373 protein-coding genes, 1 tRNA gene, 1 other RNA gene, 3 pseudogenes, 1 riboswitch and 1 other annotated feature (1 of these 380 only partly in view) are annotated in these 461,373 nt (G+C 63.2%); of the genes and pseudogenes, 194 read left to right on the plus strand and 184 right to left on the minus strand.

Features of this window, described 5'->3' with window-relative positions:
• Positions 1-818: threonine ammonia-lyase, biosynthetic (gene ilvA / locus B0G83_RS09645; RefSeq protein WP_105507224.1), on the minus strand; the 818-nt coding region annotated here is incomplete at its 3' end.
• Positions 819-1,322: 504 nt separating this feature from the next.
• Between ilvA and B0G83_RS09655 the strand changes: the two genes are divergently transcribed.
• The 19 genes from B0G83_RS09655 to B0G83_RS09745 all read left to right on the plus strand — a co-directional run bounded on the left by B0G83_RS09655 (position 1,323) and on the right by B0G83_RS09745 (position 25,669).
• A complete protein-coding gene (locus B0G83_RS09655) occupies positions 1,323-5,417 on the plus strand; it encodes an FAD/FMN-binding oxidoreductase (protein WP_105507225.1) in 4,095 nt (1,364 codons plus the stop codon).
• A gap of 34 nt (positions 5,418-5,451) precedes the next feature.
• On the plus strand, positions 5,452-5,880 hold the full coding sequence (locus tag B0G83_RS09660; RefSeq protein ID WP_105507226.1) for an HIT family protein: 429 nt from the start codon (positions 5,452-5,454) through the stop codon (positions 5,878-5,880).
• A 91-nt stretch (positions 5,881-5,971) separates the two neighbouring features.
• Positions 5,972-6,385 carry a gamma-butyrobetaine hydroxylase-like domain-containing protein gene (locus B0G83_RS09665; protein WP_105507227.1) on the plus strand — a complete coding sequence of 138 codons (414 nt, stop codon included), beginning with the start codon at positions 5,972-5,974 and terminating at the stop codon, positions 6,383-6,385.
• A 67-nt stretch (positions 6,386-6,452) separates the two neighbouring features.
• Positions 6,453-7,184, plus strand: coding sequence for a bifunctional demethylmenaquinone methyltransferase/2-methoxy-6-polyprenyl-1,4-benzoquinol methylase UbiE (ubiE, locus tag B0G83_RS09670; protein ID WP_035553465.1), 732 nt, complete (start codon positions 6,453-6,455; stop codon positions 7,182-7,184).
• A 38-nt stretch (positions 7,185-7,222) separates the two neighbouring features.
• Positions 7,223-8,218 (plus strand): Tim44 domain-containing protein, encoded by a 996-nt coding sequence (locus B0G83_RS09675; protein ID WP_105507228.1) that lies wholly within the window; start codon positions 7,223-7,225, stop codon positions 8,216-8,218.
• 153 nt (positions 8,219-8,371) lie between these two features.
• Positions 8,372-9,016, plus strand: coding sequence for an SCP2 domain-containing protein (locus B0G83_RS09680; protein WP_105507229.1), 645 nt, complete (start codon positions 8,372-8,374; stop codon positions 9,014-9,016).
• Between the two features lie 15 nt (positions 9,017-9,031).
• Complete coding sequence (gene ubiB / locus B0G83_RS09685) at positions 9,032-10,609, plus strand: ubiquinone biosynthesis regulatory protein kinase UbiB (RefSeq protein ID WP_105507230.1); 1,578 nt, start codon at positions 9,032-9,034, stop codon at positions 10,607-10,609.
• 26 nt (positions 10,610-10,635) lie between these two features.
• Positions 10,636-11,259, plus strand: a complete 624-nt coding sequence (locus B0G83_RS09690) for a methyltransferase domain-containing protein (RefSeq protein WP_105507231.1) — start codon at positions 10,636-10,638, stop codon at positions 11,257-11,259.
• A 182-nt stretch (positions 11,260-11,441) separates the two neighbouring features.
• On the plus strand, positions 11,442-11,831 hold the full coding sequence (locus tag B0G83_RS09695; protein ID WP_105507232.1) for an FmdB family zinc ribbon protein: 390 nt from the start codon (positions 11,442-11,444) through the stop codon (positions 11,829-11,831).
• A 74-nt stretch (positions 11,832-11,905) separates the two neighbouring features.
• Entirely contained in the window at positions 11,906-12,559 is a 654-nt protein-coding gene (locus B0G83_RS09700; RefSeq protein WP_105507233.1) for a DUF502 domain-containing protein, read from the plus strand.
• Between the two features lie 63 nt (positions 12,560-12,622).
• A complete protein-coding gene (gene aspS, locus B0G83_RS09705; protein ID WP_105507234.1) occupies positions 12,623-14,422 on the plus strand; it encodes an aspartate--tRNA ligase in 1,800 nt (599 codons plus the stop codon).
• A 216-nt stretch (positions 14,423-14,638) separates the two neighbouring features.
• Positions 14,639-15,151: a dihydroneopterin triphosphate diphosphatase gene (gene nudB, locus B0G83_RS09710; RefSeq protein ID WP_105507235.1), complete on the plus strand. Its 513-nt coding sequence runs from the start codon at positions 14,639-14,641 to the stop codon at positions 15,149-15,151.
• Positions 15,148-16,407, plus strand: coding sequence for a cardiolipin synthase ClsB (gene clsB, locus B0G83_RS09715; RefSeq protein ID WP_105507236.1), 1,260 nt, complete (start codon positions 15,148-15,150; stop codon positions 16,405-16,407). The genes nudB and clsB overlap by 4 nt, the downstream gene beginning before the upstream one ends.
• 271 nt (positions 16,408-16,678) lie before the next feature.
• Positions 16,679-18,229, plus strand: coding sequence for a tetratricopeptide repeat protein (locus tag B0G83_RS09720; protein WP_258167851.1), 1,551 nt, complete (start codon positions 16,679-16,681; stop codon positions 18,227-18,229).
• Positions 18,230-18,504: 275 nt separating this feature from the next.
• Complete coding sequence (locus B0G83_RS09725) at positions 18,505-19,104, plus strand: TetR/AcrR family transcriptional regulator (RefSeq protein ID WP_035553448.1); 600 nt, start codon at positions 18,505-18,507, stop codon at positions 19,102-19,104.
• Between the two features lie 95 nt (positions 19,105-19,199).
• The gene (locus B0G83_RS09730) at positions 19,200-20,987 is read left to right on the plus strand and encodes an acyl-CoA dehydrogenase C-terminal domain-containing protein (protein WP_105507238.1); all 1,788 of its coding nucleotides are present in this window, start codon (positions 19,200-19,202) and stop codon (positions 20,985-20,987) included.
• A 117-nt stretch (positions 20,988-21,104) separates the two neighbouring features.
• The gene (locus B0G83_RS09735) at positions 21,105-23,540 is read left to right on the plus strand and encodes a 3-hydroxyacyl-CoA dehydrogenase/enoyl-CoA hydratase family protein (protein ID WP_105507239.1); all 2,436 of its coding nucleotides are present in this window, start codon (positions 21,105-21,107) and stop codon (positions 23,538-23,540) included.
• A gap of 22 nt (positions 23,541-23,562) precedes the next feature.
• Positions 23,563-24,762, plus strand: a complete 1,200-nt coding sequence (locus B0G83_RS09740) for an acetyl-CoA C-acyltransferase (protein ID WP_105507240.1) — start codon at positions 23,563-23,565, stop codon at positions 24,760-24,762.
• Positions 24,763-24,898: 136 nt separating this feature from the next.
• On the plus strand, positions 24,899-25,669 hold the full coding sequence (locus tag B0G83_RS09745) for an enoyl-CoA hydratase (protein WP_105507673.1): 771 nt from the start codon (positions 24,899-24,901) through the stop codon (positions 25,667-25,669).
• Between the two features lie 263 nt (positions 25,670-25,932).
• Here B0G83_RS09745 and B0G83_RS09750 read toward each other — a convergent pair whose 3' ends face one another.
• Positions 25,933-26,220: a hypothetical protein gene (locus tag B0G83_RS09750; RefSeq protein ID WP_105507241.1), complete on the minus strand. Its 288-nt coding sequence runs from the start codon at positions 26,218-26,220 to the stop codon at positions 25,933-25,935.
• Positions 26,221-26,356: 136 nt separating this feature from the next.
• The gene (gene fdhD / locus B0G83_RS09755; protein WP_105507242.1) at positions 26,357-27,196 is read right to left on the minus strand and encodes a formate dehydrogenase accessory sulfurtransferase FdhD; all 840 of its coding nucleotides are present in this window, start codon (positions 27,194-27,196) and stop codon (positions 26,357-26,359) included.
• Positions 27,197-27,312: 116 nt separating this feature from the next.
• On the opposite strand from fdhD, the gene B0G83_RS09760 reads away from it, so the two are divergent.
• Positions 27,313-27,789: a nitrate reductase associated protein gene (locus B0G83_RS09760; protein ID WP_105507243.1), complete on the plus strand. Its 477-nt coding sequence runs from the start codon at positions 27,313-27,315 to the stop codon at positions 27,787-27,789.
• Positions 27,790-27,971: 182 nt separating this feature from the next.
• A complete protein-coding gene (locus tag B0G83_RS09765) occupies positions 27,972-31,082 on the plus strand; it encodes an EAL domain-containing protein (protein WP_105507244.1) in 3,111 nt (1,036 codons plus the stop codon).
• A 63-nt stretch (positions 31,083-31,145) separates the two neighbouring features.
• Here the strand turns inward: B0G83_RS09765 and B0G83_RS09770 are convergent, their stop codons facing one another.
• Complete coding sequence (locus B0G83_RS09770) at positions 31,146-31,760, minus strand: glutathione S-transferase (protein WP_105507245.1); 615 nt, start codon at positions 31,758-31,760, stop codon at positions 31,146-31,148.
• A gap of 159 nt (positions 31,761-31,919) precedes the next feature.
• Between B0G83_RS09770 and B0G83_RS09775 the strand changes: the two genes are divergently transcribed.
• Both B0G83_RS09775 and B0G83_RS09780 read left to right on the plus strand, forming a co-directional pair.
• Positions 31,920-32,831: a LysR substrate-binding domain-containing protein gene (locus tag B0G83_RS09775; protein WP_105507246.1), complete on the plus strand. Its 912-nt coding sequence runs from the start codon at positions 31,920-31,922 to the stop codon at positions 32,829-32,831.
• 215 nt (positions 32,832-33,046) lie between these two features.
• Positions 33,047-33,376 carry a DUF4148 domain-containing protein gene (locus B0G83_RS09780; protein ID WP_105507247.1) on the plus strand — a complete coding sequence of 110 codons (330 nt, stop codon included), beginning with the start codon at positions 33,047-33,049 and terminating at the stop codon, positions 33,374-33,376.
• Positions 33,377-33,468: 92 nt separating this feature from the next.
• Here B0G83_RS09780 and B0G83_RS09785 read toward each other — a convergent pair whose 3' ends face one another.
• On the minus strand, positions 33,469-33,864 hold the full coding sequence (locus B0G83_RS09785) for an acyl-CoA thioesterase (RefSeq protein WP_105507248.1): 396 nt from the start codon (positions 33,862-33,864) through the stop codon (positions 33,469-33,471).
• A gap of 307 nt (positions 33,865-34,171) precedes the next feature.
• Between B0G83_RS09785 and B0G83_RS09790 the strand changes: the two genes are divergently transcribed.
• Positions 34,172-36,055, plus strand: a complete 1,884-nt coding sequence (locus tag B0G83_RS09790) for an ABC transporter ATP-binding protein/permease (protein ID WP_105507249.1) — start codon at positions 34,172-34,174, stop codon at positions 36,053-36,055.
• A 152-nt stretch (positions 36,056-36,207) separates the two neighbouring features.
• Here B0G83_RS09790 and murU read toward each other — a convergent pair whose 3' ends face one another.
• Positions 36,208-36,936 (minus strand): N-acetylmuramate alpha-1-phosphate uridylyltransferase MurU, encoded by a 729-nt coding sequence (gene murU, locus B0G83_RS09795; protein WP_105507250.1) that lies wholly within the window; start codon positions 36,934-36,936, stop codon positions 36,208-36,210.
• A 3-nt stretch (positions 36,937-36,939) separates the two neighbouring features.
• Positions 36,940-38,052, minus strand: a complete 1,113-nt coding sequence (locus B0G83_RS09800) for an aminoglycoside phosphotransferase family protein (RefSeq protein ID WP_105507251.1) — start codon at positions 38,050-38,052, stop codon at positions 36,940-36,942.
• 220 nt (positions 38,053-38,272) lie between these two features.
• Here B0G83_RS09800 and B0G83_RS09805 point away from each other — a divergent pair, with 220 nt between their 5' ends.
• The 4 genes from B0G83_RS09805 (at position 38,273) to rsmA (ending at position 44,095) form a co-directional block, all read left to right on the plus strand.
• Positions 38,273-40,639 carry an LPS-assembly protein LptD gene (locus B0G83_RS09805; RefSeq protein ID WP_105507252.1) on the plus strand — a complete coding sequence of 789 codons (2,367 nt, stop codon included), beginning with the start codon at positions 38,273-38,275 and terminating at the stop codon, positions 40,637-40,639.
• A gap of 73 nt (positions 40,640-40,712) precedes the next feature.
• Positions 40,713-42,077, plus strand: coding sequence for a peptidylprolyl isomerase (locus B0G83_RS09810; RefSeq protein WP_374954905.1), 1,365 nt, complete (start codon positions 40,713-40,715; stop codon positions 42,075-42,077).
• 5 nt (positions 42,078-42,082) lie between these two features.
• Positions 42,083-43,093, plus strand: a complete 1,011-nt coding sequence (gene pdxA / locus B0G83_RS09815) for a 4-hydroxythreonine-4-phosphate dehydrogenase PdxA (protein ID WP_105507254.1) — start codon at positions 42,083-42,085, stop codon at positions 43,091-43,093.
• Positions 43,094-43,225: 132 nt separating this feature from the next.
• Entirely contained in the window at positions 43,226-44,095 is an 870-nt protein-coding gene (gene rsmA, locus B0G83_RS09820; protein WP_105507255.1) for a 16S rRNA (adenine(1518)-N(6)/adenine(1519)-N(6))-dimethyltransferase RsmA, read from the plus strand.
• A gap of 20 nt (positions 44,096-44,115) precedes the next feature.
• Here rsmA and B0G83_RS09825 read toward each other — a convergent pair whose 3' ends face one another.
• Positions 44,116-45,054, minus strand: a complete 939-nt coding sequence (locus B0G83_RS09825) for a DMT family transporter (protein ID WP_105507256.1) — start codon at positions 45,052-45,054, stop codon at positions 44,116-44,118.
• 438 nt (positions 45,055-45,492) lie between these two features.
• Between B0G83_RS09825 and B0G83_RS09830 the strand changes: the two genes are divergently transcribed.
• A complete protein-coding gene (locus B0G83_RS09830) occupies positions 45,493-46,614 on the plus strand; it encodes a porin (RefSeq protein ID WP_105507257.1) in 1,122 nt (373 codons plus the stop codon).
• Between the two features lie 52 nt (positions 46,615-46,666).
• Here B0G83_RS09830 and B0G83_RS09835 read toward each other — a convergent pair whose 3' ends face one another.
• Positions 46,667-49,657, minus strand: coding sequence for an autotransporter outer membrane beta-barrel domain-containing protein (locus B0G83_RS09835; protein WP_105507258.1), 2,991 nt, complete (start codon positions 49,655-49,657; stop codon positions 46,667-46,669).
• Between the two features lie 255 nt (positions 49,658-49,912).
• Here B0G83_RS09835 and gloA point away from each other — a divergent pair, with 255 nt between their 5' ends.
• A complete protein-coding gene (gene gloA, locus B0G83_RS09840; RefSeq protein WP_105507259.1) occupies positions 49,913-50,299 on the plus strand; it encodes a lactoylglutathione lyase in 387 nt (128 codons plus the stop codon).
• A gap of 26 nt (positions 50,300-50,325) precedes the next feature.
• Entirely contained in the window at positions 50,326-50,724 is a 399-nt protein-coding gene (locus tag B0G83_RS09845) for a hypothetical protein (protein WP_105507260.1), read from the plus strand.
• Positions 50,725-50,810: 86 nt separating this feature from the next.
• On the opposite strand, the gene B0G83_RS09850 is transcribed toward B0G83_RS09845, so the two are convergent.
• The 8 genes from B0G83_RS09850 to B0G83_RS09890 all read right to left on the minus strand — a co-directional run bounded on the left by B0G83_RS09850 (position 50,811) and on the right by B0G83_RS09890 (position 60,430).
• Positions 50,811-51,713 (minus strand): M48 family metallopeptidase, encoded by a 903-nt coding sequence (locus tag B0G83_RS09850; RefSeq protein WP_105507261.1) that lies wholly within the window; start codon positions 51,711-51,713, stop codon positions 50,811-50,813.
• Positions 51,714-51,757: 44 nt separating this feature from the next.
• A complete protein-coding gene (locus B0G83_RS09855; protein ID WP_105507262.1) occupies positions 51,758-52,516 on the minus strand; it encodes a 1-acyl-sn-glycerol-3-phosphate acyltransferase in 759 nt (252 codons plus the stop codon).
• 40 nt (positions 52,517-52,556) lie between these two features.
• Complete coding sequence (gene gmhB, locus B0G83_RS09860) at positions 52,557-53,111, minus strand: D-glycero-beta-D-manno-heptose 1,7-bisphosphate 7-phosphatase (protein ID WP_105507263.1); 555 nt, start codon at positions 53,109-53,111, stop codon at positions 52,557-52,559.
• Between the two features lie 10 nt (positions 53,112-53,121).
• Positions 53,122-55,230, minus strand: coding sequence for a glycine--tRNA ligase subunit beta (glyS, locus tag B0G83_RS09865; protein WP_105507264.1), 2,109 nt, complete (start codon positions 55,228-55,230; stop codon positions 53,122-53,124).
• 15 nt (positions 55,231-55,245) lie between these two features.
• Entirely contained in the window at positions 55,246-56,253 is a 1,008-nt protein-coding gene (gene glyQ / locus B0G83_RS09870) for a glycine--tRNA ligase subunit alpha (protein ID WP_105507265.1), read from the minus strand.
• A 682-nt stretch (positions 56,254-56,935) separates the two neighbouring features.
• Positions 56,936-58,546 (minus strand): FMN-binding glutamate synthase family protein, encoded by a 1,611-nt coding sequence (locus B0G83_RS09880; protein WP_105507267.1) that lies wholly within the window; start codon positions 58,544-58,546, stop codon positions 56,936-56,938.
• 131 nt (positions 58,547-58,677) lie between these two features.
• The gene (gene mnmA / locus B0G83_RS09885) at positions 58,678-59,823 is read right to left on the minus strand and encodes a tRNA 2-thiouridine(34) synthase MnmA (RefSeq protein WP_105507268.1); all 1,146 of its coding nucleotides are present in this window, start codon (positions 59,821-59,823) and stop codon (positions 58,678-58,680) included.
• A 124-nt stretch (positions 59,824-59,947) separates the two neighbouring features.
• A complete protein-coding gene (locus B0G83_RS09890) occupies positions 59,948-60,430 on the minus strand; it encodes an NUDIX hydrolase (RefSeq protein WP_105507269.1) in 483 nt (160 codons plus the stop codon).
• Between the two features lie 282 nt (positions 60,431-60,712).
• Between B0G83_RS09890 and B0G83_RS09895 the strand changes: the two genes are divergently transcribed.
• Genes B0G83_RS09895 through B0G83_RS09905 form a run of 3 tightly spaced genes read left to right on the plus strand, consistent with a single transcriptional unit; the run spans position 60,713 to position 63,667 of the window.
• A complete protein-coding gene (locus B0G83_RS09895; protein WP_105507270.1) occupies positions 60,713-61,855 on the plus strand; it encodes a Re/Si-specific NAD(P)(+) transhydrogenase subunit alpha in 1,143 nt (380 codons plus the stop codon).
• Positions 61,856-61,880: 25 nt separating this feature from the next.
• Entirely contained in the window at positions 61,881-62,213 is a 333-nt protein-coding gene (locus tag B0G83_RS09900) for an NAD(P) transhydrogenase subunit alpha (RefSeq protein WP_105507271.1), read from the plus strand.
• Positions 62,213-63,667 (plus strand): NAD(P)(+) transhydrogenase (Re/Si-specific) subunit beta, encoded by a 1,455-nt coding sequence (locus tag B0G83_RS09905; protein ID WP_105507272.1) that lies wholly within the window; start codon positions 62,213-62,215, stop codon positions 63,665-63,667. Before B0G83_RS09900 ends, B0G83_RS09905 begins: the two co-directional genes overlap by 1 nt.
• Positions 63,668-63,729: 62 nt before the next feature.
• Here the strand turns inward: B0G83_RS09905 and B0G83_RS09910 are convergent, their stop codons facing one another.
• The 4 genes from B0G83_RS09910 to B0G83_RS09925 form a co-directional block, all read right to left on the minus strand.
• Positions 63,730-64,470 (minus strand): YafY family protein, encoded by a 741-nt coding sequence (locus B0G83_RS09910; RefSeq protein ID WP_105507273.1) that lies wholly within the window; start codon positions 64,468-64,470, stop codon positions 63,730-63,732.
• 69 nt (positions 64,471-64,539) lie between these two features.
• Positions 64,540-64,923: a VOC family protein gene (locus B0G83_RS09915; protein ID WP_105507274.1), complete on the minus strand. Its 384-nt coding sequence runs from the start codon at positions 64,921-64,923 to the stop codon at positions 64,540-64,542.
• Between the two features lie 216 nt (positions 64,924-65,139).
• A complete protein-coding gene (locus B0G83_RS09920) occupies positions 65,140-66,435 on the minus strand; it encodes a class I SAM-dependent RNA methyltransferase (protein ID WP_105507275.1) in 1,296 nt (431 codons plus the stop codon).
• 197 nt (positions 66,436-66,632) lie between these two features.
• Positions 66,633-68,783: a site-specific recombinase gene (locus B0G83_RS09925; protein ID WP_105507276.1), complete on the minus strand. Its 2,151-nt coding sequence runs from the start codon at positions 68,781-68,783 to the stop codon at positions 66,633-66,635.
• Positions 68,784-69,823: 1,040 nt separating this feature from the next.
• Here B0G83_RS09925 and B0G83_RS09930 point away from each other — a divergent pair.
• On the plus strand, positions 69,824-70,171 hold the full coding sequence (locus tag B0G83_RS09930) for an AlpA family transcriptional regulator (RefSeq protein ID WP_105507277.1): 348 nt from the start codon (positions 69,824-69,826) through the stop codon (positions 70,169-70,171).
• 254 nt (positions 70,172-70,425) lie between these two features.
• Here B0G83_RS09930 and B0G83_RS09935 read toward each other — a convergent pair whose 3' ends face one another.
• From B0G83_RS09935 to B0G83_RS09950, 4 genes are read right to left on the minus strand one after another with little or no spacing between them, the layout of a single operon-like run.
• Positions 70,426-71,190 carry a membrane integrity-associated transporter subunit PqiC gene (locus B0G83_RS09935; RefSeq protein WP_105507278.1) on the minus strand — a complete coding sequence of 255 codons (765 nt, stop codon included), beginning with the start codon at positions 71,188-71,190 and terminating at the stop codon, positions 70,426-70,428.
• Positions 71,187-72,848, minus strand: coding sequence for an intermembrane transport protein PqiB (locus tag B0G83_RS09940; protein ID WP_105507279.1), 1,662 nt, complete (start codon positions 72,846-72,848; stop codon positions 71,187-71,189). Before B0G83_RS09940 ends, B0G83_RS09935 begins: the two co-directional genes overlap by 4 nt.
• A complete protein-coding gene (locus B0G83_RS09945; protein WP_105507280.1) occupies positions 72,841-73,491 on the minus strand; it encodes a paraquat-inducible protein A in 651 nt (216 codons plus the stop codon). The genes B0G83_RS09940 and B0G83_RS09945 overlap by 8 nt, the downstream gene beginning before the upstream one ends.
• Before the next feature lie 7 nt (positions 73,492-73,498).
• The gene (locus B0G83_RS09950) at positions 73,499-74,290 is read right to left on the minus strand and encodes a paraquat-inducible protein A (protein WP_105507281.1); all 792 of its coding nucleotides are present in this window, start codon (positions 74,288-74,290) and stop codon (positions 73,499-73,501) included.
• A 439-nt stretch (positions 74,291-74,729) separates the two neighbouring features.
• On the opposite strand from B0G83_RS09950, the gene B0G83_RS09955 reads away from it, so the two are divergent.
• The 4 genes from B0G83_RS09955 to B0G83_RS09970 all read left to right on the plus strand — a co-directional run bounded on the left by B0G83_RS09955 (position 74,730) and on the right by B0G83_RS09970 (position 78,047).
• Complete coding sequence (locus B0G83_RS09955; RefSeq protein WP_105507282.1) at positions 74,730-75,290, plus strand: cytochrome b; 561 nt, start codon at positions 74,730-74,732, stop codon at positions 75,288-75,290.
• 8 nt (positions 75,291-75,298) lie between these two features.
• A complete protein-coding gene (locus B0G83_RS09960) occupies positions 75,299-75,862 on the plus strand; it encodes a YceI family protein (protein WP_105507283.1) in 564 nt (187 codons plus the stop codon).
• Positions 75,863-75,922: 60 nt separating this feature from the next.
• On the plus strand, positions 75,923-76,489 hold the full coding sequence (locus B0G83_RS09965; protein WP_105507674.1) for a YceI family protein: 567 nt from the start codon (positions 75,923-75,925) through the stop codon (positions 76,487-76,489).
• A 280-nt stretch (positions 76,490-76,769) separates the two neighbouring features.
• Positions 76,770-78,047 carry an MFS transporter gene (locus B0G83_RS09970; RefSeq protein ID WP_105507675.1) on the plus strand — a complete coding sequence of 426 codons (1,278 nt, stop codon included), beginning with the start codon at positions 76,770-76,772 and terminating at the stop codon, positions 78,045-78,047.
• Positions 78,048-78,151: 104 nt separating this feature from the next.
• On the opposite strand, the gene secF is transcribed toward B0G83_RS09970, so the two are convergent.
• The 5 genes from secF to queA form a co-directional block, all read right to left on the minus strand.
• Positions 78,152-79,102 (minus strand): protein translocase subunit SecF, encoded by a 951-nt coding sequence (secF, locus tag B0G83_RS09975; protein WP_105507284.1) that lies wholly within the window; start codon positions 79,100-79,102, stop codon positions 78,152-78,154.
• 18 nt (positions 79,103-79,120) lie between these two features.
• Positions 79,121-81,172, minus strand: coding sequence for a protein translocase subunit SecD (gene secD, locus B0G83_RS09980; RefSeq protein WP_105507285.1), 2,052 nt, complete (start codon positions 81,170-81,172; stop codon positions 79,121-79,123).
• 115 nt (positions 81,173-81,287) lie between these two features.
• On the minus strand, positions 81,288-81,617 hold the full coding sequence (yajC, locus tag B0G83_RS09985; protein ID WP_035562406.1) for a preprotein translocase subunit YajC: 330 nt from the start codon (positions 81,615-81,617) through the stop codon (positions 81,288-81,290).
• A gap of 199 nt (positions 81,618-81,816) precedes the next feature.
• Positions 81,817-83,007 carry a tRNA guanosine(34) transglycosylase Tgt gene (tgt, locus tag B0G83_RS09990; RefSeq protein ID WP_105507286.1) on the minus strand — a complete coding sequence of 397 codons (1,191 nt, stop codon included), beginning with the start codon at positions 83,005-83,007 and terminating at the stop codon, positions 81,817-81,819.
• Between the two features lie 114 nt (positions 83,008-83,121).
• On the minus strand, positions 83,122-84,192 hold the full coding sequence (gene queA / locus B0G83_RS09995; protein WP_105507287.1) for a tRNA preQ1(34) S-adenosylmethionine ribosyltransferase-isomerase QueA: 1,071 nt from the start codon (positions 84,190-84,192) through the stop codon (positions 83,122-83,124).
• Positions 84,193-84,341: 149 nt separating this feature from the next.
• Between queA and recG the strand changes: the two genes are divergently transcribed.
• The gene (recG, locus tag B0G83_RS10000; RefSeq protein ID WP_105507288.1) at positions 84,342-86,783 is read left to right on the plus strand and encodes an ATP-dependent DNA helicase RecG; all 2,442 of its coding nucleotides are present in this window, start codon (positions 84,342-84,344) and stop codon (positions 86,781-86,783) included.
• 91 nt (positions 86,784-86,874) lie between these two features.
• Here recG and ggt read toward each other — a convergent pair whose 3' ends face one another.
• A complete protein-coding gene (ggt, locus tag B0G83_RS10005; RefSeq protein ID WP_181156823.1) occupies positions 86,875-88,626 on the minus strand; it encodes a gamma-glutamyltransferase in 1,752 nt (583 codons plus the stop codon).
• A 168-nt stretch (positions 88,627-88,794) separates the two neighbouring features.
• Between ggt and B0G83_RS10010 the strand changes: the two genes are divergently transcribed.
• The 5 genes from B0G83_RS10010 to ubiA all read left to right on the plus strand — a co-directional run bounded on the left by B0G83_RS10010 (position 88,795) and on the right by ubiA (position 93,511).
• Entirely contained in the window at positions 88,795-89,754 is a 960-nt protein-coding gene (locus B0G83_RS10010; protein ID WP_105507290.1) for a LysR substrate-binding domain-containing protein, read from the plus strand.
• Between the two features lie 360 nt (positions 89,755-90,114).
• A complete protein-coding gene (locus B0G83_RS10015; RefSeq protein WP_105507291.1) occupies positions 90,115-91,569 on the plus strand; it encodes a catalase in 1,455 nt (484 codons plus the stop codon).
• An 85-nt stretch (positions 91,570-91,654) separates the two neighbouring features.
• Complete coding sequence (locus B0G83_RS38555; protein WP_181156800.1) at positions 91,655-91,831, plus strand: hypothetical protein; 177 nt, start codon at positions 91,655-91,657, stop codon at positions 91,829-91,831.
• Between the two features lie 162 nt (positions 91,832-91,993).
• Positions 91,994-92,482 (plus strand): Dps family protein, encoded by a 489-nt coding sequence (locus B0G83_RS10020; protein WP_035553319.1) that lies wholly within the window; start codon positions 91,994-91,996, stop codon positions 92,480-92,482.
• A 165-nt stretch (positions 92,483-92,647) separates the two neighbouring features.
• On the plus strand, positions 92,648-93,511 hold the full coding sequence (gene ubiA / locus B0G83_RS10025) for a 4-hydroxybenzoate octaprenyltransferase (protein ID WP_105507292.1): 864 nt from the start codon (positions 92,648-92,650) through the stop codon (positions 93,509-93,511).
• A gap of 177 nt (positions 93,512-93,688) precedes the next feature.
• Here the strand turns inward: ubiA and proC are convergent, their stop codons facing one another.
• From proC to B0G83_RS10055, 6 genes are all read right to left on the minus strand, one after another.
• Positions 93,689-94,504 carry a pyrroline-5-carboxylate reductase gene (gene proC / locus B0G83_RS10030; protein WP_105507293.1) on the minus strand — a complete coding sequence of 272 codons (816 nt, stop codon included), beginning with the start codon at positions 94,502-94,504 and terminating at the stop codon, positions 93,689-93,691.
• 57 nt (positions 94,505-94,561) lie between these two features.
• Positions 94,562-95,260 (minus strand): YggS family pyridoxal phosphate-dependent enzyme, encoded by a 699-nt coding sequence (locus B0G83_RS10035; protein WP_105507294.1) that lies wholly within the window; start codon positions 95,258-95,260, stop codon positions 94,562-94,564.
• 36 nt (positions 95,261-95,296) lie between these two features.
• The gene (gene glcF, locus B0G83_RS10040; RefSeq protein ID WP_105507295.1) at positions 95,297-96,523 is read right to left on the minus strand and encodes a glycolate oxidase subunit GlcF; all 1,227 of its coding nucleotides are present in this window, start codon (positions 96,521-96,523) and stop codon (positions 95,297-95,299) included.
• 8 nt (positions 96,524-96,531) lie between these two features.
• On the minus strand, positions 96,532-97,620 hold the full coding sequence (glcE, locus tag B0G83_RS10045; protein WP_105507296.1) for a glycolate oxidase subunit GlcE: 1,089 nt from the start codon (positions 97,618-97,620) through the stop codon (positions 96,532-96,534).
• A gap of 173 nt (positions 97,621-97,793) precedes the next feature.
• Entirely contained in the window at positions 97,794-99,287 is a 1,494-nt protein-coding gene (locus B0G83_RS10050) for an FAD-linked oxidase C-terminal domain-containing protein (RefSeq protein WP_105507297.1), read from the minus strand.
• Positions 99,288-99,335: 48 nt separating this feature from the next.
• Complete coding sequence (locus tag B0G83_RS10055; protein ID WP_105507298.1) at positions 99,336-100,751, minus strand: FAD-linked oxidase C-terminal domain-containing protein; 1,416 nt, start codon at positions 100,749-100,751, stop codon at positions 99,336-99,338.
• A 230-nt stretch (positions 100,752-100,981) separates the two neighbouring features.
• Here B0G83_RS10055 and B0G83_RS10060 point away from each other — a divergent pair, with 230 nt between their 5' ends.
• On the plus strand, positions 100,982-101,536 hold the full coding sequence (locus B0G83_RS10060; RefSeq protein WP_105507299.1) for a cob(I)yrinic acid a,c-diamide adenosyltransferase: 555 nt from the start codon (positions 100,982-100,984) through the stop codon (positions 101,534-101,536).
• A 93-nt stretch (positions 101,537-101,629) separates the two neighbouring features.
• On the opposite strand, the gene B0G83_RS10065 is transcribed toward B0G83_RS10060, so the two are convergent.
• The 6 genes from B0G83_RS10065 to B0G83_RS10090 all read right to left on the minus strand — a co-directional run bounded on the left by B0G83_RS10065 (position 101,630) and on the right by B0G83_RS10090 (position 110,636).
• Positions 101,630-101,962: a helix-turn-helix domain-containing protein gene (locus B0G83_RS10065; protein WP_105507300.1), complete on the minus strand. Its 333-nt coding sequence runs from the start codon at positions 101,960-101,962 to the stop codon at positions 101,630-101,632.
• Positions 101,963-101,965: 3 nt separating this feature from the next.
• A complete protein-coding gene (locus B0G83_RS10070) occupies positions 101,966-102,304 on the minus strand; it encodes a type II toxin-antitoxin system RelE/ParE family toxin (RefSeq protein ID WP_105507301.1) in 339 nt (112 codons plus the stop codon).
• Positions 102,305-102,490: 186 nt separating this feature from the next.
• Positions 102,491-103,564 carry a 3-deoxy-7-phosphoheptulonate synthase AroG gene (gene aroG / locus B0G83_RS10075; RefSeq protein ID WP_035553288.1) on the minus strand — a complete coding sequence of 358 codons (1,074 nt, stop codon included), beginning with the start codon at positions 103,562-103,564 and terminating at the stop codon, positions 102,491-102,493.
• 322 nt (positions 103,565-103,886) lie between these two features.
• Positions 103,887-105,353 (minus strand): metalloprotease TldD, encoded by a 1,467-nt coding sequence (gene tldD / locus B0G83_RS10080; RefSeq protein ID WP_105507302.1) that lies wholly within the window; start codon positions 105,351-105,353, stop codon positions 103,887-103,889.
• 113 nt (positions 105,354-105,466) lie between these two features.
• Entirely contained in the window at positions 105,467-106,318 is an 852-nt protein-coding gene (locus tag B0G83_RS10085; protein WP_105507303.1) for a carbon-nitrogen hydrolase family protein, read from the minus strand.
• A 127-nt stretch (positions 106,319-106,445) separates the two neighbouring features.
• Complete coding sequence (locus tag B0G83_RS10090; RefSeq protein WP_105507304.1) at positions 106,446-110,636, minus strand: YhdP family protein; 4,191 nt, start codon at positions 110,634-110,636, stop codon at positions 106,446-106,448.
• Between the two features lie 185 nt (positions 110,637-110,821).
• On the opposite strand from B0G83_RS10090, the gene glnE reads away from it, so the two are divergent.
• Positions 110,822-113,629 (plus strand): bifunctional [glutamate--ammonia ligase]-adenylyl-L-tyrosine phosphorylase/[glutamate--ammonia-ligase] adenylyltransferase, encoded by a 2,808-nt coding sequence (gene glnE / locus B0G83_RS10095; RefSeq protein ID WP_105507305.1) that lies wholly within the window; start codon positions 110,822-110,824, stop codon positions 113,627-113,629.
• Between the two features lie 164 nt (positions 113,630-113,793).
• Here glnE and recN read toward each other — a convergent pair whose 3' ends face one another.
• The gene (gene recN / locus B0G83_RS10100) at positions 113,794-115,464 is read right to left on the minus strand and encodes a DNA repair protein RecN (protein WP_105507306.1); all 1,671 of its coding nucleotides are present in this window, start codon (positions 115,462-115,464) and stop codon (positions 113,794-113,796) included.
• Between the two features lie 72 nt (positions 115,465-115,536).
• Complete coding sequence (locus tag B0G83_RS10105) at positions 115,537-116,439, minus strand: NAD kinase (RefSeq protein ID WP_105507307.1); 903 nt, start codon at positions 116,437-116,439, stop codon at positions 115,537-115,539.
• 306 nt (positions 116,440-116,745) lie between these two features.
• Between B0G83_RS10105 and hrcA the strand changes: the two genes are divergently transcribed.
• The 7 genes from hrcA (at position 116,746) to pabB (ending at position 126,306) form a co-directional block, all read left to right on the plus strand.
• Positions 116,746-117,765, plus strand: coding sequence for a heat-inducible transcriptional repressor HrcA (gene hrcA, locus B0G83_RS10110; RefSeq protein ID WP_035553271.1), 1,020 nt, complete (start codon positions 116,746-116,748; stop codon positions 117,763-117,765).
• 182 nt (positions 117,766-117,947) lie between these two features.
• Positions 117,948-119,018, plus strand: a complete 1,071-nt coding sequence (hemH, locus tag B0G83_RS10115) for a ferrochelatase (protein WP_105507308.1) — start codon at positions 117,948-117,950, stop codon at positions 119,016-119,018.
• A 7-nt stretch (positions 119,019-119,025) separates the two neighbouring features.
• Positions 119,026-119,433 carry an RNA-binding S4 domain-containing protein gene (locus B0G83_RS10120; RefSeq protein ID WP_105507309.1) on the plus strand — a complete coding sequence of 136 codons (408 nt, stop codon included), beginning with the start codon at positions 119,026-119,028 and terminating at the stop codon, positions 119,431-119,433.
• Positions 119,434-119,943: 510 nt separating this feature from the next.
• Complete coding sequence (gene grpE, locus B0G83_RS10125) at positions 119,944-120,528, plus strand: nucleotide exchange factor GrpE (protein ID WP_105507676.1); 585 nt, start codon at positions 119,944-119,946, stop codon at positions 120,526-120,528.
• A gap of 491 nt (positions 120,529-121,019) precedes the next feature.
• On the plus strand, positions 121,020-122,972 hold the full coding sequence (gene dnaK / locus B0G83_RS10130; protein WP_105507310.1) for a molecular chaperone DnaK: 1,953 nt from the start codon (positions 121,020-121,022) through the stop codon (positions 122,970-122,972).
• A gap of 270 nt (positions 122,973-123,242) precedes the next feature.
• Positions 123,243-124,385 carry a molecular chaperone DnaJ gene (dnaJ, locus tag B0G83_RS10135; RefSeq protein WP_105507311.1) on the plus strand — a complete coding sequence of 381 codons (1,143 nt, stop codon included), beginning with the start codon at positions 123,243-123,245 and terminating at the stop codon, positions 124,383-124,385.
• Positions 124,386-124,410: 25 nt separating this feature from the next.
• Positions 124,411-126,306 carry an aminodeoxychorismate synthase component I gene (gene pabB, locus B0G83_RS10140; RefSeq protein ID WP_105507312.1) on the plus strand — a complete coding sequence of 632 codons (1,896 nt, stop codon included), beginning with the start codon at positions 124,411-124,413 and terminating at the stop codon, positions 126,304-126,306.
• Between the two features lie 163 nt (positions 126,307-126,469).
• Here the strand turns inward: pabB and panB are convergent, their stop codons facing one another.
• From panB to B0G83_RS10175, 7 genes are all read right to left on the minus strand, one after another.
• A complete protein-coding gene (panB, locus tag B0G83_RS10145; protein WP_105507313.1) occupies positions 126,470-127,285 on the minus strand; it encodes a 3-methyl-2-oxobutanoate hydroxymethyltransferase in 816 nt (271 codons plus the stop codon).
• Between the two features lie 35 nt (positions 127,286-127,320).
• Entirely contained in the window at positions 127,321-128,001 is a 681-nt protein-coding gene (locus B0G83_RS10150; protein WP_105507314.1) for a deoxynucleoside kinase, read from the minus strand.
• Positions 127,998-128,546 (minus strand): 2-amino-4-hydroxy-6-hydroxymethyldihydropteridine diphosphokinase, encoded by a 549-nt coding sequence (folK, locus tag B0G83_RS10155; protein WP_105507315.1) that lies wholly within the window; start codon positions 128,544-128,546, stop codon positions 127,998-128,000. The genes B0G83_RS10150 and folK overlap by 4 nt, the downstream gene beginning before the upstream one ends.
• 48 nt (positions 128,547-128,594) lie before the next feature.
• A complete protein-coding gene (gene pcnB, locus B0G83_RS10160) occupies positions 128,595-130,202 on the minus strand; it encodes a polynucleotide adenylyltransferase PcnB (protein ID WP_105507316.1) in 1,608 nt (535 codons plus the stop codon).
• Positions 130,199-130,885, minus strand: coding sequence for an HAD family phosphatase (locus B0G83_RS10165; RefSeq protein ID WP_105507317.1), 687 nt, complete (start codon positions 130,883-130,885; stop codon positions 130,199-130,201). Before B0G83_RS10165 ends, pcnB begins: the two co-directional genes overlap by 4 nt.
• Positions 130,878-131,657: a DnaA regulatory inactivator Hda gene (gene hda / locus B0G83_RS10170; protein ID WP_105507318.1), complete on the minus strand. Its 780-nt coding sequence runs from the start codon at positions 131,655-131,657 to the stop codon at positions 130,878-130,880. Before hda ends, B0G83_RS10165 begins: the two co-directional genes overlap by 8 nt.
• Positions 131,658-131,780: 123 nt before the next feature.
• Positions 131,781-132,857, minus strand: coding sequence for an AI-2E family transporter (locus tag B0G83_RS10175; RefSeq protein ID WP_105507319.1), 1,077 nt, complete (start codon positions 132,855-132,857; stop codon positions 131,781-131,783).
• 100 nt (positions 132,858-132,957) lie between these two features.
• Here B0G83_RS10175 and purM point away from each other — a divergent pair, with 100 nt between their 5' ends.
• Positions 132,958-134,025 (plus strand): phosphoribosylformylglycinamidine cyclo-ligase, encoded by a 1,068-nt coding sequence (purM, locus tag B0G83_RS10180; protein ID WP_105507320.1) that lies wholly within the window; start codon positions 132,958-132,960, stop codon positions 134,023-134,025.
• Positions 134,026-134,095: 70 nt separating this feature from the next.
• On the opposite strand, the gene miaA is transcribed toward purM, so the two are convergent.
• Both miaA and mutL read right to left on the minus strand, forming a co-directional pair.
• Positions 134,096-135,043: a tRNA (adenosine(37)-N6)-dimethylallyltransferase MiaA gene (gene miaA, locus B0G83_RS10185; protein WP_105507321.1), complete on the minus strand. Its 948-nt coding sequence runs from the start codon at positions 135,041-135,043 to the stop codon at positions 134,096-134,098.
• Between the two features lie 43 nt (positions 135,044-135,086).
• Positions 135,087-137,180, minus strand: a complete 2,094-nt coding sequence (gene mutL, locus B0G83_RS10190; RefSeq protein ID WP_105507322.1) for a DNA mismatch repair endonuclease MutL — start codon at positions 137,178-137,180, stop codon at positions 135,087-135,089.
• 234 nt (positions 137,181-137,414) lie between these two features.
• Here mutL and B0G83_RS10195 point away from each other — a divergent pair, with 234 nt between their 5' ends.
• Positions 137,415-138,086 carry a VTT domain-containing protein gene (locus B0G83_RS10195; RefSeq protein ID WP_105507323.1) on the plus strand — a complete coding sequence of 224 codons (672 nt, stop codon included), beginning with the start codon at positions 137,415-137,417 and terminating at the stop codon, positions 138,084-138,086.
• A gap of 175 nt (positions 138,087-138,261) precedes the next feature.
• On the opposite strand, the gene B0G83_RS10200 is transcribed toward B0G83_RS10195, so the two are convergent.
• From B0G83_RS10200 to B0G83_RS10215, 4 genes are all read right to left on the minus strand, one after another.
• Positions 138,262-139,074 carry a mechanosensitive ion channel family protein gene (locus B0G83_RS10200; protein WP_105507324.1) on the minus strand — a complete coding sequence of 271 codons (813 nt, stop codon included), beginning with the start codon at positions 139,072-139,074 and terminating at the stop codon, positions 138,262-138,264.
• A gap of 255 nt (positions 139,075-139,329) precedes the next feature.
• Positions 139,330-139,737 carry a hypothetical protein gene (locus B0G83_RS10205; RefSeq protein WP_374954906.1) on the minus strand — a complete coding sequence of 136 codons (408 nt, stop codon included), beginning with the start codon at positions 139,735-139,737 and terminating at the stop codon, positions 139,330-139,332.
• Positions 139,738-140,012: 275 nt separating this feature from the next.
• A complete protein-coding gene (locus tag B0G83_RS10210) occupies positions 140,013-140,681 on the minus strand; it encodes a TonB-dependent receptor (protein WP_105507325.1) in 669 nt (222 codons plus the stop codon).
• Between the two features lie 408 nt (positions 140,682-141,089).
• Positions 141,090-141,323, minus strand: coding sequence for a type II toxin-antitoxin system MqsA family antitoxin (locus B0G83_RS10215; protein ID WP_105507326.1), 234 nt, complete (start codon positions 141,321-141,323; stop codon positions 141,090-141,092).
• A gap of 594 nt (positions 141,324-141,917) precedes the next feature.
• On the opposite strand from B0G83_RS10215, the gene B0G83_RS10220 reads away from it, so the two are divergent.
• From B0G83_RS10220 to B0G83_RS10250, 7 genes and pseudogenes are all read left to right on the plus strand, one after another.
• Positions 141,918-144,014 (plus strand): filamentous hemagglutinin N-terminal domain-containing protein, encoded by a 2,097-nt coding sequence (locus B0G83_RS10220; RefSeq protein WP_258167856.1) that lies wholly within the window; start codon positions 141,918-141,920, stop codon positions 144,012-144,014.
• Positions 144,015-144,022: 8 nt separating this feature from the next.
• A complete protein-coding gene (locus tag B0G83_RS10225; protein ID WP_258167857.1) occupies positions 144,023-145,876 on the plus strand; it encodes a ShlB/FhaC/HecB family hemolysin secretion/activation protein in 1,854 nt (617 codons plus the stop codon).
• 10 nt (positions 145,877-145,886) lie between these two features.
• Complete coding sequence (locus B0G83_RS10230; protein WP_105507329.1) at positions 145,887-146,807, plus strand: peptidyl-prolyl cis-trans isomerase; 921 nt, start codon at positions 145,887-145,889, stop codon at positions 146,805-146,807.
• Between the two features lie 153 nt (positions 146,808-146,960).
• Positions 146,961-162,305, plus strand: a complete 15,345-nt coding sequence (locus B0G83_RS10235) for a filamentous hemagglutinin N-terminal domain-containing protein (RefSeq protein ID WP_105507330.1) — start codon at positions 146,961-146,963, stop codon at positions 162,303-162,305.
• Between the two features lie 18 nt (positions 162,306-162,323).
• The gene (locus B0G83_RS10240; protein ID WP_105507331.1) at positions 162,324-162,755 is read left to right on the plus strand and encodes a hypothetical protein; all 432 of its coding nucleotides are present in this window, start codon (positions 162,324-162,326) and stop codon (positions 162,753-162,755) included.
• Positions 162,756-163,175: 420 nt separating this feature from the next.
• A complete protein-coding gene (locus B0G83_RS10245) occupies positions 163,176-163,565 on the plus strand; it encodes a hypothetical protein (protein WP_105507332.1) in 390 nt (129 codons plus the stop codon).
• Between the two features lie 53 nt (positions 163,566-163,618).
• Positions 163,619-164,208 (plus strand): annotated as a pseudogene (locus B0G83_RS10250) (IS3 family transposase); the annotation flags it as partial.
• Positions 163,895-164,011 (plus strand) — a sequence feature (AL1L pseudoknot). Its footprint overlaps the pseudogene before it by 117 nt.
• A 310-nt stretch (positions 164,209-164,518) precedes the next feature.
• Here the strand turns inward: B0G83_RS10250 and B0G83_RS10255 are convergent.
• From B0G83_RS10255 to ydfG, 9 genes are all read right to left on the minus strand, one after another.
• Positions 164,519-164,594 (minus strand) — tRNA-Lys (locus tag B0G83_RS10255).
• 182 nt (positions 164,595-164,776) lie between these two features.
• The gene (gene ybgF, locus B0G83_RS10260; RefSeq protein ID WP_105507333.1) at positions 164,777-165,526 is read right to left on the minus strand and encodes a tol-pal system protein YbgF; all 750 of its coding nucleotides are present in this window, start codon (positions 165,524-165,526) and stop codon (positions 164,777-164,779) included.
• 19 nt (positions 165,527-165,545) lie between these two features.
• Positions 165,546-166,055: a peptidoglycan-associated lipoprotein Pal gene (gene pal, locus B0G83_RS10265; RefSeq protein WP_035552920.1), complete on the minus strand. Its 510-nt coding sequence runs from the start codon at positions 166,053-166,055 to the stop codon at positions 165,546-165,548.
• Positions 166,056-166,087: 32 nt separating this feature from the next.
• Entirely contained in the window at positions 166,088-167,380 is a 1,293-nt protein-coding gene (gene tolB, locus B0G83_RS10270) for a Tol-Pal system beta propeller repeat protein TolB (RefSeq protein WP_105507334.1), read from the minus strand.
• A gap of 140 nt (positions 167,381-167,520) precedes the next feature.
• On the minus strand, positions 167,521-168,540 hold the full coding sequence (gene tolA / locus B0G83_RS10275; protein ID WP_105507335.1) for a cell envelope integrity protein TolA: 1,020 nt from the start codon (positions 168,538-168,540) through the stop codon (positions 167,521-167,523).
• Positions 168,537-168,983, minus strand: coding sequence for a protein TolR (gene tolR, locus B0G83_RS10280; protein ID WP_105507336.1), 447 nt, complete (start codon positions 168,981-168,983; stop codon positions 168,537-168,539). Before tolR ends, tolA begins: the two co-directional genes overlap by 4 nt.
• Before the next feature lie 10 nt (positions 168,984-168,993).
• On the minus strand, positions 168,994-169,671 hold the full coding sequence (gene tolQ / locus B0G83_RS10285) for a protein TolQ (protein ID WP_007179119.1): 678 nt from the start codon (positions 169,669-169,671) through the stop codon (positions 168,994-168,996).
• Between the two features lie 155 nt (positions 169,672-169,826).
• On the minus strand, positions 169,827-170,306 hold the full coding sequence (gene ybgC, locus B0G83_RS10290) for a tol-pal system-associated acyl-CoA thioesterase (protein WP_105507678.1): 480 nt from the start codon (positions 170,304-170,306) through the stop codon (positions 169,827-169,829).
• A 58-nt stretch (positions 170,307-170,364) separates the two neighbouring features.
• Positions 170,365-171,111: a bifunctional NADP-dependent 3-hydroxy acid dehydrogenase/3-hydroxypropionate dehydrogenase YdfG gene (ydfG, locus tag B0G83_RS10295; protein ID WP_105507337.1), complete on the minus strand. Its 747-nt coding sequence runs from the start codon at positions 171,109-171,111 to the stop codon at positions 170,365-170,367.
• 238 nt (positions 171,112-171,349) lie between these two features.
• Positions 171,350-171,458, plus strand: a riboswitch (ZMP/ZTP riboswitch).
• Positions 171,459-171,624: 166 nt separating this feature from the next.
• On the opposite strand from ydfG, the gene glyA reads away from it, so the two are divergent.
• From glyA to B0G83_RS10330, 7 genes are all read left to right on the plus strand, one after another.
• Positions 171,625-172,872: a serine hydroxymethyltransferase gene (gene glyA, locus B0G83_RS10300; RefSeq protein ID WP_105507338.1), complete on the plus strand. Its 1,248-nt coding sequence runs from the start codon at positions 171,625-171,627 to the stop codon at positions 172,870-172,872.
• A gap of 6 nt (positions 172,873-172,878) precedes the next feature.
• The gene (nrdR, locus tag B0G83_RS10305) at positions 172,879-173,361 is read left to right on the plus strand and encodes a transcriptional regulator NrdR (RefSeq protein WP_105507339.1); all 483 of its coding nucleotides are present in this window, start codon (positions 172,879-172,881) and stop codon (positions 173,359-173,361) included.
• Positions 173,362-173,564: 203 nt separating this feature from the next.
• On the plus strand, positions 173,565-174,125 hold the full coding sequence (locus B0G83_RS10310) for a GspH/FimT family pseudopilin (RefSeq protein WP_181156802.1): 561 nt from the start codon (positions 173,565-173,567) through the stop codon (positions 174,123-174,125).
• Positions 174,122-174,568 carry a hypothetical protein gene (locus tag B0G83_RS10315; RefSeq protein ID WP_105507341.1) on the plus strand — a complete coding sequence of 149 codons (447 nt, stop codon included), beginning with the start codon at positions 174,122-174,124 and terminating at the stop codon, positions 174,566-174,568. Before B0G83_RS10310 ends, B0G83_RS10315 begins: the two co-directional genes overlap by 4 nt.
• Positions 174,565-175,377: a PilW family protein gene (locus B0G83_RS10320; RefSeq protein ID WP_105507342.1), complete on the plus strand. Its 813-nt coding sequence runs from the start codon at positions 174,565-174,567 to the stop codon at positions 175,375-175,377. Before B0G83_RS10315 ends, B0G83_RS10320 begins: the two co-directional genes overlap by 4 nt.
• 17 nt (positions 175,378-175,394) lie before the next feature.
• Positions 175,395-175,919: a pilus assembly protein gene (locus B0G83_RS10325; protein WP_258167871.1), complete on the plus strand. Its 525-nt coding sequence runs from the start codon at positions 175,395-175,397 to the stop codon at positions 175,917-175,919.
• A gap of 10 nt (positions 175,920-175,929) precedes the next feature.
• Positions 175,930-176,370 (plus strand): type IV pilin protein, encoded by a 441-nt coding sequence (locus tag B0G83_RS10330; RefSeq protein ID WP_105507343.1) that lies wholly within the window; start codon positions 175,930-175,932, stop codon positions 176,368-176,370.
• 92 nt (positions 176,371-176,462) lie between these two features.
• Here B0G83_RS10330 and B0G83_RS10335 read toward each other — a convergent pair whose 3' ends face one another.
• From B0G83_RS10335 to B0G83_RS10345, 3 genes are all read right to left on the minus strand, one after another.
• Positions 176,463-176,942, minus strand: coding sequence for a DUF3318 domain-containing protein (locus B0G83_RS10335; RefSeq protein WP_105507344.1), 480 nt, complete (start codon positions 176,940-176,942; stop codon positions 176,463-176,465).
• A 114-nt stretch (positions 176,943-177,056) separates the two neighbouring features.
• Positions 177,057-177,443, minus strand: coding sequence for a phage holin family protein (locus tag B0G83_RS10340; RefSeq protein WP_105507345.1), 387 nt, complete (start codon positions 177,441-177,443; stop codon positions 177,057-177,059).
• Positions 177,444-177,581: 138 nt separating this feature from the next.
• On the minus strand, positions 177,582-177,884 hold the full coding sequence (locus tag B0G83_RS10345) for a YqjD family protein (RefSeq protein WP_028198798.1): 303 nt from the start codon (positions 177,882-177,884) through the stop codon (positions 177,582-177,584).
• A 339-nt stretch (positions 177,885-178,223) separates the two neighbouring features.
• On the opposite strand from B0G83_RS10345, the gene B0G83_RS10350 reads away from it, so the two are divergent.
• The gene (locus B0G83_RS10350; protein ID WP_105507346.1) at positions 178,224-178,862 is read left to right on the plus strand and encodes a peroxiredoxin; all 639 of its coding nucleotides are present in this window, start codon (positions 178,224-178,226) and stop codon (positions 178,860-178,862) included.
• Between the two features lie 97 nt (positions 178,863-178,959).
• Here the strand turns inward: B0G83_RS10350 and B0G83_RS10355 are convergent, their stop codons facing one another.
• The gene (locus tag B0G83_RS10355) at positions 178,960-180,150 is read right to left on the minus strand and encodes an acyl-CoA dehydrogenase (protein ID WP_105507347.1); all 1,191 of its coding nucleotides are present in this window, start codon (positions 180,148-180,150) and stop codon (positions 178,960-178,962) included.
• Positions 180,151-180,267: 117 nt separating this feature from the next.
• Between B0G83_RS10355 and B0G83_RS10360 the strand changes: the two genes are divergently transcribed.
• The gene (locus tag B0G83_RS10360) at positions 180,268-181,053 is read left to right on the plus strand and encodes an IclR family transcriptional regulator (RefSeq protein ID WP_105507348.1); all 786 of its coding nucleotides are present in this window, start codon (positions 180,268-180,270) and stop codon (positions 181,051-181,053) included.
• Positions 181,054-181,070: 17 nt separating this feature from the next.
• On the opposite strand, the gene B0G83_RS10365 is transcribed toward B0G83_RS10360, so the two are convergent.
• Complete coding sequence (locus tag B0G83_RS10365) at positions 181,071-181,904, minus strand: EAL domain-containing protein (protein ID WP_105507349.1); 834 nt, start codon at positions 181,902-181,904, stop codon at positions 181,071-181,073.
• Between the two features lie 313 nt (positions 181,905-182,217).
• Here B0G83_RS10365 and B0G83_RS10370 point away from each other — a divergent pair, with 313 nt between their 5' ends.
• Genes B0G83_RS10370 through fahA form a run of 3 tightly spaced genes read left to right on the plus strand, consistent with a single transcriptional unit; the run spans position 182,218 to position 186,270 of the window.
• Positions 182,218-183,582 (plus strand): MFS transporter, encoded by a 1,365-nt coding sequence (locus B0G83_RS10370; RefSeq protein ID WP_105507350.1) that lies wholly within the window; start codon positions 182,218-182,220, stop codon positions 183,580-183,582.
• A 34-nt stretch (positions 183,583-183,616) separates the two neighbouring features.
• Positions 183,617-184,963 (plus strand): homogentisate 1,2-dioxygenase, encoded by a 1,347-nt coding sequence (gene hmgA, locus B0G83_RS10375; protein WP_105507351.1) that lies wholly within the window; start codon positions 183,617-183,619, stop codon positions 184,961-184,963.
• Positions 184,960-186,270, plus strand: coding sequence for a fumarylacetoacetase (gene fahA, locus B0G83_RS10380; RefSeq protein ID WP_181156805.1), 1,311 nt, complete (start codon positions 184,960-184,962; stop codon positions 186,268-186,270). Before hmgA ends, fahA begins: the two co-directional genes overlap by 4 nt.
• A 123-nt stretch (positions 186,271-186,393) precedes the next feature.
• Here fahA and B0G83_RS10385 read toward each other — a convergent pair whose 3' ends face one another.
• Positions 186,394-187,560, minus strand: coding sequence for an MFS transporter (locus B0G83_RS10385; protein ID WP_105507353.1), 1,167 nt, complete (start codon positions 187,558-187,560; stop codon positions 186,394-186,396).
• Between the two features lie 168 nt (positions 187,561-187,728).
• Positions 187,729-188,895 (minus strand): MFS transporter, encoded by a 1,167-nt coding sequence (locus B0G83_RS10390; RefSeq protein ID WP_105507354.1) that lies wholly within the window; start codon positions 188,893-188,895, stop codon positions 187,729-187,731.
• 373 nt (positions 188,896-189,268) lie between these two features.
• Here B0G83_RS10390 and B0G83_RS10400 point away from each other — a divergent pair, with 373 nt between their 5' ends.
• A complete protein-coding gene (locus tag B0G83_RS10400) occupies positions 189,269-189,910 on the plus strand; it encodes a hypothetical protein (RefSeq protein WP_105507355.1) in 642 nt (213 codons plus the stop codon).
• Here B0G83_RS10400 and B0G83_RS10405 read toward each other — a convergent pair.
• Complete coding sequence (locus tag B0G83_RS10405; protein ID WP_105507680.1) at positions 189,907-190,905, minus strand: 2-hydroxyacid dehydrogenase; 999 nt, start codon at positions 190,903-190,905, stop codon at positions 189,907-189,909. The genes B0G83_RS10400 and B0G83_RS10405 overlap by 4 nt on opposite strands.
• A 536-nt stretch (positions 190,906-191,441) precedes the next feature.
• On the opposite strand from B0G83_RS10405, the gene aspT (B0G83_RS10410) reads away from it, so the two are divergent.
• The 4 genes from aspT (B0G83_RS10410) to B0G83_RS10425 all read left to right on the plus strand — a co-directional run bounded on the left by aspT (B0G83_RS10410) (position 191,442) and on the right by B0G83_RS10425 (position 198,121).
• Complete coding sequence (gene aspT / locus B0G83_RS10410) at positions 191,442-193,124, plus strand: aspartate-alanine antiporter (RefSeq protein ID WP_105507356.1); 1,683 nt, start codon at positions 191,442-191,444, stop codon at positions 193,122-193,124.
• Between the two features lie 123 nt (positions 193,125-193,247).
• A complete protein-coding gene (gene aspT, locus B0G83_RS10415; RefSeq protein ID WP_105507681.1) occupies positions 193,248-194,933 on the plus strand; it encodes an aspartate-alanine antiporter in 1,686 nt (561 codons plus the stop codon).
• A gap of 98 nt (positions 194,934-195,031) precedes the next feature.
• Positions 195,032-196,696 carry a bifunctional aspartate transaminase/aspartate 4-decarboxylase gene (locus B0G83_RS10420; protein WP_105507357.1) on the plus strand — a complete coding sequence of 555 codons (1,665 nt, stop codon included), beginning with the start codon at positions 195,032-195,034 and terminating at the stop codon, positions 196,694-196,696.
• Positions 196,697-196,882: 186 nt separating this feature from the next.
• Complete coding sequence (locus B0G83_RS10425) at positions 196,883-198,121, plus strand: alanine--glyoxylate aminotransferase family protein (protein WP_105507358.1); 1,239 nt, start codon at positions 196,883-196,885, stop codon at positions 198,119-198,121.
• 75 nt (positions 198,122-198,196) lie between these two features.
• On the opposite strand, the gene B0G83_RS10430 is transcribed toward B0G83_RS10425, so the two are convergent.
• Entirely contained in the window at positions 198,197-199,408 is a 1,212-nt protein-coding gene (locus tag B0G83_RS10430; protein WP_105507359.1) for an MFS transporter, read from the minus strand.
• A 389-nt stretch (positions 199,409-199,797) separates the two neighbouring features.
• Here B0G83_RS10430 and xdhA point away from each other — a divergent pair, with 389 nt between their 5' ends.
• Genes xdhA through xdhC form a run of 3 tightly spaced genes read left to right on the plus strand, consistent with a single transcriptional unit; the run spans position 199,798 to position 204,369 of the window.
• Entirely contained in the window at positions 199,798-201,327 is a 1,530-nt protein-coding gene (gene xdhA / locus B0G83_RS10435; RefSeq protein ID WP_105507360.1) for a xanthine dehydrogenase small subunit, read from the plus strand.
• Between the two features lie 57 nt (positions 201,328-201,384).
• Positions 201,385-203,751 (plus strand): xanthine dehydrogenase molybdopterin binding subunit, encoded by a 2,367-nt coding sequence (gene xdhB / locus B0G83_RS10440; RefSeq protein ID WP_105507361.1) that lies wholly within the window; start codon positions 201,385-201,387, stop codon positions 203,749-203,751.
• A gap of 51 nt (positions 203,752-203,802) precedes the next feature.
• Entirely contained in the window at positions 203,803-204,369 is a 567-nt protein-coding gene (gene xdhC / locus B0G83_RS10445; RefSeq protein WP_105507362.1) for a xanthine dehydrogenase accessory protein XdhC, read from the plus strand.
• A 66-nt stretch (positions 204,370-204,435) separates the two neighbouring features.
• Here the strand turns inward: xdhC and B0G83_RS10450 are convergent, their stop codons facing one another.
• The 3 genes from B0G83_RS10450 to B0G83_RS10460 all read right to left on the minus strand — a co-directional run bounded on the left by B0G83_RS10450 (position 204,436) and on the right by B0G83_RS10460 (position 207,963).
• A complete protein-coding gene (locus B0G83_RS10450) occupies positions 204,436-205,416 on the minus strand; it encodes a LysR substrate-binding domain-containing protein (RefSeq protein ID WP_105507363.1) in 981 nt (326 codons plus the stop codon).
• Positions 205,417-205,674: 258 nt separating this feature from the next.
• Positions 205,675-206,343, minus strand: coding sequence for a 2-hydroxychromene-2-carboxylate isomerase (locus B0G83_RS10455; RefSeq protein ID WP_105507364.1), 669 nt, complete (start codon positions 206,341-206,343; stop codon positions 205,675-205,677).
• A 96-nt stretch (positions 206,344-206,439) separates the two neighbouring features.
• A complete protein-coding gene (locus B0G83_RS10460) occupies positions 206,440-207,963 on the minus strand; it encodes a TAXI family TRAP transporter solute-binding subunit (protein WP_105507682.1) in 1,524 nt (507 codons plus the stop codon).
• 547 nt (positions 207,964-208,510) lie between these two features.
• On the opposite strand from B0G83_RS10460, the gene B0G83_RS10465 reads away from it, so the two are divergent.
• Both B0G83_RS10465 and B0G83_RS10470 read left to right on the plus strand, forming a co-directional pair.
• The gene (locus B0G83_RS10465; RefSeq protein WP_105507365.1) at positions 208,511-208,858 is read left to right on the plus strand and encodes a BON domain-containing protein; all 348 of its coding nucleotides are present in this window, start codon (positions 208,511-208,513) and stop codon (positions 208,856-208,858) included.
• 227 nt (positions 208,859-209,085) lie between these two features.
• Positions 209,086-209,334, plus strand: a complete 249-nt coding sequence (locus B0G83_RS10470) for a hypothetical protein (RefSeq protein WP_105507683.1) — start codon at positions 209,086-209,088, stop codon at positions 209,332-209,334.
• A gap of 35 nt (positions 209,335-209,369) precedes the next feature.
• On the opposite strand, the gene B0G83_RS10475 is transcribed toward B0G83_RS10470, so the two are convergent.
• Positions 209,370-210,158 carry a sulfite exporter TauE/SafE family protein gene (locus B0G83_RS10475; protein ID WP_035552832.1) on the minus strand — a complete coding sequence of 263 codons (789 nt, stop codon included), beginning with the start codon at positions 210,156-210,158 and terminating at the stop codon, positions 209,370-209,372.
• Positions 210,159-210,468: 310 nt separating this feature from the next.
• Positions 210,469-211,110 (minus strand): LysE family translocator, encoded by a 642-nt coding sequence (locus B0G83_RS10480; RefSeq protein ID WP_105507366.1) that lies wholly within the window; start codon positions 211,108-211,110, stop codon positions 210,469-210,471.
• A 297-nt stretch (positions 211,111-211,407) separates the two neighbouring features.
• Here B0G83_RS10480 and B0G83_RS10485 point away from each other — a divergent pair, with 297 nt between their 5' ends.
• The 4 genes from B0G83_RS10485 to B0G83_RS10500 all read left to right on the plus strand — a co-directional run bounded on the left by B0G83_RS10485 (position 211,408) and on the right by B0G83_RS10500 (position 216,508).
• On the plus strand, positions 211,408-212,301 hold the full coding sequence (locus tag B0G83_RS10485; protein WP_105507367.1) for a LysR substrate-binding domain-containing protein: 894 nt from the start codon (positions 211,408-211,410) through the stop codon (positions 212,299-212,301).
• A gap of 319 nt (positions 212,302-212,620) precedes the next feature.
• Complete coding sequence (locus B0G83_RS10490) at positions 212,621-213,691, plus strand: hydroxymethylglutaryl-CoA lyase (RefSeq protein WP_105507368.1); 1,071 nt, start codon at positions 212,621-212,623, stop codon at positions 213,689-213,691.
• Positions 213,688-214,935 carry a CaiB/BaiF CoA-transferase family protein gene (locus B0G83_RS10495; RefSeq protein WP_105507369.1) on the plus strand — a complete coding sequence of 416 codons (1,248 nt, stop codon included), beginning with the start codon at positions 213,688-213,690 and terminating at the stop codon, positions 214,933-214,935. The genes B0G83_RS10490 and B0G83_RS10495 overlap by 4 nt, the downstream gene beginning before the upstream one ends.
• 88 nt (positions 214,936-215,023) lie before the next feature.
• Positions 215,024-216,508, plus strand: coding sequence for an MFS transporter (locus tag B0G83_RS10500; protein WP_105507370.1), 1,485 nt, complete (start codon positions 215,024-215,026; stop codon positions 216,506-216,508).
• A gap of 85 nt (positions 216,509-216,593) precedes the next feature.
• Here B0G83_RS10500 and B0G83_RS38560 read toward each other — a convergent pair whose 3' ends face one another.
• The gene (locus B0G83_RS38560) at positions 216,594-216,734 is read right to left on the minus strand and encodes a hypothetical protein (protein ID WP_181156808.1); all 141 of its coding nucleotides are present in this window, start codon (positions 216,732-216,734) and stop codon (positions 216,594-216,596) included.
• A 1,384-nt stretch (positions 216,735-218,118) separates the two neighbouring features.
• On the opposite strand from B0G83_RS38560, the gene B0G83_RS10510 reads away from it, so the two are divergent.
• Positions 218,119-218,571, plus strand: a complete 453-nt coding sequence (locus tag B0G83_RS10510; RefSeq protein WP_105507371.1) for a hypothetical protein — start codon at positions 218,119-218,121, stop codon at positions 218,569-218,571.
• Between the two features lie 1,045 nt (positions 218,572-219,616).
• Here B0G83_RS10510 and B0G83_RS10520 read toward each other — a convergent pair.
• Entirely contained in the window at positions 219,617-220,606 is a 990-nt protein-coding gene (locus B0G83_RS10520; RefSeq protein ID WP_105507684.1) for a helix-turn-helix domain-containing protein, read from the minus strand.
• A gap of 261 nt (positions 220,607-220,867) precedes the next feature.
• On the opposite strand from B0G83_RS10520, the gene B0G83_RS10525 reads away from it, so the two are divergent.
• The gene (locus B0G83_RS10525) at positions 220,868-221,644 is read left to right on the plus strand and encodes an SDR family NAD(P)-dependent oxidoreductase (protein WP_105507372.1); all 777 of its coding nucleotides are present in this window, start codon (positions 220,868-220,870) and stop codon (positions 221,642-221,644) included.
• Positions 221,645-221,712: 68 nt separating this feature from the next.
• A complete protein-coding gene (locus tag B0G83_RS10530; protein WP_105507373.1) occupies positions 221,713-223,251 on the plus strand; it encodes an amino acid permease in 1,539 nt (512 codons plus the stop codon).
• 52 nt (positions 223,252-223,303) lie between these two features.
• Here the strand turns inward: B0G83_RS10530 and B0G83_RS10535 are convergent, their stop codons facing one another.
• Positions 223,304-225,253: a hypothetical protein gene (locus B0G83_RS10535; protein ID WP_105507685.1), complete on the minus strand. Its 1,950-nt coding sequence runs from the start codon at positions 225,251-225,253 to the stop codon at positions 223,304-223,306.
• An 853-nt stretch (positions 225,254-226,106) separates the two neighbouring features.
• Here B0G83_RS10535 and B0G83_RS10540 point away from each other — a divergent pair.
• The gene (locus B0G83_RS10540) at positions 226,107-227,192 is read left to right on the plus strand and encodes a glycosyltransferase family 4 protein (protein ID WP_105507374.1); all 1,086 of its coding nucleotides are present in this window, start codon (positions 226,107-226,109) and stop codon (positions 227,190-227,192) included.
• A gap of 59 nt (positions 227,193-227,251) precedes the next feature.
• Here B0G83_RS10540 and B0G83_RS10545 read toward each other — a convergent pair whose 3' ends face one another.
• The 4 genes from B0G83_RS10545 to B0G83_RS10555 form a co-directional block, all read right to left on the minus strand.
• On the minus strand, positions 227,252-229,633 hold the full coding sequence (locus B0G83_RS10545) for a PIG-L family deacetylase (protein ID WP_105507375.1): 2,382 nt from the start codon (positions 229,631-229,633) through the stop codon (positions 227,252-227,254).
• A gap of 156 nt (positions 229,634-229,789) precedes the next feature.
• Positions 229,790-230,242, minus strand: coding sequence for a GDP-mannose mannosyl hydrolase (locus B0G83_RS10550; protein WP_105507376.1), 453 nt, complete (start codon positions 230,240-230,242; stop codon positions 229,790-229,792).
• An 82-nt stretch (positions 230,243-230,324) separates the two neighbouring features.
• A complete protein-coding gene (locus B0G83_RS38565) occupies positions 230,325-230,471 on the minus strand; it encodes a hypothetical protein (RefSeq protein ID WP_181156810.1) in 147 nt (48 codons plus the stop codon).
• A gap of 119 nt (positions 230,472-230,590) precedes the next feature.
• Complete coding sequence (locus B0G83_RS10555; RefSeq protein WP_374954907.1) at positions 230,591-232,912, minus strand: hypothetical protein; 2,322 nt, start codon at positions 232,910-232,912, stop codon at positions 230,591-230,593.
• A gap of 789 nt (positions 232,913-233,701) precedes the next feature.
• On the opposite strand from B0G83_RS10555, the gene B0G83_RS10560 reads away from it, so the two are divergent.
• The 9 genes from B0G83_RS10560 to B0G83_RS10600 all read left to right on the plus strand — a co-directional run bounded on the left by B0G83_RS10560 (position 233,702) and on the right by B0G83_RS10600 (position 246,219).
• A complete protein-coding gene (locus B0G83_RS10560; RefSeq protein WP_105507377.1) occupies positions 233,702-234,715 on the plus strand; it encodes a helix-turn-helix domain-containing protein in 1,014 nt (337 codons plus the stop codon).
• 88 nt (positions 234,716-234,803) lie between these two features.
• Complete coding sequence (locus B0G83_RS10565) at positions 234,804-236,408, plus strand: sugar phosphate nucleotidyltransferase (protein ID WP_105507378.1); 1,605 nt, start codon at positions 234,804-234,806, stop codon at positions 236,406-236,408.
• A 132-nt stretch (positions 236,409-236,540) separates the two neighbouring features.
• Positions 236,541-237,926 carry an undecaprenyl-phosphate glucose phosphotransferase gene (locus B0G83_RS10570; RefSeq protein WP_105507379.1) on the plus strand — a complete coding sequence of 462 codons (1,386 nt, stop codon included), beginning with the start codon at positions 236,541-236,543 and terminating at the stop codon, positions 237,924-237,926.
• 71 nt (positions 237,927-237,997) lie between these two features.
• On the plus strand, positions 237,998-239,137 hold the full coding sequence (locus B0G83_RS10575; protein ID WP_181156812.1) for a polysaccharide biosynthesis/export family protein: 1,140 nt from the start codon (positions 237,998-238,000) through the stop codon (positions 239,135-239,137).
• 49 nt (positions 239,138-239,186) lie between these two features.
• Positions 239,187-241,421, plus strand: coding sequence for a polysaccharide biosynthesis tyrosine autokinase (locus B0G83_RS10580; RefSeq protein WP_105507687.1), 2,235 nt, complete (start codon positions 239,187-239,189; stop codon positions 241,419-241,421).
• Between the two features lie 81 nt (positions 241,422-241,502).
• Complete coding sequence (gmd, locus tag B0G83_RS10585; RefSeq protein WP_105507381.1) at positions 241,503-242,621, plus strand: GDP-mannose 4,6-dehydratase; 1,119 nt, start codon at positions 241,503-241,505, stop codon at positions 242,619-242,621.
• A gap of 5 nt (positions 242,622-242,626) precedes the next feature.
• A complete protein-coding gene (locus B0G83_RS10590; protein WP_105507382.1) occupies positions 242,627-243,583 on the plus strand; it encodes a GDP-L-fucose synthase in 957 nt (318 codons plus the stop codon).
• A 94-nt stretch (positions 243,584-243,677) separates the two neighbouring features.
• A complete protein-coding gene (locus B0G83_RS10595) occupies positions 243,678-244,820 on the plus strand; it encodes a glycosyltransferase family 4 protein (RefSeq protein ID WP_105507383.1) in 1,143 nt (380 codons plus the stop codon).
• A gap of 55 nt (positions 244,821-244,875) precedes the next feature.
• On the plus strand, positions 244,876-246,219 hold the full coding sequence (locus B0G83_RS10600) for a glycosyltransferase WbuB (protein ID WP_105507384.1): 1,344 nt from the start codon (positions 244,876-244,878) through the stop codon (positions 246,217-246,219).
• Between the two features lie 32 nt (positions 246,220-246,251).
• On the opposite strand, the gene B0G83_RS10605 is transcribed toward B0G83_RS10600, so the two are convergent.
• A complete protein-coding gene (locus B0G83_RS10605; RefSeq protein ID WP_105507385.1) occupies positions 246,252-246,758 on the minus strand; it encodes a hypothetical protein in 507 nt (168 codons plus the stop codon).
• A gap of 185 nt (positions 246,759-246,943) precedes the next feature.
• On the opposite strand from B0G83_RS10605, the gene B0G83_RS10610 reads away from it, so the two are divergent.
• On the plus strand, positions 246,944-247,564 hold the full coding sequence (locus tag B0G83_RS10610; protein WP_105507386.1) for a DapH/DapD/GlmU-related protein: 621 nt from the start codon (positions 246,944-246,946) through the stop codon (positions 247,562-247,564).
• Between the two features lie 231 nt (positions 247,565-247,795).
• A complete protein-coding gene (locus B0G83_RS10615; protein ID WP_105507387.1) occupies positions 247,796-249,535 on the plus strand; it encodes an FAD-dependent oxidoreductase in 1,740 nt (579 codons plus the stop codon).
• Positions 249,536-249,631: 96 nt separating this feature from the next.
• Here B0G83_RS10615 and B0G83_RS10620 read toward each other — a convergent pair whose 3' ends face one another.
• Together B0G83_RS10620 and B0G83_RS10625 are read right to left on the minus strand one after the other, a co-directional pair.
• A complete protein-coding gene (locus B0G83_RS10620; RefSeq protein ID WP_105507388.1) occupies positions 249,632-250,852 on the minus strand; it encodes a glycosyltransferase in 1,221 nt (406 codons plus the stop codon).
• A complete protein-coding gene (locus tag B0G83_RS10625) occupies positions 250,849-252,378 on the minus strand; it encodes a hypothetical protein (protein WP_258167859.1) in 1,530 nt (509 codons plus the stop codon). The genes B0G83_RS10620 and B0G83_RS10625 overlap by 4 nt, the downstream gene beginning before the upstream one ends.
• A 349-nt stretch (positions 252,379-252,727) precedes the next feature.
• Here B0G83_RS10625 and B0G83_RS10630 point away from each other — a divergent pair, with 349 nt between their 5' ends.
• Positions 252,728-253,873 carry an acyltransferase gene (locus B0G83_RS10630; RefSeq protein WP_105507389.1) on the plus strand — a complete coding sequence of 382 codons (1,146 nt, stop codon included), beginning with the start codon at positions 252,728-252,730 and terminating at the stop codon, positions 253,871-253,873.
• A 134-nt stretch (positions 253,874-254,007) separates the two neighbouring features.
• Here the strand turns inward: B0G83_RS10630 and B0G83_RS10635 are convergent, their stop codons facing one another.
• Positions 254,008-255,198: a glycosyltransferase gene (locus B0G83_RS10635; RefSeq protein WP_105507390.1), complete on the minus strand. Its 1,191-nt coding sequence runs from the start codon at positions 255,196-255,198 to the stop codon at positions 254,008-254,010.
• 341 nt (positions 255,199-255,539) lie between these two features.
• On the opposite strand from B0G83_RS10635, the gene B0G83_RS10640 reads away from it, so the two are divergent.
• Positions 255,540-256,793, plus strand: coding sequence for an oligosaccharide flippase family protein (locus B0G83_RS10640; RefSeq protein WP_105507391.1), 1,254 nt, complete (start codon positions 255,540-255,542; stop codon positions 256,791-256,793).
• The gene (locus B0G83_RS10645; protein ID WP_105507392.1) at positions 256,793-257,866 is read left to right on the plus strand and encodes a glycosyltransferase; all 1,074 of its coding nucleotides are present in this window, start codon (positions 256,793-256,795) and stop codon (positions 257,864-257,866) included. Before B0G83_RS10640 ends, B0G83_RS10645 begins: the two co-directional genes overlap by 1 nt.
• A gap of 73 nt (positions 257,867-257,939) precedes the next feature.
• Here the strand turns inward: B0G83_RS10645 and B0G83_RS10650 are convergent, their stop codons facing one another.
• The 4 genes from B0G83_RS10650 to B0G83_RS10665 all read right to left on the minus strand — a co-directional run bounded on the left by B0G83_RS10650 (position 257,940) and on the right by B0G83_RS10665 (position 262,697).
• On the minus strand, positions 257,940-259,334 hold the full coding sequence (locus tag B0G83_RS10650; RefSeq protein WP_146120199.1) for a hypothetical protein: 1,395 nt from the start codon (positions 259,332-259,334) through the stop codon (positions 257,940-257,942).
• 80 nt (positions 259,335-259,414) lie between these two features.
• On the minus strand, positions 259,415-260,035 hold the full coding sequence (locus tag B0G83_RS39085) for a hypothetical protein (protein ID WP_105507394.1): 621 nt from the start codon (positions 260,033-260,035) through the stop codon (positions 259,415-259,417).
• Between the two features lie 262 nt (positions 260,036-260,297).
• Positions 260,298-261,257 carry a transporter gene (locus tag B0G83_RS10660; RefSeq protein ID WP_105507395.1) on the minus strand — a complete coding sequence of 320 codons (960 nt, stop codon included), beginning with the start codon at positions 261,255-261,257 and terminating at the stop codon, positions 260,298-260,300.
• Positions 261,258-261,284: 27 nt separating this feature from the next.
• Positions 261,285-262,697: a DUF1254 domain-containing protein gene (locus tag B0G83_RS10665; RefSeq protein ID WP_105507396.1), complete on the minus strand. Its 1,413-nt coding sequence runs from the start codon at positions 262,695-262,697 to the stop codon at positions 261,285-261,287.
• 432 nt (positions 262,698-263,129) lie between these two features.
• On the opposite strand from B0G83_RS10665, the gene B0G83_RS10670 reads away from it, so the two are divergent.
• From B0G83_RS10670 to B0G83_RS10680, 3 genes are all read left to right on the plus strand, one after another.
• Complete coding sequence (locus tag B0G83_RS10670; RefSeq protein WP_105507397.1) at positions 263,130-264,251, plus strand: polyamine ABC transporter substrate-binding protein; 1,122 nt, start codon at positions 263,130-263,132, stop codon at positions 264,249-264,251.
• A 232-nt stretch (positions 264,252-264,483) separates the two neighbouring features.
• Complete coding sequence (locus tag B0G83_RS10675) at positions 264,484-266,034, plus strand: DUF3138 family protein (RefSeq protein WP_105507398.1); 1,551 nt, start codon at positions 264,484-264,486, stop codon at positions 266,032-266,034.
• 87 nt (positions 266,035-266,121) lie between these two features.
• A complete protein-coding gene (locus B0G83_RS10680; RefSeq protein WP_105507399.1) occupies positions 266,122-267,639 on the plus strand; it encodes an agmatine/peptidylarginine deiminase in 1,518 nt (505 codons plus the stop codon).
• A 32-nt stretch (positions 267,640-267,671) separates the two neighbouring features.
• On the opposite strand, the gene B0G83_RS10685 is transcribed toward B0G83_RS10680, so the two are convergent.
• Positions 267,672-268,580 carry a LysR family transcriptional regulator gene (locus B0G83_RS10685; RefSeq protein WP_105507400.1) on the minus strand — a complete coding sequence of 303 codons (909 nt, stop codon included), beginning with the start codon at positions 268,578-268,580 and terminating at the stop codon, positions 267,672-267,674.
• A 102-nt stretch (positions 268,581-268,682) separates the two neighbouring features.
• Between B0G83_RS10685 and B0G83_RS10690 the strand changes: the two genes are divergently transcribed.
• The 5 genes from B0G83_RS10690 to B0G83_RS10710 all read left to right on the plus strand — a co-directional run bounded on the left by B0G83_RS10690 (position 268,683) and on the right by B0G83_RS10710 (position 274,697).
• On the plus strand, positions 268,683-269,723 hold the full coding sequence (locus tag B0G83_RS10690) for an agmatine/peptidylarginine deiminase (RefSeq protein WP_105507401.1): 1,041 nt from the start codon (positions 268,683-268,685) through the stop codon (positions 269,721-269,723).
• Between the two features lie 30 nt (positions 269,724-269,753).
• A complete protein-coding gene (gene aguB, locus B0G83_RS10695) occupies positions 269,754-270,668 on the plus strand; it encodes an N-carbamoylputrescine amidase (RefSeq protein WP_105507402.1) in 915 nt (304 codons plus the stop codon).
• A gap of 7 nt (positions 270,669-270,675) precedes the next feature.
• Positions 270,676-271,791 (plus strand): polyamine ABC transporter substrate-binding protein, encoded by a 1,116-nt coding sequence (locus B0G83_RS10700; RefSeq protein WP_374954908.1) that lies wholly within the window; start codon positions 270,676-270,678, stop codon positions 271,789-271,791.
• A 48-nt stretch (positions 271,792-271,839) separates the two neighbouring features.
• Positions 271,840-272,949 (plus strand): agmatine/peptidylarginine deiminase, encoded by a 1,110-nt coding sequence (locus tag B0G83_RS10705; protein WP_105507404.1) that lies wholly within the window; start codon positions 271,840-271,842, stop codon positions 272,947-272,949.
• Between the two features lie 212 nt (positions 272,950-273,161).
• On the plus strand, positions 273,162-274,697 hold the full coding sequence (locus B0G83_RS10710) for an agmatine/peptidylarginine deiminase (RefSeq protein WP_105507405.1): 1,536 nt from the start codon (positions 273,162-273,164) through the stop codon (positions 274,695-274,697).
• Positions 274,698-274,751: 54 nt separating this feature from the next.
• Here the strand turns inward: B0G83_RS10710 and B0G83_RS10715 are convergent, their stop codons facing one another.
• The gene (locus B0G83_RS10715; protein WP_105507406.1) at positions 274,752-275,120 is read right to left on the minus strand and encodes a gamma-glutamylcyclotransferase family protein; all 369 of its coding nucleotides are present in this window, start codon (positions 275,118-275,120) and stop codon (positions 274,752-274,754) included.
• A 123-nt stretch (positions 275,121-275,243) separates the two neighbouring features.
• Here B0G83_RS10715 and B0G83_RS10720 point away from each other — a divergent pair, with 123 nt between their 5' ends.
• Positions 275,244-275,903 (plus strand): M24 family metallopeptidase, encoded by a 660-nt coding sequence (locus B0G83_RS10720; RefSeq protein ID WP_105507407.1) that lies wholly within the window; start codon positions 275,244-275,246, stop codon positions 275,901-275,903.
• A gap of 58 nt (positions 275,904-275,961) precedes the next feature.
• Here the strand turns inward: B0G83_RS10720 and B0G83_RS10725 are convergent, their stop codons facing one another.
• Together B0G83_RS10725 and B0G83_RS10730 are read right to left on the minus strand one after the other, a co-directional pair.
• Positions 275,962-277,452 carry a HAMP domain-containing sensor histidine kinase gene (locus B0G83_RS10725; RefSeq protein WP_105507408.1) on the minus strand — a complete coding sequence of 497 codons (1,491 nt, stop codon included), beginning with the start codon at positions 277,450-277,452 and terminating at the stop codon, positions 275,962-275,964.
• Positions 277,449-278,195, minus strand: coding sequence for a response regulator transcription factor (locus B0G83_RS10730; protein WP_105507409.1), 747 nt, complete (start codon positions 278,193-278,195; stop codon positions 277,449-277,451). The genes B0G83_RS10725 and B0G83_RS10730 overlap by 4 nt, the downstream gene beginning before the upstream one ends.
• 251 nt (positions 278,196-278,446) lie before the next feature.
• Between B0G83_RS10730 and B0G83_RS10735 the strand changes: the two genes are divergently transcribed.
• Together B0G83_RS10735 and msrA are read left to right on the plus strand one after the other, a co-directional pair.
• On the plus strand, positions 278,447-280,342 hold the full coding sequence (locus B0G83_RS10735) for a cytochrome c biogenesis protein DipZ (protein ID WP_105507410.1): 1,896 nt from the start codon (positions 278,447-278,449) through the stop codon (positions 280,340-280,342).
• Between the two features lie 119 nt (positions 280,343-280,461).
• On the plus strand, positions 280,462-281,136 hold the full coding sequence (gene msrA / locus B0G83_RS10740) for a peptide-methionine (S)-S-oxide reductase MsrA (protein WP_258167872.1): 675 nt from the start codon (positions 280,462-280,464) through the stop codon (positions 281,134-281,136).
• 82 nt (positions 281,137-281,218) lie between these two features.
• Here the strand turns inward: msrA and metE are convergent, their stop codons facing one another.
• Entirely contained in the window at positions 281,219-283,510 is a 2,292-nt protein-coding gene (gene metE / locus B0G83_RS10745; protein WP_105507412.1) for a 5-methyltetrahydropteroyltriglutamate--homocysteine S-methyltransferase, read from the minus strand.
• A gap of 132 nt (positions 283,511-283,642) precedes the next feature.
• On the opposite strand from metE, the pseudogene B0G83_RS10750 reads away from it, so the two are divergent.
• Positions 283,643-283,918 (plus strand): annotated as a pseudogene (locus tag B0G83_RS10750) (hypothetical protein); the annotation flags it as partial.
• A gap of 175 nt (positions 283,919-284,093) precedes the next feature.
• The gene (locus B0G83_RS10755) at positions 284,094-285,392 is read left to right on the plus strand and encodes an HD domain-containing protein (protein WP_105507413.1); all 1,299 of its coding nucleotides are present in this window, start codon (positions 284,094-284,096) and stop codon (positions 285,390-285,392) included.
• Between the two features lie 12 nt (positions 285,393-285,404).
• On the opposite strand, the gene B0G83_RS10760 is transcribed toward B0G83_RS10755, so the two are convergent.
• The 3 genes from B0G83_RS10760 to B0G83_RS10770 all read right to left on the minus strand — a co-directional run bounded on the left by B0G83_RS10760 (position 285,405) and on the right by B0G83_RS10770 (position 287,363).
• Complete coding sequence (locus tag B0G83_RS10760) at positions 285,405-285,746, minus strand: DUF1634 domain-containing protein (RefSeq protein WP_105507414.1); 342 nt, start codon at positions 285,744-285,746, stop codon at positions 285,405-285,407.
• Positions 285,743-286,546 (minus strand): sulfite exporter TauE/SafE family protein, encoded by an 804-nt coding sequence (locus B0G83_RS10765; RefSeq protein WP_105507688.1) that lies wholly within the window; start codon positions 286,544-286,546, stop codon positions 285,743-285,745. Before B0G83_RS10765 ends, B0G83_RS10760 begins: the two co-directional genes overlap by 4 nt.
• 64 nt (positions 286,547-286,610) lie before the next feature.
• The gene (locus tag B0G83_RS10770; RefSeq protein WP_105507415.1) at positions 286,611-287,363 is read right to left on the minus strand and encodes a GntR family transcriptional regulator; all 753 of its coding nucleotides are present in this window, start codon (positions 287,361-287,363) and stop codon (positions 286,611-286,613) included.
• Between the two features lie 410 nt (positions 287,364-287,773).
• Between B0G83_RS10770 and groES the strand changes: the two genes are divergently transcribed.
• Together groES and groL are read left to right on the plus strand one after the other, a co-directional pair.
• Entirely contained in the window at positions 287,774-288,064 is a 291-nt protein-coding gene (gene groES / locus B0G83_RS10775; protein ID WP_007178996.1) for a co-chaperone GroES, read from the plus strand.
• 61 nt (positions 288,065-288,125) lie between these two features.
• Complete coding sequence (gene groL, locus B0G83_RS10780) at positions 288,126-289,766, plus strand: chaperonin GroEL (RefSeq protein ID WP_105507416.1); 1,641 nt, start codon at positions 288,126-288,128, stop codon at positions 289,764-289,766.
• Positions 289,767-290,021: 255 nt separating this feature from the next.
• Here groL and B0G83_RS10785 read toward each other — a convergent pair whose 3' ends face one another.
• Positions 290,022-290,882, minus strand: coding sequence for a hydroxymethylpyrimidine/phosphomethylpyrimidine kinase (locus tag B0G83_RS10785; protein ID WP_105507417.1), 861 nt, complete (start codon positions 290,880-290,882; stop codon positions 290,022-290,024).
• A gap of 291 nt (positions 290,883-291,173) precedes the next feature.
• Between B0G83_RS10785 and B0G83_RS10790 the strand changes: the two genes are divergently transcribed.
• From B0G83_RS10790 to B0G83_RS10825, 8 genes are all read left to right on the plus strand, one after another.
• Positions 291,174-291,344 (plus strand): rubredoxin, encoded by a 171-nt coding sequence (locus B0G83_RS10790; protein WP_013338354.1) that lies wholly within the window; start codon positions 291,174-291,176, stop codon positions 291,342-291,344.
• Between the two features lie 154 nt (positions 291,345-291,498).
• A complete protein-coding gene (locus B0G83_RS10795; RefSeq protein ID WP_105507418.1) occupies positions 291,499-292,920 on the plus strand; it encodes a hypothetical protein in 1,422 nt (473 codons plus the stop codon).
• A gap of 213 nt (positions 292,921-293,133) precedes the next feature.
• Positions 293,134-293,712, plus strand: coding sequence for a YqgE/AlgH family protein (locus B0G83_RS10800; RefSeq protein ID WP_105507419.1), 579 nt, complete (start codon positions 293,134-293,136; stop codon positions 293,710-293,712).
• Positions 293,709-294,149: a Holliday junction resolvase RuvX gene (gene ruvX, locus B0G83_RS10805; protein WP_105507420.1), complete on the plus strand. Its 441-nt coding sequence runs from the start codon at positions 293,709-293,711 to the stop codon at positions 294,147-294,149. Before B0G83_RS10800 ends, ruvX begins: the two co-directional genes overlap by 4 nt.
• On the plus strand, positions 294,136-294,678 hold the full coding sequence (pyrR, locus tag B0G83_RS10810; RefSeq protein WP_105507421.1) for a bifunctional pyr operon transcriptional regulator/uracil phosphoribosyltransferase PyrR: 543 nt from the start codon (positions 294,136-294,138) through the stop codon (positions 294,676-294,678). The genes ruvX and pyrR overlap by 14 nt, the downstream gene beginning before the upstream one ends.
• Positions 294,679-294,817: 139 nt before the next feature.
• Positions 294,818-295,843: an aspartate carbamoyltransferase catalytic subunit gene (locus B0G83_RS10815; RefSeq protein WP_105507422.1), complete on the plus strand. Its 1,026-nt coding sequence runs from the start codon at positions 294,818-294,820 to the stop codon at positions 295,841-295,843.
• A gap of 12 nt (positions 295,844-295,855) precedes the next feature.
• Positions 295,856-297,136, plus strand: coding sequence for a dihydroorotase (locus B0G83_RS10820; RefSeq protein ID WP_105507423.1), 1,281 nt, complete (start codon positions 295,856-295,858; stop codon positions 297,134-297,136).
• A 37-nt stretch (positions 297,137-297,173) separates the two neighbouring features.
• A complete protein-coding gene (locus B0G83_RS10825) occupies positions 297,174-297,950 on the plus strand; it encodes a 1-acyl-sn-glycerol-3-phosphate acyltransferase (RefSeq protein WP_105507424.1) in 777 nt (258 codons plus the stop codon).
• Here the strand turns inward: B0G83_RS10825 and B0G83_RS10830 are convergent.
• Positions 297,947-298,825 carry a symmetrical bis(5'-nucleosyl)-tetraphosphatase gene (locus B0G83_RS10830; protein ID WP_105507425.1) on the minus strand — a complete coding sequence of 293 codons (879 nt, stop codon included), beginning with the start codon at positions 298,823-298,825 and terminating at the stop codon, positions 297,947-297,949. The two genes, B0G83_RS10825 and B0G83_RS10830, sit on opposite strands and share 4 nt — an antisense overlap.
• Positions 298,826-299,050: 225 nt before the next feature.
• On the opposite strand from B0G83_RS10830, the gene B0G83_RS10835 reads away from it, so the two are divergent.
• From B0G83_RS10835 to B0G83_RS10860, 6 genes are all read left to right on the plus strand, one after another.
• Positions 299,051-299,968 carry a GDP-mannose 4,6-dehydratase gene (locus B0G83_RS10835; RefSeq protein WP_105507426.1) on the plus strand — a complete coding sequence of 306 codons (918 nt, stop codon included), beginning with the start codon at positions 299,051-299,053 and terminating at the stop codon, positions 299,966-299,968.
• Between the two features lie 203 nt (positions 299,969-300,171).
• On the plus strand, positions 300,172-301,233 hold the full coding sequence (gene rfbB, locus B0G83_RS10840; RefSeq protein WP_105507427.1) for a dTDP-glucose 4,6-dehydratase: 1,062 nt from the start codon (positions 300,172-300,174) through the stop codon (positions 301,231-301,233).
• 9 nt (positions 301,234-301,242) lie between these two features.
• Entirely contained in the window at positions 301,243-302,124 is an 882-nt protein-coding gene (gene rfbA / locus B0G83_RS10845) for a glucose-1-phosphate thymidylyltransferase RfbA (protein WP_105507428.1), read from the plus strand.
• Positions 302,121-302,672 (plus strand): dTDP-4-dehydrorhamnose 3,5-epimerase, encoded by a 552-nt coding sequence (rfbC, locus tag B0G83_RS10850; RefSeq protein ID WP_105507429.1) that lies wholly within the window; start codon positions 302,121-302,123, stop codon positions 302,670-302,672. Before rfbA ends, rfbC begins: the two co-directional genes overlap by 4 nt.
• Before the next feature lie 10 nt (positions 302,673-302,682).
• Positions 302,683-303,579 carry a dTDP-4-dehydrorhamnose reductase gene (gene rfbD, locus B0G83_RS10855; protein WP_105507430.1) on the plus strand — a complete coding sequence of 299 codons (897 nt, stop codon included), beginning with the start codon at positions 302,683-302,685 and terminating at the stop codon, positions 303,577-303,579.
• 108 nt (positions 303,580-303,687) lie between these two features.
• A complete protein-coding gene (locus B0G83_RS10860; RefSeq protein ID WP_105507431.1) occupies positions 303,688-304,269 on the plus strand; it encodes an NUDIX domain-containing protein in 582 nt (193 codons plus the stop codon).
• A gap of 41 nt (positions 304,270-304,310) precedes the next feature.
• Here the strand turns inward: B0G83_RS10860 and B0G83_RS10865 are convergent, their stop codons facing one another.
• The 19 genes from B0G83_RS10865 to rfbF all read right to left on the minus strand — a co-directional run bounded on the left by B0G83_RS10865 (position 304,311) and on the right by rfbF (position 326,365).
• Complete coding sequence (locus B0G83_RS10865) at positions 304,311-305,120, minus strand: ankyrin repeat domain-containing protein (protein WP_105507432.1); 810 nt, start codon at positions 305,118-305,120, stop codon at positions 304,311-304,313.
• Positions 305,117-306,358 (minus strand): acyltransferase, encoded by a 1,242-nt coding sequence (locus tag B0G83_RS10870; RefSeq protein ID WP_105507433.1) that lies wholly within the window; start codon positions 306,356-306,358, stop codon positions 305,117-305,119. Before B0G83_RS10870 ends, B0G83_RS10865 begins: the two co-directional genes overlap by 4 nt.
• Positions 306,359-306,451: 93 nt before the next feature.
• Positions 306,452-307,492, minus strand: a complete 1,041-nt coding sequence (locus tag B0G83_RS10875) for a glycosyltransferase family 2 protein (protein ID WP_105507434.1) — start codon at positions 307,490-307,492, stop codon at positions 306,452-306,454.
• The gene (locus tag B0G83_RS10880) at positions 307,489-308,805 is read right to left on the minus strand and encodes a hypothetical protein (protein WP_146120200.1); all 1,317 of its coding nucleotides are present in this window, start codon (positions 308,803-308,805) and stop codon (positions 307,489-307,491) included. Before B0G83_RS10880 ends, B0G83_RS10875 begins: the two co-directional genes overlap by 4 nt.
• Before the next feature lie 63 nt (positions 308,806-308,868).
• Positions 308,869-309,939: a nucleotidyltransferase family protein gene (locus tag B0G83_RS10885; RefSeq protein ID WP_105507436.1), complete on the minus strand. Its 1,071-nt coding sequence runs from the start codon at positions 309,937-309,939 to the stop codon at positions 308,869-308,871.
• A 252-nt stretch (positions 309,940-310,191) separates the two neighbouring features.
• Positions 310,192-312,240 carry a hypothetical protein gene (locus B0G83_RS10890; RefSeq protein WP_105507437.1) on the minus strand — a complete coding sequence of 683 codons (2,049 nt, stop codon included), beginning with the start codon at positions 312,238-312,240 and terminating at the stop codon, positions 310,192-310,194.
• An 86-nt stretch (positions 312,241-312,326) separates the two neighbouring features.
• Positions 312,327-313,331 carry an N-acetylneuraminate synthase gene (gene neuB / locus B0G83_RS10895; RefSeq protein WP_105507438.1) on the minus strand — a complete coding sequence of 335 codons (1,005 nt, stop codon included), beginning with the start codon at positions 313,329-313,331 and terminating at the stop codon, positions 312,327-312,329.
• Positions 313,332-313,415: 84 nt separating this feature from the next.
• Positions 313,416-315,191, minus strand: coding sequence for a thiamine pyrophosphate-binding protein (locus B0G83_RS10900; protein WP_105507439.1), 1,776 nt, complete (start codon positions 315,189-315,191; stop codon positions 313,416-313,418).
• A gap of 45 nt (positions 315,192-315,236) precedes the next feature.
• A complete protein-coding gene (locus tag B0G83_RS10905) occupies positions 315,237-315,851 on the minus strand; it encodes an acetyltransferase (protein ID WP_105507440.1) in 615 nt (204 codons plus the stop codon).
• 25 nt (positions 315,852-315,876) lie between these two features.
• Complete coding sequence (gene neuC / locus B0G83_RS10910) at positions 315,877-317,049, minus strand: UDP-N-acetylglucosamine 2-epimerase (protein WP_105507441.1); 1,173 nt, start codon at positions 317,047-317,049, stop codon at positions 315,877-315,879.
• Positions 317,046-318,191: an aminotransferase class I/II-fold pyridoxal phosphate-dependent enzyme gene (locus B0G83_RS10915; RefSeq protein ID WP_105507442.1), complete on the minus strand. Its 1,146-nt coding sequence runs from the start codon at positions 318,189-318,191 to the stop codon at positions 317,046-317,048. Before B0G83_RS10915 ends, neuC begins: the two co-directional genes overlap by 4 nt.
• Positions 318,188-319,177 (minus strand): NAD(P)-dependent oxidoreductase, encoded by a 990-nt coding sequence (locus tag B0G83_RS10920; protein ID WP_219849014.1) that lies wholly within the window; start codon positions 319,175-319,177, stop codon positions 318,188-318,190. The genes B0G83_RS10915 and B0G83_RS10920 overlap by 4 nt, the downstream gene beginning before the upstream one ends.
• 108 nt (positions 319,178-319,285) lie before the next feature.
• A complete protein-coding gene (locus B0G83_RS10925; RefSeq protein WP_105507689.1) occupies positions 319,286-320,674 on the minus strand; it encodes a nucleotide sugar dehydrogenase in 1,389 nt (462 codons plus the stop codon).
• 38 nt (positions 320,675-320,712) lie between these two features.
• Entirely contained in the window at positions 320,713-321,786 is a 1,074-nt protein-coding gene (locus B0G83_RS10930; protein WP_105507444.1) for an NAD(P)-dependent oxidoreductase, read from the minus strand.
• A 7-nt stretch (positions 321,787-321,793) separates the two neighbouring features.
• Positions 321,794-322,735: a glycosyltransferase family 2 protein gene (locus tag B0G83_RS10935; RefSeq protein WP_105507445.1), complete on the minus strand. Its 942-nt coding sequence runs from the start codon at positions 322,733-322,735 to the stop codon at positions 321,794-321,796.
• Positions 322,732-323,163: a GtrA family protein gene (locus B0G83_RS10940; protein WP_105507446.1), complete on the minus strand. Its 432-nt coding sequence runs from the start codon at positions 323,161-323,163 to the stop codon at positions 322,732-322,734. The genes B0G83_RS10935 and B0G83_RS10940 overlap by 4 nt, the downstream gene beginning before the upstream one ends.
• Positions 323,164-323,214: 51 nt before the next feature.
• Positions 323,215-324,534, minus strand: coding sequence for a lipopolysaccharide biosynthesis protein RfbH (gene rfbH, locus B0G83_RS10945; protein WP_105507447.1), 1,320 nt, complete (start codon positions 324,532-324,534; stop codon positions 323,215-323,217).
• Entirely contained in the window at positions 324,531-325,598 is a 1,068-nt protein-coding gene (rfbG, locus tag B0G83_RS10950) for a CDP-glucose 4,6-dehydratase (protein WP_105507690.1), read from the minus strand. The genes rfbH and rfbG overlap by 4 nt, the downstream gene beginning before the upstream one ends.
• Complete coding sequence (rfbF, locus tag B0G83_RS10955) at positions 325,595-326,365, minus strand: glucose-1-phosphate cytidylyltransferase (protein WP_105507448.1); 771 nt, start codon at positions 326,363-326,365, stop codon at positions 325,595-325,597. The genes rfbG and rfbF overlap by 4 nt, the downstream gene beginning before the upstream one ends.
• Positions 326,366-327,142: 777 nt before the next feature.
• Here rfbF and B0G83_RS10960 point away from each other — a divergent pair.
• The 4 genes from B0G83_RS10960 to B0G83_RS10975 are packed head-to-tail and all read left to right on the plus strand — an operon-like array spanning position 327,143 to position 331,891.
• A complete protein-coding gene (locus B0G83_RS10960) occupies positions 327,143-327,988 on the plus strand; it encodes a glycosyltransferase family 2 protein (RefSeq protein WP_105507449.1) in 846 nt (281 codons plus the stop codon).
• Complete coding sequence (locus B0G83_RS10965) at positions 327,985-328,941, plus strand: SDR family oxidoreductase (protein WP_105507691.1); 957 nt, start codon at positions 327,985-327,987, stop codon at positions 328,939-328,941. Before B0G83_RS10960 ends, B0G83_RS10965 begins: the two co-directional genes overlap by 4 nt.
• 9 nt (positions 328,942-328,950) lie before the next feature.
• A complete protein-coding gene (locus B0G83_RS10970) occupies positions 328,951-329,988 on the plus strand; it encodes a glycosyltransferase family 4 protein (protein ID WP_105507450.1) in 1,038 nt (345 codons plus the stop codon).
• Positions 329,978-331,891, plus strand: coding sequence for a nucleoside-diphosphate sugar epimerase/dehydratase (locus B0G83_RS10975; RefSeq protein ID WP_105507692.1), 1,914 nt, complete (start codon positions 329,978-329,980; stop codon positions 331,889-331,891). The genes B0G83_RS10970 and B0G83_RS10975 overlap by 11 nt, the downstream gene beginning before the upstream one ends.
• Before the next feature lie 21 nt (positions 331,892-331,912).
• Here the strand turns inward: B0G83_RS10975 and B0G83_RS10980 are convergent, their stop codons facing one another.
• From B0G83_RS10980 to B0G83_RS10990, 3 genes are all read right to left on the minus strand, one after another.
• Positions 331,913-333,160, minus strand: coding sequence for an O-antigen ligase (locus tag B0G83_RS10980; protein WP_258167862.1), 1,248 nt, complete (start codon positions 333,158-333,160; stop codon positions 331,913-331,915).
• A gap of 166 nt (positions 333,161-333,326) precedes the next feature.
• On the minus strand, positions 333,327-333,617 hold the full coding sequence (locus B0G83_RS10985) for a hypothetical protein (RefSeq protein WP_105507452.1): 291 nt from the start codon (positions 333,615-333,617) through the stop codon (positions 333,327-333,329).
• Positions 333,618-333,705: 88 nt separating this feature from the next.
• The gene (locus B0G83_RS10990; protein WP_105507453.1) at positions 333,706-334,806 is read right to left on the minus strand and encodes a glycosyltransferase; all 1,101 of its coding nucleotides are present in this window, start codon (positions 334,804-334,806) and stop codon (positions 333,706-333,708) included.
• A 293-nt stretch (positions 334,807-335,099) separates the two neighbouring features.
• Between B0G83_RS10990 and B0G83_RS10995 the strand changes: the two genes are divergently transcribed.
• A complete protein-coding gene (locus tag B0G83_RS10995) occupies positions 335,100-336,659 on the plus strand; it encodes a methyl-accepting chemotaxis protein (RefSeq protein WP_105507454.1) in 1,560 nt (519 codons plus the stop codon).
• 1 nt (position 336,660) lies between these two features.
• On the opposite strand, the gene galE is transcribed toward B0G83_RS10995, so the two are convergent.
• From galE to B0G83_RS11015, 4 genes are read right to left on the minus strand one after another with little or no spacing between them, the layout of a single operon-like run.
• Positions 336,661-337,683, minus strand: coding sequence for a UDP-glucose 4-epimerase GalE (galE, locus tag B0G83_RS11000; RefSeq protein WP_105507455.1), 1,023 nt, complete (start codon positions 337,681-337,683; stop codon positions 336,661-336,663).
• Between the two features lie 12 nt (positions 337,684-337,695).
• Positions 337,696-338,844, minus strand: coding sequence for a glycosyltransferase family 4 protein (locus B0G83_RS11005; protein ID WP_105507456.1), 1,149 nt, complete (start codon positions 338,842-338,844; stop codon positions 337,696-337,698).
• A 36-nt stretch (positions 338,845-338,880) separates the two neighbouring features.
• Positions 338,881-339,711 (minus strand): glycosyltransferase, encoded by an 831-nt coding sequence (locus B0G83_RS11010; RefSeq protein WP_105507457.1) that lies wholly within the window; start codon positions 339,709-339,711, stop codon positions 338,881-338,883.
• Positions 339,708-340,970 carry an oligosaccharide flippase family protein gene (locus B0G83_RS11015; protein ID WP_105507458.1) on the minus strand — a complete coding sequence of 421 codons (1,263 nt, stop codon included), beginning with the start codon at positions 340,968-340,970 and terminating at the stop codon, positions 339,708-339,710. The genes B0G83_RS11010 and B0G83_RS11015 overlap by 4 nt, the downstream gene beginning before the upstream one ends.
• 302 nt (positions 340,971-341,272) lie before the next feature.
• Here B0G83_RS11015 and B0G83_RS11020 point away from each other — a divergent pair, with 302 nt between their 5' ends.
• The 4 genes from B0G83_RS11020 (at position 341,273) to waaA (ending at position 346,223) form a co-directional block, all read left to right on the plus strand.
• Entirely contained in the window at positions 341,273-342,667 is a 1,395-nt protein-coding gene (locus B0G83_RS11020) for a phosphomannomutase/phosphoglucomutase (RefSeq protein ID WP_105507459.1), read from the plus strand.
• Positions 342,668-342,888: 221 nt separating this feature from the next.
• A complete protein-coding gene (gene waaC, locus B0G83_RS11025; protein WP_105507460.1) occupies positions 342,889-343,890 on the plus strand; it encodes a lipopolysaccharide heptosyltransferase I in 1,002 nt (333 codons plus the stop codon).
• 49 nt (positions 343,891-343,939) lie between these two features.
• Positions 343,940-344,824: a Kdo hydroxylase family protein gene (locus B0G83_RS11030; RefSeq protein WP_105507461.1), complete on the plus strand. Its 885-nt coding sequence runs from the start codon at positions 343,940-343,942 to the stop codon at positions 344,822-344,824.
• 85 nt (positions 344,825-344,909) lie between these two features.
• On the plus strand, positions 344,910-346,223 hold the full coding sequence (gene waaA / locus B0G83_RS11035) for a lipid IV(A) 3-deoxy-D-manno-octulosonic acid transferase (RefSeq protein ID WP_105507462.1): 1,314 nt from the start codon (positions 344,910-344,912) through the stop codon (positions 346,221-346,223).
• Positions 346,224-346,255: 32 nt separating this feature from the next.
• Here the strand turns inward: waaA and ureG are convergent, their stop codons facing one another.
• The 14 genes and pseudogenes from ureG to B0G83_RS11105 form a co-directional block, all read right to left on the minus strand.
• Positions 346,256-346,900 carry an urease accessory protein UreG gene (gene ureG / locus B0G83_RS11040; RefSeq protein WP_105507463.1) on the minus strand — a complete coding sequence of 215 codons (645 nt, stop codon included), beginning with the start codon at positions 346,898-346,900 and terminating at the stop codon, positions 346,256-346,258.
• 11 nt (positions 346,901-346,911) lie between these two features.
• On the minus strand, positions 346,912-347,592 hold the full coding sequence (locus B0G83_RS11045) for an urease accessory protein UreF (protein WP_105507464.1): 681 nt from the start codon (positions 347,590-347,592) through the stop codon (positions 346,912-346,914).
• Complete coding sequence (gene ureE / locus B0G83_RS11050) at positions 347,579-348,184, minus strand: urease accessory protein UreE (protein WP_105507465.1); 606 nt, start codon at positions 348,182-348,184, stop codon at positions 347,579-347,581. Before ureE ends, B0G83_RS11045 begins: the two co-directional genes overlap by 14 nt.
• Before the next feature lie 3 nt (positions 348,185-348,187).
• Positions 348,188-349,894: an urease subunit alpha gene (ureC, locus tag B0G83_RS11055; protein WP_105507466.1), complete on the minus strand. Its 1,707-nt coding sequence runs from the start codon at positions 349,892-349,894 to the stop codon at positions 348,188-348,190.
• A gap of 55 nt (positions 349,895-349,949) precedes the next feature.
• Complete coding sequence (locus B0G83_RS11060) at positions 349,950-350,255, minus strand: urease subunit beta (protein ID WP_105507467.1); 306 nt, start codon at positions 350,253-350,255, stop codon at positions 349,950-349,952.
• A 16-nt stretch (positions 350,256-350,271) separates the two neighbouring features.
• Positions 350,272-350,574: an urease subunit gamma gene (locus B0G83_RS11065; RefSeq protein WP_105507468.1), complete on the minus strand. Its 303-nt coding sequence runs from the start codon at positions 350,572-350,574 to the stop codon at positions 350,272-350,274.
• Positions 350,575-350,747: 173 nt separating this feature from the next.
• Positions 350,748-351,551, minus strand: coding sequence for a transporter substrate-binding domain-containing protein (locus tag B0G83_RS11070; protein ID WP_105507469.1), 804 nt, complete (start codon positions 351,549-351,551; stop codon positions 350,748-350,750).
• A 482-nt stretch (positions 351,552-352,033) separates the two neighbouring features.
• Positions 352,034-352,915 (minus strand): urease accessory protein UreD, encoded by an 882-nt coding sequence (locus B0G83_RS11075; RefSeq protein WP_105507470.1) that lies wholly within the window; start codon positions 352,913-352,915, stop codon positions 352,034-352,036.
• 147 nt (positions 352,916-353,062) lie between these two features.
• On the minus strand, positions 353,063-353,755 hold the full coding sequence (gene urtE / locus B0G83_RS11080) for an urea ABC transporter ATP-binding subunit UrtE (protein ID WP_105507471.1): 693 nt from the start codon (positions 353,753-353,755) through the stop codon (positions 353,063-353,065).
• A 31-nt stretch (positions 353,756-353,786) separates the two neighbouring features.
• Positions 353,787-354,650, minus strand: coding sequence for an urea ABC transporter ATP-binding protein UrtD (urtD, locus tag B0G83_RS11085; protein WP_105507472.1), 864 nt, complete (start codon positions 354,648-354,650; stop codon positions 353,787-353,789).
• Positions 354,647-355,831 carry an urea ABC transporter permease subunit UrtC gene (gene urtC / locus B0G83_RS11090; protein ID WP_105507693.1) on the minus strand — a complete coding sequence of 395 codons (1,185 nt, stop codon included), beginning with the start codon at positions 355,829-355,831 and terminating at the stop codon, positions 354,647-354,649. Before urtC ends, urtD begins: the two co-directional genes overlap by 4 nt.
• Entirely contained in the window at positions 355,831-357,444 is a 1,614-nt protein-coding gene (urtB, locus tag B0G83_RS11095) for an urea ABC transporter permease subunit UrtB (protein ID WP_105507473.1), read from the minus strand. Before urtB ends, urtC begins: the two co-directional genes overlap by 1 nt.
• Before the next feature lie 82 nt (positions 357,445-357,526).
• Positions 357,527-358,825, minus strand: a complete 1,299-nt coding sequence (gene urtA, locus B0G83_RS11100) for an urea ABC transporter substrate-binding protein (RefSeq protein WP_105507694.1) — start codon at positions 358,823-358,825, stop codon at positions 357,527-357,529.
• A 407-nt stretch (positions 358,826-359,232) separates the two neighbouring features.
• Positions 359,233-360,327 (minus strand): annotated as a pseudogene (locus tag B0G83_RS11105) (DUF3443 domain-containing protein); the annotation flags it as partial.
• Between the two features lie 26 nt (positions 360,328-360,353).
• Here B0G83_RS11105 and B0G83_RS39090 point away from each other — a divergent pair.
• Positions 360,354-360,647 carry a hypothetical protein gene (locus B0G83_RS39090; protein ID WP_258167874.1) on the plus strand — a complete coding sequence of 98 codons (294 nt, stop codon included), beginning with the start codon at positions 360,354-360,356 and terminating at the stop codon, positions 360,645-360,647.
• 225 nt (positions 360,648-360,872) lie between these two features.
• Here B0G83_RS39090 and B0G83_RS11110 read toward each other — a convergent pair whose 3' ends face one another.
• The 4 genes from B0G83_RS11110 to B0G83_RS11125 all read right to left on the minus strand — a co-directional run bounded on the left by B0G83_RS11110 (position 360,873) and on the right by B0G83_RS11125 (position 364,064).
• Positions 360,873-361,322 carry a DUF2844 domain-containing protein gene (locus B0G83_RS11110; RefSeq protein WP_105507695.1) on the minus strand — a complete coding sequence of 150 codons (450 nt, stop codon included), beginning with the start codon at positions 361,320-361,322 and terminating at the stop codon, positions 360,873-360,875.
• 111 nt (positions 361,323-361,433) lie between these two features.
• Positions 361,434-362,972 carry a TolC family outer membrane protein gene (locus tag B0G83_RS11115; RefSeq protein ID WP_105507475.1) on the minus strand — a complete coding sequence of 513 codons (1,539 nt, stop codon included), beginning with the start codon at positions 362,970-362,972 and terminating at the stop codon, positions 361,434-361,436.
• Between the two features lie 13 nt (positions 362,973-362,985).
• Positions 362,986-363,309 (minus strand): rhodanese-like domain-containing protein, encoded by a 324-nt coding sequence (locus B0G83_RS11120; protein WP_105507476.1) that lies wholly within the window; start codon positions 363,307-363,309, stop codon positions 362,986-362,988.
• A gap of 101 nt (positions 363,310-363,410) precedes the next feature.
• Complete coding sequence (locus B0G83_RS11125; protein WP_105507477.1) at positions 363,411-364,064, minus strand: protein-L-isoaspartate O-methyltransferase; 654 nt, start codon at positions 364,062-364,064, stop codon at positions 363,411-363,413.
• A 317-nt stretch (positions 364,065-364,381) separates the two neighbouring features.
• Between B0G83_RS11125 and B0G83_RS11130 the strand changes: the two genes are divergently transcribed.
• The 6 genes from B0G83_RS11130 (at position 364,382) to B0G83_RS11155 (ending at position 371,350) form a co-directional block, all read left to right on the plus strand.
• Complete coding sequence (locus B0G83_RS11130) at positions 364,382-365,461, plus strand: LacI family DNA-binding transcriptional regulator (RefSeq protein WP_105507478.1); 1,080 nt, start codon at positions 364,382-364,384, stop codon at positions 365,459-365,461.
• Positions 365,462-365,463: 2 nt separating this feature from the next.
• Positions 365,464-366,951, plus strand: coding sequence for a sugar ABC transporter ATP-binding protein (locus B0G83_RS11135; protein WP_105507479.1), 1,488 nt, complete (start codon positions 365,464-365,466; stop codon positions 366,949-366,951).
• A complete protein-coding gene (locus B0G83_RS11140) occupies positions 366,932-367,945 on the plus strand; it encodes an ABC transporter permease (protein ID WP_105507480.1) in 1,014 nt (337 codons plus the stop codon). The genes B0G83_RS11135 and B0G83_RS11140 overlap by 20 nt, the downstream gene beginning before the upstream one ends.
• A gap of 80 nt (positions 367,946-368,025) precedes the next feature.
• Positions 368,026-368,988, plus strand: coding sequence for a substrate-binding domain-containing protein (locus B0G83_RS11145; RefSeq protein WP_105507481.1), 963 nt, complete (start codon positions 368,026-368,028; stop codon positions 368,986-368,988).
• A gap of 146 nt (positions 368,989-369,134) precedes the next feature.
• Entirely contained in the window at positions 369,135-370,184 is a 1,050-nt protein-coding gene (locus B0G83_RS11150) for a sugar phosphate isomerase/epimerase (protein WP_105507482.1), read from the plus strand.
• 14 nt (positions 370,185-370,198) lie between these two features.
• Positions 370,199-371,350: a Gfo/Idh/MocA family protein gene (locus B0G83_RS11155; protein ID WP_105507483.1), complete on the plus strand. Its 1,152-nt coding sequence runs from the start codon at positions 370,199-370,201 to the stop codon at positions 371,348-371,350.
• A 52-nt stretch (positions 371,351-371,402) separates the two neighbouring features.
• Here B0G83_RS11155 and B0G83_RS11160 read toward each other — a convergent pair whose 3' ends face one another.
• From B0G83_RS11160 to B0G83_RS11180, 5 genes are all read right to left on the minus strand, one after another.
• A complete protein-coding gene (locus B0G83_RS11160; protein WP_105507484.1) occupies positions 371,403-371,663 on the minus strand; it encodes a hypothetical protein in 261 nt (86 codons plus the stop codon).
• 85 nt (positions 371,664-371,748) lie between these two features.
• Entirely contained in the window at positions 371,749-374,943 is a 3,195-nt protein-coding gene (locus B0G83_RS11165) for an efflux RND transporter permease subunit (protein WP_105507485.1), read from the minus strand.
• A 15-nt stretch (positions 374,944-374,958) separates the two neighbouring features.
• Positions 374,959-376,146 carry an efflux RND transporter periplasmic adaptor subunit gene (locus tag B0G83_RS11170; protein WP_105507696.1) on the minus strand — a complete coding sequence of 396 codons (1,188 nt, stop codon included), beginning with the start codon at positions 376,144-376,146 and terminating at the stop codon, positions 374,959-374,961.
• A 281-nt stretch (positions 376,147-376,427) separates the two neighbouring features.
• Positions 376,428-377,597 (minus strand): ABC transporter substrate-binding protein, encoded by a 1,170-nt coding sequence (locus B0G83_RS11175; protein ID WP_105507486.1) that lies wholly within the window; start codon positions 377,595-377,597, stop codon positions 376,428-376,430.
• A 46-nt stretch (positions 377,598-377,643) separates the two neighbouring features.
• Positions 377,644-378,585 carry a CysB family HTH-type transcriptional regulator gene (locus B0G83_RS11180; protein WP_091796464.1) on the minus strand — a complete coding sequence of 314 codons (942 nt, stop codon included), beginning with the start codon at positions 378,583-378,585 and terminating at the stop codon, positions 377,644-377,646.
• A gap of 220 nt (positions 378,586-378,805) precedes the next feature.
• Between B0G83_RS11180 and B0G83_RS11185 the strand changes: the two genes are divergently transcribed.
• The 6 genes from B0G83_RS11185 (at position 378,806) to cobA (ending at position 385,054) form a co-directional block, all read left to right on the plus strand.
• A complete protein-coding gene (locus B0G83_RS11185) occupies positions 378,806-380,485 on the plus strand; it encodes a nitrite/sulfite reductase (protein ID WP_105507487.1) in 1,680 nt (559 codons plus the stop codon).
• A gap of 22 nt (positions 380,486-380,507) precedes the next feature.
• Positions 380,508-381,065, plus strand: coding sequence for a DUF934 domain-containing protein (locus tag B0G83_RS11190; RefSeq protein WP_105507488.1), 558 nt, complete (start codon positions 380,508-380,510; stop codon positions 381,063-381,065).
• Positions 381,062-381,808: a phosphoadenylyl-sulfate reductase gene (locus B0G83_RS11195; RefSeq protein ID WP_105507489.1), complete on the plus strand. Its 747-nt coding sequence runs from the start codon at positions 381,062-381,064 to the stop codon at positions 381,806-381,808. Before B0G83_RS11190 ends, B0G83_RS11195 begins: the two co-directional genes overlap by 4 nt.
• A gap of 113 nt (positions 381,809-381,921) precedes the next feature.
• Positions 381,922-382,884: a sulfate adenylyltransferase subunit CysD gene (gene cysD / locus B0G83_RS11200; protein WP_105507490.1), complete on the plus strand. Its 963-nt coding sequence runs from the start codon at positions 381,922-381,924 to the stop codon at positions 382,882-382,884.
• 21 nt (positions 382,885-382,905) lie between these two features.
• The gene (locus B0G83_RS11205; RefSeq protein WP_105507491.1) at positions 382,906-384,222 is read left to right on the plus strand and encodes a sulfate adenylyltransferase subunit 1; all 1,317 of its coding nucleotides are present in this window, start codon (positions 382,906-382,908) and stop codon (positions 384,220-384,222) included.
• A gap of 76 nt (positions 384,223-384,298) precedes the next feature.
• Positions 384,299-385,054 (plus strand): uroporphyrinogen-III C-methyltransferase, encoded by a 756-nt coding sequence (gene cobA, locus B0G83_RS11210; protein WP_105507697.1) that lies wholly within the window; start codon positions 384,299-384,301, stop codon positions 385,052-385,054.
• Positions 385,055-385,810: 756 nt separating this feature from the next.
• On the opposite strand, the gene B0G83_RS11215 is transcribed toward cobA, so the two are convergent.
• The 4 genes from B0G83_RS11215 to lptF form a co-directional block, all read right to left on the minus strand.
• A complete protein-coding gene (locus B0G83_RS11215) occupies positions 385,811-386,263 on the minus strand; it encodes a hypothetical protein (protein ID WP_105507492.1) in 453 nt (150 codons plus the stop codon).
• A 1,279-nt stretch (positions 386,264-387,542) separates the two neighbouring features.
• Positions 387,543-387,923: a sirohydrochlorin chelatase gene (locus tag B0G83_RS11220; RefSeq protein WP_105507493.1), complete on the minus strand. Its 381-nt coding sequence runs from the start codon at positions 387,921-387,923 to the stop codon at positions 387,543-387,545.
• A gap of 11 nt (positions 387,924-387,934) precedes the next feature.
• Positions 387,935-389,083 carry an LPS export ABC transporter permease LptG gene (gene lptG, locus B0G83_RS11225; RefSeq protein ID WP_105507494.1) on the minus strand — a complete coding sequence of 383 codons (1,149 nt, stop codon included), beginning with the start codon at positions 389,081-389,083 and terminating at the stop codon, positions 387,935-387,937.
• A gap of 3 nt (positions 389,084-389,086) precedes the next feature.
• Positions 389,087-390,184 carry an LPS export ABC transporter permease LptF gene (lptF, locus tag B0G83_RS11230; RefSeq protein WP_105507495.1) on the minus strand — a complete coding sequence of 366 codons (1,098 nt, stop codon included), beginning with the start codon at positions 390,182-390,184 and terminating at the stop codon, positions 389,087-389,089.
• A gap of 137 nt (positions 390,185-390,321) precedes the next feature.
• Here lptF and B0G83_RS11235 point away from each other — a divergent pair, with 137 nt between their 5' ends.
• From B0G83_RS11235 to B0G83_RS11245, 3 genes are all read left to right on the plus strand, one after another.
• Positions 390,322-391,833, plus strand: a complete 1,512-nt coding sequence (locus B0G83_RS11235; RefSeq protein WP_035552530.1) for a leucyl aminopeptidase — start codon at positions 390,322-390,324, stop codon at positions 391,831-391,833.
• 106 nt (positions 391,834-391,939) lie between these two features.
• On the plus strand, positions 391,940-392,356 hold the full coding sequence (locus tag B0G83_RS11240) for a DNA polymerase III subunit chi (RefSeq protein ID WP_105507496.1): 417 nt from the start codon (positions 391,940-391,942) through the stop codon (positions 392,354-392,356).
• Positions 392,357-392,448: 92 nt separating this feature from the next.
• A complete protein-coding gene (locus tag B0G83_RS11245) occupies positions 392,449-393,282 on the plus strand; it encodes a DUF2486 family protein (protein ID WP_105507497.1) in 834 nt (277 codons plus the stop codon).
• A gap of 99 nt (positions 393,283-393,381) precedes the next feature.
• On the opposite strand, the gene B0G83_RS11250 is transcribed toward B0G83_RS11245, so the two are convergent.
• On the minus strand, positions 393,382-393,723 hold the full coding sequence (locus B0G83_RS11250; RefSeq protein WP_105507498.1) for a c-type cytochrome: 342 nt from the start codon (positions 393,721-393,723) through the stop codon (positions 393,382-393,384).
• Between the two features lie 223 nt (positions 393,724-393,946).
• Positions 393,947-395,620 (minus strand): dihydroxy-acid dehydratase, encoded by a 1,674-nt coding sequence (ilvD, locus tag B0G83_RS11255; protein ID WP_105507499.1) that lies wholly within the window; start codon positions 395,618-395,620, stop codon positions 393,947-393,949.
• Positions 395,621-395,805: 185 nt separating this feature from the next.
• Between ilvD and B0G83_RS11260 the strand changes: the two genes are divergently transcribed.
• Together B0G83_RS11260 and lgt are read left to right on the plus strand one after the other, a co-directional pair.
• Positions 395,806-396,792, plus strand: coding sequence for a LysR family transcriptional regulator (locus B0G83_RS11260; protein ID WP_105507500.1), 987 nt, complete (start codon positions 395,806-395,808; stop codon positions 396,790-396,792).
• Between the two features lie 142 nt (positions 396,793-396,934).
• Positions 396,935-397,849, plus strand: a complete 915-nt coding sequence (gene lgt / locus B0G83_RS11265; protein ID WP_105507501.1) for a prolipoprotein diacylglyceryl transferase — start codon at positions 396,935-396,937, stop codon at positions 397,847-397,849.
• A gap of 127 nt (positions 397,850-397,976) precedes the next feature.
• Here lgt and B0G83_RS11270 read toward each other — a convergent pair whose 3' ends face one another.
• The 5 genes from B0G83_RS11270 to B0G83_RS11290 form a co-directional block, all read right to left on the minus strand.
• On the minus strand, positions 397,977-398,711 hold the full coding sequence (locus B0G83_RS11270) for an SIMPL domain-containing protein (RefSeq protein WP_105507502.1): 735 nt from the start codon (positions 398,709-398,711) through the stop codon (positions 397,977-397,979).
• Between the two features lie 156 nt (positions 398,712-398,867).
• The gene (locus B0G83_RS11275) at positions 398,868-399,329 is read right to left on the minus strand and encodes an EVE domain-containing protein (protein WP_105507503.1); all 462 of its coding nucleotides are present in this window, start codon (positions 399,327-399,329) and stop codon (positions 398,868-398,870) included.
• Between the two features lie 93 nt (positions 399,330-399,422).
• Positions 399,423-399,604: non-coding RNA, 6S RNA (ssrS, locus tag B0G83_RS11280), on the minus strand.
• A gap of 129 nt (positions 399,605-399,733) precedes the next feature.
• The gene (locus tag B0G83_RS11285) at positions 399,734-400,048 is read right to left on the minus strand and encodes a cell division protein ZapA (protein ID WP_035552510.1); all 315 of its coding nucleotides are present in this window, start codon (positions 400,046-400,048) and stop codon (positions 399,734-399,736) included.
• Positions 400,045-400,401: an ATPase gene (locus B0G83_RS11290; protein WP_105507504.1), complete on the minus strand. Its 357-nt coding sequence runs from the start codon at positions 400,399-400,401 to the stop codon at positions 400,045-400,047. The genes B0G83_RS11285 and B0G83_RS11290 overlap by 4 nt, the downstream gene beginning before the upstream one ends.
• 542 nt (positions 400,402-400,943) lie before the next feature.
• Between B0G83_RS11290 and B0G83_RS11295 the strand changes: the two genes are divergently transcribed.
• The 5 genes from B0G83_RS11295 (at position 400,944) to cobC (ending at position 405,370) form a co-directional block, all read left to right on the plus strand.
• Positions 400,944-402,008 (plus strand): iron ABC transporter permease, encoded by a 1,065-nt coding sequence (locus tag B0G83_RS11295; RefSeq protein WP_105507505.1) that lies wholly within the window; start codon positions 400,944-400,946, stop codon positions 402,006-402,008.
• Complete coding sequence (locus B0G83_RS11300; protein WP_105507506.1) at positions 402,005-402,844, plus strand: ABC transporter ATP-binding protein; 840 nt, start codon at positions 402,005-402,007, stop codon at positions 402,842-402,844. Before B0G83_RS11295 ends, B0G83_RS11300 begins: the two co-directional genes overlap by 4 nt.
• A 42-nt stretch (positions 402,845-402,886) precedes the next feature.
• Positions 402,887-403,948 (plus strand): nicotinate-nucleotide--dimethylbenzimidazole phosphoribosyltransferase, encoded by a 1,062-nt coding sequence (gene cobT, locus B0G83_RS11305; RefSeq protein WP_105507507.1) that lies wholly within the window; start codon positions 402,887-402,889, stop codon positions 403,946-403,948.
• Between the two features lie 61 nt (positions 403,949-404,009).
• Positions 404,010-404,795 carry an adenosylcobinamide-GDP ribazoletransferase gene (locus tag B0G83_RS11310; RefSeq protein ID WP_105507698.1) on the plus strand — a complete coding sequence of 262 codons (786 nt, stop codon included), beginning with the start codon at positions 404,010-404,012 and terminating at the stop codon, positions 404,793-404,795.
• The gene (gene cobC / locus B0G83_RS11315; RefSeq protein ID WP_105507508.1) at positions 404,780-405,370 is read left to right on the plus strand and encodes an alpha-ribazole phosphatase; all 591 of its coding nucleotides are present in this window, start codon (positions 404,780-404,782) and stop codon (positions 405,368-405,370) included. The genes B0G83_RS11310 and cobC overlap by 16 nt, the downstream gene beginning before the upstream one ends.
• A 111-nt stretch (positions 405,371-405,481) precedes the next feature.
• Here the strand turns inward: cobC and B0G83_RS11320 are convergent, their stop codons facing one another.
• From B0G83_RS11320 to cobU, 4 genes are read right to left on the minus strand one after another with little or no spacing between them, the layout of a single operon-like run.
• Complete coding sequence (locus tag B0G83_RS11320; protein ID WP_105507509.1) at positions 405,482-406,393, minus strand: cobalamin-binding protein; 912 nt, start codon at positions 406,391-406,393, stop codon at positions 405,482-405,484.
• 51 nt (positions 406,394-406,444) lie between these two features.
• The gene (cobD, locus tag B0G83_RS11325; RefSeq protein WP_105507510.1) at positions 406,445-407,488 is read right to left on the minus strand and encodes a threonine-phosphate decarboxylase CobD; all 1,044 of its coding nucleotides are present in this window, start codon (positions 407,486-407,488) and stop codon (positions 406,445-406,447) included.
• The gene (gene cbiB / locus B0G83_RS11330; RefSeq protein WP_105507511.1) at positions 407,481-408,416 is read right to left on the minus strand and encodes an adenosylcobinamide-phosphate synthase CbiB; all 936 of its coding nucleotides are present in this window, start codon (positions 408,414-408,416) and stop codon (positions 407,481-407,483) included. The genes cobD and cbiB overlap by 8 nt, the downstream gene beginning before the upstream one ends.
• Positions 408,416-408,970 carry a bifunctional adenosylcobinamide kinase/adenosylcobinamide-phosphate guanylyltransferase gene (gene cobU, locus B0G83_RS11335; protein ID WP_105507512.1) on the minus strand — a complete coding sequence of 185 codons (555 nt, stop codon included), beginning with the start codon at positions 408,968-408,970 and terminating at the stop codon, positions 408,416-408,418. Before cobU ends, cbiB begins: the two co-directional genes overlap by 1 nt.
• A 137-nt stretch (positions 408,971-409,107) precedes the next feature.
• On the opposite strand from cobU, the gene B0G83_RS11340 reads away from it, so the two are divergent.
• The 3 genes from B0G83_RS11340 (at position 409,108) to B0G83_RS11350 (ending at position 412,979) form a co-directional block, all read left to right on the plus strand.
• Positions 409,108-410,568: a cobyric acid synthase gene (locus B0G83_RS11340; RefSeq protein ID WP_105507513.1), complete on the plus strand. Its 1,461-nt coding sequence runs from the start codon at positions 409,108-409,110 to the stop codon at positions 410,566-410,568.
• Between the two features lie 141 nt (positions 410,569-410,709).
• Entirely contained in the window at positions 410,710-411,126 is a 417-nt protein-coding gene (locus tag B0G83_RS11345; RefSeq protein ID WP_105507514.1) for a DoxX family protein, read from the plus strand.
• Positions 411,127-411,467: 341 nt separating this feature from the next.
• Positions 411,468-412,979 (plus strand): Fic family protein, encoded by a 1,512-nt coding sequence (locus B0G83_RS11350; RefSeq protein ID WP_105507515.1) that lies wholly within the window; start codon positions 411,468-411,470, stop codon positions 412,977-412,979.
• A 77-nt stretch (positions 412,980-413,056) separates the two neighbouring features.
• Here the strand turns inward: B0G83_RS11350 and B0G83_RS11355 are convergent, their stop codons facing one another.
• Positions 413,057-413,476: a PaaI family thioesterase gene (locus B0G83_RS11355; RefSeq protein WP_105507516.1), complete on the minus strand. Its 420-nt coding sequence runs from the start codon at positions 413,474-413,476 to the stop codon at positions 413,057-413,059.
• A 246-nt stretch (positions 413,477-413,722) separates the two neighbouring features.
• On the opposite strand from B0G83_RS11355, the gene B0G83_RS11360 reads away from it, so the two are divergent.
• Positions 413,723-414,361, plus strand: a complete 639-nt coding sequence (locus B0G83_RS11360; RefSeq protein ID WP_105507517.1) for a ParA family protein — start codon at positions 413,723-413,725, stop codon at positions 414,359-414,361.
• A gap of 91 nt (positions 414,362-414,452) precedes the next feature.
• Here B0G83_RS11360 and panD read toward each other — a convergent pair whose 3' ends face one another.
• From panD to B0G83_RS11380, 4 genes are all read right to left on the minus strand, one after another.
• The gene (panD, locus tag B0G83_RS11365; RefSeq protein ID WP_012432059.1) at positions 414,453-414,839 is read right to left on the minus strand and encodes an aspartate 1-decarboxylase; all 387 of its coding nucleotides are present in this window, start codon (positions 414,837-414,839) and stop codon (positions 414,453-414,455) included.
• Positions 414,840-414,893: 54 nt separating this feature from the next.
• Complete coding sequence (panC, locus tag B0G83_RS11370; protein ID WP_105507518.1) at positions 414,894-415,727, minus strand: pantoate--beta-alanine ligase; 834 nt, start codon at positions 415,725-415,727, stop codon at positions 414,894-414,896.
• A gap of 167 nt (positions 415,728-415,894) precedes the next feature.
• On the minus strand, positions 415,895-416,770 hold the full coding sequence (locus B0G83_RS11375) for a ScpA family protein (RefSeq protein WP_105507699.1): 876 nt from the start codon (positions 416,768-416,770) through the stop codon (positions 415,895-415,897).
• Positions 416,771-416,780: 10 nt separating this feature from the next.
• Entirely contained in the window at positions 416,781-416,966 is a 186-nt protein-coding gene (locus B0G83_RS11380) for a DUF3460 family protein (RefSeq protein WP_007175923.1), read from the minus strand.
• A 433-nt stretch (positions 416,967-417,399) separates the two neighbouring features.
• On the opposite strand from B0G83_RS11380, the gene B0G83_RS11390 reads away from it, so the two are divergent.
• Positions 417,400-419,235 (plus strand): autotransporter assembly complex family protein, encoded by a 1,836-nt coding sequence (locus B0G83_RS11390; protein WP_105507520.1) that lies wholly within the window; start codon positions 417,400-417,402, stop codon positions 419,233-419,235.
• A 28-nt stretch (positions 419,236-419,263) separates the two neighbouring features.
• Positions 419,264-423,655, plus strand: coding sequence for a translocation/assembly module TamB domain-containing protein (locus B0G83_RS11395; protein ID WP_105507521.1), 4,392 nt, complete (start codon positions 419,264-419,266; stop codon positions 423,653-423,655).
• A 165-nt stretch (positions 423,656-423,820) separates the two neighbouring features.
• Here B0G83_RS11395 and metG read toward each other — a convergent pair whose 3' ends face one another.
• Both metG and B0G83_RS11405 read right to left on the minus strand, forming a co-directional pair.
• Positions 423,821-425,956 carry a methionine--tRNA ligase gene (gene metG / locus B0G83_RS11400; RefSeq protein WP_105507522.1) on the minus strand — a complete coding sequence of 712 codons (2,136 nt, stop codon included), beginning with the start codon at positions 425,954-425,956 and terminating at the stop codon, positions 423,821-423,823.
• Positions 425,957-426,325: 369 nt separating this feature from the next.
• Positions 426,326-426,979 (minus strand): OmpA family protein, encoded by a 654-nt coding sequence (locus B0G83_RS11405; protein WP_105507523.1) that lies wholly within the window; start codon positions 426,977-426,979, stop codon positions 426,326-426,328.
• A gap of 345 nt (positions 426,980-427,324) precedes the next feature.
• Here B0G83_RS11405 and apbC point away from each other — a divergent pair, with 345 nt between their 5' ends.
• The 5 genes from apbC (at position 427,325) to B0G83_RS11430 (ending at position 433,127) form a co-directional block, all read left to right on the plus strand.
• Positions 427,325-428,413, plus strand: a complete 1,089-nt coding sequence (gene apbC, locus B0G83_RS11410) for an iron-sulfur cluster carrier protein ApbC (protein WP_105507524.1) — start codon at positions 427,325-427,327, stop codon at positions 428,411-428,413.
• 131 nt (positions 428,414-428,544) lie between these two features.
• On the plus strand, positions 428,545-429,078 hold the full coding sequence (locus B0G83_RS11415) for a superoxide dismutase family protein (protein ID WP_105507525.1): 534 nt from the start codon (positions 428,545-428,547) through the stop codon (positions 429,076-429,078).
• A 333-nt stretch (positions 429,079-429,411) separates the two neighbouring features.
• Positions 429,412-429,981 (plus strand): dCTP deaminase, encoded by a 570-nt coding sequence (gene dcd / locus B0G83_RS11420; protein WP_012432068.1) that lies wholly within the window; start codon positions 429,412-429,414, stop codon positions 429,979-429,981.
• An 87-nt stretch (positions 429,982-430,068) separates the two neighbouring features.
• Positions 430,069-432,354, plus strand: coding sequence for an arginine/lysine/ornithine decarboxylase (locus tag B0G83_RS11425; RefSeq protein WP_105507526.1), 2,286 nt, complete (start codon positions 430,069-430,071; stop codon positions 432,352-432,354).
• Between the two features lie 2 nt (positions 432,355-432,356).
• The gene (locus tag B0G83_RS11430) at positions 432,357-433,127 is read left to right on the plus strand and encodes a lysozyme inhibitor LprI family protein (RefSeq protein ID WP_105507527.1); all 771 of its coding nucleotides are present in this window, start codon (positions 432,357-432,359) and stop codon (positions 433,125-433,127) included.
• A gap of 43 nt (positions 433,128-433,170) precedes the next feature.
• Here the strand turns inward: B0G83_RS11430 and B0G83_RS11435 are convergent, their stop codons facing one another.
• Positions 433,171-434,097: a bestrophin family protein gene (locus B0G83_RS11435; protein WP_105507528.1), complete on the minus strand. Its 927-nt coding sequence runs from the start codon at positions 434,095-434,097 to the stop codon at positions 433,171-433,173.
• Between the two features lie 767 nt (positions 434,098-434,864).
• Between B0G83_RS11435 and B0G83_RS11440 the strand changes: the two genes are divergently transcribed.
• Genes B0G83_RS11440 through B0G83_RS11470 form a run of 7 tightly spaced genes read left to right on the plus strand, consistent with a single transcriptional unit; the run spans position 434,865 to position 444,278 of the window.
• On the plus strand, positions 434,865-436,817 hold the full coding sequence (locus B0G83_RS11440; RefSeq protein WP_219849015.1) for a carbamoyltransferase C-terminal domain-containing protein: 1,953 nt from the start codon (positions 434,865-434,867) through the stop codon (positions 436,815-436,817).
• Positions 436,818-436,864: 47 nt separating this feature from the next.
• On the plus strand, positions 436,865-437,068 hold the full coding sequence (locus tag B0G83_RS11445; protein WP_146120201.1) for a hypothetical protein: 204 nt from the start codon (positions 436,865-436,867) through the stop codon (positions 437,066-437,068).
• A gap of 15 nt (positions 437,069-437,083) precedes the next feature.
• Positions 437,084-437,956 carry a phytanoyl-CoA dioxygenase family protein gene (locus B0G83_RS11450; RefSeq protein WP_105507531.1) on the plus strand — a complete coding sequence of 291 codons (873 nt, stop codon included), beginning with the start codon at positions 437,084-437,086 and terminating at the stop codon, positions 437,954-437,956.
• A gap of 23 nt (positions 437,957-437,979) precedes the next feature.
• Positions 437,980-439,233: an ATP-grasp domain-containing protein gene (locus B0G83_RS11455; RefSeq protein WP_105507532.1), complete on the plus strand. Its 1,254-nt coding sequence runs from the start codon at positions 437,980-437,982 to the stop codon at positions 439,231-439,233.
• The gene (gene gcvPB, locus B0G83_RS11460) at positions 439,233-441,974 is read left to right on the plus strand and encodes an aminomethyl-transferring glycine dehydrogenase subunit GcvPB (protein WP_105507533.1); all 2,742 of its coding nucleotides are present in this window, start codon (positions 439,233-439,235) and stop codon (positions 441,972-441,974) included. The genes B0G83_RS11455 and gcvPB overlap by 1 nt, the downstream gene beginning before the upstream one ends.
• Before the next feature lie 48 nt (positions 441,975-442,022).
• On the plus strand, positions 442,023-443,306 hold the full coding sequence (gene glnT, locus B0G83_RS11465) for a type III glutamate--ammonia ligase (protein WP_105507534.1): 1,284 nt from the start codon (positions 442,023-442,025) through the stop codon (positions 443,304-443,306).
• Positions 443,307-443,336: 30 nt separating this feature from the next.
• Positions 443,337-444,278, plus strand: coding sequence for a hypothetical protein (locus B0G83_RS11470; RefSeq protein WP_105507535.1), 942 nt, complete (start codon positions 443,337-443,339; stop codon positions 444,276-444,278).
• Between the two features lie 159 nt (positions 444,279-444,437).
• Here the strand turns inward: B0G83_RS11470 and B0G83_RS11475 are convergent, their stop codons facing one another.
• The 3 genes from B0G83_RS11475 to zwf are packed head-to-tail and all read right to left on the minus strand — an operon-like array spanning position 444,438 to position 448,557.
• Positions 444,438-446,354: a bifunctional transcriptional regulator/glucokinase gene (locus B0G83_RS11475; protein ID WP_105507536.1), complete on the minus strand. Its 1,917-nt coding sequence runs from the start codon at positions 446,352-446,354 to the stop codon at positions 444,438-444,440.
• A complete protein-coding gene (gene pgl / locus B0G83_RS11480; protein WP_105507537.1) occupies positions 446,332-447,039 on the minus strand; it encodes a 6-phosphogluconolactonase in 708 nt (235 codons plus the stop codon). Before pgl ends, B0G83_RS11475 begins: the two co-directional genes overlap by 23 nt.
• Before the next feature lie 54 nt (positions 447,040-447,093).
• Positions 447,094-448,557: a glucose-6-phosphate dehydrogenase gene (gene zwf / locus B0G83_RS11485; protein WP_105507538.1), complete on the minus strand. Its 1,464-nt coding sequence runs from the start codon at positions 448,555-448,557 to the stop codon at positions 447,094-447,096.
• Positions 448,558-449,099: 542 nt separating this feature from the next.
• Between zwf and B0G83_RS11490 the strand changes: the two genes are divergently transcribed.
• From B0G83_RS11490 to B0G83_RS11505, 4 genes are all read left to right on the plus strand, one after another.
• Positions 449,100-450,347 (plus strand): ABC transporter substrate-binding protein, encoded by a 1,248-nt coding sequence (locus B0G83_RS11490; protein ID WP_105507539.1) that lies wholly within the window; start codon positions 449,100-449,102, stop codon positions 450,345-450,347.
• 194 nt (positions 450,348-450,541) lie between these two features.
• Positions 450,542-451,480 carry a carbohydrate ABC transporter permease gene (locus B0G83_RS11495; RefSeq protein ID WP_105507540.1) on the plus strand — a complete coding sequence of 313 codons (939 nt, stop codon included), beginning with the start codon at positions 450,542-450,544 and terminating at the stop codon, positions 451,478-451,480.
• A complete protein-coding gene (locus tag B0G83_RS11500) occupies positions 451,470-452,327 on the plus strand; it encodes a carbohydrate ABC transporter permease (RefSeq protein ID WP_105507541.1) in 858 nt (285 codons plus the stop codon). The genes B0G83_RS11495 and B0G83_RS11500 overlap by 11 nt, the downstream gene beginning before the upstream one ends.
• Before the next feature lie 105 nt (positions 452,328-452,432).
• On the plus strand, positions 452,433-453,548 hold the full coding sequence (locus B0G83_RS11505; protein ID WP_105507542.1) for an ABC transporter ATP-binding protein: 1,116 nt from the start codon (positions 452,433-452,435) through the stop codon (positions 453,546-453,548).
• A 119-nt stretch (positions 453,549-453,667) separates the two neighbouring features.
• Here B0G83_RS11505 and B0G83_RS11510 read toward each other — a convergent pair whose 3' ends face one another.
• Entirely contained in the window at positions 453,668-454,585 is a 918-nt protein-coding gene (locus B0G83_RS11510) for a LysR family transcriptional regulator (protein ID WP_105507543.1), read from the minus strand.
• A 172-nt stretch (positions 454,586-454,757) separates the two neighbouring features.
• A complete protein-coding gene (locus B0G83_RS11515; protein ID WP_105507700.1) occupies positions 454,758-455,417 on the minus strand; it encodes a glutathione S-transferase family protein in 660 nt (219 codons plus the stop codon).
• A 331-nt stretch (positions 455,418-455,748) separates the two neighbouring features.
• Between B0G83_RS11515 and B0G83_RS11520 the strand changes: the two genes are divergently transcribed.
• From B0G83_RS11520 to fliD, 4 genes are all read left to right on the plus strand, one after another.
• Positions 455,749-455,982, plus strand: coding sequence for a hypothetical protein (locus tag B0G83_RS11520; RefSeq protein WP_105507544.1), 234 nt, complete (start codon positions 455,749-455,751; stop codon positions 455,980-455,982).
• A gap of 85 nt (positions 455,983-456,067) precedes the next feature.
• Positions 456,068-457,573 (plus strand): flagellar hook protein FlgE, encoded by a 1,506-nt coding sequence (locus B0G83_RS11525; RefSeq protein WP_105507545.1) that lies wholly within the window; start codon positions 456,068-456,070, stop codon positions 457,571-457,573.
• 346 nt (positions 457,574-457,919) lie between these two features.
• A complete protein-coding gene (locus B0G83_RS11530; protein ID WP_105507546.1) occupies positions 457,920-459,068 on the plus strand; it encodes a flagellin in 1,149 nt (382 codons plus the stop codon).
• A 353-nt stretch (positions 459,069-459,421) separates the two neighbouring features.
• Positions 459,422-460,933 (plus strand): flagellar filament capping protein FliD, encoded by a 1,512-nt coding sequence (fliD, locus tag B0G83_RS11535; RefSeq protein ID WP_105507547.1) that lies wholly within the window; start codon positions 459,422-459,424, stop codon positions 460,931-460,933.
• Positions 460,934-461,059: 126 nt separating this feature from the next.
• On the opposite strand, the gene B0G83_RS11540 is transcribed toward fliD, so the two are convergent.
• On the minus strand, positions 461,060-461,373 hold the 3' portion of the coding sequence (locus B0G83_RS11540) for a trimeric intracellular cation channel family protein (RefSeq protein WP_105507701.1). Its footprint extends 307 nt past the window's final position; only the last 314 of its 621 coding nucleotides appear in the window; its start codon lies beyond the right edge, outside the window — the gene reads right to left on this strand; its stop codon occupies positions 461,060-461,062.

The following is a 461,373-nucleotide window of genomic DNA, read 5'->3' on the forward strand; positions in this document are numbered from 1 at the left end:
TGGAACACGTCCTTGATGGCGGCGCAGAGCGCGTCGGTGTTCACGAGCAGTACGTCGTCGAGATATTCGCTGCACAGGCGGAAGGTTTCTTCGCCAACCAGCTTCACCGCCGTGCCGTCCGAGAACAGACCCACTTCGCTCAGCGTGACGCGCTCACCCGCTTTCAGCGAGACGGCCATGGCGCACGAATCGTCGGTCTGCACGCCGATCACCTTGATCTCCGGGCGCACCGATTTCACATACGCAGCGACACCCGCCGCGAGTCCACCACCGCCGATCGGCACGAAGATCGCGTGGATCGGTCCCTGGTGCTGGCTGAGAATTTCCATCGCGACGGTGCCTTGTCCCGCGATCACATACGGATCGTCGAACGGATGCACGAAGGTCAAACCGCGCTCTTCCTGCAGCTTCACCGCGTGACCATAGGCGTCGCTGTACGACTCGCCGAACTGCACCACTTCGACGGTCGGGCCGCCATGCGCGCGCACGGCATCGACTTTAAGTTGCGGCGTGGTCACCGGCACCACGATGATCGCCTTCACCCCCATGCGCGCCGCCGACAACGCCACGCCCTGCGCATGATTGCCCGCCGACGCGGTAATCACCCCACGCTCCAGCGCCTCGGCCGGAATGTGCGCCATCTTGTTGTACGCGCCGCGCACCTTGAACGAGAACACCGGCTGGTTGTCCTCGCGCTTCAGATAGACCGGATTGCGAAGCCGCGCCGACAGACTCGGCGCGTGTTCGAGTTCGGTCTCGCGAGCCACGTCATAAACGCGCGCGGTCAAAGTTTTCTTCAGATAGTCGTGGGAAGCCATGCGGGTGGCGCGGTGCGCTTTGCGGGACGGGAAAGGGTCAATGATAGCGCCAACGGTGCCGGCTCTGGCCTCCTGCCGATGCGCCGCGAGCCTGTTTCCCGGACCCATCCGACCGTCCGGTCGGCAAATCTGTCGAATCCATGTCTACACCCAACTCGCGACGAAAACGTGCCAAGGCCCGCCACCAACCCGATTTCAGCCGTCAACGCGTGGCGGGATCATGCGGTAGAATTCCATTTTGGAATAAGGATCGGAAGATGCACTGGCAGCCTCGGATCGCCCACTTGATGCCCGTCCCGCGTGAGTCTTGCCCCGCGGCGGAGCGTCTCGTCCGCCACGCACGATCGTGTAGCTAGAACCGAGCGCCGCGAAGCGATCGATGTGGGTCAGGCCGTCGGTTGTGCTTCGCTCCCCAAGAAGATTTCCAGCATTGCGCCCCACGCGCACCGTCAGCCGACGCCTCTTCAGCGAGCGCGCCGGGCTGACCTACCGAGTCGTCCGACTATGAACGCACCTCAAGTTTTCGATCCGCACGGGGCCGCCGCTGCGGTGGCCGCCGATCCCGAAGCGCGTCTGCGCGAAATTCCTTATAACTACACGTCGTTTTCCGACCGTGAAATCGTTATTCGCCTGCTAGGCGACGACGCCTGGGCGGTGCTCGCCGAATTGCGCGCGGAACGCCGCACCGGCCGCTCGGCACGGATGCTGTACGAAGTGCTCGGCGATATCTGGGTCGTGCGCCGCAATCCGTATCTGCAAGACGACATGCTCGACAATCCGAAGCGTCGCGCGCAGTTGATCGAAGCGTTGCATCACCGCCTGACCGAGATCGACAAGCGCCGTCGCGCGGATCTGACCGCGCATGGCGACGAAGCCGGCGTGGACCGCGCCGCGCGCGTCGACACGCTGGTGCAGGCCGCACGCCGCGCGGTGGACGATTTCAAGAGCGAATTCCAGAAGACCTACGACCTGCGTCGCCGCGCGACCAGGGTGCTCGGCAAGGTCACGGAAAAAGACAACATCAAGTTCGACGGTTTGTCCCGCGTCTCGCATGTGACCGACGCGACCGACTGGCGCGTCGAATACCCGTTCGTCGTGTTGACGCCGGATACCGAAGCCGAGATCGCCGGCATGATCAAGGCGTGTTTCGAACTCGGTCTGACCGTGATTCCGCGCGGAGGCGGCACGGGCTACACCGGCGGCGCAGTGCCGCTCACGCCGTTTTCGGCTGTCATCAACACCGAAAAGCTCGAACAGCTCGGCGCGGTGGAAATGACCGAACTGCCGGGCGTCGACCGTAAAGTCGCGACGATTTTCTCCGGCGCGGGCGTGGTCACGCGTCGCGTGACCGAGGCGGCCGAGCAGGCCGGCTTCGTGTTCGCGGTCGACCCGACGTCGCTGGACGCGTCGTGCGTCGGTGGCAACGTGGCGATGAACGCGGGCGGCAAGAAGGCGGTGTTGTGGGGCACGGCGCTCGACAATCTGGCCTGGTGGCGCATGGTCGACCCGGAAGGCAACTGGCTCGAAATCACGCGTCTTGACCACAACATGGGCAAGATTCACGACATCGAAGTCGCGCGTTTCCGGCTCGACTGGTTCGACGGCAACCACGCGCCGGGCGAGAAACTGCTGCGCACCGAGGCGCTCGACATCAAGGGCCGCGTGTTCCGTAAAGAAGGCCTCGGCAAGGACGTCACGGATAAATTCCTCGCCGGGTTGCCCGGCGTGCAGAAAGAAGGCTGCGACGGGCTGATCACGTCCGCGCGCTGGGTGCTGCACAAGATGCCCGCGCACACGCGCACCGTCTGCCTCGAATTCTTCGGCCAGGCGCGGGAGGCAATTCCGAGCATCGTCGAAATCAAGGACTACCTGTTCGAAACGTCGAAGCAGGGCGGCGCGATTCTCGCCGGTCTGGAACACCTCGACGAACGCTATCTGCGCGCGGTCGGCTACGCGACCAAGAGCAAGCGCAACGCGTTTCCGAAGATGGTGCTGATCGGCGACATCGTCGGCGACGATCCGGATGCGGTGGCGCAGGCCACGTCGGAAGTGGTGCGCATGGCCAACGGCAAGAGCGGTGAAGGCTTCGTCGCGGTCGCCGCCGAGGCGCGCAAGCGCTTCTGGCTCGATCGCAGCCGCACGGCCGCGATCGCCAAGCACACCAACGCGTTCAAGATCAACGAAGACGTGGTGATTCCGCTGAACCGGATGGGCGAGTACACCGACGGTATCGAGCGGATCAACATCGAACTGTCGATCAAGAACAAGCTGCAACTGGTCGACGCGCTCGAAGCGTTCTTCAAGGCCGGCAAGCTGCCGCTCGGCAAGAGCGACGACGCGAACGAAATTCCGAGCGCCGAGTTGCTCGAAGATCGCGTCCAGCAGGCGCTCGATCTGATGAAGCGCGTGCGCACCCGCTGGGAATTCCTGCGCGACAAGCTCGATCTGTCGCTGCGCGAGGCGCAGCACTATCTGGTCGGCCTCGGCTACGAAGCGCTGGCGGAGAAGTTCGCGGACCGCGCCGACGCGCAGCCGGACGCCACCGTGTTCCACATCACGCAGGACCGTACGATCCGGGTGTCGTGGAAACAGGAGATCCGCGCCGAATTGCGGCAGATCTTCAACGGCGGCGAATTCAAGCCGATCCTCGAAGAAGCCCAGGCGATCCACAAGAAGGTGCTGCGTGGCCGCGTGTTCGTCGCGCTGCACATGCACGCGGGCGACGGCAACGTCCACACCAACCTGCCGGTCAATTCCGACAACTACGAGATGCTGCAGGACGCCCACAAGGCGGTGGCGCGCATCATGAAGCTGGCGCGTTCGCTCGACGGCGTGATTTCCGGCGAACACGGCATCGGCATTACCAAGCTCGAATTCCTGACCGACGAAGAAATCGGCGAATTCCGCGCGTATAAACAACGCGTTGATCCGCATGGCCGCTTCAACGCGGGCAAGCTGCTCGAAGGCGCCGATCTGCGTAACGCCTACACGCCGAGCTTCGGCCTGATGGGCTACGAGTCGTTGATCATGCAACAGTCCGACATCGGCGCGATTTCCGAGTCGATCAAGGACTGCCTGCGTTGCGGCAAGTGCAAGCCGGTGTGCGCGACCCACGTGCCGCGCGCGAACCTGCTGTACAGCCCGCGCAACAAGATTCTCGCGACCTCCTTGCTGGTCGAGGCGTTCCTGTACGAAGAGCAGACCCGCCGCGGCGTGTCGATCAAGCACTGGGACGAATTCAACGACGTCGCCGATCACTGCACCGTCTGTCACAAATGCGTGACGCCGTGCCCGGTGAAGATCGACTTCGGCGACGTGACCATGAACATGCGCAACCTGCTGCGCAAGATGGGCAAGAAGAAGTTCAATCCGGGCAACGCGGCCGGCATGTTCTTCCTCAACGCGACCAATCCGCAGACCATCAACCTCGCGCGTACGGCGATGATGGGTGTCGGCTACAAGGCGCAGCGCCTCGGCAACGAAGTGCTGAAGAAGTTCACGAAGAAGCAGACGGCACACCCGCCGGCAACCGTCGGCAAGCCGCCGGTCACGCAGCAGGTGATCCACTTCATGAACAAGAAGATGCCCGGCAACCTGCCGAAGAAAACCGCGCGCGCGTTGCTGGATATCGAGGACAACAAGATCGTCCCGATCATCCGCAATCCGAAGACGACCACGGCCGATACGGAAGCGGTGTTCTACTTCCCGGGCTGCGGTTCCGAGCGGCTGTTCTCTCAGGTGGGTCTCGCCACGCAAGCCATGTTGTGGGAGGCGGGCGTGCAAACCGTGCTGCCGCCGGGCTACCTGTGCTGCGGCTACCCGCAACGCGGCTCGGGCCAGTTCGACAAGGCCGAGCAGATCGTCACGGATAACCGCGTGTTGTTCCACCGCGTGGCCAACACGCTGAACTACCTCGACATCAAGACGGTGGTGGTGTCGTGCGGCACCTGCTACGACCAGCTCGCGGGCTACGAATTCGAGAAGATTTTCCCGGGCTGCCGGATCATCGACATTCACGAGTTCCTGCTGGAGAAGGGCATCAAGCTCGAGGGTGTGAACGGCGTGCGCTACATGTATCACGACCCGTGCCACTCGCCGATCAAGACGATCGACCCGGTCAAGCTGGTCAATCAGCTGATGGGCTCGGAGAAGGACGGCTACAAGATCGAGAAGAACGATCGCTGCTGCGGCGAATCCGGCACGCTCGCGGTAACGCGTCCCGACATCTCCACGCAGGTCCGCTTCCGCAAGGAAGAGGAGATGCGCAAGGGCGCGGCCAAGCTGCGCGGTATTCCGCTGGTGGCGGAAGCCGGCGCGAACGCGATCAACCCGGCCAATGCGTCGGCCGGCTCGGCGGGTGCACCGGACGGCTCCGTGCTGAAGGCCGGCGACGGCCCGCAGCCGAACGGCGCCACCGACGTGAAGATCCTGACGAGCTGCCCGTCCTGCCTGCAAGGCCTGTCGCGCTATAACGCGGACGCGGGCACCGAGGCGGACTATATCGTCGTCGAAATGGCGCGCCACGTGCTCGGTGAAGACTGGATGGCCGACTACGTGCAACGGGCGAACAATGGCGGAATCGAGCGCGTGCTGGTTTAATGGCACGACTGACGATTCTTGCCTGAGGACGACGATGGACTGCGTTTTTTGCCGCGAAGACGGTGGCGATGTGCTGTGGCAGGACGACACCCTGCGTGTCGTCCTCGCCGACGAACATGATTACCCGGGCTTCTGCCGGGTGATCTGGAACAATCATGTGGCCGAATTTTCGGACCTCGCCGAGGGCGACCGCGATCGCGTGATGAAGGCCGTGTACGCGGTCGAACGCGCGACACGGCGCGTCATGCAGCCGGTCAAGGTGAATCTCGCGAGCCTCGGCAACCAGGTGCCGCACGTGCACTGGCATGTGATTCCACGGTTTTCGAACGACGCGCATTTTCCGCTGCCCATCTGGGCGCCGCGCCAGCGAACGGTGTCCGAGGCGATGCTGTCGTCGCGCCGCGCGCAGGCCACGTTGCTGCGCGAAGCGGTGCGTCAGGAAATCGAACAGGCATTGGGTTGAGCGCCGCGCTCAACCTGCCGCGTCGCGCCATGGCCCCTCCTTCGAGGGCGCGAAACTGGGGCGGCGCGGCGTTTTCTTATGAGGCTCGATCATGAGCGGACTGACTCCCGATACCCCTGTGCCGACCGGCGTGGTCGTGCATTCCAAATCGCGTGTGCTCGAATTGCAGTACGCAAACGGCGAAGCGTACCGGCTGCCGTTCGAGTTGCTGCGTGTGTATTCGCCGTCGGCGGAAGTGCAGGGCCACGGGCCCGGCCAGGAAACCCTGCAGACCGGCAAGCGCGACGTGACGATCACCATGATCGAAGGCGTCGGCAACTATGCGCTGCAGCCGACTTTCTCCGACGGGCACGGTAGCGGCATCTATTCGTGGGACCAGTTGTACGACATGGCGGTGCGTCAGGATGAACTCTGGGCCGCCTATCTCGCCAAACTACAGGCAGCCGGCGTCGACCGGGATACGCCGATGATTCCATCCGGCGCTGCGCACGGGCACTGTCACTGATACGATTCGCCCTGATCGCCGCACTGATGCGGCGCAACATTTCAGAATACGCGAAAGGACAAGCGCGATGAGCAAAACCCACTTCGGCTTTCAATCGGTCGACGAACAGGACAAAGCGCAGAAGGTGGCGGGCGTGTTCCACTCGGTTGCCGCCAACTACGACTTGATGAACGACCTGATGTCGGGCGGGATGCACCGGGCGTGGAAGCTGTTCACGGTCGCTCAGGCCAACGTGCGGCCGGGTTACAAGGTGCTCGACATCGCGGGCGGCACGGGCGATCTGTCGAAGGCCTTCGCGAAGCGGGCCGGGGAAACCGGCGAGGTCTGGCACACCGACATCAACGAATCCATGCTGCGTGTGGGCCGCGATCGTCTGCTGGACAAAGGGGTGATTACCCCGGCGCTGCTCTGCGACGCCGAGAAAATTCCCTTTCCGGACAACTACTTCGACGTGGTGACGGTGGCGTTCGGCTTGCGCAACATGACGCACAAGGATATCGCGCTGGCCGAAATGCGGCGCGTGCTGAAACCGTCGGGGCGCCTGCTGGTGCTGGAATTCTCGAAGGTGTGGGATCCGCTCAAAAAAGTCTACGACGTCTATTCTTTTAAGGTGTTGCCGTGGTTGGGCGAACGCTTTGCGAAGGACGCCGAGAGCTATCAATACCTGGCGGAATCGATCCGGATGCATCCGGATCAGGAAACTTTAAAAACAATGATGGAACAAGCGGGCCTGGACGGCGTCAAATATTACAATTTGTCAGCTGGCGTGGTAGCTTTACATGTGGGGACCAAATACTAGGGTTCCTAACCCATCGATTTTTAAAGGAAAGTACGAAAATGTCCGATTCAGGTGTGTTATCTCCCCGTAAGGTTAAGCGGTCGCTGGTGAGAAGAATCGGACTGATCGCGATGGTCGGTCTGATCATGGCCGGCTCCCTCGCTTCGCTCGATGCGGAAGCTCGCCGCATGGGCGGTGGCCGTAGTATTGGCCGTCAGTCGAACACGGTTCAGCAGCAGTCCGCTCCCTCGTCGCCCTCCCAAAGCAATTCGGCCATGCAGCAGCGCGCGCAACCGGCTCCGGCGCCTTCGCCGGCCGCGGCCGCCGCGCCTAACCGCTCGCGCTGGCTTGGGCCGATCGCCGGTCTGGCCGCCGGTCTGGGTATCGCCGCGTTGTTGTCGCACTTTGGTCTGGGCGGCGCGTTTGCCGGCGCCATGGCCAACGTGATCGTGATCGCGCTGCTGGCCATGGTCGGTATCTGGCTGGTTCGTCGCTTCATGAATCGCAAGCGTGACACGGGGCAACCGGCGTACGCGGGCGCTTCGCCGTCGCTGAACGTGGGCAACACCGGCTACGCGCCGCAGGAACCTCGCTACAGCGCGCCGCCCACCGGCTCGTATCTCGAGCCGCAAGGCAACCCGCTGAATACGCCGACCATCAACCCGGCGCCGGCCGTGCCGGCCGGATTCGATTCGGACGCGTTCCTGCGTAACGCCAAGGTCTACTTCGTGCGACTGCAAGCCGCATGGGACGTGGGTAATACGGAAGACATCCGCGAATTCACCACGCCGGAAATGTTCGCCGAAGTGAAGGTGGATCTGTCCTCGCGCGGTTCGGAGGCCAACCAGACGGACATCGTCCAGTTGAACGCCGAGATGCTGGGCGTCGAAGAGCGCGCCAACGAGTACTTCGCGAGCGTGCGCTTCTCCGGCCTGATCCGCGAGGCGCCGGGCGCGGCGGCCGAACCGTTCGTCGAAGTGTGGAATCTGTCGAAGGCGAACCGTGCGGGCGAAGGCTGGCTGCTGGCCGGTATCCAGCAGGTCGCGCAGCACTGACATCCTCGCGCGACAGCGTCGGGGCAACGTGGTTGGTCCTGACTTTGCACAAAGCGTTGGCCGTTCGGCATAGCAGGCCGCGAAGCGAACGGACGTTACAATAGGAACCCGCGCGGGCACATCGCCCGCGCGGGTTTTTTCTTGCCACTTTCAATGACCCTCGCCGCCAAGCCCTTCGCTGCTGCTGTCAATCATCTGCTCGCCCGCGAATCGTGGGCTCGTGAGCGCCTCGCCCCTTACGCGGGCAAGACCGCCAGGCTGGCGTGCCCGCCGGTCGTGTTGACGCTGCTCGTGCAGCCCGACGGCTATCTGGCCGCGGTCGGCGAAACCGAGGCGCAGCAGTTCGACGTGACGATCTCGGTGCCGTCCGACGCGTTGCCGGCGTTCGTGCAAGGCGGCCAGGCCGCCGTGATGAAGCACGTGAAGATTGAAGGCGACGCCGAGTTCGCCACGGTGATCGCCAAACTCGCCGAGCATCTGCGCTGGGAACCGGAAGAGGATCTGGCGAAATTCATCGGCGACGGGCCGGCCTGGCGGGTGGCGTCGGTCGTGCGCACGGTCGGTGAACACGTGCAGCGCACCGGGCGTAACCTGCTCGATACCGCCGCTGAATATCTGCTCGACGAGAATCCGCAACTGGTGCGCCGCACCGCGCTCGACGATTTCAACGTCGAACTGGCGCGCGCGCGCGACGCGTTGGCGCGAGTCGAAAAACGCGTCGAGCGTCTTGAACAGAAGGTCGAAGCCCGCGGCGCCGATGCGCCGGGCGGCGCCGCCATGTCGCGCGGCACGCGCTAGTCAACGGGCACAACCATGCGTTTTCTGCGTTTTCTCAAGATTTTTTTCACGGTTATCCGCTTCGGTCTCGATGAGATGATGCTCGGCCGCATCAACGACCGGCGCGTGCGGTTGCTGCTGCGTATCGCCATGATCGGCCGCAAGTTCGACGCGCCGCCGGGTGTGCGCTTGCGGCTGGCGCTGGAAAGTCTCGGGCCGATCTTCGTGAAGTTCGGCCAGGTGTTGTCCACGCGCCGCGACCTGTTGCCGGTGGATATCGCCAATGAGTTGGCGAAGTTGCAGGATCAGGTGCCGCCGTTCGATTCGGCAGTGGCGATCGGTTTGGTCGAGAGCGCGCTCGGTGCGCCGGTCGACGTGTTGTTCGACGATTTCGAGCGGGTGCCGGTGGCGAGCGCCTCGATCGCGCAGGTGCACTTCGCGAAGGTGAAGGCCGGGCAGCACGCGGGCAAAGCCGTCGCGGTGAAGGTGCTGCGGCCGAACATGCTGCCGGTGATCGATTCCGACCTCGCGCTGCTGCGCGATATCGCCGTCTGGGCCGAACGCCTGTGGGCCGACGGCAAGCGTCTGAAGCCGCGCGAGGTGGTCGCCGAATTCGACAAATACCTGCACGACGAACTTGACCTGATGCGCGAGGCGGCCAACGGCAGCCAGTTGCGTCGCAACTTCGCCGGGCTCGATCTGTTGCTGGTGCCGGAAATGTACTGGGAGTTTTGCACGCCCACGGTGCTGGTCATGGAACGCATGGTCGGCGTGCCGATCAGCCAGGTCGAGACGCTGCGCGCGGCGGGCGTGGACATTCCGAAGCTCGCGCGCGAAGGCGTCGAGATTTTCTTCACCCAGGTGTTCCGCGACGGTTTTTTTCACGCCGACATGCATCCGGGCAACATTCAGGTGAGCCTCGATCCGGCGCACTTCGGCCGCTACATCGCGCTCGACTTCGGCATCATCGGCGCGCTGTCGGACTTCGATAAGAACTATCTGGCGCAGAACTTCCTGGCGTTCTTCAAGCGCGACTACCACCGCGTCGCCACGCTGCATCTGGAGTCGGGCTGGGTGCCGCCCACCACGCGCGTCGAGGAACTCGAAAGCGCGATTCGCGCGGTCTGCGAGCCGTATTTCGATCGCGCGCTGAAAGATATTTCGCTCGGTCAGGTGCTGATGCGTTTGTTTTCCACGTCGCGTCGCTTCAACGTCGAGATCCAGCCGCAACTGGTCCTGTTGCAAAAAACCATGCTCAACGTGGAAGGGCTCGGCCGCTCGCTCGATCCTGAACTGGATCTGTGGAAGACCGCGAAGCCATACCTCGAACGCTGGATGAACGAACAGATCGGCCTGCGCGGCTGGTACGAGCGGCTCAAGATCGAAGCGCCGCAGTGGAGCAAGACGTTGCCGCAGTTGCCGCGCCTGATTCACCACGTGCTGGCCGAGCGGCACGACAACAAGCACGGTGCGAACGACGACATGATTCGCCAGATTCTGCTCGAACAGAAGCGCACCAACCGTTTGCTGCAGGGCCTGCTGTTGTTCGGCGTGGCGGTCGGGGTGGGCGCGGTGCTGGCGCGAGCGTTTCTGGCGCTCGCATACGGCGGTTGATTCAGACCTGATCCACGAGGCATTCAATGAGCGATCCGACCCAACCTGCCGTGCCCGACTTCGCGACCCGCGATCCCAACTCGCCGCGGTTCTGGGACGAACGCTTCGAGCGCGGTTTCATGCCATGGGATCAGGCGGGCGTGCCGTCGACGTTTCAGGCTTTCGCCGCTCGCCACCCAGGCGCGGCGGTGCTGATTCCGGGTTGCGGCAGCGCGTACGAGGCGCTCTGGCTGGCCGAGCGCGGCAACCCGGTTCGCGCGATCGATTTCTCGCCGGCCGCCGTTGCGGCGGCGCATGCGCAATTGGGCGCACGGCATGCGCATCTGGTGGAGCAGGCGGACTTCTTCACCTATGAGCCGCCCTTCGCGCCCGAGTGGATTTACGAGCGGGCTTTTCTCTGTGCGTTGCCGCTTGCGCTTCGCGCCGATTACGCACGGCGCATGGCCGAACTCTTGCCCAGCGGCGCGCTGCTCGCCGGATTCTATTTCATCGGCGCGACGCCGAAAGGGCCGCCGTTCGGTATCGAACGCGCTGAGCTCGACGCCCTGCTCACGCCGTACTTCGAGCTGATCGAAGACGAAGCGGTGAATGACTCGATTCCGGTGTTCGCCGGACGTGAGCGCTGGCTGACCTGGCGTCGTCGCGGCTGAACGCGGCGCGTCCGTGTTCGGCACGGAACATCGGCCGCCCTTGATTCGACCCTCGCCGCCCCCATTTATGCGTCCGGCGGCTGCGTCGGGCGCCCATCCCCGAAAACCGGGGGAGGGACATCGTTTGCGGCTATAATTCAAGGCTTTGCAAGCGTTTACTAGATTTCAGTAGGGAAAAGATCATGCCGATCTACGCGTATCGTTGCGAGTCATGCGGCTTCGGGAAGGACGTGCTTCAGAAGATGAGCGATCCCCAGTTGACGCAGTGTCCCGAATGCGGGAAAGACACGTTTCGCAAGCAGGTGACTGCAGCCGGTTTCCAGTTGAAGGGTTCGGGCTGGTACGTCACCGATTTCCGCGGCGGCAATAGCGGCGCGGCTGCGCCTGCTAAGCCCGACGCGAATGGCGCGGCCAATGGCGGCGCCGGCGAGAATGCCGCGGCGGCCAGTAATGGCGGCGCAAAATCCGACACGGCTCCGGCCGCCGGGTCATCGAACGCAGCCGCAACGCCGGCCGCGCCTGCTGCCGCACCGGCAGCGGCGCCGAGTTCGAGCGGTTCCGGCAGCGCCTAGTCGGACTGCCGCCCTGACGGGCGGCGCACACGCCGCGTGCCGGTTCTGACCCGCGCGGCTTTCTGGCGGTACACATGACGACGAAAAAAACGACGCTCAAATCGGTGTTCCTGACTGGCCTGCTGGTGCTGGTGCCTCTGGCTATCACACTGTGGGTGCTCGGCCTGATCATCGGTACGATGGACCAGACACTGTTGCTGCTGCCGAGCTCCTGGCAGCCGGAGCGGGTGTTCGGTTTCCGGTTGCCAGGGCTCGGCGCGGTGCTCACGCTCGCGTTTATCTTTGTCGTCGGGCTGTTGACGCAGAACTTCATCGGGCAGAAGCTCGTGAAGTGGTGGGAAGTCGTGGTCGCGCACATTCCAGTGGTCGGCCCGATCTACACCAGCGTCAAGCAGGTGTCGGATACCTTGCTGTCGAGCAGCGGTAATGCGTTTCGCAAGGCGCTGCTGATCGAGTATCCGCGCCGCGGCTCCTATACGATTGCGTTTCTGACCGGGATTCCGGGCGGCGACGTGGTCAACCACCTGAAAGAAGATCACGTCAGCGTGTATGTGCCGACTACGCCGAACCCTACGTCCGGCTTCTTCCTGATGGTGCCCAAGAGCGAAGTGATCGAACTCGACATGACGGTCGACGCGGCGCTCAAGTACATCGTCTCGATGGGCGTCGTGGCGCCGTCCGCGCCGCCGGCGCCGGTGCGCCGCACGACAGTCGAGCCTCCGCTGTAATGCCGGTGCGGGGCATTCATTGCCGCGCGCCGTTCAACCAATGCATAACGAAAGACAAACATCATGTCGATGAGATCTGAATACTGCGGTCTGGTGACCGAAGAACTGCTGGGCCAATCCGTCTCGCTGTGCGGCTGGGTAAGCCGCCGCCGCGACCATGGCGGCGTCATCTTCATCGACCTGCGCGATCGCGAAGGCCTCGTTCAGGTCGTTTGCGACCCGGACCGCGCGGAGATGTTCAAGACCGCCGAAGGCGTGCGCAACGAGTTCTGCGTGCAAATCAAGGGCGTGGTGCGTAACCGTCCGGAAGGCACCACGAACGCCGCGCTGAAGAGCGGCAAGATCGAAGTGCTGTGCCACGAGCTGATCGTGCTGAACGCGTCGATCACGCCGCCGTTCCAGCTCGACGACGACAACCTGTCGGAAACCACGCGCCTCACGCATCGCGTGCTCGATCTGCGCCGTCCGCAGATGCAGCACAACCTGCGTCTGCGTTACCGCGTCGCGATCGAAGCGCGTAAATATCTGGATGGCCAGGGTTTCATCGACATCGAAACGCCGATGCTCACCAAGAGCACGCCGGAAGGCGCGCGCGATTACCTCGTGCCGTCGCGTACGAACCCCGGTCAGTTCTTCGCGCTGCCGCAATCGCCGCAACTGTTCAAGCAACTGCTGATGGTGGCGAACTTCGATCGCTACTACCAGATCGTCAAGTGCTTCCGCGACGAAGACCTGCGCGCCGACCGTCAGCCGGAATTCACGCAGATCGACTGCGAAACCTCGTTCCTGTCGGAACAGGAAATCCGCGATCTGTTCGAAGCGATGATCCGTCACATCTTCCAGGAAACGATCGGCGTCTCGCTGGACGAGAAATTCCCGGTCATGCTCTATTCGGAAGCCATGCGCCGTTTCGGTTCGGACAAGCCCGACCTGCGCGTCAAGCTCGAATTCACCGACCTGACCGACGCCATGAAAGACGTCGACTTCAAGGTGTTCAGCACGCCGGCCAACACGAAAGACGGTCGCGTTGCCGCGATTCGCGTGCCGAAGGGCGGCGAGCTCTCGCGTGGCGATATCGACAGCTACACGGAATTCGTGCGTATCTACGGCGCTAAGGGACTGGCCTGGATCAAGGTCAACGAAGTCGCCAAGGGCCGTGACGGTCTGCAAAGCCCGATCGTCAAGAACCTGCACGACGAAGCGATCAAGGCGATCATCGAGCGCACCGGCGCGCAAGACGGCGACATTATTTTCTTCGCGGCGGATCGCGCGAAGGTGGTGAACGACAGCCTGGGCGCGCTGCGTCTGAAGATCGGCCACTCGGAATTCGGCAAGGCCAACGGTCTGGTCGAGTCCGGCTGGAAGCCGCTGTGGGTGATCGACTTCCCAATGTTCGAGTACGACGAGGAAGACAACCGCTACGTCGCCGCGCATCACCCGTTCACGAGCCCGAAGGACGAGCACCTCGAGTATCTGGAAACGGATCCGGCGCGCTGCCTCGCGAAAGCCTACGACATGGTGTTGAACGGCTGGGAAATCGGCGGCGGTTCGGTGCGTATCCACCGTGAGGAGGTGCAGAGCAAGGTGTTCCGCGCGCTGAAGATCAACGCGGAAGAAGCGCAAGCCAAGTTCGGCTTCCTGCTCGACGCGCTGCAATACGGCGCGCCGCCGCACGGCGGTATTGCTTTCGGTCTGGACCGCATCGTCACGATGATGGCCGGCGCCGATTCGATCCGCGACGTGATCGCGTTCCCGAAGACGCAACGCGCGCAGTGTCTGCTGACGCAGGCGCCGAGCGAAGTGGACGAGCGCCAGTTGCGCGAGTTGCACATTCGTGTGCGTACGCCGGAACCGAAGGTGTAAATGGGCAGGTTCAAGCGCACCTCGCGCTGTCCGGATGCGGCAGCGTGCGGCGCGCGAAGCGGCGGGTGACCAACAGCCGCAATCAACACCGCGAAACGAAAAAGGCGCAGAGGCAACTCCCAGCGCCTTTTTCGTTTTTTGCGTTACAGTCGCAGCAACAGCTTTCGACCGTCATCCGACATGTACCGCGCAGACCCTGCGCCCAGTTTCCACACCATGCCGAAACCGCCGAAGATTCCGCAATCCGTACTCGTCGTCATCCATACGCCCGCGCTCGAGGTGCTGCTGATCGAGCGCGCCGACCATGCCGGCTTCTGGCAATCGGTGACCGGTTCCAAAGATCAGCTCGATGAAGCGTGCGTCGATACCGCCGTGCGTGAAGTCGCCGAGGAAACCGGCATCGTGATCGGCGGTCGGCTCGTGGCGCAAAGCGCGTTGTTCGACTGGCAATATTCGATCGAATACGAGATCTACCCGGAGTTTCGCCATCGCTATGCCGAAGGCGTGATCCACAACACCGAACACTGGTTCAGCGTGCAGGTGCCCGAGCAACTCAACGTGAGGCTGGCGCCACGCGAGCACACCGCGTTTATGTGGCTGCCCTATGAAGAGGCGGCGTCGCGCTGCTTTTCGTCGTCGAATGCAGATGCGATTCTGCAATTGCCGAAGCGGCTCGCCGGGCGTCACGCGACCGGTGCGGTGGCGGACGACAGCGAGCGTGGCCAGTGAGCGTCGGCGGCGCGCGCCGTTTTGCCCGACTGCGGCAATCGCTGCTCGGCCGCCGCTACTGGCAGCGCTATCGCTTCACTAGCGGCAACGACGTCAAACTGCTGCGCTCCGGCGATGAATTCTTCAGCGCGTTGGTTGCGCGTGTCGATGCCGCGCAACACGACGTTGTGCTGGAAACCTACATCTTCTGCCATGACGACGCCGGCAAGGCGATCAGCGAAGCGTTGCTGCGCGCCGCTTCGCGCGGCGTGAAGGTGCGCGTGATTACCGACGGCATCGGTACCGCGCGCCTGCCGATGTTCACCGAGTGGCCGATGGCCGGCATTGACCATCGTATTTACAACCCGCATCTGTTCGGCCGCTTCGGTTTTTCGCGCACGCACCGCAAGTTGGCGGTGATCGACGATCAGTTCGCTTATTGCGGCGGCATCAATATCGTCGACGACTACGAGAACGACGGCGAGCGACTGCCTTACCGGCGCTGGGATTTCGCTGTCGAATTGCACGGACCGGTCGTCGCGGACGTGCGTCAGGCATTCGAGGTGCAATGGCGGCGGATCCGGCTCGGACACCGGCCGATCGAGTCGCTGGAGCCGGATCTTGGGCCGAAGACGAGCGCGTCGCTCGGCAGTTTGCGGCGGCGCCGTCGACGTCGCAACGAAGCCTTGTGGGCGGGCGGACAACCGTGTGTGGCGTTCGTCGCGCGCGACAACCTGATCAACCGTCGCGCCATCGAGAAAGCGTATCTGACCGCGATCGGCCAGGCGCGCAGCGAAGTCCTGCTGGCCAACCCGTATTTCATGCCGGGCCGCAAGCTGCGTCGTGCGCTGGTGTTGGCGGCGCGGCGCGGGGTCGACGTGAAGCTGATTGTCGGCCGCAAGGAATTCAAGGCGCTCGATTACGCGGTGCCGTTTCTGTATCGCGCGTTGCTGAAGGCCGGTGTGCAGATCGCCGAGTATGAAAAGACGCTGCTGCACGGCAAGGTCGCGGTGGTGGATTCGAACTGGGCGACTGTTGGTTCGTCAAACCTCGACGCCTTGAGCCTGATGCTCAACAACGAAGCCAACGTCGTGCTGGTGAACGATCCCGCGATCGACGCGTTGCGCGAGGCGATTCTCGCCGCGTTCAAGGACTCGCGACGGATCGACGAAGCGCATTACGACGCGCGGCCGGCCGGCGAGCGGGTGCTCAACTGGCTCGCCTATACGACGTATCGCGCAGTGATGAAGGTGTTGACGGTGGGCGGGTACGACTGAACCGGAGCCTGTGTCTTTGCGACGCACGCACATTTCAGACCGATCCTAAAGACTCGTCGCGAAGCGGCAAACACAATCTGCGCTCGATCAATCGGGCGGCCAGATGCATGGCGCAGGTCGCCGATCTATCGACCTTCTTCACGCCCAGCAGCCGGTTCGACTGCGCGCTCACGGCAAGCGGACCGGCCGCGTCACGGAGACGCTATTGCCCACCTCGCCAGCCGTATCCTCTACCTCATCCGACAATCTCTCACGCCTTCACGATCACGCCGTGACGGCGTATCAAGCGGGCCGTCTCGACGAAGTCCACGCGCTTTCCAATCGCATCCTCGAACACAACGCCGGGCACGTCGGCGCGCTGCATCTGCAAGGCCTGCTCGCGCTTGCCTCGGGTCACGCAGAAACCGCTCGCAGCTGGCTCGAACGCGCGATCCAGATTCATCCCGCACCGATCTTCTACAACACGCTCTACGCGATCCAGCTCAAACTGGGCGACTTCGCGGGGGCGATCGACAGTCTGCGCCAGGGGCTTGCGATCGACCCGGACTTCGCGGCCTTGCACTACAACCTCGCGTTGACGCTGCAGCATCACGATTGTCTCGACGAAGCGGCCGTCAGCTATCGCCGCACGCTCGAACTCGACCCGGACAACTCGGCCGCGCATAACAATCTCGGGCGTATCTTAGGCGACCTCGGCGCATTGGACGAAGCGGAGCGGCACTACCGCCGCGCCCTCGAGGTGACCCCAGCGAATCTCATCGCACGGAACAATCTGGCGATGGTTTTGCTGGCCACCGGCCGTTACGAAGCGGCGTGGCCGTATTTCGAAGACCGCTGGATCAGCTTCAGGCGTGCCGATGGAACCCCGGCACGCGAGCCTGTACAAGTGCCGCTGCCGCGCTGGACCGGCGCGGACCTGCGCCATGGCATCGGGAGGCGGGCCGGGCGCGTGCCCTATGAACGCCTGCTTGTCCTGGACGAACAGGGCTATGGCGACAGCCTGCAGTTCGTCCGCTACCTACCATTGTTGCTTCGGTGTTTTCCCTTGGTAGGCTACGTCTGCCCGCCCGCATTGCGCCGCCTTTACGAGCAGTCTTTGTGCTCCCGCTGGCCAGGAATCAGGCTGCTCGACGCCGTGCCGGCCGAGCTGAACGACTGGGATTGCTACTGTCCGCTGATGTCACTGCCGATGGCGTTTCATACGCAAGTAGAAACGATCCCGGCCGAGCTACCTTACCTGCACGCCGATCCCAAACAGGCCGCCATCTGGCGCGCGCGGCTGGCGGCGCTGCCAACCAGGTATCTACCGCGTGTGGGCGTGGTGTGGGCGGGCGGCCATTCGGGTATCGCCGTAGACCGCTTGCGCAGCCTCACCTTCGCGCAGATCGCGCCGCTGCTGGCGCCGGCGCACATCCACTGGATCAGTCTGCAAAAGACAGACGACCCATCCAAACGCGCCAACTCTACCGGCACCGCTTGCGCGGACCCAAACACGAACTCAACCCCGCTAACCGACTGGACCGCCGACCTCGCGGACTTCGCCGACACCGCCGCCTTGATCGCCAACCTCGACCTCGTGATTTCAGTCGATACTTCAGTGGCCCATCTCGCCGCGGCCATGGACAAACCCGTCTGGCTGCTCAATCGCTTTGCGGGTTGCTGGCGCTGGCTTCAGGGCCGCGACGACAGTCCCTGGTATCCCGGCTTGCGCCTCTTCACGCAGCCGCGTCGAGGCGACTGGGACGACGTTCTGACGCGGGTCGCCCGTGCCCTCCAGCAGCGCTTCCCCCACGCCGGCACCCCCCTACAAAGCCCACGCTGACTCGAATCCTTCTCGATTCCGGCCGACTTGCTGCATCATGTCGGCCGGCTGCGGCAATCGGGGAACGTGAGCACCTTCACTGGCAACCTCTGTCTCAAGGCAGAGGCCTGGCAAAGGCCTCTAAAAAATCTGATTCCTCTGATTGACGGATGCCGCAGAATTGGAACCTGGTTAGAAACCGGTTTCTAATAAAGTCCTTGTTTAGCGGGCGGCCGCCCACAATAATAGTACGGCCGTTCGATTTTATTTCGGTCACATTAGAACGGTAAAAAGCTATGCGAAAAGGCGAACAAACGCGAGCCGCGATTCTCGAAGCAGCACTCGATCTGGCAAGCCGCGACGGACTGGAAGGTCTGACGATCGGGCTGCTGGCCGAGCGCATGCAGATGAGCAAAAGCGGTGTGTTCGCGCATTTCGGGTCGCGCGAGGATTTGCAGGTCGAAGTCGTGCGCGAATATCACCGTCGTTTCGAAGACGAGGTGTTCTTCCCGAGCTTGCGCGAGCCTCGTGGCTTGCCGCGCTTGCGCGCGATGATTTCTCGCTGGATCGAGAAGCGCATTCAGGAAGTCACGACCGGGTGCATCTACATCAGCGGCGCCGTCGAATACGACGACCGCGCGGATAACCCGGTGCGTGAGCAACTGGTGTCGAGCGTGACGATCTGGCGTGCGGCACTCACGCGCGCCATTTCGCAGTCGATGGAAGAAGGGCATCTGCGTGCCGACACCGATCCGCAACTGATGCTGTTCGAACTGTATAGCTTCACGCTCGGTCTGCATCACGACGCACGCTTCCTGCACCTGCCGGACGCCGTGCGCCTCACGTGGGCCGCGCTGGAAAAATTGATTGTTTCGTATCAAAGCGAAAGCCGTTAGCAGAGCCGCCGAACCTCAAAAGATTCGCGGCGCAGAAAGTTCCGATCCACGGACTCAGCTAATAGCCTGGCTTCTTGTCAAACTTGGAGAGAGTCATGGGACAGTACGCCGCGCCGCTGCGCGACATGCAATTCGTGTTGCACGAACTGCTTAACGTCGAAGCCGAAATCAAGCAGATGCCGAAGCACGCGGATCTCGACGCCGACACCATCAACGCGGTGCTGGAAGAGGCCGGCAAGTTCTGCGCCGAAGTGCTGTTCCCGCTCAACCACAGCGGCGACCAGGAAGGCTGCACGTACGTCGGCGACGGTGTCGTGACCACGCCGAAGGGCTTCAAGGAAGCATACAAGCAATACGTCGAAGCCGGCTGGCCCGCACTGGGCTGCGATCCGGAATACGGCGGTCAGGGGCTGCCGGCTTTCGTCAACAACGCGTTGTACGAAATGCTGAACTCGGCAAACCAGGCATGGACCATGTACCCGGGCCTGTCGCACGGCGCGTACGAATGTCTGCACGCGCACGGCACGCCTGAACTGCAAAAAGCTTATCTGCCGAAGCTGGTCGCGGGCGTCTGGACCGGCACGATGTGTCTGACCGAACCGCATTGCGGCACCGACCTCGGCATTCTGCGCACCAAGGCCGAACCGAACAGCGACGGCTCGTACGCGATCAGCGGCACCAAGATTTTCATCTCCAGCGGCGAACACGATCTCGCGGAGAACATCGTTCACCTGGTGCTCGCGCGTCTGCCGGGCGCACCGAACGGCACCAAGGGCATTTCGCTGTTCATCGTGCCGAAATTCGTGCCGAACGCAGCCGGTGAGCCGGGCGAGCGCAACGGCGTGAAGTGCGGTTCCATCGAGCACAAGATGGGCATTCACGGCAACGCCACCTGCGTGATCAATCTCGACAACGCGCAGGGCTGGCTGGTCGGCGAGCCGAACAAGGGCTTGAACGCCATGTTCGTGATGATGAACGCCGCGCGTCTCGGCGTCGGCATGCAGAGTCTGGGCCTGACCGAAATCGGTTACCAGAACTCGCTGACGTATGCGAAAGAGCGTCTGCAGATGCGTTCGCTGACGGGCCCGAAGGCGCCGGAAAAAGCTGCCGATCCTATCATCGTGCATCCGGACGTGCGCCGCATGTTGCTCACGCAGAAGGCCTACGCCGAAGCCGCGCGCGCATTCTCGTACTGGTCTGCGCTGCATATCGACAAGGAACTGTCGCACGCCGACGAAGCCGCGCGTAAGGACGCTGCCGACCTCGTCGCGCTGCTCACGCCGATTCTGAAAGCGTTCCTGTCGGACAATGCGTTTGAAAGCACCAACCACGCCATGCAGATCTACGGCGGCCACGGCTTCATCGCCGAGTGGGGCATGGAGCAGTACGTGCGCGACGCGCGGATCAACATGATCTACGAAGGCACCAACGCGATTCAGGCGCTCGACCTGCTCGGCCGCAAGATTCTCGGCGACATGGGCGCGAAGATGAAGAAGTTCGGCAAGCTGGTGTCGGATTTCGTCGAAGCCGAAGGCATCAAGCCGGAAATGCAGGAGTTCATCAACCCGCTCGCCGACATCGGCGACAAGGTGCAGAAGCTCACGATGGAAATCGGCATGAAGGCCATGCAGAACCCGGACGAAGTCGGTGCCGCCGCCGTGCCGTATCTGCGCACCGTCGGTCACCTGGTGTTCTCGTACTTCTGGGCCCGCATGGCGCGTATCGCGCTGGACAAGGAAGCCTCCGGCGATCCGTTCTACAAGGCCAAGCTCGCCACCGCGCGTTTCTACTTCGCGAAGCTGCTGCCGGAAACGGCCATGACCATCCGTCAGGCGCGCGCCGGTTCGAAGTCGATGATGGACGTCGACGAAGCGCTGTTCTAAAGCCACATCACGACAGGCGCCGCGCGTCACGCGAGCGGCGCCTGTGTCAGCCACACATCACATCGTGACGCGTCGATCGACGCGTCGCGACATCGCATAACTCCCCGGAGGAACGACGTGAGCAATCTGATCATTCGCAAGGTAGCCGTGCTTGGCGCCGGCGTGATGGGCGCGCAGATCGCCGCGCACCTGATCAACGCCAAGGTGCCCGTGCTGCTGTTCGACCTGCCCGCCAAGGAAGGCCCGAAGAACGCGATCGCACTGAAGGCGATCGAGAATCTGAAGAAGCTGTCGCCGGCGCCGTTCGGCGTGAAGGACGACGCGCAATACATCCAGCCCGCCAATTACGACGACGACATCGAGAAGCTCGCCGAATGCGATCTCGTGATCGAAGCCATCGCCGAGCGGATGGACTGGAAGCACGACCTGTACAAGAAGGTCGCGCCGCATCTCGCACCGAACGCGATTTTCGCGACCAACACGTCGGGTCTGTCGATCACGTCGTTGTCGGAAGGTTTCCCGGATGAACTGAAGGCGCGCTTCTGCGGCGTGCATTTCTTCAATCCGCCGCGTTACATGCATCTGGTCGAACTGATCCCGACCGCGACGACGCGTCCGGAAATTCTCGATCAGCTCGAATCCTTCCTGACGAGCGTGGTCGGCAAGGGCGTCGTGCGCGCCAAAGACACGCCGAACTTCATCGCCAACCGCGTCGGGATTTTCTCGATCCTCGCGGTCGTGACGGAAGCCGCGAAATTCGGCCTGCGTTTCGACGAAGTGGACGATCTGACCGGCGCGCGTCTGGGCCGTGCGAAGTCCGCGACGTTCCGCACCGCCGACGTGGTCGGTCTGGACACGATGGCGCACGTCATCAAGACGATGCAGGACACGCTGAAGGACGACCCGTTCTTCCCGGTCTACGAAACGCCGGCCGTGCTGGCCGAACTGGTCAAGAAGGGCGCGCTTGGTCAGAAGACCGGCGGCGGCTTCTACAAGAAAGAAGGTAAGGCGATCAAGGTGCTCGACCCGAAGACGGGTGAGTACGTGGACGGCGGCGCGAAGGCGGACGAACTGGTCGGCCGTATTCTGAAGCGCCCGGCGGCCGAGCGTCTGAAGCTGCTGCGTGAATCGGAACATCCGCAGGCGCAGTTCCTGTGGGCGATTTTCCGCGACGTGTATCACTACATCGGCGTGCATCTGGAATCGATCGCCGACAACGCGCGCGACGTCGATCTGGCGATCCGCTGGGGCTTCGGCTGGAACGAAGGTCCGTTCGAAGGCTGGCAGACGGCTGGCTGGAAGCAGGTCGCGGAGTGGGTGCAGGAGGACATCGCGGCAGGCAAGGCGTTGTCGAACGTGCCGCTGCCGTCGTGGGTGCTCGAAGGTCCGGTCGCTGACAAGGGCGGCGTGCATACCAACGAAGGTTCGTGGTCGCCGGCGTCGAAGACGTTCGTGCCGCGCTCGTCGCTGGGCGTGTACGACAAGCAGGTGTTTCGTGCACCGCTGGTCGGCGAGACCTCGGCCGATCCGAAAACCTACGGCAAGACGCTGTTCGAAACCGATGCCGTGCGTGCTTGGGTCGACGATCGCGCGGGTGAGAACGACGTGTTGATCGTGTCGTTCAAGAGCAAGATGAACACGATCGGACCGTCGGTGATCGACGGTCTGACGCAGGCTATCGAACTCGCCGAAAAGGATTACAAGGGTCTGGTGGTGTGGCAGCCCACGTCGCTGAAGCTCGGCACGCCGGGCGGTCCGTTCTCCGCCGGCGCCAACCTCGAAGAAGCGATGCCCGTGTTCATGATGGGCGGCGCGAAGGGGATCGAGCCGTTCGTCAAGAAATTCCAGCAGGGCATGCTGCGCGTGAAGTACGCGAGCGTGCCGGTCATCTCGGCCGTGTCGGGCATTGCGCTCGGCGGTGGTTGCGAGCTGGCGCTGCACAGCGCGAAGCGGGTGGCGCATATCGAGAGCTACTTCGGTCTGGTGGAAGTCGGTGTCGGCCTCGTGCCGGCCGGCGGCGGCCTGAAGGAAGCGGCCCTGCGCGCGGCGGAAGCGGCGACGCAAGCCGGCGCGACCAACGACCTGCTGAAGTTCGTGCAGAAGTCGTTCGAAAACGCGGCGACGGCGAAGGTCTCGGCCTCCGCGCTCGACGCCCGCGCCATGGGTTACCTGAAGCCGTCGGACACGATCGTCTTCAATGTGTTCGAGCTGCTCGATATCGCGAAGAAGGAAGCGCGCGCGCTGTCCGCGGCGGGTTACCGTCCGCCGCTGCGGGTCACGCAGGTGCCGGTGGCGGGCCGCTCGGCGATCGCGACCATCAAGGCGTCGCTCGTCAATATGCGCGACGGCCGCTTTATCAGCGAGCACGATTACCTGATCGCAAGCCGCATCGCTGAAGCGGTGTGCGGCGGCGATGTCGAAGCCGGTAGCCTCGTCGACGAAGAATGGCTGCTGCAACTCGAGCGTCGTGCGTTTGTCGACCTGCTCGGCACGCAGAAGACGCAGGAACGGATCATGGGCATGCTGCAAACCGGCAAGCCGGTTCGTAACTAAGCGACGAGCTAAGGAGCTAAATATGTCAAAGCAATTGCAAGACGCATACATCGTCGCCGCGAGCCGCACGCCGATCGGCAAGGCGCCGCGCGGGATGTTCAAGAACACGCGCCCGGACGAACTGCTGGTGCACGCCATCCGGTCGGCCGTGGCGCAAGTGCCCGGCCTCGACACCAAGGTGATCGAAGACGCCATCATCGGCTGCGCGATTCCGGAAGCGGAACAAGGCCTCAACGTCGCGCGAATGGGCGCACTGCTGGCCGGCCTGCCGAACACGGTCGGCGGCGTCACGGTGAACCGCTTCTGCGCGTCGGGCCTGACCGCGCTGGCCATGGCGGCGGACCGCATCCGCGTGGGCGAATCCGACGCGATGATTGCGGGCGGCTGTGAATCGATGAGCATGGTGCCGATGATGGGCAACAAGCCGTCCATGTCGCCGCACATCTTCGATCGCAGCGAAGACTTCGGTATTGCGTACGGCATGGGCCTGACGGCCGAGAAGGTTGCCGAACGCTGGAAGATCAGCCGCGAAGCACAAGACGCGTTCTCGGTCGAATCGCATCGCCGCGCCATCGCCGCGCAGCAGTCCGGTGAGTTCAACGACGAAATCGCCGCGTACACGATCACCGAGCGTTTCCCCGATCTCGCCACCGGCGAAGTGAAGGTCAAGACGCGTGAAGTGTCGCTCGACGAAGGTCCGCGCGCGGAAACCACGCTGGAAGGCTTGGCCAAGCTGCGCACGGTGTTCGCGAACAAGGGTTCGGTCACGGCGGGCAACAGCTCGCAGACGTCGGACGGCGCGGGCGCATTGATCGTCGTGTCGGAAAAGATGCTGAAGGAATTCAACCTGACGCCGCTCGCGCGTTTCGTCAGCTTCGCCGTGCGCGGCGTGCCGCCGGAAATCATGGGTATCGGTCCGAAGGAAGCGATTCCGGCCGCGCTGAAGGCCGCCGGCCTGAAGATCGACGACATCGACTGGATCGAACTGAACGAAGCGTTCGCCGCGCAATCGCTGGCGGTGATTCAGGACCTCGGGCTGGATCCGTCGAAGATCAACCCGCTCGGCGGCGCGATCGCTCTCGGCCACCCGCTGGGCGCGACGGGCGCGATTCGTGCGTCGACGGTGGTGCATGGTCTGCGCCGCCGCAACTACAAATACGGCATGGTGACGATGTGCGTCGGCACCGGCATGGGCGCCGCGGGCATCATCGAGCGTCTGTAAACCGGATAACGCCGGCGACCCCGGTGTTTGCACAGGTCCCCATGGGCACCCCTTAAGGACCGCGGAACGGTTCGCAGGCCAGCTGGCTTGCGAACCGTTTCCACATTCTCAGCAGGATCACGAGGAGAAGATGGAGATGACAATGGATATTCTGGTCGAGCGCGCCGACGGCGTGCTGACGATTGCCTTCAACCGGCCCGACAAGAAAAACGCGATCACGGCCGCGATGTATCAGACCATGGCCGACGCGCTCGTTGCAGCGCAAGGCGATACCTCGGTGCGCGCGATTCTGATTCGCGGCAGCGCGAATATTTTCAGCGCCGGCAACGATCTCGAAGACTTTATGAAGACGCCGCCGATGGGCGAAGACGCGCCGGTGTTCCAGTTCCTGCGCGCGATCAGCTCGGCGGAGAAGCCGGTGGTGGCGTCGGTGGCGGGACCGGCGGTGGGCATCGGCACGACGCTGCTGCTGCATTGCGATCTGGTTTATGCCGCCGATTCGGCTAGCTTTTCGCTGCCGTTCGCGCAACTGGGGCTGTGCCCGGAAGCGGCGTCGAGTTTGCTGCTGCAGCGCGTGGGCGGTTATCAGGCGGCGGCGGAAAAGCTGCTGCTCGGCGAAGCGTTCGACGTGACCGAAGCGCAGCGTATGGGCTTCGTGAATCGCGTGTTGCCGGCGAGTGAAGTGGATGCGTTTGCCGCTGCGCAAGCCGCGAAGCTGGCGGCGTTGCCGGCGTCGTCACTGCGCGTGACGAAGAGTTTGATGAAGCGCGCGAGCCAGCAGGAATTGCAGACGCAAATGTCGGAAGAAGCCGTGCATTTCGGCAAGATGCTGCTCGCGCCGGAAGCGCGCGAAGCGTTCAAGGCATTCTTCGAGAAGCGCAAGCCGGATTTCCGGGCTTTTCCGTAAGCGTTGGTGCAACGCGGGGAAAGCGAAGGGCTCGAAAGCCCGATCGGCCGACCCGCGTTACTCCGCGATCGAAAAACGCGCCGGGCGCTTTTGCGGCGCCGCCGGCCGTTTCACGCGCGCCGTGGCGCCGCGAATGAAAAGAATCGCGCAAAAGGCGACCATCGCCCAGATGCAGAGAATTACGGTCAAAGCACTCATTTCAGTTCTCGGAGTGGCGACATTGCCGCGCTACGGCGATCAATTCCGGCTAGCCTTGCGGCTGCTCAATGTGTCGTGGGTTGGTCCGCGCCGTCGAGCAGAAGCTGGTCGATCAGGCTGGTAGAGATGGCGAGCTGCCTTTCGAGCGATGCCCGCGCCGCTTCCGCCGCCGCTGCGTCGCCGCGCGCCACGGCTTGATGGGTCAGCGTGGCAAGCTGCAATACTTTCCCGGAGGAGCGGTGCAGGCCGTCCATCATGTCGGCATCGACACCCGGCGGGAGCATCTCCTCGGACGTAAACAGGTCGGGCAGATCAAGATCGAACGGACGGTTTTTGGCGTGACGGGATGACATTGTCGGGCGGCTCTCGCGATTGGCACGATGCTAGTGTGAGCCGATTGGCGCGCGGCTAATTCGCCGAAAAGAGGCCAGATTTGAAGGCAATCCGGTGGCGTGGGGCGCCGATGCATGCCGACGCTCAACCTGGCACTCAATCCGGCGCCGGCTGCAACGTGTCGTAGTCGACGTAGCTCGTCTCGCGGCAGAAGCTCACCAGCCGCACGCCCGCCTTGCGCGCAATCGCAATGGCCAGCGACGACGGCGCCGAGATCGTCGCGACCATCGGCACGCCGACGCGCGCCGCCTTGCGCACCAGCTCGTAACTGGCGCGGCTCGACAGAAACACAAACCCCTCTTTCGTCTCCACGCGATCCAGCACGAGCTGGCCGATCAGCTTGTCGAGCGCGTTATGGCGGCCGACGTCCTCGAATGCGTAGCGGATCGCGCCTGCCGCATCGCACCACGCGGCGGCATGCAGGCCGCCGGTCAATCGCGTCAGCGCCTGGTGTTCGGGCAAGCCGTGGGCGGCGCGGGCAATCGCGTCCGGTGCGAGCCGCTGCAGAAAGCCGGTATCGGGCACCCGTTCCGGGTTCAGATCCAGCAGATCGATGCTCTCGATCCCGCAGACGCCGCAACCGGTGCGCCCGGCGAGCGCGCGGCGCTTTTCCTTCAACGCGACGAACGCCTGCTGTATCACTTGCAATTGCACTTCTGCATGCGGCAATTCGCCGTCATCGTGCAGCTCGACTTCGATGTCGTGAATATCGCTGCCGCGCTCGACGATGCCTTCCGAGATCGCGAAACCGACCGCAAACGCTTCCAGATCGCGCGGCGTACACATCATCACCGCGTGCGAAATGCCGTTGAAGACGAGCGCGACCGGCCATTCCTGACCGACGTGATCGGTGACGGTTTCGACCGCCGCGCCGCGATGCCGGTGTACCTGACGCTCCACCGCGCCCGGCTGTCCGGCTGTTTCCAGTTCGTTCAAGCTCACTTACTCCCATACCTTGCCGCGTGCCGCCAGGTGCCGTCACTGCGCGAATAAGGTTCTAAAATACCTCAAGCCGGGCTTGCATGTTGCCCGCTATCCACGAGGACACTGTCATGGGACTCAACGAAGCACCGCTTCTGTTCAACTTCGAGGTCGAGTCTTCGGAGAATTTCACGTTCATCCCGATGTCGGTTCGCTTCAATCTCGACCGTTTCGGCTTGCGCATCACGCTCGCGCAATGGCAGATGCTGCCGCTCGAAGACCGCAAGTTGCTGGCGCGATTTCCGGTCGAGGACGACACGGAAATCGAACCGAATTTCGACCACGCGCTGTTCGAAATGCTGCGCACCCACTCCAACGTCGAGCCGGAGTGGTTTACGCCCGAGGAAGCGCCGCTCTGGCGTCGCACCGATAGCGTGCCGGAAGGCGTCACGCACCAGGCCGAACTCGCTGGTCTGACCGCGCCGAGCGTGGCGCGCTGGGCCGAGCTCGATCCGTTCAAGCGCTACGTGCTCGCCAAGTTGTCGCGCAAACCGGAGGCCAACCACGACTTCATGCCGGCCATGAAGGAATTTGGAGGCGGCGCCTAGCCGGGACGTCTGGCCCAAAACGCCTGGCCGAACTTGCCTATTTTTTCACCCACACCCTCAACCCGCTCCGAACGCTGCCGTTATCCATGGGTTGGCACGTAAAAAAACTCGCATCGATGCGGTCTGTTGCACCGAAAGCGACCACGCGCTCCGCCCTCGGAACGATCTGACGTTCGGAATCCATGACTTCTTTTTTATCGAAGCGGCTGCTGATCAATCTGGCAGTCGTTGCTGCCGCGGTCGGCGCGAACGCGTTCGTCGCTTATTCGCAGATTTGCGGTCAGCGCGACGCCGACGCGCGCATGCTGCGTTCGACCAGCGTGCGCGAGAACCTCGACGCCTACCAGACGGCGCTCGACGGTGGTCTCGCCACGCTCGGCCGCTTCGAGGCGACGGGGGAATCGGCGCCGGTCGGCGCGGCCAGCACGACGCGGGCGACGCTCGCCGCCCTTGAGCGCGACCTGCGCAGCGAGCTGGCCGGCGAACCGGCCATGCTCGACAAGCTGGCCAGACTGAGTGTCGACAGCCACGCGCTGCAACACGACATCGACGATGCGCTGTTGAAAAGCGCCAGCGCCGAGCCGAACTCGTCGCGGGCGTGGGCCGCGTCGACCTATACGCATCTGGGACTGGGACTCGATCGGGTGGAAGCCGGTCTCGCGGCTTTGCGCGGCGAGGAAAGCCGCGCGCTGCAGGCTTCGCTCTCGGCATCGACCAGCGAAACCCAGCGCGCCATGTTTCTGCTGATCGTCACCATGCTGGCCGGCAGCGCGCTGCTGATCTTCACCTTCGGCGCCCGCGAAAGCAGCGCCCGCGAAAAACTCCGCACCGTGCGCGCGCTCGGCCGCAACGACGAACGCTTTCGTGGCCTGTTCGACGATCATCCGGTGCCGATGTACATCTTCGATCGCGAAACGATGCGGTTTCTCGCCGTCAATGCGGCCGCGATCCAGCAATATGGCTACTCCGAGACCGAATTTCTCGGCATGACGATTCGCGCGATCCGGCCGAACGCGGAGATCGCGCGGCTCGAATCGCATCTGCAGCGCAGCGAAATGGCGCCGCGCGGCCGCACGATGGCGGGTATCTGGCATCACCGGCGCAAAGACGGCTCGACGATCAGCGCCGACATCTCGTATCACGCGCTGAACTTCATGGGTCGCTCCGCGTTTTTCGTGCTGGCGGACGACGTCACCGACCAGATCAACGCCGAAGCCGAAGCGCAGCGCTCGAACCAGATGCTCGAAGCGGTGATCGACAACATTCCGCAGCGCGTGTTCTGGAAGGATCTGGAGTCGCGCTATCTCGGCTGCAATATGGCGTTCGCGCGCGACGCGGGGCTCGCCTATCCCGAGCAGGTGGTCGGCAAGACCGACACCGACCTGCCGTGGCGCGCCTTCGCCGACCTGCTCAACGATCACGACAAGGAAGTGGTGAGCACCGGCGTGCCGAAAATGAGTTTCGAAGTCGATCTGGTGATCGACGGCGTGCATCGCACCACCGTCACGAGCAAGCTGCCATTTACCGATGGCGACGGCCGCGTGATCGGCGTGCTCGGTTCGTACACCGACATCACCGAACGCAAGCGCGCCGATCTGGCGCTGCGCCTGCAAAGCCGTGCGCTCGACGCGAGTGTCAACGCGATTCTGATCACCGCGCCGTCGCCGACGGGCAATCTGATCGAATACGTCAACCCGGCGTTCATGCGGATCACCGGCTACGATCCCGCCGAAGTGATCGGCCACGATTGCCGCGTGCTGCAGCGCGACGATCGCGACCAGGAAGGTGTCGCGCTGATTCGTCAGGCGCTCGGCGCGAACCGCGAAGTCAGCGCGGTGGTGCGCAACTATCGCAAGGACGGGGCGCTGTTCTGGAATCAGCTGTTCATCGCGCCGGTGCCGAATACGGACGGCGTCATCACGCATCACATCGGCGTGATCAACGACGTGACCGATCTGATGCGCTATCAGGAACAACTCGAATACCAGGCCAACTACGACAGCCTGACGCGTCTGCCGAACCGCAACCTGCTGCGCGACCGTCTGCAACATGCACTGATCGTCGCGCAGCGGCAGCACAAGGGCGTGGCGGTCGTGTTCATCGATCTGGACGGCTTCAAGAACGTCAACGACAGTCTCGGCCACAGCGTCGGCGACCGCTTGCTGAGCGTGGTCGCGGAGCGGCTCGCGCGCTGCACCCGCACCAGCGACACGGTAGCGCGCCACGGCGGCGACGAGTTCGTGATCGTGATGACAGACACGGTCGACGAACAATCGCTGATTGCATGGATGGAGCGCGTGCGCGCGTCGATCTCCGAGCCGGTGTGGCTAGACGGCACCGAGCTTTACGTGGGCTGCAGCATGGGCGCGAGCCTGTTCCCGCAAGACGGGGAAGACGCTGAAACGCTGATGAAAAAGGCCGATCTCGCGATGTATCGCGCAAAGGACATGGGCCGCAACACGTTCCAGTTTTATCAGCCGGAAATGAACGCAAGCGCCGGCGCGCGTCTGAATCTGGAGCGGCGCTTGCGGCGCGCGCTGCGCGACAACGAATTCCTGCTGCACTACCAGCCGCAGGTGGACATTAGCAGCGGGCAGATCGTCGGTACCGAGGCGCTGGTGCGCTGGCGCGACCCGGAGGTGGGGCTGGTGCCGCCGTCGTCGTTCATTCCGCTCGCGGAGGAAAGCGGGCTGATCGGACCGCTGTCCGAGTGGGTGTTACGCGAGGCGTGTCGCCAGAACAAGGCGTGGCAGGATGAAGGCTTACCCGCGACGCGGGTGTCGGTCAATCTGTCGGCGCGGGTATTCCAGCAGCGCGATATCGCGAAGCTCGTCATGCAGGTGCTGGCCGAAACGGGTCTGGAGCCGCAATATCTGGAACTCGAACTGACCGAAAGCACGATCATGCGCAACGCCGAAGAAGCGGTGTCGATGCTCAACGAACTGCACGCGCTGGGCATTGGGCTTGCGATCGACGATTTCGGCACAGGCTATTCGAGCCTCAGCTACCTGAAGCGTTTCCCGGTGGACCGATTGAAGATCGACCGCTCGTTCGTCTCCGACATCGGCGTGTCGGCCGATGACGAGACGATCACGTCGGCCATCATCGCGCTCGCGCATTCGCTGAAGTTGCAGGTGATCGCCGAGGGCGTGGAGACGTCGGCGCAACTCGACTTCCTGCGAGAGCGTGCGTGCGATGAAATGCAGGGCTTTTACTTCGCGAAGCCGATGGGCACGGAAGCGATTGCCAAACTGCTGCAAGGTGGGGCGACGCGGGAACTGGCGACGGTTTGAGGAGCGGGCGATAGGTCACGTGCCTGAACCGGCTGCGGACTCACGCAGCCGGCTCGCTTCAGGTCACACCGGCGGCGTGCTCACGAACACCGGCAACGTCTCCGCCAATGTGGAAAACGCCTTCAGGTGCGGATACGCGGCTTCGTTGACGATCTCTGGCAGCATCATCTGCGTGAAGCGCCACGCGACCGCCACCGTGATATCCGCCGCGTCGAAGCGATCGGTTTCAGTGGGCGGCGGCGTGGTGGCGAGATCCTGTTCGAGCGCGGCATAAGCGGCGAGCAACTGCGAGCGCACACGCTCGATCCACGGCTCGTGCTGCTTCTCAAGCGGCCGCAGATTGCGTTCGTAGACGATCTGCACGGTCTTTTCGCTGGCGGCCAGCGCAAGGCCGCTGAGGTGGGCCGCGCGCAACGCGTCGTCCGGACGCGACGGGAACAACCGCTGCTGCGGCCCGGCGAGGGTCGCGGCGTACTGAAGAATCGCCGTCGAGTCCATCACCACCAGTCCGTTATCGGCGATCAGCGTCGGCGCTTTGACGACCGGGTTGATCTTCGCGAACTGGTCGTAGGTGCTGAACACCGAAATCGACTCGTGCTCGAACTCGAGCTTCAGCAATTTGAGGCAGATGGCGACGCGGCGCACGTAAGGCGAGTCAAGCATACCGATCAGTTTCATCTCATTCCCGTTAGAAGTTCTTTCATAGGTGCCCGAGGCGGCCGCGTTGGGCAGGTTTCAATACCGGTGCGGTTATTGGCGCGTCAAACCGATAGATTAAGCATCCCTGCTCGCCAAAAAAAGCGACATTAATCGACGGTTTACGTCAGAATTTCTTACATGAAACCGATCCCGCCCTTAACCGCGTTGCGTTGCTTCGAGGCTGTCGCCCGTTTGGGCGGCGTCACCCAGGCCGCGCGCGAATTGCATGTCACGCATTCGGCGGTGAGCCAGCAGATCAAGGTGCTCGAAGACAGCATGGACCTCGCCTTGTTCATGCGCGAGGCGCGCGGGCTGCGGCTGACCGAAGTGGGGCGTCTCTATGCCCTCGAAATCCGCACCGCGCTGCGCGACATCACGCACGCCACGCGCCGCGCGCAGGCGCGTCCGCAGGAAAGCGAGCTGGTGATCGCGACGTTGCCGTCGTTCGCGCAGCATTGGCTCGTGCCGCGTCTCGCGAGTTTCCGCGAGGCGCATCCGTACTATCGGGTCCGTTTGCTGACGAGTCTGCACGTCGAGGATTTGCGCCAGGGCGCGTGCGACGTCGGCATTCGAATGGGCCAGGGGCATTGGCCCGATGTCGCGCAACAGAAGCTGTTCGACGACGAGATCGTCGCCGTCGCGGCGCCGCATTTCGCGCTTGGGCCGAACGGGCGCTTGCCGGTCACGGCCGAGGACGTGATGGCCTGTCCGCTGATCTCCAGCCCCGACACGCCCTGGACCGACTGGTGCCGCGCGGCCCAGGTCGCGGAGCCCGCGGACGAAGCCGTGGTGCTGTCGGCGAACGATTCGAACATCGTGATCGGCGCCGTGCTGATGGGGCAGGGCGTCGCGCTCGAACGGCGCAGCCTGGTGGGGCATGCGCTGGCGCGCGGCGAACTCGTGCAGATTACCGGCATTCGTGCGCCCTATCGTTATCCCTACTGGCTCGTGTGGCAGCAGCGCGAAATGCTCAATGCCCGGCAGGCCCATTTCGCGCAATGGATCGAAGGACAGGTCGACGTTTATCTGCGCGGCAACGCTTCCGCCTGAATGCCGATTCGCGTGCGTTAACCCCGTCCTGGTGCGCGGAAACCGTTTTGCGGACGGGTTTCGGTCGGCTATATTCGGAATTCCCAACTTAAGCTGCGCCGGGAACCATGAAGCATCGATTCACGTGGCGTTGCGCCCATTCGTTGTTGCTGCTCGTACCAGGTCATGGGCGTCGCGCCGCCGTACAGATTGCCAACTCGACTGGAGAGAGAACAATGACGTCTTCACCTGCAAAGAAACTGGCTGTGTTGCTGGCATCGGTGGTAGTGAGTGTGGCGTGCGTCGCACCGGCGTTCGCGCAAAGCGGCGGCGGTGGCGCGGCGGGCGACGATTCGGATGCGGCCAAGCCCGTGGCCGCGTCGAAAGCGACCACCACGAAGGCTCAGCGCAAGGCGGCGCGCAAGCAGGCGCGAGCCAAGAAAAACGCCGAGTTGAAGAATCTGGAAGCGAACGGCTATAACCCGTCGCGTAATGATCCGAACTATCCGACCGACCTTCAGAACGCGCAGAAAAAGGCGGCTGCCGCAGCGGCGGCGAGCCAGTAAGCCGACTCACGGCGCGTAATGCAAACGAGGCGCCTAGGCGCCTCGTTTTCGTTCTGGCCCGCCATTCAGCGGCGAGCTTCAGCCGAGTCCGTTTATTCCACCACCGGCAACGCGCGCGGACGGCGGTCGCTATCGGTCGCGACGTAGGTCAGGAGCGCCTCGGTCACTTTCACGACTTCTTCGGTCAGGCTCATACGCTGCGCGTAAACCTCGACCGACACCGTCACCGACGTATTGCCCGTCTTGACGATATCCGCGTAAAAGCTCAACAGATCGCCGACGAAGACCGGCTGCTTGAACACGAACGAATTGACCGCGATGGTCGCCACTCTGCCGTTGGCGCGGCGGCTCGCCGGAATCGAGCCAGCAATGTCCACTTGCGCCATGATCCAGCCGCCGAACACGTCGCCGTGGACGTTCGCGTCCGACGGTTGCGGCACGACGCGCAGCGCGCAGGACTTTTGCGGGAGTTGAAGGAGATCGGTCATTGGGACACTCTTGAGAAACGGATTGGCCAGGTCGACTGGACCGGCGGGCGATGGTGTTCACAGGCAACCGCGCAAGCGCCTCGCTCAGGGACGACCTGGTTGCGCGGCCGGCGGATGACAGGCGGCCGGTCTGCCCATGGAAAGCGGCGCCAGCCGGCTTCTGCGACAATATAAAGATCAGGAATTGTACGGGAAAGCGCCCAGCCGGGTTGCGCGACAAAAAGCGGTGTGCCGATCGATCGGTACAACGTGGTCGGCGCGCCGCTGCGAACTCCGGCCTTTCCATCCTCTCCCCAAGCCGACCTCCATGCGCCGCACGCCCTCGTCCGAACCCTCGCCGATCTCTACCCAGCCGCGCAACGACTGGCAAACGATTCTGTCGCTACTGCCCTATCTCGCCACCTACAAATGGCGCGTCGCCTTCGCGCTGAGCTGCCTGATCGGTGCGAAAGTCGCCAACCTCGGCGTGCCGATCGTGATGAAGCGGATCGTCGACAGCCTCGCGTCGGTGCAGCATCTCACCGCGCTCGGTCGTGCGCATGACTCGCCGGCTATCGTGCTGCTCGGCGGCGTCGGTTTGCTGGTGGTCGCCTATGCGGTGGTGCGGCTGTCCACGTCGCTATTTACCGAGCTGCGCGAGATTCTGTTCGCGAAGGTGACCGAGAGCGCGGTGCGCCAGCTGGCGTTGAAAGTGTTCCGCCATCTGCACGCCTTGTCGTTGCGCTTCCATCTGGAACGGCAGACCGGCGGCATGTCGCGCGATATCGAACGCGGCACGCGCGGCATCACGCAACTGATCTCGTACTCGCTCTACAGCATTCTGCCGACGCTGGTCGAGGTCGGCCTCGTGCTCGGTTTTTTTGTCGTCAAATACGAATGGTATTACGCGGTAGTCACGTTCATCGCGCTAGCGACGTACATCGTTTTCACGGTGAAGGTCACCGAGTGGCGCACGCATTTTCGCCGCACGATGAACGAACTCGATTCGAAGGCGAATTCGCGCGCGATCGATTCGCTGCTCAACTACGAGACCGTGAAGTACTTCGGCAACGAAGCGTGGGAAGCGAGCCGTTACGACGAAAACCTCAAGCGCTATCGCACGGCCGCGATTAAATCGCAGCGCTCGCTGTCGGCGCTGAATTTCGGTCAGCAGGCGATTATCGGCACGGGGCTCGTGTTTATTCTGTGGCGCGCCACGCAAGGCGTGATGGCGGGGCGGCTCACGCTCGGCGATCTGGTGCTGATCAACACGTTCATGCTGCAGCTTTATATTCCGCTGAATTTTCTCGGCGTGGTGTATCGGGAATTGAAGCAGAGTCTCACCGACATGGATCGCATGTTCACCCTGCTTGGCGCCGCGCAGGAAGTGCCCGATCTCGCCGGTGCGCCCGCGTTGCAGGTGAGCGGCGCGCAGGTGCGCTTCGAGCATGTGAACTTTGCGTACGAACCGGCGCGGCAGATTCTGCACGACGTCAGCTTCACGATTCCGGCGGGCACCACGACCGCGGTGGTGGGGCATAGCGGCTCGGGCAAATCGACTCTCGCGCGGCTGATGTTCCGCTTCTACGATCTGGACCGCGCGACGGGCGGCGCGATTACCATCGACGGTCAGGATATTCGCGACGTCACGCAGGATTCGCTGCGCGCGTCGATTGGGATCGTGCCGCAGGATACGGTGCTGTTCAACGATTCGATCTACTACAACATCGCTTATGGGCGGCCTTCAGCCACGCGCGAAGAAGTGATCGCGGCGGCGCGCGCGGCGCATATTCACGACTTCATCGAAGGACTGCCGAAGGGCTATGAAACGCCGGTCGGCGAGCGCGGCCTGAAGCTCTCCGGCGGCGAAAAGCAGCGCGTGGCGATTGCGCGGACCATTCTCAAGAATCCGCCGATCCTGCTGTTCGACGAAGCGACCTCCGCGCTCGATTCGCGCTCCGAACGCGCGATCCAGCATGAGCTCGATCAGATTGCCCGCGAGCGCACCACGCTTATCATCGCGCACCGGCTGTCGACGGTGGTGCACGCGCAGCAGATCATCGTGATGGACAAAGGACGGATCGTGGAACGTGGCACGCACGCGGAATTGCTGCATGCGAACGGGCTGTTCGCGCAGATGTGGGCGTTGCAGCAGCAGCGCGTGGCGCAAGCGCCGGAGGCGGTCGATGCGGTGGGCGCGGGCGAGAGTTGAGCGGCGCGGAGGGCGGCCGGGCGTTAAGTTGCGCGGAGGGCGATCGAAAGTTAAGCCGCGCTGAGCGTGGCCGAGCGTTTAGCGGCGCTGGGCGCGGCCAAGAGTTTAGAGGCGCTGGGCGCGACCAAGAGTGGGGCGGCGCCGAAGCGCGCCTAGCGCGCGTTTTTCAGCCGCAGGTCCAGCGCGCCAAGCTGCGCCGCCGTGCCGACGTTCTCCCACAGGCCCTCGTACAACTCGCCGCTCGCGCGCCCGCGCGAGATCGTGTCGTGGTAGTACGGCGTCAGCGCGCGCCGTGTGCCGCGTGGCAGATCGCGGAACATCCGCGTGTCGTAGAGAGCGATGCTGCCGAACGTCAGACGTGGCTGCGCGTCGAGCGACACTCTCCCGTCGACCAGACCGAAGTCGCCGCCCGGATGAAAGACTGGATTCGGCACCATCACCAGATGCATGCCCGGCTCGGGCAACGCGTTGAGTCGCCCGGCGTGGGCATTCAGCGCGGCGTAGTCAAAGTCGGCGTACACGTCGCCGGCGACACCGACGAACACTTCGCCGCCGTCGCCATTGCTGCCGCCGTCTTCCAGTAACGGCAGCGCCTGCGCGATCCCGCCGGCCGTTTCCAGCGCTTCATGCTCGGCCGAGTAGCGCAGCTCTACCTGCCAGCGTGAGCCGTTACCCAACACGGCCTCGAACTGCTCGCCGAGCCACGCGTGGTTAATCACGATGGTGCGAAAGCCGGCCTGCGCGAGCCGCTCGATCTGCCACACGATCAGCGGTTTGCCGCCCACTTCGAGCAACGGTTTCGGACAGGTATCGGTCAACGGACGCATGCGCTCGCCGCGGCCCGCGGCGAAAATCATCGCTTTGTTCACGGATGTCGTCATCGTTCAGAAGGTGTAGCCGACTTCATCCGCGCGGCCTTCGAGCTCGTCGAGCAGCTTCGCGAACGGACGCAGCGGCGCGTAACGTTCCGCGACCTTTCGCGCGTAGCCAATGAAGCGCGGCAGATCTTTCATGTAATGCGCTTTTTTATCGCGGTAGTTGATCCGGCAGAACAGCCCGAGCACCTTGATATGGCGTTGCAGGCCCATCCATTCGAGCTGACGGTAAAACTCGCCGAAGTCGGGATCGACCGGCAGGCCGGCTTTTTTCGCGCGTTCCCAGTAGTACACGAAGCAATCCAGTTCGAACTCTTCGTCCCAGCCCAGGAATGCGTCGCGCAGCAGCGATGCGACGTCGTAGGTGATCGGACCATACACCGCGTCCTGGAAGTCGAGCACGCCGGGGTTCGCCGTGGGGTTTTCCGCGCCGTTCGACCCAGTGGTGCCTGCGGCGGCCGTGGCGACCATCAGATTGCGCGGCATGAAATCGCGCAGCATGAACACCTGCGGTTGCGCGCGGGCGCTCGCGATCAGCAGCGCGAAGGTACGGTCGAGCAGACCGCGCGTCTTGTCGTCGATCTCGCGGCCCAGATGGCGGCCGATGAACCACTCCGGCATCAATTCCATCTCGCGGCGCAGGAACGCTTCGTCGAACGGCGCCAGCACGTCCTCGCACGAGGTCAGTTGCCAGCGGATCAGGGCGTCGAGCGCGTCGCGCATCAGCGTGCGCGGACGGCGCGCGTCGTGCGCCTGCTGCGCGTCGGCCAGCGCGCCGAGGTAGGAATCGGTGCCCAGATCGGTCACGAGCATGAAGCCGGCGTCGAAGTCCACCTCCAGCACACGCGGCACGTTGACGTTGGCGGCCTCGAGCAACTGGGCCACCTGCACAAATTCGCGGCACTTTTCAGGGGGCGGCGCGTCGACGGCGATCAGTGTGCCGGTGCTTTCGTCTTCCGCCGCCTTACCGGCGAGCCGGAAATAGCGGCGAAAACTGGCGTCGGACGAAGCCGGTGCGAGCGTGTCGAGCTCGAGCGAATAGCCCGCTGCATGGCGGTTCAGCCAGGCTTTGAGCAGGTCGAGACGGGGATCTTGGAGGTCTTGGGAGGAGGTCAGCGTCATGAAAACCGGCGGCAAATTCTGAGGGGCAACGTCTTGCCATATAATACCCCACGACTTTTTTGACGCGACTCACGCCAGCTTTCGCGCGTTCCGCTTCACCGCCCGCCTCACCGTTCGAAAGATTGTCATTTGATGTGCAGCCGACTGTCACGGTCGGGGTGCGCAGGCGGTGGATCGTGACTGTAAAAGCTGGCGGATGAGCCGATTCGCCAAACGATACATGCCGCCTAGACAGCTTTCCCAAACGACTCCCTCTTGTGCCGTAGTGCCGCGCAAAAGGCGGCTCGTCGCGGCGTTGATCGCCGTTCCGGGCCTGATGCCCGCGCTTGCGCACGCCCAGCTGGTGGGGGAAGCCGCGCAGCCGCAACCGATCGACGCGCCCTGGGGCATGCAGCTCGCCCCGCAACTGGAAGAACATCCACTGCTGCAGGGGCAGAAGGCGGCCACCTTCGTGCTCGGCGACACGACCACCGGCACCACCGACCAGGACATGGCGGCCAAGGGATCGGCCGAGATACGCCACAACACGATGGTGATCAAGGCCGACGCCCTGCATTACGATCAGGACACGGACATGGCCGACGCGTACGGCCAGGTCCACGTCAACAACAACGGCAACAACTTCGTCGGACCCGAAGCGCACATGCGGCTGGATTCGAGCGAAGGTTTCATGACCGCGCCGAAGTACCACTTCAATGTGACGGGCGGCTCGGGCAGCGCGCAACGGGTCGATCTGCTCGACAGCGAGCGTTCGGTCTTCACGAAGGGCACCTACACGGCCTGCCAGTGCGCGGACGACCCGGCCTGGTACATCAAAGGCAGCGAGTTCGATTTCGACACCGGCGCGGACGAAGGTGTCGCGCATAACGGCGTGCTGTTCTTCCAGGGCGTGCCGGTGTTCGCCTCGCCGTGGCTGTCGTTCCCGCTCTCGGGCGAGCGCCGCAGCGGGGTTCTGCCGCCCACGTTCTCGCTGAGTTCGTCGAACGGCTTCGAACTGTCGGTACCGTATTACTTCAACATCGCACCGAACCGCGACCTGACCATCACGCCGCGTCTGATCTCCAAACGCGGTGTGCAGTTGCAGTCGTCGTTCCGCTATCTGTCGCCCACGTATTCCGGCTCGATCACCGGCGAGTTCCTGCCGGACGACCGGCTGACCAAGACCAACCGCTACGCGCTGTACATCCAGCACAACCAGAACTTCGGCAACGGGTTCGGCGGCTACATCTACTACAACAAGGTTTCGGACAACACGTATCCGGAAGACCTGTCGTCGTCGGTCAGTCAGTTCATGAACGGCACCCAGCTCCTGTTCCAACAGGAAGCCGGGTTGACGTACAACAACGGCCCGTGGTCGGTGCTCGCGCGCGAACAGCACTGGCAGACGCTGACGCCGTCCATCGCGCCATATGGCCGCGAGCCGCAGTTGAACGTGAAGTACGCGAAGTACAACATCGGCGGGTTCGATTACGGCGCGGAAGCCGATTACTCGAATTTCCGCATCACCACCGCGGACACGACGCAGGGTCAGCGGGTGATGTTCAACCCGTACCTGTCGTATTCGGTGGTCGGGCCGGGCTACTTCGTCACGCCGAAGGTGCAGTTGCATCTTGCGTCGTACGACCTGAACAACATCAGCAGCACCACGCCGGCCGGCTCACCGAAGAATTTCACCGAATCGATTCCGACCTTCACGTTCGATACCGGCCTGATTTTCGATCGCTCGGTGCGGATCTTCGGCGAGGATTACATCCAGACGCTGGAGCCGCGGCTGTACTACGTGTACACGCCGTATCGCAACCAGCAGTTCGCGCCGCTGTTCGACACCGCCGAATCCGATTTCGGGCTGGCGGAAATCTTCTCGCCGAACACCTTCGTCGGTAACGACCGGATCGCCGACGCGAACCGTCTGACCGCGGCCATCACCACGCGCTTCATCAACCCGGCCACGGGCGACGAACGCGCGCGCTTCGTGATCGCGCAGCAGTATTACTTCCAGGACCAGCGCGTCACGCTGCTGCCGACCCAGACCAGCACGCAGGCCACGCATTCGGACCTGATCGTGGGGGCGTCGCTCAAGCTCGGCGCCGGTTTCGCTTCGGAAACGGCGTTCCAATATAATGCCGACAACAACCAGCTGGTGAAGACGAGCGTCGGCTTCGGGTTCAGCCCGGCCAGCGGCAAGGTGATCAACGTCGCGTACCGTTACACCCGCGCGAACACCACGCTGGAGAACACGCCGATCAACCAGGTGCTGGTGTCGGGGCAATGGCCGCTGACGCACCACGTGTACGGGGTGGCGCGGTTCAACTATGACCTGGGTGGAAAGCGGATCGTCGACGGTCTGGTGGGCCTGCAATACGACGCCGACTGCTGGACGCTCGGCGCCGGCATCCAGCGCTACGCGAACGGTGTGAACACCTCGAATCAGAATCAGACGAGCACGCGGTTCCTCGCGCAGTTGACGTTCAAGGGCTTGTCGAGCGTCGATAATGGGCTGATGGCCGCGTTCCGCAACGGCGTGCAGGGCTATACGCCGTTGCCGCCGCCGCCGCCGCCGGAAGCGCGTTTCACCAATTACGAATGACGCGGTTCGGTCGCGATCGTTTTATAGAATGCGAAAAGACGGGCCAGGCGCGCCCGACATCATTGGAGTATCTGTGGCAATCATGAAAAAGCTTCGCTTGGCAACGCTTGCGGCCGGTCTCGCCGCCGCGGCGTCTTTCCTGTCGATTGCGCCGGCTCAGGCGCAGGCGCTGGCCAGCGGCAGTAGCGGCCAGACGGTCGATACCATTGCCGCGGTGGTCAACAACGGTGTCATCACGCGGCGCGAGCTGGACGACCGCATGGGCCTCATCACGCGTCGGCTGAACCAGCAGAACGCGCCGGTCCCGCCGCTGGACCAGTTGCGCCAGCAGGTGCTGAATCAGATGGTGCTGGAACGCATCCAGTTGCAAAAGGCGAAGGAAGACGGCATCAACATCGACGACGCCGCCGTGCAGAAAACGCTCGAACGCCTCGCGCAGTCCAACAACATGTCGCTCGAGATGTATCGCGCGCGGATCGAGGCGCAAGGTGTGCCCTGGACCACGTTCACGAACGACGCGCGCACCGAACTGACGCTCTCGCGTCTGCGCGAGAAGGAAGTGGACAGCAAGGTCGTGGTGTCGGACGCCGAGGTCGCGAACTACATCGCCAGTCAGCGTGGCCCGAACGCCGGCCTGCAGAGCGATCTGCATATGCAGCACATTTTCCTGAAGGCGCCGCTGAACGCGTCGGAAACCGATATCGAAGCGGCGCAGAAGAAGGCCCAGGCATTGCTGGCCGAAGCCAAGGGTGGCGCGAACTTCGAAAAACTCGCGAAGGCTAATTCGCAAGCACCAGACGCGTCCAAAGGTGGCGATACCGGTTACGTGCAGCCTTCGAAGCTGCCGCCTGAGTTCGTCAAGGCCGCTTCCACGTTGCGCCCGGGCGAAATCAATCCGGACGTGATCCGCACCAACGACGGATTCGAAGTGGTGCGTCTGGTCGATCGCCGTGCCGGTCAGGGGTCGAGCTCGGATGCGCCGAAGCTGGTGCAGACGCATGTGCGCCACATTCTGCTGCGCGTCGGCGACGGTATGTCGGAGCCGCAAGCGCGTCAGAAGCTGCTCGAAATCAAGAACCAGATTGCCGCGGGCGGTGACTTCGCAAAGTTTGCGCACACCTACTCGCAAGACGGTTCGTCGTCGCAGGGTGGCGACCTCGGCTGGATCAGCCCGGGCGAGACGGTGCCGGAATTCGAGCGTGCCATGAACAACCTGCAGGACGGTCAGATCAGCGACCCGGTGCGCAGCGAATACGGCTATCACCTGATCCAGGTGCTGGGCCGCCGCGACGCCGAAGGGTCGGTCTCGCAGCAAATGGATCTGGCGCGCCAGGCCATCGGTCAGCGCAAGGCGGAGCAGGCTTACGCCGACTGGCTGCGTGAACTGCGCGACACCGCGTATGTGGAAGTGAAGCCCACGCTGTCGAGCGTGCAGTAATCGTCATGACAAACGCCGCTCCGTCCGCCGGCTTGCCGCTGCAGATCGCGATCACGACCGGCGAACCGGCCGGCGTCGGCCCGGAACTGACCGCGCAGGCCTTGGCCGGTGCGGCGACGCACTGGCCCGGCGCGCAGTTCACCGTGCTGGGCGACGCTGCGTTGCTCGCCGAACGCGCGCGCGCCGTGGGCGTGGACTGGAACGCGCTGCTGGCTGACGGCAAACGCGTGCGAATGCAGCACCGGCCGCTCGGCGCGCCGGTGCAGGCCGGCAAGCTGAACGCGGCCAACGGCCGCTACGTGCTCGACCTGCTCGACGGTGCGATCGACGGCGCGGTAGCCGGCGCCTTCGACGCGATCGTCACCGCGCCGCTGCAAAAAAGCACCATCAACGACGCCGGTGTGCCGTTCACCGGCCACACCGAATATCTGGCCGAGCGCACTCACACGCCGCGCGTGGTGATGATGCTGGCCGGCTCCGGCAAGCGTCCGCTGCGCGTCGCGCTCGCAACCACGCATCTGCCGCTCAAGGATGTCTCCGCAGCGTTGTCCGTCGAGGGTATCGTCGAGACGCTGCGCATTATCGATCACGATCTGCGGCATCACTTCGGCTTGCCGGCGCCGCGTATTCTGGTGACGGGGCTGAACCCGCATGCGGGCGAAAACGGCTACCTGGGTCGCGAGGAAATCGAGGTCATCACGCCGGCACTGAAGCTCGCGAACGAGCAGGGCATCGACGCACCCGGTCCGTATCCGGCCGACACGCTGTTTCAGCCGCGTTATCTGGAGCAGGCCGACTGCGTGCTGGCCATGTTCCACGATCAGGGTCTGCCGGTGCTGAAGTACGCTACATTCGGCGAAGGCATCAACATCACGCTCGGCTTGCCGATTATCCGCACTTCGGTCGATCACGGCACCGCGCTCGATCTGGCCGGCACCGGTCGCGCCGACGCGGGCAGCCTGATCGCCGCGATCGACACGGCGGTATCGATGGCGCAGCACCGCCGCGCGGGCTGATTCGGCTTCGTTGCGCGGCGGGCCGCGCAACGCTTGCACGACTCGCCGCGTGCCTGCGGTGTTGTCTGAGGCTGGCGCGCTTGGCGCCAGTTCCTTTTCTTCAAGCAGTTCTCTTTCTTTAGCGTTTCTTCGATGTCCACCAGCAGACAGCAACAGGGCCGGCACCAAGGTCATATCGCGCGCAAGCGTTTCGGTCAGAACTTTCTGGTCGACATGGGCGTGATCGATTCGATCGTCGACGTCATCCGGCCGCAACGCGGCGAGCGCATGGTCGAAATCGGACCGGGTCTCGGCGCGCTCACCGAGCCGCTGATCGAGCGTCTGGCGACGCCAGAAGCGCCGTTGCACGCTGTCGAACTGGACCGCGATCTGATCGGCCGTCTGAAGACGAAATTCGGCGATCTGCTCGAACTGCATGCGGGCGACGCGCTCGCGTTCGACTTTGGTTCGCTGGCCGCGCCCGGCGAAAAAGCCTCGCTGCGGATTGTCGGCAATCTGCCGTACAACATTTCCAGTCCACTACTGTTTCATCTGGCGTCGTTCGCGCATTGCGTGATCGACCAGCACTTCATGCTGCAGAACGAGGTGGTTGAGCGGATGGTGGCCGAGCCCGGCACCAAGGCATTCAGCCGTCTCTCAGTGATGCTGCAGTATCGCTATGTGATCGACAAGCAGCTCGACGTGCCGCCCGAATCGTTCAATCCGCCGCCTAAGGTCGATTCGGCGATCGTGCGGATGATTCCGTACGAGCAGAGGGAACTGACGCCGGTCGACGAGCGCGTGCTCGGCGAAGTGGTGACGGCGGCGTTTTCGCAGCGCCGCAAGATGCTGCGCAATACGCTGGCCGCGTTTCGCGATTCGGTCGATTTCGACGCGCTCGGCTTCGACCTGCAACGCCGTGCCGAAGACGTCTCGGTCGCCGAATACGTGCGCGTGGCGCAGATCGTCGCGGCGAAGCCTTCGGGGCGCGCCGCGCCGAGCGACGCCGACGACGCTTCCTGACGCAGCCCAGCCCGTCGCTTCTACTTCGCTACCCGCCGCGCGGCGGGCGCATTGACTAGCGCGATACCCACCAGCACTAGCGCCGCGGCCATCAGAAAGCGCAGGCTGAACGACTCGCCGAGCAGCAGCACACCGAAACTTACGCCGAACAGCGGCGTGAGAAACGAAAACACCGACAGGCGCGACGCGATATAGCGCGTCAACAGCCAGAACCACACCAGATAGCTGACAAACGCGACGACCACGGCCTGATAGGCGAGGCTCATCAGCGCGAGCGGCGTGACGGTGTCGACGTGCGCCTGGCCGAGCCCGACCGCGAGCACGAGTAGCACCACCGCGGACACCGCCAGTTGATAGAACAGCGTCTTGCTGGCGCTCGACTGAGCCAGACGCGTGGCGCGCACCACCACCGTGGTCGCGGCCCACGCAATGCCGGCCAGCACGCCGAGCGCGTCGCCGGCCATGCCCTTCAGCATTGAGCCTTGCGTGGCGTGGCCGTGCAGGAAGCCGTCCGCGAACGCCAGCGCCATGCCGGCGAACGCCACGACGATACCGAACCACTGAATCCGCCGCATCCGCTCGCCTTCGACGAACCAGTGCAGGCCGAGCGCGGTGAAGCACGGCGCGGTGTACAGAAACACCGCCATACGCGACGCGCTGGTCAACGTCAGGCCCAGAAAAATACACACGAATTCAGCGGCGAACAGCACGCCGGCGAGCAGGCCGGCGCTCAGCGTGCCGTCGTCGCGAAACAGCGGCGTGCCGCGCGAGCGCGCCCAGCCCCACACCAGCAAGGACGCGACCAGCGAGCGCAAGCCCGCCTGGAAAACTGGCGGCACTGCTGAATTGGTGCTTTTGATGGCGACCTGCTGCAGTCCCCAGATCGCGCACAAGCCGATCATGAGCACGATCGCGAAGCTGTCGGGGGCGCGGCGCGCGGGCAAGGCGGTAGTGCTCATGGGCGTGATTGGGTTGGTGAGTACGAAAGGGGGAGAAGGCTGGTCAGTATCGGATGCCGGCGGGCATTGCGATAGTCGGCCGAATGGCTAGCCGAACGGATAAGCCGCGAACACCTGGCGGCGGAGAATTCATCACGAAGCCGGGCCGAATTCAGCTCATACGATAGCAAACCCGCCGCTCGCGTCCGCCGATGACCCCACCGCCTACGCGTGCTTCTCACATCCCGCAAGCATTTTGCCGTCTTAACAACACTCCGCCTCACTCACGTCAGACTAATTTTTTACCGTCGACGTTTCGCGCTAAGGTTCGACCACAAGCGTTTCGTCAGGATTTTCGTACGGGCCGCATCGACTGAATTGCAGCGCGCCGGTCGAGTCGCGCCGGCCAAAGCAGAGGAGTCTTATCCGCGCAAAGCGGAATCTGTACGAGGAGACGGTATGAAAAACGTCAGCAGGTGGACGGCGGCCCTGGTGCCCGCCGCCATCGCGTCATTCGGCTGTCAGATCGCGCACGCGCAATCTAGCGTGACGCTGTACGGCGTGGTCGACGAAAGCGTGCGCTATCTGACGCATGCGAACCAGGCCGGAGATGCATCGCTCGGATTGGGTAACGGCGGCATGACGCAGAGCCGCTGGGGTTTGAAGGGCGTCGAGGATCTCGGCGGCGGCTGGTCGACGTTTTTCAAGCTCGAAAACCGTATCTATATCAACAGCGGTCAGAGCGATCCCACCCTGCCGTTTTTCAACGAAGCCCAGATCGGCGTGCGCTCGGAATCGTACGGGCAGGTGATTATTGGGCGGCAGTACAACGTGATGATCGAGGGGATTACTGTCGGCGGTTACGGCAGCAATTCCTGGATCCCCTACGATTTCAGCTTTCAGCCCGAAGTGACGATGACAGGCGGCATCTGGACCAGCAATCAGGTGCAGTATCAGGCGAGATACAACGGCTTCACGTTCGCGGCAGGCTACGCATTCGGCGGCAATGCGGGCAATTCGTACGGCAGCCAGTTCGGCGCGGCGGCCGCTTACGGGCCGGCGGGCGGCCCGTTCAGCGTGGGCGCCGCGTATGAAGAGTCGAAGGATTCGGTCAATGGCGCGGCCGCGAAAGATTGGACGTTCGGTGGTTCGTACACGTGGAATCTCACGCGTTTCTCGGCGGGTTATATCGTCAATCGGAACGACGCGGGCTTTTCCAATTTCGCCAATGGGCCGTTCACCGCGCCCGAGCTGACGGCGCTCAAGTACACGGACTTTTCGCGGCGTCGCATGATCATGGGCGGTATCACGCAGCAGGTCGGCAACGCGTGGCACTTCGCCGCGAATATCTGGCGCACGCTGCAGGACGGCAAGACGCACGCGCAAGACGGTTCGGCCTGGCAATATCAACTGGTCGCGGACTACAACCTGTCGAAGCGCACCGACGTTTATCTGGAAGGCGATTACGCAATCTATCGCGGCGATCTGATCGGCGCGCAACTGCAGGGCGTCAACAGTATTGGGCTCGCGCAGAAGGGCACGCAGGTCGGGTTGATGGCGGGAATCCGGCATCAGTTTTGAAATCGTCTGTGCGCATCGGCGTGATTCGAACCCGTTCACGGTTCACCCGCAATCACCAACGCCAACGCACGCCAAGATCGCCCTCGACGCTGCTGCGATGCTCGCCATTCACATTCGTCGTGTAACTCGCGGCCGCGAACACGCTGCCGCGCGCGCTCGGATGCGCGACGATACCCATGCCGAATTGCGCCGCCGTGGCCGCGACATTCGACGGAATCACCGTGCTGCCCGCGTAAGTCACGCTGTCGGTGCCACTGAAATAGCGCCACAAATTCGCCCGCAAATACGGTTGCCACTGCACGCCCGCACCTTCGAACGCGCCTTGCAGACGCAAGCCGAGTCGTCCCACGAAGCCGTTGGCCGAGTGGAACGAGACGCTTGAAATGCCATCGTTGAGATCGTCGATCGAGGCGTGCTGCCAGATCAATTGCATCTGCGGTTCGAGGCTCAGGTTGGCGCGCAGCGGAATCGGCAGGCCGGCCTCGAGCGACGTCGTCACCGCGTGACCCCGCGTGCTCGCGCCGAGGCCTTGATTCGACATCGGGTCCAGCGTCAGCGCGCTGCCCATGGCGACGGCATCGGTGTACCAGCCGCCCGGACCAATGTGTGTCCAGTACGCGCCGACGCTGTACGCGTTGATCGCGAGATGTCCGGCCGACAGATCGGGAAAGCCGAGCGCGAAGCCGTTCACATCGCCTTGCGCGCGAGCGAAGCCGAGGAAAAAACCATAGTGGTTGCGATGTCCGCTCGCGCTGCGATCGGCGTAGAGATCGTGGCCGACCTGCACGCCGCTGATCGTGCCGCTGAAGTCGGGGTTGGCGCCGCCGCTGCTGGTTTGCGATGTGTGTTCGCCCCAGACGCGTGCCCACGCGGCGGGTAGCGGGCCGCTTTCGTCGAGCAACGACTGTTCGCCCTGGCGGTCGTGGAAGGTGCCGATCTGCGCGATGCCGAGTTCGCGCGTGAGCACGGGGACTTCGGCGTAGACGGGGACTTCCATCCGATAGAGCGGCGTGGGGGTGGCGCCCGCGGGCGGCGCTGCGGGTAAGGCGGGCGTGCCGGGCGCCGCGATTGGGCTGGCGGCGGATTCGGGCGGCGGCGTGGGGGTTGGAGTCGGAGTTGGCGTTGGAGCAGGCGCCGGCGCCGGCGTTGGCACCGCCGCCAGACTCGAACGCAAATACCAGTTATCCCCCGTCCCCGCACTCACGCCGCCTTTGAACAGATAGTACGTATAAGCGCCGGCCATTAGCGGTTTCGGCAACGTGAACGCACTGGCCGTCGTCGTTGCGCCGTTGGTGGCCTGCACCACGAGAATCCCATCCGTCAGCGTGGCGCCGCCGTTGCCGCCCACATTGGTCACGCCCAGCGTCGTACTGCCCGAGCCAACCCCCTGCGCGATCACCAGCTTGCCGCTCGGCGACCCGTCGGCGCCGAGCACGCTTTGCAGCAGCAATCGCCCGTTGAGCCCGACGTAGTTGCCGTCGATCACCAGCGTGGCTTGCGTATTCGCGCCGCCGTTGGTCAGATCGAACGTGCCGGCGTTGTTCACGGTGACGAGTTGTCCCGCGACCGCCGGCGCAATCGTCGCCGCGCTTGCCAGACCGCCCGCGAACACGGTGCTGGTCGCGTCGACATTGAGCGTGCCGGTTAGCGTGCCGCTATCGCCGAGCGTGAGTCCCTGACTGTCGAGCGTCAGCTGACTGCCGTTCACCGCATTGACCGTCTCCCAGTTAATAAAGCGGCTCACGCCGCTCGCCGACGTGTGATCGAACGTTAGCAAATCGTTGCCGGTGCCGCCGTCGAAGCTCGGCACGCCGCTCAGATTCGCGTCAGTGAGGTTGGTGAGCGTGGCGGTGTCGTCGCCTGCGCTGAAGCGTACGAAGCCCGTGACGGTGCCGCCACGCCAGTTGAACGTGTCGTTACCGCTGTCGGTCCAGATCGCGCGCCCGTTTCCGCCCGCGATGGTGCCGGTGTTGTTGATGACGATATTGAACGTGCCGATGGAACTGATCGCCTGACTCGTCGCCGCGACGATCGATCCGCTGTTGTCGATCGTCGCGCCGGCATTGGCGAACGCGATCGCGTTGATCGCGCCGGAGATCGTGCCGGCATTGTTGAACGTGCCGCCGCCATTGGCGACGATCGCGTTGGCCTGCTGGCTGACGATGCTAGCGCCGGCCGCGTTGTTCAGCGTGACGTTGCCGGAAAAGATCGCGCCGACGCCGCCCACGCCATGCGCAGTCACCGAGCCGGTATTCGTGACGACGCCCGGCGCCGTATCCGACGACACGATGCCGTGCGCGTCCGTGCCGGAGACGTCGATCGTGCCGTGGTTGACGATCACGTTGTTGCCGGGGCCGCCGACCGCGTTGCCGTTCGTCCGTATGCCGTACGATCCCGCGCCGGTCGTCGTGATCGTGCCGTTGTTGACGAGCGTGTCGTTGTTGGTCAACGCGGCCATGCCGGGTGAACTGGCGCCAGTGGTGGAGAGCGTGCCGTCGTTGGTCAAGGTGCCGCCGCCGGGGCTCTGGAAATCGTGCATCGCCGCCGATGCGTCGCCGCTCGTGCGGATCACGCCGGTGGTGTCGTTGAGCATCGTGACCGCGGCGGCGTCGTTGTACATGCCCTCGGACTCGACGCCGCTGGTCGTGATGTTGCCGCGATTGACCAGCACGTTCCGACCCGAGCCGCCGCTCGCGCCGTGCGCGGAAATCGCGTCGAAGGTGTCGCCGGCGCCGGTCAACGTGCCGAGATTCGTCACCGTGCTGCCGTCGCGCACGAGAATGACGTTGTTGCCGTTGACGTCGAGTTCAGCGCCGGCTTGCACGTTGACCGTGACATTGGCGCTGTTCGCTGCGGCCGTGATACTCGTGGTGGAGGGATTCGGGACGCTGCCGGTGCAGGTGACGGTTTGTCCGCTGACCGGATTGACGTTGTCGCAAGCCGCTAACACGGGCTCGCAAGGCAGCAGGATGGCGAGCCCGATGGTGGACGACAGCGCTTCGAGCAGACGAGCCGGCGCGTGCCGGTGGCCCGGACGACACATAGGAAGTCCTCCTGTCGAACAGGCCTGATTCTTTCCTGCGGGTCCGCCTGTTCCTGTGCCGTCCCCTCGATTTTTGCTGCCGGACGGTTCAGGAAGAATGGATTGTCAGATGAAAATAGTCAACCCGCGTATGACACGGCATAAGCCGGCCGTACGACCGCGGGCGCGCCCGTCACGCCTGCTCCGCACGCTGCAGCGCAGCGTGATTCCGGGTACATTGACGGTCTCGTTTTATCACCCCACAGGGAGTGCACCATGCGCCTGCTTCACACCATGCTTCGGGTCGGCGACCTGGATCGTTCGATCGCCTTCTACACCGAGATGCTCGGCATGAAACTGCTGCGCCGCGACGACTATCCGGACGGCAAATTCACGCTGGCCTTCGTCGGCTACACGGACGAACGCGAGGGCACGGTCCTCGAACTCACGCACAACTGGGACACGCCGTCGTACGACCTCGGCAGCGGCTTCGGGCATCTCGCTGTCGAAGTCGACGACGCCTACGCCGCGTGCGACAAGATCAAGGCCCAAGGCGGCACGGTAGTGCGCGAAGCCGGCCCGATGAAACACGGCACCACGGTGATCGCGTTCGTCACGGATCCGGACGGCTACAAGATCGAGTTCATCCAGAAGAAGAAATAACGCCGACGGCAGGGCGAGATTCCATAATGAATAACAGCAATCCCTACTTTAAAGAACTCGACGAGATCCACGTGGAAATCGCGGCGCTGTTCGACGGCTCGGCGGACGAAGGCGCGCTGCAACGAATCATGGCGCGCTTCACGCCGCAATTCACGCTGGTCATGACGAACGGCAACGCGCTCGATTATGCCGGCACGCAAGAAGTATTCGCGAAGCTGCGCGGTGCGCGTCCGGGCTCGCAAATCATGATCCGCGACATGGAGATCGTCGCCGATCATGCGGCGGGCGCGGTCGTGAAATATCGCGAGTATCAGCGCGACGGTGTGGGCAACGCGAACGTACGGCGCTCCACGGCGGTGATGGAACTCGACGCGCACGGCAAGGTGAGGTGGCGTCATCTGCAGGAAACGTTCTGCACGGAGTGAGCCGACGTTAGTCCCGGCAGCACAAAAGAAAAACGGCGCTTCAGGATGAAGCGCCGTTTTCGTCTCAGGCGGTCTAAGCGATATCGCTAAAGCGTCGGCAACAATTCCGGCGGATGCGACTTCAACGTCTGCCGCGCCTCGCGGAATTCCGGAAAAATCGATTCCACCGTTTGCCAGAAACGCGGGCTGTGATTCATCTCACGCAGATGCGCGAGCTCGTGCGCGACCACATAGTCGATGATGGACAGCGGAAAGTGAATCAGCCGCCAGTTCAGGCGAATTTTGCCGTCGCTCGAACAACTTCCCCAGCGCGTCGCCGCCGAAGACAGCGCATACGTGCGATAGCTGACGCCCAGCTTCTCCGAATAGATCGCGAGACGTTCGCCGAACAGACGCTTCGCTTCGCCCTGCAGCCAGCCTTGCACGCGGTCCTTGATCTGCTGCGGATCGGCTTGCAACGGTAACGGCACCTGCAACGCCGCATCGCTCGCGCTGAACTGAAGCGTGCCTTGCGGCGAGCCGAGTATCACGCGCACCGGCTGGCCGAGATACGGTACTTCGGCGCCATCTTTCCAATCGACCTTCGGCAACGCGCGTTGTTCGACACGCGTTTGCCATTCGATCAGCTTCGCGAAAATCCAGCGCTGCTTTTCGGTGATCGCGGTTTCGATATCGGCGAGTGTGACCCAACGCGGTGCGGTGATCGTCAAACCCGTGCTGTCGATCGCAAAGCCGATCGAGCGGCGCGCGGAACGCTTGAGCGCGTAATGCAGCGTGCGTGAACCGACGACGAGGCTGCGCAACTTACTGCCATCTGGCGCGAGCAGTCCAGCGGATTGCAGTGTGCCCGACGCACTCCCGGCAGAACCGGAAGAAGGCGCGGAGGGTGACGGGGACGACGACGTCGACCCCGGCTCGGCGAAGAGCGGGAGATCGAGTTGCCGGTTATCGAGCGCCGCAGCGGGCTGCGACGTAGGAGACTTCTGCATCGGTTTCGGCTTCGCGCTAATACGCCTTCGAGGGCGTGGGCGCGTCAGATTGGTGCGGCGGCGGAACGGGTTTCCGTCGCGCTGTACGCGGTAGGATCGATGCGACGCATTTCAGTTTCGATCCACTGTTCGACGCGCGCGTTCACTTCTTCGGGCGTGAGCCCCGTCGTGTCGATCGGCTTGCCGATCGACACTGTGACTATACCCGCATATTTAAGAAACGAGTTGCGAGGCCACAGGCGTCCGGCGTTATGCGCGATCGGAACGACCGGTGCGCCGGTGGCGACCGCGAAGCGCGCGCCGCCGGTTTTGTATTTGCCCTGCGTGCCGGTGCGCGTGCGCGTACCTTCCGGAAACATGATGACCCACGCGCCCTCGGCCATGCGCGTCTTGCCTTGCTTGATGACGGATTCGAACGCGTACTTGCCCTCCTTGCGATCGATATGAACCATCTTCAGCAAACCGAGCGCCCAGCCGAAGAACGGCACATACAGCAGTTCGCGCTTGAACACGTAGCACAGCGGACGCGGCATCAGCGCCGGAAACGCCACCGTTTCCCATGCCGATTGATGCTTCGACAGCAGCACGGCGGGACCGTTGGGCAGGTTCTCGAAGCCTTCGATGGTGTAGCGAATGCCGTTGAGCCAGCGCACCACGTGCAGGGTACTCTTGCACCACCCTGCGGCCATCCAGTAGCGCTTGTCGGCGCGCATGAACGGAAACGCGATGAAGCACGCGCACGCGTACGGCACCGTGTACAGAACGAGGTAGATCAGCAGCAGCAGAGAACGAATGAAGCGCATCGGCGTGGTCAGTGAGGGTTGGGGACGCGCGTGGCGCGCGTCACTCGTGAGCGTCGGCGAGGAAGTCGAGTGCGAAGGCGCGCAGGTCGTCATGCACGCGCGTACCTTCAGGCAGGCCGCCGGCCGCGAGCGTTTTGCGACCCTTGCCGGTCAGCACCAGATGAGTCGGATGACCGAGCGCCGCGCCCGCTTGCAGATCGCGCATCGCATCGCCCACCACGGGCGTGTGCGGCGGATCGACCTCGAAGCGCTCGGCGATCATCTTCAGCATGCCGGGTTTCGGCTTGCGACACTCGCAGTGATCTTCCGCCGTGTGCGGGCAGAAGAACACCGCTTCAATGCGCCCGCCGACTGCCGCCGCCAGGCGATGCATCTTCAGATGCATTGCATTGAGCGCGTTCATGTCGAACAGACCGCGGCCAATGCCCGACTGATTGGTGGCGACCGCCACGCGATAGCCGGCCTGGTTCAGCCGCGCGATCGCTTCGAGCGAACCGGGCAGCGGCACCCATTCGTCCGGCGACTTGATGAACGCGTCGGAGTCGACGTTGATCACGCCGTCGCGGTCGAGGATCACCACTTTTTTGGTCGGCATGGCGCGGGGCTCAGGCAGCGAGTCGGGAAATATCGGCGACGCAATTCATCTGCTGATGCAGTGCGCCGAGCAAAGCCAGACGATTGGCGCGCAACGCCGGATCTTCGGCGTTGACCATCACGTCGTTGAAGAATGTGTCGACCGGTTCGCGCAATGCGGCGAGCGCGGTCAGCGCGCCCGTGTAGTCTCGCGCGGCGAGTTGCGACTGCACGCGCGGCGCAACCTGTTCGAGCTGTGCATGCAAGGCCTTTTCCGCCGCTTCGACGAGCAGTGTGACCTGCACGCCGCCGGTAGGGGCTACGCCTTCCGACTTCTTCAGGATGTTCGAGATACGCTTGTTGGCCGCCGCGAGCGACGCCGCTTCAGGCAGCAACGCGAATTCGCGCACCGCATCCAGACGCGCGACGATGTCGTCGAGACGCGTGGGATTCAGCGCCAGCACCGCGTCGATTTCGCCCGGCGCGTAGCCGCGTTCGCGCAGCAGACCGCGCAAACGGTCCATGCCGAACTCGTAAATGGCTTGCGTCGAATCGGCGACGTTCGGCACCGCGGCGAATTGCGCGTAAGCGGCGCGCAGCAATTCGACGAAGTCGACCGGCAGTTGCTTCTCGACCAGAATGCGCAGCACGCCGAGTGCGTGACGGCGCAACGCGAACGGGTCTTTTTCGCCCGTGGGTTGCAGGCCGATGCCCCAGATGCCGACCAGCGTTTCGAGCTTGTCGGCCAGCGCGACGACGGTGCCGGTCGCGGTGGTGGGCAGCGCGTCGCCGGAGAAACGCGGCTGATAGTGTTCCGAGCACGCGAGCGCGACTTCTTCCGGCTCGCCGTCGTGGCGCGCGTAGTACGTGCCCATCGTGCCTTGCAACTCGGGGAATTCGCCGACCATGTCGGTGATCAGGTCGGCCTTGGCCAGACGCGCGGCGCGCTGCGCGAGCGCGACGTCGGCGCCGGTCAGCGCGGCGATTGCACCGGCCAGTCCTTCCACACGTTCGACGCGTTGCAGCGCCGAGCCCAGTTTGTTGTGATACACGACGTTCGCGAGCAGCGGCACGCGGTCCGCGAGCGGTTTCTTCTTGTCCTGCTCGAAGAAGAACTTCGCGTCGGCGAGGCGCGGGCGCACCACGCGCTCATTGCCTTCGACGATATCGCCCGGTGTAGCCGTTTCGATGTTCGACACGATCAGGAAGCGCGAACGCAGCTTGCCGTTCGTATGGGTCAGCGCGAAATACTTCTGGTTGGTCTGCATGGTGAGGATCAGACATTCCTGCGGCACTTGCAGGAATTCGTCCTCGAAGCGGCAGGCGTACACCACCGGCCATTCGACCAGCGACGTCACTTCGTCCAGCAGCGAATCCGGCATCACCACCTGGTCGCCGTCGGCTTGCGCGAGCAGATGCGTGCGGATGGTCGCTTTGCGGTCGGCGAAGTTCGCGACCACATGGGCTTTGTGCAGCAGCGTGTCCGCGTACGAGTCGGCGTGCTGGATCTGCACGAAGCCTTCGGACAGGAAACGATGGCCGAGCGTGGTGTCGTCGGCGTCGATGCCGAGCGCGCTGACCGGCACGATCTGATCGCCGTGCAGAACTGTCAGACGTTGCGCCGGGCGCACGAACTGGATGTTCGTGCCGTCCGGACGTTGATACGTCATGACCTTGGGAATAGGCAGCTTCGACGTGGCGAGCGCTTCGTCCAGCGCGGCTTGCAGGCCGTCGGCGAGCGTTGCGCCCGGCGCGGCGTAGCGCAGGAAGAACGCTTCGGCCTTGCCGTCTTGCGCGCGTTCGAGATCGTTCACCGAGAAATCGGGGAAGCCGAGCGCCGCGAGTTTCTTCGCGAGCGGTGCCGTGGGTTGACCGTCTTTGTCCAGAGCGACGGACACCGGCAGCACTTTTTCGCGCACCTGTTTTTCCGGCGCGACGGCGCGCACGTTTTTGATCGTGACGGCGAGGCGACGCGGCGTCGCATAGCGTTCGAACGACAGTTCGCCTTCGATCAGGTCGCGCGCCGCGAGGCGCTGCGCGATGCCTTCTGCGAACGCGTCGCCGAGACGTGCGAGCGCTTTCGGCGGCAGTTCTTCGGTCAGCAGTTCGACGAGCAGGGTAGCTTGGTGAGGTTGAGTCATGTCTGGGTGTTCTCGTCAGTCCGGATCGATCTTGCGTTCGACTTTCAGCGGCGGCGCCCAGGCGGGCATCGCGGCGTCTTGCTCGTCGGTCGTGAGGCCGGGCACGCCGTGCACCGGATTGCCGAGCATCGGGAAGCCGAGCTTTTCGCGCGAATCGTAGTAAGCCTGTGCAACCAGCTTCGACAGCGTACGGATACGGCCAATATAGGCCGCGCGTTCCGTGACCGAAATCGCGCCGCGCGCGTCCAGCAGGTTGAACGTGTGGCCGGCCTTCAGCACCAGCTCATAAGCAGGCAGCGCGATCTGCGCTTCCATCATGCGCTTGGCTTCCGCTTCGTAGCTGTTGAAGATCGAGAACAGCAGCTCGACGTTCGCGTGCTCGAAGTTGTAGGCGGACTGTTCGACTTCGTTCTGGTGGTAGACGTCGCCGTACGTGAGGCGGCGGATTTCCGGGCCGTTCGGGCCTTGTTCTTCCCACTCGGTCCAGACCAGGTCGTAGATGTTCTCGACTTTCTGCAGATACATGGCGAGACGTTCGAGACCGTAGGTGATTTCGCCGAGCACCGGCTTGCAATCCAGACCGCCTACTTGCTGGAAGTAGGTGAACTGGGTCACTTCCATGCCGTTCAGCCACACTTCCCAGCCGAGGCCCCACGCGCCGAGGGTGGGATTTTCCCAGTCGTCTTCGACGAAGCGCACGTCGTTCTGCTTCAGGTCGAAGCCGAGTGCTTCGAGCGAGCCGAGGTACAGATCGAGGATGTTTTCCGGCGCCGGCTTGAGCACCACCTGGTACTGGTAGTAATGCTGCAGACGGTTCGGGTTCTGGCCGTAGCGGCCGTCTTTCGGGCGACGCGACGGCTGCACGTAGGCGGCCCGCCACGGTTCCGGGCCGATGGCGCGCAGGAACGTATGAACGTGGGACGTGCCCGCGCCGACTTCCATGTCGATCGGCTGGAGCAACGCGCAACCCTGCTTGTCCCAGTAGGACTGCAGCGTCAGGATGATTTGCTGAAACGTGAGCATGAAGTGCCTTTCGGGCATGAGGCCGCGCCGCAAACGCCGAAGCGCGCGAGGTGGCCGTGGAGCGAAGTGCTAAACCATCGATTTTAACGGAAAGGGAGGGGGGTGTCCGTTTTGGCGGTTGTCGGCCTGTCTTGTGATTGGCCGGGGAGCCGATTCGCCTTGTGAGACTGAACCAGATGGTGGAACTTATACGTTGACCAATTTTGACATCTGAGACATGGACGCAGGCCAAAGTGGGCGAGCTGCGTGGAGTAGCGCTAATCCATGTTTTCAGGGCGAAGGAGAAAAACCAGATCTGCCTTCAGTGTTTTGAACCGTTCAGCTGGAATTTCATGGAGTTTAATAATTGACTTGGCAGTCTCAGTTTCTGGGCTACGCATCGGCGCTGTCCGATGGGCCGGCGGCGTACATTCTGTGGACTATCGGAACGTTGACCCTGTTGACGTGGCTCGCCGGCTTGAAAACTCACGTGCGAGGGAATCGGTGGTACCGGGTTTTGCAAGCCGTCGCACTATTGGCCCTGCCGCTCCTGCTGCTTGTTGGCATGGCAGCTTCCATGATGCCGTCGGCTTAGTCGGGTGGACGGAATTCGCTGCTCAGACGGAAGCCGTTTTCAAAATGACGAAGGGCCGCTCTTCTGCGGCCCTTCGTCATTAATCAGCTATCAGCGCTTGCGACTCAATTAGGTCGCCGCCAACTCCACCTTCGGCGAAAACGAATCGCTCTGCGCCAGCGGCCAGTACTTCTCGAACAGCGAATAACGGTAATTGCCGTTCACTAGATCGTTCGGTTCCAGATACTTCAGCAGATCCGACATTAACCGCACCTCATGCGACGACACCCGCCGCACGATGTGATGCGCGCGCAGTTCCGCCGGATGCTTCAAGCCCGCGGCCTGAATGATTTCCTTCAACGCGTGCAGCGTGTTGTGATGGAAGTTGAACACGCGATCGGCCTTGTCCGGCACGACCAGCGCGCGCTGACGCACGGGGTCCTGCGTCGCGACGCCGGTCGGGCACCGGCCCGTGTGGCAGGTCTGCGCCTGAATGCAGCCCACCGCGAACATGAAGCCGCGCGCCGCGTTCACCCAATCCGCGCCGATCGCCAGCGTGCGGGTGATGTCGAACGCGGTGATCATCTTGCCGCTCGCGCCGATGCGAATGCGCTGCCGCAAGCCGATCCCGACCAGCGTGTTATGCACCAGCAGCAAGCCTTCCTGCAACGGCACGCCAACGTGATCGGTGAACTCCAGCGGCGCCGCGCCGGTGCCGCCCTCGGCGCCGTCCACGACGATGAAGTCCGGCAGAATCCCCGTCTCCAGCATCGCCTTCGCAATGCCGAAGAATTCCCACGGATGCCCGATGCACAACTTGAACCCAGTTGGCTTGCCGCCCGACAGCGTGCGCAGACGGTCGACGAATTCGAGCAGCCCGCGCGGCGTCGAAAACTCGGAATGCGTGGCCGGTGAGATGCAGTCGCGGCCCATCGGCACGCCGCGCGTCTCGGCGATTTCCGGCGTGATCTTGGCGGCCGGCAGCACGCCGCCGTGACCCGGCTTCGCGCCTTGCGACAGCTTCACTTCGATCATCTTCACTTGCGGCTCGGCGGCCTGCTTTGCGAATTTTTCCGCGCTGAAGGTGCCGTCGTCGTTACGGCAGCCGAAGTAGCCCGACGCGATTTCCCAGATGATGTCGCCGCCGTGCTCGCGGTGATACTTCGACATGGAGCCTTCGCCGGTGTCGTGCGCGAAGTTGCCTTTCTTCGCGCCGAGGTTCAGCGCCATGATCGCATTCGCCGACAGCGAGCCGAAGCTCATGGCCGAGACGTTGAAGATCGACATCGAATACGGTTTCGCACGGTCCGGTCCGACCACGACGCGGAAGTCGTGATTCTCGAGCGTGGTGGGCGCGAGCGAGTGGCTGATCCATTCGTGCGCGACCGCTTTGACGTCGAGTTCGGTGCCGTACGGGCGGCTGTCCACGTCGTTCTTCGCGCGCTGATAGACGATGCTGCGTTGGGCCCGCGAGAACGGTTTCTCGTCGGTATCGTCTTCGACGAAATACTGGCGGATTTCCGGGCGGATGAATTCGAACAGGAAGCGGAAATGCCCCCACAGCGGATAGTTGCGCAGAATCGCGTGGCGCTGCTGGTTCAGGTCGAACAGGCCGAGCGCGACGAGCGCGAGCGGCACGACCAGCCAGAACCACGAAATGTATTGCGTCGCGCCGAGCGCCGCGCAGACGGCGAGCAGCACGACTGCGCACCACATGGCCAGATAACGTCGAGAAAACATGGGGACTCCAGTGCAGTGGGGATCGTCACGGCGGGATCGCCGACGCTGTCGGCGCAAGCGGAACCGCCGCGAAAGGGAACGAACGACTGCTTGTTATGGTGAAGCTAGCTGCGACTGCCTGAGCGCATCGCTCAGCGGGCGCTCAGCAGCGCCGCTTTCTGCGGCTGACGCGCGATGGGCTGCCCGGTCACCGCGTGTTCAATGATGCCGCCGCCGAGGCAAACGTCGCCATCGTAAAGCACCGCGGATTGCCCCGGTGTGACAGCCCATTGCGCCTCGGCGAAATTCAGCTCGAACAGGCCTGGTCCGACGTTCGCGTTACCGAACGTGCAGGCCGCGTCCGCTTGCCGGTAACGGGTTTTCGCGCCGCACGCGAAGCCGTCCGCCGGCGGTTCGCCCGCGACCCAGCTCGTGTTGCCCGCGCTCAGCGTATGGCTCAGCAGCCACGCATGATCGTGCCCCTGCGCGACATACAGCGTGTTCGACGGAATATCCTTGCCGGCCACGAACCACGGTTCGCCGCTGCCCTCCTTGCTGCCGCCCAAGCCAATGCCCTTGCGTTGCCCGAACGTGTAGAACGCGAGGCCGATGTGTTCGCCGACCACTTTGCCGTCGGTTGTTTTCATCGGGCCGGGTTGCGTGGGCAGGTAGCGGTTCAGAAAGTCGCGGAACGGCCGTTCGCCGATGAAGCAGATGCCGGTCGAGTCTTTCTTCTTCGCATTCGGCAGCGCGATCTGTTCGGCGATTTCGCGGACCCGGGTCTTCGGCATCTCGCCCAACGGAAACAGCGTCTTCGACAATTGCGCCTGATTCAGCCGATGCAGAAAGTACGACTGGTCTTTCGTATGGTCGAACGCTTTCAGCAGTTCGAAGCGGCCGTCGTTCTCGCGCACGCGGGCGTAGTGGCCGGTCGCGATGGTTTCCGCGCCGAGCGACATGGCGTGGTCGAGGAAGGCCTTGAACTTGATTTCGGCATTGCACAGCACGTCGGGGTTCGGCGTGCGGCCGGCCGAGTATTCGCGCAGGAATTCGGCGAACACGCGGTCTTTGTATTCGGAGGCGAAGTTGACCGCTTCGACGTCGATGCCGATCACGTCCGCCACCGACACCACGTCGATCCAGTCCTGACGCGTCGAGCAGTATTCGCTGTCGTCGTCGTCTTCCCAGTTTTTCATGAACAGGCCGACCACGTCGTAGCCCTGTTCCTTCAGCAGCCACGCGGTAACCGACGAATCGACGCCGCCCGACATGCCTACTACGACTTTCTGCTTGCTCATAAGATGCTCACTGGGTACCGCGGGACTTCGTTGGATTGTGGGTTGGCCGCTCGTGACGGCGCTGACCGCTTACCGGGATTGCTTGCCGCCGCGCTTTTGTCAGCGCTTGAGCCTGCCACCTTTGCTATGCCTGCTTACGCCCGACCGAATGCGTGTGCACGAAATCGAGCGGAAAACGCCGGCCCGCGAGGTAATCGTCGACGCACTGCATGACCAGCGGCGTGCGATGCCGCTCGGGACAGGCGCGCAATTCGTCCGCGCTCATCCACAGCGTGCGGACAATGTCGGTGTCGAGCGCGCGCGCCGGGTCCGGTTCGCCGCTCGTGCCGCAGTAGGTGAAGCGCAGATAGGTCACGCCTTCGCTACCGGGCCGCTCGAAATGCGTCATGTACATGCCGACCAGCGCCTCGGGTGCGAATGGGTGGGCGGTTTCTTCGAGCGTTTCGCGGAGCACCGCCTCCAGCAGCGTTTCACCCGCCTCCAGATGGCCGGCGGGCTGGTTCAGGCGCAGGCCGTCGACGGTATGTTCCTCGACCAGCAGGAAACGCCCGTCACGCTCGACAATCGCCGCAACGGTGACGTGCGGCAGCCAGGATTCCGGTTTCATGGGTGCGCATTTTACCGTTTATGGGCTTGGGCTGCCGGGAAGCGGGTCGGGCGGCAACCGGCATTCTGTCGGGCGGCAATGGGTCGCGTCTGGCTGACGGCGAGCCCGGCCCACGCGTCACGGCACGATGCAGCCCGCATCCGCCTGGGCCCCCGCATTGTCCCCGATTTCGACGCGGCTTCGGTTTCGGTTAAAGTGGGGCGTTAGCCGTTGCACTTGCAAGCCGGCGTGCCTCGTCGGCCGAACTGTCGTCAGTCAACAGGAAGTCGAGGAGGAACAACGATGCACATCGGAGTGCCAGCCGAGACGCGCGCGCACGAAACCCGCGTCGCCGCGACGCCCGAAACGGTCAAGAAGTATGTGACCCAGGGCCACCGGGTCACGATCCAGAGCGGCGCCGGCACCGGCGCGAGCTTTCCTGACGAAGCCTTTACGGCGGCCGGCGCGGAAATCGTCGACGCCGCCACGGCATTCGGCGCCGACCTCGTTCTCAAAGTCCAGTCCCCAACCGAGGCCGAACTGCCGCTGCTCAAGCGCGGCGCGACGCTGGTCGGCATGCTCGATCCATTTAATGCCGAAAACGCCGCCAGCCTGGCTGGGGCCGGCGTGACCGCGTTCGCTCTGGAAGCCGCGCCGCGCACCACGCGCGCGCAGAGTCTCGACGTGCTGTCGTCGCAGGCGAACATCGCCGGGTACAAGGCAGTGTTGCTGGCGGCGACACTCTATCCCCGCTTCATGCCGATGCTGATGACGGCGGCCGGCACCGTGAAAGCGGCGCGCGTGCTGATTCTCGGCGCGGGCGTGGCGGGTTTGCAGGCGATCGCGACCGCCAAGCGCCTGGGCGCGGTGATCGAAGCGTCGGACGTGCGGCCGGCGGTGAAAGAGCAGATCGAATCGCTCGGCGCCAAGTTTCTCGACGTGCCCTATGAAACCGACGAGGAGCGCGAAGCCGCGCAAGGCGTCGGCGGTTACGCGCGGCCGATGCCGGCGTCGTGGCTCTCACGTCAATCGGCGCTCGTGCATGAACGCGCGAAGCAGGCCGACGTGGTGATCTCCACCGCGCTGATTCCAGGCCGCGCCGCGCCAACGCTGATCTCGGTGGAAACCGTGCAGGCGATGAAACCCGGCTCCGTGCTGGTGGACCTTGCCGCTGGACGCGGCGCGGAATACGAAGGCCAGCGCGGCGGCAACTGCCCGTTGACCGTGACGGATCAGGTGGTCGTCAAACATGGCGTGCAGATCGTCGGCTATACGAATCTGGCGTCGATGGTGCCCGCCGACGCGTCATCGCTCTACGCGCGCAACCTGCTCGACTTCCTGAAGCTGATCGTCACGAAGGAAGGCACGTTGAATATCGATCTCGCGGACGACATCGTCGCGGCCACGCTGCTGGCCCGCGACGGCGAAGTCACGCGCAAGACCTGACGCAAACTACCTAAGGAGAACGGCGATGGAAGTCATCAACCACACCGTCATCAACCTGATCATCTTCGTGCTGGCGATTTACGTCGGCTACCACGTCGTCTGGAACGTCACGCCCGCGCTGCATACGCCGCTGATGGCCGTGACCAACGCGATCTCGGCGATCGTAATCGTCGGCGCGATGCTCGCCGCGGGGCTCACGTTAGGCACGCCGGGCAAATTCTTCGGCACGCTCGCCGTCGCGCTCGCGGCGGTCAACGTGTTCGGCGGCTTTCTCGTCACGAGGCGAATGCTGGAGATGTTCCGCAAGAAAGAGCCGAAGAAGCTCGCTGCAGCCAAGACGGCCAAGGAGAACGCGTAATGAGCCTGAATGTCGTCACGCTGCTTTATCTGGTTGCGTCCGTTTGTTTCATTCAGGCGCTCAAGGGGCTGTCGAATCCGAAGACGGCGCGCATCGGCAATACCTTCGGCATGGTCGGGATGGCGATCGCGATCGTCACGACCCTCGCGCTGATCGTCAAGCAGGCGAATGCGCTTGGCTCGAATCTGGGGTTGGGGCTCGGTTTGCTGCTGGTTGCGCTGGTGATCGGCGGTGCGATCGGCGCGTTCGTCGCGGCGCGCGTCGAGATGACCAAGATGCCGGAACTGGTCGCGGCCATGCACTCGCTGATCGGTCTCGCGGCCGTGTGCATTGCGTATGCGGTGGTGTCGGAGCCGTCGGCGTTCGGTCTCGTCGATCCGGACAATATGACGCCGGGTTTCCTGCCTTATGGCAATCGGGTCGAACTGTTTATCGGCACGTTCGTCGGCGCGATTACGTTCTCCGGGTCGGTGATCGCGTTCGGCAAGCTGTCGGGCAAGTACAAGTTCCGCTTGTTCCAGGGCGCGCCGGTGGTGTATGGCGGACAGCATCTGATCAACCTGATGCTCGCACTCGCGATGCTCGGCTTCGGCATCATCTTCTTCCTCACGCAGTCGTGGTTGCCGTTCATCATCATGACGGTGATCGCGTTCGTGCTCGGCGTGCTGATCATCATTCCGATCGGCGGCGCGGATATGCCGGTGGTCGTGTCGATGCTGAACTCGTATTCGGGCTGGGCGGCGGCGGGCATTGGCTTCTCGCTGAACAATCCGATGCTGATTATCGCGGGCTCGCTGGTGGGATCGTCGGGTGCGATTCTGTCGTACATCATGTGTCGCGCGATGAACCGGTCGTTCTTCAATGTGATTCTCGGCGGCTTCGGCAATGAAGCCGGCGCGGCGGCGGCGGGTGGATCGGCGGAACAGCGTCCGGTGAAATCCGGCTCGGCCGACGATGCCTCGTTCATGCTCGGCAATGCGGAAACGGTGGTGATCGTGCCGGGTTATGGGCTGGCGGTGGCGCGTGCGCAGCATGCGTTGAAGGAGCTGACCGACAAGCTGGTCGAGAAAGGCATCGATGTGAAGTACGCGATTCACCCGGTGGCCGGACGGATGCCGGGGCACATGAACGTGCTGCTCGCCGAAGCCGAAGTGCCCTACGACATGGTGTTCGAAATGGACGACATCAACGGCGAGTTCGGGCAGGTCGACGTGGTGCTGGTGCTCGGCGCGAACGACGTGGTGAATCCGGCGGCGAAGACCGATCCGAAGTCGGTGATTGCGGGCATGCCGATTATCGAGGCGTATAAGGCGCGCACGGTCATCGTGAATAAACGGTCGATGGCGGCGGGATATGCCGGGCTCGACAACGATCTGTTCTACATGGACAAGACGATGATGGTGTTCGGGGATGCGAAGAAGGTGATCGAGGATATGGTGAAGGCGGTGGAATAACTCGGCGTGATGAATTCGCGGCCTGCCAGGCAGGGGGCTGCGAATTTGGTTTTTGTCGATCTCTACCGCGGCTTCGCATTCACATGCCGCATCAAATCCGCAAGCCGTTTGCCTTCCTGATCCGGATACGGTTCGAGCATCTGAAGGTTCTGCATCTTCTCCAGACTGAAATTGCGAAAATCGCTGCGCAATTCGCACCATGCGCCCAGCGTCCAGCGCGCACCCCAATACGCGAGCGCGAGCGGCCACACGCGTCGCTCGCTCGCCGCGCCGCTCGCATCGGTATAGGCAAAGCCCACCACATGCCGCGTGTCGATCGCGCGATGCAGCGCGTCGAGCTGCGTCGAGAAATCCCCTTTGATGTGAAATGACGGCGCGAACACCGCGAGCCGCTCAAGCGCCGCTCGTTTGTCGGCTGGCATGGCGGAAGCGATCTTCGCCAGCGCGCCCCGCGCGCCGCTTGCGAAGCCTGAACCGCCCCATGATTCGAGCATCCGCGCGCCGGCGGCGAGCGCGGCGAGTTCGTCGGCTGTGAAGGTCAGCGGCGGCAGACTCGCCGCGCGACTCAGACGGTAGCCAATGCCCGCTTCGCCTTCGATCGGCACGCCCGACAATTGCAGATCGCGTACGTCGCGATAAACCGTACGTAGCGAAATGTTGAGCCAATCGGCGAGTTGTTGCGCGGTGGTCAGGCGCCGTCCGCGCAGCAGTTCGGCGATCTGGAACAGGCGGTCGGCGCGGCGCGTCATCGTGGGCGATGGGTAGAAGAGGACGGGAACGGTCCCGCGATGATAGCGCCGCATGCCGTACCCCGGTCAGCGTTTTGGCCGCGCCCGTCCGCACGCAGGCGGACAGAGGCGCTGCGTTGTGCGTTAACCGTTGGTCCGCGAATGCAGACCGAGGCGGTTGCCTTCCGTATCGGTGAAGAATGCGATATAGCCGATATCTTGCGGCAGCTTGATCACCGGACCGTCGGTCCTGCCACCGGCCTGCTCGACACGCGCGAGCACCGTGTCGACGGTCGGTTCAGCAGTCAGGTAGACGAGCACGCCGTCGTCGGTTGGCTTCATCGCCGGGTTGTGGACGATTGCGCCGCCCGTGGCCGGTTCTTCGTAACCGAAGATGGCGATCGGACGACCGCCGACTTCCTGCACGTTCAGTTTGACGTCGAAGGTGGTTTCGTAAAAACGGACAGCGCGATCGAAATCGACGGACGGGATTTCGAACCAGGCAACAACCTTGGATGCGTTGGACATGTCACTCTCCTGTGGATGGCGGGTAAGCCGTGCAAAGCGCCGGATGGCGTGAGAAGGAGTGTGCTGGGGTGCTGCTGACAGCGTGGTGTCAGTAGGGTGTGGCAGTAGGGTTTGCCAACCGCGTCCGCATAATGCCGGCGAAAAAAAACCGCGGAGCCGGGTCCGCGGTTTTTTTGCCCTCCATTCGCTTAACAGCGAGCGGTTGAAGTCGTTACCTCACTCCGCCGGTGTGTCGCTCTGCTGCGGCCGTTGCCGCACGCTGCCCGCAATCAGGTCGAAGCGGAACAAGCGGCATTCGAGTGCGCCGTTGAAGAGCGGCGTCTTGGTCGATTCCCGCAAACGCAACTGACCCGGCAACTTGCGATCCGAGGTCAGGATGAACGCATGCCAGCCGGTGAAGCGCTGCTTGAGCGCGTCGCCAAGCGATTGGAAAAACTCGCTGTCCGGCGCTTCTTCCTGAGCGCGATGGAAACCGTCGTCTTCACGGGTTTCGCGATTGGCACGGCCTTCACGGATTTCGCCGCGCGCATTGCGGCCACGCACTTCGATCCGTTCGCCATACGGCGGATTGGCGACCAGAATGCCCGCGTCCGACGACGGCGCCGTCATGCCGCGCGCGTCGACCTGTTTGAGCGGAATGTTCGGCAGACCGGCGCGCTGGAAGTTGGCGCGCGCCTTGTCGAGCATGTCGCCGGAAATATCGCTGCCGAAGATCTGCAGATCGGCGCGCGAGCTGCGCCCGGCGTGCTTCGCGTCGAGCGCGGCGGCCTTCAGCGGTTGCCAGGTCTTGGCTTCGAACTGCTTGAGCTTCTCGAAACCGAAGCGGCGTTCCGCGCCCGGCGCAATATTCAGCGCGACTTGCGCGGCTTCCGCGAGGAACGTGCCGCTGCCGCACATCGGGTCGTACAAAGGCGTACCGGCGTTCCAGCCGGTCAGACGCAGGATGCCCGCCGCCAGGTTCTCACGCAGCGGTGCCGCGCCCTTGTCGAGGCGCCAGCCGCGCTTGAAGAGCGGGTCGCCGGAAGTGTCGAGGTAGAGGGTGCAGTCGGTGGCGGTGAGGAACGCAAACACGCGCACGTCGGGCGTGGCGGTGTCGATGCTCGGCCGGTCGCCGCTGACTTCGCGCAGACGGTCGCAGATCGCGTCCTTGACGCGCAGCGTGGTGAATTCCAGGCTGCGCAGCGGCGATTTGATCGCGGTGACGTCCACGCGCAGCGTTTCTTTGGCCGAGAACCACTGTTCCCAACGTTGCTCGAGCGCGAGCGCGTAAATATCCTGCTCGCTGCGATACGGACGATGCGCGATCTTCAGCAGCACGCGGCTCGCGAGTCGCGAATGCAGGTTGGCGGCCATGCCGGCGGCCCAGCCTCCGCGGAAATGCACGCCGCCCGGCACCTGAGCGCCGGCCACGAACTGCGCGCCGTTGATGTGCTTAGCGGCGATCTCGGCGAGTTCGGCCGCGAGCGAAGCTTCAAGGCCGCGTGGGCAAGGGAGGAAGAAATCGAAGGACATTGAGGTTGCCGGAAGGCGTTAGATAAGGCGCTATTGTACGCGGTCGGGGTGGGCGGCCCCGCGCGATTGCTTGACGGACCGGGCTGAGACGGCCCACCGAGCCGCCGCCGTCCGTACGCGCTCGGGTGAGTCGCCATGGTGCGGCGGCGCGGCGGCTCGACCTGAGACGGCCCACCGAGCCGCCGCCATCCGTGGACTTACCGGCTTTCGGGGGTCGTTTTCGTGGGCCAGAACAGTTCCAGCGGATGCTGAAACACCCGCTGCCAGATCGCGCCGCGCAGCGAGCGCACCGCGTTGCGCCGCAGGTCGCGCGAACGCACGGCCATGTAGAACGCGAGCGCGAAGCTCACCGCCACGTTGAGGATCGCCATGCTGCCGACCCCCGCGACGGCCCACCAGAGTTCCGGCAGCTTCAACGCGTCCTTGCCAAGCACGCCGAGCGCGACGCCGATCGAGCCGGCGCTGAGTGTCACGTGACGCACTTCGAAGGTGAAGGCGAACGCGGTGAGGATCGCCGGCACGAGCCCGAGCATCAGACCCAGCGTGATATTGCCGACCACCCCCGCCACATTGGAGCGGCAAGCTTGCGCGAGACGCGCCGCGCCTGCCGCGCCGAGCGTCAGGCGCAGGCGCCGGTTATACGCGAGCGCATCGCCGACGCGATGCAGGACGAACCAGTTGTCCGCCCATCCGGCGATCAAACTGGACGACCACAGCAGCACGCCGGTCAACGCGGCGTAGAAGGGCGTGGGTCCGATCAGCGAGAACGAATGCAGCGTGGCGTGCGCCTTCTCCGGCGAGATGATGTTGGCGTTGAAGAGCGCATGCCAGAGCAACTGCACGCCGAAGCAGACCGGGAACACCAGCAGCACGTTGCCGAGGACGGCGGCGGCCTGCGTGCGCATCAGCGCCATCACCGAACTCACGAAGCTGTCGACGCCGGCTGGCGTGCCGGTGCCGTCGAGTTCGCGGGCGAGGGTCGGCGCGGTCATGGCCGGTTGTTTGGTGGCGAGCGAGAAGTGCAGGAAGTGCATCAGCAGGAAGCTGGCGGCGTAGTTGATGCCGGCCAGCAGGCCTTCGAGCATGGCTTGCAGATGCACACCGGTGATGGCGAATTTCACGCAGACCGTGACGACGGTGACGAGTCCGCCGCCGGCGGCCATGCGCAGCATCTTCAAATACTCGGCGCGGTCGCGGGCGATGTAGTGTTCGCCGGTGTCGGCGCTGTATTCGACCACTTTGCGCGCGAGCAGCGAGAAATTGCTGCGCACCAGATGCGCGACGCTCTGGCTCGCGTGATTCGCGTTGACGAGTTCGGCGGTGAGGCGTGCGGCGGCGTGCGGGTCGTCTTGCGCCATCCATGCGTCGAGCAGATGCTCGGCGCGCACGATGCGCATGCGCATCCGCTCGACCTGGAACACGATGTCGACGCTGACGCCGTTGCGGTAGAGATGGGCGAAGACTTTGTCGGTGGCGCCGCGGCATTCGTCGAGCAGCAGGCGCAGGTAGTTGACTTCGTGCAGCAGCTTGTCTTGCGGTTCGCCCGCGGCGACGGCTTGATGCGCGGCTTCGACGGCGAGCATCGCGCGGGTGAGGCGGTAGAACGGTTGCTTTTCCATCGCGATGCGGACGTCGCTGGCTTCGCGGGTGTCGTCGGCGTCGACTTCGCCGATGCGGCTGCGGACGATTTGCGATAGACCCGTCGAGCTGATCTGGCAGGTCAGGTTGTGCAGGGCGGCTAGCAGGTCGAGGGAGAACGGGGTGGTGTCGCGGTGGTCCTGTTCGTCGGGTTCGTCGTCGAAAAGCGCGCGGATGCGGATGAGCAGATCGGTGGGGAGGGCCGCGATCCATTCGGCGTCGTGGTCGGAGCTGAACATCAGCGTGACGATCGCGGTTAGGTCGCGGCGGTTCGGGGCGGGTGGGATCAGGGAGGCTTCGAGGCGCTCGAAAAGGGCGCCGAAGAAGCCTGAGTGAACGGGCATGCCTGCGTCGCAGAGGAGGGAGAGGCCGTCGCTTTCGCGGAGTAGGGCACGCAGGGTGCCTGAGACGTTGGCCTTCCAGGCGGGGTTGCGATCCAGCACGTGGAGCAAGTAGCGGATTCTTGTGTGGGCTGGGTTGGAGCGGGGTGGTGCTGCTATGGCTGCTGTTGCCGATTCCGTGGTCGAGTCGTTGGTGTTCTGCTGCACTTCGCGGCCGCGACGGATCCAGTGGGCAAGCTCGATCAACCATTCGCTACGGTCGGCATAGGGGGCGGATTGGTTCGCTATCGCGAGAAGCGCGTCTAGCTGGTGGCCGCCGTCGCGGGAGGCTCGCCATTTTTTTATCAGGCGGGTTAGGGTGGTGAGCATGCTGTTTTTTTTGTCCTGCTGGGTGGTGCCTGCGGGGTGGTGTGCTGCCGCGGCTGTTCGTTGTTCGCGGTTCGCTTGTTCGCTTGTTCGTTGGTACGTGGGAGGATATTGCATGTTCGACGGGCCAGGGTTGGCGTTTTGCAGAATTTTGCGCTTTGAGTTGCACTACGCTCAAGGCGGGTTCGCTTGCGGCGTTGGCCTTTTATTGTGATCACGGTGGTCGGTTAGCGTTGCCCCTGTGCGGGGCGGCACCTACTTTTCTTTGCATGCCGCAAAGAAAAGTAGGCAAAAGAAAGCGGCTCACACCGCTAGCTCATAAGCGGGTCCCCCGCGCAGTCGCGGTAGTGGTGCATCTGGAATCCGTGCTCTCGCACATCCCGCGCTCGTGACACAGCAGTCATTCCGCCCGCCTCGCGCTACGCGCTCGCCGGAACGGTCCGCGCAAAAATCGGCACGCCGTTCTTCTCGCAGCCTTGTGCGCCGTGGCAAGCCTCAATTGCGCGTATCGCTGGTTCGCGTCAGGGCGTGTGCCGTGCTGTTCAACCCACGTCGCGGGCCCGCCGTGAGTGACGAAAATCTGATCAGCATCACTGATTGCTCGGAACTCTGACAGGCGCGTTGGGAAATTTCGGAAATGAGGGCGGCGCGCACTTTTTGGCCCGCGCAGGGGATCACTCGTCAAGCAGTACGTCCTAGACTCGCTTTGTCGTGCACGTCGCGACAAACGGGTTTGGCCGCCTGTTAGCGTTTCCCTCGCACGTTTGCTCGTGTGCAGGTCTACGGCTGACATCGCACTCCGACACCGGAGAGGAATGCCGGCGAGAGGGGGCGAGGCGCGATGGCTCGCGTCATTCCCGTCGGGTTTCGTGGCTCAAGTGTCGAGCAGTCGAGACCCGCCGAAATCCTAAGTACTGGCTGCGCCTTTGCCGCACAAACAGAACTGCCCGATTGTTTGTCTTGATCTGGTCAATGGCGATTGGACGGTGCTTGTCCGCCCGATGTGAGGCGTATTGAGTGGCTAGTTTGGACGGCGACCGTGCGTGACGACGAGAGATCTGACGGATGAGTGGAACTGCCTTTCAGGAAAGCAGAAGATGAGCGAAAAAACAGTGTTAGCTGAGCAGCCGAGGATGTTCGAAGATACGCCTCTGACGATTGCGGAGTTCTGCGAGCGCTACAGGATCAGCAAAGACATTTATTACCGTTTGCGCGCGAAGGGCGAGACACCGCGTGAAACGCGGCTGAGTCCGAGGCGGGCGGTGATCCTCATGGCGTCTTTGCGGGAGTGGGAGCGTCGCAAGCTCGAGGAAGGTCGACAACATAAGTCGGAGTGCCCGCCAGATAAGCGAACAACCGCCGCGGCGCGCGCAGCGCCGCCGGAAGAATGACTGCTGTGCCACGAGCGCGAAATGTGCGAGAGCACGGATTCCAGATGCACCACTACCGGAACTGCGCGGGAGCCCCACTTATGAGCTAGCGGTGTGAGCCGCTTTCTTTTGCTTACTTTTCTTTGCGGCAGGCAAAGAAAAGTGAGTGCCGCCCCGCACAGGGGCAGCCCTGACAGACCACCGTGAAATCAAGGAAAGGCCAACGCCATAAGCGCACAACCAAAAAGCGCCAAGCAGGTAAAAGGCCTTAACTATCACCCCCCAGCAGCAACAGTCCCCGGCCCAGAAGGACAACCCGGCACGACAACAGCCGCCGCAGCGCTCTTCCCAGCCCCCGCCCCCCGACTCTGCGAAGCAGCAGAAACAGACCCGGACCCAGAAGCCGCAGCCATACTCCTCACAGCCGCCGCCACCTGCAACGAAACCTGCATCAAAGCCTTCCGATGCCCATCGACGAGCGAGTCATAGCCTCCGCTAACAGGCTCACTAATAACACTCCGACAGGTCATAACAGCACTACTCCGCACGGCCCGCACACTCCAGACCGCGTCGATCAACGCATGCGATCCGGGCCACGACTCGAACCGCTGCACATTCAAGCTAACCCGATAAACCGCAGCCGAATCCGATCTGGCAGTCCCATACACATCGATAGTATTGAGCTGCTGCGTAAGGCTGGTGGACAAAGCCCGCCGAATCTCATCGCCCGGCAGCGAAGCCCACCGCTCATCCTCAAGCACTTTGACCTGAGTCGGCCCCGTCTGCACGACCATCTGATTCTTGGCGACCTGCGGCGGCACATCAACCGGCGCGACCTCGATCAACCAGGCCGGCGCAGCCGATGAAGTCCGCGCGTCAACCGCCGCCACGTCCCCTGCCGAGCCATCCACCCCCAGCGTATAAAACCGGCTGGACGGCGACGAACACGCCGTCATCACCGTCACGCCGGCCAAAGCGCCGACAAAAACCGCACCGCGCACAAGCCCGCGCGTCGAGCGGGGGAGTCGGGCAAACATCATGGTTTATCTCCTGTTTTACCGCGCAACAGCGACTCGGGATGACGCTCCAGATAATCCGACAGCGCATTCAGCGACTGCAACGTCCGCGTCAATTCCTGCAACGCCTGATGCACATCCGACTGCAACGGTGAATCCTGCTGCAACGTCGCCTCGGCCGTCCCGAAAGTCTGCTTCGCCGCCGCCAACGTATCGCGTGCCTGCGGCACCACTTCCGTATCGAGTCGAGTGAACAACTGATCGGCGTTCTTCAGCGCGCTATTCAGGTTGTTGCCGATCTGATCGAACGGCACCTTGTCGAGCTTCTTCGCGATATCGGCCACCTGCAGTTGCAACTCGTCGAGGGTGTTCGGAATCGTCGGCAGTTCGAGCGGATCGCTTGCCACGTCGACGGTTGCCGGCGCCGCCTTCGGGAAGATATCCAGCGCCACGTACAACTGGCTCGTAATCAGATTGCCGGTACGCAACTGGCCGCGCAAACCGTGCTTGACCAACTGTTGCAGCAGCGTCTGACCGGCGAGCGTGCCCGGCGTCGGCGCCGTCTCGCGGAAGCGTTTGCCAAGCCGATCCGGGTACAGATTCATGGTCACCGGCATCGTGAAGCTACGCGTCTTCGGATCGTAGTCGATGTTGATGTTGGTCACCTGTCCCAGCACGATGCCGCGGAAATCGACCGGCGCGCCGACCGACAGCCCACGCAGCGACTGGTTGAAGTTCATCACCACCCGCAACGGCACGCCGTCCGGTTCACGCATCGCATCCGCTTCGTCGGAACCGAGGCGGAACGTCATGTTGTTCGGCGCCTGCGCACCCACGCCTTGGCCCGGCGGCGACTGGAACGACAAACCGCCGACGATCACCGTGGCCAGCGACTGCGTATTCAGCTTGAAGCCGCTGGAATCGAGCCGCAGATCGACGCCGCTCGCATGCCACCAGCGCGAGTTGGTGCCGACGTACTGGTCGAACGGCGCGGACACGAACACCTGCATCGTCACGCCGGTGCCGTCCTTGTCGAGCGAGAAGCCGACCACCTGGCCGACCTGCACGCGTCGATAGAAAATCGGCGAGCCGATGTCGATCGAGCCGAGCGAGTCGCCGTGCAGGATGAACTGGTGACCTTTTTGGTCGCCGGTAATCGGCGGCGGCGTTTCAAGACCGACGAAGTTCTTCTCGGTATCCGGCGAATGACCCGCATCCGCGCCGATATACGCGCCGGAAAGCAGCGTGGTCAGCCCCGACACGCCGCTCGCGCCGACCCGCGGCCGCACCACCCAGAAGCGCGAATCCTTGGCCGCGAAGTCTTCGCCTTCCTTCGTCAACTGCACCTGCACCAGCACGTGCGACAAATCCTTCGACAGCGTGATGGTCTTCACCGAGCCGACGTCGACGTCCTTGTACTTGACCTTGGTCTTGCCGGGCTCGAGGCCTTCGGCGCTGATGAAGCTGAGCGTGATGGTCGGGCCTTTCTCGGTCACCGACTTGATCACGAGCGCGATGCCGATCAGCGCGGCAATCAGCGGGATCACCCAGACGAGCGAAGGCAGCCAGCGGCTGCGCGGCTCGATGTCGGGGTCCGGGAGTTGGGGCGGCAGCTTCGGTCCGTTCGAATCGTTGCGCGGCGCATCATCGGAAGCGGGCGTCGGTCCTTGCGGGCTATTCATGATCGGGGTCCTGAGGTTTTTTAGTACGGCTTTCCACGTTGTCCCAGATGAGCCGTGGATCGAATTGCATCGACGCCATCATGGTCAGAATCACCACCGAACCGAAAGCGATCGCGCCGGGTCCGGCCGTGATGACGGCAAGCGATTTGAAGCGCACCAGCGCCACGGTCAGCGTGACGACGAATACGTCGAGCATCGACCAGCGGCCGATCCGCTCGACCATCCGGTAGAGCACGGTGCGCTGCTCGGGCCGCCAGCGCGAACGGCGCTGCGCGGTGATGGTGAGCAGCGCGAGCACGCTCAGCTTGAGCATGGGCACCATGATGCTGGCGATAAACACGATCACCGCCAGCGGCCAGTCGCCCGAGGTCCAAAAGTACACGACGCCGCTCATGATGGTGTCGTCCTCGGAACCGAGCAGCGACGCAGTGTGCATGACCGGCAGCAGGTTCGCGGGAATATACAGCAGCGCGGCGGCGATCAACAGCGCCCAGGTGCGCATCAGGCTGTCCGGGTTGCGCGAATGCAGGCGCGCGCCGCAGCGTCCGCAGTGTTGCGGCGTGACGGAACGGATGCGCGGCTCGACCCGGCCGCAGGCATGGCAACTCACGAGGCCCGCGCGTTTCGCGGAAATGTATTTCATTGCGCGCTCATCCTTGACGCGGCTCAGGCGGCACGCCTGGCGGCAATCCGGTGCGTGCCGTGGGGTGGTCGGCGGGGTGGTCCGACGGGTGATCGGCATTCCGAATCTCGGGCGGCGCGGGCGGCCCGGCGAGCGCATTGAGCTGGGCCGCGGCGCTATCGGCGGAAGTGCGCGGCAGCGGCCGTTGGCTGCGGTCGCCGAGTTCGTCGGCGAGGTCCCACAGAATGCGCGGATCGAACGTGACGACCACCGCGAACATCAGCGTCAGCACGCCGAACGCGAATAGCGCGGCTTCGGGAATCACGCGCGCGAGGCTCACCATCTTTACGATCGTGATCAGCACGCCGAGCATGAACACTTCGATCATGCCCCACGGACGCACGAACTGGATCGCGCGCAGCACCCGGTTGAAGCCGGCGGGCACATAGCCGGCGCGCAGCGGGATCAGCACGTAGAGCAGCGCCAGCAACTCGGTCAGCGGAAACAGAATGGTCGAGCAGAACACCATGACCGCGACGATCTGCATGTCTTCGCCCCACAGCGCCATGAGGGCGCCGAACAGCGTGGTCTGCGAGGTGATGCCGTTGGTTTCCAGCTCGACGATCGGAAAGCCCTGCGCGATCAGGAAGGTGATCAGCGCGGCCAGCGTCATGGCGCTGATTTTGTCGAGCTTGCGGGAGATGCCGCGATACAGCGTCGCGCCGCAGCGCGGACAGCGCGCGGATGTGCGCCCCACAAGCCGTGGCTTGCGGAACAGCGTATCGCATTCATGGCACGCGATCAGATTGTCTTGTTCCATACGGCAGAGGGCTAACGGTGAAGGGGAGCGGGACTATGCCGGTTTTTTATGGCGAGGCTGACAAAATGGGTGCAGCAATAGTACCAAACGCGCTCCCGCGTCGCATCGGCGGTTGCGTCGGAGGGCGCCGGACGGCCTTTCCAGCGGAGCCGACAGCGGATTTATTCAGGCGGTTTCATATTGAATTCGTATCCTTCTGACACTCTCCGTCCCTTATTGTTCAATATGGGGTGCATCTGCACCGGAAGTCCGGTGCCTTCGCCTGTTCATCGGCCTTTCATTACCGGCAGCCAGCTTTTTGCGCTTGGGGTAGCATGCGGCCTTGGCGTACGCCGCAGCCGGTGGGTTCGGGCGGTGCGCGCCGATGCCGTTCGCAGCGGCGCCGGGAACAACCGGGCGGGTTGCGCCGTTTACCTCTCTTAGCTTGCGTCGACCTGTCATGGCACTCAATCCTTCATTCGCTGGCCGGGAGTCGTACACGCGGACTGCCATCGCCTTTCACTGGCTGATCGCGCTGCTGATCGTGTGCGGCTTCGCCCTCGGCTGGGTCATGACGGACATCCCCGGCTTCACGCCTACCAAGCTGCGTTACTTCTCGTGGCATAAGTGGATCGGCGTGACGGTGTTCGCGCTCGCCGTGCTGCGCATCCTGTGGCGCGCCACCCACGCCGCCCCGCCGATGCCGCGCCGCATGCCGACCTGGCAGCGCGGCGCCGCGCATCTCGTGCATCTGCTGCTGTACGTGCTGATGGTCGCGATTCCCGCGTCCGGCTATCTGTACAGCTCGGCCGCCAATGTGCCGGTGGTCTACCTCGGGCTGATTCCGCTGCCGCGTCTGATCGCGCCAGACCCGCATCTGAAGGAATTGCTGAAGACGATCCACATCACGCTGAATTACACCTTGCTCGTGCTGGTCGCGCTGCATGTCGTGGCTGCGCTCAAGCATCAATGGCTGGACCGCGACGGTCTGTTGTCGCGCATGCTCCCTTTCCTCAAATAAGGATAAACATGAAGGTCTCGTTTTATCGCTACATGCTCGCCGCCTTCGCCGCGGCTTCGCTGACCGCGGCCGGCAGCGCGCTCGCCCAGGTCGACGTCGCGAAGAGCACGGTGACGGCCACCTCGAAACAGATGAACGTGCCGGTGGAAGGCAAGTTCGGAAAATTCACCGCGCAGGTTAAGTTCGATCCGGCCAAACCGGCCGACGGCAGCGCGCAGTTCACCATCGACGTGGGCAGCTACGATCTCGGCGACGAGAGCTACAACGACCAGGTGCGCGGCAAGGACTGGTTCGACGCGAAGACCTATCCGAGCGCCACGTTCGTCTCCAGCGCGATCGCGCCGGCTGGCGGCAACCAGTTCAAGGTGACCGGCAAGCTGACCATCAAGGGTAAATCGCAGACGGTCGTGGTGCCGGTCACGGTGACGCAGCAGGGCGGCCAGCAGGTCTTCGACGGCTTGCTGCCCATCAAGCGCTCGCAGTTCGACATCGGCACGGGCGAGTGGAAGGATACGTCGGTGGTGGCCGATGACGTTGTCATCAAGTTTCATATCGTTGCGGCACGCAAGTGAGCTTCGCTTCGTGAAGTTCACGGTCTAACAAGAACCTAGGAGCATGAATTGAAAACCTCTCTGTTGATCGCCGTCGGCGCGCTGGCTTCTGCTTTCTCGATCGGTGCTTTCGCGGCCGATACCTATCAGCTCGACCCGACGCACACGTATCCGAGCTTCGAGGCCGATCACTTCGGCGGTTTGTCGGTGTGGCGCGGCAAGTTCACCAAGAGCTCGGGCACGGTCACGCTCGACCGCGCGGCGAAAACCGGCACGGTGGACGTCACGGTCGACCCCGCCTCGGTCGAGACCGGCAACGCGAAGCTCGACGAGCATCTGAAAACGGATGCGTTCTTCGACGTCGCGAAGTACCCGTCGGTGACGTATAAAGGCACGGACATCAAGTTCGACGGCGACAAGCCGGTTCAGGTGATCGGTAGCCTGACGATGCACGGCGTCACCAAGCCGTTGAATCTGACGATCGATTCGTTCAAGTGCATGCAGCATCCGGTGCTCAAGCGCGAGGTGTGCGGCGTGGAAGCGAGCGCGCATTTCAACCGCGCCGATTACGGCATGGATTTCGGCACGAAGTACGGCTTCAATATGGATACGAAGCTGCATATCCAGTCCGAAGGCATCAAGCAGTAACCCACGCGCCCCCCGCGCCGGCGCCTACCTGCACCGCTGCGGCGCAACAAAAAAACCGCTTCGTTCGCTTCGGCGACGCAGCGGTTTTTTATTGCCCGCGACGAACGCTGCAAGCCTTATGCGACGGGCATCGGGAAATTGCCGCTCGCCTCGGTTTATTTTTTCGGGTACATAGAGCGCTGGCACCGATTTGGTTGTGCGCGCATCCAGTCGGGCAAGTTCGGGCAAGTTCGAAAAACAGGCCTACATTAATAATATTTCGCGCGAACTGGAGATCTGCATGAACGCAACGACAGCAGCAAGCCTCTCGGGGAGCCGGCAGAATTCGTGGCGCGCGGTGGTCGCCGCCTCGATCGGCAACGCATTGGAATGGTTCGACCTGGTGGTGTACGGTTTTTTCGCGGTGATTATCGCGAAGCTGTTTTTTCCGGCTGGTAACGACACGGTTTCGCTGCTGCTCACGCTCGGCACGTTCGGCGTGTCGTTCTTCATGCGGCCGCTCGGCGCGATCGTGATCGGCGCTTATGCCGACCGCGCGGGACGCAAGGCAGCGCTGACGCTGTCGATTCTGTTGATGATGGGCGGCACGCTCATCATCGCGATTCTGCCCACCTACCAGAGCATCGGCCTGGCCGCGCCGGTAATCCTGGTGCTGGCGCGTCTGATGCAGGGTTTCTCGGCGGGCGGCGAGTTCGGCAGCGCGACGGCTTTTCTCGCGGAACACGTGCCGGGGCGGCGCGGGTTCTTCGCGAGCTGGCAGGTGGCGAGCCAAGGGCTCACCACGTTGCTGGCCGCCGGCTTCGGCGTGCTGCTGACCGGCAAGCTGTCGCCGGACCAGATGGCGTCGTGGGGATGGCGGGTGCCGTTCTTCTTCGGTTTGCTGATCGGGCCGGTGGCCTGGTATATCCGCACCAAGCTGGATGAAACGCCGGAGTTTCTTGCGGCTGAAACGACCACGACGCCGCTGCGCGACACCTTTGCGAGTCAGAAGCTGCGGCTCCTGATTGCGATCGGCGTGGTGGTGCTCGGCACGGTGTCGACGTATCTGGTGCTGTTCATGCCGACGTTCGGCGTGAAGCAGCTGGGTCTTTCGCCGTCGGTTGCGTTCTCGGCGATCGCATTAACCGGTCTCATTCAGATGGTGTTTTCGCCGATGATCGGGCATCTGTCGGACCGGCATGGGCGCACCACGATCATGCTGACGTCGGCGTTGCTGCTGCTCATTCTCATCAATCCGGCGTTCGTGTATCTGGTCGCGCATCCGACGTTCGGCACGCTGATCGCGATGCAGATCGTGTTCGGCTTTCTGATGACGGGTTACTTTGCCGCGCTGCCGGGTCTGCTGTCGGAAATGTTTCCGGTGCAGACACGCACCACCGGTATGTCGCTGGCTTATAACGTCGCGGTGACGATCTTCGGCGGCTTTGGGCCGTTCATCATCGCGTGGTTGATCAGCGTCACGGGGTCGAAGACGGCGCCTAGCTTCTACATGATTTTTGCCGCGGCGATCAGCCTCGTGGCATTGATGGCGGCGCGTCGCAAGCTGGGTTTCCGCTAGAACCACGTAGTCGCGATCAGCAGCCTCGGCGCGGTAAACGCAAAAGGCCGGTTCGTAAGAACCGGCCTTTTGCTTTGCGCTTAGGCTTTATGACGACAACCCGATCAAACTTGCGCACCCGCGTTCGGGTCGTTCGGATCGGTGCGTTCCTTCTTGTCCTTCACCAGGTCCTCGCGCTTCACGCCGAACCACATGGCGAGCGCCGCGGCGACGAACACCGACGAGTAGATACCGAACAGAATACCGACCGTCAGCGCGAGGGCGAAGTAGTGCAGCGTGGGGCCGCCGAACAGGAACATCGACAGCACCATCATCTGCGTACAGCCGTGGGTGATGATGGTTCGCGACATCGTGCTGGTGATCGCGTGGTTGATCACCTCGATTACCGTCATCTTGCGTTCGCGGCGGAAAGTCTCGCGAATCCGGTCGAAAATAACCACCGATTCGTTCACCGAGTAGCCGAGCACGGCCAGCACGGCCGCCAGCACCGACAGCGAGAACTCCCACTGGAAGAACGCGAAGAAGCCGAGAATGATGATGACGTCGTGCAAGTTCGCGATCACGCCGGCAATGGCGTACTTCCATTCGAAGCGGAACGATAGGTAGATCACGATGCCGACCACCACGCACGCGAGCGCGAGCAGACCGTCGGTGGCGAGTTCCTTGCCGACCTGCGGACCGACGAATTCGACGCGTTGCAACTGCACTTCAGGCGTGTCGGTTTTCAGCGCGCCCATCACCTGATCGCTCTGTTGCGCGGACGTGAATCCCTGCTTGAGCGGCAGACGGATCAGCACGTCGCGCGAGGTGCCGAAGTTCTGCACCTGAGCGTCGGCATAACCGAGCTTGGCGAGACTGGCGCGCACGGGTTCCAGGGGTGCCGCGCCCGGATACTGCACTTCGACGACCGTACCGCCGGTGAACTCCACCGACAGATGCAGCCCGCGATGCAGCAGGAAAAATACAGCGGCAACGAACGTCAACAGCGAGATCGCGTTGAAAATCAACGCACGCTGCATGAACGGAACGTCTTTGCGAAAACGGAAAAATTCCATGGTCTAGTTCTCCGGGACTCAGCGGGATGAACCCGGTTTCTGCGGCGTGTTCGACGCGTCCGCATTGCGGCGGCGCACCGTCGGCTTGCCGGCCGCGCGTGCCTGGGCCGCGGCCGCTTTGCCCTTCGGCTTGGCGGTTACTGCAGCGACGGCTTGCGCGGTGTCGGTGTCGGCGTCTTCGTTACCGAGGTAAGCGGCGGCGCCTGCGGGCGCCGTCTCCGGGCGCCACACCTGACCGATGGCCAGCGACTTCAGCTTCTTCTTGCCGCCGTACCACAGGTTCACGAGACCGCGAGAGAAGAACACGGCCGAGAACATCGACGTCAGGATGCCGATACAGTGAACCATCGCGAAGCCGCGCACCGGGCCGGAGCCGAAGGCGAGCAGTGCGAGGCCGGCGATCAGCGTGGTGACGTTCGAGTCGAGAATCGTCGCCCAGGCGTGCGCGTAGCCGTTCTGGATGGCCAGTTGCGGCGGCGCGCCGTGGCGCAGTTCTTCACGCACGCGTTCGTTGATCAGCACGTTCGAGTCGATCGCCATACCGAGCGCAAGCGCGATAGCGGCGATACCCGGCAACGTGAGTGTGGCCTGCAGCATGGACAGCACCGCGATCAGCAGCAGCAGGTTGACCGACAGGCCGATCACCGAGATCACGCCGAACAGCATGTAGTACGCGATCATGAAGACGGCGATTGCCGCGAAGCCCCACACGACCGAGTGGAAACCCTTCTTGATGTTGTCCGCGCCGAGGCTCGGACCAATGGTGCGTTCCTCGATGATGTCCATCGGCGCGGCCAGCGAACCGGCGCGCAGCAGCAGCGCGAGGTCGGCGGCGCCTTGCGGCGTGGCCTGGCCGGTGATCTGGAAGCGGTCGCCCAGTTCCGACTGGATGGTCGCCACCGTCAGCACTTCGCCCTTGCCCTTTTCGAACAGCACCATGGCCATTGGCTTGCCGATGTTGTCGCGCGACACGCTACGCACCGCACGGCCACCCGCCGAATCCAGACGGATGTTGACGGACGGACGCTGATGCTCGTCGAAGCCCGCCGACGCGTCGATAATCCGGTCGCCGGTGAAGATGATCTGCTTGCGCAGCAGCACTGGCGTCTGGTTGCCTTGCGTGAACAACTCGTCGCCCGGCGGCACCGGATCGCCCGGTTGCGGGTGCGTGTTGACCGGGTCGGCCAGACGCGCTTCGAGTGTCGCCGTACGGCCGATGATGTCCTTCGCCTTCGCCGTGTCCTGCACGCCGGGCAGTTCGACCACGATGCGGTCGGAGCCTTGCTGCTGGATCACCGGCTCGGCCACGCCGAGTTCGTTCACGCGGTTATGCAGCGTGGTGATGTTCTGCTTGAGCGCGGCGTCCTGCACCGTTTTCTGCACGGCCGGCGTGAACGTGCCGACCAGTTGCACGCTACCGTCGGTGCCGGTTTGCGAGGCCCACTGGAGTTCGCCGATACCGCGGCTCAGTTGCTTGAGCGCGGCGTCCGCCGTGGCCTGGTCGGCGAAATTGATCACCACCGTCTGGTTCACGCGATTCACACCGCCGTCGCGGATGTTGTTGTCGCGCAGCAGCGTGCGTGCGTCGGAAGCGTCGGAGTCGAGCTTCTTGTTCAGCGCGCCGGCCATGTCGACTTGCAGCAGGAAGTGCACCCCGCCGCGCAGATCGAGACCGAGGTACATCGGCAGTGCGTGCAGCGCGGTCAGCCAGTGCGGCGACGCGCTCTGCAGATTCAGCGCGACGACGAATTGCGGGTCGGTCGGGTCGGCATTCAGCGACTTTTGCAGCAGGTCCTTCACGCGCAGTTGCGTGTCGGTGTCCGGCAGACGCACGCGAATGTTCGCGTTGGTCGACGAGTTGTCGAACGTGACGTCGTCGGGCTTGATCTGATTCGCGGCGAGCGCGGCTTCGACAGCCGACAGCGTGGTCGAGTCGAGCTTGACCGTTGCCTTGCCGCTCGACACCTGCACCGCCGGCGCTTCGCCGAACAGGTTGGGCAGCGTGTACACGAGGCCGATGACCAGAGCCACCAGCATCACGGCGTATTTCCAGAGGGGGTAACGATTCATGAGTGGTCCAACGGGAAGGTTGGCTTGGAAGCGATGCGTCCGGCGATGAGCGCGGGCGATTCAGCAGTGTGCATGAATCGCCGGCGAGGCCGCGCCGGACGCGAGAGAGCAGGCCTTACAGCGACTTGATCGTGCCCTTCGGGAGAATCGTCGTGACCGACGCTTTTTGCACGGTGATTTCCGTGCCTTCCGAGATTTCGACGCCGACGTAAGCTTCACCCACCTTGGTCACCTTGCCCACGATGCCGCCGTTCGTCACCACTTCGTCACCCTTGGCCATGGCCGAGAGCATGTTGCGGTGTTCTTTCTGGCGCTTCATTTGCGGGCGAATCATGATGAAGTACAGCACGCCGAACATCAGGATCAGCGGCAGGAAGCTCATCAGGTTCGATTCAATGCCACCTGTTGCTGTGCCTTGGGCGAAGGCATTGGAAATGAACGACACGTTGGTCTCTCCGTTATAAATCAAAACGATCAAAAAAATCAGCCGGATATTCTACCATCCGCCTGACGTGGGTCGGCGCGGCGAATCGGCTTTGCGATCAACCGTTTAAAGCCTTTTTCTAGCGTCGACGAAAGTTGATTGTAAGGTTTTCCGTGCCGCGCCGACGGATTCTTCGGGAGAATCCGCGGCCGGTTCGATCTCACGGAACCTGCTCGACGCCGCGCGCACGGTTCTCGTGGAAGCGTTTGCGGAAGGGTTCGAACATTTTCGCGTCGATCGAATCGCGGATTTCCTGCATCAGTTCGAGGTAGTAGTGCAGGTTGTGGATCGTGTTCAACTGCGCACCGAGGATTTCCCCTACACGATGCAGATGGTGCAGGTAGCCGCGCGTGAAATTGCGGCAGGTGTAGCAGCCGCATTGCTCGTCGAGCGGGCGCAGCGAGTTCTTGTGCACGGCGTTGCGGATCTTGACGTCGCCGAAACGGGTGAACAGCCAGCCGTTGCGCGCGTTGCGGGTCGGCATCACGCAGTCGAACATGTCGACGCCGGCGGCGACGCCCGCCACCAGGTCTTCCGGCGTGCCGACGCCCATCAGGTAGTGCGGCTTGTCGGCCGGCAGCTTCGGGCCGATGTGGTTCAGCACGCGCATCATGTCTTCTTTCGGTTCGCCGACCGACAGGCCGCCAATCGCGAGACCGTGGAAGTCCTTCTCCGCGAGACCCGCCAGCGATTCGTCGCGCAGATCCTCGAACATGCCGCCCTGGACGATGCCGAACAGCGCGTTGGGATTGCCGAGGCGCTTGAATTCGTCGATCGAGCGCTGGGCCCAGCGCATCGACATGCGCATCGAGTCGGCGGCTTCCTGGTGCGAGGTGGGCACGTTGTTAGTGGCGTACGGCGTGCATTCGTCGAACTGCATGACGATGTCCGAGTTCAGCACCTTCTGGATCTGCATCGACACTTCCGGCGACAGGAAGAGCTTGTCGCCGTTGATCGGCGACGCAAACGTGACGCCATCTTCGGTGATCTTGCGCAGATCGCCGAGCGAAAACACCTGAAAACCGCCGGAGTCGGTCAGGATCGGCTTGTTCCAGCCCATGAAGCCGTGCAGGCCGCCGTGCGCTTCGATCGTTTCGAGGCCGGGGCGCAGCCACAGGTGAAACGTATTGCCGAGAATGATCTGCGCATGCATTTCCTCGAGCTCGCGCGGCTGGACCGCTTTCACCGTGCCGTAGGTGCCGACCGGCATGAAGATTGGCGTTTCGACCACGCCGTGATTCAGCGTGACGCGGCCACGGCGAGCCTGGCCGTCGGTGCCGAGTAGTTCGAATTTGAGGCCGTTGTCCGGGCGCTCGAAGGTCGCGTCGTGCGACTGATGACCGTTGGTCATTGTTTGACTCCTGTTGCTACCGGAAAACAGTCCGGCGCAAATGGTGGAATGCCGCCGGAAAAATCGCGGCGGCGTGGGGAACTGCAAAAACTTTTGAAGCGACTTAAGACAGCGTTAGCTCGTCTCGGCGGTCGGGTCGCGACGCGTCAGCAGCATCGCGTCGCCATAACTGAAGAAGCGGTAACGCTGCGCGATCGCGTGCCGATAGGCCGCGCGAATCGTCTCCACGCCCGCGAACGCCGACACCAGCATCAACAACGTCGACTTCGGCAAATGGAAATTGGTCACCAGCCGGTCGACCACGCGGAATTGATAACCCGGCGTGATGAAGATGTCGGTTTCCGTGCTGGCCGCGCCGAGCGGGCGGCCGGCGACATCGGCATCGCGCGCGGCGGCTTCGAGTGCGCGCATCGAGGTCGTGCCCACCGCGATCACGCGGTTGCCACGCGCACGCGTTGCCGCGATCTTGTCGGCGAGCGATTGCGGCAGGTGATACCACTCGCTGTGCATCTTGTGTTCGGCGAGATTCTCGACCCGCACCGGCTGGAACGTACCGGCGCCGACGTGCAGCGTCAGCGTGGCGCGTTCCACGCCGCGGGCGTCGAGGCGGGCGAGCAATGCGTCGTCGAAATGCAGGCCGGCGGTGGGCGCCGCGACCGCGCCGGGGTTCTGCGCGAACACCGTTTGATAGCGGGTTTCGTCGGTCGTGTCGGGGTCGTGCTCGATGTACGGCGGCAGCGGCAGGCGGCCGAATTGCTCGATCAGCGTCAGGCAGTCGTCCGGGAAATGCAGTGTGTAGAACGGCTCGACGCGCTCGCCGAGGGTCACGTCGAAGGCGTCGGCGAGACGGATCGTGGTGCCCGGTTGCGGGCTCTTGCTCGCGCGAATCTGCGCGAGCGCCGTGCGCTCGCCGGTGAGGCGTTCCACCAGCACTTCGACCTTGCCGCCACTGGCCTTCTGGCCGAGGAAACGCGCCTTCAGCACTTTGGTATCGTTGAAGACCAGCAGGTCGCCCGGCGCGATGCATTCGGGCAATTCGGCGAAGCGGCGATCGACCAGACGCGCGTGATCGGCGTCAGCGGAGTTGGCCACTTCGAGCAGACGGCTCGCGCTGCGTTCGGGCAGCGCGACTTGTGCGATCAACTCGGGCGGCAGATCGAAATCGAAATCGGAAAGCGTAAACATGCGGACGACTGGAAGCGAATTGAGACTGAATTGAGCCGAAGCCTGAGCCGGGCGGCTATGATTGCGGGACGCCAGAGCGGCCCGCGAGCCCGCGCGCTGTATGGCGGCGCTACCCTTTGACAGCCGATATTGTACTTGCGAAGCAGCCCATGCCTTTGTCCGACCGCCGATTGCCCCAAACCACCGACGAAGCGAGCGCCGAACCCAGGCGACGCGTGTCGCGCGGCAAGGCGGTAGCGCAGGCGGGCGAGGGCGGCGCGGGCGTCGCGCTGGGTCGCGACGAAGCCGCGCATGAAGACGACGGCTTGCGCGATCAGCCCGCTGCAGGCCAGGCCGCCGGCAAGCTCCGCAAGCGCGCTGCGGACAAACTGGCCGGGAAGGTGGAGTCCGAGGTCGCGGACCAACCTGCGGACGAGCCCGAAACGCCTCTCGCCGACAGACCAGACTCAATCTTCGGCGACAGACCTGCCGGCAAAACCGCCGCAAAGCCCGCAAGCAAGTCCGCGGGCAAAGCCGCGGCCAAGCCCGCCGAAAAAACCGCCGACAAGCTCGCCAAACTCGGCCTCACACGCGACATCGACCTCGTGCTGCATCTGCCGATGCGCTACGAGGACGAGACCCAGTTGACGCCGATCGGCCACCTGCTGCCCGGCGGCATCTCGCAAACCGAAGGCGTGGTGTTCGACAACGAGATCGCTTATCGTCCGCGCCGTCAGTTGCTGGTGAAACTGCACGACGATCACGGCGACGAACTCGTGCTGCGCTTTCTGAATTTCTACGGCTCGCAGGTCAAGCAGATGGCGATCGGTGCGCGCTTGCGGGTGCGCGGCGACGTGCGTGGCGGGTTCTTCGGCATGGAGATGGTGCATCCCGCGGTGCGCGTGGTCGACGAAGATACGCCGCTGCCGCAAGCGCTCACGCCCGTGTACCCGAGCACCGCCGGCGTGACGCAAGCCTATCTGCGTAAATCGATCGACAACGCGTTGTCGCGCACCGCGCTACCCGAATTGCTGCCCGAGCCTGTCGCGCACACCTACCTGCAGCCGCTCGGCGTGCCGACGCTGATGGACGCGGTGCGCACGCTGCATCATCCGGGCGTGCAGTCGGACGAGACCGCGCTGATCGACGGCACGCATCCGGCGTGGGTGCGCATCAAGTTCGAGGAACTGCTCGCGCAGCAAATGTCGCTCAAGCGCGCGCACGACGAGCGTCGCACGCGTGCCGCGCCGGCCATGCCGCGCCGCAAGCTCGGCGACGAATCCGCGCTGGTCGCGCGCTTGCTGAAGGCGCTGCCGTTTTCGCTGACAGCCGCGCAGGAACGCGTGGGCGGCGAGATCGCGCTCGATCTGACGCAGCCGCATCCGATGCAGCGGCTGTTGCAGGGCGACGTTGGTAGCGGCAAGACGATCGTCGCCGCGTTGGCGGCCGCGCAGGCGATCGACGCCGGCTACCAGGCCGCGCTGATGGCCCCGACCGAAATTCTCGCCGAGCAGCACGCGCGCAAATTGCGCGGCTGGCTGGAGCCGCTCGGCGTGAGCGTCGCGTGGCTCGCGGGCAGTTTGAAGACGAAAGAAAAGCGTGCCGCGATCGAAGCCGCCGCGCTCGGCACCGCGCAACTCGTGATCGGCACGCACGCGATCATTCAGGACGCGGTCGAGTTCGCGCGTCTTGGGCTCGTCATCGTCGACGAACAGCACCGCTTCGGCGTGGCGCAACGGCTGGCGTTGCGCGCCAAGGCGCAGAAAGCCGCCGATGGCGCGCGCGATTTCCAGCCGCATCAACTGATGATGTCCGCGACGCCGATCCCGCGCACGCTCGCCATGACGTACTACGCTGACCTCGACGTGTCGACCATCGACGAATTGCCGCCGGGGCGCACGCCGATCCTGACCAGGTTGGTGTCCGATGCGCGTCGCGAAGAGGTGATCGGCCGGGTGCGCGAAGCGGCGTTGACGGGGCGTCAGGTGTATTGGGTGTGTCCGCTGATCGAGGAAAGCGAGACGCTGCAATTGCAGACCGCCGTCGAAACCTACGAAACGCTGATCGCGGCACTCCCCGAATTGAAGGTCGGCCTCGTGCATGGACGATTGGCGCCGGCCGAAAAAGCGGCGGTGATGGACGAGTTCACGCGCAACGAAGTGCAGTTGCTGGTCGCGACGACGGTGATCGAAGTGGGCGTCGACGTGCCGAATGCGTCGTTGATGGTGATCGAGCACGCGGAACGGTTCGGCCTCGCGCAATTGCACCAGTTGCGCGGGCGAGTCGGGCGCGGCAGTGCGGCGTCGGTTTGCGTGCTGCTTTACACCGGCCCCCTGTCGATGACGGCACGCGCACGTCTGCAGACCATGCGCGAAACGACCGACGGCTTCGAAATCGCTCGGCGCGATCTCGAGATTCGCGGACCGGGAGAGTTTTTAGGCGCGCGGCAATCGGGCGCGGCGATGCTGCGATTCGCGGATCTCGAGAACGATCAGTGGCTGATCGAACCCGCTCGCGAGGCGGCGGCGGAGTTGCTCGACAAGTATCCGGACGTGGTGATGCAACACTTGGCGCGCTGGCTCGGCGCGCGGGAGCAGTATCTGAAAGCGTGACGCCGGTCAGTCTCCGAACCGCGCTCGTAAAAAAACGGAAGAAGCCTGTGCTTCTTCCGTTTTTTATTAGCGTTTCAAGGCATCAATCAAATCAATATCCCACCGCCGACCCTGCCGGACGTCGCGGATCGTTCGACCCATAAACGAAACCCTGGCGAACCTGGCCCGATACCGACGAGTCATTGCCCGAGCTCACGCGGCTCGCCGCTTCGGTTCCGGGCAAGCCCACCAGGATCAACTCGGCGGCGCCCCACGGCGTCTGCTCGACCATCTTGTAGCCCATCTGCTGCAGGATCTTCAGCGTATCCGGCGACAAACCCTGGGTCTCGTAGTCCACCTCATCCGGCAGCCACTGGTGATGAATCCGCGGCGCGTCGACCGCATCTTGCGGCGTCATGCCGTAGTCGATCACGTTGAGCGCGGTTTGCAGCGTGATCGTGATGATCCGCGAGCCGCCCGGCGAGCCCAGCACCATGAAGACCTTGCCGTCTTTCGTCACGACCGTCGGCGCCATCGACGACAACGGACGCTTGCCCGGCGCGATCGAGTTACGCGACCCCTGCACCAGCCCGAACAGATTCTGCACGCCCACCTTGACGGTGAAATCGTCCATCTCGTCGTTCAGGAAAAAGCCCGTGCCCGGCGCGATCACGACGGCGCCAAAGCGGCCGTTGACCGTGTAAGTGGTCGATACCGCGTTGCCTGCCTTGTCGATGATCGAGTAGTGCGTGGTTTCCGGCTTCTCGTGCACGCCATAACCCGGCTGCACGTCTTTTGACGGCGTCGCGGTGTCGGCGGTAATCAAGGTGCGGATGCTCGCCGCGTAGTCCTTGCTCAGCAATGTGTCGATCGGGTTCTTGATGAACGCCGGATCGCCAAGCAGCGTATTGCGGTCGAGGTACGCGTGCCGCATCGCCTCGGTCATGTAATGCACGGAGGCGGCGGAGTGAAAGCCGAGACCGCGCATGTCATAGCCTTCGAGAATGTTCAGCGTCTCGCAGAGCGTGACGCCGCCCGAACTCGGCGGCGGCGCGGAAATGAAGTCGTAGCCGCGATAGCTGCACTTCAGCGGCTCGGTATCTTCGGCCTTGTAGGCGGCGAAATCCGCGGCGGTGATCAGACCGCCGTTCTTGCTCGACGCGGCTTCGACGATTTGCGGAATGCGTCCGCGATAGAACGCATCGGGACCGCGACGGGCGATGTTTTCCAGCGTCTTCGCCAGATCGCGCTGCACCAGACGGTCGCCTGGCTGAAGCGGGGTGCCGTCGCGACGCAGGAAGATGCGCGCGGCGTCCGGATCAGTGCGAAAGCGCTGCACCGTGGTGTCCAGAATGTCGGTATCGGCGCGAGTCAGAATGAAGCCGTCGCGCGCCAGCTTGATGGCCGGCGCCATGACCTGCTGACGCGTCAGCTTGCCGTATTTGCGTTGCGCGAGATCCAGACCCGCGACCGTGCCCGGCACGCCGACCGCGCGATAGCCGTACAGGCTTTCACCCGGGCGGACTTTGCCGTCGGCGTCCAGATACATGTTGGCGCTGGCCGCCGCCGGCGCGGTTTCGCGGAAGTTGATGAAGCGATCCTGGCCGTCCGCGAGATGCAGCGTCATGAAGCCGCCACCGCCGATATTGCCGCAACACGGATTGGTCACGGCCTGCGCATAACCCACGGCAACGGCGGCATCGACCGCGTTGCCGCCTTTTTTCAGCATCGCGATGCCGATTTCGGAGGCAAGGTTCTGCGACGAAACGACCATGCCGTTTTTGGCTTCGACGGCCGGTTCGGATGCGGCCATCGCGTGAAGGTGTACGGCGGAAAAAATAGCGAGGGCAATTATTCGCCTCATCATGGGGTGTCTCCTGCGGGTCGAGTGAAAAATAGCGGCGTTGAATCACGGGAGTTTGCCTTCAATCAGCCGCGACGCCCAGCCCGGAACGCCAAAGAGGTTGGCGAACCGACCCCATAGGGTGTATAACTAGAACCTATCGAACTCACTGCACTGATTGGTCCCCCAATGACGCTCACCGAATTGAAATACATCGTCGCGGTGGCCCGCGAGCGGCACTTCGGCCGGGCCGCCGAGGCATGTTTCGTTAGCCAGCCGACCTTGTCGGTGGCCATCAAGAAGCTCGAGGACGAACTCAACGTCCAGATCTTCGAGCGCGGCACCAGCGAAGTCAGCGTCACGCCGATCGGCGAACAGATCGTCACGCAGGCTCAGCGTGTTCTCGAGCAAACCCTCGCCATCAAGGAAATTGCCAAGCAGGGCAAAGACCCGCTGGTCGGGCCGTTGCGCCTTGGCGTGATCTATACGATCGGGCCGTATCTGCTGCCCACCTTGGTCAAGCAGATGATCAAGCGCGTCCCGCAGATGCCGCTGATGCTGCAGGAAAATTACACGCTCAAGCTGATCGAACTGCTCAAACAAGGCGAAATCGACGTCGCGATCATGGCGCTGCCGTTCCCGGAAACCGGCCTGATGCTGCGCCCGCTGTACGACGAGCCGTTCGTCGTCGCGTTGCCGTCCGGCCACGCGTGGGAAAACCGCGCGAAAATCGACGCCGACGATCTGAAGCAGGAAACCATGCTGCTGCTCGGCAGCGGTCACTGTTTCCGCGATCACGTGCTGGGCGTCTGCCCGGAGTTGATGCGTTTCTCGCAGAACGCGGACGGCATCCAGAAGACGTTCGAAGGCTCGTCGCTGGAGACCATTCGCCACATGGTGGCGAGCGGGGTCGGCATCACCGTGCTGCCGCGCATGTCGGTGCACGAGGTCAAGCCGCATGCCGGCGGGATCGACGCGGGCCTGCTCAGCTATGTCGCGTTCGACGAACCCGTGCCGGATCGTCGCGTCGTGCTCGCGTGGCGCAAGAGCTTCACGCGCATGCCCGCTATCGACGCCATTTGCGACGCGATCAACGCTTGCGACCTGCCGGGCGTCAAGAAGCTGGAATTGCCCGTCGCCGTGAACTGAACCGACGGCGCGAAGCGTCAGAGGGCGGTGATAGCCGTCCTCCCTATCGAATAGATAAAATTAATCAAACACGTTAATTCGATAGCATTGTTATAGTTTCCTCCATGGATCGCCCGATCCCACAAGACGCCGGAGGAAAGCATGTCGCCATCGAACCCGCAGCAAGACTCAACCCTTACCGCTCAATCGGCTGACGCCGCCGTTAGCAGCTTTGCCGCATCGGTGCAAAGCTTTCGGACCGTTGCGATGTCCCTGCTGGTCGATCGCGCGCTGTCCGCCTGACGCATCGCTTTTCCGGCATTCGTGTGCCGCGCCTCTCCCCCAAATTCAGTTTCGATAAAAGCTCAACAGGAGTCACGCATGTCCGAACGTAAGCTCACCAACGCCGCCGGCGCCCCCATTGCCGACAACCAGAATTCGATGACCGCCGGCGCGCGCGGCCCGGTCGTGCTGCAAGACGTCTGGCTGCTCGAAAAGCTCGCTCACTTCGACCGCGAAGTGATCCCGGAGCGCCGCGTTCATGCCAAAGGTTCGGGCGCATTCGGCACGCTGAAAGTGACGCACGACATCTCCCGCTTTACGAAGGCCAAGGTATTCGCCGAAGTCGGCAAGGACACGCCGCTGTTCATGCGCTTTTCGACGGTGGCCGGCGAACGCGGCGCGGCCGATGCGGAACGCGACGTGCGCGGTTTCTCGATCAAGTTCTACACCGAAGAAGGCAACTGGGATGTGGTCGGCAACAACACGCCGGTGTTTTTCATTCGCGATCCGCTGAAGTTTCCGGACTTCATCCACACGCAAAAACGCGATCCGTACACCAACATGCGCAGCAATGTCGCCGCCTGGGACTTCTGGTCGCGTCATCCGGAGTCGCTGCATCAGGTGACGATTCTGATGAGCGATCGTGGCCTTCCGCAAAACTTCCGGACCATGCACGGTTTCGGTTCGCACACGTACTCGTTCATCAACGCGAACAACGAGCGTTTCTGGGTGAAGTTCCATTTCAAGTCGCAGCAAGGCGTTGAAAATTTCACCGATGCCGAAGCGGCGCAAGTGGTGGCGCAAGACCGTGAAAGCGCGCAACGCGATCTGATCGGCAACATCGACGCGGGCAATTTCCCGACGTGGCGTTTCGCGATTCAGGTGATGCCGGAAGCGGAAGCCGCCACGTACCGCTTCAATCCGTTCGACGTCACGAAGGTGTGGTCGCAGAAGGACTATCCGTTGATCGACGTCGGTACGATCGAGTTGAACCGCAACGCCGCCAACTATTTCGCGGACGTTGAGCAGGCGGCGTTCACGCCGGCTAACGTGGTGCCGGGCATCGGCTTTTCGCCGGATCGTCTGTTGCAGGGCCGGTTGTTCTCGTACGGCGACACGCAGCGCTATCGCCTCGGGATCAATCACCATCAGATTCCGGTGAACGCGTCGCGCGTGCCGAGCCCGCATTCGTTCCATCGCGACGGCGCGATGCGTACGGACGGCAACCTCGGCGGCAACGTGAATTACGAGCCGAACCGTTTCGGCGACTTCGCGCAAGACGTGAATGCAGCGGAGCCGCCGCTCGCGGCCGGTGCGGTGGATCGCTATGATCATCGCCAGGACGGCGACTACTACACGCAGCCGGGCATGCTGTTTGCGCTGTTCGACGCGGCGCAGCGTCAGCGTCTGTTTGGCAACATCGCGCGTCATATCGACGGTGTGCCGCAGGAGATCGTCGCACGTCAGATCGAGCATTTCCGTCGGGCCGATCCGGCCTACGCGGAAGGCGTGATCGCCGCGCTGGCGGAACTCGCGGAAAGCCGCAGGAAGTAACTGGGCAAGCAGGTTGAAGTGATGCAGCAACGGCGGGGCACATGGGTGCCCTGTCGGTCACGATATGAAACGACGGAGCACGATCATGATCCAGATGATGATGATGGCCACTATCGGTGGCTCGCCCGCCACGCGCGGCGCGCAACGGCAACAGGCAGTGCAACAGGCGGCGATGCTGCGGCGGGCGCTGGGTTTTGCAATCGTCACGAGCGGATTCGCGGTGATCGTCGCGCAAGCGCTGCAACACGCGTCAGGCGGCTGATCGCAGCGTGGCCGTGGGTGCGGCAGGCGACCACGCGTCACACGAACGCAGCGGTTTTCTACGCTAAACTGTCGGGCGTTCGAAGTGCCGGGTTTGCCGGGTTAGCCATTGGCAAATCGTCACCATGCCGACCGGTTCGTATCACTCTTCAAAGGAGTCATCATGGCCAAGAAAGAAGCCGTACAGCACGTCAATATCGGAATCACCGACAAGGATCGCAAGAAGATCGCCGAAGGCTTGTCGCGTTTGCTTGCCGACACCTACACGCTCTATCTGAAGACCCACAACTTCCACTGGAACGTGACGGGTCCGATGTTCAACACGCTGCATCTGATGTTCGAAACGCAGTACAACGAGCTCGCGCTGGCGGTCGATTCGATCGCTGAACGGATCCGTGCGCTGGGCGTGCATGCGCCGGGCAGCTACAAGGAATTCGCCAAGCTGTCGTCGATTCCGGAAGCGGACGGCGTGCCGGCCGCGGAAGAAATGATCCGCCAGTTGGTGGAAGGTCAGGAAGCCGTGGTGCGCACGGCGCGCGCGATTTTCCCGTCGACGGAAGCCGCGAACGACGAGCCGACCGCCGACCTGTTGACGCAACGCATGCAAACGCACGAAAAGACCGCGTGGATGCTGCGTTCGATGCTGGCTTGATGCCGTTCGCTGAAGCCGAATAAAAACAAAGCCTCCCTGTGGGAGGCTTTGTTTTTTGCGGCGCCGGTTTTCGTTTCATTCAGTGGGCCGGCCCAGCTGGCAGCGGCCCGCGTTCCGCATCCCGTAAAATAGCGGCACCGTTCTCGCCCCTCACCGAATCCACCCATGTTCGCCCGACTCCCCCTGTTTCTGCGCCTCGTCCGGATGGACAAGCCGATCGGCACGGTGCTGCTGCTGTGGCCGACGCTCAACGCGTTGTGGATCGCTTCGGACGGCCATCCGACGTGGCCGCTGCTGGTGATCTTCTGCGTCGGCACGCTGCTGATGCGCTCGGCCGGTTGCGCGATCAACGACTATGCCGACCGCGATTTCGATCGTCATGTGAAGCGCACCGAGAATCGTCCGGTCACGTCGGGCAAGATCAAAGCGTGGGAAGCGGTGGCCGTGGCAGCCGGGTTATCGCTGATCGCGTTCCTGCTGATTCTGCCGCTCAACGCGCTGACCAAGGAGCTTTCCGTGGCCGCGTTGTTCGTGGCCGGTTCGTATCCGTTCACCAAGCGTTTTCTGGCGATTCCGCAGGCGTATCTCGGCATTGCGTTCGGCTTCGGCATTCCGATGGCGTTCGCCGCCGTGCAGGGCCATGTGCCGATGCTGGCGTGGGTGATGCTGCTCGCCAACGTGTTCTGGTCGGTCGCGTACGACACCGAATACGCTATGGTCGATCGTGACGACGACATCAAGATCGGCATTCGGACTTCGGCGTTGACGTTCGGCCGCTTCGACGTGGCCGCGATCATGCTGTGCTACGCGGTGACGCTGGGGATTTACGTCGGCGTCGGCGTGCAATTGGGTTTCGGCTGGTTGTACTGGCTGGGCTGGGCGGCGGCCGTGGGCTGCGCGATCTATCACTACACGCTGATTCGTCATCGCGAGCGGATGGCGTGCTTTGCGGCCTTCCGGCACAACAACTGGCTGGGCGGCGTGCTGTTTGTGGGCATTGCCGCGCACTACGCGCTGGCTTCGTTCTAGCGGTTCGACGCGGGCTGCGCCAGCGCTTCTGGTGGCGTGTACAAAGCGCTACGGCGTCTACGCTGCGGCAGCTCAAACCGGCGCATCGCGCGTCGCAGTTCTAGCGTTGCCGACAGCGCCCCGATCTGAAGCGGAGCGCTGTCCCGCTATGACATCTTTCCCGACAATTCGCCGCGCTTACAGCTTGCCGAACTCGTCGCCCATTTCCTTGGCGCGCGCGTCGGCGGCGAGCACGCCGCGCACGATCGCATCCTTGATCCCGCTCGCGTCGAACGATGCCAGCGCCGCTGCCGTCGTGCCGCCTTTCGACGTCACCCGTTCGCGCAATACGCTCGGTGCTTCATCGGAATTCGCTGCCAGTTGCGCGGCGCCGGTGAAGGTGGCGACCGCCAGCGCGCGACCTTGCGCTTCGTCCATGCCGAGCTGACGCGCGGCTTCCTGCAGCGCCTCGATGAAATAGAACACATAGGCCGGCCCGCTGCCCGAGATGGCCGTGACCGCGTCGATCCTCGCTTCGTCGTCGAACCAAACCGTTTCGCCGACCGCGCCCAGCACCTGCGATGCGAGCGCACGACCCGCTTCGTCGACGCTGCCGGTTGCGACCAGCCCGGTCACGCCCATGCCGATCAACGCGGGGGTATTCGGCATCACGCGCACGACCCGGGAATGGCCGTTAAGCCAGCGCGACATGTCTTCCATACGAATCCCGGCGACGATGCTGACCACCAGTTGCGACGCGTTCAGATGCGGCGCCAGCCCTTCGGCGACGCTCTTCAGAATCTGCGGCTTCACGGCCAGCACGACGGCGTCGTACGCGGCGAGCGCGGCGTCGGCGGCGGCACCGGTCTTGATGCCGAATTGCTGCTCATTACGCTCGCGCGTCGCTTCGTTGGGATCGATCGCGTAGAGGTCGGCAGGCGCGACGCCACGTTTGATAAGACCGCCGATCAACGCGGCGGCCATATTGCCACCGCCGATAAAAGCAATTTTCATGATGTTTAGAGAGTAGTGCCGTGCAGTGCCCAGAGAATGCCTGAGGGCTCGCACGAGTCAGTTGGAGTAATCCCGTGCGCCGAAAATCGCGGTGCCGACGCGCACCATGGTCGCGCCTTCGAGCACGGCGGCTTCGAGGTCGCTCGACATGCCCATCGACAACGTATCGAGTTCGAGTCCGTCGTCGCGCAAACGCTCGAACAACTCGCGCAACTGGCGATGCGGCACGCGCTGATCGTCGATGCTGCCGGCCGGCTCCGGAATCGCCATCAGGCCGCGCAGATTCAGCTTCGGCAGCGCGGCGATCGCCTGCGCGACCTCGACCGCTTCGGCCACGCTCACGCCGCTCTTCGACACCTCGCCGCTGATATTCACCTGCAAACACACATTCAGCGGCGGCAGATTGTCGGGCCGCTGCTCCGACAGCCGCTGCGCGATTTTCAGCCGATCGACCGAATGCACCCAGTCGAACTGTTCGGCCACCGGCCGCGTCTTGTTGGATTGCAACGGCCCAATGAAATGCCATTCGAGCGACGCGCGCAGATCGGCGAGCGTCTCGATCTTGGTCAGCGATTCCTGCACATAGTTTTCACCGAATGCGCGCTGGCCGGCGGCGTGCGCGGCGCGTACGTCTTCGGCGGGGAAGGTTTTGGAGACCGCGAGCAGCGTGATCGAACGCGGGTCGCGTTCGGCCACGTGCGCGGCGGCGGCGATGCGCTGCTGCACCGCTTCGAGGTTGTGAATCAGATCGGGCATGGCACGTAAGCTGAAACCGTAAAGGCGATGTCCCGATTATACGGACAGCATGTGCTCGACCAATTCGATCCAGTGCGCGACCGGCGTCTGCGTGCCGCTCTGCAGATGCGCAATGCAGCCGACGTTCGCCGACACGATCACCTGCGGCTCCTGTGCTTGCAGCCGTTCGAGCTTCTGATCGCGCAACGCATACGAGAGCTTGGGTTGCGTCAGCGAGTAGGTGCCGGCGGAACCGCAGCAGAGGTGACTGTCGGCGGGCAGCCGCACTTCCACGCCGAGCGCCGCCAGCACATGTTCGACCCGGCCGCGCACCTGCTGACCGTGCTGCAACGTGCAAGGCGGATGAAACGCCACCGTATGGACCGCGCGGCGGCGCGTGACGGCGACCAGCGCTTCCTCGAACTCCGGCAAAATTTCCGCGATGTCGCGCGTCAACGCGACGATCCGCGCCGCCTTCTCCGCATACGCCGGATCGTCGCGCAGCAGATGCGCGTATTCCTTGACCGTCGCGCCGCAGCCGGACGCATTCATCACGATCGCCTCCACGCCCTGTTCGACGTACGGCCACCAGGCGTCGATGTTGGCGCGCAGATCGTCGAGCGCTTCGTCGTTGTAGCCCAGATGCAGGCGAATCGCGCCGCAGCAGCCGGCGTCCGGCGCGATCAGCGTTTCCACGCCGAGCGCGTCCAGCACGCGGGCGGTGGCGATGTTCACGTTCGGCATCATCGACGGTTGCACGCAGCCCGCCAGCATCAGCATCTTGCGCTCGTGTTTCGCTGTCGGCCATTCGAGCGGACGCTGCCGCGCGGGCACCTTGTCACGTAGTTTTTTCGGCAAGAGCGCGCGGAAGTGCTGGCCGATCCGCATGGTCGGCGTGAACAGCGCGCTGTTCGGCACGAAGCTCGCGAGCAACCGGCGCACCAGCCGCTGACCGGCCGGGCGCGTGACTTTTTCCTCGGTGATCTTGCGGCCGATTTCCACCAGCCGGCCATATTGCACGCCGGACGGGCAGGTCGTTTCGCAATTACGGCAGGTCAGGCAGCGGTCCAGGTGAACCTGGGTGCTGCGCGTGACCGGCGCGCCTTCCACCATCTGCTTGATCAGATAGATACGCCCGCGCGGGCCGTCGAGTTCGTCGCCGAGAATCTGATAGGTGGGGCAGGTGGCCGTGCAGAAACCGCAGTGCACGCAATTGCGCAGAATAGCGTCGGCTTCGTCGCCATCGGGCGTATTGCGAATGAAGTCCGCGAGGTTGGTTTGCATCGCGTCGCTCAGAAGTCGGGGTAGAGACGGCCGCGATTGAAGATGCGGGCCGGGTCGAAGGCGGTTTTCAGGCCGCGATGGATTTTCATCAGCGGAGTGGGCAGCGGCGTGAAGACTCCGGCGCCGCGGTCGTAACCGTGGCCGGAGCGGAAAATCGTGGCGTGGCCGCCGGCCTGTTTCGCGCTGATACGCACGGTTTGCGCGTCGGTGTCGGTGATCCACCAGCGCTGGCCGCCGCCCCATTCCATCAGTTGCGCGCCGGGTAATTGCAACGGCTCGGTGATCGACGGCAAGGCCAGACGCCACAGCGCGGCTTTCGGTGGAATGGCCGCGAAGAACGAGTCGGTTTGCTCGCGCAGGCCGGCCCAGAAGCGTTCCGCTTCCACCGCGTCGACGACTTCGCCGCCGAGCGCCGTGCGCGCCGCCTTGACCGCGGATTCCGCGCCGGCCAGGCGCACGGCAAGCGTGCCGTGACGCCATGCGCTCGCGGTGATCGGCAACGGCCGGCCGCCCCATTCATTGAGCTTGCGGACCGCGTCGGTGCCGTTCATGTCGAACTTGAGGGTGGTTTCGGCTTGCGGCAGCGGCAGGACCTTGATAGACAGTTCGAGGATCAGGCCGAGCGTGCCGAGCGAGCCCGCCATCAGGCGCGAGACGTCGTAACCGGCCACGTTCTTCACGACCTGACCGCCGAAGTGCAATGTCTGCCCCTGGCCGTTCATGATGACGGCACCCAGCACGAAGTCACGCGCCGCGCCTGCCGCGGGACGGCGCGGCCCGGCGATGCCGGCGGCGATACAGCCACCAAAAGTGGCTTGCGGCCCGAAATGCGGTGGCTCGAAGGCGAGCATCTGGTGATGTTCGGCGAGCGCGGCTTCGATCTCCAGCAAGGGCGTGCCCGCGCGCGCGGTGATGACGAGCTCCGCTGGATCGTAAGCAATGATGCCGCGATAAGCGCGCGTATCGAGGATGTCACCTTCCAGCGCCTGGCCGTACCAGTCTTTGGTGCCGCCGCCACGGACGCGCAACGCGCGTCCCTCGGCGCTGGCGGAACGCACGCGTTCCGACCATACGGCGACGATGTCGTCCTCTTCCATGGTGTCCTGCTTCGTTGTGTTTCGATCGATTGTACCGGGCGGGGGCTCGCTGGCAACCAGGAGCGGACCCGCATCGGGTAATCAGGGTAGTGGGGCGGAAAGCACCGCCGCAGCAGGCTTATGCGCGGCGCTTGTCGGGGATGCCGGGTGTCACGCCGCGTGTTATGCAGGCGTTAGAAACGCGGCAGATCCGGGTGGGGCAGCAAACCGCCCCGCACATGCATCTTGCCGTATTCCGCACAGCGCGCCCGGGTGGGAATGCCTTTGTCGGGGTTGAGCAGGCCGGGCGCGTCGAAGGCCCGTTTGACCGCGTGGAACGTGTCGCGCTCCTCGGGCGAGAACTGCACGCACATCGAATTGATCTTCTCGATGCCGACGCCATGCTCGCCGGTCACGGTGCCACCCAGTTCGACGCAGGCTTCGAGGATGTCGCAACCAAACGCCTCGGCCCGGTGCCACTCGTCCTGATCGTTGCCGTTGAACAGGATCAGCGGATGCATATTGCCGTCGCCGGCATGGAACACGTTGATGCAGCGCAGCCCGTATTTCTTCTCCATTTCTTCGATACGTGCCAGCAGCGGCCCGATACTACGGCGCGGCACGGTGCCGTCCATGCAGTAGTAGTCGGGTGAAATGCGGCCCGCCGCGGGAAACGCGTTCTTGCGCCCGGACCAGAAACGCAGCCGTTCGCTCTCCGAGCGCGAAATCTGGATGCGGGTGGCGCCTTGTTCACGCAGCACCGCCGTCATGCGGACGATTTCGTCGGCGACTTCTTCGGCCGTGCCGTCCGATTCGCACAGCAGGATCGCCGCCGCGTCGAGGTCGTAGCCCGCCTTGACGAATTCCTCGACCGCACGGGTGGCCGGCTTGTCCATCATCTCCAGGCCGGCCGGGATAATGCCCGCGGCAATGATGCCGGCAACCGCGTCGCCGCCTTTCACGACGTCGTCGAAACTGGCCATGATGACTTGGGCCAATTGCGGTTTCGGGATCAGCTTGACGGTGACTTCGGTGACGATCGCGAACATTCCCTCGCTGCCGATCAGCACCGCCAGCAGATCGAGGCCGGGGGCGTCCGGCGCGAGCGAACCGAATTCGACGATCTCGCCTTCCATGGTCACCGCGCGCACGCGCAGCACGTTATGCACGGTGAGGCCGTATTTGAGGCAGTGGACGCCGCCGGAATTCTCCGACACGTTCCCGCCGATCGTGCAGGCAATCTGCGACGACGGATCCGGCGCGTAGTACAAGCCGTACGGCGCGGCTGCTTCGGAAATGGACAGATTGCGCACGCCCGGCTGCACGGTGGCGGTTCGCGCGTACGAATCGACTTCGACGATCTTCCTGAAGCGCGCGAGCGACACCACCACGCCGTGCCGGATCGGCATTGCGCCGCCCGACAAACCGGTGCCCGCGCCGCGCGGCACGATCGGCACGTCGAGGCGATGGCAGATCTGCACGATGCGCTGCACCTGCGATTCCGTCTCCGGCAACGCGACCGCGAGCGGCAGACGCCGGTAGGCAGCGAGGCCGTCGCATTCGTAAGCGACGGTGTCTTCTTCCCGATACAGCAGGCAGTGCGTCGGTAATACGGCCATCAGCGCCTGCACGACTTCGCGCTGGCGCTGGGCGAGGACTTCTGCCGTCAGTTCAGCGGGTGCGTTCATGTGACTTGTCTCCTCGTGCGTCTCGCGGCGATAAATGCCGCTAACCCGTCAAACCGCCCAGCTAAAAATTTTGCCGGGGTTCATCAGATTGCGTGGATCGAGTGCGTGTTTGATCGAGCGCATCGTGTCGACCGCGACGTCGCCGTGTTCCTCGAGCAGAAAGCTCATCTTGTGCAGACCGACGCCGTGCTCGCCCGTACAGGTGCCGTCCATGCGCAGCGCGCGTTGGACGATCCGAAGGTTGAGGCGCTCCGCTTCGGCGAGTTCTTCCGGTTTGTCGGGATCGATCAGGATCACCACATGGAAATTGCCGTCGCCGACATGGCCGACGATCGGGCAGGGCAAGGGCGACGCTTTCAGATCCCGCTCCGTTTCCTCCACGCATTCGGCGAGGCGCGAGATCGGCACGCAGACGTCGGTGGTCACGGCGCGGCAACCGGGCTTGAGTTGCAGCATGGCGAAGTAGGCGTTGTGACGGGCGTTCCACAGACGGCTGCGGTCTTCCGGCCGGGTGGCCCATTCGAAGCCTTCGCCCGAATTCTGCGCGGCGATTTCCTGCACCAGTTCCGCCTGTTCTTTCACGCCGGCTTGCGTGCCGTGAAATTCGAAGAACAGCGTGGGCGCTTCACGCAGCGTCAGATTCGAATGACGGTTGATCGAGCGGATGGCGAGCGCGTCGACGAACTCGACGCGCGCGATCGGCACGCCCATCTGGATCGTTTCGATGACGGCGCGCACCGCGTCGCCCATGGACGGAAACGTGCAGACCGCGGCCGACACGGCTTCCGGTTGCGGATACAGGCGCACCGTGATTTCCGTGATGACGCCGAGCGTGCCCTCCGAGCCGACGAACAGGCGCGTGAGGTCGTACCCCGCGGACGATTTGCGGGCGCGGGTGCCGGTCTTGATCACGCGGCCGTCGGCCAGCACGACGGTCAGGCCGAGCACGTTCTCGCGCATCGTGCCGTAGCGCACGGCGTTGGTGCCCGACGCGCGCGTGGCCGACATGCCGCCGATGCTCGCGTCCGCGCCCGGGTCGATCGGGAAGAACAGACCGGTGTCGCGCAGTGCCTCGTTCAATTGCTTGCGCGAGATGCCCGGTTCGACGGTGACGGTGAGGTCTTCGGCGTTGATCGACAGGACCCGGTTCATTTCCGACAGATCGATCGATACGCCGCCTTGCACCGCCAGCAAATGTCCTTCGAGCGACGAACCGTTGCCGTACGGAATGATCGGCACGTTGTACTGGGCGCACAGCGTGACGACGGTTTGCACGTCTTCGGTAGTACGGGCGAAGACGACCGCGTCAGGCAGTTGGGGATCGAACGGCGACTCGTCGCGGCCATGATGGGCGCGCACGGCTTCGGCCACCGACACGCGCTCACCGAAAGCGGCCTTGAGCGCGCTCAGCAATTCGGCGGGAAACGGCCGGCGCAGCGGGGCCGGCGGTACGGGATGGTTCACGCATGTCTCCTGATATATGGCGCAAAGCGGCGGCAAAGCGGTTCTACAGCATCTGCTTCATTTTACGCCGATCGCCCGTGGGCCAGCGTTTGAACCGGCTCGAACTCCTATAATGGCGGCGACTTCACGATGCGCGCAATATGGATAAACGCGGTGGCCGGTGAGGGCTTCAAGACCCAGTCAGGCCGCCGGGCGTGCACGCATCGCCACTGAATTGCATGGGAGACAGCATGGGCAACCGCTTGAGCAAGATCGCCACCCGCACCGGCGACGACGGCACCACGGGCCTCGGCGACGGCCGCCGCGTCGGCAAGGACAGCGCACGTATCGCCGCGATCGGCGACGTGGACGAACTCAACTCGAATCTCGGCGTGCTGCTATGCGAAACGCTGCCCGACACCGTGCGCGCGGCGCTGATTGCGATTCAGCATGATCTGTTCGATCTGGGTGGCGAACTCTGCATTCCTGGCCACACGATGATTACCGACCGGCACCTCGCCCAACTCGATGATTGGCTTGCCGATTACAACGCCAGTTTGCCGCCGCTGAAGGAGTTCATTCTGCCCGGCGGTTCGCGCTCGGCGGCGCTCGCTCACGTGTGCCGCACGGTGTGCCGCCGTGCCGAACGGGCGATCGTGGCGCTAGGCGAGCAGGAGGAAATCAACGCCGCGCCGCGCCAGTACGTGAACCGTTTGTCCGATCTGCTGTTCGTGCTCGCGCGGGTGCTCAATCGTGCGGACGGCGGTACCGATGTGCTGTGGCAACACGAACGCGGGGCTAAATAAACCCCAACCGCGAAGAGTTGCGCGACGCAATGGCAGTCTCCGACAAGCCGTGCATGAACACGCGCAAAAGCGGGCGACCGCGAGCCACGCGCGTTACCCAACTGCCAACCTGACCGGCTTGCCGATCCGGCTCAACATTTCCACCAACGTGTCGATGGTGAACTTGGTGGTCTTCTTGTTCACCACGTCGGACACTCGCGGGCGCGACACCATCAGGACCTCGGCCGCTTCCGCCTGCTTCAGATGATGCTGTTCGATCCAGCTGGACAGTTCTGTCATGAGCTGCTCCTTGAGCAGCCGCGTGTCGTTGATCTGCTTTTGCGACGCGGCATGCAGGCGCTTCGCCTCGTCGACGGAAAAGCCGAGTTCGAGGAACAGATTAGCGCCCGGCTTGGACACGTGACGAATTTGAGTGTCGATCGTCATTTGTTAAGTTTTCCTATCATTAATAATGGCGCGATAACGCGTTTCGGCAATCTTTCTGTCATGCGGTGTTAGCGTTTGCGTTTTTTTCTGCAAACAGTGAAGCACGTACAGCGCATTCACAAACTTGGTCACGTACATGACGCGAAAAATACCGTTTGCCTCTTTGATGCGAATTTCACGCGTGCCGGGCCCGATCGAGTCAAACGATTTCCAGTCGTCGGGGTCGAGGCCTGCCTGAATTTTGCCAAGCTGAAACCCGGCTTGCCGGCGCGCTTCTTCGGGAAAGGCGAGTAAATCGCGATAGCTGGAGCCGATCCAGCGAAGTTCTTTTTCACGAGCCATAATCACCTTTCGTGTACAAAATATTATACGTAACCTTTCGCCCCGTCAAGTCCTCTTCGACCGGGCGATGAATCGTTACGGTACAGAGGTGGCTCGCTTAGCACCATTCGTCCGTTCGGCCGAAAAAAAGCCCGGCTCGAGGAGCCGGGCTTTTCGATGCAGCCTTTACCGCGATCGCAGCGCGTTTCAGTTGCCGCTGCCGCGTGCCACGCGTCGTTGCTTGACCGCGTCGGCGAGACCTTCCAGCACGCCGATGCTTTCGTCCCAACCGATGCAGGCGTCGGTAATGCTCTGGCCGTACGTGAGTGCGCAGCCTTCCTGAAGATCCTGGCGTCCCGCCACGAGATGCGATTCCACCATCACGCCGACAATCCGTTCGTCACCCGAAGCAATCTGGCGGCCGATATCGGCGCACACCGGAATCTGATTCTCGTGCTTCTTCGAGCTGTTCGCGTGGCTCGCGTCGATCATCAGTCGGGCGGCGAGACCCGCCTTGCCGATGTCCGCGCACGCGGCGTTGACGCTATCCGCGTCGTAGTTCGGCGTCTTGCCGCCGCGCAGGATGATGTGGCAATCCTCATTGCCCGCGGTGGACACGATCGCCGAGTGGCCGCCCTTGGTCACCGACAGGAAATGGTGCGGCTGCGAGGCGGCCTTGATCGCGTCGACGGCGATCTTGACGTTGCCGTCCGTGCCGTTCTTGAAACCGACCGGGCACGACAGACCCGAGGCCAGCTCGCGGTGCACCTGCGATTCGGTCGTGCGCGCGCCGATCGCGCCCCACGAGATCAGATCCGCAATGTACTGCGGGCTGATCATGTCGAGGTATTCGGTGCCGGCCGGCAAACCGAGCTCGTTGATGCGCAACAGCAGCTCGCGCGCGGTGCGCAGGCCGTCGTTGATCTTGAAGCTGTTGTCCATGTGCGGGTCGTTGATGAGACCTTTCCAGCCCACCGTGGTGCGCGGCTTTTCGAAGTACACGCGCATCACGATTTCGAGCTCGCCGGCGAAACGCTTGCGTTGCTCGACGAGGCGGCCGGCGTATTCCATCGCCGCCTTGGTATCGTGAATCGAGCACGGCCCGATGATGACGATCAGGCGGTCTTCCATGCCATGCAGAATGCGATGCATCGCGTTACGCGAGTGGTAGATCACGTCGGACACCGTTTCGTCGCAGGCGAATTCGCGGATCAGGTGAGCGGGCGGCGTGAGTTCTTTCAATTCGCGGATGCGGACATCGTCGGTGTTGTGCGGGGGCATGGTGTTTCTCCTGAATCGGTTCGTAGCGTGTTCGGTTTCAAAGGCGTGAGACGAAAAAAAACCGCCAGACTGGCTGGCGGTTTTTCGGGAATTCTTGGTGTCTTGCGTGTACTAACACCCCTCTCGATCCGCCAGCGGTCTGAGATGCCAAAAAAAGTAAAAGTAAAACTTGGCGGACATGGCGAAATGGGGTGGCTGCTAAAAAAGGTGAATGACTTTATAACCCGGGCAGACGCTGCGGTGCAAGCCGTGGGGTGCAAAAATGCGGGAAATCCGCATACTTCGTGCTAAATGCTCACGGAGTATGCATTTTTTTCAAAGATCAGGCCGTGCCGCCCACCGTCATCCGGTCGATCCGCAGCGTCGGCTGGCCGACGCCCACCGGCACGCTCTGGCCTTCCTTGCCGCACACGCCCACTCCCGAATCGAGCTTCATGTCGTTGCCGATCATGCTGACGAACTTGAGCGATTCCGGGCCGCTGCCGATCAGCGTCGCGCCCTTCACCGGATACGTGACCTTGCCGTTTTCGATCATGTACGCCTCGGACGCCGAGAACACGAACTTGCCGTTGGTGATGTCCACCTGACCGCCGCCGAAGTTCACCGCATACAGACCGTGCTTCACGGATTCGATAATTTCCTTCGGATCCTTGTCGCCGTTCAGCATGTACGTGTTGGTCATGCGCGGCATCGGCAGCGCGGCATACGACTCGCGGCGCGCGTTGCCCGTAACGGGCATCTTCATCAGACGCGCGTTCAGCGTGTCTTGAATGTAGCCCTTCAGGATGCCGTCTTCGATCAGCGTGGTGCACTGAGTCGGGTTGCCTTCGTCGTCGATATTCAGCGAGCCGCGGCGGTTCGGCAGCGTGCCGTCGTCGACCACGGTGACGCCCTTGGCGGCGACCTGTTCGCCGATGCGTCCCGCGAATGCCGACGATCCCTTGCGGTTGAAGTCGCCCTCGAGTCCGTGGCCGATCGCCTCGTGCAGCAGCACGCCGGGCCAGCCCGGTCCGAGCACGACGGTCATCGCGCCGGCCGGCGCCGGACGCGCGTCCAGATTCACCAGCGCCGCATGAACCGCGTCGTCGACGTAGCCCGACAGGACTTCATCAGTGAAATAGCCGTAGTCGAAGCGGCCGCCGCCGCCGCCGCTGCCGATTTCGCGGCGGCCGTTCTGCTCGGCGATCACCGTGACCGACACGCGTACGAGCGGCCGGATGTCGGCCGCGAAGCCGCCGTCGCTGCGTGCCACCAGCACCACGTCGTATTCGCCGGCGAGGCCGGCCATGACTTGCTGGATGCGCGGATCGCGGCCGCGCGCCATCTGTTCGATGCGCTCGAGCAGCTTGACCTTGGCGGTTGCGTCGAGCGAATGCAGCGGATCGGACGGCAGATACAGATCGCGCCCGGCAATGCCGGTCAGCGACGAAGCCGCCTTGATCTTCTGCTTGCCGCCGCCGACCTTGGCGATCGCGCGCGTGGCGAGAGCGGCCTGGCGAATCGCTTCGGGCGACAGGTCGTCCGAATAAGCGAATGCCGTACGGTCACCCGATACGGCACGCACGCCGACGCCCTGATCGATGCTGAAACTGCCCGACTTCACGATGCCTTCTTCGAGACTCCACGCCTCGCTGCGCGTGTACTGGAAGTACAGATCCGCGTAATCGATCTTGTGCGTGAAGATTTCGGCGAGCGTGCGGGTGAGCAGGGATTCGTCGAGACCGTAGGGCGTCAGGAGGATGTCCTTGGCGGTGGCGAGATTACGGATACCGGGTTCGATGATGTTCATGCGAAGTATGTTCTGCTCGATACGAAGGATTCGGTTAGCGCCACGCTCACTATATGAGTGGCAGGCGCCGCACTTTCAATGCCGCGCGGTGATCGGTCTGTCGGTCACCTGAGTCACTTAAGCACGCGATGACGCCAGGCGGGCAGGCTCTGCCGCACCTCGTCGATGCGCGCGCGCTCGAGATTGCCGGCGACCACACCGGCGCCTTCGTCGCGCACCGCGACGATTTCACCCCACGGGTCGATCAGCATGCTGTGGCCCCAGGTCCGGCGGCCGTTTTCGTGGTTCCCGCCTTGCGCGGCGGCCAGCACGTAACACTGGTTTTCGACCGCGCGAGCCCGCAGCAGCATTTCCCAATGCGCGCGGCCGGTGGTGTAAGTGAACGCCGACGGCACCACGATCAGTGCGCAGTCGCCCATGCGGCGGTACAGCTCCGGAAAGCGCAGATCGTAGCAGACCGACAGGCCGACGCGGCCGAACGGCGCTTCGAACGTGCGGACTTCGTCGCCGGGGCGAATGGTGCGCGCCTCGTCGAACGATTCCTCACCCTTTTCGAAGTTGAACAGGTGGATCTTGTCGTAGCGGGCGGCCTCGTTGCCCTGCGGGTCGAAAACCAGCGTGGTGTTCAGCACGCGCGACGCTTCCGGCGCGGTGAGCGGCAGTGTGCCGCCGATCACCCAGATCTTGTGACGGCGCGCGGCATCGGCGAGAAAGCGCTGGATCGGGCCGTCCTGATAGGGTTCGCGCACCGCCAGCTTATCGGTGTCCTTGAAACCCATGAAGCAGAAGTATTCGGGCAGCAGGACCAGCTGCGCGCCGTCGGCGGCGGCTTCGGCGATCAGGCGTTGCGCTTCGGCGAGGTTGCGTTCGCGCTCCGGCGTGCTGACCATCTGCAGCGCGGCGACGCGAAAGACGCTGTCCAGAGAGCCGCTGGATACGGTTGAAGAGACGTGTGGTTCGCTCATGAGCGTTTCGAAAAACTCCCGGCAGGGCGGCGGCGCGACCCGCTGGCGCCGCCTACGTCGTTCAAGGCTGGCTGGGCCGCCGGTGTGGCACCGCGCGCGTCCGACCGGGTAAAGGGTCGAATAGAGCTCAGTGCGCTTCCACGGTCGAAGCCGGAGCGTCCATCTTACCGCGATCGCCCTTGACCCGCTCAACGTGCGGTTTCGACCACGAACCGGTGATGGCATATTCGCGCGCGAATGCGTGCGAGACGGATTTGCTGAACGCCAGATCGGCCACCAGCGCGCCCACGCCGAGCAGCGGATTGATCACGGCCGCCGCGACCACCGCGGCGCCGGCGCTGACCGTCGGCACGATCTGCACGTGCAGATCCTGGGTTTCCTGGCCGAGGTCGACCGAGCCCTTCATCTCGGCCCGGGCCGGCGCGGTGACCATTTCGAAGTTCTCGGTGCGGCCGATCCCGTCATGGATCTGCGCGGTGCCGGTGACGTGTTCGAACGGCAGACCTTCGCCGATCACGTCGCGGAAATTCAGCGTGGCGACACGTGCGAGGCTTTGCAGGCTGAGCACGCCGAGCAGCTTGGCGACGCCCGGATCGACCTTGAGAATCTGGCCGTGGCGCAGGTCGACGGCGAGGTTGCCGTTGAGCGTCGGATAGTCGATCGCGGTCGGGCCGCCGCGCCATACCACCTTGCCTGACAGCGAGCCGGCGCCCGCCTTGAGCGTGCGCGGCTGGCCGAAGCGTTCGAGCAGCGCGCCGGCATCTTTAATGTCGAGCTTGAAATCGAACACGGTGCGGCGCGGCGTCGTTTCGTCGGCGGCGTTGCCGAGGCCGGTCGAGGTGCGCCAGTTCGCGGTGGCGGTCAGGGTGGCCGCGGGGTTGGTGATGTCGAGCTTGTCGAGTTGCCAGACCGGCACGCCGTCTTCGGTGAAATTGTGGGCGTCGACTTCGAGGCGGCCAATATCGCGGTCGCGCACGATCAGCTCGTTGACCACCAGATCGATCGACGGCATGTTTTGCGCCGGCGCCGACATCGCCTGACCGAGCAGGTCCTTGTCGGCGGCCGACGGAATCACCACGCGGGCGAAGCGCGCCTGCAGCGTGCCCGGCGATTCCTTGTTGGCACCCGGCAGCCACGACACGTGGCCGGACACCTGGTTCGACGCGATGTTCGCCTGCCATTTGCCGTCGGCATGCGAGGCGCCGACGATGACGCTGTCCCAGTGACGCTTGAGCAGCGTCAGCGTGCCGATGTGCAGCGCGAAGCGGCTCGGCAGGAATTGCGCGACGGTCGGGTTCGGCGGGGCGGGTGTGGCAACAGCGGCGGCGGGCGCTTCCTTGCTGCGCAGTTGCGTGACGAGCGCGCGCCATGCGTCGGCGTCGAAGGTGTCGAGGTCGACGGCGGCGATCACGCCGTCGCTCGGCAGGTCGGCCGGCTTGTTGACGCCGATCGCGCCACGCACCACTGTCGGCGGCGACTTGGGTTCGTATTGCAGCAGATAGGTGGCGGCGACCGGCCCGAAGGCGAGATCGGCGCGCTCCAGACCGGCTTCGCCCGGCGCGGCGGACGGACTCACCGCGAAGTGCAGCGGCATCGGCGTGCCGACCGGCTTGCCGAACGGCGCGGGGAAGTCGAGCGCGAGACCGGTCAGATCGGAGTTCGCCGTCACTTCGGGCAAACGCCCTTTGGCACCGTGCAGGTTCAGCGCATAGGGCGCGCTGCCGCTCATGCGTGTCAGCACCTGCGCGGCCGGACCGTGCAGATTGAGGCCGCGCGCGGCGTCGACGGCGATATGGCCGTTCAGGTCGAGCGCATACGTGCCGTTCTGCTTCAGGCCGCCGTTGGCATGCACGTCGCCGCCGAGGAACTGGCCGGACAGCCGGTCGACCTGCGCCGTATGTTCGGTGAAACGCACCTTGCCCTTCAGTTGCGACAGCGGCGGCACGTTGTCCACGCTCAGGCGGTTGTTCTGAAAACCGACCGCGCCTTCCACGGCGATATGCGGCATCGGCGTGCGCGGCACCGTCAGCTTGAGCGCCAGCGACGCGGCGCCTTCCGCATGCAGCTTGTCGGTCTGGTGTTTGGCCATGATGCCGAGCGAGCTCTGGTTGACGTAGTCGAGCATGTCGGCGAGCGGCCCGCGCGCGTCGCCGTCGATCACGAGGCTCGACGCCTTGGTGCCGAGATCGTCGATCTTGCCGCTCACGCGCGTCAGCGCCACCCGCTGGTAATGCGCGCGATCGATGTCGAAGCGCAACACGTTCTGCTTCAACGAGAACACGCCGTCGATGCCGTCCAGCGCCGGCCACACGTTCGGCGTGCCGTTACGCATCTTGCGCGGCGGAAACGGCGACGGGTCGAACTTGCCGCCCTTGAACGGCGCGACGATCTGAAAGATGCCTGCGCTCGGATCGCGCGAGTAGGGGAACTTGGTCAGATCGCCATGAATTTCGATCGTCGCGCCGTGCGACATGCCGGCCTGCAGCCCGTGGCCGAGATAGATGCGCAGCTTCTCGCTGATGCTGGTAGGCAGATAACGGACGATGCGCGTCACCTGCGCACGTTCGAAGTTGGCCTTCAGATCGAGCGAGCCGCGCCCGTGACCGGGGTTGCTATAACTGGCCGTCGCGGTGGCCGCCGTATCGGCGTTCGAGACCGCGAAGTCGGCCAGCTTGACGGCAAAACCCGGATGATTCTCGCCGGGCGCCTTCGGCGTGATGGTCCAGTCGGCGCGGCCATGCAGTCGGTCGAGCTTCAGCCGCGGGTCGTCGAACACGCCCGGCAAGGTGATCGCCACGTTCGAGGTGTCGAGCAGCGCGGTGCCGTGGTTTTCGTCGGCGTCGACGCTGCCCCACAGATTTTCGATGCCGGGAATGCCCGCGCGCGGGTGATTCAACGGCGTGAGCCCCGGCGGCGGCTCCTGCGCGGCGACGCTGATGCCTTGCAGGTCGCCCTTGAAACGATAACGTTCGATCGGTTCGGCGCCGCTCGGCTGGCGATCGCCGCCCGCTTCGCCCGACTCCGGTTTGCCGCGCTCCACTTCGATCACGTAGTTCGCCACCATTCCGCGCGGATTGAAGCGCACGAGGTTATTCAGCAGACGCCCCGGCAGCGGCAGCGCGCGGCTGAATTCCGCGAGGATGCCCAGATCGACGCGGTCGCCGCTGACGCTGACGAGTTGTCCGTGCTGCTGCGACGCCTGCCGGTAGCGCCCGTTCAACGTGGTGAGCGCAAGCGTGCGGGTGAGCGGCGTGCCGTCGTCGAGCGGCGGCTGGCCGAGTTCGGCGTGCAGGTGATTCAGTTGCAGCTTGTAGTCGCCCGGTTCGACTTCGACCTGCCACGAGAAATTAGCCACCGGCACCAGCAGCTTCGGCTGGGTGGGACGCACGCGCATCGCGACGTCGGAGCCGGAGAGCTGACCGCGCGCCTGGGTCATGCGGCCGTCGGCGAAGTCGGCCCAGATGGCGTTGTCGATACGCCCGGCGAACATCTCGATCGGCAGATTGATGTAGCGCGCGAGCGCCGGCAGATCGACCGGCCCAGTCGACATGTACACCTGTCCGGTCCAGTTGATCGGCTTGCCGATCGCGGAGAGCGGCGTGTGCCGGAAATGCGTGCGGAAATCGAGCGGGCCGTGCAGCACCTGGCCGTCGGCGGGCGCCTGCAGCGCCATGCGGTGTTCGTAACCGTCGTTGAGAATCGCAATGCGGATGTCGCGCAGCGCGAGTTCCGGCGCGTCGTGCGTGGCGTCGCGCCAGCGCAGCACGCCGCCGCGCACCACGATCGCCTGCTGGCGCAGTAGCCACGTGGAGAGCGTGTCGTTGCCGCTGTGGCGGGTTGGGATCGGCACGCCCGCCACCGACATCACGCCGTCGCTGCTGCGCGACACGAGTACGTCGGGTTGATCGACGATCAGGCTGGACAACGCGGGATGGAATTGCCACAGCGACTTCCACGACAACGTGGCGGTGGCGTGCGGAATGGTCAGCGCGGGTTTGCCTTCCGGGTCGCGAATCACCAGATCGGTGACGTCGAGGCCCGGCTGGAAGCCGCTCCAATGGGGCGCCAGCTTGCCGATGGTGAACTGCGTGTGCAGTTTGTCCGAGACGGTGGCTTCGATACGCGGACGGAACGCGTCGACGCGCGGCAGCAGTACGTAACGCAAGCCGAGAAACAGGCCGGCCGCGATGAAGTAAAGGACGAGCGCAACCGCGAGGACCACGTGGAAGGTCCGACGCAGCACGATGTGGTCGCTTCCGCTCACTGGCCGGACCTGCCCGGTTTCGTGCGGGTCGGCGGATTCGTTTCGCTCGGACATGCTGCGGCGGGTGGGCGTATGGTAGTTTTGCGAATTAACGACGAAATGTAACACACGGGAAAGCGCAGGCGGACCTCCTGCAAACCCTGTCTGCATGCCGCCTCGCGACTTGCGCGGGGCCGCCGGACCCATGTGCCACAGCGAAATGAACAAGCTGATCAAGCAACGAGCGAGCCAGACCCTTGATGACTGACGCAACTCTCCTGAGTTCCACCTTTTCACACTACGCGGCGCGGGCTGCCGCGGCCCGTCCGCAAATCGTGGCGCACGTGGCGGCGCTGGCCGCCGCGCCGCTTACGCGCGAGCGCATCGACGCGCGTTTCGACGCGTTGTGCGCGGCGGCGGCCGGCGCTGGCGCCGGTTCGGCAATGGGCGCGCCGTTGAGCGAGGATGCACTCAAACGGGCCTTGCGTCAGTTGCGAACCGAGGTGTTTTGCGCCGTGATGGAGCGCGATCTGGCCGGCGAGGCGGACGTCGCCGAAGTCACCGGCGCCATGACCGATCTGGCCGAAACGACGATCCAGCGTGCTTTGGCCGTGTTGTCCGCGGATCTCGAAACGCTTTATGGCGAGCCGCGCGGACCCGAAGGCGAGCGGCTCGCGCTGGGTGTCGTGGGCATGGGCAAGCTGGGCGGGCGCGAGCTGAACGTGTCGTCGGATATCGACCTGATCTTCATTTATGAAGAGGATGGCGAGACGGCAGGCGGCCAACGTTCGCCGATCGCGACGCAGGACTTTTTCACACGCCTCGGCAAACGGCTGATCGGCGCGCTTGCCGAAGTCACCGCCGACGGCTACGTGTTCCGGGTCGATATGCGGCTGCGGCCGAACGGCGATTCCGGCCCACTGGTGTGCAGCCTCGGCATGCTCGAAGAGTATTTCTACGTGCAGGGCCGCGAGTGGGAGCGCTACGCGTGGATCAAGGGCCGGCTCGTGTCCGAAGGCGCGAGCGACGCGGCGCAGCGACTGCAGAAGCAGCTGGACGCGATCGTGACGCCGTTCGTCTATCGCCGCTATCTCGACTTCGGCGTGATCAGCGCGATTCGCGCGCTGCATCTGCAGATTCGTCAGGAGGCGCAGCGCCGCGCGTCGATGCGGCCGGATAAGGCGGACGACATCAAGCTCGGGCGTGGCGGCATCCGCGAAATCGAATTCAGCGCGCAGGTGTTCCAGTTGATTCGCGGCGGCCAGGACGCCGGTTTCCGCGTCCGTCCGACGCTGGCCGTATTGCGGCACGCGGCGACGCACGGACTGATCGACACGACGGTCTGCGTGAAGCTTTCGCAGGCATATCGTTTTCTGCGTGAACTGGAACATCGGCTGCAGTATCGCAACGACGCGCAAACCCATGCGATGCCGGTCGATCCCGAAGAGCGCGTGGCGCTCGCCCGCGCGATGGGTTGCGACGACTACGCGGCGTTGATGGCCCGGCTCGACGCGCATCGCGAATTCGTCGAACAGCAGTTCGACCAGATTTTCGCCGACAAGGTGAGCGGTCGCGACGGCTGCGGCGCGCCCGAAGACGGCGCCGCCGCGTGGGTCTGGAGTAGCGCGCTCGCCGACGACAGCGCGGACGACGCGTTGCAGGCACGCCTGATCGAACTCGGCGTGGCCGAACCGGGCGAACTGCTCGCACGGCTGCGCGGCGTGTGGCAGTCGTCGCGCTACGCGGGGCTCGCCGAGCGCAGCCGGCAACGTTTCGACATCGTCGCGCAGCGGGCGCTGGAAGCCGCGCGCACGCTCGAGCCGCCCGAGCGGCGCGGCGATACCGTGGCGCGCTTCTTCGATCTGCTCGAAGCGGTGAGCCGGCGCGGCGCGTATCTTGCGCTGCTGACCGAATATCCGCAGGCGTTGCATCGGGTGCTGTCGGTGCTGGGCGGGTCGCGCTGGGCGGCCGGCTATCTGATTCGCCATCCGCAACTGCTCGACGAACTGCTCGACGACGAAGCGATCAACAGCCCGTTCGACTGGCCCGAGTTCAAGCGCACGCTGCGTCTGCGGCTGGCCGCCTCGGACGGCGTCGAACAGCAGATGGACCTGCTGCGGCACGCGCACCAGGCCGAGGTGTTCCGTATTTTGCTGATCGATCTGGCCGGCAAGCTGAGCGTCGAGCATGTGAGCGACCGGCTCTCCGAACTCGCCGACGCCGTGCTCGACGTCACGCTCGAAGCGGTCTGGAAGCAATTGCCGAAGCGCCACCGCGAGGTACCGCGCTTCGCGGTGATCGCGTACGGCAAGCTGGGCGGCAAGGAGCTGGGCTACGCGTCCGACCTCGACGTGATCTTTCTCTACGACGACGCCGACGATGCCGCCGCCGAGATTTACTCCACCTACACCCGCCGCCTCATCACCTGGCTGACGACCGCGACCGGAGCCGGCACGCTGTTCGACGTCGATCTACGCTTGCGGCCGAACGGCGAATCGGGCCTGCTCGTCACCGATCTCGACGCCTTCCGCCGTTATCAACTGCGCGAAGGCGACGCGGCCAATACCGCATGGGTCTGGGAACACCAGGCGCTGACCCGCGCACGTTACTGCGCGGGCGACGCCGAGATCGGCGCGAAATTCGAGGCGATCCGCGAACAGGTGCTGACCACGCCGCGCGAAGCCGCGCCGCTCGCCAGGGAGATCGTCGAGATGCGCGAGCGCGTCGAGGCGGGGCATCCGAACCATACGGCGCTGTTCGACCTGAAGCACGATCGCGGCGGCATGGTCGACATCGAGTTCACCGTGCAGTACTGGGTGCTGCTGCACGCGGCGAAGGATCCCGAGCTGATCCGCAATACCGGCAACATCGCCTTGCTGCGGGAAGTGTCGCGCTTCGGTTTGATGAGCGAGGCGGAAGCGGAGACGGTCGGCGCGGCGTATCGCACTTACCGCAAGTTGCAGCACAAGCTGCGGCTGGACGGAATGGAGAAAGCGCGCGTCGTGCCGGCGCTGGTGGAGACGGAGCGGGAGGCGGTGTTGGGGTTGTGGGAGCGGGTGTTTGGGTGAGGCGGACGGGGTTTCGCGCCGCAGTCACCTCTGGCGGGAGTGAGCGGGGCGTTGACGCGCCTCGCTGCGTCTGGCGGCGCGATGTTTCACCGTAGCCGCCGGTGCCACGTTCGCGCGGCACGACCGGCCAGGGCGGCTGCCTTGGCCAAGCCCCACCCCTGGTACTAAGCCGCCAGCATTTCCTTCGCGTGCTTGCGGGTGGTCGGCGTGATCTCCAGGCCGCCGAGCATGCGCGCGACTTCCTCTACACGGCTCGCCTTGTCGAGCGACGTGACGCTGCTCACCGTGCCGCCCTTGCCGTTGCCCGCTTTCGCAACCTGGAAATGATGGTCGCCGCGCGCCGCGACTTGCGGCAGATGAGTCACGCAGAGCACCTGGCGTGCTTGCCCGAGCTGATGCAGCAGCCGTCCGACCACTTCGGCGACGCCGCCGCCGATACCCGTATCCACTTCGTCGAAAATCAGCGTGGGCGTCGGGCTGGCCGCGCTGGCGATCACGGCCAGCGCCAGGCTGATCCGCGCCAGTTCGCCACCTGAAGCCACTTTGGCGAGCGGCCGCAGCGGCACGCCCGCATGACCGGCCACGCGGAATTCGATCTGTTCGAGCCCATGCGCGCCGCCTTCGGGCAGCGGCACCAGCGCGACTTCGAAGCTGCCGCCTTTCATCGACAATTCCTGCATGCCGGTGGTGACCGCCGCGCCCAAGGCCTTGCCGGCCTTGGTGCGCGCCTTGGACAGTTTTTTCGCTTCGGCGAGGAAGGTTTCTTTGGCCTTGGCTTCGGCGGCGTGCAGGCTGTCGAGGTCGGCGGCGGCGTCGAGCGCGGCCAGTTGCGCGCGCCGCGCTTCGTGTTCTTCAGGCAGCGTTTCCGGTTTCAGGCGGAATTTGCGGGCCGCCGAATGCAACGCGTCGAGGCGTTTTTCGACCTGCGCCAGCCGGTCCGGGTCGAGTTCGAGCTTTTGCGCGTAATGGCTCAGCGAATACGCGGCTTCCTGCAACTGGATCTCGGCGGGTTCGAGCGCGGCCAGCACGTCGTTCAACGCCGGGTCGATCTCGGCCAGGTCGCGCACTTTCGAAACGATCGACGCCAGATGCGTGATCATCGCCTCGTCCGATTCCGACAGCGCGCCGAGCGCGCCTTGCACGCCGTCGATCAGATTCGCCGAGTGCGACAGCCGGCGGTGCTCGCTGTTGACCTCTTCCCATTCGCCCGGCTGCGGCGCGAGCTTGTCCAGTTCGGTGAGCTGCCACGCGAGACGCTCGCGCTCCAGTTGCAATTCGCGGTCGCGCGTTTGCGCATGTTCGACGGCCTGCACCTTCTCGCGCCATGTGCGCCAGGCGCGTGTGACGATCGCCGCGGTGTCGGTCAGGCCGGCGTGCGTGTCGAACAGCTCGCGCTGCGCGTCCGGGCGCATCAGCAACTGGTGCGCGTGCTGGCCGTGAATGTCCACCAGCATCTCGCCGACCTCGCGCAACTGCGTGAGCGTGGCCGCGGTGCCGTTGATGAACGCCCGCGAGCGGCCGTTGGCGTCCACCACGCGGCGCAGCATCACGGTGCCGCCGTGCTGGCCGTCGTCGGCGGCTGCGCCGAACGCCTGCTGATCGAGCCACTGTTCGACCTGCGCGTGAATCTCGAACTCCGCGGTGATGTCCGCGCGGCTCTCGCCGGTGCGCACGACGTTCGCATCGGCGCGGGCGCCGAGCGCGAGCGCCAGCGCGTCGATCAGGATCGACTTGCCGGCGCCGGTTTCGCCGGAGAAAACGGTAAAGCCGCTGTCGAATTCGAGGTCGAGCGCGGCGACGATGACGAAGTCGCGTATCGAGAGGTGGCGCAGCATGGAGGTGGTCTGGTGAGCTTGAGATTCGGGGTTCGGCAGCGGCGGCGTCGCGTTGCTGGGGCTGCTCGCGGCTCAGGGCTTGGTGTCTTCTTCGTGCGACGGGTATTCGTTCCAGTGCAGCTTCTTGCGCAACGTCGCGAAGAAGCTGTAGCCGACCGGATGCAGCATGGGCACCGTATGGCGCGAGCGGCGCACTTCGATCGTGTCGCTCAATTCGAGCGAGGTGAACGACTGCATGTCGAAGTTCACGTTGACCTCGCGGCCGGACACGATCTGGATGCTCACCTTCGAGTCGTCCGGCAGCACGATTGGCCGATTCGACAGCGCATGCGGCGCGATCGGCACCAGCACGATGCCCTGCAATTGCGGATGCAGGATCGGTCCTTGCGAGGAGAGCGCGTAAGCGGTCGAGCCGGTGGGCGTGGCGACAATCAGGCCGTCCGAGCGCTGGTTGTACATGAAGCGCCCGTCGACCGAGACATGCAGTTCCGCCATACCCGAAAAGCCGCTGCGATTGACCACCACGTCGTTGAAGGCCAGCGCGTGATAGATGGGGCTGCCGTTGCGCATGATGCGCGCCTCCAGCAGCACGCGCTCCTCGCGTTCGAAATTGCCCGCCAGCATTTGCGGCACGATCTCGCGCATGTCGGAGATCGGAATGTCGGTAATGAAACCGAGCCGGCCGTGATTGATGCCGATCAGCGGCGTGCGGTAGGGCGCGAGTTGGCGGCCGATGCCGAGCATGGTGCCGTCGCCGCCCAGCACGACGGCCACGTCCGCGCGCGCGCCGATCTCGGCGGGACGCAGCGCCGGATAGTCGGTGACGCCAATTTCGGCGGCGGTGTCGGCTTCGAATACGACCTCGAAGCCGCGTTTTGCGATGCACGAGGCGAGCGCGGTCAGCGGCTCGACGATGCCCGGCGTATTGTTGCGCCCGACGAGCGCGACGGTCTTGAACTGGCTGGTCACTTGCATGCCGGCATTACACCATAGGTAGGGCCTGAAAAGAACCGCTGACAGACCCGGTAGCGGGCCGGCGCGGGTGGGCTGACGGCGTATTTGGCGATTATCGTTAGAATGGTGAAGCGTTGATGACATGCGTGCCGGTTAGAGTGGCACGGCACGCCCTTGTCGAGGCGGCGGTCCGAGCGTCGGACCGCGCGCCGGCTCACGCAACGGATCGAAGATAAAGCGGCGCCTGGACGAGCCATGGCGCATTCGTCAACGGTGAGCGCCGTTAGCGCTCGCGGTAGTCGTGTCATTAAGCTAAAATTTTTCGTCATGCTAGATCCCCGCGCACAAACCCTCCTCAAAACGCTGATCGAGCGCTACATCGCCGAAGGTCAGCCGGTCGGCTCGCGCACGTTGTCACGTTACTCCGGCCTCGAACTGAGCCCGGCGACGATCCGCAACGTGATGTCCGATCTCGAGGACCTGGGGCTCGTGATCAGTCCGCATACGTCCGCCGGCCGCATTCCCACGCCGCGCGGCTATCGCCTCTTCGTGGATACGATGCTGACCGTCGAATCCGCCGCGGACGAAGAAGCCGTGATGCGCGCCGTCAAGACTACGCTGCAGGCGGGCGAGCCACAGAAGATCGTTGCCGCGGCGGCCAGCGTGCTGTCCAACCTGTCGCAGTTCGCCGGCGTGGTACTTACGCCGCGGCGCAGCCACGTGTTCAAGCAGATCGAGTTCATGCGCCTGTCCGACAAGCGCATTCTGCTTATCATCGTGACGCCCGAGGGCGATGTGCAAAACCGCATCATGGCGACGCAGCGCGACTTTTCGCCGTCGCAACTCGTGGAAGCATCGAATTACATCAACGCGCATTTCGCCGGCCTCTCGTTCGACGACGTGCGCCGCCGCCTGCGCGAGGAAATCGACGAACTGCGCGGCGACATGACCACGCTCATGCACGCTGCCGTCACTGCCAGCACCGAAGAATCCGACACGGGCGAGAACGTGCTGATTTCCGGCGAGCGCAACCTGCTCGAAGTCGCGGATCTTTCGTCCGACATGGCGCGCCTGCGCAAGCTGTTCGATGTGTTCGACCAAAAGACCAGTCTCCTTCAATTACTCGACGTGTCGAGCCACGCGGCGGGCGTGCAGATTTTCATTGGCGGCGAATCGAATCTCGTGCCGATCGAGGAAATGAGCGTGGTCACCGCGCCGTACGAAGTGAACGGCAAGATCGTCGGCACGCTCGGCGTGATCGGGCCGACCCGCATGGCGTACAACCGCGTGATTCCGATCGTGGATATCACCGCGCGCCTGCTTTCCCTGACCCTCAGCCAGCAATAGCGGGCTACCCGGCGGTGGCAACTCACGCGCTCATTCCAAGTCCGTTCATCATGCGCGACGGCGCGCGGCTTGCCAATTGGCCGAATGGCCAGGGTGTACGGCGGACCGGTCGGCGGACCACGCCGCTATAATGAAAGCCACCTGAATCGACTCTCCGCCTCAAGCGGTTACCTCTGCTGCCTATGCGCTTCGACCTCGAGCGGCCTTCACAGAACGCCACGTCACACCGTGTCGCCGTACTGCTGATCAATCTCGGCACGCCCGACGCGCCGACGCCGCGCGCAGTCCGCCGCTACCTCGCGCAGTTTCTGTCCGATCCTCGCGTGGTCGAAATTCCGTCGCTGCTGTGGCAAATCATCCTGCGCTTGCTGATCCTGCCGTTCCGCAGTCCGGCGTCCGCGAAAAAGTACGCTGCGGTCTGGATGCCTGAAGGCTCGCCGCTGCGCGTCTACACCGAGAAGCAGGTGGAAGGCTTGCGCCACCTGCTGCAACTGAACGACTACACGGTACTGGTCGACTACGCGATGCGCTACGGCACGCCGGGCATCCCGGCCATGCTTAACCAGTTGAAGCTGGCGGGCGCCGAGCGCGTCTTGCTGGTGCCGATGTACCCGCAATACTCGTCGTCAACCACGGCCACCGCGTTCGACGACGCCTTTTCAGCGCTCAAGCGCATGCGCAATCAGCCGGAAATCCGCACGGTGCGCCAGTACGCGGATCATCCAGCGTACATTTCAGCGCTGACCGCGCAGGTGCATCAATATTGGCATCAGCACGGCCGGCCCGACTTCGCGGCGGGCGACAAGCTGGTGCTGAGTTTTCACGGCGTGCCCAAGCGCACCATGGATCTCGGCGACCCGTACCACGAGCAATGCCAGCAGACCGGCGCGCTGCTCATGCAGGCGTTGGAACTGACGCCGGTGGAATGCCGCATCACGTTTCAGTCGCGCTTCGGCAAAGCGGAATGGTTGCAGCCGTACACGGCGCCTACGTTGAAGGAACTGGGCGCGGCGGGCGTACGTCGCGCCGACGTCTTCTGCCCGGGCTTTACCGCCGACTGCCTTGAAACGATCGAGGAAATCGGCATGGAAGTGCGCGACGAGTTTCTGCACGCCGGTGGCAAGGAGTTCCACCGGATTGCCTGTGTGAACGCCTCCCCAGCGTGGATTGCGGCGCTCGGCGAAATCGTCGCGCAGAATCTGCAAGGGTGGCCGGTTCAGGCGCTGCCGGTGCCGCATGCGACAGGGGCTTGAACAGTTCATGAACTACCAGATTTCGACCGAAACGGGCGCAAAACTACGCATCGACAAATGGGTTTGGGCGGCGCGCTTCTTCAAGACACGTTCGCTTGCCGCGGATGCCGTCGAGAAAGGCCATGTGCGCATTGGCGGCGCGAATGTGAAACCGGCGAAGGAGGTGCGCGTCGGCGATCTGGTCGAGATCGAAATCGAGCGGATCGTTTGGCAGGTGGAAGTGCTGGGTATATGCGACGTGCGCGGCCCGGCAAGCGTCGCGCAGACGCTTTATGCGGAAACCGAGGAAAGCCGGGTGAAGCGGCAGGTCGAGCAGGAACGGCGCAAAACGTTTCGCGAGCCGGCGGCCGCATTGCACGGCCGGCCGACCAAACGCGACAGGCGCACTATCGACAAACTTTCAGGTGGGGGTTGAACAATTGTTCCATGGTCGCGTGCACACCGCCGTATTCGGTAGTGTGATCGTTGACAGCCCCGGACATGCAGATGGTCGTGGTGCCCAAAATCAGTACCAATGCGACCACCGAGATTGCGAAGGTCAGTTTCACGGTACTCCCCTTGGGAAGATTCAGGACGGAAACAGGCGAATCAGGTGGAATTGCAAAATGTCGGTAAGGCTTACGTCAGATTAGGGTTAACGTGTCTTTTCCGACGCTTTAGTGGAGCATAGGCCACTTGTTGATCGCACTCAATCTCAATCTGATTGCGTCGCAATAATGGTTGTAACCGGGCGTTTCCGCCGCACGTCCGTGGTGCGAAAAGTTCCGCGAGACCCGCTTGAAACGGGTCTTTCCGGCCCCATCTGCCGTTTCGTTATGCGGTGGTGCGCCAGCTAGTCTGTCGCTATTTTGCAACGCACAAATTGCGCCTGCTTTTGCGTGCTGCCGCCACCATTGGTTTTTACTTTTTTACGACTTTCAGCGACATGGAAAACACGCAAGAGAACCCGACGAGCCAGAATCCCACGCCCGCGGACGAAGCTGAGCGCCAGGCCGCCGAGGCCGCGTCAGCCCAGCAGGAAGCGGCCACCGGCGCCGCGACCGAGGGGGCGGCAAGCCTCGAGCAGACCGCGCTGGCTGAAGCTCACGCCAAGATCGCCGAATTGCAGGAAAGCTTCCTGCGGGCGAAAGCCGAGACTGAAAACGTGCGTCGTCGTGCGCAGGAAGACGTGACCAAGGCGCACAAGTTTGCGATCGAGAGCTTCGCCGAGCATCTGCTGCCGGTGGTGGACAGCCTCGAAGCGGCAGTCGCCCACTCGTCGGACGATCTGCAGAAGGTGCGTGAAGGCGTCGAACTGACGCTGCGTCAGTTGAGCGGCGCGCTGGAAAAGGGCCGCGTCGTCGCCCTGAATCCGGTCGGCGAGAAGTTCGACCCGCATCGCCACCAGGCTATTTCGATGGTACCGGCCGATCAGGAGCCGAACACCGTCGTGGCCGTGCTGCAAAAGGGTTTCGTGATCGCCGACCGCGTGCTGCGTCCGGCGCTCGTGACCGTCGCGGCGCCGAAGTAAACGCTATAGCCGCTTACTGCCGCTTTCAGGTCGAGTTGCAGGCCGTCAAGCCGGCCTGGCACCGTCATGGCCACCCTCGCGTCGTCGCTACCGCGTTCGCTGCCTTCGATGTATAGGAGCTCGGCGCCGACTTGTTCGAAGCCGCGCTGGTCACGTCTTCTTCCATCGCGGCAAACGTCTCGGTTGAGCGACCGACTGGTAGGCCTCGCGCGGTCCGAATCCGCAGTCGCCGCGGCTCGCGGCAAGGTCCGGGCGCTCGATTCGGGTGCTTCGACCGGTTGTGAGGCGGGCCCTGACGCGGAAAGCAGTAAAAGAAGCGGAAAAAGTTCGACCGATTGAAAAAAATTAAAGACCGCATCGCAAAAGAGGTCTTGAAAACGATGCGGACGCACTTATGTTGAGTGCAGGTAGGAATTGAGAGCGGATCGCCTTACCGCCAGATGGCAAACAAGGCGCTTTCCGCAGCGATCAAAGTCAGGAGAATAGTAAAAATGGGCAAAATCATCGGCATCGACCTCGGCACGACCAACTCGTGCGTGGCGATCATGGAAGGCAATACGGTTAAGGTGATCGAGAACTCGGAAGGTGCGCGCACCACGCCGTCTATCATCGCCTACATGGAAGACGGCGAGATTCTCGTCGGCGCGCCAGCGAAGCGTCAGTCGGTCACGAACCCGAAGAACACGCTGTACGCGGTCAAGCGCCTGATTGGCCGCCGCTTCGAAGAAAAAGAAGTGCAGAAAGACATCGCGCTGATGCCGTACAAGATCATGAAAGCCGATAACGGCGACGCATGGATCGAAGTGCGCGACCAGAAGCTGGCGCCGCCGCAAATCTCCGCGGAAACGCTGCGCAAGATGAAGAAGACCGCTGAAGACTACCTCGGCGAGCCGGTCACCGAAGCAGTGATTACGGTTCCCGCGTACTTCAACGACAGCCAGCGTCAGGCAACCAAAGACGCCGGCCGCATCGCCGGTCTGGAAGTCAAGCGCATCATCAACGAACCGACCGCAGCCGCGTTGGCATTCGGTCTGGACAAGGCCGAAAAGGGCGACCGCAAGATCGCGGTATATGACCTGGGCGGCGGTACGTTCGACGTGTCGATCATCGAAATCGCCGATGTGGACGGTGAGATGCAGTTCGAAGTGCTGTCCACGAACGGCGACACGTTCCTGGGCGGTGAAGACTTCGACCAGCGCATCATCGATTACATCATCGGCGAATTCAAGAAGGAACAGGGCGTCGATCTGTCGAAAGACGTGCTCGCGCTGCAACGCCTGAAGGAATCGGCCGAAAAGGCGAAGATCGAACTGTCGTCGAGCCAGCAGACTGAAATCAACCTGCCGTACATCACGGCCGACGCATCGGGTCCGAAGCACTTGAACCTGAAAATCACGCGCGCCAAGCTGGAAGCGCTGGTTGAAGAACTGATCGAACGCACTATCGAGCCGTGCCGTGTGGCGATCAAGGACGCAGGCGTGAAGGTTGGCGAAATCGACGACGTGATTCTGGTCGGCGGTATGACGCGTATGCCGAAGGTGCAGGAAAAGGTTAAGGAATTCTTCGGCAAGGATCCGCGCCGTGACGTGAACCCGGACGAAGCCGTGGCCGTTGGCGCCGCGATTCAAGGTCAGGTTCTGTCGGGTGACCGCAAGGACGTTCTGCTGCTCGACGTGACCCCGCTGTCGCTCGGCATCGAAACGCTCGGCGGCGTGATGACGAAGATGATCAACAAGAACACCACGATCCCGACCAAGCACGCACAGGTCTACTCGACGGCTGATGACAATCAGGGCGCCGTGACGATCAAGGTGTTCCAGGGCGAACGCGAAATGGCCGCCGGCAACAAGCTGCTGGGCGAGTTCAACCTCGAAGGCATCCCGCCGGCACCGCGCGGCACGCCGCAGATCGAAGTGAGCTTCGACATCGACGCGAACGGCATTTTGCACGTCGGTGCGAAAGACAAGGCGACCGGTAAGGAAAACCGCATCACGATCAAGGCGAACTCGGGTCTGTCCGAAGCCGAAATCGAAAAGATGGTGAAGGACGCGGAAGCTAACGCCGAAGAAGATCACAAGCTGCGTGAACTGGCCGATGCCCGCAACCAGGGCGACGCACTGGTCCACAGCACGAAGAAGGCGCTCACCGAATACGGCGACAAGCTGGACGCGGGCGAGAAGGACACGATCGAAGCCGCGCTGAAGGACCTCGAAGAAACGCTGAAGAGCGGTTCGAGCGACAAGGCCGCGATCGAAGCCAAGATCGAAGTCGTGGCAACCGCTTCGCAAAAGATGGGCGAGAAGATGTACGCGGACATGCAGGCAGCGCAAGGTGCCGAAGCAGCGGCAGCAGGCGCGGCGGGCGCGGGTGCATCGGCGGGTGGCGCGAGCCAGCAGCAGGACGACGTGGTCGACGCCGAGTTCAAGGAAGTCAAGAAAGACTAAAGCCAGGTCGCATTTCGACCGTAAAGCCGCACACGGCAACGTGTGCGGCCCGGCTGCACAATCCCCTGCACCCATTCGGGCCGCAGTAACGTGCAAGAGCGGTTATCTCGCCTGGCGAGCCTTTCGGGGCTCTCCGGGCACGTTTGTTTTATGGAGGGCGTTGTTTCGAGCCGATTTCGAGCGGCAGAAAACAGCGGCCGGACGAGTCGTAAGACTCCAGCATTCAAGAGGAGCCACCGCGTCGCATTGCGCGAGTGGCGTTGAACCGATATGGCGAAACGGGATTACTACGAGGTTCTGGGCGTCGCAAAGAACGCGAGCGACGACGAAATCAAGAAGGCTTATCGCAAGCTTGCGATGAAGCACCACCCCGACCGGAATCCGGGCAACAAGGATGCGGAAGAGCATTTCAAAGAGGTGAAAGAAGCCTATGAAATGCTGTCGGACTCGCAAAAGCGTGCCGCGTACGACCAGTACGGCCACGCGGGCGTGGATCCGAACATGGGCGGAGCCGGAGCACAGGGCTTCGGCGGTTTTGCCGATGCGTTCGGCGATATTTTCGGCGACATCTTCGGTCAGGCGGCCGGTGGCGCCGCACGCGGCGGTGGCGGTCGCGCCGGCCCACAGGTGTATCGCGGCGCCGATCTGCGCTACAGCATGGAAATCACGCTGGAACAGGCCGCGCACGGCTACGACACGCAGATTCGCGTGCCGAGCTGGGTGTCGTGCGAAATCTGTCACGGTTCGGGCGCCAAGCCGGGCACCAAGCCGGAAACCTGCCCGACCTGTAGCGGTTCGGGTTCGGTGCGGATGTCGCAAGGCTTTTTCAGCATCCAGCAGACCTGCCCGAAATGCCACGGCACCGGCACCTATATCCCCGACCCGTGCGGCCACTGCCATGGCGCGGGCAAGGTGAAGGAAACCAAGACACTGGAAGTGAAGATCCCCGCCGGCATCGACGACGGCATGCGTATCCGCTCGGCCGGCAACGGCGAGCCGGGTATCAACGGCGGTCCGTCGGGCGATCTGTACGTCGAGATTCATATCAAGCAGCACTCGGTGTTCGAGCGCGACGGCGACGATCTGCATTGCCAGATGCCGATTCCGTTCACCACCGCGGCGCTCGGCGGCGAGATTGAAGTGCCGACCCTCGCGGGCCGCGCCAGCTTCACGGTTCCGGAAGGCACGCAGTCGGGCAAGACATTCCGTCTGCGCGGCAAGGGCATCAAGGGGCTGCGTTCGAGCATTGCCGGCGATCTGTACGTGCACGTGCAAGTCGAAACGCCGGTCAAGCTCACCGACTCGCAGCGCGAATTGCTTCAGCAGTTCGAAAAGGCGTTGGTGGAAGGCGGCTCGCGGCATAGCCCGCAAAGCAAGAGTTGGTTCGACCGGGTGAAGAGCTTCTTCGATTAATGGCGGTTTGAAGTTGGCGGTAAGCATGACGGCAGATGAGCGCGACGCGGTCTTCGCGTTGCTCGACGATTGCGACGCGACGGCGGCGCGCCGTTCGAGTCGTCTGTACACGGGTTTTGTGCGGGAACGGGTGTGCGGGGATGCCGCGCAACTCGAAGCCGTATGCGAGTCCGTGGTGGCGGATACCTTGCGTGGTTTGCATGCCGTCGTGCTCGCCGATTATGAGTTTGGGCGAAATCTTCTCAACGGAGATTCGCGTCCGCTTCCTAAAACGCAGCGTGGTGATGCCACGCTGCGTTTTTTATTGTTCGAACGCTGCGAGAAGCGCTCCCGCGAAGAAGTCGACGCGTGGTTGACGGCGCGTGATGGCGGCGCGACCGAGCCTTCGGTGGCGGGCACGGCGAACGTGCGCGCGAGTGTGGAGCGCGCGCAATTCGACGCGGCAATCGCCGCGATTCACGACGCGCTACGCGCGGGCAATTCCTACCAGGTCAACTACACGTACCGGCTCGGCTTCGACGTGTTCGGGTCGCCTGTCGCGCTATATCGGCGGTTGAGGGCGCGGCAACCGGTGCCGTTCGGTGCGTTGATCGCGTTGCCGGGAAGCCAATGGGTGCTGTCGTGTTCGCCGGAGCTTTTCATCGAAAAAGACGGCGCGATGCTGCGTGCGCGGCCGATGAAAGGCACCGCACCCCGCTCGGATGATCCGCGGGCTGACCAGGCGGCCGCCGAGTTTCTCCGCAACGATCCGAAGAACCGCGCCGAGAACGTCATGATCGTGGATCTGTTGCGCAACGATCTGTCGCGCGTCGCGCAAACGGGCTCGGTCAAGGTGCCTGCGTTGTTTTCGGTCGAGCCGTATGCGTCGGTCTGGCAGATGACGTCGACAGTGGAGGCCAGCTTGCGGCCCGACACCTCGTTCGCCGGCGTTCTGCGCGCGTTGTTTCCGTGCGGGTCGATCACCGGCGCGCCGAAGCATCGGACGATGCAGTTGATCGACGAACTCGAAAGCACGCCGCGCGGGCTGTATACCGGCGCGATTGGCTGGCTCGACGCGCCCACGGTAGCCGCGCCAGCGGAAAACCCGGCCCTGTGTGGCGATTTCTGCCTCTCCGTCGCGATCCGTACGTTGACGCTGAGCCATGCCGCGCGAACGGGCGAACTGCAAGGCTCGATGGGTGTCGGCGCGGGCATCGTCCTCGACAGCGTGGCCGCCGACGAATTCGCGGAGTGTCAATTGAAAGCCAGTTTTCTGACCGGCGCCGAGCCGGGCTTCGACCTGTTCGAAACGATGCACGCCACGCGCGAGGAGGGTGTGCGGCATCTGTCGCGTCATCTCGAACGGTTGTCGCGCAGCGCGGCAACGTTGGGTTTCAATTTCGGCGACGAAAAGCGGATTCGCGCGCAAATCATCGGGACGTGTGAATCGTTGCCGGCAAACACACCGCATCGCATGCGGCTTGCGCTCAGCAAGAACGGCGCGATCCACATCACTGCCGCGCTACTGACGCCGCTGTCGGACCCGACGGTCGGTGTGCTGCTGGCTTCAGACCAACACTTCCCCACAACCGAAGCCGACGATCCGCTGCTGCACCACAAAACCACCCGTCGTGCCGAATACGATCGCGGCTGGCGCGAAGCCGAGGTGAAGGGCGCATTCGACACGCTGTTCTTCAACGAGCGAGGCGAGTTGACCGAAGGCGGCCGGACGAATGTCTTTGTGAAACTGGCGGGGCGGTGGTGGACACCGCCGCTCGCGTCCGGCGTGCTGCCCGGCGTGATGCGCAGCGTTCTGCTCGAAGAAGACGCAGCGCTGCAAGCGGCTGAGAAAGTGCTGACGCAAGCGGACGTGATGAACGCCGAAGCGCTGTTGATCTGCAACGCATTGCGCGGCGCATTGCCGGCGCGGCTTGTCCGGTAGATCGCGAGCGGAGCGCCTCGGCGAATATCGAGGCGTCACAGGCCGCTCGCCGGAACGTGGGCTTCGGCGCCGAATCGCTTACGGCACGCGTGAACCTGAGCGCATCGCACCCCACAAACTCCCGTGCGACACAGCGATCAAGCCGCCGACAGCTCAACAAAAATCAGAATTGATGCTCGGCGCCAGGAAACGTCCCATCCTTCACCGCATGCACATACGCTTCCACTGCGGCCTGAATGTTCGGCTGCCCTTGCATGAAATCCTTCACGAAGCGCGGCCGCTTGCCGGGGAAAATCCCCAGCATGTCGTGTAGCACCAGCACCTGACCTGAGCATTCCACACCGGCGCCGATGCCGATCGTCGGAATTCGCACCTGCTTCGTGACTTCGGTGCCGAGCAGCGACGGCACGGCTTCGATCACGATCAATTGCGCGCCGGCGGCCTCGACGGCGAGTGAATCGCGCAGCAACTGGCTCGCGCCGGCCTCGGTCTTGCCCTGCACCTTGAAGCCGCCGAACGCATGCACCGATTGCGGCGTCAGCCCGACGTGCGCGCACACGGGAATCGACCGTTCGACCAGAAAGCGCACGGTGTCGGCGAGCCATTCGCCGCCTTCGAGCTTCACCATCTGCGCGCCGACGCGCATCAATTCCACCGAGTTCTTGAACGCCTCTTCCGGCGTGCCGTACGTGCCGAACGGCAAGTCGGCCACCACCAGCGCCGACGGACGCACACGCGCCACACAGGCCGTGTGATACGCGATGTCGGCAAGCGTGACCGGCAGCGTCGTGGTTTGTCCTTGCAGCACGTTGCCGAGGGAGTCGCCGATCAACAGCACGTCGACGCCCGCGCGGTCCAGCAGCGCGGAAAAGCTCGCGTCGTAGCAGGTGAGCATCGCGATTTTTTCACCGGCGTCGCGCATTGCCTGCAGCTTCGGCACGGTGATGGCGTTGCGGCTCGCTTCCTGCAAATAGGTCATGGGTCAATCCGTTGGAAAAGAGGAGGCGGCGTCGCTTACAGCGACGTGCCTTTGACAAAGAATTCCTTGCGACCGCGCATGGTTTCGATGCGTTCGGCGAGTAGCGCAAGGTCCGCGTCGGAGTCGAGCGGATTCAGATGTTCGGCGTTGACCGTCAGCACGGGCGTGCGGTCGTAATGATAGAAAAACTCGTTGTACGCGTCGCACAGTGCATGCAGATAGGCGTCAGAAATTTGCAGTTCCATCGGCACCGCGCGTTTCTGGATGCGCGCGAACAGCACTTCGGGACTGGCCTGCAAATAGACCACGAAATCCGGCGCCGGCGCGTTGACCTCGAGCCGGGCGGCGAGCGCGCGATACAGTTGCCACTCGTCTTCCTGCAGCGTCAGACGCGCGAAGATATCGTTCTTCTGCGTCATGAAATCGGCGATCAGCGGCGTGCCGGACACTTGCGCCGCGGCGACTTCCTGCGCCTGTTGCGCGCGTTGTAACGCGAAGTGCAATTGCGCGGGCAACGCGTAACGTGCGGTGTCGCGGTAAAAGCGTTCGAGGAAAGGATTGTCCTGCGGACGCTCGAATAATTCCTGCATCGACCAGCGTTGCGCGAGGCGCCGCGCCAGCGACGTTTTACCGACGCCAATCGGCCCTTCGATCGCGAGATAGCCGAACGGCGGCCGCAGGTGCGGCGCGGTGACGGTGAGCGGTGGCGAGTTCATTCGCAGCGGCCTTTGCCGGGCGCATTTTCAGCGGCGGTCAATGCGTTGAGCATAGGGCACTGACACGGCCCCTTCACCTTTTCGATGCGTTGATCGCTCACACCGGGCAGCAGTGCGTCGGCGCGGCCGTGTTGCGGGATGATGAGCGTCGGGTCGATTTCGACCAACGGCACGAGCACGAAAGCCCGTTCGATCAAACGCGGATGCGGCACGATCAGATCGGCTTCGTCGATCGATTGATCGCCGAACAGCAGGATGTCGAGATCGAGTGTGCGCGGGGCATTGCGAAATGGCCGCTCGCGGCCGAACTGATGCTCGATCTTGTGGCACAGCGCCAGCAGATGGCGCACGGGGAGCGTCGTGTCGACCTTCACGACGCAGTTGAAATAGTCGTCACCGCCCGCGTCGATCGGGGCAGTGCGATACAGGCTCGACTTGGCGAGCACGGAGATGGTGTGCTGTTGTGCGAGGCACACCACCGCGTCTTTCAGGGTCTGGCGCGCGTCCCCGAGATTCGCGCCGAGGCCGAGATAAGCAACCGTCATGGCATAACTTCCTGCAACTATCGTTCGACGGCTTCAGCGAACGCTCTGTCAGTCTTCGTGCGGGCCATCGTGGTCCGCGCCGGTATCTGTGCGTTCGGCTGGCGTGCCGCCCTCCATTCCGTCGCCCGGCGCGCGGCTTCTGGCGCCACCGCCGCGCCGCCGTCGTTTTCGAGGGCTCCGGTCCTTCCCGCCTTGCGTGAGCAACGCTTCACGCGCGGCAATGTCTCCTTCAATGAACTCCGTCCACCACGCACCGATCGACTCGTCGAGTTCGCCCGATTGGCAGCGCAACAGGAGGAAATCATACCCCGCTCTAAATCTTTGGTGTTCCAGCAGCTTCAGCGCACTGCGGCCCGAGCGTTTTTCGAGGCGCAACTGGAGGCCCCAGATCTCGCGCATATCCGCCGAGAAGCGCTTGTGGATCGCGAGTTTCTCGGTTTGCATGTCGAGCACGTCGTCCATTGCGCGATGCAAGGCGGGGACCGGGTACTCGCCGTTCGCTTCAAATTTCTGCCAGCGCTGCTGCACGTCGTGCCACAGCAAGGTGGCGAACAGGAAGCCCGGCGATACCGGTTTGCCGGCGCGCACGCGGGCGTCCGTATTGTTCAACGCCAGCGTAATGAATTTTTCGCCGATGGGCTGTTCCAGCACCACGTCGAGCAACGGCAGCAGGCCGTGATGCAGTCCTTCCTGACGCAGACGCTTCAGGCAGGCGAGTGCATGGCCCGACAGCATCAGCTTGAGCATCTCGTCGAACAGACGCGCGGCAGGCACGTTGTTGATCAGATCGGCCATCTCGGTGATCGGCGCACGGGTGCTGGTTTCGATCTCGAAGTCGAGCTTCGCCGCGAAACGCACGACGCGCAGCATGCGCACCGGATCTTCGCGATAACGCGTGGCCGGGTCGCCGATCATGCGCAGCAGACGCGCGCGCATATCGGCCATGCCGTTGTGGTAATCCAGCACGGTTTGCGTGGCCGGATCGTAGTACATCGCGTTGATCGTGAAGTCGCGGCGAGTGGCGTCTTCGTGCTGCTCCCCCCACACGTTGTCGCGCAGCACGCGGCCGCTGGCGTCCACCGCGTGGGTACGGCGGTCGAGTTCGTCGCGCTTGAGGCGGCGGGCCGGCGGCGCGTCCGCCGCGGGCGGATCGACCAAGGCGCGGAACGTGGAGGTTTCGATGATTTCCTGACCGAACTGCACGTGCACGATCTGAAACCGACGGCCGATAATGCGCGCGCGGCGGAACAGCTTCTGCACCTGTTCGGGCGTGGCGTCGGTCGCGACGTCGAAGTCTTTCGGCTTGATGCCGAGCAGCAGGTCGCGCACCGCACCGCCGACGATAAACGCGCGGTGCCCCGTCTGTTGCAGGCCTTCGGTCACGCGAATCGCGTTTCTCGAGATCAGCGACGGGTCGATGCCGTGGACGTCGTGCGGAATGATCACCGGCACGTCGGGATCGCGCGCCGCCTTGGCGGTCGACCCGGCGCGCGCGGGTTTGCGGCGCGCCTTGGTGGCGCCGGCGGCTTCGGGCGCGCCGGATCGGTTGCGTGCCGGTGCGCTGCCGGATTCGTCTGCTTCGGTGTCGGCGGGCGCGTTGTCGTCAGCGGGCGCCGAGTCCTGGCCGAATAGCTTGCGGATAAGTTTTTTGATCACGTGGCTTGAAAGAGTTCGAGGATGCGCCAGCCTTTGGCCTGCGCATGGGCGCGCAATGTGTCGTCCGGGTTGGTCGCGATGGGATCGGTGACCTTCTCGAGCAGCGGGATGTCGTTGTGCGAGTCGCTATAGAAATAGCTGTGCTCGAAATCGCGCCAGGTCTTGCCGAGCGAGGCGAGCCACGCTTCAGTGCGGACGATCTTGCCTTCCTTGTAGCTCGGCGTGCCGGTGGGGCGGCCGGTGTACGGCGAATGCGGCTGGCCGTCGACGGTTTCCGCCTCGCAGGCGATCAACGCGTCGACACCGAACGCCTGGGCGATCGGGCGAGTGATGAATTCGTTGGTGGCCGTGACCACGCAACAGAGGTCGCCGGCTTCACGGTGCTGCCTCACCAATTCCAGCGCGACCGGGAAAATGGCCGGCGTGATCACTTCATGCATGTACTGCGCGTGAAGGTCGGCGAGTTGCACGCGCGTGTATTTCGCGAGCGGCGTGAGCATGGCGATCAGATAGGCGTGAATGTCGAGCTTGCCGGCTTTGTAGTCGGCGAAAAAGCGGTCGTTTTCACGGGCGAAGTTTTCGGCGTCGACCATGCCTTGTTTCACCATGAAGCGGCCCCATTCGTGGTCGCTGTCGGTGGGAATGAGCGTGTGGTCGAGATCGAAGAGTGCGAGATTAGCCATGGGGGCCTATTTTACTTGAAGCGGATGGCGCGGCGTGCGAACCGGTCTCCGGGCCGGCGGCCGGCGTGCCGCGCCGCTCTTCCGCGTCCGGCGAAGCCAGCATGGTGCGCAACAGCGGCAGCGTGACCGCGCGCTTCTGTTCGAGCGAAAAGCGGTCGAGCGCGTCGAGCAGCGCCATCAGGCTCGGCATGTCGCGCCGGAAATGCGTGAGCAGGTAGGCCGGCACGTCGTCGGCGAGCATGATGCCGCGCTCGCGCGCCGCGTGTTTCAGCACGGCGGCCTTGCCTTCGTCCGGCAGCGGCGCGAGATGGAACACAAGGCCCCAGCCGAGGCGCGTGCGCAAATCCTCGCGCACCGTCATGCCGATCGGCGGCGCGTTGCCCGCGGCGACCAGCGCGCTGGTGGGATGCGCGCGCACTTCGTTGAACAGGTTGAAGACGGCGATCTGCTGGGCGGCGGATAGGGCGTCGCAATCGTCGATCGCATACAGCGCGACGCGCGGGTCGAAGCTGAACGCGGCAAGACTGCTTTGCGGGCCGGCAAAGCGTGCGTGGCCCGGCGACGCTTCGTGCACGAGTGCCTGCAACAGATGCGTGCGGCCACTACCGGACTCGCCCCACACGTAGAACGTGCGATCGGCGACCGGGCCGGCGGCAAGCGCGTTGTCGAGCTCACGCAGACGCGTGACCAGCTCGGCGTTGGCGCCGGCGAAAAAATTGTCGAATGTCGATGGCGGCGGGGTGCCGAGATCGAGCGTCAGTTGACGAAGCACAGTAGCTCAATGCCGAAAATGAGGCCGGAAAAAGGCCGAAAAACAAAGCCGGAAAACGCGGCCGAAAAAGACGCTATACCGCGGTTGGCCCGGATTTCCGGGCCAACCAAGCTCAATCAGCAATCAGTTGTTGTACAGCGTGCTCGCCAGATAGCTTTGCCGCAACTCGCGCACGGCCACCGAGAGGATCGCGCTCACCGGCAACGCGAGCAACACGCCGAAAAAACCGAACAGCTGACCGAACGCGAGCAACGCGAAAATGACCGCGAGCGGGTGCAAGCCGATCCGTTCCCCGACCAGGCGCGGCGTCAGATAAAAACTCTCGACGATCTGGCCGAAGCCGTAAATCAGCGCGACCGCCCCGAAACCGTACCAGGTGCCGAACTGTAGCAGGGCCGCAAGCAGCGCCAGCGCCAGACCGGTCGCGAATCCGATATACGGGATGAACACCGCGATCCCGGTGAAAATGCCGACCGGCAAAGCAATCTCGAACCCGGCGATGGTCAGCGCGATCGCGTAGTACACGGCCAGCACCGCCATCACGAGCAACTGGCCGCGCAGGTATTGCGACAGCATCTGGTCCATGTCGCGCGCGAGTTGCAGCGTCTTGTCGAGCCAGCGGCGCGGCACCACGCTTTGCAGGCGCACCAGCATGCGGTTCCAGTCGTACAGCAGATAGAACAGCACGAGCGGCACCATCACCAGATTGCCGACCACCGTCATCATCAGGTTGCCGCTGGTGCGGATCGAGGTCCACGCATACAGGGCGACGGTTTGCGCGCTGCCTTCGAGCTGGCCCATGACGAGATCGCGGATGCTGGCGAAATCGAGTGAGTCGGCGAGACCCAGCAGCGCCAGCTTGGGTTGCAGCCACGCGCTCACATGCGCGAACAGCACCGGCACCTGCTGGCGCAATTGCGGCCCTTCCTTCTGGATCACCGCGAGCACGAGCAGCACGAGCAGGGTCATGAGCAACGAGAAAACCAGCATCATCAGCAGGGCGGCGAGGCCGCGCGGCACGCGCCGGCGCACCATCCAGGCCACACCCGGCTGCAGAATGTACGCGAGAATGGCGCCGAGCAGAAATGGCGTGAGCACCGGACTCAGCAGCCACAGCAGAATGCCGACGCCCAGTGCGATGGCGAGCCAGACGAAGGCGCGGCGCTGAACGGGCGTCAGAATCGAGGAGTTCTGTTGCAAAGTTTGCTTCCCAGGTGTCGTCGGACCGGATTAATCAAATTCCAGCCAGCCGGCCGGCATCGGGTAAAATCGCATTTTACCGACCTTCGAGCTCTTCCCCATGAATCAACCGAAATCCGCCCCGAATTCAACTGATTCGGCCCAAGGTTTGTCGTATCGCGACGCCGGCGTCGACATCGACGCAGGCGACGCCTTGGTCGACGCGATCAAGCCCTTTGCCAAGAAGACGATGCGCGACGGCGTGCTGGGTGGCATCGGCGGATTCGGCGCGCTGTTCGAAGTGCCGAAGAAATACAAGGAACCGGTGCTCGTGTCCGGCACCGACGGCGTCGGCACCAAGCTGCGCCTAGCGTTTCAACTGAACAAACACGACACCGTCGGCCAGGATCTGGTGGCGATGAGCGTGAACGACATTCTCGTGCAAGGCGCCGAGCCGCTGTTCTTCCTCGACTACTTCGCGTGCGGCAAGCTGGACGTCGCAACGGCGGCCACGGTCGTGAAGGGCATCGCGCAGGGTTGCGAACTGTCGGGCTGCGCGTTGATCGGCGGTGAAACGGCGGAAATGCCGGGCATGTATCCGGACGGCGAGTACGATCTGGCCGGTTTCGCGGTCGGCGCGGTGGAAAAGAGCAAGATTATCGACGGCAGCACGATCGCCCCGGGCGACGTGGTGCTGGGACTGGCATCGAGCGGGATTCATTCGAACGGTTTTTCGCTGGTGCGCAAGATTATCGAGCGCGCACAGCCGGATCTGAACGCGGATTTCGACGGTCGTTCGTTGGCCGACGCGCTGATGGCGCCCACGCATATCTACGTGAAGCCGCTGCTGGCGTTGATGCAGCAGATCACGGTGAAGGGCATGGCGCACATCACCGGCGGCGGCCTGGTCGAGAACATTCCGCGCGTGCTGCGTGAGGGTCTGACGGCTGAGCTGGATCATCGCGGCTGGCCGATGCCGCCGCTGTTCTCGTGGCTGCAAAAGCACGGCGGCGTGGCGGATGCGGAAATGCATCGCGTGTTCAACTGCGGGATTGGCATGGCGGTCGTGTTGTCGGCGGCTGATGCCGATGCGGCGATCGGTTTGTTGTCGGCAGCGGGCGAGCAGGTCTGGAAGATCGGCGTGATTCGCGAAAGCGCGGCCGGTGAAGCGCAGACGGTCGTGGTTTAAAGGCAGGTAGCCTGCGTGGCGTGTGATTAGCATGCGCCGCGCGGGTTTGAAATTTCAGTGTTTCAACGTTTCAAAGCATCGCCTCAATCGCTTCAAGCACCCGCGCCGTCGCGTGCGGATCGCAGCAATCCACCACCACCCGCTCTGTCATGCCGCGTAGCCACGTGAGCTGCCGCTTGCACAACTGCCGGGTCGCAAAGACTCCCTTGTCGCGCATCGTCGAATAATCGACCGCGCCGTCGAGATATTCCCAGACTTGCCGGTAACCCACGCAGCGCATGGACGGCATCTCGGGCGACAGATCGCCGCGTTCGCGCAGCTTCACCACTTCGTCGATGAAACCGCCCGCCAGCATCGCGTCGAAACGCGTTGCGATGCGCGCGTGCAGCCAACCGCGGTCCGATGGTTCGAGCGCGATCGGCATGAAGCGCCATTGCGCGGCGGCGTCGTCCACTCGGGCGGGCGCGGCCAGCAACACCGACATCGGCTGGCCCGTCAGCATGAACACTTCCAGAGCGCGTTGAATCCGCTGCGAGTCGTTTGGTGCGAGACGCGCGGCCGTTACCGCGTCGACGGCCGCAAGCCGCGCGTGCATGGCCGGCCAGCCTTCGCGGGCGGCATCGGCGTCGAGCGTGGCGCGCACGTCGGCGTCGGCGGCGGGCAGGTCGTTCAGACCTTGCGTGAGCGCCTTGTAGTACAGCATCGTGCCGCCGACCAGCAGCGGCAGTCGCCCACGAGCGTGGATTTCGCCGGTCAGCCTCAGCGTGTCCGCACGAAATTGCGCCGCCGAATAGGCGTCGGTGGGGTCGACGATATCGATCAGATGGTGCGGTGCCAGCGCGAGTTCGTCGGCGGTCGGCTTGGCGGTGCCGATGTCCATCTCGCGATACACCAGCGCCGAATCGACACTGATGATTTCCACCGGCCGCCGTGCGGCCAGCGCCAACGCGGCGGCGGTTTTGCCGGACGCGGTCGGGCCCAGCAAGCACGGGATCGGCGTTGCGATGGTCGAACTCATGGGCGCACCCGCCCGCGTTCAAGCGACGTCATCAAGCGCACGGTCATTGCCCGCGCATGAACAGCCGATCGAGATCGGACAGCGTCAGTTGATACCACGTAGGACGCCCGTGATTGCACTGATCGGCGCGCTCGGTCGCTTCCATCTGACGCAGCAGCGCGTTCATTTCGTCGAGCGTGAGACGCCTGTTCGCGCGCACCGCGTGATGGCACGCCAGCGTGCCGAGCAGTTCGTGCTGACGCTCGGTCAACACGCGCGAACCGCCGAACGCGTGCAGATCGGACAGCACGGCGCGCGCCAGCGCCGGCAGGTCGGCGTCTTTCAGCAGCGCAGGGACGGCGCGGATTGCCAGCGTGGTTGGCGATAGGACAGCGAGGTCGAAGCCGAGGGCGTCGAGCGTGTCGCGCTCTTCTTCGACCGTGCCGATTTCGATCGGGTCGGCCTGCATGCTCTGCGGAATCAGCAGCGGCTGCACGGAGATCGAGCGGTCGGCCAATGCGTTCTTGAACTGCTCGTACAGAATGCGTTCGTGCGCGGCATGCATGTCGACGATCACCAGCCCGTGCGCGTTTTGCGCCAGCACGTAGATGCCGTGAATCTGGCCGAGGGCGAAGCCGAGCGGTTGTTCATCAGCCGCGTTGAAACCGGGCGATGTATACGGCGACGTGTTGTAGGGCGACGGTGCGTCGGCGGCTGAGTCGCGCGCTTCGAAGAGCGTGGCGCCTTCGGTCGCGCCCGCGTTGGGGTCCTTGCGGCCGAACAAGGCGTCGTAGAACGCGAGCGGTTGCGCGACCGGCAAGTTGCCTTGCGTCATGCGCGCCTGGCGCATCCATGTGTTGCCGGACTGGGAGGAGCCGAAGCCGCTGCCGCCGCCGTTGCCGCTGGAGAAACCGCTGCCGCCCGCGCCGATGCCCGCACCTGCGGCCGTACCGAAGTCGCCGCCAGCAAAACCCCCGCTGCCATGCCCTAACCCCGCGCCGCCGAGCGGCGTCGCGCCGAACGAAGCCGGCCCGCCCACCGCCGGCTCCAGATGCGCCGCATGCCCACCCGCCGTGGTTTCCGGCGAGGCGCCCGCGTGCCGCGCCAGCGAACGCTGCACGGCATGAAACACAAACTGGTGGATCGAGCGGGAATCGCGAAACCGCACTTCGATCTTGGACGGATGCACGTTCACATCGACCGCTTCAGGCGGCAAATCGAGAAACAGCACATACGACGGATAGCGGTCGCCGTGCAGCACATCTTCATAGGCGGCGCGCACGGCGTGCGTGAGCAGCTTGTCGCGCACGAAGCGCCCATTCACGAAGAAATACTGCTGATCCGCGCGCCCGCGGCTCGCGGTCGGCAGACCCGCGCAGCCGTAGACGGCCAGCGGTCCGGCGGATTCGTCGAGCGGCAGATGCGCGGTCGCAAACGTCTCGCCGAGGATCTTCGAGACCCGCGCCGGTGGCTCGGTGGCGTTCCAGTGCTCGACCGCCTTGCCGTTATGGAGCACCGAAATCGCGACGTCCGGCCGCGCCAATGCCGCGCGGCGAATCTGCTCGAGGCAGTGGCCGAGTTCGGTCTGTTCGCTCTTCAGGAATTTGCGGCGCGCGGGCGTGTTGAAGTACAACTCGCGGACTTCGATCGTGGTGCCCTGGGTGCCGGCAGCGGGGCTCAGCACGCCGGTTTGCGCGTCGACGCGCACGGCATGCGGCGCGTCGGCGGTGCGGCTCGTGATCGACATTTGCGCGACCGATGCGATCGACGCCAGTGCCTCGCCGCGGAATCCGAGCGTGCCGACCGCTTCGAGTTCGGCAAGCGAGCGGATCTTGCTGGTCGCGTGGCGCATCAGCGCCAGCGCGAGTTCGTTTTCGGGAATGCCGCAGCCGTCGTCGGTGATCGAGATGCGTTTGACGCCGCCTTCGTCCAGTAGAATGCGCAGCGTTTGCGCACCCGCGTCGAGGGCATTTTCCAGCAATTCCTTGACCACCGAAGCCGGCCGCTCGACCACTTCGCCGGCGGCGATCTGGCTGATGAGCTGATCGGGAAGGGGCAGGATCGCGCGCAACGGGCGCGGGGCGGGCGCAGCGGCGGCAAGGGCAGTCGCGCTGGCCGCAGCGGCGGCGCCGTCAGGCGTTTCGGAGATTTCGGACATGGCGAAATTATAGCGATTCGACGCGCCGAGCCCCAGGCGCGCTGAATGCCCGGAGTTTTTTAATCGCGGCCGGGCACTTTCGGTATCATGACGCGGTCAATTTCCGGCGATAGGCTTGTGCCGGTCATCATCGCCTGTGGGTTGTCCACACGGCCGCGCGGTCTCAGGCCGCGCTCATGCGCATATTCGCCTGATTCGCTCAACACGCTTGATACGCTTAGTAAAGGACGCTTCTTGGATACGCTGCTACATTTCGTCGATCTGGTCTTGCATATCGACAAGTTTCTGGGACAGTTCATTCACATGTACGGCGCGTGGGTCTACGCTGTCCTGTTCCTGATCGTGTTCTGTGAAACGGGCCTGGTCGTTCTGCCGTTTCTGCCAGGTGACTCGTTGCTGTTTATCGGTGGCGCGTTCTGTGCAACCGGCGAGATGAATCTCGGTTTGCTGATCGTGCTGCTGCTGGTCGCGGCGGTGGGCGGCAATACCCTCAACTACATGATCGGGCGGGCCATCGGGCCGCGGGTTTTCAATTCGCACATTCCTCTGCTCGAGCGTTTGCTCGATCGCAGCGCGCTGCAGAAAACCCATAACTTCTACGAAAAGCACGGCGGCAAGACGATCGTGCTCGCGCGTTTCATTCCGGTCGTGCGGACTTTCGCGCCGTTCGTTGCGGGCGCATCGGAAATGACGGTGAGCCGGTTTCAGTTCTTCAACGTGGCCGGTGCGCTGTTCTGGGTGCTGTTGCTGGTGTTGTTGGGCTACTTCTTTGGCAACATCGGTTTCGTTCGCCAGTATCTGAATGTGATTGTGCTGGTGGGTATCGGCGCGGCCGTGGTGCCGGTCGTACTCGGTGCGCTGTGGAAGATGCTGCGCAGGAACGGGGCAAAAGCGGGTAGCCGCTGATATAGGTCATTGCGCCTAGTCAGGCCAGGCGCATGAAAAAACGGCGTCGCGAATCGATTCGCGACGCCGTTTTTGTTTGTGCTTCTGAATCTCTCGCGGATGCGTTGTTCAGGTTGTCGCGCTGCGCTTGAACGCTTCGGTCTGGCGGTCGGCGCGTTTGTCGTAATGCGCCCGGTCAGGTCACCGCGCGCGGTGCGAGCGGCGTTTCCGGTGTCGGATACCCGGCTTCCTTGAACGTCTGGATGATTGCGCGATTGGTGTCGAAATAGACCTGCCAGTAATTGGCATTGTTCGTGTAGGGCCGTACGCACAGCAACGGTCCTTCCGGCGTGAAGCTCAGTACTTCGATGTCCGGCGCGGGGCTCTCGACAACGTTCGGAATCTGCGTGACAGCGGCCTTCAGACGATTCATCGCGTCGGTCGGATCGACGCCGTTGGCGATCTTCGCCGTCAACTCGACGCGCCGTACGGGCAGTATGCTGTAGTTCGAGATCGTGGCGGAAAAGATCGTGTTGTTGCCGACGATGGTCGTCACGTTATCGGGCGTCACGATGGTCGTGCCGAACAGGCCCAACTCCGACACCGTGCCGGTCACGCCGCCCGCGGTGACGAAATCGCCGACCTTGAATGGCCGCAGCACCTGCATGAACACGCCCGCCGCGAAGTGCGCGAGCAGGCCGCCCCAAGCGGTGCCGATCGCGAGGCCGAGGCCGGCGAGCAGGGCGGCGAACGACGTGGTCTGCACGCCGAACACCTGCAGGATCGCGAGGATCAGCAGCAGGTTCAGCAGTGCGCCGAGAATCGAGGCGAGGTAATTCGCGAGCGTGGGATCGACCTTGCCGTTGCGCGCCAGCACTTTGCGCAGCAGGCCGGTGATCAGGCCGATGAGCCAGCGGCCGACGATCCACAGGACGATCGCGCCGAGGACCTTGGTGCCGAGGTCGATGCCCCGGGTCATGATGAACACGCGTACGGTTTCGAGATCCAAGATGTGCCTCGTTGGGTAGGTTGCCTTCTACTGATTGAACGGCTGTGGCGCAATACAGCGGCAAGTGCCCGGCGACGGGCGCGAACGGTAACACGTGGTCTTCGGAAGTTATAGGCGACGGCGCGCGCATGCGCAAGGACCGTTCCAGGCGGGTTTGCAGCGTCTATGCCTCGTGGTTGGGAGGTGCTGGCGGTTGCGTATCAGGACGCGCAGGTGGCACATGGCACGCTAGCTATGTGTCGACGCTGCGGCGATTTACATCGGTAGATGCGATTCTGAATACGGCGAGGTGCGAATCACGAGCGTCTTGCTGGCGGGTGTTTTCCTGGGGCGTGTGCGGCACGCTACGTAGTGCCACGCGAACGCGGCGAGCATGGCAAGCCCATATGCGCCGACGCGCCTGAAGAACGCCGCGGGCGTGCAGAACGGGCCGTACCGGCTTTGCGCATCGGCGAACACCAGAAAGGTCAACGTGGTGTCGAGCAGCAGCGCGGTTAATTCCAGCGCGACGAAGATACGTGCGCCATTGAGCGCTGCGCCTGGCGTGAGCCGGCTATGCACGTGACAAGCGATCAGCACGATCGCCAGCAGCGCGAGGTTCGAGAGGATACCGAACAGAAAATTGGACATGTCGACGGAATGAAGACGCAGGGTTTGCGGCATTGCCGAGGTGTTTGCGAGCTGGTTTCTCAGCGTGTTTTGCTGGACCGGCGGCGATCATTGCACGTCTTTACGTCTCAATAAATAATCAGGTTCAGGGTTGGGTTGCTCCGTCAGTAGTGTTGATGTTGGGTGTGGGAAAGTGCCGGGTGTGTTGTGCGATGACGTGGTGGGCGCAATGGGAAGGTTGGACTTTGGTGGAGAGAGGCGGCGCGTGTGACTAGGATGCGGGCGAGCGGTGACGCTGACCCGATTGTGATCGCGGTTCCGGTGATCGATCAAAAGTGGTACGAAACACCGATCTGCAGTGTCGGATACCACCGATAGGACGATGCCTTATCCCGTAGTTGTTGCAGGCCGGTCGCGGCGATTTCCTGACTCATTGTCGGCCCCGCAGCCTGGGCGAGTGCCGGCGACAGCGTGTACGAAGAACGCGGTAAGCCATAGGCGACGCCCACATCGACGACCAGACCAAACCCTTTGGCTGCCGGGCGCAAACCATAGCCTACGCCCAGGTACGGCATGACAGTCGGGTACTTCACGGTGGCCGTCGCATATTCGCCTGGAAAGGCCTGCGAGGTTTTGCCTTTGAAGGTGTAGGTACCGTTGGTGGGAACGGAGTTGCCGCTGACCTCGTCGTCCGTGAAGCGAAGACCGGCGGTGATGCGAAAGCCGCTACTCGTCCACGGAAACAGATCGCCATAGATACCGCCCTGGCGAAGACGCACACCGTCGTCATAGCGATTGCCGCCCACCGTGAAGTTGTGTGAGAAGTTGATCGCATTGAAGTCCGCGTGCACACCGAACCATGACGTCACATTCAGCGCCGCGCCGATGCCCACGCCGAGCGTGCCGCCTTCGAGGAAGACTTCCTGAGCGTGCGCCGTTCCGATCGAGATCGTTAAACCTGTCAAACCTACTACCCAGATTACTTTTGCAGTTTTCATGGGCGCCCCCCTGGGCGGTTGGGCTGCGGGTCTTCTGCCCGACAACCCTGTCTTATGGTCTTTTTTGAACGCTCTACTGGCGCCGTGAAGCGATCATGCGAGCGGAAGACTCGCGCGGTCTGTGAGGTGGCGAACTATTGGGGGGAATGAATGAGGAGGGCGGCGAAATGGCGCGCTAAAAAGAAAAGGGCTTGCACGCTGACGCGTGCAAGCCCTTGAATCTTTTGGTAGGCCGTACGGGATTCGAACCTGTGACCAACGGATTAAAAGTCCAGGTAAATTGCTAATCAATTCAACGGAAATCGAATCATTCATGCACCGCAATTGGCACTGGAAACTGATGGGCGGTTGCCTGCCTAGTAACGCGCCGACCACGGTTTGCGGAGCGGGTATGCGGCCATGTCGGGGTTACTTTGTGGGGCGGTTGCCTGCGCGCGCGAGAGTCGCATCGACGCCGCGCTTAAAGTCGTGGATTTCCTTCATCCAACGGGCCGCGTCGTCGGGAGCCAATAGGCTCTCTCCGCAAGCGTCGCAGAACTCGCCGGTGACATCCGATACGATGGTTGTTCGGCCTTTGTAAGAAAACGGGATGTTCCGCGTATCTCGTACCAACTCGGTTGCGCCGCAGACTGGGCATTTCATTTAAATCTCCGAGTCAGAAACCGGCGAAAGTGTTTGCGGTGCGTAGATGGCGCTCGGACCACATGCGATAGCCCTCAGTTCAGGCCACTGGATTGTTAAAGTCTTCCTTTTTCGTCGTGCCGCCGATAGCCGTATTGAGTATTCATCTTCTGCGGTCAAAACCCATCGTCGTCATCTTCCCCTATTTCGCTGACGACTTAGATTTGTGGATCTGATCGGGCACCGCGAATTTTTCGAAACATCGCGCACTAGGGCGGCAACCCGTCTTGCCTGGAATAGATTTAGTCTGATCGCTGTGCATTTCGTCGCAACAAGTCTGGTCCGACAATCTGATTCGCATAATCAAATATTTGACGCACCTATTTTGTAATATTTCAGAAAGAAAATTGTTTCCAGAAATTACTAAAGAAGGAAGCCACTGTGCCGACATTGGTGTGAGGAAAGCGGAATGTATCCGCTTAATGCATATTGGATCGAGATCCCGAAGCCGTGTAGACGACGGGACGCACAAAAATGGCAAGTCGCTGGTCTGTAGGGCGCGCAGGCAACGGGGGTTGGCTTGCGGTCGGTGGGGTTGTTGCTGTCGTTACTGCAATGCCGGGTATCGCGCTCGCGGTCGGCATTGCTGTGGACGGCGGCACGGTCACATCCGTTTCAACCGCCGCGAATGGCCATCAAACGGTCAATATCGCACCGGCTTTCGCGGGCGTGTCGAACAACACTTATAACAGTTTCAGCGTCGACGCAGCCGGCGCGACGCTCAATAACGTCGGCATTAATGCCAGAACGATTGTCAATCAGGTAACCAGTACTAATCCCAGCGTTATCAGCGGACAGATCGACGTGCTCGGTCCACGGGCGAACGTGATATTGGCCAATCCAAACGGCATTACGGTCAATGGCGGTTCGTTCATTAATACGGGCCGCCTCGCGCTTACCACTGGTCATGTCAGTTTCAAGGACACCGTGCCGGTGGCAGGACTTCCCGAACGGGACATCGTGCTCGATACGAGCACCGGGACCATCGTGGTCGGCCCGCAGGGATTGGCGAGCGCACTGATCGGCCTCGATCTGATCGCGAAGAACGTGCAGATCAACGGCCCGCTTGCCAATACCTTCGATAACGCCAACGCCTATACCCGTATCGTTGCCGGCAGCAGCCAGGTCACGCTGAACACCGCGGTGTCGCCGAACGACAACGGCAACGACTGGCTCACGCTGAGTCCGTCTACCAACCCGGCCACCGCGCGTTCGTTTGCGCTCGACATCACCGCCGCCGGCAGCCTGTCGAGCGGCCGCGTACAACTGATCGTCACCGACCAGGGGCCGGGGGTGCGCAGCGCGGGGCCGATGTTCGCGACCAGCGGCGACTTCACGCTTACGTCGAACGGCTCCGTGCAGTTCCTGAATACTTCGCTGACCGCGGCGAACAATATCAACCTGCAGGTGCAGGACGGCATCGCGATTTCGGATACTCAACTCAAGGCGAACGCCGGCTCGGCCACACTGAGCGCGGCCGGTGCGGTTAGCCTGACGGGCACCAGCCTGCTGGCGAACACCGGCATCGACATCAGCGGCGCGGGTATCGCATCGACACAGGACGCCACGGCGCAATCGGTGATCGCATCGACGACCAGCGGCGTGGTGCTGACCAGTTCCGGCGACATCACCAACATCGGCTCGCTGATCCAGGGCGACCAGAAGAACTCGCTCGACTCAGCGTCGCTCGGCGCGGTCACGCTGAACGCGAAAGGCAGCGTGCTGAATCAGTCCACGCCTGACACGCAGCTCGCCGTCATCTTCGGCAGTGCGGGCGACGTTGCGGTGACTGCCGGCGGCTCGGTGACCAACCAGAACGCCCGCATCCTGTCGAATCGGAATCTCACGATCACGGCCGGCGGCGACGTCGACAACATCGTCGATCATTCGAGCGGCACGAACGGCGGCACGCCGGTCAGTTATTCGGATAGCAGCTGGCGGCTGATTTTCGTCAAGCATCGCGATAGCGGTTTTACGGTCGACTACGGTGCGATCGCCGATCCGAACAAGCTCGCGTACATCACCGCCGCCGACGGTGGCAATGTGAGCATCGCCGCGCAGAACGTACACAACATCGGCGGCTCGATTCTGGCGAATGCGAACGACGCAGGCAACGGCGGCTCCATCTCGATCGCCGTGCGCGATCAACTGGTCACGCAGGCCATCTTCACGGGCCAGGCGTCATATCGCCAAACGTGCTTTTTCTTCTGTAGTTCGAGTTCGTCGAGCACGGTGCAGGCATCCGGCGGCACGATCCAGGCGAACGACGACATCAGCCTGAAAGCAGGCACGCAGATCACCAACACCGGCGGCATTGTCCAGGCCGTGAACGGCACGCTCAAGCTCGATGCCCCGAAAACGCTCGCGCAAGCCGTGCTCGGCTACAGCGCGATCAACCGCACGCACGACCTCAAGGCGTGGTTCGGTAACTCATGGTCGGCGATTTTCGCCGCCGACACCGGTGGCCTGTTCAGCGGCGGCAGCGGCCAGGTCGAGCTGACCGGTGAGGCAGACATCGAAGGCGGCGTATTTAGCGCGCCCGGCGGCATCAAGGCGGCCGGCGGGGTGAACACGATTCGCGTGCCATATCGCGCGCCGGTCACGATCGGCAATCACAACCACCTTGGTCTGGTGTCGTGGTTCGGGCTATGAGGTCGGCCATGAAGCGGACTCTCAAACGCGCCATCAGGCATGCGGTCGAACGCCCCGCACCCCGTCTCGTGCATTGCTCGCTCGCGATTCTCGCCGGCACGGCGGCGGCGCGCGGCTTTGCGCAAACGCCGCCAGGCCTGCCGAATGTCGGCGCGCTGGGTGGCACGGCCTTCGGCGTGCCGGCGCGCGTCGAACAGGATCCCGCGCAACGGCTATTGCAGGAACAGCGCGACCGGCAGCGGCGCGACGAGATCCAGCAACCGCCCGCGCAGATCGACGTGCCGCAGCAGCCCGTCGTCAATCTGCCCGAAGGCGCGGATGTCGAAACCTTATCGGACGTGCAACCGCTGTTCAGGATCGACCACATCGAATTTATCGGCGATACCGTACTCGGCAAAACCGAGCTCGATACGATCGCCGCGCCCTTCATCGGCAAGCAACTGGGCCGCAATCGCATCAACCTGCTGCTGCGCCGCGTGACCGAAGCGTTCATCGCACGCGGCTATATCACGACACGCGCCTACCTCGGTGCGCAGAATCTCGCCTCCGGCACGCTGAAAGTCAATCTCGTCGACGGCAAGGTGTCGGCTTTTACATTGAACGGCCACCCGCTGCGTCCGCGCGATCCGAACGAGCCGTGGTACACGACACATGGCGGCGGCCTGCTGACCGACGCGGGCACCGCGTGGGCGTTCGCCGACAGCCGCGGCGACGTGCTGCGGCTGCCCGATCTCGAACAGGGCGTCGACCAGATCAACCGGCTGCGCCGCAATCAGGCCGAGATCCAGATCATGCCGGGCGAGACACCGGGTGATTCGGTCGTGGCGATCACTAACCACTACGGCGACCGCGTTTTCTACGATCTCGGCATCGACAACTACGGCAGTTCGCAAACCGGCACGCTACGCTATCGGGCCGGCGTGGAAGCAGACAACCTGATCGGTTTGCAGGAGTCGTTGTCGTTCAACTACGTCGGCACCCAGGACAGCAACGCGGTGGTGTTTTCCGCGGCGGCGCCGTATGGGTATCAGACCTTCAGCTATACGACATCGCTCTCCGAATACCAGCAGACCATCAGCGACGTCGCATTGCTTCAGGGACGCACGTTCAGTCAGACGCTCGGCTGGAACGACGTACTGACACGCTCGCGTGCCGGGCGCACCAGCGTCGACGTGACGCTCACCAAAATGCGTACCGAGCGCTCGCTGAACGGTATTGATCTGTCGCCGCAGGATCTCACGGTGTTGCGCGTCGGCCTGAACGGTTTGCGCCGTTTCGTCGCGCACGATCAGGCGGCGGCCGCGACGTGGGACGTCGGCGTGTCGCAAGGGTTGCCGTGGCTTTCCGCAAGTCACGACGGCCCCGACATCGACGAAGTCGATGCGCACAGCCAGTTCACCAAACTCGACGCGACTGCCACGCTGCAGATCGCGCTCGGCACGCTGGCGGGCACGCAATGGACCTATCGCGGCACCTTGCGTGGCCAGTACAGCCACGTCGCGCTGTTCGGCAACGAGCAGATCTTCCTCGGCGGCATGGATTCCGTGCGCGGCTTTACCGAAGGCGGGATTGCCGGCGACAGCGGTTTCTATCTGCGTAACGAGGCCGCCTGGCAAAACGTGCCGGCCTGGCACGACCTGCAACTCGAACCCTATGTGTTTCTCGACGGCGGCAAATCGCATCTGGTCGCCCAGGGCGGCTGGCCGACGCTGATGGGCACCGGTCTCGGCGCGCGCATGCAATGGCGCCACAACGCCCATACCGTCACCAGCGAGGTGCTGCTTGGACAGGCCTTGCTACAACCGGCCGCACTCGGCAAAAAAGCCACGGTGCTGCTCGCCACACTCAACTGGTCGCTCTGAAGAGGTTGCTATGAAAAATCGTCCGCTCGCACAGGCATTCGCCGTCAGGATTCGTCACGCTGCACTGGTTGCCACGCTGGGTCTCGCGGCGGGCTGCTTGCCGGTCGCGCAGGCCGCCACCAGGACCACCGCGAAAGCGTCCGCCGACAAGGCCGTGGACGCCGTTGGCGGTCCGCTGCCCGCGAACGCGGTGGCACGCGTGAACAACGTGCTGATCACACAGGATCAACTCGACCAGGCGATCCATGCGCTAAACGCGACCGACACGCCCGCATTGCGCGCGTCGGTGAAGAACCAGTTGATCGCGCGTGAACTGTTCCGTCAGGCCGCCGAGAAACAGCATTACGACGTGCGCCCGCAAGTCACGGCTGCCGTTGAACAGGCAAAGACCGCCGCGATGACGGCGGCTTATCTGCGCGACCAGGTGAAGCCCGCGCCCGTCACCGATGCCGACGTCAAGGCGAAATACGACGCCATCGTCGCGACGCTAGGTGACAACGAATACAAGCCGAGCGCGATCGCCGTGAAGGACGCGGATACCGCGCAAACGGTGCTGACGCAACTGAAGAAGGGCACCGACTTCGCGCAACTTGCGAAGCAGTACAGCCAGGCGCCGGGCGCAGCGCAAGGCGGCGCGCTCAACTGGATTTCGTTCAAGACGCCGATCCAGGCGGGCAACACGCAGAACTGGCCGCAGCCGCTCGCCGAAGCGCTCGTCAAATTGCCGCAGGGCGGCGTGTCAAGCACGCCGGTGCAGATCGGCGACGCGTACTGGATTTTGCGCGTTGACGAAAAACGTCCGACGCAGATTCCGCAGTACGACACGATCAAGGACGCGCTGCGCAAGCAGCTTGAACAGGTTGCGCTGGAGAAAGCCACGGCACAAGTCGTAGTCGATCTGATGAAGAACGCGAAGATTCAGCAGCAGTAATTCAGCTGCGGTAAAGCAGCACGAATTTGCCCGGCATAGCGACCGGGGCAAATGGGGCGCAGTGAGTGTGGCCAGGCTGGCTCGCCACTGTGGCCATGACGCGTGTCGGTCAACGCGCGTCATGGATAAAAACGAAAGCAGAAAGAGAACAACATGAACACGTCAGCGCGCAACGCTTTAAGGCAACTTGAGCAAGGTCGCCGGGTACGGGACGAACTGTTCGACGTCGATCGCCAGCCGGTACGGCCGTGGTGGTCCATCGGCACGTCGCTGCGCCCGCATGGCCTGTGGCAGCGCGCTGTCTCGGCACTGGTCGCGCTGACGCTGTTCGCCGGGCCGCTATCGATCACGTTCGACCAGAGCCGCGAGGCGGCCGGTGTGCTGGCCGGCGGCAGCCATCGTTTGGATGATGAAGCATGGCAACACATCATCGATCTGAGCGCGGTGCGGGTGCGCTTTGCGATGCAGATGGCGCAGGCCGCGCCGATCGTCGACCCGACCGCGCCGATCACGTTTCAACCGAAGATCACGCAGACCACCGGCGCGAATGGCGGCGTCCCCGTGGTCAACATCACCGCGCCGAATGCGGCCGGGATTTCGCTAAACAAATTCCAGACCTTCAATATCGACCCGATCGGGTTGATTCTGAACAACAGCCTGACGGGCGGGACGTCGCTCACGGGCGGCAATCTTCAGGCCAATCCGAACCTGGCGGGCCGCACGGCGAGCGTAATCGTCAACCAGGTCACGTCGACGGGCGCCGCGTACGCGAGCTTGCTGAACGGTCCGCTCGAAGTGTTCGGCGCGCCGGCCACCGTGATCATCGCGAACCCGAACGGCATCACGACGAACGGCACTGGCTTCACGAACACGATCGGCGTGACGCTCTCGACCGGCACGCCGCAGTTTCTGAGCGACCTGAAGGGCACGCCCACCGACTTCAACAATGCGCAGGCCATCGGCTACAGCGTGGTCGGCGGCCATATCCAGATCGAAGGCAATGCGGGCGTGAACGGCCCCGGCGCCGGTATCGAGGGGACAGTCGGCACGATCGACCTGATCGGCGAAACGATCGGCATCAACGCGCCGTTGTACGCCGGCTCGCGGATCAATGCGATTGCCGGGCGGCAGTTCGTGCTGCCGTCAGCAGTGAGTAGCAACGGCACCACGTATGCGACGTCCGCAAACGGTGCGGATAACTCCGCCAACGCGATCAATAGTGCCAACGGTCGCATCAACAATGGTCTGGCGATCGACGCCACCGCGTTCGGTGCGATGACGGCCGGCCAGATTCAGGTGATTGGCACGGCCGCCGGCATGGGCGTGCGCACTGACGCGCAAATGGCCGCCAACACTGGCGACCTGCTGCTGTCGTCGAACGGCGATCTGACGGTGAACGGCTCGGCCGCGCAACAGCAGGCGACGCTGCAGGCGGGTGGCAATCTGTCGATGACTGGCGCACACGTCGGCATCAACGGCTACACGATCAATGCGAACGGCGACGTCACGTCGACCGGCACGATCCAGACGGGCGGCAAGCTCGCGGTCACGGCGGGCGGCAACGTCAACCTCGCGAACACGCAATCGAACGGCGACACGGCGGTCACCGGCGGCGCGAGCGTCACGCTCGGCGACGTGCAGACGGGCGGCGCACTCGCGGTCACGGCGCAGGGCAACGACGGCACGGGCGACATCAACCTGAACGGCACGTCCGTGATGAGCGGCGCGACCAGCCTGCAGGCGGCGCGCGATGTCAACGTGAACGGGCAGACCAACGGTAGCACGTTGCAGGTGACGGGGCAGCGCAACGTCAACGTGAACGCGAGCGGCGTGTTGCGCACCACGGGCGATCTGACGGTGGCGGCGACGCAAGGCAGCCTCACGTCGAGCGGCAGTGTGGCGGCCGGCGGCCAGGTGACGCTGTCGAGCGGGCAGGACGTGCGATTTATCGGTGCGTTGCAGGCCAACCACGATTTGCAGGTGAATGCCGGCAACAGCGCGACGCTGGCAGATACGCAGGTGGGCGGCGCGTTGCGGGTCACGGCGAACGGCGCTTCGAGCGGCGATGCGACCTTCAACGGCAACACCCAGGTGGTGGGCACGGCGGCCGTGCAGGCGGTGCGCGATGTCGTCGTGAACGGCACGCTTGCGAGCAGTGCGCAGGTCACGCTGAACGGGCAGCGCAATGTCACGGTCGCGAACACCGGGACCGTGCAGGCGAGCGGCGATCTGAACCTGACGGCGTCGACCGGCAATGTTACGTCCAGCGGCACGCTGAGCACGGCGGCGAACCTGAACGTGACGGCTGGGCAGGACGTGGCGCTGACCGGTTCGACCGGTGCGGTTGCGAATACCCACTTGAACGCGGGCCGCGATCTGACGGGCGGCGGCACGCTGAACGGCCAGGGTACGGCGATGCTGACGGCGGGGCGCGACGCGTTGCTCGGCGGCACCAGCGGCTTTGCGCATGACGTCACGGTGAACGCGGCGAACGACCTCACGGTGAGCGGTACGCTGGTCGGCATGGCTACGCTGACGCTGTCAGCGGGTCAGGCGGCGACGCTCAACAATGTGCAGTCGACTGCGGCGTTGCAGGTCGCCGCTAACGGCGGCCCGTTGACGATCAACGGCACGGTGACTTCGCTGACGGCTGCGTCGCTCACCTCGGGCGGCGATTTCGCCGTCAACGGCACGTTGCAAAGCAACGCGGCGCTGAGCGTGGCGAGCGGCGGCAACCTGTCGGTGGCCGGTACGGTCAATACGTTGTCGACCGGGGCATTCAATGCCGCGCGTGACTTCAATATTGCCGGCACGTTGCAGACGAGCAATTCGCTCAACGTCACGAATGGTGGCAACACGCTCATCTCCGGCACGGTCAACTCGCTCGCCGACGCGTCGATCGCGTCGGGCGGCAACGTCGGCGTCACTGGACTTCTGCAAGGTGTCGGTACGCTGCTGGTTACGAGCGGTGGCGATACGTCGGTCAGCGGGACGATGCTGTCGACCGGGGATGTCACGCTGCGCAACGCAGCCGGATCGATGACCAGCGCCGGCACGTTGCAAGCGGGCGGCAAGCTGCTGATCGACGCGGCGCAGTCGGTCGATCTGGGTCATCGCGACACCACCGCGCAAGGCGATCTGACCGTCAAGGCCGGCCAGGACCTCACCATGAACGGCACGGTGACGGGCCAGGGCAATGGCACGCTGACGGCGGGCGGCGCGATCGCTGGTTCCGCGGCGGCCGCTTTCGTTGGCGCGGCGACGTTGCAGTCCGGCGGCGATACCACACTGACCGGATCGCTGCAGGGCAATACTGTGCAGACCGGCGCGGGCGGTTCGGCGACGCTGCATGACGTGACAGCGGCGTCGACTTTGTCGCTGTCGGCGGCGAACGATCTTGCCACCAATGGCACGGTGTTGAGCCATGCCACGGTCGATCTGAATGCGGGGCGTGATCTGACGACGAGCGGTCCGCTGCAGTCGATCGGCAATATGACGCTCACCGCGGGACGCGATCTGAACGCGACCGGCGTCCTGACCGTGCAGACCAACGATCTGCGCGTCACGGCGGGCAATAACGCCAGCATTGCGGACGCACAAGTCGGCGGCGCGTTCACGATCGCCGCGAACGGCATGAACGGCGCTGGCGGTCCCAACGGACTGAGCGGCGGCGACATCACGTTCAACGGCACGATGACGACGCTCGGAGCATTGACCGCGCAAGCAGCGCGCGACGTGGTCGTCAACGGTAAAACGGCGGTAGGCGGCGTGACCGGCCTGCAGGCGGGCCGCGATGTGCAGGTGAACGGGACGCTGGCGAGCACGTCGCAAACGACGCTCGACGCCCAGCGCAATGTCGGCGTGGCGACGAGCGGCGTCGTGCAGGCCAACGGCGATCTCGCGATCACGGCGCACACCGGCAACGTCACCTCGGCCGGCACGCTGCAAGGCGCGGCGAACCTCGCCGTGAACGGCGGCCAGGACGTGGCGTTGACGGGCGCGACCGCGTCGATCGGCGCGGCGAATCTGCAGGCTGGCCATGATCTGACGATCGGCGGCACGCTGGCGGGGCAGAGTGGCGCAACGCTCGCCGCGGGTCATGACGTGACTGCGGGCGGCAGCATCGGTTATATGAACGATGTCGGCGTTACCGCAGGCAACAATCTCGCGGTGACCGGGTCGCTGGTCGGCGCCGGTGTAACGCTGACGGCGACGCAGGCCGTGACGCTCAACAACGTGCAGTCGGACCGCGCGTTGCAGGTCGCGGCCAACGGTGGCGCGCTGACCGTGAACGGCACGGTCACTTCGCTCTCCACTGCTACGCTGAATTCGGCCGGCGATTTTGCCGTCAACGGCACCCTGCAAAGCGCGAACCAGCTCGCCATCACGAGCGGCGGTAAAACCGCGATTGCCGGGACGGTGACGTCGTTGGCGTCCACTTCGGTGAGCTCGGCGTCCGACGTTACCGTTGGCGGCGCGCTGCAAAGCACCGGCGCGTTGACCGTGACCAGCGGCGGCAATACGTCGATTACGTCGCCCACAGGCATCGTGCAGTCGAGCGGCGATCTGACATTGCGCAACGCGTCGGGCTCGCTGACGAGCGTCGGCAACATTCAGACGAACGGCAACCTGCTGATCGACGCCGCGCAATCGGTCGATCTCGGCACGCAGAGCACTACGGCGCTCGGCAATCTGACGGTGAACGCCGGCCAGAGTCTGACCATGAACGGCGCCGTCGGCGCGCAAGGCAACGGCACGCTGAACGCCGGAGGCACGATCGCGGGCGCGGCAACGGCCGCGTTCGGCCAGGCGCTGAAGATCAGTTCTGGCACGGATACGACGCTCACCGGCTCGCTGCGCGGTAATACCGTGCAGACATCCGCAGGCGGATCGGCGACGCTCAACAATGTCACGTCGGCGTCGACGCTTTCGCTCGCGGCCAATGGCAATCTCGGCACGACCGGCGCGATAACGAGCGGCGCAACGGCGACGCTGAACGCCGGCGGCAACCTTAACGTTAGCGGACCGCTTCAGGCGGTTGGCGATACGAACTTCACCGCGATGAGCGGCAGCGTCGTCTCGACGGGTTCGGTCGCCACCAATGGCGCATTCAACGTGCAGGCCGGCACGGATATTACGCTCGGCGGACCGGCGGCGGCTTCGCTCGGCATGACGCTGACGGCCGCGCGCAATGTCAGTGCGACCGGTGTACTGAGCGTACTCGCCGGCGATCTGCAGATTACCGCCGGCAACAACGTCAGCGTGACTGACACGCAAGTGAGCGGTGCATTCGGTGTGGTCGCGAAGGGTGTCGACGGCGCGGCGGCGGGCGGTGATGTGACGTTCAACGGCACGGCGATCGCACTCGGCGCAACGAGCGTCCAGGCGGCGCGCGACGTGATCGTCAACGGCACGCTGGCCGGTGGCGGCGACGGCACACCAGGCGCCAGCGTGACGGGTAACAGCCCGACGACCGTGCAGGCGGGCCGCGACGTGAACGTCGCCGGCATGCTGGCCGGCGGCGCACAACTCGGCGTGACGGCGCAGCGCAACGTCGCGGTGGGCACGAACGGCACCGTCGAAGCGGCGGGCGATCTGAGCGTGGCGGCGACCACGGGCGGCGTGACGTCGACGGGCACGTTGAACAGTCAATCCACGTTGCACGTCAACGCTGCGCAGGATGTGTCGCTTACGGGCGTGGCCAGCGTAGTCGGGGCGACGACCCTCAACGCGGGTCATGACCTGACGGTCGGCGGCACCTTCGTCGGCAAGAGCGGCGCGACGCTCGGTGCGGGTCACGATGCCACGCTGGGCGGCTCCAGCAGTTTCTCCGGCGATACGTCGGTCAACGCGGGCAACAACCTCACGGTCAGCGGCGCGCTGGTCGGCGCGGCGGTTTCGCTGACAGCGGGGCAGGCAGCGACGCTCAACAATGTGCAATCGAACAACGCGTTGCAGGTGGCCGCGAACGGCGGCCCGCTGACGATCAACGGCACGGTGGCGTCGCTGTCGATGGCCACGCTGAGCTCCGTCGGCGACTTCTCCGTCAACGGCATTTTGCAGAGCGCGGACACGCTCAGCGCGACGAGCGGCGGCAAGTTCACTGTGCCCGGCGCGATCAATTCGCTGACCGGCGGCACATTCAGTTCGAGCGGCGACTTCACGGTCGGCGGCAGTTTGCAGACCACGGGCGCACTCGGGATCACCAGCGGCGGCAATACGTCGATCGCCGGGACCGTCAATTCGCTCGCGGGCGGCTCGCTGAACTCCGCAGGCAACGTTGCGGTGACCGGCGCCCTGCAATCCACGCAGGCGCTCGACGTAACGAGCGGCGCCAACACGACGAACAGCGGGACGATCCGTTCGACCACGGGCAACCTGGGCCTGCACAACGCGGCCGGTTCCCTGACCAGCACCGGCACGCTGGAGTCGGGCGGCAATCTCTCCGTCGACGCCACGCAATCGGTCGATCTTGGCACGCAAGGCACGACGGCGCTCGGTAACCTCACCGTCAACGCTGGCCAGAATCTGACGATGAACGGTGCGGTGGCAGCACAGGGCGATGGTACGCTGATCGCGGGCGGCACGATCGCGGGCGGCGCTACGGCGGCCTTCGGCCAGGTGGCCGTGCTCAGTTCCGGTGGTGATACGAACCTCACCGGTTCGCTGCGCGGCAAGACCGTGCAGACCAATGCCGGCGGATCCGCATTCGTGCACGACGTACTGTCGGTGTCGACGCTGTCCGTGGTGGCGAACCAGGACGTGAACGTCAGCGGCGCGCTCACCAGCGGCGCGACTGCGGCCTTGCAGGCCGGTGGCAATGTGAACCTTGCGACGTCGGGCGTGATCCAGTCGGTCGGCGATACGTCGCTGACGGCGGTGAGCGGCAGCGTGACGTCGACGGGTGCGATTGTCAGCAACGGTGCGCTCAACGCGAAGGCCGGCACGGATATCAATCTCGGCGGCGGCGCCAATGTGACGGGCAACACGACGCTCAATGCGGCTAACAATGTCAACCTGAACGGCGCCTTTGCGGGCAGCGGCGCATTTGCCGTGCAAGCGGGTTCGGCGATCAACCTCGCCAGCGCGGCTAGCGCGACCTCGACGCTCGATACGTCGTTGAAGGCGGGGAGCGACATCAATCTTGCCGGCGCGCTCACGAGCCACGGCGGACTGAATGCGCAAGCCAGGCGTGATATCGCGGTTGGTGGCGCGACCACCACCGCGCTCGATACGCTCTTCAACGCCGGGCGCGACGTCAATGTGTCGGGCACGCTTGCGGGTGTCGGTGCGGGCAGCATCGCGGCGGGTCGCGACATCATCGGCGCCGGGACATTTGCGTTTGGACAGGCGGCGACGCTCAGCGCGGCTCGCGATGTCGCGCAGGGCGGTTTGATTCAGGGGCAAACGGTCCAGGTGATCGCCGCAGGCAACGCGACGGTAACCAACATCACGTCCGCCGGCACGCTCTCGCTGGCCGCCAGCGGCACGAATACGGCGACTGGCCCAGGTAACCTCGTCGTCAACGGCACGGCCACTGCGGCGGGCGTCGTGACAGCGACCGCGCAGAACGACGCGACGATTGCCGGCAAGCTCGAAAGCGGTTCGAGCCTCGGTCTTACTGCACAGCAGAACGTGGCGATCAGCGGCGCGATTCAGTCCGCCGGCGATATGAACGTCACCGCGCAGGCGGGCAGTCTCACTGCGACGGGCGGCATCAACAGCGGCGGCAAACTCGCCGTGTTGACGGGTCTCGATTTGTCGCTGGGGACGGCGTCGAGCACGAGTGCCGTTAGCGACATGACGCTCGGCGCGAGCCGCGACGCGAGCCTGAACGGTTTGTTGATTGGCGGGACCAGCGGGGTGATTACGACCGGCCGCGATCTCAACGGCTCGGGCACGCAGGCGTTCACGGGCGCTGCCACGCTGAGCGCGCAGCGTGAACTCGCGTTGACCGGCGCGCTTCAGGCGAATGCGATCAGCGCGACCGGCGGCGACAGCGCCAGCCTGCGCGACGTCAATTCGGCGACGACGCTTGCGGTCACCGCGCAAGGCAATGCTGGCGCGGGCGATGCGTTGATCACCGGCACCGCGACCGCAGCCGGCACGGCGACGGTCAATGCTGCGCGCGATGTCCTGGTCAGCGGCTCGCTGGCCAACGGCAGCACGCAGACGTTGAACGCCGCGCGCAACATCTCGGTGACCGGCGTCGTGCAGGCGGCCGGCGATCTGAACGCAACCGCCACGACCGGCAATATCGCGTTGTCGGGCACGACGACCACGGCGGGCGCGCTGAATCTCACGTCCGGGCTCGATACGCAACTCGGCGGCCAAGCGACCGCGGCGAAACAGGTGACTGGGCAGGCCGGCCGTGACATCGATCTGAACGGTGCGCTGGCGGGGCAGACAGGTGGCACGCTGACGGCGGCGGGGAATATCGCCGGCGCGGGTTCGACGGCGTTTTCGCAAGTCGCGACGCTCAATGCGTCGAACAACATTGCACTGACCGGTCCGCTGCAAGGCGGCAGCCTCGCGCTGACGGCCGGTAACAGCGCGGCGCTCGCGAACGTGCAGGCGGTGACCGGCGGTCTCACCATCACGGCGAACGGCAATGCGGGCGGCGGCGATATCGCAGTGAGCGGCGCGGCGACCGCGTTCGGCGCACTGTCGCTGCAGGCGGCACGCGACGCCAGCGTGACCGGCGCAATCAATACCGGTGGCGCGACCACTGTCAACGCGGGACGCAACGTCACGCTCGGCGACATCAATGCATCCGGCGATATGGCGTTAACGGCTACCAGCGGCAACCTCGCCGTCGGAAATCTCACGACGCAGGGCAACCTGGGTGTGAACGCCGGTCAGGCGCTGACCGTTGCAGGGGCAACGGTCGCCGGCGGCAATGCGCAGTTGAAGTCCGGCGGCGATATGACGCTGACCGGCAGCATCGGCGCGCAGAACGCCGGGTCGTTGAATGCGGGCGGCTCGATCAATGCGGCATCGCTAGCTTTCGGGCAACAGGCGACGCTCAACGCCGGCGGCAGCATCGGCGTGACCGGCAGCGTGGCGACCAACGGCGCGCTTAGCGCGACGGCCGGCAACGATCTGTCGATCGGCTCCGCGCAGGCGGGCGGAACGCTCTCTCTGCAGGCGCAAGGGCACAACGGTGCGGGCGACGTGAAGGTCGGCGGCACGCTGGCTTCCGGCGCGGCCACCACCGTAACGGCGGCACGCGATGTGACGCTCGGCGGCAACGTGACGAGCGCCGACAAGTTCAGCGCGACCGCAGGCCGCAATCTCACCGCGAACGGCGCGATCGGGGCGAACTCCGACATCGCGTTGAGCGCGACGAGCGGCAATCTGAGCGTTGCCGGCTCGATCACGAGCCAAGGCAATCTCAATGCGAATGCGGGCAGCGCGTTGTCGCTCGCCGGCGAACTGGTCAACGGCAATACGACGCTGAGCTCGGGCGGCAACACTAACCTGAGCGGCACGTTCCTCGGCCTCGGATCGGCGACGCTCAACGCGGGCGGCTCAGTGATGGGCAGTGGCGCGGCGTTGACGTTCGGCAAGGACATCACGATCGGCGCGGGCGGCGGCGTCACGCTCGGCGGTATTCAGGGCGCGGGTCAGTTCAGCGCGACGTCGGGCGGCGACATGTCGCTCGGGGCGACCACGGCGGTCGGCAATGTGACGGCGAAATCCACGGCCGGCAGTGTGAGCTTCGGCGGCGCGCTGCAATCGGGTGGCAACGTGCAGGTCGTCGCGGCGAATAACGTCTCGGTGACGGGCGCAGTGTCGTCGATGGGCAGCGTGAACGTTACCGGCACCGCGGGCAATGTGACTATGGCGGGGGTGTCGTCGAACGGCGATACGACGATCAACGCGGGGCAGACGCTCACGCTGAGCGGCACGAGCACGGTGGCGGGGCAATTCACGCTGAACGGCGGCAACGTCACGTTGAGCGGCTCGCAAAGCGGTTCGAAGAACGTCACGGTGAAGGCGACCGGCACGCTCGATGCAAGCCATACCTCGCTCGTCTCGACGCAGAACATGCAGTTGAGCGGGGCGAACGTCACGCTCGGCAATGTGGTGGTGGGCGGCGCGTTGACGGCGGCGGCGACGAATCAGTTGTCGCTGGTGGGTAGCGCGGTGGATGCCGTGGGCACGGCGACGCTGACTTCGCAGAACGGGTTTTACAACGCCAGCAATGTGCTAGCGGGCGGCAATCTTTATGTGTCGGCGCCGAATTTGACGAATGCGGCGGGTGGCACGCTCGCGTCGACCAGTTCGACAACCGTCAACGCGACGTACCTGACCAATGCGGGTCTGGTAAACGGTTCGGGAACGACGGTCAATGTCTCGGCCAATCTGAACAACACTGGCGGCGCGCTGATGGGCGTGAACGGCCTGGCTGTCACCACCGGCTCGCTGAACAACCAGAACGGGTTTATCTTCGCGGGCAATCCCAACGCGCCTGCTGGGCCCGTGACCGGCGACGTCTCGTTGACGATAAACGGCGGCACCGGCTCGTTCTACAACGTTGGCGGTCAGGTGCTCGCGCAACGCAATATGAGCGTCAGCGCCGTGAACATGGCGTTCGATCCGTCGCAGGGGACGATCAACCAGGGCGGACAGCTTTGGCTAACCGCGTCGTCGATCAATAACTCTGGCACGTGGAATTACGGCGGTCAGGGGGTGACGCTGACCGGTCTGAACGGTATTTACAACTCCGGCACGATGAGCGGGACGGCGGCGCTGACGCTGTCCACCAACGGCACGTTCACGAACGCCGGTCAGGTGACGGGCTACGACGTCACGTTCAATGGCGTATTGAACAACGTCGCTGGGGCGGTATTGCACGCCAGCGATGTGCTGACGCTAAACGGCGCCGTCACCAATCGAGGTACGCTCGAAAGCGCAGGCAACCTCGTGTTCAACGGTGGTGGCAACAATTTCGACAATCAGTACGGCCTGACCCAGGCAAACGGCAGCATCACGCTGAACACTGGCGGGACCGTGTACAACACGGTCGGCAAGATTGCGGCTGGCGGCAATATCAGTATCAATGCCGGCGCTGTGAACAATGACGCGATTCAAGGTCCGAACCAGACCACGACGCAATTGGTCAGCGCTTCGGCGGACCCGAATCTGGTGACTCAGATTCTGGTCGGGACGCTGAATGGCTGGTACTGCGTCAACAGCCAGGGCGATTGTTATCTGAACCAGTCCACGGGGCAGGCGACAATCGCTTCGCTCCTGCCGAACGTCAGTAACGGCACCCTCGACGTTCGAACTGGTGGAAGCCCATGCTATGGCGATCCCACTGCCTGTGCGAGCGTGGAATTCGGCAACACACAGCCGGGCAGTCACCAGTACATTGCGTTGCCAGGGATAGACCGGACAATCACAGCGCCCGGTTCGGTGACGCCTGGGGTGATTGCCGCAGGCGGCAGCGTCAATATCACAGCGGGCACTTTGTTGAACGCTGGCAGCACGATTTCCGCAGGCCTCGACGTCAACCTGAATCTGCAATCGCTCAACAACGCACCGGTGAACAACGGCGTCGCGACGATTGTCGATACGGTCGACAAGGCGCAGCTCGATGCGTTCATGGCACAAATGAATGCGTTGGGTACGGTTGGAATTTACGGAACCGGTGGCCTCGGCATATCCGGGACGGTAGTGCCCGAGACGACCGTTGCGTTCAACTCAGGTGCGAACGTGCCCGCGAGTTCGGTCAGCACGAACGCCACGTTCGGAGCGCAAGGGCAGATCGTAGCCGGCCGCAATATGACCTTAACCGGCGGCAATCTGGTAAATGGTGGCTTGCTCTACGCGGGTAACAACTTCAACGCCAGTGCAGCGCAGTCGTTCACTAACCAGGGGCAATACAACTCGGCTCAAACGACGCAGCCCGGGACGCTGATGCGTGGCGGTACGCCTCCCACGACGACCTTCTCGTACGCCCAGCAAAGCGCCACGGTGTTTGCGGGCAACGACCTGGTGATTGCGGCGGGTCAAATCAACAATACGTACGGCAGCCTTCTCGCAGGTCATGACATCGTGATCGGTGGCGTGGGCACCACGGCAAATTCCACGACGCCGGCCGGCAGCCTGAACAACACGTCGGGCAACATCATCGCGGGCAACAACATCTCGCTGAACGTGTCTGGCGCGATCACGAACAACCTGCCGCCGCCCGTGACGATTCACGAAAACTACGGCGACAAGGAGCAATACAACGGTTGTATGACCGCCGGTGGCTACAAGGAAAGTTACTGCGAAGCTTACGTCGACCAGCAATCGGGCAACCCGTCGGTGATTAGTGCCGGCAACAATCTGCAGATCAACGCGGGCAGCCTGACTAACATCGGCAGTTTGATCTCGGCGGGCACCAGCGCGACGATCAACGTTGCCGGACCGGTGGTGAACGAGGCGCAGACATTGAACGCCTATTGGCATTCACACTGGGTGCAGGAAACAGGGGATTTCAGCGCCGACGTACGTCACGACGTCTGGGCTTGCGGCTCTGCGGCGGAGTGCACGGCGCTGTACGGGAGCGCGTACACGAGCGCGGGCGGTTCGATCGATCCGCCGACGCCGGTCGGCAACATCGCCGCGACGATTCAGGCGCCGAATCTGTCGATTACGTCGGGTAGTCAGATTCAGAACGTGGGTAACGTGATCGGTACCACTGTGACGCTGACCGGACAGAAGCTCATCAACGGCATCACCGCCGCGAACACTTATACGCCGCATGTGAATGCGCCGTCGCAGGTCATTTCGCTAAGCCAGATCAACCTGCCGGGATTGAATCTGTCGATGCCGGGTTCGGTTGGCGGCACGATGCCTACGCCAGTGGCGGGTAAGGCATCGTACATCGCCGGTTCGCTCGGAGGGGCGACGCTCGGCGCGCTGGGGCCGCAGACCTTGCTGGACAACCTGCCGGCGAACTTGCAGCCATCATCGACGCTCTTCTATTTCAACCCGCAGGCAGAAGACCTGACCTTGCAGCAGGCGGCACTCCAGCAGACCGGACAGGCCAGCTTTTTGAGCGGCCTGACTTACGACAGCAAAAACAACCTGTCAGTCACGGAGCAGGAAAAGGCGGTGCTGTATCAGAACGCGGTCAACTACGCGGAACAGAACAATCTGCAGCTTGGCAGCGCATTGACGCAAACGCAGATCAACGCGTTGACCCAGCCGATGCTGTGGTACGTCCAGCAGACCGTGCCGGATCCGAATTGCGTGTCGAGTGGCGTGGTCACTTGCCCGACGGTTAGCGCACTGATGCCGCAAGTTTATTTGCCGCCGAACTGGAATGCGATGTCGGCGGGCGGAAACATCGACGGCCAGAACGTCACACTCAATTTCAATCAGGATGGCCAGGGAAGTATTCTGAACACCGGCAACATCGCTGCGTCGAACACGTTGACGGTTAATACCGGCACGCTGAGTAATCAGGCGAATCAGGTCAATGTTGGCGATATCTGGCAGTACATCCAGGCGACCGGATACGAGAAGACTAGCGGTACGGAGGTTCAGCCGGGCGGGTTCATGAGCGCGGCAAACATGGACCTCAACGTGCAGAAGCTCAACCAGATCGGTGGAGCGCTGCAGGTGCTTGCGAGCGACGGTACGCTCAACCAGGCCGGGACACAGCAGTTGCTGGCCAGCTTGCAGCAACAGCTCGGCACGAATTTCACGCAGACCACGATTAGTGATCACCTTAATTCGGACTTTGTTGCACAGGGTGGGTTCGGTTTCAGCGACATCGTCAGTCTGGCCTTTGTCGTTGTCGTCTCGATCATGTCGGCTGGCGCGGCGAGCGGGGTAATTGGTGCATCGCTTGGCGAAGCGGCAGGCAGCACGTTCGCGGCGTCGACCGCGACGACGTCCGCCGGGTTGGGCAACATTGCACTGTCGGCGGCTTTCGCGGGGTTTACGTCGAGCATCGCTTCGCAGTTGACCATGACCGGGAAGCTGGACTGGGGCAGCGTGTTTGAAGCTGCGGGTGTGGCGGGTATCACGGCGGGGCTGACCAACGGCATTACGTACGACACAAGCAATGGCTTTGGTTTTACGACTGGGCCGTTGACGGTCGGGGGAACCACTAGCTCGCTGGCCAATCTGGCGGGGGTCAATCCGTCGATTGGCAATACAGTGGGCCAGGCGAGTGCTTCAACCGCGTCGACGATCGAGACTCGCGCGCTGGCGATGTTGGGTGAGGCTGGGATTACGGCGGGCGTGAGTACGGCGATTGAAGGGGGAAGCTTTACCTCCGCGCTCACTGGCGCGCTCATACAGGAAGTGTCGGCGGCGGGCGCTTTCGCGATTGGCGACACGACAACCCCGCTTTCCATTCAGAACATTATCGAGCATGCGGCGCTGGGGTGCGCCGCCAGTTCGCTAAGTGGGACCGGGTGCGCCGGTGGAGCTATCGGTGCGGCGACCAGCGCGGTTGTGTCGCCGCTTGCCATTATCGGCATGGATCCTACGGGCGCTCCGCTCACGACGGACCAGACGGCAGTCCTGACTGCTTTGTCGATAATTACCGGTGGCGTTGCTGCCGGTCTGGCGGGCGCCAACGCACAAGCTGGAGCGACTTGGGCCGAGAACGAAGCGACGAATAATTCTGGACGTCACGTTGCTGAAATAATCGCCGATTGCATGCAGAGTGCTGTCTGCCGCGCGATCATGCCATTGCCGCTCTTGACTGCTACTGCGGTTGGCTTCGCGGCCGGTTCCAGCAGCGGAAAACCTGGCGATACAAAAAGCAACATGCCTCAGGTGCCGGACACCCCGAGCAACAACGACGATGATCTGGGCGGTGGATCACAAGGGCAACGAGTCGGTGCTGTAACGCTCGGTGGCATGACATTCAGCGGGATACCGGTTCCGCTTTGCCCGATGCCCGGATGTGGATGGGTGACTTTGCCCGTGCCGCAGCCGTTCACCTTGCCTGGCTTCGGCGCGATATTTTCCGAGGGAAGCGGTAGCAACGATGGCGCCAACTCCGACTCTAGCGGGAACGGTGGCGGCGCGGCGAATGCAATTGGGAATGGTGGCGGGCCAAAGGGTGCCACAAACAACGGCGGCTCGTCGAATAGCGTGTGGAGTCTTAACCCATTCGCTCGGGGAACTACGATAGAGCAGCAGTTGGGACAAAACTTGCCTCAAAACTTTCCCGTTATTGATATCTTTGACAACGGGATGGCGACGAGCATCAAAAGCCTCAACGTTGATGCCAACTCTTATCAGAGCACTGCTACTTTAAGCAGAACGCTGAACGGGTACATCGACAGTGTTGCTGGTTACAATGGAACAGGTCCAAACGGATGGGCGGGCGTGAAAATTGACTCTTCGCAAATAACCGGCAGAGGTCTCGACCTAGTGATACCCAACGCGGGCTCGACTGTGCAGCAGCAGGCTATCGATCAAGCAGTTCAGTATGGTTTGTCAAAGGGTGTGAAGGTCAACGTAATTATTCATCCATGATTCGCGAGAGACAGTGAAATGAAGTCCGCTTATGCCCTTCTGAGGAAGGGGAAAATTCTTATCCAGAGCTATTCAAAAGCAACGACTGGGCTATGGATCGCCACGGGGCCTGTGTACGTTATAGACGAAGACCATCCGGATGAGCTTGGCGCGAAGATTCGAGATGCGCTGCATGGATCGAACGAAGGAGTGCGGCATCCGAGTCAAGTCGAATGGAAGACGGTTCAGGCTCCAATGCTTGAGGCTGCTGGTGTGAAGACATGGGCAACCCTCGCGAAGAGTGCGAAATCCGTTGGGTTAGAGCTTGATGGAGGAATCGTGAGGATGGTGCCCTCAGCAGACTATGGCAACAACGGCGGGAAGTCGGTTCCCGAGAAGGCCGTTTCGTGCGAGTTTGACAATGGTGAACTCGGTTTCGCTTTAGTTCAGGCTTTTGAGCGTTGTGAATAAAGTGTTGCCACAAACAATCCGACCGGTCCGCAAAATCTTGGGAACAACGTCCAGTTGTACCCGGACGGTAGTCTCAGAACACCGGACGGAAAATTTGCAAGTGTTTCGGGAAGTCCGCCGCCCGGAACAACAGCCGCGTCTCAGTTCGCGGATTTGTTGAGCAGCAATGGCATCAACGTAGTAGGTCAGGAGGTGGTGGTCAATGGTCCGCTTGGTTTGCGGCGCTACGATATTGTTACGCAGGATGCAAGTGGTGCTTTACATGGAATCGAGGTGAAAAGCGGTAGTGCGACTCCGAATACATATCAACAATTTACGGATCAGTTCGTAAATCAGTTTGGCGCCACCGCCACCGGGCGATTCGCCGGAAAGAGCGTAAGCAGTGCGACTACGGTATATGTTCCGTAAGAGATACAGTCCATGAAATTTGAAGCAGAAAGTAAGCCTGAGATTCATGAGCCCCGGGAATCTCAAGTGACACGAGCAATTAAGTCACTGAAGAGCTATGGTCCCTCCTCGTATGCATCTTTGACAGATGCGAGAGGGAATTATGTGCAGGTTGCGGGTGGCGGAGTGACATGCATGATTGAGAGATATGACGCTTCGGATGGAAAGCGCTTTCGCGCGTTTCATAACAAGCCAAGTGCCGTTCGTCCGGATGGAACCATACTCTCGTTTCGCGCCGGAAATATTCCAATGCGATCTGATGAATGGTTCATGTCCAATCAGGTCGCAGAGGTGTTTCTGGCCTTCCTGAACGGCGAGGGATTTCCTGCAGACGTCCACTGGAGGGACGCCCCCGGGTTTTAACGTGAACCGCCACCGGATTTGGTGGAGGCTCCAACTCTTGAGAAAATGCAGCCATGAACAAGTCGAACAAATCTTCTGCTGAAGTCCGGGAACGCGCTGTGCGCATGGTGCAAGAGCATCGGGACGAGTATCCGTCACAGTGGGCGGCGATCGAATCCATCGCCCCCAAGATCGGCTGCACGAGCCAGACATTACTGGGGTGGGTCAAACGAGAAAGTCGATAGCGGCGAACGCGAGGGCGTGAGTACGTCGGAACGCGAACGTCTCAAGGCGCTGGAGCGCGAAGTCAAGGAACTGCGCCGCGCCAACGAGATTCTGAAACTGGCGAGTGCGTTTTTCGCCCAGGCGGAACTCGACCGCCGCCTGAAGTCCTGAAGGCCTTCATTGATCAGCATCCCGACACCTTCGGGGTCGAGCCGATCTGCAAGGTCTTGCGGATTGCCCCGTCGGGCTACCGGCGCCATGCTGCACAGCTTCGCGACCCGTCGCGCCGGTGCGCTCGTGCGATACGTGATGAACGCCTGCGCCCGGAGATCCAGCGTGTCTGGCAAGCCAACATGCGCGGGTCTACGGCGCGGATAAAGTCTGGAAGCAGATGAACCGGGAGCGTATCGCTGTGGCTCGCTGCACTGTCGAACGGCTACACACATTGCGCACGTCCCAAAGCACGTGCAAAAACGCGGCAAACCTTCGCCGGTATTAGGCTTGCGGTGGTACACACGAAAGTGCAGCAAGCCGGTGCCGGAGCGCGTCAAACTGCGCGACCGTTAAGCGATGCGACTAGAACGTGAATGCATGGCAAAGGACGGGCGAACTACTCAGTTGTCGACGGCAGCTACGCGAGCACCGATTGAGATGGATCGGCATTGAACCAAAATGCCTACATGGCGCCTACACAGCGCACCAAAGAAAAAGGGCTTGCGACGCTGACGCGTGCAAGCCCTCGAATCTTTTGGTAGGCCGTACGGGATTCGAACCTGTGACCAACGGATTAAAAGTCCGCTGCTCTACCAGCTGAGCTAACGACCCAAAAGAGAAGCGAGATTATAGCGATAGCCTTGGCGAGCTGTCAACCCACAGTGACGCAATGCATTGCCGGCACTTCATATAGTGAAAAGCCCGGGTATTGCTACCCGGGCTTTTCAGCGAGAGGCGCGCGTGACTATGACGTCGGACACTGCGCGTTACTGCCTGCTACTCAACCACCAGAACTACTTGATCTGCGACAGCTTGCTCTGGGCCGACTGAGCGACATCCGAGCCGCTGTATTGCGCGACGATCTGCTCGAGCGTCTTCTTGGCCGCAGCCTTCTGACCTTGCTCGAGCTGATTGTTCGCAATGGCCATCAGCGAATCCGGCGCACGCGGATGTTGCGGGTAGTTCTTCACCACACCTTGCCAGGTTGCCGTCGAGCCCTTGTAATCGCGCAGTGCATACAGCGCGTTGCCGAGCCAGTATTGCGCGGTCGGCTGGTAGGGACTGTTCGGATACTTGGAGATGAAGCTGCGGAACGACGCCGCCGCATTCTTGAAGTCGCCACTGCGGAACTGCTGCGAAGCCGCGTTGAACGAATCGGTTTCACCCGGCTGAACCTCACCTTGGACGCCATCCACCGTCTGTTGCTGCGGCTCGAATTTCTTTAGCCGCGTGTCCAGATCGGTGTAGTAGTCCTTCTGCTGTTTTTGGAGCGTGGTGAGCTGGTTGCCCATGTCTTCGTTCTGTCCACGCAACGTAGCGACCTGCTGGTTGAGCTGGTCGAGACGGTTGGACTGATCGAGGATCGTACGCTGTGCGGCCGACAGCTGGCTCGACAGGCTATCGGTCTTCGAACGCAGATCGAGAATGGCCTGGCGGGCCTGATCGTCGTCGAAGATGCCCGCATGCGCAGGCACCGTCGCGAAGGCGGTGACTGCGACACAAGCCGCTGCGGCAAACCGCAGCCAGGAGAAACGATGCGTCATTCGGCTCATCACCCGTTACTTACTGTTGGTACACGAGGTCGGCGCGGCGGTTTTGTGCCCACGACGATTCGTCATGACCGGTAGCTTGCGGCTTTTCCTTGCCGAGGCTCACGGCTTCCATTTGCGAGTCCGTCACACCCATCAGCGACAGCGAACGGCGCACAGCTTCAGCACGCTTCTGGCCGAGCGCGAGGTTGTACTCGCTGGTGCCGCGTTCGTCGGTGTTGCCCTGGATCAGGACGTGACGCTGCGGGTGGCTCTTCAGGTATTGCGCGTGTTGTTGCAGCAGCGACTGGTAGTCGTCCTTGACCGAGTAGCTGTCGAAGTCGAAGTAAATGCTGCGCTTGGCCAACGGGCTGTTCGGATCGTTCAGCGGATCGACGTTGACCTGTGCGACATCGGTCGGGTTCGGTTGCGTCGAGACTGCACCGCCCTTGTTAGCGTTTTCGTCGAGCTTGACGCCCGAGTGGCACGCGGCCAGTGCACCGACCATCAATACGGCAAAGGCGAAACGAAGTTTGGACATCATTTGGTTACTCTCCTTGTGTTATTGCATCAACGTTATTGCATAAACGGGCCCCAGGATGGCTCGCGAACGCTACCACCCTGAACGGACAGGACCTGCCGAGTGCGACCGTCGGTCGATACTGCGGCCAACACGCCACGGCCGTTCACCTGTGTGGCGTAAAGAATGTACTGACCGTTCGCCGCGAAGCTCGGCGATTCGTCATGTGTCGTGTCCGTCAGGCCTGTGGCGGTGTTGCCTTGCAGGTCCTGGATATAAAGCTTGAACCCGCCGCCGACGCGCGAGATATAAGCGAGCTGTTTGCCGTCCGGGCTGACGCGCGGGCTGGTGTTGTAGCTGCCCGTGAACGTGACGCGTTGCGCGGCGCCGGCGTTTTCGCCCGCTGCCGGCATCTTGTAGATTTGCGGCTGACCGCCACGGTCGCTCGTGAAATAGATCGACTGACCGTCAGGAGAGAAGGCCGGTTCGGTGTCGATCGAGCTGCCTTGCGTGAGACGGCGCAGTCCGCTGCCGTCTGCATTGACGGCGAAAATCTGTGTATTGCCGGTGCGTGACAGCGCGACGGCCAGCGTGCGGCCGTCCGGCGACCACGCCGGCGCACTGTTGTTGCCCTTCTGATCCGAGACGACCACACGGCGGCCCGTAGGCAGGTCGTGAATGTAGACGATCGGCTTTTTCTTTTCGAACGACACGTACGCAACCTTGGTGCCGTCAGGCGACCAGGCCGGCGAAATGATCGGCTCGGGGCTCGACAGCGCAATGTGCGCGTCCTGGCCGTCCGAATCGGAAATCTGCAACTGGTAACGGCCGCCCGTCTTGATCACGTACGACAGACGCGTGGCAAACACACCGCGGCCGCCCATCAGCTTGGCGTAGATGTAGTCGGCTACCTTATGCGCGCTCATGCGCAAGCCGCTTTCCGGACTCACGAGCACGAGGCCGCCCAGGCTTTCGCCCTTGACCGTGTCGTACAGTTTGAAGCGCACTTCGTACTGGCCGTTCGGCAGGCGGTTCACGCTGCCCGAGACGAACGCATTGGCGCCCTTGGCCTTCCAGCTGCCGAGGTCGACGGAATCGGTTTCGGCGACGGGCGTCGCGCCCGCGTCGATATTCGTGAACTTGCCGCTGCGTTGCAGATCCTGGCGCACGATCGTGCTGACCTGTTGCGGCGAGTTCGCCTCATTGGCGAAATTCGCCGTTGCGATCGGAAACTGGGTTGACCCGACGCCCGTCACGAGGACGTTGAGTTGTGCGTTGGCGGCACCGCCGACGGCGATCAGGCACGACGCTACAAGTGTCCGCAGGCCTAGCTTGGTCATCAAACTCATGCTGTATGGTTTCCCCAAAAACGGTTTTACTAACACTTCACGACAGCAGACAGACCCGGAAAGCACTAATTCGTTCCCGAGTGGCGCCACGCTGGGCGGGGCGCCAGGTCTGCTGTCAACTGACTGTCATGCTGCTGAAATCAACCTGCCGGCTTCAAGGTAATCAGGAAGCTCGTCGGCGTCTTGCCGTTGATATCCTGAGGCATCGGGTCGGTACGCTGGACGGCGCGCAAAGCCGCATCGTCCCACGCCGAGTTTCCGCTGCTGCGCTGGATCGTGGCGTCAAGCAGGGTGCCGGTCGGCGAGCAACGCACGGAAACGACGGTTTCCAGCCCAGCCGTTTCACCACCCCACGAAATATGCGGACGCACTGCACGGCGGACCTTGTCCGAGTAACCCGGCGAAGTCGCCGTGCCGCCTGAGCCCGTTCCCGTGCCACTCTTGCCAAGCCCGTCGGTCGAACCCGTCCCGCCGGCTGAACCTTGCATCATCTGTGCGAGACGCGCGCGACGCTCGGCGTCCACCTTCTTCGCTTGTGCGGCAGCGTCGGCTTGAGCCTTGGCCTTCGCCGCTTTCTGCGCATCGGCTTTCTTCTGCGCCGCGTCAGCATCAGCTTGCTTCTGCTGTTCCTGCTGCTGCTCTTTCAATTGCTGCTGCTTTTGCTGATCGGCAAGTTGCTGTTGCTTCAGCTTGTCGGCCTGCTGCTGTTGCTGCTGCTTTTGTTTCGCTGCCGCAGCCTTTTGCGCGGCAAGCTGCGCAGCCTGGTCGGCCGCTAGTTGCTGCTGACGCTTCGCCTCGGCTTCCTGTTGGGCCTGCAACTTCTGCTGACGCAACTGCTCAGCCAGTTGCGCCTGACGAGCCGCGTCCTGTTGCTGGCGTTTCTTTTCCTGCAATGCGATGTCGGCCTGTTCGTCCGGCAGCGGCGGGGCAGGCGCGACCGGCACGGGCGGCGGTGGCGGAACGGGACGCGGAATCGCCGTATCCGGCACTTCGGTCCACAACTCGGCTTCCGCGCCTTCCGGCGTACTGTTTTGCCATTGAATGCCGTGATACAGGAAGAACCCGAGCAACGCGTGCATCACCAGCGCGAACACGAAGGCTCGCCCGGTGCCGCGTTCACGCGGTGGCTGGAGCGGGTAGTCGGAATTCTTGCGGATCATTGCGATTTGACGAGCAATCCAACGCGTTTGACGCCTTCGCCTTTCAGCTCGGACATCACGTTCATGACGACTTCGTACTTCACGGTCTTGTCGGCGGCGATCACGACGGGCTGATCGGGATGCGCCTGCGCACGATCGGCGATAAAGCCTTTCAGGTCGGCCTTCGTCATGTCTTCCTGCTGCTGCGCGCCGGAATCGTCCTTGTATTTGACGCTCATGTTGCCGTCCGCGCGAATGTTCACGATCACGGGAGGCGTTTGCTGTTGCGGCGCGGCGCCGCCGACGGTGGGCAGATTGACGATCGACGGAGCGACCAGTGGCGCGGTCACCATGAAGATCACGAGCAGCACGAGCATCACGTCGATATACGGCACGACGTTGATGTCGGCCATGGCGCGGCGCTGACGGCTGCCGCGCATGCTGGAGGAACGAGAGCCTGCCATCGTGGACTCCTTACTGTGCCTGGCGCTGCAGAATGTTCGAGAACTCTTCGATGAAGGTCTCGAAGCGGATCGCCAGACGATCGATGTCATGCGCGTAGCGGTTATAGGCCACCACGGCAGGAATCGCGGCGAACAGGCCGATCGCGGTGGCGGTCAGTGCTTCGGCGATACCCGGTGCGACGTTCGCCAGCGTGGCCTGTTGCACGTTGGCGAGGCCGCGGAACGCGTTCATGATCCCCCAGACCGTGCCGAACAGACCGATATACGGGCTGACCGAGCCGACCGACGCGAGAAAAGCGAGATTGGCTTCGAGCACGTCCATTTCACGCTGGAACGCGGCGCGCATGGCGCGCCGTGCGCCGTCGAGAATCGCGCCCGGATCGTTCAGGCGTTTTTCCTTGCCCTTCAGGAATTCGCGCATGCCGGACTCGAAAATGCGTTCCAGCGCGCCGATCGTGTGGCGGTTGTTGGCCGCGCTTTGGTACAGCGCCTGCAGGTCGCCGCCCGACCAGAAATCGCGTTCGAAGCGTTCAGTTTGCGCGCGCGCCCGGCGGATCGCAAACCACTTGCGGAAAATGAAAGTCCACGACAACAGCGACAGCAACAGCAGCAGCGCCATCACGGCCTGCGCGAGCAGGCTCGCATTGAGTACGAGTGAAACGATCGACAGATCTTGTGTAGTGTTCATAAAGGTTCGTTTTAACGTCCCGGAAGGGGGCGTCCGGCTGCAAGGTCAGTCGAAGCTTGCCGTGAGCAAAACGGAAGCATCGGCGAGATTGCAAGCCGAACCATGCTTTGTGTTGCTTGATCGATATGAGTTCACTGGCCCCGTAACAACGGGGTTCAGTCGTTGTCCGTTGACACGCCGCCGCTGCTCGCGCCCGGCCCGCGCCGCAAAGCGGCCAGAACCGGCGAAGGAATCGCGGCCGGCCGCAGCGTTATGCGATCGACGCAGCCGACCCGGATGGAACCGGTAGCAAGCAGCGTGCCGTCCCGCCACGCCTCCTGCACGAAGTCGACCGATGCCCTGCCTAGCCGTTCGATCCGGCTCACGACGTTGACGATATCGTCGAGCCGTGCCGGCGCCCGATAGTCGACCGCGGTGCTGCTTACGATAAACATCGCGCCGGTTTCGTCCGCGAGACGGCGCTGGTCGACGCCGCACGCGCGCAGCCATTCGGTGCGCGCCCGTTCAAAAAACTTCAGGTAGTTCGCGTAAAACACGATGCCGCCGGCGTCGGTATCTTCGTAGTACACGCGGATGGACCACGTGCAGCCGATTTCGGTGCCGGGCTGGCTGGTCGACTCATTCATGCGGCGCATTTTACCGGAACGCATACCCTGAGGTCTGTTTCAAAGTGTGCGCCTTGCCCGGCGGGCCTCAGCCGCGATGAACGCTCAAAGCGGAGAACGATTGGGCGACCGGCATCAGTTCGATCGTGTTGATGTTGACATGTGCCGGGCGGGTGGCGATCCAGTAGATCGAGTCGGCGATATCTTCGGGTGTGAGCGCTTGCACGTTTTCGTACATTTTCGCGGCTCTGTCGTCGTCGCCGCGAAAACGCACGTTCGAAAATTCGGTGCCGCCGCACAGGCCCGGCTCGATGTCGGTCACGCGCAGTGCGGTACCGGCCAGGTCGGCGCGCAGGTTCAGACTGAACTGGCGCACGAAGGCCTTGGTGGCGCCGTAAACGTTGCCGCCCGCATACGGCCAGCTGCCGGCCGCCGAGCCCAGGTTAAAGACGTGACCGCGGTTGCGCTCCACCATGCCGGGCAGCAACGCGTGCGTAACCTGCACGAGGCCCGTGCAGTTGGTTTCGATCATGGTGTTCCACGCGTCGAGACTCGCTTTTTGCGCCGGCTCGGTGCCGAGCGCGAGGCCGGCGTTATTGACGAGTACGTCGATCGCGGCGAAATCCGCCGGCAGCCCGGCGGGCACCGCCGCGACGGCGGCGCGGTCGCGCACGTCGAGTTCGTAGGGTAGAAGCGCGTCGCCGAGTTCGTCGGCGAGTGCCTGAAGGCGGTCCTTCCGGCGCGCGGTGGCGACGACACGATGGCCGCCCTTGACGAAGGCGCGAGCGATAGCGGCGCCGAATCCCGCGGACGCACCGGTGACGAACACGATCATTGCAGTTTCCTGGTCGGTAAAGGAGAAAGGTCCCAAGCCTACTTCCAATGCGGCGCTGCGGCAAGGATGAACCAGCCGCATGAGTGGCTGTGGCAGGGACGCGCAGCGGCTTTGCAATACGTTTTCGTCAGACCTTTGCATGCCGCGCCGGAAGGCCCTTGGGCCGGCTTCGCGAGCATGCACCGCATCGGCGGCTAGCCGGTTGCCTATTCGATCCTCTTCCAATAAACTAACGCGCTCATCCCTGCGTGACTGGCGATAGAACCGGTTCAAGCAATCGGGTTCAAGGTGGAACAACCCACCGTGAAGCGCAGGGTGCCGTTTTGCCGTTCGCCTGGGCAGCCGTGATCCGCGCGCATTGATCTGCGCTGACGGTGGCTGTCCTGCCTCGCGTGTGCGGCGTCTCTCTATCCGCCACGTCAGGGCTGGCCCAGCCGCCAGCAGCGCTGCGTACCCTCTACGCAAGATTCGGCGCACGATCCGGTCAACCTGAACACACTCAACGGAATCCGTATGTTTGACAGAGCCCAAAGCACCATCGCCAACGTCGATCCTGAACTCTGGAAAGTCATCGAGCAGGAAAACCGCCGTCAGGAAGAGCACATCGAACTGATCGCGTCGGAAAACTACACGAGCCCGGCTGTGATGGCCGCCCAAGGCTCGCAGCTCACCAACAAATATGCCGAAGGGTATCCGGGCAAGCGCTACTACGGCGGCTGCGAATTCGTCGACATCGCCGAGCAACTGGCGATCGACCGCGTGAAGCAACTGTTCGGCGCCGAAGCCGCCAACGTTCAGCCGAACTCGGGCTCGCAGGCCAACCAGGGCGTGTTCTTCGCCATGCTGAAGCCGGGCGACACGATCATGGGCATGAGCCTCGCTCACGGCGGTCACCTCACGCATGGTTCGCCGGTCAACATGTCGGGCAAGTGGTTCAACGTCGTCAGCTACGGCCTGAACGAAGCGGAAGACATCGACTACGAAGCCGCTGAGAAGCTCGCCCAGGAACACAAGCCGAAGCTGATCGTGGCGGGTGCTTCGGCATTCGCGCTGCGTATCGATTTCGAACGTCTGTCGAAGATCGCCAAATCGGTTGGCGCGTACTTCATGGTCGACATGGCGCACTACGCCGGTCTGGTCGCCGCGGGCGTGTACCCGAACCCGGTGCCGTTCGCCGATTTCGTCACGACGACCACGCACAAGAGCCTGCGCGGCCCGCGCGGTGGTGTGATCCTGATGAAGGCCGAGTTCGAGAAGCAGATCAACTCGGCTATCTTCCCGGGCATTCAGGGTGGTCCGCTGATGCACGTGATCGCCGGTAAGGCGGTTGCGTTCAAGGAAGCGCTGTCGCCGGAATTCAAGGTGTATCAGCAACAAGTGGTCGACAACGCGCGCGTGCTGGCTGAAACGCTGGTCAAGCGCGGTCTGCGTATCGTGTCGGGCCGTACTGAAAGCCACGTCATGCTGGTTGATCTGCGTGCCAAGAAGATCACCGGCAAGGCAGCGGAAGCCGCGCTGGGCGCCGCGCACATCACCGTCAACAAGAACGCGATCCCGAACGACCCGGAAAAACCGTTCGTGACGAGCGGCGTGCGTCTCGGCTCGCCGGCCATGACCACGCGCGGTTTCGGTGTCAAGGAAGCGGAGCAGGTGGGTAACCTGATCGCCGACGTGCTGGACAACCCGGAAGACGCCGCCACGATCGAACGTGTGCGCGGCCAGGTCGCCGAGTTGACCCAACGTTTCCCGGTCTACCGTTAAGTCGTTATGCACTGCCCCTTCTGCCGTCACGCCGATACGCAGGTTGTCGACTCGCGCGTATCCGAAGACGGCGCAACGATTCGCCGGCGCCGCCGCTGCCCGGCCTGCGACAAACGTTTCACGACGTATGAGCGGGTCGAGCTGGCGTTGCCGTCGGTCGTCAAGAAGGACGGCAGCCGCACGGAATTCGATCGCCGTAAGATCGTCGCGAGCATGCAACTGGCGCTGCGCAAGCGCCCGGTCGCGGCAGACGCGATCGACGCGGCCGTCGCCCGTATCGAGTACCAGTTGCTCGCTAGCGGCGAGCGTGAGGTGCGCAGCGAGCGCCTCGGCGAACTCGTCATGAACGAATTGCGCGCGCTCGATACGATTGCCTACGTTCGTTTTGCCTCCGTTTACCGGCGCTTTGAAGACGTCTCCGAGTTTGAAGACGTAATCGAAGAATTTCGCCGCGCCTCTTCTCCGCCCAAACCCCCCCGCAAGCGCTGAGCGCTGCCGCGCGGCGTGCTGCGTTCGAGTATCCGTCCTTCTCCGCGTTGATTCGCGCATGGGTAGCTCCCGCTCCGTTGTGGTTCGACGCGTGCATTCTTGCGCGAGATAGCGTCTGAATACCACCTGGCCATTCGGCCGATTGTTGGGCGGTTTGCGAACCGCTAGATTGGCTGCATTCTTTGCAACGATCAGGGATGCAGATGAAACAGGACGCCGTTCTTCGACCGCCATCCGGCGGCTTTACGCTCGTCGAAACGCTGGCCGTGGTTGCGTTACTGGCGGTCGTCGCCGTGCTGACGACGCCGTCCTTCGTTGCCTGGCACATGCGGGATCAGATCGACGCACGCGCGAAAGCGCTCGCATCGACCTTTGCCTATGCGCGTAGCGAAGCGCTGCGTCGCGGCACACGTATTACGGTCTGCCGGATCGACGCCGCACGGCGATGTCTTGCCTCAGGGCAAGCTTGCGCCAACGGCATTGCCGACTGGTCTTGCGGCTGGGCCGTCATGGCGGAGCGCAGCGGCACGCTTTCACTTTTGCGTGCGCATCCTTCGTTAAGCGCGGTGAGCATCAGCGGCACGCAGACGAATCTCACGTTCACGCCGCCGGCGGGACAATTGATCGGCACGTTTCGCAGTTTCGAAATCGCCCCGCGTACAGCATCAAGAGCAACTCAGGGAAATGCGTGGCGACGCTGTATCCATATCGCTGCCGGGGGTCGCGTGAGGATTGTCCAGGGCGCTTGCGGAGCCGTGTCGTGAGGCGACTTTCACCCGGGCCCTGGCCGCGCCATTACGCGTTCACGTGCGATGGCAGCTCGCTCATCGAAGTCCTGCTTGCAGTCGCGCTGATGGCGGTGACGGCGCTCGGTTTGATCGCCGGTCAATTGTGGACCGCTCGCGAGGCGCGCGCGACGGCCCTACGTGAGCACGCGGCATGGATAGCCGATTCCGTCGTGGAGGCCACGTACGTGCCCGCCACGAGCGATGCCGCAATCAGGCAATGGAATGTGCGCACGGCGGCGTTGTTGCCGCATGGCGAGGTGTCGGTGGAGGCACGCGGCGGCTTGTCCGCTGCGCGTGTGACGTGGGTGGCGCCGCGTGACATGCCGCCTGCCGACAATATCATCGACAAACCCGAGTTCTGTGGCGGAGCGGACGTTCCCGCCGGTCTCTCGTGCGTGGCATTGGCCTTCGCGAAATGATGGCGCGTTCGTTCCCTGTTCGCGGTCATACGCTGGTGGAATTCGTGATCGCGATCGCACTAGGCTTGCTGGTGACCGCAGGCGCCGTTTCGCTCTACACAGCACAGCGGGCGGCGTTCGAACAGGCCAGCGACGCGGCGCGGATTCGCGAAGCCGGCTTGACCGCGCTGACCCTGATCGGACAGCAACTGCAAATGGCAGGCTTCGTGCCGGCGGACGTCGTGCGCTACGCCAATCCTCCGCCGTTGTTCGGATGCTCGGGCGGCCGGCCGACGGGCACTGACGGCAGCCCCGTCTGCGAGACACTGTCCAGCCGCTCGGATGGCGTCGTGGTCCGGTACGTTGGAGACAACATCTCCACGTGGCCATCGTCGGCAGGGCAAACCACCGACTGCCTCGGACAGGCCGTGACAGCCACCAACGCGGCGCTCGGTGATCGCGGCGTCCCGGTCGTGAACCGGTATTTCGCGCGAGTCAGCGGTTCGACCGGGGAGCCGGAGCTCTATTGCGAGGGCAATGGCAAGGTGGGATCCGCGCAACCGCTGGTTGAAGGTGTCGAGCGCGTGCGAATCAAGTACTGGCTAGCTGACCGATTGGACGCGATCGAGGCGTCAGCGATCACGGCCGATCAATGGACGAGGATCGTCGCGGTCGATCTCTGCGTGCTCGTCCGGGGCGCGCCGCGAGCGCAGCGACAGAGTTATGTCGATTGCGACGGCATTCGCGGCGTGAGCGCCGATTCGCGCGCGCGGCAGGCGTTCTGGCGGCGCGTCGCGATACGTAATTCGGCGACGGGGGTTTCTCTGTGACGGAGCATCGAAAGAAGATGGGCCTGCGCGGTGTGTCGCGCGTTCATCATTACCGAGGCACCGTTCTCCCCATCGTGCTGCTGATTACCGCAATGATGTTGACCACGTCCGCGGCATGGTTCGAAAGTTCGCTCGCGTCGTCGCGCGCTGCTAGCAACGTCCGCGACTATTTGCAGGCGTTCCATGCGGCCGATTCGGTGCTGACGTTGTGCGCCCGTGCGGTTGTCGCGGCAGCGGGTGAGGGTGCTGCTGCCGCCATGCCATCGGCCGCATCCGGCGAGCCAATGCAATGGAAGCTCGAATCCGCATTCGAAGCCGGCGCAATCGCACCTGTTTCGCAATGGCCCGGGTCACTGCGGCCGCCGCTATGTTTGATCGAAACATGGCGTCTGGACGCGCGCGCGGATGCTCGAGCGTTTCTGCTGACTTCGCGCGGCTTCGGCCGGACCAGGGAGTCGCAGGTGTGGCTACAGATGGAGCTTGTGATCGAGGGCGAGAACGTCGAACGCCATTGGCGTCGCATCGCCGCCAAGCCGTTTTGACGGGAGGCCCATGACAGGACGGCATACATCCGCATTCACGCTGCTCGAACTGATGATCGCGCTTGCGATCGCGGTCACGCTCGCCATGTTCGCGGTCCCTTCGTATCGGAGTCACGTCGAGCGCGCGCATCGGATCGACGCGGCATCGGCGCTTTATCGGGCGGCGCAATTCGTCGAGGGCGCGACAAGCGACAACCTGCCGGCCTTGCCTCCAGGTCTGGATCAGGCGCCGCAATTCGGTGCGCCGATCTACAGCCTGCATGTGCTGCCTGCGGACGACACGAATGGTGGTTATGCGATAGAGGCCGCGCCGATCGGGGCCGGACCCATGCGCGACGACGCCTGCGGCATCTTCACGCTTGATGCGACGGGACAGCGAAGTAATCGACGCGGGAGTAATAGTGGCGGCGATTTAACGCCGCCAAGCGGTGAGTGCTGGAAGACCGGCTAGCGGCATTCTGGCGGCACGAGCAAGGCGGGGAGCGGAGGTCAGGAGCGGAGCTCAGGAAGCGGAAGCCAGAGGGCACGCACGCAACAATCCCCTCACTTCCCCCCATCCACCGATTCGCCCTTCGCGCGCGAAGACGCAGCCGAATCTCGCTTCATCTGCTGCCAGATCCGGTACGCTTCCCACCCGGCAAGCGCTAGGCCGCCCCACTTGAGCGCCGGTTTGGCGCCGGCGGCAAGCGTCGCGCGCAAAGGCTTGGCGAGCACCATCGAAGCGATGGAGCTGATCAACGGATACTCCTTCAGCAAGGCGCCGATATTCCCCGCGTTGAGGAAATTCGCCTTCGATCCACGACCCGGGCGCAGGTTGCTAAAGCCCGGCACCAGGAACTTGAGCCAACTGAAGTGGGTGACCGCCTGACGCAATTCGATGGTTGCCTGAGCGAGTTCCATCCGCTCGACATCCGCGCGCACCATCAGCAGTTCCTTGCGCAGTGCTCGCAGGTGCGGCGCGCTCAGGTCTTTTGCCTGGTGGCGTTTGTTACGGAAGGCGGTATCGGAATGGATCTGGCTCATGGCGTGTCGGCGGCAGTGGAGGTGGGGTAATCGGACAATGACAGACAATCGCTCAACAACGGTGCAATGCTCCGCTGGCAACGTGCGCAACGCACGCGCCCAGCGCACTTCGCATCACGGTTTGCGAAACACGTCACGGTCTTTTTCGAATTCGGCGATAGTCGCTTCGAACACCATCGGCGCATTGCGCAGACCACTGCGAGCTTTGAGCGCACAGGCCAGTCCCGCAATCGCATAGACCGCGGTGATGCTGGCAAGCGCCTGCCAGCGGTAAGTGTCCCAGAAGGCAATTGCGATCAGCGCCGTCAACGCGATCAGCGCCATGGTGGCGAGCATCATCGCGGCAAGGCCGAGAAACAGCACGGCGAGCAGACGGTCTTTTTCTTCGGCGAGTTCAATGCCGACCAGTTCCAGCCGCGTCTGCAGAATGGCAAACACGGATCCGATAATGCGGCGCAACGGGCTATGTTCTCCGCGCTGCGATTGTGTTTCTATCGTCATGGCTGTGGGCGTTGCGCGTAAAGGCCTAACCGACGCGTGCGCGCGCCAGGAGAAGCGGACCGGCCAGACAGGCGCCGGTCAACTCGATTCGCTGATGCGCCGGAGCGATTGCCGCCCCGCGCACCAGGTGTTGCCTGCTTACTTGCGGTTGATCAGCAAACCCAGCAGCACGCCGGCGCCCGCGGCGATGCCGATGGATGCCCACGGATGCTCATGCACGTAGTCGTCGGTGGCGCGGGCAGCCTTCTTGCCTTTTTCGACCACCACGACCTGCACGTCAGCCGCTTTTTCCTTAGCCTGCTTCAGGCGCGTCAGCGCCGTTTCACGCAGTTCCGAAGCGCGCTCGCCCGTGGCGCTCGCGGCCTGTTTCAGCAGATCTTCCGCGTCCGCGAGGACGGTTTTGATATCCGACATCAATCTCTCCTTGTTGACTTCCGACATTGACAGCTCCCTTCGGCTCACGCCACGCGTGAATCGTAACCAAAGAAACGGCCGCTGGCGAGCGCAGTGCCCGATTGTTCGAAGGAAACGCACGAACCGTTCCTGGTTGAGGAAAGCCTTGAAAACGCTACCACCCACAGCATCATGCAGGAAAGTTTGCCTAAGATGGAGTTGATCTGTCCCGCAAAGTTTCCGCTAAAACGGTGAAAATTACAAAAACGCATAAAGTAGTGACGCGATGTTCGTTCGCGGTGCATCGCAGGTCCGGTATCCTTTATCTTTGCGGCGCCGCGGGCAGAAGCTCGCGCGGGCTGTCCGACCACCTATAGGAGATGCATCATGAGTCTACGTCTTGGCGATATCGCACCGGATTTCGAGCAGGAATCGAGCGTGGGTCGTATCAAGTTTCATGATTGGCTGGGCGATAGCTGGGGTGTGCTGTTCTCGCATCCGGCGGATTTCACGCCCGTCTGCACGACCGAGCTCGGTCTGACCGCGAAGCTGGCGGACGAATTCGAGAAGCGCAACGTGAAGACGATCGCGCTGTCGGTCGACACGGCGGAGTCGCACAAGGAATGGATCAAGGACATCAACGAAACGCAGGCGGCCAACGTCGGCTTTCCGATTCTCGCGGACGGCGATCGCAAGGTTGCTGAGCTGTACGACATGATTCACCCGAATGCCAACGAGACCCTGACGGTCCGTTCGTTGTTCGTGATCGATCCGAAGAAGAAGGTGCGTCTCACGATCACCTATCCGGCTAGCACCGGTCGCAACTTCGACGAAGTGCTGCGGGTGATCGACTCGTTGCAGCTGACCGACAGCCATTCGGTGGCGACGCCGGGCAACTGGAAACAGGGCGACGACGTGGTGATCGTCCCGTCCTTGAAGGACGAGGAAATCATCAAGCAGAAATTCCCGAAAGGCTACAAAGCCCTGCGTCCGTATCTGCGCATGACGCCGCAGCCGAACAAGTAAGCGGCTGCGCGGCGCAGCCAACGCCACATGACAAAAGGCCGGTTCTCGAAAGAGAACCGGCCTTTTGTATGTATCGAATCAGCGCCTCGTCAAGCCATCAGAAAAACGCCTGAATCCCCGTTTGCGCACGGCCCAGAATTAGCGCGTGAATATCGTGCGTCCCTTCATACGTATTCACGACTTCCAGATTCACCAGATGCCGCGCAATGCCGAATTCGTCTGAAATCCCGTTGCCACCGAGCATGTCACGCGCGAGCCGCGCGATATCCAGCGCCTTGCCGCACGAATTGCGCTTCATGATCGACGTGATCTCGACCGCCGCGGTGCCTTCGTCCTTCATGCGGCCGAGGCGCAGCACACCTTGCAGGCCGAGCGTGATCTCAGTCTGCATGTCGGCCAGCTTCTTCTGGATCAACTGATTCGCGGCAAGCGGCCGGCCGAACTGCTTGCGGTCCAGCACATACTGACGCGCCGTGTGCCAACAGGCTTCCGCCGCGCCGAGCGCGCCCCACGCAATGCCGTAGCGCGCCGAGTTCAGGCAGGTGAACGGACCGCGCAAACCGCTGACTTCCGGGAAGCGGTTCTCTTCCGGCACGAACACTTCGTCCATGACGATTTCGCCGGTGATCGACGCCCGCAGGCCGACCTTGCTGTGAATAGTCGGTGTCGACAGTCCCTTCCAGCCCTTCTCGAGAATGAAGCCGCGAATCGAGTCCTTGCCGTTTTCCTCGAGCTTCGCCCACACGACGAACACGTCGGCGATCGGCGAATTGGTGATCCACATCTTCGCACCCGACAGCGAATAGCCGCCGTCCACCTTCTTTGCGCGCGTGATCATGCTGCCCGGATCCGAGCCATGGTTCGGCTCGGTCAAGCCGAAGCAGCCGATCCATTCGCCGGTGACGAGCTTGGGCAGGTACTTCTGCTTTTGCGCTTCCGAGCCGAATTCATAAATCGGCACCATGACCAGCGAAGATTGCACCGACATCATCGACCGATAACCGGAATCGACGCGCTCGACCTCGCGCGCGATCAATCCATACGCCACGTAGTTCAGGCCGGGGCCACCGTATTGCTCAGGAATCGTCGGACCGAGCAGGCCGAGTTCGCCCATTTCGCGAAAAATCTCGATGTCGGTCTTCTCATGGCGGAAGGCTTCGAGCACGCGCGGTTGCAGCTTGTCTTGCGCGTAAGCCGCGGCGGCGTCGCGCACCATGCGTTCGTCTTCGGTGAGCTGCTGATCCAGCAGCAACGGGTCTTCCCAGTGAAACTGCGCGGCCTCGGCCATGATTTATCTCCTGATTCCTTCTGGACTGAAACGTGTCTTGAGCTACATCCTCGGGCTTGACTTAAGTTCCGCTATGCGAAACAATGTTTTGCAAACTACGACCGAGTGTATCACCCCATGCCGCCCACATCTACTCTGTCCGATCCGCTCGACGAGCGTAAATTCGTCGTCGCCCTAGCTCGCGGGCTGGATTTGCTGCGCGCGTTCAAACCGGGCGAAACCCTACTCGGCAATCGCGATTTCGTCGAACGCACGGGCTTGCCGAAGGCCACGGTCAACCGTCTCGCCTACACGCTGACGGTGCTTGGTTATCTGCGGCTCGACGAAACACTGGGTAAATATGCGCTCGACGCGGGCGTGCTGTCGCTCGGTTTCGCGCTGCTCTCGGGCACCGACACGCTGGAACTCGCGCGTCCGCATCTGCGCACCTTCGCTCGCGAGGTCGGCGCGGCGGTGTCGCTCGGTTGCCGCGACGGGCTCGACATGATCTATCTGGAGACGATCCGCAGCGAAACCGCGCTGACGCTCGGGCTGGCCTCCGGCTCGAAACTGTCCATGCTGACAAGCTCGATGGGCCGCGCGTATCTGGCCGTGCAACCGGCCGACGTGCGCGCCGCGCTGCTGCTCGAACTCGGGAAGGCGGCCGGAAAGGAAGGGCCGGCTTTAATGGCCGGCGCTGAAACGGAAATCGCGGCGTTCGCCGTGGAACGCTGCTGCTATTCGTTCCGCGCGTGGCACGACGACGTGAACGCGGTCGCCGTGCCGTTTCGCGAGCCGCGCGAAGGGCGCTGGCTGGTGCTCAGTTGCAGCGGACCGGCGTCGTCGATGGGAGAGGACGTATTCCGCGAGAGCGTGGGCCCGCGGCTGAAAGCGCTCGCGCGGCGTCTGGGCGATACGGGTTGAAGCGCCGGCAAGCCCGCTCAAACCGCCCGATCGTGATAATGGGCATTGAACAACGGCCCTTGCACGAAGCGCACGTCATACTGCTGGAGCGCCACGAACTGCGCTTCATCCATCACGCGATTGAAGATCAGCGGAATCCGCAGGCGGCTCGCGTAACCCACTAGCGGTTTAACCATCGCATCGCGCAACGCGATGCCGGCATCCATCTTGATGAAGTCGAGCCGCGCGGTTTCCGACACCGACAGAATCTGCCCCGCGTTCGACAGATTGCCCGCCACCTTGAAGCCGTAGCGCTGATAGCTCTGGGTCAGATAGCCGAGAAACGTCTTGTGCGCGACGGCTGCCGCCGGCAACTCGATCACCACCCGCGACGGGTTCAGTCCGAACGACACCAGCACCGTCGAAAAATGCCGGCCGTGGTCGTACTTCACGCTCTTCAGCAGACGCTCGTGCACGCGCAGAAACAGCAAGCCGTGCCGTTGCGCGCCAAAAAAATTGATCGCATGCAGCGCCCGCGACATCCGGTCGAGCGCGACCAGTTGCTGGTCGTCGGCAATCCGGTCGAACGGGTCGAATACATCGAACGGCGGCGCGTCGAGGCGCTGCGTGACGGCCTGAAAGCCGAGTTCGTCGCCGAACCGGTCCACGCCCTCGGCGCCGGACGTGAGCGACTGCGCCAGCGAATGCACGCTGATGTCGAAGATCGGCTCGTAACTGCTCGCCAGTTCGTGACCGTCGAAGCGGGCCAGTGCGATATCGCTGTGCTCGCCGTGTCCCATCGCCAGGTATTCGCCGAGAAACGGGTGTTCGGCGGCGCGGGCGATGAGGTTGGGGATGGTCGGCGGAATCATGTAGGCGAATGGATGGCAAAAAAGGCGCGCTCGGCGCTGGGCAACGCGACGCAGTTGCCGCATCCAATGATGGTAGCAGTCCAGCCAGCGCTCACATGAACAAAATGCTCATAACGTTATCCGCCGAACGCTTGTGTGCGTGGGCTGCCGGACATTTTCGAGCTGGCGTTCCGGGTTTACGTGAATTTCACTATTCGTAATTCGTTTTACTATTCGTAAAAATTCGCGCGACCACGCCGACTTGACGCTTAAGCAAGCGTTTTCGCGATCCGTATTACCCGCCAACACTCCATCAGGACGAGGGGACACCCGAATGAGCGCCAACCCGGCTCCGGCCGCCGCCAACGTGATCGAAGTCGAGCGCGTGCTCGGCGAAACGCATCACCCGGCCTTCCAGTGGATGCTGCTCGCGTTATGCGGGCTGTGTCTCGTGATCGACGGCTTCGACGCGCAGGCCATGGGCTACGTCGCGCCCAGCGTGATCGGCGAATGGCATGTGTCGAAGGCGGCACTCGGCCCGGTGTTCAGCGCCAGCCTGTTCGGCATGCTGCTCGGCGCGCTGGGCTTGTCGGTGCTAGCGGACCGGATCGGCCGCCGGCCGGTGCTGATCGGCGCGACGTTTTTCTTCGCGCTGTCCATGCTGGCCACGCCGTTCGTCTCGACGATTCCCGCGCTGATCGCGCTGCGTTTCATCACCGGACTCGGGCTCGGCTGCATCATGCCGAACGCGATGGCGCTGGTCGGCGAGTTCGCGTCGCCCGCGCATCGCGTCAAGCGCATGATGCTGGTGTCGTGCGGCTTCACGCTGGGCGCGGCGCTCGGCGGCTTCGTCAGCGCCGCGCTGATTCCGGCTTACGGCTGGCGCGCGGTGTTCTGGGTCGGCGGCGCGGTGCCGCTGCTGCTCGCATTCGCGATGCTCGGCGCGTTGCCCGAGTCGCTGCAATTCCTCGTCATCAAAGGGCGCAGCGAACGTGCGCTGCGCTGGCTCGAGAAATTCGATCCGACGCTGCGGATCGATGCGAACACCCGCGTCGTCGTGCGTGAGAAGGGTACTGGCGGCGCGCCGGTCGCCGAGTTGTTCCGCGCGGGTCGCACGCCGGTCACGCTGATTCTGTGGTCGATCAGCTTCATGAACCTGATCGACCTGTATTTCCTGTCGAACTGGCTGCCCACCGTGATGCGCGACGCCGGTTATTCGCCGTCCACCGCAGTGATCGTCGGCACGGTGCTGCAGACGGGCGGCGTCGTCGGCACATTGTTGCTCGGCTGGTTTATCGAACGGTTCGGTTTCGTGCGCGTGCTGTTCGTGTGTTTTGCCGGCGCGGCGCTCGCGGTCGGCACTATCGGCACGGTCGCGCATGCGTTGCCGTGGCTGCTGATCGTCGTGTTCGCGGGCGGCTTCTGCGTGGTCGGCGGACAACCGGCGGTCAACGCGCTGGCCGGCCATTTCTATCCGACCACGCTGCGCTCCACCGGCATTGGCTGGAGTCTTGGCATCGGCCGGATCGGTTCGGTGATCGGGCCGCTGGTCGGCGGTCAACTGATTGCGATGAACTGGTCGAACGCCTCGCTGTTCCACGCGGCGGCGGTGCCGGTGCTGTGCTCCGCGCTGCTGGTGATCGCGCTAGCGGCGGCGACCCGGCAACGCGGCGGCCAGTCCGAGCCGCGGACCGCGTGAGCTGAAACGAACGAGTATCAACGGAGAACCTTGCATGGACACCGCAACACGTCAGCCGAATACCGCGCGCTCGCGGCTCGAAATCGAGCCGGGTTATCAGTCGGGCTTCGGCAATGAATTCGCCACCGAGGCGCTGCCGGGCGCGCTGCCCGAAGGCCGCAATTCGCCGCAACGCGCGGCCTACGGTCTGTACGCCGAGCAACTGTCGGGCACCGCGTTCACTGCGCCGCGCGGCCACAACCGTCGCACGTGGATGTACCGGATCCGGCCGGCGGCCGTGCATAAGCCGTTCACGCCAGTGCCCGCGACGCGGCTGGTGGCCAACTTCGCCGAGGTACCGCCCACACCGCCCAATCAACTGCGCTGGGACGCGTTGCCGATGCCGACGGAGCCGACCGATTTCATCGACGGCTGGGTGACGATGGCGGGCAACGGCGCGGCGGAATCCATGAGCGGTTGCGCGATTCATCTGTACGCTGCGAACCGTTCGATGCAGGACCGTTTCTTCTACAGCGCCGACGGCGAATTGCTGATCGTGCCGCAGGAAGGGCGTCTGCAGATCGCCACCGAAATGGGCCGGCTCGACGTCGAACCGTTCGAGATCGCGGTGATTCCGCGCGGCGTGCGCTTCGCGGTGAGCCTGCCGGACGGCACGGCGCGCGGGTATATCTGCGAGAACTTCGGCGCGCTGCTGCGCTTGCCGGATCTCGGGCCGATCGGCTCGAACGGCCTGGCGAATCCGCGCGATTTCCTCACGCCGCACGCGGCCTACGAAGACCGCGAAGGCGACTTCGAACTCGTCGCCAAGATGAACGGCAATCTGTGGCGCGCGGACATCGGCCATTCGCCGCTCGACGTGGTCGCATGGCACGGCAATTACGCGCCCTACAAGTACGATTTGCGCCGCTTCAACACGATCGGCTCGATCAGTTTCGACCATCCGGACCCGTCAATTTTCCTGGTGCTGCAATCGCAAAGCGACACGCCGGGCGTCGACACGATCGACTTCGTGATCTTCCCGCCGCGCTGGCTCGCCGCCGAAGACACGTTCCGTCCGCCCTGGTTCCATCGCAACGTGGCGAGCGAATTCATGGGCCTCGTGCACGGCGTCTACGACGCCAAGGCCGAGGGTTTCGTGCCCGGCGGCGCGAGTCTGCACAACTGCATGTCGGGTCACGGCCCGGACGCGGACACGTTCGAGAAGGCCTCGCATGGCGATACGTCGAAGCCGCACAAAGTGGGCGACACACTGGCCTTCATGTTCGAGACGCGCACGCTGATCAAGCCGACCCGCTTCGCGCTCGAAACCGCGCAATTGCAGGCGCATTACTACGAGTGCTGGCAAGGCCTCAAGAAACATTTCAACCCGGAGCAACGATGAGCGCATTGAGCGATCTTCAGGCGACGCTCGATCCGTCGCGCAAGAGCTGGGTCGAATCGGCCAACGATTCGACCAGCGATTTTTCGATTCAGAATCTGCCGTTCGGCGTATTCAGCGACAAGCGTGAAGGTGCTAACGCGGCGCGTCGAGTCGGCGTGGCGATCGGCGACCAGATCGTCGATCTGGCCGCGTTGCAGGCGGCGGGTTTGCTTGAGGTGCCGTCGCAAACCGACGTGTTTGCACGCGAGACGTTGAACGACTTCATCGCGCTCGGCCGCGACGCATGGCGCAGTGTCCGCATTCAGCTGAGCGATCTGCTGGCACGCGACACCGCCGCATTGCGCGATGACAGCGCGCTGCGCGCGAAGGCGCTGGTGCGTCAGGCCGACGCGCAATTGCATCTGCCGGTGCAGATTCCGGGCTACACCGATTTCTATTCGTCGAAAGAACACGCGACGAATGTCGGGTCGATGTTCCGCGATCCGAAGAACGCGCTGCTGCCGAACTGGTCGGAAATGCCGATCGGTTACAACGGCCGCGCGTCGTCGGTCGTGGTGAGCGGGACGCCGGTGCGTCGGCCGAATGGTCAACTGAAGCTGCCGGATCAGGAACGCCCGGTGTTCGGCGCGTGCCGCAAGCTGGACATCGAACTGGAAACGGGTTTCGTGATCGGCGCGGGTAGCGCGCTGGGCGAGCCGGTGGCCTGCGCGGATGCCGAAGCGAATATCTTCGGCATGGTGTTGCTGAACGACTGGAGCGCGCGCGACATCCAGCAATGGGAATACGTGCCGCTCGGTCCGTTCAACGCGAAGACTTTCGCGACCACGATTTCGCCATGGATCGTGACGCTCGACGCGCTCGAACCGTTCCGCGTCGCGCAACCGGTTCAGGAACCGCAGCCGCTCGCTTATCTGCGTCACGACGGCGCGCACGCTTTCGATATTCATCTGGAAGTGACGTTGCGTCCGCAACAGGCCACGCAGGCGAGCACGATCACGCGGACCAATTTCAGGCACATGTACTGGACGATGGCGCAGCAGCTCGCGCATCACACGGTGTCGGGCTGCAATACGCGGGTGGGCGATCTGATGGGTTCGGGCACGATCAGCGGACCGAGCGAGGATTCGTTCGGCAGCCTGCTGGAATTGACGTGGAACGGCAAGAAGCCGGTGGAGTTGCAGCAGGGCGGCACGCGCAGTTTTATCGAAGACGGCGATGAGCTCACGTTAGCGGGCTGGTGCCAGGGTGACGGCTATCGGGTTGGGTTTGGAACGTGCGCGGGGGAGATTTTGCCGGCGCAGTCGTAACGTCAGGAGCAACATCACTAGACGCATAGGAAAAGCCGGCGGATTACGCCGGCTTTTTCGTTTCCACCGCGCGCAGGGTGTGCGGCGTGTGCAGGTCGCGCAGATTGCGCCGCGCGCGACACCTCAAGCGTCGCCTGCCATGCGCATGGGCATTCGGCGCCGCTCCCACCACGCAGCCGCAAGGAACGCGAGCGCCGCGGCGAACAGCACGCCGACCATCGCATCGTTACCCACGCCCTTCATTAACGCGCCCGCCACCAGCGGACCGCCGAAACTGGCCGCGCCCCATGCCGCCCCCACCAGTGAACTCGCCGACACCAGCGCGATGCCGCGAAAGCGCTCACCGCAGGCCACCAGCGACAACGTGTAGATCGCGCCCGCCGCCGCCCCGAGCACATACAGCAGCGGCCAGCATAGCCACGGCGACGTGATTGCCCACGGCAGAAGCGGCAACAGCAGCACGACGATCACACCGCAACCGATATGCACTCGCTCCCGGCCCAAGCGGTCCGCGAGCCAGCCGATCGGAAACTGCATCGTCGTATCGCCGAGCAGCAACGCCGACGCGAGCAACACCGCGACCTCGGTCGTCATGCCGTGCGACATCGCGAAGAGCGGCAGCAGCGACAGCGCGATGGTGTCGAACAGCGCGAAAAATCCGGTGCCGATCACGAGCGCCGGCATCTGCGGCAACACGTGGCGCCAACTGCCGTGCGCGGCGTGTTCGTCGTCCGCGGCGTGCGGCGTGGTGCGGAGGGTGGCGAGCATCGGCAGCGCCAGCAGGAAAATCGCGCCGCAGATCAGGAAGCGCGAGTGCATGAGGTCCGCGATCTGACTCACCAGCACCGGGCCCGACATCTGGAACAGCGTGAAGTTGGTCGCATAGATCGCGATGACGCGGCCGCGGCTGGCGTCGTCGGCGAGCTGGTTGACCCAGGCTTCGCCGATCGTAAAGAGCAGCATCAGCGCCGCGCCGCAGAGCACGCGCAACAGTGCCCAGAGCCACAGGTTCGCGGTGAGTTGCATCAGCGCGGTGGCGATCGCCACGACCAGCACCGCACCGACTATCACCTGGCGGCCACCAAAGCGTGCCGCGACCCAACCGGCGAACGGCACGATGACGAGGCCGCCGCCCGCTTGCGCGGCGGTCAGCAGGCCGACCACGTCGGTGCCATAGCCGGCTTGCGTCAGTGCGAGCGCGGTGAGTGGAAGGGTCGCGCCGCTGCCGAGTCCGACCACGGCAACGCTAAGAATGAGCGCGAGGAAATCGCGTGTGAAGATGACTTTCATCGGCCGTGATGCTACTACGGCCGCTAGCCGTTCGCACGCTTGAGGGGTATGGGGCAACGCGCAAGGTGGAGACGCTGCAGTTGCGTTAGTGTCGCCTTCGCATGTGCGTTATCACGCGCGGTAGGGCGTATCGCCGCGCGCGTCACACGGCGAAAATTGCCACGACGACTATCCCGCCGCGACCATCCGTTGAGCGCGGCGGTCGATCGACACCGACCACAGCGTCAGCACCAGCGCGCCGATCGAGGTCGCCACGCCGACCCACGGTAGCGTGGTGAGCGGCGCGCCCGCGCCGATCGCCATGCCGCCGAGCCAGGCGCCCGTGGCATTGCCGAGGTTGAACGCGCCTTGATTCAGGGTCGACGCCAGATTCGGCGCATGGCTCGCGCGGTCGACGATCAGCATTTGCAGCGGCGGCACGATCGCGAACGCCAGAATGCCCCAGACAAAGATGGTGATCATGGCCGGAATCTGCGCGTGCATCGTGCCGGCGAAAATCGTCAGGATCACGACGATTGCCAGCAGGAACGCCACCAGCGACGGCAACAGCCGCCAGTCGGCGAGCTTGCCGCCGAGCGTGCTGCCCACGGTCAGGCCAAGGCCGAACAGCAGCAGCACGAGCGTGACCGCATGCGGCGTGAAGCCGGCCACGTCTTCAAGGATCGGCGTGATGTAGGTGAAGGTCGAAAACAGGCTTGCCGAAGCAAGCACGCTGATGCCGAGCACCATCAGCACCTGCGGATTTTTCAGCACGCTGAATTCGTGAATGAGGCTGGCCTTCTGCATCTCGATCCTGGCCGGCAGGCAGACGGCGAGCGCGGCCGCCGCAACGATACCGATGCCGGTCACCGCCCAGAACGTGGCGCGCCAGCCCACGGCCTGGCCGAGCGCGGTACCGAGCGGCACACCGAGCACGTTGGCGAGCGTCAGCCCGGTGAACATCAGTGCGATGGCTTGCGCGCGGCGATTCGGCGCAACCAGACCCGCGGCCACCACCGAACCGATACCGAAGAACGCGCCATGGCAGAACGCCGTGACGATCCGCGCGGCCATCAGCACCGCATAGCCCGGCGCGATCGCGCACAGCAGATTGCCGACGATAAACACGCCGATCAGGCTCATGAGCGCTTTCTTGCGCGGCATATTGGCCACCGCGATCGCGACGATCGGCGCGCCGATCGTGACGCCGAGCGCATACGCCGACACCAGCATGCCGGCGGCCGGAATCGAGACGGACAGATCGCGTGCCACGTCGGGCAGCAGGCCCATGATCACGAATTCGGTGGTACCGATTCCAAAAGCGGCAACGGCAAGGGCGAGCAGGGGTAAAGGCATGGTGGCGGAGCGTGAATCGGCGCGACGGGGAGCGTCGCGCGGCCGGCGCGCGTTTTCGGGGCGAGAACGCGTGCGCCGTGCTAGAGGCAAAACAGTAGGGGATTCTACCTAAGTCAAAACACCCTTGCAGCGCAGTAAGGCCGATGTTGTTTTTTTCGGAACGCGGCGCGCGGGGCGCTCAAGGACGAGCATCGCGACGCCGATATCCTGCTTAACTTCGACGCGCGCATAGCTATTGAAATTTTGCGTAGCTATAGTCGTTACATCGATAGGGGTCAGCGTCTGCCCGTGTGTGCGGGTATTTTTAAAGTGTGCTCATGCCGAGGTGTCCTGGCAGCGTGAGCATGCAGTGTGATTAATGCCGTGGTCTGTCATGCTTCTTACACAGTCGACTCGTAGCGTTAGCGCTCTTTTAACGCGCTGGCGGATTTTCGCTAGCTTATCGAGCCTGCCTTTGCCTTCGTCCAATCCATCGTCAGCCGTTGCGCCGGCTTGCGCCGAAACCGTGTGGATCGTGCCGCTCCTCGAGCATTCGTGGTTCGACCATGTGCGCCTGAAACGCGTCTTCGTCACGGACGGCACGCGGCATCAAGTGGTGCTGATCGACGTGCGCAAGCTGCTCGCCTGCGCGGATCGCGACAATACCGACTATGTGCTGAAACCGGTTGCCGAATGGCATGCCGGCAAGGTGCGCGGCATTCGTGAGTTTCTCGATCCGGACAATCCACGCATTCCGCAGATGCCGTACGTGACGATCACGACGCGTCGCGCGCCGGGCTTGCTCGGCTGGGTCGGACTGGAGCGCGAAGGCGTGGTGTCGTTTCGCAATGGCCAGTATCGCGCGCGCTATCTGGCCGATGCCGGCGCGCGCTGGTTTCCAGTGGAAGTGCACGAGCGCGAAGCGGCGATGCTGCGCGAACTGTGCGGCGCGCCCGACGACGCCCGCACCGCGATTCGCGCAACGACGCTGGGCGGCCCGCCCCAGGTCGTTGCGCCGCCCGCCAGCCAGCCCTAACCCGACGCCCGCACCACGTTGCGCGGCGTCCCGCTCTCCCAGGCCGCGACGTTATCGAGCGTGGTCTGGGCGATCTCGCTCATCGCTTCGCGCGTGAAGAAGGCCTGATGTGCCGTGACGATCACGTTCGGGAACATCAGTAGACGGGCGAGCACGTCGTCCTGCAGCGGCAGATTCGAGTGATCCTCGAAGAACAGGCCGCCTTCTTCCTCGTAGACGTCGAGTCCCAGATGGCCGAGCTGGCCGTCTTTCAACGCCCCGATCAACGCATTGCTTTCGACCAGGCCGCCGCGGCCGGTGTTGATCAGCATCGCGCCGCGCTTCATCTTGGCGAGCGCGTGGCCGTCGATCAGATGGTAGGTGTCCGGCACTAACGGACAGTGCAAGCTGACCACGTCGGATTCCGCCAGCAACCTATCCAGCGGAACATAGCGCGCACCGAGCGCCAGCAGGTCGGCGGCGGGCGTGCCGGGGTCGTGCGCGAGCACCTGCATACCGAAGCCCGCCATGATGCGTCCGAATACGCGGCCGATCATGCCGGTGCCGATCACGCCCACCGTCTTGCCGTGCAGATCGAACCCGAGCAGCCCGTGCAGCGAAAAGTCGCCCTCGCGCGTACGCGCGACGGCGCGCGGCAGACGCCGGTTCAACGCCAGAATCAGGCCGACCGCATGCTCGGCCACCGCGTGCGGCGAATACGCCGGCACGCGCGCGACCGTGATGCCGAGGCGCTCGGCCGTTGCGAGGTCGACATGATTGAAGCCCGCCGAGCGCAGCGCGATCAGACGCGTGCCGCCCGCATGAAGCCGTTCCAGAACGGCCGCGTCGACTTTGTCGTTGACGAACGGACACACCACCTCGTAGCCCTGCGCCAGGATCGCGGTTTCGCTGTCGAGGTGCGATTCCTGAAAATGCAATTCGTAGCAATGCCTGCCGTTGGCTTCGATGAACGTGTCGCTGTCGTACTGACGGCTGCTGAACAGGATCATGCGCATGTCGGGCTCCGAGAAATGCATGCCGGCGAAAGGGCGGGGCTCGCCGCGCGCCAGGCGAATGAGCCAGTATAAAGGCCCCATTGCCGAGCAAGGCACATGGTGACCTTTGCCATTCAGTCTTTGCTAAAGATCATCTTTTGCGAAGTCAATGCGGTCTAGATTGAAAATAATATTGACAGGTGTGGAGAATTACAATATTTATTAAAAGGCAGTCTGACAAAAGCATGTTGATTCATCCAGTAAAGTAGAAAAAATCGGCCATCAGAATTCGGTGTCTTTTTTAAGGCGTCGAGCTAATTCACGAGGACAGTGTGACCGTCGAGCTATCACAACCGCATTTCCATAACATCGCCGCAGCGCCGCAATCTTCCCGGACGCATGTCGCGTCATCCCATTGCCATAAATAGTGTCATTCAGCCAGCTATGCCGGTTGAGTAATTGCTGAGTCGTACCGCGTCTGAGCGAATTATTTGCACTTTTTTTGAGCTATTGTTTTTCAGTCTCCTACTAATAAACCTGTAAATCGGCGAGCCTACATGATCGGTGAATTGCTGAGGTCTCAACCGGAGATCGCGCTGTTCGCAAGCCTGGCAATCGGATATTTCATTGGCTCGTTTCGAGTTGGGCCAATTCAGCTCGGCGGCGTCTGCGGCACGTTGATCGTTGCATTGCTGTTAGGACAGACGGGCGCGCGGCTGGCCCCCGATCTGAAGAACATCGCGTTTGCGCTGTTCATTTTTGCGCTGGGTTTTACCGGCGGGCCGCAGTTCTTTGCGAACATCGGACGCGGCTGGCGCTATGGATTGTTGTCGGTGGTCGAGATCGTTTCGGTGCTGGCGCTGATCCTGATCGCGGTGGTCGTGATGCGGCTCGACGCGGGCACGGCGGCCGGGTTGCTGGCCGGCGCGGCGACCGAATCGGCGGTGATCGGCACGGCGTCGGAGGCGATCGCCAAGCTCGGCTTCGGCGACGCGCAAACGCTGCGTCTACAGGCCAATATCGTGACCGCGTACAGCGTGAGCTACCTGTTCGGCCTGATCACCATCGTGCTGTTCACGAGCCAGTTCGCGCCGCTGCTGCTGCGCGTCAATTTGCGCGACGAAGCCGAGCGCGTGTGGCGCAAGCTTGGCGGCGACGGTGCGTTCGGCGAGGGGCAGCGGGCGGCGGCACCGGCACTGGTGGGCCGCGCGTTCCGCGTCGGCGCGGCGGCCGGCACCACGGTCGTCGCGTTCGAGCAGCAACACGGCTACAACCTGACCATCGAGCAACTGCGGCGCGGTGGCGAGGTCGTGGCGGTCGAACCGAAACTGGTCTTGATGGCCGACGACCTGATCCTGGTCGGCGGGCGGCGCGAAGCGATCGTGACGGCATCGGCCAGTCTGGGCGAAGAAATCGACGATGGCGGTTTCGACCAGATCGTCGCCGAAAAACTCGACGTGGTGCTGACGCGCCGCGAAGCGGAAGGGCTGACGGTCGCGCAGGTGCGGGAACGGGCCGATCCGGAACAGGCGCGCGGCGTCTACATCGCGGCGGTTACGCGGCTCGAAACCACGGTGCCGGCGTTGCCCGGCACGGCGTTGAATCGCGGCGACGTGCTGACGCTGGTCGGCGCCAAGGCCGACGTCGAGCGTGGTGCGCGACGTCTGGGTTACGTGTTGGCCGCGACGCAGAAAACCGACTTCGTCTACCTCGCGCTGGGCGTGCTGGTGGGGATGGCGATCGGCCATCTCGGTGGCCGGATCGGCGGCGTGTCGATCGCGCTCGGCACGGGCGGCGGCTGTCTGCTGTCCGGCTTGCTGTTCGGCTGGATCCGCTCGCGCTATCCGCTGATCGGCTCGCTGCCTTCGGCGGCCGCGCAGATTCTGAAGGACTTCGGTCTCGCGACTTTCATCGCCGCGGTCGGTTTGTCGGCGGGACCGGACGCCATCAAGCTGGTGCGCGAATACGGCCTCGCGTTACCCGTGGCCGGCATTCTGATGGTGCTGGTGCCGGGGCTGCTGTCGCTGTGGATCGGCCGTGTGTTTCTCAAGCTCGAGGCGCCCATGTTGCTCGGCGCGATTGCCGGCCAGCAATGCAGCACGCCCGCGATCAGCGCGCTGGTCGGCGTGACCGGCAACTCGACGCCGGTGATCGGCTACACGATCACCTATGCACTCTCGAACATTCTGTTGCCGTTGATGGGACCGGTGGTGGTGGGTCTCGCCGGCAAGCTCGGCTAGGTAACACGACATGCGCGGCACGACACGATCCGCAGCGCGCATCGACAGGCGGTATCCCCGCCCGCAGCACCCCGGCAGACGGCACCCAGTACTCAATATCTCAAACTATCCAGCGAGGGCATGATGGACTGGCTACATCACATTTTTCAGAAATCCCCTGAAATCGCGCTGTTTTTATCGCTAGCGGCCGGTTACTTCATCGGCCAGATCAATTTCGGCAAGTTCCAGTTGGGGGGCGTGGGCGGCTCGCTGCTGGCGGCGGTCGTCATCAGCCAGGCGGGCGTGACGATCGACAACGGCGTGAAGTCGGTCATGTTCGCCGTGTTCATCTACGCGGTCGGTTACGACTCCGGGCCGGGCTTCTTCAATTCGCTGAACCGCAAGACGCTGCGTGAAATCGCGATGGCGGTCTTCCTGGCCGTCACCGCGCTGATCACCGTGGTGGTGTGCGCGAAGCTGTTCCATCTGAACAAGGGGCTCGCGGCCGGACTCGCGGGCGGCGCGTTGACGCAGTCGGCGATTATCGGCACGGCGGGCGACGCGATCGCGCGTCTCGGTTTGCCGGCCGATCAGGTGAAATCGCTACAGTCGGACGTGGCGATCGCGTACGCGGTCACCTACGTGTTCGGCTCGCTGGGGGCGATCATCGTCTGCGTGAACATACTGCCCAAATTCATGGGGCAGGGCTTGCGAGAGGCGTCGATCGACGCGGAGCGCGAGTTGTCGGCGGGGGCGTCGACCTCGCTCGCGGCGGGGCAGATTCGCGCGTTGCCTGAACTGGTGGGACGTGCGTACCGGATCGACGTCAGCGCCGGCAAGACGGTCAAGGCGGTCGAGACCTTGCATCAGGACATGTTGACGGTCGAAAAGATCAAGCGCGACGGCAAGACCCTCGATCCGACGCCGGACCTGACCTTGCAGCTCAACGACGAAGTGCTGGTGGTGGGCCGCCGCGAAGCGGTCGTCGCGTTCGGCGCGAACGGCAACGAGATCGCCAACGTCGACGATATCGGCGTGGTGATGCAGACCCGCGACGGCGTGTTCACGCGCAAAGGCATGAACCACACGACGATCGCCGCCGCGCGCGAAGTGGTGGATCGCGACCTGCGCCACGGCGTGTACATCCAGCACATTTCGCGCGCCGGTCAGCCGCTGCCGATCCTGCCGGAAACCAAACTGGAGCACGGTGACGTCATCACGTTCTACGGCTCGCCGAAAGACACCAAGCGCGCCGTCGACGCCGCCGGCTACGAACTGCCGAACACCAACAAGACCGACTTCATCTACATGGGCGTGGGCCTCGTGCTCGGCTTGCTGATCGGGCTGATCGTCGTCAACGTGGGCGGCATTCCGCTCACGCTCGGCTCGGGCGGCGGCTGTCTGCTGGCGGGTCTGCTGTTCGGCTGGATGCGCGGCAAGCATCCCATGTACGGCGTGATGCCGTCGGCGGCTTCGCAGTTGCTCAAGGACTTCGGCCTCGCGGCGTTCGTCGCGGTGGTGGGTCTTAACTCCGGCCTGCAAGCCGTGGTGACGGTCAAGCAGAGCGGCATGACGATCTTCCTGCTCGGCGTGTTCGTCACGTTGTTTCCGCTGCTGCTGACCATGCTGTTCGGCCGCTACGTGCTGAAGTACAACAACGCGGCGATTCTGGCCGGTGCGCTGTCGGGCTCGCGCAGTGCGAATCCGGCCTTCGGCGGCGTGCTCGACAAGGCGGAAAGCGCGGTGCCTACCGTGCCGTTCGCGATCACCTATGCGATCGCCAACGTCGCGCTCACACTGCTGGGTCCGCTCGTGGTCGGGCTAGTTTAGGCGCGCACGCAGCGCTTTATCGATCTCTTTCACGCTGGCGGTAAGCGGACGATCCTCGCGACGCCGGCGTCTTTCACCTGCTCACTGGAGAACGCATCATGGCAAAAGAGAAGGGCGACAAGAAACACGCGGATATGGCGCAACCGGGTCTGTCCGCGCTCAGCCCGTTCGAACTGAAGGACGAACTGATCAAGGCGGCCGGCGGCGGCGCCGTGGAGCGTGCCGCGAACGCCGCGATGCTCAACGCCGGTCGTGGCAATCCGAATTTTCTGGCGACGATTCCGCGTCACGGCTTCTGGCAACTCGGCCTGTTTGCGATGCGCGAATCGGAGCGCTCGTTCGCGTACATGCCGGAAGGCGTGGGCGGTTTTCCGCGACGCGACGGTCTCGAAGAACGCTTCGATCTGTTCCTGCGCGAGAACAAAGGCGTAGCGGGCATCGACTTTTTGCGCGGCGCGGTGTCGTACGTGCGCGATCAGCTGGGCTATTCGGCCGGCGACTTCCTGTATGAAATGTGCGAGGGCATTCTCGCGTCGAACTATCCGGTGCCCGACCGCATGCTCAAGATGTCCGAGCTGATCGTCGGTCAGTATCTGCGCCGCGAGATGATCGGCAACCATCCGTTCGTCGGCGAATTCGACGTGTTCGCGGTGGAAGGCGGCACGGCGGCAATGACGTACATCTTCAACACGATGCGCGAGAATCACCTGATCAAGGAAGGCGACACCATCGCGCTCGGTATGCCGATCTTCACGCCGTACATCGAGATTCCGCGTTTGAACGACTACAAGCTGAACGTCGTCAATCTCGAAGCGGACGTGGAGAGCGGCTGGCAGTATTCGAAGAAGGAACTCGACAAACTGCGCGACCCGAAGGTGAAGGCGTTCTTCCTCGTGAACCCGAGCAATCCGCCTTCGGTGAAGATCAACGACGAGAGCCTTCAGTACATTGCCGACATCGTCAAGGAACGGCCCGATCTGATTCTGCTGACCGACGACGTGTACGGCACGTTCGCCGACGACTTCGTGTCGCTGTTCGCGCTCGCGCCGAAGAACACGATCCTGGTCTACTCGTACTCGAAGTATTTCGGCGCGACCGGCTGGCGTCTGGGCACGATCGCGACGCATCGCGACAACGTGCTCGACCGTCTGATCGCCGAGTTGCCGAAAGACGCGAAGAAGCAGTTGCACGAGCGTTACGAGTCGATCACGACCGAACCGGACAAGCTCAAGTTCATCGACCGCCTGGTCGCCGACAGCCGCACCGTCGCGCTGAATCACACGGCGGGTCTGTCGACGCCGCAGCAGGTACAGATGGTGTTGTTCTCGCTGTTCTCGCTGATGGACACGCCGGACGCGTACAAGAACGCGTTGAAGCGCCTGATCCGCAAGCGCAAGCAGGCGCTCTACGAAGAAGTGGGCATTTCGTTCGAGGACGACGATCCGAATCAGGTCGACTACTACACGATTCTCGACATCGAGTTCCTCGGCGAGAAGATGTTCGGGCGTGAGTTCGTCGACTGGTTGCTGAAGAACACCGAGCCTTCCGAGCTGCTGTTCCGTCTCGCCCGTGAAGCGCGGGTCGTGCTGCTGCCGGGTCGCGGGTTCGGTACGCAGCATCCTTCGGGGCGCGTGTCGCTCGCCAATCTGAACGAGTCGGACTATCGGCAGATCGGCCGTGCGTTGCGCAAACTGATCGAAGAGTACATCGAACGTTTCAATGCGGCGACCGGCAAAAAGCTCGATAAAACGAAGGTGAAATAACACGCGCCGGCACGTTGTTAACGCAGTAGCAGAAGTGCGCGCGTTGAATGCATTTAATGCCTTAAAACAGGGCTAAATGGCTTGCGCAATCGCGCGGATCAGTGAATGATCGGATGAACGGCCTCGCCAGCATGACTGTTGGCGAGGCCGATTTTTCCTTAGCGTTCTGACATTCACGTACCGATCATGCCGACTTCATCCATCCCATCCGTCGCTTCCGCTGTGCCCTGTCCGGTTGTCGAATCGCTCGACGCCATCCTCCCCGAAGAACCGCTGCTCATGATGGGCGCCGGCCCCGTGCCGATTCCCGCCGCTGTCGCCAAGGCCAACACGATCGTCATCAATCACCTGGGCGGCACGATGGTGAAAGTGATCGGCCAGGTGAAGACCATGGCGCGCTACGTATTCCAGACGAATTCGAAATGGGTGTTGGGCGTGGCGGGACCGGGATCGGCCGCGATGGAAATGGCGATCTCCAACCTCGCGTGGGAAGGCACGCGCGTGTTGAGCATCAAGAACGGTTTCTTCAGCGAACGGATGGCGGAGATGGGCCGCCGCGTCGGGGCGCGCGTGAGTACGCTCGACGTGGACGATGGCGCGGTTGCGAGTCTCGACCAGGTGGCCGAAGCGATTCGCCGCGAGCGTCCGGAGATCGTGACGGTGGTGCAGGGCGAGACGTCCAATACGGTGTGGAATTACCACTTGAAGGACATCGCCGCATTGGCAAAAGCCGCGGGCGCGCTGGTGATCGTCGACGCGGTGTGTACGTTGAGCACCATGCCGCTGGAAATGGACGCGTGGGGTATCGACGCGGTGATTACCGGCGGGCAGAAGGGCTTGTCGTCGATTCCGGGTGTCTCGCTGATCGCGTTTTCCGACGCGGCCTGGGCGCGTGTCAAAGGGCGCACGGCGCCGAACGCGCATTGGTGCCTGGATGCGTCGCTCGCGGAAAACTTCTGGCATAACGCGGGCTATCACTACACCGCGCCGGTGTCGGGCGTGCTGGCCTTGCACGAGGCGTTGCGGCTCGTGTGCGCGGAGACGCTGGAGAAGCGCTTCGCGCGGCATCTGAAATGTTCGCTGGCTTTGCAGGAAGGGATCGCCGCGCTGGGGCTGAATCTGTATGCGCCGTCGGCATGCCGGCTGAATTCGGTGGTCGGGATCGAGGTGCCGCAAGGCTTGAGTCCCGGCGACATTTGCGGTCATATCTCGCGCCAGCATCAGGTCGAGATTTCCGGCTCGTTCGGTTTACCGATCGTGCGTATTGGGCAAATGGGCGAGCAATGCCGCGAACATAATCTGTTCAGAACGCTGCACGCACTGGGCCGCACGATGGTGGATCTCGGTGCGGCGGTGGATCTGCCGGCGGGTGTGGCGGCGTTGGAAAAATCGCTGTCGAGCGGTGCGCGCGTAGTGGCGAGGTAGGCTGGCGCCGGTGTGAAGGCGGCGCGCTTTGCGTATCCAGCGCAGGCATGCCGCGCTGGATAGTGCGTTGAACGATCAGGTCGTCGCGGGCGAAATCGGCGCCCGCGCGTGGCGCAGGTACAGCACCGTCGACAGCACCACGGCAGCGGCCGACGCCACGGCCGCAAAGAGAAACACGGAGGCGTAGCCGAACTCGCCGGCAATGTAGCCGGCCAGCGGCCCGGTGATGCCGAGCGAAAGATCGAGAAACACCGAATAGGCCGACAACGCCGCGCCACGACTGGCCGGCGGCACGAGGCCGACCGCCTCGACGCCGAGCGCCGGGAACACCAGCGCAAAGCCGAAACCGGTCAACGCCGCGCCGGCGAGCGCGATATGCGGCTCGGGCGCGAGCCACAGCATCAACAGCCCGGCGCATTCGAACGAGAACGACACGATCGCGACGCGGAACCCGCCGTAGCTCTTGATCGTGTTGGCGAACAACAGGCGCGCGCCGATGAACAGCGTGCCGAACACCGTCAGCGACAAGGCCGCATTCGGCCAATGCTTCGCGGCGTAAAACAGCGTGATGAAGGTGGCGATCGAGCCGAACCCGGCGGAGCCGAGCGCGAGGCCGATACCGTGCGGCAGCACGCGCGTGAGCACGCTGCCATACGACATCCGCTCGCCGTGGACGATCGGCACCGGTGCGATCGGCCGGGCCAGATAAAAGCCGAGCGCCGCGAGGAAGATCACCAGAATGCCGAGCGCCGCAAATCCCACCGTGTGCGCGATCGCCACCCCGAGCGGCGCGCCGACGGCCAGCGCGCCGTAAGTGGCGATGCCGTTCCACGAGATCACCCGCGCGTTGTTGCTGGTGCCGACCCGGCCGATGCCCCACAGAATCGCGCCGGTGCCGCACAGGCTTTCCCCGAAACCGAGCACCAGACGGCTGCACACCAGCAAGCCGAGGCTCAGCACGGGCCAGCGCCCGCACAGCACGGCCAGCAGCAACAGAACCCCACTCGCGCCGCACCCCAGCAGCCCGATCGACACCGTGCGCTTCGGCCCCAGCGTATCCGCCGAACGGCCGGCCAGCGGCCGCGACGCGAGGGTGGCCAGGTATTGCACGCTGATTGCCGCGCCGGCCAGCACCGCGCTGTAGCCGAGGTCGTCGTGGACGTAGCCGGGCAGCACCGCGAGCGGAATGCCGATCGTCAGATAGCAAAGAAACGTGAAAAAAACGACCGGAATGATCTGTAAGGTCGTCGCAAATTCGCTGCGAGGTGACGCTGAGTCGGTGGACATGGGGAAAACGAGACTTGAAAACGGCGGGAAGCCGTGATTTTCCCATGGAACCGATTCTCTTGCAGGAGTTGCTTAATAAATTGACCCATTAAAAAACGGTGCCGGATGCCTATAGTGGTCCGCTTTTGCCCAAAAAGCGCGGGTTTTGGCCCTCGTTCCGGCGAGCTTGGTTTGTCTCGATATGTCTGTATTGGCTTTAAAAATAGTAAAACATAGCAAAATTGCCATATCAACATAAGCCGACCGACCCTCAAACCTATCTCGATATCGCCTCGCGGATATGTCCCGCATGCGATTCGAGCTATGGGTTGGTTTTATTGGGAATGATAGTTTTCGAACCATCACGCAGCACGTCCCCACGGACACAGAACATTCGAGAGTAAAGAGACATGACTGAGCCGATTCGCTTCTACCACCGCAACGCGATCCGCGAGATCAAGGACGCGCCCGTCACCCGCACCGTCCTGCAGTATCTGCGCGAAGACGTGCATTGCACCGGCACCAAGGAAGGTTGCGCAGAAGGCGACTGCGGCGCGTGCACGGTCGTGCTCGGCGAGCCCAACGCGGCGGGCGGCGTCGACTTCAAGACGGTCAATGCCTGCATCCAGTTCGTGCCGACGCTCGACGGCAAGGCGCTCTTCACCGTCGAGGATTTGCGCCAGCCGGACGGCTCGCTGCACCCGGTGCAGGAAGCGATGGTCGAATGCCACGGCTCGCAGTGCGGTTTCTGCACGCCGGGTTTCGTCATGTCGATGTGGTCGCTGTACGAAAAGCACGGCCACGAACATAGCTGCGCGAACAAGACGGTGCCGTCGCGCGACACGATCAGCAATGCGCTGACCGGCAACCTGTGCCGCTGCACGGGCTATCGTCCAATCGTCGACGCCGCCGTGCGCATGTTCGAAGCGCCGCCGCCGAAAGCGCCGGTCAACGTCGAAGCGCTCGCCGCCACGCTCGCCAAACTGCAGCGCACGGACACGTTCCACTACCAGCACGCCGGCCAGCAGTTCGACGCGCCGCGCACGGTCGCCGCGCTCGCCAGGATCAAGGAAGCCGAGCCGGCCACGCGGATTCTCGCCGGCAGCACGGATATCGGCCTGTGGGTCACCAAGATGATGCGTGAGCTCGGCAACATCGTTTATATCGGGCAGATCGCCGAATTCCAGAAGCTCGAAACCAACGACGACTGGATCGAAATCGGCGCGGGCGTGAGCGTCGAAAAGGCCTACACGGAAATCATCAAGCAGTATCCGGAGCTGTTCGAAATGCAGCAGCGCTTCGCGTCGCTGCCGATTCGTAACGCCGGCACGCTCGGCGGCAATATCGCCAACGGTTCGCCGATCGGCGATTCGATGCCCGGCCTGATCGCGCTCGGCGCGCATGTGATCGTGCGCGGCGGCGAGATTGAACGTGAAATGCCGCTGGAAGATCTGTACCTCGCGTATCAGAAGAAGGACATGGCCGAACACGAGTTCGTGGTCGGGCTGAAGGTGCCGACGCGCACCGGCGTGCGCAAGAACTTCCAGTTCCGCACCTACAAACTGTCGAAGCGTTTCGACTCGGACATCTCGGCTGTGTGCGCGGCGTTCTCGTTCATCGCCGACGGCGATGTGATCCGCGAACCGCGCATCGCGTTCGGCGGCATGGCCGCCACCTCCAAGCGCGCGACGCACGCCGAAGCCGTGTTGCGCGATGCCGACTGGCACGAAGCCACCGCGCAGGCCGCGATGATCGCGCTCGGCAACGACTACGCGCCGCTGTCCGACATGCGCGCTACCAGCAATTACCGGCTCGAAGCCGCGAAAAACACGCTGTACCGTTTCTGGCTCGAAACGCGTCCGAACAATCCGCTGCCAAAGAGCGCGCTCGACGTCCGCGCGGTGGCCGCGGCGTGCGCCCCAGCCGGCGCGAATGTCTGAGACGCGGTCAGTACGCGGCAAGTATAAGAAGCAAGAGAAGCACACGGAGAACACACAATGAATCAGCAAGCCGAACCGTTCCTGAAAGACCTCAAGGAGCTCGACGACTTCACCCAGGTGCATATTTCGCGGCCGCATGAGTCCGCGCATCTGCACGTGAGCGGCCGCGCGACCTACACCGACGACATTCCGACGCTCGCCGGCACGCTGCACGCCGCGCTCGGCCTGTCGCCGAAAGCGCACGCGAAGATCGTCTCGATGTCGCTCGACAAAGTACGCGCCACGCCGGGCGTGGTCGCTATCTTCACCGCCGAGGATTTCCCCGGCGTCAACGACGTCGGTCCGATCATCCACGGCGACGATCCGATTCTCGCCGACGGTCTCGTGCAATACGTCGGCCAGCCGATGTTCATCGTGGTCGCGACCTCGCATGACGTCGCACGGCTCGCCGCGCGCCGCGCCGAAGTCGTCTACGAAGAACTGCCGGCGGTTCTGACCGCGCAACAGGCGCGCGCCGCGAATCAGCACGTATTGCCGCCGATGAAACTCGCGCGCGGCGAAGCCGATACGAAGATCGCCCGCGCCGCGCGTCGCGAAGCCGGCGAGATGCTGCTCGGCGGCCAGGAACAGTTCTATCTGGAAGGCCAGATTTCGTACGCGGTGCCGAAGGACGACGACGGCATGCACGTCTACTGTTCGACGCAGCACCCGACCGAAATGCAGCACATGGTTGCGCATGCGTTGGGCGTGGCGTCGCACAACGTGCTGATCGAATGCCGCCGGATGGGCGGCGGCTTCGGCGGCAAGGAATCGCAATCGGGTCTGTTCGCGTGCTGCGCGGCTTTGGCTGCATGGAAGCTGCTGTGCCCGGTGAAGCTGCGTCCGGACCGCGACGACGACATGATGGTCACCGGCAAGCGCCACGATTTCCACTACACGTATGAAGTCGGTTACGACGAGCAAGGCGTGATCGACGGCGTGACGGTCGACATGACCTCGCGCTGCGGTTTCTCCGCCGACCTGTCCGGTCCGGTGATGACGCGTGCGCTGTGCCACTTCGACAACGCGTACTGGCTCTCGGACGTGACGATCGACGGTTTCTGCGGCAAGACCAACACGCAGTCGAACACGGCGTTCCGTGGCTTCGGCGGTCCGCAGGGCGCGTTCGCGATCGAATACATCATGGACAACGTCGCGCGGTCGGTCGGCCAGGATTCGCTCGATGTACGTCGCCGCAATCTGTACGGCAAGACCGAGCGCAATCAGACGCCGTATGGGCAAGTGGTTGAAGACAACGTGATTCACGAGTTGATCGACGAACTCGAAGCGACCAGCGAATACCGCGCACGTCGCGCGTCGATCAATGAATTCAACGCGAACAACGAAGTGCTGAAGAAGGGCATGGCGCTGACGCCGGTCAAGTTCGGCATTGCGTTCAACGTGACCCACTTCAACCAGGCCGGCGCGCTGGTGCACATCTACACCGACGGTTCGGTGCTGGTGAACCACGGCGGCACCGAAATGGGTCAGGGCTTGAATACGAAGGTCGCGCAGGTCGTCGCGCATGAACTGGGGATCGGCTTCAACCGCATTCGCGTGACCGCGACCGATACCAGCAAGATCGCCAATACGTCGGCGACGGCGGCATCGACCGGTTCGGACCTGAACGGCAAGGCCGCGCAGGATGCCGCGCGTCAGTTGCGCGAACGTTTGTCGGCGTTCGCCGCCGAGCGTTTCGGCGCGGGTCAGGTGAGCGCGTCGGAAGTGCGTTTCCTGCACGATCGCGTGGTGGTCGGCGAGATGATCGTGCCGTTCGAGGAAGTGATCGCGAAGGCGTACGTGGCGCGTATTCAGCTCTGGTCGGATGGCTTCTACGCGACGCCGAAGCTCTACTGGGATCAGTCGAAGCTGCAGGGCCGGCCGTTCTATTACTACTCGTACGGCGCGGCCGTGTCGGAAGTGGTGATCGACACGCTGACCGGCGAAATGCGCGTGCTGCGCGCGGATGCCTTGCATGACGTGGGCGCGTCGCTGAATCCGGCGCTCGACGTCGGCCAGGTGGAAGGCGCCTTCATTCAAGGCATGGGCTGGCTCACGACCGAAGAACTGTGGTGGAACGCGGGCGGCAAGCTGATGACGCACGCGCCGTCCACCTACAAGATTCCGACCGTCAACGACACGCCGCCGGACTTCCGCGTGCGCCTGTTCAAGAACCGCAATGCGGAGGACAGCATTCACCGTTCGAAGGCGACCGGCGAGCCGCCGCTGCTGCTGCCGTTCTCGGTGTTCTTCGCGGTGCGCGACGCGGTGTCGGCAGTGGGCGACCACAAGGTCAACCCGCCGCTGAACGCCCCGGCCACCAGCGAGGAAATCCTCAAGGCGGTCGGCGCGGTGCGCGCGGCGACTGCCGCCGCGCGGCAATAAAGGTCACGGACTGGTTGACGCGTGAATCACTCACTCACTGGAAAGATCGCCATGAACGCTTTTTCTTCCGTTCAGATCGGGCGGCGCAGCACGGTTGAAGCGCCGCGTCCGGCGCCGATGCACATCGTGCTGTTCGGCGCGGGACACGTCGGGCATGCGCTCGTCGAGTTGCTCGGCAGCTTGCCGTGCGTGGTCCAGTGGGTCGACGAACGCGACGAGCTGTTCCCGGACGAAACGCCCGCCAATGTGCAGGTCGAAGCGACCGACACGCCGGACGCGATCGTCGACACGGCGCCGCCCGGTGCGTATTTTCTGGTGATGACGCATAACCACGCGCTCGATTTCTCGCTGGCCGCGCGCATCATGCGGCGGCGCGATTTCACGTACTTCGGCATGATCGGTTCGAAGACCAAGCGCGTGAAGTTCGAGCGCAGATTGATCGATCGGGGCGTGGATCTGGACCGGCTGGTCGAGATGACCTGTCCGATCGGCGTGGCGGGTATCGTCGACAAGGCGCCTGCGGCGATTGCCGTGGCGGTGTGTGCGGAGTTGCTGCAGATCCGTTCGCGGCAGGCTGCGGCCCAGGCCACGATGCAGAAGCTTTGCGCCAGCGTGTGAGTGGTTAGTCGACAACTGAGTGGGCGACCGAGGCGCAGCGGCAAGCGCCCGCCTCCCTCGACAACGTCAGCCCTTCGCGGCTGACGTTTCTTTTTTCTGCGGCCGTTTGGCGCGGCGCATTTTCTGCGCGACCAATCCATCCGACACTTGCGACATCAGCGTGCGCAGCCAGCCGACATCGCTCGGGCGATCCGGCTGCGGATGCCATAACTGATAGCACTTGATGCGCGGAAACGGAATCGGCACATCGACCACCGCGAGCGGCAGGATGCTCGCGTAATGCATCGCGAAGCGGCGTGTGGTCGTGAAGATCAGATCCGATTGCAGTAGCGTCTGCGGCACCAATCCGAAGTACGGCAGCGTGGCGACGATGCGCCGGTCGGCGCGCGCCCGCGCGAAGCCGATGTCGATCGCGCCGCCGCGCGCGCCGCTATACGGTGTCGGTGCGAGATGCGGCGCGGCGAGATACGCTTCGCGCGTCATCGGCATGCGGGTCAGCGGATGGTCGGCGCGCATCAGGCACACCACCGTGTCGGAAAACAGATCGCTGCGTTCGAAACGCGGGTCCGGCTTCGGCCAGTTGCCGATCACCAGATCGAGTTCACCGGCATCGAGCGCGGCGGAATGATCGAGCATGGGACTCAACGAGTCGATTTCGAGCCGTGCATGCGGCGCCGCGTCGCGGAACTGCGCGATCACGGTCGGCATGAAGAAGTCGTTCAGATAATCCGGCGCGGCGACGCGAAAGGTGCGGCGCGAGCGACCCGCATCGAAATCGCCGTGCGGCGTCGCGACAAAATCCACTTCGCGCAGCACGCGTTGTGCGGAGGCCAGCAGCGACTCGCCGTATTCGGTCGGCACCATGCCCGACTTGCCGCGCACGAGGATCGGGTCGTTGAGCGTTTCGCGCAGTTTGCGCAGCGCGGTGCTGATGGCAGGCTGAGTTTGATTCAGACGCAGCGCGGTCTGCGTGACGCTGCGCTCGACCAGCAGCGTGCGCAATACGCGCACGAGCCAGATATCGAGGGAGGCGGCGGTGTCGTCCATGTTCAAGGCTAAGCGGGGCAGGCGGTTCGGGCCGCAATCAAGCGTCGGACGAAGCCCGCCCGCGGACCTGCCCGCGCTCTGGGCGCAAAGGTTATAACCTTAGGCCGTTTGCGGAGCAGCAGCATAGCGGGCGCGGTATGGCCGGCATCAGCACGGTCTTTTCGGCGCTATCGTGGCGGCTTTCGAATGGTTTTAGACCATGGTCGACGTTCGCCTCGACGCGCGATCCACTCGAATCGCGCGAAGCTTGCGACTGCCTTACGTCGGATTCGCCAGGTTCGCCGGTATGTCGACGAGACCCGAAGCCAACGCGCTGATCCGCTTCACTTCCTGCGACTCGAGCCAGTTCGGCGTGCGCGCGCAATACAGCACCATCGGCAGTGCGTCTTCGCCCCAGAACAGTTGATCGTTGAGCCGGAAGGTCGGCACGCCGTAGACGCCGAGACCGATCGCGTCCGCCGTGTTGCGCTGCAATTGCGCGCTGACCTCGGGGCTTTTGATCAGCTCGGGACCGTCGGGCATCCCGACGCGATCGCACAGTTCGGCAAACGCCGTTTCACTCGACGGATCGCGGCCTTCGCGCCAGATGAAGCGGAAAATTTCGCGCACGAACTGGATGTCGCCCTTCGCGGCGGTGGCGAGTAGCAACGGCTTCATCGAATCGAACGGATGAGCCGGCGGCATCTTGTACGGAATGCCGAGTTGCTCCGCGCGAAACAACGCGTGCCGGTACAGGAAGGTGCGCTTGGCGGGCACGCTGTAGGCGGGCCGTTGTCCCCAGTGGCTATACAGGTCGTTCAGGACGACCGGCGTGAACGCGAAGTCGAAGCCCGGCCATTTGTCGTGTTGCTCGAGCAACAGGTACGTGAACGGCGAGACGAAGTCGTAAAACCAAAGCGGTTGCCTGGCGTCGATGCCAACGGTCATAAGTGTCTCCCGGATTGCCTGTTCCGCACGGCGCCTCTGCTGGACCGTCGGATTTGTAATGATCTTACGCGGTGCGGCGGCCGCTTGCACCCTCGATCAATAGGGTTTGCGACCGGCGCCGCCCGGCGTCTCGCCGATCTCGGCGGCTTCGTTGGCGGCGGTGTTATCCGCGGCGGAGGGAGCCTTGGGGGCAGTGGCGTCGTCGGCGGCGCCGGTTTGGGTGCCGGGCGCGTCGCCCGATTCGTCGTTCGCGTCGTCGTTCGTGTCGTCGCGCTGGGCCTCGCGGGCCTGCGTGAGCCGCTGACGCACGAATCCGATATGCTCGCGTAACACATAGAACTGATCCGCGTAGGCCAGCGGCATTTTCAGGCCGTTGACCGACTCCTCGATCGCATCGAGACGTTCGATCAGCGACGCGCGTTCCGTCGCCGAATGCTCGCTGAGCGCGCTGCGCTCGATGGCGATCAACGCGCCATACCAACGGTAGATGCGCGACTTCACCCGCCACGCATACAGCGACGGCACCAGCCGCAACGCCGGCACCAGCAGCACGATCAGCGGCACCACGACCACCAGCAGCCGGTCGGCGAGACTCGCGAGCCAGAACGGCAGCACCCGGTACAGGAAGCTCTTGCCCGACTTGTAGTAGCGCGCGGCGTCGTCGCTGATCGGGAAGTCATGCGCGAGCGGCGCGGGGAATTCGCCGGCGCGCTGCAGGATGTTCGCCTTGCCATGCACCTCGCGTGCGGCTTCGATCAGCAGATCGGAGAGCGCCGGATGCAGCGAGTCGCGCGCCACCAGTTCCGCGGTGGGCGCCACCATATGAATCGGCGCCGACGGCAGGTTCTTGCCGAGGTCGAACGCGCCCATCGGCATTTCGAGCTGCGTCAGATAGGGGAAGCGGCGGGTGTACGCATCGGCCTGGGTGAAGTCGTAGAACTGCACGTTCGGCGTGCGATAGAGCTTGCCCATCACCGCCGGTTGCGCCGAGTCGCCGGCGAGGAACGCCGCGTCGACCTTGCCGGAGATCAGGGCGGCGGCAGCGTCGTCGCCCGACAAGGGCAGCAGTTTGGTCGCGCCGCCCGGCTCGATGCCGTTGGCCTTGAGCAGCGCGAGCGCCAGCTCGCGCGTGCCGCTGCCTTCGGCGCCGACCGCGAGGCGCTGGCCTTTGAATTCGGAGAGTCGCGTGACCGTGGGGCCGTGATAGAAGATCGCCAGCGGCACATAGGCGACGCTGCCGAGCGACATCAGGCCTTCGCTGGCCGGGCCGGGCGCGACGCCGTCCTGCACGAAGCCGACGTCGACGTCCGACTTCGGGTCGGACAACCGCTTGAGATTCTGCAGCGAGCCTTCGGAGGCCAGCACGTTCAGGGTGATGCGGTTGCGCGCGAGAATCGTTTTGTACTTCTGCGCCGCGTTCCAGAAGGTGCTGCCCTCGGGACCGGCGCTGATGGTCAGGGTGCTGGGCGGCGCGGGCTGGATCAGCCGCACGGCGACCCAGACCGCCACGGCGGCGATCAGCAGGATCGGGCCGAACGAGACCGCCAGGTCGCGCCAGGAGATCGCGACGAAACGGGCGACGAGACGGGGAGGGCGTTTGCGGCCGGTGGCAGGCTTCATCGGATGACGTGACGGCGACGGTCGAAAGTGAACGGGACGCGTGGCAGCGTGCGTCGCGCCGATGGTACCTGAGATTCCGGCGACGGCGAAACGTGCGGCGGCCGCCCGTGCCGACAAACCCGTAACAAATGGTGAGCGCGGCGTGAATGGGACATGAATGCGCGATGAATACAGCGTGAATACCCTGGTGACGGGGCGTTGAACGCGAGCCGTCGACCGCCGCGCCGATGACTAAACCCTTTGCGCTTCTCGCCCGGCTAGATTAAATTGTGCATCGCTGCCGCGAACCGATGTTTGCGCGGCGCGACCCGGCATGACAGACAAGAACCGGGCGCGTCGGCGGACTTCGCGGCTTGCCGGTTTCGACCCGTGGCGCTTGCCTGCATGCGCATACGGCACCCGGCTTCTCTCGCCTCTCGCACACCGTGTTGCAGCCTGAGTCGGCCACGCCCAGCCGCGCCTTGTCGCGCGCGCGGCGCGGTCGCAGGTAGTCGTAACGAAGCCGCTTTGATATGCGGTCCAATGTGTAGCTAAGGAGAAGAGAAATATGAAATCGGTCGGTTTTCTGAAAACGCTGGGTTCGGTGGTGGCAATGGTGGTGGCGTGCAATGTGTACGCTCAGGCAAGCGATGCACCGAGCACGACCGCGGCGCCGGCTGCAAGCGCCAAGGCGACCAAGAAGGCCAACGGCCAACTCGGCCGCAAGGTGCGTAGCGCGCTGGCCAAGGCGCAAGGCATCGACGTATCGAACATCGCCGTGCGTGCCCGTGGCGGCGCGGTGACCCTGACGGGTTCGGTGCCTGACCAAGGCCAGATCGACGCTGCCGGCGAAGCCGCCAAGGGCGTCGCGGGCGTGACGTCGGTGACGAACAAGCTGACGGTTGTGCAGCAGTAAGCAGTCGCTCGACAGTAAGTCAGTGCAGTGCAAAAGCCCCGGTTTTTCACCCCGGGGCTTTTTTTTCGCTTTATTTCCCGGTGCGCGGATTTTTTGTGCGGTGAAGATGGGACATCGCCGCTGCGTCCGCGCCGCGAGCGAGCGCTACCGCCAGTCTGTGTGCTGCGACACACAATTGCCGTAGGCCGGAGCGTACTGTGATGCATGGGGAAATCGGAGTCGATACCATGGAAACCACGCTACTGCGCTACACGGATCTGCCGATCGGCGATCGGGCGGCTTTCGAACTGGTTTGCGCGCGGCACGGCTTTGCGCCGGCACATTTCGACATCAGCGCATGCGTGAATATGGGCGATGCCGCGCAGGAGCGTCTGGTCACGGTGCGCCGTGGCGGCTGGGCGCAGTCTTATTACGACCGGCACGGTCAGTGGATCCGGCAGTTCGAATCCGATCTGACGTGCAGGTTTTTCAAGTAAACATGATCTAAGGCCGAAGGCTGACGGCCGCTGACTCAGGCCAGCACGAGCCGCACGCCAACCAGCGTCAGCGTGGCGGCGAGCAGATTGCGCAGCAGCTTGTCCGGCGCGCGCGACGACAGAAAGCTGCCGATCGCGATACCCGGCAGCGACCCCACCAGCAGCGACAGCAGCATCGACCAGTCGATCGAGCCCAGCAGCCAATGACCGGCGCCCGCCAGCAGCGTGAGTGGCACCGCGTGCGCGATATCGGAACCGACGATCCGCGTGGTCGGCAGCAACGGATACAGCAGCAGCAACACCGTCACGCCGATCGCGCCAGCCCCTACCGACGTCAACGACACCAGCACGCCGAGCACCGCGCCGGTCAGCATCGTCAGCACGAGCGTGCGACTCTGGCGCGGCGGCCGTTGACGGCGCGCGCCGAGCGCCGCCAGTTGCGGGCGGAATACCAGCGCCACCGCGGTCACCAGCAACGCGACGCCGAGCACGATCTGGATCATCCGGCTGGCGCCCGGCGTATCCATTCCATAGCGATGCAGCAGGATCAGCGTGAGCGTGGCGGCCGGCACGCTGCCGGCGGCGAGTCGCAGCGTGATCTGCCAGTCGACGGAGCCCTTCAGGCCGTGCACGAGGGTACCGGTCGCCTTGGTGGCGGCCGCGTACAGCAGGTCGGTGCCGACCGCGGTGGCCGGATGCACGTTGAACAGCAGGACGAGGATCGGCGTCATCAGCGAACCGCCGCCAACGCCCGTCAAGCCGACCAGAAAGCCGACGAACAGGCCGGAGACGGAGTACAGCAGATCGATGTGGGGAAGGGCCATTGAGCGGACCGCAGACGGTCGGATGGGGTGAACAGGTTAGGTGGCGAGGCCGGCACGCGCGGCGGCTTGGGCAGCGCGTCTGCAGTTCGGCGATGGCGCCGCTGCCGACGCACCGCTTGGCTACCCGACCGTCGCGAGACCGCCCGCGAGTGCGACTGCGAGCGCTGCAGCGAATGCGCCAGCGTGCGGCGAAAGGCGCTATTGTCGCAAAACTGCCGCGTCCGCGTACGGAACGCCCTAAAGTGCGCAGGGGCAGCGGCTCGAAGCCGCCCCGCGCGCTGCCACGCTGGCGTGTCGGCGCCGCTTGCGCTCAGAGCGCGCGGCGAACTTCGACGATGCCGAACACCGCCAGCGTGATCCCCACCATCCGGTCGATCGCGACGCGCAGCTTGCTGCCGATTGCATGCCGCGCAAGCGACACCACGGTCACGAGGAAACACCACCACGCGATCGAGCCGCAAAACACGCCGCCCACCGTGGTCAGCGCAACGCTCGACGAAAACGCGCCACGCGGCGCGAGCGTGGTGAACAGCGCCGCGAACATGATCACCGTCTGCGGATTGGTCAGCGTGAGCAGAAACGAACTCGCATAGGCGCGCACCGCGCCGGCGCGGCCGACTTGCGCGAGCTTGCCGTTGCCCGCGTCGTTGGTGTCGTCGGCGGGAGCTTTTTGCAGCAGGGCGCGCACACCCAGATACAGCAGGAACAGACCGGCGATCAGATGCAACGGCCGGTCATAGGCCAGCATGAACTGCGAGATGCCGACGAGGCCGAGCGCCGCGATCAAACCGTAGACGGCGTCGCCGCTCGCAATGCCGAAACCGATCGCGAGGCCCGCGCGCGGGCCGCCGGTCAGCGTGCGCCGGATGCACAGCATGCCCATCGGGCCGACCGGCGCGGCAATCGCAAGACCGACGCCGGCAGAGGTGATGAAGAGACTGGCGGTGGACATTAAAACCCCTGGTTGATTGTTGTGGTTGGTTACGGGTTGTCGTGTTTCGTTTCGGCGCTGTATGACGGCGCGCTGACAATGAAGAACATCTCAGCATAGCCAGACTTAAAAAACCGGGCAAGGTTGTTGGGTGTCGGCTACTCGCTTTGCGCGGGCGTCGTTTCGTTTCGTTGCGTTGTTGAGTGCGGCTCGCTGCGACGCACGCGACCGACGGCCGTGGATACCCTGGGGCCAACTTTAACCGCGCTTTCCTCGGGCATAATTTTCTCACTTCACCTTCTGGGAGCGCGCCCGCTTATGTGGCAAATCGATCAGGTGACCTTGCGCCTGTTCATCGCCGTTTGCGAGGAAGGCACGATCGCGCGCGCGGCCGAACGCGAGTTCATCGCGCCGTCGGCGGTCAGCAAGCGGCTCGCCGATCTGGAGGCGCTGGTCGATGTCGCCTTGCTGTCGCGCAGTCAGCGCGGCGTGCGTGCGACCGCGGCCGGCGAAGCGCTGTTGCGGCATGCGAGGCTCATCATGCGCGGTCATGAGCGCTTGCAGGCCGAGCTCAGCGAATACGCCGCCGGGGCGCGCGGACATGTGCGGGTGCTGGCGAATGTGTCGTCGATGGTAGAGTTTTTGCCCGAGGCGTTGTCGTCGTTTCTGACGAGCCATCCGCGAATTCGCGTGGATGTCGAGGAGCGGGTGAGTACGGAGATCGTGCGCGGTCTGGAGGAAGGGGTTGCCGATCTTGGCATCTGCCGCGACGTGGTGGCGATGGGCAATCTCGATGTCGCGCCGTACCGAGCCGATCATCTCGCGCTGATCGTGCCGCGCACGCATCCGCTCGCGGGGGAGGCCGATGTGGGTTTCGAGCAGACGCTGGCATTCGATCATCTCGGGCTCGCGTCGAATGCGTCGGTGAATGCGCTGATGCAGCGTATTGCGGTGGAAAAGGGCCACGAGTTGAATTATCGAACGTATGTGTCCACGTTCGATGCCGCCTATCGTTTCATTCAGGCGGGTCTCGCGGTGGCTATCTTGCCGCGCGAAGCGCTGCCGCGTCATGCGGCTGATGAATACGGCATCGTCGCCGTGCCCTTGCGCGAGGCGTGGGCAGAACGGCGCTTTGTGATTTGTGTGCGCGATCGTCAGGCGTTGACGCTGGCGGCTTCGCATTTGCTTGAGCATTTGTTGCAGGCGGTTTGAGGCGGGGCATGGGGCGTCGTTTCGTGAGCGGACGTTGCCGCCGGGCTTGTTCCGCGTGCAAAGCGTGCCTGAAGCAAAGTGCTTGCCGAAGCAGAGCGCACACCCGCCAATCCACCTTCTCATTCCTTCCGAAAAGCCCTTAAGGGTTTTCCCGGCGAGGCGGCGCATGCCCGTCCCGCATGCCTGCGCGGCCATCGCCAGCGGCGATGGAGTGCGTCGCCAACGCAGACTTTTACGCGCGGCCCTGCGCGTGCACGCTGTCACCCAGTTGCTTCATCCCCCGCATTCAACGCGACCTTCAAGATCGGGATTCGACATCATGAGTGATACCAGGGAGCGCGTCGTCGTGACCGAAGTCGGCATGCGCGACGGCCTGCAAAGCATCGCCCGCATCATGCCCACGGAATTCAAACGTCGCTGGATCGACGCCGCGTATGCCGCCGGCGTGCGGCACATGGAAGTCGCGTCGTTCGTGCCCGCGAAGCTGCTGCCGCAAATGGCCGATGCCGACGCCGTCATTGCCCACGCGCTCACTTACGACGATCTGATCGTGACGGCGCTGGTGCCGAATCTGAAAGGCGCGCAACGGGCGCTTGAAGCCGGCGCGCACCGGATCGTCGCGCCGATCTCGGTGAGCGCCGCGCATAGCCTCGCGAATGTGCGCAAGACGCCGGCGGAGATGATCGACGCGTTCGCGGCGATGCGGGAGTTGATCGATAGCGTGGCGAGCGATGCTGGGGCACGCGCTGATACCAACGCAGGAACTGACGCTGGCGCCGGAGCAGACGCCAACGGTCACGTTCGTGCCGGACCACGCAAACACCGCGTCGAATTGATCGCCGGACTATCGACGGTGTTCGGCTGTACGTTGCAAGGCGCGGTGCCGTACGCCGATATCGCCGCGATCGCGCGAGCCGCCGTGCAGGCCGGCGCCGACGTGATCGCGCTCGGCGACACCACGGGCGAAGCGACGCCGAGCCGGGTCGGCGAGATCATCGAGTTGGTCCGCGACGCGGTAGGCGACACACTGCGCTCGCTGCATTTCCACGACACGCGCGGCCTCGGTCTCGCCAACACGCTGATCGCGTTGCAACACGGTATCCGCGAATTCGACGCTTCGCTGGCGGGTCTCGGCGGTTGTCCGCATGCGCCGGGTGCGACCGGCAACGTCAACACCGAAGACCTCGTGTTCATGCTCGACAGCATGGGCTACGACACCGGCATCGATCTCACGCGCCTGCTCGCGTCGCGTGCCGTGCTCGCCGACGCGTTACCCGGTGAACCGCTGTACGGCTATCTGGCACGCGCCGGTTTGCCGAAGCAGTTCATTGCTACGGGCGCGTCCGTGGGTTCCTCTTCCGACTCTACCGAATCACAGGTGCTGCAATGACTACGCATGCTTCCGCTTCCGCTTCTTCCTCGGCTCAGGCGTCGCCGCATCAACCGGGCGCGTTGCCGCTCGCCGGCATTCGCGTGATCGAGTTGTCGCATATGGTGATGGGTCCGACCTGCGGGATGATTCTCGGCGACCTCGGCGCCGAAGTCATCAAGGTCGAACCGCCGCGCGGCGACGGCACGCGTCGTTTGCTCGGCACCGGCGCGGGTTTCTTTCGCACCTTCAATCGCAACAAGAAGAGTGTCGCGCTCGACCTCGATAGCGAAGCGGGACTGGCCGCGCTGCACAAGCTCGTCGATACCGCCGATGTGTTCGTCGAAAATTTCAAGCCAGGGCGTATGGCGAGTCTCGGCCTCGATTACGCGTCGCTGCGCGAGCGCAATTCGAAGCTGATCTATGTGTCGCACAAGGGCTTTCTGAATGGCCCTTACGAACACCGCCTCGCGCTCGATGAAGTCGTGCAGATGATGGCCGGCCTCGCGTATATGACGGGTCCGGTGGGACGTCCGTTGCGCGCGGGTAGTTCGGTTAACGACATCATGGGCGGTATGTTCGGCGCAATCGGCGTGCTCGCGGCACTGCACGAACGACACGTGAGCGGACGCGGCAAGGAAGTGCAGAGCGCGCTGTTCGAGAACTGCGTGCTGCTGTCCGCGCAGCACATGCAGCAGTACGCCGCGACCGGTGTGCCGGCCGCGCCGATGCCTGAGCGTATCAGCGCGTGGGCCGTGTACGACGTGTTCACGTTGGCCCATGACGAGCAGATGTTTATCGCCGCCACCGGCGACGGCCAATGGCGCGCGCTGTGCGCGATTCTCGGCCGCGCGGATCTGCTGGCCGACCCACGGCTCACTACTAACAACGACCGGGTGCTGGCGCGCGAGTGGCTGCTGAAGACGCTCGGCGAGACCCTGCGCGGATGCGACGGCGCAACGCTCGTGCCGCAGTTCGAACGCGACCATATTCCGTTCGCGTCGATCACGAAACCCGAAGCGTTGTTCGACGATCCGCATCTGAACGAGAGCGGCGGCCTCGCGCGTTTGACGCTCGACGACGGTAGCGAAACGGACATGCCGCTGCTGCCCATTTCGCTCGATGGCGCGCGCTTGCAGCCGCGCCAGCCGATCGCGAAGATCGGTGAGCATACCGTCGACGTGCTGCGCGGTCTGGGCTACGACGATGCGCAGATCGCGGCGCTTGGTGGTGGGTTGACTCAGGTGCCGCGCGAGGCGGCGTGATGCGGACGCGTCGAACGTAGTCAATCAAACTCATCCGGCGGCAAGACCGGAACCTGGAAATCACGTTGCGTGGGATAGGAGACAGACGATGAAATCGTCGAATCATGCGGTATATGCGACAGCGGTCGGCGATGCCGGCGCATTAGGCGGCGTGCCTGCGGGCGCGGATGTGGCGAACGACAATCGCGCCGATGCAATCGCCCTGGACGGCGCGCGTATTTCCGCGCGGCTCGACCGTCTACCGGCGACGCGTTCCATCTGGAAGCTGGTGATGCTGCTCAGCCTCGGACTCTTCTTCGAACTGTACGACCTGATGTTCTCCGGCTACATCGCGCCGGGACTCGTGCGCAGCGGCATTCTCACCGCGACCACGCGTGGGTTGTTCGGCACCAGCGGCGTGGCGAGTTTTATCGCTTCGCTGTTCGCGGGTCTGTTTATCGGCACGGCGGCGTGCGGATTTCTCGCCGACCGCTTCGGCCGACGCGCCATCTTCACGTGGTCGTTGCTGTGGTACACGGCGGCCAACATCGTCATGGCGTTTCAGGACACGGCGGGTGGGCTCAATCTTTGGCGCTTCATTGCCGGGATCGGCATTGGCGTGGAGATCGTGACGATCGGTACGTACATCTCGGAGCTGGTGCCGAAGCATGTCCGTGGACGGGCGTCGGCGTGTTCGCAGGCGGTGGGTTTTTGCGCAGTGCCGATCGTCGCGTTTCTGTCGTATCTGCTGGTGCCGCATCGGTACTTCGGCCTCGATGGCTGGCGCCTTGTCGTGCTGACGGGCGCGGTCGGCGCGGTCGTGGTGTGGTGGATCCGGCGACGTTTGCCGGAGAGCCCGCGCTGGCTCGCGCAGAAAGGCCGCATTGACGAAGCGGATGCGGTAATGACGCGTCTCGAAGCGCGCGTGGAGCGCGAATATGGCCGCCCGTTGCCCGAGCCTGCGATGCCCGAGCCCGTGCGTGCGCGGGCGGCGTTTCGTGATCTGCTGGTGCCGCCTTATCGCAAGCGCACGCTGATGCTGATCATCTTTCACGTGTTTCAGACAATGGGCTATTACGGCTTTGCGAACTGGATTCCGACGCTGCTGATCAAGCAGGGGATTACGGTGACGACCAGCTTGATGTACGCGAGCATTATCGCGATTGCTGCGCCGCTTGGGCCGTTGTTGGGGATGCTGATTGCCGACCGCTTCGAGCGTAAGACGGTGATTATTTTTATGGCGGCGGTGAATGTGGTTTGCGGGTTGGCTTTTAGTCAGGCGCGGGAGACGGTGTTGCTGGTGAGCCTGGGGGTGTGTCTTGTGCTTGCCGGCAATATTATTTCGTATAGCTATCACGCTTATCAGGCGGAGCTTTTTCCTACGAGTATTCGGGCGCGGGCTGTGGGGTTCGTTTATTCGTGGAGCCGGATTTCGGCGATGTTTTCTGCGTTTGTTATTGCCGGCTGTTTGAGCCGGTTTGGGGTTAATGGGGTGTTTGTTTTTATCTCCGGGGCGATGGCGGTGGTGATGGTGGCGATCGGGGTGCTGGGGCCTAAGACGCGGGGCGTTGCGTTGGAGGATATTTCCAGGTAGTTGGTGCCGGTCGATGCTTGTTGCTTGTTGCTTCTTGCTTGTTGGGCGTGCCCGCCAGTGGTGCGGCGGGCGCTCACCCTAATCGTTAATTCTTCTTCGCAGGCGTCGACGCGCTCGGCGCTACCCGGATCGGCGTGCCGCCCGATGGAGACGTCGCCGGCTGTGGCTTCTTGTCCTGCTTAGGCTTCTTGACCTCACGGTTACTGCGCATTTGACCTTTTGCCATGATGGACTCCCCAGTTTGGCGGTTTTTGCTCCTTCCTGGAGCTGGGAGGTAGTGTGCGCTTGTTTTGGGTGGGTTGGTGGGGTTTATTTGCCTGTTCGGCGGTTTTTTTGTTGTTGGATTGTGGGGTGGCCTTTTCTTGTATTGTTAGTTGTTAGTGGTCTATTAGCGTTGCCCCTGTGCGGGGCGGCACTCACTTTCTTTGCCGCCGCAAAGAAAGTAAGCAAAGAAAGCGGGCTCACACCGCAAGCTCATAAGCGGCTCCCCCGCGCAGTCCCGGTAGTGGTTCATCTGGAATCCGTGCTCTCGCACATTCCGCGTTCGTGGCACAGCAGTCATTCCTCCGGCGGCGCTTCGCGCGCCGCGGCGGTCGTTCACGCACGACCCCTGCTAAGCGGGTCCCCCGCGCAGCAGCGGTAGTGGTGCATCTGGAATCTGTGTTCTTGCGCACTCCGCGTTAGTGACACAGCCGTCATTCCTCCAGCGGCGCTTCGCGCGCCGCGGCGGTCGTTCACGCACGACCCCTGCTAAGTGGATCCCCCGCACAGCCACGGTAGTGGCTCATCTGGAATCCGTGTTCTCGCACACTCCGCGTTAGTGACACAGCCGTCATTCCTCCGGCGGCGCTTCGCGCGCCGCGGCGGTCGTTCACGCACGACCCCTGCTAAGTGGGTCCCCCGCACAGCCACGGTAGTGGCTCATCTGGAATCCGTGTTCTCGCACACTCCGCGTTAGTGACACAGCCGTCATTCCTCCAGCCGCGCTTCGCGCGCCGCGGCGGTCGTTCACGCACGCCCCTTGCTAAGCGGGTCCCCCGCGCAGCAGCGGTAGCGGTGCATCTGGAATCTGTGATCTGTGTTCTTGCACACTCCGCACTGGTGGCACAGCAGGCATTCCTCCCGCCTCGCACTGCGCGCTCGCCGGAACGGCTTGCGTGGAAACGACGTCACTCTTCAGGCAATAGCGAGCACTCCGGTGCAGACTCTTGAGCAGTCGCCATTGCGCACAAGTTTGCAGATTCTATCTGCATAGCTGATTACTTTTAACTCTGACAAGGCCGTTGGGAAATTTCGGAAATGAGGCCGTTGCGCTCTATTTAGCCTACCCGGGCGATCACTTACTAGGCCATAGGTTTTAGACTCGTTTTGTCGTGCACGTCACGACAAACAGGTTTCGAAGCCTGTCTTACGTGGAACTCCAAACGCCTGCATCAGCAGGTGCGCAGCTGCCTTTGAGCGTCTATCTAAAATGGGCGGGCCTTGGTGGGGGAGCCTCACGGCTCGCCGGGTTTTGGTTCTACGTACCGGTCTTCGAATCCCGTCAATGTGCCCGCTCACCCCTTTGCAAGTTAGTGTCGGGCGATCCATGTCAGCATTGGAGATCGCACATGAGTAAATCCCGCAAAAGTTCTCGAACCGTTTCTCGGCCGTGCGTCGACGCTATTCAGTACGAGAAACTTGCGCTATCTGCTTTTCGGCTTATTGAACGGCAGATAGCGCAGCTGAACACACTGTCGACGCTGGCGACTTCGATTTACCAGAACCCGGCCATCACGCTCGACGAAAGAACACGCCAGCGAACGCTACTTGGACTCTGGGTCGAAACCGCCGAGGAATACCGTCAAGAGATCGAGGTGGACCGGGAGTTGTACGGCATCATCGCGCTTGATTCGAAGGGTGTTCCTCAAATGCATCTTACGGCGCGTCACGCAACGGAGCTCCTGACAAAGGCCGCGCAGGATGCATCAGAAAATGGCGAGAGTACTCGCGTAGCCGAATCGACACCGACCAAGCGAGTGCGCTCGAAAACCTCATCGCGGCGTCCGGCAGTGACGCACTGATAGTGGCTCACGACACCTTCGTTGCGACGCAAAAGACGCGATCATGAATTGCATTCGAAAGCACAGACGGGCACGCCGTTTTGGGTACCCGTGTCGCTGAATGTGCATTCTCGTTTTCGGCACTAACGCAACGCGATTCAATCGCTAGACTACTAGCCGCTTCGACGAAGTTATACCGTTCAAAAACCGGCATTTTCGGCTCATGAGTTGTGCCGGATTTTCTGCAGGCAACGCACATAGGCGGCATTTGCATATAAGACGCCGAGTACTTTCACGGCACTTCGCCTGGTCGCAACCGAGAGCCGATCGCTGCGCGCAAGCTTGGCCCCGACTCCAGCGGACCGTTCCGGCGAGCGCGCAGTGCGAGGCGGGAGGAATGACTGCTGTGTCACGAGCGCGGAGTGTGCAAGAACACAGATTCCAGATGCACCACTACCGCTGCTGTGCGGGGGACCCGCTTAGCAGGGGTCGTGCGTGAATGACCGCCGCGGCGCGCGAAGCTTCGCCGGAAGAATGACGGCTGTGTCACTAACGCGGAGTGTGCGAGAACACGGATTTCAGATGCACCACTACCGCTGCTGCGCGGGGGACCCGCTTAGCAGGGGTCATGCGTGCACGACCGCCGCGGCGCGCGAAGCGCCGCCGGAGGAATGACTGCTGTGTCACGAGTGCGGAATGTGCGGGAACACAGATTCCAGATGCACCACTACCGCTGCTGCGCGGTGGACCCGCTTAGCAGGGGTCGTGCGTGAACGACCGCCGCGGCGCGCGAAGCGCCGCCGGAGGAATGACTGCCGTGCCACGAACGCGGAATGTGCGAGAGGCCGGATTCCAGATGCACCACTACCGAGACTGCGCGGGGGAGCCGCTTATGAGCTGGCGGTGTGAGCCCGCTTTCTTTGCTTACTTTCTTTGCGGCGGCAAAGAAAGTGAGTGCCGCCCCGCACAGGGGCAACGCTAATAGACCACTACCAAAGCAAGAAAAGGCCAACACCAAAAAAGAGCACAACCAAAAGCACCGCGCAGGTAACCCACCGCCTCAACATTACACACCGCGAGCCCTCCTCCAAGTCTCAGAAGGCAACTCCCCAAACTGCCCCCGATACTCATTAGAGAAGTTCCCAAAATGCCAAAACCCCCACCGCGTAGCGACTTCGGTAACAGACTGAGCGCCCCGAAGCCCACGCCGAACATGATCCAGCCTGACGGCCCGAATATAGGCCGAAGGATTAACCCCAACCGTATCTTCAAACGCATACTGCAGCGTCCTGCGACTAGCCCGAAACCGAGCACAGAGCTCGGCAACAGAAAGCGGACAATCCGGCGACTCTTCGACCAGCCCGCGAACCTGCCGCACTAGCTGCCAATTCCGCGCAGTCCGAGCCTCGCCATGCGAATGCAAATGCGCGTGCACATCACCAACCCGCATCTGCGGCACCACCTCGGCCAATCCAAAAATCACCGACTTCTCAAACGCAGCCGCGACCCCCGCGTCATCGAGCAGAGTAGGCGTAGCAGCCACCGCATCGAGCAACGGCATCAGCACCTCGCGAAACCCCTGCAATCTGGCAGGATCGACATTCAACACCCCAGGCCGAGTCCCCAGCCGCGCCGCAATCTCCTCAAGCTGCGCCCGCACGAAAGTATCCTCAACCGCCTCCGGCTCGATCTCAAGATTCACCACCACATGTTTATCCGGCGACAAAAACTCAAAACCGCCATCGCCGGAAAAAACATGCAAACCATCGCGATGGCTCGTTTGCCCGCACAGCAGCGCATGCCCTTCCAACTGAAACGGAATGCCCACCGCCACCCGCGACCCAGCCACCTGCCCGCGCTGATACACCGTTCGATTCAACCGTTCCACCAGCACCCGCACGCCGCCGGCAAAAAAAGAACTCACCGACCCGTCGAACGTGCCGCGCGAAATCTGGCAATAGCTCTGGTTCCATGCATCGAGCAACATCGCCTGTTCGTCGATGTTGCGGCAACGGCGAATCTCGACTGCACTGTTTGTCCGATTGACCGGTTGCATAGGCTTCTCCCGATTCGTTGGCACTCCCCGAAAGCCACGTGCTGCCCAGTGTATGCGAAAAAAAAACCATCGCGTCAAGGCGCCCAGCGGCACGCGGAGGGCCATCGCCATCGATCCGGCAAGCGTTTCAGTCCGGTCGTAATGCATTCGTCAGCAACGCGGATTTTTACGGGATTTTTACTTTTTGCCAATTTTGGATAGTCGCCGCTTTTTGCCGCGCCTACTTTGTGCACAACGCAATGCACCAGGAAGGAGTCACGCATGACCCAATCGGCAGGCAGGCTGGACGGCAAGATCGCCATCGTCTCAGGCGGCGCGACCGGCGCAGGTGGCGCGGCGTCGCTGCTGTTCGCACGGGAAGGCGCACAGGTCGCGGTCGTCGATATCAATACCGACGCGGGCGAAGAAGTGGTCACGCGAATTCGCGCGGCAGGCGGCATCGCCGAGCTCTTCGCCGCCGACGTCTCCAAGCGCGACGCCGTCGACACCGCGGTCGCCAACATCGTCGCGCGCTTCGGACGCATCGACGTGCTGTTCAATCACGCCGGCAGCATCGTCGTGAAGCCGTTCATCGACACGACAGACGACGACTACGACTGGCTCATGAACGTCAACGTGAAAAGCATGTTCATGATGACGCGCGCGGTACTGCCGCACATGCTCGCCGCGGGCGGCGGGTCGATTGTCTGTACAGCGTCGATCTCGTCGGTGGCGGCGACGCCGCTCGAAGTGCTCTATTGCACCACCAAAGGCGCGTGCGCGATGTTCGCGCGTTCCATCGCGGTCGAGTATCGCGATCGCGGTATTCGTTGCAACGCGGTGTGTCCCGGCTTCATCGACACGCCGCACGGCCGCCGCGAAATCAGCGCGCTCGCGAAGTACGGCTTCGATGCGAGCGAAGCGGCGTTGTCGGTGCAACAAGGCCGTCTGTGCGCGCCGGACGAAGTCGCGCGCGCCGCGCTGTTCCTTGCCAGCGACGACGCCAGTTTCGTCAACGGCGCCCACCTGTACGTCGATAACTGCTTCACGGCCGCGTGAGCCGCTAGCGCGTCGCGCGGCCCGGCCGCGACGACGCTTCGTTTTCACCCTGTTCAAAGGATCGCGTCATGGACATCAACCCGGCCGTGCCGTCGACGGATTCCGCCGACAACGACGTCAAGCTGTTGCACAAGATGGGCTACGCGCAGGAGCTGTCCCGCCGCATGGGCGCATTCTCGAACTTCGCGGTGTCGTTCTCGCTGATCTGCATTCTGTCGGGCGGCATCACGTCGTTCCAGATGGGATTGTCGGCGGCGGGCGGCGCGTCGATCGGGCTCGGCTGGCCGCTCGGCTCGCTGTTCGCGCTGGTGGTGGCCGCGGCGATGGCGCAGATCGCCTCGTCGTATCCGACCGCGGGCGGGCTCTATCACTGGAGTTCGATTCTCGGCGGCAAGACGTGGGGCTGGCTCACCGCGTGGCTGAATCTACTCGGCCTCGTGTTCGTGGTCGCCGCCATCAACTACGGCACCTACGATCCGTTCTTCCGCACGCTGATCGCGCCGATGTTCGGCGTGAACCCCGATTCGTTGGGCTGGTGGCAACAGACGCTGTTTCTCACGGTGATCACGGCGTCGCAAGCGTTTCTCAATCATCGCGGCATTCGTATCACGAGCAAGATCACCGACCTGTCGGGCTATCTGATCTTCGTGGTGACGATTCTGCTGGTGGGCTCGCTACTCGCTTACTCGCCGGTGAAGATCGATCTGTCGCGTCTCTATACGTTCACCAACTTCACCGGCGTGGAGGGTGGCGCGTGGCCGAAGCAGACCATGGTCGTCGCGTTTCTGTCGGGCCTGCTGCTGACCGCCTATACGATCACCGGCTTCGATGCCTCCGCGCACACCTCTGAGGAGACGCACGAGGCGGCGCGCAACGTGCCGCGCGGCATCGTCGGTTCGGTATTCTGGTCGACGACCTTCGGCTACGTGATGGTCTGCGCCTTTGTGTTGGTGATGCCGGACATCGGCGCGGCAGTGAAGCAGGGCACGGGCTTCTTCGAGGCGATTCTCGCGCCGATTCCGGGGCCGTTGCGCATCGTGATCGAACTGCTGATGTTCTTCATCAACTACGTATGCGGTCTCGCGGCGGTGACATCGACCTCGCGGATGATGTTCGCGTTTGCCCGCGACGGCGGTCTGCCGGCCTCGAAGTGGCTGCGTAAAGTGAACGCGACGCATCGCACGCCGGGCGCGGCGATCTGGACGTCGGCGGTGCTGGCGATCGTGGTCACACTGTACGGCGATGCCTTCACGGTGTTGAGTGCCGGCAGCGCGGTGTTCCTGTTCATCTCGTACGCAATGCCGATTGCCGCCGGCATTTTCGCCGAAGGCCGCACGTGGACCGAGAAAGGTCCGTTCCAGTTGGGCATGCTGTCGAAGCCGTTCGCGGTCGCGGCGGTCTTCGGTGCGCTGGTGCTTGCGTATGTTGGCATGCAGCCGCCGAATCAGAAAGTGGTGTACGTGATCGTCGGTTTGCTCGCGGTGCTGCTGGCGATCTGGTACGGCGCAGGCGTGCGCAAGAGCTTCGCGGGGCCGCCGATCGGCAAGCTGTCGAAGGAGCGCGAACAGGAACTGAGCGGTCTGGAAGGGCAGTTGGGAGAAAGCTGAGCGAGTAGCGAGTACCTTCGAACCATCCAGGTACCCGCCTACATCCCGTCATTTACATACCGACGTAACCCACCGGCACGGTCGAGTTCGCCTGAGCAACCGACGCGTTATTCGACACCACATACACCGGCGATTCGGTCAGATTCAGCGTCAACGCACCGTTGCTGTAGTTCACGGTCGACGCATTGCCCATCATGTCTATCAGCTTGACCGTACCGTTCGTACCCGGCGCATCGACGGTGAGGGTGTACGGCACGCTATAGGTCGAGCTGAAACCGCTGCTCGCACTCCACGCGTTATTGTTGTGCGTCCACAAAGCCGTAATCACCGCACCGTTGTTCAGTTGCTGGAACGCGTATGCGTACACGCCGTTCGGCGCGCCGTTCACCGGACCCAGCGTCGTGGTGCCGTCGAGCGTATGGGTCATGGCGCTGAGCGCCATGGCGACCGGTTTCGGGCTGATGTTGCTCGCACCGAACGCGCCTTGCGCGTCGTTCAGATCGAAGAACGTGCCGTAGCCGACTTCGCCCGGATAATCCGCGCCGTAGAACACGTACGTCTGATTCGCGCCTTCACCCAGCGTGATGATGTGCATGCGCGCCGCGACAGCCGCTTGCGCGTACAGCACGTTGGCGGTCGGGTAATTCGGACCGTACGCGCTGCCGAGGTCGTAGCTGATGCCGGCTTCGGTGGAGAACAGCTTCATACCCGGACGGTAGTCGGTGGCCATTTCGGCGCGCAGCGCCTGCATCTGGCCGCGCAGCGAACCCGACGCGGTCGACGGATCGCTGTCGTAGCGCTCCGGCGGATGCGACGGCGAGGTGCCGGCGTCGTAGTAACCGTGCGTGGCGACCGCGTCGATGTATTGACCGAAGCCGAGCGGCGCGAGGCGCTTGAGGCGCGTCGTGGTCAGGCTCGGGAATGCATCGGTCGGGCCCATCACCACCGCGTGCGGATCGGTCGAATGCAGGCCTTGATAGACAGACTGGTACAGCGCGACGAAGTTGGCGTCGGTGTCGGTCCAGAACTCGTTCGGCTCCCACGTCACCTGGTAATAGTTGGCCGATTGATTCGGGAAGTAGGTCGAGCGAATCGTGTTGGATTCGGTGCCCACGCGGCTCATGTAGTTCTGGTAGTACGACAGGTTGGTCGGCACGCTGACGTCGTCCTGGAACGCGCCGGTGCTGCTCGCCCACGCCGGAATTCCGTCGAGGCGGATCAGGCGCATCACGTTGCCGGACTTGTAGAACGGATCGAGCGTGCTGGTGGCGGGGTTGAACGTGTTGGCGCCATTCGGCTCCATGGTCGACATCTCGCGGTCGTCGATCGTCGACGAGATGCCGAGGTCGGCGAGCACCGGACCGTTGTCGTTCGCGCCCTGCATGCCGAAGCGGTGTTGCTCCTGGCGCGCGTAGGTGACCGCCGGCACGACGCCGGACAGATTCGCCAGCACGCCGAAGGTGGCGATACCGACCGGCCGCGTGCCGGCTTGCGGCAACTGGCCGCCATTTTTTGCCAGGGTACCGGTCGCGGCGAAATAGCCGGCGAGCGTCGACGAGCAATTCAGCGTGATCGTGGTGGAGCCGTTCGGCACCGGTGCGCTGCCGCTCGCCGCGACTTTGCCGAGCGTGTCCGTGACGGCCCAGTTCAGCGTGTCCGCGCCGGGCACGTTGGTGGTGAACGCGAGCTGGAACGTGCTGCCCGACGGGAAGATGCGGGTGCCGTCGGCGCTAGGCGTGTCGGCGGAAAGCGTGGCGCTGCCCGAACCCGACGAGTTGGCCGGCGCCGCGCAGCTCATGGCCGCGTTGGAGGTGCCCGCCGCGTTCAGCGTGGTGCTGCCGCTGCCGGTCGTGCCGCCGGTGCCGTTCGTGCCGTTGGCGGTGGTGCCGCCGTTGGCCTGGGTCGCCGCCGTGCTGGTGGCGCCGTTACCGCCGCCGCCACCGCCGCCACAGGCTGCGAGCGCGAGCGAAAGGGTCGAGAGTACGAGTAGTTGCGATTTCATCGATCTGTAAGCCTTGCGTTGCTGATGATTCGCCCAACTCATCGCGCAAGGCGCGTGGGGAGTCCGGGCGAACAACGGGGTTCATTTGCAGACCGGCCGATCAACGAAGGGTCGGCACTGGCCATCTGATGTGCGCAACGATCCGGTTGCGCCAGGGTGATGCCTTCCCGGGTTGTCGGCCCCAAACACGTTTCTCTGCAGTGAATTTCAAGTCGTACGAATCCACCGTGACGTGAGTCACGTCTGACCTGGCGGAAACGAACGACCCGGGGAAGGTACGACGAAAACAACCGACGTTTCGCAGCACAGCGTATGCATCGCAGCGTGCGAACTCGCTGCACTGATCAATGCAGCTTTTACTGTGCTGTAAGTAACATAAAGCAGCGATTGGGAAGAATCGACCGTCACCATACCGACTCGTCTGTTTAAAAGAAGTAACGAGTCGTTACGTATGAACAAATACGCGGTACTAATTGCATTGTTCTCATCAAAATTTATGTAAGGAGAAACTAGTGCTTTTCCGCCATGTTGAAATAGGGTCGAAGATCTACGGAACGGATACCTAACTAAGTGAGGCGCCTAATCCGCAGAGAAATGGGCGTTAGCGCTCATTGCATAGCGGGAGAAGCCTTGGAGATGGCGGAGAAGCGCTGTACCTTCGGTGTAAGGTTTCTTCGCGACTCGGAATGTTTAGCGAACCTGTCGCCGTTTTAACGAGACCATGGCGCGTTCCGTACCGGCAACGCGCCAGATAAAAGATGATGGGAAGCCGGCGTCATTTGGGGCCCGAACTTGGCGGGATCGACTTCTTCATCCGTTGCGCAAAATAGGCGGTTATCCAGAGAGATCAATCGTGAGAATTCTTCAACTGGTTCACGCACCGCGGTTGTCCGGGGCAGAAGTACTCGTCAAAGGGCTCGCCATTCATCATCAGCGTGGCGGCCATGAAGTCTGTATGACGTCGCTGCTGCCGCAGCAGAGCGACTTCGCGGATATCCGCGCCGAATTGCAGGCGGCGGGTGTCACCTGCATGTTTCCCGAAGTTCGCCATGGGCGAATCGGCAAGCTGCTGCATCTGTATCGCGTGGTGCGCCGTTTCCGGCCGGACTTTATCGTCGCGCATGCCACGCTGGCCGCAATGTATGTGCGCCTGCTGCCGGTTCATACGCCGATCGCGTGGGTGATGCATTCGGGCGTCAACGACTTCGAGAACAGCGCGCTGAAGCGCGCCGAGCGCCTGCTGTCACGTCGCGCGCAAGCGATCATCGGCGTGTCGCAACAGAATATCGACGACTACCTGCGCGAGATCGGCCGGCATCCGTCGATGGTGGTGATCCCCAATGGCGTGGACGCCTCGCAGTTCGCCGAATACGGCGACGAGCCGGCGCCCGCTTTGCACGTGCCGGCCAAGCAGATCGTCCAGCTCGGCCGCTATATGGATTGCAAGAGCCAACTGCATACGGTGCGTGCTTTCGAACGCGTGCTGCAAACCGAACCGGCTGCGCGTCTGCTGTTGTGCGGTGTCGTTGAAGATGTCGCCTATCACGCGGCGGTCGTGGCGCTCGTCGAGCAACTCGGCTTGCAGGACAAGGTGCAGGTGTGCGGGCCGCGTTCTGACGTGGCCGCGATTCTGCGTTCGTCGCGCGTGTTTGCGATGCCGTCGCGCTTCGAGGCGCAGAGCATTGGTTTTCTGGAAGCGCTGGCCTCGGGTATTCCGGTTGTCGCTAACCGGATTGCCTCGTTCGGATTCGCGACGGCATTCGGCAGTGTGAGCCTGGTCGATACCGCCGATCCCGATGCCTACGGCAACGCCTTGCTGCATGCGCTCGACATGCCGCGCGCCGACCGGCAACTGTCGGGCTACACGCTCCACGACACCGCGGACCGCTATATGACGATCGCGCGTAAATTCGTGCAGCCGTTGCAAGTCTCCGCCTGACGCCTGCCTGTACTTCGCGTTACTTCCCACCTGAATCCTGTCGTCTCGTCCCGCCCGCGTTATGGCGCGAGGCGGTCGATTCGCAGCGTCTCCGAAAACAGTCCCGGCAATTCGCCCAATTCCTGCGCGGCGCCGAGCGCGAGATTCTGTCCCGCCGGATAGAGCGTCAACGCCGGTGCGCCGCCAGTGAAATAGAAATTGCCGAGCGTCGCGTCCACCCTCCGATACAGCACGAGCGCCGTGCGGCGCCGGTCGCGTACGAACACCGGAAACACATCCGACCACGACATACCGTGCAACGCCGCCGCGTGGATCGGTGCGCTTGCCGGTTGGCTCAGGTCGAGCGTGGCGACGTCGATCAGCGCGTCGTCGTTCGACCCGTCGAGATGCGGAGTCAGCAGGATCAGCGTGCTGCGGTCCGGTCCCTGCACCGCGCCGGTCGCGACCTTCACGAAGCCAGGGACGAAACTCGCCGGCAGTAGTTTGCGTTCGCCGACGTTCATGTGCGTGCCGTCGTTGGCAATCGGCGTGACGGCAAGCCGTCCGTCTCGTTCCTCCACCGCGACCAGCGACGCACGCGAACCTGGCGCCTCGATCGTCAGCAGATCGGCGTTCCGCGCGACGGATTTCGCCTGAGCGAAGAGCGTCGGTGCGGACCCGGTAGCGCGCTGCGATGCCGCGACCCAAAGATCGAGTCCGCTATCGGCGCGCTGCTGCGCGATCAGCACACTGGCGCGGCCGGCTCCGGTGAAGTCCGCGGCCACATATTGCTGCGTCAGTTCCGGCTTGAACGCGGGCCCGGTTTGCAGCCACAGACGCGGCGCGTCGAAGCGATTGCCGTTGCTACGTAGCAGCCAGAACGCGGTGCCGCCTTGACGTGCGGTGATCGCCATCAGATCCGCGCGGCCGTCGCCGTCGAAATCGCCGAGTAGAAAACGCACGCTGTCGAAGCACAGCGCGTTGCCGGCGCAACTCGGTGCGGTGGCTTGCGGATCGAAGGGCACCGCGCTCGCGTACCACGGCGCAGGCGGCGTGTTCTTCGCGAGCGACGCGGCATAGACATTGAAGCCCGGGCCGTCGTGTTGGCGCTGCACATACACCGCGGATTGCTCGCCGCTACCGCTCACGTCGCCCGCCATTGCGCCGGCGAGCCGCAGATCGTTCGCCTGGGTGTGCTGCGTGGCCGCCCAGCGAAAGCGCGTGGTCAACGCCGCGCAGCCGCGCATGGTGAGCTTGCCGCCGGTTTCGCCCAGGCAATGCCGCATGGGCGTATAGACGAGACCGAAGTCCCACGGCGTCCAGCGTTGCGCGATGTCCCACTGATCGCAGGTCTCGCCGCTCAGATAGCCGTCGCGCTCCGCCATGCATTGCGACGTCGCCACGCTGACGAGCGCGGCATTGCGTGAATTGCCGGGATACGTGGGGAGCGGCGCCCAGCGCCACTGCTGATCGGTTGAGCTGTTACAGGCGGCGAGCGTCGGCGCGCGGCCGGGGCCGGTCGAGGTCAGGCATTGACTCGCGGCCGCGTTGAAAAGCTGGATCGGATGCGACTGGAAATCCGCCACGCGACGATCGCTGCGATCGGCGAACGCGTAGCGGCGCGCGATCCAGTTGCCGTCCCATTGAAACTCGCCGAACACATGCGACGACTCGCTACCGTCGATCGAAAAATAGCTGGCGACGATATCGCGCTTGCGCTGCACTTCGGCGCCAGGAAGATTGGCGGGCCAGCCGCCGGTCGGGTAGGTGACGTGATAGACAATCGGCACGCTTTTGCCGAGCGTTTGCGCGACGTGCCGTGTAATACGCGCGGCGTAAATATGATCGGGATGCTCGATGAACGGCACGGTGTCCGGATTGAGCGTGTAGATGAGCGTGGCTTGCGCGAGGATCGCTTGCAGTGTGGCCGACAAGCCGTCGCGGTCGTATTGCACGCGTACGGTGCCGTTGTCGTTCAGCGGATAAGTGGAGAGCGTGGCGTGTTGTTCCCACAGAAGTCCGAGCGGCACGCGACCGCCGCGCACGCCGCCGCCGGGCAGGCGCAATTCGAGCAGATGCAGCTGAGGCTTCGCTTTCAGCACCATCTGATGCACGAGTTTGCCGGCGATCGTCACGTTCGACTCGATCCAGTCGTTCGGTACGCCGGCCATGCGTGCATAGGCGAGCCGCGAGGCGCGTTCGCGCGTTTGCACATAAGCGAAGTTGCCGCCGTTGGCGCCGCCGATCAGATGCACGGTGGTGACGCACCAGCCGGCGTCGAGATGCTCGGCGATGGCGGGGTCGACGAACAGCAGGTCGTCGTCGAGATGGGCCACCACGGTAACGAGTGTGCCGGCGCTGCAGCCGGCCGCGCGCGCGATGCCCGGCAACGCGGCGAGCCACACCATCACAAGCAAAGCAAAGGATGAAACGCGAACGAGCCTGGCTGCCGTTGATCGCATAATGATTCGATGCCCTGAAGGAGGGCTCAATCATACTTCAGCGGAATGGCGTGGCGCGTGGGCGAACTCACAGTGGGGACGCGTTCGCGAGCGGTTGGGCAGGCGGGACGGCGAGCGCGGCGGTCGAGCCGCGCGGCTTGATTGACGCTGGCGCGGTTAGCGGAAGTAAGCCTTGGTGTTGTCGTGAACGTCGGCGCGCGCGAGCAATTCCGTCGGCGTCAGCCAGAGATAACCGCTGTGCTGATCGGGCCGCCCGATCGGCGCCGTGCTGGCGAGCGTCAACGCATACGCGAGCACGATGTAGTGAGTCGTCACGTCGGGCTCGTCGGCGAAGTTGTCGTTGTAGTGATGTTCGAACACGCCCTCGAAGCGCGCGCCCGACCGCTTCAATCTGGCAATACCCAGTTCGGCGTCGGCGATGCGTGCGAAGGCGGTGTCGAGGGTTTCGTCTTTATGGATGCGTCCGCCGGGGACGAACCAGGTACCGCGCGCGGGGCGGTTGCGCCGGTGACCGATCAGCACGCGGCCCTCGTGATCGCTGACGATCAGGTCGATCGCGATCAGCGGCGTCAGGCGGACGATGTCCAGGAAGTCCATCTCGGTCAGCATGTGATCTCCGGCAAAACAGGTGGCGCGTCGCTATCGCTAACGCGCGAGGTCCGGTCGACGCGCCGCCACGGTCACGGCCTTGCTAATAGTCGCGATGCTCATCGTCTTTAGTCAGCCGGCTCGTCACGCTCGCGAGGAAAAGCGCGAGCAACACCGCGCCGATCGTCGCGAACAGAAACGCGCCGACCATCGCGGCCAGCACCAGCAAGGTCCATGCAAGGCCGTTCATAGCAAGGCGTCGGCTTCTGCGTATCGAGTTTCATGCTAACCCGTGGCCGCGCGAATGCTGTGTGCGCCAATCATCACCAGCCCTGTCATATCACGACGAACTACCGTCGGATCGCGCCGCTAGCGCGCCACGTAGCCCTCCGGCGTCGTGACCGCGTCCTTGAACACGCTCGCGTTGCCGGACACCACGTAGAGCGGGGCGGGCGACAGTTTCAGACTCACCACGCCGTCGCGGTACGGCAAGCTCGTCGCGTTGCCCATCATGTCGAACGCGCTTACGTTGCCCGTGGTGCCTGGCGCGTCGATGCGCAGCTTGTAATCCACGCTGCGGTTCGCGTCGAAACCGGATCTGGCGTTCCATGCGTCGTTGTCGTGGGTCCAGAGGGCGGTCACGATCTTGCCGCCGCCGAGCCGCTGGAACGCGTAGGCATAAACGCCTTGCGGCAACCCTTTGAGTGGCCCGAGCGTGCTGGTGCCGTCGATGATGCGGGTCATCGCGGCCACCGCAAGCGCGGCCGGTTTCGGGCTGATGCGCGCCGGACCGTAGGCGCCGGTCGGGTGATCGAGTTCGAAGAAAATCCCGTAGCCGGGCGCGGCGTCCGGCATATCCGCCAGATAGAAGATATAGGTCATGTCGGCGCCTTCGCCGAGCAGGATCAGATGCGTGCGCGCCACCACCGCGGCCTGCGCGTACAACACGTTCGCGCCGGGGTAGTTCTTGCCGTACGACTCGCCGATGTCGTAGCTGATGCCGGTCTCGGTCACGAACAACGGCGCGCCGGGCTTCAGATACAGACGCATCTCGTGACGCAGCGCGCGCATCGACGCCGGCAGCGCGCCGGACACGGTGCCGTTGTTGCCGGCGTCGGCGACGCGTTCAGGCGGATGCGACGGCGACGTGCCGATGTCGTAATAGCCATGAATCGACATGCCGTCCATATAGCGGCCAATACCCTGCGGTCCGAGACGGCGCATCCATTTGACGTTGCCCTGCACCGACGAATACGTCAGCCCCATCACCACCGCATGCGGATCGGTCTGATGGATGCCTTCCCACACGGCCTTGTACATCGCCATGAAATTCGCGTCGCTGTCGCGCCACGGCAAGCCGCCGTCGGCGTCCGGCTCCCACGTCACCTGATAGTAGTTGTCGCGCTGCTGCGGGAAATAGGTCATGCGCGCACGATTCGATTCGGCGCCGACGCGCGTCATGTATTCCTTCATTTGCGCGAGCGACGTGGGCGCGTAGCTGTGTGTTTCCTTGCCGGTCGGACTGGCCCAGGCCGGAATGCCGTCGAGCTGGATCAGCCGCATGATGTCGCCGCGCTGAAAGAAAGGCGTGAGCTGTTTCGTCGCGGCGTTAAACGTGCCGCTTTGCTTCGGCTCCTCGACATACCAGTTGCGGTTGTCGTTGACCCACGACAAGCCGAGCGCGGTATAGACCGGACGGTAGCCGTCGCCATCGCAGCAATGCTGACCTGGCGCGAGATACGCGGTGCCCTGACCGCCGAAGCGATGCAGATCCTCATAAGGAAAGCGCACTGTGGGCAGCGCGGAGGCGGTGTCCGGCAGCACGCCGAACGTCGCGATACCGGCGGGCCGCGTGCCGCGCGATTCGAGTTGCCCATGCGCGCGCTCCAGCGACGCGGAGACGGCGAAGTAACCGGCTACCGCCGACGCACAACTGAGCGTGGAGAGCGTCGCGCCCGACGGCACGGCGAAGCGTCCGCTGGCACGCACGGCGTTCCAGCTATCGCGCATCTGCCAGACCAGCGTGTCGGCTTGCGTGGGGCGCGTGACGAACACCAGCGCGAACGGGCGAGCAAATGCGAACAGGCGCGTACCGTCGCTCGGTGTGTCGGCTTCCAGCAATGCGCCGTCGGCCGTCGTGCTCACTTGCGAGGTGGGCGCGGAACAGCGCATGCCCTGGCCGGGCGGCGCTTTCCGTTCGGTTGCGGCGACGGCGGGCGAGCGTGCCGACGTCGCGTTGCCGTTGCTCACTGAAGCAGATGCGGAAGCAGACGCATTGCTGCTGGCGGCCGCATCCGCGCGACGCTCCGTGAGCGCGATCGCACAGCGTTTGTCGGCGCCGGGCGCCGGATCGCCAAACACCCCGTTATTGCAGTCGGCGCTGCCCGAGAACGTTTTGACCACGTGCTGCTCGGACGTGCCGTACAGCACGTCGCGCGTGCCCTTAAATCGACAGGTGCCGTTCTCCGCCGCGCAGGTGGCCCACTTTCTGCCATCGGCGCTGAACTCCGCTTTGTCGGCAACCTTCGCGACGTTGGCGTCCGGCGCGGCGGCCGACGCACCGCGCGGCCCGGGGCTGAAAACCGACAACCCGATGACAGCCAACGAGGCAGTCACACGCAGGGTCCGTCCGTGATAGCACCGGGCGCCGGCGAGCGTTCGCCGCACGCGATCTTCGCATTCGTTCGACATGTGTTCCCCGTCTGGTTCTTGGTGCGCGAATTCGTCGGCGGACTGCTAGCGCACCAGGTCGAACCCGCCTTGACTGCCCTCATGCGCCGAGGTGTTGCGCAAACAACATAGTGCATTTCCGCAATCCCCTGGCGGAAATGTACCGTCTTGCAGCCGACACATTCCGCCATTGGCCCGCCTATTGCCGGGTTCGCTAAAGCAGTCTTTTAACCGTGTTTCACGTTTGAAACATTAATCGTCGCCTTTATATTCAGATGATCGAATAACAACCAATTAAATAATTTCGCGGCGCTCTGAAGTGCTTATATTAGGCGATGCTTTTCTTTAATGCGGTTCCCTGTTTGTATCGTCAGAAGAAAGTCGAATTGGCGTCAGGCAGGTGAATGCTGGAGAGGCAAAGAAAATTGCACCCGACGGCTTATAAAAACGAGAAAAAACAGCTTCAAAGCAGTCAAATGTCGGTTGAAAACAAATTGTAACTTCGGTATTTCGAGCAGTTGCCGTATGTGTGCTGGCGAACGAAATGGCGCTTTTATTTGCATTAACATTCGCAGAACGCCAATTCTTTCATATGTCGAATCGGCAATTAATTCGCTGGAAATTCGGACCGGGAAGAATTGTTCCGAAAATCACTGGCTGGTCACCCCATTCGCACGCCAACATGTCTGCTCTATCGGTCATGGCGGCTAAATGCTTGATTTACGGTGACTATGATGCACTGCACAGAGCCGGCCTCTCTGTGTGGCCGTTCAAGGTGAAAAGTAGATCCGTTTTCTGACGAGGATGACTATGACCTGCGCGAGTCTCGAGTCTGCAATGCTGCGCTGGGTGCACGCTCCGAACAAGGGAATGCGTCGCATCGCGATACTGATGTTCAACGACTGTTCGCTGCAAGGCGCGGGCGTCGTTGCCGAGGTGTTTCAGGTGGCGAACGAACTGGCTTCGTCCGGCTCCGGCGGCTGGCTGTACGACGTGTCGTTCCTGTCGGCCGACGGCGGCATGGTGACCTCGTCGTCCGCGCTGCGGGTCTGGACCGACGGGCTCGACGCGAGGCATTACGGCGGCTTTGATGCGCTGTATGTGGCGGGCGGCAAGGGCGCCTTCGCCGCCGCCGGCGACGAACGACTGATCGCCTGGTTGCGCCGGGTGCGCCGCAACACCGGCATGATCCGGCCGATCGCCGAAGGGCGCGCGCTGCTCGACGCCGCCTATCTGCCAGACGGCAAGGAAAGCGGCGAATTCGGCCAGCAACCGGCCACCTCGCGTCCCACCGAATCGGGCACGAGCGCAAACGCCAACGCCAACGCCAACGCCGACGGCGGCGACCGCCTCGAATCGATGCGCAGCGCGCTCGCCATGATCAAACGCGATCTGGGCGGCGGTCCGGCTCGCACGGTGGCCGAGCGCCTGCTTGCCGATTCCTGCTCGAACCTCGCACCGCTGCTCGGCGAAGACGGCGGCCTGAGCCCCGGAGACAAAGTACGCGCGGCAGCGCGCTGGCTGCAGGAGAACTGCCAGCAGTCCATTTCGATCGCCGACGCCGCGCAATTCGCCGCGATGAGCGAACGCAATTTTCTACGTCGCTTCAAGATGGAAATGGGCATCACGCCCTCGAGTTTTCTGTTGCACGAACGCCTGGCGGTGACCTGCAGTCTGCTGACCGAATCGGAATTGCCGGTCGACAAAATTGCGCGACGCACCGGCATGGGCAACGGTGACCGCCTCGCGAAAGTGTTCCGCAAGCGGATGCGAATTTCCCCCACCGAGTTCCGGATTCAAAGCCGCCGCATGGTCGGCGAATAGCGCAGACGGGGCCAGCCACAAGGCCGCGCGTCGCGTGGCCCGCGGACAGTTTTTCCGTCGATTTTTTAGAACTAAAAGGATTAGCACTATGTTGACCCAGGGAGTTGTGAGCGCTGCGTCGGCCGGGCCGAACGGTGCCGTTACCGAAGCGGCGGGAGCGCGTTGTGCGCGCATCGTCCCGGTCATTCTCGCCGGCGGTTCGGGCACGCGCCTGTGGCCCGTGTCGCGAGAGAACTACCCGAAGCAATTGATCGACGTGGTCGGTTCCGATTCGCTGCTGCAAGCCACCGCGCGACGCATGAACGGCTTTCCGGCCGGCTGGAAAGTCGACGCCGCGCCGATCATCGTGTGCGGCGAGGAACACCGCTTCGTGATCGCCGAGCAATTGCATGCCAACGGCGTCGATGCGCGACTGGTGGTCGAACCGGCGCGCCGCGATACGGCGCCCGCGTTGACCATGGCGGCCTCGCTCGCCTGCGCGGAAGGCGACGACGCGATTCTGATCGTGATGCCGGCGGATCATTCGATCGCCGACATCGTCGCGTTGCAGGGCGCGCTGGAATGCGCGGCGCGCCATGCGGAGCAAGGCGCGATCGCGACGCTGGGCGTGCCGCCGACGCGGCCCGACACCGGTTTCGGTTATATCCGCATCGGCGCGGCGTTGGCCGACGGTAGCCACGCGATCGACGGTTTTGTCGAGAAGCCCGCGGAAGAAATCGCGGCGCAGTACGTGGCGGCGGGAACGTACTGGTGGAACAGCGGCATCTTAATCGTGCGGGCGAGCGTGTGGCTCGACACGCTGAAACGTTTGCAACCGGAGATGCATTCCGCGTGCGAGCGCGCTTTCACCGGTGGTAAGACGGACGGCGCGTATTTCCGTCCGCTGCTGGAAGCGTTTCTGAGCGCACCGGCGGATTCGATCGACTACGCGGTGATGGAGCGGCTGACCGAAACCGATGCGTCCGCAACGGCATCGGCGGACGGCCTGAGCGCCGCCGACAGCGCGGCGAATGCAGACCCAAGCACGAGCGCAACCGCGTCCTCGAATCCCTCGGGCGTCGTCGTCAAACTCGACGCCGGCTGGTCCGACCTCGGCTCGTGGGACGCCGTCTGGGCCGCGATGGATAAAGACGCCAACGGCAACGCCGGGCGCGGTCGTGTGACGTTCGAAGGCGCGGTGTCGAGCTATGCGCATTCCGAAGGACGACTCGTTGCCTGCGTCGGCACCACCAACGTGGTGGTCGTGGAAACCGCCGACGCCGTGCTGGTGGTCGACCGCTCGCATGTGCAGGACGTCAAGGGGCTGGTGTCGCGCATCAAGGCGCAGCACGCGCCCGAAGCCGACGCCCATCGCAAGGTGCGTCGCCCGTGGGGTTTCTACGACTCGATCGACCACGGCGAGCGCTTCCAGGTCAAGCGCATCGTCGTCACGCCGGGCGCGCAACTGTCGCTGCAACTGCATCACCACCGCGCCGAACACTGGATCGTGGTGCGCGGCACGGCGCTCGTCACGCGCGGCGAAGAGCAGTTCCTGCTGAGCGAAAACGAATCGACCTTCATTCCACTCGGCACTCGCCACCGGCTCGAAAACCCCGGCAAGGTGCCGCTCGAAATCATCGAAGTCCAGTCCGGCACCTATCTAGGTGAGGACGACATTGTGAGGTTTAACGACAACTACGGCCGCTGTCCGTGAGAAAACGCGGGTCGTTCCGCGTCTTCTCATCGCAGGGAAATCCGGTGGGCCAGCACCCGATCCGGCAGCGTTCGTCAGCAACAAGGCCAGGACTCATTTGCGAACAAGAACGGCAAGAACGAGGTAAGCAAAATGCGCAAGTTTCAGGATTTGCTCGCGCGAGTTTTCGATGTCGCGTTGGTGTTGGCGGGGGCGGCGGTCGCGTCGCAGATCCGCTTCGATTACCTCGCTCAATCCGGGTTCTATTGGGCGCTCGTGATGTTTTGCGCCGCGTTCGCGCTGGCCATCTTTCCGGCTTTTGGTGTCTATGAATCGTGGCGCGGCCGTTCCAAGCTGCAACTGGCCGGCCAGGTCTCGCTCGCCTGGCTGATGGTGCAGGCCTCGGCGCTGGTGCTGATGTATTCGCTGCATCGCGCGGACTTCGTGTCGCGGTTGTGGTTCTCGTACTGGACCGCCGTGACCGGCGGTCTGCTGATTGCCTACCGGCTGGTCGCTCACGCCGCGCTGGCGCGTGCGCGTGGCGCCGGCATGAATCTGCATCAGGTCGCGATTGTCGGTAGCGGCTCGCAGTGCGACGCGATTCTGCGCCGGATCGATTCCGCGCCGACCACCGGTTTTCGCGCCACCGCGGTGTACAACACGCGTCCGGACGTGGCGCCCGTGACCGCCGCGCGCGTGCCGGTGTTCGATAAGGTCGACGCGCTCGCCGACTACATCCGCACCAACGACGTCCACGAATTGTGGCTGATGCTCTCGCTCACCGAAGAGCCGCTGATCTGCTCGCTGATCGGCGAGTTCCGCGACGACCTGGTGAACATTCGTTTCATGCCGGACGTGCGCAGCCTCGCGCTGTTCGAAGGCAGCGGCGTGATCGATCTGCTCGGCGTGCCGGCGATCAATCTGGTGGCGTCGCCGCTGTCGGCCAGTTCGATGCTGAAGAAGGAAATCTTCGACCGCCTGTTCGCCGCCAGCGCGTTACTCGGCCTCATGCCGATTCTGCTGGCGATCGCGATCGCGGTGAAATGCTCGTCGCGCGGACCGGTGCTGTTCAAGCAGAAGCGCAAGGGCGCCGACGGCCGGGTCTTCACGATCTACAAGTTTCGCTCGATGCGTCTGCATACGGAGGCCAAAGGCACCGTTAGCCAGGCCACGCGCCATGACGCGCGCGTCACGCGAGTGGGCGCTTTCCTGCGCCGCACGAGCCTCGACGAACTGCCGCAATTTTTCAACGTGTTGCGTGGCGACATGTCGGTCGTAGGACCGCGTCCCCATGCGCTCGAGCACGACGACCTCTATCAGAAAGTGGTTGCCGGCTATATCAATCGCTACCGCATCAAACCGGGCATTACGGGTTGGGCGCAGATCAATGGTTTTCGTGGCGAAACGGACCGCATCGAAAAGATGGAGCGTCGCGTCGAACATGACCTGTATTACCTGGGGCATTGGTCGTTCGCACTCGACATGCGGATCATCGGCGCGACGATCGTTGCCGGACTGGTGCATCGAAACGCTTACTAAGAAGTAGTTAACAAGCACGCTTGGCGCGACCTCCTCTGAGGATCAACGCCGTGGCGCAAGGAGGAAACATCATGAGCTCGCTTGGTATACGCACGGGAAGTCTCCTGGTTTTCGCTACTGCAACACTGCTGTCCGGATGCGGAAGCGTTCCGGGCCAACGGATGATCACGCCGGCCGCCCTGCAGGACACGGGCGGGGACTACAGCACCGAGCCCTCGGCGCAACAGCAGATTCCGATCACCGATATCAATCTCGCGCTGCTGCGCAAGATGAACACGATGCAGACGTCCACGACCCTGCCGCCGCAGACCGTCGCGCTGTTCGGCAAGCCGACTGCGTACAAGGTCGGCCCGGGCGACGTGCTGCAGATCGTGGTGTGGGATCACCCGGAACTGGCCGCCGCGCTCGGGCAACCCGCGCAGAACGCCAAGACGACGGACGCCGCGCCCGGCTTTCTGATCGACGAAAGCGGCGACGTGCAGTTTCCGTATGCCGGCACCGTGCATGTGGCCGGCAAGGACGTGGCGTCGATCCAGAAGGAACTGCATCGCCGTCTGAGCAACGTGTATCAGAAGCCGGAAGTGACGGTGCGGGTCGCCTCGTTCCGTAACGCGCAGGTCTACGTGGATGGCGAAGTGCGCACCCCTGGCGCGCAATCGCTGAACGACATTCCCATGTCGCTGACCACCGCGATCAGCCAAGGCGGCGGCTTCAGCCCGAATGCGGATCGCAGCCGCGTGGAACTGATCCGCAACGGCGTCACCTATCAGATCAACGTGGACGATCTGATCAAGCGCGGCCGCAATCCGTCGGACATCTATCTGCAAGCGGGCGACATGCTGCGGGTGGCCTCGCGTGAAGACAGCGGCGTGTACGTGATGGGCGAAGTCAACAAGCCCGCCACGATTCTGCCGATGCGCAACGGCTCGCTGACGCTGTCGCAAGCCATTTCCGACAGCGGCAGTTTCGATTCGAACACGGCGGCGGCTCGCCAGTTGTTCGTGATCCGCAACTCGATGAGCGACTCGCCGCAGGTCTATCACCTCGACGCCACGTCGCCGGTGTCGATGCTGCTCGCCAATCAGTTCGAGCTGCAACCGAAAGACGTGGTGTATGTCGGTCAGGGCGGACTGGTCCGCTTCAACCGTGTGCTGAACCTGCTGCTGCCGGCAATCAACGCGGCTGTGACGGGCGCTGTCCTCGCGAAATAAAAAACGTACAACGTGACCTTGAACCGCCGGGCTTTGTTGGGTGATGAAAATGGCAATCAACTTCGAAAATCGCTACACCGACGTGTCCGGACCGGACGAGCTGCACCTGTCGGACTATCTGCGAACGATCGTGCGCGGCTGGCGCACGATCGTGATGGTGACGCTGATCGCGCTCGCGCTGGGGTGCGCGTACGCCTTCCTTGCGCCGCCCACTTATCGCGCGGATGTGCTGTTTCACGTCGAGGACAAGACGGCGAACAATAATGCGAACGGCAAGGATTCGTTGCCGCCGCTGACCGGCATGTTCGACACCAAGCCGTCGACGGCCGCCGAGATCGAGTTGCTGAAGTCGCGGCTCGTCACGGAAGAAACCGTCAAGACGTTGCACCTCGATATTTCGGCCGCGCCGCGTTACATGCCGCTGATCGGCGGCATGATCGCGGGGCTGGTGAACGGACAGTGGGGATTCAAGCTGCCGCAGTTCATCAACCTGTCCGGCTATGCATGGGGTGACGAAAGCATCACGGTGTCGCAGTTCGATACCTCGAAGGAGATGTACGACACCACCTTCACGCTGATTGCCGGCAACGACAACTCCTACGTGCTGCGCGACAAGAACGGCATTGCGATCCTGTCGGGCAAGGTGGGCGAGACGGTGCAAACCGATACCGCCGACGGCCCGATCGCGCTGCATGTCGACAAGCTGGTCGGCGCGCCCGGTTCGCGTTACGAACTGACACGCGCCTCGACGCTGAGCACGGTGGACCGCCTGCAGAAAGCGCTGGTGGTGCAGGAAACCACGCTGCAATCCGGCGTGATTCGCGCGAGTCTCGAAGGCGGCGACAGCGGCCTGACCGCGGCGATCGTCAACAGCATGGCGCGCGAGTTCGTCAAACAGGACGTGGAGAGCCGTTCGACCGAAGCCGAGCACATGCTGGCTTTTCTCGATCAGCAATTGCCGGGCTTGCGCAAGGAACTCGACGACGCCGAGCAACGCTACAACAAGTTCCGCAACACGCACGGCACGGTCGATCTCGGCGAGGAAAGCCGTCTGCTTCTACAGCAGATCGTCGACAACAAGACCAAGCTGATGGATCTGCAACAGCAACGCGCGGAGATGTCGCAACGCTTCACCGCGAATCACCCGGCGGTGGCCGCGCTCGACGCCCAGATCGCCGCGTTGCAAGGCGCCGCCGCCAACATGAATCGCAGCGTGGCGGTAATGCCGGATACGGAGCAGACGGCCTTGCGTTTGTTGCGCGACGTGCATGTCGACACCGAGTTGTACACGAACCTGCTGAACAGCGCGCAGCAATTGCGCGTGGCCAAGGCCGGGCAGGTGGGTAGCGTGCGCGTGGTGGACTTCGCGGAAGCACCCGACGAACCGGTGCGGCCGAAGCGCGTGATCGCGATTCTGATCGCGCTTGGCGGCGGCCTGCTGCTCGGCATTCTGCTGACTTTCTTCAAGCGCGCCATGTACGGCGGCGTGGAACGCCCGGACGAGCTCGAAGCGGTGCTCGGCGTGCCGGTGTTCGCGGTCGTGCCGCGCAGCCAGACCCAGTTGCGTCTGCAGGAAAACGTGATGCTGCGCCGCCGTGGGCTGCACGTGCTCGCACAACAGGCGCCGGAAGATATCGCGGTGGAAGGCGTGCGCAATCTGCGCACCTCGTTGCAGCTCTCGCTCGATCACGCCGAGAACAACGTCGTGATGATCACCGGCTCGCGGCCCGATACCGGCAAGTCGTTCCTCTCGGTGAATCTGGCGGCGCTGGTGGCGTCGGCGAACAAGCGCGTGCTGATTATCGACGGCGACATGCGGCGCGGCGATGTTCACTCGCACTTCGGCATCGGTCATCAACCCGGCTTGTCCGACGTGCTGAGCGGCGGCGATCTGATGTCGATGGTGCAACGCGACGTGCTACCCGGCCTCGACGTGCTCGCCAAAGGCACGCTGCCGTCGCATCCGTCCGAACTACTGATGAGCAAGCGCTTCGAGACGATGCTGGAAGAACTGAAGTCGCACTACGACCTGGTGATCGTCGACACGCCGCCGGTGCTGGCGGTGACCGACTCGACGCTGATCGGCAAGTATGCGGGCACGACGCTGCTGGTGGTGCGCCATGGCCGCCATCCGCTCAACGAGATCGCCGAAACGGCCAAGCGGCTGCGCAACGGCGGGGTCGGGCTCAGAGGGGTGCTGCTGACCGACGTGCCGCAGGAAGGCGCGTTCCTCGGTTCCGGCTATCAGGGCGGGTATTACGGGTACGACAGCATTGCAGGTTGACAACGGAGCCCGCCGCGGACCCTTCAACCGGGCGGCGGGCGCCGGTACTTAAATCTAAAAGCTCACACGAGGAGTCGCTCCATGGAACGCAAGGTCGCGCTGATCACCGGCATCACCGGACAGGACGGGTCGTATCTGGCGGAGCTGCTGCTCGCCAAGAATTACGACGTGCATGGCATCAAACGCCGGTCGTCTCTGTTCAATACAGACCGTATCGATCACCTTTACCGCGATCCCCACGATCCGGACCAACGGCTCTTTCTGCACCACGCGGATCTGACCGACTCCACCAGCCTGCTGCGCGTGATTCAACGCGTGGAGCCCGACGAGATCTATAACCTCGCGGCGCAAAGTCACGTCGCGGTGTCGTTCGAGGAACCGGAATACACCGCCAACGCGGACGGCCTCGGCGCGCTGCGGATTCTCGAAGCGATCCGGATTCTCGGGCTGGAAAAGAAGACCCGTTTCTATCAGGCCTCGACTTCGGAACTGTACGGCCTCGTGCAGCAGGTGCCGCAGTCGGAGACTACGCCGTTCTATCCGCGCAGCCCGTACGCGGTCGCCAAGCTGTTCGCCTACTGGACCACCATCAATTACCGCGAAGCCTATGGGCTCTACGCGTGCAACGGGATTCTGTTCAATCACGAATCGCCGGTGCGGGGCGAGACGTTCGTCACGCGCAAGATCACGCGCGCGGTGGCGCGCATCGCGGTCGGCATGCAGAAGACGCTCTATCTCGGCAATCTGTCCGCGCTGCGCGATTGGGGCCATGCGCGCGATTACGTGGAGATGCAGTGGCGCATGCTGCAGCAGGAGATGCCGGAGGACTACGTCATCGCCACCGGCGTGCAGTACAGCGTGCGGCAGTTCGTGCAGCACGCGGCGGCGGAACTGGGCGTGACCGTGCGCTTCGAAGGCAGCGGCGTGGATGAAGTCGGCATCGTCGACAAGGTCGAAGGGCGCGAGATCAAGATGTCGCCCGGCGACGTGATCGTGCGCGTCGACCCGCGCTATTTCCGGCCGGCCGAAGTCGAGACGCTGCTCGGCGATCCGTCGAAGGCGCATGCGAAGCTCGGCTGGCGGCCGACCACGTCGTTCGAGTCGCTCGTCAAGGAGATGGTGCGCTCGGACTATCAGATCGCGAGACGTGACGCGCTGGTCACGCTGGCCGGATTCACGGCGCTGGAACATCACGAGTAACGGCCATGAACCCACAAGCACGCATTTTCGTCGCGGGCCATCGCGGCATGGTCGGCTCCGCGCTGGTCAGGCAACTCAACGCGGCGGGGTATCCGAACGTGATTACCCGTTCGCACGCGGAACTCGATCTGACGGATCAGGCCGCCGTGCAGCGCTTTTTCGAAACCGAGCGGATCGACGTGGTGCTGCTGGCAGCCGCGCGCGTGGGCGGCATTCTCGCCAACGCGACGCGGCCGGCCGAGTTCATCTATCAAAACCTGGTGATCGAAGCCAACGTGATCCATGCGGCGTATCGCGCGCAGGTGGAGCGGCTGGTGTTCTTCGGGTCGTCGTGTATTTACCCGAAGCAATGTCCGCAGCCGATCCGCGAGGAGTATCTGCTGACCTCGCCGCTGGAGCCGACCAACGACGCGTACGCGATCGCCAAGATTGCCGGCGTCAAGCTGTGCGACGCCTACAACCGCCAGTACAACACGCAGTACGTCGCACTGATGCCGACCAACCTGTACGGCCCCAACGACAACTACGACCTGACCAGCAGCCATGTGTTGCCGGCGCTGCTGCGCAAGGCGCACGAAGCGCGCCTCGGCGGCGCGACGAGCTTGACGGTGTGGGGCTCGGGCACGCCGCGCCGCGAGTTCCTGCATGTCGACGATCTGGCCGCCGCGACGCTGTTCATGCTGGAACACAACGTGACGGAAGGGTTGTTCAACGTCGGCGTCGGTGAGGATTTGTCGATTCGCGAGCTGGCCGAATGCATCTGCAAGGTGGTGGGCTTTGAAGGCGAACTGGTGTTCGACGCCTCGAAACCCGACGGCACGCCGCGCAAACTGCTCGACGTTTCGCGGCTCGCGCAGATGGGCTGGCGCGCCACGATCGGGCTTGAAGAGGGTATCGCGGCCACTTATCGGGAATTCGTCGAACTGCACGCCGGCACGAGCGCCGCCGCGTTGCAGGCGTAGCCGCGCGACAGCGGCCGTTGGCAATGCCTCAAACGCAGTGCGTGCGCGGACCGCGCCACGCACGCATGGACGACTTTTTTGGAGTGGCACATACATGACCGCGTCAGTCACGATCTTCCACAACGTCGTATGGTCGCGCCATAAGGGTGTGGTGTTCTCCGCCTTGCATAACATCTCGGCGTCGGGCGCGATTCGCTATTCGATGGTGCAGATCGCCGATACCGAACATGACCGGATCGGCTTCTCCGACGTGGACTATTCGTTCCATCGTTATCCGATGCAGAAACTCTTCGACGGTTGCTACGAAGACGTGCCGACGCTGAAGCTGATCGCCCGGCTCACATGGGAAGTGTTGCGCGCCAAGTCGGATCTGATCGTGCTGCCCGGTTATCACCGTCCGGAATATTGGGCGATGCTGGCGGCGTGCATCGTGACCGGCAAACGGCGCGCGGTTTTTTGCGATTCCACGGCGCGCGACCGGCCGAAGAAGCTGCTCACGTCGATTCCCAAGCGGGTGTTTTTCTCGCTGTGCGACGGCTATTTCGGCTTCGGCGAGCGCAGCCGCGAGTATCTGCTGTCGCTCGGTGCGAAGCGCGACAAGATTTTCGTACCGTGCCAGGCCGCTGCGCTACCCGGCTCGTTTTCGCCGGAGCGCGCGCTGGTCGAGCGGGTTGCCGCGCGCGCCGGTAATCCGCCGGTGTTTCTGTACGTGGGGCGGCTCTCGGAAGAGAAAGGCATCGGCACGCTGATCGAAGCGTTTGCCGGTTTGCGGCGGCGGATTCCGGCAGCGAAGCTGCGCATTGTCGGCACCGGACCGATGGCCGAGGTGCTGCATGCGAAGGTGGCCGAGCTCGCACTCGAAGACGCCGTGACGTTCGCCGGCAGTTTGCAGGACGAGCCGCTCACGCGCGAGTACTACGGCGCGACCTGCATGGTGCTGCCGAGTTATAGCGAACCGTGGGGGCTGGTGGTCAACGAGGCGCTTGCGCATGGTTGTCCGGCGGTGGTCAGTGAGAGTTGCGGCTGTGTGCCGGAACTGGTGATCGACGGCGTGAGCGGCTACGCGTTTACGGCGGGCGACGTGGCCGGCTTGCAGCGCACCATGCTCAAGGCCATGGAGGCCTTCGCCGACGCCGGCGGCGCCGCGCATCGCTGCATGGACGTGATTCGCCGTTTCGATCCGCCTTCGGCCGCCGCGAATATTGCCCGAGGCTGTGCCCTGATGTTGAGCGATTGACGCGCGCTGTCGCGGCATCGCGCTTGTGAAGCCCTAACTTGTTCTGGCAGTCATAATGAAGATCCTGATCTACGGCATCAACTACGCGCCGGAACTGACGGGGACAGGCAAGTACACGGCGGAAATGGCCGTGCTGCTAGCCCGCAGGGGGCACGAGGTGCGCGTGGTGTGCGCGCCGCCTTATTACCCGGAGTGGCGCGTGACGGCGGGTTATTCGGCGTGGCGCTATCGGCGCGAAATGCGCGACGGCGTGTCGCTGTGGCGCGCGCCGCTGTGGGTTCCGTCGCGGCCGAGCGGCCTGAAGCGCATGGTGCACCTCGCGAGCTTCGCGCTGAGTTCGCTGCCTTTGATGGCCTGGCAGGCCGTGTGGCGTCCCGACGCGGTCATGCTGATCGCCCCCACCTTGATGTGCGCGCCCGCCGCGCTCACGCTCGCCCGCGTTACGGGCGCGCGCGCGTGGCTGCACATTCAGGACTACGAGGTCGACGCGGCATTCGAACTGGGTCTGTTGAAAAGCCCGCTTGCCGCGCGTTTCGCGCGTTGGATCGAAAGCGCGCTGCTGCGGCGTTTCGATGCGGTGTCATCGATCACGCGGCAGATGAGCGCGCGCGCGGCGGCCAAGGGCGTGGCGCCTTCGCGCATCGTGTGTCTGCCGAACTGGGTCGACGTGTCGGCGATTTTCCCTCTCTCGCGCCCCAGCGACTATCGCCGTGAACTGGGCATCCCCGCCGGACAGAAAGTGGTGCTGTACTCCGGCAACATGGGCGCGAAGCAGGGCATTGAAACGCTCGCCGACGCGGCCGTGATGCTGGCCGAGCGGACCGATCTCACATTCGTTTTTTGCGGCAGCGGCGCGGCGCGCGAAAGTCTGCTCGAGCGCTGCGCGGGCTTGAGCAACTGCATTTTCATGCCGTTGCAGCCCACCGAACGTCTGAACGAATTGCTCAATCTCGCCGACATTCACGTGCTGCCGCAACGCGGCGACGCGGCGGATCTGGTGATGCCGTCCAAGCTCACCGGCATGTTCGCGAGCGGGCGCGCGACCGTGGCCATGGCGCGCCGCGGCACGGCGCTTTACGAAGCGGTCGCGCCGCGCGGTGTGGTCGTGCCGCCGGACAAAGCCAAGGCGCTGGTGGCCGCGCTCACGATGCTCGCGGGCGACGCCGACCGCCGCGCCACGCTCGGCAAGGCCGCGCGCAGTTATGCGGAGCGCGCGCTCTCGCCGGAGGCGACGATTCGCACGTTCGAGGAACGTCTGGGTGGCGTGTTGCCGGTGCGTGAAGACGCATCACGGGAACGGGTCAAAGCCGAAGCGCCGTTTTTCGGCGCGCGGCATTCGACCGCCGCGGCGCGGCGCCGGCGCAAACCGGCTACGGCGGAGGAAGCCGCGCCGGATTGATCCGGCAAGCGGCCCACGTCATGAATGCGCACTCACCACGGGGAACGATAGACGGCGTGCTTGCCCGTTGCGTACGGATCGGCGTACGTGTTCCTCACGGCGCCTTCCTGAGTCAGCCCGTCGGCCGCCTTGAGTTGCGGTCCTGCCTGATCGGCTACGCGCAGTTGCGCGGTGCCGGGCGCGGGCGCCTTGCCGTTGCCCTTGCCTTTGCCGAGCGCGGGTTGCGCGCCTTGCCCGCCACCCAGCACGGTCATGCGTTGTTCGTTGAGCAGCGCGGTGCGTTGAGCGTCGTCCGTGTCGCCTTGCTGCATGTCGGCGGTGCCGTACGGACGCGGTGCGCCGAGCAGGGTTTGTTCGCTGGTGCGCTGTTTGGCGCGACGATCGACGGGCGCCCGCGGGAGGGTGCCGTAGGTCGTGCCGGCGTTAGCGGCCGGCGCGGGCTGGGCGGGATTGTTCTGCGCGAGAGCGAATGCCGGTACGGCGCTCGCGGCGAGAGCGAGAAACAGACAGGTGGCGGATTGCCGAAGCGAGTTGTTCATTGTGGTCCCCCGGGTGATGCGGTCGCGGTACAGCTATCGTGCGCCATCCATGCCGCGCGTAGCCGCCAAAACGCTTGCCCACACAGCCACGCCACCAAGCCGCGCAAGGCGCCGCAACATAATGTAAGGAAATTGCAGTGTGACGTGCAATCTGTTTACCACCGTTCGTGGTTCGGAGAAAGCTGATGGGTAACGTTGCCGACGATCCGCAGATCGGAGCTGTTCCGCAAGCCGAACCGGCGCACGAATCAGGCCGTGTCATCGACCTGAGCCTGGCCGGAAAGGGCAACTATCGCGCCGCGCGCGGCCCGCTGATCGAGTTGATCTGGTTCGTGCTCGAAGCGTGTGTGATCAACAACAAACTGCTGCCGCTGTCGGCGGTGCGCGTGGCGCTGTTACGCCTGTTCGGCGCGAAGATCGGCAGCGGCTGCCGGTTCGTGCATCCCCTCCGCGTGAAGGCACCGTGGAATCTCGAAGTGGGCGACAAGTGCTGGTTCGGCGTGGATGTCTGGATCTACAACCAGGCGCCGATCCGGATCGGGTCGAACGTCTGCATTTCTCAAGGCACGTTCCTGACCGCCGGCTCGCACGAAATGAGCACCACGATGGATTTGCAGGTCGCGCCGATCGTTATTGAAGACGGGGTGTGGATCACTTCGAAGTGCGTCGTGCAGATGGGCGTGACGATCGGCCGTTCGGCGGTGGTGACGCCGTTGTCGGTCGTACACCGGTCGCTCGAAGCCGAGGGCGTGTACGGCGGCAATCCGTGCCGTTTCATTCGGAAACGGTTTACTTCAGTGACCTGAACCACAGACATAGAACCGCAGTGTTTTTACGCTGAGGAGGCCGAAGTCGTGTTGTCCGGCGCAGGCCGGGCGCTGCCACGGGAACGTCGATGCCGTCCGCTCGACGCTCGCGGCAACGCCACTGACGGCACCGGGGCGCGACGCGCGCGTGAGTCTGCCTGGCCGACCTGAGCGGGTCGGCGAGCGTGAGAGACGCACGCCGGAAATGCATGAAGAAGACGGGAGCAGGGGATGTTCATCGACACTCGTACGGTTGCTCAGAACACGGTCATAGAGACGACGGTTTGTATCATCGGTGGCGGCGTGGCCGGCATCACGCTGGCGCTCGAATTGTCGAGGGCGGGCGTGGACGCCTGCTTGCTCGAGAGCGGCGGCTTCGGACCCGACGACGAAACGCGCGACCTCTATCGCGGCGAAAATGCCGGCTTACCGTACTCGTTCGCGGACGGCTCGCGCAGCCGTTACTTCGGCGGCAGCAGCAACTGTTGGGGCGGCTGGTGCCGTCCGCTCGATCCTTGGGATTTCGAAAAGCGCGACTGGATTGCGCACAGCGGCTGGCCGTTCGGTCTCGACGAACTCGCGCCGTATTACGCGCGCACGCATGAATTGCTGAAGCTCGGCCCGCAGAATTTCGACCCCGCTTACTGGGAACGCGAGATCGGCCGTCCCGACGTGCGCCGCCTGCCGCTCTCGACCGGCGACATGCGCGACACGGTCGCGCAGTTCAGCCCGCCGGTGCGCTTCGGCAAGGTGTATCGCGACGAGCTGTCGCAATCGTCGCGGGTACGCGTATATCTGCATGCGAACGTGTTGAACATCGACGCCAACGCCGACGGCACCACGATTACCCGCGTGAAAGTCGGCACGATCAGCGGCCGTCGCATCACGATGCAGGCGAAGATTTTCGTGCTCGCGACCGGCGGGATCGAGAATGCGCGCCTGCTGCTCGCGTCGAACGACGTGCAGACGGCCGGCCTCGGCAATGCGCACGATCTGGTGGGCCGCTACTTCATGGACCACCCGCGCATGATGTCGGGCAAGGTCCGCTTCCGGCCGGGTAACGCGCGCAACAAGCTGTACGACATCAAGTATCACTACCAGAACGCCGCGGTGTCGGCGCACGGCACGAAGATCTCGTCGCAGTTCGCGCCGAAGCAGGAATGGATGGCGCGCGAAAAGTTGCTGAATTCCCGCGTGTGGCTCTATTCGAAATGGTACGGCGAAGGCAGCGCGGGTTCCGAGGCGCTGATCCATTGCAAGGAAGCGTTGCTGCAGAAGGATCAGCCCGGGCGCAGTCTGAAGCGGGACATCGAGACGATGATTGCGCATCCGCTGGATACCGTGGGCTACGGGTTGACGCGTCTGCTGCAATGGCCGGCGCTCATCACCGACGTGACGCTGCAGGCGATCGTCGAAGCGGTGCCCGATCCGGATAGCCGCGTCACGCTGTCGGCCGATAAACGCGACCGCTTCGGCATGCCGCGCGTGCGGGTCGAGTGGCGTCTGGGCGATCAGGTGCAACGCACGTTCGACAAAACCTTCGCGCTGCTCGCGCAGGAGCTGCAACTGGCCGGCGTCGCCGACGTGCAACTCGACGCCCCGCTCGAAGGCCGCGCGTGGCCTGCGAAGCTCGAAGGCACGTGGCATCACATGGGCACGACGCGCATGCACGATTCGCCGCGCGAAGGCGTGGTGGATCGCGACTGCAAGGTGCACGGGATCAGCAATCTTTATGTCGGCGGCAGTTCGGTGTTTCCGACCGTGGGCGCGAACTTCCCGACCATTACGATCGCTGCGTTGTCGTTGCGGCTCGCCGGGCATCTGGTGCGTCAGCTCGATGTTCCGGATATCGTCGGCAACACGCGTGCCGAAGCGGCCAACAGTTCGATGATGTCGATTCAGGCGACGCCGCAGGTTGAGGCGCTACCTATTGCGGCGTCGACGCTGACGTCGTTGATGAAGGAGCAGTGATGCCTTAGCCGGAATCTGGCGAAGGTGGAAATGAAGATGGCGCGCAGTGTGAACTGCGCGCCATCCTGTTTTTGAGCGGTGTTTTTTAAAGCGGGCTCAGCGGCTTTGCTGCGTCGCTTCGCATAGCGTGGCGAGCGGCGTCGAATCGCCACGTTCATCGACGGGCGCGCCCTTCGTTTCCAGCAGCGCCGTCAGCGCGCTCACCATCGTTTCGATCCGGAAGCGCGCGTTGAACGTGCGCGTTGCTTGCGCGCGCATCTGATCGCGTGCGGCGTCGTCGAGATCGAGCCAGCGCAACAGATTCTTCTCGGTGCCGTCCACGGTATCCGGCGCCACCAGGCCCGCGCCGTCCATGTCGATTTCGCGCCACACGTTGACCTTGTCGGAGATCAGCGCGGGCAGTCCGCAACCCAGCGCCTCGGCCACCGCCACGCCGAAGTTTTCCTGATGCGAGGGCAGCGCGAACACGTCGCTCGCGTGGAACGCGCCCCACTTGAGATCGCCCTGCAACATGCCGGGCAAACTCAGCCGATGCGCGACGCCGGCCGCCTGGGCCTGCGCGCGCAGCGTCACGCCCCAGCCGGTTTCGTCGGGACCGGCGATCACCAGATGCAGCGACGGATCGCGGCCGGCCACGCGGGCGAACGCGTCGATTAGCAGATCGCAGCCTTTCTTGGCGTGCACGCGGCCGAGAAACAACACAATGCGTTTGCCGCGCAGACCGGGCACGGCTTGCAGGAACGCTTCGCGCAGCGGTGCGGCGTCGAGCGGCGGCACCGTCGTGCCGAACGGCACGATCCGCTCGTTCGCGCGATACAGCCAGAACGATTGACGTGCGCGCGTGCGTTCTTCTTCCGTCGTGAAGATCACGGTGTGTGCATCGCGCAGCACACGGTACTCGGCCCACGGCCAGTACAGCCACTTCTTCATGTGCTTGAGCGGATAGGTTTCTTTAAACCACGGGTCGAGCATGCCGTGCACGTACACGTAATACGGCACCTCGCTATGGCGCAGCGCCTTCCATGCCGCGAAGCCGTGGTATTGCCACAGACCGTGCACGATCACCGCGTCGAAGCGTTTCGCGTTGGCGGCGAGCCACGGTGCGAGACGCGGGTTGTGGCCATAGCGGCTTGGCGTCGGCCCGAAGGTGTGGACCGCGAACGGAAACGCGGCGAGGTAGGCGTCGCCGGGCGCATCGCAGGTGGCGACCTCGATGTCGTGACCGGCGTCCTGCATCGCGATGCCGCTACGGCGCACGCCTTCGACGGGACCGCCCGCGCGGGGATCGACACTGGCAAGCAGATGGAGGATTTTCATCGGGCGATAGTCGGTCGGTTGCCGCCTGGCGTCGGCGAAGTGTGGGGCACGAGCGCGCCGAAAGAGGGCGACGAGCGGGTATCGCGGGTGTCACGCGCGTCGCGTGTATCGCGCGAGTCGTTCGAGCCGCGCGACGAGCCGAGCGCGGCGGGCAGGTCGGCACGGCCCATGCCGGGCTGGATGCGACCCGGCAGATCGGGCATCGCGCCTGGCCGCCAATTCGGCGGTCGGCGCGGGCGTCTCACGCGCGCCGGTAACGCACGCTGCAGGCGCGAGTGCGTGGCGATCATCAGACCGAGCGCGACACCGAAGACAAGGCCCGAAAAACGCGGCCCAAGCGGATTGCCGCCGATCGACGTGGCCGGCAACGCGGCGAATAGCATGATCGCGCGCCCCAGCACCGGCAGCATCGGCGCATCGGGCACGACCGCGCGCCAGTAGCGATACGAGAAGAAGCAGATCGCCAGCGCGGCCAGCGTCGCCAACGGCATGCCGATACCGAACAGCAGACCGCCCGCGAAGAACTGGTAGACCCAGAAGTTGTGACCGGCGGCCCATTCGTGGATCGCGTAGAAATCCTCGTCGGAGATCTGTCCAACGAGATCCGGCAGATAGACCGGCGAGTAGCGGTAATAGTGTCCGTAGCCTTCACCGAACAGCACCGTGGACGGCGATTCCATGACCTGGTCGTACTGGTCGCGCATTTCCGCGAGACGCGTGATGGTGGTTGGATCCTTACCCGATTCCGTTTCCGCGGACGCGAAAATGCGCTGCGTCCAGTGCTCGGCGACGGTCGGAAAACTGATCACGGCGACACCGGCGATGGCGGCCAGCACGACGCCCACCACGATGCTGCGGCCGAATGCGCGCCAGATATGTTGAATCGTCGGCGCGCTCAGCGCCACGGCGAGCAGGAACAGCAGCACGGTGCCGAGCAGCAGGCTGCGGGTCACGCTCAACAATTCGACGATCACCGTGCCGGCGAACACGCACACGTTGAACAGCGAGAAGCGTCGCGCTACCACGAACTCATGCAGCAGCACGGCTTGCAAACCGAGCAACGTCACGGAGATGATCCGGTAACGCACTTCTTCGAGATCGCCGCTGGTCGCCAGTCCGTAGCCGAAAGTGAACACCGCGCTAATCAGATTGGCGACGAACAGCGCGCGTTCGAACTGGGAGAGTCGCGATTCGCTCCACGGCCGGCACGCCACGAGATAGCCGAGCAGGAACAGTACGAAGGGCAGCAGCGTGCGCAGATAATTGCCGACATCGTTGTCCTGCACGAACTGGGCCACCACACTGCCGAACACGCACAGCAGCATGCTTGCGGTGACGATCGAACGCAGCCGCGAACGCTCGCGAAAGCGCGGCGCGACCAGCAGCAGCGCGAGGCCGGCGGCGAATGCCGGGACCACGAACACGAACTGCGCGAGGTGGCCGACGTTGGCGTCGGTGGCCTTGTAGTCCCACGCAAGCGGAAGCAGAAAAATCCATATCCAGGGCGTTGCATACTGATGGCGCATTGCTGATCCCTCCCCCGTCGCCGTCGTTTCGCCGTCCGTCTGCAGCGGACGGTCACGTATCGGGCCATTGTGCGGGAATCTCCCAATACGTTAGTTACCTGGACCGCATTCGTCGTCGATTGCCTGGGTTCTGGCGACGCCGGCAAGTGCCTTTTTATAGACCCAGGTTGGCGCTTTGGCGCTTACTTGGGTTCCATGCAAGTTCCTGGCGGCAAGAGGCGTGCACATCGGCGCAGGTTGTCGGCCAATGTCTTGAAGTTGGCGCGCACGCACGGACGCAGCCACGGAAGATGCAAAAAGGGCCATGCCCTACCGCGGGATCGCTTGCACCAGATGACAGGGGAAAAACATGAAATTTTTCGGCGGGGCGCGGCCTACGACACGGGGACGGGCGATCGAACTCGATTTTGTCCGCGGCATTGCGATCATCGCGGTGATGGGGTTTCACTTTCACGCGGTCCACACCGGCAATTACCTGATCCAGGTCATCGAATATCCGCTGAAGAATTTCGGCCGCGAAGGCGTGAATCTGTTCTTCACGCTGAGCGGTTTTCTGGTGGGCGGTCTGTTGCTCCGGCAATACGCTGAAACCGGACATGTCGATGCGAGGCGCTTTATCGTGCGGCGGATTTTCCGCATCTGGCCCGCTTACTACGTGCTGATCGCGTTTCATGTGCTGGCCGGACGGCATCCGTGGAATACCTTCCTCGTGCAGAACCTGACCCACTTGCAGAACTATCTGGGTACCTCGATCACCCAGACCTGGAGTCTTGCGGTCGAAGAACACTTTTATCTCGTGCTGCCGGCCCTCTTGCTGCTGTTCGCGCGCTGGAAGCTGGGGGCATGGACGATTGTCGGCGTGCTGACCGGTATTTGCGCGGTGGTGCTGACCGCGCGTTGCTTCGCGGTGGCGGGCGGCGATCTGGATGGCGCGTTCGCTTACACACAGTATCGGATCGACAGTTTGCTGGTCGGCGTGATTCTGTCGGCAATTTACTGGATGAAGCCCGCTGTCTACCATCAGCTCGCCAAACGCAAGGGACTGCTGATTCTCGGGGTGGTCATATTGTGTGCGTGGCTGGTGCTGGCGACCAAAAATCTCGCGCTCGACGAAAGCATCGGTTACACGATTCAGGCGCTCGGTTTCGCCGCGCTGATCGTGCTGGTCCTCGAGTATTCCGGCTCGCTGCGCGAGTCGTGGATTTATCGCGGCGTGGCGTGGATCGGCCTCTATTCGTACGGGATTTACTTGTGGCATTCGCTGGCGCTCGCGCCGGGCGACATTCTGATTCGCAAGACCACGGCGATGGGTTTTCCGCCGAGCCTGATCTGGGTGCTGGCGCTGACGGCGCAATTCGCGATCGCCATCTTTATCGGCTACGTGACAACGCGCGCGATCGAGTACCCGTTCCTGCTGATGCGCAACGCGCTGTTCCCGGAAAAGCGCAGCAGTTCGGTGCGCGAGGAAGTGCCCGCGGGCGGGCAGTTGTCCTAGTCGGGTTGACGGGCTGAATGTGACGAGGCGTCCATCTTGATGATGGACGCCTCGTTTTTTTGGGGGGAGGTGTTGCGGCGTTGAGCTTTAAAACGGCAGTGCGCCAGAACGAGGCCTGAAAACCACGCTGAAACTCAAGCCATCTGCTGCAGCAAGGTCTGCTTGAATTGCCCAAGCGTGTGCCGCGACAGCAGGTCTTCGCGAGCGGCCGGTTCGGCTTCGCGCGGATGCGGCCATGACGTCATGGTTTCCGTGATTGCCCGGCCAATCGACGCGGAACTCAGGTCGCTCAGAATCGGCCCCAACTCGCAGCGCCGGCTGAACCAGCCGATCAGACCGTCTTCCGTCGCGATCACCGGCTTGCCGAATCGATAGGCCTGCACCAGCACGCCGCTCATGCCGTAGTGCCCCTTGTAGCCGAGCCAGACCGCGTCGCAGGCGGAGAATAGATCGCGTTCCACGTCGTTCGAGATGAACTCGTCGAGCACCAGCGGCGCGGGCGTCAGACTGCGCACATGATTGCGCATGAAGTGGCGTGTCACGTCGTCCTGTTCGCCGGCAACGATCAGCGTCGGCGCGTGGTCCAGCCGCGTCAGCGCATGTACCAGCTCGTAGATGCCTTTGCGTTCGGTGATCGCGCCATACACGAGCAGATAGCGCTGGTCAGTATCGAGGCCGAGACGCGCGCGCGCGAGCACCGGATTCTCCGCGTGTTCATCGGGAAACGGATCGGCAACGTAGGCGACTTTCGCGCCGGTCTTCGACGAATAGCGCGCCGCCCATTCGGGCAAGGTGGGGTCGATGGTCAGCAAGGTACGCAAGCCGCTGGTGCGAATCGCGCGCTTGAACAGCTGCGCCTTGATCGCGTTGACGACCGGACGATCGGGCGCTTTGATACCGACCTTGTGGTGATGAAACGTGGCACGCATCGTGATGCCGATCCATGGCGTCTTGCCGAACGGCGAGCCGAGAAACGGCAGCGAATAGAAAAAATAGTCGACGTACGGCACCACCACGAGGCGAATGTTCTGCATGCGGCTGAGGATCGAATGCACGCGCTTGAAGTAGCGGTGAAAGCGCCAATACGGATTCGGGTCCGGTAAGCGGCCGCGCTGCGGTTCCTCGGGATCGACGAACGCGATCTGCTGGTCCGCGCGGTTGGCGGCGGTGATCTGACGCGCGAGCCGGTGATCTTCGTTCGCGCATTCGGTGACCAGAATGCACGGGTAACCGGCTTCCGCGCAGGCCTGCATGGTCCATTCGACATAGCGCCAGCGATGGCCGGTCAGATTGGGTTCCACTATCAGGACATAGTCTTGTTCCATCGCGTCGGTAACCTGTGCGTGGTAGGAGAAAAAAGTACCTGAGCGCCGGCTGTTGCCAGGCGCTAGCGGGACAACGTTAGCATCGCCCGCGTAGGGTCCAGGACTAATTTGACCCGCTTTGTGTGCCAACGTACCAGGGTCTGTCGGCTTCGTCTGACCAGGCCTAGCTGATGGCGGTTGTCGCCGATTCTCTCGCGGTAAGGTCGTGACTGGAGTTCGATGAAAACCCCGCCAGCTTGCTGGTGCAACCCAATGAATTGTGCGCCGGCGGCGTTCGCAGCGATACTTTTATCGCTGCCTGGCGCCGATCTGGGCGCGCCAGGTTTTGACGGAGAGACAGCTTGCGGGCGATCAGGCTTCCGGCAGTGTCGATAGCGGGCAGTTTCGGCGCGAGTGCGGCAACGTGGGTGTTGCTGCAACAGTTCGCCGTGCGAGGCCTCGTGGCGATCAAATTCCTCGCGATCGGCCGCATGCTCGGGCCGGCGGCGATCGGCAGCGTGAGCGTGGCCTTGCTCGCGGTCGCGATTGCCGAAGCGCTGTCCGACACCGGGCTCGCGCAGGCCGTCATTCAAGGCGAGCATGCGCCCACCCGTCCGCAACTCGGCGCGGTATGGACCACGCTGACCGCGCGCGGCGTTCTCATCTCTTTGCTGCTGGTCGCGCTTGCGCCGCTGCTGAGCAGTCAATTCCATCTGAACGGTTCGCTCGTGCTGATACAACTGGCCGCTTTGCTGCCGTTGTTGCGCGGGCTGGCTTCGCCGACCTACTACGTAGTGCAGCGCGAGCGTCGCTTTCAGCACATTGCCGGTGTCGAAGTGGCGGCGTCGTTCGTCGATTGCACGGTGGGACTGGCGCTCGCGTATTTCGGCGCGGGGGCGGCTTCGGTGCTGATCGGACTGGTGGCCGGCGAAAGCCTGAAGAGCACGCTGACCTGGGCCACCATGAAACCGCGTCCGCCGATTCGCGCGGTGTGGTCGGGCATCGGTCACTATGTCGGCTTCAGCCGCTGGATCTGGGCCAGCAGCGTGATCAATCTGTTGCTCAATCAGTTCGACAAGGTGGTGGTCGGCAAATTGCTCGGGCCGGCGCAACTGGGTGGCTATCAGATGTCGTCGCGGCTCGCGCAGATGCTGCTCGCCGACGCGGCGATCGCCATGTCGCAATACCTGTTTCCCACCTTCGCGGCGCACCACCGGCGCAATCCGCAGGCCGCGTCGCGCGTTATCAAAATCTATCTGCTGGCGATCGCGATGGGATTGACCGCGTTCGTCATGCTGCTCAGGCTGATCGCGGAGCCGCTGTTCTCGCTGATTCTCGGCGCGGCCTGGCTGCCCGCGGTGCCGCTGTTCCGGATCCTCGTGATCAACATGGCGATCGGTGCGCTGATCGCCGTGCTGGTTGCGTATCTGCGCGCGGTGGGCGATGCGAAGGCGACCGTGCATGCGTCGGCGATTCAGGTCGTCGTGCTGCTGGTGAGCGCGCCGCCCGCGGTACATTGGTGGGGCGTGACGGGCATTGCCTGGTCGATGACGCTCGGCCTCGGCTGCGCCGCGGCGTGGATGCTATTCAGGACGCTGACTGCAAGGACGTCGTGATGCGTGTTTTTCATCTGGTGCTTGCGCCACGCTTATCGGGCGCGGAAGTCCTGGCGAAGGACCTCGCGCTCGACCAGTCCGCCGAAGGAATGGCGGTGTGCGTGGCGTCGCTGTTGCCCGCGCATGCCGATTTCGCTTCGTTGCGCGAGGAACTGCAGAGCCACGACGTGCAGTGCTGGTTTCCGCGCCACCGGCATGGCTTGCCCATCAAGCTGTGGCAGTTGTTCCTCGCGGTGCGACGCTTTCGTCCGGATGTGATCTTCGCGCATGCCACCATTCCGTCGTTTTACGCGCGCGCGTTGCCGCTGCGCGTGCCGGTCGTGTATGTCATGCATTCAGCGGGCAACGACTTCGAGCGGCCGCTGTTCCGGCGCGTCGAACATATCCTGAAGGGGCGCGCACGCGTGGTGATCGGCGTGTCGCAGCAGGGCGTGACCGATTACGTGAAGGCCATCGGGCCGCATCCTTCGATGACGGTCGTGCCGAACGGCGTGGATCTCGCGCGGTTTTCGTTTACGGACAGCGTGGCGCGCAGCGATTGCGCGCCGCAAGTCGTGCAGATTGGCCGCTACACCGCCGTGAAAAATCAGCTGCTGACGGTGCGCGCGTTCAGCGAAGTGCTCAAGCAGGTCGACGACGCGCGCCTCGTGTTTTACGGCGTGATCGAAGACCCCGCGTATCAGGGCGAAGTGGTCGCGCTGGCCGACCAGCTCGGCATCGGTGAGCGTGTGGTGGTCGCCGGGCCGCGTACCGACGTGGCGCGTGTGCTGTCGGAGTCGAATGTGTTCGTGATGCCGTCGCGGTCCGAGGCGCATAGCGTGGCGTTCCTCGAAGCGTTGGCCTCCGGCGTGCCGATCGTGGCGAACCGGATTCCGGCCTTCGCGTTCGCGAACGGCTTTCCGAACGTGCAACTGGTCGATACCGACGACCTGCGCTGCTACGTCGACGCCGTGGTCGCCGCGCTGGGCCAGGCGCGGGCGCAACGCTCGCTCACCGGTCTGACGCTCAGGGATACGGCGGCGCGCTACCGGGCGATCGCGCAGCAGGTGAAGCTTGCGGTGTCGACGCGGTAGCGTGCGGCGCGCGGGCGAATGTCGGTCTGCATGACGCGGCTTCGCGCGGATAGTCTTGCGATGCCTTGCGCGATCAATGGTGATTGTCCAGCGGTGTATCCGGCACGGGATCGGGTACGGACGGCGCCGGCAGCGTGAACGCCGGCTCGGACTCGCGCGCGGCGAGCATCACGAGACGCTGCGCTTCCTTGCTGCTCGAGTCGATTTGCAGCGCACTGCCGGCGCTATGGCGCACACAGGTCCAGCGCGCGATCGTGCCGCAACTTCGCGCGAGACTCAGCAAGGCGTCGCGTTGCTGTTCGCGCGTGTTGAGCGTGGAGCGCATGTTGAGGGCGTCGCGATTATCCGGTTGCACGGCGATCGCCGCAGCCAGTCGCGCCCGGGTCGCCGACAGATTGTTCTGCTGAAGATCGAAGCGCGCGGCCTTGATATGCCGCGAGACGTCCGAGCGCGATTTATCCGGCGAGTTGCCGCCGGAGCTGCTGGAGTTGCTTGCCGTGCGCAGGGTGTCCGGTGCGGCGGCCGCGACGCGGCGCGGTGCGGGCAGCGGCGGATTGGCCGGCGGTAGCGGCGGCAAGCGCACGGCCGCGGCGCGCTGCGAGGCGATGACCGTGGGTCGTTGGGTGGTCGGGACGCGCGGGGCGGCGGCGACGGTCGCTCGCGGTTCGCCGGTTGCGGTGGAGCGTTGCGGGGTGGCGGCGGGTGCGCGTTGGGCGGTGACGATCGCAGGGCGCTGCGTAGTCTCATTCACAGGACGCTGGCCGGTGGCCGCGGGGCTATGTTGAGAGGCGACTATCGCAGGGCGCTGCGCGGTCTCGGTTGCGGTTGCAGTTGCGGCGTGCTGGGTGGTGACCTGAGGACCATGTTGAGCAGCGACGACGGTAGGACGCTGTGTCGTCGCGGTCGTGGCTGACGCCGGGCGCTGCGCGGTGACCACCGGCGCATGCTGGGCCGCAACCGTCGTGGACCGCTGCGCTGCCCCGGCAGTCGATCGATTCGCCGGCGGCACGGCGGGATGCTGAACCACCGCAATCGGCGGCACGTCATTTTGCGTCTTGACCTTGCCCGAGACGCCGATTGGTGTCCCGACACCCGAGTCGCTGCTATGGATAAAACCTAAATACACCGCGGACGCCACCACCAGTACCGAGCCGCTCATCACCAGCGACTGGCGTAATCGCTGATGCGGTGGCGCGGCGACCACGGGTTCCTCTATGACGTCATAGGGATTGGCCAGCGCGCGCGACGAAGGGCGCCAGATTCGGCGCGCGGGCAACCGCGCGTCGAGGGTCGATGGAGGTGGGTCTAACGGAATCTTTAAAGGCGGAGGCGGCGCCGGATGCGCGTCGAGCGTGTCGACCGGATGCGCATGGCACGAAGGACAGCGCGTAAAACGGCCGCTTAGCAGCTCACCGCAGTGGCCGCATCGGGGATAGTCCTGCTGATCGGAAGTAATGTCGCTAAGCATTGCCGTTTCGCAAAAGGGCGTCGAATACCGGCGCCACAATCAAGGAAAACAAGGCTCCGCAGCGAGGCGTGCAAGCAGGGTTACTGTGTGACGACGTAACCCCTTGCCTGCATGCACGCACCATACGCGGCCCAATACTGTGTCATCGGCGGCTCGGGCGCCGGCAGCGGCGGCAGCTTCACGCCCGAGGCCGCAGCGACCTCCGTTGCGCTCGCCGCGGCGGTTGCCGAGGCGCCATTGTCCGCACTTGTGGCCGATGCCGGATTGGCGGCCATCGCCGTCGCGTTCGAAGCAGACGTGGCCGCCGTCGCGTTGGCTGAACTCGCTGGATTGGCTGCGTTGCCTGCTTTGGCACCTGACGCGCCCGCCGCGGCTGCCGCAACCGGTGCGCTGGCGCCAAGCGTGCTCGCGGGCATGCCGATACCGGGCGGCGTGGCCGAGAAGCTGCTGGGCGGCAACGGCGGCCGCGAAGGCACACCAGTCGATGAGGTCTTGTTGACGGCCGGATGGCGCGGCGGAATCTGCGATTCGTGCGCGATGTTGATTTTGGTTTGCTTGTTCGCCGCCGCATAGCAGGTCGCGGTGTCGATGCTGCGCTGATAAGGGCTCTGACTGCGAATGGGATAGACCAGCGGCTGCCATCCGAAAGCAGCACTGCTAAACACCACAAGCGTCACTAGAATATAAGTTTTGATTTTCATCGCAGTCGCTCCCGCAGCGATGTTTCGCCCTTCGCAGGCAATCGCGCTTCGCGGTATGTTCTGATGGCTGCTGATTCTGCCGCTGAACGGCGGCTCAATGCCGCGAAGGCTGCTTTCCTGAGCGTAGCACCTCGGGCTATCGGCACCATGTGCCGTATAGCGCGCGAATACGCCATCCTGCAGTCGATTCAAGACAGATTGGTGAGAGCGCGTGACAAACCGCGCGAAATGCCAGGGACAATCCCTAGCCGACGCGAGTCTCTTATTGGAAGGTCGCGCTGATCGACAATTCGACCGCGTTGCCTTTCGGCCGGTTCTCTACTTCGAATTCATTGACCCAGCGCAGCGACGCGGACACGGGAGTTTTGCTGACCTTGCCGGACCACGACACCATTGGGCCGATACCCACCGAATGACCGCGCGAGCCACCGGTCAATTCGGCGAGACCGCCCGTGTCGTTGCCCAGTTGCTGAATGTAGCCGCCGATCACGCCGATCCCCCAGCCACCCGAAAATCGTTTCACGGCCATCAGGTCGAGGACGCTGAGCGGCGCGTTGTGATAATGCGTGTCGCTATTCGCGGTGTAGAACTCGATCCCATAGTTCACCGACAACTCGATGTTCTGCGCGGGAATGAGCTTGGTGTAGGCCAGCGTCGGAATGAAGGTCCACGTGTTCTGTCCGGCATTGGCGAGCCGGTTCGGGTTATAGGCGCCGGTCGGCGCATACATCTGCACGCTCAGCGCGATGTGATCGGTCTTGCTCAGGTGGTAGCCCGCCACCACCGGCGTGAAGAACAGGTCGCTGAACTGCGTCGCGGTGTCGTTCGGCAAGCGTCCGTGAAACGACGACACGTCGGTGTACTGAATCGGCACGCCGAACGACGACGCGAAATTCCAGCCACCCGCGGTAATGCCCCAGGTCCGGATCGCGTTGATCAGGTTGTACGAGATGTCGTAGTTGATCCCGGCCGTGACGGTGCCCGCGATTGGAATGCTCTTGCTCGCGCCGAGCGAACCTTCGTAATAGATCGACGTGATGGACACGATCCAGTCGGCGGTAGGCGGCACGACGCCGGCGTACGGCGTGACCTGCATCCCTGTGATCGGGCGGCCGATGCCGCCTTCCGTCGCCATCGAACTGTGCGAGGCGCCGAGCGCGCAGGTCGCGATCGCGATACGAGTGGCGCGGGATTGCCAGGACCGAACGTTGTGCGCTTTCATTCGACCACCTCGTTAGCTCGGGCGTTGTTACTCTTTTCGCGGGACCGGAAAGGTCCAACCGCCGTTGAACACCGACGCATCCGGACCGTAGATTCGCGCGATGACGTCGTAGGCGCCCTCCGGCGCGGGCAGCCAGTTGGACTCTTTGTCCGGCCCGGGCGACGCATGCTGAACGTAGATATCGAGCGAACCGTCGGCGCCATATTGAAGACCTTGAGTCCGGTCGCCGATCGAATACCGGTGAATCGGATTCGCGACCAGGTGACGAGCCGGCAAGTCGTACATGGTCATCGACCAGAAGAACCTGGCCGGCGGCAGATTCTGCTTGTCGAAATGAATCACATAAGGTTGCGAGCCCAACAATTGCTGATGATCGGCGCCCAGACGGGTGCCGACGTACACCGCTTCTTCCTTCGTATTGCCGTAGATCCCCATCGCGGCCGCCACCGCGCGCTTCGTGTAATTGCCGCCGAGATCATGGCGCGCGCCGAACAGATCGAATGAACTCGTGGTCTGCTTTTCCGCGTCGGCGAGCGCGGCTTTGCCGTCCGCGACACCGGCTTCGAGCGCGGCGCGCTGGTCCGGCCGCAAGGCGGCGGCATCGAACGGCTTGCCCGGTGCAATGCCGATCGTCGCGAATCGCTGCATCAACTCGATTTCGGTGGGATCGACCGGCTGCGTGAATTGCAGCAGGAAATTCAGGTAAGCGATGAAGTCGATCGAGGTCGCCTTCGCTTCGTCCCATGGGGGAAACGAGAGCTTCGGCACCGATGGAGGCGGCGCGCTGTGCTCGAATGCGGAGAGCGGCGTAAGCGCGTAGCCGCGCTGGATCGCCTGCAGGTTCTTCACGTCCGCGGGTCCAAGCAGCGCGGTGCGGCCCAGCGTGACGATGAAGTCCGTCTCCGACCGAAAGACCTTGTCGATACCTTTGGGGGTTTCGCCATGCCAGTTCGGCCCAGCGAATAGATAGTGCCCCGCGCCGTCGCCGGTTGTCCTGGACCCGACGTACGCGAAGTTGTAGGTGAACAGATCGATCCACTGGAACACGTAATAGCGTTTGTCGGGAATGGCGGGCACGCTCAACACCCACGGCTCGCGGCGCAGATCGAGCCACGCCCAGGAGTAGGGCGTGTCGTTATTCGGCGTGACGATGTCGGTGTTCTCCGGGCCATAAGGGCGCGAATAGTTGCGGAACCGGCCAAAGCCGCCGACATAGGATTTCGATCCGGGATCGACGGCCTGTTCCACCATCGTCTTGTAGTTATAGAGCATCGGATACGCGTAGAGGAACGCGTCTTTGGCGATGCTGCGCGCGTCGGCGGAAGAGGCCGTGAACGCGGCGGAGGAAGCGGCGCCGTTGCTCTGCGCGTCCACCGGCGAAGTGAATGTCAGCGCGAGTGCCGCGAATACGCCCACTGCAAGCAAAGGACGAAACCTCATTTTTCACGCCTCGCGGATTGTTGTGGCTATGTGCGGAACGTGGAGCAACAACCGTGTTACGAATTGTTTTGAAAGGCTAGCAAACCTATGGCCTTTGACAAGGCGGATTTTGTAACAGCATTGGCCCGCCGGTTCGATGAACGGGGCGATATTGCCTGGCGGGACCGATAGCTTTCGACCTGAAAGCCATGAGCGGAATTGATCGAATCAAACAAAAAACATCAATTCTCATCAGCTTTTGTTCGACCCACAATGGCTCACCCATCGGCAAGCAGCAACCGGCCTTCGTTGCGGTGAGTTCCCCTGAACAGAGTGGCCAAGTCGATTTGCCCCGCAATCCAGATAAACCATTTAGTTAGTAATAGAAATCAAGTGCTCAACCGGCCATCTCACCCACCGTCAATCCTCACGCTTACTTCAAGGAAAATAACCATGCGTGTTCGTCATTCCCGTCACCAGGCCGCGCGTGCCGCTCTCGTTGCGATTACCGGGCTGCTGCTGGTTTGCCCGGTATCCGCACGCGCCGCCGATACCGAACTCAACGTCTACAACTGGTCGGACTACATCGCGAAGGACACGATTCCGAACTTCGAAAAACAATCCGGCATACATGTGCGCTACGACAACTACGATAGCGACGACACGCTGCAGGCAAAACTGTTGGCCGGAAGTTCGGGCTTCGACGTGGTCGTGCCGTCGTCGAACTATATGGCGCGACAGATTCAGGCCGGCATGCTGCAGAAGCTGGACAAGGCGCAAATGCCGAACCTCAGGAATCTCGATCCGGTGCTGATGAAAATGATCGCGGATGCCGATCCGGGCGCGCAATACGGCGTGCCCTGGGCGTACGGCACCGACGGTATCGGCTACAACGTGCAGGAAGTGAAGAAGGCGCTGGGCGACAACGCGCCGGTGGACAGTTGGGCGCTGGTCTTCGATCCGGCGAACGTGTCGAAATTGAAGAGCTGTGGCGTGTCGTTCCTCGATCAGGCCGCCGATGCCTTCGCGACCGCGCTGCAGTATCTGCACAAGGATCCGAACAGTTCGAACCCCGGCGACTATCAGGCCGCCTTCGATCTGCTGAAGCAAGTGCGGCCGTACATCACGCAGTTCAACTCGTCGGGCTATATCAACGACCTCGCCAATAACGATGTTTGCGTGGCAATCGGCTGGTCCGGCGACGTGGGCATTGCGCGGCGGCGTGCGGCCGAGGCGAAGCGCTCGTACGAGATCCGCTTTTCGAACGTCAAGGAAGGCGGCTTGCTCTGGTTCGACGTGATGGTGATCCCGAAAGATGCGCCGCATCCCGAAGCGGCGATGAAGTGGATCAACTATATCGAAGACCCGAAGGTCAACGCGGCAATCACCAACGAGGTGTTCTATCCGACCGCGAACCGTGCCGCGCGGCCGTTCGTCAGCCAGGTTGTATCGCAGGATCTGAGCGTGTATCCAGGCGACGACGTACTCAGCAAGATGACGCTGATGAGGCCGTTGCCGATCGATATCGTGCGCTTGGAAAACCGCCTTTGGGCGCAGTTGAAAGCCGGCCGCTGAGCGTCGCGCCGTATGAAGCCGTCGCCGCGCTAACCCTTCTCTCGCGCCGCTAGTGCGCGAGAGCAAACGAGAGCGTGACCTTTCCCTGATCGCAGCAGTACCGAAACCGATTGCGAGCCGCCTGGCGCGCCTCGCGGGGGAACGCTCGCGCCTGCGTCCCGCGAAAGACCGGGCTCGCGACGGCCAACGCCTCAACAAATTAATCGCACTACAACAAACGAGGAGACTTTGCGTGAGAAAGAAACTGATTGGTCTGCTGGTGGCGGGCTGTCTGCCCGGCGTCGCGCTGGCGGACACCACGGCCGACCAGATCCGGGCATTGCAGGCACGCCTCGATGCGCTGCAAAAAGAGGTGAAGCGGTTGCAGTCGCAACCACCGGCCGCGCCGGTAGCTGCCGCGCCCACGCCGGCATCCGCACCGGTCGACGTCTCATCGTCCGCCTACGGGCAGGCGCAGGCGACGCTCACCAACGACGACGTCACGTCGATGAAGCAGCAACTCGCCGTTCAAACACTGAAAGTGAATTCGCTCGAAGACGCCGCGAACACCGGCCCGATCGCCGGTCTCTCGGTCACCGGTTATATCGACCCGACTTACGTGTATAACCGCGCGCAAGGCAGTTCCTCGTTCCTGTTCGCGAATCACACCAGCACCGGCGGCTACTTCAACAGTACCTTCGGCGACGTGTACCTCGACATCAAGAAGACTTTCGGCGTCGGGCCGATGGCGCCGTCGGCGGAAATCACGCTGATGCCGAATCGCGGCAACGGCATCACGTTGCTGCAGAACGAGCATGGCCAACTCGGCAACGACATTCTGAACACGGCGGTGCTCAGCGTGCCGCTGTCGGGCACGACGACGTTCGTCGCGGGCCTCATGTCGAGCTTCGGCGGCTATGAAGTGCAGCAGTCGAACCAGATGCTCACGCTCACCCACAACCTGCTGTACGACTTCTCCGATCCGGGCAGCTATATCGGCCTCGGCGCGAACTACGCAAAGGGCAACTGGGCGTGGAAGTTCCTGCTCGGCAACGAACAGTACCGGACCAACGGCGCCATCACGCAGACCGGCACCAATGCGCTCGGCGACCCGATCACGACCAGCAACAAGGTGCCGACCTTCACGGCGCGCGCGGACTATACGTGGTCGAGCGCGCTCGATATCGGCGCGTCGTTCAACATCGGCCGGCAGACCTTGCCGAGCGCGATCAATCCGACGACCGGCGCGGTCAGTTATGGCGTGAGCGGCCAGGCGCCGCGTGGTTTCGGCACGTTCTTTTTCTCCGAAGCCGACCTGACCTATCTGCTCGCCGACGTGCAATACAACGTCGAACTCGACTACGGCCAGCAGCAGAACGCCGCCTTCAACGGCGGCCAGGCGCAGTGGTACGGCGTGTCGCTGCTCGCGCATCGCAAGTTCAGTGTGCCGGGACTCGGGCGGATGGGCGCGACGCTGCGCTACGACTTCCTCGCCGATAGCAAGAACGGCGGCGGTGGCGGTGGGGTGGCGCTGAATGGCCAGGGGCGCGATCCGTACAACGGCTTCGGCGTCAGCGCCGACTGCATGGCCAATGCGCAGGCGAACGGCGGTCTGGGCTTGCAGTGCAAGGGCTCGAATCGTCAGGACGTCGCGCTCGATCTGCTGTTCTTCCCGACCGCGCAGATCACGGTGAAAGTCGAGTATCGCCACGACTGGGCCAACAACAAGGTGTTCTTGCGCAACGACGGTTCGTACAGCCGTTCCAACGACCTGCTCGCCACGCAGTTTATTTACTCGTTCTAGCGCGGTATGACGCAGTGTCATGCCGTGCTTCGTGGGCATGACGCTGCGACAGACCGAATCGGTTGACTCATAGCTCATGGAGATGCGATGAAAGACAAAAGCACCGAACTGCCGTGCGTGGCGCCCATTCACTCGCCGTTGACACGCCGCGGCTTTATCAAGGGATCGGCCACGCTGCTCGGCGTGTCGCTGATGGGCACGCTGGCGGGTTGCGGCGGCGCGGATTCGCCGTCGAGTCCCGCTGCGGACCGTGCTGCGGCGCGCTTATCGGCGAACGGATTGCCGAATCAGTCGGCGTACCTGCTGCCCGCCGAAAACGCTTCGCATACGGCCACCTATATGGCCTTCGCGTCGGGTTCGGAAGGGATCTGGACGCCTGTCACGTCGCGGAGCACGGATGCGGGTATCGACCGCGTGCGCGCCGATCTGATGGACGTGGCGAAAGCGATCGGCACGTATGAGCCGGTCAACATGCTGGTGCTGCCGGTCGACCTGAGCGTCGCGCAGAGTCTGCTGGCGACGGCGAGCGGCGCCAATCCCGACATCCACGCCAACTACGTAACGCGCGGCACGGGCGTGGGCGGCGTCAATCTGATCGCGCTCGCCAATGGCTTCGACGATCTGTGGACGCGCGACACCGGTTGTCTCTTCGTCAAGGACACGGCAAACGGCAACGCACTGTGCGCGGTGAGTTTCAACTTCAGCGGCTGGGGCAACGCAAATACGGACGGCTTGAACCTCAACGCGGGGATGACGGTCCCGGCTTCGGTCGCGGCGAGCAGCAATAAGTCGAAGGCGGGCAAGTTCTTCCAGCCGTTCGCGAAGGATCACACGTTGGCAAGCTGGATGGCGAACGCGAACAACGCGACGCTGGTGCAGAGCACGCTGACGCTCGAAGGCGGCGCAATCGAATTCGACGGCGAAGCCACGGCGATTCTCACGGAATCCGCCGTGCTGCACGTGAATCGCAACCCGCAACTGTTCTCGATTCCGAATGGCGTGGTCGCCAGCGCGACGCTTCTGCCCACCGCGAAAGACACCGTGCTGGCCGAACTACAACGCACACTCGGCGTGCAGAAAATCATCTGGATTCCCGGCACGGCGATCTTTCCGCGCGGTTGCGGCGCCGGTGGAAAAGGCGGCGCCGCGACGCCGGCCAAGGAAACCGACATCACTAACGGACACGTCGATTTTTACGCGAAGTTCCTCGCGCCCGGCGTGGTCGCTTATTGCTACGACGCGTCGAATTCCATGGGCGAGCGGGCACTGACCGAAGCCAACTGGCAGCATCTGAACAATCAAACGGATGCGAGCGGCAGAACCTTGCAACTGATCGAACTGACCACGCCCGCGAACTACGGCACCTCCAACGGCGTGACCTTGAACGACAGCCAGTTGACCAACTTCGCGGCCGGCTACGTCAATTTCTACACCTGCAACGGCGCCATCATCATGCCGAAATTCAACGACGCCAACGCCGATGCCACCGCACTGGCGGCGATCCAGCCCTACGCGGGCTGGCGCGACATCGTGCAGGTGGACATTCTGGGGATTGCGTCGGGCGGCGGCGGGATTCACTGCACGACGCGGGAACTGCCCGCGTGACGTGAGCGGGCCGGCTGCGCTGCCGGGACGGGCTAGACCTCGAGCCCGCGGCCGGGGTCGGCCTGCTTGCCCTGTGCGAGCAGCCAGTCATACATTTGCTCGACGAAAGACGAGCGCGACGGCCCGGCCACGCGCGACAGCCACCACGTCATGCCCGGCAAACGCGGGTAGTCGGCGAGCACGGTCAACGTGCCCTGATCGATGCTGCCTTGCGCGACCAGCCGCGACAGGCAGGCAATCCCACGCCCACGCAATACGGCGTCCAGCACCAGGCGCTGGTCGTCGTAGATCGCGTTCATGCGAAACGCCGACAACTGCCCGCGAAAAATCGGCGCGGTGCTCTCGCTGGTGAGGTTTTCTTCCAGACAGATCAGGCCCGTGTGCAGATGATGCTTGGCGCGCGGCACGCGTGCGAGTTTCTCAGCCAGTTCGGTGGCGCACACCGTTACCCATTCGTCCTGCAGGAACGGCACTTCGAGCAGGCCCGCCTGCTGCATGGGCCGCGCGCCGATCGTCAGATCGACGTCGATCTCATCGACATAACGCGCGCTTTCGTCCGTGGAGAGCAGCGGGCACAGGTCCGGGAGCATCTGTTGCAACTGATCGAGGCGCGGTTGCAGCCAGCCGTGCAGCACCGGCGCGGGACACACCAGCACGACCAGCCCAGGGTCCAGATACGTGGCGATCCGGCCGAGGCCGCTGCGCAGCGTTTCCATTGAGCGTTGCACGCTTCGCTGCAGTACCTCGCCCGCGACCGTCAATTCCACGCCGCGCCCGATGCGGCGAAACAGCGGCTGCCCCAACTGTTCTTCCAGTTGCTGGATCTGATGGCTGATCGCCGATTGCGACAGATGCAGTTCGTCGGCCGCGCGCGAGAAATTGCCCAGCCGCGCGGCGGCTTCAAAGCCCATCAGCAACTTCAGGGACGGGACACGTTGCATGGAGATATGAGAAAAATTGATTGATAAGAGCAAGAAAGATCATTTTTCATCAAGTGTAACCCGTATCACAATGGCTCACCACCTAACGACGGAGATAGCAGGATGAGTCGCTTTGACGCTCGCCGAGACGGCTACCGGATGCCGGCTGAATGGGAAACGATGCACACCACCTGGTTGGGCTGGCCGATTCTGGATGGCCGCGAAGACGTGTGGGGCAGTCACTACCGGAAGGTTTGCCGGGAGTTCGCGCTAGTGGCGCAGACGATCGCCCGCTATCAGCGTTGCGTGGTGACCGCGCTTCACAGCGAAGCGGATGCCGCGCGCGAATTGCTGGGCAGCACGGTCGACGTGCTCGCGGTCGCCGCGGAAGACAACTGGCTGCGCGACTGCGGGCCGATTTTCCTGGTCGGCGAGCATGGCCAGCTGGGCGCCGCCGCGTTCCGCTTCAATTGCTGGGGTGAGAAATACCAGCCGTACGACGGCTGCCAGCAGGTTGCGCAAGACATCGCCCGAGCAGCCAGCGCGCGGATCTTCAACTCGCACATGGTGCTGGAAGGCGGCGCGTTTTACGTCGACGGGCAGGGCACGCTAGTGACCACGGAAAGCTGCCTGCTGCATCCGAACCGCAATCCGCACATGAGCCGCGCTGAAATCGAAGCCGAACTCAAGCGCATGCTGGGCGTGGAGAAAATCATCTGGCTGCCCGGCAATCCGGACGAAGTGGAAACCAATGGGCACGTGGACGGCATTGCGTCGTTCATCGCACCGGGCAAGATGCTGTGTCAATCGGCGAGTCCGGTGCAGGGCGATTACTTCCAGGTGATGCGCGAGAATCGCCGCGCGCTGGAACTCGCCACCGACGCCGCCGGCCGCCGCTTCGAACTGATCGATCTGCCGTCGCCGATCGTCAGCGAACGCTACGGCTCCGAGCGCTACTGTGATTGCTACGCGAACTACATTCTGGTCAATGGCGCGGTGATCTCGACCGCGTTCGGCGTGGAGCAGGATCAAGCCGCTCGCGAGGTGTTCGCGCTGGCATTCCCCGAGCGGCGCGTGGAGTTGCTGCCGATTCCCACCTTGTCGATCGGCGGCGGCAGCATTCATTGCTCGACGCAGCAGCAGCCTGCCGTTACCGTTGTTTGATCCAGACCGAAACCGATTGAAGGAACTGATATGGCGTCGCGAAACATCACCGTAGCGTCGGTGCAAATGGCATCGGGCAGTTGGACCTTTGAAGACAACATGGCCACCGCGGAACGTCTGATCCGTGCGGCCGCCGCGCAGGGCGCGAATCTGGTGCTGTGCCCCGAGCTTTTCATGATGCCGTACTTCTGTCTGGATCAGAACGTGAAGCATCTGGAGCTGGCCGAGCCGTTCGAAGGCAATGCGCGGATTGCGCGCTTCGCGAAACTCGCGGGTGAACTGGGCATCGTGCTGCCGATCGGTTTCTTCGAGCGGGCCGGCAACGCCGCCTACAACTCGGTCGCCGTCGCCGATGCCGACGGCAAGGTGCTCGGCGTGTATCGCAAGACGCACATTCCGGACGGCCCCGGCTATACCGAGAAGTTCTATTTCACGCCGGGCGACACCGGCTTCAAGGTGTGGGACACGCGCTTCGGCAAGATCGGCATTGGCATCTGCTGGGACCAGTGGTATCCGGAAACCGCGCGCAGTCTCGCGCTGATGGGCGCGGAAATTCTGTGTTTTCCGACCATCATCGGGTCCGAGCCGTTCAGCGGCGATTTCGATTCGGCGGCGCACTGGCAGCGCACCATGCAAGGCCATGCGGCGGCCAACATGGTGCCGGTGGTGGCGGCCAACCGGATTGGCCGTGAAGTCGGTTTCGGCAACGGCAATCCGCAACAGCAGGGACTGACCGGCGTGTTCTACGGGTCGAGTTTCATCGCGGATCACACCGGCGCGAAACTGGCCGAAGCCAATCGCACGGACGAAACGATTCTGTTGCACACGTTCGATCTCGACGCGATTCGCGCGGATCGACAGTCGTGGGGTTTCTTCCGCGATCGCCGCCCGGAAATGTATCGCACGCTGCTGACCAGCGACGGCGCATCGTCCTGCTATCGCTAAGGAACCGGTGATGAAAAAGCATTGGCTTCCCGCATTCGCCGGTCTCGGACTTTCTCTCTGTTTCCTGGCGGGGCAAGCACACGCCGAGGAAGAGAAAGTACTGAACCTGTACAACTGGAGCGATTATTTCGCACCCGACACCCTGTCCGAATTCCAGAAGGAAACCGGCATCAAGGTTCGTTACGACGCGTACGACAGCGACGAAACCTTGCAGTCCAAGTTGCTGACCGGCGACAGCGGCTACGACCTGGTCTGGCCGACCAACGACTTCATGGCGAAGCAGATTCAAGCCGGCGCGTTTCGCAAGCTCGACAAGACCCGGCTGCCGAACCTGAAGTATCTGGACCCCGCATTGTTGAAACTGATGGCGCAGTCGGACCCCGGCAATCAGTACGGCGTGCCGTATATGTGGGGGACGGTGGGCGTGGGTTATGACCGCGCGAAGGTCAGCGCTATTCTCGGCAAGGACATGCCGGCCGATAGCATGGACCTGGTGTTCAATCCGGCGATCGCGTCGCGGATCGCCGCGCATTGCGGCATCGGTCTGCAGGACTCGGCGAGCACGGTGCTGCCGCTCGCATTGCGCTACGTGGGCCGCGATCCGGTGAATCCGACCGCGCAAGACTATGCCGTCGCGCAGACCATGCTGCTGAAAGTGCGCCCGTCGATCCGTCTGTTCGTCGATTCGGCGAACGCCAACGAGTTGATCGACGGCGAGCTATGCGTGATGGTGGGTTACTCCGGCGCGATCAACCTGGCCGCGCAGAAGGCGCGGCAACTGGACAGCAAGCGCGACATCGTCTACGACATTCCGAGCATCGGCACGCTGATGTGGTTCGACGGCATGGTGATTCCGAAGACCGCGAAGCATCCGGACAACGCGCAGGCGTTTATCAATTACATCCTGCGGCCCGACGTGGTGGCGAAGATTTCCAATGCGACGCGTTACGCGAATGCGAATCTCGGCGCGCTGAAATTGATGGACCCGACGCTGGTCAATAATCCGAGTATCTATCCGAGCGAGCAGAAGAAGCGGACGTTGTTTACGCCGGTGGTCGAATCCCCTGCCACCGCGCGCCTGGAAGGCAGACTCTGGCTTGGCCTTAAAGCCAGCAAGCCTTGACGTTCGGGCGGCGCATCACGTTTTACCGATTTGCACGAGGTGTTTTACATGACGACAAGACGTCATTTTCTGAAACGGGGGCTGTTGGCCTCGAGCGGCGCGCTGCTTACCGGCGCGCTGGGTAGCGGCTTCAGCCAGCTCGCGTTCGCGCAGAGCGAAAGCTGGCATATGCCTGACGAAGGTGGCACGCATGCCGCGACCTGGATGGCGTTCGGTCCCAGTGAGGACATCTGGGGCGGCAAACTGCTGCCCGTGGTGAGAGCGAACCTGGCGGGCATCGCCAAGGCCATCGCGGCGCACGAGCCGGTCAAAATGCTGGTGCGCGAGGAAGACCACGAGATCGCCGCTCGCCTGTGTGGCGCGTCGGTCGAACTGGTGCCGCAAGGCATTGATGATTTGTGGATGCGCGACACCGGCCCGGTGTTCGTCAAAAGCGCAACCGGGCAGCTCGGAGCGGTGGGCTTCAACTTCAACGGTTGGGGCAATAAGCAGGAACACGAGCAGGACGCGGAAGTCGCAAAGTTCGTCGCGCATCGCACCGGCGCGACATTTGTCGAGACACGGTTGGTGCTGGAGGGCGGCGGTATCGAGGTGGACGGCGAGGGCACGGCCATCATCACTGAGAGCTGTGTGCTCAACGCCAACCGCAATCCGGGCGTCAGCAAGGCGCAGTGCGAGGCGGAATTGTCGCGGCTGCTTGGGGTGAAGAAAATTATCTGGCTGCCGGGCATTGCGGGCAAGGATATTACCGACGGCCATACCGACTTCTACGCGCGCTTCACGAGCCCCGGTGTCGTGGTGGCCGGGCTCGATCCGGATCCGTCTTCGTACGATCATGCGGTGACCCAACGCAATCTGGAGATCCTGCGCAAAGCCACCGACGCGAAGGGCCGCGCGCTGAAAGTGGTGGTGCTGCCGGGGCCGTCCACCGTGCGTCGCAAGTATGAGAACGATCAGTTCGCGGCCGGGTACATCAACTTCTACGTGTGCAATCACGCGGTGATTGCGCCGCAGTTCGGCGACGGCAAGGCGGACCGCAATACGCACGATATTCTCGTCGACCTGTTTCCCGGTCGCGACTTGATTCAACTCGATATAGACGGCGTGGCGGCCGGCGGCGGGGGCATTCACTGCACCACGCAGCAACAACCCGCCTGATTGTCCTCGCGAGCCGCCGCGAAAGTGCGGCGCGTTCGTGATCGTCTTCATGGTCGAATTCTTCGACCGTTCATTGATCTGGCTTTCCTGACGATTGACCATATGCCGTGGAGTCATGTCCTGGCAGGGCGGACTGTCGGCGGTCGTTTCGCGTCGGCGAAACATCGCCGCGTCGTTGAGGGGAGGCCGCAAGTCGTAACAGGTAAAGAGTCATGGCAAAAAGCAAACGCAATCAGGCGTCGAACGCAACGGTTCGGCGGACGCCGGTGACGCGTCGCGGTTTTATTAAAAGCTCCGCGTCGTTGCTGGGCTTCTCGCTGGTGGGCACGCTGGCGGCTTGCGGTGGCGGCGGTGGCGGCGATACGTCGTCTCCTTCTTCGTCGGCATCGACGTCTTCCTCGACCTCTTCACGGACCCCGCCGGCCGCCAGCCAGATGCCGTATCTGATGCCGGGCGAGGACTCACCGCATACGGCGACGTACATGGCGTTCGCATCAGATGCCGACGGCATCTGGGCACCGCTCACCGCGCAGAGCACGGACGCGGGCATCGACCGGGTTCGCGCCGATCTGATGGACGTGGCGAAAGCAATCGGCACCTATGAAGCGGTCAACCTGCTGGTGTTGCCGGTCGATCTGAGCGTCGCGCAGACTCTGCTGGCAACGGCAAGCGGCGCGAATCCGACGCTCCACGCGAACTATGTGGCGCGCGGCGCAGGCGTGGGTGGCGTCAATCTGGTCGTGCTCGCCAATGGCTTCAACGATCTCTGGACGCGCGACACCGGCTGCGTTTTCGTTAAGGACACGAGCAACGCCAACGCATTGTGCGCGGTGAACTTCAACTTCAACGGCTGGGGCAACGCGAATACGGACAGCGTGAATCTCAATCCAGGGATGACGGTGCCGGCCTCGAGCGCGGCGAGCAGCAACAAGTCGAAGGCGGGCAAATTCTTCCAGCCGTTCGCGAACGATCACACGCTGGCCGCGTGGATGGCGCGGACGAACAACGCCAAATTACTTTCAAGCACGCTGACGCTCGAAGGCGGCGCCATCGAATTCGACGGCGAGGCCACGGCGATTCTCACGGAATCCGCGGTGCTGCACGTCAATCGCAACCCGCAGCTCTTCGCGATCCCGAATGGCGTGATTGCCAACGCGACCCTGTTGCCGACCGCGAAAGACACCGTGCTCGCCGAATTGCAGCGCACGCTGGGCGTGCAGAAAATCATCTGGATTCCGGGCACGGCGGTTTATCCGCGCGGCGCGGGTGTGGGCGCGCAAGGCGGCGCCGCGACGCCGGCGAATGAAACCGACATCACGAACGGACACGTCGATTTCTATGCGAAGTTCCTCGCGCCGGGCGTGGTCGCGTATGCGGCCGATCCCGCCAATGCAACGGCTGAGCAGGCGCTGATGGCCGCCAACTACCGGAACCTGGCGGGCCAAACGGACGCGAAAGGACGGCCGCTCACATTGATTCCGCTGAATGCGCCGACCCGCTACGGCACGTCGAACGGCGTGACGCTAAGCGACAGGCAGATGACCAACTTTGCCGCCGGCTATATCAACTTCTACAAATGCAATGGCGCGATCATCGTGCCGAAATTCAACGACGTCGCGGCGGATGCGGCCGCGGTCGCGACTATCCGTCCGTACGCGGGTGCACGCGCGATCGTGCAGGTGGATATTCTCGGCATTGCGTCAGGCGGCGGTGGCGTGCATTGCTCGACGCGAGAACTGCCCGCGTAGAAGTTCTCGACTGCAAACAGAAGCGGAGCGCGCTGAATGAATCCGAATGCGCGCTCATTTCACCGCGGGCGGCAGGGGTGAATTGTTCGCGACATAAACCCACGCCGACACACCCGACGCCAGCGTCACCTTGTCGCGCCGATAGTCCGAAACTTCGTAGGCATCCGCATGCGCCAGTTCTGCGGGCGTGATCGAAAAGACGGTACCGCTCACTGTGTCCGTGGGATTGCCGCTGTAGCTCACCACCGGGTGATGCGTCTTGCCGCTGGTCGCGACGACGCTCGCGTCTTCGATCTTCAGCAGGGTCAACGAGAAGCCTGGCATGTCGTCCGCCTCGCCGTCGAGTTTGCGGCCGAAGGTGGCTAACTGCACCGCTTCGAGTTGCAGCGTGCCGTAGGAAAAGAGCTTTTCGGAAAAGGTCATGGCAGTGCGACGTCATGCAACGTCGGTCATCAAGTAGGACAGCAATCTTACCGTGACGAAAACGAACGTGGACATCGCGCGGGCCTCTCGCTATATTCGGAAAGATATAACCGGAGAGAGCGGATGGACACATCAGCGAAGCAGGCCGTCGGCAGCAAGTATGTGCTCAAGTCGATGAAATACGCGCAGCGCAGAACGTGGGAGGTCGTCGACCAGCTCGCGCAGCGGGTGCGGCCTGGCATGCTCGAATCGGAAGCAACCGCCGAATGCAAGACCGTGTTGAGCGAACTGGGCATGGACCGGATCTGGCACCCCGTGCTGGTGCGTTTCGGGGCGAACACGTTGAAGATGTTCAAGGAAGGCTCGGACGGCGACCCGCGCCTCGCCGAAGACGATATTTTCTTCGTCGATCTGGGCGTGGTGTGGGACGGTCACGAAGGCGACGCGGGCGCGACCTTCGTGGTCGGCAACGATGCGGAAATGAAAGCGTGCGCCGACGCCGCGAAAACGCTGTTCGACGAAGTCGAGCATCACTGGCGTTCGACGCGCGCGAGTGGCGCGGCGCTATACGATTTTGCGGCGCAGCGCGCCGAGGCGCTCGGCTGGCGGTTGAACCTGGATATCAAAGGGCACCGCGTTTGCGACTTTCCCCATGCGATTTACAAGGCCGGTAACCTCGGTGACTTCGCGGAGTGTCCGGACGCCGGGTTGTGGATCCTGGAAATTCAACTGGCTCATCCGACGCGCCCGTTCGGCGCGTTCTACGAGGATTTGCTGGTCTAAAGCGTGTACGGCCGCGCATGGTGCGCTGATGCACTAACGCACTAACGGAGACGTTTTGTCAGACTGCGAGCGTCGTCGGCACGCTGGCCGCCGTGGGCAGTTCGAAATAAAACGTCGTGCCCGTTGCCGGCTGATCGAGCAACCGGATGCGACTGTGATGCAATTCCAGCATGCGCCTGACGATCAACAAACCGAGTCCACCGCCTTGATGCGCACCACCGGCGTTGAACGGCCGTTCGAATAGCGCGTCGCGCTGTTCGACGGGAATGCCGGGACCGGTATCGCTCAGTGTGACCGCTACCTTGCTGTCCTTGTACGCGAGAACGACCTCGACGCTACCGTGCGCGGGCGTGTGGCGAATCGCGTTGTCGAGCAGGTTCGTCAACACCCGTTCGATCATCCCCAGATCGGCGCAGATCGCCGGCAAGCGCGCGGGAATGTCCGCGCGTAACTGGATCTGCCGCGCCTCGGCCGACAACTCGAATTTCTGGAACACGTCCTGCACCAGATCGACCAGCGAGAACTGTTCGAGCGTGAGTTGCACGTTGCCGTGTTCGAGCCGCGCCAGCTCGAATAACGACTGCGCGAGCCGCCCCACTTTCACACTCTGCGCAAGCGCGATTGCCAGATAGCGTTTGCGCTCCGTCTCGCCGAGCGCGTCGGCCTTCAGCGATAGCGTCTCCAGATAGCCATGCAGCGAAGTCAGCGGCGTGCGCAGGTCGTGCGAAATATTCGCGATCAATTCGCGACGCTGCTGATCCTGGCGTGTCAGCGCACGCCACTGCTCGCCGATGCGGTCCGCCATCTGCGCGAAGGTCGCTTCGAGCACGGCGATTTCGTCGCGCCGTCCCGCCGGCGACGAACGCGGCACGTGTGGCTGCGTATCCGGCTCGCCGTCCGCGTCGAAGCGGCGCATCGCGTCGGTGAGGCGGCGCAGTGGCCGTGTGATCAGACCGAACGCCGTCAGACCTGCCAGCAGACCCAGCAGCGCGACTAGCGCCATCGACCACAACGTAGTGCGCAACACGGAACTGGCGGCCACCCGCGCGGCCAGCGCGTCGTGCTCTTCGCCGAGCAACACCACGTAGATATAACCGGACGGTTGCTGCCCGCTCAATTGCAGCGGCGCCGCGCTGAATACCTTTCTACCGTCGAGGCTGCGCGGATCGTCGCCGAGAATCGGTAACGCGTCGCCGGCGATGAATTGCCGGATGGGCGTGAGATCGACCCGTTCGCGTTTGACGTGGCCGGCGGGCGCGTCGTCGCCTTTGATATTGCCGGCGTTGTCGAGCAGATACACCTCGACGCTCGGATTCACCGCCATCAACTGACCGAACAATTGCCGCACGGCGTCGGGCCGCAAACCGTTCGCGTCCATCAGCGTGGCGCGGTGCGCGATATGGTCGGCCAGACTCTTCGACAGGCTCTGCACGACTTCCTTTTCATGCAGATCGCTCGAGCGGATCTGCAGCCACGCCGACGCCCCGCAGCACGCGAGCAACAGCGCGGAGAAGACGATGGCGAGCCGTTGGGTGAGCGTCAGATTCACGGCGTGTCCGTTCGTGAAGGTGCGGGCGCGGGCGACTCGCCCGGTGCCGCGAGTTTGTAGCCGCGGCCCCACACCGTCATGATGCGTTCGGGCTGCGCCGGATCGGCCTCGATCTTGGCGCGCAGCCGGTTGATGTGGGTGTTCACGGTGTGTTCGTAACCCTCGTGCTGATAGCCCCAGACGGCGTTGAGCAGATCCATGCGCGAGAACACCTTGCCGGGATGCTGCGCGAAGTAGTACAGCAGGTCGAATTCGCGCGGCGTCAATTCGATCGGCTTGCCGTCGACGCGAGCTTCACGCGTCAACGGATCGATCGTCAGGCCGGCAATCTGCAGGCTGCCGGCGTCGATGCGCGAATCTTTCGCCATCGCTTCGACGCGCCGCAGCAAGGCCTTCACACGCGCCACCAGTTCGAGCACCGAGAACGGTTTGGCGAGGTAGTCGTCGGCGCCCAGTTCCAGACCGAGAATCCGGTGCACCTCGCTCGAACGGGCGCTGGTGATGATGATGGGCGTGTAGCGCGTCATCGCGCGGGCGCGCCGGCAAATTTCCAGACCGTCGACGCCCGGCAGCATCAGATCGAGGATCAGCGCGTCCCAGCCGCCTTGTTCGAGCAGCCGCAGCCCTTCGTTGCCGTCCGCGCTATGCACGACTTCGTAACGTTCGTCGCGCAGATGCAGACTCAGCACGTTGGCGATATCGACGTCGTCTTCGACGATCAGGATGCGTTTCGGATGGTCCATGGGGTTCGTGGAGGCTAGTGAAACGCCGAGTGGGCGTGCCCTGACGGGTGGAAAGGAAAGGGCCGCCGCAAGGCGGGCCGTTTGCGCCATTGTGCAAAATTTCCGGGCGGCGAGTTATCACATTTAATTTAACTTTCCGTGAGGACTTCGACACCGCTGGCGCACTACGATGCCGTCATCTTCCTCAAATCCGGACCGTTTCAGCCTGAGCCCCTGAACTGAACGATCCACGAACCACGCCCGGAACCGACATGTTACTCATCGTTCTCGCTTATCTCGGCGGCGCCCTGACGATCCTCAGCCCGTGCATTCTGCCGGTGCTGCCGTTCGTGTTCGCGCGCGCCGATCAGCCGTTCGTGCGCAGCGGCCTGCCTTTGCTCGCCGGCATGGCGCTGACTTTCGCGCTGGTCGCAACGCTCGCCGCGGTAGGTGGCGGCTGGGTCACGCAGGCCAACCAGTATGGCCGCTGGGTCGCTATCGTGCTGCTCGGTGTGTTCGGCCTGACGCTGCTGTTCCCGCGCTTCGCCGATCATCTGATGCGGCCGCTGGTCAGCGCGGGCAATCGCCTGTCGAACTTCGCGCAGGCCGACGGCCAGCAGGTGCGGGCGGGGTCGTCGTTCCTGCTGGGGATTGCGACCGGCTTGCTGTGGGCGCCGTGCGCGGGTCCGATTCTCGGTCTGGTACTGACCGGCGCGGCCTTGCGCGGCGCGAGCGTCGGCACCACGTTGCTGCTGGTGGCTTATGCGGCCGGCGCGGCGACGTCGCTGGCGGTGGCCTTGCTGATCGGCGGCCGGGTGTTCACGGCGATGAAGCGCTCGCTGGGCGCCGGCGAGTGGATTCGCCGCGGGATTGGCGTGGCGATGCTGGGCGGGGTGGTGGCGATTGCTTTCGGCCTCGATACCGGGGTGCTGGCGCGGGTGTCGACGGTGGCGACCAGCGGGCTTGAGCAGAAGCTGGTGGATAAATTTTCGCCGACCGCAAAGCCGGGTCAGCCGGTAGCGGCCGATAACGCGAGCAATGCCGCTAATACCACGAACGCCGACGCGCAAGGCAACGGGCCCGTGATGACGGCCAACGCAGCGGCCTCCAACGCGTCCGCCGACGCGTCCACCGACGCCAACGGCGGCGGGATGATGCGCGCCGTGGTGGCGCCGTCCGTCGCCACCGCCTTGCCCGTGGAGGGCGTGCTGCCGACGTTGAACGGCGCGGTCCAATGGCTGAATTCGCCGCCGCTGACCGTGCAGGATCTGCGCGGCAAGGTCGTGCTGATCGACTTCTGGACCTACTCGTGCATCAACTGCCTGCGTTCGCTGCCTTACGTCAAGGCTTGGGCGCAGAAATACAAGGATCAGGGGCTGGTCGTGATCGGCGTGCATGCGCCGGAGTTCGCGTTCGAACGCAACGTCGACAACGTCAGGAAAGCCGTGCATGACCTCGGCGTCGACTATCCGGTGGCGATCGACAACAACTACGCGATCTGGCGCTCGCTGAACAACCAGTACTGGCCGGCGCACTATTTCGTCGATGCGAAAGGGCAGATCCGCTATCACCACTTCGGTGAAGGCGACTATGCCGAATCGGAAAAGGTGATCCAGCAACTGCTCACCGAGGCGGGTCACGCGAACGTGTCGAAGGTCGCGCTCGGGATCCCCGGCAACCGCGCGCAAGGCGTGCAGGCAGCAGCCGACAACGCCGACATGCAGTCGCCGGAGACGTACATCGGCTATGAGCGCGCTGAGAATTTCGCGTCGCCGGGCGGCGCGGCCGAAGACAAGGTGCATACGTACGCTGCCCCGACCGCACCTGACGTCAACGAGTGGGGACTGGCCGGCGCATGGAAGGTCGGCGCCGAACACGCGACGCTTGCCGCACCTTCGGGACGGATCATCTACCGTTTCCATGCCCGCGATCTGCACCTCGTACTCGGCCCGGGTGCGGACGGCAAGCCGGTGCGCTTTCGCGTGAGCGTGGATGGCGCGGCGCCGGGCGCGGCACATGGCAGCGATGTCGCCGCCGACGGCAGCGGCACCGTGACCGAACAGCGTCTTTATCAACTCGTGCGGCAGAGCGGCGACGTCGCGGATCACACGTTCACGATCGAGTTTCTGGATCCGGGCGTGCAGGCGTTTGCATTCACATTCGGCTAAGCGGGCCGGACGGCGTTAATCAATCTTTCATTCCTTGAAGGCTGGACATCATGCATACGAAATCGAGCAGTCAGTCGCCGTCCTTGTCGCGCAAGCGCTCGCCGTTGAGCGCACTGGCGATGTGCGCCGCGTTGGTGGGGAGCGTGTTCGCGGTGCAACACGTCGCGCATTCCGCCGAACCGGTGACTAAAATTCCGGCACCCGTACAGGACGAAAAGGCCGGCGCCGCGCATAGCGAAACCGCGGTGTTCGCAGGCGGTTGCTTCTGGGGCGTGCAGGGCGTGTTCGAACACGTGCGCGGCGTGAAGCAGGTGGCGTCGGGTTACACCGGCGGCGCGGCCGGCACGGCGCAATACGAAACCGTCAGCGAGGGCGACACCGGGCACGCGGAGTCCGTGCAGATCACCTACGACCCGACGCAGATCAGCTATGGCCGTCTGCTGCAGATTTTCTTTTCGGTCGCGCACGATCCGACCGAGCTGAATTATCAGGGCCCCGATCACGGCACGCAGTATCGTTCGGCGATTTTCCCCGCCGACGCGCAGCAACGCGGCGTCGCGCAGGCCTATATCGCGCAGCTGGACAAAGCGCATGTGTTTTCAGGTCCGGTCGTGACCCGTGTGGAAGACTTCAAGGGTTTCTATCCGGCGGAGAACTATCACCAGAATTTCCTCGCGCTGCATCCGGATTACCCGTATATCGCGATCAACGATATGCCGAAGGTGACGGCGTTGAAGAAGCTCTTTCCGGATCTGTATCGCAACGATCCGGTGTTGTTGAAGGTGGGTGCGTAAGGCGGGCACTACGAGCGACGCATGACGTTGCGCGCCGGCTCGAGGCCAGCGCGCAACTGACGGAGCGGATGGCTGACGTGGCTTACGAAGCGGCGCGCAGTGTCTTGGCGGCCGCCACCATGTTGGTCAGCGCCGGGATCACTTCTTCCCATTGACGCGTCTTCAGACCGCAGTCCGGATTCACCCACAGCCGTTGCGCCGGAATGCGCTCAGCGGCCTTCTTCATCAGTTGCACGATGTGCGCCTGGGTCGGGATGTTCGGCGAATGAATGTCGTACACGCCCGGGCCGATTTCGTTCGGATAGTTGAAGTTGTCGAATGCGTCGAGCAGCTCCATGTCCGAGCGCGAGGTCTCGATCGTGATCACGTCGGCGTCCATGTCGGCGATCGACGCGATGATGTCGTTGAACTCCGAATAACACATATGGGTGTGGATCTGCGTTTCGTCGTCCACGCCGTTCGCCGTGATACGGAACGATTCAACCGCCCAGTCGAGGTATTCCTTCCACTGTGCCTTGCGCAGCGGCAAGCCTTCGCGCAAGGCGGCTTCGTCGATCTGGATGACGCGCACGCCGGCCTTTTCGAGGTCGATCACTTCTTCGCGGATCGCCAGCGCGAGCTGGTAGCACGACACCGAACGCGGCTGATCGTCACGCACGAACGACCAGTTCAGGATCGTGACCGGGCCGGTCAGCATGCCCTTCATCGGCTTGCTGGTGAGCGATTGCGCGTACTGGATCCAGTCGACCGTCATCGCCTTCGGACGGCTGATGTCGCCGAACAGGATAGGCGGCTTCACGCAACGCGAGCCGTACGACTGCACCCAGCCGAACTGGCTGAACGCGTAGCCGTCGAGCTGTTCGCCGAAGTATTCGACCATGTCGTTACGCTCGGCTTCGCCATGCACCAGCACGTCGAGGCCCAAGGCTTCCTGCTCGCGCACACTGCGTTCGATCTCGGCGCGCATCGCGGTCTTGTAGCCGGCTTCGTCGAGCGCGCCGCTCTTGAACTGGCTGCGCGCCTGGCGGATTTCGCCGGTCTGCGGGAACGAGCCGATCGTCGTGGTCGGATACGCCGGCAGCTTCAGCAGCGCGGCCTGCTTATCGGCACGCGCCGGGTAAGGGTTCTTGCGTCGGCCGAGAGCCGGGTTGATGCTGGCGAGCGCTGCCTTGACGGCGGGGTTGTTGACGCGCGGCGAGGTTCGGCGTGCGGCGATGGCGGCGCTATTCGCGGCGAGCTCAGCCTTGACTGCGTCGCGGCCTCGATTCAACGCGATGGCTAGCACCTTCAGTTCATCCAGTTTTTGCAGCGCGAAGGCGAGCCACGAGCGGATTTCGGCATCCAGCTTCTGTTCGCTTTCCAGATCCACCGGCACATGCAGCAGCGAGCACGACGGCGCGATCCACAGGCGCTCGCCCAGTTGCCCGGCGACCGGTTCGAGCCAGTCGAGCACGCTCGTCAGATCGGTCTTCCAGATGTTGCGGCCGTTGATCACGCCCAGCGACAGCACGCGGTCTTGCGGCAATTGCGCCATCACGGCGCCGACTTCGGCGCGTGCATTGATCGCATCCAGATGCAGGCCTTGCACCGGCAGCTGGCAGACGAGCGGCAGGTTGCCGAGCAACTGGCCGAAGTAGGTGGCCAGCAGCAGCTTGACCTTGCCGTTGGCGAGCGCCTGGTAGGCGGTGACGACAGCCTGTTGCCATTCGGCGGACAGTTCGGTCACCAGGATCGGTTCGTCGATCTGCACCCATTCGACGCCTTGCGCGGCCAGCGCGGCCAGCAGTTCGGCGTAGACCGGCAGCAGGCGCGGCAGCAGAGCCAGCTTGTCGGAGTCGTCCTTGGCCTTGCCGAGCGCCAGATATGTCACCGGGCCGACGATCACCGGCTTGACCTTGACGTTTTGCGCTCGCGCTTCGGCGAGCTGGTCCAGCAGACGCGACGGATCGAGCTTGAATTCGGTGCTCGCGTTGAATTCGGGGACGATGAAGTGATAGTTGGTGTCGAACCACTTCGTCATCTCGCCGGCCGCGACGCCGCCGCAGCACGCGCTGTGGTCTTCGGCGCCCTTGGCCGAACGGCCACGGGCGACGCGGAAGGCGTTGTCCAGCGCATCGCCGTGGAAACCTTGCACGCGCTCAGGCAAGTTGCCCAGCGTGAAGCTCATGTCCAGCACCTGGTCGTAGAACGCGAAATCGCCGGCGGCGGCGAGGCCGAGGTCGGCCTGATGCGCCCAGTGACGCTGACGCAATTGCGCGCCCAGCGCCTTCAGATCGTCGAGCGATGACTCGCCCTTCCAGTAGGATTCGAGCGCGAATTTCAACTCGCGCTTTGCGCCGATACGGGGAAAGCCCAGATTGTGTGTCGTTGCCATCGTGTCGCCTCGGTTCGGTCAGTTGCAGATGTCATTCCGGATGCGTGGATCCTATAGGCGGTCGTTCATGAAGTAAAATGGTGATAATTCAACGAACCATTAGCTTTGTTCATGTATGGCCGTGCTTGAGACAAGGCGATCGAAACCACCGATATCATGTTGCAGAGGGTGGCGAGCGGCCGCGGCGTCGCCACGTTGCCGCGCTGGCTGGTTGAAGCGTATGCGGGCTCGATGAACCTCGTGCCGGTGCGGCTGGCGCGGCTGGCGCGGCTGGGGCGCAAGGGCATCGCCAGGCAGATTTTTCTTGGCGCGCGGGAAACCGATATCGAAGTCGACTATCTGAAGGCTTTTGTCGATCTGGCGCGCAAGCCGGAAACGGCCTTGAATGACCAGGAGGAAATACCATGACGCAGTCTCTGGATCGCAAGCCGCTCGGCTTGCCTAACGCACATAGAAAAGTCCTGCCCCCTTCGTGCTGCGCGCCATGCGTTGGCGAAGTCATGGAAGCGGCTTCGGCGTCGATTTCGGCATCGGCTCTGTCGGATGTCGATCCGGCTTCGTCGTCTAGCTAACCGGAAGTCGGATGCCCATGCTGCTGCGCGATCCTATCCATGGCGATATCGAACTGAGCCGTCTCGAGACCGCGGTCGTCGACCTGCCGGTCATGCAACGGCTGCGCGGTATCAAGCAACTGGGCACCGCGCACCTCGTCTATCCGGGCGCGCTGCATACGCGTTTCGATCACTCGATCGGCGTCTGCGCGGTCGCGCATCAAATCGTCGAGAGCTTGCGGCGCTCAGGGCTTTCCATCTCCGCCGAACTGGAAGACGCGATCGGCGTCGCGGCCTTGCTTCACGATGTCACGCACGTGCCGTTCGGTCACACGCTCGAAGACGAGCGTCGGTTGTTCGCGCGGCACGACAAAGGGTCGCGTCTCGCGGACATGTTTGCCGGAGAACTTGGCGCGGCGTTAAGTCGCCTCGGTATTCGCGATGTGGTGGGCGGGCTGCTTGGTTTGTCGTCGCCGGAAAGCGTGCCGCGCTGGGCGCAAGACATTGTGTCGGGCAGCATCGACGCCGATCTTCTCGACTATCTGCGGCGCGACAGTTTCTTCGCTGGCCTTTCGCAGAATTACGACGACCGGATTTTCCGCTGCTTCGCCGAGCACGCCGACCGGTTGGTGATCCGGCTCGCCCGACATGGCATGGACCGGCCGGACGCGCGCTCCGAAATCATTGGCGTGTTGCGACTGCGGTATTACCTCACCGAGCGCGTCTACTATCACCACACCAAAGTGGTCGCGGGCGCGATGATTTCGAAGTCGGTGGAGATCGCGCTCGATCACGGCGTGCTGGCCGAAAGCGATTTGCTCGAACTCAACGACTGGACACTGCTGGATCGTCTCGCGCGGTGTGGCATCGCGGACGCTGCCGCGCTTGCCCGGCGCACGCTGAATCGCGATCTGCTCAAGCGCGGCTACGTGGTGTCGGGGCGCAGCGTGCCGCTGGAACTGCGCAAGGAGTGGGTGAGCCGCTACCATGTGTCGCGTGCGCAGCGCGCGGCAGTGGAAAAAGAACTGGCGGACAAGTTAGGCCTGCCGTTCGCGGATGTGGTCTTGTACTGTCCCGCGCTTTCCGCGATGAAGGAAGCCGCCGTGCCGGTTGAAACCAGTCGCGGGCTGGAGTTGCTGAACGACGCCGGCAGCGGCGCGTTCGCGGAGATCGGTGCGTTGCAGGACCGGTATGCGGATCTCTGGCGGTTTTATGTGTTCGTCCCGGCCGATGCGGTCGCGCGGGCCGGGGCGATTGCGGGTGAGATGTTCCAGACTCCGTGCGAGTTGGGTGCAAATAAAAACTCGACCTCGGCGCGCCACGATAGATAGCGCCAAAACCGCTCACGCGCCGTGTATGGGCCAATACAGTCCGAGCACCGTGCCGAGGACAATAATGGTTAGCACGGTGGCCGTGATCGCGCTGAACATGTAGTCGCGTTCTCGCAGGAAGATAAACAGCATCATCGCCAGGCGTAGTACAGGCAGCATGATAAATAGTGCAATGCCGGCCGTCACGACGCTAGTGCCTGACGGCAACCGTGAAGCCGTTGCGGCCAGATGACCATCCATCAGTTTCAGCGCGAGTCCCACGGTAATCACCGCCGACGAGAACCAGGTGCCATGGTGGAACAGGCTGGCGAGCATGCCTTCGAGCCGTTTTGTTTCCAGCGCGGCGGTGTTCATGCCGGATCTCCAAAAAGGTGGAAGCCGAAAGCGGTAAGAAGCATCAACGCGGCGAGTGCGACGAGTACGGCGACAAACAATACGCGGAGCTTCTCGCTGGATACCCGCATGAGGATGCGTGCGCCTAGCACCGAACCTGCAACCGAACCCAGCACGACCGGGCCCGCGATGGACGGGACGATGTCGCCGCGCATGAAATAGGCCCCCGCACTGGCGGCCGCCGTCACCCCGATCATGAAATTGGACGTGGCGGACGACACCTTGATCGGCAGACGCAGGGCGGTGTCCATGGCCGGAATCTTGAGCACCCCGCTGCCTATACCGAGCAGGGCCGAGATGAGACCCGCGCCGTACATCAGCGTCATGCCCATCGGCACACGCTGCACCTGGTAGGCCACCTCACGCCCAAGCGCGCGGTCGGGATAGCTTCCATGTAGTTTCAACGTATTGGCCCAACCAGTGCCACCTGCATTCTTGTTGACCGTGCCGACTGGGTCCACGCGTCGTGCCATCATCTGCCTGGCGGAGACGACAAGTACAGCTGCAAACAGAAAATATAGATAGGATGCCGGAACAATGCCGACCAGAAAAACACCGGTCAGTGCGCCCAACGTGGTCGCCGTTTCCAGCACGACCGCCAGCCGCACGTTGGTCAGGCTGCCTTTCAGGAAGGACGCAGCGCTGCCGCACGAGCAGGCGATCACCGAGACGATGCTCGCGCCGATGGCGGTATGAATGTCGATGCCGCCGAACGTCGTCAGGATCGGCACGATGAAGATGCCGCTCGCCATGCCAAGCATGCCGCCAAGCGCGCTGGCACCCACCGACACGGCGAACAGCCACAAGCCGAAATCAGGGTGCACGTCAGACCTCCGTTGTGTTCGTTCTTCGCCGGGCCAGACGGGTTACAAAGCGGACCATGTCGCCGCGGTAATAGAGTTTTTCGTAGTCGACTGGCCGGGCATCCGCGGAATAGGCGGTTCGCTCGACCAGAAAGATCGGACTGCCCGCGTCGATACCCAAGGCAGCCGCGATGTCTTCTTGCGCCAGTACCGCTTCCAGGCGGTACTCAGCCTCCACCAACGGCATGCCGTACTTCTGCTCTAGCAGCGCGAAGATCGGCTCGACCGACAGGTCGTGGGTAACGACCTTGTCGCCAAGCTCGCGCGGCAGATAGGTTTCGTCGAACGATGTCGGCACACCGTCGGCGAGACGAACGCGTTGAATCCTGACCACGAGCGTACCGGGCGCAAGCGCAAGGTGACGAGCGACGGAACTGTCGGCCGCGACGACCCGCTTGTCGATCAGGCGAGCGGTAGGTGTTCGTCCAAGCGCCTGCATGTCCTCGACGAAACCGCTGAGTTCGGTCAATTCCTGGGTGATCCTGGGCTGGGCGACGAAGGTGCCCTTGCCGCGGCGGATTTCAATCAGCCCGCGCGTTGCCAGGTTCTGGATCGCCTTGCGAACCGTCGTGCGGCTAACGTCGAAGCGCTGGATCAGGCTATCTTCCGGAGGAAGCTGACTGCCGGGCGGCAGGCTGCCGTCGGCAATGCTCGATGCAAGCACGGCCTCGACCTTGGCATAGAGCGGAAGGGAATGATTGTCATCGGAGAGCATGACGACATAGTGACGTAATGATGTCCCTATGTCAAACGCGTTTGCCTGAATGGCGGATCAACTGGCATCATGTTTTCGAACTCCGCGAGCGTTATTGCCGGATTCAAAAGGCCGCTGCCGCCAGGAGCGACCCTGGGTCGGACTGGCGTGTGCGACCCAGCAGCGCAGTGACTTATTCGATAAGCCATTGTTTGTTAGGGTAAATGTTCGCTGTCTCGATCTTGCGCCCTCGTCGCGATGCACGCTGAAGCGAGTTCCGGCATCCCCTGCGCTATATCCCTTCTTGAATTTGTCACCACCCGTCCATATAATTAGCACTCGCTGCACGAGAGTGCTAACAACATCGCCGGTTGGCTCCGCCAGCCGGGTTTTCTCAGCGTTCTTCAGTCTCAATCAAGAGAGGAGTATGTATGAACCTTCGTCCTTTGCATGATCGCGTGATCGTCAAACGTCTGGATCAAGAAACCAAGACCGCGTCGGGCATCGTGATCCCCGAAGCCGCAGCAGAAAAGCCGGATCAAGGCGAAATTCTGGCAGTCGGCCCGGGCAAGCGTGACGACAAGGGCGCACAAATCGCGCTCGACGTGAAGGTCGGCGACCGCGTCCTGTTCGGCAAGTACGCAGGCCAGACCGTCAAGGTCGACGGCAACGAACTGCTCGTGATGCGCGAAGAAGACATCATGGCCGTGGTGCAGAAGTAAGCGCAGGTCGCTACTTTTCCCGGTCATAAGTCATATCCCAAAGAATTCAAGGAGTTAGAAGATGGCAGCTAAAGACGTCGTATTCGGTGATTCCGCCCGTGCCAAGATGGTTGAAGGCGTGAACATCCTCGCGAACGCTGTGAAGGTCACGCTGGGTCCGAAGGGCCGCAATGTGGTCCTGGAACGCAGCTTCGGCGGCCCGACGGTCACGAAAGATGGTGTCTCGGTCGCGAAAGAGATCGAACTGAAAGACAAGCTCCAGAACATGGGCGCGCAAATGGTCAAGGAAGTGGCTTCCAAGACCAGCGACAACGCAGGTGACGGCACCACGACCGCAACGGTTCTGGCTCAGTCGATCGTCCGCGAAGGCATGAAGTACGTTGCATCGGGCATGAACCCGATGGATCTGAAGCGCGGTATCGACAAGGCTGTCGCAGCCGCAATCGAAGAACTGCGCAAGATCAGCAAGCCGTGCACGACGAACAAGGAAATCGCGCAAGTCGGCTCGATCTCGGCTAACAGCGACTCGTCGATCGGCGATCGTATCGCTGAAGCAATGGACAAGGTCGGCAAGGAAGGCGTGATCACCGTCGAAGACGGCAAGTCGCTGCAAGACGAGCTGGACGTTGTCGAAGGTATGCAATTCGACCGCGGCTACCTGTCGCCGTACTTCATCAACAACCCGGACAAGCAAGTCGCCGTTCTGGACAACCCGTTCGTGCTGCTGCACGACAAGAAGGTCTCGAACATTCGTGACCTTCTCCCGGTCCTGGAACAAGTCGCCAAGGCTGGCCGTCCGCTGCTGATCATCGCAGAAGACGTCGAAGGCGAAGCACTCGCCACGCTGGTGGTCAACAACATCCGCGGCATTCTGAAGACGGTTGCTGTCAAGGCACCGGGCTTCGGCGATCGCCGTAAGGCCATGCTGGAAGACATCGCGATCTTGACCGGTGGTCAAGTCATCGCTGAAGAAACCGGCCTGACGCTCGAAAAGGCAACGCTGGCTGAACTGGGCCAGGCGAAGCGTATCGAAGTGGGCAAGGAAAACACGACGATCATCGACGGCGCTGGCGAAGCGGCAAACATCGAAGCGCGCGTGAAGCAAGTTCGCACGCAAATCGAAGAAGCAACGTCGGACTACGACCGTGAAAAGCTGCAAGAGCGCGTTGCCAAGCTGGCAGGCGGTGTTGCAGTGATCAAGGTCGGCGCTGCGACCGAAGTCGAAATGAAGGAAAAGAAGGCACGTGTCGAAGACGCACTGCACGCAACGCGCGCAGCGGTGGAAGAAGGCATCGTCGCTGGCGGCGGTGTTGCGCTGATCCGCGCTCGCACGGCTATCGCTGGCCTGAAGGGCGCTAACGCCGATCAGGACGCAGGTATCAAGATCGTCCTGCGCGCCATGGAAGAGCCGCTGCGTCAGATCGTCACCAACGGTGGCGAAGAAGCCAGCGTCGTGGTGGCAGCTGTTGCAGCTGGTACGGGCAACTACGGCTACAACGCAGCAACCGGCGAGTACGTCGACCTGGTTGACGCAGGTGTCGTGGACCCGACGAAGGTCACGCGCACGGCTCTGCAAAACGCGGCATCGGTGGCAGGTCTCCTGCTGACGACCGACGCAGCTGTTTGCGAACTGCCGAAGGAAGATGCTCCGATGGGCGGCGGTATGCCCGGCGGCATGGGCGGCATGGGCATGGACATGTAATTTCGATTGGGCCTCGTCAGAGGCTCGGTTGGAAGACATGGGGAGGCACGCTGCGAGGCGTGCTTCCCAAAAGCAAAAACCCGCGGAAACGCGGGTTTTTGCTTTTGGGGCGAGGGAAGAAGGCGGGCTCGCGCGGCGCGGAAAAAGAAAAGCCCGCACGAATGCGGGCTTCTAGTGATTGTGTGGGGAGCTAACGTTGCAAACGCATCTCGACAGCAGCGATAAACGCTAACGCCCGGCGGCAGCGGGCAGCGTTTAATGCCGCGCTTCGCCCGGCGTGGCACCCTTGCCGGCCGTTGGCGGCGTCTCGTCGTCGCTGCTGCGCGCCCAGAAGAAACGATCCGGCAGATACGCCCCCATGCCTGGCCGGAACGCATTGCGCACGGCTTGATACAGATACTCCTGCGCCTCGCGTACCGCCTCGGCAGGCTCTTGCCCGTTCGCCAGCAACGCGGCGATCGCCGCGCCCAACGTGTCCGTCAAGCCCATGATTCGATGGCTGCCGCGATCCCACGTGTCCTGGCGCAACTGGCCGTCTTCGCTGAACAGCGTATTCACGAGCCGGTGCGTGCCGGTTTCCGTCGACAGAATGTATTCGCAGCCTTGCGACAGCAGGTGCGAGATCGCCGCGTCCAACGTTGGCGACTCGGCGTCGCCGTCGGGCTGGGCCAGCGCGAGCAGCGTGGTGGCATCCGCAACCAGCAGCGTGGTTTGCGGCGCGAGCAGGTCGGCGATCGCCTCGCGCAGTTCGTCGGCGGCGAGCACGTGTTCGTCGTCGAGCGTGAAATCGGGGGCGAGAATCAGCGGAATGTCGTCGTAGTCGGCGACCACTTCGGCGATCGCGCTCACCACTTCGGCGCGCGTGCAGGCGCCGACTTTGAATGCGGCGATCGGCATATCTTCCAGCAGCATGCGCGCCTGAGTCGCGACGACTTCAGGATCGAGTCCGGTGACCTCGTCGCAGCTGGCCGAGTCGCGCACGGTGTAGCCCGTGAGCACGGAGACGCCATGGCAGCCCATGCTGGCAAGGGTCATCAGGTCGGCCTGCAGGCCGGAGCCGCCGGTGGGATCGGAGAGGCCGAAGGTGAGGACGATCGGAGGCGTATCGCTGGGCATGAAAATTTGCAAAAAGGAGCTAAATTTGGGCGCGGACCATGCGCTATTGGCTCAATTATGCGGCCTAAACCGTTGCGAGGGCGTTTTTTCGCACGCCTGCGCGCGTGGTTGTGTGTGAGCGCCCGCGCCGGTGCGGCAAGCCGCCGCAACCGCGTTTTTGAGCCGACGCAAACAGCATAAGCAAAGGCTGCCGCGCGCTACGCTTGCGCGTTTCTGATTGCTAGGCATTGGGGCGGCAACACGGTACCATCATGGCTCCCGTTTCCACGGACTCTACTGCGCGACACAAGAATGGAATATCAAAGCTGGATGTGCCTGATTTGCGGCTGGATTTACGACGAAGAAGCCGGCCTGCCGGACGAAGGCATTGCGCCGGGCACCCGCTGGGCGGACGTTCCCATTAACTGGACTTGCCCGGAATGTGGCGCGCGCAAGGAAGACTTCGAGATGGTCCAGATCTGAGGTTGCGATCCGGCGGCGCGCAATGTCATCGAGCGCGCCGTTGGTGTCCTTCCGCCGCGGTAATCTGTCATTGTCCTGTCACCGGTTCGCGCGCTAGCCGAGCAGTCAGCGTGCGGCGCGAAGCGGCGGCCCGTCAGCTTCCTGTCGCCCGCTCATGACTTCACGATCTGCCGCATCCGTTTCCTTCGACGCCTTGCCGAATCCTCGCGGCGGCGCGGTCCGTCCCGCGGAGCTTGCGCTGGCCGAAGCGCTGCTGGCATTCGAACAACACACCGAAAGCACCTCGGCGCTGCTGCGTGCGTCGCACGCGTTGCGCGCGGCTGGCTGGCTGAGCGCGCAGCGTTTCGCCGACGCCTTGGTGCGGCTGTCGCCGCTCTCGGAAGACGATCCGTCCGGCGCCGATAATGCGCGTGCGGTGTTTGGCGCGGCATTGCGTGATTTCCGCGCGGTGCTCGAACGTCACAATCTGCGCGAGCTGTCCTGTTCGCCGGCACTCTTCAATCACTATCGCGCGATCTGTGCGCATTTGTCCGAGCACACGCCCGGCTCGACTGTCGTCTTCGAAGATCTCGCTCTGACCGCGCGGCCGGTGCCGCCGGTGTCGATGCACGCGCAGTCGGCCGATCAACTGGCGCATTTGCGGGCGCGTTACGAACGCGCGCTGCTGCCGGTGCTGCGCGCGCAGCCCGACACGGGCAGTGCGGCGGCGCGGGCGCTCACCAACGCGGCGCTCGACGAACTGGACGCCGTGCTCACCGAACTCGCTGGTCCTGATCCCTACGATTTCTGGCGGCTCGCCAAGGCATGCGCGAAAGCACTGCGGGTCGGCGGCCGCGCGACCGGCGAAACCGATGCGCGGCGTTTCTACGCCCGCTGCAATCTCGCGCTCGCCGATCATGCCCGCGGTATCCAGCGCGCGCCGCGCTCGCTGGTGCGGGCGACGCTGGCGTTGCTGTGGCGTGACTACGCGTTGTTCGGCGCCGCCGCCGAAGACGCCGATCAGGTCGAAGTGCTGCATGACTACGGCCTGACCGTCGACTGGCATGTGGCGGGCACCCAGGCATCGGAAATGCTCTGGGAGGCGGGCGCCGTGCAGGCGCAATCGCTCAACGCGGCGAGCGGCATGCTGACGCGCGAACTGGGCGTGCTGGCGGTCAACTCGCACGCATACGAAGATTTTCTGCAGACCGCGGATGCGTCGATCTCCGCGCTGACCGACCATGCCCGCGCAGCCGATCAACCCGAGAAAGCCGATCCGAGCGAAGCGCTGCAAGCCGGCGATGCGGCGTACCGCCTCGGCGCTGCCGCGTGCGCGCTGGGCCTCGGTCATGTGGCGTTGCTGGCGGATGCGTTGGGGCTCGCGTGGCGGCGTCGCGCGCATGCCGGGGTCGCCACGCCCGCGGTGCGCTCGCACGTGATCGTCGGTGCACCGGCGGCGAGTACGTTGGAGCACAGCGCCGAAGCGTTGCGCGCGACGCTGCACAAGGTGGCCGCGGGTGTTGCGCCAGCCGGTGGCGGCGCCGCGCTGGCCGGCCTCGCCGCGTTGACGCGCGCGATCGAGCAGGGCGGCGAATAACATTCCGATTTGCCCATAGCAAAAACGCGGCCTGCCAATCCATAAACACGCTCGTGCGAAACGCCGCGAAGCCTGCGCCATGGCACACGCACGCGTGCGTGATAGAGTGCAACCTGATTCGCCGTCGATGGCTCGCGGCACGCTTCATGGCACACATCGCGGTTCCACGCTCAAAGCCCGCCATCCTGCATCGTCTTTGCTAAAATCCGAACTATGTCCAAGAGTACCGATCGCATCAATCTGACCAACCAGTTCCTGATCGCCATGCCGAACATGGCCGATCCGACGTTTTCGGGAACGGTGGTCTACCTTTGCGATCACAGTGAGCGCGGCGCGCTCGGCCTCGTCATCAACCGGCCGACCGATATCGACCTGCAAGCGCTCTTCAGTCGCATCGATCTCAAACTCGAGATCGAACCTCTTCTCCATGTGCCCGTATATTTCGGCGGCCCGGTGCAAACCGAGCGCGGCTTCGTGCTGCACGATCCGAAAGACGGCAATGCCTATACGTCGTCCATGTCGGTGCCGGGCGGCCTCGAAATGACCACGTCGAAAGACGTGCTCGAAGCGGTCGCGAGCGGCACCGGTCCGGAGCGTTTCCTGCTCACGCTCGGCCACGCCGGCTGGGCGGCCGGGCAGCTCGAGGAAGAGATCTCGAAGAACGGCTGGCTGACGGTCGAGGCTGACCCGAAAATCGTCTTCGACGTACCCGCTGAAGAGCGCCTCGAAGCGGCGCTCGCCCTGCTCGGCATCAACCTGTCGATGCTGTCGGGCGAAGCGGGTCACGCATGAGCCTGCCGGCCGGACGTGAGGCGACGCTGCTTGCGTTCGACTACGGTGAAAAACGTATTGGCGTGGCGGTCGGCAATTCGCTGACGCGCAGCGCGCGGCCGCTCGTGATCGTGCAGAACCGCAGTCGCGAGTATCGCTTCGAAGCGGTCGGCAAGCTGATCGCCGAATGGAAACCGGACGCGCTGGTGGTCGGCTTGCCGATGCATCCGGACGGCACGCCGCATGAAATGACCCTCCTCGCGAAGCGCTTCGGCAATCAGCTGAACGGCCGCTTCAATCTGCCTGTCACGTGGATCGACGAACGCTATTCGTCGGTCGAGGCGAAGGCGGAAATCCGCGCCGGCAACGGCCGCGCCGACATGCTCGACGCCGAAGCCGCCAGCATCATCCTCCAGCAATATCTAGACGGACTGTCCGACGATCATGAGTTCCATTGACGCCGAAGCGCTTTATCGCGCGTTGCTCGACCAGATTCGCGCGGTGTATGGCGACCAGCTTGGCGCAGGTCGGGACGGCGCCGAAGGCGCGGTGCTGGCCGGCATTCATAGCGGTGGCGCGTGGCTCGCCGAACGGCTTGCGCTCGACCTGAACCTGCCGAGCTTCGGCGTGGTCAACGTCGCGCTGCATCGCGACGACTACGCAAAGAAGGGGCTGCATTCGCAAGCGAGCCCGACCTCGCTGCCGTTCTCCGTCGACGGCCGCCGTATCGTGCTGGTCGACGACGTGCTGTACACCGGCCGCACGATTCGCGCGGCGCTGAACGAGCTGTATGACTATGGCCGTCCGGCGTCGGTCGAACTGGCGGTGCTGGCGGATCGCGGTGGGCGCGAGTTGCCGGTTGCGGCGCGGTTTATCGGCGGCGTGGTGGAGGTGCCGGCGGAGGCCACGCTCGTGCTGGCCCGCGACGCCAACGCTGCAGCAGGCAGCCCACGTTTCACGTTCCACACCGAAGCACGCGTCGATTGAACGGGGCGCCGCGCCGTGGCGCCAACGCGCATCGCACGCACGTATCGCAATGGGCGCGAAGCAACCCGGCCCGGCATCGTCACACGCAGTCCGCATCGACAACGATCACGTTGAAGCCCGTATTTGAAGCAGGTACACCATGAACACCGCCATCCAGGCCCCCAAGGATTCCGCCGACAGCGCCACAGAGCGCTTCCGTTATGGCTTCCTGAAGGGCAACCCGCAGCTCACGAAAAACGGCGAGCTTAAACATCTATTGTCGATCGAGGGTTTGCCGAAGGCGATCGTCAATCACATTCTCGATACCGCCGACCAATTCGTCAGCGTCACCGATCGTGAAGTGAAGAAGGTGCCGCTGTTGCGCGGCAAGTCGGTGTTCAACCTGTTCTTCGAGAACTCGACCCGCACTCGCACCACTTTCGAAATCGCCGCCACGCGGCTCTCGGCGGACGTGCTGAATCTGAATATCAACGCCTCGTCCACCAGCAAGGGCGAGTCGTTGCTCGACACGATCAACAATTTGTCCGCGATGCATGCGGACATGTTCGTCGTGCGTCACGCGTCGAGCGGCGCGCCGTACCTGATCGCCCAGCATTGCGCGCCGCACGTGCACGTGATCAACGCCGGTGACGGCCGTCACGCACACCCGACCCAGGGTCTGCTCGACATGTACACGATCCGCCACTACAAGAAAGACTTCACGAAGCTGCGCGTGGCAATTGTCGGCGACATTCTGCATTCGCGGGTCGCGCGTTCGGACATTCACGCGCTGACCACGCTCGGCGTGCCGGAAGTGCGCGCAATCGGTCCGCGCACGTTGCTGCCGGGCGGTCTCGAACAGATGGGCGTGCGGGTGTTCCATAACCTCGACGAAGGTCTGAAAGACGTCGACGTCATCATCATGCTGCGTCTGCAGAACGAGCGGATGAGCGGCGCGCTGCTGCCCTCGGCGCAGGAGTATTTCAAGAGCTGGGGCCTGACGCCGGAGCGCCTCGCGCTTGCCGCGCCCGACGCGATCGTGATGCACCCGGGGCCGATGAACCGTGGCGTCGAAATCGATTCGCAGGTGGCCGACGGTCCGCAATCGGTGATTCTGAACCAGGTGACGTTCGGTATCGCGGTGCGGATGGCGGTGATGGGAATCGTCGCGGGTAATCACGATTAATAAAGGCAGCGCATGAAGATTCATATTCAAGGCGGCACGCTGATCGATCCGGCAGCGGGCACCGAACAACAGCAGGACATTTTTATCGCGGCGGGCAAGATCGTCGCGATCGGCCACGCACCGGCCGATTTCCACGCAGCGAAAGCGATCGACGCGAAAGGTTTGCATATCGCGCCGGGTCTGGTCGACCTGTCCGCGCGTTTGCGCGAGCCGGGCTACGAACACAAGGCAACGCTCGAATCCGAAATGGCCGCGGCGCTCGCGGGCGGCGTGACGAGCCTCGTGTGTCCGCCGGACACCGATCCGACGCTCGACGAACCGGGTCTCGTCGAGATGCTCAAGTTCCGCGCGCGCAATTTGAACCAGGCGCATGTGTATCCGCTCGGCGCGTTGACGGTCGGCCTCAAAGGCCAGGTCATCACCGAGATGGTCGAGTTGACGGAAGCGGGTTGCATCGGCTTTTCGCAGGCCGACGTGCCGGTGGTCGACACGCAGGTGCTGATGCGCGCGCTGCAATACGCGAAGACCTACGGCTACACCGTGTGGCTGCGTCCGGTGGATGCGTATCTCGGCAAGGGCGGCGTGGCCGCGAGCGGCGCGCTGGCGTCGCGGATGGGTTTATCGGGCGTGCCGGTGTCGGCTGAAACCATCGCGCTGCATACGATCTTCGAACTGGTGCGGGTGACCGGCGCGCGGGTGCATCTGTCGCATGTGTCGTCGGCGGCGGGCATCGAGCTGATGCGCGCGGCCAAGGCCGAAGGCCTGCCGGTTTCGTGCGACGTCACCGTCAATCACGTGCATCTGATCGATCTCGACATCGGCTATTTCGACGCCCAGTTCCGCCTCGATCCGCCGCTGCGTCAGCAGCGCGATCGTGAAGCGATTCGCGCGGGTCTGGTCGACGGCACCATCGACGCGATCTGCTCCGATCACACGCCGGTCGACGACGACGAAAAGCTGCTGCCGTTCGCCGAAGCCACGCCGGGCGCGACCGGCCTGGAGCTGTTCCTGTCGCTAACAGTGAAATGGGCCGACGAAGCCGGCGTGCCGCTTGCCAGGGCGCTCCATCGCATTACGACGGCGCCCGCCGACGTGTTGGACTTGCAGGCAGCCGGCCGGCTCGTCGTGGGCGGCGTGGCCGATCTGTGCGTGTTCGATCGTCACGCGCACTGGCGTGTCGAGCCGCGCGCGCTGAAGAGCCAGGGGCACAACACGCCGTTCCTCGGCTACGAACTGCCGGCGCGGGTGCGTGCGACGGTCGTGGCCGGTCACGTCGCGTTCGAACAGCGCTAATATCCGCGGCATCGCCCAGTTACGGAAAGCTCCGACCATGAAGCTCGCGTTACGCAAGGCCCGTCTCGTCGCGCATCTGCTGCACGGCATGTGGACCGTGGCGACACGTTTCCCCAAAGCCGACGCCGCCACGCGCGAGGCGCTGAATCGCCAGTGGTCGCTGAAAATGCTGCGTTTGTGCGGCATGAAGCTCGTCGTACATAACGACGCCGCGCGGCTCGAACGCGGCGCGCTGGTGGTCGCTAATCACATCTCGTGGATCGACATCTACGTGATCAATGCGTGGCGGCCGACGCCGTTTGTTTCGAAGGCGGAGATCCGGCAATGGCCGGTGGTCGGCTGGCTCGCGCAGCAGCTTGGCACGGTGTTCATTCAGCGCGAGAAGCGCAGCGATGCGAAGCGAATCATGCACGAGCTGGCCGAGCGCCTGAGCGCGGGCGAACTGATGTGCGTGTTTCCGGAGGGTACGACGTCGAACGGACTCGCGCTGCTGCCGTTCCACGCGAATATGTTTCAGGCGGCGGTGTCGGCCGCGGCGCCGGTGCAGCCGCTGTGCATCATGTACGAGGATGCGCAGGGCCGGCAATCCACCTCGCCGGCGTATATCGACGATCTCTCGCTGGCCGATTCGCTGAATCTGCTGTTGAGCGGCGGCCCGTTGACCGCGCATGTCTATGTCGGCGCCGCGATTCCGCCGGGCGCTGACCGGCGCACGCTGGCCGCGCAAGCGGAAGGGGTGATCGCGGCGGCATTGCAGGCCATGCAGGGCGGCACGGCAAAAGTCGGGGCGGTGGCGACGGAGGCACTCTCCTAGTTACCGCCGCCCGGCACCCGGCAGCTCTCGCAATCGACCTGGGTCAGCGTGCGTTCCGCGGGGTTGGGCGTCAGCCGCACGGCCGAGAGCTTTTCACCCCAGACGCAACCCGAGTCGAGTCCGATCAGGTTATCGCGTACGGTCAAACCGAGCGCGGCCCAATGGCCGAATACCACGGTGACATCCGCGGTCTTGCGCGACGGCACGTCGAACCACGGCATGCAACCCGGCGGCGCGGCGTTCAGCGCGCCGCTGCTGCTGAAATCCATCACACCTTCGGCGTCGCAGAAACGGATGCGCGTCAACGTGCTGCATGTCAGGCGTAGCCGCTCGATGCCCTTCAGATCCGGCGACCAGCGATTCGGCTCGTTGCCGTACAACCCGGCCAGCGTTTCCTTCCAGTTCGGCGCCCGCAGCGCCCGCTGCAACTCGTCCGCGAGTTCCATGGTCAGGTTCGCGTCCCATTGCGGCAGGACGCCCGCATGGACCATCAGCATACCGTGCTCGAAGTGCGCGAGCGGGCGGTGGCGGACCCATTCGAGCAGGTCTTCGGCATCGGGTGCGGCGAGAATTTCGGCGATCGTGTCGCCCTTCTTCAACTTGCGGATCCCCGCCGATACCGACAGCAGATGCAGATCGTGATTGCCCAGCACCGGCACCGCGAGTTCGCCGAGCGCGATGATGTCACGCAGCGTGGCGAGCGATTCGGCGCCGCGGTTGATCAGGTCGCCCGCGAACCACAGCGGCGTGCCGGCCGGCGGCGCGGCCTTGGCCAGCAATTGCTGGAACGGCTTGCGGCAGCCTTGCAGATCGCCGAACGCGAGCGGTGCGAGAGGGGGCTGAGCGGTGGAGGAAAGCGTGGTGGCGGGTGTCATCGAGGAAGTGAGTACGGTTCGAACCACGCGGTGACGCACGCGTCGTGCCGCGTTGAGCAGTGCAACATGCTAGCGTGACATAATAGCCCGTTTGATGCACGAATATCGCTCCGCACGGCCCTCGAGGCCGGTGGCGCAAGGCGCGCTGCCCGCCGCCCGCGCGCACGCCGCAAGCTGCCCGTGATATTGCAATACAACAGGACGTCCCTCGTGAATACAGCAAGCATGTCGTCGTCTCAGCCGCAGCCGCAGGAACCCATTCGTACGCTTGTGACCGGTGCGAGTGGCTTTACCGGCCGTTATCTGGTCGAGAAACTGCTGGGGCGCGGCCACACCGTGATCGAAACGGTCGGCTCGCGCGACGCGCAGGAAACACCCACACGTCTGCGGCTGGACATCACGTCGCCGGACGCATGCCGGCGCGTGATCGAGATCGCGCGGCCCGACTATATCGTCCATCTGGCGGCGATCAGCTTCGTCGGGCACAACGATCCGCTCGACTTTTACCGCGTCAACGTGATCGGCACGCTGAATCTGCTGGAGGCCTGCGCGGCGGTCGGCCATACGCCGCGCAAGCTGTTGATTGCGAGCAGTGCGAACGTCTACGGTAATGTGACCAGCAGCGCGATCGACGAAAGTTTCCCGGTCACGCCGGTCAACCACTATGCGGCCAGCAAGGCGGCGATGGAAACCATGGTGCGCACCTGGTTCGACCGTCTGCCGATCCTGATCGCGCGGCCGTTCAACTACACGGGGCGCGGGCAGACGGCGAACTTCCTCGTGCCGAAGATCGTCGGCCATTTCGCGCGCCGCGAATCGCAGATCGAGCTGGGGAATATCGACGTGGCGCGTGATTTTTCGGACGTGCGGTATGTGGCGGGGGCTTATGAGGCGCTGCTGGCCTCCGAGGCGGTGAGCGACACACTGAACGTGTGCACCGGGCAGCCCTACACGCTGCGCGAAGTGTTGCGTCAGGCCGCTGAATTGACGCAGCACGAACTGGAAATCAAGGTGAACCCGGCTTTCGTCCGGCAGACCGACGTCAAGATTCTGGTCGGTTCGCCGGCGAAATTGCGTGCCATGGTCCCCGGCGTCGAAGCGATTCCGTTCACCGAGACGCTGCGCTGGATGCTTGCCGCATAGGCCGCGCGCCGCCTGGTGATCGGCTGTTTTTTTGGCGGACGTGGCTTTACAATCGCGGCTAGTTTGAACACGGTCCCGGCCCGCGTATTCAGTCGGCAATGCGCGAGCCCAAGGCGCCGGCACGATTAAATACGAGTAAGGTGGCGTGATGCGCAATCTGGCAACAGCGCGCGTCCGCCACAAGGTTTCTAGACGGGAATTCCATGATTCTGGTAACGGGTGGGGCTGGCTTTATCGGTGCCAATTTCGTGCTCGACTGGCTGAATGCGTCGGGCGAAGCGATTCTGAACGTCGACAAGCTCACATATGCCGGCAATCTGGGCACGCTGCGGTCGCTGCAGAACGATTCGCGGCACGTGTTTGCGCGTGCCGACATCTGCGATCGCGACGCGCTCGACGCGCTATTCGCGGAGCATAAGCCGCGCGCGGTGCTGCACTTTGCCGCCGAGAGTCACGTCGACCGGTCTATTCACGGTCCGGCCGATTTCGTGCAGACCAACGTGGTCGGCACCTTCACGCTGCTCGAAGCAACGCGCAGCTACTGGAACGCGCTCGGCGAGGCCGACAAGGCCGCGTTCCGTTTCCTGCATGTCTCGACCGACGAAGTATTCGGCTCGCTGTCCGCGACCGATCTGCAATTTTCCGAAACCACGCCGTACGCGCCGAACAGCCCGTATTCGGCCACCAAGGCGGGTTCGGACCACCTGGTGCGCGCGTACCACCACACGTACGGTTTGCCCACGCTCACCACCAACTGCTCGAACAACTACGGTCCGTATCAGTTTCCCGAAAAGCTGATTCCGCTGATGATCGCGAACGCGCTCGGCGGTAAATCGCTGCCGGTGTATGGGGATGGCCAGAACGTGCGCGACTGGCTGTACGTGGGCGATCATTGCAGCGCGATTCGCGAAGTGCTCGCGCGCGGCGTGCCGGGCGAAACGTACAATATCGGCGGCTGGAACGAGAAGAAGAACCTCGAGGTCGTGCACACGCTGTGCGACCTGCTCGACAGCCTCAGGCCGAAAACGGCCGGCTCGTACCGCGATCAGATCGCCTACGTGACCGATCGTCCGGGCCACGACCGCCGTTACGCGATCGACGCGCGCAAGCTCGAACGCGAACTCGGCTGGAAGCCGGCGGAAACCTTCGAGACCGGCCTCGCGAAAACCGTGCGTTGGTATCTCGACAATCAGACGTGGGTCGATGAAGTGGCTTCCGGCGACTACCGGAAGTGGGTCGAGACGAACTACTCGCAACGCTCATAAGGATCCGCGATGGCGCGCAAGGGCATCATTCTCGCAGGCGGTTCGGGCACGCGCCTGTATCCGATCACGCACGTCGTATCGAAGCAGTTGCTGCCGGTCTACGACAAGCCGATGATCTATTACCCGCTGTCCACGCTGATGATCGCCGGCATTCGCGACGTGCTGATTATCTCGACGCCTGAAGACACGCCGCGGTTCGCCGCGATGCTCGGCGACGGCAGTCAGTGGGGCATGCACATTCAGTACGCCGTGCAGCCTTCGCCGGACGGTCTGGCGCAGGCGTTCGTGATTGGCCGCGACTTTGTCGGCAACGATCCGTCGGCGCTGATTCTCGGCGACAACATTTTCTACGGTCACGATCTCGCGGGCCGACTCGGCCATGCGAGCCAGCTCGAGGACGGCGCCACCGTTTTCGCGTATCACGTGCAGGATCCCGAACGATACGGCGTGGTGGAATTCGACCGTGATTTCCGAGCCATGTCGATCGAAGAAAAGCCGTTGAAGCCGCGCTCGAATTACGCGGTGACCGGCCTTTACTTCTACGATCGTGACGTCTGCGACATTGCCGCGGAAATCAAACCGTCCGCGCGCGGCGAACTGGAAATCACCGACGTCAACTCGACCTATCTGAAAGTCGGCAAGCTGAGCGTCGAGGTGATGGGGCGTGGTTATGCGTGGCTCGACACGGGCACGCACGATTCGCTGATCGAAGCCGCGAGTTTCATCGCGACGCTGCAGAAACGCCAGGGCCTGGTGGTCGCGTGCCCTGAAGAAGTGGCGTTCCGCCAGCGCTGGATCGACGCGGAGCAGGTCGAACGGCTCGCCCGGCCGCTGGCGAAGAACGCTTACGGTAAATATTTGCTCAAGCTTGTTTCGGATCCTCTTGCATGAAACCCACTGTTACTCCGACTTCGTTGCCCGAAGTAAAAATCGTCGAACCGAAGGTCTTCGCGGATGCGCGCGGGTTTTTCTTCGAGAGCTTCAACGCGAAGGAATTCGCGGAGGCGCTCGGCGTGAATGCCGAGTTCGTGCAAGACAACCATTCGCTGTCGGCGAAGAACGTCGTGCGCGGTTTGCATTACCAGCTTGTGCGACCGCAGGGCAAGCTCGTGCGTGTGGTGGCGGGCGAGATATTCGACGTCGCCGTCGATATCCGCAAGGATTCACCGACCTTCGGTCAGTGGGTGGGCGAGCGGCTCAGTTCGGAGAACAAGCGGCAGATGTGGGTGCCGGCCGGTTTCGCGCATGGTTTCGCGGTGTTGTCGGAGCAGGCCGAAGTCCTGTACAAAACCACCGACTACTGGTTCGCCGAGCACGAGCGCTGCGCGCTGTGGAACGATCCGCAGATCGGCATTGACTGGCCGATCGACGCCGAGCCGTTGCTCGCGGCGAAAGACGCGGCCGCGCCGCGTCTGGCCGATGCCGATTTGCCGGACTGAGGGACAAGCCATGCGTGAGCCGCGTGTCGTGTTGTTGACGGGTACCAGCGGGCAGGTCGGCTTCGAGTTGCAACGCAGTTTGCAGGGCTTGGGCACGGTCGTCGCGCTGGATCGCCACCGCCTGGATCTGCGCGATCCGCAGCAAATCCGCGACGTCGTGCGGGCCATGCAGCCGGTGTTGATCGTGAACCCGGCGGCTTACACCGCGGTCGATGCGGCCGAGTCCGACGTGGCGGACGCCACCCGGCTCAATGTCGACGCGCCGCGTGTCTTCGCCGAAGAGGCGAAGCGCGTGGGCGCGGCGCTCGTTCACTATTCGACGGATTACGTGTTCGACGGCACCAAGCCGGAGGCGTACGTGGAAAGCGATCCGACCGATCCGCGGAACGTGTACGGCAAAACCAAGCTGGCGGGCGAGCAGGCGATCGCGGCAACGGGTTGCAATCACCTGATCTTGCGCACTAGCTGGGTGTACGGCACGCGCGGCAAGAATTTTCTGCTGACCATGCTACGGCTCGGCGCGGAGCGCGACGAACTGAGCGTGGTGGCCGATCAGATCGGTGCGCCGACATGGGCGAACACGATCGCGTCGCTGACGTCGCAGGTGCTGGCGCAGTCCGTCGCCGGCAATGACGACGAGACCCGCGACTGGTGGCGCCGGCATTCAGGCACGTATCACCTGAGCGCTGGCGGCGAGACGTCGTGGCATGGTTTCGCCGAGGCGATTTTCGAACTGGCCGGCGAGGCTAGGCGTCCGCTGGTCAAGCCGATTCCCGCGTCGTCGTATCCGACGCCCGCCGCGCGACCGGCCAATTCGCGCATGTCGAACGACAAGCTGGCGGCGTCATTCGGCGTTCGTGCGCCAGACTGGCGCGAGGCGCTGCGTCTGTGTCTCGCCGGGCGGTGATGAGCCTTGGCGGGCTTAGATGGGCTTGCGTTGCCCTTGGGTCGCTCCGTATGCGCATGTGAGGCGACAGGCGGACCGGCCCCGCGCAATTGAGCGAGGAAAGCGACGATGTCAAAACGTGAGCGCATCCGGATGTTGTCGGTGGACCTGTTGTCCGGCAAACGGCAACGCCTCGACTTCCAGACCTTCGAATACGAGCGCGACGACGGCAGCAAGCAGGTGCTGAGCCGCGAGATCTATCACGTCGGCGACGGCGCGACCGCGTTGCTGTATGACCTCGCGCGGCGCACGGTGATCTTGGTGAGCCAGTTCCGACTACCCGCGTATCTGCGCGGCGAGAGCGGCTGGGTGCTGGAGACGCCGGCGGGTTTTCTCGACGGTGCGACGCCGCAGGAGCGCGTGCGTCACGAGGTGGCCGAAGAAGCCGGTTATCGCGTCGGCGAAATGCAGCAGGTGTTCGCCGCGCTGATGATTCCGGGTTGCGTGACGCATGTCGTGTACGGCTTCGTCGCGCCTTACACGGAGGCCGACCGGATCGATGCGGGCGGCGGCCTTATCGAGGAAGGCGAAGACATCGCGGTCGTCGAACTGACGATCGACCAGGCGCTCGAACGGATCGTCAGCGGCGCGATTACCGACGCGAAGACGATCATGCTGCTTCAGCACGCGGCGTTGCATCTATTCCGTTAGGCGCGAGCCATGCACGGCCCACAAGCGGGCCATGAACGTTCTCAGCGAAGTTCCGGCACCAGGAACTGCCGGTAATTGAACGAGGCCGGCACGGTCGAGAAATACGCCGGCGCTGCGCTGCACGCGCCCAGGAATTTGGCATTCCACGCTGCGTCTGGCTTGCGGGCGAAATGAAGCCGCTTCTGCGACGAACAGCCCTTGTCTTCGTTGTCGAGATTCGACAGCAACTGCCATTCGACACTGACGGTGTCGCCCTCGACCTTGCAGATTTTCCCCTGCAGCAACAGCTTCGTTGCGGGTTTCGCGCAGACGTCCGGACTGTCTTGCGCGGGCGAGAACGCATAGGCGACCCGGCTACCGAGTTCGAAATTGTCCAGCGGCTTGCTCAGAAAGTGATGGCCGATGTCGTCGGTGCGTGCCGCGCCGAACAATTCGATGAAGCGGTTCAACACGCGGCGCTTTTTCAGCTTCGTCGCCAGCCCGAGCGCTTGCGCGACTTGCAGCGGATCGCTGCGTACCAGCACGCCCGGCAGGCTGTCGGCGTCGTCGGCGAGCACGGCTTCGGTGGCGGCGGAGTGATTCTGGCTATTCAGCAACAGCAGGTCGGGCTCGTAGTGCATCAGCAGATCGGTGACTTCGCGATCGCGCGAGCGGATGGCCAGCATCAGCGGCGTGTCGCCCGCCGCGTCCTGCACGTTCTGGTGACCGCCCTTCGTGATCAGCAGACGCACCAGCGGCGGATAGTGCGCGGCGATCGCTTTCGTGAAGTCGTCGTCGTAATCGTATTGGGCGAATCCCGGCAGCGCGACGAACAGCAGCGCGGCGGCCGCGAATCGAATGTGGCGGCTCATGCCCGCGCCTCCATGAAAGAAGTGATGACACGTTTGCCGAGGCCGATGCAGGGCTTCTCGATCAAGCGGTAAGTCGTTTCGGCCAGCGCGAGCACGACCGCGAGAAACAGCACGAACTGCAACGCATACCCGGCCCGCGTCAGCTTGAGGAAATCCGGCAGTTGCTCGTAATGGCGGAAGTACACGTCGTTGTAGACGAGGATCAGCAGCACGTGGCCCAGATAAATCGAATACGAGCGCGCGCCGATGTATTCGAGCACACCGGTCAGCCCGGGGATATTCAGAATCCAGCCGCGTTCGAGCGACGCGAGAATTACCAGCGCCACCGACACCAGCGCATAGCCGCAGAATGCCGCGCTCGAGAAGTAGAACTGGCCCGGTCCGCCGCCGAGAATGTCGGTATTCAACACGCCCGGCAGCAACGCCAGCAGCGCGCAGAAACCGATGCCGACCAGCGTCTTGAGCAGCGCGCGCACGCGCGGATTGCGCAGCGCGTCGATGATGGCGGAAGGACGGCCGGGCTCCGCGTCGGCGATAGTCTGGAATTGCCAGACTGGCAGATGCCGATACTTGTCGAGCAGCAGCGCGATAATCACGCCGTACAGCAGCTCGTCGAAACGCGTGTGCGATAGATCGGCGATGCTGACCGATGTCATCGGCCGGGCGACGAACAGCACCAGGCCCACGCCGATCGCGGTGGCCGCGAGCCGGTACGAGGTGCGTCCGCAGAGCACCAGCAGCAAGGGCGCGAGCAGGTAGAAGTGCTCTTCGATCGAGAGGCTGTAGTAGTGCGACATGTTGGTCGGAATGCCGCCATACACCATCGCATAGTTGTAGATGCCGCCCGCGAACGCGATGCCTTCGCGAAAGATATCGGCCGGCCGCGCGAAAATCGCAATGCTGCCGGTCGCCTTCATGACGATCGCGACGACCCAGTACAGAAAAATATAGAAGAACGCCGACGGCGCGATCCGAAACACCCGCCGCAGGTAGAACGCGATGATCGACTGTTTGCTGCGTTCGAGCCGCTCGACCGGCGTCACGCCGGCCTGCTCCGGCAGCGTCGACAGTAGCGAGCGGGACACGACGAAACCGGAGATCACGAAGAACAGGTCCACGCCGGTGAACGACGAGTACAGAAACGGGCTGAACAACTGCTTGAACGGCGCATGCACGATGATGGTGAGCAGCACGGCCACCGCGCGCAAGCGTTCGATTTCGAGATTTTTATGGCTCATGGCATTGGCCGTCAGTCCGGATCGATGGAGCACAGGCGCCGCTCCTGTTTTGCTTTTATGCGCCGACCATGCTGCCGGTCGCGCCGACGTTAGCTACGAAGCCGGACGACCGCCGCGGCGCAACTTGTTCAACAGGAAGTGCGCACCACGCCGCAAATCGCCGTTCGCGAGCCGGCCGACCAGCGTCGCCATCATGCCCCAGCCGAGCGCAAGCGGACGCGGCCAGCGGATGATAGGCGCCACCCAGAAGCGGAACAGCGGGCGATTGCCGAAGCGCGCCGAGAAACGCCGGTAGGTTTCGCGCAGATCGCCTTGCCGCGCGAGCCGCTGACGCACCAGGTTGAACGGATGATACGACTTTAGCATTCGCGTTTCGAACTGCTGGATCGCGTGTTCGCTGAGGCCGGCGGGGCGGTACGAATCGAGAATGCGTCCCAGCCGTTCGACGAAGACTTCAGAGAAGTCATAGCCGCCGGAGTTGGCACGTTTGCAGGCGAGAATGTAGCGCTTCAGATAGGCATTGCGGCCCACCTGCAACGCCGCGTTGACGACCAGATGCACCTGCACCAGATTGCTGCCGCAGAACTGCCGCGCGTCGATTTCCTGCTGGACGCGCCGGTTGATCACGCACGACGAGATGAAGGTGATGTACGGTCCGATCGCCGCGAGGAAATCGCCGACCTGATCGTACTGATCGATGCGCGCGTCGCCGCCCGGATGCTCGACGATCGGGTCCACTTCGTAGCCGAACGGCCGCAGGACGACGACGCCATACTCCGCCTTCTGCAGAAAATCGATCAGATACGAGAGCGTACCGGCCACGTAGATATCGTCGTCGCCCATGATCTGCACGTAGTCGCCGCGCGCTTCGTTGAAGCATTGCGCGATGTTCGCGTCGGAACCCACGTCGATCTTGTTGCGGATGTACCGGATCGGCAGGCCTTGCGCGATCGCGTTCGCGACGACGTCGGGCGTCGAGTCGGTCGAGTGATTGTCGGACACGATGACTTCGAGCACGCCCGGCGGCAGCGTGCGGGCTTCTGCGACGAGACTCCGCAGATTCAGCTCGAGGTAGTTCGCCCGAGTGAAAGTCGGAATCGCAATGGTCAGCAGGGGGGAGGCTTCAAATGTCACGAATCATGTCTCCAGGTCCGGTTGCACCGATACCAGATGAAGAAGGCGATGGGTAAATTCAGGAATAGATTGACCGACGCGAGCACGGTCACGAGCCCCGCCGACGAATAGTGCGCCGCCGCCCATACGATGAGCGGCAGCGTGAAGATCGTCGTGGTGGCGAGGGTCGACATGAACGGTTCGCGGCGGAAGCTGCGCAGATGCGCGGCGAGCCCGCCGATCAACTGGTTGCTGAACACGAACACGAGCAGGCCGGCCAGTTGCCAGAACGGCAGCACCCGGTGCGCGTAGCGGGTCTGCGCGAACAGCAAATCCATGGCCAGCACACCGAACGCCATCACGACGAAAATCGCCGACGACATGGTGAAATCGCGCTTGAACATGTGGTCGAGCGTAGGCCAGTCGCGCATTGCGGCGGCGCGCGCCATGAGCGGCACGCGGCGCGTGATCCACGATTGCGCAACCAGCCCGAGCGTGTTGACGATCGCAAGCGACAACCCGAGCTGGCCCGCGATCACCGCGCCTTGCGTGTGAAACAGAATCGGAATGTTGATCTGCGTGAGCAGATAACCGCACAGCAGGTTGATGCCGAGGCGCCATTGCAACGGCCAGACCTCGTGCCGCCAGTCGAATTTCCGCATCACGCTGTGCATGGCGATGCGCAACAGGCCACGCCGGTAGCGCAGCAGCCAGACGAGCGGGATCAGCAGCGTGGCCGCGGGCACCATGACGGTCGCCCAGAGGCCCGCGCCGGCCGCGAGTGTCGCCCAGCAGCACAGCGAGCCGCAGACCGCCAGCGACAGCCGTAGCGCGTACACGCGGCTGATCTGCCCGGCGCCTTCGAGAATCGACAGGAACGGTGTGACGAGCAGGCCGGCCGCCGTCAGGCTGCAGAGCACGAGCCATGGTGCGAACCAGTGAATCGCGGTGGAGCTTTTCGAGCCGAAGAACAGCATGCCGCCGGGCACGATGACGACCGCGAAGATCGCCGCGGTGACCGCGTACCAGCGCAACGCGCTGCGCACGAGCGCGTGAAAGTAGGGCGTGGCCTCGCCTTCGACGCTGCCGTCGGGCTGCCAGTGCAAACCGGTGAACGCGTGCGCCGACACCTGCACGAGGACCATCGACAGGCCGAGATCGAACAGGGTGTAGAGCGCGGCGACGCTGATAAAGCTGTAGTACCAGCCCTGCGTTTCCGGCGACAGAAAATGCACCGCCAGAATCGTAGTCAGCAGACCGGCGCCAGCTTGCCAGAGGCGCAGCGAAAGGACGAGGGCGAGGTCGCGCGAGATGGGCGGCAGCCGCAGGGGCATGCTGCTCACCGGCGCCGCGCTCGCTGTCCGCCGTCGGTCATGAGACACATTGCGGTCTTTCGCTTAGAAAATCTTGGAAGCGAGGTCGTAGTCGCTCGGTCGGCCGACATCGAGCCAATGTTCGAAGATCGGGAAGCACGACACCGGCTGCGACACCTGATTCAGGTTGTGCGCCACGTCAGTCATGTTGTAGTGGCCGGACTTCGGCAGCGTGTCGAACACGCGCTTCGACAGGAAGTAGATGCCGCTATTCACGAGGAAGCTGAAGTTCGGCTTTTCTTCGATATGCGTGACACGCGAATCGGTTTCGCTAATCACGCCGAACGGCACCTGGAAGGTGTATTGCGTTGCAGCAATGGTCATGGCCGAGGCGCTGCGCAGATGGAAGGCCAGGAACATACCGATATCGAGATTCGTCAGAATGTCGCCGTTGAACACCAGCGTGTTCTCATCGTGGAAGGGCACGAGCGAAAGCGCGCCCCCTGTGCCCAAGGGCGTCTTCTCATGAACGTACTGAATGTCGACGCCGAATTTCTCGCCATTACCGAAGTGGTCGGTAATCTTTTCGGGCAGGTAATGCGTGGCAATGAAAATTCTGCTTGCGCCGTGGCTGACCAGTTTCTCGATGCTGATTTCCAGCATGGGGCGGCCGTTGACCTGCAACATCGGCTTAGGCGTGTCTTCGGTCAGTGGGCGAAGGCGCGTGCCGAAGCCGCCGGCCATGATGACGGCGGTGAAGCTGCGGTTGATGTACTTCGGCGCGTGATTGACCGCATTGTGATCGATGACCGAGACGGGTTTGCCGTTTGCATCGGTCAGCACGAGCTGGCGCAGCGAATGCGTGCGGAACAGATTTTCCCGTTCTTCACGGCTGGAATGAATGCTGGCCGTGATCGGCGCGGGGCGGGCGCTACGTACCTTGATCTTGTGAATTTCGAGCGCGTCGTCGTCGAGCTTGTTGCCTTCGAGGAACGCGCGCCGCACATCGCCATCGGTGATGATGTTGACAAACTTGTCCTGGTCGAACAGCAGTGCGCAGGCCACTGGGCCGCTCGCCTGAATCCGCGCGATAACGTCGGATATCTTTGAATCGAACGATACGCTGAGGCTATCGATATTGTCGAAGTTCGTCATGATCTTACAGCGATAAAAACTTGGGATTATTTAAGCCTGAGCTCTGTGCCTGAACTTGCTCGGCACGCTAAAACTACTCAGTGTCTGACACTGATGGCGGAGGTTTACGCTGCGTAGCGCGGTGGGGAGACATGACGTGAACGCACGAGATTTCGGCGTTCACTGACATGAAACTCTCACAGCGCCACACGGAGGACGCCGCTATTTGAGTTTATCCTAAGGATAGCATGTTGATCCACCTGATATTTGGGCCTACCAGTTCCGCGCACCGTATGTCCAGACGCCATATCCGGCCCGTTGTTTGTCGATCAACGCAGGATGCGATTGTTTCGCATAGCTCAGGTCTGGCGGGTTCGCAAAAACCAGCTTGTAGTCCTGGCCGTCCGAGATATACAGATACTCCGGTGCGCCTACTGCCGGGTTCGGTGCCATGGCGGCAGGACGTACCATGTAATCCGGGAAGAGGCCGGGAATATCGCCGTGCACGGCGCCTGGCGTGACCTTCGCACCCTGAAGCTGGTGATACGGCGTGCCGTTGGCGGCCGCCGGGAAGGCCGCCGGGTAAACGCCGTGATCGAGTTTGTAGCGTGCAAGCTGGGCCGCCATCGCATACATCTCGGCGACGCGGTCTTCTGCTTCGATCTGCTCGTAGGCCATGTCGATCGTCGTGAAGCGATCGGCATCGCTGTGCCATTCTTCGCCGCGCAGATATTTGTCGACGATGCTCAGCACGAACGGCGTCTTGTACGGCACGAGCCCGCTACGCACGGTGATGATTGCGTGCGGCTTGCGGAAGTCCAGGTCGGGCAGGTTGAAGCGTTGACGCAGATACGGATTGATCAGCAAAGGAACGCGCACGGGCCAGCCCGTGTATTCGTCCAGCGACACGCCGAAGCGGTCGCGTGTGCCGTACACGGTGATGAGACTGCCGGTGTACTCGTAATTCCAGATGGTCCGGTCGCCGATGCGCGTGTCGGACGACTTGTCGTCGAATACGAAGGTGCGCACGTCCTTGAGTTCCGACTGATGCGCGCGGACGAAGTCCATGATGGCGATCTGGCGGAACCAGTCGCGCCACAGTTCGGTACCCGTATTGAACGCCGCGCCGACCGACGAGCCGAGCACGTACGCGACCAGTAGATCACGGCCGAAGCGTCGCCACGGTCGCCATCTGCTGAACAGAAGATCGATGCCGTTGATGATGGCGATAATCATCAGGTCGAGCCCGGCAATAGCCGGCATGATGTGGCGGCTTTCGTAGAAGCTCGTGAGGTCGGGTACTTTGCCGACCACGATATACGGGTAGGTCGCCGCGGCGAACAGCACCAGGCCGAGCAGAGCCTGCATTCCAGTGAAGCGCAGCGTTGCGCGTTCCTGCGTGCGTGGCAGCAATTGCAGCAACACGAACGCGATCACCACGCCGCCGGCGATCAAGGGCGCCGGCGTATGCGAGACGGCGTAGGAGAAAAAGTCGTGCAGCACCGGCACGATCAGCGTGAACGACGTGACCATTGCGGACAGCACTTCGTGTTGCGAAATGTCGTTGTAGCTGTCGTATAGCGGCGAGCGGGTCGTCGTGAGCCGCTTGGTGACCAGGAAGATGATAGGCAGGGCAATCAGCAGCGCGTTGCGGCGCGCGAACGCCAGCACAGAGGGCAGGCTGCGGCGTATGGTCTCGCGCAGCACTGGGATCGCCGTGGCGATGCTCGGCATTTTCGGCAGCGGTCCGAAGCTTCCCTGTGCACGCAGATCTTCAACGAACAGAAACGCGAACAGCAGCGCGTACAGCAGCAAAAGCGAGTTCAGATAGAACGAAAAGAAAAAGAACGGAATACTGAAGATGATCGCTTTACTGCGGCGCGTGTTCGCCACGAAGATCGCTGCGCCGACCCAGAATGCGGCAATGTAGACGTTGTAAAACGCCACACTCGTGAGAAAGCGGATCAGCGCGACGTGCGTCGCGCAGTAGATCAGAAACAGCGTGAAGGCTTCGGGCGCGAGCAGTTTCTTTTTGCGGCGCAGCACGTACGCAAACGCGGCGGCGGACACGACCCAGGTGACGAGCGTGACGGCGCGCATCGCGAGTGAAGGCGACGGCAACGAGTTGATGAAGTTGGTTGCGTAACCACCCCACCAGATGCCGAGCTCTTTACCGACGCGGATCATTTGCGCCGGGTTCTGGAAAATCCAGACCCAGTCGTCCCAGAAATAGCCCGGGTTACAGAGGATGAGTGCTGTCCCGCCGAATATTGCGAAAAAAGCGATCGGGAGGCGCCGAATCCAGAGACCCGCCTGATTCATTAGACTACTTCCTTGTTGTTGGGGACTGCACACGTGCACGAAAGCGCGCCTGCTGCGAGCAGGCGTGCCCGTTCGCGCGCGTGCTTTTAGATCAGTTCGTCTTGCGCGTAATCGCGCGCGGCCGGCTGGCCGATCACGCTATCCCAGCGCGCCGGCGAAATGCCGTTGCCGGGTCGTCGGACAGAGAGGTTCTGTGCGGTGAACGTTTCGCCTTTCGCGATCGGACGGGCGGCGACGAGGCTCTTGCGCGCGATCTGCCGGTTCGGCAGTTCGGATGCGGTCGGGCGCTTGCGGCCATCGCCGAGTGCGACGCCGACGCGCCGGATCGCGCGAACCATCGCAGCCAGTTCGGCCGGTTCGAGGCTTGCTTTGTGGTCCGGGCCTTCCATCGTGCGATCGAGCGTGAAATGCTTTTCGACGACTTGCGCGCCCATTGCCGCAGCGGCAATCGGAATTTCGATGCCTTCGGTATGGTCCGAGTAGCCGAAGGTCGCGCCGGGGAAGGCGGCAGCAATCGTCAGCATGGCGCGCAGGTTGATTTCTTCAGCCGGCGCCGGATATTCGGTCGTGCAATGCAGCAGCGTGAGCTTGTCGATCGGCACGCCGGCTTGCTCGCAGGCCTCGACCGCTTCCTCGAGTTCGCCGAGCGTCGCCATGCCGGACGACAGAATGATCGGCAGGCCCATGCTCGCGAGTTCCCGCAGGAACGGAATATTCGTCAGATCGCCCGACGACACCTTGAACGCGCTGACGCCCAGAGTGGTGAGAAAACGCGCGGACTCGATGTCGAACGGCGTCGATAGAAAACCGATGCCTTTCGATTTCGCGTAGACCGCCAGTTCGCGAAACGCGTTTTCGTCCAGTTCGAGCCGCTTGAGCATCTCGAACTGGCTTTCCGTGTGACCGGTGGTGCGTTTCTGGTAGTCGGCCTTCGGCGCTTCGCGCGTCACGAGGGCCTCGGTGCGGAAAGTCTGGAACTTGACGAAGTCCGCGCCGGCTTGCGCCGCCACGTCGACGAGTTGATGAGCCAGATCTAGTGAACCGTTGTGATTGACGCCGGCTTCGGCGATCACTATGCAACGCTCGCTCATGTCAAGCATCCTTAAAGAATCAGTAAGGCGTTCGATGGTAGGCGCGGGGCGCCGGCAACGAGGCCGGCCCGCCCGCGCACCGCTTCAAAGAGACTGCGCGAGGCGACGGTTCTCTTCGATTTCGTCGGCCGGCAGGAACGGGAACATGTCGTCGAGCGGCTTCGATTCGATCTTGCCTTCGGCGTTCTTGAACGACGTCGCCTTCGGCGAAATCCACTGCTCCGGCGAGACCATGACTTCGCACAGCACCGGGCCGTCCACATTGACGACGTCGGCCAGCGACTGACGCAGCGTGGAATGCTGGCTCACTTTGACATACCCAAGGCCGAACGCTTTCGCGAGCGCTTCGAAATCGGGATTGTAGACGTTGGAGCTCGGACCGCTGCCGACGAAACGCCCGTCGAAGAAGTTGTTCTGCGTCGCCTTGATCGAACCATAGCCGTCGTTGTTGAACACGAACACCTTGACTGGCAGCTTGTTGGCGCCAATGGTCAGCAATTCCTGCGCGTTCAGCATCAGGCTGCCGTCACCGGTAATGCACAGCGTGCGCTTGCCGGTGGCGTAGTGCGCGCCGACCGCGGTCGGCAGGTCCCAGCCCATCGACCCCCAGTTGCCGTTCAGCGCCGAGCGCTGATTCTTCTTGATCTTGTACGCCTGGTAGAAGCTCACGCAGTCGAGGCCGTTGCCGGTCACCACGACGTCGCCTCCAGCCGCAACGTCGGACAGCGTGTCCATGAACACGTACGAGTTGATGAACTCGCCGTCGGCGCGGAGCTCTTCCGGCACCATCGGATAGCGCTTCTTCCAGGTCGCGCAGAGGTCGAGCCAGGCGCCATGCGCGCCGTTATAGCCGCCGAGCGCGCCGAGCAGGCCCGGCACGAAATCGCGCAGATCGGAAAGGATCGGCAGGTCCGCCTTGAGCGGGTGGCCTTCGAGTTGACCGGCGTCGACGTCGACGAAAATCTTCTTCGCGCCGACCGCGAATTTCTTCGTTTCAAAGCCCGTTTTCGCGACGCAGAAGCCGACGCCGAGACCGAGAATCAGGTCGGAATTCTGCAGGATGATGTTCGCGTGACGCTGACCGGCCGTGCCGAACACGCCGAACGAATAAGTGTTGTCCCACTCCAGCAGGTCTTTGCCGGTGTAGGGAACGAGCGTCGGAATTTCGAGCTTGTTGACCAGTTCGAGCACGGCTTCGTGCATGCCGGACAGACGCACGCCGTTGCCGAGCACGAGCACCGGACGCTTGGCTGTTTTCAGCGATTCGAGGATTTCCGGCAGATGCTGGGCGCTCGGATCGGCCTTGGGTTCTTCGCCTTCCCAGTGCGGCAGCGCGTCCCAGTCGACTTCCGCCGATTGCATGTCGAGCGGCAGTTCGAGCCACACCGGACCCGGACGACCCGACTTGGCGATGTGATAGGCCTTTTCCAGTTCGCTCAGAATCGTGTTCGGATCGCGCAGCGACACCGCGTATTTCGTGACCGGCTTGACCATCTCGAGGACATTGCCCTCCTGCGGACCGACCTGACGCACCTTCGAGTAATCGGCGATCAGGTTCGAACGCACCTGGCCCGAGACCACCAGCATCGGCACCGAGTCGTACCATGCGCCGACCACGCCGGCGAGTGCGTTGACCGCGCCCGGGCCGAAGGTCGCGAAGCAGACGCCGAAACCATTCATGCGCGCGTAGCCGTCGGCCGCGATCGCACACGCCTGCTCGTGGTAGTTGCAGACATAGCCGAGCTTTTCGCTCTTGCCGAGTGCGTCGAGCAGATACATGATGCCGCCGCCCGACAGCATGAAGACTTTGCCAATCCCGCGTTCTTCGAGGAAACGGATAACTGCGTCAGATACGTTCATAACCAGCTCTTTAAGATGTTAGGTGGTGCACTGCTTGCCGAAAAATCAGCGCTGAAAATAGTCGCCGTCCGCGACGTCGGTGTCGACCACCGCACCAGCGGCGATGAGCGCGTTGTTGCCGACCTTGACGCCGGGCAATAGCGTCGCGCCGGCGCCGACGAACACACCCTCGCCGATGCTCGCACCGCCGCATAGCGTGACGGACGGCGCGACGAAGCAGTGCGCGCCGACCACGCAGTCGTGGTCGATGCTGACGGATGTGTTGATTACCGTGCCCACACCGATTTTGGCGTGCGGCTGCAATATCGCGCCGGCCATGATCTGGCAGCCAGGCGCCAGTTCGACCTCGGCGCCAACGACCGCCGACGGATGTAAAACCGTGGCAAACGAGAAGCCCTGCGCGGACCACAGATCGAACAACTTGCGGTTCACCCGGCTCTTGACCGTGGCGCCGACGCCGTTGGCGAGCTGAGCGCTGTGCGGATCCAGCTTCTGCATCCATTCGTCGCCGCCGATCACTGGCACGCCCAGCATCAGGGTGCCGATTTCGAGCCGTGGATCGATCAGACCGGCAACGCTTGCGCCGCTTGCCGTCAATGCGGCGATCACGACTTTCGCGTGACCGCCGCCGCCCAGCACATAGAGTTTCGTATTCGTCATACCGCGTTTGCCGGCATTGCTGCCGTTATAGGTGAAAGTCGAAAAACTTCTTCATCAGGATATTCGACAGATCGGCGGTCTTCAGCACCTGCTTGATCTGCGGGGCCGCATGCCCCTTGCCGTACAGCGACACGTCCGCGGGCAGTTGCGCACGGAACCCGGGCGTGAGGGCGCGTTCGATTGCCTGCACGATCGATTCGGTGTCGTCGGCGCAGTCGATGACCGACTCGGCTTTCAGACGGCCGCGCTGACGGTCGCCGATGTTCACGGTCGGCACGCGCAGCGCGGGCGCTTCGATCAGCCCGCTCGACGAATTGCCGATCACGACGTCGGCGATCTGCAGCAGGCCCAGATAGCGCTGCTGACCGAGCGAATCGAAAAACCGCACGCGCGCGGGATGGGCCGCCGTGAATTCGCGGATCACACGAGCGATCGCCGAATTGCCGGGATCGGCGTTCACCCCGGTAAACACGATGTTCGCAGTCGGGAAGCGTTCGAGCGCGCTGATCAGCGCCTGGGCGGCAATGGCCGGGTCTTGCGCGTTCAGCGTGACCGGGTGATAGGTCACGGCGAAAACCGGCGCGTTCAACGGCAAGCCGGTGTGGGCCGCCAGCGCGGCGCGATCCGGTAATGTCGTGCGCGTTAGATGGTCGAGGCCCGGCGCGCCGAAATCGAACACCGCGGCCGGGTTCTCGCCCAGTTGCAGCACCCGGTCGCGATACGCGCGCGCCGCGACGAAATGCAGATGCGAGAGCTTGGTGACGGCGTGACGGATCGATTCGTCCATCGCGCCTTCGCTCGTCTCGCCGCCGTGAATATGCGCGACCGGAATTTTCATCAGCAGCGCGACCTGCGCCGCTGCCAGTTCTTCGTAACGGTCCCCGAGCAGCACGATCAGGTCCGGCGCGAGGCGTTCATATGCGTCGGCCAGACCGATGACAGCGAGACCCGTCGACTTCGACGTCGCGACGCCGGAGTCGCCCGACAGTTGCATGTCGACGCGTGCGTCGATCGGAAAACCGTCGCGCTCGATTACGTCGACCGTGCGGCCCCATGCACTGCACAGATGTGCACCGGTGACGATCACCTGCAACTGCAAATCCGGATCCTGCTGCACCTCCCGCATCACCCAGTACAGGTGACCGTAGTCGGCGCGCGTGCCCGTGACGAAGCAGATCCGGCGTCGCGTCGTACTCATGAGCCGGCGACCTCGCGGCGAACCGCGGCGACCACCTCGGCCAGTTGCTCGTTCGTAATGCCGGTCGAGCAGGGCAGGGTGACGATACGTTGCCAGATGGATTCGCTCGTGCGCAGATCGCCGCGCGGCGCATCGGCGAACGGCGCCTGGTAGTGCAGCGGCTTCCAGAACGGACGGGCGTCGACGCCGGCCGCGCGCAACGCGGCGCGCAGCGGCGCGGAGTCGCCCGTGGGCAGGATGAAGCCTGAGAACCAGCACGCGCTTTGTGCGAATTCCGGCGACGGGAATGGCACCGCTTGCGGCAGATCGCGGAACGCTTCGTCGTAGAAATGCGCGATGGCGCGCTTCTTGGCGACGAACGTGTCCAGCAACTCCATCTGCGCACAGCCGACGGCGGCTTGCAGATTCGTCATCCGGTAGTTGAAGCCGACGCGGTCGTGATCGTAATCGGCGCCGACGCGTGCGGTCGTGGTCAGGTGACGGACGAGGTCGATCAGCTTCTTGTCATTGCCGGAGATCGCACCGCCGCCGCCGGCCGTGACCGTCTTGTTGCCGTTGAACGAGAACATCGTCAGATCGGCGCCCATGTCGCCAAGCGGACGGCCCTTGTAGGTCGCGCCGAGTCCTGCGGCCGCGTCGGCCACCACCGGCACGCCGAAGCGGCGCGCGGTCGCGACGATCGGATCCATGTCCGCGGGCATGCCGAGCGTGTAGACCGGCACGATCGCGGCGACGCGTTTGCCGGTTGCGCGATGCACGGGCAAGCCGTCGGCGCCGGGCGTCGTTTCGTTTTCGAGCGCGTTCTGGAGCGCAACCGGGTCGAGCGTCCACGAGTTTGCGTCGATGTCGAGCAGCCAGGGCTGAGCGTGCGCATGCGCGACCGCGTTGGCCGTGGCGATGAAGCTCAGGCCCGGCACCACCACGAGATCGCCCGGCTGCACGCCGACCGCGACCAGCGCGGCATGCAGGCCGGTCGTGCCGGCCGACGTGGCGACCGTATGGGCGTAGCCGGAGGCTTCGCTGATCTGCTGCTCGAAGCGCGAGACGAACGGGCCGACCGTCGACACGAAGGTGGTGTCGATGCACTCGTTCAGGTACTTGCGTTCATTGCCGGCGAGGTTGGGAATGGCTAACGGGATCATTGTGCAGTCGTCCCCTGACCTTCGAAAACGGTTTCGCGATACCAGCGGTACGTCAGCGCGATGCCTTCGTCGAGACCGACGACGCCTTGCACGCCGGTCAGCTTGTCGAGCAGGCGGGTGCTCGGGCAGCGGCGCGCGGGCGAGCCGGGCGTGGCCGCTTGCGGCACCAGCGTCAGTTGACGGCCGACCGCCGAGACCACCGCGCTGGCGACTTGGCCGATCGTGACTTCCGGCGCTTCATTGCCGATGTTGACCGTCTGGCCGACCGCGCTGTCCGACTCGGTCAACGCGCGAATCATGCGCACCGCGTCGCTGACGTAGCAGAACGTGCGCTTGTGGTCGACGCTGAACACGTCGAGCGAGTCGCCGTCTTTCGACTTCCATGCCTTGAACAGCAACTCGGGGATCACGTGCGACATGCCCATGCGCGGGCCGTACACGTTATGCAGGCGGACGTTGGTGACCGGCAGGCCGCTCATGTTGCACATGGCTTCGCCGTACAGCTTCGACAGCATATAGCTGGTGCGCGGCTGCTCGAGCGCCGTCAGCGCGATCGGCGTCGTTTCCGGCGTTGGGATCGGCATGTCCATGTGGATCAGCGTGCCCGCGTAGACCTCGGACGTCGAGCTGAACAGCAGACGCTGCAGCGCCTTCTGGCGGCGCGCGAGGCTGATCACGTTTTCGGTCATGCGCACGTTCGCGGTCAGCACTTCGTACGGGCGTTGCAGCACGTGGACGACGCCGATAATGGCCGCGAGGTGATAGATGTGCGTGTAGTCGTCGTCGAGCGATTGCAGCGACGCTTCGTCGAGCAAGTCCGCATTGATGATCTTCACGCCGTGTTTGGCGACCGCAGCCTCGATGAACGGGTCCTGCACGCCGCGTTTGAAATTGTCGAGAAGATGGACCGTGTGGCCCTCTTCGCCCAGGCTGTTAGCCAGATGACCGCCAACGAAACCCACACCGCCCGTAATCAAAACCTTCACGTTCAACTCCTGTATGTTGTGTGCCAGCGTATTTCCGTACGCTGGCAGTGTACTCGCCGGCTGCGCGGCAGCCAGGGGCGAGGGCCCGGCACGCCGTGCGCGCCGCGCTTAAGCGCGCGTGCCGCGCCCGATCGACTCGACGCGGCAGCCCAGCGCGGCGAATTGCGCGCGCTGGTCGTGCGACAGGCAGTCGTTGGCGTCGAGAATGTACGGCTTATGGCCGCCGAGCCACGTGGCCGGCTGCAACGCGCGGAATTCTTTGTGCGGCACGGCAAACACCACCGCGTCCACATCCGGGCACGCGCCCAGCGTGGTCGCGACGTCCAGCCCGAGCTCGTCCCAATGGTTGAGCAGCGGATCGTGGCACGTCACTTCCGCACCTTCGATCACCGCGCCTTCGTAGAACGGCTGTGACGGCGAATAGCGGGTGTCGGCAACGTCCTGGCGATACGAAATGCCCGCCAGCAGCAGACGCTTGTCGGCGAGGCTGCCGAGCGCGCCGCGCAGCTTGTCGAGCGAATACAGCGGCATATCCTGATTGATCTTCACCGCGCTGCGCGACAGCGGGAATTCGATGTCGGTCAGGTTGAAAATGTCTTTCGCGGCCAGGTCGGCGAACAGCGGGTCTTTGGTCAGGCAGTAACCGCCGACGCCGAAGCCCGGTTGCTTCATGTTGCTGTGGGTCGGGCGCTTGCGGATCGCGTTGATGACTTCGAACATGTCGATGCCGACCTTTTCCGCGAAACGGCCCCATTCGTCCATGAACGCGATGTTGACCGCGCGATAGCTGTTTTCCAGTACCTTCGACGTTTCCGACGCGGTGGTATGCGACAGGCGCGTCAGCGGGAACTCCGCCACGTTGACGACGTGCGACAGGAAAGCTTCGCAGGCGTCGCCGGCTTGCGGCGTGTCACCCGCGAAAACGCGCCAGAAATCGGTGATCGACGCGAGGTAGTTGTCACCCGGCATCACGCGCTCGTAGGCGTGCGCGAGCAGGAACGCGCCTGCCGGCAGGCCGCGCGCTTCAGCGCAGCGATCCAGCACCGGACGGATCACGTTCGAACAGGTGCCAGGCGGCACCGTCGTCTCGACGACGACGAGCGTGCCGGGCTGAATGTGCTGACCGACCGTTTCGATCGCGCGGATGAACGGGCCGAATTCGAGGTGGCCTTCGCCGGTCAGATCGCCGATGTCGAAGTGAACGTCGACCACGACGATCGACGCCGCCGCCAGCACGCTGACGTCGGTGCTCGCCTTCAGGTTGCCGGCTTCGTGCGCGTGACGGGTTTGGGCGATCAGGTTCGAGTCGGTCGTGCCGAACGGGAACTCGCCGTGATTGATTTTGTTGACGCGGTGTTCGCCGGTTTCCGTCGCGAGGTCGAGACCGACCACGTCGAAGACCGGTTCACCGCCGTGGCGCGTGCCCGCCCGGGCGCAGGCGACCGCCATGGCGGCGCCGACAAAGCCAAGACCTTGAATGCAAACAAGTTGTTTCATGTCGTACTCGGATATCAAATCGGGTTCGTTGCGCGGATTCACGCGGGATGGCGTGCGCGATGCCAGTCCATCGTGCGCCGGATCGCTTCTTCAAGCGGAATCGAGACCTGCAGATCCAGTTCGCTCGCGGCGCGCTGCAGCGACGGCAGATACGCCGACGGCTTCGCGCCCGGCACCGGCGTGCCCTTGATGAGCACGGAGTCGGCTGCGCCCGCGACCTTCGCGACCGTGCGCGCCAGCTCTCCGATCGACACAATCTCGTCGCCGCCGACGTTGTACGGCACACCCGAGCGGCCGCGCACCAGCACGCGGATCAGCCACACGACGAGGTCCGCCGCGTACAGATAGGAGCGCAGCGGCGTACCGTCGCCGCCGACCACGATCTCGCGGCCCGCGAGCGCGTCGCGCATGAAGTTGCCGATCGCGTAATTGCTGTCGAGCGCGAGGTACGGACCGACGAACGCGAAGCAGCGGGCAATCAGCGCGCGGTAGCCGTGCTGCTGCGCGGCGACCGAGGTCATGATTTCCATCATGCGCTTCGACTGGCCGTAGACGATCCGCTCGGACGCGTAGTCCGCGACGCCAGCCGGGCCTTCGACGCAAAGATTGTCGACCACCGAATCCATTGGCGAATACACCGCGCCGGAGGTCGTGATCAGGACGGCTTGCGAACGATGTGAGGCGGCCATGTCGAGCAGACGGCGCGTACCGTCGATCGCCGCGTTCAAATGACGCTGCGCCCAGTCGCCCGATTGTTCGAGGTTCGTTTCCGAAGCCGCGTGCAGAATGTGGCTGACCGGCTCGGCGGGGGCCTCGAAATCCGTCAGGCTGCCGGCCACGAAATTCAGGCCGGCGCGACCGCGCAGGTGCGGCGCGCGCTGTTCGAGGAATTTCTCCGGCGCACGGCTCAGCACCGTGATGCGCAGATTCAGCGCATGTTTTTCGTTCGCCCACAGCAGGCTTTCGAGCAGCCAGATACCGAAAAAGCCGGTGCCCCCCGTGATGAACAGATGGGCATCGCGCAGTTGCGGCAGATCGCCTTGCAGCTGGGCGGCGACGTGTTCCAGATCGCGCTGGAACAACGTATGGCCGCTCGGAATCGTGTGCTCCATAAAACTCTCAGTCAAAGTTGATGCGTTCGCGCTCGACCACCATCGGCCGCTTCACCGTGTGCGTGACCAGCAGGCCGACGTATTCGCCGAGCAGGCCCATCAGCAGGAACAGCATGCCCATGAAGAAGAACACGCCGATTGCGAGCGGCGCGATACCCATCTGGAATTCGCTCCATGCAATCAGCTTACGCACGAAATAGTAGATGCCGGTCAGGAAGCTGAGGCCGCTCATCGCGATACCTATCATCGTCGCGAGGCGTAGCGGTGCCTTCGAGTGATTGACGATGCCGAGCAGTGCGCTGTCGAGATAGACGAGGAACGTGCCCTTCGAGATGCCACGTTTGCGCACCGGCTTGTCGAACGGCACTTCGGCGCGCGCATAGCCGATTTCGCAGATCAGGCCGCGGAAATACGGATACGGGTCTTCGATCTTGCGCAGAATGTCCATCACGGCCTTGTCGTACAGACCGAAGCCCGTGAAGTTCTGCACCTGCTCCACTTCGGAAATGCGGGTGATCAGCGCGTAGTAAGCCTTGCGCATCAGCGGCATGAGGCCGCGCTCTTCGTGCTTGCGGCGCACGCCGATCGCGACCTTGAAGCCTTCTTCCCACTTGCGGATGAAATCGAGAATGAGTTCCGGCGGATCTTCGAGGTCCGACGCCATGCCGATCACCGCGTCACCTTGTGCAAGCAGCAGCGCGTGATACGGGGAACGGATATGACCGAAATTGCGGACGTTGACGATGGCCTTTAGCCGCTTGTCGCGCGCGGCGATTTCACGAATGACATCGACCGTGCCGTCGGTGGACGCGTTGTCGATCAGGAGAATCTCGTAATCGAGATGCGGCACCTGCGCCATGACCGCCGTAATGCGTTCGTGCAGTTCGGCAATGTTGTCGCGTTCGTTGAAGCAGCCGGCAACGATGCTAATTAGTTTCTTGTCGCTCATCCGCGCTGTGCTTTCTTGAAAGTGAATCGGTCGTGCCCCGCGTAGGAAATGGCCACGCTAACGCTCATGAGCAGGCCCTGGGCAAGCCAGAACGGAATGCCCAGAATGTTCACGAGCAGCCACAAACCTGCGATGCCAATGAGCGCGCTGCTGCCGTACACGACGTAGCAGCGCAAATACTCGCGAAGCCAAGGCTCACGCGAGTTGAACACGAACAGCTTGTAAGTAATAAACGACTCTGTGATGCAGATCACGTTGGCGATCACACCGATCACGACGATGTGCAGGTGCGGCCGCAACGCGTAGTACAAGCCGACGGTTGCAAAATAGCCGAAGGCGGTGTTGAGGCCGCCCACGAGCAGGTAGCGCAACATTTTCTTGCGCGTTTCCCGGTCGCCGGTGAAGGCCGCTTTCAGCTTGTTCAACATGTTGGCTTGCCGTTCCTCACAGAGTGCGCTCGTTTATAGGCTTGACGTGCTTCAGAAATTCACGCCGAGGAAGGTTTCGATCTTCTCGGCGATGTAGTCGAGTTGCGGCTCTTTCAGACCCGGGAAGGTGCCAACCCAGAACGTGTCGTTCATGATGACGTCGGTGTTGGTCAGCTCGCCGCTCACGCGGTAGTTGCGACCGATCATGTACGGCTGGCGCGTCAGGTTGCCCGCGAACAGCAGGCGCGTGCCGATCTTGTTCTGATCGAGATACGTGAGCAGGTCGACGCGGCGTAGGCCGGCTTCCGGCTTCAGCGTGATCGGGAAGCCGAACCACGACGGATCCGAATTCGGCGTGGCTTCCGGCAGGATCAGGAATTCGACGCAGCTGGCGAGACGGTTCTTCAGGTACGCAAAGTTACGGCGGCGCGCTTCGACGAATTCGGCAGCACGGTCTAGCTGCGCGAGGCCGCAGGCGGCCTGCATGTCGGTGATCTTGAGGTTGTAGCCGAGGTGCGAGTACGTGTACTTGTGGTCGTAACCTTCGGGCAGATTGCCGAGTTTCCAGCAGAAGCGCTTGCCGCAGGTGTTGTCTTTGCCCGGCGGGCAGTAGCAGTCGCGGCCCCAATCGCGGAACGATTCGGCGATCAGACGCAGATCTGGATTGTTCGTGAAGACCGCGCCGCCTTCGCCCATCGTGATGTGGTGAGCGGGGTAGAAGCTCAGTGTGCCGATGTCGCCGAACGTGCCGACCATCTTGCCGTCGTACGTCGAGCCGAGCGCGTCGCAGCAGTCTTCGATCAGCCACAAATTGTGCTTCTTGCACAGCGCGACGATCACGTCGAGGTTGTACGGATTGCCCAGCGTGTGGGCCAGCATGATCGCCTTGGTCTTCGGGCTGATCGCGGCTTCGATCTTCGAGGCGTCGATGTTGTACGTGCCCAGTTCGACGTCGACGAACACCGGCACCGCGCCGAATTGCAAAATCGGGTTCACGGTGGTCGGAAAACCGGCGGCCACGCCGATCACTTCGTCGCCCGGTTTGATCGCGCGGTCGCCGAGTTTCGGCGAGGTCAGCGTGTTGAACGCGACCAGGTTCGCCGACGAACCGGAGTTGACCGTGATCAGATGCTGCACGCCGATGAACTTCGCCAGACGCTGTTCGAACAGATCGTTGAAGCGCCCGGTGGTGAGCCAGCCATCCAGCGACGCGTCGACCATCAGTTCCATTTCGCGCGCGCCGATCACCTTGCCGGACGGCGGAATCACCGTGACGCCGGGTTCAAAATCGGGCGCACGCGTGGCGAGTTCGCCGTACTGGCCGACCAGCTGGATGATTTGCTCTCTGAGTTGCTCTTTACTGGGGTTCATTTGGCTTGATAAGCGTTGATTTGTGAAAGGGACAGCGCGCGCATGTCGGCATTTCTCATGAATGCCTGATGCCACTCAACGATATGGTCGATCGCCTCGGAGAGCGTCCAGCGCGGGGACCAGCCGAGCAGGCTCTTTGCCTTGGAACAATCGAGTTTCAGGTAGGTCGCTTCATGCGGCTGCGGCGCGCCGTCGCGCTGCCAGGCGGCGCCGTCGCCCCAGCGCGAGACCAGATGCTCGACAATCCATTGCACCGGTTGCGTGTCGGAATCGTTCGGGCCGAAATTCCAGCCGCCGACGAACTTGACGCCTTCGGTGTAGAGCTTTTCGGCGAGCGCCATATAACCGCTCAGCGGTTCGAGAACGTGCTGCCACGGCCGGATTGCGTGCGGATTGCGGATCTGAACAGGCACGCCGGCGCTGACCGCGCGCATCATGTCGGGGATCAGACGGTCGCCGGCCCAATCGCCGCCGCCGATCACGTTGCCGGCACGGCCGCTCGCCACCGCGACGCGATGTTCCGCATAGGCGGCCGGGTTGAAATACGAATTGCGGTAGGCGTCGGTGACCAGTTCCGCGCAGCCCTTGCTGTTGCTATAGGGGTCGAAGCCGCCCATGGGCTCGGTTTCCCGGTAGCCCCAGACCCACTCGCGATTCTCGTAGCATTTGTCACTCGTCACGTTGACGACCGCGCGCACCGACGGCGTATGGCGCACGGCTTCGAGCAGATGAACCGTGCCCATCACGTTGGTCGAGTAAGTTTCGACCGGTTCCTTGTACGACAGCCGCACGAGCGGCTGCGCGGCCATATGGATCACGATTTCCGGCTGGGCTGCGGCAAACACGCGCCTCAGATGATCGAGGTCGCGAATGTCGCCGAGATTCGACTTCATGTTGTCGCCGACCCGCGCGGTGTCGAACAGACTCGGTTCGGTCGGTGCGGCCAGCGCGTAGCCGGTGACCTCCGCGCCGAGTTGTTGCAGCCACAAACAGAGCCAGCCGCCTTTAAAGCCGGTATGGCCGGTTACCAGAACGCGTTTGCCTCGCCAGAATTGCTGGTTCATGCCCACTTTTTCCACGGCGCCTTGCCCGAATTCCACAGATCTTCCAGATGATTCTTGTCGCGCAGCGTGTCCATGGGTTGCCAGAAGCCGCGGTGAAACCATGCCTGCATCTGGCCTTCGGCCGCGAGACGCTCCATCGGGCCGCGTTCCCAGATCGTGTCGTCGGCGGAGATGTAGTCGAGCACCTTCGGCGATAGCACGAAGAAGCCGCCGTTGATCCACGCGCCGTCGCCGTGCGGTTTTTCCTGGAAGCTGCGAACCAGGTTGTCCTGCACATCGAGCGCGCCGAAACGTCCGGGGGGCTGCGTGGCGGTCAGCGTGGCGAGCTTGCCGCCGGCGCGGTGGAATTCGATCAGCTTCGTGATGTCGATGTCGCCCACGCCGTCGCCGTACGTGAAGCAGAATTCCTCGCCGTCCAGATATTGCCCGACGCGCTTCAGCCGGCCGCCGGTCATGGTGTGCTCGCCGGTATCGATCAGCGTGACACGCCACGATTCGGCGTTGTTCTGATGCACTTCCATCTTGTTGTCCCGCATGTTGAACGTGACGTCCGACATGTGGAGGAAGTAGTTCGCGAAGTATTCCTTGATGACGTAGCCCTTATACCCGCAGCACACGATGAAGTCGTTCACGCCATGGGCGGAATACATCTTCATGATGTGCCAAAGAATGGGCCGCCCGCCGATTTCTATCATCGGCTTCGGCTTCAGATAGGTTTCTTCGGAGATTCGGGTGCCCAAGCCACCAGCGAGCAACACTGCTTTCATCTCTATTGCGTCCTCTTGACGGACCGGGGGTCGAGTAATGTCATATGTACAAATCAGGAGCCCACTGCCGGGTCGTGCGATGTTGTCTGCATACGGCAATCAGCTTTTGATTTGGAGCATTTCATGGGCCTGCTTTAGCGGTGCCAGGCGCTTTGCGCACAGGCGTCAGGTCAATGTATGGTGGGTGGTGGTCGATGCAATACGCATCGTTGCAACCTCCACGACCGACGTCTCACTGGAGGGGACGTTACGCCTGCTGGGCGGGCGGCAGTCAGCCGGTATACGAACGACTGGTTTAAAACACATCGATATGCGTGGTCCGTTCATCGCTTGTCCGTTTATTCCGTCGACGCCGGACATCTGTCATGCGCAAACGGTTGCGCGTCGGCCAGGAGGCCTTTTGCACGTCGTTTCGCCATGTTCGGGGGTAGCCCGCTTGGGAAAGTGCAGATTATACACAGTCGCTTTTCGGTCAGGTGCACACTATCCGACCCGAAAAAACGCCCTGACCGCCGTGCTCGCAAGGCCATCTTCGTCAAGCTTCGCCGATCCGCCACACGACCGACCAGGCGGGCGTTACGGGCCAAAACCCCGACGACACCCGCAAGCGCCCGGTCGGGTTTGGCTGTGCGCCGGTTGTGAACATTAGTGAACGACCGGAATCAGGCGCAAAGCTTGCCTAGCTCCGCAAATTTCCGCACACTGGCGACGCCGTTGCGAGCGCCTATAATTTTTACCAAAAAAACGTCGCAATTGCGCGACACGTTACTCTTGAATATGAATGTTACAAACCCGCCGCACCCCGTTGCTGACGGATTGTCTGTTTCGATCGTAGTCTATCGGCCTGACGCGGAGTTGTTGGCACGCACGCTGGACAGCCTGGCGCTGGCCTGCGATCAGTTGCGGCAAACGCGCCCTGAACTGCCGCTGAGCTTATGCATCGTCGATAACGGCGGACTGGCGCAGACGCCGCTCGATATAGACGTGCTGGCTCGGCACGGGATCCGCTACGACGTGATCAGCGGGCACGGCAACGTCGGTTATGGGCGCGGCCACAATCTGGCGATAGAGCAGGCCTCGAGCTGTTTCCATCTGGTGCTGAACCCGGATATCGATCTCGGCCGGACCGCGTTGTCGGCCGCGTTTGAATTTTTCGAATCGCAGCCGGCCGCCGGCTTACTGACGCCTTGCATCGGCGACGAAAGCGGCGGCATTCAATACCTGTGCCGCCGGTATCCGACGCTGCTGGACCTGTTCGTGCGCGGCTTCCTGCCGGGCGGCGCGCAGCGGTTGTTTCGCCGCCGCCTCGCGCGCTACGAAATGCGCGACGTCATCAACGAACGCGACGTGGTGTGGGATCCGCCGATCGTCAGCGGTTGTTTCATGCTGTTCCGCACCGATCGGCTGAAGCAGCTGGGTGGTTTCGATCCGCGCTACTTCCTCTATTTCGAGGACTACGACCTGAGTTTGCGCACCCACGAGGTGACCCGCGTGGCCTATGTGCCGAGCGTGCGCGTGTTGCACCACGGTGGCGGCGCTTCGCGCAAGGGCTCGGCGCACATCAAGATGTTCGGCGCGTCGGCGCTCAAGTTTTTCAACCGGTTTGGCTGGAAATGGGTGTGAGCAGGATTCTCGTCAGCGGCGCCAACGGGTTTGTCGGCCGCGCCTTGTGCGAAGAGTTGCTGCAGCGCGGACACGCTGTCACCGGGCTGGTCCGCACGCCTGGCGGGAGCGTGCCCGGTGTCGAGGAATGGCTGCATGACAGCCGGGACTTCGCGGATCTCGACGCTGCGTGGCCGCAAGGCCTCGCGGCCGACTGCGTGGTGCATCTCGCCGCCCGCGTGCACGTAATGCACGACGCCGCCGTGGACCCGCTCGCCGCCTTCCGCGCGACCAACGTCGAAGGTGCGCTGCGCGTGGCGGCGGCGGCGCACCGGCACGGCGTGCGGCGGATGGTGTTCGTCAGCAGTATCAAGGCGCTGGCCGAAACGGATGGCGGGCGCTCGCTGCGCGAGACCGACACGCCGGCGCCGGAAGACGCCTACGGCCGCTCGAAGCTGGAAGCCGAACAGGCGTTGCTGCGCTTCGGCGAGCAAAGCGGACTGGATGTCGTCATCGTGCGCCCGCCACTGGTGTATGGGCCGAACGTGCGAGCGAACTTTCTCAGCTTGATGTCAGCGATTGCACGCGGCGTGCCGCTGCCGCTCGGCGCGATCGGCGCGCGCCGCAGCATGGTTTACGTCGGCAATCTTGCGCACGCGCTTGCGCACTGTGCGACCGATCCGCGTGCCGCGCATGGCTGCTTTCATGTGGCCGACGGCGAGGATCCAACGGTGGCAGGTCTCGCGCGCGCGCTTGGCCGGCATCTGCGCAAACCGGCGCGTTTGTTGCCGGTGCCCGCTAGCTGGCTGCGCGCCGCCGGACGTTTGACCGGCCGTACCCAGCAGGTCGACCGTCTGGTCAGCGATCTGCGCGTCGACACCGCGCGTTTGCGCGAGACGCTCGACTGGCAGCCGCCGTACTCGATTGACGAAGGCCTCGCCGAAACGGCGGCTTGGTATCGCAACACGCATTGAAGGCATGGGATGCTGACGCAACACGGTTCTATTTTAGCTAGCCTCGTCATCGCCGTCGGCGCCGCGCTCGTCTGCGCCGCGATCCTGTGGGGATTGCTGACGACGGGCGTCGCGTGGCGGCTCGCCACCGATATTCCGAACGACCGTTCGCTGCACACCCGGCCGACGCCCCGCGTCGGCGGTTGGGGCATCGTGCCGGTGGTGCTGGTGGCGATGGCGGTGCTGGCGCCTTCGCTGTGGCTGATCGCGGCCGCGACGCTGCTGCTGGCCGCCGTGTCGCAAGTCGACGACCGCCAGGGGCTGCCGGCGCGAGTGCGCTTTGCCGCGCATCTGGTCGCGGTGGTGGCGGTGATCGCCGTCTATCCCGCGCCGGTTCCGGCCTGGCTGCTCGCCATCGTGGCCTTTCTGATGCTGTGGCTGGTCAATCTGTATAACTTCATGGATGGTGCGGACGGTCTCGCGGGCGGCATGGCGCTGTTCGGCTTCGGCGCGTATGCGATCGCCGCCGCAGCGGGCGAACACGCGCTGCCGGAACTGGCTTGGGCCAGCGCGGCAATCGCCGGCGCGGCGCTCGGTTTTCTGCTGTTCAACTTCCACCCGGCGCGGATCTTCCTCGGCGACGCCGGTTCGATTTCCGCCGGCTTCCTCGCCGGTGCCCTCGGCTACTGGGGATGGCGCGGCGGCGCATGGCCGGTATGGTTTCCGGCGCTGGTGTTCGCGCCGTTCATCGTCGATGCGTCGGTGACGCTGGTCCGCCGGCTGCTCCGCGGCGAAAAATTCTGGCAGGCGCATCGCGAGCATTTTTACCAGCGCCTTGTCCGTTCGGGCATGGGCCATGCGCGCACTGCCTGCGCGTGGTACGCGGTGATGTTCGTCGGCGTGCTGCTGGCCTTGTCCGCGCTGCATCGCTCCGGGGCGGTGCAGTGGAGTATCGTGGTGGGCTGGGTCGTTGCACTGCTGCTGCTGGGTGCGGCGATCGACTTGCGCTGGCGTCGCTTCCAGACCACCCTAACCCGACAAGCTAAGGTTGACGCTGATGCTACGTAATAAAGCCGCCTGGCCTTCTGTCAGTGCATTCCTGTTCGACGTCGCGGCGGTCGCGGCGGGTTGGCTGGTCGCGTATCTGATCCGCTTCAACGCGCAGGTGCCGGAACTGTTCTGGCATAGCGCGGTGCACGCGCTGATCTGGGTGCTGCCGGTCTATGCGGCCATGTTCCGCGTGTTCGGCCTCTATCGCGGCATGTGGGTGTTCGCGAGCCTGCCGGATCTGATCCGGATCGCGAAAGCCGTGCTGGCCGGCGCGCTGGTGGTGATGATCGCCGCAGTGATGGTGCAGCCGTATCCGATCGTGCCGCGCTCGGTGCTCGTGGTCTCGCCGCTGCTGCTATTTCTGGCGATGGGCGGCGCACGCGCGCTGTATCGCACCTCGAAGGAATTCCGCCTGTACGGGCGCCTCAGTAATCTGGGCAAGCCGGTGCTGGTGCTGGGCGCCGGCGGCGCGGGCGCGAGTCTCGCGCGCGAACTGTCGCGCTCGCCCGAGTGGCGCCTGGTGGGTTTGCTCGACGACGACCCCGCCAAGCACGGCCGCGAAATCTACGGCTGCAAGGTGCTCGGCTCGATCGGCGACCTGCAGCGCTTCGCCGAATCGTTGCAGGCTCAACACGCCATCATCGCGATTCCGTCGGCCTCCGTCGATGCACAACGCCGTGTCGCCACGCTGTGTGTGCGAGCGGGCGTGAAGTCGCTGGTGTTGCCAGCACTGACGCCGCTCACGCAAGGCCAGGCGTTTCTGTCGCGAGTACGTCACATCGATCTCGAAGATCTGCTGGGGCGCGACGCAATCCGCATCGACACGCCGCACGTCGATGCGTTGCTGCGCAACCGCGTCGTGATGGTGACAGGCGCCGGCGGCTCGATCGGCTCCGAGCTGTGCCGGCAGATTCTGCGTTTCGAACCCGCCCAACTGGTCGCGTTCGATCTGTCCGAGTTTGCGATGTACCGGTTGATCGAGGAATTGCACGACAAGTTTCCCGGCGTGCCGGTGATTCCGCTGATCGGCGACGCTAAGGACTCGCTGCTGGTCGACAGCATTCTCGCGCGTTACGCGCCGCACATCCTGTTCCACGCCGCCGCCTACAAGCATGTGCCACTTATGGAAGAGCTGAACGCGTGGCAGGCCGTGTGCAACAACGTGCTCGGCACCTACCGCATGGCGCGGGCCGCGATCCGTCACAACGTCAGGCACTTCGTGCTGGTGTCGACCGACAAGGCCGTCAACCCCACCAACGTGATGGGCGCGAGCAAGCGGCTCGCCGAAATGGCGTGTCAGGCATTGCAGCAAACTAGCGAGACCACGCAGTTCGAGACCGTGCGTTTCGGCAACGTGCTGGGTAGCGCGGGCAGCGTGATTCCCAAGTTCGAGGAGCAGATCGGCAAGGGCGGTCCGATCACGGTGACGCACCCGGAAATCACGCGCTTTTTCATGACGATTCCGGAAGCGTCGCAACTGGTGTTGCAGGCGTCCAGCATGGGGCGCGGCGGCGAGATTTTCATTCTGGACATGGGCGAGCCGGTGCGGATCACCGACCTCGCGCGCGATCTGATTCGTCTGCACGGCTATACCGAGGACCAGATCCGGATCGTGTTTACCGGCTTGCGTCCGGGCGAAAAGCTCTACGAAGAACTGCTCGCTGACGACGAAGCCACCACCCGCACGCCGCATCCGAAGCTGCGCATTGCTTGCGCGCGCGAGGTGCCGGACCATCTGCTGGACGAGTTGCTGCCGTGGCTGATGCAACGGCGCGTGTTGTCCGATGAGGAAGTGCGCCGCGATCTGCGCCGCTGGGTGCCGGAGTATCAGACGACGATGGCGACGGGGCTGCAAAGCATGCCGACGACGCGTCCTCCCGCGGTGTCGAACGGAACGCAGCGGCCGCAAGGCGGCGCGTAACGGGCCCGGTAGACGGTGAGCCTACCGCCCCGAGACAACGCGTTCCGCGTTGCCGGCCTTGTCGGCATAGGTGGCTAACGCCGCCAGTATCGCGACCATGGTCGCGTAAAAAGCAACCGTCATCTTGAGGTCGAACGTCTCGACCGTCAGGCCGAAAATCCAGAACGACAGCACGAACGTCAGCCCCATCAGCGCGGCGCTGCGGGCCGGCGCGTTGGGCGCATTCAAGCGCCGGTAGAACAGCACGCCCGGCGCCACGTAGATGCATAGCAGCGCGAAGCCGCCAAGCAAACCGTAGTCGGTCAGATACGCGAAAAACTGATTGTGCGTCTCACCTTTGCCGTTTTGCGCGGCCAATGGCGTGAGCATGCCCGCGTCCTCGAACGACTGCATGCTGTCGCGGAATCCATGCGCGCCCAGGCCGAGCAGCGGATGGCTTTCGACGATCTTCAGCGCGGTCTCATACAACTGCAGGCGAATCCCAAGCGACGTATCCCGCTGGCCTTCCTGGTAGTGAATCGCATCCGACTGCAGGATCGTGAACCGTTCCCGCGCCGAACTCGAAAAGATAAACACGCCGGCCACGATCGCGACGATCGCCAGCGGCAGGAGCACGTTCCAGCGGCGCGACTTGCCGCGGCCGCGCACATACAGAATCAGCACCGCCACCACCGGCACGGCGGCCCAGCCGCCGCGCGAGCCGGTCAGCACCGACGCGGCCAGGCCGGCCAGCAGGCCGGCGATCTTGAGGATCCGCACCGGCAAGCTGTCCTTGCGCCACCAGTTCAGCGAAAGAATGGACAGCACGCCGAGAATCAACGCGATATCGCCGAAGTGGATCGGGTTCAGAAACCGGCTGCTGACCCGGCCAATGCCCGAGTATTGCGGCGCAATCAGCAGAATCCCCAGCGACGCCAGCGCCCCCAACGCAAACGACAGATCGCTCCACGCGAGCGTGCGCGGCAGCGCTTGTCGCAACACCAGAAAGAGCGGCATCGCGGCGAGAAAGCGCGCCGGCGAATCGAGCGTATTGGGCACTACTTTGCCGTGTGAGAACTCACTGATCAGCACGGCCACGAGCGGACAGGCCATCGCGATGCACAAGCGTGCGTCCACCTGATCCCAGCGCAACGGTGCGAGACCGGTCCAGGATTGAGGGCTCAGCAGTAACGCCAGCGAGATGACCGAGGCCGCGATCGATACGGCGCTCGCTCCGCCTTGTAGCAGCAGAGTAAGAGCGGGAAACGTGAGCAGGAGTAACGCGGGCAACAGGCTGCGGCGACTGACGCTCAAAGGTGAAGGGCTAGCGGGCGTCGACATGTTTTTTTGACTTTGGACGGCCGTCACGACGTCGAAATGCGTCGTGTTGGGCCGTATCTATTGGCCCATTATTGTACCTTCTTCCTATATGGATGCACCGTTCCTTAGGACTGTCTCAGAGCCCGCCGCAGGGATTGGGCGCCGGTTGACTGCCGGCTTTCGTTGCGGCGCTCACCGCCCCGACAGCCGCCATCGTGCCGACCACCTTCAGCGTCTTGATGAACGGATCCGTCGAGTCGTTGGTGTTCACAATCTGCCGGCCCGTATAGGCCGTGCACTCGGGCTGCACACTCACCGCCGCGACCGGCCGCGCGCTTCGGACGACATTGTCCACCGCGGTATTGGCCAACGCCGGCAGGCTTGCCGCGAGCAAACCGAACGCGACGAAATGGACTTTCGACTTCATAACGGCCCCTTTCTATTTATTGAATTCGTCCGATGATATTCGTGCCGGTCGCGCCATGCAAACAAAGTGCTGACTTTATGCTTACCGATTATCGTTTGGCTTTCCTGACCACCATCCATCGTGGCGACTTGAAGCGCACGATGCTGACGTAAAGCCAGACGTAAGTCGCCGCGAACACGACCACGAAGCAGAACAGATGCAGCGTATGCCGCCAGAATAGCGTGGCCGGTACGACGGCGATCAGACACAGCAGCCACAGGTAAGGCGAAGTCAGCGAGTTGCGTCGCGTCAATTCGCGCGCGGTGCGCGCACCGACCGCCCAGCGCATCAAGCGTTTGTAAACCAGCATGTGCAGATGCACGCCGTCGGGAATGCCCGGCGACATGCCGCGAATGAATTTCTTGCGATAGATCGAGAAGCAGGTCTCGAAGATCGGATACATGAATAGCAGGACCGGATACCACGCGGAGACGTCGCGATTGCGCATCACCAGCATGATCGATAGTTCGGCGAGCATGAAGCCGATAAAGTACGCGCCGCCGTCGCCGAGAAAAATCAGCCCCGCCGGGAAATTCCAGATGAAGAAGCCGAGCACCGCGCCCATCATCATGAACGACGCCGACAGCACGACCGGATCGGACACCTGGAATGCCACGTAAGCAAGCGAGGCGAACATCATGAACGCGACCATCGAGGCCAGCCCGTTGAAGCCGTCGATGATATTGATCGCGTTGGCGAGCGCGGCGACCGCAAGCACCGTGACCGCGCAGGAGATCACCGCGTATGAGAGCAGGAAGTCGAGCGGCGGCACGCTGATGCGCGTAACGGCGATATCCAGCAGAAAGTAAGCGAGCGCGGCGGCCGCCATTGTGCAGACGAGGCGTGCGAGCGGCGACACGCGCTTGGTCAGGTCTTCGACCATCCCTGAGCCGAAGGCCGGCATGCCGCACGCGATCAACCCAAGAATGCCGCCCGACACGGCCGGATACGCGTGATGCAATTGCACCGCGGACGCAATCAGCCCGAGCAGAATCCCCACGCCGCCAATGCGCGGCACCGGATGCACGTGGAATTTCTGCACGCCGGCCAGATCGGTGTCGGTGGAGAATTTTTCATGCAGATGCGCATAGCGCACGATCAACAGCGTGATCAGCAGTGAAACGAGAAAGCCGAGCGCAAAACTAAGCATGAAAGTGGGCCTGAGCGAAGACGCCGAATTATACAAACGAAACGCGACGGCTCCGGAAAAGCGCGCTGGGCGCGCAAGCGGCGTCAAATCCCAGATAGTGATGCGAAAACGTGCCGCAAAGCCTTGCCAGTCATGGATTCCACCTATTTAACGAAGCATCGGCGGGGTCGATAACCTGGATGCGGCGAAGTGTAAAAGAAGCACAAATGCAGCACCCATGCAGCGCGAAAAACACGGCACCTACTTAGGCCGGCCTGCTTCGCCGCCGCTCGACAAGACGCTCCGGAGATCCAATGCTAAACAACATCACAATTCGTGGCGGCCTGACGCTGTTGATCAGCGTCTTCGTCGCCTTCCTGCTGACGGTGATCGCCGTCGGCTATGGCGCGCTCAAGCTCGCCAACAGCAGTCTCGACGATACCCAGCGTAGCGCCGTCGCGTTATCGCATCTGAAGGCCAGTTCCGAGAAACTGTTGCAGGTGCAACTGGCGGTGGGCTCGTATCAGACCCTGTTCAGCGTCGGCAAGCAGACCGACGATCTGCTGCCGGCCGCGCACAAGGTGCTGGTCGAATCGAACAACGACTTCCGCAACTACATGGCCGGTCCGTTTGCCAGCGCCGAAGAGCAGCGCCTCGCGCAGAGCGTCGAGCAGGCACGCAGCGCATTGGTCGAAAAAGCGATCGAGCCGGAGTTCAAGGCGCTCAACGACTTCGACTTCAATACCTTTCGCAACATTCAGGGCGAAACGGCGAACGGTTTCTATGCCGTCTATTCGAAGGCGATCGACGCGCTCGAGCATGCGCAGATCGAGAGCCAGCATCAGCAGGCGGCCACCGCCGCGCAGCGTTTTCAACTGGCCACATTGCTGTTCGGTGCGATCGGCGCGATCGCGATCGTGATTAGCGTGGCGGCGCGGGTCGCGTTGTCGGCGGCGCTGATCAAGCCGGTCAATGCGACGGTCAAGCATTTCGAGCGGATTGCCGCGGGCGATCTGACGGTGGCCATCAAGGTCAAATCGCGCAATGAGATGGGCCAGTTGCTCGGCGCACTGACCAACATGCGCGACGGTCTGGTGGAAACCGTGGGCAAGGTGCGCGGCAGCACCACGGCCATCACGCAGGGTGCCAACGAAATCGCGTCGGGCAACGCGGATCTGTCGGCACGTACCGAGCAGCAGGCGGCGGCGCTTCAGCAGACCGCGGCTAGCATGGAGCAGCTGTCGGCCACGGTGAAGCAGAACGCCGACAACGCCAAGCAGGCGAACCGGCTCGCGCATGGTGCGCTGGATACGGTCACGCGGGGCGGCACGGTGGTGTCGCGCGTGACCGAAACGATGGACGGGATCAGCGCGTCGTCGCGCAAGGTGGCCGAGATCATCGGCATGATCGAAGGGATTGCGTTTCAGACCAACATTCTGGCGTTGAACGCCGCGGTGGAAGCGGCGCGGGCCGGCGAGCAGGGGCGTGGCTTCGCGGTGGTGGCGTCGGAAGTGCGCAGCCTCGCGCAGCGCTCCGGTGCGGCGGCGAAGGAGATCAAGGAGCTGATCGGCGAATCGGCGGCCAAGGTGGAGCAGGGCGCGTCGCTCGTGTCCGACGCGCAGAAGACCATTCACGAAGCAATGAGCGCGGTGCAGCGCGTGACCGGCGTGATGAGCGAGATCGAAGCGTCGGCGCTCGAGCAGAGCGACGGCATCGAACAGGTCAACAAGGCGGTGTCGCAAATCGACGAGGTCACGCAGCACAATGCGGCGCTGGTCGAGGAAGCGGCGGCCGCGGCGAAATCGCTGGAGGAACACGCGGTGGCGTTGCGTGACGCGGTGTCGGTGTTCCGGCTCGAGGGGATGGTGGCCTAACTCACGCAAATCCCTGCGGATTGGTCGACTGCCAGCGCCAGTGATCCGCGCACATCCGCTCGATGCCGTACTGCGCACGCCAGCCGATGATCCGCTCGGCCGCCGCCGGATCGGCGAAACACGAAGCCACGTCGCCCGGACGGCGCGCCGCGATCTCGTAGGGCACCGGCTTGCCGGACGCCTTCTCGAACGAACGCACGACATCCAGCACGCTGTAGCCCTGGCCCGTGCCGAGATTTACCACGAAGCTCGCGTCGCGTCGAACCAGCGCGTCGAGCGCGGCCAGATGCCCGCGCGCCAGATCGACCACGTGGATGTAATCGCGCACGCCGGTGCCGTCGGGCGTGTCGTAGTCGCCGCCAAACACGCGCAACTTCTCCAGTTTGCCGACCGCCACTTGCGCGACATACGGCATCAGGTTGTTGGGCACGCCGGCCGGATCTTCGCCGATCAACCCACTCTCATGCGCGCCGACCGGATTGAAGTAGCGCAGCGTGGCGATCCGCCATGACGGGTCCGCGAGTTCCAGATCGCGCAGAATCTGCTCGGCGATCAGCTTGGACTGGCCATACGGGTTAGTGGCCGACAGTGGGAACGACTCGTCGATCGGCGAGCTCTTCGGCACGCCATACACCGTGGCCGACGAGCTGAACACGAACTGCTTCACGTTGCGCTCGCGCATAACGCCGAGCACGCTCAGCAAGCTGCCGACGTTATTGCTGTAGTACTCGATCGGCTTGGTCACCGATTCGCCCACCGCTTTGAGCGCGGCGAAGTGGATCGCGCCGCTGATCGGATGGGCGTCGAAAATACGGTTGAGCGCCACCGTGTCGCAGGCGTCGGCTTCGTGGAAGGTCACGGTCTTGCCGGTGATCTTCTCCACGCGCCGCAGCGACTCGCGGTTGCTGTTCACGAGATTGTCGATCACCACGACGTCGAAACCGCCGTTCAGCAGTTCGACGCAGGTGTGCGAGCCGATAAAGCCTGCACCGCCCGTTACCAGAATCGTGCCCTTCGTGGTCATGCTGTTGCTCCGTTAAAGTAAAACGCCCGTCATTTTCTGCACCAGGTCTTTATACGTTTCGACGACCACGCGTTCGTCGAATTCTTCCGCGACTTTCTGTCGGCCGCGTTCCGCCATGGCCCGGCGTTCGGTGTTGCTCATGTCGAGCATTGTTGCGAGGCTCGTTGCCAGACTGTCGACATTGCGTACTTCGCACAGCAGGCCGTTGACGCCGTCTTTCACGACTTCGCGGCAGCCCGGCACGTCGGTCGTGACGATCGGCCGACCCATCGCCGACGCTTCCATCAGCGTGCGCGGCACGCCTTCGCGATACGAGGGCAAAACAATGCAATCCGCATCGGCGATAAACGGCCGCACGTCGTGCGCCTCTCCAAGATACTCGATGATGCCTTCCCGCTCCCACGCGGCCACTTCTTCGCGCGTCAGCGCGCTCGGATTGTCGACGCCGACCGGACCGAGCAGTTGGAACCGCGCGTGCGGATAACGTTCACGCAAACGCCGCGCGGCGTCGACATATTCGCCGACGCCTTTGTCCCATAGCAGCCGTCCGATCAGCACGAAGCGGAAGTCCGCGCGCTCGGGCAACGGCGCGAACGCGAACTGGTCGAGATCGACGCCTTCGCCATGCAACAGCCGCGCGCGCTCGGGATGCACCAACAGCTTCTGGTCGACAAACGCAGCCTGGTCGTCGCGATTCAGAAACCAGATCTCACGCGGAAAACGGAACGCGAAACGATACAGTTTTTTGGCGACCTGAGCGGCGCGGCTTGCCTGAATGAAGACGTAGCCGAGTCCGGTCGTGACCGCAACCGATTGCACGCCCGCCAGCTTCGCCGCGATCGAGCCGTAGATGTTCGGCTTGATCGTGTAATGGAACACCACGTGCGGCCGGATCGTGCGGTATTGCCGGTAGAGCGACCATAGCGTGCGCAGATCGTCGCGTGGACTGGTGCCTTTCGACGCCATCGGCAGTTCGAGACAGCGGCAACCCATCGCGGTGAGCAGTTCGAAGGTGCGGTCGCGCGGCGCGAGCACCGTCACGTCGACGCCGCGTCCCACGAGCATACGGATCAGCCCTTGCCGATAGGTATAGATTGCCCAGGCGGTATTACAGACGAGTGTAATGCGCAACGCGGGCGTCGACTTCAAGGCAGGCTTCATGCGGAACGGGCTCGGCGGTGAATGGGGAGAGGTGAATTACTGGCTCGCGCGCGGCGCGAGCAACAGGCGTTTGATCCGTTGCAACGCGCGGTACGGTGTCACCAGATGCAGCAGGTTCTTGGCGAGGCCAAGCCAATCGTACGGATTGACGGGGCTGAAGTAGCGCAATTGCAATCGCAGCGTGGAACTCACCTGGCGGCGCCGTTTGGTCGCGCTGATGCCGCCTTCGTTCAACTCGTAGTAGAGCCCGAGCTCCGGCAGGTTCGCGCAGTCGTAGCGTTGCATCAGGCGCACGAACAGATCGAGGTCTTCGGCGGAGCGGTACTCGGCGCGGTAATTGCCGACTTCGCGCACGGCGTCGATACGCAGCATCATCGAAGGATGCGCGAGGCATGCGCGGAAGAAGCGCATGCGCCGGATCGCTTTGGGCTCAGGCGGCGGTGTCAGCATGAAGAGCGGCTTGCCGGCTCGCGTGACGACCTGCGTCCACATGCCGAGGCCGGCCACGCGGGGATGCAGTTCCATGAACACGCGTTGTTTGGCGAGCCGCTGCGGCACACTGCGGTCGCCCGCGTCGATGCGGGCGGCGTAGCGAAAGCCGCGCTGCGCGAGCATGTCGATGCCGGTTTGCAACGCACGTTCGATGCCGCCGTTCCGCGCCATGCGCAGCACCTCGATCTTCATGTTGGCGATGAGCGGCGCGACGATAGGCGGCGTGCTGCCGTCGTCGACGATCAGCACGTGGATCGGCGCGCTTTCGCTGAACGACGCGAGGGTCATGTCGACGTCGGCCTGGCCGTTATAGGCGGGGATGAGCACCGCGACGTCGTGGAGGGGAATCCGCGCGGCGGCGGATGAGTTCGTCATGGGCGCAATTTGAAACGGATGTAATAAAGATTAACCGACGCGGCGGCCAGATAGCCGGCCGCGAGGCCGACCAGCGCACCGTACGCGCCGAACCGTGGAATTGCCAGCAGATTGACGACGAACGCGACGGCCAGCGCCAGCACCCACTTGGCAAGCAGGACGAAGCGCGCCTGATACTTGAGCACGATCAGATTGCCGATCGCTTCGATGCCGGCGGGCACGGACAGCCACACTGCCCAACGAAAGATCTCGATGGCGCCTTCGAAGTCCGGCCCGAACACGCGGCGAATGATCAAACCCGCCAGTAGATCCAGCACCAGCGCGCCGCTCACCATCAGCGCGGCGGTCATCGCGGTGAGCCGCCACATGTTGCGGCGCAGTTGCGCGGCGTCCTGCACCCGGTAGACGAACGCCGGCGCGATGGTTTGCGCGAGCATCAATGCGAGCGTGATCCAGTTTTCGTTGAGTTGCTGGGCGGCGGAATAGCGCCCGAGATCGGCGAACGAAATGGCGCGTTCGAGCATGAGCCGGTCCAGTTTCAGGAACAGGTACATACAGATCAGGCCGACCCAGAACACCGTGCCCGCGCTGGCGAAATGCCTGAACAACGAACGGTCGACGTGCCAACCCAGCGTGCCGCCATGCCGCCGGACGAAATAGATCAGCAGCACCGCGCCGATCGCTGCCGATTCGAGCGCCCACAGCCAGCCGAAGCGCGCGGGCGTGGCCGCGGCGCGCACCAGCAGATAGACGAGCCCGGCCTTGAGCACGGCGGTGCTCATGCTGGTGAGCAACTGCGGCTTGCTGTAGGTCATGCTTTGCAGCCACGCGTTGATCACACCCACGAACGGCTCGCGAAACAGCATGGTGACCGCGAGGCCCGCGAGCATGGCGCCCACCAGCGGATCGAGGACGTGCAGCGCAATGCCGAGCCAGGTAAGCAGCAAGGCCACGGCCGACACGGAAAAGCGCAGCGCGAAAGCGCTGCCGAGCACGGTGCCCAGTTGCGCGGGCGGTCGCGCGACGATGGTCGGCACCAGGATCTCCGCGCCGCATACCCAGGTGATCGGCGACAGCACGAGCAGCAGCGTGTTCGCGTATTGCCACTTGCCGAACGTGTCGGGCCCAAAGTAACGCGCCAGCATGCCGCTGATCGCAATCGCCACGCCGATCTGCGTGAGCCGTTCGAGACCTAGCCAGACGATATTCGTGAAGGCGCGCGTGACGTCCGGATTGGCGAAGCGCTTGAGCGTCAGCATGCGAGGGCCGCGCGGCGGTCCGCCTGCTCGCACGGCGTGACTGGCCTGATGGGACACGCGGGCGCGACGCACGCACCGGGTATCTGCCGATCTCCCCGCCGGGCTGGCCATCGCGGCAACTTTACAAATGGAGAGCGTCTAAGCATTAGAATGGCGTAATCAGGCAAGTCCGAAAAACGCGATTATAAGTTGGAACCGGATCGCTTCCGGCAAGGGCGCATCGCAATGTTTCATGGCTATGTTTTACCGATAGTTAGCCGGTGCGCCAGTCAAAATTTTCCATTGCACGCAAGTGAGCCAACATGATCTCCAAATCTATTTTCAAGGCGTATGACATTCGCGGTGTAATCGGCAAGACGCTCGACGCCGACGCTGCGCGGTCTATCGGCCGTGCATTCGGCAGCGAAGTGCGGGCGCAAGGCGGCGACGCCGTGGTAGTCGCGCGCGACGGTCGCCTGTCGGGCCCCGAACTGATTCAGGCGCTCTCGGACGGTTTGCGTGAAGCGGGCGTCGACGTGGTCAACGTCGGCATGGTGCCCACGCCGGTCGGCTACTTCGCGGCCAGCGTGCCGTTGCAACTGGCAGGCGGCGAGCGCCGCGTCGATTCGTGCATCGTCGTGACGGGCAGCCACAATCCGCCGGACTACAACGGCTTCAAGATGGTCCTGCGCGGCGCGGCCATTTACGGCGAACAGATCCTCGCGCTGCATCAGCGGATTGTCGACGATAACTTCTCGCAAGGCAGCGGCACCTACACCGAATACGACATCGCTGACGTCTATCTCGAGCGCATTGCCAGCGACATCAAGCTCGCGCGTCCCATGAAGATCGTGGTCGACACCGGCAACGGCGTGGCCGGCGGTCTCGCGCCGAAGCTGTTCAGGAAGCTCGGCTGCGAACTGGTCGAACTGTTCACCGAGATCGACGGCAACTTCCCGAACCATCACCCGGACCCGGCACACCCGGAAAATCTGCAGGACGTGATTCGCGCGCTGAAGGAAACGGATGCCGAAATCGGCTTCGCGTTCGACGGCGACGGCGACCGTCTCGGCGTGGTCACTAAAGACGGCCAGATCATCTATCCGGACCGTCAGTTGATGCTGTTCGCCGAAGAAGTGCTGTCGCGCAACAAGGGCGCGCAGATCATTTACGACGTGAAGTGCACGCGCAACCTGGCGAAGTGGGTCAAGGAAAAGGGCGGCGAGCCGCTGATGTGGAAGACCGGCCACTCGCTCGTCAAGGCGAAGCTGCGTGAAACCGGCGCGCCGTTGGCCGGTGAAATGAGCGGCCACGTGTTCTTTAAAGACCGCTGGTACGGTTTCGACGACGGCCTGTACACGGGCGCGCGCCTGCTCGAAATTCTCACGCGCGTGGCGGACCCGAGCGCGCTGCTGAATTCGCTGCCGAACTCGCATTCCACGCCGGAATTGCAACTGAAGCTCGAAGAAGGCGAAAACTTCGAACTGATCGCACGTATGCAGCAGAACGCGAAGTTCACCGGCGCGGACGACGTCGTGACGATCGACGGCTTGCGCGTCGAGTATCCGGACGGCTTCGGTCTGGCGCGTTCGTCGAACACCACGCCGGTGGTGGTGATGCGTTTCGAAGCCGACAACGACGCGGCGCTCAAGCGCATTCAGGAAGACTTCCGCCGCGTGATCCTCGCGGAAAAGGCAGACGCGAAGCTGCCGTTCTAAACGTTGCAGCGGCGGGGCGGTGCGGGTCGCGTGTCGACTCGCATCGCCGCCGTCGTCGAACGCGGCGCGGGTTTGACTTACCGCGCCGCGTTTTTTCATGTAATCGACATGCGACGCGCTAGAATTGCCGACCTCGTGAGACAACCGGCACGGCCGTGTTTTCTCCGCCCTTTGGGGCTCTTTCAACGCATCTTCGGGCCGGATAGCCGGTTTTCCCACTCTTGAGCGTGCAAAAGATACTGATCGTGAGGGTGTCGTCGTTGGGCGACGTCGTTCACAACATGCCGGTGATCGCCGATATCCGGCGCCGCCATCCCGAGGCGCAGATCGACTGGCTTGTCGAAGAGAGCTTCGTCGGCCTCGTGCAGCTCGTGAGCGGCGTGCGGCGCGCGATTCCCGTGTCGCTGCGGCGTTGGCGCAAGCGTTTGCTGTCGGCGGAAAACTGGCGCGAGATCGGCGCGTTTCGCCGCGCGCTCGCCGCCGAGAACTACGATCTGGTGATCGACTGCCAGGGGCTCATCAAGACCGCGTGGGTCGCGAGCATGGCGCGCGGACCGCTGGTCGGCCTCGCGAATCGCACCGATGGCGCCGGCTTCGAATGGCCGGTGCGCTTCTTTTACGACAAGCGCGTGCCGATCGAGCCGCGCACCCATGTGGTCGAACGCACGCGCCAACTCGTGGCCGCGGCGTTGAACGACCCGGCGCCGCAACCCACCGACGAGATCGACTTCGGCATCGACACCCAGCGCGCCGCGCTGGCGTTGTCGCAGGCCGATCTGAATCTGCCGGTGCCCTACGTGGTGTTCGTGCATGCCACCTCGCGCGCCGACAAGCAGTGGCCGGATACCGCGTGGATCGAGCTGGGGCAGTCGCTGGTGCGGCGTGGCGCGTCGATCGTGCTGCCGTGGGGCAGCGAAGCGGAGCGCGCCACCAGCGAGCGGCTGGCCAAAGAGTTTGGCGCGGCCGCCATCGTGCCGCCGAAGCTGTCGTTGCCCGCGGTGGTCGGCCTGATCGAAGGCGCGGCCGCGACGGTGGGGGTTGACACAGGTCTAGTCCACATCGCGGCGGCGCTGAAGCGCCCGACGGTCGAGTTGTACAATTTCGCCACCGCGTGGCGCACCGGCGGCTACTGGTCGCCGAACGTCGTCAATCTCGGCACGGCCGGGCAGCCGCCCACGCTGCAACAGGTGAAGTCGGCACTGGCCGGATTCGGCCTGCTGTAGCCCGTGCGGCGCGCTTCGCCTTAAGCTCCATCCGTTTTCAAGGGCGACCATGAACGAAACCCAGATCATCGAAGTAGCGAACGCCGACTGGCACGGACGCAACCTGTCCGTGCCGCGCGAGACGCTGCTCGCCGGCGTCGAACGCGGCAAAGTGCTGTATTTCCCGAACCTGCGTTTCGCGATCGAAGGCGGCGAACAGGCGCTGCTCGATCCCGCGCTCGCCGATCCGAACCGCAAGAACATCAGTCTCGAACCCGGTGGCGGCGCGCTGCATGGCGTGGCCGGCGACGCGGTCACGCAGTCGGCGGTGCGTGCGTTGATCGCGCGTTACCAGGCCAATGCGCGCACGCTGGTGGACGGTCTCTTTCCCGAGTACAACGGCAAGCTGCGCGTGGCGCCGACCAGCCTGCGGCTGCATCAGGTGGAAACGCGCGAAACGTCGTGGCGCAAAGACGATAGCCGTCTGCACGTGGACGCGTTTCCGTCGCGGCCGAACTACGGCGAGCGGATTCTGCGCGTGTTCACCAATGTCAATCCGAACGGTTCGCCGCGCGTGTGGCGCGTCGGCGAACCGTTCGAGGACATGGCCAAACGCTTCCTGCCGCGCATCAAGCCGCAAATGCCGGGCGCCGCATGGCTGCTGAATTTGCTGCACGTGACCAAATCGCCGCGCAGCGAGTACGACCATCTGATGCTGAATCTGCACGACGGCATGAAGGCCGACCTCGACTATCAGAAGTCGAGCCCGCAGGAGACCATGCCGTTTCCGCCGGGCTGCGTGTGGGTGTGTTTTTCGGACCAGACGTCGCACGCGGTGATGTCCGGTCAGTTCATGCTGGAGCAGACCTTCTTCCTGCCGGTCAAGGCGATGGCGCAACCCGAATGCGCGCCGCTCGGTATTCTCGAGCGCCTGAAGGGCAGGGCGCTGGTTTGAGCGCCGCGGTCCATGGGGCGGATTGTGCGCGTTGGCCGGATTCTCAAAACGCGCCGGGTCGTGCGCTCGTTCGCACGGAGCCCCGATGCTGAGGGTGATCTATAACGCGCTCTGGTGGATCGTCGCGCCGCTTGCCGTGCTGCGTCTGTTGATCCGTTCGCGCAAGGAACGCGGTTATCGCGAGCATATCGGCGAGCGCTTCGGCCATGCTCGCGGCCGGTTGCCTGAAGACAACGCGCCGTTGATCTGGGTGCATGCGGTGTCGGTGGGCGAGACGCGCGCCGCGCAACCGCTGATCGACGCGTTGATCAAGGCGCGTCCCGACGCGCGCATTCTGCTGACGCACATGACACCGAGCGGCCGCGCGACCGGCGAGCAGATTTTCGGCGACCGTGTGTTGCGCGCCTATCTGCCGTACGACATGCCGCATGCGGTGCGGCGGTTTTTGCGGACGTGGCGGCCGTCGCTCGGTCTGGTGATGGAAACCGAAGTGTGGCCGACGCTGATCGACGAATGCCGTCGCGCGGAGGTGCCGCTGGTGCTGACCAATGCGCGGATGTCGGCGCGCTCGTTCAAGCGTGCGGCCAAATTCGGCGGTGCGACCAAAGACGTGTTCGGTGGCTTTGCGCGCGTGCTGGCGCAGAGTCCGTCGGATGCGGAGCGGCTGACCGCGCTGGGCGCGCGCAATGTCGCGGTGCTCGGCAATCTGAAGTTCGACATGAGCACGCCGCCTGAGTTGGCGGCGCGCGGCCATGCGTGGCGCGCGGCAATCGGCGCGCGGCCGGTGTGGGTGGCGGCGAGCACGCGCGAAGGCGAAGAGGAGCTGGTGTTGCAGGCGTTCGCGTCGCTCGGCGTGGACGATGCGTTGCTGATTCTGGTGCCGCGTCATCCACAGCGGTTTAACGAAGTGGCCGCGCTGGTCGAACGGTTGGGCATGCGGCTCGAACGACGTTCGAACTGGGCGCCGGGCGCGAAGGCGGCGTCGGCGGCCGCAGCGACTAGTGGTGGGATGGCGGCTTTGCCATCCAGCGTGAACGTGTTGCTGGGCGATTCGATGGGCGAGCTGGGCGCGTATTACGCGGCTTCGGATCTCGCGTTTATCGGTGGGAGCTTGCTGCCGCTCGGTGGACAGAATCTGATCGAGGCATGCGCGGTCGGCGTGCCGGTGCTGATCGGCCCGCATGTGTTCAACTTCACGCAGGCCACGGCCGATGCGGTCGCGGCAGGTGCTGCGGTGCAGGTGCAAGACCCCGCCGAGCTGGCGAAGGCTTTGCGCGAACTGTTCGGCGACAAGGCCCGGCGGCTGGCGATGGGCGGTGCGGCGTCGGCGTTTGCCGCGCGCCATCGCGGCGCGACGGCGCGCACGGTGGATGTGTTGATGGCGTTGTTGCCGGAGTAGGGGGCGCGTCGAGCGGCCTCAGCGCACCGGCCTCACACCTTCAACAACCCCTTCTTTTCAATAAACGCGATCACATCCTGAAGGCCGTCCAGCGCCTTCAGATTGCACATCACGAACGGCCGTTCGCCGCGCATTTTCTTCGCGTCGGAGGCCATCACGTCCAGGTTCGCGCCGACCATCGGCGCGAGGTCCGTCTTGTTGATCACCAGCAGATCCGACTTCGTAATGCCGGGGCCGCCCTTGCGCGGAATCTTCTCGCCGCCGGCCACGTCGATCACATAGATCGTCAGGTCCGACAGTTCCGGGCTGAAGGTCGCCGCGAGGTTGTCGCCGCCCGATTCGATGAAGACGATATCCGCGTCGGGAAAACGCGTCAGCATGCGGTCGACGGCTTCCAGATTGATCGACGCGTCCTCGCGAATCGCCGTATGCGGACAGCCGCCGGTTTCGACGCCCATGATCCGCTCGGCGGGCAATGCGCCCGCCACGGTCAGCAGACGCTGGTCTTCTTTCGTATAGATATCGTTAGTGATCGCGACGAGGTCGTAGCGATCGCGCATCGCCTTGCAGAGCATTTCGAGCAGCGTGGTCTTGCCCGAGCCGACCGGGCCGCCGACGCCCACGCGCAGCGGCGGCAGTTTCTTGGTGCGCAGGGCGGGATGATGAGGTGCGTTCATGATGGATCGTTTTATGAGCGAAAGAGCCGCGAGTACTGCGACTCGTGGCGCGCCGACAGAATGCCGAGTTGCGGCGCGAACGTGTTGATGTGTTCCGGCGAAGTGGCCAGGGCGCGGGCGACGGCGGCGTCGATCGCCTCGCGCAACGCGACGATGATGCGTTGTCCCGCGACCTGTCCCAACGGCACGGCTTTTAAAGCGGCCGCCGCCTGGTTCTCTACCCAACTGAACGCGTAGGCGGCGAGGGCGGCGTCGACGGCGGCGTCGTGTGCGTAGGCGGCGAAGGCGAAGGCCGTGGGTTGCGCGAGCGGCGTGAGCGCGGCGAGCGTCGCGCGTCTCGCGGCGTCGCCCCATTCCAGCGACACGCACAACTGCCGCAGCGACCAGCCCATCTGCTCGGTTTCGCGGCGCAGTTCCGCGGACTCGCGGCTGGCGAGGAATTCGCTGTTGGCGTCGGCGAGACCCGTGGCGTCATGCATGCGCCAGCGTTCCATTTGATGCGCGATGAACGGCAGTTCGCCGTGCGCGAGCACGTCGGCGAGGCCGCTCGCGATCCAGGCGCGGGCGGAATCGGCGTCGGTGATGAGCTGCGCTTCGATCGCCGCTTCGAGGCCCTGCGAGTAGCTGAACGCGCCGATCGGCAGCGCCGGCGACGCGAGATGCAGCAGCGCCGTGAGTTCAGCGATGCGCATGGTGGTGGTGATGGCCGTGGCCGCACGATTCGTCGTGGACGTGGTGCTCCTCATGGTCATGCGAATGCTCATGCCCATGATGCTCGCCAAACACCTGCTGCGCGAGCGCATAGTCCTCGGCGAATGTCTCGTCGTGCCCATGCTTATGGCCGCCGCCATACGCGCCGGATTCCGGCTGAAACGGCATCGACACCTGATCGACCGTCGCGCCGATGCGTTTGAGCATATCGGCCAGCACCGGATCGTATTCGAGCTTCAGATAATCCGCGCCGACTTCCACCGGCGTGTGGCGGTTGCCGAGGTGATAAGCGGCGCGCGTCAGCGTCAACGGATCTTTCGCGCGCACCACCAGGACCGCTTCCGGCGCGGCGACCACGCGTACCAGACCACCGTCGTCGGCGACCAGCACGTCGCCGTCGCGCAGCACCGTGCCGCGCGGCAACAGCAAGGCGATCTCTTCGCCGCTATCCAGCGTGGCCGCGAGCCGGCTCTTGCGGCGTTCGTCGAACGCCAGCGTCAGCGTCGGCGCGCGCTTCACCAGCACGGGCGCCAGCTTCAGATGCGGCGCGATCAGTTTGTCGAGTGTGCGCATGATTTAGAACAGAAAATAGCGTTGCGCCATCGGCAGCACGGTAGCCGGTTCGCAGGTCAGCAACTGACCGTCGGCGATGACCTGGTAGGTTTCCGGATCGACGCTGATCGCCGGACGCCACGCGTTGTGAATCATGTCGGCCTTCGAAATGTTGCGGCAGTTTTTCACCGCGACGATCCGTTTGTTCAGTCCATAACGTTCGCCCACGTTAGCGTCGGCGGCGAGTTGCGAGACGAAGGTGAGTGACGTGCGTCCCAGCGCACCGCCGCGCGTCGCGAACATCTCGCGATAGTGGACCGGTTGCGGTGTGGGGATCGACGCGTTGGGGTCGCCCATCTGCGCCATCGCGATCATGCCGCCTTTCAGAATCAGCGACGGCTTGATGCCGAAAAACGCCGGTTCCCAGAACACCAGATCGGCCCACTTGCCGGGTTCGATCGAGCCGACTTCATGCGAGATACCGTGCGTGATCGCCGGATTGATCGTGTACTTGGCGATGTAGCGCTTCGCACGGAAGTTGTCGTGGCGCGCGTTGTCTTCGGGCAGCGCGCCGCGTTGCACCTTCATCTTGTGCGCGGTCTGCCAGGTGCGGATGATGACTTCGCCGACGCGGCCCATGGCCTGCGAATCCGACGACAGCATCGACAACGCGCCGAGGTCGTGCAGGATGTCTTCCGCCGCGATGGTTTCGCGGCGAATCCGCGACTCGGCGAACGCAATGTCTTCCGCGATCGACGGGTCCAGGTGGTGGCACACCATCAGCATGTCGAGATGTTCTTCGAGCGTATTGACGGTGTACGGGCGCGTCGGATTGGTCGACGAGGGCAGCACGTTCGATTCGCCGCACACCTTGATGATGTCCGGCGCGTGGCCGCCGCCCGCGCCTTCCGTGTGATACGTGTGAATCGTGCGGCCCTTGAACGCGGCCACGGTCGCTTCCACGAAACCCGCTTCGTTCAGCGTGTCCGTGTGGATCGCGACCTGCGTGTCGGTGTCGTCGGCGACGGACAGACAGTTGTCGATCGCGGCCGGCGTCGTGCCCCAATCCTCGTGCAGTTTCAGACCGATCGCGCCGGCGGCGATCTGTTCCAGCGCCGGTTGCGGCTGACTCACGTTGCCCTTGCCGAGAAAGCCGAGGTTCATCGGATAACCGTCGGCGGCCTGCAACATGCGTTCGAGATGCCACGGACCCGGCGTGCAGGTGGTCGCGTTGGTGCCGGTGGCCGGCCCCGTGCCGCCGCCGAGCATGGTCGTCACGCCGCTCGCGAGCGCCTCTTCGATCTGCTGCGGGCTGATGAAGTGAATGTGCGTATCGATGCCGCCCGCCGTCACGATCAACCCTTCGCCGGCGATCACTTCGGTGGATGCTCCGATCGCGATCGTCACGTTCGGCTGGATGTCGGGGTTGCCCGCCTTGCCGATCGCCGCAATGCGGCCGTTCTTGATGCCGATGTCGGCCTTGACGATACCCCAGTGATCGAGAATCAGCGCGTTCGTCACGACGGTGTCGACCACGTCGGCATGCACGCGCTGCGACTGGCCCATGCCGTCGCGAATCACTTTGCCGCCGCCGAATTTCACTTCTTCGCCGTAGGTGGTGAAGTCGCGTTCGACTTCGATCAGCAGCTCGGTATCGGCGAGGCGCACGCGGTCGCCGGTGGTGGGGCCGAACATTTCCGCGTAAGCGCGGCGGCCAATGCGTAAGGTCATGGTGTGGATCCGGAAATGAGCAGGGCGGTTCAGGCGAGCGAGCGCGCGTGGCGCATCACAGCTTGCCCATCACCTTGCCGTTGAAGCCGTAGACGACACGGTCGCCCGCCAGTTCGACCAGCTCGACGGTGCGTTCCTGGCCGGGCTCGAAGCGCACGGCGGTGCCTGCCGCGATATTCAGCCGGAAGCCGCGAGCCGTTTCGCGGTCGAAGGCGAGTGCTTCGTTGACTTCGTAGAAGTGGTAATGCGAGCCGATCTGCACGGGCCGGTCGCCGGTGTTCGACACGAGGACCGTCACGGTGGCGCGGCCCACGTTGAGCTCGTGTTCGCCGTCGTCGGTGATGAGTTCGCCGGGGATCATGGGGCTGCCTTCGCGATTAGGGGATCGGGTGATGCACGGTGACGAGCTTGGTGCCGTCGGGGAAGGTGGCTTCGACCTGGATGTCGGGGATCATTTCCGGCACGCCTTCCATGACGTCGTCGCGGGTGAGCAACGTGGTGCCGTAGTGCATGACCTGGGCGACGGTTTTGCCGTCGCGGGCCGCTTCCATCAGCGCGGCGGTGATGAACGCGACCGCTTCCGGGTAATTCAGTTTGAGGCCGCGGGCGCGGCGCCTTTCGGCGAGCAGCGCGGCGGTGAAGATCAGCAGCTTGTCCTTCTCGCGAGGTGTCAGCTTCATCGAATGTGTGCGTAGGGTTGCGACGATCGCGGCGGCCCCGTGACGGAACCGGCTACGACGATGTTAGGCGCTGCGCGCCATGGCGACGATCGCGTGCGGCGCACGGGATGAAGCCATGACGAGTGCAATGCCGGATAAGCCGGTCACAGTATCAAGTTCGGCTAACGATGCGCTTACAGATCGGCGGGCAGCGGAGCGCCGAACCATTTCTTCGACATCGTGTTGAGCGTGCCGTCCTGTTTGGCCTGCGCGATAGCCGCGTTCACTTTCTGCTGCAGACGCGGCTCGTTCTTGTTCATCCCGACGAAGCACGGCGAGTTCTTGATGACGAACTTCGGCTCCGGCCGGCGCGGAGGATTTTTCGCAAGGATCGCGGCGGCGACGATATTGCCGGCGGCGATCAATTGCACTTGTCCCGAGAGGAAGGCGGCGATGGTGGCGTTGTTGTCTTCGAAGCGTTTGATGGTGGCATTCGGCGCCATCTGCGTGAGGCCGATTTCCTCGAGCGCGCCGCGGGTGGCGCCGACGGTTTTGCCGGTGAGATCGGCGGGACTGGAGACCTTGATATCGGCGGGACCGAATACGCCTTGGTAGTACGGGGCATACGTGCTGGAGAAGTCGATGACTTTCTCACGCTCGGGCGTTTTACCGAGCGACGAGATGACGAGATCGACCTTACCGGTTTGCAGGTACGGAATACGGTTCGCGCTATTGACCGGCACGAGTTCGAGCTTGACGTTCATCGACTTCGCGAGAAGGGCAGCGGTATCGATGTCATAGCCTTGCGGCTTCATGTCCGCGCCAACCGAACCGAACGGCGGATAGTCTTCCGGCACGGCGACTTTAAGCACACCGGCCTTGGCGATGTTATCGAGCGTATCTGCGTGAGCGGCGGGCGCGGTCATGACGAGAACTGGCGACAGCAGAAGAGCGGCGAGCCAGGCGCGACGCGCGGGGCGGAGAGTAGATCGGTTCATGTTGAATGAGCGTGGTGGCAGCGAGCCGGTCGGCTGCCGTCAGGACGCGGCAGCATCGTGACGAATCCGATGCAAGCTATATGCCAAGCCGGCGCAACAAGGGCTAGAGAGTGGAGGAAGGGAAGATGCACAAAAGCGGAGCGCGGTTGCGCGCCAGCGTGGTGCACAAATCTTACGAAGGTGAAAGCGACCACCTGGATGAGCGACCGCAAGGGCGCGCGCAGCGCCGCCGGAAGAATGACTGCTGTGTCACTACCGTGGAATGTGCGAGAGCACAGATTCCAGATGCACCACTACCGGAACTGCGCGAGGGCCCCGCTTATGAGCTAGCGGTGTGAGCCGCTTTCTTTTGCTTACTTTTCTTTGCGGCAGGCAAAGAAAAGTGAGTGCCGCCCCGCACAGGGGCGACGCTAATAGACCACCATGACCCCAAGGAAAGGCCAACCCCACACGAAGCGGAGAAAAAAACCCCCAACAAGACCCTACGTACTCCAAATCCGCAACGGCACAGCCCTAACCCCATGCACAACGGGCCGCAACTGTACCCAGCACTGAGTAAGCGCACGCTGCAGCGTCTCCATAGACCGCGACACAACGCGAACAATCAGCACGCCCTGCGTGACACAAGAAGCCGCCCCACGCAGGGAATCATCAAACGGCAACTGCGCGGTCAGCGCTTCGGCGAGGGCATCATCACACGGGGCCCCAACGGCCCACAGCGTCCCATAAGCAGGAAACCCGGCCAACCCTTGCGCGGCATCCCGCAATGGATCGCTTGCCGAAAGGTTAGCGCGCTCGATCCAGAGCAACTGCCCGTCAGGGCCGACAATCCGCGACACAGCCCGCAAGCTCCCCTCCGACCACCGCTCACCAGCAGCTTGCCTGCCCAGCTGAGTCGCATCCCACCCCATCGCGGTAGCGCCTTCGGCAAGCGTCAACGAAAAATCAAGCCTCGCATTGGCATGATCGAAAACGATATTGTTCTGCGGCAACCAATCGAGCCTGGCATGCTCGCCAACCCGCACTGCGATCTGCTGCCGAGCCTCCCGGCCATTCGACTTGTACCACTTGGTCGCCCCAGGCGTAGTGACAACAGCATGCGCACCCGCGCCAACCGCCACGTCGATATCCAGCCGATCGCCACCCGCAACCCCACCAGGCGGATGCACGATCACCGCGTGGCAGATCGCCTGACCTTCCGGATACAACGGTCGTTGTACGCGCAACGGACCATCATGCAGACGATGTGTGAGCGCAGTCCGCCCATCGCGTTCGATGAAGCCGAGTTCGAGCCGCGCGCGCCATTGCGAATGCGCGCCGGTTTGCGCCGCAGCGAGCGTGATGTGATTTTCGTGAAGCGACATGCGAATGAATGAACGTGCAATCGACGTGTTAGGACGGAGCGTGGCCGAGCGCGCCATACAACGCGCTGACCGCGCCGCCACGGGATGCGGCGAGAATAGCACGCATGCCCCGAGCCGCCGAGCCGCGCCGCGCGCATCCAGCCGTTATCAAACGGCAATCAGCGCACGCACTCCATCTGCATCCATATTCGCGCCTTCGCCGCCCGCGACGATCTCGCCACGGCTCATCACCCAATACCGGTCGGCGATATCCTTGGCGAAGTCGTAGTACTGCTCGACCAGCAGCACGGTCATGCCCATTTCCTCGACCAGTTGACGCAGCGTCCGGCCGATATCCTGAATGATCGACGGCTGAATGCCTTCAGTGGGTTCGTCGAGAATGAGCAACTGCGGATCGCTCATCAGCGCGCGGCCGATCGCGAGTTGTTGCTGTTGACCGCCTGACAGATCGCCGCCGCGCCGCGTACGCATGTCCTTGAGAACAGGAAACAGGTCGTAGATGCGATCCGGGATTTTCTTCGGTGCTTTCTTGCTGGCGGCGCCGACCAGCAGGTTTTCCTCGACGGTCAGGCGCGGAAAAATATCGCGCCCCTGCGGCACATACGCCAACCCTTTTTCAACGCGCGAATAGGTCGGCAATCTGGTAATCGGCGCACCACGCCAGGCAATCGACCCGCTCTTCGTCTGCACGACACCCATCAGGCAGCGCAACAACGTGGTCTTGCCCACCCCATTGCGGCCCAACAGAACCGTGAGCTTGCCATCGGGCACCGTGAGTTTCACATCTCGCAGAATGTGACTGCCGCCGTAATACTGGTTCAGATTTTCTACTTCGAGCATATCCGTTCGACCCTTTGATTCAGCGACCTACTCATCGACCGAGATACGACTCGATCACCGTTTCGTCCCGCTTGACCTGATCGAGCGTGCCGTGCGCGAGCACGTGTCCTTCGGCCATTACCGTCACCTTTCCAGTTTCGCCGGACAAGGCCGCGACGAACTCCATATCGTGTTCGACGACCATCATCGAACAGGTGCCGCGCAGATGATTGAGCAACTCGGCGAGCTGCATGGTTTCGTCGTCGGTCATGCCGGCGGCGGGTTCGTCGAGTAGCAGCAGCGCAGGTTGTTGCATCAGCAACATACCGATCTCGAGCCGCTGTTTCTGGCCATGCGACAACTCACCGGCCAGACGCCGTGCTTCGCTTTCGAGTCCGATCAGCACGAGCGTTTCCTCGATCCGCGCCTGCGCTTCGCGATCCAGCCGCGCGCGTAGCGAGGCCCACCAGCCCTTATCGGCTTTCATGGCCAGTTCGAGGTTTTCCCACACCGGATGCTGCTCGAACACCGTCGGCTTCTGGAACTTGCGACCGATGCCCGCGCGCGCGATGGAAGGCTCGTTCATCCGCGTCAGGTCGATCGACTGGCCGAGAAACACCTTGCCGGAATCCGGCGCGGTCTTGCCGGTGATGACATCCATCATGGTCGTTTTGCCGGCGCCGTTAGGACCGATGATGCAGCGCAATTCGCCGGCATCGATAGTCAGCGTCAGGGCGTTCAACGCACGAAAGCCATCGAAACTCACGGTCACGTCTTCGAGGTAAAGAATCGTGCCGTGCGACACGTCGATCTCGCCCGGCGTGACCGTGCGCGCCATGCTGGCGACGCCGCTCAACGACGTTTCAGCGGGTTCTTCGGGTAAAGCCAGATCAGGCACCATCGGGTTTTCGTTCATGAGCGGTTCCTCTTGCGCGCCACGAGTTCGATCAGGCCCATGATGCCGTTCGGCAGTAGTAGCGGGACCAGCACGAAGATCAGGCCCAGAAAGAACAGCCAGTATTCGGGGAAATTCGCGGTAAAGAAGCTCTTTGCGCCGTTCACCGCGAACGCGCCGATGATCGGTCCGATCAGCGTGCCGCGTCCGCCCACCGCGACCCAGATGGCCATTTCGATCGAGTTGCCGGGCGACATCTCACCCGGATTGATGATGCCGACCTGCGGCACATACAACGCGCCGGCTATGCCGCACAACACGGCGGACACGGTCCACACGAACAGCTTGTACGCGAGCGGGCTGTAGCCGAGGAACATCAGACGCGTTTCGCCGTCGCGCACGGCGGTCACCACGCGGCCGAGTTTCGACGTGACGATCGCGCGCGCGCCGATGAACGCGAGCACCAGCACCGCGAACGTAATCAGCAGCAGCGCGGTGCGCGTGCCCGGATGGGTAATAGGAAAGCCGCCGATCCGTTTGAAATCGGTGAAGCCGTTATTGCCGCCGAAGCCGGTTTCGTTGCGATAGAACAGCAGCATCGCGGCGAAGGTCATGGCCTGCGTGATGATCGACAGATACACGCCTTTCACGCGCGAGCGGAACGTGAAGAAGCCGAACACCCACGCGACGACCGCCGGCACCAGCACCACCAGCAGCAACGCATAGCCGAGATGCTGGGTGCCCTGCCAGTACCACGGCAACTGATGCCAGTCGAGAAACACCATGAAGTCCGGCAGATCGCTGCCGTATTTGCCCTCGTGGCCGATGGCGCGCATCAAATACATACCGATCGCGTAGCCGCCCAACGCGAAGAATAGCGCGTGGCCGAGGCTCAGAATGCCGCAGTAGCCCCACACGAGATCCAGCGCCAGCGCCGCGATCGCGTAGCACATGAATTTGCCGGTGATCGTCATCGCGTAGGCGGACAGATGGAACGCGCTGGTTTCCGGCACGACCAGCGTGGCGAACGGCACGCCCAGACCGAACACGATAATCAACGCGATCAGCGCGAGCCACGCGCGGCGCGACAACAGCGCCGGTCGCGGGGGCAAGCCGAGGGCGAAGCCGGACTGCGGCTCGCGTTCGGCTGCGGCGGCAGCGCCGCTCGCGCCGACATGGGCGGGTGAAGTCGCTGTCGTCATCATGCCTCCGCGCTACGGCCCTTGAGGGCAAACATGCCCTGCGGACGCTTCTGGATGAACAGCACGATCAGCACGAGCACCGCGATTTTCGCGAGCACCGCGCCCCAGAACGGTTCGATCGCCTTGCTGACCAGACCGAGCCCGAAGCCGCCGATCACCGTGCCGGCCAGTTGACCGACGCCGCCGAGCACCACGGCCATGAACGAATCGATGATGTAGCTCTGGCCGAGATCCGGTCCGACATTGCCGATCTGCGACAGCGCGCAACCGCCGAGCCCCGCAATGCCCGCGCCGAACGCGAACGCATACGAGTCGACCCGCGCGGTTTTCACGCCGACGCAAGCGGCCATGCGCCGGTTCTGCGTGACGGCGCGTACGAACAGGCCGAGGCGCGTCTTCGTCAACACCGCCCACGCGATCCCGACCACGATCAGCGAGAACGCGAGAATCGCCAGCCGGTTATACGGCAGGATCAGATTCGGCAAGACAGTGACGCCGCCGCTCATCCACGACGGGTTGATCACCTGCACGTTCTGCGCGCCGAACAGCATGCGGGTCGCCTGAATCAGGATCAGGCTGACGCCGAAGGTGGTCAGCAGCGTTTCCAGCGGACGGCCGTAGAGATGCTTCAACACCAGCCGTTCGAGCACGATGCCGACCAGCCCGGCGGCCGCGAACGAGGCGGGCACCGCGAGCAGCGGATACCAGTCGAAGGCGCCGGGCGCGAAGCGTTGAAAGAGGTTCTGCACGACGTAGGTGGCATACGCGCCGATCATCAGGAACTCGCCGTGAGCCATGTTGATGACGCCGATCAGCCCATACGTGATGGCGAGGCCGAGCGCGGCGAGCAGCAGCACGCTGCCGAGCGACAGGCCCGCGAACAGCGTGCCGGCAATCTGGCTGCGGCGCTGGATCGCGTCGAGTTCGCCGATGCCGCTTTGCGCGGCGGCGCGCACGCGATCGTCGGGCTCGGCGAAGGTGCCGTCCGGTTTCTTCGCGACGAGCGGGCGCAGCAGTTCGTTCATGTCGAGGTCATGCCGCGCGGCGACCAGTTGCACGGCGTCGAGACGCTTGGCCGGATCCGCGTCGTGCAGGGCGGTCATCGCCCACAGCGTGTCGAGGCGCTTCTTGAGCGCCGGATCCGTTTCCTTCGCGCGGGCAGCGTCGACGAGCGGTTTGATCGATGGATCGGGGTTTCGCAGCAGCGCGGTGACGGCGGCGTCGCGCGTGGCCTTGTCCGGCGAATCGAGTTGCAGACCGGACAGCGCGCCGGCTACTTTCGAGCGCAGCAGATTGTTCAGTGTGACCGGCTGCGCGTCGCTTCCCGCGGTGACGGTTTTGCCGGTGACCGCGTCGCGGGTCGTATCGCCATCCTGCAGCAGCACGGCGCCCGCGTCGGTGGCGAGCGCGCTGTCGTCGGACAGCGCTTTGAGCACCGCCATCGACTCTTTGTCGTGATTGGCGATCAGCTTGTCGATGGCCGCGGATTTGGCGTCGAAGTCGTCGGCGGCGAGCGGCGCGACGTCGGCTTGCGTCAGCGCGAACGCGGCGGGACTCGCCAGCGCGAACGCCAGCGACACCAGAAGAGTTCTGCAATGGAAGCGGGAGATCATAGGCAGGGTTCAAACGGACTGCGGGGTGGGCCTGTCTCGGCGGAGTGACGGCAGGTTCGCCATCACTCCATGCTCAGCAAATTCAGGCGGCGCGACGGCGACGGAGGAAGTCGGGAATCGAGGTAACCATATCCGGCTTGCTCGAATTACCCGCGATAAACGGACTCCACGGCTGCGCGCGAATCGCGGTCTTGGTGCGCCACACGACGTTGAACTGGCCGTCCGCGCGCACTTCGCCGATCATCACCGGCTTGTGCAGATGGTGATTGCCGTCCATGGTCAGCACGAAGCCCGACGGTGCGTTGAAGGTCTGGCCGATCATCGCCACGCGCACCTTGTCGACGTCCGCGCTCTTCGCTTTCTCGACGGCCTGCTTCCACATGTGAATGCCGACGAAGGTGGCTTCCATCGGGTCGTTCGTCACGCGCTTGTCGCCGCCCGGCAGATTGTTGTCCTTCACCCACTTCGCGAACATCGCCTTGAACTTGGTGTTCTCCGGGTTGCGCAGCGACATGAAGTAGTTCCATGCCGCGAGGTTGCCGACCAGCGGCTTCGTATCGATGCCGCGCAGTTCTTCCTCGCCGACCGAGAACGCGACCACCGGCACATCCGTGGCCTTCAGCCCCTGGTTGCCGAGTTCCTTGTAGAACGGCACGTTGGAGTCGCCGTTCACCGTCGAGATCACCGCGGTCTTGCCGCCTTGCGAGAAGGTCTTGATGTTCGCGACGATGGTCTGATAGTCGCTGTGGCCGAACGGCGTGTAGACCTCCTGGATATCGGCGTCCTGTACGCCTTTCGACTTGAGGAACGCGCGCAGAATCTTGTTGGTGGTGCGGGGGTACACATAGTCGGTGCCCAACAGGAAGTAGCGCTTGGCGCCGCCGCCTTCCGCGCTCATCAGATATTCGGTCGCGGGAATTGCCTGCTGATTCGGCGCGGCGCCCGTGTAGAACACGTTGCGCGACATTTCCTCGCCTTCGTACTGCACCGGGTAGAACAGCAGGCCGTTCAGTTCCTCGAACACCGGTAGCACCGATTTGCGCGACACCGAGGTCCAGCAACCGAACACCGCGGCGCACTTTTCCTGGGTAATCAGCTGGCGCGCTTTTTCGGCGAACAGCGGCCAGTTCGACGCCGGATCGACTACTACCGGCTGGATCTGACGGCCCATCACACCACCGCTCTTGTTGATTTCCGAAATGGTCATCAACGCGGTGTCTTTCAGCGATGTTTCGGAGATCGCCATGGTGCCGGACAGCGAATGCAGAATCCCCACCTTGATCGGACCACTGTCGGACTGCGCTTGCGCGAACGGAACCTGACCCGCCAGCGCGAGCGCGCCCGACATGGAGCCGAACTTCAACAGACTGCGACGTTTCATGTGCATCCCCTTGCCATTTGATGGTGACTGTTTATGGGCGTCGATTTCAGCCAGCAGGGCTTATCCCGCATGACTTGCCGCTTGTGTACTGCAAGCCACATGCCATGCTGTAATTTCGACTCGTGCTTCGCGGTTTGCGCGCAGTGGCGCGGCTGTCGCGGCAGTCAGTTATGCGTAATGAACGTGGGATGCGGCGCGAAACTGGTGCACGGTGGCCAGTCGCGCCTCGTTCGGGTGCGCGTCGCGCCGCGACGAAGCGTGCGCATCCGCCAGCGGGCGTCGGCGGTGCATGACCGCTGTCTCGTTGTGCATGCAACAGACTGCCTGGCCTGCCGTATGTGGCAAAAAGGCCAGCGCTTTGCGGCGCTGGCCTTTTTGCATGACGCGACTGATCGTGCGGTTTCGGATCAGAACGCGATGAGCGGCGCGGTTTGCTTGCCGATCGTGACGTTGTCGATGGCCGTGTACACGTTGCGGCCAAAGAAGAACGGCAGGCCCCAGATAAACATGCCGCCCGATGGCGCGCCGAGGCTGTCATAGGCCGCATGGCGATTGGCCAGAAGGTTCCAGCCGTTGGCCAGCGAGAACGGCACGGTAACGGGTGCGGCGGCCTTGTCGACGCCGCTGAGGATCGCGGACAGGCTGAGTGTCGTGGCCGGCATGTACCACGCGCCCGAGTAAGGCACCGTCGTATCGATGAAGATGTTCGCGTTGGAACCGCTGTCGATCGCGCTGGTGTAGCGGGTGCCCTTGTAGCTGGTCGGGAAATATCCGTACTGGTCGAGCGCGAGGACGTTCGGGTTCGACGGCAGCGCGTTGTTCAGCTGGGTGCCGATGCCGAACACGAGCGTCCCGGTCACGCTTGCCTGGCCGCCCGGAGGCAAGGCCGGCAAACGGATGATGGTGCCGTTGTTGTCCGACGTGAAGTTGGCGACCGGATTCATGACCTGCGAGTCGAGCGGCACGCGGGTGCTGGCGCAGGACGTCGCGGAGGTGCAGTAGTAATAGCCGGACGGCAGGACGTTTTGCGCGGCGGCCGGGTAGTCGCGCCGCGCCGGGCCGATGCCGAGCACGCCGTTGGCGCCGAGTTCGGCGACCGTGCCCAGGTCCGTGCCGCCGCGCGACGGGCAGTCTGGCGGGGTGGCGTACCTGCTGTCCGCGATCACCTGGAGTGGCAGATTGCCCGCGGTCTTGCCGCCGATCGTCAGGTCGGCGCGGCGGATGGAACCCCACGCGAAGCCGGAGCCGAACACGGCGCATTCGGCGATGGGTGCGTTGCCGGTTGGGTCGTCGGTGGCGCCGGTGTGGGTCGGCAGACGGGCGGCGAGGGAAGGACCCAGTGCGCTGCTGAGAACGCGTAAACCGACCGAGCCGGTGTCGACCTGGATGTGATCGATGGTGGCGCATCGATCGCCGCCCTGAACGCCGGGAATGCAGAGCGTGACCGTGACGAATGGCATGTTGGCGTAGTTACCCGTCCATCGTTCGACGGTGATGGGGGCGGTGTTGAGGGCTGGAGTCGGTGTCGGTGTCGGAGTTGGCGTTGGAGTCGGTGTCGGTGTCGGTGTCGGAGTTGGCGTTGGAGTTGGCGTTGGAGTTGGAGTCGGCGTTGGTGTTGGTGTTGGTGTTGGTGTTGGTGTTGGTGTTGGTGTTGGTGTTGGTGTTGGTGTTGGTGTTGGTGTTGGTGTTGGTGTTGGTGTTGGTGTTGGTGTTGGTGTTGGTGTTGGTGTTGGCGTTGGTGTTGGTGTTGGAGTTGGAGTTGGAGTTGGAGTTGGAGTTGGAGTCGGCGTCGGCGTCGGTGTTGGCGTTGGTGTTGGCGTAGGCGTAGGCGTAGGCGTTGGAGTCGGCACCACCGCAACCGCCGAACCCGATGCGGGCGTCACCGGCACCACCGCGCCATTACTTTTCCTCGCGCTATCGTCGCCGTCGGTGCCCCCGTTACCGCCGCCGCAACCGCTTAACGCCAAGCTTGCGGTCAACAGCGCGCCGCCCAGCGCCCTGTTGAGCGTCTTCACGTTGAGGGTGTTGACTGAATCAGCATGCTGTTTCATGGCAGTTGATCCACGCGGACGTTGGCGGGAACGAGGCGCGGCAAAACCGCCTTGCCGAAGAAATGACCTGCGCGGCCCGCCGATTCGATATGAAAGTCGCCGCTGCGTTCGACCATCGGACCGGCGCCGCGCGCCTGGCTGGTACCGGCATTCGCAAAGTTGGGAAAGTAGCTGCCAAGCAGCGCCCGCATGTCCGGTCGCACCGGGCCTTGCCAGGTCACCGCGAACACCACGTTGGTCGGTAGCGCGTATTCGTGAATCGTCACGCCGTCGGCGTCTTCGGATTCGCGCATCGTGTACGGCTCAACCGCTGCGGACTGCAGCATCGACCGGGCTGTTGCAGCGGCATTGGCGTCGGCATTGACACTGGGCGCACCGCCCAACACGGCGTAAGACGATAACGGCCAGAAGGCCGAGGCCGCGAGTGCGGCCTTCACAAATTTCATGACCATGCTCTCCCAAAAAAAGGTCGATGCATGGTGCCTGCGCAAAGGTCAGGAAACCGTATGAAATTTCTTAAATGCGTGTGCGAATCAGTGCAAGGACAGGCTCTGCTCCTACTGCGAACCCGCCGCGTTCGGCATCGCCCGCCGTCCCAACTTGCCGGCCGCAGCTTTCGCCGCGACCCCCGGATGCGGCACCGTCGGCACCTTGGGCAAAGCGGTCAACGCACCGTCGTCGACCGGGGACAGCAGCGCGCTCAATTGCAGCACGTCCTGATCGGTGAGATCCGCCGTCGACGCCTTCAGCTTGAGACTATTGATTAGCGTGTCGTAGCGCGCCTTCGCCAGATCGCGCCGTGCAGAGAACAACTGATCCTGCGCGTTGAGCACGTCGATATTGATCCGCACGCCGACCTGATAGCCCAGCAGATTCGATTCGAGCGACGTGTTCGCTGAACGCTCGGCGGTCTGCAACGCGCGCACCTGCGCGAGTCCGCTCACCACGCCGAGGAACGCTTGCCGCGCGGACAGCGCCGCATTGCGCCGCGCGGTATCGAGATCGGCGGCGGCCTGGTCTTCGAGCGCGAGCGTTTGACGCACGCGGCTTTGTGTCGCGCCGCCGGCAAAGAGGGGAATGGTGACCTGCACGCCGATCGTGCTATTCGTGTACGACGAACCCAGATTGCCCAATTCCGCGGCCAGCGCCGGCGTGCCGGCCGTGGGCGTCGCGGCCCCGCTGCCGAAGCCGCCGCCGAAATTCCCGCCGAAGTTGCCCGCACCGGCCGCGCCGAGGCTGCTGCGCGAGCGGCTCGCGACCAGATCGACGGTGGGTAGATGGCCGGCCTTGGCCTTCGAGGTTTCGCGTTGCGCGGTGGAGAGCGCGATCTGCTTGATGACGACCTGGTAATTGGCGTCGCTGGCGGTATCGGTCCACTGGTTGATGTCGGCGGGCACGGGCGGCGGCAGCGGCGCGCCGGCAACCAGCCCGTCGACCTTCTCGACCGGATGTCCGACGATCTGCTGCAATGCCGCCAGCTTCACCGCCAGATCGTTCTGCGCGGCGATTTCCTGCGAGACGGCCTGATCGTATTTGGCCTGGGCTTCGTTGGTGTCGGTGATCGTGGTATTGCCGACTTCGAACGAACGCTTGGCGGATTCGAGTTGCTGCGCAATCGACGCCTTCTGCGAACGCGCGATTGCGAGGCTGTCTTGCGCGGACAGCGCGTCGAAATACGCCTGGCCGAGCCGCACGATCAGATCCTGGCGAGCCTGCGCGAACGAGGCCTGCGCGGATTCCACCGCGAGCTTGCCTTGGGCATAGCCGTACCAGCTGTCCACATGAATCAACGGCTGCGTGAGCGAAATCGTATAGCCGTTGCTATTGCCGTACGAAGACGGGAAGCCGCCGCCGAAGTCCGTGCTCTGACGGTTCGCGGACAGCGACGCCGAGAGCTGCGGCAACAGCTTGGCACGCGCGAGCGGCAACTCTTCGCTGTTGGCGGCGAGCGCGGCGCGTGCGCTTTGCAGTTGCGCGTCGCTGGAGAGCGCTTCGTCGTAGAGTTGGGAAAGGCCGACGGCGTGGGCGGGCAGTGTGGGCAGCGTGCCGGCCAGCGCCAGAGCGGCCGCGAAGACCGGCACCCGAAGGCGCATCATCGCGGCAGTAGGCTTAGTAGGTGGGAACCGACGGATCGACCTGACGCGACCACGCGTCGATTCCGCCTTGCAGATTGAACACGTTGGTATGGCCGCGCGATTCGAGGAACATCGCGACCTGGGCGCTGCGCGCGCCGTGATGGCAGACGCAGACGATTTGCGCGTCGTCGTCGAGCTCTTCGCTGCGTGCGGGAATCTCACGCATGGGGATCGACACGGCGCCGGCGATCGAGGCCGTCTGGATTTCCCACGGTTCGCGCACGTCGAGTACCACGGGCGCGGGGCGCGATGTGTCGGCGAGCCATTCGGCGAGTGCGGGAGCGGTCAGATTTTGCATCAGCGGGACTTCCGGTTCGGAGGACGGCGGCGATGCCGTCCGTATCAATGCGCGTGATTCGAGCCAGCCGGACGGTGAGCGGTCCGGCTAGGCGCGGCGAATCAGAACTTGAAACGCGGCGGCTGCACGGCGTTGACCAGCGGCTCGACGTAGGTTTCGAACACATCGGCGATGCGGTATTGCTTCTCGTCGATACGCGTGATCACCTGCGCCTTCATGACCGGCGCGGTGCCGACGAACGCCGCGAGGCGGCCGCCGATTTTCAGGTGTTCGAGGATTTCCTGCGGCAACACCGGCAGGCCGCCCGACACGCAGATCACGTCGTACGGTGCGGCGTTGGCCCAGCCGCGCGATGCGTCGCCGGTGGCGACTTCAGCGTTCAGCACGCCGTTGGCGATCAGGTTGGCCTTGGCCAGTTCGGCCAGTTCCGGTTCGATATCCACTGTGAGCACGTGTTGCGCGCGATGCGCGAGCAGCGCTGCCATGTAACCCGAGCCGGCGCCGATTTCGAGCACGCTTTCGTGTTTTTTCACCGCCAGTTCCTGCAGCACGCGCGCTTCGACGCGCGGCGCCAGCATGTGCTGGCCGGCCGGCAGCGGCACTTCGAAGTCGACGAAGGCCAGATCGCGGTACACGGTGGGGACGAAATGTTCACGCTTGACGATCGAGAGCAGATTCAGCACGTCCTGGTCGAGCACTTCCCAGGGGCGGATCTGCTGTTCGATCATGTTGAAACGCGCTTGCTCGATGTTCATGGTGGATTCGGCAGTGTGGGTGGGCGAGTTTGGCGGTTTGCCCGCTGACCGGCGGCCTGAAGGCATCGCTCGCGATGCGGGCCACGGCAGGGTAACTGCGGGATTGTACCAAATGGCGGCGTCAAATCGTGCCGTGGCGGGCAGGGCGCGAGGCCCGCGCGACAGGCGCGCGCGAGTGCATCGGCCGCCTTCTTGCGAGCCGACCGTAACCGCGCCGTAACCTTGCGCCCCCGTGTTAATCCCTAGCAATCCGAGCTTGCGATTCCGGCTTTCATCGCTCAAAAATGTAATCGATTACATTTTGCAGGCGTGTTCCCTTGTCTAAACCGTCGTCCAAAGTGGCCCGCGCCGCGTTACCCGGCGCGCGTTCCGAGCCTGACGCCCAGCCCTTGCGCGGCACGGCCGACGGCCTGTCCATTGCCGGCGTCGCCGAGCAGGCGGGCGTCTCGGTGGCCACGGTGTCGCGCGTGCTGAACGGTCACGAGAACGTGCGGCCCGCGACCCGCGACAGGGTTCTCGCCGCCATCGACGCAAGCGGTTATCGCGTCAACGAACTTGCGCGCAATCTGCGCACGGCCGAAAGCCGCCTGCTGTTGACGATGGTGCCCGACGTCGGCAATCCGTTTTACGCGGAGATCGTGCGCGGCATCGACAGCGTGGCGCGTCAACACGGCTACTTCATGCTGCTGTGCGATACCGGCGCCGACCCGGGCCGCGAGCGCAGCTACTTCGATCTGCTGCGGCGGCGTCGCGCGGACGGCGCGATCTGCCTCGACCCGGCGACGATTCAGCAGGCGCTCGGCGAGGCAAGCAGCGCGCTGCCGTGGGTCGCGTGCTGCGAGTTCGATCCGGCGGTGGGCGTGCCGTACGTGGGCATCGACAATTACCGCGCGGCGGGCGACGCCGTGCGGCATCTGCTGTCGCGCGGCCACCGGCGCATCGGCCTGATCAACTCCGATGTCGACTATCTGTACGCGCGGCAGCGTCAGCAAGGCTATCTCGACGCGCTGACCGAGGCGGGCATCGCCCCCGACGAGCGCTGGTGCATGAACCTGAACAGCCTCGACTACGAAGCGGGCGCCTCCGCCGCGGCCACGCTGATGCTGCCGCCGCACGCGCCCAGCGCGATTTTCGCGGTGTCGGATACGCTCGCGATCGGCGTGATCCACGGTTTGCGCAGCGTCGGCAAGCGGGTGCCGGACGACGTCGCCGTGGTCGGCTTCGACGATATTTCGCTCGCCGCGCAGATCGACCCGCCGCTCACCACGATCGCGCAGCCCATGCGCGAGCTGGGCGAAACCGCCGCGCGTCTGTTGCTGGAACGGCTCGCCAATCCATTGGCGAACGTGCCGGGTGTGCTGCTGCCGCACCGGCTCGTGATTCGCGGGAGCGCGTGACCATGAGCCTCGCGATCCGCTTCGACGATATCCGCAAAGACTTCGGGCCGGTGCGCGTGCTGCACGGCGTGAGTTTCGAGCTTGCGCCGGGCCGCATCTACGGCCTGCTCGGCGAGAACGGCGCGGGCAAATCCACGCTGATGAAAATCCTCGCGGGCTATGAAACCGCGACGTCGGGCACGTTGCTGGTGGACGGCCACGCGCGGCAGTTCATCGGTTCGCGCGATGCGGAGGCGCAGGGCATCGTACTGATCCACCAGGAGTTCAATCTCGCCGAACATCTGACGATCGCGCAGAACATGTACCTCGGCCACGAGAAGCGGCGCGGCTGGTTCGTCGACGACGCCGCGATGCGCGGCGACGCCGCGCGTTACCTCGCGCAGGTCGGCCTCGCGAAAGCGCCGGACACGAAGGTGCGCGAATTGATCGTCGCCGAAAAGCAGATGGTGGAGATCGCGAAGGCGCTGTCGCGCCGAGCGCGTTTGCTCATCATGGACGAACCCACCGCCACGCTCACGCCGTCCGAAACGGAGCGGCTTTTCACGCTGATGGCAAAGCTCAAGGCCGACGGCGTGACCATCGTCTATATCTCGCACAAGCTCGACGAGGTGGAGCGCATTACCGACGAAGTGATCGTGATGCGCGACGGCCGCTTCGTCGCGCGCGGTGAAACAGCGGGACTCGCGCGCCAGCAGATGGCGAATCTGATGGTGGGCCGGGATGTGTCCGACATGTTCCCCGACAAGCTCACGGTGTCCACCGACGCGCCGTTCGCCCTGAAAGTGGCCGGCCTCACCGTGCCCGACTGGGTCGACGACCTCAGCTTCGACGTACGGGCCGGCGAAGTGCTCGGTTTTGCGGGACTGGTCGGCGCGGGCCGTACCGAAGCGTTCGAAGCGCTCATCGGCTTGCGCAAGCGCACGGCGGGCCGCATGGAAATTGCCGGCCGTCCCGCCGATCTGAAAAGCCCGCGCGACGCGATGCGTCACGGCCTCACGTATCTGAGCGAAGACCGCAAGGGCAAAGGCCTGCACGTGAACCTGAGCCTGCAGGACAACGTCACGCTAATGACGCTCGAACGGTACGCGCATCCGCTGCTCGATATGAAAGCGGGCCGCGCGGCGTTGACCCAGGCAGTGAACGAATTCGGCATCCGCACCGGCGACCTGTCGAGCCGCGCGCGCATGCTGTCCGGCGGCAATCAGCAGAAGCTCGCGCTGGCCAAGTTTCTGCAACCCGACCCGCAGGTGATCGTGCTCGACGAACCGACTCGCGGCGTCGATGTCGGCGCGAAACGCGACATCTATTTTCTGATTCATCGTCTCGCCGCGCAGGGGCGTGCGGTGATCGTCATTTCATCCGAACTGATCGAGCTGATCGGCTTGTGCCATCGCGTCGCCGTGATGCGCGCGGGACGCCTGCAGGCGACGCTGACGCTCGACCATCTCACCGAAGAGGAGTTGATCGCCCATGCGACCGGCACCCACTGAAGCCGTGCAATCCGGCCGCGCGCTGCGCTTTGCGCATCGACTGTACGCGCTCGGGCCGCTCGCCGGGCTGATTCTGCTCTGCATGGTCGGCACGCTGCTCAACCGCGATTTCGCCACGCTCGACAACCTGATGAACGTGCTCACGCGCACGTCGTTCATCGGCATCATCGCGGTCGGCATGACCTTCGTGATCATTTCAGGCGGTATCGATCTGTCGGTCGGATCCATGGCCGCGCTGATCGCCGGCAGCATGATCTGGCTGATGAATGCGCTTGCGGCGGGCGTCGGCGGACACACGCTTGCGCCTTTGCTGATTCTCACGCTCGGGATCGGGTTCGCGCTGGTGCTCGGTGGGCTGTTCGGCTGCGCGCACGGTTTGCTGATTACTAAAGGACGGATCGAACCGTTCATCGTGACGCTGGGCACGTTGGGGATTTTTCGCGCGGTGCTGACGTGGCTTGCCGACGGCGGCGCGTTGACGCTCGACAACTCGCTGTCCGATCTGTACGGCCCGGTCTATTACGCCAGTCTGTTCGGCGTGCCGGTGCCGATCTGGGTATTCCTCGTGGTGGCCGCAGGCGGTGCGCTGATTCTCAATCGCACCGCGTTCGGCCGTCACGTGCAGGCGATCGGATCCAACGAACAGGTTGCGCGCTATGCGGCGATTCGCGTCGACACCGTGAAGATCGTCACGTATGTGCTGCTCGGTATTTGCGTGGGCGTGGCGACCGTGCTCTATGTGCCGAGGCTCGGCTCGGCCACGCCGACTACCGGCTTGTTGTGGGAGCTCGAGGCGATCGCCTCGGTCGTGGTCGGCGGCACCGCGCTCAAGGGCGGCGAGGGACGCGTGATCGGTACGGTGATCGGCGCGATCCTGCTGTCGGTGATCGCCAATATTCTGAATCTCACCAGCATCATCAGCGTATATCTGAACGCGGCGGTGCAGGGCGTGGTGATTATCTTCGTCGCGTTCGTGCAGCGCGGACGAAGATAGCTTCAGCGTTTCACTTGGGCACGACGGCAGGTTCGAGAATCGGGGCGCACGAACGCCTTATCGACATTGGAGACACAACCATGAAGCAAGTCATTCGAGCGGTCGGCGCCGGCGTGCTGGCGTTGGGGATACTGGGCACGGCGGGCATGGCGCGCGCCGACGACAAGGTCGTATTGGGCGTGGCGATTCCGACGGCCGATCACGGCTTTACGGGCGGCATTGTCTGGTGGGCCAACAAGGCGAAGACCGATCTGGAGAAAGCGCATCCCGATCTGAAGATTATCGTGAAGACCGCGGCCGGCTCGCCGGAACAGGCGAACCAGCTGCAGGATCTAGTGACGGTCAACAAGATCAACGCGCTGGTGATCTTTCCGTTCGAATCGGCGTCGCTCACGCAGCCGGTCGCGCAGGTGAAAAAGAAAGGCGTGTACGTGACGGTGGTGGATCGCGGCCTGACCGACACCAGTGCACAAGACGCGTACGTGGCCGGCGACAACACCGCGTTCGGCAAGATTCCCGCCGAATATCTGGCGAAAACGCTCGACGGTAAGGGCAACATCGTCGCGCTGCGCGGCATTCCGACGACGCTCGACAACGAGCGCTGGACGGCGTTCACGAACGTGATCAAGAACTATCCGGAGATGAAGATACTCGACGCGAAGTACGCGAACTGGAATCGCGACGACGCGTTCAAGGTGATGCAGGATTATCTGACGCGCTTCAAGCACATCGACGCCGTCTGGGCCGCCGACGACGACATGGCGGTCGGCGTGCTGAAGGCGATCGAGCAGGCCAAGCGGACGGACATCAAGATCGTGTTCGGCGGCGCGGGCTCGAAGGGCATGGTGAAGAACGTGATGGACGGTGCGCCGATGATCAAGGCCGACGTGTCGTACTCGCCGAAATTCATCTACGACGCGATCAAGTTGACCGCCGAGGCGCGTCTGAAAGGCGAGAAGCTGCCGGCCACGACGATCATTCCGTCGGTGCTGATTACGAAAGAAAACGCGCAGCAGTTTTATTTTCCGGATTCGCCGTTCTGAATCCGCGCCGAGTTTGGCGTGATGGCTTTGTGATGTTGGCCTGAGTATTCGAAGCGCGTTGGCCGGTTTTGCTTTCCACTGCCGCTGCTGTTGCTGTTGCTTCGGCTAAAGCACGGCTAGCGCGTTTTCGTTCGAGGAACCGTACGATGAAAACCATCAAAGGGCCGGCGATCTTTCTCGCCCAGTTCATGGGCGACGAGGTGCCGTTCGACAATCTCGCGCACCTCGCGGAGTGGGCGGCGGGTCTCGGCTTTAAAGGCATACAGGTGCCGTGCGACCCACGTCTGATCGATCTCGAACAGGCCGCGGCGAGCCAGAGCTATTGCGATGCGTTGCGCGAAACCGCGGAGAATGCGGGCGTGACGATCACCGAATTGTCGACGCATCTGCAAGGGCAACTGGTTGCGGTGCATCCGGCGTACGACGCGTTGTTCGACGGGTTTGCCGCGCCGCAGGTGCGAGGCGATCCAGCGGCGCGCACGCAGTGGGCGATCGGGCAGTTGAAGCTCGCCGCGCAAGCTTCACGGCGTTTGGGCTTGAGCACGCATGTGTCGTTTTCCGGCGCCTTGGCGTGGCCGTATCTGTACCCGTGGCCGCAACGTCCGGCGGGTCTGGTCGAAACCGCGTTCGATGAACTCGCGCGCCGCTGGACGCCCATTCTCGATGCGTTCGACGCCGCCGGTGTCGACGTCTGCTACGAATTGCATCCTGGTGAAGATCTGCACGACGGCGTGACCTTCGAGCGCTTTCTCGATGCGGTGAAACAGCATGCGCGGGCCCATATTCTTTATGACCCGAGTCATTTCATGTTGCAGCAGCTCGACTATCTGGCGTTTATCGACATCTATCACGAGCGCATTAAAGCGTTCCATGTGAAGGATGCGGAGTTTCGACCGAACGGCAAACAAGGCGTGTACGGCGGGTATAGCGGTTGGGTCGAACGCGCGGGGCGCTTCAGGTCGCTCGGCGACGGGCAGATCGATTTCGGCGCGATCTTCTCGAAGATGGCGCAATACGATTTTTCCGGCTGGGCGGTGCTGGAATGGGAATGTGCATTGAAGCATCCGCATGATGGCGCGCGTGAAGGCGCGGAGTTTATCCGGCGGCACATCATTCGTGTGGCGGAGCGTGCTTTTGACGATTTCGCGGAGAGTGGCGTGGATGCGGCGCAGTTGAAACGCGTGCTGGGTATCTGACAGGGATCAAATCAATGGCGCAAAGAAGGCTCAGGTTGGGTATGGTCGGCGGCGGGCAGGGCGCGTTTATCGGCGCGGTGCATCGGATCGCGGCGCGGCTCGACGATCGCTTCGAATTGGTGGCGGGCGCGTTGTCGTCCGATCCGCAGCGTGCGCAAGCTAGTGCCGCCGAGGCGGGTATCGCGCGGAGCTACGCCGACTGGCGCGAGATGGCGGGCGCGGAAGCCGCCCGAGAGGACGGTATCGACGCGGTGGCGATCGTCACGCCGAATCATCTGCATGCGCCGGTCGCGACGGCGTTTCTCGAAGCGGGCATCCACGTGGTGTGCGACAAACCGTTGGCGATTTCGCTGGCGGAAGGCGAGGCGCTTGCCAAACTCACGCGCGAGAAGAACAGGCTTTTCGCGCTGACGCACACGTATTCCGGTTATCCGATGGTGCGTTACGCGCGCGAGCTGATCGACTCAGGCGAACTCGGCGACCTGCGCGTGGTGCAAGTGGAATACGCGCAAGACTGGCTGGCGGAACCGATCGAAAGAAGCGGCACGAACAAGCAGGCCGGCTGGCGCACGGACCCTGCGTTAGCGGGGCCGGCAGGCTGCCTCGGCGATATCGGCACGCACGCCTATCAGCTGGTCGCCTTCGTTACGGGTGTGACGCCGTCGGCGCTCGCGGCGGAGGTGCATACCTTCGTGCCGGGGCGTCGCATCGACGATCATGTGCAGGCCATGCTGCGCTATGCGAACGGCGCGCGCGGCATGTTGTGGGCGAGTCAGGTGGCGAGCGGCGCGGAGAACGCGTTGCGTCTGCGGGTGTACGGAACGAAGGCGAATGTGGCCTTCGATCAGGAACAGCCGAATGAATTGGTGTTCACGCCGTTGGGTGGTTCGGCGGAACGTCTGACGCGAGGACGGGTGAAAAGCGCGATCGCGGCGCATGCGACGCGCGTGCCGGCGGGGCACCCTGAAGGCTATCTGGAAGCGTTTGCGCAGTTGTATAAAGACGCGGCGTTGCAGATCGAAGCGTTGGACGCGGGTCGCGCGCCGCCGGCGGAAAGCCTGTTATTGACTACCGTGGAAGACGGTGTGGCGGGGCTGCGCTTTATCGAGGCGATGCTCGCGAGCAGCGCGGCGGATGGGCAGTGGCGGGCGATTGGGGGCGCCTGAAGGCGCTTGCAATAACCTGAATGAAAGAGCGCCCGAGCGATCCCCGCGCCGCTCAACCGCCCTTGCTTTTCTTGATCTGCTCTTCGAACGCGATGTCGAGCTTGCTCGCTTTACGCGGTTTCGGCGGACCGTACGCGTCGACGAATTTGACGAAGTCGTCGAGCGTGAGCGGATCGGAGACTTTTTTATCCGCTCCGCTCGACTTGTCGACCAGATAGAACAAGCCGCCGGACAGGCTGATCGCGGCGAACTGCGGATTGCCGCTGCGCGTTTTCAGCCGCTCGACAGCGTGGATGGCTCGGGTAGTACGCATGGTGGAGGACTGCGGGTGGGGGAAAGACCGCTACTTTAACAATTTCACCGAAGCGGCGCGCCTATCCCGCCAGTCCCCAAGCCGCTCACTGCGGCTTGCGCGACCATTTCCGCCGCAGCCAACTCCCCCAATCCTCCAGCACCGTATAAACCACCGGCACCACCACCAGCGTCAGAATCGACGACGTAATCACCCCGCCAATCACCGTCTGTCCCAACGGCCCGCGCTGCTCGCCGCCTTCGCCAAGCGCCGCGGCCAACGGCAACATGCCGAATATCATCGCCAGCGTGGTCATCAGAATCGGCCGCAGCCGCACCCGCGCCGCTTCGAGCAAGGCCTCGCGACGCTCCATTTTCCGCCCTTTCCCGGACGCATCGAGCAGCGTGCCGCGCCGCGCCTGATTCGCGAAGTCCACCAGCAGAATCGCGTTCTTCGTCACGAGCCCCATCAGCATCACGAAGCCGATGATCGAGAACATGTTTAACGTGCTGCCGAACAGCAACAGCGCGACCAGCACGCCGATCAGCGTCAGCGGCAGCGATGCCATGATCGCGAGCGGTTGCGCGAAGCTCGCGAACTGCGACGCCAGAATCATGTAGATGAAAATCACCGCCAGCGCCAACGCCTCCACCGCGTAGATGAACGACTCGTTCATGCTCTTGGTCGAGCCTTCGAAGCGGTAGTGATAGCCCGCCGGCAGATGCATTGCGTCGAGCGTTTTCGCGACGTCGGCGGCAACTTCGCCGGGCGAGCGGCCGTTCACGTTCGCCGATAACTCCACCTCGCGTTGCAGATCGCGCCGGTTCAGCACGTCGGGACCGGTCGTCGTGACGATGTCCGCGATCTGCCGCAGCGGCACCAGCACCGGCGCGCCGTTTGCATCGGTGCGATTGGTGGCGATCATCAGCCGCGCGAGATCGTCGACGTCCTGGCGCTGCTCGCGCGGCAACCGTACGCTGACGTCGTAGTCCTGGTCGTCGGGCGCGCGCCAGGTGCTGATCGCGTCGCCGGAGAGCAGCGGCCGCAGCGCCGTGCCGATATCCGCGACGCCGACCCCGAGGTCGGACGCCAGTTCACGCTTCACGTTGATTGCGACGATCGGCTTGTCCGCCTTCAGGCTCGAATCCAGATCGACGAGCCCCGGAATCTTTGCCATGCGTGCCTGAGCCACGTCGGCGAGGCGTCGGAGTTCGTCGATGTTGTCGCCCTGCAAGCTCAACTGAATGGCCTTGGTGCTGCCCGCGCCGTCCGACATGCCGATCTCGGTCACCGAGACACCCGCCACCGACACCAGCCGCGCGCGAAACGCATCGTTCAGTTCGACCATGCCGCGCGTGCGGTCGCGCCGGTCTTTCAGGCGCACGGTAATGAGCGCGGTGTTCTTGCCTTGCGTGTTGCCCGAGTTGACCGTTGCATACGTGAAGCGCACCTCGGGGTAGGTCGCGAGAATCGCCTGCACCTGTTTGACTTTCTCCGACGTGGCTTCGAGCGACGTTCCCACCGGCGTATTCAAACCGATCTGCGTTTCGGAGAAGTCCGCGTTCGGCACGAACTCGGTGCCGACGAACGGCACCAGAAACAGGCTGCCGAAAAACGTCACCGCCGCGACGACCAGGGTGATCGCGCGATGCTTAAGCGACCACCCGAGCAGCCGCTGATAAAACGTCGTGAGCCGGTCGATCTGCGTGTCGAACAGATGCAGCGAACGCTGGATCAAACGGCCATAGCGGTAGCCCTTGCGCCCGGTATCCGCGTCGTGCAGATCGGGATCCGGCCAGATCGACGACAGCATCGGATCGAGCGTGAACGACACGAACATCGAGATCAGTACGGCGGCGGCGACCGTAATGCCGAACTGATGAAAGAAGCGGCCGATGATGCCGCCCATGAAGCCCACCGGCAGAAACACCGCGACGATCGAGAAGGTGGTGGCCAGTACGGCCAAGGCAATTTCCTTGGTGCCGTCGAGCGCGGCCGTGCGATGGTCCGCGCCGAGCTGCACATGCCGCACGATGTTCTCGCGCACAACGATCGCGTCGTCGATCAGCAAGCCGACGCACAGCGACAGCGCCATCAGCGTAATCACGTTGATCGTGAAGCCGCACGCGTACATCACCGCGAATGTGCCGATCAGCGCGATGGGTAGCGTGAGGCCGGTGATTACCGTGCTGCGCCACGAGCCGAGAAAGAGAAACACGATCAGCACCGTGAGCAACGCGCCTTCGAGCAGGGTGCGTTTCACTTCGTTGACGCTGTCTTCGATCTCGATCGACGAGTCGTCGGTGACATCGAGCTTGACGCCGGGCGGCAGCAGCGGCTGCAAACGCGCGACTTCGGCGCGCACGCCATGCGCGACGTCGACCGTGTTTTCGCCTTGGGCCTTGATGATGGACACGAACAGCGCGCGCTGGCCGTTCAGCAGCGCGGTGCTGTCCGGTTCCTGCTGGCCGTCCACCACGTCGGCGACCTGGTCGAGCGTGACCGGTTGCGTCGCTGAACTCGCGGTCGGAATCGCGGACTGCGCGCCACGTCGCGCGACGATGATGCGTTTGAAGTCGTCCGGTTTATCGAAGCGGCCTTTGATCTGCACGGTCTGTTCGATATGGCTCGACGTGAGCGGGCCGGCCGGAATCTCCTGATTTTCGTTCTGTACCGCGCGGATCACCTGATCGACGCCGATCGACAACGCCTGCAGTTTTTCCGGCTTCACGTCGATCTGCACCTGGCGCTTCACGCCGCCCACCAGCGACACCGAGCCGACGCCGCGTACGGTTTCGAGCCGCTTGCGCACGATCTGATCGGCGACGGTGGTGAGGTCGCGCGTGGACAGCGTGGCGCCCGGCGCGTTCGACACCGCGACCGTAACGATCGGCGTATCGGCCGGGTCGTAGCGCAGCACGCGCGGGTCCTTCACGCCGTCGCGCAGATCGGGGCGGATCAGCGCGATCTTGTCGCGCACGTCCTGCGCGGCCTGTACCGCGTCGACCGACAGATCGAATTGCACGATCACGACCGATTGCGCGTCGTAGGAGCGCGACGTGATTTCGTCGATACCGCTGATCGTGTTGACCGCTTCCTCGATCTTGCGCGTCACGTCGGATTCGACCGATTCCGGCGACGCGCCCGGATACGCGGTCTGCACGACCACGATCGGAAACGTGATGTCGGGAAATTGATCGACCTTCAGGCGCTGATATGAGAACAGCCCGATGACGAGCAGCGCCATCATCATCATCGTGGCGAGCACCGGGTTGCCGATGCTGATGCGGGTGAACCACATAGGCGCGGGCTCCGATCAGTGCTGGCCGGCGGCCGACGATGCGGCCCGTGCCGAGGACGCCGCAAACGCCTGTGACGCAGGCTGCACCACATGCACCGTACTGCCGATCCGCAACGAGCCCAGATTGTTCTTCACGATACGCTCGCCGACGTTCAACGGTCCGCTGGTAATTTCGGTCCACGAGTCGCCGTCGGCGTCGCCGGTCGCGCCGGTCTGCACCGGTTGTTCGAGCAGCTTGCCGCCGACCAGCGCATACACGCTGCGGCGCGCGCCGTCGCTTCGCACGGCCGTGGCGGGCACCACCAGCACGTTCTGCCGGCTGCCCACCGAGATCGTGCCCGTGCCGAACATGCCGACTCGCAACGTGCCCGCCGGGTTAGCGACCTGCACGTACACCATGATCGACCTGGAACCCGGCTGCGCGGCCGGATTGATTCGCGTGATCGCGCCTTGCACCGGCGCATCGATACCGTCGAACGCAATGCTCACCGGCTGGCCGATCCGCACGCGGCCGATCTCGCCGACGGGCACCGGCGCTTCCAGTTCGAGCGTGCGCAGATCGACCACGTCGAACAGCTTGGTGTCGACAGCGACTTTTTCGCCAGGCTCGACCGAGCGTGTGGCAATTTGTCCATCGAGCGGCGAGCGCACGACCGTGTCGTCGAGCGATAGATTCGACGACGCCAGCGCCGCGCGCGCCGCATCCAGATTCGCGCGGGCAATTTCGTACTGGCTTTGCGCGGTGTCGAACGCGTTCTTCGAAATGAAGCCTTTTTCGACCAGCACGCGGTTGTTGTCGAGCGTCTGTTTGGCGATGTCGAGCTGACCGGCCATGGCCGCCATCTGGCCGCGGCTTTGTTCGGCGCGGGCCACGTAATCGCGGGCGTCGATCCTGGCGAGAATCTGGCCGGTCTTGACCGTGTCGCCCTCGCGCACCGCGACGTCGAGCGCCGAACCGGCCACTTTCGATTTGACCGCGGCCTGCGTGATCGCGCGCAGCGAGCCGGTCAGCGGCAAGGTTTCGGAGAGCGTGCGACGGCTGACCGTGGTGAGATCGTCAGGCGCGAATTCGACGACGGAAGAGACGGTGTCCGTGGCGGCAGCGGGTGCGCCGCGCTTCCTGATAGCCTGGGCGATCGCGATGGCGAGGATCACGATGACGACAAGGGCGGCGATGACGATACGTTTTCTGGTTTTTAGCATGCGCGGTCTGACGGACTTCACGGCACTGGCGGGACGCGCTAGCGGCCTCACGATCGCGAGGCGCCGCACGCTCGCCCGGAATCGGCGAATTGGCCTGGGCCTGCGTTCATCGCAAGCTGGCCGTCAGCATGGTACACGCAGCGTGCGTGCGATGCGCCTCCCGAACGGGTTGCGCGAGTAGCGGGCGGGCGTAACGGCCGGAATGCGGCCGCCGCGCCGTGCGCGGCTGTGAGCGGCGCGGAACTCGTCGCGCAAAGCGGCGGGTTCCGCGGCTCAGCCGCTCACTGACTCAGGTAGACAAACTTGCCGTTTTTAATGATGCCCATCACGCTGGCGCGCTGATCCAAACCCACGTGGTCCTTCGGGCTCGTATTGACCACGCCGTTCGGCACGACCAGCTCATGCGCGTGCTCCAGCTCGTCGCGCAAGGCGGTGCGAAACGCCGGCGTGCCCGGCTGCGCCGTCTTCAACGCGCGCGTGACGGCGTCCTGCAAACGCGGATACACGCCAGCCGCATCGCCCGCGAACTGCGTCACGCTGCCCGCGCCGTACTTCGCTTCGTACTCGTTGGTGAACGCGAGTGCCGCTTTCTTCGCCGGATGATCGGCCGGCAGCGTGCGCGCCACCACGACAGGCTGAGTCGGGAATAGGGTGCCTTCCACATCTTTGCCGCCCAGCTTGATGAACTCCGGCGTGGCGATGCCGTGGGTCTGGTAGATCGGGCCTTTATAGCCGCGTTCGATCAACGTGCGCTCCGGCAACACCGTCGGCGTGCCCGCGCCGGCGATCAGGATCGCGTCCGGCTTCGCGGCCATCAGCTTCAGAATCTGCCCGGTGACGCTGGCGTCGGTGCGGTTATAGCGTTCCGTCGCGACCAATTGGATGTGACGCAAGGCCGCGAACTTGCTGAACTCGTTGAGCCAGCTTTCGCCGTAACCATCCGCGAAACCGATGAAGCCGACCGTCTTCACGTTGTGGTTCGACATGTAGCGTGTCATCACGTCGGCCATTGCGCTGTCGGTCTGGGCCATCTTGTAGGCCCACACTTTTTTCCCTTCCTGCGGCTCGACGACGCTGGCCGAGCCGATCAGCGTAATCATCGGCGTCTGGCTTTCGGCGACCGGATCGAGCGCTGCCATCGCAGCCGGCGTGATGTTCGGGCCGACGATCACGTCGACGTGATCCTCATTGATCAGCTTGCGGATATTGCGCACGGCGACGCCCGGGTCGGACGCATCGTCCAGGAAGATGTAGTCGGCTTTCTGACCGGCGATCGTGGCGGGCCACATCAGCATGGCGTTCTTGCTGGTGATGCCGATCACGGCCGCCGGGCCGGTGCTCGACAGATCGATGCCGACCTTGATATCCGCGTGCGCGGCGGTGGCGAGCAACAGCGCGCCGAGGGCGGCCAGGCCGCGAATGCTTTTTTTATGCGACTGATGCGACGTCATCGAGAGGTCTCCGTAGCGGGAAGCGTGCTGCTGTCAAATACCGTGGTCAAAGTTCGTAGGTTTCGTGTTCGCCCTTCAACGCCTGTTCGATCAGCTTGCGGTTCATGCTCGGCGACAACAGCTCGACGAGCGTGTACACATAGCTGCGCAGATAGGCGCCCTGTTTCAGCGCGACCCGCGTCACATTGCTGCCGAACAGGTGGCCGACCGGCATGGCGCGCAAATGACGGTCGCGCTCGGCGTTGAACGCGATATCCGCCATGATCCCGACGCCCAGGCCCAGTTCGACGTAGGTCTTGATCACGTCGGCGTCGATCGCCTCCAGCACGATGTCCGGATGCAGCCCGCGCAGGCGGAACGCCTCGTTGATCTTGGTGCGGCCGGCGAACGCGTTGTCGTAAGTGATCAGCGGATACTGGGTCAGATCATCCAGCGACAAAAGTTTGCGGTCGAGTAGGGGATGATCCGGCTGCATCACCGCGACGTGATGCCACTGGAAGCAGGGCAGCGACACCAGTTCCTTATAGTTGGAGATCGCTTCGGTGGCGATGCACAGATCGGCCTGGTCATGGATCACCATTTCGGCGACCTGGGTCGGACTGCCTTGCAGAATCGAAAGGTGAACTTTGGGAAAGCGCTTCTTGAACTCGGCGATGGCCGCCGGCAGCGAATAGCGCGCCTGCGTGTGGGTCGCGGCAATGACCAGATTGCCCTGATCTTGCGCCGCGTAATCTTTACCGACCCGCTTGAGACTCTCCACTTCCTGCAGGATCTTCTCGACCGACTGCAAAATGATGCGTCCCGGCTCGGTCAGCGAGCGCACCCTCTTGCCGTGCCGCGTGAAGATTTCGACGCCCAGCTCGTCTTCCAGCTCGATGATCGCCTTGGAAACGCCCGGCTGGCTGGTGAACAGCGCCTTGGCCGCTTCCGTCAGGTTGAAATTCTGCCGCACGGCCTCGCGGACGAAGCGGAATTGGTGCAGGTTCATATATAACCCCTCCGCATATCAAAGTAATTTTTTAGTCGTTTGAAATATAAGGCGAGTTTATTACGATCTGTCCATCTTTTTCAATATGGATATCTGTATTTGTCATAAGCAAATGAGAGATGGGTCTAAACGCTCGTTTGCAGCAGCTGACTAACATGAGATATCCAAGGCGCGGCGAAACCGGATCGCTGTGTGTCACGCAAAAAATTGGGGTCCCCGAATGTACCAATACGATCAGTACGACCAGACCATCGTCGATGAACGGGTCGCGCAGTACGCCGATCAGGTTCGCCGCCGCCTGTCGGGCGAATTGAGCGAAGAGGAGTTTCGTCCGCTGCGTCTGCAGAACGGCCTGTACTACCAGCGCCACGCGTACATGCACCGCATCGCGATTCCTTACGGCAACCTGCGCAGCGACCAGATGCGCGTGCTCGCGCAGATCGCGCGCGAACACGACCGCGGCTACGGCCATTTTTCGACGCGCTCGAACATCCAGTACAACTGGATCCAGCTCGAAGAAACGCCGGAAATCCTGCGCAAGCTCGCCGCGGTGCAGATGCACGGCATTCAGACCTCGGGTAATTGCATCCGCAACATTACTGCGGACCAGTTCGCCGGCGTCGCGCCGGACGAAATGGTCGATCCGCGGCCGTGGGCGGAAATACTGCGTCAATGGTCGACGTTCCATCCGGAATTCGCGTGGCTGCCGCGCAAGTTCAAGATCGCCGTGTCGGGTTCGAAGGAAGACCGCGCTGCGGTGCAGATTCACGACATGGGCGTGTATCTGAAGAAGAACGAGCAGGGCGAGCTGGTGGCCGACATTCTGGCCGGCGGCGGCATGGGCCGCACGCCGATTATCGGCGCGATCATCCGTAAAGATTTGCCGTGGCAACACTTGCTGTCGTACTGCGAAGCCGTGCTGCGCGTGTACAACCGTTATGGCCGCCGCGACAACATCTACAAAGCGCGGATCAAGATTCTCGTGAAGGCGTTGAGCCCGGAGAAATTCTCGGCGCAGGTCGAGGAAGAGTGGCAGCACCTGAAAGACGGTCCGGCCACGCTCACGCAAGCCGAAGTGGATCGCGTGTCGCAGTACTTCCAGCCGCCGGTGTACGAAAAGCTGGCCGATACCGACGCATCGTTTGAGAAGCATCTGCTGGAAAACCGTGCGTTCGCTCGTTGGGTCGAGCGTAACGTGCGTCCGCACAAGGTGACGGGTTATTCGTCGGTGACGCTGTCGCTGAAGCCGACCACGATCGCCCCGGGCGACGCGACGGATACGCAGATGGAAGCCGTCGCCGATTGGGCCGACGAGTACTCGCTTGGCGAGATTCGCGTGTCGCACGAACAGAACCTGATTCTCGCGAACGTCAAGAAGCGCGATCTGTTCGCGCTGTGGGAAAAGGCCAAGGCGCAAGGTTTCGCGACGCCGAATATCGGCTTGCTGACCGATATCATCGCGTGCCCGGGCGGCGATTTCTGCTCGCTCGCGAATGCGAAGTCGATTCCGATCGCGCTGGCGATTCAGGAGCGCTTCAACGATCTCGATTACGTGTACGACCTCGGCGACGTGTCGCTGAATATCTCGGGCTGTATCAATGCGTGCGGTCACCACCACGTCGGCAACATCGGCATTCTGGGTGTCGATAAGGACGGCTCGGAGTGGTATCAGGTAACGCTCGGCGGCGAGCAGGGCTCGGGCGCGAACGGCGCGAACCTCGGCCGCGTGATCGGCCCGTCGTTCTCGGCGGAAGAAATGCCGGACGTGATGAGCAAAGTGATCGATACGTTTGTCGAAAATCGCCACGAAGGCGAGCGCTTTATCGAAACGTATAACCGCATCGGCATGGCTCCGTTCAAGGAACGTGTGTACGCCTCGCGTCAACCGGCTCACGCGTAACCGCGACAAGGATACTGAACAGATGGCTTCTATCATCAAGAATCGCGCGATCGTCAACGATGACTGGACGCTCGTGCGTCCCGCCGAAGACGGCTCGCTGCCGGCTGTGAACGACTTGCCCGCGGGCAAGGTGCTGGTGCCGCTCGCGTTGTGGCAGGCCGAACGCGATGCGCTGGCCGCTTCGCGCGGCGCTGCGGAAATCGGCGTGTGGCTCGCGCCGGATAGCGAGCCGGCGGATCTCGTCGCCGACTTCGACAAGATTGCGCTGATCGGCGTCGACTTCCCGGTGTTCCGCGACGGCCGTGGTTACAGCATTGGCCGCCTGCTGCGCGAACGTTATGGTTACAAAGGCGAACTGCGCGCGATCGGCGACGTGCTGCGCGATCAGATTACGTTTATGTTTCGCTGCGGTTTCGATGCTTACGCGCTGCGCGGGGACAAAGACTTCGACGATGCGCTGAAGGCGTTCGACGAATTCAGCGTGCAGTATCAAGGCGCGGTGGACAACCCGTTGCCGTGGTTCCGCCGTCGTGAAGCGGCTGCCGCTGCTGCCGCCGTATCGGAAAAGGCTTCGGCATGACGATCGCCACTTCGCTCACGCCGGAACTCGCTGCGAAGGTCGAGCGCCTGAACGCGCTGCTCGATTCGATCGCCGCGCGTCACGCGAACGTGAAGCTTGCCAGCAGCCTCGCGGCGGAAGACATGCTGCTCACCCATGCGATCCTGTCGCGTGGCGTGAAGATCGGCATCTTCTCGCTGAACACGGGGCGCTTGCATGCGGAAACGCTCGGCATGCTCGATCGCGTGAAGGACCGCTATGGCTACGACATCGAACAGTTTCATCCGCTGGCGGCTTCGGTTGACGAATACGTCAGCGCGCACGGTCTGAACGCGTTTTACGAAAGTGTCGATCTGCGCAAGCGCTGCTGCGAAGTCCGCAAGGTCGAGCCGCTGAATCGCGCGCTGTCGGATGTCAGCGCATGGGTGACGGGGCAACGTCGCGAGCAGTCGGTGACGCGTGCCGAACTGCACGCGGAAGAGCACGACGCCGCGCGCAACATCGCCAAGTTCAATCCGCTCACCGATTGGACCGAAACCGAAGTGTGGGATTATCTGAAAGCGTTCGACGTGCCGGTCAATCCGCTGCATGCGCGCGGTTATCCGAGCATTGGCTGCGAGCCGTGTACGCGCGCGATCCGTCCCGGTGAAGATAGCCGGGCAGGGCGCTGGTGGTGGGAATCGCGCGACACGAAGGAATGTGGGCTGCATATCACGACGATCACCCCGATTCCGTTCAATAGCAGCGAGAGCGCGTCGGTCTGAAAGTTTGGGTCTGAATGGACCTTGGCTTTCGGTTCGAACACCGCACATACTGATCTGAATACTTCCGCGTCGGCAAGCCACCGCTTGCCGGGCGAATCAACGAAGGACCGAACATGAGCACCACGCTCGACTCCACTGTGAACGCACCACTCGCTAATACGGCAAACCGGATGGATCACCTCGATTGGCTCGAAGCCGAATCGATTCATATCCTGCGCGAACTGGTCGCCGAATGCAGCAAGCCCGCACTGCTGTTTTCGGGCGGTAAGGATTCGGTCGTCGTGCTGCATCTGGCGCTGAAGGCCTTCGGTATCGGCGCGAATCGCAAGACCGTGCTGCCGTTCCCGCTCGTGCATATCGACACCGGCCACAACTACGACGAAGTGATCGACTTCCGCGATCGTCGCGCGAACGAGATCGGCGCGGAACTGGTGGTGGGTCACGTCGAGGATTCGATCAAGCGCGGCACTGTACGCCTGCGCCGCGAACTGGATTCGCGCAACGCCGCGCAAGCGGTGACGTTGCTTGAAACCATCGCTGAGCACGGCTATACCGCGTTGATCGGCGGCGCGCGTCGCGACGAAGAAAAGGCCCGTGCGAAAGAACGCATTTTCTCGTTCCGCGACGAATTCGGTCAGTGGGATCCGAAGGCGCAGCGTCCCGAGCTGTGGAGCCTGTATAACGCGCGTCTGCATAACGGCGAACATCTGCGTGTGTTCCCGATTTCGAACTGGACCGAGCTCGACGTGTGGCAGTACATCGCGCGTGAACAGCTCGAACTGCCGTCGATTTACTACGCGCATCAGCGCGAGATCGTGCGTCGCAATGGTCTGCTCGTGCCGGTTACGCCGCTCACGCCGATGCGTGAAGGCGAGACCAGCGAGACGGCGCTGGTGCGTTTCCGGACCGTTGGCGATATTAGCTGCACCTGCCCGGTGGAAAGCGATGCGGACGATCTCGAGAAGATCATCGCCGAAACGGCCGTGACCGAAATCACGGAACGCGGCGCGACGCGGATGGACGACCAGGTGTCCGAAGCCGCGATGGAACAGCGTAAGAAGCAAGGTTACTTTTAAGCACACGAGGGTAGAACAATCATGAGCGGTATTCACCAACCAGAAGACCTCGGCGTGCTGCGTTTCATCACCGCGGGCAGCGTCGACGATGGCAAGAGCACATTGATCGGCCGCCTGCTGTACGACAGCAAGGCCGTGTTGAGCGACCAGCTCTCGGCACTGTCGCGCGCAAAGAATAAGCGTACTGTCGGCGACGAAATCGATCTGTCGCTGCTGACCGACGGCCTCGAAGCCGAACGCGAGCAAGGCATCACGATCGATGTCGCGTATCGGTACTTCGCGACCGCGAAGCGCAAGTTCATCATTGCCGATACGCCGGGTCACGAGCAGTACACGCGCAATATGGTGACCGGCGCGTCGACCGCGCATGCGGCGATCATTCTGGTCGATGCGACGCGTGTCACGTTCGTGGATGGCGTCGCGCAATTGCTGCCGCAAACCAAGCGTCATAGCGCGATCGTCAAGCTGCTCGGTTTGCAGCACGCGATCGTCGCGATCAACAAGATGGATTTGGTCGACTACAGCGAGCAGCGCTTCAACGAGATTCGCGATGCGTATGTCGAGCTTGCGCGTCAACTGGGGCTGAGCGATGTGCGCTTCGTGCCGGTGTCGGCGTTGAAGGGCGACAACATCGTGACCGCGAGCGAAAGCATGCCGTGGTATGCGGGCGAGCCGCTGCTCGACTTGCTCGAAGCCTTGCCGGTGGAGATTCCGACGGGTCAGGCGCTGCGTTTCCCGGTGCAATGGGTGGCGCGTCAGGACGGTAGCCAGGCCGACGATTTCCGTGGCTACATGGGCCGTGTCGAAGCGGGCGAAGTGAAGGTAGGCGACACGGTTGTCGTGCTGCCGGCGAATCGCGAAGCCACGGTGGCCGAGATCATCGCGCCGGTGGTGGGCGGCACGGCGCAGGTGGATCGCGCGTTTGCGGGTCAGACGGTGACGATCCGTCTCGCGGAAGATGTCGACGTGTCGCGCGGCGATACCTTCGTGCTGCGTGAAGCAGCGCCGGAGCCGGCGAAGAAGCTCGAAGCCGATCTGTGCTGGTTCGACGACACGCCGCTGTCGACGCAACGCAAGTATCTGTTGAAGCAGACCACCAATACGGTGTTCGCGCGCATCGGTGCGATCAAGGAAGTGCTCGACGTGCATACGCTGTCGCAGGCGACCGATCGTAAGGAACTGGCAATGAACGATATCGGCCGGGTTGCGTTGACGTTGCAGAAGCCGCTGGTGTGCGATGTGTATGATTCGCATCAGGGGACGGGGGCGTTCGTGCTGATCGATGAGGCGACGCACCATACCGTCGCGGCTGGGATGATTCGGGCGTTTTCGGCATAGGGCTGGGCGGCGCGTTGCCGGCTTGGCTGGTTTGCTGCTGCTTGCCTTGGATGCCCTTACGGACAGGTTGATGCAAATGGGTAAGGTTTATTTGATCGGCGCAGGGCCGGGTGCCGCAGATCTCATCACCGTGCGCGGTGCGCGGCTTTTGGGTTCGGCGGATGTGGTGTTGCATGATGCTTTGGTCGAGCCGGCGATGCTCGACTATGCGCCTTCGCACGCGCGGCGGGTCGCTGTTGGCAAGCGCTGTGGGCAGCTTTCTACCGCGCAGCAGTTCATCAATAAGCAGATTGTGGATGCTGCGCTTGAGCACGATGTTGTTGTTCGGCTCAAGGGTGGCGATCCTATGTTGTTTGGGCGTGCCGATGAGGAAATGCGGGCGCTCGAGGCGGCTGGGATCGAGTATGAGGTCGTGCCTGGGATTACCGCTGCGCTGGCTAGTGCGGCGTCTTTGAAGCGGTCGTTGACGTTGCGCGGCGTGTCTCGGAGTGTGGCGTTGGCGACCTTTAGTCGGGCTGCTGGGTCTGATGAGATTCGTGAGCAGGTTAATGCGGATTCGGTTGTGTTTTATATGGGCAGGGATAGCGGGGTTGAGATTGCCCAGCAGTTGATCGAGGCTGGGCGGCCTGCTTCTACGCCTGTGGCGATTGTTGAGGCTTGTAGTACGCCTCGGGAAAGGATTTTGACGCTCACGCTTGAGGGGCTCGCCTGCGGTGAGGCCGTGACGTGGGTCGATGCTGCGCAGCCTAGCTTGTTGATGATTGGGGAGGCTTTTGCTGAGCGGCAGGTGCAGGATGGGCGCGCTGCGGGTGGGATTTTGGTGGCGGCTTGATTGGGGTGCGGCCTGCGGGGCGCTTTTGGGTTGTGCTCTTTGGGGGTTGGCCTTTCCTTGAGTTCGCGGTGGTCTATTAGCGTTGCCCCTGTGCGGGGCGGCACTCACTTTTCTTTGCCTGCCGCAAAGAAAAGTAAGCAAAAGAAAGCGGCTCACACCGCTAGCTCATAAGCGGGTTCCTCGCGCAGCCACGGTAGTGGTGCATCTGGAATCCGTGCTCTCGCACATTCCACGGTAGTGACACAGCAGTCATTCTTCCGGCGGCGCTGCGCGCGCCGTCGCGGTCGTTCACGCACTGCCCCTGCTAAGCGGGGGGCCCCCGCGCAGCCACGGTAGTGGTGCATCTGGAATCCGTGCTCTCGCACATTCCACGGTAGTGACACAGCAGTCATTCTTCCGGCGGCGCTGCGCGCGCCGTCGCGGTCGTTCACGCACTGCCCCTGCTAAGCGGGGTCCTCGCACAGCCACGGTAGTGGTGCATCTGGAATCTGTGCTCCCGCGCACTCCGCGTCTGTGGCACAGCAGTCATTCTTCTGGCGACGCTTCGCGCGCCGTGGCGGGCGTTTTCACTAGCTCGTTTCTTAGGCATTCATGGTCGGTAAAACGGCCGGAAGTTGTCCCGGTTCGCGCTGTGCGCTCGCCGGGACGGTGTGAGTAGAAACAGGTTCTCGCCTTAGCGGAATGCTTGTATAGGTTCGTGGATTTGCTTGCCGCTTCATACGCCAACTCAGCGGACAAGGGATCGCCGGGCGCCTGTTAATGCGTAATCACCAAGCGCCGAAAATTACCTTTGAAGGGCACTCGCCGGTTCGCCATCAACCTGCTTGCGCAAGTGCTCGCGCCGTTCCTCGCGGCCTTCTGCGTGGCCTTTGCCAGAAGCTTTGCGGCATGGCGAGCAGTGATGCGGCGCTCGGGAATTCCCTGCGCATCCAGCGCGATGATCTGATACAACTCGCGGTCAGTCTCGACCTCCTGCTGGTAGCTCTCGGCAGTATCGATCAACACGCCCAGTAGCGTTCGCTGGCGTGCTATTTCGTCACGCGTAATAGCCGGACTTCTATATATCGAGGTCGCAAGCGTGACCAGTTTTCCCAGGTTCGCGATCTGCCGGTCAACGAGTTCAAACGCCGATAGTGCGAGCTTTTCATACTGGATGGCGTCAACAGGCGGGCGCGAAGCGCTCCGAGAATTCGTGGGGGATTTGCTCATATGCGATCTCCAATTGCTGACTTGGATCGCCCGACACGCGCTTGCAAAAGTGGTGAGCGGGCACAGTAACAAGGTTGGCAGCCCGGTCGAACACCATCACCGGCAGACCTAGAAGGTCTCCTTGCCACGGCCCGCCCCTCGAGTTGAGACGTGCAGAAGCTATCGCACGTCTGCTTGCGCAGACGCACGGGTGATGTTCTGTTTGTAGGCCGCCAAGCCTGTCCGTCGATGTTTCGACGGCGAAAACAAGTCTAAAACGTATCGCTCCGGGAGTGATTGCCTGCCCGGGCTAAATGCATCGAGCGGCCTCACGTTCTGAAATTTCCTAGCCGATAGTTCGTGGGAATGGGCATGTGTCGCGAACTTCTAAGCATTTCGAATGAACGTCGGCGTGCGAGAACTGCGTGCCGAATGAGGTGTAAACCTCAGCGCTGAATGGTTTTAATTGAGCGAGTTTGGCGATGATTGCGGAACGTCCGAGACAGGGGGGATTGAGTGCCTGATCGGCGACGTCGAGCCGGTTATCAGTTGCTCCACTAACGCGGCCGCATGCACCCGCTTCAGAGCTTGCTGTACGTGAACGACCGCGACGGCGCGCGAAGCGCCGCCGGAAGAATGACGGCTGTGTCACGAACGCGGAGTGTGCGAGAGCACGGATTCCAGATGGACCACTACCGTACCTGTGCGGGGAACCCGCTTAGCAGGGGAAGTGTGTGAACGACCGCTGCGGCGCGCGCAGCGCCGCCGGAAGAATGACGGCTGTGTCACGAACGCGGAGTGTGCGAGAGCACGGATTCCAGATGGACCACTACCGTAACTGTGCGGGGGCCCCGCTTAGCAGGGGAAGTGTGTGAACGACCGCCGCGGCGCGCGCAGCGCTGCCGGAAGAATGACGGCTGTGTCACGAGCGCGGAGTGTGCGAGAGCACGGATTCCAGATGGACCACTACCGTAACTGTGCGGGGAACCCGCTTAGCAGGGGCAGTGCGTGAACGACCGCCGCGGCGCGCGCAGCGCCGCCGGAAGAATGACTGCTGTGTCACTACCGTCGAATGTGCGAGAGCACGGATTCCAGATGCACCACTACCGGAACTGCGCGAGGGACCCGCTTATGAGCTAGCGGTGTGAGCGGCTTTCTCTTGCTGACTTCTCTTTGCCGCGGCAAAGAGAAGTTAGTGCCGCCCCGCACAGGGGCAACGCTAATAGACCACCATGATCACAAGAAAAGGCCAACGCCCAAAGAGAACAACCGAACGCGCTGCGACTGTGGAAAAGGAGACCTAAACCTGCCGAAGGCAATAAAGCGCAACAGCATCAAGAACCCCCTCATCTTCCCCAACAGCGCCAGCGCACCTAATCTGAACAGAGGGATAAAGCCCGCGACAGCGCTCGATGACGAGAGGCAGATCTTTCCGCACATGCCCGCCTTGCCCAAAAAAAACCGGCACAACGGTAACAACATCACACCCGCCGGAGGCAAGCACCTCAACAGCGGCAGGCAAATCAGGCTCCATCAACTCAAGAAACGCCAACACAACCGGCCCGGCAAGAGCATCGGCTTCACGAGCCCCGCGCAGCTTCTCGGCGAGCCTCTCGAACGGCTCCCGCCAACGCGCATCCCTTGCACCGTGCCCAAACAAAACAAGCCCATGCGTAGCCATGGAAGAAGCCCCTAATGCCGATCAACCCACTTCAACCCAACCAACCCGAGCACGAGATAAACCAACCCAGGCGTAGCCGCAGTCAAAGGAGCAGGCCAGGTATTCAGCGTGCCGATATGCGAGAACAACGTGTTGAAGAGTTGAAAACTCATCCCCAGCATGATCCCGCCGAACACCTTAACCCCGACCACCCCAGCCCGCGTATGCAGATAAGCAAACGGCAGCGACAAAACCAGCATCACGAACACCGCAAACGGATACAAAACCTTACGCCAGAGCGCGATCTCATACCGCTGCGTATCCTGATGATTCTCAGTCAAATGCTGGATATACCGGAACAGGTTGAACATCGACATCCGATCCGGCGACACCAGCAGCACTGACAGAATCTGCGGCGTCAATTCCGAGCGCAGCGAATACTCCGGCAAACTAACCTGAGTCGCGCGATAGACCGGATTCAACGCATCCGCGGGTGTTCCTGGAGGAGGCGGCACATCGATCAATTGCGTATCGGTCACGTCGGTCAATTGCCAATGGCCCGGCGGCTGATACTTGCCGCTTTTGGCGATCCGCACATTCGACAACCGGAACTTCGAATCGAACTCATAGATCCGCACGTTGCTGATCGTCGCATCCGGCTTCAACTCGCCGACGTTCACGAAGCGCGTCACCTGCTCGCCATCGGCCCGCGCGGTGAGCGTGTCTTTCACCCACACACCTGACTGGAAGTTACTCGACACCGACGACCCCAGCGCCTCCAGCCGCACCCGTTCCGACAACTGATCCGTATAAGGTCCGACCACTTCGCCGATCAGATAAGTCACGAACACCAGCGGAATCCCGATCTTCAACAGCGATCGCAACGACTGATTCGTCGCCAGCCCGGACACCCGAAAAATCGTGTACTCGGAATTCGCCGCCATCTGCGCGAACACATAAATCGCGCTGATCAACGCGGCGACCGGAATGATCTCGTAGAAGCGCGATGGCGTCTGCAACGCCACCCGCAGTACCGCATACTGAAACTTGTAGTTACCGTGCCCAACCGAATTCAGTTCGTTGATCAGGTCGAAGAAGAAGAACAGACCCGAAAACGCAAACAGAATGAAGATGAACGTGAGGTAGATCTGACGCGCGAAATACCTTTCATAAATGCGCATCGGTCAGGTCCCCTGCGAACGGTTGAACATGGCCCGCGTGAAGAGCGGGCGGTTGCGCACGCGCAGCCAGAAGATAAACGCGACGATCGCCGCGACGATCACATGCAGGCCCACCAGCCCGACCCCGAACGACAGCTTGCCTTGCTCGATCCACGACTGCACCACGTTCAACAGATTCGAATACGTCAGATAGATCAGCACCGCCATCACCAGATTGATGGTGCGGCTACGCCGTGGGTTCTGATGGGCGAGCGGAATCGCCAGCAGCATCAGATTGAGCGCGATCAGCGGCAGCCCCGCGCGCCAGGCGAATTCAGCGAGGTTCTCGTTGGTGGGATTGCGCAGCAGCGCAAGCGTGGACGTGCCGGTCGTGGTCGATGCGCTAACAACCGGCTGGCTCTGGATCTTCACGCCATAGCGTTCGAATTCCATGATGCGGAAGTCGGGGTGCCCCGGCTCGCCGTCGTAGCGCCGGCCGTTTTCCAGCACGACGAAGCGGTCGCCATTCTTATGCGTCTCGGTGTGCCCGTTCTTCGACACCACCACGTTGACCTTGCCGTTCTCGGTGCTGGTCACGAACACGTTTTCGACGTGCCCCTGGTCGGGCGACATCTTCTCGATGAAGAACACCCGGTGGCTGGTGGCCGATTCGCGGAATTGGCCAGGCGCCAGCAGCGAGACTTCGTCGCGTTGCTGGAAGCGCGCGCGGATCAGCTTGTTCTGCTGGTTCGACCACGGCCAGCCGACGAACACGAAGAACATGATGAGGATGATGATCGGCGTGGCAAAAATACCGATCGGCTTGATGAACTGGGTCAGACTGACACCCGAGGACAGCCAGACGACCATCTCGGAGTCACGGTACCAGCGCGTCAGGACGAACAGGATCGACACGAACAGGGTCGCGACAAGCATGATGGCCAGGTAGCCGATCACGGTCAGTCCGATGAGGACCAGCACGTCGCGCGGATCGATCTCGCCCGAGGCCGCGAAGCCGACGATACGGATCATCATCGTCGTCAGCACGAGCGTGAGGAGAACCATGAACACGGCACCAGCCGTATACGCGAGTTCGCGCTGGAGGGAGCGTTCGAAGATCATTATTGATGATGAGAGGGGGCGCTCTCAGCGGCGCGAGGGTTACTCCCCGTCACACCTCCGGTGCAGCCGCCGCAGGAAAAATAGCGGATAATTGCGGCTTTCATCCTAAGCCCAGATTTTATCCGAGGACAAGCGCGATGGACTTTAGCATAAAAGCCTGTGATTGGACCAAAGGCTCGTCAAACGGTTTCCTGACCGGTAAATCCGATTGCATCGTGATCGGTGTGTTCGAGTCGCAGACGCTTTCGGGCGCGGCGCTCGAGATCGACGCGGCCACCAAGGGGCTGTTGACCCGTGTCATCAAAGCCGGCGATATGGAAGGCAAAGCCGGCTCCACGCTGTTCCTGCACGAAGTGTCGGGTATCGGCGCGTCGCGTGTGCTGCTGGTCGGTCTCGGCAAGCAGGACGCTTTCAATCAGAAAGCCTACGGCGACGCTGCGCGTGCCGCCTGGCGCGCCTTGCTGGGCACGAAGATCGTCCAGGTCACCTTCACGCTCGCTCAACTGCCTATCCTCGAACGATCGGCCGATTGGGGCGTGCGCGCCGCGATCCTCGCGCTGCGCGAGCTGACGTACAAGTTCACGCAGATGAAGAGCAAGCCGGACACCACGCCGCGCGCCCTGAAGCGCATCGTGTTCAGCGTCAACACCGGCGACGACAAGGCGGCCAAGCTGGCCGCCAAGCAAGGCGCGGCACTGGCCAACGGCATGGATCTGACGCGCGACCTCGGCAACCTGCCGAGCAACGTCTGCACGCCCACCTACCTCGCCAACACCGCGAAGAAGCTCGCCAAAGACTGGAAGCTGAAGGTCGAAGTGCTCGGCGAGAAGCAATGCGAAGCGCTGAAGATGGGTTCGTTCCTGTCGGTCACGGCCGGCTCGGTCGAACCGGCGCAGTTCATCGTGCTGCAGTACCACGGCGGCGCCGCGAAGGCCGCGCCGGTAGTGCTGGTCGGCAAGGGCGTGACGTTCGACACGGGCGGCATCTCGCTGAAGCCGGGCGAAGGCATGGACGAGATGAAGTACGACATGTGCGGCGCCGGTTCGGTGCTGGGCACGATCCGCGCCGTCGCCGAAATGGGTTTGAAAATCAACGTGGTGGCCATCATCGCGGCGGTTGAGAACATGCCGTCGGCTACGGCCACCAAGCCGGGCGACATCGTCACCAGCATGAAGGGTTTGACGATCGAAGTGCTGAACACGGACGCCGAAGGCCGGCTGATCCTGTGCGACGCACTCACGTATGCCGAGCGCTTCAAGCCGGCGGCCGTGATCGACGTCGCCACGCTGACGGGCGCCTGCGTCATCGCGCTGGGTCACCACAACAGCGGTTTGTTCTCGAAAGACGACGCGCTGGCGGGTGAGTTGCTCGACGCATCGCGTGAAGCTTCGGACCCGGCCTGGCGCATGCCGCTCGACGACGAGTATCAGGATCAGCTCAAGTCGAACTTCGCGGATCTGGCGAACATCGGCGGCCGTCCTGGCGGCAGCGTGACGGCGGCGTGCTTCCTGTCGCGCTTCACGGAAGCGTATCCGTGGGCGCATCTGGACATCGCGGGTACGGCGTGGAAGAGCGGCGCGGCGAAGGGTGCCACCGGTCGTCCGGTGCCATTGCTCTCGCAGTTCCTGATCGACCGCGCTGCACAATGATGCAACGCAGTAAGGTGGCCAGCGCGGTAACGGACCCGGCGTCGAGCCGGGTCCGGGCCGCGCAACGGCGCGCAAGCCCGGCTGTCCACGCAAGGCGGACCCGCCGATGACGAGGATCGATTTTCACTCGAACGTCGGCGATTCGCTGTTGTATGCGTGCCGCCTGATCCGCAAGGCGTATCAGGCGGGTCAGCCGACCATCGTGCTGGCCGAGCCCGAGCGTCTGCGGGCTTTCGACGAACAGCTATGGACTTTCTCGCCGCTCGACTTCGTGCCGCATTGCATGGCGAGCACGCCGCTCGCCGCGCAAACGCCGATCGTGCTGGCGTCGAATCTCGACGACGTGCCGCATCACCAGGTACTGCTCAATCTGGGTGCCGCGGTGCCGGCCCAGTTCGCCCGCTTCGAAAGATTGCTGGAAGTGGTCGGTAACGCACACGACGAACTCGCTGCGGGCCGCGAACGCTATCGTTTCTATCGCGATCGCGGCTATGCTTTGAACAACTACAAGCAGGGCAGCTAGGTTCTTTTCGTCCGCATCGCGTGATCCCCTGTTTTAAGGATCCGGCGTGGACGCGGCCTGCCTTGGCTTCGACTCAAACAGGGAGAGCGCACGTGTCCGATCCCCACGACAATTCGATTCCGGTACTGAGCGAGATTCTCGTGCCGGGCAATGCTGTGCAGGCGCGTCGTCCGTCAAACGACACCGCCGTGCAGGCCGACCATTCCATCGCTGACGACGGTGCGCCGCGCGAGCCGGGATTTCGCACTGAGCCGGTGTTTGAACAGGCGCACGAGCCGGCGCACGGGCAACTGCACGAGCCCAGTCTGGCGGCTGACGCCGAACCCGAACTCGCCCCGCAGCCGCTGCTGACGCCGGAACACCTGGCTTCGCCCGAACCGGTGCTCGAACCGGACGCCATGCATACGCACGAACTCGCTGCCGAGCAGGAACTCGCGGCCGAACCGCCGCCCTTGCCGACGCTGGACGAGGTGCTCGAGCTAGGCCGCGTGGCCACGCCGGAACCCCTGCATGCGCCGACGCATGCCGCGGATCATCATCCGAAGAAGCGTTCGCGCGCGCATCACGCGCATGACGACGTGCCCGAGCGTGACGCCGGTGTCTTCAATCGCGCCGAGCCGCTTGCTCCGTTCGAAGCCGGTACGAGCGTGCCGCCCGACATCGCTCATGAGACCGCTGCGGCGCCGCAGTCGGGTCTCGACGCGGATCTCATCGCCGAGCGTCTGCGTGGACGCTTCGCAGGTTTCCTGACGGGCGAGGGACGGGGTGTGATCGAAGCACGCTGCCGCGATGCGTTGCAGGAGCACACGGGGTGGCTGGTCAGCCAGATCACGCGTGAAGTCGCGCTGACGCTGGAAACCGAAATGACCGCGTGGGTGCGGGAAGCGGTGGAGGAAGAGATCGCGCGGCGCTCAGGCCACGCGTGATTCGAAGGGAAGAGAAGGCGGCTTGAAACGCGAGCATGCGTTTCAGCGCCTTCAACGCTACACGCTCAGCGTTGCAAGCTCACCGACGCGGGCGCGACATCATTTCAGCGACAACACCCAGCCCGCCAACGTGGCTGCCTGATCGGGCGTGAGTTGCGTGTTCGCGGGCATGGGCACCATGCCCCACACACCGGCGCTGCCGTCCAGAATCTTGTTCTTCAGATAGGTCGCGGCATCGTCGCGGCCGGCATATTTCGCTGCGACATCATGTAGCGCCGGTCCCATGAACGGGCGAGCGACCGCGTGGCAACTCATACAGTTCTGCTGTTGGGCCAGCGCCAGACCGGCGGCCGCCTCGGCATGCGCGACCGGACTACCGACGCTCAGGATAACGCCCAGCAGGCCGGCGATTGCAAGCGCTGCATGCGACATGGATTTCATTCTGGTCTCCGTCGGTGCAGATGCCCGACTCGTGGTGCAGGCATTATAAAAGGAAAGGGGCGCACGGTTTTCCGTGCGCCCCTCTGCGCTTTTACGTAGCTTATCGACCCGGCTCAGCTTGCCTGGCGTGGGCTGGGCCGCAGCCTCGAGCGCGCCTCGCAAAACTTGCCAAACGCAAGTGAGTCACGTCGAAAGCCGCGTTGCCATTCCCTTCGCTCTGGCATCACCCCGTAATCGCTCCCTTGTTGGCCGGCAACGCCAACGCCGAGTACTTCGCCAGCACACCCCGCGTGTAGCGCGGCTTCGGCTGCTGCCAGGCGGCGCGGCGACGCTGCAACTCGGCGTCGTCGATGTTCAGTTGCAGCAGCAGCTGGTGGGCGTCGATGGTGATCGAATCGCCTTCCTGCACGAACGCGATCGTGCCGCCCACGAACGCTTCCGGTGCGACGTGGCCAACCACCATGCCCCACGTGCCGCCCGAGAAACGGCCGTCGGTGATCAGGCCGACGGTCTCGCCCAGCCCCTTGCCGATAATTGCCGAGGTTGGCGCGAGCATCTCCGGCATGCCGGGGCCGCCCTTCGGACCGAGGTAGCGGAGCACCACCACGTCGCCGGCGACAATCTTGTCAGCCAGAATCGCTTCGAGCGCGCTTTGTTCGTCGTCGAACACGCGCGCCGGGCCGGTGATGACCGGGTTCTTCAGGCCGGTGATCTTGGCGACCGCGCCGTCTTCGGCCAGATTGCCCTTCAGGATCGCGAGGTGACCTTCCTTGTAGAGCGCCTTGTCGATGGGGAAAATCACCTGCTGATCGGCGCGCGGCTTGCCCGGCACATCCTTGAGTTCTTCGGCCAGCGTCTTGCCGGTGATGGTGATGCAGTCGCCGTGCAGCATGCCCGCGTCGAGCAGGATCTTCATGACTTGCGGAATGCCGCCAGCCTTATGCAGATCCGTCGCGACGTATTGGCCGGACGGCTTCAGGTTGCAGATCACCGGCACTTTCTTGCGCATGCGCTCGAAGTCTTCGATCGTCCATTCCACTTCGGCCGCATGCGCGATCGCCAGGTAGTGCAGCACGGCGTTGGTCGAGCCGCCGGTCGCCATGATCAGTGCCACGGCGTTCTCGATCGACTTTTTCGTGATGATGTCGCGCGGCTTCAGGTCCTTCTTGACGGCTTCGACCAGCACGCGCGCCGACTCCGCGGCGGAGTCGACCTTTTCGTCGTCCGGATTGGCCATGGTCGACGAATACAGCAGCGACATGCCGAGCGCCTCGAACGAAGAACTCATCGTGTTGGCGGTGTACATGCCGCCGCACGAACCCGACGACGGGCACGCGTTTCTTTCGACCCCTTCGAAATCTTCTTCCGACATGCGGCCCGCCGTGAATTCGCCGACCGCCTCGAACGACGACACGATGGTCAGGTCCACGCCCTTCCAGTTGCCCGGACGGATCGTGCCGCCATACACGTAGATGCCGGGCACGTTGGTGCGCGCGAGGCCGATCATGCCGCCCGGCATGTTCTTGTCGCAACCGCCGATCACGACCACGCCGTCCATCCATTGGCCTTGCACGCACGTCTCGATGCAGTCGGCGATTACTTCGCGCGAGACGAGCGAGTATTTCATGCCTTCGGTGCCCATCGACATGCCGTCCGAGATGGTCGGCGTGCCGAAGATCTGCGGATTCGCGTCGGCACCCTTGACCGCGGCGACGGCCGCGTCGGCCAGACGCTGCAGGCCGGAGTTGCACGGCGTGATGGTCGAGTGGCCGTTGGCGATGCCGATCATCGGCTTGTCGAAGTCTTCCTTCTTGTAGCCGAGGGCGTAGTACATGGAGCGATTCGGCGAACGCGCCACGCCTTGCGTGATGTTCTTCGAACGACGGTTGTATGCCATGGGGAACTCCAGTCTGTTTTGTTTTGGTGTGTGCCGCGTGTCCGTATTGCCGTAATGCGTTCTGGTGCGACGGGTGTCGTGCGTCAATCCAGTGTAGTTCCGACGCGTGATGCAAGGATGCGGTTTTGCAAACTGCGTGTCCAATATATTATTGATGGCCGATTAGGTCGTAAAATATATTAATTATGCTGCCCGCCATCCCCGACCTGCGCCAGTTGCGCTATTTCGTGACCGTCGCCGAAGAAAAACACTTCGGGCGCGCGGCCGTGCGTCTTTCGATGACGCAGCCGCCGTTGTCGCAAGCCATCCGCGCGCTTGAGGAGACGCTCGGCGTCGAGCTGTTCGCGCGTACCAAGCGCTCGGTCGAACTCACGCCGGTGGGCGCGGATCTATTGCCCGAGGTGCAGCGCCTGCTGGCCGGCGCCGAAGGGCTGCGGCCGCTCGCGCAGAGTCTGGCGCGCGGGGAGGCGGGGGTGTTGTCGCTGGCGTTCGTCTCGACCGCGGACTATGGGCTCATGCCATTGCTGCTGCGCGATTTCGGCGTGCGCCATCCGCGCGTGCGACTCGAACTGACCGAGGCCACCAGCGACGTGCAAGTGGACGAACTGGTGGCTGGGCGCATCGACGCGGGCCTCGTGATCGCGCCGCTGCCGTCGCGCCACGCCACGCAGTTGTCGTGGCTGCCGATTGCGCGCGAGCCGCTGATCATCGCGATGTCGACGGAGAGGGCGGCGCGCGTGGCCGAAGCCGCTGGGCATGACGTCGATCCCGAAGCCGAATGGCTCGACACGCCGATCAGCCTGCGCGACGTCGCCGACGCGCCGCTCGTGATCTTCCCAAGACGTTTGGCGCCTGGCTTTTATGACATCATTATGGATTGCTACGGCGTGGCGGGCCTCACGCCCCACATCGGTCAGGAGGCGATCCAGATGCAGACGATCGTGAGCCTCGTGTCGGCCGGCATGGGTGTCGCACTGGTGCCGCAATCGTTACGTAATCTGCGCCGCACCGGCGTGGTGTATCGTCCGCTCGTCGAGTCGGTGCCGGCGATCGAAACGGGGCTGGTCTGGCGCACGGCGGAGGTGAGTCCGGTGCTGGCGGGCTTCATCGACATCGCGCGGAAGCATGCCGCTACCGTCGAGGCGCAGCATCCCGGCGCGCGGCATGTTTAACGGCGCGGCCGCGAACGCATTGCGCGCGGGGCCGTCCAATGCATGCGCTACAGTGTGCGCGATCCCTGTGCGCGAACCGTCACTCGTGCCAGCAATCGATTAGAAAACCCGCTTCTGAACCTGAACTGCCCATAACAACACGATGCTCATTCACCCGAATTTCGACCCCGTTGCCATTCATCTGGGGCCGCTCGCTGTGCGCTGGTATGGACTGATGTACCTCGTCGCCTTTATCGCGGCGATCGTCGTCGGTCGGCTGCGGCTGCGTTTGCCGTACGTCGCCGCGCAAGGCTGGACCGCGAAAGATATCGACGACATGCTGTTTTACGGCGTGCTGGGTACGATCCTCGGCGGTCGCCTCGGCTACGTGCTGTTCTACAAAGCGAGCTTCTATTTCGCGCATCCGCTCGACATCTTCAAGGTGTGGGAAGGCGGCATGTCGTTCCACGGCGGCTTCCTCGGCGTGACGCTGGCCATGGTGCTGTTCGCGTATCAACGCAAACGCTCGTGGCTGCAAGTCACCGATTTCGTCGCGCCGATGGTGCCGACCGGGCTCGCGGCGGGGCGCCTCGGCAACTTCATCAACGGCGAGTTGTGGGGCCGCGTGACCGATCCGGCGTCGCCGTGGGCGATGATGTTTCCCGGCGCCGCACCCGACGACGCCGCGTGGCTCAGCGCGCATCCGCAACTGGCGGCGCAGTGGCATCTGAACGAAGTGTTCGCGCAATATCACATGCTGCCGCGTCATCCGTCGGAGCTGTATGAGATCGCGCTGGAAGGTATCGCGCTGTTCTTCGTGCTGATCTTCTTCTCGCGCAAACCGAAGCCGTTGGGCGCGATTTCCGCGGTGTTCCTGATCGGCTACGGCCTCGCACGCTTCACTGTGGAATTCGCCCGTGAGCCGGACGACTTCCTCGGTCTGCTGGCCATGGGTCTCTCCATGGGCCAATGGCTGTCGCTGCCGATGATCCTTGTCGGTATAGGCGTGTTGGTGTGGGCTTATCGTCGTGCGCGTCGTGCGCGTCGTGAACCGGCGCAGGCGGTCAGTACGAACTGATCGAGGCTGCGGGTTATCGTTACCCAAAAAGCGCTCCATAAAAAAGCCACGGCATGCCGTGGCTTTTTTTGCACCAGGTATCGGCTAGCGGGCCGGGCACACAAAACCGCGCCGAACCTCACGCGCATTACTTCATCTGCACCGAACCCGACACGTTGACCGTGACCGTCGACGTACCGCCTTCGATCGGCACCGGCGCCGACATCTTCGCGTCGGCGCTCATGGCGCGCGCGCTCATCATCATCATGGGGCGCGGCATCACGCCACCGTTCTGACCGACATTGACCTCGCGAATCGCATAGCCGCTGTAGCCGAATGCCTGCGCGGACGAAGCGGCTTGCTGGCGGAACGATTTGATTGCTTCGCCGGTGAGCTTCTGCTCGACGGCACGTTGCGCTTCCGGCGACAACGAGAACTGCACATTGCCGACCTGCATGATCGATGCCATTTGACCCGCGAGCTTCGATGCGGCGGCGAAGTCGTGCGATTCCAGCACGATCTCCGTGCGGCCGCGCCATGCGGAAATGCGGCCGTCACGATCGGTGGACGGATAGATCGAGAACGAACCCGTGCGGGCCGTCACGCCGCTTACGCCCTTGGCCTTTTGCAGCGCCGAATCGGCGCGCTGATTCAACGTGGCGGTCAGCGCCGACGGATCGCTCGCTTCCTGCTCAAAGAACAGCGTGATATCGACGACGTCTTGCGGGACTTCCGCACTAGCCTGGGCATTGAGCGACAGCACGCCGGCGGGCTGATACGGCGCGGCGTTTTGCGCGCGAGCCAGGGTCGGCGTGAGTGCGAGCGCGACCGGCGTAGCGCATACGAGAGCGAGAGCGAGTGCCCGTGCGGTGTTTTTCGTCATTGTTGGACTCCTTGCTTGAACAGGTTATGCACGATAAGAGCAAGCGCTGTACGGTGGCACAACGTTTGCGCGACCGTTAGGCGCCTGTAACCTAAGCTTGGTTCCCCAATTTGACAATGCCTTCACGTTTGCTTGCAACTGCGTGCGCATTACGCATCATTGCGCAAGCCGTTTGATGATGAAGCGCCACTCGGCTTCGGTCACCGGCGTGATCGACAGACGGTTGCCTCGAGCGAGTACGCGCATGTCCTTCAATTCCTCGTGCTCACGCAACGCGGCGAGCGGAATCAACGGGATCTTCTTCTTGAACACCACGTCGACGAGTAACCAGCGCGGCGTTTCCTGCGACGACTTCGGGTCGAAGTACGGGCTCTTTTTATCGAACTGCGTTGGGTCCGGATAAGCGGTCGACGAGACTTCCGCGAGCCCCGCAATACCGGGCTCGGGACAGCTCGAGTGATAGAACAGCACACCGTCGCCGACCTGCATCATGTCGCGCATGAAGTTGCGCGCCTGATAGTTGCGCACGCCGGTCCACGGCAACGTGCGATGCGCCGCGTGGGCGAGATGATCGATGCTTGCTTCGTCCGGTTCGGACTTCATTAGCCAGTAGCGCATGAATCGAATTGAACGTTAAGGGTTTGACAACACAGAGAAAACCGTGACCCAAAGAAAAACGGCACCGAACCGAAGTCCGATGCCGTTCTAAATAAGGTCCCCGCCTTAGCCGCTAGGCCGGCATCCTGAACCGGGGGTTCAGAATTGGTCGCAGTTAGCAACACTTCGGGTACATCAGACAGAGTGACGCGCACACCCGTGCTACAAATTTCCGCAACCGTGCACATGGCATTGGTTCAAGGAATATATGACCTTGGCGAACCAGGCAGGGAAGCTAAACCGATGAAGCTTAAACGATGGAACTCAAACGTTTCGCGAGTCTAGCTCGACCACTCCGTTTGAATTCGCAGCCGATCTCAGGAACGACTGCTTGGAACCTTGACGTTGCTCGATACCGCTGGTGCTTACTGCATGCTGTACTGCTGAATCACAGTACCCAGTTGTTCGTTCATTTGATGCATTGTACGCCGGATTTCTTCTGCGGGAAATGCTTCTCCGTGTCGCACGCTCGATTGCAGCTTAAGCAGTTCCGATGCCAGCGACAGGCAAGCCATGACAGCAATGCGATCCGTGCCGCGCACGTTGCTGTTATTGCGGATCTTCGACATTTCGGCGTCGACGCGTGCGACGGCCTCAAGCAGCGCGCCTTCCGTTTCCGGCGAGCAGGCGAGCCGATACGGCACGCCGAGAATCGATACTTCGATCTGCTTGGTGGTCATGCATTTTCTCCGTGGCGGGTCACGTCGCCCTGCGCTTCGACTTCATGTTGCGCGGGTTCGAGCAGATCGAGCTGGTTGTCCGGCTCGTTGTGCGCGCGCGCCCGCGGCAGTTTCTCGAGAATCGCATTCAGGCGCACCTGAGCGTCGTCGATCTTTGCGGACAGGGTGTCGCGTTCCGCTTGCAGCGCGTCGCGTTCCTCGCGCAGCAGCGCAAGTTCCGTGCGCGTGGCTTCCACCTCGGCACGTGATTGGGCGAGCTGCTCTTCGAGCGCGAGACGCGCTTCATTGTGGCGTTGGCTGATCGTGATCAGCTTGCCGATATTTTGTGAAAGTGATTCGAGTTCGGTGAGCATCTGCTGCGTCCTCTAAAGACATCGCATTTTAGCGCGGAATGTTGCAGGTTCCGACAATTGTCTCGTTTCGAGACGTAACAACATCGCTTTGTGCAGGCTTTTATCGACCTTATGATGAAAAACTACTCATGCATCGGACAATAACCCGCGCTTAACAGAACAGATCGCGCGCGGATTCACCAGTCCGGATCGTGCGTTCAAAGTTCAACCTGCGAGTTTGCCACTGCGCGTCGCGCGTGGGAAGTCGGCGCGGAAGCGGCGCACCCGCTGTTCCGATTCCGACAGGTCGAACAGTTACTATCTCGCCTTCGGCGTCACGACTTCACCATGTCACGACGTCATGAGCCGGTCCGCGCGTTTAAAGTCACGACGACGTGGTACGCGGCCACGCTAATTAGAATCCGTTGAACAGGGACCATGAAAAGGCTTATTCGTATCCAGCGCCGCGACGCGTCGCGGTCGTCGCGGTCGTCGCGTGCGTCGCGTGCGTCGCGACCGGCCAGTATCCGCCGTGACGAACCGGGCTCGCCGGAATCGCGCGAATGAACCGCCAGTCGGGTTCGATGCCCGTCACACCGCGCGTGATGAACGCGCGGCGCGCGGCCGCGATCTGGCTCGTGCTCGCGCTGATCGCGCTGGCGGTGCTGATGGCGTCGCTCGCGCTCGGCAGCGTGTCGCTCGCGCCGATGCGTGTGCTGGCAGCGCTGCTGCCTTCGCATGCGTCGACGGGAAGCTCGCTCGACACGTCGGCGGATCTGGCCGGCGAGATCGTCCGCAACCTGCGTCTGCCGCGCGCGCTCGCCGGCTTCGCGTGCGGCGCGCTGCTCGCGTTGGCCGGCGCCTTGCTGCAAGTGCTGTTGCGCAATCCGTTGGCCGAGCCGTATGTGCTGGGTGTGTCCGGCGGCGCGGCGACCTTCGCTCTCGTCGCGATGATTGCCGGTTGCGCATGGTGGATGGTCGATGCCAGCGCGTTCGCCGGCGCCTTCGTGTCGATCCTGCTGGTGCTCGGGCTCGCGCGCCGCGAGTTGTGGCGTGGCGAGCCGCAGGACACGTCGCCGCGTTTGCTGCTGACCGGCGCGGTGGTCGCCTCGGGTTGGGCCGCGTTGATCACCTTGCTGCTGAACCTTGCGCCCGACAACCGTTTGCGCGGCATGCTGTTCTGGTTGACCGGCGATCTGAACGGCGGTGCGATGCCGTGGGTTGCACTCGTCGCGCTCGTGATCGTGCTGGTGGCGATCGTGCCGGTTGCGCCGCGTCTGAATGTCTTGCTGCGCGGCGACGCGGCCGCGCAGGCATTGGGCGTCGCGGTCATGCCGCTGCGTTTGCGCGTGTATCTGGCGGCGTCGCTCGCGGCGGCCGCGGCCGTCACCACAGCGGGCACCGTCGGCTTTGTCGGGCTCGTGGTGCCGCATATGTTGCGGCTCGCGTTCGGCAACGACCAGCGCATGCTGTTGCCGGCCGCGGCGCTCGGCGGCGGCGTCGCGGTGATGGGCGCGGACCTGATCGCGCGCACGGTGATCGCGCCGGCGCAACTGCCGGTCGGCGTGATCACGTCGATTGTCGGCGTGCCGGTCTTTCTATGGATGTTGCTGCGCAAACGCCGATGACGCCATCCCACGACCTCGTTCAAGCTTCGCTCAGTGCGCAACGTCTGAGCTTGCGCGCCGGCTCGCGCACCTTGCTCGATGCCTTCACGCACACGTTCTACGCGGGCGAGATCTGGTGCGTCGCGGGGCCGAACGGCGCGGGCAAGACGACGCTGCTGTCCGCGCTCGCGGGCTTGTTGCAACCGGCGGCGGGGCACGTCGAACTGGATGGCGTGCGGGTCGCCGACTGGTCGCCATTGCCGCTAGCCCGGCGCCGTGCGCTGATGCCGCAAAGCGCCGCCGACGCCTTCAGCGCGAGCGTACTCGACATCGTGATGCTGAACCGCTTCCCGCATCTGAACGGCTGGGGTTGGGAAGCGGAAGCGGATCGCGATGCGGCGCATGCGGCGCTGGACCTGTTGGGTCTCAGCGCATTTGCCGCGCGCGACGTGTTGTCGTTGTCAGGCGGCGAACGCCAACGCGTCGCGCTGGCGGCGGTGTTGTGTCAGGACGCGCCCTTGCTGCTGCTCGACGAACCGTTGTCGCATCTCGACCTGCATCATCAGATCGACTGTCTGGAAGCGCTGGCCGCGTGGACCCGCGAGCCGCGCCGTACCGTGCTGTTTTCGTGCCATGACCTGAACCTGGCCCGCCGCTTCGCCACGCACGCGCTATTGCTCGACGGCGAGGGCGGCGCGTATGCCGGCCCCGCGCACGACGTGCTGACGCCCACGCTGACGAGCCGCGCGTTCGGCTATCCCCTGATTCTGATTCGCGACGGTGAGCACGAGGCGCTGATTCCAGCGCCGCGCGCGCGTCACGAATCGCTTGCGGTTCATGACGGACCGGCAAGCTGAGCGTTCCACCCAAACAAATATTCTCTTCTCACAGATAGACCTATGACTTCTTCGTCCCGTCTGGCCGGTTTACCCGAAGTCGCGCCGCTCGATCAATCGCTGCGGGCCGACCTGCAACACATCATCGATACCAAGACCAAGCCGCCCGGCAGTCTTGGCCGGCTCGAAACGCTCGCGCGGCAGATGGGGCTGATCCAGCGCAGCACCCATCCCACGGTGCAGCGTCCGGCGATGATCGTGTTCGCCGGCGACCACGGCATTGCCGACGAAGGCGTGAGCCCGTACCCGCAAGCGGTGACCGCGCAGATGGTCGCGAATTTTCTGGCGGGCGGCGCGGCGATCAACGCGTTGAGCCGCGTCGCGGGCATCGAACTCGAAGTGGTCAACGCGGGCATCGCGACGCCGCTGCCGTCGACTGACGGACTCGTCGACATTCCGATTGCCGCCGGCACCCGCAACTTCGCGCGCGAACCGGCGATGACGCCGCAGCAAGCGCTTGCCGCGATGCAGGCCGGCGCGGCACGCGTGCGGCATCACGCGGCGCTCGGCACCAACGTGATCGGCTTCGGCGAGATGGGGATCGCGAATACTTCGTCGGCCGCGTGTCTGATGAGCCGCCTGTGCGGCGTGCCGATCGACGAATGCGTGGGACGCGGCACCGGTCTCGACAATGCCGGCCTCGCAAAAAAACGCAACGTGCTGGCCTCGGCGCTCGCGCATCACGGTGTGTCCAGCGACCCGCTGACGGTGCTCGCCACCTTCGGCGGCTTCGAAATCGCGATGATGGCGGGCGCCTATCTCGCCGCCGCCGAAGCGCGCATGACAATTCTGGTGGATGGTTTCATCGCGACGTCGGCGTTGCTGATTGCCGATGCGCTCGCGCCGAACGTGCGCGAATATTGTGTGTTCGCGCATGCGTCGAACGAGGCGGGGCATCGTCGCATGCTCGATCATTTCGGCGGACTGCCGTTGCTGTCGCTCGACCTGCGTCTCGGCGAAGGCACCGGCGCGGCGCTCGCGGTGCCGCTGCTGCGCGCGGCGACGGCGTTCGTCAACGAGATGGCCAGCTTCGAATCGGCCGGCGTTGCGAATCGCGACGCGTGATCCGTATGAACCCGGCGATCCGACATTCGGCAACGGCGCGGCGCGTGCCCCGGAGCCCTTCATGAATCCGCTGGCGGAACTGCGCTATTTCTTCACGGCGCTCGGCTATTTCACGCGTGTGCCGGTGCCGCGCTGGGTCGGCTTCGAGCCGCACTATCTGAATGCGGCGGCGCGTTATTTTCCGCTGATCGGCACCTTGGTCGGGGGCTTGAGCGCGCTGGTCTATCTGGCCGCGCTGCACGTGTTCCCCGCCGGCGTCGCCGTGTTGCTGTCGATGGCCGCGTCGCTGCTCGTCACCGGCGCGTTTCACGAAGACGGTCTTGCCGATTGCGCCGATGCGTTCGGTGGCGCCTATACACGCGAGGACGTGCTGCGCATCATGCATGACTCGCGCATCGGCGCCTTTGGCGCCATCGCTCTCGTGATCGCCCTGGCATTGAAGTGGCAGGCGCTCGCCGCGTTGCCGCCGCTGCGCGCCGCAAGTCTGATGATTGCCGCGCACGCGGCGAGTCGCACGTGCGCGATCAGCTATCTGGCGACGCTCGACTACGTGCGCGCCGAAGGCAAGGCCAAACCGGTCGCGCAGCGGCTGAGCGGCCCGGCGTTGTTGTGTGCCGCGTTGTTTGGCTTGCCGTGGCTGTGGTGGCCGAATGGGCTCATGTGGCCCGATGCTTCTGCCTGGCGCTTCGCTGCTTCGACGCTCGTGTTACTGCTGGCGCTTCGCTTCGTCATGGGGCGATATTTCGTCAGACGCATCGGCGGCTATACCGGCGACTGTCTTGGCTTCGCGCAGCAGATCTTTGAATTGAGCATCTATCTGGTGGGGCTCGCATGGATATCGTCCTGATTCGCCATCCCGCCGTCGCGCTCGACGCGGGTGTGTGTTACGGCCATAGCGACGTGGCGCTGGCCGAAGACGCAGAGGTATCGTCCGACGCGCTCGCGTTGAAACTCGCCACCTTGCAGGTGCCCGCGCCGCGCGTGCTGATGTCGAGTCCGCTCACGCGTTGCTCGGCACTGGCCACCGAGTTAGCGAACGCGTTCGGTTGCGTGATCAGTCACGACGATCGCCTGAAGGAAATGGATTTCGGCGATTGGGAGACGCAACGCTGGGACGCGATCGACCGCGAGTTGCTCGACGCGTGGGCTGCTAACTTCGAACACGCGCGTGCGCATGGCGGTGAGAGCGTCGCGCAATTCACCACGCGCGTACGCGCCTGGCTCGATGCGTTCTCACAGACGCGCGAGTTGTCGCCCGCGTATGTGGTCACGCATGCGGGAGTGATGCGGGTGATTGCGTCGCTGGTGCTGGACGTGCAGTTGGAAGGCTGTCTGCGCTGGTCGCTGGATATGACCGGGATCGTCTGGTTGCGGCGCGATGACGAAACGCAGCAGTGGTCGTTGGTGAGGTGGAATGCGTGAGGGTGGCTTGAGCCGTGCCTGCGGTATGGGCCTTGTGCTCGTGCCGGCAGGGCGTCTCGTGCGAAGGAACGAGCGGTGGCGCCCAATGGCGCTGAGCAGCGTCTGATGGATTTACTTTGTGCCCGCCTTACGGTGCGAGCGCGCGGCTTCCAGGTCTTCGCAGAGTTGTTTCGCGCCCTGCGCGATGCGGGGCGCCGGGCGGTTGATCAGATCGCCGTCGATCGCAAACAGATTGTTGTTCGCCACCGCGGTCAGGCTCGGCCATGCGCGCCATGTGGCGAGTTGCGGCAACTGCGTGTCCGGTTGGGTCGCGCCCGGCGCTGCTGTCACGATCGCTTCGGGATTCGCCGCGAGCACGGCCTCGGTCGATACCGTCGGCACCAGCGGTTCGAGTTTCGCAAACACGTTGCGGCCGCCGCACAGCGCGATCACGTCGCTGATCATATGGTCGCCGTTGAGCGTCATCAACGGTTGATCCCACACCTGATAGAACACGCTGACAGGCGGCCGGCTCGCGTACTGCGTGCGTAACGTCGCGATGTCGCGGCGATACGCGGCCGCCGCCGCATCTGCGGTCGACGACGTGCCGAGCAATTGGCCGAGCTTCGTCAGCGATACGGCGACGTCGTCGAGACGATGCGGCTCGCTGAAGAACAAGGGCACGTGCAATTCGCGCAGACGATCGAGTTGACGCTGCGCATTGCCATGCCGCCATACGACGATCAGATCCGGCTTCAATGCGACGATGCGTTCGAGGTCGAGCGCTTTGTTGTCGCCGACGCGCGGCAGTTGTTTGGCCTCCGGCGGGTAGTCGCTGTAGGACACCGCGCCGACCATCCTTGCGCCGCCGCCCGCGGCATAGAGCAACTCGGTGACGTGCGGCGCGAGGCTGATGACGCGTTGTGCGGGAGCGGGCAGTGTGACGGTTGCGCCGGCGTCGTCGGTGACGGTGATCGCGGCGCGTGCGGACAAACTCGCGGCGCACAGCGAGAAAACCAGCAAGAAGCGGCGGAGTGGCGGCATTGATTGCGTGAGGGCGCTGAAGAGAGCGGGCTGAATCATGGATGCGCGGCGTTAACTTTCCCGAATAGCTTCGACCAGGCTTTGCTCGAAGCGAGCCCATTCCGCGTCGTTGCCGGGTAAGCCGAAACGCACGCTGCGTGAGGACGCGAAGAGTCGGGTCCACACACCGCGCCGTGCCAATGCTTCGTGTAAAGCGGGCGCGCGGGCGTCGTCGGTCCATGCAAAAAGCGGCGTGCCGCGTGTGGCCAGTCCTTGCGTGTGCAACAGTCTGGTCAGACGCTCGCTCTCGACGTCGAGTCGTGCGCGCATGTGCTGTTGCCAGGTTTCGTCGGCGAATGCGGCTTTGACTGCATGGCGAGCCGGACCGCTGACGGTCCACGCACCAAGCGTTTGTCGCAAGGCATCGAGCAATGCCGGTGCGCCGAGTACGAAACCCGCGCGGACACCGGCCAGGCCGAAAAACTTCCCCGGCGAGCGCAACACGATCAGTCCGTCGCGATGCGTATCCGCCGCGAGAGACGCCGACGGCATCGTATCGGCGAAGGCTTCGTCCACTAGCAGCGTGCCGCCCCGTGCGCTCAGTTGCGCATGCCACTGCAATAGCCTTTCGGCGTTCAGATGCCGAGCCGTCGGATTGTTCGGGTTCACGATAACCGCATGCGTGAGCGTGTCGGGCAAGGCTGCGCAGCATATGTCGAGCGGCACGACGTCATGACCGGCGCGTTCGAATGCGGGCGCGTACTCGCTGTAGGTGAGCGGCGCGACGCCGACCTGGGCGCGTGGCAGTAGCGCGGGTAGCGCGCGAATCGCGGCCTGGCTTCCTGCGACGGCAAGCACGTGGGCGGCATCGGGCGCACCGTAATAACGTGCGGCGCAGGCGGCGAAGTCGTCGCCGTCGTCGGGCAGGCGACGCCATGCGTCGGCGGGAACCGGCGGCACCGGATAGCCGTGCGGATTGATGCCCGTCGACAGATCGAGCCACCGCGCGTACGGAATGCCGTAACGTGTGGCGGCTTCGTGCAGATTGCCGCCGTGAACGGCGGGGCCGCTTGCCTCAATTGCGTGCCCTTGCACCGGATCGTTCCCGTCACGCATGAAACGGCACGCTCAACAGCGCCAGCACGATCAACATGGCGAGCCACAGAATCACCGTGCGCTCCACCAGCATCAGCGCGGCCGTCACATGCGCGGCTTTCGCGGGATGTCCGAAGCCTAGCGTCGGGCGCTGTTCGAGCGCGCCGTGATACACCGCCGGACCGCCGATCAGCACGTTCAAACTGCCCGCGCCGGCCGCCATCACCGGTCCGGCATTCGGACTGTCCCAGCGCGGCGCCTGCTCGCGCCAGCAGCGCCACGCCGTGCGCGTGTCGCCGAGCAACGCGTAACTCGCGGCGGTCAGGCGCGCGGGAATCCAGTTGAGCACGTCGTCGATGCGTGCGGCCGCCCAGCCGTAGCGCAAATAGCGCGGCGTGCGATAGCCCCACATCGCGTCCAGCGTGTTGGCGAGACGGAAGCCGAGCGCGCCGGGGCCGCCCGCAATCGCGAACCAGAAGAGCGCGCCGAAAATCGCGTCGTTACCGTTTTCGAGCGCCGATTCGACGGCGGCGCGCGATAACGCGCCTTCGTCGGCGTTGGCGGTTTCGCGCGAGACGATCCGTGCGGTCAACAGCCGCGCTTGCGCGAGGTCGCGTTGCGCGAGCGCCTGAGCGATCGGCGCGATGTGGTCGTGCAGACTGCGTGCGCCGAGTGCGAACCACAGCAACACCACATGCACCGCGCAGGCCGCGAAGAACGGCAGCACCGAGACCAGCCACCACGCGACCAGCACCGGCGGCAACACGGCCAGCGCCCACGCGAGCAAGCCCTTGAGCCGTAAGCGGCGGCCGGTGTTGTAGCGCGCCTCGAGGCGCTTGGCCCAGTGGCCGAAACCGACCAGCGGATGCGCGGTGCGCGGCTCACCGAGCCAACGGTCGACAGCGACGCCCGCGGTTGCCAGCGTGACGATCAGAGGAAGCGACAGCATCACGCGTGGCTCGCCGTTTTCAGCACGAGCGGCAAGCCCGCGACCATCATCGTGACTTGCGTGCTCAACGCGGCGATGCGCTGATTGAGCCGGCCGAGTTCATCGACGTAAAGACGCGTGGCCGCGCCGAGCGGCACGACGCCCAGGCCGATTTCGTTGCTGACCACGATGACTTTGCCGTGCGCCGCGCCGAGCGCCGTTTCGAGCGCGGCGACTTGCGCGTCATAGCGATCGAGCGACAGCGCTTCGCCTTCGGACGGACACAGCAGGTTGGCGAGCCACAGCGTCAGACAATCGATCAGCACGCAATGGCCGGGCGCGTCCGCTTGCGTGAGCGCAGCGGCGAGGTCCGCGCCGGCTTCGACCAGTTGCCAATGCGCCGGACGCCGCTCGCGATGATGCGCGATACGCGCGGCGAATTCGGCGTCGTTGCCGACGCGCGCGGTGGCGATGTAAGTGACGGGAAGGGCGCTGCGAGCGGCCAATTGCTCGGCTTGCAAGCTCTTGCCGGAACGGGCGCCGCCGAGGACGAAAGTGAGGTCGCGGGGAGTCATCGCGTGATTGTACCGGCGCGTGGAAGGCGGCGGCGGGGTGGGATAATGCCGCGTTTCCCTTCACGGCCGACCCCCCGCACCTCGTGAACACCACCTCGACTCCCCAAGACGCCATCCCCGTCCCACGCGGCACGCTGATGATTCAGGGCACCACATCCGACGCCGGCAAGAGCACGCTGGTGGCCGGTCTATGCCGCCTCGCGCTGCGCGCGGGCGTGCGGGTCGCGCCGTTCAAGCCGCAGAACATGGCGCTGAACAGTGCGGTCACGATCGACGGCGGCGAGATCGGTCGCGCCCAGGCGTTGCAGGCAGTGGCCGCGGGAATCGCCGCGCACACCGATCTGAATCCCGTGCTGCTCAAGCCGACGAGCGATCGCGGCGCGCAGGTCATCATCCAAGGTAAGGCACGCATGAATCTCGATGCTCGCGCTTACCACGACTACAAACCCATTGCGTTCAAAGCGGTGCTGGAATCGTATGCGCGTCTGCAGGCCGGCTACGACGCGATTTTTGTCGAAGGCGCGGGCAGCCCCGCCGAGATCAATCTGCGCGATCGCGACATCGCCAACATGGGTTTCGCGGAGGCCGTGGATTGCCCGGTCGTGCTGGTGGCCGACATCGATCGTGGCGGCGTGTTCGCGCATCTGACCGGCACGCTCGCGTGTCTGTCGGCGAGCGAGCAGGCGCGGGTGCGCGGCTTCGTCATCAACCGGTTTCGTGGCGATATCAGTCTGCTGCAACCCGGTCTCGATTGGCTCGAAGCGAAGACCGGCAAGCCGGTGCTCGGCGTCGTGCCGTATCTGCACGGCCTCACGCTCGACGCGGAAGACATGCTGCCGCCGGACCTGCGCGCGGCCCATCGCGGCGACGCGCAACGAATGTTGCGCGTGGTCGTGCCGGTGCTGCCGCACATCAGCAACCACACCGATTTCGATGCGCTGCGCGCGCATCCGCAGGTCGATTTTCATTACGTGCGAAGCGGCATGCCGATGCCGCCGGCCGATCTGATCGTCCTGTCGGGCTCGAAAAACGTGCCCGGCGATCTGGCGTTTCTGCGCAAGCAGGGGTGGGACGCGGTGCTGCAGCGGCATCTGCGTTACGGGGGACGGGTGATCGGCATTTGCGGCGGCATGCAGATGCTCGGCCGCGAAGTGGCCGATCCGCATGGCGTGGAGGGTACGCCGGGGATCTCGGCGGGACTCGGCTGGCTCGATTACTCGACCGTGCTCACGCGCGACAAAACGCTGAAGAACGTCACCGGGCGCCTCGCGTTGCCCGGTTCGCCGGAGGTGTCGGGTTACGAAATTCATATGGGTGAGACGCACGGCCCGGCGCTCGAATCGCCCGCGCTGCGGTTGGGCGATGCGGATGCCGCGCGTCCCGATGGTGCGCTTTCCGCGGATGGGCAGATTCTCGCCACCTACGTGCATGGCCTGTTCGACACGCCGGCAGCTTGCGCCGCGTTGCTGGGGTGGGCAGGCTTGAGCGACGCCGAGGCGATCGACTATCCGGCCTTGCGCGAGGCGTCGCTCGAACGACTTGCCGACACGCTTGCAGAACATCTCGATCTGGCGAGGCTTTTTGGCGCGATGGCCTGATCCCAATCAACACGTTGGTGCCGATTAAATCGTAATGGGAAATAATCTAAGCCGATGGAATGGTTTTTCACCTCATATGGTTCGAATAGAGTCCTGACATCGACGGCTGGTTTTGGCCGTCTCTCTCTTCAAGGACTCGTCATGAACTCGAACCGCTCCGCCGATCTGGCTGCTTTACTGCTGCGCGTGGCCTTGGGCGTGCTGTATCTCGCGCACAGCCTGCAAAAAATCTTCGTCTTCACGCTGCCGGGCACGGCGCAATTTTTCGTCTCGCTGGGTTTGCCGGGCTGGCTTGGCTATGTGACGGCGTTCGTCGAATTGCTCGGCGGCATTGCGTTGCTGCTCGGCGTGCAGGTTCGCTGGGTCGCGCTGGTGCTGCTGCCGTTCATGCTCGGCGCGATGTCGGCGCATTTGCATAACGGCTGGGGCTTCGCGTCGCCGAACGGCGGCTGGGAATATCCGGCGTTCTGGGCGGTGACTTTGGCGGTGCAGTCGTTACTGGGCGGCGGTGCGCTGGCGCTGGGTAGTGTGAAGACGGTGCGGGCCGCGGTGGCGTAAGGGCTGCGCGGAATAACGAGCGGCACACGCTGACACGCAAATCTATCGCTTCCATCGTTTCGTTTGAAAGCTGATTTCGATTCAAAGAAGCCCATGTACGTCTACAACGTGCATGGGCTTCTTTGCGTTCGGTATGTTCTGTTTGTTAAATTCAATGATATTCGGACAAGATAAGTCGACAATCGAGTGATATTCGGACAAAAGTCGGACGGGGGGCCGTCGAATTCAGTAGTTTCCGGCAGGTTGTTGGGATGAGGGCGAAAGACAACCCCCTATATTTCGGTCAATAATATACGTGATTATTCTATTTTCCGGACAAGCTGACAACCGCAGGGCGCACAATGATTCAAAATTCGGACAAAGACACGGCGGAAGTCCTCTTTTCCGCAGAAGATGATTCGCACGCCCGCGCCTTGCGCCGCCTCGCCGAGGCCGGGGCGCTTCGGCGTATTTATGTGGGCGTCTACACGCGAAACGTGGATAGTCCAGTAGAAGCCGTCGTTCTTCGCAACTGGGCTGCGATAGTGAGTCATCTTCTGCCAGGCGCCGTGCTGGCTTACCGCTCAGCACTGGAACATCGGCCGGTTGACGGTGTCCTTCATGTCCGTCGCGGCCGCACGCGCCGCAAGCTGGAATTGCCCGGGCTCATCGTCGAGGTGTTTTCCGGAGCCGGTGCGGGGCCACTGCTCGAACCGCCCGTGCCAGATTTGCCGCACAGAAGCATTTATTTGCCGAGCGAGGCGCGCGGCTTCCTCGAGAACATGGGGAGCGCGCGCGGTGCGACTGCGCGGGTGCTTCCGCAGGAAGATATCGAGGCTCGCCTCGACAAGATTCTCACCATTCGGGGCGACTTCAAGTTCAACGACCTGCGGGACCAGGCGAAAGCCATTGCCGACAAACTCGACATGACGGCTGAGAGCAAGCGTCTGGACGGCCTCATCGGCGCAATGCTCGGCACGCACGAAGAAAAAAAGCTTCGCGGCAAACTGGCGCTTGCGCGCGCTGCAGGCAAACCGTACGATCCCGACCGCCTGGAACTGTTCGACGTGCTGCACGGTGCGCTCGCCAGCGGCATCTTCGCGCATCCTGCCGATCCGGCAAGCAAGGGCATGGCGCTGGAGAATTTTGCCTTCTTCGAAGCCTACTTTTCGAATTTCATCGAAGGCACCACGTTCGAAGTTGAAGAAGCCGAACAGATTGTCTTTGCGGGAGCCATCATTCCTAATCGTTCGGAAGACTCTCACGACATTCTGGGTACCTTTCGGGCGGCCAGTACGACACCGTGGCGAAATCAGCCAGCACCGACGGCCGATCATTTTCTCGCCTGGCTTAAGAGTGTGAACGCCCTGGTGATGCAGGCGCGACCGAATAAGCGGCCCGGTCAGTGGAAAGAGAAGCGCAACATGGCCGGCAACACGCTCTTTGTCTTGCCGGAACAGGTTCCCGCAACCCTCGCGGAAGGTTTCGAACGCATCAGTTCGCTGAAGGATCCTGTCGCCCGTGCGTTGATGACAATGTTCGTCGTCTCGGAGGTCCATCCTTTCCTGGATGGTAACGGTCGCTCGGCGCGGCTCGCGATGAACTGCGTACTCAGCGAAGCCGGCGTGTGCCGGATCATTGTTCCGACGGTGTACCGCGAAGATTATCTGCTGCCGCTAAAGCGGCTGACAAATGACCGTGACGCGGCACCGTACATTCGTACGATGACGCGAATTCACGACTGGACTTCGCGCTTCGACTACGATCAACCACGACATGATGTGCAGCACCAACTTGATCGCTGTAGTGCCTTCAAGGAAGACCTGAAGAATTACCGGTTGATATTCCCTGAGGATGGGGCCAGTCAGGGCTGACAGCGGATACGTTATCGACCGCGCGCCGCATGCTCGACGAACCGGCTCTCCAACCCCTCACCGCAGCACCCCCACCATCAATACAACACGATCTGCGTACACCGAAACAACGCGATCGTCTTGCCGTTCGGATCGGTCACCGTCGCATCCCACACCTGCGTGCTGCGCCCCAGATGCACGCCCCGGGCAACCGCGCGGATCGTGCCTTCGGTCGCCGTGCCGAGAAAATTGCTTTTCAGCTCGACGGTCGTGAAATTGCGTGCCGTTTCCGGCAGATGCGCGAGGCACGCGTAGCCGCACGCGGTGTCGGCGAGCCCGATCACGGTGGCGGCATGCAAAAAACCGTTCGGTGCAAGCAATTCTTCTCGCACGGTCAATTCCGCGGTCAGAACGCCTTCTTCCAGCGACAGGACTTGCACGCCCAGCAGGCCGGGCAGCTTGCCCCGCTGGCGTTCGTGCAGGCGCTCGACGGTATATTCCGGGCGGAGTTTGCTCATGGATGGATCGCTCCCAGGTGGAAAAATCGATGGTGCCAGGCGGTCATTTGGCCGCCTGGGGGCTTCGGCCCCAGTGCATTTCTCGATATTATCAACGGCTGGATCGGCACGCGTGCCCGAAACCGGCAGGTCCCGTAGCGGGCCGGCGCGAGATCGGAACAGGCGCGGAGCAAACTCAGAGCGAAGTCAGAACGACACGCGCGGCAAACCGGCTGGCGGCGACCAGCCTTCTTTCCGGGAGAATTCATGACGGTGATTGTGGTGGCGAATCCGAAGGGCGGCGTGGGCAAGAGCACGCTGTCCACCAATCTGGCCGGCTATTTCGCGGCGTCGGGCGAATGGGTCGCCCTCGCGGACCTCGACAAGCAGCAGTCCGCGCACGCGTGGCTGTCGTTGCGCCCCGACACGCTACCGGCCATCGAAACCTGGGAAGTCAATCCGGACACGCCGGCCAAGCCGCCCAAGGGGCTGGAGCACGCGGTGATCGACACCCCCGCCGGCTTGCACGGCAACCGGATGAATATCGCGCTGGATCTGGCCGACAAGGTAATCGTTCCGCTCCAGCCGTCCATATTCGACATTCTCGCCACGCAGGACTTTCTGGAGCGTCTGGCGAAGGAAAAAGCGGTCCGCAAGGGCGCGATCGAAATCGGCGTGGTCGGTATGCGTGTCGACGCGCGCACGCGCTCGGCGGAACAGCTGCACCGCTTTGTCGAAGGATTGAATTTGCCAGTGCTGGGCTTTTTGCGCGACACGCAGAACTACGTGCAGCTCGCGGCGCATGGCCTGACCCTCTGGGACGTCGCGAAAAGTCGCGTGGAGAAGGATCTGGAGCAGTGGCAGTCGATCGTCGCGTGGGTCGACGGGACGGCGAAGAAGGGCTGAGGCGGCGCGCCGTGCAACCGACGGCGCGCGAATTACAACGGAGCAGACGCGCGGCAAGCGGGTTGAAGCTTCACGCCAACCGCGCCGACCCTCAGGTCCAGTTTTGCGTCGGCACGTGATCGCGGCTGCCCTTGATCTTGTTGTTGTCGTCGACGAACACCAGATCCGGCTTCCAGCCCGCCTTCAATTCGGCCTCGTCGACCACCGCGAACGCCGCAATAATCACCAGATCGCCCAGCTGCGCGCGCCGCGCGGCCGAACCGTTCAGCGAAATCATGCCGCTGCCGCGCTCGCCCTTGATCGCGTAGGTCGAGAAACGCTCGCCGTTGTTGATATTCCAGATGTCGATCCGTTCGTTTTCGACGATGTTCGCCGCTTCCAGCAAGTCTTCGTCGATCGCGCACGAGCCTTCGTAGTGCAGCTCGCAGTGCGTGACCGCGACACGGTGGATCTTCGACTTCAGCATGTTGCGTTGCATGACCAATCAATCCCTTGTGGCTTTTGATGCGGGTCTGCGCCGGCCGAGGCCGGGTCAGATTTCGAGGTTGTCGATGAGGCGTGTGGCGCCGAGTTTGGCGGCGGCCAGCACGACCAGTTCCGCGTCCGCATCTTGCGGACCCGGCGGCAGCAGATTCGAGCGCTTGCGCACCGCGATGTAATCGGGCTGCCAGCCACGTGCGGCCAGGGTGGCCATGGCCGCCTGTTCGATTTTCGCGAAGTCGCGGTCGCCGGCCAGCACGGCTTCGCGCACACGATTCAGTTCCGCGGCCAGCACCGGCGCCTCGGCGCGTTCGGCAGCCTGCAGATAGCGGTTGCGTGAGCTGAGCGCGAGGCCGTCGGCGTCGCGAATGGTTTCAGCGGCGATGATGTCGGTCGGCAGCGCGAACTGGTTGCACATGCGGCGCACGATCATCAACTGCTGGTAGTCCTTCTTGCCGAACACCGCGACGCGCGGCTGTACACACGACATCAGCTTCATCACGACCGTACACACGCCCTGAAAGAAGCCGGGCCGGAACTCGCCTTCGAGGATGTCGCCGAGATCGTGCGGCGGATGTACGCGGTATTCCTGCGGCTCCGGATAGAGATCTTTTTCCGTCGGCGCGAACAGCACGTAGACGTTTTCTTTCTGCAATTTTTCGATGTCCGCTTCCATCGTGCGCGGGTATTTGTCGAAATCTTCGTTCGGACCGAATTGCAGACGGTTGACGAAGATGCTCGCCACCACCGGATCGCCGTGCTGGCGCGCGAGACGCATCAGCGACAGATGCCCTTCGTGCAGATTGCCCATGGTCGGCACGAAGGCCGTGCGATTCTGGCCGCGCAACTGGTCGCGCAATTCATGGATCGAGCTGATGACTTTCATGATCGGACAGGGATTTCCTCGCGCGGCGCGAGACTCGGTCGATGCGAAACCTCAAGGAATCGCGCGGTCCGCCGCCTCACTGGTAATGACAGGTTCGGAGCGCGGGATTGTAGTGGATTTGCGCGTCGTACGCACCGAAACGAGGCGTATCGGTGCGTACTGTGAGATCAGGCCGGCGAATACGCGAGCCGCACGTAGATCGGCGCGAACGGTTCGGCCTGGGTGATTTCGACCAGCGACTCACGGCACAGCTCCAGCATGGCGATGAAATTCACCACCACCACCGGCACACCCTTGGTGGTGTCGAACAGGTCCGCGAATTCGACGAAGCGCGCGTTTTGCAACTGCCGCAGGATCGAGCTCATATGCTCGCGCACCGACAGCTCTTCGCGCGAAATCTTGTGATGCTGGACCAGCTTGGCGCGCTTGATCACGTCGGCCCACGCGGCGCGCAGGTCTTCGCTGTCCACGTCGGGAAAACGCGGCGTGATGCTTTGCTCGATGTAGACCTCGGCGCGCAGAAAATCGCGCCCGAGTTGCGGCAGCTGGTCGATACGCTGCGCGGCCAGCTTCATCTGCTCGTATTCGAGCAGGCGGCGCACCAGTTCCGCGCGCGGATCCTCGGCTTCTTCGCCGCTGTCGGCCTTCTTGACCGGCAGCAGCATGCGCGACTTGATCTCGATCAGCATCGCGGCCATCAGCAGATATTCGGACGCAAGTTCGAGATTGGTCTGGCGCAGCTGGTCGACGTAGCCGAGATACTGCACCGTGACATCCGCCATGGGAATGTCGAGCACGTTGAAGTTCTGCTTGCGGATCAGGTACAGCAACAGATCCAGCGGTCCCTCGAACGTTTCGAGGAACACCTCGAGGGCGTCCGGCGGGATGTACAGGTCGGTGGGCAGCTTGAAGAGCGGCTCGCCGTACAGGCGCGCGAAAGCGATGCCGTCGACGGTGTCGGGCGTCGAATCGGTGGCGGGCGCGGCTAGCGCGGCGTCGGCGGATGCCGGCGTCGCGCCGTGAGCCTCGTCGGCGTGACTCACGCTCACCCGATTAGAAGTTTTGATAGTACGAGTAAGGCGTCTGCTCCACGCGCGAGGCTTTCTGCTCGGCGCGTTCTTCCAGATCTATCGGCTGTTTGTCCCACAGCAGCGCGCGGCCGCGGCGCTGCTCGGCTTCCAGGTTGGGCTTCTGTTGCTTGAGCTGGTTCAGGAACTGGGTGATGTCCGATTGATACATGGCTCGACGTCCGTGGTGGGTGAGGGGCGGCTGCTCGCCCGGAATCCGCTGGTGTAGCGGGAGGGTGCCGGGTGGCCGCGCCGTTATTCCATAATTTTACCCGATGCGCCGCGCGCGGACGAAAAACGTCGGCAGGGGCGCGATGGAAGAGGGGTGGTGCGCGCGGCCGGCGCGCACCACCGTGAAAAATCCCGGAACCCGGCTTGTGTGCGGTGCGTCAAAGGCGGGCGCGAGGCGGGCGCGAGGCGGGCGCGTCGCACGGCTGCGTGGCGCGGTTGAACTCGCGTTGCGCTGTGTCCGGCGGCAAGCGGCGGCTGCGCGCTTCGCGCCCTTTAAGAGATCGGCGGCCTTGCGCCGATGTGGTCAAATAGCGTGCTTCGGCCGCCGCGGCGCGCCTGAGCGACAAATTCATCAACCCGGCCGGAGGTCCTGTTTGGCGGTATGTGCGATCGAAAAGCCGCGTCAGCGGCGCGGCAAGGCCGGCACCCGGCGTGGACATATCACGCCCATGTTGCGCTGGCTGCGCGCGTGGCTGGCGTTCGGCATCGTCATGCTGACGCTGTCGGCCGGCGCGGCGCACGCCGCGCGCCCCGCCGCCAGCTACAAGGTCGACATCGACGCTTCGCCGCGCTCGCTGCGCAAGCTTCTTGAGGCACATCTGGATATCGCGCGCTTTGCCAAACGACCCGACATCAGCGACGACCAGTTCGAGTTTCTGATCACCGCCACGCCCCAGCAGGTGCGTGATCTGGCGGCCACACAGGGCTATTTCACGCCGGTCGTGCGTACCGACGTGCGCACCGTCGAGAACGCGAAACGCGTCACGGTGAGCGTCGATCCAGGTCCGCAAACCCGCATTTCATCGGTCTCGCTGTCGTTTCGCGGGCCGGTGCTGACCGAAGACCCCGCGCAGGAGAATGCCGCGCGTTTCGCGTTTTCGCTGCACGAAGGCGATGCGTTCTCGCAGGGCGACTGGGAGGACGCGAAAAATGCGTCGTTGAAGGCGCTCCAGGCGCGGCGTTACCTGGGCGCGAAAATCTACCATTCCGAGGCGCGCGTCGATCCGCGCACGCACGAGGCCAAACTGTCGGTCACGTATGACAGCGGGCCGACCTTCACGATGGGCAAGCTCGACGTGTCGGGCACCCGGCGCTATCCGGAACAGATCGTCGACAACGTCAACCCGATCTCGGTCGGCGACATTTACGACGTGCAGCGCGTCGCCGAATTGCAGCGGCAATTGCAGAACACGCCGTATTACGCAAGCGTCGCGATCGACGTGGACAGCGACCCGGCCAAACCGGTCGACACGCCGGTGCACGTGAAAGTGTCGGAGTATCCGTACAACAGCATCCGTGGCGGTCTCGGCTATTCGACCGACAACGGCCCGCTGGTCCAGGGCGCGTATTCCTATCTGGATACCTTCGGCAAAGCATGGCCGTTCACTGTCGAAGGCCGCGCCGACCAGATCCAGCAATACGGGCAAATCCAGCTGGCCATGCCGCCGGGCCCGCGCGCGTGGACCAATAGCGTGCTGGCGTCCTACACCACGACCGACGTTTCCGACACGCGCATCTACAGTATCCGCGGCGGCGTGCAACGGGCGCGCACCTCGCAGTTCATCGACTACAACTACTCGATCCTCTACTACCAGGACCGGCTCGATCAGAACGCGATCGCGCCGACCACGAGCCGCGCGCTGGTGCCGTCGTGGTCGTGGACCCGGCGCGATACCGACGACCCGCTGTTCCCGCGCAAGGGCAATCTGATTCACGCCGAGGCGGGCTTCGCGGTGAAGGGCGTGCTGACGGACCAGACCTTCGTGCGCGGTTACGCGCGCGGCCAGCAGTACCTGCCGATCGGCAAGGAAGACCTCGTGGTGCTCCGCGCCGAACTCGGCGGCGTGTTTACCAGCGGCAGTTCGAGCGGCATACCGGCATCGCTGCTGTTCCGCGCCGGCGGGTCGAATTCGGTGCGCGGCTACGGTTATCAGAGCATCGGTAACGAGGTCGATGGTTCGGTGCTGCCCACCAAATATCTCGTCACGGCCGCGGCCGAGTACCAGCACTGGTTTTCGCACGACTGGGGCGCCGCCGCGTTCTTCGACGTCGGCACCGCCACTGATACCTGGGGCGAAAAAGTCTTTTATCCCGGCGTCGGCGTGGGCGCGCGTTGGCGCAGCCCGGTCGGCCCGGTCAATGTCGACGTCGCGTATGGCATCCGCAATAAAGACGTGCGGCCGTATCTGACGCTGGGCATCGCCTTCTGATGGACACCTGTTTCGACATGATTCCCGCATGACAACGGACGTTTCCGCTCAACCACCCGCACAGCCGCCCGGCACTCACCCGCCGCAGCCGCCGTCGTCCGATGCGCCGCCGCCTAAGCGCCGGCCCGGCCGTCTGTTGCTGAAAACGCTTGCGTGGACGGTCGGTGTGCTGGTGCTGCTGGTCGCCCTGGCGGTCGGCCTAATGTATGGCGCGCTGACCACCAAGCGCGGTACCGCCTATGCATGGCAGGCGGCGGTCAAACTGCTGGGCGGCAAGCTGAGCGGCACGCTCGAAAGCGGCACGCTGGCGAACGGTTTGCAATTGCGCCAGGTGCGCTGGCGCAGCCTCGACGGCAGCGGCACCGATATCCAGATCGACCGCGTGGCGGCCGGTTGGGGGCTGACGCGCGAGCCGTGGCGGTTGACGATCGACTATCTGCACGTTGGCACCGTCGAGGCGCGCATCGGCGCGTCGTCGTCCAGCAGCAGCGAACCGCTGAAGCTGCCGCAAGATTTGCGTTTGCCGATGCAACTCGAGGTCCGCGACGTTCAGCTCGACAAACTGCTGCTGCGCGAAGGCGGGGCGACCACTGAATTTTCGCGTTTCATGTTTCATGGGCGCAGCGACGGGCGTCATCACGAGGCCGCGATCGAGCGCCTCGATACGCCGTTCGGCGCGGTGACGGCGTCGGCGAAACTGGACGGCGTGAGGCCGTTCGCGCTGACCGGCGACGTCGGCTATTCAGGCAAGGTGAACAACGAGGCGGTGCAGGTGGGCGGCCATCTGAGCGGCTCGCTTGAAAATCTCGTCGCTGAACTCGATGCCAGCGGCATGAAGCTCGCCGGTCACGCGCGCGTCGAAGCCACGCCGTTCGGCGCCGTGCCGTTGCGACGTGCCACGCTGACTTTCGATCACGTGAATCCGCAGGCGTTTGCGCCGGGTGCGCCGCTGGCGGATCTGGCCGTGCGGGCGGAGTTGCAGCCGGTGTCGCAGGATGGGGCGGGGACGGTTGTGTTGGGGGCGAGCGCGGCAACACCTGTCAGCGCTGCCGCGCCCACTAGCGCAGCAACGACGGGCGCGTCCAGCACAGCGCCGGCGCCGTTTGCTGGCGCTGAAAACGCCAAAGCCGGCGGCAAGCAAACCACCAGATCCAGCGCTGCGAACTTCGCCGTCGCGGGCCATGTCTCGATCGTCAACGCCAAGCCCGGCGCGATCGACCAGAACCTGCTGCCTATCATCGACGCCAACGCGGACGTGCGTCTCGACGCCGAGTCGCAGCGCATTTCGAACCTGGCCGTGCGGCTCGTCAAAAGCGCCACGCTGCGCGGCGGCGGCACGCTGACCGGCAAACGCGGGCAGTTCGATCTGCAGGTCGCCGGGCTCGACCTGAATGCGCTCGAAGCCACCGTGCGGCCCACGCAACTGTCCGGGCCGATCGGTATTCGTTTGAACGACGACATACAGAGCGTCACGCTGGATCTCGCCGATCCGAAAGCCGTGCTGCGTGCTCAAGGCAAGATCACGTTCGACCCTGCGCGAACCAGCTTCAACGATGTGCGCGTCACGTCGGGCAAAGGCCGTATCGATCTGTCCGGCGCGCTCAAGCACGACGCGAATTCCACCTACAACCTGAAAGCGCAACTGACCGATTTCGATCCGCTGACGCTGACGTCGCAGATGCCGTCGCGCAAGCCGGTGAGCGGCGCGGCGTCGACTTCCGCCTCCGCGGCCGTTAGTGCCAAAGGCAAGAAAGGCGCGCCGGCGAGCAAGGCACAAACCAAAGCCACAGCCGAAGTGGGTAGCACGGCGGGCGCGAAAAGCGCTGCGCCCGCCGACCAAGCCGCCGCTGCGGTGAAAAACACCGCCAAGGCGGCGGCGAAAACCGAGCTCGCTCAGCGCGAGACACCGCCGCCCAAACACGTCGCACCGGCACCCCGCAAGGGCAAGATCGAAGCGCGCGTGAACGGCACGCTCACCGCGGCCGGCATGCTCGGCCCGGTGTTCACGACCAGGGCCGAATTCAAGCTGGGCCCGAGCGTCTACGACAACCTGCCGCTGACCGGCGGTGGCACCGTCCAGCTAGCCGGTTCGCGGATTCTGCCGAGCCGCGCGAACCTCTCGGTGGCGGGCAATCAGGTGGATCTGCAAGGCAGCTTCGGCGCGCCAGGCGACCGCTTGCGGTTTCGCGTCGACGCGCCGCAACTCGAGCGCCTGGGGTTCGGCCTTGCGGGCCTGATCGCGGCCGACGGCGACGTGACCGGTTCGTTCGCGCATCCGAACGTCATGCTGAATTACAAGGCCGACAGCGTGGTGTTCAGCAGCAACCGCATCGGTCATGCGGAAGGTCACGCGGAGTTGCGCGACGGCGCGAACGGCGCACTCGTCTTCACGACCGACGCGCGCGATCTGAGCGCGGGCGGTGTCGATCTGACCACGCTTACCGCGCGGCTCTCCGGCACGCGCGCGAATCACACGCTGGAAGCCGCGGCCACCGGCAAGTTGCAGGACCGTCCGCTCGATCTGACGCTCGCCGCGAACGGCAAGCTGACCGACGCGCGCGACGGCACGCACTGGGACGGCACCGTCACCCGTTTCCAGAATCGCGGCACGCCGGCGTTGAACCTGGAGTCGCCGCTCGCCGTGAGCGCCGGGCCGCAGCGGCTCACGCTCGGCGCCACGCGTCTGACGCTCGAAGGCGCTGTCCTCAGCCTGAAAACATTCGCCTTTGATCACGGCAAGATTCAGTCGGCCGGCACCTTGACCGACATTTCGCTCGCCCGTTTGCAGGACCTGCGGCGTGAGATCACCGGCGAGCCGGCGGCCGTCAAAACCGATCTGGTCTTCGACGGTGACTGGGACTTCGCGCTCGGCAGCACGGCAAGCGGTCATATTCAGTTGAAGCGCCGCGGCGGCGACGTCACCGTCGAAATTGGCCGCGGACTCGCGTCGCTGGGCATCACGGACATCACCGCGCGTGCCGAATTCAGCGGCGGCAACCGGCTCAACGCCACCGTGCACGCGCAGGCGAGCCGGATCGGCGTGATCGACGCCGACGCGCACACCACGCTGGTGGCGCGCGACGGCTTCCTGACCGTCAACGAAGAGGGCGCGTTGAGCGGCAACGTGAATGCGAATGTCCCGTCGCTGAAAACGACCGGCGGGCTCTTCGGGCCGAGCTATCTGCTCGACGGCCACCTGGCGCTCAAGCTCGCGCTCGGCGGTACGGTCGCCAAGCCGAACCTGACCGGCTCGCTGCTTGGCGATGGCCTTTCCGCAACGATGGTCGATCAGGGCGTGCAGTTGAAGGACGGCGTGGTGCGCATTGCGTTGTCGCAGAATCTGGTGGACTTCCAGCAGGTCGAGTTTCACGGCGCGAGCGGCACGCTGCGCGCCACCGGCCGCGTGCGTCTGGACGGCGCGGAACCGGATCTGACGGCGAGTATCGTCGCCGACAAGCTCGAATTGTTCGCGGCGCCCGACCGCAATCTGTCGCTGTCGGGTAGTGCGAGCGTCGCGAATGCCGGCGCCCAGGGTGGGCTAGCGATCAACGGCAAGTTCGCGGTCGATCACGCGTTGTTCGACTTGCCGGAGCAGGCCGCGCCAAAGCTCGGCGACGATGTGGTGATCGTACGCCCGGACGGCACCGTGGCCGGCGAGCGGTCGCCGCCGGTCGCGGGCACCAACAAGCCGGTCGGCCCATTCGCGCCGCGCGCCGATATCGACATCAGCCTCGGCAACAACTTCCGTTTCCGAGGGCAAGGCGCCGATCTCGGCCTGACCGGCACGATTACCGCCTTGAGCGCGCCGAATCTGCCGCTGCGCGCGGTCGGCAACGTGCGGGTCACGCAGGGTTCGACCTACACCGCGTTCGGGCGCAAGCTCAATATCGAGAATGGCTTCTTCACGTTCAATGGCCCGGTGGCCAATCCTGGCATCAACATCCTGGCCATGCGCCGTAATCAGCAGGTCGAGGCGGGCGTGCAGGTGACGGGTACGGTGCAATTCCCGGTGGCGAAGCTGGTGTCCGAGCCGAACGTGGCGGACAACGAAAAGCTCTCGTGGCTGCTGTTCGGTCACGGCACCGATCAGGGCAATAACCTCGGTCAGCAAAGCACCATGACCACGGCGCTTGCGTTGCTCGGCAGCGCAAGCGGCAAGCGGATCGCGCAGACCTTCGGGCTCGACGAGTTTTCGATCGGGCAGAGCGAGGTCGGGCTGACCGATCCGCAGGTCGTGATGGTGTCGAAGGCGATCAGCGAATGGCTCGTGCTGGGCTATGAGCAGGGTCTGCAGTCGGCCAGCAACGCGATCAAGGCGACCGTCAACCTGACGCGGTATTGGTCCGTGGCAGCGTACGGTGGCACGTTCTACGGCGCGACGCTGCTTTATACGCGGCGCTTCGACCGGATCCGATGGTGATGCGTTGACATGTAGCGTTTGAGCATTACCTTTGCGCAGGCAAAAAAACGGCACGCTTTTTTAAAGCGTGCCGTTTTTGTTCGTGCCTGAAGCGAAATGCGGTGCGGTGCGCTGCACGGCGATGTAGCGATCAGCGAGCGCCACCGTGAAGCAGCGCCACGCGTATTACTTCACGCGCATGCCCGGCTTTGCGCCGCTGTGCGGTTCGAGAATGTAGAGGCCCGGTTCGGCCTTTTCATCCGTTGCGGATGCGGCGAGCACCATGCCCTCCGACAGACCGAACTTCATCTTGCGCGGCGCGAGGTTCGCGACCATCACGGTCAGCTTGCCGATCAGCTGTTCCGGCTGATACGCCGACTTGATGCCGGAGAACACGTTGCGGGTCTTCTCTTCGCCGATGTCGAGCGTGAGTTGCAGCAGTTTGTCCGAGCCTTCCACCGCCTTGCAGTCGACGATCTTCGCGATGCGCAGATCGATCTTCGCGAAGTCGTCGATCGAGATGATGCCCGACGCTTCGTCCTGCTCTGCCGCGGCGGCCTTCGCTGCCTTCGCCTTGGTCTTCGCGTCGGCCGGCGCCGCGGCTTCCGGCGTGGCTTGCAACGAATCGCGGTTGGCGGCCAGCAGTGCCTCGATCTGCTTCGGATCGACACGCGTCATCAGATGCTTGTACGCGTTGATCGGGCGCGCGGAACTGAGCGGCACGTTCGCGTCGGCCCACACCAGCGGCTCGATGCCGAGGAACGCTTCGACCGCTTCGGCCAGCTTCGGCAGCACCGGCTTCAGCGCCAGCGACAACAGCCGGAACGCCTCGACGCTGACGCTGCAGGTTTCGTGCAGCGCGACACCGTTCGCCGGGTCTTTCGCCTGATCCCACGGTTTCGCGGTGTCGACGTAGGCGTTGACCGTGTCCGCCAGGTCCATGGTCTGCCGCAGCGCGCGGTTGTACTCGCGGGCCTCGTAGTTCGCGGCGATCTGCGGCACGGCGGCGCGCAACGTGGCGAGCAGCGGATGCTGCATCGCACTGTCCTGCACGCGGCCGTCGAAACGCTTGATCAGAAAACCGGCGGCGCGGCTCGCAATGTTCACGTACTTGCCGACCAGATCGCTGTTCACGCGCGCCTGGAAGTCGTCGAGGTTCAGGTCGAGGTCTTCCATCGTGCTGTTCAGCTTGGCCGCGAAGTAATAGCGCAGCCATTCCGGATTCAGGCCGGTGTCGATCACGCTTTGCGCGGTGATGAAGGTGCCGCGCGATTTCGACATCTTCGCGCCGTCCACGGTCAGGAAGCCGTGCGCGAACACATTGGTCGGCGTGCGATGCCCCGAAAATTCGAGCATGGCCGGCCAGAACAGCGTGTGGAAATACAGAATGTCTTTGCCGATGAAGTGATACTGCTCGGCCTTCGACCCCTTGTTGACCCACGCGTCGAAATCGAGCCCGCGCTTTTCCGCGAGGTTCTTGAAGCTCGCGTAGTAGCCGACTGGCGCATCCAGCCACACGTAGAAATACTTGCCCGGCGCGCCCGGAATTTCGAAGCCGAAATACGGCGCGTCGCGCGAGATGTCCCAGTCGGCGAGTTTGGCTTCACCGGCGTCGCCGAGCCATTCGCGCATCTTGTTGGTCGCTTCGGGTTGCGCCAGACCGCCCACCCAGGCGCGCAGGAAATTCTCGCAGCGCGGATCGGACAGACGGAAGAAGTAGTGCGTCGAGGTCTTGCGGATCGGCGTGGCGCCCGAGACGACCGAGAACGGGTTGATCAGCTCGGTCGGCTGGTACGTGGAACCGCAGACTTCGCAGCTATCGCCGTATTGGTCTTTCGCGCCGCACTTCGGGCACTCGCCCTTGATGAAGCGATCCGGCAGGAACATTTCCTTGACCGGGTCGTACGCCTGTTCGATATCGCGCGCTTCGATCAGGCCCGCTTCCTTCAGCGCCAGGTAAACGTTTTCGCTGAGAACGCGGTTTTCTTCGGTATCGGTCGAGTAGTAATTGTCGAACGAAATCCCGAAGCTGTCGAAGTCGCGCTTGTGCTCCTGCCAGACGCGGTCGATCAGCTGCTTCGGCGTGAGACCTTCCTTTTCCGCGCGCAGCATGACCGGTGTGCCGTGCGTGTCGTCGGCGCCCACGTAATAGACCTCGTGCCCGTGCATTCGCAACGTCCGGACCCAGATGTCCGTCTGGATATATTCAACCAGATGGCCGATATGGATTTGCCCATTCGCATACGGAAGGGCCGACGTGACGAGAATCTGGCGACGGCCTGACGGCGCGCCTGCGGAGAGATCGGTTGCGGGTGCTGACATAGGGATGGCGGGAGCCTGCGGTGGGACGAAAGGTTGATTCTAGCAGGGCAGGCGTTCGGCGCGGGGCGGGCCGGGTGCCCGGACGGCCCGCGTGGGACGGCGCCGGATCGTGGCGGAGCGCGAAGGTGTGTTAACCGAGCGCCCAAAAAAAACCGGGGTTATTAACCCCGGAGCAACAACGACAAGAGGAGAATGGTGACGCGGCGGCGATCGCCAACCGCGTACCGTAAAGACAGACAGCGGATTTTCGGCAGAGTTCGAAATTTTTTCGGTCCGCGCGAGATTTTGATTCTTCCGCTTTTTACGGTTTGTCACGAGCCGGCGCTCAGGTCTGCCGGCCGGCCCCCACCTTCCTCCCCAGTCAGATGCTTATTGCGTGGTGTGCTGAGCCGTGGCGCGCAGATAGATTTCCACGCGACGGTTCGCTGCACGGCCGGCTTCGGTGTTGTTGTCGGCGATCGGCTGATTCTGGCCCATGCCTTGTGCCGACAGACGCTGCGGCGCGACGCCGCGTTGGCCCAGATAGCCCGTCACGCTTTCCGCACGATTGACCGACAGCGTCTGGTTATAAGCCGGCTGACCCGTGCTGTCCGTATAGCCGACCACTTGCGCGATCACTTCCGGGTTCTGCTGCAGGGTCTGCGTCAGTTGGTCCAGCACCGGCGCGAACGACGGCTTGATTGCGTAGCTGTTGGTGTCGAACGTGACCGAGCTCGGAATGTTCAGCTTGAGCGAGCCGTCCGGCTGTTCGGTGATCTGCGTGCCGGTGCCCTTGGTGGCGCCCGACAGCTTGTTGTGAATGGCTTGCCAGTTGTAACCCGTGATGCCGCCCACCGCCGCGCCGACGCCCGCGCCGATCGCCGCGCCCTTGCCGCCGCCGAAGATCGCGCCGAGTGCCGCGCCGGTGCCGGCGCCTACGCCCGTGCCGACTGCGGTGTTAGTGCCTTGTTGGGTGGCGCAGCCTGCCAGCAGCGAGCCGGCAACGGCGAAAACGGCCAGGCGAGTCATGATTTTTGCATTCATTTTCGATTCCTCTTGAGTGAAGCGGGTAAAGCAGCGAGTGGTGGTCAATCTGAGAGCTGACCATTCCAGTAGTCCAGTAAAGCAGACGGATCGAAAGAAGGGGAAATTCCGGTTCTTTCACCGCCCCGGTCCGACAGTGAAGCAGGGTCTTCCGGCAAGGCCCGGCGCGAGCCACTACAATAATGGCAGACGTACACGACGATGCGGCCCCATGGCGTTTCGCCTGCCCGAAGCGTGCCCGGCACGTCTGGTTTTCGCAATGCCGTCTAACAATTTCTTTCAAATTCCGGCGCGTGGCCGAGACTTCGATTCCGCCGCGCCGCAGGTGTTCCCCACGGAGTGTCAATGAGTATCGATCGGGCTATGGTGGACGCTGCCCTCGCAGCCGTCACTGACCCCAACACCGGCCGGCCGTACGCGGCAGCCAAGAACATTAAAAACGTCGCCGTGCAGGATGACACGGTTAGCCTCCAGGTGGTACTCGGCTATCCGGCCAGGCGCCAGTTCGAAGCGATCCGCGCGCAGTTCGGCGCGGCGCTGCAAGCCGTGCCGGGTGTGGCGAACGCGCGCGTCGAGGTAAGCCAGGAAGTCGCTGCGCATACGGTACAGCGCGGCGTGAAACTCTTGCCGAACGTTAAAAATATCGTCGCCGTGGCGTCGGGCAAGGGCGGTGTCGGCAAGAGCACGACCGCGGTGAACCTGGCGCTGGCGCTGGCGAGCGAAGGCGCCTCGGTCGGCATTCTCGATGCGGACATTTACGGCCCCTCGCTGCCCATGATGCTGGGCATCGAAGGCCGCCCCGAGTCGCCCGACGAAAAGTCGATGAACCCCATGACCGGCCACGGGCTGCAAGCCAATTCGATCGGCTTTCTGATCGAGCAGGACAACCCGATGGTGTGGCGCGGCCCGATGGCCACGTCGGCGCTCGAACAATTGCTGCGCCAGACCAACTGGCACGACCTCGACTACCTGATCGTCGACATGCCGCCGGGCACCGGCGACATTCAGCTGACGCTGTCGCAACGCGTGCCCGTGACCGGCGCGGTGATCGTCACGACGCCGCAGGACATCGCGTTGCTCGACGCGAAGAAGGGCCTCAAGATGTTCGAGAAGGTCGGTATTCCGATTCTTGGTATCGTCGAGAACATGGGCATGCATATCTGCTCGAATTGCGGCCATGAAGAACATATCTTCGGCGCCGGCGGCGGCGAGCGGATGGGCAAGGAATATGGCGTCGAGGTGCTCGGCAGTTTGCCGCTCGACATCGCGATCCGCGAGCAGGCCGACTCGGGCAAACCGACCGTCGTCGCCGATCCCGATGGGCGCATCGCGGAGATCTACCGGTCGATCGCACGCAAGGTCGCGGTCCATATCGCCGAGCGCGCGCGCGACATGACGTCGAAGTTTCCCAGCATCGTCGTGCAGAACACCTGAGCGGCCCTTGGCCAAAGGGCTTACGCAGGGCGCAAGGGGGCAATTTGCGCCGGGTCTCGCGGTATCATGTCGGCTTCACAAGTTCGGCTCAGCGGCCGCAGGGGCGGCCGCCTGGCCGGCAAGAGGATCGCATGGGAAAACGAATCGACGGGCACGCGGTACATGCGTTCATCGTCCTGGCTGCCGGCAGCGTGCTGCTGTGCGGCTGCAGCACGTTCCTGAGACCACAGGAAAAGCGCGCCGACGCGCAGTTGCTGCCCACCGTGGGCAACCAGGCGCGCGGCCTCGTCACGTTTATCGAGCGCTCGGACGGCGTGCAGGTGACCTACAATCTCGCGGGCCTGCCGCCCAATAGCGACCACGCGTTGCAGGTTCACGAACGCGGCGACTGCAATGCCGCCGACGGTTCCAGCGCGGGCGAAGTGTTCTCGCCGGCCGCCGAGCGTCTGAAAGCGGGCGCGCGGGTCGAGGGCGATCTCGGCAACATTCATGCGGATGCGAACGGCGTCGCCACTGGTTTCATCGTGGCGCCCGACGTGTCGCTGGACGGCATCCGCTCGGTGTTGCAACGCGCGGTCGTGCTGCATCGCGATCCGAGCGATTCGTACGCGTATCCGCCGCATGGCGCGGGCCCCGCGCTCGCCTGCGGGCTGATTCACCAGTAATTGGCGGGCGCCGCCCGAGGCCGCTCCCAAAGGCGCAAGCGAACTAGCCCGGCGAGCCGGCAGGCCGTCTGGAGGCGCGCATCGGGGCGATCTCATCCCCCATGCACGGCACCAATCTCACGATCGCGTAAAATAAGCGCCTTTCGTTCGGGCACGTAGCCGGACATCGTGCAGGACACCGCCGGATCGAGCGATACAGCCCGTTCAAGCCGCCACGGCGGTGCGCGGTCGAGCGCTTTGGCCCGAAGTCGCGAACTTAGCCGAAAGTTGCCTGGTCCCAACCGGGTTGTTATCCGTCACACATCTGTCATTCACGTCGAGCAGCGTTCACCTATGACCATCAAATCCGACAAGTGGATCCGCCGCATGGCCGCGTCGCACAACATGATCGAGCCGTTCGCGCCCGACCAGGTGCGCGTCTCCGAAGACGGCCGGAAGATCGTCAGCTACGGCACGTCGAGCTACGGCTACGACATTCGCTGCGCCGACGAATTCAAGATCTTCACCAATATCAACTCGACCATCGTCGATCCGAAGAACTTCGACGAGAAGTCGTTTGTCGACTTTAAGGGCGACGTCTGCATCATCCCGCCGAATTCGTTCGCGCTGGCTCGCACGGTCGAGTATTTCCGCATTCCGCGCAGCGTCCTGACCGTGTGTCTGGGCAAGTCCACGTATGCGCGTTGCGGGATCATCGTCAACGTGACGCCGTTCGAGCCGGAATGGGAGGGGCACGTCACGCTGGAATTCTCGAATACGACACCTTTGCCTGCGAAAATCTACGCGAACGAAGGCGTCGCTCAGGTGCTGTTTTTTGAAAGCGACGAGATTTGTGAAACGTCGTACGCGGATCGCGGCGGCAAATATCAAGGTCAGCACGGCGTCACGTTGCCCAAGACCTGACGCCGGCAGCGTATCGACTCACCAGTTACACCGGGTGACCGCTGCTATTTACAGAATGCAGCGGTCGTTCTTTTTGGAGAATCGCCCATGAAGTTTCGTTTTCCCGTCGTCATCATCGACGAAGATTTTCGCTCCGAGAATATCTCGGGTTCCGGCATCCGGGCTTTGGCCGAAGCCATCGAAAAAGAAGGCGCGGAAGTCCTCGGGTTGACGAGCTACGGCGATCTGACTTCGTTCGCGCAGCAGTCGAGCCGCGCGTCGTGTTTCATCCTGTCGATCGACGACGACGAACTGCTGCCCTATGTCGATAACGTGGTGGTGGAAGGCGAAACACCCGAACTGGCCGCGGCGATCGTCGCCTTGCGCGCGTTCGTGACCGAAGTGCGCCGCCGCAACGCGGATATTCCGATCTTCCTGTACGGCGAAACGCGCACGTCGCGCCACTTGCCGAACGACATCCTGCGCGAACTGCATGGTTTCATCCACATGTTCGAGGACACGCCGGAGTTCGTCGCGCGTCATATCATCCGCGAAACCAAGGTGTATCTGGACTCGCTCGCGCCGCCGTTCTTCAAGGAACTGGTGCAGTACGCGGACGAAGGTTCGTATTCGTGGCACTGCCCGGGGCACTCGGGCGGCGTGGCGTTCCTGAAGAGCCCGCTCGGCCAGATGTTCCACCAGTTCTTCGGCGAGAATATGCTGCGTGCCGACGTGTGCAATGCCGTCGACGAACTCGGTCAGCTGCTTGACCACACCGGTCCGGTGGCCGCCTCCGAGCGCAACGCCGCGCGCATTTTCAGCGCCGACCACGTGTTCTTCGTGACCAACGGCACGTCCACGTCGAACAAGATCGTCTGGCACGGCACGGTTGCGCCGGGCGACATCGTGCTGGTGGACCGCAATTGCCACAAGTCGATCCTGCACGCGATCACCATGACCGGCGCGATTCCGGTGTTCCTCACGCCGACGCGCAATAACTTCGGCATCATCGGCCCGATTCCGCGCAGCGAGTTCGAGCCGGAAAACATCCGCCGGAAGATCGAGGCGAACCCGTTCGCCCGTGAGGCGCTCGCGAAGAATCCGAATCTCAAGCCACGCATTCTGACTATCACGCAGAGCACCTACGACGGCGTGATCTACAACGTCGAAATGATCAAGGAGATGCTCGGCGACTGGCTCGACACGCTGCACTTCGACGAAGCCTGGCTGCCGCACGCCGAATTCCACGAGTTCTATCAGGACATGCACGCGATCGGCGCGGGCCGTCCGCGGATCGGCGCGCTGGTGTTCGCCACGCACTCCACGCACAAGCTGCTGGCCGGCATTTCGCAGGCTTCGCAGATCGTCGTGCAGGATTCGAAGAACAGCCGCTTCGACAAGCATCGCTTCAATGAAGCGTATCTGATGCACACGTCGACCAGCCCGCAGTACGCCATCATCGCCTCGTGCGACGTGGCCGCGGCCATGATGGAAGCGCCGGGCGGCCCCGCGCTGGTGGAAGAATCGATCGCCGAAGCGCTCGATTTCCGCCGCGCGATGATCAAGGTCGACGCCGAATACGGCGACGACTGGTTCTTCAAGGTGTGGGGCCCGGAACAGTTCGCCGAAGAAGGCATCGGCTCGCGCGAAGACTGGGTCCTGCGTCCGAACGACGCGTGGCACGGTTTCGGCCCGTTGGCCGAAGGCTTCAACATGCTCGACCCGATCAAGGCGACCATCGTCACGCCGGGTCTGGACATGGACGGCGGCTTCGGCGAGACCGGCATTCCGGCCGCGATCGTCACGAAGTATCTGGCCGAGCACGGCATCATCGTCGAGAAGACCGGGCTGTATTCGTTCTTCATCATGTTCACGATCGGCATCACCAAGGGCCGCTGGAACTCGATGGTCACCGAACTGCAACAGTTCAAGGACGACTACGACAACAACCAGCCGCTGTGGCGTGTGCTGCCCGAGTTCGTCGCGCATCACCCCATGTACGAACGCGTCGGTCTGCGCGATCTGTGTCAGCAGATTCACAGCGTCTACCGGGCCAACGACATTGCGCGTCTGACGACCGAGATGTACCTGTCGAGCATGGAACCGGCAATGAAGCCGTCCGACGCGTTCGCCAAGCTCGCGCACCGCGAGATCGACCGGGTACCGATCGACGAACTCGAAGGCCGCGTCACGTCGATTCTGTTGACGCCGTATCCGCCGGGCATTCCGCTGCTGATTCCGGGCGAGCGCTTCAACAGGACCATCGTCAACTATCTGCGGTTCGCGCGTGAGTTCAACGAGCGCTTCCCGGGATTCCATACGGATATCCACGGGTTGGTCGGCGAAACGATCAACGGGCGCATCGAGTACTTCGTCGATTGCGTGCGCGGTTGACGATGCGCAAGACGGTGGACGTCACGATCGGGTTGCTCCGTGGCGCGTGGCGGCGCGCGGTCCCGGCGCTGTCGTTGCCGCTCATATCGGGATCGGGGCTGGCCGCGGTCACGTTGTTCGCCGCGTTGCTGAGCATCGCGTCTTCGCCGGCGCATGCCGAGGTCGCCGCCGCCGATCCGATCGACGCATCGATGCGCGCGTGTCTGGCGCGCAGCGACATGTCGTCGACGACCGGGCAGGTGCAGTGCATGGACAATGCGCGGATCGGCTGGAAGAGCGCGCTCGACAACGCGTGGCAGCAGCTTCAGCCGAAGTTGCCGGCCGCGCGTCGCAAGCAGTGGGAAAAAAGCCAGGCAAGCTGGCTGGCTTCACGCGACGCCGAGAAGCAACTGCTGGCCGCGGTATTCGCGACGACGCAAGGCTCGATGTACGTGCTGGCCGAAGCCGATATGCAGTTGCAGCCGGTGCGGGACCGCGCGCAGGCGTTACGCAGCGCGGTGGCCAACGCCGGCAGCGTTCCCCCGGGCCGGTTGCGGGCGTGCCGTTCGGACGCGCAATGCGAACACGCGACGTTCGATCTGAACCGCTATTACCGTCGGTTGCAGAGCAAGATGCCGGCGCGTTCACGGCCGACGCTGGTGCGCGCGCAACGCGCGTGGAATGCGTATCTTGATGCGACCACGCCGCTGCTCGACGAGCGCGGGCGGATCGATATCATCGGGGCGCGGGTGGCGACGCTTAAGCGCCTGTCGGAGACGGTGGGTAATAGCTGAGCGTCTGCGCGCTCGGCGTTCCGCGCGGCCCGATTCATCTCCGTCAATCGAGCGCGTAGTCTTCGGCTTGCGGTTTGGGCAGCGTTAGAGCCGGTTCGCCGAGCAGATCGCGCGTGGCGTCTTCTATCGTCGCGGACATCATGTTGAGTGCGAGGTCGTTGTCGTCGGTGCCGAAGGGCTCTTCGATTTGCGATGCGATGGCTTCGTGCGCCATGAAGGTGTACGCGACGAACACCGCGAACACCGGCGTGAAGATGCCGATGCTGTCCACCAGACCGAACGGCAGCGACGCGCAGAAGAAATAGACCGTGCGGTGAATCATCACCGAGTAGGCGAACGGCAGCGGCGTCGAGGCGATGCGCTCGCATCCGCCGATTACATCGGACAGTCCATTCAGATTTCGATCGAAGGCAATCACGGCCATCGGGTCGATGGCGCCTGCGCGCGCCTGGCGTTGGACCCATTCGCCGAGGTGGAGCATCAGGGTGGCGGGTTTGTAGCGCGACACTATGACGCGGTTGAAGAGGGCCTGCGGCAGCCGTGTGGCCAGGTCTTCGGTCGGGTCGCTCTTGCGAAGCTGGTGGCGCAGTGCGTGCGGCAGGGCGCCTAGCGCGGCGAAAAATTCCTGCGTCTCTTCTTTAGGGAGCGGCCGGCTCGGCAGTGTGAGGACTTCGCGGGTGAGCGAGCGCGACTCGTTCAGCAACTGCCCCCAGAGCTTGCGTGCCTCCCACCAGCGGTCGTAACTGGCGTTGTTGCGAAAGCCAAGGAATACCGCAAGCGCTATGCCTATTAACGAGAAGGGGGCGGTGGTGTTCAGGTTCAGCGACACCGGGAGCAGGTGGTCGTGCGCCGCCACGGCAATGATCGAAATGCAGAAGATCAGGAATAAGCGTGGGAGCAGTCGCGGCAGGACCGAGCCTCGCCAGGCTAGCAGCATGCGGAACCAGTGGAGGTGCGGGCGGATGATCATTGGGAGCTCGGGTTTGGACTGCGGCGATGGGGGAGATTTTATCGCTTTTGGCGCTTGCATCTTTCGAGCTTGCCGGCCGAGCGCGCCGCTCACGGTGCAGCCGTGCTGAGTTCGACTCCCCTATAAGAATGCTCGTTGAGTTTCAATTCTATTCTTTCTGCGTAAAAGACAGAGTAAGCATTTTTGCAAAGCAATTTTATGCCGTGTACATAATGGTTAAATGGCGATAACGTTTGGCATGATTATTCAAATCGCATTGATCGATTTTTAGAATTGACTGCTGGCGTCCTATTGCGTGGAAAAAATCGTTCATGTATTATTCTGCGAAATTGTAAGGATGTGGATTTGAGTTATCTTGGATTGGCTTTGATTTGATAAGAATTGAATAAAACTGGAGACGCATTTTAAAGATAAGATTGCCATCGGGCATGGCCGGCGGCCAACTATCTGTCACGCGCATCTGTCTTAAAGTCTCTCGCTGCAAATGCTAAAGGTGTGTTCACTGCTAGACTTCCGGCCAGGTGGGGTGTGGCTGGATTTTTCCCATTCTTTGTCCATTCGGGCGAGGCTCGACGTTTCAATCGGATATTAATTTTCTAGAATTTTTCTACTAGCTATATCGTCTGTTTTTGATATGCATTGATGTCTATTCAGGCTGGTGGCTCTCATCTTGGTTGAGAGTGTCTGCGCGCGTGCATATTAATTTGTGGCGAATAATTTTGACTAAAAAATAATCATGTCGCATGACGGCATGTCGAGGAATTAAGATGAATGTTTTGGCATTTCACTTTGGGCACGATTCGGCTGTCACGTTCATCCGGAACGGGGAAATCGTAGGCTCGCAGTTATCTGAGCGCGTCAAGAAGAAAAAGCTGTTCATTGGTCTCAGTTCCGAGCTCATTTTGCAGTTCATGGAAAAGCACGGCATTGCGCCGGACGACATTGACGCCATCGCACTGACCTCGACCCAGCGCGAAGATGTCTACATCGAAATGGATGGCCTGCTGGCGGTTGAATACCGGCGTCACCCGGCCGACAAGGTGCCGTCGCTGATCGAAGCGCATTTGCAGCAGGAAGGCAAAGATCCCGTGGATTTCTTCCTTGGCAATTCGCCCGAGGAGAAGGCCCTCCGTTTACGCCGAATGTTAGTGCCGCACGCGCTCGATCCGCGCTACCGCGACCGCGCCGCTTCCTTCGTCTTCATTCCGTGGATGGACTTCGCGAAAGTCGATCACACCACGCCTTATGTGCCCTTGCGCCAGATCGCGGGAGCCATAGACGATTCCGCCCGTTCGTTTGAACGGGCACCCTACGGCTTTCACTTTCCGGCCAGCGCGGTGTTCATGGGCAAATCGCTGCCCTGCTACATCGTCAATCACCATGCGGCGCATGCGGCGACCGCCTATTACTGCTCAGGCTATGCGTCGGCGGCTGTCATCACGGCCGACGGCGGCGCTGGCGGCATGCGCGGCGGCTGGTTCTTCCACGGTCGGGATCACGTCCTGACGCCGATCACGCCGAATCATCTGGAGATCGGCGGCTTTTACTCGCAAACCTCGCGTTCGTTGATCAAGCTTGGCGGTTCCCCGGACGGCAAGATGATGGGGCTTGCGCCTTATGGCAAGCCGTCTCTCTTCAAACCCGAACTGGTCGGCAACGCCGCCGACTTCGATGCGCTGCAAGAGCAGGGCGTTCTGCCGGCCGCAGCCGAGAAACGTTACGCATGGCACGAGTACCTGCTCCAGCAACTCAAGGACCAGGGCTACGACATGGCGTTGCTGGGCGACCCGGACAAAGTGCTCGAGGGCCCGAATATCGATCTGGCCGCCACGCTGCAGAAACTGTTCGAAGAGACGATGTTCGCGACCGCGGAAGTGGCGAAAGATATCGTTGACCGCCTCGATCTGCCGGCGCAGGGATTGTGTCTGGCCGGCGGTTGCATGCTGAACTGCCCGTCGAATACCAGGATCTACGACAGCAAGCTGTTCGACGATCTGTTCGTGCCGCCTTTCACCGACGACAGCGGGTGCGCGATCGGTGCTGGCCTGTGGGTTTATCACAATCTGCTCGGCCAGCCGCTCATGCAACGCTCCGCCGTGCTGCCCGTCAGCCCCTACCTCGGCAACCCCGTCACCGACGAAGAATGCCTGAGCGCGCTGGAGCGAGCTGAAGGCATTTCGTTCGAGCGTCCGCAGCATCTGGGCGAAGCCGCGGCGAACGACCTCGACCAGAACCGGATTCTCGCGTTCTTCGACGGCAGTAGTGAAGTCGGGCCGCGCGCGCTAGGCCATCGCTCGCTGATGGCCGATCCGCGTCAAGCCGACAATTGGCCGCGTGTCAACAACGTCAAGACGCGCGCCCTGTGGCGCCCCTTTGCGCCGGCTATTCTGAAAGAAATGCTGCGCGATTACTTCGACGGGGGGCCGGCCAATTCGCCCTACATGCTGTTCAACTTCACAGCGAAAAACAATCTGCTGCCGGCCGTCACGCATGTGGACCAAACGTCGCGCGTTCAAACGGTCACGCGCGAAAACGGCCGATATCACGAGGTCATCAACGCGTTCTACGCGAAGACGCACTGTCCCGTCGTGATGAACACGTCGCTGAACGGGCCGGGCGAGCCGATTATCGAAACGCCGGAAGCCGCGATCGAATTCCTGCGCAATACGTCCGACGACGTGGTGCTGTACCTGAACGGCTGGCGCGTGGTCCGCGCCTGAACCTGCCTTCTCGTCGCCAGAAACCACCGTCACGAAAGGAAATGGATATGACCGGTTTGACCGCATTGATGGACACGCTCGCCGTCGACAAATCGCTGCAACTCGAGTTGTCGAACGTTGAACCCGACGCGAACGCTTATCACATGTTCTTCAAGCTCAAGGGATTTGTCTGCACGCCGGCCGAAGTCGAATCGGCTTTCACCGACATGGTGTGGTTCGCCCGCGTGGGCGACGACATCGACCACGCCTGACGAAAAGGACGAACGATGATTAGCATTACCGATAAGCAGGTCGATGATTACCGCGAAAATGGTTTCATCATCGTTGACAAGATCATTGAGAAAGACGAGGTGAGGCTGCTGCTGGAGCGCTTCGACAAGATCTTCTATGGCGAATACGAAACGGGCCTGGATCCCGACGAGGTCAACTGGAAGCACGGCCGCGACGACGAACAGCTCACGCGCCAGATATGCAACGGGTGGAAAGCGGACCGTTATGTGGCGAGTGTGATTCTTCAACCCGCCATCGGCGAAGCCTGCGCCCGGCTTGGCGGTTGGCCCGGCACGCGTATCACGCAGGACAACCTGCTGTGGAAGCCACCGGGCGGCCGTCCGATCGGATTTCATCAGGACTCGTCTTATGAAGAGTTCATCGTGCCCAACGACTGGGTGAGTTGCTGGATCGCACTGGACGACACGACCGCCGAAGGCGGTACGGTCGAGTATGTGAAAGGCTCGCATCTGTGGCACAAGACGGGCAAGATCCGCCAGTTTCATGGGCCGGACGATCCCCATGAAGATCTGCGCGTAGCCACCAGGAAAATGCAGTTCGACGACTTCGATACGGTGAAGGTCGAAGTGCCGGCCGGCGGTGGCACCTTCCATTCAGGCTGGGTGTGGCACGGGTCGAACGTCAACAGAAAAGACCGCCCGCGGCGCACGGTCGTCGCGCACTGCATGTCCTCGGAATGCGCGTACAACCCGAATCCGAAAGCCGTCAACCGCACCTACAGCCGCTATAAGCGCTTTGGCGATCTCACGATGGACGAGACGGATTTCCCCATTTTGTGGCGCGAAGACGGATACGCCTCGCCCTTCATTCAACCGTATTCGGCCCGTCAGTTGGGCTGGGCCGAGTAAACCTTTTTACATGGAGTGATCTCATGCCTAAGTTGCTGGTGGTTGAAGTCGATCCTTCTGGCGAGTGCAAGAACACGCAATACCGGTCTTTCATCGAAAAAGGGTATGCGCTCTATTTTCTGATCGCGGCAGAAAAGCATGCCCATTTGTATCAGCCTAACGTGAGGGTCGCACCGGGCCGGACGGCCCAAGATTTCGCCGACGAAGCGGCAAAATGGCACGAGAGCGAACAGTTCGATGGCGTGGTGACACTCACGGAATTTTCTGTCGTCGCTACGTCGCTGATCGCATCCACGATCGGCAAGCCGGGTCTTGGCTATGCGGCGGGGCTGGTTTGCCGCAACAAGTTGTTCATGCGGCAGGCCCATGAGAAAGGCGGCGTCAATCATCCTGCGTTCTCGCTGGCGCACGACGAACATGCGGCGGCGGATTTCGCCGACCGCATTGGCTATCCGGTCGTCATCAAGCCAACGCTCGGCGCCGGCAGCGAACATATCTACAAGATTGCCAGCCGCGAGCAGATGTTGGCGGTGTTTCCCCAGGCGTTGGCGGGCATTGCCATCCATTCGTTTTCCGACTCCGAACCGCAGATCGCGGATAGAGGCCCGAACGGTATCCTGGTCGAAGCCTACCTGAACGGCAACGAGCACAGCCTCGAGGCCTGGGTATGGGACGGCGAGGTCACGATCGGCGCAATCGGCGACCGGCTGTCGCCGGAAGGCAATCTGTTCGACAACGACATTTACACCATGCCGACGCGGCTCGACGCCGGTCAGATCGAAGCGATCCGGCAGTTGGTGGAGAAAGCGGCGAAAGCGCAGGGAATCGTTCGCGGAACGTTGCACCCGGAAATCCGGTATCACAACGGCACACCCTATCTGGTCGAGATGGGCGCGCGCGCCGGTGGCGGCCCGATCTCGCACATGACTCGCGCGGCATACGGGTATTGCCCGGTGCAGGCGTCGTTCGACATCGCCCTTGGAATCCGGCCGGTGCAACCGGCGCTGCAGCCCACCGGCCAGGTGGTGCTGGCGATCGCCATGATTTGCGACGAAGGCCGCATCCAGCACGTCAGCGTGCCGCCGGAAGCCGAGCGCGCCCCCGAGCTGATCTACTTCAAGATTTTCCTGGCGCCGGGTGATATCAACCTGCGTCCGCCTCATGGAAACATCTTGCTGGGGCAAATCTGTGCGACCGGGAATACGCTGGAAGAAGCCTACCGGCATGCGGATTCCATTTACAAACGTATTGTCGTGACGTCGGCTGCGATCAATTAATGGACGTCGTACAGCAAACCATGCATAACCCGTATTCTTGCCACACTCAGGCCGATGTGCAGTCCATGCTCAACTCGATGGGGCTGACGCATATCGAACAACTGTTGAGCAGTATGCCGGCGGCGATCCGCCTGAAACGGGATCTGAATCTGCCCGCGCCGCTCGACGAAGGTCAATCCGACCGGCTGATCCGCCAGCGCGCATCGCTCAACCATTCTGTCTTGAGCCGCACCAGTTTTCTTGGCGGCGGGCTGTATGAACACACTATCCCGGCGGTCGTCGACTACCTGAGCGAACGCGGCGAATTCCTGACGAGTTATACCCCTTACCAGCCGCGTATGAGTCAGGGGTCGTTGGAAGTGCTGTGGGAGTATCAGCAGATGATGCAGTCGCTGCTGGGCGTGCCGGTCGTGAACGCGTCCTGCTACGACGGATCGACCGCCATGGCCGATGCATTCAACATGGTGTGCTATCGGGCGGCATCTCAAGACGGTGTGTTCCTTCTTGCGAAGACGATCTGGCCGCAGACCCGACAGATTGTGGAAAGCAGTTTCGCCGGCAAGGCGACCCGGTTCGAATCCACCGGCCATACCCGCGAGGGCCAACTCGACCTGGACGAACTCGAAACGCACTTTGCGCAGAACAAGCCGCGCGCCTTCGGTTTCCAGTCGCCCAATTGCCTTGGCGTTGCCGAGGACATTGAGGCGGTCGTACGGTTGTGCCGCCAGTACGATGTCGTGTCGGTTCTTTACTATCATCCGTTCCTGTCAGGGATATTCGTGCCGCCGGGTGAACTTGGCGTCGATATTGTCTGTGGCGAAGGGCAGATGCTGGGCAATCCGCTGAATGCCGGTGGCGCATCACTGGGCTTCCTCGGATGCCAGTCTGACTTTGCCTTTGCGATACCCGGTCGAATGGTCGGGATCAGGCAGACTGAAGACGCGGGTCAGCACGAGTTCGCGCTCGTCGGCGAAGAGCGTGAGCAACACGTTGCGCGTGATAAAGCGACCAGCAACATCTGCACCAATCAGGCGAACAACGTCATGCGCGCCGCCTTCTTTCTGGCCTTGGCGGGAGATCAGGGGCTGAGCGCGCTTGCGCGGCGCAATGCGAAGAACGCCCACGCTTTTTGTGAACGGCTGACACGGATCGAAGGCGTACGGCTGCAATTCTCCGGCCCGTTCTTCAATGAATTCCTGCTCTCTCTTCCGGTGCCGGCTGCCGTGCTGCTGGCGGCGCTCCGGGAGCGAGGCATCTACGGCGGCATCGATGCGGCCGCCTGGGGGTATCCGGCCTCGCTATTGATCGCGGTTACCGAGACCAAAGACGACCCGCAACTGGACGCCGCGGCACAGGCCTTCGAAGACGCGCTGAGCGTGTTGCGGGAGAAAGCCGATGGCGTCACGCCAGCGTCGCTCCCGCAGCCCGTTACCGCGTCTCTGGATGCGTTGCTGCGTTCCAACCCGTGCCGGCGCTCCAGTTTGCACTTGCCGAAGTTGTCGGAATCCGAAGTCGTGCGCCGCTATACCCGCTTGAGCCAAAAAAACTACAGCATTGACCAGGGCATTTACCCGCTCGGCTCATGCACGATGAAGTACAACCCGAAGCGAAACGACAAGTACGCGGCACTGGACGGCTTTCGCCATGTACACCCGTTGCAGCCGCTGGACGACATTCAGGGATTGCTGCTGACGCTGCATGAGCTGGAGACGTATCTCGCCGAGCTAACCGGCATGGATGCGGTGTCGCTTCATCCCGCGGCCGGCGCGCATGGCGAGTTGACCGGCCTGTTGATGATAAGGAAATATTTCGCTTGCCGTCAGCAACATCGCGACACGCTGCTGATCGCGGATTCCGCGCACGGCACCAATCCGTCGTCCGCCGCCATGGCGGGCTTCCGCTGCGAAATCATCGCAACCACGCCGGACGGTCTGCTGGACATCGACGATCTGCAACGCAAGATTAACGATCGGGTCGCCGGGTTGATGATAACCAATCCCTCCACGTTGGGACTATTCGAAGAGAACATCGTGCAGGTGTCGGAAATCGTTCATGCGCACGGCGGGTTGCTCTACTACGACGGCGCCAACATGAACGCGCTGATGGGGTTGGTGAGGCCTGGCGACATGGGCTTCGACGTGGTTCACCTCAACGTTCACAAGACCCTGTCGACGCCGCATGGCGGCGGTGGCCCCGGCGCGGGTCCGATCGCCGTCAAGGCAACGCTGGCGGACTATCTTCCTGTGCCGAGGATCGTCCACGACGAAGCGGGCGGGCGCTGGCGGCTCGATGAAAACGTGCCGTCCAGCGTGGGCAAGATCAAGCAGTTTTACGGCCATGTTTCGGTGCTCATCAGAGCCTGGAGCTACATTCGCACGCTGGGTGCGAAAGGGCTGCGCGAAGCTTCGGAGCACGCCATTCTGAATGCCAACTACGTGCAATTTCATCTGGGCAAGCATTTCCCTTCCGTATTCGGCAAACCCTGCATGCATGAATGTCTGCTGACGGCGCGAGATCTGCGCCGGCCGCTGGCGCATCTGGCGCAATCGCTGATCGAAGCGGGCATACATCCGCCCACGCTGGTGGGCGCGGGTTGCGTATGGTTTCCCGGCGAGTTGTCCGCGGCCATGCTGATCGAACCGACGGAGACGGAAAGCCGCGCGTCTCTCGACCGTTTCATCGACGCCATGAATAGCGCTTGTGTTGCCTTGTCGAACACCGAACTCCAGAACGCCGCCTGATGCCCGACCGTTTCGGCCGTTTTCGCTGCAAGATAAATAGGCGTTGATATGTTAAAAAATCTCTGTGAGCAGCACAGTACGAAATTCCTGCTGGTTTCGTTTACCGATCTCTTCGGCGTTGTGCGATCCAAGCTGGTTCCCGTTTCGGCACTTGAGATGCTGACGCGCAATGGGGCATCGTTCGCCGGCTTTGCCGCGCATTTCGATCTCACGCCCGCGCACCCGGACATCGTGGTCCACCCCGACCCCACGACCTTTATCCCGTTACCGTGGAAACCGGGCGTTGCCTGGATTACCGGCGACCTGACGATGGCCGGCAAGCTTCTGGAGCAGTCGCCTCGCAACCGGCTTCGTGTGCAACTGGAGCAGGAGCGGCACCGCGGACGTGTCCTCAAAACAGGCGTCGAAGCGGAGTTCTTTCTGCTTTCGGCCGATGGCGCACGGATTGGAGACGATCAGGATAGCTACACCAAGCCCTGCTACGATCAACTTGCGCTGATGCGCAGCTATGACGTGATCGGCGAGATCTGCGAGACGATCGATCACCTCGGCTGGCAACCCTATCAAAACGATCATGAAGACGCCAACGGCCAGTTTGAAATCAACTGGACCTACAGCGATGCGCTTACCACGGCGGACCGGCATACCTTTTTCAAGTTTGCGGTAAAGAGCATCGCGGAAAAGCACCGTATGAAAGCCTGCTTCATGCCGAAACCGTTTGAGAATTTAACGGGAAGCGGGTGCCACATTCATTGTTCGGTCTGGAGTCCGAGCGGCGACAACCTGTTTGTCGAGCGCGACGAACGGGCGCCTTTGTCGAGCACCGGCCTGCACTTTGCCGCGGGTCTGCTCGAACACGCGCCGGCCATCTGCGCGCTGACCAATCCGTCGGTCAACAGCTATAAGCGTCTCAACGCCAACAGCACGGTGTCGGGTGCCACCTGGGTTTCGCAAAAGCTCTCGTGGGCAGGGGACAATCGTACGCATGCGATCCGCGTGCCGGCTAACGACCGCCTCGAATACCGCATTCCCGACGGCGCGGCCAATCCGTACTTGTTGCAACTCGCTGTACTCGCGGCGGGCATGAGCGGCATTGCGCATCGAACCGATCCGGGGCCGGCGGAAGCCCCTTATTTTTCGTCTCGTTTCGCGAGCCACGCTTTGCCGACGAGCCTGTTCGATGCCCTGAATCATCTCGCCAGCGACGACATCGCGCGGACTTACCTGGGCGGTGCGCTGACGGACGCGATCGTCAATTTGCGGACCCGCCAATGGCACGACTATATGAAGAGCGTCAGCGAGTGGGAACGGTCGACCACGCTGGACTGCTAGTCCCCACTTATCCAATCCACAGGCAAAAGCATGATTCAGGGATTTCTGTTCATACTAGGCAACATCATTGTCGCCTCGTTTCAGAGCGTATTTTTGAGCCACTGGCTCAAAGGTGTGAACGTCTATTTTGTCATGGCCATGAGCTTCACCCTCGTCATGACGCTGTATTCGACGTTGACGCTCATGCTGGGACGAAAACATCTCGCGACATTGACGGGGATGAAGGCGGATATTCTTGCGCTCAATCTGGTGTCCGCCGGCAACTGGATTTTTTATTTCTTCGCGATCAAGTATCTGAATGCGGCCGCAGTGGTGACGCTGACTCAATGTCTGCCGCCGGTGCTTATCACGTTGTATGCGCTGGCTAGCCGCAAGGTCGTCCTCAAAAGCACGCTGATTTTTCACGGCCTGATCCTGCTGTGCACGATCCTGCTGCTGCGGGACATACTTCAGACGCCTGTGGGTCGTGAAGGCAATGCGGTGCTGGGAAGTGCGATTTCCGTGCTCTGTGCGATAACGGTGTCGGTGACGATCGGCGTGTCGAAGGTTTTCGCTAATAAAGGCCTGCCGGGTTATGTCGTGCTGTCTACCCGTTTCCCGCTACTCGTCATGATTTCCTGGGTCATGACGCCGGCGGGAATCTTCAGCACCGTGACGCCGGCAGAGTTGGCGATTATCGCGGCGATCGCGTTAATCGGTCTGGCCATGACCAACTTCTGCCTGCAAAAAGGCATCGAACTATCCAGCCCGACGGTCGTGAGTACGACGTTGTCCATTTCACCCTTCGTCGTCTTGCTGTTCGACCGGATCAGCAAACGCGACGCCACGATTACCAGCCAGTCGCTGCTGATATTCACCATTGTGATTTTGTCGCTGGGTTGTGTTTATTTCAACTTTCGTCGCACGCGCCTCGACGGCCGCCACGCACCTGGCCTTGCTGCAATGGCGTTGAAGACCACGGCGGAAAACTGAGCGGGGCGCGTTCGAACGTATGGCTGCGCACGGCGTCGCTATCCTGCTTATGCCGTGCGTATTTTTGAACTATGTCGAACGGTTGCTCCCTGCGGAAGCAACCGTTGAGGACCCTCAATCAAGCAGGAAAAGACCCGCGTCGAAGGCTTAACCCGGAGCCTAGTCACGAGCCGAAGAAGCCGCCCCGTGACTCAACCAGTCGAGCACGGCGGAAGCATCGTCGTCAGCCCCTTGCCGGGCCTTGGCGACAGTCTCGGCGACATCGGCAGAAGGCACAGCCCGCCGGATCGCCACGCCAACAGCCAGAATATCGATCATGACCAGATGCAGAATCCGCGAAATCATCGACAACTGCGACTCGCGAATTTCAATGTGATCGGTTTCCAGCGCGACGGTAGCCCGCTTGGCCAACGGCGTATTACTGGAGGTAATCGCAATCACCTTGGCCCCGGCCTGCATCGCCACATCGAGCACGCGCAGCAACTCAGGCGCCCGCCCAGACTTCGACACCGCGACGATCACATCGCCTTTCCCGAGCAAAGCAGCCGAAGCCGCCTGCATATACAAATCCCCATAGGCAATGGTAGGAATCCCAAACCGGAAGAACTTGTAGTGGGCATCTTGCGCGACGATATTCGAATTCCCGAGCCCATAGAATTCAATCCTTCGCGCGCCGTTCAACAGATCGATCGCCCGTTCGACATGCTCGAAATTCAAATGCTCGCGCAACTGCAAAATCGCCGACACGGTGTTATCCAGCACTTTCGCGCCGAAGTCCGTCGCCGTATCGCCGAGATGCACCTGGCTATGACTCACCGGAATCGTTCCGGTCAAACCCGTCGCCAGTTTCAGCTTGAAATCCGACAAGCCCTGGCACCCCAGCGACCGGCAGAAGCGAATCACCGTAGGCTGACTCACATCCGCTTTACGCGCGATATCCACGATCGGATCGTTGATGATGGAGCGCGGATGATTCAACGCCAAATCCGCCACGCGCCGTTCAGCGGGTGTCAACGCATCGCGCATTTGCCGGATCCGTTCGAACACCGCCGATGAACTGCCGCCCGCGCGATTCGACAACTGCTCGGCCAGAATCGCGGAGACGCCCAGAAACGCCGGATACTCCGCGGTGATCACATACGTCGGCACGTTCTGCAAATACGCCTCGAAGCGGCCCTTCGCCTCGAACCGCTTGCGGAACGACGACTTCGCAAAGAATTCGCCCAGCCGCGGCACGACACCGCCGCCAATATAAATGCCGCCCAGCGCGCCGAGCGTCACCGCGATATTGCCGGCGAACGTGCCGAGAATGCCGCAGAACACGTCGACGGATTCCGCCGCGAGCGGCTCGCCTTCCAGCGCGCGCTTGACGATCTCGACGGTGTCGACATTCGCCGCCACGCGTTTCTTGTCGCGGCCCGCCAGCGCGCGATAAATCACTTCGATGCCGGGACCGGCAGCCACCCGTTCGAACGACACATGCGGCCACTTCTTGCGCGCGTACTGCAGCACGATGTCTTCGCGCTCGTCGGCCGGCGCGAAGGTGGCGTGGCCGCCTTCGCTGCCGAGCGCGATCCAGCGATCGTCGGCGGGAATCAGGCCGGACACGCCCATGCCGGTGCCCGGACCCAACAAACCGATCACGCTATTTGGCCGGCGCGAGCCGCCGCCCACCTGCACGCGTTGCGCGTCGGTAAGGCCGGGCAGCGCCATGGCCAGCGCGGTGAAATCGTTCACCACCAGCAGCGTGTCGAAGCCGAGCGCACGGCGCGTGGCTTCGATCGAAAAGCTCCAGTCGTGATTGGTCATGCTCACCTGATCGCCGTCGACCGGGTTCGCAATCGCGATCGCCGCGTGATTCACGCGACCGATCCTGGTGTCCTTCAGATACTTCTTGATGACTTCGGCAACGCCCGGATAGTCCGCACACGGATACACCTGCACCGAGCCGATCTCGCCCGGCGCGTTTTCCAGCGCGAAGCGCGCATTGGTGCCGCCGATGTCGGCCAGCAGCCTCGGTCCATCGGCGTGCTGGCCCGCGCCCGGAACAGCCTTAGTTTGCACACCAGTAGACATCGAGTCTCACTCCCTTGTCGTTTGCCAACTGCGAGATGGCATTTTTTTGTAGCGAAGCGCACGCGCCGTTCAGCACGTCCATCTTGCGCGGTCCTGCGATCAGCAAAAACAGGTGCTTCACTTCTTTCAGGGCGGACAGCGACCAGCTCACGCGTGCATGCGGCGCGGCGCCGGGATGCACGGCAACGAAACGCTCGGTCGTGGTAATGGCGTGATCCCATTCGGGCGAGTCGGCGAAGATCGACGCCGTATGGCCGTCTTCACCCATGCCGAGAATCGCGACGTCGGGCACCACGCTAAAACGCGGATCGACGTTCAGCGCGGCCACGTGCACGTTCAGTTCCTGGCTCGTGTCGACCAGCGGCCAGAACGCGGCGTTTTTCGCGGCGTTCTGCAACAGCGTGTCGTGCGCCAGTTGCGAGTTGCTCGCGCTGTCCGTTTCGGGCACCCAGCGGTCGTCGACCAGCGTCACGGCAATGCGCGGCCAGTCGAAGGATTGCGTGGACAAAGTTTGCAGGAACGGACGCGGACTGCTGCCGCCGGACACTGCAAGCATGGCCGGGCGCACACCGCTTTGGGATGTGGCCGCCTGAGCGGCGAGCGACGCCTGTAATGCGTCGCCAACCGCTTTCGCCAACGCGTCGGATTGGGCGCGTTGATCGTCGAAAGCGTGAAGCTGGATCACTTCTCCTCCGTGCTGCTTTTTTGTTGGATCCGCGGGACGGTCCCGCGTGTCAGTTCAATTCTCTTCTTCGAGCCAGCAGGTGCCGTGCTGCGCAAGCATCGCGCTCGAGGCGGCCGGTCCCCACGTACCCGATGCATACGGCTTAGGCGGCTTGATCGACGCCTTCCATTCGTTCAGGATCGGCTCGACCCAGCGCCATGCGGCTTCCTGTTCGTCGCGCCGCACAAACAGCGCGAGGCGACCGTTGATCACGTCGAGCAACAGGCGCTGATACGCCTCCATTTGCCCTTCGCGGAAGAACTGGTCGAACGCGAGGTCGAGGTGCACGCTGGCGAGATTCATGCCTTCGCCCGGCTGCTTCGCGAGACAGTAGAGGCGAATCGTTTCGTTCGGCTGCAGGCGGATCACCAGACGATTCGCGCCGGCACGCAACGCCGAGGCGCCGAGCGCCGAATGCGGCACCGCACGAAAATTCACCACGATCTCCGCAACGCGATCGGCCAGCCGTTTGCCGGTGCGCAGGAAAAACGGCACGCCGGCCCAACGCCAGTTCTCGATCTCGACCTTCAACGCGACGAAGGTTTCGGTGCTGCTGTCCGGCTTCACGCCGGGTTCGGTGGCGTAGGCCGGCACCGCATTGCCGCGGATCACGCCCGAATGATACTGGCCGCGCACGGCAACCTTGCCGATATCGCGTGGATCGATCGGTTTCAAGGCCCGCAGCACGCGCAGTTTCTCGTCTCGCACCGAGTCCGAATCCATGGAATGCGGCGGTTCCATCGCGACGATGGAAAGCAGTTGCAGCAAATGGTTCTGCACCATGTCGCGCAACGCGCCGGTGTTGTCGTAGAAGTCGCCACGCGCTTCCACGCCGAGTTCCTCGGCAATCGTAATCTGGATGCTCTCGACCCACTCACGACGCCACAGCGGCTCGAACAGCGCATTGCCGAAGCGCAGCGCCAGCAGGTTCTGCACCGGCTCCTTGCCGAGGTAGTGGTCGATCCGGTAGATCTGTTCTTCGTTGAAGATTTCGCCGACCGCATCGTTAATCGCATTCGACGACTTCAGGTCGTAGCCGAGCGGCTTTTCCAGCACGATGCGCGCGTTTTCATTCAGCCCCACCGACGCGAGCGCGCGGCAGATCGGCACGAACAGCGACGGGCCCGTTGCCAGATAGAACACGCGGATACCGGGCAAACCCTCGATCACTTCGCGCAACTGCACGAAGTCTTCCGCTTTGCTGAGGTCGATGTTGATGAACTCGATGCGCGCGAGAAAGCTCGCCCACGCCGTTTCGTCCACCCCGTTTTTCGACACATGCGATTTGACGTGCTCGTTCACCCACTGGATGTACTCCGCACGATCCGACGCGTGCCGCGCCACCGCGACGATCTTGCCGCTATCCGCGAGCATGCCGCCTGCACGGTGTGCTTCAAACAGTGCCGGCAGGATCTTGCGCATCGACAGATCGCCGGTTCCGCCGAAGAGAACGAAGGTGAAGCTTGAGTCGGTTTGCATGAGTCTCCGTCGATGTCCTGGGGCCGCCGGGAAGACCGGAAAGGGCGACCGTAGTCCGATAAAATATTTTTTGACACTGAATTGTAGTTTAACTACAATCCAAATCAAGAGGTAGCGCTAATTCGATGAAAAAAGCGTGCGCTGGCAGGCAAGATGCGCGTTTTCCCGAATCGGCAGGCGACCCCTGCATGTTAACGGACATTGCCTTTCGGCACGTGCCAGCACGGCCCGGCGAGCCTTACGGAAAGCCGGGAAGTCGACCGGCCGGCAAGGCGATTGCCCAAGTTGACGTGCAAGGCACCTCGAGTCTGCCGCGCTCAACGCGGGCGGGCAAAAATCAAAAGAGGAGACAGTCAGTTGCATCCCGAACCACTCATCTCTTGAGCTTCCAGCGGCCGGACATCGGTCCGCCGGCACATGCCTCGCGCATGCGCCCGACCGTGCTCGATCGCCCAGTGTTTTGCCTGTTTGAACCAACCACAGCACCCTGGCGACATCAGGGGCCATTTGTTTTTTGTTCAGGTGTCTGGAGGAGATAAGCAATGAAATTTCGCGCGATCATGGGCGCTTTGTGCGCTGCGGGTCTGATGTGTGGCGTCTCGGCCGTGCAGGCTGCCGAGTCGATCGAAGTGTTGCACTGGTGGACTTCGGGCGGCGAATCGAAAGCCGTCGGCGTCCTCAAGGACGACATGACGAAGCAGGGTTACACGTGGAAGGACTTCGCGGTTGCGGGTGGCGCGGGCGCGGCTGCCATGACGGCACTGAAGACGCAGGTGATCTCGGGCAACGCACCGAGCGCCGCGCAGATCAAGGGTCCGCTGATCCAGGACTGGGCGTCGCAAGGCGTGCTGGTACCGATCGACGCAGCCGCCGGCGACTGGAAGAAGAATCTGCCGCCGGAAATCGACAAGATCATGCACGCCGACGGCCATTACGTGGCAGCGCCGTTCTCGGTGCACCGCGTGAACTGGCTGTACATCAACAAGGCAGCGCTGGACAAGGCGGGCGGCAAGGTGCCGACCACGTGGCCTGAGTTCTTCGCGCTGGCCGACAAGATGAAGGCCGACGGCATCCAGCCGATCGCGATGGGCGGTCAACCGTGGCAAGACCTGACGCTGTGGGAAGACGTCGTGCTGTCGCAAGGCGCGGGCTTCTACAAGAAGGCGCTGGTGGATCTGGACGAGAAGACGCTGACGTCCGATCAGATGGTCCAGGTGTTCGATACGGTCCGCAAGATCCAGGGCTACTTCGACGCGGGCCGCACGGGCCGTGACTGGAACCTCGCTACCGCCATGGTCATCAACGGCAAGGCCGGCATGCAGTTCATGGGCGACTGGGCGAAGGGCGAATTTGCCAACGCCGGCAAGAAGTCGGGCACGGACTACGTCTGCGCCGCGGTACCGGGCACGGAAAAGGCTTACACGTTCAACGTCGACTCGTTCGTGTTCTTCCAGCAGAAGGGCCAAAAGACCGCAACGCCGGGTCAACTGGCGCTGGCCAAGACGATCATGTCGCCGGACTTCCAGGAACAGTTCAGCCTGAACAAGGGCTCGATCCCGGTGCGTCTGGGCGTGTCGATGGCCAAGTTCGACGACTGCGCGAAGAAGTCGTACGCGGATGAACAGGTCGCGATCAAGTCGGGCGGCTACGTGCCGTCGCTGGCACACGGCATGGCGCAACCGGATGCAGCAGCCGGCGCGATCTCGGACGTGGTCACGAAGTTCATGAACTCGCAGCAGGATTCGAAGAGCGCGGTTGCAGCGCTCGCGAAGGCAGCGAAGACCAAGTAAGTGAAGTAAGCGAAGCGGCGTGCCCGGTGTGACTCCACGCACACCGGGCACGCCCTTCGGACCGCCAGGTGCGCTGACCCGTTTGTCGGCAGGCGGTTCACCCCTGGATTCATCGAGTCACACCTAGGCCGTTGCAGCCTTGCGTCTGTCAGGCGCAAGTAGCGCGGCGGTTCAGTTTCAGCAGGAGTCGAGTAGTGACTGCTTCTATCAGCGGAAACGGGAAAACGGCCACCGCCACCCGCCGCGCGTCGCCGATGGCGGCGCTTGCCGATCGCTGGATTCCGAAGCTGGTGCTCGCACCCAGCGTCGTGATCAGCCTGATCTTCGTGTATGGCTTCATCGCAATTACCGGCTATCTGTCGCTGTCCAATTCGCGGCTGATGCCTCGTTATGAGTTTGTCGGTCTCGATCGTTATCGCGAGCTGTTCGATAACGACGTGTTCTGGACGTCGGCGGCCAACCTCGGCTGGTTCGGGATTCCGTTCATCGGTATCTGTATCGGTCTCGGTCTGTTCCTCGCGATCCTGCTCGATCAGCAGATTCGCAACGAAGGCGCGCTGCGCGCCGTGTTCCTGTACCCGATGGCGCTGTCGTTCATCGTGACGGGTACCGCGTGGCAATGGATCATGACGCCGAGCGTCGGCCTCGAAAAGGTGTTCCACGACTGGGGCTGGACGAGCTTCTCGTTCAGCTGGCTGGGCGACCCGGACAAGGCGATCTTCTGCGTGGTGATCGCGGCTGTCTGGCAATCCACCGGCTTCGTGATGGCGCTGTTCCTCGCGGGTCTGCGCGGGGTCGACAGTGAAATCTTCAAGGCGGCGCAGATGGACGGCGCGGGCTTGCCCACCATCTACCGCAAGATCGTGATTCCGAGCATGCGTCCGGTGTTTTTCTCCGTGCTGCTGATTCTCTGCCACATCACGATCAAGACCTTCGACCTGGTCGTCGCGCTGACCGCGGGCGGTCCGGGCACGTCCTCATCGCTGCCGGCTATTTTCATGTACACGTTTTCGTTCAATCGCGGGCAACTGGGCGTCGGCGCGGCTTCGTCGATGATGATGCTCGCCACCGTCGTCGCCGTGCTCGTGCCGCTGATGTATCTGGAATCGAGGAGCACCCGCAATGCAGCCTAAGATGACGATCAGCCGTGCCGTCATTTATGCGGCCTTGATTCTGTTCGCCCTGTACTTCCTGTTCCCGCTGTACGTGATGCTGTCCACGTCGTTCAAGGACATCGATCAGTTGCGCACCGGCAATCTGTTGACGCCGCCTACGCACTGGACCATCGATCCCTGGATCAAGGCCTGGAGCGGCGCCTGTACCGGTGTGCGCTGCGACGGGATGCAGCCGTTCTTCATGAACTCGGTGCGGATGGTGATTCCCGCCGTGCTGATCTCGTCGATCATCGGCGCGTTCAACGGCTATGTGCTGACGCACTGGCGCTTCCGTGGCGCGGACCCGATCTTCACGATGATCCTGGTCGGCTGCTTTATTCCGTTCCAGGCAATCCTGCTGCCGATGGCGCGCTTCGAAGGCATGATGGGTCTGTCGAACACGACGACCGGTCTGGTGGTGGTGCACGTGATCTACGGGATCGCCTTCACGACGATGTTCTTCCGCAACTTCTACGTCAGCATTCCGGCTGAACTGGTGAAAGCGGCGCGGATCGACGGCGCGGGTTTCTTCACGATCTTCACGAAGATTCTGATGCCGGTGTCGCTGCCCATTTTCATGGTCTGCCTGATCTGGCAATTCACGCAGATCTGGAACGACTTCCTGTTCGGGATCGTGTTCTCCGGCGTCGATTCGATGCCGATCACGGTGGCGCTGAACAACCTCGTGAATACCTCGACCGGCGTGAAGGAATACAACGTGGACATGGCCGGCGCAATTATCGCGGCGCTGCCCACCTTGCTGGTCTACATCGTCGCCGGACGCTATTTCGTGCGCGGCCTGACGGCGGGCGCAGTCAAAGGCTAAAGCCGGGCTCAATCATCCGAGGACGGCGGCGCTGCCTATGAACCGCGCCGCCGTCACCCGACAAGACGTTTTCAAGCAGTACCAGAGACAAAGAGGATTCACAGCATGGCAAGCCTTTCCATCCGTGACGTGTACAAGACCTACCCGAACGGGGTGCCGGTTCTGAAGGGTGTCAACATCGACATCGAAGACGGCCAGTTCCTGATTCTGGTCGGCGGCTCGGGCTGCGGTAAGTCGACGCTGCTCAACATGATCGCCGGCCTCGAAACCGTCACCAAGGGCGAGATCCAGATCGACGGCAAGACGGTGAATAACCTGTCGCCGAAAGATCGCGATATCGCGATGGTGTTCCAGTCGTACGCGCTGTATCCGTCCATGACGGTGCGCGAGAACATCTCGTTCGGCCTGAACATCCGCAAGGTGCCGAAGCAGGAGCAGGCGCAGATCGTCGAGCGCGTGTCGAACACGCTGCAGATCACGCACCTGCTGGACCGCAAGCCCGGGCAACTGTCCGGCGGCCAGCGTCAACGTGTGGCGATGGGCCGCGCCCTGGCGCGCGATCCGGTGATGTTCCTGTTCGACGAGCCGCTGTCGAACCTCGACGCGAAGCTGCGTATCGAGATGCGTTCGGAAATCAAGCTGCTGCATCAACGTCTCGGCACGACGATCGTCTACGTGACGCACGATCAGATCGAAGCGATGACGCTCGGCGACCGCATCGCGGTGATGAAAGACGGCATCGTGCAGCAGTTCGGCGCGCCGCAGGACATCTACGATTCGCCGTCCAATCTCTTCGTGGCCGGTTTCATCGGCGCTCCGCCAATGAACTTTATTCAGGGCAAGCTGGTGGAGCAGGGCGCGGGTGTCGCGCTCGAACTGGATACAGGTGTGGCGCGTGCCGCGCTAAACCTGCCGTTCGATTCGGCCAAGGTGAAGTCGCATGTGGGCCGCGAGGTGATTCTGGGCCTGCGTCCGGAACGTATCACCGACGCGCGCGGCGCGCATGGCGATAACTCGCAACTGCAGCCGATCGAAGTGAAGGTCGACGTGATCGAGCCGACAGGACCGGACACGCTGGTGTTCGCGCAGGTGAATGGCAAGCGTATCGTGAGCCGCGTGCACCCGGCGTCGAATCCGCAGCCGCTCACGAATACCACGCTGTTGTTCGATACGTCGAAGGCGGTGCTGTTCGATCCGTCGAACGAAGAGCGGATTGCCTGATCGAAGACGAGAGCCTGACTGCCTGACCGCGTAGTCGGGTTCTGCAAGGAAAAACCCCATGCGTTTTTACGACGCATGGGGTTTTTCTTTTGGGGCGCGGGATGCTTGCCGCTGTTTGCTCAAGCGTCCGGTATGCGCAGATCGGGATTGTTGCGCGACAACTCGCTCACCCAGTCGATAAACGCACGCAGCCGCGAACTCAGATTGCGGCGATGCGCGTACAGAATCGACAGCGGCGTGCTCGGGCTCGTGTGGTCGGTCAGGATTTCCTTCAGCGCGCCTTCCTTGATGAGATCGGCCACCATGAAGCGCGACGGCTGAATGATGCCGTGGCCAAGCGCGGCCGCGCCGATGTAGACCGAGCCGTCGTTCACCGCGAGCACGCTCTTCAGCGTGACCTTGGCGATCTCGCCGGCCACTTCGTATTCGAACGGGAAGGTTCGGCCGGTGCGCGCCGACACGTAGTTGACCGCACGATGCTCGCTCAATTCTTCAAGCGTGGTCGGCGTGCCGTACTGCGCCAGGTACGCCGGCGACGCGCACGTCACAATGCGCGCCTGGCCGATGCGCCGCGCCACCAGACTCGACTCCTCCGGCGTGCCCATGCGGATCACGCAATCCACGCCGTCCTGGATCAGATCGATGTTGCGATCCGCGAGTCCGAGCCGCACGTCGATCTCGGGGTACTGGCGGTAGAAATCGTCGAGCGCGGGCAACAGCAGCGCCCGCGCGAGCGTGCCGGACGTATCCACGCGAATCGTGCCGGCGGGATTTTCGCGCTTGTTCGACAGCGACGATTCGGCCTCGGCGACTTCCGCGAGGATGCTCACGCAGCGCTCGTAAAAGGCCGCGCCGTCTTCAGTGACGCTGACCTGGCGCGTCGAACGGTTCAGCAGACGCACGCCGACGTGTTCCTCCAGCGCCTGGATCGTGCGGCTGACTTTGGCGCGGGGCAGGTCGAGCGATTCGGATACTTTGGTGAAGCTGTTCGCCTCCACCACCCGCGTAAATATCTCCATCGCTTCGAAACGGTCCATGTTTTTTGCCTTATCAGTAATGGGCGGAATTGGGTTTCGACGTGAAGTGTATAGGGTGGAAATCCTGTTGTCGCAGTGCGGGTTTAATGGACGACGAAGGAGGCGCCCGTGCGGCGCGCCGGCGGCCCGGTGCATGGCGGCCGCCGGCGGGTCGTTGGCGACGCTTGCCGGTTTAGTCGCGCTCGGGCGCGCCGAGCGGAAAGTACGAACGGTACGGTCGCGCTTCGTCGACCGCGCGTGCGAACGACGGGCGCGCCAGCAGGCGCTTGCGGTACGCCAGCACGTGCGGATACGCCGCGCCGATGCGGTGCGTCCAGTCCGCGTAGAGCAGGAACGGCGCGGAGCCGCAATCGGCGAGGCTGAAGTGCTCACCGGCGGCCCACTCGCGCTGCGCCATCACGTCGTTCAGCCAGCCGTACGCGGTGTCGAGCATGGCGCGCGCTTCGGCGACGCCGAGCGGATCGCGCTCCGCTTCCGGACGCAGGCTGTCGAACACGATCCGTTGCTGCGGTGTCGAGATGTAGTTGTCGAAGAAGCGATCCATGCCGCGCACCTCCAGCGCGGCAAGCGGATCGGCCGGCAGCAGCCGCACCGGCCCGGGATGCACCAGCCCGAGGTACTCGATGATGACGCTCGCCTCCTTCACGGTCCGGCTGCCGTCGAGCAGCAACGGAAAGCGCTTGATCGGCCAGAGCGCGGCGAATTCGGCCATGACTTGCGGGTCGTCGTGCGCCAGCTTGCGCAGTTCGAACGGCGTGCCGTTTTCGTAGAGCGCGGTCAGGACCTTCTGGCAGTAGGAAGAGAAGGGATGGGCATAAAGCTTCAGGGGCATCGTGGTCACCGTAGGGGTTGCTGGGGGGCGCTGTTGTGGCGCAACGACAGCCGCAAGGGCCGTTTACCCGACGACGAACCATACCAGCGGAAATCGACATGCGCGGATAGCGCGCCAAGTTCGTCGGTGTGGCGCACGAACCCTGCGTAAAAACCGCGCACAGATGTGCACCGCCGCATTCCTACGACAAATCTTCACAATGTTTTCGAGAAATATAGCGTAACATTTGAAACAATTGTAAGGATGCGGGTGTGGCGGATGAATGGTCCAGATCAACGGGCTCGGGGCGTCGCACCAAAAACAGCAATAACTCGGCGCACGGAGCCTTTGCATGTCATCGATCACCACCACGTCGGTCAGTACCGCGACCGCCAGCGGGCAGAACCCGATGCAGTCGGCGGCGCGATCGTTTGTCGGCGAGGGCTCGACCGGCAACGCGCCGACGAACCTGTCGAGCCTGGTTTCAAGCCTCGCGTCGGCGCTGGCGAGTGCGAACTCCGCAGCATCGCAGCCGGCCGTCGATCTATCTTCCGACGGCCGGGCCGGCGACGCGACAAGCGCCTGAGACTACCCGGCGCCGACTTCACGGCGCCGCATTCCTCGTCAGAACAACACCACCGAAGTTACGATTTTCCAGAACGGAGACCACGATGGGATACCAGCAAGGTTTGAGTGGGGTGACGGCCGCGTCGCAGAATCTCGACGTGATCGGCAATAACGTCGCCAACTCGCACACGGTCGGCTTCAAGAGCGGTTCCGCGCAGTTCGCCGACATGTACGCCAATTCGGTGGCAACGGCGGTGGGCAATCAGGTTGGCATCGGCACCCGGCTCGCCGAAGTGCAGCAGCAGTTCTCGCAAGGCACGATCAACAGCACCAACCAGGCGCTCAACGTCGCGATCAACGGCAACGGGTTCTTCCAGCTGTCGAACAACGGGACGCAGGTGTACTCGCGCAACGGCGTGTTCCAGCTCGACAAGAACGGCTTCATCACCAATGCGCAAGGCCTGAAGCTGATGGGTTTCGGCGCGAACGGCGCGGGTGTCGTCAACACCGCGCAAACCGTGCCGCTCAGCGTGCCGACCGCGAATATCGCGCCGCAAGCCACCACGAAGATCGTCGCCGGTTTGAATCTGAACGCGCAGGACAAACTGATGCTCGGCACGCCGACCGTCACACCCGGCGCAAACACGGGTACGCTGACCACGCCCGGCGCGACCATCACGCATCCGGCTTCGGGCACGAACAACGACAACTACACTGTCAGGTTCACGAGCGCGACCGCCTATACGGTGACCGACAACACGCTCGGCACGTCGACCACCGGCACCTACACCGCCGGCACGGCGATCCCTCTCGGCAACGGTCAGACCATCACGTTCAACGGGCTGCCGGCCACGAACGACAGCTACACGATCGCGCCCACGCCGATCGCGTTCAACCAGAACAGCTCGACCACCTACAACTACTCGACCAGCACGACGGTCTACGATTCGCTCGGCGGTTCGCAGACGGTCAACATGTACTTCGCCAAGACGGCGGCCGGCGCGTGGAATGTCTACGCGGGTCCGTCGAGCGGCGCGGCGCAACTGATCGGCCACGCGAATTTCAACTCATCGGGCACGCTGCTCGGCACGACCGACAAAAACGGCATCGCCACCACCACGCCGTTCGTGTTCAACTTCGGCGTGCCGACCACGGACGGTTCGTCGACGCCGCAGAACCTGACGCTGAACATCGGCGGCACGACGCAGTACGGCGGCAAGAACGGCGTCAACACGCTGCAACCCGACGGCTACGCCGCCGGCACGTTGACAAGCTTCACGATCGCCGCCGACGGCACGCTCACCGGCAATTACTCGAACCAGCAAACCGCCGCGCTCGGCCAGATCGTGCTGGCAAACTTCTCGAACCAGAACGGTCTGGTGAACCTCGGCAATAACGAGTTCCAGCAGACTTCGCAGTCGGGTGTCGCGCAGATTTCGGCGCCGGGTTCGACGAACCACGGCGTGCTGCAAGGCGGCGCGGTGGAAAACTCGAATGTCGATCTGACCAGCGAACTGGTCAAGCTGATTACCGCGCAGCGCAACTATCAGGCGAACGCGCAGACGATCAAGACGCAAAAGACCGTCGATCAGACATTAATGAATCTTTAAGCGGCCACGATGTTGTTGAAAATGGCGTATTCAAGAAATTTGCGCGATGGTCGCGCGAAGCGATAAGTGTCTATTGTCAAAGGGCTTTTCTTCGCGAGCTGAAGCTTTGGCTCGCGAAGCTGACTGGGCGAGGCTCAGCCGGGGAAATTCTGCCAATTAGTTAGGATGGCCAATGCAATGAGCTGGGCTTGACAGATATCGACAAAACTTATTTAAGTCAAATTTCGATAAATCTCTCAAGTTTTTTTGGCCGAGGCCGTCATTGGTGATGCGGTAGACATCAATTGAATGATTCCGCCGTTGCCGATGTCGGTAAAAAATCCAATGCTTATTTGAGAGATCTTCCATGCTCGGAATCAATAGCAATATCAACTCGCTGGTTGCGCAACAGAACCTGAACGGCTCGCAAAGCGCTCTCTCGCAAGCCATTACGCGTCTGTCTTCGGGCAAGCGCATCAACAGCGCGGCCGACGACGCAGCAGGTCTGGCGATCTCGACGCGTATGACGACGCAGATCAACGGTCTGAATCAGGGCGTGTCGAACGCCAACGACGGCGTGTCGATGATTCAAACGGCATCGAGCGCACTGTCGTCGCTGACCTCCAGCCTGCAACGTATTCGCCAGCTGGCTGTGCAGGCATCGACCGGCACGCTGTCGACGAGCGACCAGGCTGCGCTGCAGAAGGAAGTGTCGGCGCAGATCTCGGAAGTGAACCGTATCGCGTCGCAAACGACGTACAACGGCACGAACATTCTGGACGGCTCGGCAGGTAACGTGACGTTCCAGGTCGGCGCTAACGTTGGCCAGACCATCAGCCTGAACCTGAGCCAGTCGATGTCGGCAGCAAAGATCGGTGGCGGCCTGGTGCAAACGGGTCAAACCGTCGGCACGGTGTCGGTCAGCACGGATACGGCCGGTGTTTACACGTCGGCAGCGAGCCCGGCGATCACGGCAATCAACGTGTTGTCGGACGGCAAGGGCGGTTACACCTTCACCGACCAGAACAACCAGGCGATCGGCCAAACCGTCGCAGCCGCGATCCTCGGTTCGGGCGCAACGGCGGGTACGGGTACGCAAGGTACGGCACTGGCGCTCCAAGCCGCGGCAACGACGACGGCAGGCGCAGGTTCGGCCGCTCAGGCTTCGGCAGTGGCGCAGATCAACGCGATCAACAGCTCGCCGACGGTGTCGAACCTGAACATCAGCACGGTGACGGGTGCGAACCAGGCCATGGTGTCGATCGACAACGCACTGGCTACGGTCAACAACCTGCAAGCATCGCTGGGCGCCGCGCAAAACCGTTTCACGGCAATCGCCACGTCGCAGCAAGCTGAGTCGACCGATCTGTCGTCGGCACAATCGCAAATCACGGACGCCAACTTCGCACAAGAAACGGCGAACCTGAGCAAGGCGCAAGTGCTGCAACAGGCTGGTATCTCGGTGTTGGCGCAAGCTAACTCGAACCCGCAGCAAGTTCTGAAGCTCCTCCAGTAATACGAGCTGACGTCATTACGGCGGGGCACGCTGCGATGAGGCAGCGCCGCTCCGCCGGCTTCAACCATCCGGGACGCGCCAGGCGCCGGGTGTCGCTATTCCCGCCAAAAGTGGTGTTGCACCGCACCACGTCTATTTTTGAGCGCAAAGCGCTCAAATCTCCCATTTTTCAAAATTCAATGTGAATTGAACCGGGTTATTTCCGGGAAATTGTCACATCCGTATCAAGAAATATGATGTAACATTTGAAAAAAATGTAAGCGACGCCGATGTGACCGGATAGAGGGCGCAACTGAACAGGCCCGGGGCGTCGAACCAGAGATCACGAACCACTCGACGCACGGAGCCAACGCATGTCAACGATCAACAACACGTCCGTCAATCAGGCGACGTCCAGCGCGCGCAACCAGGTGCAGCAGGCGGCGCAATCCATCATCAGCGGGTCGACCGGCAATTCGACCATGGACGTCGCGAGCCTCGTGTCGGCGTTGGTGAATGCGAAGACGGCGGGGCAGTCGGCGGCGTTGCAAGCCCGGCAAACCACCGACAACACCACGTTGTCCGCGTATGGCGCGTTGACCTCGGCGCTGAGCGCGCTGCAGGCGGCGATCAAGAATCTGTCGGACGGCACCACGCTGTCGACCTTCGCGGCCACGGCCAGCGGTAAAGGACTCGACCCGAAAGCCGGCGTCGGCGCCGTGCCCGGCAGCTACGCCGTCGAGGTTAAGCAGATCGCCACGTCGCAGAGCCTGGCGTCCGCCGCGTTCGGCGTGACCACGCAACTGGGCACCGGCACGTTGAGCATTGCGGTCGGCGGCAAGTCGATGGATATCACGGTCGACAGCAAGAACAACACGCTCGGCGGCATTGCCGACGCGATCAACAAGGCGAGCAACAACCCGGGCGTCACCGCCACGATCGTGACCGGCACGGGCGGCGCGCACCTTGTGCTGCGCGCGGCCACCACGGGCGCCGCCAATACGATCGACGTCACCACCAGCAACGTGCAGAACGACGCGGGCCTCGCGGCGCTCGGCGTCAAGTCGACACCCGGCGCGGATGGCGCGGCGTCCACGTTTGTCTCGTCGGATAGCACCAAGGCGTGGCGTCAGAGCGAAGCCGCGCAGGACGCGCTGCTCACCATCGGCGGGATCGACGCGCGCAGTGCGACCAACGCCGTGACCGACGCGATTTCCGGCGTGTCGCTGAATCTGTCGCGCGACGCCATCGGCACCACGCAGACACTGACCATCGCGCCGGACACCACCGCGCAGAACACAGCGATCACGAATTTCGCGAACCTGTACAACACGGTCGTCACGACGGTCAACAAACTGTCCTCTTACGACAAAACGTCGAAGACGGGCGGCGCGCTGCTCGGCGACTCGACGCTGCAGACCATCAAGAATTCGCTGGCGTCGATTATCGGCGGTGGGGTGGGCAAGGGCACTGCTACGGTGAGCTTGGCGCATGTCGGCATCACGCTGAAGGGCGATCCGGCGGACGGCACGCTGGTGATCGACAACGCGAAGCTGAGCTCGGCGCTCAACACCGCGCCGGCGCGCGTGGCGCAACTGTTCAACACGACCGACGGGCTCGGCGCGAAGCTGAACAGGAGCATCACGGAATTCACCCGGACTGGCGGCATCATCGACACGCGCAACAGCGCGTTGAACGCCGATCTGAAGAGTGTCACCGCGCAGCAGTCCAAGCTCGCCGACTACGCAACGGCATTGACCAAGCAGTATCAGAGTCAGTTCACCGCACTGAACACGCTGATGGCGACGATGAACAACAACTCCGCCTATCTGACGGCGCTGTTCGGCGGCTCGAAGAGCGCGGGCGCGCTGGCCACCAATAAGTGAGAGTGAAAAGATCAGCGTGAAGGGCACTGTATCGTCCGCGTTGGCATTTGCATTTGCGCTCGCGGGTGATACAGCGCTTGTTTCAGCATTTGATACGGCGATTGCGTTCGGTCGACGCCATCACCGTCAGTGCGGTAACCGTACGTTGAACCTGAAGGTCAGCAGTCGGGCGAGCAGGATAAAACCCGTCGCGATCAACACGCTATACACCGTATCGACGTTCGCGTAGTCGAGCAGCACATACAGCCAGCAACCCACGAACGCGCAGGTCGCATACGGCCGCGAGTCGCGCAGGATCAGCGGTACTTCGTTGCACAGCACGTCTCGAATCACGCCGCCAAACACGCCGGTCAGCACACCCATCATGACGGCGGTGAACCACGGCATCTGCGCGTCATGCGCGATCGACGTGCCCGCTACACTGAACAGGCCCAGGCCGA

It is taken from the genome of Paraburkholderia sp. BL21I4N1, from assembly GCF_002973525.1.
Taxonomy (GTDB): Bacteria; Pseudomonadota; Gammaproteobacteria; order Burkholderiales; family Burkholderiaceae; genus Paraburkholderia.

Bases quoted from the DNA above. Each gene is read 5' to 3' on its own strand.
- B0G83_RS09655 (WP_105507225.1), top strand. From the start codon at position 1,323: ATGAACGCACCTCAAGTTTTCGATCCGCACGGGGCCGCCGCTGCGGTG.
- B0G83_RS09660 (WP_105507226.1), top strand. From the start codon at position 5,452: ATGGACTGCGTTTTTTGCCGCGAAGACGGTGGCGATGTGCTGTGGCAG.
- B0G83_RS09665 (WP_105507227.1), top strand. From the start codon at position 5,972: ATGAGCGGACTGACTCCCGATACCCCTGTGCCGACCGGCGTGGTCGTG.
- ubiE (WP_035553465.1), top strand. From the start codon at position 6,453: ATGAGCAAAACCCACTTCGGCTTTCAATCGGTCGACGAACAGGACAAA.
- B0G83_RS09675 (WP_105507228.1), top strand. From the start codon at position 7,223: ATGTCCGATTCAGGTGTGTTATCTCCCCGTAAGGTTAAGCGGTCGCTG.
- B0G83_RS09680 (WP_105507229.1), top strand. From the start codon at position 8,372: ATGACCCTCGCCGCCAAGCCCTTCGCTGCTGCTGTCAATCATCTGCTC.
- ubiB (WP_105507230.1), top strand. From the start codon at position 9,032: ATGCGTTTTCTGCGTTTTCTCAAGATTTTTTTCACGGTTATCCGCTTC.
- B0G83_RS09690 (WP_105507231.1), top strand. From the start codon at position 10,636: ATGAGCGATCCGACCCAACCTGCCGTGCCCGACTTCGCGACCCGCGAT.
- B0G83_RS09695 (WP_105507232.1), top strand. From the start codon at position 11,442: ATGCCGATCTACGCGTATCGTTGCGAGTCATGCGGCTTCGGGAAGGAC.
- B0G83_RS09700 (WP_105507233.1), top strand. From the start codon at position 11,906: ATGACGACGAAAAAAACGACGCTCAAATCGGTGTTCCTGACTGGCCTG.
- aspS (WP_105507234.1), top strand. From the start codon at position 12,623: ATGTCGATGAGATCTGAATACTGCGGTCTGGTGACCGAAGAACTGCTG.
- nudB (WP_105507235.1), top strand. From the start codon at position 14,639: ATGCCGAAACCGCCGAAGATTCCGCAATCCGTACTCGTCGTCATCCAT.
- B0G83_RS09725 (WP_035553448.1), top strand. From the start codon at position 18,505: ATGCGAAAAGGCGAACAAACGCGAGCCGCGATTCTCGAAGCAGCACTC.
- B0G83_RS09730 (WP_105507238.1), top strand. From the start codon at position 19,200: ATGGGACAGTACGCCGCGCCGCTGCGCGACATGCAATTCGTGTTGCAC.
- B0G83_RS09740 (WP_105507240.1), top strand. From the start codon at position 23,563: ATGTCAAAGCAATTGCAAGACGCATACATCGTCGCCGCGAGCCGCACG.
- B0G83_RS09745 (WP_105507673.1), top strand. From the start codon at position 24,899: ATGACAATGGATATTCTGGTCGAGCGCGCCGACGGCGTGCTGACGATT.
- B0G83_RS09750 (WP_105507241.1), bottom strand. From the start codon at position 26,220: ATGTCATCCCGTCACGCCAAAAACCGTCCGTTCGATCTTGATCTGCCC.
- B0G83_RS09760 (WP_105507243.1), top strand. From the start codon at position 27,313: ATGGGACTCAACGAAGCACCGCTTCTGTTCAACTTCGAGGTCGAGTCT.
- B0G83_RS09765 (WP_105507244.1), top strand. From the start codon at position 27,972: ATGACTTCTTTTTTATCGAAGCGGCTGCTGATCAATCTGGCAGTCGTT.
- B0G83_RS09770 (WP_105507245.1), bottom strand. From the start codon at position 31,760: ATGAAACTGATCGGTATGCTTGACTCGCCTTACGTGCGCCGCGTCGCC.
- B0G83_RS09775 (WP_105507246.1), top strand. From the start codon at position 31,920: ATGAAACCGATCCCGCCCTTAACCGCGTTGCGTTGCTTCGAGGCTGTC.
- B0G83_RS09780 (WP_105507247.1), top strand. From the start codon at position 33,047: ATGACGTCTTCACCTGCAAAGAAACTGGCTGTGTTGCTGGCATCGGTG.
- B0G83_RS09785 (WP_105507248.1), bottom strand. From the start codon at position 33,864: ATGACCGATCTCCTTCAACTCCCGCAAAAGTCCTGCGCGCTGCGCGTC.
- B0G83_RS09790 (WP_105507249.1), top strand. From the start codon at position 34,172: ATGCGCCGCACGCCCTCGTCCGAACCCTCGCCGATCTCTACCCAGCCG.
- murU (WP_105507250.1), bottom strand. From the start codon at position 36,936: ATGACGACATCCGTGAACAAAGCGATGATTTTCGCCGCGGGCCGCGGC.
- B0G83_RS09800 (WP_105507251.1), bottom strand. From the start codon at position 38,052: ATGACGCTGACCTCCTCCCAAGACCTCCAAGATCCCCGTCTCGACCTG.
- B0G83_RS09805 (WP_105507252.1), top strand. From the start codon at position 38,273: ATGCCGCCTAGACAGCTTTCCCAAACGACTCCCTCTTGTGCCGTAGTG.
- pdxA (WP_105507254.1), top strand. From the start codon at position 42,083: ATGACAAACGCCGCTCCGTCCGCCGGCTTGCCGCTGCAGATCGCGATC.
- rsmA (WP_105507255.1), top strand. From the start codon at position 43,226: ATGTCCACCAGCAGACAGCAACAGGGCCGGCACCAAGGTCATATCGCG.
- B0G83_RS09825 (WP_105507256.1), bottom strand. From the start codon at position 45,054: ATGAGCACTACCGCCTTGCCCGCGCGCCGCGCCCCCGACAGCTTCGCG.
- B0G83_RS09830 (WP_105507257.1), top strand. From the start codon at position 45,493: ATGAAAAACGTCAGCAGGTGGACGGCGGCCCTGGTGCCCGCCGCCATC.
- B0G83_RS09835 (WP_105507258.1), bottom strand. From the start codon at position 49,657: ATGTGTCGTCCGGGCCACCGGCACGCGCCGGCTCGTCTGCTCGAAGCG.
- gloA (WP_105507259.1), top strand. From the start codon at position 49,913: ATGCGCCTGCTTCACACCATGCTTCGGGTCGGCGACCTGGATCGTTCG.
- B0G83_RS09845 (WP_105507260.1), top strand. From the start codon at position 50,326: ATGAATAACAGCAATCCCTACTTTAAAGAACTCGACGAGATCCACGTG.
- B0G83_RS09850 (WP_105507261.1), bottom strand. From the start codon at position 51,713: ATGCAGAAGTCTCCTACGTCGCAGCCCGCTGCGGCGCTCGATAACCGG.
- B0G83_RS09855 (WP_105507262.1), bottom strand. From the start codon at position 52,516: ATGCGCTTCATTCGTTCTCTGCTGCTGCTGATCTACCTCGTTCTGTAC.
- gmhB (WP_105507263.1), bottom strand. From the start codon at position 53,111: ATGCCGACCAAAAAAGTGGTGATCCTCGACCGCGACGGCGTGATCAAC.
- glyS (WP_105507264.1), bottom strand. From the start codon at position 55,230: ATGACTCAACCTCACCAAGCTACCCTGCTCGTCGAACTGCTGACCGAA.
- glyQ (WP_105507265.1), bottom strand. From the start codon at position 56,253: ATGCTCACGTTTCAGCAAATCATCCTGACGCTGCAGTCCTACTGGGAC.
- B0G83_RS09880 (WP_105507267.1), bottom strand. From the start codon at position 58,546: ATGTTTTCTCGACGTTATCTGGCCATGTGGTGCGCAGTCGTGCTGCTC.
- mnmA (WP_105507268.1), bottom strand. From the start codon at position 59,823: ATGAGCAAGCAGAAAGTCGTAGTAGGCATGTCGGGCGGCGTCGATTCG.
- B0G83_RS09890 (WP_105507269.1), bottom strand. From the start codon at position 60,430: ATGAAACCGGAATCCTGGCTGCCGCACGTCACCGTTGCGGCGATTGTC.
- B0G83_RS09895 (WP_105507270.1), top strand. From the start codon at position 60,713: ATGCACATCGGAGTGCCAGCCGAGACGCGCGCGCACGAAACCCGCGTC.
- B0G83_RS09900 (WP_105507271.1), top strand. From the start codon at position 61,881: ATGGAAGTCATCAACCACACCGTCATCAACCTGATCATCTTCGTGCTG.
- B0G83_RS09905 (WP_105507272.1), top strand. From the start codon at position 62,213: ATGAGCCTGAATGTCGTCACGCTGCTTTATCTGGTTGCGTCCGTTTGT.
- B0G83_RS09910 (WP_105507273.1), bottom strand. From the start codon at position 64,470: ATGCGGCGCTATCATCGCGGGACCGTTCCCGTCCTCTTCTACCCATCG.
- B0G83_RS09915 (WP_105507274.1), bottom strand. From the start codon at position 64,923: ATGTCCAACGCATCCAAGGTTGTTGCCTGGTTCGAAATCCCGTCCGTC.
- B0G83_RS09920 (WP_105507275.1), bottom strand. From the start codon at position 66,435: ATGTCCTTCGATTTCTTCCTCCCTTGCCCACGCGGCCTTGAAGCTTCG.
- B0G83_RS09925 (WP_105507276.1), bottom strand. From the start codon at position 68,783: ATGCTCACCACCCTAACCCGCCTGATAAAAAAATGGCGAGCCTCCCGC.
- B0G83_RS09935 (WP_105507278.1), bottom strand. From the start codon at position 71,190: ATGATGTTTGCCCGACTCCCCCGCTCGACGCGCGGGCTTGTGCGCGGT.
- B0G83_RS09940 (WP_105507279.1), bottom strand. From the start codon at position 72,848: ATGAATAGCCCGCAAGGACCGACGCCCGCTTCCGATGATGCGCCGCGC.
- B0G83_RS09945 (WP_105507280.1), bottom strand. From the start codon at position 73,491: ATGAAATACATTTCCGCGAAACGCGCGGGCCTCGTGAGTTGCCATGCC.
- B0G83_RS09950 (WP_105507281.1), bottom strand. From the start codon at position 74,290: ATGGAACAAGACAATCTGATCGCGTGCCATGAATGCGATACGCTGTTC.
- B0G83_RS09955 (WP_105507282.1), top strand. From the start codon at position 74,730: ATGGCACTCAATCCTTCATTCGCTGGCCGGGAGTCGTACACGCGGACT.
- B0G83_RS09960 (WP_105507283.1), top strand. From the start codon at position 75,299: ATGAAGGTCTCGTTTTATCGCTACATGCTCGCCGCCTTCGCCGCGGCT.
- B0G83_RS09970 (WP_105507675.1), top strand. From the start codon at position 76,770: ATGAACGCAACGACAGCAGCAAGCCTCTCGGGGAGCCGGCAGAATTCG.
- secF (WP_105507284.1), bottom strand. From the start codon at position 79,102: ATGGAATTTTTCCGTTTTCGCAAAGACGTTCCGTTCATGCAGCGTGCG.
- secD (WP_105507285.1), bottom strand. From the start codon at position 81,172: ATGAATCGTTACCCCCTCTGGAAATACGCCGTGATGCTGGTGGCTCTG.
- tgt (WP_105507286.1), bottom strand. From the start codon at position 83,007: ATGACCAACGGTCATCAGTCGCACGACGCGACCTTCGAGCGCCCGGAC.
- queA (WP_105507287.1), bottom strand. From the start codon at position 84,192: ATGTTTACGCTTTCCGATTTCGATTTCGATCTGCCGCCCGAGTTGATC.
- recG (WP_105507288.1), top strand. From the start codon at position 84,342: ATGCCTTTGTCCGACCGCCGATTGCCCCAAACCACCGACGAAGCGAGC.
- ggt (WP_181156823.1), bottom strand. From the start codon at position 88,626: ATGAGGCGAATAATTGCCCTCGCTATTTTTTCCGCCGTACACCTTCAC.
- B0G83_RS10010 (WP_105507290.1), top strand. From the start codon at position 88,795: ATGACGCTCACCGAATTGAAATACATCGTCGCGGTGGCCCGCGAGCGG.
- B0G83_RS10015 (WP_105507291.1), top strand. From the start codon at position 90,115: ATGTCCGAACGTAAGCTCACCAACGCCGCCGGCGCCCCCATTGCCGAC.
- B0G83_RS38555 (WP_181156800.1), top strand. From the start codon at position 91,655: ATGATCCAGATGATGATGATGGCCACTATCGGTGGCTCGCCCGCCACG.
- B0G83_RS10020 (WP_035553319.1), top strand. From the start codon at position 91,994: ATGGCCAAGAAAGAAGCCGTACAGCACGTCAATATCGGAATCACCGAC.
- ubiA (WP_105507292.1), top strand. From the start codon at position 92,648: ATGTTCGCCCGACTCCCCCTGTTTCTGCGCCTCGTCCGGATGGACAAG.
- proC (WP_105507293.1), bottom strand. From the start codon at position 94,504: ATGAAAATTGCTTTTATCGGCGGTGGCAATATGGCCGCCGCGTTGATC.
- B0G83_RS10035 (WP_105507294.1), bottom strand. From the start codon at position 95,260: ATGCCCGATCTGATTCACAACCTCGAAGCGGTGCAGCAGCGCATCGCC.
- glcF (WP_105507295.1), bottom strand. From the start codon at position 96,523: ATGCAAACCAACCTCGCGGACTTCATTCGCAATACGCCCGATGGCGAC.
- glcE (WP_105507296.1), bottom strand. From the start codon at position 97,620: ATGGAAGAGGACGACATCGTCGCCGTATGGTCGGAACGCGTGCGTTCC.
- B0G83_RS10050 (WP_105507297.1), bottom strand. From the start codon at position 99,287: ATGAACGCACCCGCTGAACTGACGGCAGAAGTCCTCGCCCAGCGCCAG.
- B0G83_RS10060 (WP_105507299.1), top strand. From the start codon at position 100,982: ATGGGCAACCGCTTGAGCAAGATCGCCACCCGCACCGGCGACGACGGC.
- B0G83_RS10065 (WP_105507300.1), bottom strand. From the start codon at position 101,962: ATGACGATCGACACTCAAATTCGTCACGTGTCCAAGCCGGGCGCTAAT.
- B0G83_RS10070 (WP_105507301.1), bottom strand. From the start codon at position 102,304: ATGGCTCGTGAAAAAGAACTTCGCTGGATCGGCTCCAGCTATCGCGAT.
- aroG (WP_035553288.1), bottom strand. From the start codon at position 103,564: ATGCCCCCGCACAACACCGACGATGTCCGCATCCGCGAATTGAAAGAA.
- tldD (WP_105507302.1), bottom strand. From the start codon at position 105,353: ATGAACATCATCGAACCCGGTATCCGTAATCTCGCCACCGCCAAGGAC.
- B0G83_RS10085 (WP_105507303.1), bottom strand. From the start codon at position 106,318: ATGAGCGAACCACACGTCTCTTCAACCGTATCCAGCGGCTCTCTGGAC.
- B0G83_RS10090 (WP_105507304.1), bottom strand. From the start codon at position 110,636: ATGTCCGAGCGAAACGAATCCGCCGACCCGCACGAAACCGGGCAGGTC.
- glnE (WP_105507305.1), top strand. From the start codon at position 110,822: ATGACTGACGCAACTCTCCTGAGTTCCACCTTTTCACACTACGCGGCG.
- recN (WP_105507306.1), bottom strand. From the start codon at position 115,464: ATGCTGCGCCACCTCTCGATACGCGACTTCGTCATCGTCGCCGCGCTC.
- B0G83_RS10105 (WP_105507307.1), bottom strand. From the start codon at position 116,439: ATGCAAGTGACCAGCCAGTTCAAGACCGTCGCGCTCGTCGGGCGCAAC.
- hrcA (WP_035553271.1), top strand. From the start codon at position 116,746: ATGCTAGATCCCCGCGCACAAACCCTCCTCAAAACGCTGATCGAGCGC.
- hemH (WP_105507308.1), top strand. From the start codon at position 117,948: ATGCGCTTCGACCTCGAGCGGCCTTCACAGAACGCCACGTCACACCGT.
- B0G83_RS10120 (WP_105507309.1), top strand. From the start codon at position 119,026: ATGAACTACCAGATTTCGACCGAAACGGGCGCAAAACTACGCATCGAC.
- grpE (WP_105507676.1), top strand. From the start codon at position 119,944: ATGGAAAACACGCAAGAGAACCCGACGAGCCAGAATCCCACGCCCGCG.
- dnaK (WP_105507310.1), top strand. From the start codon at position 121,020: ATGGGCAAAATCATCGGCATCGACCTCGGCACGACCAACTCGTGCGTG.
- dnaJ (WP_105507311.1), top strand. From the start codon at position 123,243: ATGGCGAAACGGGATTACTACGAGGTTCTGGGCGTCGCAAAGAACGCG.
- pabB (WP_105507312.1), top strand. From the start codon at position 124,411: ATGACGGCAGATGAGCGCGACGCGGTCTTCGCGTTGCTCGACGATTGC.
- panB (WP_105507313.1), bottom strand. From the start codon at position 127,285: ATGACCTATTTGCAGGAAGCGAGCCGCAACGCCATCACCGTGCCGAAG.
- B0G83_RS10150 (WP_105507314.1), bottom strand. From the start codon at position 128,001: ATGAACTCGCCACCGCTCACCGTCACCGCGCCGCACCTGCGGCCGCCG.
- folK (WP_105507315.1), bottom strand. From the start codon at position 128,546: ATGACGGTTGCTTATCTCGGCCTCGGCGCGAATCTCGGGGACGCGCGC.
- B0G83_RS10165 (WP_105507317.1), bottom strand. From the start codon at position 130,885: ATGGCTAATCTCGCACTCTTCGATCTCGACCACACGCTCATTCCCACC.
- purM (WP_105507320.1), top strand. From the start codon at position 132,958: ATGAATCAACCGAAATCCGCCCCGAATTCAACTGATTCGGCCCAAGGT.
- miaA (WP_105507321.1), bottom strand. From the start codon at position 135,043: ATGAGTTCGACCATCGCAACGCCGATCCCGTGCTTGCTGGGCCCGACC.
- mutL (WP_105507322.1), bottom strand. From the start codon at position 137,180: ATGTCCGAAATCTCCGAAACGCCTGACGGCGCCGCCGCTGCGGCCAGC.
- B0G83_RS10205 (WP_374954906.1), bottom strand. From the start codon at position 139,737: ATGCCGCAAACCCTGCGTCTTCATTCCGTCGACATGTCCAATTTTCTG.
- B0G83_RS10210 (WP_105507325.1), bottom strand. From the start codon at position 140,681: ATGAAAACTGCAAAAGTAATCTGGGTAGTAGGTTTGACAGGTTTAACG.
- B0G83_RS10215 (WP_105507326.1), bottom strand. From the start codon at position 141,323: ATGAAATGCCCAGTCTGCGGCGCAACCGAGTTGGTACGAGATACGCGG.
- B0G83_RS10220 (WP_258167856.1), top strand. From the start codon at position 141,918: ATGCCGGGTATCGCGCTCGCGGTCGGCATTGCTGTGGACGGCGGCACG.
- B0G83_RS10225 (WP_258167857.1), top strand. From the start codon at position 144,023: ATGAAGCGGACTCTCAAACGCGCCATCAGGCATGCGGTCGAACGCCCC.
- B0G83_RS10230 (WP_105507329.1), top strand. From the start codon at position 145,887: ATGAAAAATCGTCCGCTCGCACAGGCATTCGCCGTCAGGATTCGTCAC.
- B0G83_RS10235 (WP_105507330.1), top strand. From the start codon at position 146,961: ATGAACACGTCAGCGCGCAACGCTTTAAGGCAACTTGAGCAAGGTCGC.
- B0G83_RS10240 (WP_105507331.1), top strand. From the start codon at position 162,324: ATGAAGTCCGCTTATGCCCTTCTGAGGAAGGGGAAAATTCTTATCCAG.
- B0G83_RS10245 (WP_105507332.1), top strand. From the start codon at position 163,176: ATGAAATTTGAAGCAGAAAGTAAGCCTGAGATTCATGAGCCCCGGGAA.
- ybgF (WP_105507333.1), bottom strand. From the start codon at position 165,526: ATGACGCATCGTTTCTCCTGGCTGCGGTTTGCCGCAGCGGCTTGTGTC.
- pal (WP_035552920.1), bottom strand. From the start codon at position 166,055: ATGATGTCCAAACTTCGTTTCGCCTTTGCCGTATTGATGGTCGGTGCA.
- tolB (WP_105507334.1), bottom strand. From the start codon at position 167,380: ATGAGTTTGATGACCAAGCTAGGCCTGCGGACACTTGTAGCGTCGTGC.
- tolA (WP_105507335.1), bottom strand. From the start codon at position 168,540: ATGATCCGCAAGAATTCCGACTACCCGCTCCAGCCACCGCGTGAACGC.
- tolR (WP_105507336.1), bottom strand. From the start codon at position 168,983: ATGGCAGGCTCTCGTTCCTCCAGCATGCGCGGCAGCCGTCAGCGCCGC.
- tolQ (WP_007179119.1), bottom strand. From the start codon at position 169,671: ATGAACACTACACAAGATCTGTCGATCGTTTCACTCGTACTCAATGCG.
- ybgC (WP_105507678.1), bottom strand. From the start codon at position 170,306: ATGCGCCGCATGAATGAGTCGACCAGCCAGCCCGGCACCGAAATCGGC.
- ydfG (WP_105507337.1), bottom strand. From the start codon at position 171,111: ATGATCGTGTTCGTCACCGGTGCGTCCGCGGGATTCGGCGCCGCTATC.
- glyA (WP_105507338.1), top strand. From the start codon at position 171,625: ATGTTTGACAGAGCCCAAAGCACCATCGCCAACGTCGATCCTGAACTC.
- nrdR (WP_105507339.1), top strand. From the start codon at position 172,879: ATGCACTGCCCCTTCTGCCGTCACGCCGATACGCAGGTTGTCGACTCG.
- B0G83_RS10310 (WP_181156802.1), top strand. From the start codon at position 173,565: ATGAAACAGGACGCCGTTCTTCGACCGCCATCCGGCGGCTTTACGCTC.
- B0G83_RS10320 (WP_105507342.1), top strand. From the start codon at position 174,565: ATGATGGCGCGTTCGTTCCCTGTTCGCGGTCATACGCTGGTGGAATTC.
- B0G83_RS10325 (WP_258167871.1), top strand. From the start codon at position 175,395: ATGGGCCTGCGCGGTGTGTCGCGCGTTCATCATTACCGAGGCACCGTT.
- B0G83_RS10330 (WP_105507343.1), top strand. From the start codon at position 175,930: ATGACAGGACGGCATACATCCGCATTCACGCTGCTCGAACTGATGATC.
- B0G83_RS10335 (WP_105507344.1), bottom strand. From the start codon at position 176,942: ATGAGCCAGATCCATTCCGATACCGCCTTCCGTAACAAACGCCACCAG.
- B0G83_RS10340 (WP_105507345.1), bottom strand. From the start codon at position 177,443: ATGACGATAGAAACACAATCGCAGCGCGGAGAACATAGCCCGTTGCGC.
- B0G83_RS10345 (WP_028198798.1), bottom strand. From the start codon at position 177,884: ATGTCGGAAGTCAACAAGGAGAGATTGATGTCGGATATCAAAACCGTC.
- B0G83_RS10350 (WP_105507346.1), top strand. From the start codon at position 178,224: ATGAGTCTACGTCTTGGCGATATCGCACCGGATTTCGAGCAGGAATCG.
- B0G83_RS10355 (WP_105507347.1), bottom strand. From the start codon at position 180,150: ATGGCCGAGGCCGCGCAGTTTCACTGGGAAGACCCGTTGCTGCTGGAT.
- B0G83_RS10360 (WP_105507348.1), top strand. From the start codon at position 180,268: ATGCCGCCCACATCTACTCTGTCCGATCCGCTCGACGAGCGTAAATTC.
- B0G83_RS10365 (WP_105507349.1), bottom strand. From the start codon at position 181,904: ATGATTCCGCCGACCATCCCCAACCTCATCGCCCGCGCCGCCGAACAC.
- B0G83_RS10370 (WP_105507350.1), top strand. From the start codon at position 182,218: ATGAGCGCCAACCCGGCTCCGGCCGCCGCCAACGTGATCGAAGTCGAG.
- hmgA (WP_105507351.1), top strand. From the start codon at position 183,617: ATGGACACCGCAACACGTCAGCCGAATACCGCGCGCTCGCGGCTCGAA.
- fahA (WP_181156805.1), top strand. From the start codon at position 184,960: ATGAGCGCATTGAGCGATCTTCAGGCGACGCTCGATCCGTCGCGCAAG.
- B0G83_RS10385 (WP_105507353.1), bottom strand. From the start codon at position 187,560: ATGAAAGTCATCTTCACACGCGATTTCCTCGCGCTCATTCTTAGCGTT.
- B0G83_RS10390 (WP_105507354.1), bottom strand. From the start codon at position 188,895: ATGCCTTTACCCCTGCTCGCCCTTGCCGTTGCCGCTTTTGGAATCGGT.
- B0G83_RS10400 (WP_105507355.1), top strand. From the start codon at position 189,269: ATGCTTCTTACACAGTCGACTCGTAGCGTTAGCGCTCTTTTAACGCGC.
- B0G83_RS10405 (WP_105507680.1), bottom strand. From the start codon at position 190,905: ATGCGCATGATCCTGTTCAGCAGCCGTCAGTACGACAGCGACACGTTC.
- aspT (WP_105507356.1), top strand. From the start codon at position 191,442: ATGATCGGTGAATTGCTGAGGTCTCAACCGGAGATCGCGCTGTTCGCA.
- aspT (WP_105507681.1), top strand. From the start codon at position 193,248: ATGGACTGGCTACATCACATTTTTCAGAAATCCCCTGAAATCGCGCTG.
- B0G83_RS10420 (WP_105507357.1), top strand. From the start codon at position 195,032: ATGGCAAAAGAGAAGGGCGACAAGAAACACGCGGATATGGCGCAACCG.
- B0G83_RS10425 (WP_105507358.1), top strand. From the start codon at position 196,883: ATGCCGACTTCATCCATCCCATCCGTCGCTTCCGCTGTGCCCTGTCCG.
- B0G83_RS10430 (WP_105507359.1), bottom strand. From the start codon at position 199,408: ATGTCCACCGACTCAGCGTCACCTCGCAGCGAATTTGCGACGACCTTA.
- xdhA (WP_105507360.1), top strand. From the start codon at position 199,798: ATGACTGAGCCGATTCGCTTCTACCACCGCAACGCGATCCGCGAGATC.
- xdhB (WP_105507361.1), top strand. From the start codon at position 201,385: ATGAATCAGCAAGCCGAACCGTTCCTGAAAGACCTCAAGGAGCTCGAC.
- xdhC (WP_105507362.1), top strand. From the start codon at position 203,803: ATGAACGCTTTTTCTTCCGTTCAGATCGGGCGGCGCAGCACGGTTGAA.
- B0G83_RS10450 (WP_105507363.1), bottom strand. From the start codon at position 205,416: ATGGACGACACCGCCGCCTCCCTCGATATCTGGCTCGTGCGCGTATTG.
- B0G83_RS10455 (WP_105507364.1), bottom strand. From the start codon at position 206,343: ATGACCGTTGGCATCGACGCCAGGCAACCGCTTTGGTTTTACGACTTC.
- B0G83_RS10460 (WP_105507682.1), bottom strand. From the start codon at position 207,963: ATGAAGCCTGCCACCGGCCGCAAACGCCCTCCCCGTCTCGTCGCCCGT.
- B0G83_RS10465 (WP_105507365.1), top strand. From the start codon at position 208,511: ATGAAATCGGTCGGTTTTCTGAAAACGCTGGGTTCGGTGGTGGCAATG.
- B0G83_RS10470 (WP_105507683.1), top strand. From the start codon at position 209,086: ATGGAAACCACGCTACTGCGCTACACGGATCTGCCGATCGGCGATCGG.
- B0G83_RS10475 (WP_035552832.1), bottom strand. From the start codon at position 210,158: ATGGCCCTTCCCCACATCGATCTGCTGTACTCCGTCTCCGGCCTGTTC.
- B0G83_RS10480 (WP_105507366.1), bottom strand. From the start codon at position 211,110: ATGTCCACCGCCAGTCTCTTCATCACCTCTGCCGGCGTCGGTCTTGCG.
- B0G83_RS10485 (WP_105507367.1), top strand. From the start codon at position 211,408: ATGTGGCAAATCGATCAGGTGACCTTGCGCCTGTTCATCGCCGTTTGC.
- B0G83_RS10490 (WP_105507368.1), top strand. From the start codon at position 212,621: ATGAGTGATACCAGGGAGCGCGTCGTCGTGACCGAAGTCGGCATGCGC.
- B0G83_RS10495 (WP_105507369.1), top strand. From the start codon at position 213,688: ATGACTACGCATGCTTCCGCTTCCGCTTCTTCCTCGGCTCAGGCGTCG.
- B0G83_RS10500 (WP_105507370.1), top strand. From the start codon at position 215,024: ATGAAATCGTCGAATCATGCGGTATATGCGACAGCGGTCGGCGATGCC.
- B0G83_RS38560 (WP_181156808.1), bottom strand. From the start codon at position 216,734: ATGGCAAAAGGTCAAATGCGCAGTAACCGTGAGGTCAAGAAGCCTAAG.
- B0G83_RS10510 (WP_105507371.1), top strand. From the start codon at position 218,119: ATGAGTAAATCCCGCAAAAGTTCTCGAACCGTTTCTCGGCCGTGCGTC.
- B0G83_RS10520 (WP_105507684.1), bottom strand. From the start codon at position 220,606: ATGCAACCGGTCAATCGGACAAACAGTGCAGTCGAGATTCGCCGTTGC.
- B0G83_RS10525 (WP_105507372.1), top strand. From the start codon at position 220,868: ATGACCCAATCGGCAGGCAGGCTGGACGGCAAGATCGCCATCGTCTCA.
- B0G83_RS10530 (WP_105507373.1), top strand. From the start codon at position 221,713: ATGGACATCAACCCGGCCGTGCCGTCGACGGATTCCGCCGACAACGAC.
- B0G83_RS10535 (WP_105507685.1), bottom strand. From the start codon at position 225,253: ATGAAATCGCAACTACTCGTACTCTCGACCCTTTCGCTCGCGCTCGCA.
- B0G83_RS10545 (WP_105507375.1), bottom strand. From the start codon at position 229,633: ATGCGATCAACGGCAGCCAGGCTCGTTCGCGTTTCATCCTTTGCTTTG.
- B0G83_RS10550 (WP_105507376.1), bottom strand. From the start codon at position 230,242: ATGCTGACCGAGATGGACTTCCTGGACATCGTCCGCCTGACGCCGCTG.
- B0G83_RS38565 (WP_181156810.1), bottom strand. From the start codon at position 230,471: ATGAACGGCCTTGCATGGACCTTGCTGGTGCTGGCCGCGATGGTCGGC.
- B0G83_RS10555 (WP_374954907.1), bottom strand. From the start codon at position 232,912: ATGTCGAACGAATGCGAAGATCGCGTGCGGCGAACGCTCGCCGGCGCC.
- B0G83_RS10560 (WP_105507377.1), top strand. From the start codon at position 233,702: ATGACCTGCGCGAGTCTCGAGTCTGCAATGCTGCGCTGGGTGCACGCT.
- B0G83_RS10565 (WP_105507378.1), top strand. From the start codon at position 234,804: ATGTTGACCCAGGGAGTTGTGAGCGCTGCGTCGGCCGGGCCGAACGGT.
- B0G83_RS10570 (WP_105507379.1), top strand. From the start codon at position 236,541: ATGCGCAAGTTTCAGGATTTGCTCGCGCGAGTTTTCGATGTCGCGTTG.
- B0G83_RS10575 (WP_181156812.1), top strand. From the start codon at position 237,998: ATGAGCTCGCTTGGTATACGCACGGGAAGTCTCCTGGTTTTCGCTACT.
- B0G83_RS10580 (WP_105507687.1), top strand. From the start codon at position 239,187: ATGGCAATCAACTTCGAAAATCGCTACACCGACGTGTCCGGACCGGAC.
- gmd (WP_105507381.1), top strand. From the start codon at position 241,503: ATGGAACGCAAGGTCGCGCTGATCACCGGCATCACCGGACAGGACGGG.
- B0G83_RS10590 (WP_105507382.1), top strand. From the start codon at position 242,627: ATGAACCCACAAGCACGCATTTTCGTCGCGGGCCATCGCGGCATGGTC.
- B0G83_RS10595 (WP_105507383.1), top strand. From the start codon at position 243,678: ATGACCGCGTCAGTCACGATCTTCCACAACGTCGTATGGTCGCGCCAT.
- B0G83_RS10600 (WP_105507384.1), top strand. From the start codon at position 244,876: ATGAAGATCCTGATCTACGGCATCAACTACGCGCCGGAACTGACGGGG.
- B0G83_RS10605 (WP_105507385.1), bottom strand. From the start codon at position 246,758: ATGAACAACTCGCTTCGGCAATCCGCCACCTGTCTGTTTCTCGCTCTC.
- B0G83_RS10610 (WP_105507386.1), top strand. From the start codon at position 246,944: ATGGGTAACGTTGCCGACGATCCGCAGATCGGAGCTGTTCCGCAAGCC.
- B0G83_RS10615 (WP_105507387.1), top strand. From the start codon at position 247,796: ATGTTCATCGACACTCGTACGGTTGCTCAGAACACGGTCATAGAGACG.
- B0G83_RS10620 (WP_105507388.1), bottom strand. From the start codon at position 250,852: ATGAAAATCCTCCATCTGCTTGCCAGTGTCGATCCCCGCGCGGGCGGT.
- B0G83_RS10625 (WP_258167859.1), bottom strand. From the start codon at position 252,378: ATGCGCCATCAGTATGCAACGCCCTGGATATGGATTTTTCTGCTTCCG.
- B0G83_RS10630 (WP_105507389.1), top strand. From the start codon at position 252,728: ATGAAATTTTTCGGCGGGGCGCGGCCTACGACACGGGGACGGGCGATC.
- B0G83_RS10635 (WP_105507390.1), bottom strand. From the start codon at position 255,198: ATGGAACAAGACTATGTCCTGATAGTGGAACCCAATCTGACCGGCCAT.
- B0G83_RS10645 (WP_105507392.1), top strand. From the start codon at position 256,793: ATGCGTGTTTTTCATCTGGTGCTTGCGCCACGCTTATCGGGCGCGGAA.
- B0G83_RS10650 (WP_146120199.1), bottom strand. From the start codon at position 259,334: ATGCTTAGCGACATTACTTCCGATCAGCAGGACTATCCCCGATGCGGC.
- B0G83_RS39085 (WP_105507394.1), bottom strand. From the start codon at position 260,035: ATGAAAATCAAAACTTATATTCTAGTGACGCTTGTGGTGTTTAGCAGT.
- B0G83_RS10660 (WP_105507395.1), bottom strand. From the start codon at position 261,257: ATGAAAGCGCACAACGTTCGGTCCTGGCAATCCCGCGCCACTCGTATC.
- B0G83_RS10665 (WP_105507396.1), bottom strand. From the start codon at position 262,697: ATGAGGTTTCGTCCTTTGCTTGCAGTGGGCGTATTCGCGGCACTCGCG.
- B0G83_RS10670 (WP_105507397.1), top strand. From the start codon at position 263,130: ATGCGTGTTCGTCATTCCCGTCACCAGGCCGCGCGTGCCGCTCTCGTT.
- B0G83_RS10680 (WP_105507399.1), top strand. From the start codon at position 266,122: ATGAAAGACAAAAGCACCGAACTGCCGTGCGTGGCGCCCATTCACTCG.
- B0G83_RS10685 (WP_105507400.1), bottom strand. From the start codon at position 268,580: ATGCAACGTGTCCCGTCCCTGAAGTTGCTGATGGGCTTTGAAGCCGCC.
- B0G83_RS10690 (WP_105507401.1), top strand. From the start codon at position 268,683: ATGAGTCGCTTTGACGCTCGCCGAGACGGCTACCGGATGCCGGCTGAA.
- aguB (WP_105507402.1), top strand. From the start codon at position 269,754: ATGGCGTCGCGAAACATCACCGTAGCGTCGGTGCAAATGGCATCGGGC.
- B0G83_RS10705 (WP_105507404.1), top strand. From the start codon at position 271,840: ATGACGACAAGACGTCATTTTCTGAAACGGGGGCTGTTGGCCTCGAGC.
- B0G83_RS10710 (WP_105507405.1), top strand. From the start codon at position 273,162: ATGGCAAAAAGCAAACGCAATCAGGCGTCGAACGCAACGGTTCGGCGG.
- B0G83_RS10715 (WP_105507406.1), bottom strand. From the start codon at position 275,120: ATGACCTTTTCCGAAAAGCTCTTTTCCTACGGCACGCTGCAACTCGAA.
- B0G83_RS10720 (WP_105507407.1), top strand. From the start codon at position 275,244: ATGGACACATCAGCGAAGCAGGCCGTCGGCAGCAAGTATGTGCTCAAG.
- B0G83_RS10730 (WP_105507409.1), bottom strand. From the start codon at position 278,195: ATGGACCATCCGAAACGCATCCTGATCGTCGAAGACGACGTCGATATC.
- B0G83_RS10735 (WP_105507410.1), top strand. From the start codon at position 278,447: ATGTTACTCATCGTTCTCGCTTATCTCGGCGGCGCCCTGACGATCCTC.
- msrA (WP_258167872.1), top strand. From the start codon at position 280,462: ATGTGCGCCGCGTTGGTGGGGAGCGTGTTCGCGGTGCAACACGTCGCG.
- metE (WP_105507412.1), bottom strand. From the start codon at position 283,510: ATGGCAACGACACACAATCTGGGCTTTCCCCGTATCGGCGCAAAGCGC.
- B0G83_RS10755 (WP_105507413.1), top strand. From the start codon at position 284,094: ATGCCCATGCTGCTGCGCGATCCTATCCATGGCGATATCGAACTGAGC.
- B0G83_RS10760 (WP_105507414.1), bottom strand. From the start codon at position 285,746: ATGAACACCGCCGCGCTGGAAACAAAACGGCTCGAAGGCATGCTCGCC.
- B0G83_RS10765 (WP_105507688.1), bottom strand. From the start codon at position 286,546: ATGCTTGGCATGGCGAGCGGCATCTTCATCGTGCCGATCCTGACGACG.
- B0G83_RS10770 (WP_105507415.1), bottom strand. From the start codon at position 287,363: ATGCTCTCCGATGACAATCATTCCCTTCCGCTCTATGCCAAGGTCGAG.
- groES (WP_007178996.1), top strand. From the start codon at position 287,774: ATGAACCTTCGTCCTTTGCATGATCGCGTGATCGTCAAACGTCTGGAT.
- groL (WP_105507416.1), top strand. From the start codon at position 288,126: ATGGCAGCTAAAGACGTCGTATTCGGTGATTCCGCCCGTGCCAAGATG.
- B0G83_RS10785 (WP_105507417.1), bottom strand. From the start codon at position 290,882: ATGCCCAGCGATACGCCTCCGATCGTCCTCACCTTCGGCCTCTCCGAT.
- B0G83_RS10790 (WP_013338354.1), top strand. From the start codon at position 291,174: ATGGAATATCAAAGCTGGATGTGCCTGATTTGCGGCTGGATTTACGAC.
- B0G83_RS10795 (WP_105507418.1), top strand. From the start codon at position 291,499: ATGACTTCACGATCTGCCGCATCCGTTTCCTTCGACGCCTTGCCGAAT.
- B0G83_RS10800 (WP_105507419.1), top strand. From the start codon at position 293,134: ATGTCCAAGAGTACCGATCGCATCAATCTGACCAACCAGTTCCTGATC.
- ruvX (WP_105507420.1), top strand. From the start codon at position 293,709: ATGAGCCTGCCGGCCGGACGTGAGGCGACGCTGCTTGCGTTCGACTAC.
- pyrR (WP_105507421.1), top strand. From the start codon at position 294,136: ATGAGTTCCATTGACGCCGAAGCGCTTTATCGCGCGTTGCTCGACCAG.
- B0G83_RS10815 (WP_105507422.1), top strand. From the start codon at position 294,818: ATGAACACCGCCATCCAGGCCCCCAAGGATTCCGCCGACAGCGCCACA.
- B0G83_RS10820 (WP_105507423.1), top strand. From the start codon at position 295,856: ATGAAGATTCATATTCAAGGCGGCACGCTGATCGATCCGGCAGCGGGC.
- B0G83_RS10825 (WP_105507424.1), top strand. From the start codon at position 297,174: ATGAAGCTCGCGTTACGCAAGGCCCGTCTCGTCGCGCATCTGCTGCAC.
- B0G83_RS10830 (WP_105507425.1), bottom strand. From the start codon at position 298,825: ATGACACCCGCCACCACGCTTTCCTCCACCGCTCAGCCCCCTCTCGCA.
- B0G83_RS10835 (WP_105507426.1), top strand. From the start codon at position 299,051: ATGTCGTCGTCTCAGCCGCAGCCGCAGGAACCCATTCGTACGCTTGTG.
- rfbB (WP_105507427.1), top strand. From the start codon at position 300,172: ATGATTCTGGTAACGGGTGGGGCTGGCTTTATCGGTGCCAATTTCGTG.
- rfbA (WP_105507428.1), top strand. From the start codon at position 301,243: ATGGCGCGCAAGGGCATCATTCTCGCAGGCGGTTCGGGCACGCGCCTG.
- rfbC (WP_105507429.1), top strand. From the start codon at position 302,121: ATGAAACCCACTGTTACTCCGACTTCGTTGCCCGAAGTAAAAATCGTC.
- rfbD (WP_105507430.1), top strand. From the start codon at position 302,683: ATGCGTGAGCCGCGTGTCGTGTTGTTGACGGGTACCAGCGGGCAGGTC.
- B0G83_RS10860 (WP_105507431.1), top strand. From the start codon at position 303,688: ATGTCAAAACGTGAGCGCATCCGGATGTTGTCGGTGGACCTGTTGTCC.
- B0G83_RS10865 (WP_105507432.1), bottom strand. From the start codon at position 305,120: ATGAGCCGCCACATTCGATTCGCGGCCGCCGCGCTGCTGTTCGTCGCG.
- B0G83_RS10870 (WP_105507433.1), bottom strand. From the start codon at position 306,358: ATGAGCCATAAAAATCTCGAAATCGAACGCTTGCGCGCGGTGGCCGTG.
- B0G83_RS10880 (WP_146120200.1), bottom strand. From the start codon at position 308,805: ATGCCCCTGCGGCTGCCGCCCATCTCGCGCGACCTCGCCCTCGTCCTT.
- B0G83_RS10885 (WP_105507436.1), bottom strand. From the start codon at position 309,939: ATGACGAACTTCGACAATATCGATAGCCTCAGCGTATCGTTCGATTCA.
- B0G83_RS10890 (WP_105507437.1), bottom strand. From the start codon at position 312,240: ATGAATCAGGCGGGTCTCTGGATTCGGCGCCTCCCGATCGCTTTTTTC.
- neuB (WP_105507438.1), bottom strand. From the start codon at position 313,331: ATGAGCGAGCGTTGCATAGTGATCGCCGAAGCCGGCGTCAATCACAAC.
- B0G83_RS10900 (WP_105507439.1), bottom strand. From the start codon at position 315,191: ATGAACGTATCTGACGCAGTTATCCGTTTCCTCGAAGAACGCGGGATT.
- B0G83_RS10905 (WP_105507440.1), bottom strand. From the start codon at position 315,851: ATGACGAATACGAAACTCTATGTGCTGGGCGGCGGCGGTCACGCGAAA.
- neuC (WP_105507441.1), bottom strand. From the start codon at position 317,049: ATGAGTACGACGCGACGCCGGATCTGCTTCGTCACGGGCACGCGCGCC.
- B0G83_RS10915 (WP_105507442.1), bottom strand. From the start codon at position 318,191: ATGATCCCGTTAGCCATTCCCAACCTCGCCGGCAATGAACGCAAGTAC.
- B0G83_RS10925 (WP_105507689.1), bottom strand. From the start codon at position 320,674: ATGAAACAACTTGTTTGCATTCAAGGTCTTGGCTTTGTCGGCGCCGCC.
- B0G83_RS10930 (WP_105507444.1), bottom strand. From the start codon at position 321,786: ATGGAGCACACGATTCCGAGCGGCCATACGTTGTTCCAGCGCGATCTG.
- B0G83_RS10935 (WP_105507445.1), bottom strand. From the start codon at position 322,735: ATGAGCGACAAGAAACTAATTAGCATCGTTGCCGGCTGCTTCAACGAA.
- B0G83_RS10940 (WP_105507446.1), bottom strand. From the start codon at position 323,163: ATGTTGAACAAGCTGAAAGCGGCCTTCACCGGCGACCGGGAAACGCGC.
- rfbH (WP_105507447.1), bottom strand. From the start codon at position 324,534: ATGAACCCCAGTAAAGAGCAACTCAGAGAGCAAATCATCCAGCTGGTC.
- rfbG (WP_105507690.1), bottom strand. From the start codon at position 325,598: ATGAACCAGCAATTCTGGCGAGGCAAACGCGTTCTGGTAACCGGCCAT.
- rfbF (WP_105507448.1), bottom strand. From the start codon at position 326,365: ATGAAAGCAGTGTTGCTCGCTGGTGGCTTGGGCACCCGAATCTCCGAA.
- B0G83_RS10960 (WP_105507449.1), top strand. From the start codon at position 327,143: ATGAATGTTACAAACCCGCCGCACCCCGTTGCTGACGGATTGTCTGTT.
- B0G83_RS10970 (WP_105507450.1), top strand. From the start codon at position 328,951: ATGCTGACGCAACACGGTTCTATTTTAGCTAGCCTCGTCATCGCCGTC.
- B0G83_RS10975 (WP_105507692.1), top strand. From the start codon at position 329,978: ATGCTACGTAATAAAGCCGCCTGGCCTTCTGTCAGTGCATTCCTGTTC.
- B0G83_RS10985 (WP_105507452.1), bottom strand. From the start codon at position 333,617: ATGAAGTCGAAAGTCCATTTCGTCGCGTTCGGTTTGCTCGCGGCAAGC.
- B0G83_RS10990 (WP_105507453.1), bottom strand. From the start codon at position 334,806: ATGCTTAGTTTTGCGCTCGGCTTTCTCGTTTCACTGCTGATCACGCTG.
- B0G83_RS10995 (WP_105507454.1), top strand. From the start codon at position 335,100: ATGCTAAACAACATCACAATTCGTGGCGGCCTGACGCTGTTGATCAGC.
- galE (WP_105507455.1), bottom strand. From the start codon at position 337,683: ATGACCACGAAGGGCACGATTCTGGTAACGGGCGGTGCAGGCTTTATC.
- B0G83_RS11005 (WP_105507456.1), bottom strand. From the start codon at position 338,844: ATGAAGCCTGCCTTGAAGTCGACGCCCGCGTTGCGCATTACACTCGTC.
- B0G83_RS11010 (WP_105507457.1), bottom strand. From the start codon at position 339,711: ATGACGAACTCATCCGCCGCCGCGCGGATTCCCCTCCACGACGTCGCG.
- B0G83_RS11015 (WP_105507458.1), bottom strand. From the start codon at position 340,970: ATGCTGACGCTCAAGCGCTTCGCCAATCCGGACGTCACGCGCGCCTTC.
- B0G83_RS11020 (WP_105507459.1), top strand. From the start codon at position 341,273: ATGATCTCCAAATCTATTTTCAAGGCGTATGACATTCGCGGTGTAATC.
- B0G83_RS11030 (WP_105507461.1), top strand. From the start codon at position 343,940: ATGAACGAAACCCAGATCATCGAAGTAGCGAACGCCGACTGGCACGGA.
- waaA (WP_105507462.1), top strand. From the start codon at position 344,910: ATGCTGAGGGTGATCTATAACGCGCTCTGGTGGATCGTCGCGCCGCTT.
- ureG (WP_105507463.1), bottom strand. From the start codon at position 346,900: ATGAACGCACCTCATCATCCCGCCCTGCGCACCAAGAAACTGCCGCCG.
- B0G83_RS11045 (WP_105507464.1), bottom strand. From the start codon at position 347,592: ATGCGCATCGCTGAACTCACGGCGCTGCTGCATCTCGCGTCGCCGGCG.
- ureE (WP_105507465.1), bottom strand. From the start codon at position 348,184: ATGCGCACACTCGACAAACTGATCGCGCCGCATCTGAAGCTGGCGCCC.
- ureC (WP_105507466.1), bottom strand. From the start codon at position 349,894: ATGACCTTACGCATTGGCCGCCGCGCTTACGCGGAAATGTTCGGCCCC.
- B0G83_RS11060 (WP_105507467.1), bottom strand. From the start codon at position 350,255: ATGATCCCCGGCGAACTCATCACCGACGACGGCGAACACGAGCTCAAC.
- B0G83_RS11065 (WP_105507468.1), bottom strand. From the start codon at position 350,574: ATGAAGCTGACACCTCGCGAGAAGGACAAGCTGCTGATCTTCACCGCC.
- B0G83_RS11070 (WP_105507469.1), bottom strand. From the start codon at position 351,551: ATGAACCGATCTACTCTCCGCCCCGCGCGTCGCGCCTGGCTCGCCGCT.
- B0G83_RS11075 (WP_105507470.1), bottom strand. From the start codon at position 352,915: ATGTCGCTTCACGAAAATCACATCACGCTCGCTGCGGCGCAAACCGGC.
- urtE (WP_105507471.1), bottom strand. From the start codon at position 353,755: ATGCTCGAAGTAGAAAATCTGAACCAGTATTACGGCGGCAGTCACATT.
- urtD (WP_105507472.1), bottom strand. From the start codon at position 354,650: ATGAACGAAAACCCGATGGTGCCTGATCTGGCTTTACCCGAAGAACCC.
- urtC (WP_105507693.1), bottom strand. From the start codon at position 355,831: ATGACGACAGCGACTTCACCCGCCCATGTCGGCGCGAGCGGCGCTGCC.
- urtB (WP_105507473.1), bottom strand. From the start codon at position 357,444: ATGATCTCCCGCTTCCATTGCAGAACTCTTCTGGTGTCGCTGGCGTTC.
- urtA (WP_105507694.1), bottom strand. From the start codon at position 358,825: ATGAAACGTCGCAGTCTGTTGAAGTTCGGCTCCATGTCGGGCGCGCTC.
- B0G83_RS11110 (WP_105507695.1), bottom strand. From the start codon at position 361,322: ATGAAATTTGTGAAGGCCGCACTCGCGGCCTCGGCCTTCTGGCCGTTA.
- B0G83_RS11115 (WP_105507475.1), bottom strand. From the start codon at position 362,972: ATGATGCGCCTTCGGGTGCCGGTCTTCGCGGCCGCTCTGGCGCTGGCC.
- B0G83_RS11120 (WP_105507476.1), bottom strand. From the start codon at position 363,309: ATGCAAAATCTGACCGCTCCCGCACTCGCCGAATGGCTCGCCGACACA.
- B0G83_RS11125 (WP_105507477.1), bottom strand. From the start codon at position 364,064: ATGAACATCGAGCAAGCGCGTTTCAACATGATCGAACAGCAGATCCGC.
- B0G83_RS11135 (WP_105507479.1), top strand. From the start codon at position 365,464: ATGAGCCTCGCGATCCGCTTCGACGATATCCGCAAAGACTTCGGGCCG.
- B0G83_RS11140 (WP_105507480.1), top strand. From the start codon at position 366,932: ATGCGACCGGCACCCACTGAAGCCGTGCAATCCGGCCGCGCGCTGCGC.
- B0G83_RS11145 (WP_105507481.1), top strand. From the start codon at position 368,026: ATGAAGCAAGTCATTCGAGCGGTCGGCGCCGGCGTGCTGGCGTTGGGG.
- B0G83_RS11150 (WP_105507482.1), top strand. From the start codon at position 369,135: ATGAAAACCATCAAAGGGCCGGCGATCTTTCTCGCCCAGTTCATGGGC.
- B0G83_RS11155 (WP_105507483.1), top strand. From the start codon at position 370,199: ATGGCGCAAAGAAGGCTCAGGTTGGGTATGGTCGGCGGCGGGCAGGGC.
- B0G83_RS11160 (WP_105507484.1), bottom strand. From the start codon at position 371,663: ATGCGTACTACCCGAGCCATCCACGCTGTCGAGCGGCTGAAAACGCGC.
- B0G83_RS11165 (WP_105507485.1), bottom strand. From the start codon at position 374,943: ATGTGGTTCACCCGCATCAGCATCGGCAACCCGGTGCTCGCCACGATG.
- B0G83_RS11170 (WP_105507696.1), bottom strand. From the start codon at position 376,146: ATGCTAAAAACCAGAAAACGTATCGTCATCGCCGCCCTTGTCGTCATC.
- B0G83_RS11175 (WP_105507486.1), bottom strand. From the start codon at position 377,597: ATGACGTCGCATCAGTCGCATAAAAAAAGCATTCGCGGCCTGGCCGCC.
- B0G83_RS11180 (WP_091796464.1), bottom strand. From the start codon at position 378,585: ATGAACCTGCACCAATTCCGCTTCGTCCGCGAGGCCGTGCGGCAGAAT.
- B0G83_RS11185 (WP_105507487.1), top strand. From the start codon at position 378,806: ATGTACCAATACGATCAGTACGACCAGACCATCGTCGATGAACGGGTC.
- B0G83_RS11190 (WP_105507488.1), top strand. From the start codon at position 380,508: ATGGCTTCTATCATCAAGAATCGCGCGATCGTCAACGATGACTGGACG.
- B0G83_RS11195 (WP_105507489.1), top strand. From the start codon at position 381,062: ATGACGATCGCCACTTCGCTCACGCCGGAACTCGCTGCGAAGGTCGAG.
- cysD (WP_105507490.1), top strand. From the start codon at position 381,922: ATGAGCACCACGCTCGACTCCACTGTGAACGCACCACTCGCTAATACG.
- B0G83_RS11205 (WP_105507491.1), top strand. From the start codon at position 382,906: ATGAGCGGTATTCACCAACCAGAAGACCTCGGCGTGCTGCGTTTCATC.
- cobA (WP_105507697.1), top strand. From the start codon at position 384,299: ATGGGTAAGGTTTATTTGATCGGCGCAGGGCCGGGTGCCGCAGATCTC.
- B0G83_RS11215 (WP_105507492.1), bottom strand. From the start codon at position 386,263: ATGAGCAAATCCCCCACGAATTCTCGGAGCGCTTCGCGCCCGCCTGTT.
- B0G83_RS11220 (WP_105507493.1), bottom strand. From the start codon at position 387,923: ATGGCTACGCATGGGCTTGTTTTGTTTGGGCACGGTGCAAGGGATGCG.
- lptG (WP_105507494.1), bottom strand. From the start codon at position 389,083: ATGCGCATTTATGAAAGGTATTTCGCGCGTCAGATCTACCTCACGTTC.
- lptF (WP_105507495.1), bottom strand. From the start codon at position 390,184: ATGATCTTCGAACGCTCCCTCCAGCGCGAACTCGCGTATACGGCTGGT.
- B0G83_RS11235 (WP_035552530.1), top strand. From the start codon at position 390,322: ATGGACTTTAGCATAAAAGCCTGTGATTGGACCAAAGGCTCGTCAAAC.
- B0G83_RS11240 (WP_105507496.1), top strand. From the start codon at position 391,940: ATGACGAGGATCGATTTTCACTCGAACGTCGGCGATTCGCTGTTGTAT.
- B0G83_RS11250 (WP_105507498.1), bottom strand. From the start codon at position 393,723: ATGAAATCCATGTCGCATGCAGCGCTTGCAATCGCCGGCCTGCTGGGC.
- ilvD (WP_105507499.1), bottom strand. From the start codon at position 395,620: ATGGCATACAACCGTCGTTCGAAGAACATCACGCAAGGCGTGGCGCGT.
- B0G83_RS11260 (WP_105507500.1), top strand. From the start codon at position 395,806: ATGCTGCCCGCCATCCCCGACCTGCGCCAGTTGCGCTATTTCGTGACC.
- lgt (WP_105507501.1), top strand. From the start codon at position 396,935: ATGCTCATTCACCCGAATTTCGACCCCGTTGCCATTCATCTGGGGCCG.
- B0G83_RS11270 (WP_105507502.1), bottom strand. From the start codon at position 398,711: ATGACGAAAAACACCGCACGGGCACTCGCTCTCGCTCTCGTATGCGCT.
- B0G83_RS11275 (WP_105507503.1), bottom strand. From the start codon at position 399,329: ATGCGCTACTGGCTAATGAAGTCCGAACCGGACGAAGCAAGCATCGAT.
- B0G83_RS11285 (WP_035552510.1), bottom strand. From the start codon at position 400,048: ATGACCACCAAGCAGATCGAAGTATCGATTCTCGGCGTGCCGTATCGG.
- B0G83_RS11290 (WP_105507504.1), bottom strand. From the start codon at position 400,401: ATGCTCACCGAACTCGAATCACTTTCACAAAATATCGGCAAGCTGATC.
- B0G83_RS11295 (WP_105507505.1), top strand. From the start codon at position 400,944: ATGAACCGCCAGTCGGGTTCGATGCCCGTCACACCGCGCGTGATGAAC.
- B0G83_RS11300 (WP_105507506.1), top strand. From the start codon at position 402,005: ATGACGCCATCCCACGACCTCGTTCAAGCTTCGCTCAGTGCGCAACGT.
- cobT (WP_105507507.1), top strand. From the start codon at position 402,887: ATGACTTCTTCGTCCCGTCTGGCCGGTTTACCCGAAGTCGCGCCGCTC.
- B0G83_RS11310 (WP_105507698.1), top strand. From the start codon at position 404,010: ATGAATCCGCTGGCGGAACTGCGCTATTTCTTCACGGCGCTCGGCTAT.
- cobC (WP_105507508.1), top strand. From the start codon at position 404,780: ATGGATATCGTCCTGATTCGCCATCCCGCCGTCGCGCTCGACGCGGGT.
- B0G83_RS11320 (WP_105507509.1), bottom strand. From the start codon at position 406,393: ATGCCGCCACTCCGCCGCTTCTTGCTGGTTTTCTCGCTGTGCGCCGCG.
- cobD (WP_105507510.1), bottom strand. From the start codon at position 407,488: ATGCGTGACGGGAACGATCCGGTGCAAGGGCACGCAATTGAGGCAAGC.
- cbiB (WP_105507511.1), bottom strand. From the start codon at position 408,416: ATGCTGTCGCTTCCTCTGATCGTCACGCTGGCAACCGCGGGCGTCGCT.
- cobU (WP_105507512.1), bottom strand. From the start codon at position 408,970: ATGACTCCCCGCGACCTCACTTTCGTCCTCGGCGGCGCCCGTTCCGGC.
- B0G83_RS11340 (WP_105507513.1), top strand. From the start codon at position 409,108: ATGATTCAGGGCACCACATCCGACGCCGGCAAGAGCACGCTGGTGGCC.
- B0G83_RS11345 (WP_105507514.1), top strand. From the start codon at position 410,710: ATGAACTCGAACCGCTCCGCCGATCTGGCTGCTTTACTGCTGCGCGTG.
- B0G83_RS11350 (WP_105507515.1), top strand. From the start codon at position 411,468: ATGATTCAAAATTCGGACAAAGACACGGCGGAAGTCCTCTTTTCCGCA.
- B0G83_RS11355 (WP_105507516.1), bottom strand. From the start codon at position 413,476: ATGAGCAAACTCCGCCCGGAATATACCGTCGAGCGCCTGCACGAACGC.
- B0G83_RS11360 (WP_105507517.1), top strand. From the start codon at position 413,723: ATGACGGTGATTGTGGTGGCGAATCCGAAGGGCGGCGTGGGCAAGAGC.
- panD (WP_012432059.1), bottom strand. From the start codon at position 414,839: ATGCAACGCAACATGCTGAAGTCGAAGATCCACCGTGTCGCGGTCACG.
- panC (WP_105507518.1), bottom strand. From the start codon at position 415,727: ATGAAAGTCATCAGCTCGATCCATGAATTGCGCGACCAGTTGCGCGGC.
- B0G83_RS11380 (WP_007175923.1), bottom strand. From the start codon at position 416,966: ATGTATCAATCGGACATCACCCAGTTCCTGAACCAGCTCAAGCAACAG.
- B0G83_RS11395 (WP_105507521.1), top strand. From the start codon at position 419,264: ATGACAACGGACGTTTCCGCTCAACCACCCGCACAGCCGCCCGGCACT.
- metG (WP_105507522.1), bottom strand. From the start codon at position 425,956: ATGTCAGCACCCGCAACCGATCTCTCCGCAGGCGCGCCGTCAGGCCGT.
- B0G83_RS11405 (WP_105507523.1), bottom strand. From the start codon at position 426,979: ATGAATGCAAAAATCATGACTCGCCTGGCCGTTTTCGCCGTTGCCGGC.
- apbC (WP_105507524.1), top strand. From the start codon at position 427,325: ATGAGTATCGATCGGGCTATGGTGGACGCTGCCCTCGCAGCCGTCACT.
- B0G83_RS11415 (WP_105507525.1), top strand. From the start codon at position 428,545: ATGGGAAAACGAATCGACGGGCACGCGGTACATGCGTTCATCGTCCTG.
- dcd (WP_012432068.1), top strand. From the start codon at position 429,412: ATGACCATCAAATCCGACAAGTGGATCCGCCGCATGGCCGCGTCGCAC.
- B0G83_RS11425 (WP_105507526.1), top strand. From the start codon at position 430,069: ATGAAGTTTCGTTTTCCCGTCGTCATCATCGACGAAGATTTTCGCTCC.
- B0G83_RS11430 (WP_105507527.1), top strand. From the start codon at position 432,357: ATGCGCAAGACGGTGGACGTCACGATCGGGTTGCTCCGTGGCGCGTGG.
- B0G83_RS11435 (WP_105507528.1), bottom strand. From the start codon at position 434,097: ATGATCATCCGCCCGCACCTCCACTGGTTCCGCATGCTGCTAGCCTGG.
- B0G83_RS11440 (WP_219849015.1), top strand. From the start codon at position 434,865: ATGAATGTTTTGGCATTTCACTTTGGGCACGATTCGGCTGTCACGTTC.
- B0G83_RS11445 (WP_146120201.1), top strand. From the start codon at position 436,865: ATGACCGGTTTGACCGCATTGATGGACACGCTCGCCGTCGACAAATCG.
- B0G83_RS11450 (WP_105507531.1), top strand. From the start codon at position 437,084: ATGATTAGCATTACCGATAAGCAGGTCGATGATTACCGCGAAAATGGT.
- B0G83_RS11455 (WP_105507532.1), top strand. From the start codon at position 437,980: ATGCCTAAGTTGCTGGTGGTTGAAGTCGATCCTTCTGGCGAGTGCAAG.
- gcvPB (WP_105507533.1), top strand. From the start codon at position 439,233: ATGGACGTCGTACAGCAAACCATGCATAACCCGTATTCTTGCCACACT.
- glnT (WP_105507534.1), top strand. From the start codon at position 442,023: ATGTTAAAAAATCTCTGTGAGCAGCACAGTACGAAATTCCTGCTGGTT.
- B0G83_RS11470 (WP_105507535.1), top strand. From the start codon at position 443,337: ATGATTCAGGGATTTCTGTTCATACTAGGCAACATCATTGTCGCCTCG.
- B0G83_RS11475 (WP_105507536.1), bottom strand. From the start codon at position 446,354: ATGTCTACTGGTGTGCAAACTAAGGCTGTTCCGGGCGCGGGCCAGCAC.
- zwf (WP_105507538.1), bottom strand. From the start codon at position 448,557: ATGCAAACCGACTCAAGCTTCACCTTCGTTCTCTTCGGCGGAACCGGC.
- B0G83_RS11490 (WP_105507539.1), top strand. From the start codon at position 449,100: ATGAAATTTCGCGCGATCATGGGCGCTTTGTGCGCTGCGGGTCTGATG.
- B0G83_RS11500 (WP_105507541.1), top strand. From the start codon at position 451,470: ATGCAGCCTAAGATGACGATCAGCCGTGCCGTCATTTATGCGGCCTTG.
- B0G83_RS11505 (WP_105507542.1), top strand. From the start codon at position 452,433: ATGGCAAGCCTTTCCATCCGTGACGTGTACAAGACCTACCCGAACGGG.
- B0G83_RS11510 (WP_105507543.1), bottom strand. From the start codon at position 454,585: ATGGACCGTTTCGAAGCGATGGAGATATTTACGCGGGTGGTGGAGGCG.
- B0G83_RS11515 (WP_105507700.1), bottom strand. From the start codon at position 455,417: ATGCCCCTGAAGCTTTATGCCCATCCCTTCTCTTCCTACTGCCAGAAG.
- B0G83_RS11520 (WP_105507544.1), top strand. From the start codon at position 455,749: ATGTCATCGATCACCACCACGTCGGTCAGTACCGCGACCGCCAGCGGG.
- B0G83_RS11525 (WP_105507545.1), top strand. From the start codon at position 456,068: ATGGGATACCAGCAAGGTTTGAGTGGGGTGACGGCCGCGTCGCAGAAT.
- B0G83_RS11530 (WP_105507546.1), top strand. From the start codon at position 457,920: ATGCTCGGAATCAATAGCAATATCAACTCGCTGGTTGCGCAACAGAAC.
- fliD (WP_105507547.1), top strand. From the start codon at position 459,422: ATGTCAACGATCAACAACACGTCCGTCAATCAGGCGACGTCCAGCGCG.